Raw genomic sequence first — 461,373 nt, 5'->3', positions numbered from 1 at the left:
GCTCCGGTGGGGCGCGCCTTCTTCCTGGCACCGCCGACTTTCAGCCTGCCGGCAATCTTGGCCTCGCCGCCGTTGCGGCGCTTCGCCCGTGGTACGGCGACCAGTTCGCGCACCGCGTTGTTGGCGGCGGTGGTCAGTGCGGCGATGCGTCGATGGGCGGAGGGCGAGTAAGTGAGGCGGAGTTCCTCGGTCTGACCCCACTTGTTGTGCTCGGGCGGTTCGGAGGCGCGGAGGAACTCCTCGGCGGCCTCGGCGCCGGGGGCGTCCTGTCCTGCCGCGCGGCCGGTGAGGAGGATGGCCTGGAAGGGGTTGGTGCCGATCGGGACGTTCGTGACGGCGCTGTCCTTGACGGTCATGTGATTACCCCGCATGGAGACCAGTCGGTTGGGGCGACCGTCGGCGTCCTCGGCGTGGGTGACCAGGAGCACTGCCTCGTGCGGCACGCTGCCGCGCACCTGGCCGCCGTGCAGGGGCACGTTCAATCGCACAGTGGCGCGGGCGACCTGACCACGGGCGGTGAGACGGTCGACGGTGTCGCCCTCCAGGAAGGCACGCAGGGCACGCGTGCGGGAGGGCTGGGTGACAGCCGGATCCACACGCTCTTCGGCGATGAGGACCTCACCGTTGCGATAGGTGCGGACGGATGCCTCCAGATGCGGCTTGTGGTCGCCGCCGCCGGTCATCGCGGCCCAGAAGTTACGGCCGAGTGCTTCGACGAGCCGGGCGTGCATCCGGTGCACGGAGTCGTCGTCCTCTGCGCCTGCCTCCTCGTCGCCGGTTCCGGTGACGGGCGCCAGGCTGGCGACGTCGTGGGCGCCGACGATGAGGAAGGAGGTTCCCGGAGCCGCGCTCTCGCGCGTGAGACGGAGCTTCTCGACGGTCTCCTCGTCGGCCCACCAGGACCGGGCGACATCGGCGGACCTGGTGTCCGGGTCCGGGCGTCCGAACCAGGCAGGGCCCGCGAATTCCCGGCCGTCGACTTCACGCCAGGGAAGGTCCAGGCGGCCGATCAGACGGCGTTCTGTTCGGCCCTCGTGGGGTTCGGAGAGAGTGGAGTTGATCAGCACGAGGCCGAGTCGACTGGTGGCCCAGAGGGTGGCCTTGCCCAGGCCGTACGATCCGCCTGCTCCGGCGCTGCTCTTGTGGCTGTCGAGCTGTCGACGCACCACGGCGGCGAACCGTCCGTTGGCGTAGTCGTCGCCGGTGAGACCGGTGGCGTTGTAGTCGTCGACACGGAGCAGGACCAGTCGGTCGCGCTGGTACATGTCGCGCAGGCCGGCCGCGATGGTCCGGGAGACCTTGCCCTGCCTGCTGCCGTCGGCGGTGAGGGCCTCGTAGTGGGGGAGCAGGCGTTCCCAGTCGATCGCCTCCCGGAAACGGGCCAGTGCCTCGCCGGTGAGTTCGTGCAAGGTGTAGCGGACCCGGACGGGTTCGGTGGGGTCGAGGCGCTCGTCGAGGCTGTTCTGGGTGGCCTCGCGCGCGAGGACCGAGACGTCGGCCTCGAAGGCGAACGCGGCGGCGTTGCCGTACTCGCGGCCTCCGTCCACGTGGGCCGGGCGGTGGTACCACGTGACAGGCAGGCCGGCATGGGCGTCGGTGCTGCGGGTGTGGATGGTCTCCAGGTCGGTCTTGAGTACCTCGGCGATTCGCCGGATGGTCTCGTCCCTCGGGACGGACCGCCCGACGATCCAGGCCGAGACGGCGGCTCGGGTCATCCCCAGCTCCACCGCCAGATCGGTCTGACTCTTCTTGGCGTTCTTGAGCTGGCGTGCCAGCCAGGGGCCGAAGTCCTCAGCCGCCTCCACGTCCCACCCTCTTCCCCTCTGCACGTCTCGACTCGGCGGGAACTACCGTACCGCACCTCAGTTGACAGAGTGCGGCCTTGTCAAAAGGTCTTTGACCAGAGGATCCCTTGGTTCCGGGCTGTCGGGGTGAACCGAAAAGTGGAAGTCGAGAATCCGCCCTATTTGCTGGGGAAAAGGTCCCCGCGGGCGGTGGGTCGAGTGTCCGTTCGGGTGAGTAATGGTCCCTTGCGCATCCGGCGGTACCCATGGTCAACTACTGCCTCGGCAGCCCGGGGAGTCATCCGGGCAACCACTCTCTCGGGGGCAGTTCTGTGTCTTTTCCCGTTCGTCGCCTGTGATGCAGGGGAGGAAAGCGGGGAAAGGGCAGGCGGTTGCGCCCCGGGGGCGTGCGTGACGCACCGTCTTGCACGTCGGAGGGAGTCATTTCATCGCTCGTTCGCCGGGTTTCCGCCCAAGGACCTCACGATCCGATTTCCTCTTCCGCGCCACCTTGCACCACCACTCGTGATTGTCCCCACGAACGCGAAGGTCCCCGGTGTCCTCGAAGAAGTTCCCACGCGACCACGGGCGTGTTGCCGTCCGGCGGTACGACCGGCTCACGACCGGCCTGCAGGACAGCAGATCCATTCCCCGTGCCTGCGCCACGACATGGTCGCCGGGTCCTGGGACGCACTGCTCGACCCCCATGCCCTGAACCGGCCGGACCGTTCGGGTCGGCTCTGATCGGCTGCCGGCGCGAAGCCGCCGTCACCGTCGCGTGCACCGTGCGGCCCGCCCGCTGACGTGACCGACCCGACATCGTCTCCTCGCTCTGTCCTGAAGTGGAAGGCAACTGTGGCCGAATTGCAGCCCTCGGTGATACCCACCGTCGTCGAGCAGTCCATCCGGGTCCTGGAGACCTACCGTGTCGATCCAGGCCTGATCCCCGAGCACGCCAACGGCGAGCGCCGTATCACCCAGGGCGGGTACGGCGACCGTCAGCTCTTCGAGCTGGTCCAGAACGCCGCCGACGAGATCCGTGACGAGCCTGGCGGCCGGATTCACGTCGTTCTCACCGACACCCATCTCTACTGCGCCAACGAGGGCAATCCGGTGACCGCCCAGGGTGCGGAGACCATCCTGCGCATGAGCATGTCCAAGAAGCGCGGCGGTCAGATCGGCCGGTTCGGCGTGGGCGTGAAGTCGGTCCTGGTGGTGACCGACACCCCCGAGTTCTTCGGTCGCACCGGAAGCTTCGGCTTTGACCGTGCCTGGTCGTACCAGCTCATTCGTGACGTGCCCGGTGTGCGTGAGCGGCTCGGTGAGGAGTTCGAGGCGCCCGTGCTGCGCATGGCCCGTGAGCTGGACATGGCGGCCGAGCGGCTTCGGGATCGGGTGCTCGACGAGCTGCTGGAGTGGGCCACCACCGTCGTCCGTCTGCCGCTGCTGCCCGGTGCGGCCGACCGGCTGGGCAGGGACATGCACGGTCACCAGGGCACGGCCGGTCACGAGACGCGTGAGGAGTTCCCCTCCGGCTTCCACCTGTTCTCCCCGCACGTGGGCCAGGTGGTCCTGGAGGACCGCCGGCCCCGCCCGGTGGCGCGCCGGACACTCCGCGCGGAACAGAACGGCAACCTGCACGCGATCCACGAGGAGCGCGTCGGTGAGCCGTCGGCCACCTCGGAGTGGAGGGTCTTCACCTGCACCCACGAGCCGACCGAAACCGCCCGCCGCGATGCGGGCGAACTGCACGACCGCCTGACCATCGACCTCGCCTGGGCCGTCCCCCACTACAAGCGGGACGAGAACGGCCTGTTCACTCCCCGGGGCCAGCGTCGGCGTGGACAGTTCTGGGCATATTTTCCCAGCAAGTACGAGATGTCCCTCACCGGCATTCTCAACGGTGCCTGGAAGACCAACGAAGACCGGCAGAACCTCCTCGACGCCTCCCCCTTCAACGTGGAGATGATCCAGGTCGCGGCCCGTCTTGTGGTGGACTCCCTGTCCGAACTGGCGCCTGCGGAAGACCCGGCCGCCTACCTGCCGCTCCTGCCCGGCCGTTCCAGGGAGGCCATCAGCTGGGCGGACCGGTATCTGCTGGAGCAGATCTGGGAGACGGCGGCCCGGTGCCCGTCGTTGCCCGACCAGGACGGCATGCTGCGGCGCCCCGGCGAGTTGCGTATCCACCCGGTCCTGTCCAAGGACCTCACCGCGACCACCCGTTGGCTGCGGCTCTGGCACTCCTACCCCGCTCGGCCCAAGGCGTGGCTGCACCCCTCGGTGGAGGCCACGACGCTGCGTTCCGGCAAGGTCGGCCACATCCTGGAGCGAACCAAGCAGCCGCGGGCCGATGTCCGTGAGTGGCTGGAGGCGTTGGTCTCCGACGGGACGGCGAAGGCCTCGGAGACCGCGATCCGGATCGTCGCCGACATGGTCGAGTCGGGTGCCGACTGCGCTGCGGAGGCGCGCAGGGCCAATATCGTCCTCACGGAGGAACACGGTCTGGTCGCACCGGTGCCCGGCAAGGTGTTCCGGCGCACCGATGAGGGCGGCCTGCGGGAGTCCCTGGTCTACGTGGACCGCGCCCTGTCCGACGACCCGTCGCTCTTCTCGGCTCTGACCACCCTCGGTATCCGGGAGGCCGACGTCCGAGGCCGTTTCGTGAGCGTTCTCGACCAGGGGTTCGCCAAGTACGGTCCCCAGGAGTGGACTCGGTTCTGGGAACTGTTCCACCTGGCAGGCGCCGCCGCGGTGGGTCACGAAGTGACCAAGCGGGTGCCTACACCGATGGACACCCTCATGGTGCGGACGGCGGACGGCCGTTACCACAGCATGCGCGACTGCATGTTGCCCGGCGCCGTCGTCACTCCGGAGCGCGACCCCGACGTAGCGGTGGACATGCAATTCCACTCCGACGACGCGGGCTTCTTCCGCGAGCTGGGCCTTCGGGACCGCCCGACCTCCGGCCACAGGCCCGAAGGGGAGCCCTGGTTCGACGACTACCGGGAGGCCGCACACGCGGCCTACTGCCGCACACTCGACAACCGGGCGAGCCGCCCGACTCTTGCCAGGACGAGGATCGAGGGCGCCCCCGTCGGGGGACCCCTGCATCTGTTGCCCCGCCTCACGGAGGAGGCCCGCGCGGCCTTCCTCCAGACGCTGCCCGAGGACGCGCTGATCGAGAACTGGACGCTGCAGATCGGCTCCCAGGCGGGCACACGTCGGACGGCGCCGTCCCCCATTCGTTGGATGCTCTCCCGGCACGGTCGGGTCGCGACCTCGCAGGGGATCAAGCCCCTCAAGGAGGCCGTGGGGCCGCAGCTCGCCGCCTACGGCGACGTGCTGCCGGTGGCCTCGATCAGCCAGGAGAAGGCTCGCAAGCTGGGGCTCGCCGACAGTGTCGAGAAGGTCCGCCCCGAGCAGTGGGAGCAGCTCCTGGAGAAGCTCCAGGAGAGCGAGGACGACGCGTTCGTCGGCTCCACCTATGTCCTGATGACCCGCCTGGAGATCGACTTCCCCGAGAGTTCCCTGACGCGCTGCCGGATCGGCGATGCCTGGGACGCCAGGGAGGACGGTGAGATCGCCGTCGCCGCGAACGAGGAGGAATACCGCTCGCTGCGAGCCGAACGCGTCCCTGCCCTGCTGATGCCGGATCGGGCGTCCGCCGACCTGATGGTCGAGCAGTGGGGCATGCTGCGCCATGACGACGTCGTGAGCCGCGAGACCAGGCACGAGTCGAGCGTGGAGGCGGTGCCGCTGTCCGAGGAGTTCCCGACGCTGCGCCAGAAGATGGGAGCCTCGGTCGGCACGTACTCCCTGCTCCGATGTTCCACCTTGGAAGAGGTCGTTCGCACCCCGAACGGCGCGCGGGCGAAGTCCCTGGAGAGCGCCCGCCAAGGAAACGTGATCAAGGTCCTGGACTCGCTGGACCGGCTGGGTGCACTCCTGGCCGTCGACCGGGAGCTGGGGCTGCGTATGGGTGAGGCCGGTTGCCGAGCCGTCCTGGACGCACAAGTCCGCCAGGAACAGGACGCGAAGGTGCGGTCCGCGCTGAAGGCGGTGCGCGAGGCGGAGGACGTGACGGTCAAGCTGGAATTGCTGATCGGTGCGGAAGCCCTTCGTGACCGGCTGCCTGCCGGTCTGATGGAGGCCGAACGCCAGGAGCTGAACGGGCAGGAGCCCTCCGGGCGCCGGATCGCGCAGATGGCGTTCAACGCCCACGGTGACACCGTGCTCAAGACCCACGCCCGCGACATCCAGGAGCGCTTTCCGCATGCCCCGTCGTCCTACACCGGCGGCTCTGCTGCGGTCTCCTTCGTCGCCGATCTCGGCCTGCCCGCTCCCTTCGCCGGTTACCGGGCTCCCACCCTCGAACAGAGCCTGACGGTGGAAGGCCCTCGCGACTTCCCGCGCCTGCACGACTACCAGGAACGGCTCGCCCTCAACATCTTCGAGATGCTGGACCGGCTGGCGCCTCAACGTGCCATGCTGTCGCTGCCCACCGGCGCCGGCAAGACACGTGTCACCGCCGAGGCCGTCATCCGCTGGGTGAAGCAGGCCGGCGACCTCAAGGGCCCGATCCTGTGGATCGCCCAGACCGAGGAGCTGTGCGAACAGGCCGTACAGAGCTGGCAGTTCGTCTGGAGCAAGGCAGGGGCGCAGACCAGGCTGACGATCAACAGGCTGTGGACCTCGAACGAGGCGGCCCCGGTCGCCGACGGTCCGCAACTCGTCGTGGCCACCGACGCCAAACTCCAGGCGTGCCTGGACAGCGACCGGTACGCCTGGTTGCGGGATGCCGCGCTCGTCGTGGTGGACGAGGCCCACGTGGCGACCAGCCCGCGCTACACGGAGATCCTGGGCCTGCTCGGCCTCACCCAGCATCGGACGGAGCGGCACCTGCTCGGCCTCACGGCCACTCCGTTCCGCGGTCACAACGAGGAGGAGACCCGCCGTCTGGTCAATCGCTTCGGCGCACGGCGACTGGACGAGGGTGTCTTTCCCTCCGGCGATGCCTATGCACACCTTCAGGAACTGGGGGTATTGGCCCAGGTCGAGCACCGGGAACTCGCCGGCGGGACCATCGAGTTGTCCCGTCAGGAGCGGGAGAGCGCCGAGCAGTTCAGCCTGCTGTCCAAGGCCGCCGAGCAACGGCTGGCCGAGGACCACGACCGCAGTCGACGCATCGTCGCGGAGGTCGCAGGGATGCCGGAGGACTGGCCGGTGTTGGTCTTCGCCACCTCGGTGGAGCACGCCAAGTACCTGGCGGCCCGGCTGAAGGACCACGGGATCTCCGCCTCCTCCGTGGACTCGACCACCTCCGACAGCGACCGTCGTGCCCGTGTCCGGGATTTCCGCGACGGCAGGGTGCGGGTGCTCACGAACTACGGCGTCCTCACCCAGGGCTTCGACGCCCCCGCCACCCGCGCAGTCGTCGTCGCCCGCCCCGTCTACAGCCCGAACGTCTACCAGCAGATGATCGGACGCGGTCTGCGGGGCCCCCGCAACGGCGGCAAGGACACCTGTCTGATCCTCAACGTCCGGGACAACATCCGGAACTTCGCCACCGCCCTCGCGTTCACGAAGTTCGAGCACCTGTGGAGCAGGAAGTGACCTCCTCCCCTGAGGGCGGCCCCGCCCTCACCCCCGAGCAGCAGGCCGTCGTGGACCAGCCCTGGGACACCCGGCTGCTGGTCACCGCCGGGGCGGGTACGGGGAAGACCCACACCCTGGTACGCCGCATGGACGCCCTCGTCGGCCACATGGACCCCGCCGAGGCCCTGCAGGCGTCGGAGCTGCTGGTCCTCAGCTTCTCCCGGGCGGCAGTGCGAGAACTGCGGGACCGCATCGCCCGGCACGGCGAGCATGCCCGGCGGGTCCGGGTACAGACCTTCGACTCCTGGGCGTACTCCCTCCTTCTCCAGGCGTATCCGGACGGCGATTGGTCGGCCCTTGCCTTCGAGGAGCGGATCGACGAGGCCCGTGAGGCGATCGAGAAGGGCGCCCTGAGGTCGCTGGAGTCCGGGCCGCCCGCCCATGTGATCATCGACGAGGTGCAGGACCTGGTCGGCGTGCGACGGGAGATGGTGGAGTCCCTCCTCGACCAGCTCCACGACTCCTGCGGGTTCACCCTGGTAGGCGACTCCGCCCAGGCGATCTACGACTTCCAGATCGACCGGGACAAGAACCCCGAGGAGTACGCCGACCGCGCCGACCTCTTCCTCCGTTGGGTGCGCGCCTCCTACGGCGACGACCTGGTGGAACTGCGGCTGACGCGGAACTTCCGTGCCGTCACCCCCGAGGCGCGCACCGCGCTCCCCCTCGGCCCGGCCGTGCAGGGTATCGGCAGTGCTTCCGAGGGCGCCGATGCAGCGGCCGAACGACTCCACGGGGAGTTGCGCGAGCTGCTGCTCGACTTGCCCGACCTGGACTTGCTCACCGACTCCTTCACTTTGGACTCGTTGCGCTCCTTCCCAGGCAGCTGCGCGATCCTGACCCGTGACAACCGGCAGGCCCTGATGGTCTCGGAGCTGCTGCACACCCACGGCGTGCCACACGCTCTGCGCCGCTCGCTCAGGGAACGCCCGGTGCCGTACTGGGTGGCCGTTCTGCTGCACCGCACCGAGGCCGCCACCCTCACCGAGGAGCGCCTGCGCGAACTGCTCGGTGGGATACCGCTGCCGGAGGGCACCGACCAGGACCGCGTGTGGCGGTCCTTGCGCGGGGCGGCGCGCGGCGCCGGTCGGGGCACGCTCGACGTGACGCGACTGCGCAGGCTGGTGGCGGAGCGCCGTTTCCCGGACGAGCTGGCCGACCCCGAGCCGGCCCGACTGGTGGTGTCCACCGTGCACCGCTCCAAGGGCCTGGAGTTCGACCGGGTCGTGCTGCTCACCCCGCCGACCGTGGCCGAACTGCGCCGCCGCGGCACTACGGACCTGGACGTGCCTGCCGAGGCACGGGCCCTGTACGTGGCCATGACCCGAGCCCGCGAGGATCTGTACCGCGTTGCCGCCCCCGACACGCTGACGCTGCTCAAGCACAGGCCGACCGGCCGCTGGTACCGGGGGGTCCCGAACGCGCACAAGAGGTGGCGGCGCGACGGTGTCGAAGTGCGGGCCGGTGACGTCTGCGCCCTGGAACCGGCCGACGCCCTGGGCGACGCACTCGCCGCCCAGGTGTACCTGCTGGAGCGGGTACGACCGGGGGACGCGGTGACGTTCCGGCTGCGTGACTCCCTGCCCATGCGGGCCGACCAGAGTCCCCGTTACACGCTGCTGCACGAGGGACGGGAGATCGGCGAGGCATCGGAGACCTTCCGGCGAGAGCTGTACTCCGTGCTGAAGGTGAGTACGACCTGGGAGATCCGCTGGCCCGAGGAGATTGCCGGACTGAGGATCGACTGCCTGGAATCGGTCGCCGGCAGTACCGCCGCGGGGGCCAACGCGGGCCTGGGAGAGCACGGGGTGTGGATCACCCCCCGCATCAGCGGCATCGGACGATTCCGGCGGTCCGCCGACGTCGAGGAGGAACGGGAATGACCATCCACGCAGGGCGGCACGCCGCACACTACGAGGTCCGCGAGGACCTGGTGGCCCGGCTCCGCCGCGAGCTGTGGGGCCCCGACGCCGGGGCGCCCGCCGAGGACCGCGCCGAGGTGCTCGATCAGGACGCGCCGATCACCCGCTACCCCATGGGCGTGCTTTTCCCCCGACCGGCCGATTCCGAGGCCCGCCGTCGTCTCCAGGAGGACGGCGAGGAGCAGGCCGGCCTGGACGAGGAGTCTTCGACCGCAACGGAAAGCCCCGACGAGTCCGGTGCCACGGCCGAGCGCCCCAACGCCGGCGACCGGCGCCCGTCCGCAATGGGCCTGACTTTCGCGGTCGACCCCTCGGTGTGCCGGGAGATCGTGGTCTCGGCGCGGGCCGCCGTGTACGAGCCGGAGGACACCGAGGGCCGCAGGATCTCGGCACGCCGCAGTGAGGCCCGCACCACCTCCGACCAGCGGGAGCGCTGGCGCCGAGTCGAGCTGGAACTGCCGGACACCACGGTGGACGTGACATACCCCGGGCGTGGCGCATCGCGTGATCTGATCGACGGTACGGCTCGGTTGGAGGTACACGTACGTCGCTCCTCGCCGGAGACCGGCATGGTCACCGTCACGGTGACCCTGGTCAACGTCCAGAAGGTGGGCGAGCGCGAACTCCAGGACGCCTTCGCCCTCTTCCAGACGGGGCTGACGGTCCGTGCCGCCGACGGGTCGAGCGCCTTCGTGGAGCGCCCGACCCTGCTGTCCGCTGCGGATGCCGAGCTGGAGACCGGCAGACTGCTCCACCGGCATGTCCCGACCTTCGCCACCGGCCACGGCTGCGCGGCGGCGTGGGACTGGACCCCGCCCCCGATCGGGATCACCGACACGAAGCCCGCGGGTGTTCCGGAGGTACGGACGGAGTCCGTGCCCACCTACGAGGTGCTCCTCACCGACTCCAACCCGGAGATCGACGACCGGGCGCTCACCATGCTGGGCCTCGCCCACGCCCCCGACGGGGAGGTGATCGACGCCCTGGAAGGACTGGCCACAGGCTATGAGCAGTGGATGGAGCGCAAACGCGCCGAGGCCGCCGCGCTCGCCGGCACCGCGTACGGGGAGGCCGCCCGGACACAGGTCGATGCGTGCCAGGAGGCTCTGGACCGGATCCGAGCAGGCATCGCACTGCTGCGCGAGAAACCCGACCTCATGCGGGCGTTCCGCCTGACAAACGAGGCGATGGCGACCCAGCGCGCCCGCAGCGCCTGGGTCAAGGCCGGCCGGAGCGGCGCTCCCGACCTGGCCGCCGCCCGCTGGCGTCCGTTCCAGATCGCCTTCATGCTGCTGTGCCTGGCAGGGGTGGACGACCCGGAACACCCCGATCGAGGCGCATCGGACCTGCTCTGGTTCCCCACCGGCGGTGGCAAGACCGAGGCGTACCTGGGCCTGATCGCGCTGACCACCTTTCTGCGCCGAATGCGGCACGGCGCGGCGGGTGGTGGAGTCACCGTGCTCATGCGGTACACCCTCCGCCTGCTCACCCTCCAGCAGTTCGAACGGGCTGCAAGCCTGATCTGCGCCATGGAGCTGATGCGCCGGGAGAACCCGGCAGAGCTGGGACACGAGGAGATCTCCCTCGGCATGTGGGTCGGCCGCTCCGCCACCCCGAACACTTTGGAGAGCGCCACGCAGCAGCTCCGCGCGGCCCGCTCCGGCAAGGTGCTCCAGAAGGAGAACCCCGTCCAGCTTCATGCCTGCCCCTGGTGCGGCACCGCCATCGATGCCCACCATTACACCGTCGACCAGGAGGCCGTCCGCATGGATGTGCGCTGCCCCCGCACGGGTTGCGCGTTCTCCGGGGGACTGCCTGTGCACCTGGTCGACGAGACCGTGTACCGGGCACGGCCCACCCTGGTGATCGCCACCGTCGACAAGTTCGCCTCGATGCCGTGGCGGCCGCAGACCGCCGCGCTGTTCAACCGGGACCGGCAGGAATCCACTCCTCCACCGGAACTGATCGTGCAGGACGAGCTGCACCTGATCTCCGGACCGCTGGGCACTCTGACAGGCCTGTACGAAACGGCCGTCGACGTGCTCGCAGGCCGCCCGAAGGTGATCGCCTCCACCGCGACGATCCGCCGTGCCGCCGACCAGGGCAAAGCTCTGTTCTCCCGCCAGGTGCGCCAGTTCCCTCCCGCCGGTCTGGATTCCCGGGACTCCTGGTTCGCCGTGGAGACCCCTGCCCGGGACAAGGCCTCCCGACGGTACGTGGGCCTGTTCGCGCCCGGCACCAGCCAGTCGACGCTGCTGATTCGCACCTACGCCACCCTGCTTCACCAGGCGATGCGCGCAGAGACCACGCAGGAGGTGCGTGATGCGTATTGGACGCTGGTCGGCTACTTCAACAGTCTGCGCCTGCTGTCCGCAGCCGAGCTCCAGGTCCACGACGACGTGGTGGCCTACCTGGAACACCTGGCCGCCCGCGACGACTGCGAGCCCCGTGCTCTCGGCAATCACTCCGAACTGACCAGCCGAGTCGACGCCAGCGACATCCCGCTGCGCCTGAAACAGATCGAGCGGCGGCTGCCGGGCCGCGACGTGGTGGATGTGCTCCTGGCCACCAACATGATCGCCGTCGGAGTGGACGTGGACCGGCTCGGTCTGATGGCCGTCATGGGGCAGCCGCAGACCACGGCCGAATACATCCAGGCCACCAGCCGCGTGGGCCGCGCGCACCCCGGCCTGGTCGCGGTGATGCTCAACGCGGGCCGCTCCCGAGACCGTTCCCACTACGAGAACTTCCGGCATTTCCACTCCGCCCTCTACCGCGAGGTCGAGTCCACGTCGGTGACGCCGTTCTCGGCGCGCGCCCGCGACCGCGGCCTGCATGCGGTGATCGTCGCCCTTGCCCGGATCCTCATCCCGGCCGCTCGCGCCGACGAGGCTGCCGGGGACATCGACCTCTTCCTGGAAGAGCTGCGCGAGCAGATCCGCCCGAGAATCCTCGAACGGGTCGAGGCCATCGCCCCTGAGGAAGTCGCGCACGTGGCTGCCGACTTCGACGAATTCGTCGACTGGTGGTACGGACAGGCCCAGTCGTCGGGCGGCCTGCACTACGAGCCGAAGCGCGGACGCCGCGTCCCCTCACTGCTCAAGCCCTACAACGACGCCCTGGAAGACGTCGAGGCATGGGAGACCCTGTGGTCCCTCCGCGACGTCGACGCTGAGTCCGCCCTGTTCATGGAGGCATCCCGATGACCCCTCCCCGCCGCCGGCGCGGCGCAGACCGTACCGCCGCACCGGCCCGCACCCTGCCCCGCCGCGGCGCGGTCCGTCGCGCCCAGGTCATCACGACGTACGGCGTGGGTTCGCTGATCGCCGTCGACCAGGAGTCGTTCATCGTCTGCGGCATCGACAACGCCGAGGAGCAGTGGCCCAGGGACGAGGCACCGGTGATCCACGAACGGCGCCTGGCCCGGGTACTGGGCGTCGACCGGTTCCGCCTTCCGCCCGCCTCCGGCGACGCCAGTCGCGACGGTGTCCGGGTGCGCCGCTTCCCTCTGTGGCATCACTGCCCCGAATGCCAGGCACTCGACCACGTGCGGAACTTCAACTCTCCGCCGGGGCGCAACGAGTGCGGCGAATGCTCCGAACCCTTGGTGCCCTCTCGCTTCGTCGTCGCCTGCGAGGACGGGCACATCGCCGACTTCCCCTACTGGAAATGGCTGCACCGCGGCCGACGCGGTGACGGCGAGGCCGGTTTCTGCGGTGGCCGAATGAGCCTGAGGTCCTCGGGCCGGACCTCCTCGCTCCGGTCGGTGGTGCTCTCCTGCTCCTGCGGGGTGCCGGATGTGTCCATGGAAGGCTCCTTCCGGCGCGGGGCCCTCGCGGACCTGAAGATCCGCTGTGAGGGCAAGCGCCCCTGGCTGAAGGACGCACCCGACCTCTTCTGCACCCAGTCGCCCCGAACCCTCCAGCGTGGTTCGTCCTCGGTGTGGCAGCCGGTGCTCCGCTCGGCGCTGTCGATCCCGCCGTGGAGCGACACCCGGGTGCAGGCCTTGGACGGGCACTGGGACGCCCTGCGGTCGTACTCCACCACAGCCGAGATCGAGATCTATCTGAAGGGCGTCTTCAAGGGAGCCCCTTCCCCGATCGGCGCGGACAAGGTCATGGAGTTGCTGGCCGCCATGGAAGCCGAGGACCCCGCCGGCGAGAGCGGCCCTGCCGCCGACCAGGAGCAGCGCTACCGAGCCCTGCGCGACGTGGAGTACGAGCGGCTGTGCGCGGGCAACCCCGAAGACTCCGGCTCCCACAGTGAGCAGTTCGTGTGTGAGCCCCCGACCGGCGACGAAAGCTCGCTGGCCGGTCTCGGCCTGACCCCCCCGATGCTGGTGAAGAAGTTGCGCGAGGTCCGCGCCCTCAAGGCCTTCACCCGCGTCATCGACCCGGAGACCTCCTCCGAGGGCCACGAAGCGGCACTCTCCCTCACCCCCACCGACTGGCTTCCCGCCATGGAGGTCCATGGTGAGGGGGTCTTCCTCCGGTTGGACGAGGCGATGATCGACGCCTGGGCCGAGGCGCCGACTGTCGCCGAACGGGTGGAACGGATACGCCGGCGGCACCAGCAGGTCCTGGCCGAGCGCGCCTCCGACCCCGCTCGCGTCCCTGCATCGCCCGCCGTCCCACGCATGGTGCTGCTGCACACCCTCGCCCACGTGATGATCCACGAGTGGAGCCTGGACTCCGGCTACCCGGCCGCCTCGCTCCGCGAGCGGATCTACTCGGGTGACGGGATGGCCGGTGTGCTGATCCACACCGCCACCAGCGACTCGGCCGGCAGCCTCGGCGGTCTGGTCGCCCAGGGCGAGCCCGACCGCCTCGCGAAGGCTCTGCGTTCGGCCGTCCGCCGCGCGGAGTGGTGTTCCACCGACCCGCTCTGTCTCGAGACCGAGATCTCAGGTACAGGTGGCACCAACCTGGCTGCCTGCCACGCCTGCGTCATGCTCCCGGAAACCAGCTGCGAGCACAACAACGGTCTCCTTGACCGGGCACTGCTCGTGGGCACCCCGGAGGACCCGTCGCTGGGATTCTTCGCGCACTTGCTGACCCCGTGAGCGCCGGGCCGTGACACCGAGGCGGGGAGGGAGCCGGCTCACCTCCCCGCCTCGGCGGCCGGGCGTCCCGCTCGTCGAGTCGGTCAGAACCCGTCGTAGCCCAGGACGACCTTGCCATCGGCGCGCCGCGGCACATCGAGTGCTGCCGTGAGGATGTGGGCGGCAAGGAGCGGAGGGATGGCGTTGCCGATCTGCTGGGCGATGGCGTTCCCCTGCCAGGGGTACAAACGTGGGAACGTCTGGAGAAGCCCGGCCTCCTCGTTGCTGAAGCGGCCTTCGTGCACCACACCGTTCTTCACGGACACCACACGGTTGCGGGAGATTTTGCCCGTGACCGTGAACGCGGGTTCCTTGTCGGTGCGCCGGCCTCGTGCCTTGGGATCTCCACCAGTCCCGTAGTTGGAGATCACCGTGAAGTTCCCACGGTTGAGGGCCTGCCCCATGGAAACCCAGGGGGCGAGCGACGCCACCCCAGGAGCGACCCCCTTCCGGTAGCGCTGGTGCGTGGGTTCGGGCAATCGGGCCGAGACCGGGTTGTCCGGGCTCCGGTACCGGGCCACCAGGATCGCGCGTCGGCGTGTCTGCGGGACGCCGTACTCCTCGGTGTGGAGGACGCCGGGGTCGGCCACCGAATAACCGCGATCGCGCAGGACCTCGGCCATGCGCTTCCAGACGGGGAGCACCGCAGGCACTTGCTCGAGGACGATGGCCTCGTAGGGTCTTCCCCGGTCGAGCGCGGTGAGTGCCCAGCGCAGCGGCTCCAGGACGAGGCCGGTGCGTTCGTCGCCGTTGATCAGGGCCGCATCGGACCGGACGTCCTTGCCCATCGCCATGGCGTCGATCAGACCGAGAACCTCGTCGAGGGCCTGACGTCCGGCGCCGGTTCCCGCGACGGTGAACGACTGGCACGGCGGGCCACCCGTGAGGACATTGGCGTTCGGGAAGTCGTCCGGGTCGAAGTCGCGGACGTCGCCTTGTTCGGTTCGCATGTCGGGGCTGCCGGGCTTGAGGTCCTCCTCGAAGGCGCGACGCGTCGCGCATGCGTCGGCGTCCCACTCGATTCCGGTCACAGGGATGCCCAGACAGTGAGCCGCCACATCGAGCCCGCCGGGTCCGGCGAAGAGATCCACGATCTCGTAGCGGCTCACTGGCGCTCCTGTCGCTCACTTGCGGTATGCGGACCGAACCGGTGAACGGACAAGACGGAGCCCGCAAGACTCTGACCAGTATGTTTGTTCGCCGGCGGGCTCAAAGATTACCCGGTTGGTCAGCAGAGCGTGACCGGGTTCGGGGTGATCCCGTCGCGTGGACGAGGACGCCCGGTGCTCAGCGCGCCCCTGATGGACAATCCGAGGACGCGTCCCACGGGAGGCGGCGACGCATGACCTACCTGGCGGTAGCGGGCCGTCTTGCGGCCGGCGAAGGACCAGTCGTCAGGGAAACCCTGCAACCGCGCCGTCTGCTCGACGGTCAGCGGCACCATCCCCTTGATGCCGAGCGAGAGGTCCCACGGGAAATCGGGCCCCGGGACCCGGTCGGCGACGGTGCCGCCGTTCACGCGCATGCGCGCCCATGCACGTTTCGATCCGGTCGGCCCCAGATCGGCCCCGCCACGGTTCCAGGAACCTCCGACCAGGGTCGGGGCCACCCGGTCGGCCTGAGCAGCCCAGGCGGCGGCATGGGGCCACCCGCGCGTGGCCATGGAGGCACCCAGTGCCTCGCCCACGGTGAGCGGCGGCTCCGTGCCGGGCGTCGGTGTGACGAAGCCGTCGACGGCATCGTTCTTGAAGGCGACCAGGACACCCTGCTTCCGATCCTGGGGCACGCCGTGATCCATCGCGTTGAGGACGAACCACCGATGCCGGTACCCGAGGTGTTCGAGTTCGGTGGTGACGTACGTACGGATCGGTCCGTACGCGGGCTTGGAGACGAGATCGGGGACGTTCTCGATCAACAGGGCACGCGGCTGTACGCCGTGCATCAGCATGATGGTCGACTCGAGTATCCGGATCTCCTCGTCGCTGTCCTCACGGCCTGTAGCGGCGCTCGCCTTGACCCTGGGCAGACCGCCCGCCAGAAGATCCACGTCGTATGTCTCCTGGTGGTCCACAGGGTCGAAGTCCAGCAGGTCGGCCTCGACGACGTTCCACCCAGGGCGATTCAGGCGCAATGTCTCGCAGGCCACGGAACGGTTGTCCAGAAGCAGCACGGGGTCGAAACCGGCCTGCTCCAGGCCGAGCGCCAAGCCACCTGCGCCGGCGCAGACGACAAGGCAGCGGAGGCGTTCGAAGCCGGACTCTTCCATGATCACCTTCATGCTCGCTGGGAAACCGGGCCCAAGGGTGGGTTGGAGAGGCTACCCCGCCGGCACGCCGAGGATGATCCGAAGGGGGCGGAACGGACCACGGCCTTCTCGTGCACCCTGACGGAGTGCGCGAGTCGATCCGGGACACCTGCCGCATCATCTGCTCACGCGCGGCCGGCAGGGAGCGTTCCTGACGTGGGTGGGTGCCGGCAGGTCGGGACGAGCTCACGGAACAGGATGGGCCCTGCGGGGCCGCCGGGTTCTCCGGTGACCCGTCGACCGGTCCTTGCGGCAACTCCGTTGTCTTCAGCGCAGAGCGGGCCCACTGTGCCGGACGCGGCCCCCGCGCCACCGGTGTCTCACAAGGGGGGCCGCCACGCCTGCACCACCGTCCACCCCTCTCATCGCGCCACCCCCGACGACACCCTCCGGCAGCTCGGCGGCCACTGCGCGTCCGTCCCCCACCGACCGGGCCGCGAACGACTCTCGGCCCCGCACCACCCTGACCCTCCTTTCCGGCCCACGGCCGGCCGGTCATGTCGCTCTCGTTGCGGCATACGGCGCTGCCATCTTCAATCGGAATGCGGCAAGGGCGCCGGCTGACGGTGCGGAAACAGGACCCGGCAGCCTTCCCGCCGCGGACGACACGGCTGCCTGGTGGGACCAGGGGGCTCAAGGTGACGAGAAGCCGTGCCGGTGACCGGCTCAAGGACACGGTCGCGGCCCACATTCGGCCGACGAGCGCCGGGCAGCGGCGCCGTGCAGCGGCCCTCGCGGCCCGTATCCGCGCGGACCGGCCCACGGGCACGCCGCCGTGGTGGTCCCCGTGGAGGGAATCCTCTCCCGCACCCCGAGGGAGCTGCCCGCGCCCGAGGCCGCAGGCGCGGCCCGGCTGAGGGAGGTGGAGGCCCGCCTTGACACCCTCACCGCCGCCTTCCCGGCAGACGACATCGGGCGGGGCCGGCGCGCGTGTGGTCCAGGTCGTCTCCGGCGCGGTCGGCGCCGAGCTGTTCCACGTGCTGCACCGGCCGCCGACCCGGCAGGAGGACACCGCGCTGCCCTCCTACACGTGCGGGTGCGCGCACCCGCACTTCCTGGGGAACGCCCAGGGCCACGCGCCGGCCCGGGTCGGCGGCGACTGGCTCGGCGGCTGACCGCGCCAGGCCGTACGGCCCCGCCTACCGCCTCCGAAGGAACCGCGCCAGCCGCCCCCACAGCGAACGGCGCGGCACCGGGGCGGCCGGCACCGCGGCCGCGTGCACCGGCTGCTCCGGCGGCAGCGGTACGACGGTGCTCGGCGGGGGAGGGGCCGGCAGGGGGTCCATGTCCTCCTCCACGTACGGGGCCCGCGACGCGAACACCACGGGCAGCGCCGTCAGGTGCCGGGTCCACGTGGAGGAACGCCAGCCGAGCTGCTCCTCCGGGATGGACAGGTCGACATCGGGGAGCCGGGCCAGCAGCACGTCCACACCAGTGTGGGTGATGACGCGGGCGATGTCCTGACCGGGGCACTCGTGGGTCCCGGCGCTGAAGGACAGGTGCGCGCGGTTGTGGTGGACGCGCGCACCCGAGGCCGGGCGGATGGCCTGGTCGGCGTTGCCTGCGGCGAGGCCCAGCAGCAGCATGTCCCCCGCCTTGATGTCCTGACCGCCCAGGGACGTGTCCCCGGTCGCCCAGCGGCCGGGGCACACCATCAGCGGCGGCTCGTCCCAGAGCACCTGCTCCACCGCCTCCGGCAGGGTCATGTGGCCCCCTGCCAGAGTGCCGCGGAACCGCGGGTCGACGACGACCATGCGGAGCACGTTGGCCAGCAGGTTCGTGGTCGTCTCGTACCCGGCGAGCAGGATGAGGCGCAGGTGGTGCATCACCTCGTCGTCGGTGAGCCCGGCGGGGTGGGCCATCAGCACCGACGCGATGTCGTGGCCGGGCATGGCCCGTTTGGAGGTGACGAGCTGTTCGAGCGTCTTCAACAGGTTCGCGTTGTGCGTGAGGGCGTCCTCGGAGCCCTTGATCAGGTCCCGGCAGGCGTGCACGAGCTGCGGGCCGTACGCGTCCGGCATGCCGAGGAGCTGGGTCAGCACGAGCATCGGCAGGTGCTCGGCGAACTCGCTGACCAGCTCCGCGCTGCCCCGCTCGCAGAACCCGTCGACCAACTGGTGCGCGAAGCGCGCCGCGTGGCGGCGGATCCCGCGGTGGTCGAACTGGTCGAGGCTGGCCGTGACCGCGCGGCGCAGCCGCTGGTGCTCCTCCCCGTCGGCCGACACGCAGTCGGGGCGCCAGCCGATCAGCGGCACCAGCGGTGAGGTGGTCGGGTCGATCTCCCCGCTGTGCCACCCGTGCCAGTAGCGGGGGTCGCGGGAGAACTGGGTGGCGCGGGTGGCCACGTCCCGGTTCTCCAGGTACCCGAGGACGAGCCAGGCGCGCACGTCCCCGTCGAGCAGGACGGGCGCCACCGGGCCGTGGGCGGCCCGCAGGTTCTCGTACAGCCCCATCGGGTCGGACGCGGCGGTCGGTCCGTAGAGCCGTGTCACTCCGCCCGGACCGGTGTCGGAGTGGGCCGGGCAGCCCGGGGGCGGGGTGGCCCCCGGGGCGGCTGCGGCGGTGCGCTCGTGGGCGGGGACGGTCATGCGGACTCCTGGGCGGCGGCGAGGGTGCGCAGGTAGCCCATCAGCGAGAGCAGGGTGTCGCGGCTCGACGACCGGTCGCGTGCGTCACAGGAGACGATGGGCACCGAGTCGTTGAGGGCCAGGGCGGTGCGCAGGGCGGGGATCGGGTGCGCCGGGGCGTCGGGGAAGGCGTTGACGGCCACGACGAAGGGGACCCGGCGGTCCTCCAGCCGGGTGATGATGTCGAAGCAGACCTCGATCCGGCGGGTGTCGACGAGGACCACGGCACCGAGGGCCCCTTCGAAGATGCCGTTCCACAGGAACCAGAAGCGCTCCTGGCCCGGTGTGCCGAAGAGGTACAGGATCAGCTGCTCGTTGATGCTGATGCGGCCGAAGTCCATGGCCACGGTCGTGGTGTTCTTGGCCGTGACGCCGGGGTTGTGGTCGATCCCGACGCCGGCCTGCGTCATGGTCTCCTCGGTGGTCAGCGGCGGGATCTCGCTGACCGCGCCCACCATGGTCGTCTTGCCGACGCCGAAGCCGCCGACGACCACCACCTTGACCCCCTTGGCGCCGTAGGGCAGCAGCAGGTCGCCGCGCGGACCGGCGGCAGGGGCGTCAGAGCTTACGTAGTCCATGGATCACCGCCTCCAGAAGGCCGATTTCGGGAACCGCCGCGACAGGAACCGGAGCGGTGGCCTCGACGCGCTCGTCCTCGATGAGCTTGGCGACCAGCACCGTGACGACGCTGAAGGGCAGGCTGAGATGTGCGGACAACTCGGCCACCGACAGCGGGTAGTGGCACATGGTGAGGATCGCCGACTCCTCGGGCGGCATCCCCGACTGGGACGAGGACCGCGAGGTGATGAGGGTGACCAGGTCGAGGCTCCTGGCCGTGCTACCGCGAGCTCCGGAGATGAGGTAGAGCGGGACTGGAGCGGATTCATCCCAGGGACCCTGGTTCTCTAACGTCACATCGCCTGCCCGATGTCGTCCCGGGGCGGGCTGGTGATGTGCTGGCCGATGCGGTGCACGAGACGGCGCATGAACGTGCCCAGCAGGCCCACGTCCACCCGTTCGCCGGCCAGCACCGCGAGGTAGGCGCCGGGACCCGCCGCCATGAGGGCGAAGTACCCGCTGTCGACCTCGACGCCGACCAGGTGCACGGTGCCGTCGCCGTCGGGGAACTGCTGCGCGATGGCCTTGGACAGGCTCTGCATGCCCGAGCACGCGGCGGCGATGGCGTCGGCGGTGTCGGGGTCCGTGTTCGCTTGACCGATGCACAGGCCGTCCGCGGACAGTACGACCACGTGCCGCACGTACGGGACACTGGTCATGAGCTCTGTGAGCATCCAGTCGATGTTGGGCAGTGGCGGCACGGTTACTCACCCTTGTCTGATGGCTCGCTGATGTGGCTGTCGAGGTCTTCGTCGTACGAGGTCACGCCCTTGAACGCCTCCCACATCAGGCCCGGCGGCCGGCGCGGGCCGGACTTCTTCGACGGGGCGGGGGGAGTGGGGGAGGTGCAGACGATCGGTGTCTGGACGGGCGTGTGGCGCCGCCGCTGCGGCAGTCCGCTGGAGGTCTGCAGGCCCTCGGCGGAGTCCGGGACGCCGTCGGTGGCCGTCGCCGTCGCCGCCGCGGCGCCGGGCGGGAAGCGGTACTTCGCCATGCGCTCCCAGCGCCGGAAGTAGGCGGGGACCGTGGTGAGGATGTCCCGGGGCACGAGCACGACGGCCCGTACGCCTCCGTACGCCGACCTGCGCAGGTCGACGACGAGGTTGTTGTCCCGGGCCAGGCGGCTGATCACCGGCATGCCCAGCTGCGTCGTCTCGCCCAGCTTGGACAGGTCCAGCCGGCCGTCCAGCGCGTCCGCCATGATCCGCTCGATGCGCTCGCGGACCTCCTCGGTCAGCCCGACCCCGCGGTCCTCGATCTCGATCGCGACACCGGTGGGGACCTCGCTCGCGCTCACCAGCACGGGGGACGAGGGCGGCGAGAACGTGGTGGCGTTGTCGAGCAGTTCGGCGAGGAGGTGCATCAGCGGCTCCGCACCGCGGCCGAGCACGCCCACCTCGACGACCGACTGGAGCTGCACGCGGGGGAAGTCCACGATGCGGGACATGCCGCCGCGGATGACGTCGTAGAGCGCGATCGGCTTCTGCCACTGGCGCCCGGGCCGGGAGTCGCCCAGCACCGCGATGCTCGCGGCGAGGCGGCCGACCAGCGCGTTGCGGTGGTCCACGCTCTGCAGGCTCTCCGCGAGCACGACATCGGTGCCGTGCACCATCTGCATGTCGTGCAGGTCCTTGCCGAGCTGGTGCACGATCGCCTGCACCCGGCGGGCGATCGCCACCAGGGCCCGCTGCGAGGAGTCCCTGGTCAGCTCCTCCATCTCCGCGGCTTCCAGCAGCCTGCGCAGCGCGGTCCTGAGCGCCCCCGCGAACTGCGGGTCGAGGTGGTCGCCGAAGTCGGTGGCGAGCACGATCTCCGACGCGGGCGTGTTCTTCCGCAGCCGCTTGAGCGCCACGGGCAGCATGTCCTCGGCCAGCCACAGCACGGCGGCGTGCTGGTCCGCCAGCCGCTTGTGCAGTGCGGCCTCGCGCCGGGCGTGGTGCTGCTCCAGGGCCGCCTTGCCGCGGGTGTGGCGGGTCGCCTCCGCCGCGCGCTCCCTGCGCGTGGCCACCGCCGAGGCCGCGGCTGCCAGCGCGGTCGCGGCGAGGCCGCACCAGGCCACCGTCGGGCGTATCTCGGCGGGGACCAGGAACAGCGCTATGCCGCAGGCCACGGCCAGGACGCCAGGGGGGATGAGCCATGCCGGAGCCCCTGCGCGGGGCAGGGCTCCAGCAGGTGAATCTGCACCAACCATCGAGGGTCCCCAAACAGTCTGCGATCAAAGGGCTGAGTGCTGCGGTACGCCGACAGGGGCGGCCCGGGCCTCACCCGGCCGGGCACGCGTGTTCCGGTGGCAGCACCCGATGAGCCCGGGCCCCGCCCGGGCACCCCACAGCGGCTGGTTACTCGCTGTGAGAGCAGCGCAACGCACGACGGAGCATAGACAGTTCGCGTACGCCGCGTGACCGCCTCAGAACGAGATCCAGCCCTTGACCGAGCTGGACTCATTCGCGACCGATCGTGATCGGGTGTCGGGCTGCATATGCCAGCAGTTGACCGCTCGCTCGCGCACCCGAATACCAGTCCGCTCGGCCCCCGTCACAACGACACGCGGCACGCAGGCGAACAGCACGTCGGGGCGCGGGCGTGCGGGCGCACGGGGGCGGGCGCGACTCAGGCGGGGTACGCGGGCGTGCGCAGCAGCGGGCGGGACACCTGGCGCCGGGCAGGCACGCGGCGGCACGCGCGCGTGCAGGACGGCGTGTCCCGCACGGAGGCGGCGGCACCCGCCTGCACGACGGCCCGGTGACCGCACGGTCCTACGCGCGCGCCAGACGGGGACACGCTCACGACGGCGCGACGGCGCGGAGGTACCGGCCGCAGCGGTCCCTGTGCCCGCGGGCGGGGGCCGGCGGTACAGGGGGCTGCGCCCCGCCCGCGGGCAGAAGGGCGTATGACTCGAAGGACGACGCACCGGTAAGCCGTCAGACCGTCAGACCGTCAGTCAGCTCGGCGGATGCGGTCGGTCGGCGGAAGGGCCGGCCGACAGACGGTCTGACGGCAGCACGCCGACCCGGGGCCCCGTGGCAGCGACTGACGCCCGGATCGCGGACGGCGGCGGCGCGCTGCGGCGGCCCGCGCCCGGTGGCGGCCGGGTCGGCCGGGTCGGCCGGTCGATGCGACCGCGGTCGGCGGCCGCTGCACAGTCGCTCGTGGGCGGTGGCCGGTGGGTTCCCGTCGGCGGGGCCGGGACCCGGGTGGCCCCGAGCGCCCGGACGGGCCTGGGCCGTCTGCGACGGCCTGAGGCGGAGCCGCTGCGGCTCCCGGGAAGCCGGGGAGGCCCGAGCGGGGCTCCCCTGTGCCACCGGTGCGCACGTGCCGCTCTCGCGGCCCGCGACCGCCGGGGCCGTGGGTCAGCGGTCAGCGGTCAGCGGGTCAGCGCCCGGCCGACCGTACGATCGTGAAGACCGCGCCCTCCGGGTCCGCCACCGTCGCCCGCCGCCCCGCCGGGTCCGCGTGCGGCGGTTCCAGCACCCGGCCGCCCAGCGCCTCCACCGTCGCCGCCGAAGCGTCGGGGTCGGCGACCTCGAACCAGGTCATCCAGTGCGCGCCCCGGTCGCGGGGCAGGGCGGAGCCGAGCCCGTGGAGGGAGGCCACCGGCCGTCCGCCCGCCCGCAGCGTCACCAGGTCGCGCCCGCCGGGCTCGGCCCGTTCCAGGTCGTATCCGAAGACGGTCCCGTAGAACTTCGCGACCGACTCCGTCTCGTGGGTGAGCAGCTCGTTCCACACCGGCGTGCCGGGCGTGCCCGCGGGGGGCGCGTCCGGGCGCGCGGCGGCCTGCCATACCCCGAACACCCCGCCGGTCGGGTCGGAGCAGATCACGATGCGCCCCGCCTCGCCCGCGTCGAGCGGCCCCACGGCGACCGTGCCGCCGCTGCAGTGGATCGATTCGGCGGTCTCGTCGGCGTCGTCCGACGCCAGGTACGGGGTCCAGGCGATCGGCAGGTCGCGGTCGGCTGGGAGCTGACGGATGCCGGCCACCTCCCGGCCGTCGAGCAGACCGCGCACGTACGGGCCGAGCTGCTGCGGCCCGGGCGCGAAGTCCCAGCCGAACAGCTCCCCGTAGAACTCCTTCGTCGCGTCAAGGCCGTGCACCATCAAACTCACCCAGCAGGGGGTGCCCGGACTGCGCCGAGTCGCCTCGGTCATCGTCACACTCTCCTCGGACCATCGTCGTGGCCGTACGGGGGGACCGGGGGGAAACGCCGTGGTGGCGGCCGTTCCACGCCCCGTCAGATGCTCGCACCGCAGGTCGCACGGTGCGCCCCGGTCGCGCCGCGGATTGGCGCGATCCGGCAGGAGGATGCCCGAATTCTCGTGGACCATCCTTCCCGCGGGGTCCCGACGCGCCCGGACTCTGCGCGAGGATGGCGGCATGAACGCCAACGCGCACCCCACCGCAGGCCGCCCGCACCCCCTGGTGCCGCCGGAGGACCTGGCGGCCGAACTCGGCACGGCCGGGGCCAGGCCGCCCGTCCTTTTGGACGTCCGCTACGAGCTGGGCGGCCCGCCCGGACGCCCCGCGTACGAGGCGGGGCACCTTCCGGGTGCCGTGTACGTGGACCTCGACGAGGTCCTGGCCGGCCCGCCGGGAGCCGGCGGCCGCCATCCGCTGCCGGACCCGGAGGCCTTCGGTGCGGCGATGCGCGCGGCCGGGGTCTCGGCGGACTCGCCGGTGGTCGCGTACGACGGCGGGCAGGGCTGGGCCTCGGCGCGGGCCTGGTGGCTGCTGCGCTGGACCGGCCACCGGGACGTCCGCGTCCTGGACGGCGGCCTGGCGGCGTGGCGCGGCCCGCTGTCGACGGACGTCCCGCAGCCCGTGCCGGGCGACTTCCGGCCGGCTCCGGGAGCGCTGCCGCTGCTGGACGCGGTGGGTGCCGCCGAGGTGGCGAGGTCCGGACTGCTGCTGGACGCGCGGGCGGAGGAGCGGTACCGGGGCGAGGTCGAGCCCATCGACCCGGTGGCCGGGCACATCCCGGGGGCGGTGTCGGCCCCGACCACCCGGAACGTCGGCCCGGACGGGCGCTTCCTGGCACGGGAGGCGCTGGTGCGGCGCTTCAAGGAACTGGGCGCGCTGGACGCCCCGCGGGTCGGCGTCTACTGCGGGTCCGGGGTCTCGGGCGCCCACGAGGTGCTGGCCCTGGAGGTCGCGGGGATCACGGCGGCCCTCTACGCGGGCTCCTGGTCCGAGTGGTGCCAGGACCCCGCCCGCCCGGTGGCCACCGGGCCCGAGCCCGGCTGAGTCTGCCCCCCGATTCCGGCGTGCCGCGGACCGAGGGCGGCGCCCAGGGCAGGTGATCGCCCTGCCTCCGCCCCCCGCCTCCGCCCCCCGCCCCTGCTCCCGCTGCGCGCCCGCCGTCGTGCCGCGGCGGCAGCCCGGCACGGTACCGGGAGGCGGCGGTGCTGCTCCGCTTCCTCGACGGGCACGGCGCCCCGTAGGGCCGGGCAGGCCGCCTGGTCCCGAGTGGGCGGGACGGATCGGGCCGGGCCGCAGCCTAACTCCGGCTGACGGAGCGCCAGATGTGTTCCGGCAGGACGCGGGCGGCCTCCTCCAGGTCGATGTCGCCCAGGGTGAGCCAGCGGCGCACGGCGCCCACGACCGGGCCCATGACGAGGGACTCGATCATGGGGGCGGGCAGCTCGGCGAGTTCACCGGTTTCCTGGTGCGCGCGGATCCAGAGGGCGATGGGCGTCAGCCGGGCCTCCTGGGAGGCGCGGATCCGGTCCCCGTGCGTCATCCCCTCGCGGTCGGCGGCCACGGAGTGCATGAGGCGGGCCTCCTCCGGATGCCCTCGCACGAAGTCCAGATAGGCGGTGACCACGGCCTCGACGCCTGTGCGGGCGTCGGTCGCCTGCGTCACCGCGGCGGCGAGCTCGACCAGGAGGCGGTCCACCAGACGCAGCGCGAGGGCGCCGATCACACCGTCGAGACTGCCGAAGTGGTGGTAGATGCTCCCTGAGCTGACCCCGCTGGCCCTGGTGATGTTTGCGAGGGTCAGACCGTCTTCGCCGGCCGAGGTGTAGATGCGCATCGCCGCATCCAGCACCTGATCGATCGTGGCCGCGCCACGCTGCTGCTTGGGGCTCATCGCCAGAGGCTTCCTCGGTCCGGGCGTGTCGGGTCCCCCTGGACCTGACCGGGACCAGCCTAGATCATCTGTATGGAAATCTTTTCTAGAAAGTACTCCAATTCCTCGGCCGCGGCCCTCACACTGGACTCCGCGCCCGGCCCGAACCCGACTGCCCGCGAGCGCGACTGCCCGCGCGCGGTTGCTCGGCGCCGGGTCGACCAGCCGAGGGAGATGCCATGACCGAGCCGAGTCCCCGTCAGCAGCCGCCGCCAGGCGCGCCGATCGTTCCGCCTCCCCCCCGGCCACCCGCCGGCGCCCGCCCCCCGCCCGGAAGGGCGGCGGTTACGCCTGCCGAGCGGACGCCGGCGCGTAGTGGCGCTCAGTGCGATCACGGCCCTGGCCCTGGCGCTCGTGGCGGGACTGCTGGTCTGGGGCGGCCTCTCCACCGGGCCCGGCGCGCTGACGGCGCGGCGGGACCTGACGTACCTGAAGCCGTTCGAGGAGGCCGTCGCCGACCTGCGGGAGGCGCCCGGGTTGCGCTACCGGGACACGGCGACCGCCGGGATCACGGAGCGGGACATCACCGTCACGGCTTCCGGGAGCCAGTTCGGCCGGACGGGTTCCGGCGTCAGGCGCCACGACCAGGACGTCCTGCGCGTCGGGGGCAGGGAGTTCACGCGCTGGCGGGTGGACCCGGCTCCCGGCCGTCCCACCGAGGGCGGCAAGCCCGCCGCGGAGAAGCCCGGCGCCTGGACGGTGGGGAGTCACGGAGCCTCCGTCATCCTGGAGGAGGTCCTCGACAACCGGCCTCCGCCGGCGCGGCTCGCCGCCCTGCTGTCCCAGGCGCTGGCCGAGCAGGCCGACTCACGACGGGAGCCCGGTGAGGCGCGGCGCGGCCTCACCGTGAACGGGACGCCCGCACGCGCTCTCGACACCTCGGCAGGCCGCCTCCTCATCACCCAGCGCACCCCGCACCGGGTCCTGCGCCTGCAGCCGTACGACCTGTCCGAGAGGGCGGACGCCCTGCGGGACGGCGAGACGCCGACCGACATCCCCCAGGTGACCATCGGTCCTCTCGCGGGACACTCCTCCGAGGGCCTCGACCTGACCGTCATCGACAAAGATGCCGTCGACGCGATGTTCGACACCCTGCTGGAGTACACCAAACAGCTCAAGGACGCGACCGACCAGGGCATCAGCTTCCAGCTCGACGGCTCGGGCGACGTGAAGTGCGGCCCGGGGGGATGCACCGCGACCCAGAAGTTCCGGGGCAGGGTCACCACCCGGGCGAAGGCCCGCATCACCGGCGGCACGGTCACTGCTGTCATGGACGCGGCCTTCACCATCGGCGACCGGCCGGCGGGCCGGTGCACCAGTCGCCGCGGCACCTTCGCGCTCGCCGGCAGCACCGTCTCGGGCACGCTCACCTGCTCCGAACCGGCTGCGGGCCCCGTCTACACATCCGTCGCCGCGCAACGGAAGGCCGACGCGCTGGCCCGGTCCCGTGCCACCGGCCGGCCCGTCCGCTACAGCATCCCCTTCCGCGCCACCACGCTCGTCGACGCCCGCGCTCTCGCCGCGGTCGAGGTCAAACGGCTCGTCGAACGCGTGGAGCGGGAGCGCGCCGCGGTGGCGCGGGCGGCCTCGGGCCGGGGCGCGTCGGCGTCGTAGATCTCCGACTGCTGAAGGCGGTACGGCGGCGCCGGCGGATCCAGCCGGTGGACAGGCGGGTGTTTCCGCGGAGGGAGTGCCGGGTGGGGCGGCGGCAAGCCCCGGCCCGGCCGGGCGCGGCCTTCCCGCCGCCTACTCCTGCTTCTTCCTCCGGGTACCGACCGCCTACTCCTGCTTCTTCCTCCGGGTACCGAAGACGATCTCGTCCCAGCTCGGCACTGCCGCGCGCCGTCCCGGACGCACACCGTCCGCCTCCGCCTGACGGTCCGTCGTACCGACCAGCCGGTCCCGGTGCCCGCTCACCGTGCGGGGCATCAGCACGTCCGCGTAGGCCGCTCCCGCCCCGGCCGAGGCGGCCGACGCCGGACGCTCCTCGACGGCGTCCTCCGTGTCCTCCTCCGCGTCGGCCGACGCGTCCGCGGAGGGCCGCTCGGGCACGACGAGGTCGCCCCGGAAGCTCGGCACGGCCTCCAACAGGCTGGTGAGCGAGTCGCGTTCGGACTCGGCGTCCTCGTCGGCGCTGCCGGGCGCCGGCCGGTCTGCCGCCCGCTCCAGGGGCCGTTCCCGCGGCAGCCGCGCGATACGGGGGACGAACGGGCCGCTCGGCTCCTGGACGGACACCGTGTCGTCGGCCTCGCCGATCAGGGCGCGCGCCTCGGCGTCCACGGCCTGCACGAGGCGCCGCGGCGCGTCGTACGTCCAGCTCGCCGAATGCACCTCGCCGGCCACGCGGTAGACCAGCAGCACCTCCCAGGTGCCGTCGTCGCGGCGCCAGGAGTCCCAGGTGACGGTGTCCTTCTCGGCGCCGCGCAGCAGCAGCCGCTCCTGCACCGCCTCGCCGAGCTGGGGTCCGGTGTTCTCACCCGGCCTGCGCACGGGGGTCTTGCGGGCCCGCTCCGCCATGAAGGCGCGCTCCGCGAGCACGGGGCCCTCGAAGCGGCGCACCCGCTCGACGGGGATGCCCGCGAGCTGGGCGACCTCCTCGGCGGTCGCACCGGCACGTATCCGCGCCTGGATGTCCCGGGGGCGCAGGTGGCTCTCCACCTCGATCTCGATCTGCCCGAGGCGGGGACGGTCGTTACGGACGGCGGCGCGGAGCCGTTCATCAATCGGAAGCGTGTACTCCGTGTTGTCCGCACCCTTCAGCACCAGTCGTGTGCCGTCGTTGGAGACGGCCACGACACGCAGTTCGGGCATGGGGACCTCCCGGGTGGTGCCTGCCGACGTCACGTGCGTCGCTGCTTCCGCTAGTCGAGTGTGGCCTGCCCGGGTGCAGCCTGCCACAACCTTGCCGAGTTGCCCGGCGTGTCGGGCGTGGGCCCTGGTGCGCCGCGTGGCACGGTTGCCTGTTTCACCACAGAGCGTAACTGATCGATCACGCTACGTGGCAGGCCTCCGTGCGTTGCCGTGGCGCCGCCGGATCGAGTGCCATTTCCGGCCCCTCCCGTTGATCCCGGGCACCCGTAAGAGACCGATGCCCAGGGTTCGCCACAGTACTCCATTCGGGCCACCTCAGTGGACCGGCGCGCCGTCGGAGTCTCCGTCAGGCGGCGTGGCCACGTGGTTTCCGGTGGCGCCGCAGCGTGGCCTCGTTCACAGAACTGGCCGAAAGGGAACTATCCGGTTGGCGCACAAGTCCCTTCACAGAACAAGACGGGATGATCGTAAGTCAGAGCTGAGGAGGTATCAGAAGGTGGGCAAGCCGGAGTACGGCGCGGAAGGGGGCGAAGAGACGGAGAAGGAGGAAAAGCGGTTCGACCTGACTGGTTCCCAGGTCGCGGCCAGTGCCGTCGCGGCCGTGCTGGCCGCCACTCTCGCCTCCCGACTCGGCGTCTACGGCACTGTCGTGGGCGCGGGTGTGATCAGTGTCATCGCCACGTGCGGCGGCCCGCTCCTCCAGCACCTCTTCAGCCGCACCGGCGAGAAGGTCCGCGGCGCCACCACCCGCACAGCCCGTCCCGCCGGTGCGCCCCGGCCCGCCGCCGCACCCGCCGCCCGCCCGCCCGCCGGCGCGGGCTGCGGCGACCCCACCACGTACGCCACCACGTACGCGACCGGGGCACGCGGGCGGCGGCGGTCCGTCCTCGCCGCGGTCCTCGTCTTCGCCGTGGCCATGACCGGCATCACCGCGTACGAGCTGGTCTCCGGTCAGAACCTCAGCGGAGGGAAGGGGGCCACGACGTTCGGTGCGGTCGTCGGCGGGGGACGGCGGCGGACGGTTCGGGGGACGGCGGCGCGGGCACCGGCCGGGTCGCGGAGCCCGACCGCGCACCGGACGGCGCCTCCCAGGACGGGCGGCCCGGCAAGGGCGGCAGTGCCTCACCGCCCGGCACCCCGGACCCGTCGCCGGGGCCACCGACCGGCCGGGATCCCCGCCGGACGGCCTGCCTTCCTCCGCGCCGGGTCCGTCCGCCCCCGGACCGTCCACGCCGGAACCGTCCGCCCCCGGGCTGTCCACGCCGGAACCGTCCGCTCCCGGGCCGTCCCCGTCCGGGTCCGCGGCGGAACCGCCCGCCACGGGACCGGAGTCCGGCGGCACCGACCCGGCCGCACCCGGCGCCCCGGGAAGCGGCGGGGGCAGGAGTCCGGCCCCGCGGACTGACCGCCCCGCCCCGTCACCGACGAACCGCGCCGCCCCGCGGCACGGCGGCCCCGGGAGCCGCGCGGACCGCCCGCCGTCACTCACCCAGCACCCGCCGCAGGTAGTCGTTGCCGAACAGCCGGTCCGGGTCGAGCCGGTCGCGCAGCGACGTGAACTCCCGGAACCGCGGGTAGACGCCCTCCAGGTACGCGGCGTCCCGCGTGTGCAGCTTGCCCCAGTGCGGGCGGCCGCCGTGCCCCGTCAGGATCCGCTCGGCCGCCGTGAAGTACCCGCGGTACGGGGTCCCCCGGTACATGTGGACCGCTATGTACGCGCTGTCCCGGCCCGAAGCGGTGGACAGCGCGATGTCGTCCGCCGGAGCCGTCCGCACCTCCACCGGGAAGCTGATCCGCAGCGGCGAGCGCTCCACCATCGCCTTGAGCTCGCGCAGCGCCGCCACCGCCGCCTCACGCGGCACGGCGTACTCCATCTCCACGAACCGCACCCGCCGCGGGCTGGTGAAGACCTTGTACGGGATGTCGGTGTACGTACGGGCCGACAGCGCCCGGCTGGACACGCGGGCGATCGCCGGCACCGCCGCGGGCACGGCCCGGCCCACCGAGTTCGCCACCTGGAACACGCCGTTGGACAGGAACTCGTCCGCGAACCAGCCGCTCAGCCGGCCCGGCGGATCCACCGGCCCGTGGCTGCGGTTGTTCCGCTTGGTGCTGCAGTTCCCGGTGTGCGGGAACCAGTAGAACTCGAAGTGCTCGTTCTCCGCGTGCAGGGCGTCGAACTCCGCCGCCACCCGGTCGAAGCTCATCGGCTCCTCCCGCGCGGTCAGCAGGAACAGCGGCTCCACCGCGAACGTGATCGCCGAGACCACGCCCAGGGCGCCGAGCCCGATCCGGGCCGCCGCGAAGACCGCGCGCTCCTCCTCGGTGCCCCGCGGCGAGCAGGTCATCACCCGCCCGTCCGCCGTCACCAGCTCCAGCTCGCGGATCTGCGCCGCGATCGACGCGGAGTCGCGCCCTGTGCCGTGGGTGCCGGTGCTGACGGCCCCCGCGACCGTCTGCTCCATGATGTCGCCCATGTTCGTGAGCGACAGGCCCTCCCGGGCCAGCGCCGCGTTCAGCCGCTTCAGCGGCGTACCCGACTCGACGGTGACGGTCATGGCGGAACGGTCGATCCGCCGGATGCCGGTCAGCAGGTCGGGCCGGACCAGCAGCCCGTCCGTGGCCGCGATCGAGGTGAACGAGTGGCCCGTGCCGACCGTCTTGACGCGCAACCCGTCCGCGGCCGCGCCCCGCACCTCCGCCGCCAGCTCCTCCACGGACGCGGGCCGCGCCACGCGGGCGGGGCGCACCGACACGTTGCCCGCCCAGTTCCGCCACGTACCGGGAGGGGCATCAGGTCCTCCCGGGCGGTCAGCACCGCTCGGGCGCCCCGGTCGGCTCCGGCCGGTCGACCCCGTCAGCCCCGCCAGTCCCAGCGCCCCCGGCAACCCCGTCAGCCCCAGCCGGCTGCTCCACGCGCCCGATGCTCTCCCGCCGCTCCTGCTGCTCACGCTGCCCCTCCCGTATCGGCACCGGCCTGCGCAGCCGGCGGTACCCGAGGAACGCCACCGCCGCCGCCAGCACCCCGGCCAGGCCGGGCACCGCGTACGCCGCCGCCGCTCCGTGCGCGTCGACCGCCCAGCCGGCCACGGAGGAACCCGCCGACACACCGACCGCGAGCCCGGTGGTCGTCCAGGACATGCCCTCGGTGAGCTTGCCGCGCGGTACGTGCGCCTCGACGAGGGCCATGGTGGTCACCATCGTGGGCGCGATGGCAAGACCCGCAACGAAGAGCGCCACGGCCAGCAGCGGCAGGGAGCCGGCCAGTTGGAGGGGGATCATACTCACGGCCATCGCGCAGACACCCACCGCCCAGCGCCGCGCCGGATCGCCCTTCAGGTGCAGCACGCCGAACACCACGCCGGCCAGGCAGGAACCCAGCGCGTACACCGCCAGCACCAGACTGGACGCGGCCTTGCTGCCCTGCTCCTCGGCGAACGCCACCGTCACGACGTCGACCGCGCCGAAGACCGCCCCCGTGGCCACGAACGCGGCGACGAGCACCTGGAGGCCCGGCGAGCGCAGCGCACTGGACTGCCGGCGCTCGTCCTTCCCGACCGGGTGCGGCGCGGGCTCGGTGTCCCGCTGGGCCGTCAGCCACCACACGCCCACTAGCAGGAACACCCCGGCCAGCAGCGGCCCCGCCTCCGGGAACCACATCGTGGACAGGCCGATGGACACCGGCGGCCCCAGGATGAAGCAGACCTCGTCGATGACCGACTCCACCGAGTAGGCGGTGTGCAGCTGCTGCGGCCTGCCCCGGTAGATCTCCGCCCACCGGGCCCGGGTCATCGCGCCGACACTGGGCACGCACCCCGCCCCCGCGGCGCACAGGAACAGCGTCCAGTCCGGCAGCCCCTGCCGCGCCGCCAGCAGCAGGGCACCCACCGCCGCCACCGCCACCAGCGTGGCCGGCCGCATCACCCGCCGCTGCCCGTGCCGGTCGACCAGCCGCGAGATCTGCGGGCCCAGCACCGCAGCCGACAGCGCCACCGTCGCGGTCAGCGCCCCCGCCAGTCCGTAGCGGCCGGTCAGCTCGGAGACCATGGTCAGGATGCCGACACCGGTCATGGCCAGCGGCATGCGGCCGAGGAAGCCGGCGACCGAGAACCTCAGCGTGCCGGGCGCGGCGAAGACCGCGCGGTAGGGACTGGGCAAGGAGCACTCCGAACGGAGAACACGTGAGGCACGAACGGCGCACGTAAGGCGTATGGACAGCCTTGACAGATTACGGCCGAACGGCTGACGGCGCACGGTGGTTTCCCGGCCGCCGACGGCGGGTGGCAGGATCGTCCCCATGTCCGATCAGCGTGTGCCCGCCCAGTCAGACCGGTCCGACCCCGCTCCCTACGACGCCCTGCTCCTGCTCTCGTTCGGTGGCCCCGAGGGCCCCGACGACGTCGTGCCCTTCCTGGAGAACGTGACCCGCGGCCGGGGCATCCCGAAGGAGCGCCTGAAGGAAGTCGGGCAGCACTACTTCATGTTCGGCGGCGTCAGCCCCATCAACGACCAGTGCCGGGCCCTGCTCGCCGCCCTCCGCGAGGACTTCGCGGCAGCCGGCCTCGACCTGCCGCTCTACTGGGGCAACCGCAACTGGACGCCGTACCTGACGGACACGCTCCGCGAGATGGTGCGCGACGGGCGGCGCCGCATCGCTGTCCTCGCCACCAGCGCGTACGCCTCGTACTCGGGCTGCCGCCAGTACCGCGAGAACCTCGCGGACGCCCTGGCCGCCCTCGAAGCGGAGGGCCTCGCGCTGCCGCGGGTCGACAAGCTCCGGCACTACTTCAACCACCCCGGCTTCCTGGAGCCGGTGATCGACGGCGTCCTCGCCTCCCTCGCCGAACTGGACGACTCCGTCCGCGCCGGCGCCCACCTCGCCTTCACCACGCACTCCATCCCCGACGCCGCCGCCGACGCCTCCGGGCCCGTCGAGGACCACGGGGACGGCGGGGCGTACGTGAAGCAGCACCTGGACGCGGCCCGGATCGTCGCCGACGCCGTCCGCGAGCGCACCGGCACCGACCACCCCTGGCAGCTCGTCTACCAGTCCCGCAGCGGCGCCCCGCACATCCCCTGGCTGGAGCCGGACATCTGCGACCACCTGGAAGACCTCCGCAAGGCGGGGGCGCCGGCCGTCGTCATGGTCCCGATCGGCTTCGTCTCCGACCACATGGAGGTCCTGTACGACCTCGACACGGAGGCCGCCGCCAAGGCCGCCGAGCTGGGCCTGCCGGTCCGCAGGTCCGCCACCGTGGGCGCCGACCCGCGGTTCGCCGCCGCCGTGCGGGAACTGCTGCTGGAGCGGGCGGCGAGCGAGCGGGGCGCCGCCGTGGAGCGCTGCGCCCTGGGCGCGCTCGGCCCGTCCCACGACGTGTGCCCGGTCGGCTGCTGCCCGGCCCGCAGCGAGCGCCCCGCCGCCGCGGGCGCCGACAGCCCGTACGCCTGACGCGGACGGGCCGGGACCGGAACCGGCCCCGCCCCCCGCAGGCCCCGTACGCCCTCATGAGGAGAACCCGTGTCCGATCCGCAGTACGACGACCAGCTCCTGGACGACCTCCTCGGCGTCGCCCTGGAAGCCGCCCGCAGGGCCGGCGCGCTGCTGCGCGACGGCCGCCCCGCCGACCTGGGCGTCGCCGCGACCAAGTCGAGCCCCATCGACGTCGTCACCGAGATGGACATCGCCGCCGAGAAACTGATCAGCGGCTACCTCGCCGAGCACCGCCCCGACGACGGGATCCTCGGCGAGGAGGGCGGCGCCACCGAGGGCAGCAGCGGCATCCGGTGGGTCGTCGACCCGCTGGACGGCACGGTGAACTACCTGTATGGCCTGCCGACCTGGGCGGTGTCCATCGCCGCGGAACGGGACGGGGAGACCCTCGTCGGGGTCGTGGAGGCCCCGCTGCGGGGCGAGACCTTCCACGCCGTACGGGGCCGCGGGGCGTTCCTGGGGGAGCGGCGGCTGAGCTGCCGCCCCGCCGCGCCGCTCGACCAGGCCCTGGTGTCGACCGGCTTCAACTACGTCGCCGAGGTCCGCACCCACCAGGCCGAGATCGCCCACCGGCTGATCCCCCGGCTGCGGGACATCCGCCGCGGCGGCTCCGCCGCGATCGACCTCGCCGATGTCGCCGCCGGCCGCCTGGACGGCTACTACGAGCGGGGCCTCAGCCCCTGGGACCTCGCGGCCGGCGACCTGATCGCCCGCGAGGCGGGCGCCCTCACCGGCGGCCGTCCCGGCAGCAGGCCCTCCCGCGAGCTGACCGTCGCCGCCGGCCCCGGCGTCTTCGAACCGCTGCAGGCGCTGCTGGAGGAGTTCGGCGCCTGGCACGACTGACCGTCCCGCCGTCCCGCCGTCCCGCCCCCGCGGCAGCGGTCGGCGGCGCCGCGCACACGCGAGGGCCCCGGCGACGGGAAGCCGCCGGGGCCCTCGCACGCGGGCCGCGCCCGCCGCTGCTCAGGAGCCGACCGGGGTGACCTCGACCCCGTGCTCGGCCGCCAGCCGGCGCAGGTCGTCGAGCTCGGCCTGCTCCACGTCGACGAGGAACTCGTCTCCCGATTCGCGCGCGCGCGTCAGGTCACTCTCCGTGGCCCTTATGCGCTGCAGCAGTCCTGCGGTGAAAGCGTCCATGGTGCGCCCCCTCGTCATGGGTCAGTGGCACGGGGGTGTGCCGAGGGTGGTCCGATCACGCACAGCGCCTGACGGTCTCTGGGGGACAGAGCGGCCCGTGGCGTGCCACACACAGGGCGTGATCTCGGGTGTGCAGTCGTCCTCCCCCACGCGCCCCGCCGAGAAACCTCGGAAACCCGGGACTGTCGTGATTGCGGGGCTCCCGCACCGGCCCCGGCGGCCGCCGCAGGCCCCCTTACTGCCGGTTTACGCGCGTAAGGGGCAGGATGGGCTGCGCACGCCCGACCCCGGGCGTGCCGAAGTTGTCCGAAGAACTGCCCGCATCCGGGCCCGGAGGAAGGAACAGCGCCGTGCGCGTACTCGTCGTCGAGGACGAGCAACTGCTCGCCGATGCGGTGGCGACCGGACTGCGCCGGGAGGCCATGGCCGTCGACGTCGTGTACGACGGGGCCGCCGCCCTGGAGCGGATCGGCGTCAACGACTACGACGTCGTCGTCCTGGACCGCGACCTGCCGCTCGTCAACGGCGACGACGTCTGCCGCAGGATCGTCGAGCTCGGGATGGCCACCCGGGTCCTGATGCTCACCGCCTCCGGGGACGTCAGCGACCGCGTGGAGGGCCTGGAGCTGGGCGCCGACGACTACCTGCCCAAGCCGTTCGCGTTCAGCGAGCTGATCGCCCGCGTACGGGCCCTCGGCCGCCGCACCACCGCCGCTCTGCCCCCCGTCCTGGAGCGGGCCGGCATCCGGCTCGACCCCAACCGCCGCGAGGTCTTCCGCGACGGCCGCGAGGTGCAGCTGGCGCCCAAGGAGTTCGCCGTCCTCGAAGTGCTCATGCGCAGTGAGGGCGCCGTGGTCTCCGCCGAGCAGCTGCTGGAGAAGGCATGGGACGAGAACACCGACCCCTTCACGAACGTGGTGCGGGTCACGGTCATGACGCTGCGCCGCAAGCTCGGGGAGCCGCCGGTGATCGTCACCGTGCCCGGCTCCGGTTACCGGATCTGACGGCCGTGGCCGGCACGTCCCCACCGCGAGCGGTGCCCCCGAAACCCACCTGGGACCCGCGCGTCCAGGCCCGCCCGCTGCTGCGGCCCACGATCCGCATACGGCTCACCCTGCTGTACGGCGGCATGTTCCTGATCGCGGGCATCCTGCTGCTGTCGATCATCTACCTGCTCACCGCCCAGGCCCTCCAGATCAGCGTCGGCGACCTGCCGTTCAAGCTGGTGCAGGGCCATGTGCAGGCGACCACCGGCTGGTGCCGGCTGCCGCCCGCACCGACCAGCGACCAGTACAACGTGGCCATGGCCGAGTGCCTCCAGCAGCAGCGCGACCTGGCCCTGGACGACCTGCTGCGGCGCTCCCTTTTCGCGCTGCTGGGCCTCAGCATCATCGCGTTCGCCTTCGGCTACGCCATGGCGGGCCGGGTGCTGTCCCCGCTGGGCCGGATCACCCGCACCGCCCGCCAGGTGGCCGGCTCCGACCTGAGCCGCCGTATCGAGCTGGACGGCCCGGACGACGAGCTGAAGGAGCTCGCCGACACGTTCGACGAGATGCTGGAGCGGCTGGAGCGGGCCTTCACGGCCCAGCAGCGGTTCGTCGCCAACGCCTCGCACGAGCTGCGCACCCCGCTGGCGATCAACCGCACCCTGCTGGAGGTGCACCTGTCGGACCCGGGCGCGCCCGTGGAGCTGCGCGAGCTCGGCAAGACGCTGCTGGCCACCAACGAGCGCAGCGAGCAGCTGGTGGAGGGCCTGCTGCTGCTCGCCCGCAGCGACAACCAGATCGTCGAGCGCAAGCCCGTCGACCTGGCGGAGGTGGCGGCCCGTGCCATCGAGCAGGTGCGCGGGGAGGCCGACGACAAGGGCGTGGACCTGCGGGTGCGGACCGCCCCCGCCGTGGTGCAGGGCAACGGCGTGCTGCTGGAGCGGGTGGCCCTGAACCTGCTGCAGAACGCCGTGCGCTACAACGTGCCGGAGGACGGCCACGTGGAGGTCACCACGGCCGTGGAGCAGGGCCAGGCGGTGCTGACCGTGTCGAACACCGGCCCGGTCGTCCCGGCGTACGAGATCGACAACCTCTTCGAGCCGTTCCGCCGGCTGCGCCAGGAGCGCACCGGAAGTGACCGCGGGGTCGGCCTGGGGCTGTCCATCGTGCGCTCCGTCACCCGTGCCCACGGGGGGCGGATCACCGCCGAGCCGAGGCCCGGCGGCGGTCTTGTGATGCGGGTCACCCTGCCGCTCTGACACCGGCATGGAGGGCACGACTGTTCGCTGTACGCGGAATTTTTCCGCGGCCCCCCAGGTGCTTCCCTGTGTGATCGATCACAACACCGTACTGTCGGCTGATCACACGTGGTAATCGGTTTTCGCCCCGGAAAACCATGAAAAGTCCGAGTTTTTGGGGGTGAAGATTACGGGAAGTACACGGGGTGGTGCGTGTACAGCGCGCGATCCCGACCGTGTACGGTCCCGTTCGCCACCCAAACCGGATCACTCGCGAGAGGCCCGGTTGGGTGTCGATTGAGTAACAGACCTTGATGTGAGGCAAAATCTCCGCCTCAGGTCGGGCACAAGTCCGGCCTCTCACGCGTTACGTGCGCTGGAGACACCGCAAACACCCAGAGGGGGAGAGTGACATGGCTACGGACTACGACACCCCACGCAAGACCGATGACGACGTCGACCAGGACAGTCTCGAAGAGCTGAAGGCCCGGCGGAACGACAAGTCGACCTCCGCGGTCGACGTCGACGAGTTCGAGGCGGCCGAGGGCCTGGAGCTTCCGGGCGCCGACCTCTCCAACGAGGAGCTGGCCGTCCGGGTCCTGCCGAAGCAGGCCGACGAGTTCACCTGCATGAGCTGCTTCCTGGTGCACCACCGCAGCCAGCTCGCCCGGGAGAAGAACGGGCAGCCGATCTGCCGGGACTGCGACTGAGGTCGGTCGGCCCGTTGGCAGGCGACGTCCCGAACCGGAAACGGCGCTTCCGGCTCCCAGGGAAGCCTGGCAAGCCGGAGGCAGCCCACCAGGGCGGCACAGGCCCGCGGCAGGGCGCCCACGAGGCGCCCACCGAGCACCCCGCCCCCCTGCCCTCCCCCGACGCACGTGACCCCGAGCGAGGCCCGGCGGCCTCGCTCGAAGCAGGTACGGGTGCCGTGCCCCCGCGGGGCGGCGCACGCCGGTCGCGAGCCGACCGGCCCCCGCACGCGGAAGACCCGCGCCACCAGCACCACACCCCGAATCCGGACGCATCCCGGGAGGACCGATCCGTGCACGGCACCGACGCCCCCGAGCCCGCCGGGCAGCCGGGGCAGGCCGACCGACACACAGGCGGCCGGACCCGCCGCAGCGGACCCGCGGGGCGGTTCCTCGGCCGCCGACGCGCCCGCTCGACCCCTGACACCGGCGAAACCCCGGCGCCCACGCACAGCGGGGACCCCGCGGCCGCCGCCCCCGACGCGGCCCTCACGCCTGCCCCGGACGCCGCGGCCGCCCCCGGCGCGCCCGACCCGCAGGGCGCCGTCGCCGTACCCGGCGCAGTCGACACCGCCGACGGCCGGAACCGCACGGTCCGCGCCCGCGGCGCGGACGCCGTCAGGCGCGGCCTGCAGAGGAGCGCCCAGAGCGCACGCGCGGGTGTCGGCCACCTCGCCGACCGGATCATCGACATCGCCCCCCGCGTCCCCGTGCGGGACCTCGACACCCTCCGCAGGCAGTTCCCGGACCTCGGCCCCGAGGAGCTCGCCGACAAGCTGATCACAGGTGCGGCGGCCGCCACCGCGACCGTGGGCGCGGGCGTCGGAGCAGCCGCGATGCTGCCGGTGCCGCCCGCCATGCCCGCGGAGCTCGCCGCGGAGATCACCGGTGTCGCCGCCATCGAGCTCAAGCTCATCGCCGAACTGCACGAGGTGTACGGGCTGCGCCCGCCGGGCACCCTGCGGCAGCGGTCCGTGGCGTACCTGACGTCCTGGACGGAGGAACGCGGCATCGACATCACGAAGCCCACCTCCGTGAACGCCGCCCTCGGCGGCAGGCTGAAGCGCGAACTGCGCCAGCAGATCATGAAGCGCACCATCCGCAACCTGCCGAACCTGATGCCGTTCCTCATCGGCGCCGCCGTGGGGGCCGTCATGAACCGCCGCGACACCACGAAGCTCGCCGAGCGCGTCCGGAGCGACCTGCGGGCCCGGCGCGTGCCGTGGGAGGCGCTGCCGGCCCTGCCGCCCCTCGAACAGCCCGCGGACCCGATCGACCCCGCGGCGGAGACCCGCAGCCGACCCATCACCGCCACCGGCAAGCCCCCCGCCCTGGAGGCGCCCCGCCCGGGCAAGCCGACCCCGGAAGACACCTGAACGCCTGCCCCGGGTCCCGCACCGACGGTGGAGACACTGGCGCGGACCAGCGGGCAGCGGCTCGCCTCGGGGCGTACGGGGGTGGCGGCAGCTAGTCCGCGGAGCGGTCCGGTGCCGCCGTGAGCTGACGCAGGGCGGCCGCGAGCCGCTCCGGCGCGCGCGTGGACACGTACACGTAAGGAGTCGGGTCCTGCGGGTCCGTGACCGGGACCCGCACCGCCGTCGGGACGTAGCTGCGCAGCAGCATGAAGGCCCGCGGGTCCGCCCGGTGCGTGCGCCAGGCCCGTGCCTCCTCCGCGTCCAGCACCTCCGGCTCGCCCAGCGCCGCCGCCGGGATCCGCGCGCCCCCCGCCACCAGGGAACCCGCCACCACGCGGACCCGGGCAGAGCCATACGCGCTCACCGCGGCGGCGGCAAGCGCGCCCGCAGCGATCACCGCCGCCAGCGCCGGCACGGGCCGAGCGGCAGCACCACCAGCCCGCCCGAGAGCCCCAGCAGCGCGGCGATCAGCCACCACGCGCGCGGAGCGGTGAGGCGTTCGTCGTACGAGGCGGGACCCGGGGCGGCGGCCTGCGCGGCGTCCAGGTCCTGCGGAGCGGAGGGGCGGTCGGAAGGCTGCATGCACCCAAGCTTGGCACGGTGCGGACCCGGGGCCGCCGCGCGGGTAAGGTCTGGTGGCTGTGAGCACTGCACTGACGCCCCCCGCGGACGCCGTACCGCCGGTACGGCACCCCGACGCGCCCGCACCCGGTGAGCTCCTCGGGTCCCACTACGCCCACTGCTTCGGCTGCGGCGGCGAGCAGCCGCACGGCCTGCACCTGGAGGCGCGGGCAGGCGAGGGCGTCGCCGTCACCGCCGAGTTCACCGTCACCGCCGACCACCAGGGCGCTCCCGGCCTCGCGCACGGCGGTGTCCTCGCCACCGCCCTGGACGAGACCCTGGGCGCCCTCGGCTGGCTCCTGCGGGTCATCGCGGTGACCGGCCGGCTGGAGACCGACTTCGTGGCGCCCGTGCCCGTCGGGGCCGTGCTCCACCTGGAAGCCCGCGTCACTGCCGTCCACGGCCGCAAGATCTACTCCTCGGCCACCGGGCGGATCGGCGGGCCCGACGGCCCCGTCGCCGTCCGCGCCGACGCCCTCTTCATCGAGGTGAAGGTCGACCACTTCATCGACAACGGCCGGCCGGAGGAGATCCAGGCGGTCATGGCCGATCCCGACCAGGTCCGCCGCGCCCGCGCCTTCGAGGTGAACCCCTGATGCCCTCCTCTTCCCGCACCCCCGTCGACGTGCTCATCCGCCGCCTGGACCCGGACGTGCCGCTGCCAGGCTACGCGCACCCCGGCGACGCGGGCGTCGACCTCGTCACGACCGAGGCCGCCGACCTCGGACCGGGAGAACGCGCCATTCTGCCCACCGGGGTGTCCATCGCGCTCCCGGACGGGTACGCGGCCTTCGTACATCCGCGCTCCGGACTGGCCGCCCGCTGCGGGATCGCCCTGGTGAATGCCCCGGGGACGGTCGATGCCGGGTACCGTGGAGAGATCAAGGTGATCGTGGTGAACCTGGACCCGCGCGAGAGCGTACGGTTCGAGCGGTTCGACCGGATCGCCCAACTGGTCGTTCAGCAAGTCGAGAAGGTCCGCTTCCACGAGGTCGCGGAGCTTCCCGGCTCGGCACGGGCCGAGGGGGGCTTCGGGTCCACTGGCGGTCACGCCGCCGTGGAGGGCTGGACGGGTGGGAACCCATACGCTGCGGTCGTATCCGACCGGGAAGGACAGTGACGTGTTCGGACGTCGCAAGAAGGGCCGTGCCGCCGACACCGCGGCGAGCGAGGCCGAGCAGGTCGATGCTGCTGTCGACACGACTGACAGCGCCGAGGACGTGGACGAGGCCGAGGACGAGGCCGGCACGGGCCGGCGCCGGGTGAACCTGCCGCCCGCGCCCCGCCCCGACGGCCCCTGGGACGTCTCCGAGGTCGCCAAGCCCGGTGACGGCCGGGTCGACCTGGGCGGCGTCTTCGTGCCCGGGGTCGAGGGCATGGAACTGCGCGTGGAGGTCGCCGGGGACGCGATCGTCGCGGCGACCGTGGTCCTCAGCGACAGCGCGATCCAGCTCCAGGCCTTCGCCGCCCCCAAGAACGAGGGCATCTGGGGCGAGGTCCGCGACGAGATCGCCTCCGGCATCACCCAGCAGGGCGGTGTCATCGACGAGGTCGAGGGCCCCCTCGGCTGGGAGCTGCGCGCGCAGGTCCCGGTCCAGCTGCCCGACGGCACGGGCGGTGTCCAGCTGGTGCGCTTCGTGGGCGTGGACGGCCCGCGCTGGTTCCTGCGGGGCGTCATCTCCGGCCAGGGCGCGGTCCAGCCGCAGGCGGCGGGGCTGCTGGAGCAGATCTTCCGGGACACCGTGGTCGTCCGCGGCGAAGGCCCGATGGCTCCCCGGGACCCGATCGTCCTCAAGCTGCCCAACGACGCCCAGATGGTGCCGGAGGGCATCCAGGCGGACGCGCAGGGCTCCCGGTTCTCCGGCGGCATGGGGCAGCTGCAGCGCGGCCCCGAGATCACCGAGGTCCGCTGACCCGGCGACAGCGCGCCAGGCCCGCCGGACCGGGAACACCCGGGCCGGCGGGCCGACTGCGCTGCGGCACCCGCGGGGCACCCGGCCGGCCGCCCGGCGGCCCGCCCCCGCCGACCCGGAGGCCGCGGGGGTGACGGAGGCCCCAGGGCGCACGGACGTCCCCGGCGGCTCGGATGCTTCAGGACGGACGGCCACCCCTTGCCGACCGGGAGGCGCATCGGGGCGTACGGACGCCCCCGCCGGCCCGGAGGCTCCAGGACGGGACGGAGGCCGCAAGGGGACGGAGGGCCCAGGACGGGGCGCCCGGCCGTCAACCCAGAGGCTGCAGGACGTACCAAGGCTCCAGCACGGCCAGGGCAGGGGCGCTCGCAGCCGCGACGCCCCAGGTCGGGCAGGGCCCCTGCCTCGGCTGCCGCCCGGCGCCTCGGCCTCGGACCCCCGTGTCAGAATCCCGTCAATACCGTCGAGGAAACCGCACCTACGGCCGAATCGGTCAGGGTGGCGGCCGTAAGGTCGACGCTGCACCGCCGGCGGTGCAGCGCCTGCAGCACAATGAGGTCACGGGCTGCGGCGGGCGCCCCGGGACCGAGAGAAAGCAGGCCGCCTCATGACACGGGTGCTCGTGGTGGACGACGAGCCGCAGATCGTACGCGCCCTCGTGATCAACCTGAAGGCACGCAAGTACGAGGTCGACGCTGCGCCCGACGGGGCGACCGCCCTGAACCTCGCCGCCGGACGCCACCCCGACGTGGTCATCCTCGACCTGGGCCTGCCCGACATGGACGGCGTGGACGTCATCCGGGGCCTGCGCGGCTGGACGCGCGTCCCCATACTCGTGCTCTCGGCCCGCCACACCTCCGACGAGAAGGTCGAGGCCCTCGACGCCGGCGCCGACGACTACGTCACCAAGCCGTTCGGCATGGACGAGCTGTTGGCCCGGCTGCGCGCCGCCGTCCGCCGTGCCGAACCCGTCGGCGGCAACGGCGACGAGGGACTCGTGGTCGTCGAGACCGGTTCGTTCACCGTCGACCTCGCGGCGAAGAAGGTCCACCGCGACGGCAAGGACGTGCGGCTCACCCCCACGGAATGGCACCTGCTCGAAGTGCTGGTCCGCAACAGCGGCCGCCTCGTCAGCCAGAAGCAGCTGCTGCAGGAGGTGTGGGGCCCTTCGTACGGCACCGAGACCAACTACCTGCGGGTCTACATGGCCCAGCTGCGCCGCAAGCTGGAGAAGGACCCCTCGCACCCCCAGCACTTCGTCACGGAACCGGGCATGGGATACCGCTTCGAACGGTGAACCGCCCCGCCGTCCGCCCGCGGCAATCCCCCGGGCGGCGCCGCTGCCAGAGCCGAACGGGTGAAAGCGGCGGCCGGTAGGCTTTCGGTATGAGTGCTGCACCGCGTACAGGCAGGCCCGTGGAGCGGGGGCCCCTGCGCCGCCTGCTGGACCGGCTGTCCGGTCCGCAGGACCGACCGGACCCGGACGAGTCCGGCGACGACGCGGCGACGACGGGCTGCACCAGGATCTCGGACTGCGGCGACCGGCAGATCGTCAAGGTCACTGGTACCTTGCGGACGGTCACCCTGCGCCCGCGGGCCGGCGTGCCGGCGTTGGAGGCCGAGCTCTACGACGGCACGGCCCCCCTCGACGTGGTGTGGCTCGGTCGGCGCGCGATCGTCGGCATAGAGCCCGGCCGGAAGCTCGTCGCCTCGGGCCGGATCTGCATCAGCCAGGGCCGCAGGGTCCTCTTCAATCCGAAATACGAACTCCGACCGCTCGGACGGGAGTAGCCGGTGACGTCACTCGACAAGCCGACCACCGCACAGGACGGCACGCGCCCCGACCACGGGCAGGCCCCGCAAGGCGCCGCGCCCGGCGCCGGGGCCGCCGCCGGAGCAGACGGGACCGACGGCGGGGACAGCACCAAGGCGCTGACCGAAGCCGCCCTGTTCGACGCCTTCGGCGGCCTGCGGGGCATGGTGGAGACCGTCCTTCCCGGGCTCCTCTTCGTCACGATCTACACGATCAACAAGGACCTGCACGTCTCCGCGCTCGCGGCCCTCGGCGTGTCCCTGCTGCTCGTCGTCTTCCGGCTGATCCGCCGAGATACGGTCAAGCACGCGTTCAGCGGTGTGTTCGGCGTGGCCTTCGGTGTGGTCTTCGCGATGATGACCGGCAACGCGAAGGACTTCTACCTGCCCGGCATGCTCTACACGCTCGGCCTGGGCGTCGCGTACATCGCCACGACCCTCGCGGGCGTCCCGCTCATCGGGCTGATCCTCGGCCCGATCTTCAAGGAGAACCTCTCCTGGCGCACCCGCAACCCCGGTCGCAAGAAGGCGTATGCGAAGGCCAGCTATGCCTGGGGCCTGATCCTGCTCGGGAAGTGCGCGATCCTGTTCCCGCTCTACTGGTGGGCGGACACCACGCAGCTCGGCTGGGTGCTGGTCGCGCTCAAGATCCCGCCGTTCCTGCTGGCGGTCTACCTGACCTGGATCTTCCTCGCCAAGGCGCCGCCGCCGATCGACGTCTTCGCCGAGATGGAGGCGGAGGAGCAGGCCGAGCGGGAACGCGCCGCCGCCGCGGCGAATGGCACGCCCGCCGCCGCGCCCCGCGAACGCGAGGCGTGAGCGCACCCGTACCCGTCCGTACCCCGCACCGCTCTGGGGGCCCGTGATCCGCTCCCCGCGGGGGCGGGGTCTGGGGCGCCGCCCGGGGGAGCGGGCGCGTACGGGGCGGTGGGTGCGTGTGGGGGAGCGGGTGTGTGCGGGGGCGGTCGGTGCGTGTGGGGGAGCGGGTGTGTGCGGGGCGGCGCCGGTGGTCGTCGGGCCCCGCGCGGCTCGCCTTGGAGGCTCCTGCCGCTGCCTGAGCGGTCTCCCGCCGGTCGCGTCGTGCCGCTCGGCCCCGCCGTGCCGCGCCGGCCCCGTCGTGCCACGCCGATCCCGGCGGCCCCGCTGGCCCCGGAGGGCCTGCGCGGGATCCTCCCGGCGTCCGCGTCCGCCGCGTCTGCCGCGGCCGGCCTCGGTCGGCCTCGGTCGGTTTCCCGGGCGCGTCGCCCCGCCCGGTATGGGTTCCCGCCCGGTACGAGTTCTGGGCACGTCAAACCTGCCCGGCCCGGATTTCCGCCGTATCCGCCCCGCCGGGCCTTGCATTGCGGGGCGTCCGCCCCGCCCGGCCCCAGGGGCCCCTGGGCGGTGGATTCGTTCGCCCCGCTCGGTCTCGGCAGCCGGGCGCGTCCGCCTGTCCCGGCCGCGGGCCCTGGACGTGTCCGCCCCGCCCCGGCCTCGGGTCCGTCCCGAAGCCCACCCGGCGCCGGGCCGCACGGCCGCGGCGCCCGGGCTCACCGCCGTACGGCCGGCGGGGCCCTCCACCGTTCCGCGGGCGCGCCTAGCGCCGCACCGACAGCAGCTCCTCCAACTGCTCCTCCCGGGCCTGCGCCGCCACGAACAGCAGTTCGTCGCCGGGCTCCAGGGTCTCCTCCGGGGTCGGCGTCAGGACCCGCGAGCCGCGGATGATCGTCACCAGCGACGTGTCCTGCGGCCAGTCCACGTCCCCCACCTGCGTCCCGGCCAGGCCCGACTCCGGCGGCAGCGTCAGCTCCACCAGGTTCGCGTCGCCGTGGCTGAAGCGCAGCAGCCGCACCAGGTCGCCGACGCTCACCGCCTCCTCCACCAGGGCCGACATCAGGCGCGGTGTCGACACCGCCACGTCCACGCCCCACGCCTCGGTGAACAGCCACTCGTTCTTCGGGTTGTTGACCCGGGCGACCACGCGCGGCACCCCGTACTCTGTCTTGGCGAGCAGCGACACGACCAGGTTCACCTTGTCGTCGCCGGTCGCCGCGATGACGACGTTGCAGCGCTCCAGCGCCGCCTCGTCGAGCGACGTGATCTCGCACGCGTCGGCCAGCAGCCACTCCGCCAGCGGCACCCGCTCCACCGAGATGGCGGTCGGCGCCTTGTCGATGAGCAGCACCTCGTGCCCGTTCTCCAGGAGCTCTCCCGCGATGGACCGGCCCACCGCCCCCGCACCCGCGATCGCGACCCGCATCACTGACCACCCTCCTCGGGACCGCGGGCGAACGCCGCCTCGACCTTCTCGACCTCGTCCGTGCGCATCATCACGTGCACCAGGTCCCCGTCCTGCAGCACGGTCTGCGACGTCGGCAGCACCGCCTCGCCCAGCCGCGTCAGGAACGCGACCCGCACCCCCGTCTCCTCCTGGAGCCGGCTCACCTTGTGGCCGATCCAGGCGGGCGACGTGTGCACCTCCGCAAGCTGCACACCGCCGCTCGGATCCCGCCACAGCGCCTCCGACCCCGACGGCAGCAGCCGCCGCAGCATCTGGTCGGCCGTCCAGCGGACCGTGGCCACCGTGGGGATGCCCAGCCGCTGGTACACCTCGGCCCGCCGCGGGTCGTAGATGCGGGCCGCGACGTTCTCGATGCCGAACATCTCCCGCGCCACCCGCGCGGCGATGATGTTGGAGTTGTCGCCGCTGCTCACCGCGGCGAAGGCACCCGCCTCCTCGATGCCCGCCTCGCGCAGGGTGTCCTGGTCGAAACCCACCCCCGTCACCCGGCGCCCGCCGAAACCGGCACCCAGCCGCCGGAAGGCCCTCGGCTCCTGGTCGATGACGGCGATCGTGTGTCCCTGCCGCTCCAGGGTCTGAGCGAGCGCGGCACCGACGCGCCCGCACCCCATGATCACAATGTGCACGTTGGCCTGCCCCTGTTGACCTGCGGAAACACCCTGCTCACTCTTCTCTCTCGTCTGCGCGGCAGACACCGCCGACCGTGATCCGACTCGTGACGAGCTTATGCCCGGCAACCGGCCGGAGCCTGGCCCGAATCCACCGCTTAGGATTCCCCGAGTGTCCAAACTGACCGACGCGCCCAAACGGATCCTCATCGGCCGGGCCCTGCGGAGCGACCGACTGGCGGAGACGCTGCTGCCGAAGCGGATCGCCCTCCCGGTCTTCGCCTCCGACCCCCTGTCGTCGGTGGCCTACGCGCCGGGCGAGGTCCTCCTCGTCCTGTCCGTCGCCGGCGCGTCCGCGTACGTCCACAGCCCGTGGATCGCGGCAGCCGTCGTGGTGCTGATGTTCACGGTCGTCGCCTCCTACCGGCAGAACGTGCACGCCTACCCCAGTGGCGGCGGCGACTACGAGGTCGCGCAGACCAACCTCGGGCCCAAGGCCGGCCTCGGCGTGGCGAGCGCCCTCCTCGTCGACTACGTCCTGACCGTGGCCGTCTCCATCTCCGCAGGCGTGGAGAACCTCGGCTCCGCCGTCCCCTTCATCGTGGAGCACAAGACGGCGTCCGCCGTCGCCGTCATCGTGCTGCTGACCCTCATGAACCTCCGCGGCGTCAAGGAGTCGGGGCGCCTCTTCGCCATCCCCACCTACGTCTTCGTGGCGGGCGTCTTCGCCCTCATCGCCTGGGGCGCCTTCCGCGGGCTCGTCCTCGGCGACACCATGCGGGCGCCCACCGCCGACCTGGAGATCCGGCCAGAACACCAGGGCCTGGCCGGGCTCGCCCTGTGCTTCCTGCTGCTGCGGGCCTTCTCCTCCGGCTGCGCCGCGCTCACCGGCGTCGAGGCGATCAGCAACGGCGTCCCCGCCTTCCGCAAGCCGAAGAGCCGCAACGCCGCCACCACCCTCGCCCTCATGGGCGGCTTCGCCGCCACCATGTTCTGCGGCATCATCGCCTTGGCCCTCGCCACCGGCGTCAAGATGGCCGAGCACCCGGCGCAGGACCTGCTGCGCGACGGCGAACCCGTCGGACCCGGCTACATCCAGGACCCGGTGATCTCCCAGGTCGCCGCGGCCGTCTTCGGCGACCACAGCTTCCCGTTCCTGCTGCTGGCCGCCGCGACCGCGCTGGTGCTGTTCCTCGCCGCGAACACCGCGTACAACGGCTTCCCGCTCCTCGGCTCGATCCTCGCGCAGGACCGCTACCTGCCCCGCCAGCTCCACACCCGCGGCGACCGCCTCGCCTTCTCCAACGGCATCGTCCTGCTCGCGGGTGCCGCCGCCGCGCTCGTCTACGCGTACGAGGCGGACTCCACCCGCCTCATCCAGCTGTACATCGTCGGCGTCTTCGTCTCCTTCACCCTGAGCCAGACCGGAATGGTGCGGCACTGGAACCGCCTCCTGCGCACCGAGACCGACCGGGCGCGGCGCAGGCGCATGCAGCGCTCCCGGGCGATCAACGCCCTCGGGGCGGCGCTCACCGGGCTCGTCCTCGCCGTGGTGCTGATCACCAAGTTCGAGCACGGCGCCTGGGTGTCCCTCGTCGGCATGGCGGTCTTCTACGTGACGATGCACGCCATCCGGAAGCACTACGACCGCGTGGCGGAGGAGCTGGCCGCACCCGACGGCCCCAGCGAGGACAGCCTGCGCCCGGCCCGCGTCCACTCCCTCGTCCTCGTCTCCAAGATCCACCGCCCCGCGCTCCGCGCGCTCGCCTACGCCAAGCTGATGCGCTCCGACACCCTGGAGGCGCTCACCGTCAACGTCGACCCGGAGGAGACCCGGGCGCTGCGCGACGAGTGGGAGCGACGCGCCGTCAACGTGCCGCTGAAGGTCCTGGACTCCCCGTACCGCGAAGTCACCCGCCCGGTCGTCGACTACGTCAAGCGGCTGCGCCGCGAGAGCCCCCGCGATGTCGTCAGCGTGGTCATCCCCGAGTACGTTGTCGGCCACTGGTACGAGCAGCTGCTGCACAACCAGAGCGCCCTGCGCCTCAAGGGCAGACTCCTGTTCACCCCGGGCGTGATGGTCACGTCGGTGCCGTACCAGCTGCGCTCCTCCGAGCTCGCGAAGCAGCGCGCCCGCAGGAACCAGGACTGGAACGCACCCGGCTCGGTGCGCCGCGGACCCCTCGACGGCGCGGAGGACACCCCGGCTGGCACGGAGTGACCCGCGGCGCCCGTAGACTGGTGGGCTGCCGTCCCCTCACCCGGGGCCGTCGCCCCGTGACCCGCGGGCCGGCGCCCTTCCTCACCCCTTCTCTCCCTGGAGTCACCCCGCCATGCCGAACGCACCCGAGTCCTCGCTGGTCGGGGAGGAGTACGAGGTCGAGATCGGCCCCGTCGCGCATGGCGGCCACTGCATCGCCCGCACCGCGGAGGGCCGCGTCCTGTTCGTACGGCACACGCTGCCGGGCGAACGCGTGATCGCCCGGGTCACCGAGGGCGAAGCGGGCTCCCGCTTCCTGCGGGCCGACGCGGTCAGGATCCTCGACGCGTCCAAGGACCGCATCGAGGCACCGTGCCGCTTCGCCGGCCCCGGCCGCTGCGGCGGCTGCGACTGGCAGCACGCCAAGCCTGGCGCCCAGCGCCGCCTGAAGGCGGACGTCATCGCCGAACAACTGCACCGCCTGGCGGGCCTGACGCCCGAGGAGGCCGGCTGGGACGGCACGGTCGTGCCCGCCGAGGGCGACAAGCTGCCCGCCGGCGAGGTCCCGCAGTGGCGCACCCGCGTCCAGTACGCGATCGACCCGGGCGGCCGCGTGGGCCTGCGCCGCCACCGCTCCCACGAGGTGGAGCCGATCGACCACTGCATGATCGCCGCGCAGGGTGTGACGGAACTGGGCATCGAGAAGCGCCAGTGGCCCGGCATGGCGACGGTGGAGGCCATCGCCGCGACCGGCTCCCAGGACCGCCAGGTCATCCTCACCCCCCGCCCCGGGGCCCGTCTCCCCCTGGTGGAGCTGGACAGGCCCGTGTCCGTGCTCCGCGTCTCGGAGAAGGACGGCAGCGTCCACCGCGTCCACGGTCGCCCCTTCGTCCGCGAGCGCGCCGACGACCGCACCCACCGCGTGGGCAACGGCGGCTTCTGGCAGGTCCACCCGAAGGCCGCGGACACCCTCGTCCGCGCCGTCATGCAGGGCCTCCTCCCGCGCAAGGGCGACACGGCCCTGGACCTCTACTGCGGCGCCGGCCTCTTCACGGGCGCGCTCGCGGACCGCGTGGGCGAGAAGGGCGCGGTCCTCGGCATCGAGTCCGGCAAGCGCGCGGTCGAGGACGCCCGCCACAACCTCGCGGACTTCCCCCGCGTCCGCGTCGAACTGGGCAAGGTCGAGGCGGTCCTGCCGCGCACCGGCATCACCGACGTCGACCTCGTCGTCCTGGACCCCCCGCGCGCAGGCGCCGGCAAGCAGACCGTCCACCACCTGGCCGGCCTCGGCCCCCGCCGCATCGCCTACGTCGCCTGCGACCCGGCCGCCCTCGCCCGCGACCTCGCGTACTTCCGCGACGCCGGCTACCGGGTGCGTACGCTGCGGGCGTTCGACCTTTTTCCGATGACCCATCACGTGGAGTGTGTCGCCATCCTTGAACCGGCCGCGAAGGGCTCCTGACCTGCGGTTTTGTGCCTGCGCATTATGTGCGTTGTGGGCGTTAAGGGCGATATCTTGACGCTGAAATGACGCTCGTGACGCTCATTTGACGCTCGTTCTGATGGGGTGTCACCTAGCTGATCGTGCAGGTAATGCCGGGTGGAAGGCGTGCTCCCGAGGGCTGGCTTTGCGGGAACTTGAAGAAATCTCGGCCGGCTCCGGCGCCGCTGATTGCGGCGGCAGGCGCGCTGTCGCCGTACTTTGGTGGGCCGGACGTCTGACGCAGCAGGTGCTCAGTAGGTGGGGCCGTAGGGGCTCCAGTGCCCGAGGAATGGTCTGAGGTCGTCGGCTCGCGGTTCGGGGACGTCGGGCAACCGGGGTGGTGTGCTCAGCGGGTCGAGGCGCTCGATGGTGGCCGTTGCCCAGCTGATCCATGCTTCGGCGTCGGTTCTCGCCTGCCCCGGCGGCATGGCCTCGGCTCGCGTGCGTACGGCGCTCACGTACTCGGTCAGTCGGGTGGTGCGGCGCCATGCCGCTTCCTGCGCTTCCAAGTGTCTGACGCGGTACGACTCGGCGTACTGGATGCGGGCTTCTTCCATGGCGGCTTCCCAGCGGATGCGTTTCTGGCGTGCCGCTTCGATCTCGTCCTGGCGTCTGCGTTCAGTGGCCTCGCCGCGGAGCGTGACCTCTTGGGCGATCTCGGCGAGCTGCTCCTCGAGGGAGCGGCCGGGGGTGTCGGCCCACTCGCTCGCCCGGTGCGGCTGGCCGCCGTTGAGGACGAAGCGGAGGCGTTCGGACGGGGTGTAGTCGAAGCGGGGAATCCTGATCCAGGAGTTGTTCTTGGCCTCGGCGAGTTCCTTCTCAGTGGCGACGTGCTCGGTCCGGTCCTGTTCCTGGAGGACAAGGAACCCCACGGTCTGCCCCTGCGCGGTGATGGTGAAGTGGGGAGATGCCCTGCGGCGGCGATGAGACGGGGGAGCGAAGCCGGTCTGTCCCGCCGAACTGGAATGTCCTGCGGCCTCGGCAGCGATGATCAGCGCCTGGACGAGCCGGAGGGCACGTCCTTGGACGGGCTTCGTGAGGCCCAGCGGCTGGGTTTGGCTCTGCATGGCCCGGACCACGGTGTGCGGCCGCGTGAGCCGCGCTGGCACAGGGACGGGTTCGAGGACGGCGAGGCGCCAGGCGGGGGTGTCGACGAGCTTGATCTCGTACCCGCCATCGCACCAGCCCCCGTACAGCTCCTTTGTCTCCGGGGCCCTTCCGGACCTGCGTGCCGCGGCGACGCGGGACGGCCACTTCTCCAAGTCCGGACCGCTGCCGCTCTTGACGATCCTGCCGCCGGCCTCCGCGAGCTCTTGCAGCAGCTGCTCCGTGAACGTCACGCGAGGCTGTGAAGGAGGACTCGGCTTCCGCCCGGCGGCCGGAGCCTCCTGCGCTCGGGTGCGCGGCGGCTGCGGAGCGGCGGCCTGGGCCTTCCGCGGGCGTGACCCGCGGGGAGGGTAAGTACCGTGCGCTAGGTAGTGCTGGCCGGCGCTCGTCAGGGCGACGCTCCACCGCCCGCCCTTCCGGGAGACCGTGACCAGGCCCCGGTTCTGCAGTGCCTGACACGTGGTCTTGTAGGAGCTGGTCTCCCAGATGCCAGCAGGGCACCCGTCTCCCACCCACTGCAGCACTGCGAGCTGCCGCTCATTGACCTGCCGTTCCAATGGCCCGCCTTCGGCTGTAGGTTGAGGTACGACGGGCGGCATGCTGTCAGTTCCGTTTGTCAGCGACGGGCGGTTCGAAACAATTCGCTTGAACGAGCGAAGGCTGACGTGAACCGCGTCTATGCGGCGATGGCGCGTGCCGCCGGCGCCCGGTCGGGCCTTCAGCCACTGAGCTTCGCTCGCAAGCGTTCGTTCTCCTTCTCCAGCGTCTTTGTGTGCTGCCGCCGGCGAGCAACCGACGGTCCCAGTCAATCCGCCGCGAAGCGCAAACTCACCACCTCCGATCTACCCGACCGAAACAAGAGCAGGTGCCTTCCCGCCAGTTAGCCGGTTTTGATCAATCAGTGGCTCGGCACTGACGTTGTTGGGCAGTATGCCGTCCTGGGGCTTTGTCGGTTGAGGGAACCGGAGGGGGAACATGGCGATCAGAGTGCAGCCGGTGTCTGCGGAACAGTCGGAGCTGCTGGACGCGGTTATCGCTTTGGGCGACCGATACACGAAGTATCTGGGGCTGCTCACGCCGCCTGCCTACCGTAAGCACGCCGAGGACGGTGGCCTGCTGGTGGCCGTGGATGACGAGGAGGTCGTCGGCTACGCGCTCTTCGGGCTGCCCAAGCGGAGTCTGTATGTGCGTCTGGCTCATTTGTGCGTGGCTGAGGAGCACCGGGGCAAGAGTGTTGCTCGCGAGCTGATTGAGGCGATCGGCGCGCGGCATGCTCATCGGCTCGGTATTCGTGCGAAGTGCCGGCGCGACTACGGGCTCAGCGGTATGTGGACGGCGCTGGGTTTTGTTCCCAAGGGTGAGAGTCTGGGGAGGGGCAAGGACAAGGAGACGCTGGACACCTGGTGGCTCGATCTGGGGCATGAGGATCTGTTCACCGAGGCCCAAAGTGATGCGCTGCTGGTGGTGACCGTCGACCATGGCGTGTTCGCCGGGCTGCGCGGTGCGGGAGCGGAGCGCGCTGTTGCTGAGTCGCGTGCCCTCGAAGCGGGATGGCTCGCCGACCTGATCGAGCTCGCGTTCACTCCGCAGCTTCTGCACGATGTGCGTGATGTCGAGGAGCGTGAGGCGCGCAACCATCAGCGTGCGGGGCTCGCCGAGTTGCGGGCACTGTCTCCCGACAGCGCTGCCGTTGCCATCCGCTTGGAGGAGCTGGCCGCTGCAGCGAGGAAGGAGCTGCCTGATGTCCCCCTGAATGAGCGGCAGCGCGCTCGCTTGCGCTACGTGGCCGAGACGTCGTGTGCTGGTCTCCAGGTGCTGGTGACGCGTGATCCCGCACTGGCGGCTCTGGCGGACATCGCCTGGGACGTCGCGCGGGTCAAGGTCGTCTCCCCGGCGGTGGTCACGCTGCATGTGGACGAACTGCGCCAGGCGCAGGTGTACCGTCCTGCGGATCTCATGGGCACTGCCTTCTCCGCCGAGGAGATCGCGCCAGGCGGTGAAGGAGAGCTGGTCGCCTTCTTCGACCAGGCCGAGGGCGACCGTGGAACGGCCTTCGCGGAGCGGCTGAAAAGCCTCGCCAATGTCGGCGTGCTGTGGCGCAGGGAGCTGCTCCGGGACGGAGAGGGGCACCCGGTAGCCCTTTACGTCTGGGCAATGGACGGCCGCACGTTGAACGTCGCGTTCCTCCGCACGGCATCTCACCCGCTGGAAGAGACACTTGCACGGCAACTGCTGTTCATGCTCAAGCGGCTTGGCCGGGAGCGAGGGGCGCAGGCAGTCCATATCTCCGATCCGTTCCTGTCGCCGACGGCTATGGCGGCTGCCGGCGCTGACGGCTTCACCGAGGACGAGAGCGGCTTCACCGCACTTCTGGTCGACGTCTGCGGACCTGCTGAGGTGGTCTCGGAGCGGGCTGCGGAGATCGCGGGGCGGATGAGGAGGTCGACGCCACGGCTGGATGATCGTGTGTCGCCCGAGATCGCGAGCGTGGCCGAGCGGGTGTGGTGGCCGGCCAAACTGATCGACACGGCCCTGCCCTCCTTCATCGCGCCCATCAAGCCGCGCTGGTCCACGGAGCTCTTCGACGTTCCGGCCATGCTCGTTCCCCGTGACGACGTACTGGGCATCAGCCGCGAGCATGTCTACTACCGCTCGCCCGGACACCGAGGAGAAAGCGTTCCCGCCCGGATCCTGTGGTACGTCAGTGAGGGGACTTCTGGGCAGCAGGGCAAGATGGTCATCGGCTGCTCGCGGCTCGACGAGGTGGTCATCGACGACCCCGATACCCTCTTCTCGCGATTCGAACACCTGGGCGTATATGGTCATGCCGAAGTGCGTGCCGCAGCCGATGTGTCGGGCAAGGCCATGGCGTTGAGGTTTTCGGACACGGAGATCTTTCCCGTACAGGTGACGCATGCACGAGTGACCGTGTTGGCCAAGGGGCTGGGGCTACGGTGGGTACCGCCGATGCAGCTGTCGAAGATCAGCAACGCGCTGTTCCAGGCCATGTACGAAGAGGGGCACCGAAAGACGTGAGTGATCCGGAGCGCGCGATGCTGCTGTCTGTCCACCCTCGGTTCGCCACGGCGATCCTGGCTGGGACCAAGACTGTCGAGGTCCGCCGGCAGCGCGTCGCCGCCCCACCGGGAACTCCTGTGCTTCTGTACGCGACCGCGCCCACGATGGCCATCGTGGGCATGGCGCGGATCACTTCCGTGCAGGTGGCCTCGCCGCAGGAGGTCTGGTCGGCCAGCCGCACGAACGCTGGGATCAGTCGGCGTGAGTACGACGAGTACATGAATGGAGCGACCCAGGCCAGCGGTCTGTCACTCGAAGAACCGATCACCTTCGAGGCCCCGGTACCGCTGACCGCACTGCGAGCCTCCGGATCGTTCCATCCACCGCAGAGTTACCGGTACTTGACCGGTGAAGACCTCCGCAAGGTCGCTGAGGCGGCACCGGTGACCGGGGCGGCGCTTCTGGGCGCATTGAACGACCGGACAGCGGCCTATTGATCAGAAACGGTTTGGGTTCTGGGTCGTTGGGTGGGTGTGAGCGATCTGGTGGGGGACGCGCGGCATCTGTCGCCGTCGGCGCAGGAGGCCCTGCGGCTGCGGGCGGTGGCCGCTCTGATGGCGGGGCGGGACCGCGAGGACGTGGCGGCAGTGTTCGGGGTGTCGCTGAAGGCGGTCGACGGCTGGTGGGCGAAGTGGCAGGCCGGTGGTCGGGAGGCCCTGGTCATGCGTCCTCGGGGTAAGCCGGTCGGTGTGCACCAGGTGCTCGGGGAGGCCGAGCAGGCCGCGGTGCGGCAGGCGGTCCTGGACCACCGGCCGTGTGACGTGGGGCTTTCCGGTCAGCTGTGGACACGGCGGCTGGTGGGCGAGCTGATCGCGAAGCTGTACCGGGTGCGGCTGACCGAGGTGGGGGTGGGCAAGTATTTGAAGCGATGGGGGCTGTCCTTCCAGCGCCCGGACAAGCGGGCCGTCGAGCAGGACCCCGAGGCCGTCCGGCGCTGGCATGAAGAGACCTGGCCGAAGATCCGCGTGCAGGCGAAGAAAGACGGCGGCGAGATCCTCTTCGCCGACCAGGTCGGCATCCGATCCGACCAGGTCACCGGCCGCACCTGGGGTGAGAAGGGGAAGACGCCCGTCGTGCGGCGGAGCGGGAACCGGTTCTCCGTGAACGCGATGTCGGCGATCAGCACCAAGGGCCGGATGCACTTCATGGTCTTCACCGAGTCCTTCACCGCCGAAGTGATGTGCCGCTTCCTGGGCCGGCTCGCCGGCCACTTCGACCACAAGGTCCACCTCGTGGTCGACGGTCACTCCGCGCACCGCTCGAAGAAGGTCCGCGACTGGCTCGCCGCCCACCCCGATGATGTAGAGCTGCACTTCCTGCCCCCGTACTCGCCCGAGCTGAACCCCGACGAGCTGGTCAACGCCGACCTCAAGCACAGCCTGCCCAAGCAGCACCGGGCCCGCGACCAGGCCGAACTCGCTGCCGAAACCCGCCGCTTCTTCCGCAGGCGTCAGCGTCAGCCGCACATCGTCCGCGGCTACTTCGGTGGCCCACACGTCCGCTACGTCATGGACGAGAACCCCATGAGTTTCTGATCAATAGGCCGAATGCACCTCCTCAACGTACGGGCGAGATGCCGCTGACGTCAGGCCGGCTGGCGTGGGAGCCGCTCGGGGCTTGCGTTAAGCAGCTGGGCCAAGAGCGTTGCCCCCCCACACCGGAGCCGATGCGTCGCCGACCCAGATGTGTGCCGGGTACAGATCCTTGGATGCCCACAAGTCATGGTGATCTGCCTCATGGGCGACCAGGGCGGGCATATGATCCGTGGGTAATCCGCTTACGGGTGGGGCACTTGAGGCGGTTGTCTTCGCCTGCGCCTGCTCGGGCGCAGGCCCCTTTGACAGGGGGGCCATGTACCTAGCGCGACTGCGTGCCGAGAACTTCAGAATCTTTGGCGCTGCGGCACGGGAGGAAGACGGTTCGGGCGAGTCGCTGGACATGTCGTTCAGCCCAGGAACGAATGTCCTGGTGGGCGAGAACGACAGCGGGAAGACTGCGATCGTCGACGCGATTCGCCTGTGCTTGCAGACAGCGGCGGCGGACTTTTACCGGATATCGAGGGACGACTTCCACGTCGGTGACAGTGGCAGGGCGGACACCTTCTCGATCTCCTGTCGGTTCGAGGACCTTTCCATGGAGGAGCAGGCCACTTTCCTGGAGATGCTCACGAACGACGGTCGAGGCAACGCCGTCCTGGACATCACCTTTAAGGCGCAGCTCATGGACCCGCTCCGAAATCGTGTGTCCTGGAGCACGCGCACCGGCCCGGGCGGAAAAGGGGCTGCCCTCGACGGGGCTGCGCGCGAGTTCCTCAAAGCCACCTACCTCCGCCCCCTACGAGACGCCGAAGGTGAACTCCGCTCGGGGCGAGGGTCCCGGCTGTCGCAGATCCTTGCCAGCTATCCAGCGATGATGGACCAGGACAAGGATGACTTCGACGAAAAGGACGACTCGGCTTCCACACTCGTAGGCATCCTCAGCCGCGCCGAACACCACATCGGGCAGAACGCCGCCGTTACTGCGGCCCGAGACGACATCAACACGGCGTACCTGCAAAAGTTCGCGATCGGCGGGGATGTGCTCCGAGGGAAGATCGGGGTCGCGGGCGACGCGTCGCTGGCCCGAGCCCTGGAGAGGCTGGAGCTGACCCTGTTCTCGGCATCCGACGAATGGACCCGTCGAGGGCTGGGTTACAACAACGCGTTGTTCATGGCCGCAGAGCTCTTGCTGCTCGGGAAGGGTGACATCGCGCCGCTGCTGCTCATCGAGGAGCCGGAAGCGCACCTTCATCCACAGCTTCAGGCCCGGATCATGGACCTGCTGCGTGAACGGTCGGAAGAGGCTGCGGAAGCCGCAGCGGCCCCCGTCCAGGTCATCCTGACCACGCACAGCCCCAATTTGGCCTCGGCGATGCCGGTGGGGTCCCTCACGATGGTGGCCCGCGGTCGTACGTTCAGCCTGGCGCCTGAACACACCAAGCTGGATGACGGAGACTATGCATTTCTCTCCCGTTTTCTGGACGTGACCAAGGCGAACCTGTTCTTCGCCCGTGGTGTCGCGGTTGTGGAGGGCGATGCCGAGGCGATCTTCCTCCCCGCTCTCGCGAAGGCCATGGGCCGCTCCTTCAACGAACGCGGGATCAGCGTTGTGAACGTCGGGCACGTAGGGCTGTTCCGCTACAGCAGGATCTTCCAGCGCGATGGCGAGCAGGTTCCCATCCCCGTGGCCTGCATCCGCGACCGGGACCTCGTGCCGAAGGACACCCCGGCCGAGATGAGGGGAAAGCTGCGCTGTTCGGCGGACATGACGTCGGCTGAGATCGACGAGCACGTCGCTAGCCTCAAGATCGAGGACAACGGCCCGGTAAAGACCTTCGTCTCGAACTCCTGGACCCTCGAGTATGACCTCGCGGCGGCTTCCTGGCCCATGGCTTCACTGATGCATCAAGCGGTGCGTGCCGCACGTTCGTCCGAGAGTTCATGGCCCGGCGCGGAGAAGCTCAAGAAGCTGACTGACGCTGCGCGGCAAGAGGTGGAGACGTGGAAGGCGAACAGGGTCCCCCTGGAGACTGTCGCTCTCCGCATCTATGAGCCCTTGAAGTTGGGTAACGCCAGCAAGTCGATTGCGGCCCAGCACGCGGCTGACCTCCTAGCCTCGAACTTTCGTGATGGTCCGCCGACGGGGTCGGCGGACCATTTCGCTTCCTGTGGCTGAGGGCGGGCAGGGCGGCGGCCCGAGTGTCGCCTCGGGTGGGTGCCGGGTTCCACTGCTCCGGGTCAGGTGGTGCTGTCGTCGGGACGGGGAATCTGCTGGTCAGCCGGGGTTTGGGAGTTGGGCGAGCCGGTCGATGGCGGCAGTGATGTGGCTGGTCCAGGGCCAGTGCCGGGCGAGACGGAGGATCCGTCGGCGTCCGGTGGTGACGAACTGCCCGGCCGCGGTAAACAGGCAAAGCCGCAGGCGGCGGGGTTCCCAGAGCCTGGCCTTGCCGGTCAGCGCGAGCATCGGCATCCAGGACAGCAGGTCCAACGCGATCTGGACGATCTCGAGCCAGACCCAGTTCTGAGCAGTGTGATGCAGGGGCAGGTTCCGCAGCCCGGTGGCCCGGGCGGCCCGGATGCGGTCCTCGGCCCGGGCCCGCAGGCGGTGACGGAGTTCGAGGTCGGCGATCGGCCGGGCAATGGTGTTGGTGGCGAAGCAGGTCAGCCGCATGCCGTCCGCGTCGGTGAGCCTCAACTGGGCCCCCGGGTGAGGCCGTTCCTTGCGGACGATCAGCCGCATGCCCTTCGGCCAGCCGGTCAGTACGTCTCCGGTGAGTTCGGCGACCCAGGCGCCGTCCCGGATCTCGCCGTCCGGCTCGACGGCCGGTGTCCAGGCCGACGCCGGGACCTTCAGCACGCGGCTGTGGATCGCGTCAGTGATCACCATGCCGACGGAGTAGGACAGCCAGCGCCCGCGCTGGGCGAGCCAGGCGACCAACTCATGCGTCCCGCCGCCGGAGTCAGTGCGGATCAGGCTCTGCCGGCCACGCCGGTACTTCTTCGGCAGCTGAGCGAGGGCCAGGCGGGCTGCGGTGATGTGGTCAAAGGCGGTGTTCGACCCCGCGTTCCCCGGCCTGAGCAGGGCCGCGACGGGTTCCCCGGTGCCGCCCGGGCCGTGGTCGACGAACCCCATCAGCGGGTGGTGGCCGTAGGTCCGCTTCCAGGTCGGGGCGGCATCCTGTTTGTCGGAGTGCGCGATCACCAGCACTCCGTCCAGGTCGATGGTCACCGTCCCGTCCGCGTCCGGCGCCTTCCGGTCAGCCAGCCGCCAGACTCTGTCGCGGACTTCGGCCCGTGCAGTACGGATCGCCCGAAGGGCGGTGTCACCGGAGGCGGCGAGGGTGTCGATCAGGCGGGAGACCGTCGGGTCGGAGGCGACCGGCCCGAACACGGCCGGCTCGGCCCGCAGCATGCCGACGTCTGCCAGGCAGTCCCCGCCCATCGCGACCGCCAGAGCCAGGTCCAGGACAACCTTCCCCGGATCGTGGACGGCCCGGGGCCTCCGCCACGGCGCCAACGCCGCCGATATCGCCTGATCCAGACCGGTCTTGCGGACCGTCTCCACCAGCAGCACACCACCGGCCTGGGAGACCACCCCACGACCACCGCCTTCGGTACGGACACACGGGTAGGACCCGATACTCTTCTTCACCCCGAGAGTGCTTCTTTCCTGCGACGACCTGGACCCTAGACAAGTCCCATCGTTGCAGGTCAGGAGCACTCTTCGCGTTTCTGATCACCCACCGGACGCCCTACCGCGTGAAAGCGCGAGGCTAGAGGGCACGAGCCTTACGGAAGGCGACCTCCCTCCCTACCTGGTTGAAGCGTTCGACCACATCTGCGGCGAGGTGGAGCGGTGAAGCCTCCGTATCTGCCCGACGCCCTCGCGAAGGACAAGGTCGAGGACCTGGCCCAGACCCTTGGCCTCGCACTGCCACATGCCGAACAGTGGGACTTCGTTCAGAGCGAGCTCTCCCAAGACCTCCAAGCGGCACCTGGTTCCGGCAAGACGACACTGATTGGTCTCAAGCTGGCCCTGCTCGCCGGCGCGTGGACCTCGCGGACCCGGGGCATCTGCGTCCTCTCGCACACGAACACGGCGAAGGACGAGATCATCAACCGCCTCACAGCGGTTCCCGACGGAAGGCGGTTCCTCCAATACCCGCACTTTATCGGGACGATTCAGTCCTTCGCTAACACCTTCCTCGCCCTGCCGGCCATCCGTGCCCTGGGGTACGAAGTACAGGCCGTAGACGATCACGTCTACGAATCCGCAGCCCTGCGTCTGCTGGAACGTAGCGAGTTCATCACCCTTCGGAGCTTCCTGAGCCGTCGCCGCGACGGGCTCGACACTGTTGCCCAGGCCGTCTTTGTCTGCGAGGCCGGAAAGCTGAAGGTGACCGGCCCTCGCGGCAGCACGCCGGCCGATCCTGACACGACAGCCAGCGGTCGGCAGTACGACCGTCTGAAGAGGCAGCTGGCCAAGGAAGGAGTGTTCCGGTACGACGACATGTACGCGATTGCGGAGTGGTATCTGACTCGGAACCCTGCGATCGCGGAGGCGGTGTCGCAGCGCTTCCCGTTCGTGCTGCTTGACGAGATGCAGGACACCAGCGACGTGCAGCAGCACCTGCTGGACCTGGTCTTTTCCTCCGGTGCAGTCGTGCAGCGCGTGGGGGACGTGAACCAGGCGATCTACGCGGACAGGACGACGGCTTCGGCGAGGGCATCAGCGTTTCCAGCTCCGCTGGCTGCCGAGCTGCCTGTCAGCCAGAGATTCGGACCCAAGATCGCGGACATGGCTAGCGCTCTCACCAACCGTCGACGGCAACGGATCAGCGGCGTCGGCCCAGACACCCAGATCGGCCTCCTCCTTTTCGACGATCATTCCGTCCTTGAGGTCGTGCCGGCATACGAACGCCTGGCACACGCGCTCGTCCCACGTGAAGTGCTGGTCCGAAACCCGCCCCGAGTACTCGGAGCACGGCTGACCAAGGGAACATCACCCACGTATCCGCAGTCGCTTACCTGCTACCTCCCCGACCACGCTCCGGCAGGACGTGTCCCGGCACAGAGGGAGCTGATCAGTACCGTTCGCGCTGCCGGGGCACGATGGGCGGCCAGTGGCAGTGAGTACGAAGCCGTGGCCGAGCTCTGGGAAGGCATACGCACGACGATGAGGCCGGCCCTCCCCACAACCCTTCCACCTTTGAGTCGACTTGAACGCTCCATGACCACGGCGGCCGGACAGCTCCGGCTAATCCTGCGCGATCTGCTTATGGGCTCTAGCGACACCGATGAAGCGACCTGGAACAGTGCGACCGCACGCCTCCTCGAACTCGTTCCTGATCTCACACAAGTGCCGCTGCGAGACGCTGCCGCACTGGCAGAAAGTCTGAGGTTCGCTCCACGGCTGGACAGTGCGGCTGTCGACATTGCAGTTGATCACGAAAATCAAGACCTGCCGGTACAGGTGCGTTCCGTCGCCGGGTCCATCCAGAGCGCCAAGGGGGAGACCCACGCAGCAACGCTGATCCTCGAGTGCCTGGACAGGCGAGGCAACAAGCACGACATCCACGAGACGCTCAAGCTCCTGGCCGGAGGGGACATCCAGCGTGCCCAGGTGACCGTGCAGCGCGCCGCTCAGCTCATATTCGTCGGGGCCACACGCCCTACGCACCTGCTCGTGCTGGCCAGCCATCGGAAGCATGCTGCGCCCTACACGGAAGAGCTCGTCGGCCGAGGCTGGAGCATCCACGAAATCAGCGGGACGTCTGAACCGCACACAGTGGATCGAAGCCGTCATCGACACGCTCAAAGCTAGCTCAGCCTTGAACAGTACGGTGGCAGAACCCCGGGTCGGAGTCTTGCGAAAGACAAGGTCGATCAGTGGGCTCAGCGGTCCTTGGAGGTCTTCTGTGCGCTGGGGGAGGACCCGTCTACGGGCATCGGGCTCGCCAGCGGCATTGAGGCATCCCGCACGGCCGAGGCGCCACCAGACTGGGCCACGCCACTACCCAAGCTTCCGGCCGTGCGAGCCGTCCTAACTGCCGACAGGCTTCACCGCCGGGTACTGGTTCAGTGTGCCGGCGTCGATGGCGTAGGGGAGTGGGGCTCTTCTCGTATGCTCCGGCGCATGCGACGCACCCTCATACCGCTCGCCCTCGCCGCTCTCGCGCTGGCTGGCTGCACCGCCGAGGAGGACAAGGCCGCGAGGTACTGGGACGGCTATCGGTTCGGCGAGCAGACGGCATCGGACTACGCGAAGCGCGTCTTAGTAGCTGTTGTCGTACCGAACCTGAGGGCGGTGTTTTCGCTGGTCAGGCATAGGTTCGGTGCTCCCGTGGGAGGGGTGGCCTGTCGTGTCATCGTTCCTGGGGAGGCCGTGGATGCCGTCGGTCGTGGGGTTGCTCGAACAGCGTGAGCTGGGTGCTCGCCGTCGCGTGGACGAGTTGCGGGAGGAGGCCGACCGCGTCCAGGCCGAGCTGGTCGTGGCCGAGCGGGAATGGAAGGAGTGGGTCATCGCCCGCTCGCGGGTCGGCGAGGTGCTGGGTCCGGTGGACGAGACCGAGGACTACGCCCGGACCGAACGGGCAGTGCCGGCCCAGGGGCAGGCAGGGGAGGCATCATCGGTGTCGATGGCGGCGAAGCCGAAGTCGCAGGTGCCGGTGTGGCGTGAGGGGCTGGAGGTGTCCGTTCTGTCGATGGACTACCAGCGCATCCTGCAGGCCCTCGCGGACCGGCATCGCCTCCACCAAGGGCCTGTGACCTGCCAGGAGATGGCTGTCTTGTTCGGCCTGGACGCGGTGCCGGCCAAGGTGGAGGCGCTGCGGTCGAAGGCGAAGCGGCTGGTCGCGCGCGGCTGGCTGGCCGAGTCCGCGCCGGGCCGGTTCACCCTCGCACGGAGTGTGGCCGGGCCAGACGGCGGGTCATGATCATGGTCATCGACCAGTAGACCATCGCCTCGGCGCTGGTGGTGCGGCGTTCGAAGTCGCGCACCAGGCGGCGGCTTCGCATCAGGTGCGCGAAGAGCCGCTCGACGATCCACCGCTTGGGCAGCACCACGAACCCCTTGACGTCATCGCTGCGTCTGACGATCGCCAGAACCAGTGCGAACGCGGCCAGGCAGTGCCCGACGAGGCTGCCGGTGTAGCCGCCGTCGGCCCAGACGAGTTCCAGCCGGTGGCGGGCGTCGGCGACCTGGGCGAGCAGAACCTTCGCGGCGGCACGGTCTCCGATGTCCGCGCTTGTGACCATGACGCCCAGCAGTAGGCCGAGGGTGTCGACCACGACGTGCCGCTTGCGGCCGTTGACCAGTTTGCCGCCGTCGAAGCCACGGCTGTCGGCACCGACGACGGCGTCTGCCTTGACGGACTGCGAGTCGATCACACCGGCCGTCGGCTCCACATCCCGGCCCGCCTTCCGGCGGACCCGGTCGCGCAGCCGGTCGTGGAACTCCCTGACCAGTACGTGGTCGCGCCAGCGGCGGAAGAAGGCGTAGACCCGGTCCCACGGCGGGAAGTCGGCTGGCATAGCACGCCACTTGACGCCGTTGTCCACGAGATAGCGGATCGCGTCCAGTATCGCCCGGTGGCAGTACGCCTCCGGCTGCCCGCCCCGGCCCCGCAGCCAGCCCGGCACCGGCAGGAGTGGCCGGACCACGGCCCACTCCGCGTCCGTCATGTCCGAGGGATACCTCCGAACACGTTCCGGGTGATCGGCGGCATTCCCGAACCGGTGAGCGACGCAATCACACGACGGAGCAGCCGAGTTGAACTCCACCGGCGCGAGCACGTACAACTGCGGCAACAGGGTCTCCTGGATCTCGGTCGGCTTCGCAACCCCGAGCTACCAAGAGGCCCTGCCTTCATGCCCACGGCCGGCCGCGATCACCCGATCGAGACTCCCGTTCGACGCCCACCCTCAAGATCGGAACGACAACAGCTACTGAGATACAGCGGTGATCTGGATGGCAGTGGTCTGCGGATTGCTGAGTACGTAGCCCGCACGTACGGAGCCGAGTTGATCGCGATGGATGCATCGACGGTGCAGGAGGCGGGCCCTGAGCCGTCATCAGTCCCTTTGGCGCCAGCTCTTGGAGCGGGAGAGGCCACCGTGCGGGATGCCTTGAGGGCAGGCGGGCGGGTGGTCTTCCAGGAGCACGACGCTGTACTGCGCCAGGTGCTGGGAAAGGCTGAGTGCTGGCCGGAGGCAGGCCCGTGAGTATCATTCACGCCAAACGGCCACCAAGCCTGATGCCGTTCCAGGTGGAACCGGATGGCCGCAAGTAGGTCATCGACGGCACCCCGACGATCGGCCGCCCCGTGGCGGAAGACTTCGAGCCGGCGCGCGTGCTGACGGCACCTCAGCGAGGCGGAGTGCCCCCTCGGATGCTGTCCCGGCCGGAGCAGTGGGAGCCCGGTGCCTCGGCTCAGTTGAGAGGAAGCGGGCTCCCCCTCCCCGCATCTGTTGTGCCTTTCCGGCCGCCGGGAGGAGGAGGCAAAAACGGATCCGCCGAAAGTTTTTTGCTAAGTAGCTGTTGTCGTTCCGATCTTGAGGGGTGGGCGTCGAACGGGAGTCTCGATCGGGTGATCGCGGCCGGCCGTGGGCATGAAGGCAGGGCCTCTTGGTAGCTCGGGGTTGCGAAGCCGACCGAGATCCAGGAGACCCTGTTGCCGCAGTTGTACGTGCTCGCGCCGGTGGAGTTCAACTCGGCTGCTCCGTCGTGTGATTGCGTCGCTCACCGGTTCGGGAATGCCGCCGATCACCCGGAACGTGTTCGGAGGTATCCCTCGGACATGACGGACGCGGAGTGGGCCGTGGTCCGGCCACTCCTGCCGGTGCCGGGCTGGCTGCGGGGCCGGGGCGGGCAGCCGGAGGCGTACTGCCACCGGGCGATACTGGACGCGATCCGCTATCTCGTGGACAACGGCGTCAAGTGGCGTGCTATGCCAGCCGACTTCCCGCCGTGGGACCGGGTCTACGCCTTCTTCCGCCGCTGGCGCGACCACGTACTGGTCAGGGAGTTCCACGACCGGCTGCGCGACCGGGTCCGCCGGAAGGCGGGCCGGGATGTGGAGCCGACGGCCGGTGTGATCGACTCGCAGTCCGTCAAGGCAGACGCCGTCGTCGGTGCCGACAGCCGTGGCTTCGACGGCGGCAAACTGGTCAACGGCCGCAAGCGGCACGTCGTGGTCGACACCCTCGGCCTACTGCTGGGCGTCATGGTCACAAGCGCGGACATCGGAGACCGTGCCGCCGCGAAGGTTCTGCTCGCCCAGGTCGCCGACGCCCGCCACCGGCTGGAACTCGTCTGGGCCGACGGCGGCTACACCGGCAGCCTCGTCGGGCACTGCCTGGCCGCGTTCGCACTGGTTCTGGCGATCGTCAGACGCAGCGATGACGTCAAGGGGTTCGTGGTGCTGCCCAAGCGGTGGATCGTCGAGCGGCTCTTCGCGCACCTGATGCGAAGCCGCCGCCTGGTGCGCGACTTCGAACGCCGCACCACCAGCGCCGAGGCGATGGTCTACTGGTCGATGACCATGATCATGACCCGCCGTCTGGCCCGGCCACACTCCGTGCGAGGGTGAACCGGCCCGGCGCGGACTCGGCCAGCCAGCCGCGCGCGACCAGCCGCTTCGCCTTCGACCGCAGCGCCTCCACCTTGGCCGGCACCGCGTCCAGGCCGAACAAGACAGCCATCTCCTGGCAGGTCACAGGCCCTTGGTGGAGGCGATGCCGGTCCGCGAGGGCCTGCAGGATGCGCTGGTAGTCCATCGACAGAACGGACACCTCCAGCCCCTCACGCCACACCGGCACCTGCGACTTCGGCTTCGCCGCCATCGACACCGATGATGCCTCCCCTGCCTGCCCCTGGGCCGGCACTGCCCGTTCGGTCCGGGCGTAGTCCTCGGTCTCGTCCACCGGACCCAGCACCTCGCCGACCCGCGAGCGGGCGATGACCCACTCCTTCCATTCCCGCTCGGCCACGACCAGCTCGGCCTGGACGCGGTCGGCCTCCTCCCGCAACTCGTCCACGCGACGGCGAGCACCCAGCTCACGCTGTTCGAGCAACCCCACGACCGACGGCATCCACGGCCTCCCCAGGAACGATGACACGACAGGCCACCCCTCCCACGGGAGCACCGAACCTATGCCTGACCAGCGAAAACACCGCCCTCAGGTTCGGTACGACAACAGCTACTGAGTTGGCGGGGCTGAGCGCCTGACTTGGCGGGCAGGGCGGCAGTCGCGCCCGCCGCTCCCACTACCGGATTCATGTGAGGCCGCGCGCCGAGAGGAACCTGCTCCACTCCTTCACGGCGTCCTCCGCGATCTCCAGGACGTCGTACTCCTGGCCGCCGGATGCAACGTAGAAACGGTGGGCAGAGCTCCCCGTCCCGACGAAGACGGATACGTCGCTCCGCGCGATCGTCGTGGAGGCGTCACCGGTCCGGGTTCGGTCCGGCCGCAGCGTGAGGTGCTTCGAGCCGTTGGCGAGATCCGCACAGAGCTGGAGCTTGGGGCATCCATTGATCAGTGCGTCCCCGTCAGCCTTGGTCACGGTGGTCGCCGGATCGTTGCCGAGCCAGTCCTTGAGGTGGTGCACGGCCTCGAAGAACGACAGAACCCGGTCAACTGCAGCGTCGGTGCCGCCCTGGGTGCCTTGGTACACGGCCTGTACGTCCGCTAGGCGACGACCTACCCGGTCCCATTGCGATTCCCAGCCCTGCCCAAGCATGCATCGAGTATCGCCCCTACTTCAGTCCGGAGATCGAGACCGCCCTGGCGTGTTGTGCGTTTGAGTTGTCGGTCGCCGCCACCTCGAACGCTCAGTCACAACCGTAGCCGCTCCGTACGACCGGAGGCGTGACGTGGAGCGGAAGCCCCCCGTACGAGACCAAGGCGCTAACCGGCGTCGGTCCGCCTTCGGTGGCGGTGGGCCCGCCTTCGCGGCTGCGGCACAGGCAGTTCGCCGGGGGCAGACAGGAAAGAGCGCGGAAAGACTGGCCAACGCGTTCGAGGCCATGTCAACGTAGACGACCTTGCAAGAAACCCCAGGTCAAAGAGGTGATTGCCCGTGACCATGGCTCCCGTCGGCCCCGGATTCTCCACCACCATCGAGGCCCTCCGGCTGCGCGAGTGGCAGCTCGGGCCGGGCCAGCCCACGCTCGTGATGGATCAGTTCTCCGCCGACGACTTCAACCTGATCGTGGACGACCGTGCGGACGTGCACGTCAGCAGCAAGGACGGCCGCTTCTACCTCGGCTGGTTCCCGCTCGGTCGCCCCGGGACCGACGGCGAAGGATGGAAGATCGCCGTCACCGGCACAGCCACGGTGCCCGGCTACCACCTGTCCTTCGACACCGAGACGCCGGCCGACATCGTCGCCGCCGCAGTGGCACGCGTGCTGGAGACCTCCCGGCGGGTGTGACACCGCAGCGATCGGCCTCCTCACCGAGGGCGGTCGCCGACTCCCGGCGGCAGGCCCGTACTACCGCTCACCGTTTTCCTCACACAAGGAGGCTGTTCGTGACGCATCCGGAGATGACCGTCGACGAGCTCATCACCCTGCTGTCCGACTGCGACCGGAGCGCTCCGGTCCGCCAGGCCATGAACCCACTCTTCCCCATGGCACACCGCCTCGCGCAGGTCGTGCAGTCCGTGGACGAGACCGGCCGGACCGTCGTCTACCTCGCAGAGGGCCGGGATGAGGACACACAGCTCGGCCATCTGCCGCCCGAGGTGGCCGTCGCCCTTGCCTGGCAGGGCCCCGTCCAGGCACCACCGAGCCGCCCCCGCCGAACTGCCGGCGGCAAGTAGAACCGCACCAAGCCTTTGGAGGCGCCCCTGTACCCCGACTTCCCGCTCGACCCGTCCACCCCGCCCAGCGGTCAGCCCGCGCTCTGGGTCGGTCCCCGGCACCTGGCCGGTGACGACAAGCGCCTCTACGACACCGTCGCCGACACGCTCGCCGGCCTGGGCTGGACGAGCCTGACGATCGTCCGCGGTCGCCACGAGCCGGATGAAGCAGATGAGGACCGCCAGGTCCTGCGCAGCACCGTCCTGCACATCAGTCCCGATTCCCTCCGGTGGGCCCAGTGGAGCCTGGCGGATGAGCCGTTCCACCTGGGGGATTTGCCGATCGCCTGGCAGGTCTCCGCCCGCGCGGACACGAGCAGCCCGCTCGCCCAGTGGTCGGCGTACTTCACCCCCGACGTCCCCGGCGAGTCCGTGGCCGACTTCCTCGCCGCGCTCGATGCCCGAGACCAGCCCGCCGAGCCGATCGCTGGCCCTGAGCTGGTCCTCGACGCCGTCGCCGCACACGGCTGGCTCCGCGACATCGACCAGCCCCAGGCGGCGGCGACGGACCCGACGTTCACCTCGCACATCAGTCTCGGCGAGGTGCCGCCCCTCATCCAGGACGCCGACCCGCGCGCCCTGACCACTGAGGCCGACGAAGTGGGACCGGCTGGGTGGCAGGCGTGGGCCGAGCCCGCGCTCGGCGCACCGTGCCTGTGGGCGGTGTCCTTCGGCGCCAGCGTCCCGCACGATCTCGTCGCGGCCTTCGCCGCCTCCCTCAGCTCGACGGCACCGGTCCTGCGACGGGTGCTGCCCGAGGCCACCCAGGAGAGGCTCCTGCGCGCCCCGGCCATCTAGTGCCCTGCGCTCGCCCTCCTGACCGACGCATACAGCCCGGCCTCTCCCGAAGGGAGGGTCGGGCTTCTTGCTGCTCGAGCCCGGTCTGTCCGTGCAGACGATGCTGTCCCCGGCGGTCGGGGCCGGAAGCAGCAGTACGACGCGCTGCTCAGGGCGTGGGCTAACAGGCGGATGCCCCCGACCGTGAGGGTCGGGGGTATCCGTGTATCTGGTTCGGTCAGCTCGTGGCCGTGGCCTTGGCGAGGGCGTTGTCGAGGTGGCGGTCGACGAGGGCCGGCGAACCGGAGACGATCAGCAGCAGACTGTCGTCGCGGATCGCGACCTGCTTCACCACGGTGCTCCGTCCTCCGGCGGAGGAGGTCAGGAGCTGGCTCCACTGCTCGTCACCGCGGTCGTGGGGTGCGGTCAGCTTCTGCGAGGTGATGTCGATCGGGGTACCGCCCGCGACGACCTGATAGGTGGGGCAGCCGGTCATGGCGTCGAAGATCTGGCCGATGCCGTCGGACAGCTTGTCCACGCTGTCGCTGTACAGCTCCTCGGAGATTTCGGAGCTGCTGCCGGCGTAGGTGAAGGTGGCCTTCGCCTTGCGCGGGAAGGTGAGCGAACCGCCGGTGGCCGCGTCGCCGCCCAGTTCGCTCAGGGCCGGGCAGCCGATGACGGTGACGTCGTCGTGGCGGGCGGGGCGCTCCGGCTTGCGCAGGTAGCCGCTGCCGAGGTCGCTCTCGTCGAGCAGGCGTGACGCGAGCGCGGCCGACGAGAGCTTGACGGTCCGCTGGGCGGCATCGGCCGGCTTCTCCGTACGGGCTGAGGGGGTGGTGTCGGGCTTCGTGCCGGTGGAGCAGGCGGGGACGGCGAGGAGGGCGGCGGTGATGCCGAGGGCGGTGGTGGCGACGCGAACGCGCATACGGAACTGACCCCTTGGTGCTTGGCGACGGGTGGTCAGTGCGGGCCTCGGGCCCGTGGGATCGTAGGGGTGGGGGGTCAGTGGCCGAGGTGGCGCAGGCAGTCCTCGAACGTGGCGTGCGTCGCGTCCGCCGGCCCGGCGCTCCGGTTGTACCAGGCGGTGTCCAGACGCGTCTCCTGCTGCTGATGTCCGGCCCGGCAGCGCAGCCAGATCTCGCCGTGGGTGGAGAGGATGAGCCAGTCCCGGTACGCGCCGCACTCAGTGCAGGTGATCAACTCGCCGTCGAGGACGAGCGGCTGCGCCCACGGCATCATCCTGCCGTCGAGCTGGTCGTGGCTGGGCACGCGCAGCTCCGGCGGAAGGAAGTCGTCCACCGCACTAGCCGGCTCGCTGCGCTCCGGCCCGGCCGACGGCCCACCGACCCCTGGGGGGACCTGTTCCTGCAGCCGCGCCGACAGCTCGAAGAATCGGCGCTGCGCCTCGCTGGGCTCCGCCACCCGGCGGCGTATCCGGTGGAACACCCTGATCTCTCCCTCGCCTCGTCCTGCTTCCGTCATGATCGTCCCCTACGCCCCCAGGAGCTTCAATTCACAGAGTCAACAGTCGGCTTCCAGCGAGTCAGAGACTGGGGGTCACCGCGTCTTGCCCGCCACATCCTTCCCGCCGCGCCGTGAGCCAGGTGCAGACGGCCGGGATATTGCCCTGCGTGTCGTGGCCTGGCCACCCGTGGTGCCGTTCGCGGACAGTTCCGATGCGTCGGCGGGCAGGTCGGCCATCCGCCGCAGCCGCCACACCAGCACGTCGCTGACCGAGTCCGCGGTGTCGAGTTCCCGGCGCGCGACTGCGTCGGACAGGAGGGCGGCCGGGTCATGGCCGGCGGCTTCGGCGTCTGCGATGGTCGCGGCCAGCGCGTACCAGCCCGGCTCGGCGAGGATCCGTTCGGCCAGCCCGGGCAGCGCCTCGCGCAGCACCATCGTCTGCCGCTGGAGAATCGGCCGGTTCAGGCGGCGGCCTCGCTGGTAGAGCACACCGAGGGGTTGGGCGGCGGCGGCCTGGTAGGCGGCGCGAAGGTGCTCGGCTGCCTGGTGGGCGGCGGCGGCCTGCTGAGCGTGGCCCTTCTTCGCGTGCCAGTGCACGGCGGCGGTGATCAAGAAGAACAGCATGTCGATCGCCATCGCGGTGCTCGCGCCGTCCTCCCCGCGGCCGAGGGCCGGGCCGCCGTGGACGAGGTCGCGGGCGGCCTGCCGCAGGGCCCGGTCGCGCCCGCGTACGGCGCGGACGTGGGAGCGCGAAGCCCGTTCGAAGGCCGTTGCGGCGTCTCGTAGTTCGCGGCGGGTGTGGGCGGCGGATGTCTTCGCGAGGGCGTCCAGGACCTCGCCCGCTGCGGCGATATGGGCGGCGGCGACGGCGTCCTCGCCGTGCTCGACGATCAGCACGGCCTGCCACGCGGCCGACGCCGTCCTGCGGCGGGCCGCGCTCGGAGTACCCGGCCCCGTACGGACGGCATCCTCCTGCCGGGGAGCCGGACCATTCTTGGTATCGGCGGACCAGCGCTCGCGGATGCGGGGCAGTGAGAGGTCGGGGGCGAGGCGCGCGCCGGGGTAGAACACCGGCTCGCCGTCCTTGTTCCGATCGTCAGGAAGGGCGACCTTGTATCCGAGGAGGTCCCCGGAGGGAGCGACCCGCTTACGGATCAGGAGGCCGTCACGGGCGAGCCGGTCGAAGAACTCCTCGTCGCTGGTCGCGCCGGCCACCGCTCGCCGTACCGTCTCGCGCAGTTCTTCACGGGCGGTGCGCTCGCGGCCCTGGCGTTCGGCCTTGTGGCGTTCGGCGCTGGTGGGCCGCTGAGCGGCGGTGCCGTCGCCGGGTGCGACCTGGTGGAGGCCGAGTTCCTTCTCGATGAGCCGGGCCTCGGCCTGGGCGCGGGCGCCGGAGCGGTAGTCGTCGGGGCGGTGGCCGTCCTCGGTCACGAGGGTGGCGACGATGTGGATGTGGTCGTCCGCGTGCCGTACGGCGGCCCACCGGCAGCCGGGCTGTCCGTCGCCGGGGTCGATGCCGGTCGCGGCGACGATCCGGCGGGCGACCTCGGCCCACTCCTCGTCGGACAGGGTCCGGTCGCCGGGCGCGGTGCGGACGGAGGTGTGCCACACGTGCTTGGCGGGTCGGGCGTGCGTCGGCAGCGCCTGGACGGGTTGGTCCAGGAGCTGCTGGAGGGCCTTCAGTGTGGTGTTCGGGTCGCGGCCGGGGTCGGGGGCCATGCCGTCGAAGGAGGCCACGAGGTGGGGGTCGACGTGTTCCTCGTGTCGGCCGGGGCCGTAGAGGTAGGCGAGCAGGCCGATGGTCCGGTCGCCGGGCGCGTTGACGCTCGGGATCATGCTGCCTGCTGTTCGAGGACGGCGGTCGCGGCGGCATGCACTGCGTCGGCGGCCCGCCGCACGGCCGTGAGGCTTGCCTCTAGCTGAGGGGAGATATCGGCACCGGAGTTCAGGGCCTTCGTCACCTGGTTGAGATTGCTGCCGGCCCAGCCGAGCTTGCGCCGGCTGTCGAACAGGGCGGTCAGAACATCGCGTTCGGTGGCGATCTCGGCGTTCGTTCGGTCGAGATCTCGGGCCGCAGCGAGCGCGGCACGGGCGAGGAAGCCGCCGACGGTCAGGTTGCACTGGGCGGCGGCGGAGGCGATCAGGGCGAACTCGGCATCGTTGAAGCGGGTCGTACGCAGGTGGCGGCGCTTCTTCTCGGGCGGCTGACGTGGACGCTGACGGGCAGGTCGCTCACGAGGTCGACGATTCGGCTTGCGCTCCTCCTCCGGCTTCGATCCGCCCTCGGTCGAAGCCCCCAGGACCTGCACCCCCCGGTGCAGGTCCTCTTCCGCCCCCTCGGGGGTGGACTCGGCGGAAGTACTACTTCCGCCCCAACTTGCTTGCGGCGAGACCGTGTTGGAGTCGCTCGCAGGTGCCGGGGTGTTGCCGTTCTGGATCGGGTGCGTCATCGGGAGTCGGGCCTCGTGGAGCGGATGCGGTGCTGGATGGTTGCGGCCAGTTCGACGACGTCGGCCGGCCCGGTGAGGACGCGGACGGGTTCGTCGGGCTGGAACTGGACGAGCCATTGGCCGGTCGGGGCCAGGACTGCGGCGTACAGGAGGCGTCGGCGGACCAGGACGTCCGCCCAGGCGCCGGCCTCGGCGATCGTGGGTTCGGATGTGCGAACGGAGCGCGGTATCACGGTGTGTTTCCTGGAGCGGGGCGGTGGCCCGGCGGGGAGCCGGGCCACCTGTTTGCGAGTAGGGGCGTTGAGCTGGGGTTTTGCCGGTTCAGCCGCACTCGGGGCAGCGCGCGACGTGGCTGTTGAGCGCCCGGGCCATCCGCTGCTTCGTCGATGCAGCCTGCTTCGCGCTGGACTTGGCCGCCGGCCTGCCCTCGTGCCGCTTGGAGTGGGCGATCATGTAGCCGATCTCCCGCTGGTACTCCGCACGGACGGTGTTGAACTGGTGGCAGGTCTTCATCGGGCGGTGCTCCTTGTATTTATGGTGTCGTCGCTCCGCAGTTGCTGGAGGACGAGGCTCAGCCGGTCGTTCCGGCCGCCCTTGAGGCCCTCGCGTCGGAGGATCTCCCGTAGCTGGACCCGGGTGACGGCCCCGTTGCCATCCCGTGCGAGCAGTGCGGGGACGTGGGGGCGGACCTGCTGGACGAGCTGTTCCACGGACTGCTCCGGCTCACGTGGCGGACGCTGTGCTTGTGGGCTTCGGGACCGGCCACTTCGCTTTCCCTTGACCTTGACCTTGGCCTTGGCGGTCGGCTTCCGGCGGAGGGGGACCTTGTGTCCCCGGTCCCCGGTGGGGTCGGTCCCCGTGTCGGTGTCGGTCGGTCCCCGGTCCCCGGTGGGGTCGGTCCCCGTGTCGGTGTCGGTCGGTCCCCGGTCCCCGGTGGGGTCGGTCCCCGTGTCGGTGTCGGTCGGTCCCCGGTCCCCGGTCGGGTCGGTCCCCGACTCGGAGCCCTTCGGTCCCCGGTCGCAAACCTGGGCGTGACCAGGCACTTCGACCGGTGGGCAGCCGGTCCCCGCGTCACCGTCCTGTTCGGTGGGCTCCGTCTTGGCGGGTTCGGAGTCGGTGTCGGTGTCGGTCGGTTCCCGGTCCCCGGTCGGGTCGGTCCCCGCGTCGCCGCTCTCGGTCCCCGCGTCATGTTCCCTGGCTCCGGGGACCGGTCCCCCCTCCTCACGCGGTCCCCGGTCCCCGATCAGTTCGGCGTGACCGTAGGGACCGGCCGCGGGGACCGCCGTGCTCGGCATCCGCGGCGAGGGGACCGTCGCAGCCGTGGCACTGCCACGTGGCGCGGACCAGGGGGAGGGGAGCGGGACCGTGGCGAGCGCGAGGGCGTGCCGGCGGGCGGCGAGCTGGTCGAGCAGCTGCGCGCGTTGGAGGGGGTCGGTGCCGACCGATGCCCTGCCGAGGGCCTTTGACAGCCGCCGGGTGAGGCGTCGGCCGCGCCAGCTCCGCTGCTGCTCGGGCGTGCGCTCCGCGAGGAGGGCGGCGAGGGCGACCGCACGGGTGGTGGCCCGGTCACGGGTGATCTGCGCGGCGTCGCGGTCCCGGGCGGCGATGCCCAGGCGGGACAGCAGGCGTTCGCGTGCCTCCCGCCCCAGGGTGGCAATCAACCCGCGGGACGCGGCGCCCGGCGTGCGCAGGCGCAGTTCGATACCCATGGCGAGGTGCCACAGCATCGCCGCCATGATCGGGCCGACGAAGGCGCGGACGGTGCCGCCGACGGGGCCGCTCTCAGCGAAGGCGGGGATCACCTGCACTCCTGTGATAACCCAGACCAGCGTGCCGGGTAGGCCGGGCGCGCCCTGTGTGGCCAGGTTCTGCCGAGCCATCAGCGCGGTCGCGAAGAGAGCGAGCTCCGCTGCGGCGAACATCGCGGCGCGTTCGGCGGTGCCGGCCATGTTGAGGTAGTCGGCAGCGAAGCGCCAGCTCGTGTCCGCGCTGTAGGCGGTACAGCCGAGCGCGGCGAACGCGGCGACCTTGACCGCCGGACTGCCGAGACGCTTCTGCGGGCGCGTATCCCGCCGCCGCATCGCCCAAGCAGTCAGCATCAGGACAAGGGCGGCGGGCACGCCGATCGCGAGGAGGAGAGACGGGTCCGGAGCGGCACCGAGGGACAGGACGGGGTGGGTCATGCGGCCTTTCCGAGAGGGGCGTGCGCCGAGGCCGACGCCACCGGACGGGTCACCGGCTGCCGTGTGCCGGGCTGGGCGAGTGCGGGGCCACCGGTGGTCGGGGCGGTCTTCTTCCGCTTCTTCTTCGGCCGGGGCACGCCGTAGGTGCGGTCGCGGTCGAGGATCTTGTTGGCGGCCTGCCTCAGCAGGTCACGGGCGTGCTTGTGGCTGATCTGCAGCGCGGCGGCGAGCCGGTCGGGGCGCCAGCCCCGGACGTAGGCGTGGTCGATGACGACCTGGCGCTCGGCTTCGGTCAGGTGCACGTCGCGACCGTTGAAGAACGCGATCACGCGGCTGTAGTCGAGGCGCTGGGGCAGTCCGTCGTGCCAGGGGCGCCGCTCCGCCTCGGTGAGCCCGCCCCAGATGCCCTCCTTGAGGACGTTCTCCAGGGCGTAGTTGAGGCAGTCGCGGCGCACCGGGCACCAGCCGCACAGCTCCTTCGCCTCGGCGATGGCCTCGTGGTCCCGGGGGAGCGGGAAGAACACGGCGTCGGCGTCCTCGGGGTCCATGCCGTGGCACGCTCCTCGGTTCTGCCAGCTCGTGTCTCCGATGCCGCGCAGGCCGGTGGCCGGCGCGTGGTGGGTGGTGATGTGGCGCAAGGGTGTCTCCGATGTGCTGCCGTGTCGGCCGGTCGGGGCCGGCGCTGGGCGGACGCGGCGTCGGGTACCGGCTGCGGCGCAGGGACGTGCGCCGCAGCCGAGGCGGGACGATGGTGTTTCGGCGGTGCACCTGACGGGTGCACTGGCCTTGCGTGCCGGTCAGGCCATCGCGGGCTGCCGGACCTGCTCGGTCTGCTGGGCCTGCTGTGCGGCGGCGAGGTCGAGGCGGCCGGGGTGCGGGGTGGCGCGCGGGGCGGTCCCGCGTGCCCCGCCGTCGGGGCCGACCCTTCGGCGGCGGCACGGCTCACCGGGCTGGGCCAGGCACCACTCGCAGCGAACGCTCAGGGCGTCGGGCTGGCCCTGGGCGACGGCCGCCTCACGCGCGGCACGGGCGGGCCGGTAGGGCGCGAGGGCAGCTCGGGCGGCGGGCGGTATGCAGGAGCCGATCGCCCGCAGCCGGGCCTCCAGCTTCGGGTCGACCCCGTCGCGACCGCTGGTGATCGCCCGGGCCTGGGCGGGCTGTGCGAGGCCGGCGGCGACGGCGCGGCGAGCCCCGGCCAGTTCGGCCGTCCAGGCGGCCTGGTCGTCAGGGTCGACGGACGGCGTGGGGTCGGAGTGCCGGGCCAGGCGGTCGCGCCGGTAGCTCTCCCACGGACGAGCCACGTCCGCGGGCAGGATTTGGTACGGCGAGGTGCGGATGTGCTGCCGGGCGGCGACACGGGCATCCCAGCCGTGCGGCGTGGCCATCGGCACGTCGCCGAGCAGTTCGTGCCACTGGGCGAGCTGGTCGCGGGCCTCGCCCTGGTCGGTGCGGATGGTGCGGGGGTCGAGCCGACCGATGTAGGCCAGCAGGGCTGCGATTTCGCGGCGATCCATGGTCAGCCCTCCGTTCCGGTCGGCTCGTCGAGGGCGGCGAGAAGGGCGGCGGTGTGGGCCTCGGCCCGCGTCATGCCGCCCGGCGCACCGGAACCTCCGCCGGGCACGGCGTAGAGGTTCGGGCGGCTGGGGGCGTGCTCTCGGGCGATCCAGGAGCGCCAGTCGGCAGCCCAGACAGCGGCCGGTCGCGGCTTGAAGTCCGCCCGGTGCGCGCGCCACTTCGCATCTGCTGCCTGCAGGCCCTGTTCGCCGAGGCGGTCGAGGTGTCCCTGCTGGCGGGCCCAGGCGTGGGTGGTTGGGTCGACCTGCCACTCGGCAGCCGAGAAGACGGCGGCACCACTGCTGTACCTACGGTTCAGATCCGGTTCACTACGGTTCTGTGTGCCGGTTTCCGGTACATCGCTGTGCCGGTTTCCGGTATGCCGAGGTGCCGGTTTCCGTCGGGACCTGCTGGTTTCCGCTACTGCCGGTTTCCGGACCGTCTCGCGGGATTCCGGTACCTCACGCGGGCGGATTCCGTACCGCCGCAGGGCCGAGAGCCGAAGTGTCGGGCTCGCCTCCGGATCGTCCGCCGACGCCTGGTCGGCGTCCTCCTGTTCTCCCATGGCTTGTGCCAGGGCCTTCGCGGCGAGGGGCAGGCGGTAGACCGTGCTGCGCTGGGGGCCGGTGAGGTCGTCCAGCTGCTCCAGCTCGCCGCCGGCGACCAGTCGACCGAGGGCTTCGCGCACCGTGGAGACGGAGGCGCGGGTGCGCTTGGCCAGGCTGGACAGCGACGCCCAGGAGACGCACTGTTCGTCGGCCACCCGGTCGGCGATCGACAGCAGGACCAGGCGTGCAGTTCCCCGGCTGGAGCTGTGCTCCCACACCCACTCGCGGGCTTCGCTGCTCATCGGCCGCTCCCGCGCGCGAGGCGGGGCCGGTGGCTTACCGAAGCCGGGGCGGTGTGATGCGGCTCGGGGCAGGAAGGCGCCGGTCCGGAGGTGGCTGCCGCGCAGGCCAGGCGGAAGGGCCTTTTGCGCAGGGCAGGAGGCATGCAAGAATCCCCTTTGCAGTGTTGCCACGCTGACGCGCCCGGTGGAATGGGATCAGCGTGGTGATGGTGGGCAATCGCCGCCCTTGCCGGGGCGGTTATGCCGTCAGGCGTTCGGCGTCCGGGAGTTCGCTCTCGGACGCCGCCGCTGTTTACGGACCTATATGGCCGGTCCGTGTGCCGCTCGCTCCTCGCATTCGCCGCGCCGGGCAGGGCTGCCCGGGGGATGACGAACATACGCACGGGCCTGCGACAAGATCCAGAGTTGGTTCTTAATCTCTGTACTAGTCGCAGAGCGTGACGAGGCGAGACGCCAGGTTGTCGCTCGCACGTGTCGCCAAGGCTGCCGGAGAATCGTTGCCGCGATCCCTCGGAGCGCTCGACAGACGCCATGGATGGAGGCGGCGGGCGAGGCCGGGCAGCCGACTGCTCGCTCCGGGTCTCGGAGGTGAGCGTCACGGTGCCCCCACGTGTCTCTTGCACAACGCCTTGTTGAACCTGCTGGCCAGAGCGATTTAAGCCAAGCGTCATCAGGGCAGTCAACGGCGCTCTTTTGTCCGCTTTGGTCGCAAACGTCGTCGCGGTGGCTGATGCCTGGTCTCCGGCCTACGTGCCCGTAAGTCGCTTGCCGCATAAGGGGGGTCGCGTTTAGGGGTGGATCTGATAAGGCATTAGATAGCGTGGTCTAGACCGAACGCGAGGCGGTCCGACGAAAATCGGCAACCTTTTGCCGGTTTTCCTGGCGGCCCGTTTGTTGATCAAGAGCGACGTCCGATTCGGGTGCGAACGTACGCGATGTCGCCTCCATCTGGTTCGACGTTAAACCAGTGCAGGGGTGCCCCTTTGTGCCCCATGCCACATGCAATCAAGATCGCTTAAATGTTGCGTATGGTTCCTGTCGGGAGATGGTGGGGCGGGGGTTCGGTGCATGCACTGGACCCTTTTGCGCGCCCGGAAATGGGAGTCTCCGCAGAGGCGTAAAGGCAGGTTTTTCGTGGTCACAAATGAACAAGGCCCCGGCAGCGACGAGGCTGCGGACAAGGAGGTCCCGGGTCAGGTCGCCGGCTCGGGGGGCGAAGTGACCTCGGGGGACGATGTCGAGCAGCCAGTGGCCGGCCAGTTCATGGGGTTCGGCGCACTGCTGCGGAGATGGCGCAAGAACGCACGGGTCAACCAGACGCTGGCGGCCAAGGCCCTGGACATGGGCGAGCGGACGTACCGCAAGATCGAGCGTGGCGCGATCCCGCCCAGGCTGACCCGGGAGCAGGTTGAGTCCCTGGCGACGCTGCTCAACCTGGACCGTGACGAGCGTCATGCGCTGGTGCTCTACAACATCGGTTCCGCCCTGGTGCCGCCGAGCGGTTCCGGGCAGCCCGAGCTGCAGCAGGCGCTGCGCCTGCTCATCGACCGGCAGATGCCCAGCCCCGCGTACCTGTGTGACCAGCACTGGAACATCTTGGGTTTCAACACTGCGATGGCCGAGTGGTGGCCATGGGTGATGGAGCCGGGTGCGAACTTGATTCGCTGGGCCCTGACCGAACCGGAGGCCCGTGCCCAGTACCAGGACTGGGACAAGCACGCGTCAGCGTACGTAAAGATCTTGAAATTCGCCCAGGCCACCAGGCCGAATGATGCAGAGCTGCGCCGGCTGATCGACGACGTCAAAAGGGATGTCGACGTGCGGCAGGTGTGGGAGACCGAGCACGACATGGGCGAGACGCGCGATGGCCACGTCTTCCGGATGAACATACCGACGCTGGACTGGGAGACCGTCGAGGTCGTGAGCCATGTCCTCTACCCGGCGTCGATGCCCGACTGCCGCTTCGTCGTGATCACCTGGGTCGAGGGTGGAGGGGACGACGAACGGGACGCCTTGGGAGGCACCCGCGACGCCTGGGCCGCCACGACGGCGAACCGGGACGATGTGGCCATCGCGCGGCGACACGCGGAAAACCGCGCGGCCGAGGATGCCGCCACCCGCTGGCGCCGGGAAGCGGCGGCACTCGCCTCCCGGACAGTCGTCTCAACCGCCGAGGAGGCGGCGGCCCTTGCAGGGGCGGACGGCGTACCGCTGCCGGCTATCAGCCAGGTTCTGGGCAGGGATGTCCAGCTGACGCTCGCCCCCGACCAGCGCACCGTGGTGTGGGCTGTCGAGGAGGCGATCGGGATCTGGTCCGTCACTCACGTCTCGCCGGCCACGGTGGTCGCCCGCGTGCCCAGGGGCGTCCTGCAGGGGGCCCGCCTCGCCGAGATGCGTCAGCTGGTCCGCGCCGCACTGCCGGCCGACAGCGCGGCGGCAACCGCCCGCATCGGGGAGCTTCTCCACGAGCGTGACACCGAGCAGCGCGTGCTCCGCGACGTCCTGCAGTCGATCCAGGAGAGTGGCACCGGCGAGCTCGGCGCCCAGGGCGCTGGCCAAGAATCCTAGGCCACGAGGCCCGCCGTGTAACCGAATGGCGCGCAAGCGCCCAGCTGGTGCAGTCGCTGTCGCACCTAGCCCTTCGCACAGAAAGACCTCTTCGTGAACACCTACACCTATCCGCTGCCGCTGCGTTGGGCGGACGCGGACTCTTACGGGCACGTCAACAACTCGCTGTTCCTCACCTACCTGGAGGAGGCGCGTACGCGCATGTTCCAGGACATGCTGCCGGCGGACGAAGCCGGACGGCGCCAGCGAGCCTTCGTGGTCAGCCAGTCCGTCGTCGACTACCGCGCCCCGCTGACGTACCGCGAGGAGCCGGTCGACGTGCAGGTCTGGGTCATCAGCTGCCGTGGGGCTCGGCTCGAACTCGGATACGCCATCCGGGACGCCGAGCGCACGTACGCGGAAGCCGTGACGAAGATGGCCGCGTACGACCTGGACACCGGCCGACCGCGGCGCATCTCCGAAGCCGAGCTGGAGTTTCTCGCTCGTTACACGGAATCCTGACCCCAGGTCCTCTGGTCAGCGGGTCGCCGTCGGCCCGTACGCGCGGTGCCTCGCCCTGCACAGCGGGGCGCCGCTCCGCCGTCCCCGGGCCAGGTGCGGCTCGCTGATGACCGGCAGGAGCCACCGAGGGGTAGGTCCAACTTCGGGGCCGCAGCCGCATGTGCCCTCCGCATCCGCACCCGGTCGTCACGGTCGCTCGGCGGAACAAACACCGCCGTGCGCCCCGCGGCCTGGCTGCTCCTCGACCGTGTCGCGCCGCTCATGGCCGTACTCCCAGGAGTCGGGCGGCGCCGGCGTCCAGGAGCTGCTCTCCCGCCCGGCGTCCGACAGCGGTGGGGGCGGAGGCAGGGCCGCACGTGACGGTGCGAAGGGGCGCACCGCCGACTGGGTCGAGGACGACGGCGTGCACGGTGACGCACTCGGCTTCCTCGTCGAAGGTGGCGTGAACGGAGGCGGCGGTGAGGCAGCCGCCCCGCAGGGTGGCGAGGGTGGCACGTTCTGCGTCCACGAGGACGCGGGTGGGGCCGTGGTTGAGCGGGGCGAGGAGCTGGCTGGTGGTGTGATCGTCGGCGCGGTGCTCGATGACGACGATCCCGGCGCCGGCAGCGGGCAGCCATACCGTGGGGTCCAGGATCTGCGAGGCGCGGTCCGCGAGGCCGAGGCGCCGAAGCCCGGCAAGGGCGGCGATCATCGCATCCGCCCCCAAGGCCCCGGCGTCGAGCGCGTTTACCCGGGTGTCGGCGTTCCCGCGGATCGGTACGGGGACCAGATGCGGGTGGAGGGCCTTGAGGAGTGCGGCTCGGCGGGGTGCGCTCGTGCCCACGCGGGTACCGGGCGGCAGTGCGTCCAGGGTGGTGGGTGGCCGCCCGGCGGGCAGGACGAGAACGTCGCGGACGTCCTCGCGGGGCAGGACCGCTCCGATCGTGATCCCGGAGGGCCGGTCGTGGGGGCCAGGGATGTCCTTCGCGCAGGCGATGGTGGCTTCGACCCGGCCGTCGAGAAGATGCTCGTCGGCCCGGCGGGTGAATGCGCCCTTCCCGCCGATCTCGGCCAGCGGACCTCGGTGCTGGTCCCCTTGAGACGTGATTCTGAGGACCTCGAGGTCGATGTGCGGGTACAGGGTTCGGAAGGCCGTCTCGACCCGGCCGGTCTGCTCCATGGCCATGGGGCTGGGCCGAGTTCCCATCCGAAACCGGGTGGTGGTCGTGCTGGATGTCATTGCGGATCACTTTCAGACGGAAGGGCTGAGGGGAGCCAGCGTGGCTGCGCCGGGACGCGGTGGCGCGAGGTGACGCGCGGGCTCCCCGAGTCTGGCTGTTCCCGAGCTGGTCTAAGGCGAGGTCGGCGAACCGCATGGGGCGCGGCGGCTCCGGTCCCGTCTGCGGTAGCGGGGTGGTGTGCCAGCCCACACGGCTCGGCCTGATCAGGGCAGGTCGCGCGGTCCGTACAGGGCGACTGGTTGCTTCGTCATCAGCGCCCAGTACCGGTCGCCATGGCTCCAGTGCCACCACTCGGTCGCGTAATTCACGAGCCCGGCGGCGGAGAGCACGTTGACCAGCGCCATTCGGTTCGTACGGGCCTGGGGACTGATTGAGCTCGCGCCCGTGTAACAGGCACCGTTGCTTTCCTCAGGGCTCGCGTTCACGCGCGTGCCCATGTCCAGCTCGGTGCCGTTGGCGTCCACGAGGGTGAGGTCGACGGCGGCGCCGGCGCTGTGCGGCGCGATCTCCGGTGGAGACACGTACCGGCTTGCGGCCTCGTGCACTTGATCTTGCGACCAAGCAGGGTTGGCCGTACGCAGCTCGTCCGCGTACTCCTCGAAGTAGCGCCGTTGCAGGTCAGGCGGGCGGTAGCCCTCGACGTAGAGCAAGCGCAGGTCGGCGGGCAGGAGAGCCTGGGCGTACAGGAGCCGGTCGAGAACTCCCTGACGGAGTTGAGCGAAGGCACCTGCCGGGTCGGCCCTGCGGTCGTCGACTAACAGGTTCCTGCGGACGTCGACGAGCGGCTCGCCGCAGTCCGCGACGGGGACGGCGGCCACGCGCGGGTCGCTCATCAAGATGAGGGGACTGGCGGCATCCCGCGGGTTCGTGTTCACCAGGACTCCTTGATTCGTCGGCTGCGTACGGACCCGCGCGCCTCGCGGGGTGTTTCTCCTCGCCATGTGGGGCGGTGGTGTCGGCCGTTCGGGCCGGGACCGGTGCCCTGGTGGGGTCGTCTCTTCCTGAGCGGGCGCCGGTGCGCGGATGGCTGGTCGGCCGAGGCCGCGGCGTCGGGCATGGGGTTCCTCGATTCGGCTGTTTCGCTTCGGGCGGTGCTGAGCTACCAGGCGGTGGGGTCGGCGAGTTCGGTGACGGGCTGGTGGGCGGCCTTGGGGATGCCGAGAAGGGAGCGGGCGTGGTGGGCTGCCTGGAGTTGCTCGGCTGCGGATGGCCCCCAGTCGAAGAACTGCAGAGCCTGCTCCGGGGTGGCCAGGATCCGGGTGTAGGTGCGGCCGGTGGCCGGATCGACGGAGGCCGGTCCGAGGCTCGCGAGGGCGGCGGCGTAGCGGACGCGCGCGCAGGGCTCGCCGGGGTCGGACAGGTACCCGAGGTACCGGGTGCCGGCCAGCTCGGCGGCGGCCTCCTCGCGAGCTTCACGGAGCAACGTGTTCTCGGGGTCTGCGCGGTCCGCGGGTTCCGGAGTGCCGCCGGGCAGACAGGCGGCGCCAGTGTCCGGCTCCAGGAGCACCAGGACCCGCCCGTCTGGGGCGAAGGCCCAGACCCAGGACTGGCGGACTGTAAGGCCGTTGGGGACGGGGATGGGATGGAAGAGGAGATGGTGGTGGGCTCGGGCAGTGCGCAGGACTCCGACCCTGTCAAGGACGGTCGGGGCGATCGGGAGCCCGTCCTCCAGAAACACGGGACCGGCGCCGCTGATACGGGCGCGGAGCGCGGACCGGGCACGCCGGGCGTCGCCCGGAGACATCAGAGCGGGAAGCTCGGCGGGCTCGACGAACTCGATGCCGTCGATCTCGCCAGGTGCGGGCCGGATCGCTGCGATCTGGTCCTCGTCCCAGACGCCGCCGTCGAAGACGTGCAGGAGTTCGCCGGGGAACTTCATGGCGGCGGGCGTCCTGCGGCCGGCGGGGGAAACCCCGTCGACGGCCAGCCCGCGGGTGACGGGCGCCGTGATGCCGAGCTCCTCCTCCAGCTCGCGGGCGGCGCCCTGCGCGGGGGACTCGCCCTTGTCGACGGCGCCGCCGGGCAGCAGACGGGTGGAGCGGTAGGTCACGCGCTGGAGCAGGACCTGCCCGCGCTTGTCCGTGATCAGCACGGAGGTTCCGGCCCACAGGGCGGCCGAGGCGCGCAGCGCCCCGTACGCCTCCTCTTTCATCGCCACGCTGGGACGTTCGTCGGGTGCGGAAGTCGTGGTCATCTCTCTCCGATCGGTGGGTGCTCGCTCGTGGTGAAGGGCGCGCGGGCGGGCTGTCAGGTGGCCAGCTGGACCGGGTCGCCCTTCATCGGGCCGGGGATGAGCCGGGTGAAGTACTCGGTCTGGATGATCTGGATGCGGTCTCCCTCGGGGAGGCGGGCGAGGATGCCGGGCAGGGGCCGTTCGCGTGCGACCTCGCCGCGGTGCGCGAGGATTGCGCGCCACTTGATGTCGGCCCAGGGGGTGACGTCGACGCTGGTGGTCACGTACGTGTCCGGCACCGCGAGGACGGCCTTGCCCGCGCCTTCGAGCAGGGGGCGGAGCAGGCCGACGCCGGACTCGGGGTGCGTGGCGGCGTACAGCGCGGCCGGCTGCCAGGGCGGGCCCGCGTCGGGATGCATGTGGGCAAGGCCGGCGGCTTCGACGGCGAGCAGGGTGATCTGGTGGGCGCGTACGTGGTCGGGGTGGCCGGTGAGCTGGCCGAGGGCGTCGTGTCCGATGACGATGTCGGGCCGGAAATCCCGGATGTGGGCGACGAGGCGGCCGACTGCTTCGTCGAGGGGAGCGTCGACGAGGCGTGGCCGACCGGGGGCGGCCTCGGGGTCGCGGGCGTCGTTGTAGCCGAGCAGGCGGGGGGTGCCGGCGCCCAGAACGGCCAGGGCGTCGGCGAGTTCCGGAGCCCTGCGGCTGTCGGGGGCCCAGGTGGCGGTGACGACCGCCGTGCGGGCCCCGGCGGCGTGATGCTGGGCGAGGACGCCCCCGGCGAGGAGGGACTCGTCGTCTGGGTGGGCGAAGACGGCAAGCAGGCTGGGCAGCACGGGGATCTCCGGGGCGGTCACGGTACGGGGACGGGGGTGCCAGTGAGGCACTCGGCGTGGCGGACGAGGTGGGGAGCGAGGTCCGGGTGGCCGCCCCGACCGGCGACCTGGAGGAGCTGGGCGAGCGCGACAAGTTCCCCCGTCCGGCCGGCGGCCGTGTCCAGGACGTGGGCGAACTCGCGGCGGATCCTGGCGGCGGTGGCCGGCCGGGTGAGGCTGTAGGCGTGCAGGAGCCCGACGTCGAAACCGACGGGAACCCGGCCCCAACCTTCCCAGTCGAGCAGGACCAGCGGCGGGCCGGCGAGGTTCGCCCAGTGAAGATCGGCGTGTCCTGTAGTCCAGACGCTGACCTGGAACGCGGAGATGCCCAGGAACCGGGTGAGGTTCTTGTCGACCCACTGCTGCCGTACGGCCTGCCGGTCGGTCACGACGGTCGACGTCGCCTCCAGAGCCAGGCGGAGGTCGGCCCACCACGAGGACGGCAGATCGAGGTCCGCGGTGAGCACCGGGCCGCCGGTCTGGAGGGCGGGCAGCGGCACGTACTCGGACAGCTCCGCGCGGTAGGCGTAGCCGTGGGCGGCTCATTCGAGCACGTCATGGAGCCGCGGCCTTGGAACAGCCGTGGGCAGCGCCTGGTGGGCCGTGGCCGTTCCCTCCCATAGGCGGAGGTTTCGCTTGTCCTGCGGCGCGCACACCAGGCGAAGCCACCACCGGCTGGCCTTACGGCCCAGGGTGCGGCCCTGCCAGCCCCACACGTCCGGGCCGGTGGCCGTCACCTTGAGCGCGCGGGCCGCGGCCGCGTGGGCGCGACGCATCCGGACGTGATCACCGCGGTCGCGCGGCGGCACGAACACCGCCGTGGACGGAGAACCGGTCGAGTGGCTGGCCGCGGCCGTGTTCACGACCACGCTCCGCGCGCTCGGCGAGGACGGGGCGCGCAGGGGTGCCGGTCGCCCCCGACCCAGGCCGGGATGGCGTGGATGGTGAAGATCATGTTTCTGGTGTCTCCGCTGGTCGGGGCCGTGCGGGGGCCGTGAGGTGCAGCTGGGTCAAGGCCGCTTGAACGGTGCGCTCGGGTGTGAGAGCGCTGGTGTCGATGACGTGGCCGTCGGCGTGCAGCCAGTCGGTGGCGGCCTGCTGGTAGTGGGGGACGCGCCGACGGCGGTAGGCACGTACGGCTTCGCTGCGCGCGGCGTCACCGGGGAGCTCCCAGCCGGCCGTGATCCGCTCCTGGAGTGCCGCCGGGGCGGTGTGCACGACGAGGTGGTGGAAACCGCCGGCCTCTCGAAGCGGGGTGAAGAGCTCTCGGCGTATCCGGGGTTGAGGACCGTCATCGGCGCGATGACGGGGCCGCCCGTGTGCCGGACAAGGCCGGCGACGAAGGCGCCGGTCAGCTGCCGCCGCAGCGGAAGATCCTGGTAGTCCCGGGGGCGCAGGGCGTGGTCGGCGAGCGTGCTGCGCAGCAGGTCGCCGACGGCCTCCGGGCCAGCGACCACAGCGCCCGGCAGAGCGCGGCGCAGCCCGGCGGCGAGGGTGGTCTTCCCGCCGCCGAACGTACCGTTCAACCAGATGATCACGCCTGTCCCGTGGTCGCGGCGATCGCGTCGGTGGGCCGCGCGGGGGCCGGGAGGTGTCCGTTCCGGCCCGGCCACCGGAACACCAGCCGGGAGGACTCCTTGTCCAGGACGTCGCCGACGGGCAGCAGATGGTCGGGGGTCCCGGCGGGGTGGACGGTCAGGGCCGGGTCGGCGCCGTTGCCGTCCTCGGTGCGCACGTCACGGTCCCAGGCCCGCACCATGTCCGCGATCCGCTCGGCGAGTTGGGGGCCCTGCTCGCCGAAGGCGTGGACCACCCACTCCGATTCCCACTCGCTAGGGCTCTGGCCGTGCCGCGTCTTGACGTGGAGCAGGTAGGCGAGCGACGCGCCGCCCACGATCGCCGGGGCGTCGCTGCCCTTCGCGATCTGCGTGACTCCCGCCTCCGGTTCCTCGTGCGAGGCCAGGCGGCAGAACCCCTTGAGGGTGGTGGCCGCGTAGAGCTGGAGCGAGCCGAAGTAGAACCTGCCGCGCATGGTCACCCCCGTGGCGACCTCGTGCCGCGGCCCGCGCAGCGCCTCCTCCAGGCCCGCCGTCTCGGCGGCGGTGCCGTGCTCAAAGCGGAGTGTCAGGGAGCCGTCGAGAAGGGAGACGACCGGAACGGTGCGGGCCTGCTGTCCCTGGTCACGGACGAATCCGCAGTGCGTGAAGTGCCGGGCCTCCAGCACCTGCCCGCGCCGCTCGAAGGTGACCGCCCGCGTGTAGCCGCCGATCTCCAGCGGCAGCACGAGGCGTCCGCCCTGAGCCAACTGCTCCCGCCAGGCCGGGGCGATGTCCCAGCAGCTGTAGGTGATCACGCTGCCGTCGAAACCGCCGCGGGGCACGAGGTGGGCCGGTGCGCCGAGGGCGGCGTCGGCCTCGATCACGGTGACGCGTCCGCTGCCGGCCTCCGTGAGGAACCGGTGGGTGCGGCGCACGACCCACGGGTCGATGTCGACCGTGACCACACGACCGTCGGGTGCGGTGACGTGGGCGATCAGCTCGGCGTTGTAGCCGCCGGATCCCGCCTCGAACACGATCGCGCCCGGTTGAAGGTGCAGGCTTTCGATCATGTCGGTCTGGAGCCAGGCCGCGGACACTGAGCTGATCGCCGCTCCGGTCTCGTCGCGCCGGGTGATCACGGCCCGGTCGCCGCCGTCGTACGCGGTGGCGAGGTTCGCTTCCGGGGCGAAGCGGTGTCGGGGCACGGTCCGCAGCGCCTCTTGAACCTGTTCGGAGGGGGCCCAGCCGCCGGCGATGACCGTCTCGGCCATCTCTTGGCGCAGCCGGGCGGCTTCGGCCGGCTCGCCGGGCACGGGCGGCTGGTCGACGGCGAGAGGGTAGGCGTGGACGGGCGGCAGGTGGGGGATGACCCCGGGCCAGATGGCGTCCAGGGCCTGCGCGGCAGGGGTGAAGACATCGCCGACGCAAGACAGGGCGTGCAGGTCATGCCACTCCCACCGGTCGAACAACTTCGGCTCTTGGTTGTTGGGGGTTCCCGACCAGGCGGTGATACGGACAACGGCCGTGAGCCGGGGCACGCCGTGGCTGTCGTCGACGAGCATCGTGACCACATACGCGTCCGAGGCCAAAGCCGTCAGGCCGGTCTCCTCACCGAGTTCGCGGACCGCCGCCGCGGCGAAGTCCTCCGGTCCGCAGGTCTTGCCGCCGGGCAGCTCCCACATGCCCCGACGCGAGCGGCCGAGTAGGGCCCGCCCAGCCGCGTCGGTGACGATCGCGAGGGCTCCGGTCACGGCGTGACCAGTGGGTGGTTGCCGCCTCTCGACCGCAGCGGTGTCCCTGTGGCAGGAGCCGCGCAGAACAAGGACGGCGAGCTCGTCCGCTTCCAGCCGTACGACCTGCTTCCATCCGGCGGTGAGCAGGCCGATCTCGTCCTCGTCGAGGGCGATGTCACGCCGCTCCTCGGGAGTGTGCTCGGCCACCGGAGTGATGACCACGAGCGCGCCGCCGGGCCGCAGCCGCTCGCCGAGGGCGTGCAGGACGCGGCTGCGGTCGCGCAGGAAGGGATACATCAGGCGCAGGCTGATCAGGTCATATCCCTCCTGGTGCAGCTCTGCCGGGTCGTCGTTCTCGATGTCCAGCTGTAGCCAGCGCACTCCCTCCACTTCCGGGTGTTCCTCGCGGGCCCGGGCGATCGCGCTGCCGACGAAGTCGACGGCGTCCACCGCGTAGCCGAGAGACGCGAGGTAGGCGGCCAGTTCGCCGGTGCCGCATCCCACGTCGAGCGCCCGCCCGCCGCCTTCGGGAACGGGCGTGTGCTCGGCGAACACAGCCCGCTCGGCGTCACCGAGCTGCCGGAAGTTCTTCCCGTCGGCGTAGTGCTGCTGCCACTCCTCGCGAGCGGTGTACCCCACGGTGCTGCTCCTCAACTGGTCGGGTGCGGTGGATAAGTCGGTGTTCACGGGTGGCTTGTGGCGCGGAGGCGCGCCAGGGTGCGGTGGCCGCGTTCGACGAGCTCCGGATCGCCGTGGGCGGCGCCGTACTGGATGCCGGAGAGGGCGTCCAGGGCGTCCAGGACGGCCAGGTGTTCCCCCTCGGCCGGGGTGAACGGGCGGCCGTAGCCGTCCATCACGGCCTCGTAAAGGTCCGGCCGGCCCGCCCAGGCGTCGGACAGGCGCACGAAGTCCCGTACGGCCGGGCCGTCTTCGCTGCGCTCGAAGTCGATGACGTAAAGGCTTCCGCTGGCCTCGTCCCAGCGCAGATTGCGCAGTTGGAAGTCGCCATGCGTGGGCCCCGCCTCCAGGGGAGGCAGCCCCGCGGCTTTCACCACCATCGCCCGGATGAACTCCTCGTCTCCGGGAGCGAGGTGAGGGCGAGCGGCGTCGAGGTGACGCTCCCACTTCCCTAGGGGCAAGGTGTCGCCGGTTGCCGGCCGGGCAGGTGCGCTGTGGTGGATGGCTGCCGCGAGCCGGCCGATGCGGTGGAAGATCCGCCGCTGTTCTGCCGGTGGGTGGACGGCGCCGTGCAGGGAGCGGCCCGGTACCGCGGTGATGACGATGGCCCTCAGCGCCTCGTCGACGGCCACCAGGCGGGGCGCGGCCACGCCCAGGCCGGTAACCCAGGTGCGGTAGGCGGTCACCTCCCGCTGGTGGAAGCGATCGTTCTGGTGCACCTTGACGAACCACAGCCCGCCCTCGGCGCCGGCAGCGCGCCACACCTGGCTGCCCTGCCGCGCCCAGGACACGTCCGTCCAACCAGTGACGCGCCCGACAGCCCGCTCGGTGAACTCCCGCAGTCGCACCTCCGGCCCGCCCGTGCCGACCGCCGGGACGGGGCGGCGCCGGTCGGCAGTCGGGTCGTAGCAGATCGGGTCATCGGGCCGCTGGAAGTGCACGGCCATCGCCTGGCCCTCCCGGTAGGTGTCCAGCCCGGCACGGCAGTACGCGACCATCGGGTCCGGCAGCGCGTCGAGACGGAACCAGTTCATCGCGTCGCAGACGGCCGGCTCCCGGATGGCAGGGGCGCCCTGCCAGGTGCGGACCTCGAAGAACACTCCGGTCCGGGCCCCTCCCCCGGGGCTTCGGTGGTGCACGGTGACCGCGAACCGCACGTCCGCCGGGTCGATGACGACGCCGGTCTCCTCGTGCGCCTCGCGGATCAGCGCGTCGACGACGTCCTCGTGCGGGCCGTCCAGGTGCCCGGAGGGCAGGTGCCACAGGCCCGAGGCGTAGACCTGCCCGGCGCGGCGGGACAGCAGGATCTCGGGGCCGGCGGCGCCGTCGCGGCGCAGGATCAGGTGGACGTCGACCGGCTCCCGGTGCCGCTGCTCGCCGCTCATGACGCGGTCCCGGGTCGGCGGGCCAGCAGCACCGTGAACACTGCTTCCTCGCGCAGCGTCCCGCTGCGGGCGTGTGCGTCGAGAAGCCGGCGGGCCTCGGCCTCGAATGCCTGGTGTCGGTCGGCGAAGAGGGCGGGCCGGGCGAAGCTGGTGCTGCGGAGGTATCCGATGACTGATTCGGGGGTCCAGGCGCGGGTGAACGGAAAGCGGTGTTCGCTCACGTCGCTGAACGCCGAGGCGGCCAGGTCGTCCTCGTAGGAGCGGCCGGGCTCGGTATAGGTCCCGCGGGTGCCCGCGCGCCGTCCCTCGCCGAGGTAGTTCTGGATCAACGCGCGCAACGCGACGGTCCAGTCGGCGTCATGGGTCCACAGGCTCCCGTCACCCATGACGGCAACGGCGGCATGCGGGGCGGCCACCCGGTCCGCCATCTTCAGGACGGCCGGGCGGTCCATCCAGTGAAACGCCCGGCAGCAGGTGACCAGATCAGGGCGTTGGCTCAGAATTCGGGGGGCGAAGGTGTGGGCCTCGCCGGCGTACGCGGTGACCGTGCACGCTCCGAGGAGCGGTTCGAGTTCGGCCATCGCCTGCGCGAGCATCTGCTGATTGACGTCGACCAGGTTGACGTGCGCCATGCGCGGGACGACAGGTAGCAGCGCGCGGGGGACTTGGCCGGTGCCGGTCCCCAGGTCCAGCAGGACGGGCGCGGGCCCTCCGTGCAGGGTCGCGGCGAGGAGGCGTACGGCTGCGTCCGGCACGCCCGGCCGGTAGCGGGCGTACTCGCCCGCCGCCGTCCCGAACAGCGCCTCGCCGGAGGGCTCCGGGCCAGCGGGGGGTTCGTCGCGCCGGTCAGGCACTGGCAGCGGTTCGTTGTTCACGCCCACCCCATCTCGGAGTAGGAGCGGCCGGCGCGGATAGCGTCGATGGCCGCGCGGGTGTAGGGCACCATCGGCTTCGGCAGGCCGTCGAGCGGCCACCACTCCCAGCGGACGCACCGGTCCGGTTCGCGCACCTCCGGCTCTCCGCGCCACGCCGTCGCCCGGAAGAAGAGCCCGATGCGCGGCTCGGCGCCGGCGTGGTCGAGAAGGTGGACCGTGTGCACCAGGTCCAAGTCTTCGGGCCTGATGACGAGCCCAGCCTCCTCGGCCGCCTCCCGGACCAGGCACGACCGGACCGATTCCCGCTCGACGTGTCCGGCGAGCGCGTGCCAGTGCTCGGCGGCGTACGCGGCGTCGGGATGGCGCAGTCCCAGCAGGGTGCGTCCGTCGCGCTCCAGGTAGAGGTGGGCACCGATCACGTTCTTCACGGCACGCGCACCGCCCCGCGATGCCACGGGGCGCTGTGCGGGTACCGGCGCGAGCTCGCAGGAGGCGTTCCCAGCGCGGTGGGCGAGGATCGCCTCGTACGCCCAGGGGCACATGGAGAGGTGGGCCATGGTGTCGACGTCGAACCAGCGGAACATGATGCCTTCGGTGACCGGTAGCTGGTCGGCGTCGCCGTCCCACCGGCCCTCGTAGACCTGGATCCGACCCTCGGTGACGTGGGGCCCAGAGGCGCTCACCGTGGTGAAGAGTTTCAGGTCGGGGATGACGAGGCCAGCCTCCTCGCGCAGCTCGCGGACGATCGCTTCGTCCGGCGTCTCCTGGCCTTCGGGCCCTCCTCCGATCAGTGACCACGTGCCCGGATCGCAGATCGGCTTGTGCGCGTCCCGCAGGTGCAGCAGGTACTGCCCGTGGCTGTTGGTGAGGATGACGGCGGTGCTGGTAGCCGTTGCGGGATCAACGTGCATGGCTGTCGCCTTTCTCGGAGTGCGGGTCAGGCTCGCCTGCCGCCTCCGTATCGGTGTGCGAGGCGTTGGTGAGCGCCCAGGACAGGGCGCCGCAGCGGCTGGTCACCCGCTGGGCGCCGTCGGCGTCGATCTGAAGCCGGTAGGTGTGCGGTGAGCCGGCCGCGCGCCAGTGGTCAGCGACGTCGTGGATCTCCGCCCAGATGTCGCGTGGCCCGACGGCGGTGACCTCCCAGCGCCGGTGGCCGACGCGGCGTGCCCGCATCCAGGAACCGCACCGCGGCGCGCCGATCGTCAGGTCGTCCGCGCTGAAGTCGCGGACCAGCCCGGGGTGGAGGTGGTCCAGGGCCAGCCACATGCCTCGGTCGGTGTCCGCCGGGGGCTCCAACCGACTGCGCCGAGTCCGGCCGCCCTCGGAGAGGGCGATCTTTTTACGGAAGGCGGCGGACAGGAACAGCCGGTCGAAGCCGACGCCGCCGCGGTGTCCGAACTCCACCGCGACCAGCTCCGCCTCTACAACGCCGGTCGAGGTTCTGCTGATCACCGCCAGGCCCGGCCAGGACGGGGAGGAGGTGCCCAAGGTTATCAGCGCGCGCCCGCCTGGCTCGAGTTGGGCAACCAGAGCCGGCGGAACCCCGGGTACGGCGAAGGACACGAAGATCCGGTCGTACGGGCCCAGCTCGGGCCAGCCGGCCAGACCATCCCCGGTCACCACAGCAGGCCGGTACCCCAAGGCCATCAGACGCGCGCGGGCGGCTTCGCTCACGTGCCGGTCGATATCGAGGGTGACGACGCCATCGTGGCCGCTGACGAAGCAGGCCACGGCGGCGGTCACGCCGGCGCCGGTGCCGACGTCCAGCACCCGCTGCCCTCGGCGCAGGTCCAAGCGTTGCAGCAGGTCGGCGGTCATGCCCATCGTGCTCGACATCGCCGTCATGGCGCCCCCGGACCGGGCGCCGGCGGCCCGGCCGAGGATCGGCTCGCCATCGTGCTGGATGGACACGCTGTCCCCGCTGTGGAGAAAACCCAGCAACTCCTCCCGGTCGCCGGGCCGCGCCCAGTCCAGCAGCTCCCAGCACGGAGGCTCGTCGGGGACGCTGCGCCGTACGTACGCCTGCGGCATCAACGTCTCGCGCGGCAGGGCAAGGAGCGCATCGCGTACGGGTCCGGGGTAAAGGTCACCGGCCTCTTCCAGGCGGGCGACCATCTTTGCCCGTGCGGCCGCGACCCGCGGATCCGGCGCGGCGGGGGAAGGTGTTGCTGTACAGGGTTCGGGGAGCGCGGTGGCGGTCGGCCCCGCTTCCGTACCGCCGGTGATGGGCTGCGTCACGGCATACCTCCCTCCACCGAGCCCTCCGCGGCGAGGCCGGACCCCGGCGCGGGCACGGTCGGCCCGGCTGCGGCAGGCGGTTGACCCGTGGTGTGGCCCGTGCCCTCCGGTGGCGAAGGAGGGGCGGGCATCTGTCGCAGGGCGCGCAGCGGTGAACGGGCCAGGACCACAAGCGGGACGACCAGCAGGCAGGCACCGGTGACCAGCGCGGGGCGTACTCCGGTCCACGTGCCGAGCCCGCCGGCGAGCAGAGCGCCCAACGGCCGGGCGCCGGAGGTCAGCCAGGTGCTCACGGCCTGCATCCGGGCTTGCATGCTGTTCTCGGTGATGATCTGGCGGATCGACCGCTGGGTGGTGCCCGCCGCCCCCGCGCAGGCCAATTGGAGGAATAGCGCGGCGCCGATGACGATCTCCCAGCCGAGGCCCGGGGAGGCCAGCAGCAGCGAGACTTGGGTGAGCGGGGTGAGCGCGAGCGCGCCGAGCATCATCGGCCCGGGTCCGAACCGCCGCGCGACGGCGGGCGCGAACAGCGCCCCGGCGGCCGCGCCGAGGGCGCCGATCCCCAGGACCACGCCGAAGGCGGTCGCGCTCATCTCCAGGACCCGCAGCAGGTTTGTTTCCGCAGAGGCTGTGTCCCCCGCAGATCGTGTCGCTTTACAGGGGGAACGCAGACCTGGCCTGTTTCGCATGCGAACTGTTCACCGTGTCGCTATCTCCAACGGCTCTCGTGACGAACGCCACACTGTAGCGGGCGTCAAGGTCAGCGTGGGGTCGATCAGGTGGGCTGGCCGGAGTCGGGCGGACGCTGCGCGAGCGGGTGGAGCGGAAGAGCGCCACCGTCTCGTAAGAGGGCGGCCTGCCTCACTCCTTCCCGGTCGTCTCGGGCCGGCCGCCGGTCAGAGCGCGGCGGAGGTCTGCGACGGCCGGGGCGCCAGCGGTCGTGCCGTCGGCGTGCCGGTAGAGCCGGCAGGACAGGCTCGGCTCCACGCTGTCGTGGGCGAACGGATCGATGCCACCCAGAAGGACGGTGGGCGCACCCGTCATCCGTTGCCGGGTGGCGGCGTCCGCATCGGTCACCTTGATCCATTCCATCGGCACCGTTCGGCCTTCGAGGGCATCGGCAAGCCGCTCGCGGATGAGCGGGGCGTTCGGGCGGTCGGGCACGGTCACCACCTTGATCCGCGTCGCCGTCTCCGGCTGGTTCATGGCGGACGCCTTCCGCATCCCGTTCTTCGTCTGTCCCGGGACAGAACACCTAGCTGCTGCGCAGAGTGATGGCCGACACGGCTTCCGATGGGTGCAGATCTTGAGGTTGCGCGGTCGACCCAGGGCGCGGTGACCGGATCTGCCAGGGCAGCGGGTGACCGTCGAGCGTCGCACGACAGCGTTCCTGCGCCGGGCTGTCACCGAGCTGTCCATCGAGAACGAAGCCCTGCGCCATCCCGAGCATCGGCAGCAAAGGGTCACAGCGCTGGGCAAGCGGCGGCTCAGGAACGGCTTCACCTGCTCCTGACCGGCGGACGGCCAGCACCAGCCGCCGCCCTACAATCACCAGGGTGACGGCAAGCACCCATGACATCGAGAACGCGGCCGGCGTGCTGCACGCTGGCGGCCTGGTGGCCCTCCCGACCGAAACGGTCTACGGCCTGGGCGCCAACGCCGAGGACCCTGCCGCCATTGCGCGGATCTTCCAGGTCAAGGGGCGTCCGCCGTCTCACCCGCTGATCGTGCACATCGCCGGCGCGGAGCAGCTGGACGACTGGGTCGAGGAGGTGCCCCCGGCGGCGCGTCTGCTGGCCGAGCACTTCTGGCCGGGCCCTCTCACGCTGGTGCTGCGTCGCGGTTCCCGCGTGCCGCTGGAGGCGACCGGTGGGCTGGAGACGCTTGCCGTGCGTGTGCCTGACCACCCGGTCGCGCTCGCGCTGCTGAATGCGTTCGGTGGCGGTGTCACGGCGCCGTCCGCGAACCGCTTCGGCTCGGTCAGCCCCACCACGGCGGACCATGTCCGTGCCGAGCTCGGCGATGCAGTGGACTTCGTGCTGGACGGCGGTGCCTGCGAGGTCGGCGTCGAGTCCACCATCGTCGACGCCACCGGCGAGACCCCGGCCATTCTGCGTCCAGGCGGGGTGACGCGCGAGGACCTCGATGCGGTCCTGGGGCACCCGGTCGAGGTCCCCTCGACCAGCCATGTCCGGGTGCCGGGACAGCATCCGTCCCACTACGCGCCTCGGGCGCGCGTCGTCCTCGTCGAGCCCGAGAAGGTCGTCGCCGAAGCGGAACTCGCCCACGAACAGGGACACCATGTGGGGGTCTTCTTGCCCGCTCCTTTCGCCGACGTCCCGGTGAAGGCACACGCCGTGGTGGCGGTCCCCGCCTCGATGACCGCCTACGCGCGCGGGCTGTACGGGTTCCTGCGTGAACTCGACGAGCAGGGCTGCGACCTCATCGTCGCCTCCCTGCCGGAGGACGAGGGGCTGGGACTCGCGATCGCCAACCGGCTCCGCCGCGCCGCAGGGCCCCGGACCATCGTCTGACCCGCGGCCCCGCTGGTTCGCCACCGGGCTCGGCGGAGCACGCACGGGTCGGGCAGCCGGGGCCGCAGCTCGTGCCGCCCGCCGTCAATGACAACCGCCCATCCCCCAGCCCATCCCGCGGCTCGCGCTCCGCGCCGATATGGCGCGGGGCTGGGGGCGGGACCGGGCCGGTGGATGAGAATGGTCAGGATGCGGTGGGAACCGCCACGTCGAGGCCGCGCGCGGCGACAAGCTGGGCACTGCCGTCGGCCAGCCGGTACGACAGTCCCACCACGCCGAGGCGGCCCTCGGCCACCGCGTCGGCCAGGACGCGGGAGCGTTCCAGCAGCAGGTCCACCGTGTGCTCGATGTGCTCGGCCAGGATCTCCTCGGGCTTCTCGCGTCCGGCGGCGCGGGCGGCCAGCACACTCGGGGTCACCCGTTCGACGACGTCGCGGACGAAGCCGCCCGGCGTCTGCCCGTTCTCCAGGGCGGAGCAGGCCGCGGCCACGGCGCCGCACGAGTCGTGACCGAGGACGACGACCAGCGGCGCGTTGAGGACCGCGACGCCGAACTCGAGGCTTCCGAGTACTTCGGTGCCCGCGACGTGTCCGGCGGTGCGGACCACGAACAGGTCGCCCAGGCCGCGATCGAAGATGATCTCGGCGGCCAGCCGGGAGTCGGAGCACCCGAACATCACTGCGAAGGGCTTCTGGGACGGTGCGGTCTCGGTGCGGCGGGCGGCGTCCTGGTTCGGATGCTCGGAGGCGCCGGAGACGAAGCGCTCGTTACCGGCCATGAGCAGGTCGAAAGCGTCACGGGGCGTGGGCGTCAGGATCTTCTCGGTCATGGTGGCAGCCTACGAGGTGACACCAGCCCCTGCACCGGCCGGCCCTCGGTGTCCGCCGGTCTCACACGGGGCCTTGCAGGGCAGGCGCCCAGCGGCCGATCAGCACGCTCATTCTCACGTATGGAGTGGTGCGCGCGGCAAGCAATCCTCCTTCCCGATCGCACCGAATGGAGGGTGAAAGGGACGAATTGCGACATCCATCCGTCCATGACGGGCACCCTCACCGTCCGCTGACCCGCACAGGCCACGCGGCGTCTCACGCCGGAGCAACCCCATGCACCACGATCCGACTCGCCCGGACACTCCACACCGGAAACTGCGCAGCGTCGCCCGTCTCCTGGCCGCAGCCGGCCTTGCAGCCGACGCCTACTTCCACGCGCACCTCGCCGACCGCTACGACGCCGTCAGTGCGCCCCTCAGCCAGGGCACGCTCTTCAGAGTCGAAGCCGCCGTCGCCGCCCTGGCGGCGCTGCTGGTCCTTCTCTGGCGCCGCCCCCTGGCAGACGCCTTCGCCTGGACCGTCGCAGCCGGCGGACTGGCCGCGCTCCTGCTCTACCGCTACGTCCACGTCGGAGAGCTCGGCCCCCTGCCCAACATGTACGAACCGGCCTGGTTCACCGACAAGAACCTCGTCGTCATCGCCCAAATGCTGGCACTCGTCGCCGCCACACTCCTCCTCACCCGTCGGCGCCCTGCCTGACGTCCTGCATACCGGCGTGGCGGGCCCAGAGGATCAGCGGGACCTGGAGGGGAAGCCTCGCGCAGGCGACGGCTCTCGCCGTCTTCGAACGGTGACGCCAGTCATAGGCCATCTTGACGTTCGCCGGGAACACTCCGGCGAAGAACAAGGCGGTGGCCCGGGCGCTTGCCCTTCGGGTCGCCGGCAGCGCGAGACCGGCGGCCAGGGCCAGTTCGGCCACGCCGCTGGCCGTGGTCCAGGCCCGGGGGCTGCCCGGCAGGGAACGCGGCACGAGGGAGTCGAACTGCCTGGGTGCGACGAAGTGAGCGACACCTGCCGAGGCCATCAGGCCGGCGAGCAGAAGCGCGGAACGCGCAGGGGACATGGGGAGTCCTTCGGTCACGGGGGCGGGCGGGAGAGGACGCCTGAACGTACCGATCGGTTGAGGCGGCGCACAGACGGATCGCGTGAAGTTCACCGGCGGACGGGGATGAACAGGGCGGCGTCCAGCGGGTCGGCCCCCCACACCGTGTCCGGATCGGAGGCAAAGGCGCGGGGAGGGGATGCAAGGCCGAGGACTTCGGCTGTGCTGCGAGTGGCGAGGCTGTGCCAGAGGCGCGCCCGGCTGATCATGGTGTGGCGGCCGCCGGGCATGCGGATGCCCCGGACGCGGGTCCCGGCCGCCTCGGCGCGGTGGAGGTAGGTCCAGGTGTCGGTGGCGGACGTGACCGGGTCGGCCGGGTCGTGCAGGGCGATAACGGTGCGGTTACCCAGGTGGGTGACCGGCTCATCGGGTGGGCACCAGGGGGCGAGGGCGACGATGCCTCGGACGTGCGGATCGTCGGCGGCGCGCAGCGCGGCTCGGGCGCCCATGGAGTGCCCGAGCAGCACCACGGGGAGAGGACCGGCCATGTCCGCGAGTTCGGCCAGGGCGCGGCGTGTGTCGTGTACGGGGTCGGCGCGCTCTCCGTTCCAGCCGCGCATCCGGTAGCGGACGTACCCGATGAGGATGTCGGCATGGGCGGGGTCTTCGGCGAGCGTCCGGGCGAAAGCTCTCATCCTCAGGTCGGGGAGGTTGAGGGCGGGCGGGGGTGCGAGGGAGTCGGCGCGTCCGCCGTGCAGCAGCAGTACCGCGCCCGCCGCCCGCCGAAGCCGGGGCTCGGGCATGTGCAGAGCATGGAAGGTGCTGCTTCGGTCGGGTTCGCTCATTTCGTGCTCTCCGGCGTGCCACGAGGGGTCTTGCGGGGTGGCAGGGGAAGGAAGCCGCTGGTGCGCGCGGTGTAGGCGGCGTAGCCGGGGCGGTGGGCCATGTGCTTCTCCAGGAGGCGCTTGCCGCTGCCGACGGTGAGGAGCAGGGTCATGAGGACCGGGGAGACGAGGACGGCGAAGGTCGGCTGCCAGGCGGTGCAGGCGAGGAGGTACAGGCCCCACCAGACGAGGCTGTCCCCGAAGTAGTTGGGGTGGCGGGTCCAGGCCCACAGGCCCTTGTCCATGATCCGTCCCCGGTTGGCGGGATCCTTCTTGAAGCGGGCCAGCTGGTGGTCGCCGACGGCCTCGAAGGCGAGTCCGGCCGCCCACAGCGCGAGTCCTCCGTACGCCAGGGCGTCCAGGGGTGCGGAGCTGTAGGAGGCGGCCTGGACGGGCAGGGAGATCAGCCAGACGAGGGCCGCCTGCCCGAGGTACACGGTGCGCAGCGCGTAGAGGGTCCGGTTGCCGGGGGCCTTGTCGAGGAGGGCGGTGTAGCGCGGGTCCTCGCCTTGTCCACGGGAGCGCCGTGCGATGTGCACTGCGAGGCGCAGCCCCCACAGGACGGTCGCCGCGGCGACGAGCAGGCGGCGGCCGTCGTCGCCGTGCCCGGCCGACAGCAGCCAGGTCACGGTCGCGACGGCAGTGAAGGCGAGGCCCCAGGCGATGTCGACGATACGGTGCAGTCCGCGGCGCACAGCGACGGCGAACGTGGCCAGGAGTACCGCCCCAGACGTGGCCGCGGCGGCGGCGAGGTTGACGCCGAGGGTGCCCCAGTCGATGCTGTTCATGACGGGTCCGCCGGGTGGTACCAGGCGGCGGGAGTGGCCGGCATGCCGGACGCCCCTTCGCGGGTGGGCCGTACGGCGAGGATCTGGTCGACGCCCATGCGGCGTTCGGCGAAGGCGAGCGACGCGCCGGCCAGGTACAGGCGCCACACCCGGGCGGTGGTCTCCCCCACGAGGTCCTCGACGTCGCCCCAGCGGCGCTCGAGAGTGGAGCGCCAGGCGTCGATGGTCCTCGTGTAGTGCTCGCGCAGGGACTCGGTGGACCGGACCTCCAGGCCCGCGGCCTCCAGTACGTCGACGGTGCGGCCGACGGGGCGCATGTGCATGTCGGGGGCGATGTACGTTTCGATGAAGGCGCCTCCGCCGGGTGCGTGGGCGCCGCGGGACATCTGCTGGATCAGCAGTCGGCCCTCGGGACGCAGGGCGTCGTGCAGCTTGGCGGCGAAGGCGGGGTACTCGGCGTCGCCGACGTGTTCGCCCATCTCGACGGCGGCCGCGGCGTCGTAGCCGCCGCCGTCGATGTGCCGCCAGTGCCGCAGCTGCACATCGACGAGGTCGGCCACGCCCTCGCGTGCGGCGCGTTCGGTGACGTGGTCGTGCTGGGCGCGGGAGAGGGTGACGGCGGTGACGCGGGCTTTGTGTTCGCGCGCCGCGTGGACGGTGAGGGATCCCCAGCCGCAGCCGACGTCGAGCAGCCGGCCTCCCGGGCCCAGGTCCAGTTTGCGGCAGATCAGGTCGAGTTTGTCGCGCTGGGCGTCGGCCACGGTGTATGCGGGCTCGTCGGGTCGGGTCCAGTAGGCGCAGGAGTACGCCATGGTCTCGTCGAGGAGGAGGGCGTAGAAGTCGTTGGAGAGGTCGTAGTGGTGGCTGATCGCCGCCCGGTCCCGGGAGGCGGTGTGCAGGCTGCCGGTCAGGCAGGCCCGTCCGTCGGGGCGCTTCGGGGGCGGACCGACGGCACCCAGGCGTACCGCCAGGGCGGTGGCCGCGGCCATGTCCGTCGGTCCGGGACGTGTGGCCGGCCGGTCGCGGACGGTGCGGCCGGCGTGGGAGAGGGCGTCGGCCAGGTCGCCGTCGACGTCGAGGTCTCCGGTGACGTACGCCTCGGCGAGGCCGAGCTCGCCCGGCTGCCACAGCAGGCGGCGCAGGGCCGCGGGCGAGCGGAGGATCACGAGGGGTGCGTCCGCTGGGCCTGTCTGGCTGCCGTCCCAGGCGCGGATGCGCACGGGGAGGGGGCCGGGGAGGAAGTGGCCGAGGAGCTGGGCGAGTCGGTCGGCGGCGGGCCTCATCGGTGGGTCCTACCTTCGGTGAACAGGAGCTGGCGGACGTCGAGGTACCGGGAGCGGAATCCGGCTTCCGAGTAGGCGAGGTAGAACTCCCACATGCGCTGGAAGACCGGGTCGAAGCCGAGGCCGGCGACGACCGTGCGGTGGGCCGTGAAGCGTTCGCGCCACAGACGCAGCGTCTCGGCGTAGTGGTCGCCGAAGCCGTCGTCGGCGTCCGTGCGCAGACCGGCGGCGGCGGAGTGTTCGGCGATGGCCTCGCGGGAGGGGATCAGGCCGCCAGGGAAGACGTACTTGCTGATGAAGGTGTGGGTGGCGGCGGTGTTCAGCATCTCCCGGTGGCCCATCGTGATGGCCTGCAGGACGATCCTGCCGCCGGGGGCGAGCGAGCGACGCAGGGCCGTGAAGTAGGCGGGCCAGTAGTCGGCGCCGACCGCTTCGATCATCTCGACGCTGATCACGGCGTCGTACCGGCCTTCGATGTCGCGGTAGTCGCGCAGCTGGACATCCACCCGGTCCGTAAGTCCGACCGCGGCGATCCGCTGGCGGGCCAGGGCGGCCTGCTCCGTGGAGAGGGTCAGGGTGGTGACCCGGGCGCCGCGGGCGGCGGCCCGCAGGGCGAGTTCGCCCCAGCCGGTGCCGATCTCCAGCAGCCGGGTGCCCGCGCCCACGTCGGCGAGGTCCAGGAGCCGGTCGATCTTGCGGTGCTGTGCGGAGGGGAGGGATTCGAAGCGGGCGGGGAAGGCGGTGAAGACCGCGGAGGAGTAGGTGAGGGTGGGGTCGAGGAACGCGGAGAACAGGTCGTTGGACAGGTCGTAGTGACGCTGGATGTTGTCGCGTGCCCCGTCGCGGGTGTTCCGGTCGGCCGCGGGGCGGGCGGACACCCACAGACGGCGGAGCCGGCGCAGCGGAGCGGGCACCAGGTCGTCGGCGTAGGCGGCGAGGACGGTCAGGACGCCGGCCAGGTCGTCGCTGTCCCACTCGCCGGCCATATAGGACTCGCCGAAGCCGATCAGTCCGTGACGGCCGATGCGCCGGTGGAAGGCGTCCGGGTCGTGGAGCGTCAGCCGTGGCCCGGCGGCCGACGGGCGGGCACGGCCTGAGGGCCCGGTCAGGGCCAGCCGTTCCAGGGCGCGGCTCACCAGGTACCTGGCGACGGCGGTCCGGGCGCGTCCGGCCGAAGGGAGCCGGGCCACGTCCGGCCAACGGCCGGCGTCGACGTCCGCGCGGCGGACGGCGGGCGCGGCGGCCGCGGGGCCGGTGCCCGGCGTCTGCGGGGGGATCCCGACGGCTCGGCCGGCGAGCCGGGAACGGCCCTGGGAGGTGAGGGCGGGGCGGGTCACGACAGCATGCCTTTCTGCGGGGTGGAACGGACACGGGGGTGTACGGGCAGGCCGCGCAGCAGCAGATGGATGCCGTGGCGGCGGATGCCGGCCCAGACGGCGGCGGTGGAGAAGGGTCTGCGGGCGGCGGCGGACAGCAGGCCACGTACGGTGGCGGGCCGGCGGCGGCCGCGGACCACCGCGGTGAACGCCTGGCCGTCCGCGTTGTCGAGGTGAACGGTCAGCGTCAGCCGTTCGCCTGGCAGCGGAAGCCGCATCCGGTAGCGGCCCTCGACCGCGAAGAACGGCGAGACGTAGAACTCCTTGTCCACCGCCGCCTGTCCGGCCTCGTCGGTGTGCAGCAGGTAGCAGTGGCGCTGCCCGTAGGTGTTGTGGACCTCGGCGACGACGCACACCAGGGCGCCGGCGGCGTTGTGGCACCAGAACACGCTGAGCGGGTTGAAGACGAACCCGAAGACGCGGGCGTGCGCGAGCATCACCACCCGCCCGCCCTCCAGGTCGACGCCGTGCGTGGCGAGGAAGGCGTCGAGCCCGGCACGGACGGACCCGGCGGTGCCGGCGAAGTGGTCACGCGCGTCGAAGCGGGCCAGCGGACGCAACGGCCGGGGCAGCACCGGCAGCCAGTCGAGGTCCACGCACCACAGGTAGGTGCGGTGCCGCAGAGCGTGGCGCAGGGGCGTGCGGCGGACGTGCGTGATCACGCACTCGTACAGGGCCGGCGCCGTGACCGCCGTGAGCGCGGCGGTTGAGTCGGTCCCGGTCACCACTCCACCCCCAGGGAGCGGGCCGCCTCCACGCCGGAGCGGCAGCCGTCCTCGTGGAAGCCCCAGCCGTGCCAGGCCCCGGCGTAGGCGGTCACGCCCGTGTTGAGTCGGGGCAGCTCCCGCTGCGCGGCGACCGAGGTAGGGGTGTAGACCGGGTGCTCGTACATCATCCGCTCCACCACCTGGTCCGCGGCGATGCCGTCCTCGCCGCCGAGGGTGACGACGTAGCCGGCGCCGGCGGGCAGTTTCTGCAGGCGCTGCATGTCGTAGCTGACGCGCACGGGCTGGGCCGAGGGGTCGCAGCTGGTCATGCGGTAGTTCCAGCAGGCGCGGGCGCGCGGCGAGCGGGGCAGGACGGAGGCGTCGGTGTGCAGGACGGTGGGGTTGCGGGAGTAGGTGAAGGCACCCAGAAGCCGCTTCTCGTCCGTGGTGGGGTCGGCGAGGATGCGCAGTGCCTGGTCGGGATGGGTGGCGATCACGACGGCGTCGTGGGCGTCGGTGGTTCCGTCGCCGGTGGTGATCAGCACACCTCGGCTGGTGCGCCGGACCGTGTGGACGGGGCTGGAGACCCGGACGCGCTGGACGCGTTTGGCGGCGGCCTCGACGTAGGCGGCGGAGCCGCCGGTGACGGTCTTCCACTGAGGGGAGCCGGTGACGGAGAGCAGGCCGTGGTGGTCGAGGAAGGCGAAGAGGTAGGCGGCGGGGTAGGACAGGGCGGTGCGTGCCGGGCAGGACCAGACCGCGGCGACCAGCGGGAGGGCGAAGTGGCTGACGAAGTAGGCAGAAAATCCGCCCTCGCGCAGGAAGTCCCCGAACATGATGCCCGCATGCGGCCGTCGGGCCAGCAGGCGGCGGGCGCCGCGGTGGAAGACCGGAACCTCCGCCAGCAGGCGCAGGTAGCGGCCCCGCAGCGCGGGACGGGAGGCGAACAGAGCGGCCGGGCCGCGGGCGCCCGCGTACTCCAGGCCGCAGCCGTCGCAGCGGACCGACATGCTCATCTCGGCGTCCTGCGTGCCGATCCCCAGCTCCCGGAACAACCTGAGCAGGGTGGGGTAGGTACGTTCGTTGTGGACGATGAACCCGGAGTCCACGGCGACCGGCCGCCCGCCGGGGGCCGGCAGGTCGCGGGTGTGGGCGTGGCCGCCGAGCCGTCCGTCCGCCTCGTACAGGGTGACCTCGCACGAGGACGCCAGGACGTAGGCGGCGGTCAGTCCCGCCACCCCGGCGCCGACGACGGCCACTTTCCGGTCTTCCACCACAAGCGCTCCCGCCACTCGACACGCCGTTCGGCTGCTGCGTTTCACCCGTACTTCGCAGCAGCCGGGCCATCGGATTGGGCGTGATGTGTGGTGGCGGGGTGGAGGGTCCGGGCGTAGAGGCGTGCCGGTTCAGCCGGTGAGGCCGGCGAGCTGTGTGCTCAGCGTGACGGCGGGCGGGTAGGTGGCACCTACGGCGGTGACGTGCTTCCAGTGCAGGCGGCCGTGGCCGTTGATGATGAACACCGACCGTCGCAGGCCGATCAGGGGTGCGCTGATCCCGAAGGACTTCGCCACCGCACGTCCCCCGTCGGACAGCAGGGGCATGCGCAGCCTGCGGTTGCGGGCGAAGTTCTCATGGCTGTCGACCCCTTGGGGGCAGATGGCCCACACGGTGGCTCCGGCGGCCTGGAGTTGGCCCAGGCCGTCGGAGTAGGAGCACAGCTGCGCGGTGCACACGGGGGTGTCGTCGCCGGGGTAGAAGGCGAGAACGAGTGGCTTGCCGCGCTGCTCGCACAGGGTGTAGTCGCGGCGGTGGAAGGTTTCGCCGTCCAGGTGCCCGCCGGGCAGGCAGAAGTCGCCGACGATGTCCCCGATCTCCGGGGTGCTTGCCATGAGGTACCTCGATCGCTGCTCGATGCGGGGGCGGCTGGTCAGGCGGGAAGGGTCATCAGGAGCAGGGGGTCGGTGGTGGGCTGGGGGGAGCCTCCGGCGGGTTCGAGGGTGAGGCCGACGGCGCCCGCGTCGGCGGGGTCGCCGGCAAGGACGACGGTGCCGTCGCCGTGGATGAGTCCGGCCGGGCGCATGGTGCCGTCGTGGTCGAGCCACAGTTGGTAGGTCTTGCCTGCGGCGGGTGCGGGCAGGTTGGCGGCGGTGAAGACGGCCTTGTTCTGCCGCTCGGAGGCGACGACGGTGGTCAGGGCTCCGTTGGCGGCCCGTCCGTGGACGGTGCGGGCGTCCGGAGCTGCCAGCACGGCGCTGACCGCGTCGAGTTGCTGCTGGGCCTGGCGGGCCCGCTGTTCGAGGTCCTGTCCGTTCTGCGTCTGCCACACCGCGACGCCGCCCAGTGCGGCCGCGGCAACGCTGGCGGCCAGCGCCAGGGGCACGGCCCGGCGTCGCAGGATGCCGCCGAGGGCGGGCGCCGCGCTGGGGGCGGGGATGCGTGGGGGCAGCTGGCGCACCCCGTCGATGGCCGCCATGACCTGTGCCTTGGCTGCCGCAGGCGGTGGCTGGGCGACCGCTGCTGCCAGGCGCGCCGCGGTCGCCCGGAACTCTGCGGCTTCCTGCCGGCATGCCTCGCAGGCCCGCAGGTGGGCATCGAAGTCCTCGCGTTCGGAATCGTCGAGTGCGCCCAGCGCGTAGGCGGCAACCAGGGTGTGGGCGTCGGTGGCGTGGTGTTTCATGTGGTCACCCCCATGCAGTCGCGGAGCCGGATCAGCCCGTCGCGCATGCGTGTCTTGATCGTGGGAAGAGGCGTGCGCAGGGCTTCGGCGACTTCACGGTAGGTCAGCCCCCGGTAGTAGGCCAGGGTCACCGCCTGACGTTGCAGTTCGGTCAGGCCGCGCAGGCAGCGGCGGACCTGCTCGGACTCCAGACGGGTCTCCACCTGCTCGGTGACCTCGTCGAAGGCGGTGGTGTGCTCGCGGGCGGCCTGGGCCTGCTCGCGGTCGGCGGAAGCCTGGGCGGAACGGACCCGGTCCACGGCACGCCGGTGGGCGATCGTCGCCGCCCACGCCGTCACCGCGCCGGCCTCGGGCCGGTAGCGCGCCGCCTGCCGCCACAAGTCGATCATGACCTCCTGGGCGACCTCCTCGGACTGCGCCCGGTCGCGCACGACTTTGACCGCGATGCCGAACACCAGCGGTGCGAGGGCGTCGTAGAGGACGGAGAACGCCTGCTTGTCGCCGTGCGCCACCTTGCCCATGATCTCGGTGAGGTCGCCGGGGTCGGGGCGGCCGTTGTGGCCGGCGCCGAAGGGAAGCGGTTGGTTCACCTGTACCGCTCCGGTCGTGGTGAGAAGGCGAAGGGGCGGCCTGGGCAGGCCGTCGGGGGGCGGGGCGTCCATCGCATGCCGGTCCTTTGTCGTCGCTCGATCGGACCGGACCGCCCGGGGGCGGTCCGGTCGCCGAAACCTGTAGGTGCCTCGTCCGTTCTTCGTAGCGGATGGGCGCGGGGATGGGTGCGCTTCGTCACCCGCGCCAGCACCGAGTAACCCGTTCGAGGGAAGCCGGACGCAACGGCCAAGCCGCAGGGCGTACGGCGGCGAAGACGGTGCGTGAGGAGAGCGGAACGACGTTCTCCTGCTCCCCTCACCGGCCGTGCGGGTTGCTCGGCCGAGACACCCTCATGGGAGGTAGTTCACATGGTTCGTGTGCGACACGGTCTGGCGGTGGCCCTGGCAGCCGGCGCGGTGGTCGTCGGCGGCGCGTCGATGGCGTCGGCCGATGCCGGTGCGCAGGGAGTGGCCGCGTACTCGCCGGGAGTGGGCTCGGGCAACCTCATTCAGGTTCCCGTCCACATCCCGGTCAACGCCTGCGGCAACACCGTCAGCGTGATCGGGCTGCTGAACCCGTCCTTCGGCAACACCTGCGTCAACGCCTGATCGAGCACCGCGACAAGAGCCCCGGTCCGCCGCCGGCACGACGGGGTGGCGCGGACCGGTGATCCGCCCGGAAGGCACCGTGATCCGGGCGGGTCGGCCGCGGGCGGCTGTCGGCACAGCCGCCCGCGGCGCCGCATCCCGGTGCCTGGGCTACCAGGTGAGGACCGCGATGACCTGCTTGCCCCGGCCGCAGGGGCTGACGAAGAGGTCCGCCCCCAGCGCCCGGACGATCTTCAGTCCCCGGCCCCCCGGCTCCGTACGCTGCGCGTCGCGGTGACTTCCTGACAGGTCCGCCGTGCCGTCGCTGACGGCGACCCCCGCCCGTCCCCGCTCCAGGCTCAACGTGAGCGCGTAGGGTCCGTCGGCGTGCAGCACCGCATTGCCGACCAGCTCCGAGACGATCAGCGCGAGATCATCGGCAACCTCGCGCGGACAGGCATCCGCCTCCTGTGACAGGAGCCGTGCCGTGGCCTGACGGGCTTGGCGGGCCGCCTGTCCGCCCGAGAGGAGCGGGACGTGCAGGGTGGCCGGACATCCGCAGGGCGCGATGGCGGTGTCCATGATGACCTCGCATTGAGCGGTCCCCACAGAGTGAAGACCGAGTAGAAGGGGAACGCCGTGGGGTCCCGGTGATCCGTGAACTCGGCGGCGGCTTGCCGGTCGTCACCACGTGTCGTGGCGGTCCCGGTGGGCGCGAACCCAGTGGCTGACGCTGCGGCCGGTAATCCGGTGCTGCTTCCAGTGATGATTCGTGACGAAAATCCTGATGGATTGCCCTGAAGCTGCGGAGACTCTCGAGCGCCCGTCCGGGTGATCTCCCGCCTTACCTGCTATTCCGGCAGGACCGGCCCGGCAGCAGGACCGAGGTCTTGCGCTCCGTTGCCGTCACCGGTTGGCGTCCCGCTGCACCGCCCTGCCGGCCGGTACGTCCTCGGTTGCCGGACGCGAGGTAACGGCGCGCCACTTCCCGACCGGCACCGCCAGCCCCCGCCGCCCGGGGGCCCGCCTCGGGTGCCGGGGCCCCGGGGTCGCCCCACCGCCTGCGCGCTGTGAAGGGCAACTCGGGGAGGGAGTTCATTCTTTTGGGGGTGGGACCAATCCGCCGGGTGGGGGCTGCCGAATGCCGGGTGTGAGCAGCTTCCGCAGCAAACTTGTCCGCGCCGTGATGGGCGCGCTGGCCGGACTCCTGGCCGCGTTCACGGCCCTGGCCGTGGCCGAGCTGGCCGCCGGGCTGGTGCGGCCGGCGGCCGGGCCGGTGACGGTCGTCGGCGGCGCGGTGATCGACCGGACGCCGGCCGCGGTGAAGGACTTCGCCATCCGCACGTTCGGAGAGAACGACAAGACGGTCCTGCAGCTGGGAATCCTCGCGATCCTCGCCCTGATCGCCGTCGCCCTGGGCGTCCTCGCCCTGGCGCACCGGCGAATCGGGGCCGCGGGTGTGCTGTTGTTCGGGATCGTCGGGGCCGCGGCCGCTCTCAGCCGCCCCGACTCCACCGGCCTCGGCGACGCGCTGCCCTCGATCGGCGGGGCTGTTGCGGGAGCCGCCGTGCTGTACCTGTTGGCGTCCAAAGCCGCCCACGTCCCTGCCGTGGCCGGTGCGGACGGCCAGGACGGCCCCGGGGGATGGAGCAGGCGAGGGTTCCTCACCGCTGCCGGTGTGACCGCCGTCGCCGCGGCCTCGGCCGGAGCGCTGGGACGCTACTTCACCGGCCGGCAAGGCCAGGGCGCCATCGCCTCCCGGGAGAACCTGGTGCTTCCCAAGCCCGCCTCCCCGGCCCCCGCCGTCCCGGCCGGCGTCCAGCTGAAGGTGCCCGGTATCACGGCCTTCACCACCCCCAACTCCGACTTCTACCGCGTCGACACCGCCCTGACCGTTCCCAAGGTCGACGCCGGCACCTGGCGGCTGCGCATCCACGGCAAGGGCGTCACCCGGCCGCGCACCTACACCCTCGACGAGCTGCTGGCCCGTCCTCTCATCGAGCGCGACATCACCCTGACCTGTGTCTCCAACGAGGTCGGCGGCCCCTACATCGGCAACGCCCGCTGGCTCGGTATCCCCCTCGCCGACCTCCTGGAGGAAGCCGGCGTCAAGCCGCCGTCGAAGGGCGGACGGGCCGATCAGCTGGTGGCCCGCTCCGTGGACGGCATGACCCTCGGCTCCCCCGTCGAGGACGTGATGGACGGGCGCGACGCCATCCTGGCGGTCGGCATGAACGGCGAGCCACTGCCCTTCGACCACGGCTTCCCCGTCCGGATGCTCGTCCCCGGCCTGTACGGCTACGTGTCGGCCTGCAAGTGGATCGAGGACATCGAGCTCACCACCTTCGACGCCTACGACCCGTACTGGGTCAAGCGCAAGTGGGCCCGCAAGGCGCCGATCAAGACCCAGGCCCGCATCGACACCCCCAAGCCCTTCGCCCGACCCGCCGCGGGCGCCGTCACCGTCGCCGGCGTCGCCTGGGCCCAGCGTCGCGGCATCACCCGCGTCGAAGTCCGCGTCGACGACGGCCCGTGGCAGGACGCCGACCTCGCCGCCCAGGCGGGCGTCGACACCTGGCGCCAGTGGTCCTACCGCTGGAACGCCACCCCCGGCGGACACAACCTCACCGTCCGCGCCACCGACGGCACCGGCCAGGTCCAGACCGAGCAGCGCACCCGCACCATCCCCGACGGTGCGAGCGGCTGGCACAGCGTCTTCGTCACCGTCCCCTAGACCACCCGGCCCCGGCATGCCGGCCGGCCCGGGCAGCACAACCAACCACCTGAAGCATCCCCCCTTTGAGAAGCCCTTCAAGGAGCTACCGATCATGAACAGCATGAAGATCCGCCGTACCGCGATCGCCGTCGCCGCCGCAGCGATGCTGCCTCTGTCCCTGGCCGCGTGCTCCGACTCCGGCAGCGACACCAAGGCCGCCCCGAGCGCGACCGCCGAGGACGCCGCGAAGACCGGCGAGAGCACCCCGGCAGGCGACAGCATGACCGGCGACCAGCCGTTCGGCCCCGCCTGCGCGGGCGTCCCGAAGGAGGGCGCGGGCTCCTTCGACGGCATGGCCAAGGACCCCGTCGCCACCGCCGCGTCCAACAACCCGGCCCTGTCCACCCTGGTGACCGCGGTCAAGCAGGCCGGCCTGGTGGACACCCTGAACAACGCCAAGGACATCACGGTCTTCGCCCCGACGAACGACGCCTTCGCGAAGATCCCGAAGGCCGACCTCGACAAGGTCCTCGCCGACAAGGCGATGCTCACCAAGATCCTCACGTACCACGTCGTCGGCCAGAAGCTCACCCCGCAGCAGCTGGAGAACGGCAGCTTCGAGACCCTCCAGAAGGGCATGGTCACCACCACCGGATCCGGCGAGTCCTACAAGGTCAACGGCACCGCCAACGTGGTCTGCGGCAACGTCAAGACCGCCAACGCCAACGTCTACATCATCGACACCGTCCTCATGCCGAAGTAGATCCTTCGCACGAGGTCCGCAAGCCACGGTGGCCCTGTACCCGTCCTCCTCGGACGGGTACAGGGCCACCGGCCTGACCGCCGCACGCCAGCAGAACCCGCTCGGGCCTGGCGCAGCAGGGTGCTGCGCCTCGCCCGACCGGCGGCGGATTACTTCTGGTTGACGGGCAGGGCCAGGTCGGTGACCTGGTGCGTCTTCGGGAAGGCGCCCTTGCCGGTGGCCTTGCCGGTCAGCACGTCGACCGCGTAGAGGCGGTAAGCCCCGCCGGTGCCGATGGCCGCGAAACCGTGGTTCATACCGGTCCTGGGGTCGGAGTAGATGTCGAAGCCCGCGTCGAGAGCGGCGTCCACACCGAGGTTCCCGGTGGGAGCCAGGGTGCCGGCGTTGGCGGGAGACTGCAGCGAGATGCGGTCGGCCATCGTGTCGAGGTCGAACAGTGTCGTCGCGGTCGCGGCGTTCAGATCGTTGTTGGTGTACGCGGCGCCGGTCACCCCCATCGCGGTCGACGGCGGCATGGTCGGGTTGGTCAGGGTGCCGTCGACGATCGTGGCCAGCGGGGCGGCCGCGTCGTCGATGTTGTGACGCAGGTTCTGTCCGGTGTTGGAGATGACGCGAAGCCGGTTGGCGGCGGGGTTGAAGTCCACGCCGAACGTGCTGCCGGCCAGGGCCACCGTCAGCTGGGAGACCTTCATGGCCTTGGCGTTGGTGGTGTTCAGGGTGTAGATGCCGCCCTTGTCGCCGACGCCGTAGAGCTTCTCGTTCTGGACGCGGAAGTCGATCCCGACGAGCTTGGTGTCGCCGGACAGCCCCGACACCTTGCCCAGCGACCAGGTCTTGGAGGGCTTGTGGACGTCGAACTCGACGAGGCGCTGGTCGCCGGTCAGTCCGATGGCGTGCAGGGCCTTGTGGTCGTGGGCGGGCAGCGTCTTGGCGGCCGTGTCGGACGCCGCCAGCGCGGGCGCCGCGCACAGGGCGGCCAGGACTACCGCGGAAGCCGCGGTCACGGTCCGGTTGCGCATGTTCACTCCTTCATCGGGGCCCGGGCCAGGTTGGCCCAGGTCTCGTGATGGATTCGTCACCGTCGCCGCAGGGGACGGGTGCCCGGGGCGGATGCCACCCGCCTGGCCCAAGGGCGCCGGCCCGGGCTGCGCCATCCGGGTGGGACCGGCAGCGCGCCGGGCCACCGGCCGGTGGGTGTGGCGCTGCTGGTGGTGACGGTGTGGTCGTGGTTACGGACGAGAAATGGCAGTCCACGGACTGTGCGGGGCTTGAGATCTGCCGGGACGGCAGCGGGGTACGCGGGCTGCGGCTGCTGGGCTGGCAGGAGGTTCTGCCCCGCTCTCTTGCGGCAGTCCTGGACACCCAGCCCGCCCAGGCCGCGCGCCTGCCCGCGCGAGCGGACAGCCCAGCCTTGCCCGGTCCCGAATGCGACAGCACCCGCTTCACGGCACAACGCCGCCGCTGGCCGATGGCAGCGATCGGACGACCGCCTTCACCTCTGGGCCCTGTGGACGTCAGGGGCCATCGGAGTGGCCACGGCAAGTGACGGGCGCGTCCATCACAACTAATGCGCTGTTGCAATTAGGTTGCAGTAAAGGGTTGTTGGCTCATTCGGGCTAAGGCTGATGCTGTGTGTCGCCCGTGACTCGAAGCCGGAGCAGGCAATCCTCTGACCTGCGAGATCGCCCTTTCCGCGGTTCCGGACACGCCAGCCGCGGGTCGCGGGTGGGCGCGCGGCGTCGCCCGGGCGTGGTTTCCTTCGCCCTGCGCAGCCCTGCGCGATGGTGTGTCCGGACCTTGGTCAGTCCCCGTTGCCTTTCCTGACCCTGCCCGGGCAGTGCGAACCCCTCGTTCGCCGCGGTGCCGACCGCCACCCGCACAAGCCCGTAGCGGCACCGCCGCCCGCCTCATCAGGCCGGGCCCGGTGCGCACCCTGCTGGGAAGGAAGCACCTCTTCGTGAAGGCAACCTCCACGGCGTCCGGCCGGCGCCGGATGCTGGACCACTCCCTGCTCGTCCTCGGCTCCGGCGCGCTCGCGACCGCCATGGCCGTCCTCACCCTCGGCCCCGGCGTCAGCTCCGCCTCCAGCCACCGCGAGGCGCCGCTGATCGCCGGCGACCCGCGCGCCGACAACACCGACGTGTACGCGTTCACCAGCCCCGACAAGAGTGACACCGTCACCCTGCTGGCGAACTGGATCCCGTTCGAGGAGCCCAACGGCGGACCGAACTTCTACGCCTTCGGCGAGGACCTCCGCTACAACATCAAGATCGACAACACGGGTGACGGCAACGCCGACGTCACCTACACCTGGCGGTTCAAGAACCAGATCCGCGACGCCGCCAACCAGTTCCTCTACAACACCGGCCCCGTCACCACCCTCGACGACGCGGACCTGAACTTCCGGCAGGTCTACGACCTCACCGAAACCCGCCACGGCAAGAGCAGGGTCCTGCTGTCCAACGTGCCCGCCGCACCGTCGCGGGTGGGGCCGGCCTCGATGCCGAACTACGCCTCGCTGCGTGCCCAGGCCGTGCGTTCCCTGCCGGGCGGCGGGAAGGCGTTCGCCGGTCAGGCCGAGGACCCGTTCTTCGCCGACCTGAGGGTCTTCGACTTGCTGTACGGCGGGGACCTGTCCGAGCGCGGGCAGGACACCCTGGCCGGCTACAACGTCAACTCCGTCGCCCTGCAGATCCCCAAGAAGCACCTCGCGCTCAACTACAACCCGTCGCGGAACCCGGTGGTGGGTATCTGGTCGACGACCGACCGCAAGGGCGTCCAGGTATCCGACTCCCGCACCGGACACGGCGACCAGTGGAAGCAGGTCTCCCGCCTGGGCAACCCGCTGGTGAACGAGGTCGTCGTCCCGCTGAAGTTCAAGGACGCCTTCAACACCCTCAACCCCGACCAGGACCGCACCGTCCAGCCGGTCGTCGACAAGGTCCTCGACCCGATCCTGCCCAAGCTGATCCAGCAGGTCTACGGCGTCCCCGCCCCGCCCGCCCCGCGCAACGACCTGTTCGAGATCTACCTCACCGGGATCTGCAAGGCGTGCGGGTCGATCCAGGCCGACCTCAACGCCCACCGCCTCAACCGCGACGCAAATCTCCGCAAGATCGTCCCCGCGGAGGAACTGCGCCTGAACATGGCCGTACCCCCGGCCGCGAACCCGAACCGGTACGGCGTCCTCGCCGGCGACCTGGCCGGATTCCCCAACGGACGCCGCCTGACCGACGACGTCATCGACATCTCTCTCCAGGCCGTCGAAGGCGCCGCCCAGACCGGGCAGCTCGTCCCCGCACTCGCCGACGGCGACAAGGTCAACGCCAACGAGGTCCCCTTCGGCACCTCGTTCCCCTACCTGGCCCTGCCGCACACCAAGTCCGTCAACAGCGGACCGTCCGGCATGGCCATGGGCAAGGAGAAGTCGGCGGCCTCCCTCGGCGGCGTAGGGGCTGTCCTGCTCGCGGCGGCCGGATGGCGGATGCGCCGCCGCAACCGCGCCTGATGTGACGCCACCCTTCCCTTAGGGCTCCGGGGCCGGACCACTTCCCATCCGGCCCCGGAGCGCGTCACCTCACGCAGAACAGGCACCCCTCATCGATGCATCATGATCCGCACACGCCCCCGCACCGCCGTCGCAGACTGAAAGCCGTCGCTGTCACCCTTGCGCTGGGCACCGCGATGTTCGCCGCCGGCGCCGTCCTCATCGACCCCGGCAGTCCCAGCCCGCCCGCAGCCACCGTTCCAGCAACCGCCGGGGCCAGGCCCGCTGGCACGGTCCAGGCCCTGACCGCGCGCCTGGAGCGTCTGCCGGGCGACTGGAACGCCTGGTCGGCCCTCGGCATGGCCCACGTCGAGCAGGCACGCACCACGGCCGACCCCGCCCTCTACGCCACAGCCGAGAAGGCCCTGCGCCGCTCCCTCGCGCTCCAGGCCCGTGGCAACACCGGCGCCGAAACCGGCATGGCCGCGCTCGCCGCCGCCCGCCACGACTTCACCACTGCACACACCTGGGCCAACAAGGCCCTCACCAGCGACCCCTACAACCCGGCCGCGTACGGGGTCCTGGCCGACGCCCACACCCAGCTCGGCCAGTACCGCGAAGCGGAGCAGGCCGTGCAGAAGATGAACGACCTGCGGCCCGATGCCGCATCCCTGGCCCGCGCCTCCTACGTCTTCGAGCTGCGCGGCAGCACCAAGCGAGCTGCCGAACTGATGCGGCGCTCCCTGACCGCGGCCACCACCGACAGCGAACGTGCCTTCGCCCACGCCTGCCTGTCCGGCATCGCCCTCGAGGACGGCGACGCCCGCCTGGCGCTGAAGGAAGCCGACCAGGGGCTGCGCAAGGCACCGGCCGACCCCGCCCTTCTCGACGCCCGAGCCCGCGCCCACGCCGCTCTCGGCCAGCCAAATCAGGCACGCGCCGACTGGCAGCGCGCGACGGACATCGCACCCCTGCCGCACCTGCTGCTCGCCCTCGGCGAGACGCACCAGGCTCTGGGACACGAGGAACAGGCCGAAGCCCCGTTCACGCTGCTCCGGGCCCAGGACACCCTCCGCGTCTCCGCCGGCGGGCCGCCGGATACCGATGCCATCCTCTTCGAAGCCGACCACGGCAGCCCCCAACGTTCCGTAATCATGGCCGAACAAGCTCTGCGCGAGCGGCCGTTCGTCGCCGTCCACGACGCCTACGCCTGGGCCCTGCACCGCGCCGGCCGGCACCGCGAAGCCCTCGAACACGCCGACCAAGCCCTCGCGCTCGGCACCCGGCAGGCACTGTGGCGCTACCACCGAGCCGCCATCCACCACGCACTGGGCAACAAAACGGCCGCCGCAACCGACCTCAAGGCGGCACTCGGCCCGGCCCCCGCACTCAACCCGCTGCACGCCGCCCACGCGCGTGCCCTGGACAAGCGAATCGGCACGCACCCATGAACCCAGCCCACCGCGCCCTCACCGCCGCCGGCCTGCTCACCGCCCTCTGCAGCCTCACCACCCCGGCCGCGGCCGCCGCTCCGGCCCACCCGCTGGGCAACTTCACCGTCAACTACCACACCGGCCTGACCCTGCACCCGGACCGCATCGACGCCACCGTCATCGTCGACCGCGCCGAAATCGCCGCCCTCCAAGAGCGTCCCCTCATCGACACCGACCGCGACAACGCCCTCACCCGCGACGAAACCACGCGGTATGCCCGCACCACCTGTACAGCCCTGGCCGGGCAACTCCACCTGCACACACCTGCAGGCCCCGCACGCTGGATCCCCGGGGCCGCGCGACTCACCTGGGAACCCGGCGAAGCGGGACTGAAAACCAGCCGCCTCACCTGCACCTACACCGCTCCCGCCCCGCTCGGGCGCGGCGGCGGTATCAGGGTCGACACCCGCTACGACACCACCCGCATCGGATGGCGGGAGATCACAGCCAAAGGCATGGGCCTGCGCATCACCGGAACCCTGCTTCCCACCACCTCCCCCACACAGGAGCTCCGCCGCTACCCGCCGGACCCGCTCGCCACCCCGCTGGACCAGCGCACGGCCGAACTGCACACCACCCCCGCCGACGGCACCACCGACACCACCACGCCCGCCGCCGGCCCGGCAGGGACACCTGCCGACCGGATCACGAGCTGGTTCGACGCGCTCGTCTCCCGGCACGAGCTCACCCTTCCCGTCGGCCTCCTCGCCCTTCTTCTCGCCATCGTTCTGGGGGCCTCCCACGCTCTCCTGCCCGGCCACGGCAAGACGATCATGGCCGCGTACCTCGCCGGACGCCGCGGAACCCGCCGTGACGCCGTCACCGTCGGCGCGACGGTCACCCTCACCCACACCGCAGGCGTCCTGATTCTTGGCCTCGCTCTCCCCGCCGCCACCCACCTCGCCGGCGAATCCGTCCTGGCCTGGCTCGGCACGACCAGCGGGCTCATCGTCACCGGCATCGGCCTGTGGCTTCTGACCGGAGCCCTCCGCAACAAACCCGCCCACGGCCACCACCATCACCACGGCCACCATCATGGGCACGACCACCACGAGCACGACCACGACCACCATCACGGGCACGACCACCACGAGCACGGGCCACGTCACCACCCGGCTCCGCCGACGGCAGCCCCTACCGGTGTGGCGGCATCCGCTCCCGCCGCTACCCCCGTCCTCACCGCTCCGGCCCCGGTCCCCACCTCGCGCAGAGCGCACGAGCAGGCGCCCTCCGGGCACACCCACACCCACACCCACACCCACACCCTCCGCCCGGCCGGAAAGGCCGGCTTGATCGGCATGGGCATCGCCGGCGGACTCGTTCCCAGCCCCTCCGCCCTCGTCGTCCTCCTCGGCGCCGTCGCCCTCGGCCGCACTACCTTCGGTGTTCTCCTCGTCATCGCCTACGGCCTGGGCATGGCCGCCACCCTCACCCTCGCGGGACTGCTGCTCCTCCACGTCAAAGGCCGCATCAAGGCGGCCGGTGACCAGCCACGGCTGCGCCGGCTCGTCGGCACCGCCACACGCATCGGACCGGTGGCCACCTCCGCCCTGGTCGTCCTCGTAGGGCTCGGACTGACCGTACGCGCCCTGGCCCCCTGAGAGCTTCAGAGACCAGCCGACCGCCCCTGCATGCCGGCATCCCCTACCCGCCAAGGCCGACAGGATTCCTGCACAGCCGGGGCACCCACCGGTGGCCCTGAGGGCGTCGCTGTGCCTGACCGTTTCCGGTGCGCGCCTGCTGGGAGGGGCCTTCTGAGGCTGAGCAGCACGGAGCCTGTCAGGACGATGACGATGACCGCGAGGCTGATCGGTGAGGGGATCTCCGGGATGCTGGGGCTGATCAGCTTGTGGGATGCCTGGAGGATGAGTTTGATCCCGATGAAGGCGAGGATGATCGCCAGGCCCTTGTTGAGGTAGTGGAAGCGGTCCAGCAGGCCGGCGAGCATGAAGTACAGGGCACGCAGGCCCAGGATGGCGAACGTGTTGCTGGTGTAGACGATGAACGCGTCGTCGCTGACCGCGAGGACAGCCGGCACGCTATCGACGGCGAAGATCAGGTCGGCGGCCTCGATCGCGGCGACCACCGCCAGCAGCGGCGTCGCCACCCGCTTCCCGGCCTCCTTGACGAAGAACTTCGCCCCGGCGTACTCGTCCCGCACCGGGATGATCTTGCGGAGCATCCGTACGGCGAAGCTGTTGCCCGGGTCGAAGCTCTCCTCCTCGCCCTTGAGGAGCTTGTAGGTGCTGTAGAAGAGCACCGCGGCGAAGGCGAACAGCACGGCGGTGAAGCGGCTGACCACGGCCACGCCGAGGGAGAGGAAGATGCCGCGGAAGACGAGGGCACCGATGACGCCGAAGAACAGCACGCGGTGCTGATAGGCGCGGGGCACCCTGAAGTAGGCGAAGATCACGGCGAACACGAACAGGTTGTCCACCGACAGGCTCTTCTCCAGCAGCCAGGCCGTCGTGTACTCGGTGCCGGCGGTGGTGCCCAGGACGAGGAAGACGACCGCGCCGAAGATCAGGGCGAGGCTCACCCACAGGCCGCTCCAGGCGGCGGCCTCCTTGAAACGGATGACGTGCGCGGTGCGGTGGGACAGCAGGTCCACCGCCAGCGACACCACCACCGTAGCGGCGAACGCCCCCCACAACCAGAGCGGGACTTCCAGCACGCCGAACACCCTCACCTCGGCCCGCACGAAGTACGCGGGCCCTTATACAGGAGTGTCCGGCACGGCGCCCCTCGGGGCACGTCAGGCGAATCAGGTCGGCTCGGCCGAAGGCATGACGGGGGCGAACGACGGTTCAGTCGGCGTGCTGGCTGGACTGCCACCGGGTATGCCTGCCGCATCCCGTGCCAGCGGGCTCCACGCCCGTCGCATGGGAGGGAGCTGGCCGGATCAGGGGGCTGGCGGGCCGGAGCGCTCGGAGTGCGTGGATTAGGGTTCGGTGCTGACCGGATCATGGCATTTACGAGGGGCGGGGATCATGCGAGCGCGTACGGCGGTGGCCGGGGCACTGGTACTGACGGTGTTGACGGGCTGTTCGGGCTCTGCGTCGGATGCCGGTTCGTCCAAGCAGGGCGGTCCGGGCCCGCTGGATCGTTCCGAGCCGCTGGTCAAGTTGAGCGTGCCGTCGGCCTACGATGCGGCGAAGGGGTGGGACGAGAAGCTGGCGTGGGTGCCGGAGTCGGTGACGACGCTGCCGGTGACGGCCGTTCCGGGCACGCAGACGGTCGCGGTGATGCAGGTGGCCTCCAACGGCTACACGGTCACCGCGCGGTCGGGCAGCAGTGGCGAGGTCGCCTGGAGGTCAGCGCCGTGGAACCCGCCCACCCCCGTCGAGGGCGCAGAAGGCGAGGACACGACCGGCGAGGCCGCCGAGATCCCCGACGTGATGGGCTTCGAGCAGGACGGCCAGCGCTACGTGGTCGCGTACGCGCACGGCATGCGCGGCAAGGACGATCTCCACGAGGGCGTCGAGGTGGTACGCCTGGCCCTCTACCCGGCGGATGCTTCCGGGTCTGCGGTCAAGCCGGTGCGGGAGATCGACGTGCCCGTGTCCGCCGGCCCCGGGAAGATCCGCGTGCAGGCATCGGGCGGCAGGCTGGTGGTGGCCTGGGGCGAGGACGGCGCGTTCCCGCGCTCCTCGGCCGCGGTGGATGCCGCCACGGGCAAGACGACCGTGTACGAGGATGCCAACAAGCTGCTGCCGCAGTGCGAGAAGGCGGCCGCCTGCAACAGCAGCCGCGTCATGGCCGCCACCGGCGACGGGCCGCTGGTCGGCATGGGCGGCGGGGGCTTCGGCATCCCGGGGAAGTGGTTCAGCGACTCCATCCGGCCCAAGCAGGTGAACGCCACCACCGGCATCCTCGACTCCTGGAACGGCACCGTCTACGCCGCCGCACGGGGCCACGTGCTGGTCGGCTGGAACACCGGCGGCAGGTACGGCCGGGACGACAACGCCGTGTGGTCCGTGCACGATCTGCGTACCGGCACGCTCACCGCCCAGGTCGTCTGCGACTACGACATCCCCGACGAGACCAGCGCCAGCCGCGACTTCCCCGTCATCACCTCACCCGACGGACGCTACCTGGCCGCCGGCCCCCTCGCGTTCGACCTGCAGACCAAGCGGGGCATCTGCCTCCAGGGCGACGGCAACCGCAAGACCATCGTCCTGGCCTCCATACGCGACGACGGCACCGCGTACGGCGCTGTGCGCGACGACTCCATCGGCGGCGATACCGAACCCGTCCCCGCCCAGCTCAACCTCCGCACGGTCACCGGGGACCCGAAGGTTCTCAGCGTCGGCACCGAGGTCCCCTACCTGACCGCACCGGACGGTTCCGGCCTCTTCATCACCCGCAACACGGACAAGGACATCGTCGTCTCCGTGCGCGCCGACCGCTGATCGGCAGCCGGGCCGCGGCCAGGCCGCGACGGTGAAGACGCGGCACAGCCGCCGCTGAAGCGGCGGCTGTGCCCCGAGCACGAGCCGCACCGGCTGCGCATGTACCGGCGTTCCGGTGGCGACAACGGCCTGCACCACCGAGGCCGGCAGGACACTCCCGCGGCGTCCTGCCCGTCAGCCGCAAAACCGGCCCGTGTCGTCCGGCCGGTGTTCACTCCGGCAGTCTGCTGTCGAAGAGAGCGCGGACCGCGATCTGCTGGAGGGCCCCGCTCGGGACCCCTACAGCTGGGGTCCCCTCAGGAATGTTGCGATTCGGTGTCGGAGCGGTCCTTGCGGCTGGCTCGTCGGCGACGGACCACCAGTGCCGCCAGGAGCAGGAGCGCGAAGAGGGCGGCGATCACGGCGGGGCCGAGTCCGTCCAGGGCGTCGGCGATCGCGCGCTGGAGGGTGCCGGCTGCGTCGATGACGGGGTCGGTGGTGGCGGGGTCGCGCTGGACGCGGATCTCGTACCAGCCGTAGTAGGCGACGTAGGCGCCGACCAGGAGGAGCAGGGCGCCGCCGAGGCGGGGGGCGATCGCGCCGAGGCGGCGCAGGCGGGTGACGGCGGTGGTGCGAGTGAGGGCGACGGTCAGGGACGCGGCGCCGACGATCAGGCCCATGCCGGCCGCGTAGGCGGTGAACAGGGCGATGCCTTCGCCGGTGGAGCCGGTACGGAAGGCGGAGACGACGATGGCGAGGAAGGGGGCGATGGTGCAGCCCAGGGAGGCGGTGGCGTACGCCATGCCGAACAGTGCCATCGAGGGCAGGGAGCGGGTGACCTTGGGTGCCCGGCGGAGCTTGGGGGCCAGGGCGGGCAGCTGGCGGCCGGCGAGCAGCCATCCGCCCGCGGTGGCTATGAGCAGACCGAAGGCGATGGTGAACCAGGGCAGGTGCTGCTGGACCTGTCCGGCGACGGGTTGGATGGCGAGGCCGAAGACGCCGAACAGGGCGGCGAATCCGGCGGTGATCGCTGCGGTGGCGGCGAGTGCCCGGCCGACGGCGACGGTGCGGCTGGGGGTGTCGTCGCCGAGGACGAGCAGGGAGAGGTAGGCGGGCAGCAGGGCGAAGCCGCACGGGTTGACGGCGGCGAGCATCCCGGCGCCGAGCGCGAGGGCGACAGGCACATCAGACATGGGGGGATCAGCCGGTGAGTTCGGCGACCTTCTCGGCCAGGCCCTTACCGCCCGGTAGCACGCCTTCGTAGACGGTGGTGCCGTCCTTGTCGAGGATGACGTAGCGGCTCTGCTCGGTGACCTTGAACCGCTTCCACACCTCGCCCCTCTCGTCGGACAGGTGAGGGAAGGATCCGGTGCCGGTGTCGGCGACGAAGTCCTTCATGGCGGTGTTCTTGTCGAGGCCGGCGACACCGACGACGTTCACCTTGCCTGCGTTGTCGGCGGCGACCTTGGCGGTCTCGGCGGCCTGGGCCTTGCACTTGGGGCACCAGGGCGCCCAGAACCACAGCACCGTGGGCTTGCCCGCGAGCATCTTCGCGTCGAACGGCTGGCCGTCCACGGTGGTGGCCGCGAAGTTCAGGGCCGTGGGCACCTTGGCCCCGTCCGCTCCGGTGCCGCTCCCGTCTGAGCCGGCCGGCGGCTGGGCGGTCGCTGACGCCGCTGATGGGGAGAGGGCCCCCGCATCGCCTGCGGCATCGGCACTGCCGTTCGAGCCGCACCCGGTGAGGGCGAGCAGGGCGGCGGCGAGGGTGGCCGGAAGGACGGTGCGGGCGCGCATGGATGACTCCTGTGTGTCGGGGACCGGAGGCGAGACTAGATCGCGTCCTCGGGTCGCGGGTGTGGTGGTGGCCTTACGGTTCGGTGACGCTTGCAGGGGTCAGCCCGCCGCGTCCTGGAGCCGCTCGCGGTCGAGCACCGTGATGCGGCCGCGGGCGAGCCTGAGAAGCCCTCGGTCCTCCATCTCGCGCAGCACTTTGGTGCACGTTTCACGGGAGGTGCCGGCGAGGGCGGCGAGCTGTTCGTGGGTGAGGGCGATCTGGGGGTGGCGTCCGCCCGGCCGCAGTGGGCTGCCGGACGGCTGGGCGGCACTGCGGGTGACCAGGGTGGTGGCCACACGCTGGGCGACGGTCTTGAAGACGCTGTCGGACAGCCGCTGTTCGAGGTCGGACAGGCGGCGGCCGAGGATCGCGGTGATACGGGCGGCGATCCGGGCGTCCGAAAGCAGGAACTTGTGTACGTCCGCGCGGCTCATCACGCAGACGACGGTGTCGTCGAGGGCTTCGGCGTAGTTGTCGTACATGTGCTGTCCGAGCAGGACCATCTCGCCGAAGATGGTGCCCGGGGAGATGATCGCGGTCGTCAGCGCGCGGCCGTCGGCGGAGACCCGGAAGACGCGGACCCGGCCCTTCTTGAGGATGAAGAGCACCTCGGAGGGCTGGGTGGGCGAGTAGAGGATCTCGCCCGCGTGGTAGGTCTTCATCGGTGCCGCGGCGGCGATGGCTTCCATCTCCGCTTCGTTCAGGTCGCAGAAGATGTCGACCTCGGCCAGACACCAGGTCCGCTCGGCCTCGTCGTCCGATGTGGCGTGGTTCATGCGGTGCGTTTCCTCGCGTCGTCCCGGGGCCCATGGTGGGGGTGCGACGCCCCACGCCGGGCTGGCCAGCGCCTCTGCGCTGCTGGCCAGACAGTAGGGCACGCCTCCGCCGTCGATGGCTATGCGACGCGGTGCCGCGCCCCGTGGTGGGGTGATCGGGCCGGGTGGTGAGGTGGGAGCCTCGCGGTTCATCGGCGAGCCGGGCCGGTGCGCTTGCCCATCGCCTGGGCGATGCCGGCGAACGTGGCTCCGGCGAGCAGGCCGAAGACGAGATGGGCGCCGAGACTGGAGGCGGTGACGTCGTTCCACTCGAAGACGGGCATGCCCATGTTGGCGGGCATGATCCACAGGGCGCCGAGAGTCCACCACACCGCGCCGTAGGCCAGGCCGAGGACGATGGCGGGGGCGAGGCGCTGGGCGAACTGGCCCAGCACCACGCCGAAGGTGATGCCGGCGAAGGTGGCGATCCCGAGGTGGATCAGCCATCCGGCGAAGGCGTTGGTGGAGCCGAGGAGCCCTGCGACCATGGTGATCATGGCGGTGTCCATCACGGGGCGGGACACCGACATCCAGATGCCCATCCCGATGCCGCCGACGAGCCCGGCCGCGGCGCCCCACACGGCGTACATCGGGATCGCGGCTGTCTTCGGGGATGCCTGCACGGTGGTGGCCATGGTGATCGTCCTCTCTCTTGCGGTGACTTTGTCGTTCTCGTCGCTGACGCTAGGACGCAGGGCTCATGCAGGTATGTGAGGGCGCTTACGTACCCGGCGGTAGATCGCCGGGGCCGTCAGGGTGAGGCTTCACGGCGGTCAGCAGGGCGTAGCCGAGTACGCCGTCGGTGACGGCGGCGCGGGCCGCGTCCAGGACGGCCGGGGCCGCGGTCAGGTCGACGCCGGCGTCGGCGAGCCGGGCTGGGGCGGTGATGCGCAGCAGGTCCAGGCGGGCCTGGACCTGGTCGATCATGCGGATCATCGCCTCGTCGTGGCGTTCAGCGGTGAGGGTGCGCAGCCCGGCAGCGGCGAGGAGCTCGGCGTAGTCGTCGAGCGGGCGGGCGTCGGCGATGCAGGCGATGCGGGCGGTCAGCCCGCGCAGCTCGGGCGGGAGGCGGTCGGTGTCGGCGGTGACGTCGGTGATGCCGAGGCGTCCGCCGGGTTTCAGGACGCGGGCGACTTCGGCTGCGGCCCTGGGCTTGTCGGGGAAGGTGCACAGCGCGCACTCGGACACCACCGCGTCGAAGACCTCGTCGTCGTAGGGCAGGTGTTCGGCGTCGCCGGTGGTGAAGACGGCCCGCTCGGCCAGCCCTGCGGCTTCGGCGGCTCCTTGGGCGAGGGCGGTGTTGGCCGGCGCGTAGTCGATGCCGTCTGCTCGCACCCCGTAGACGTCGGCGAGCAGCAGCGCGGTGGTGCCGCGGCCCGAGGCGACGTCGAGGACCCGCCCGCCGGGAGTGAGCGCGAGCCGGTCGGCGAGGCGGCGGGTCAGGGCGGTGCCGCCGGGGTGGTAGGAGTCCCCGAGCAGCAGCGCGACGATGTCCTTGGAGTAGGCGTCCGCGCAGCAGGACTTGATCTCCTCGGGGTTCACGGCCAGCGCTCCTCGCTTCCGGTGCGGGTGGTCTTCGAGCCGTACGGGGTCGTCGTCAACCGGCCCGCGAGAGGCAGCGCGTTCGGTGCGACCGGGGCGACGGGGACGCCGGACATCTGCTCGCGGACCTGTTCGCGGTAGCCGACGGAGTTGTAGGCGCAGAAGGGGATGAGCCGTCCGTCGGGGGTGATCTCCTCGACGCAGCACTTCATCAGCTGCTTGACGTTGAGGGTGTAGGGGTCCTGGAAGTCCTGTACGACGATCATGAACGCCTTGTCGTTCAGCTGCTTGACGGTCTCGGGCAGGTCGATGCCGCAGGCGTCGGCGCAGTCCAGGGCCTCGGCGGTCGCGCGGAGCTTCTCCTCGGTCGTCTCGGTCCCCATGAAGGCGGAGGCCGACCACAGTTTCTCCAGGGCCTCGCGGATGCCGGCGTCGGGCATGACGCGGTTGGTGACGTAGTCGAGGTAGTCCTCCACGTTCAGCAGCCGCGGGATGGGCACGACGGTGCGGTTGCCCGGTTCTCCGTCGACCAGGAGGTAGGTGATGGAGCGGCAGGTGGGGAAGCAGCACGGTACGGGGAAAAAGTCGCCCTTCTGGAACCAGGCGGGGCGCTGGGCGTTGATGAGCCGGATGACGTCGGGGTTGGTGAGCCGCCGCAGCGGGTCGAAGGGCACGTGCCGGCCGGAGTGGGTGACCGGCTGGAACGCCACCGAGCGGACGGCGGGGTGGTCGATGCCGTACTCGATGATCGCCCCGAGTTCGTGCTCGTTCAGGCCGCGCTCGACGGCCGCGACGAGGGTGACGGTCAGCCCGGCTTCCGCGCAGTTGTCCAGCGCCCGCTGCTTGAACGTGCGCAGGTCCCGGCCGCGGATCTCCAGGTGGGTGCGCTCGTCGAAGCCGTCGAACTGGAGGTAGACGTTCACCGACCTGCCCGGGACCTGGTTGCGTTTGCCGAGTTCGGCGACGAAGTTCTTGTCGGTGGCCAGGCGGATGCCGTTGGTGTTCAGGTTGACGTTGCGGATCGGGCGGGCCTGGGCGAGGTCGATGAAGTCGAGGATGTGCTTGTGGATGGTGGGCTCGCCGCCGGAGAACATCACCACCTCCGCCTCGCCCTCGGAGGCGACGAAGGCGTCGAGCATGGTCGCGCACTGCTCGTGGGTGATGGAGTAGCCGTCGCTCTGGTGGCCGGAGTCGGCGAAGCAGATCGGGCAGTCCAGGTTGCAGCCGGTGTTGACCTCGATGATGCCCAGGCAGGCGTGCTGCTTGTGCTCCGGGCACAGCCCGCAGTCCGAGGGGCAGCCGTCCTTCACCTCCGTCTGGAACGTCAGGGGGATCGTGCCGGGCTTGTTGAACCGCGCCGAGGACAGATACTCGTCCGCGTCCCCGTACACCAGAGCCTCGAACTCGCCGTGCTCGCGGCAGCGTTTGCGCAGATACACCTTGTCCGCGCGGATGTTGACCTGCGCGTCGACGGGTGTCTTGCACAGGGGACAGATGGACTTGGTGAACTCCACGAACACCTCGTCCCGGTCCGCCTTGCGCCTCGGCGCTGGTGCCTGGGTCATCGCAGATCTCCTTCTTCCGCCGGGGCCTGGGTTTAGCGGACGTCGCCGCCCGGATCGACTTCTTCGTGTGGGTGGGGGCCGGCGGGGACGGTCGTGCAGCACTCGGCCAGCCCGGCGCCCCGGCGGCGACGCGCTCGGCAGCGCAGGGCATAGCCGGCGCCGGCGAGCAGCACGACCGCACCGACAGTGATCAGCCACCAGTTGGCCAGGGCACCTCCGACGGCGCCAAGTGCTCCACCGGCCACGAGCAGCGGACCCGCGCAGCACACCACCATCAGGAGCCCTGCACCCACGGCCGCCGCGATGCCGCCGAGACCGGACCGTTCACGGGATACGGACATCACCTCTCGCCTCCTCCCCTTCGTCGGAGGGCAGCGGGGCGGGCGGCCGGCGGGCGGAGCGGATCAGGATGCCCGCGTAGAGCAGGGTCAGGGCGTCCTGCAGCAGCACGAACCAGCTCAGCTTCTGCGTGAGGTAGAGGCCGAAGCAGCCGCAGTTGTCCACCGCCAGCCCCCGCGCGTACGCCTGCACGGCCAGCACCGTCCACACCACCGATACACCCGTGTACACCCACACCGGCGCCAGGGCCTTCGACCGCGGGCGGGCCAGGAACCAGACGCCCGCCACCAGCTCGCCCGCGATCAGTGCCACGGCCAGCGCGGTCGTCCCGGCGCCGTCCACCAGCCCGTACGCGGCCAGAATCCCGGGCATGTGCCCGAAGGAGGCGAGCTGGCCGATCGCCATCGCCGTGTACACCGTCCCGAGCACGATCCGCAGCACCATGATCCGACCGTAGGCCGCCAAGGAGGGCGAGAACTGTAAGCGCGCTCACCGAAGCGCTGCCCGACACAGGGCACGATCGGCAGTACGAATCCCATCGGGTTCGGGAGGTGCCAGGTGACCGGCCAGAACGATCGGAAACCCCCTCGCCCGTCGCGGCGACAGATACTCAAGGGCGGGGCCGTGGTCTGCGCCATCAGCCTCGTGCTCGCAGGCGGGGCGATCCTCGGCGGGAAACTGGCCTCAGACGGGCCCTCCGACCCCGTGACCGCCGTACAGCCGGGCCAGGACCCTTCGCTGGAGGCGCTCGCCGGCGCCGCCGTGTCCGGCGGGCCGGGCAAGGACGGCATCCCCTCCATCGACAAGCCCCGCTTCGTGACGGCGAGCAAGGCCGGCTTCCTCGACGACGACGATCCGGTCTTCGGCTTGGAGCACCGCGGCGAAGTGAGGGCCTACCCGCAGCTGGTGCTGGTGTGGCACGAGATCGTCAACGACACCGTCGGCGGCGAACCCCTCGCGGTCACCTACTGCCCGCTGACCGGCACAGTCATCGCCTTCTCCGCCCCGCCCGGCGTCCAGGACCTGACGTTCGGCACCACCGGCAAGCTCGTCAACTCCAACCTGCTGATGTACGACCGGCAGACCGGCTCCGAGTGGCCCCAGCTGATTGGCACCGCGATCAGCGGCCCGCTCAAGGGAACGAAGCTGGACACCGTCCCGCTGGTGTGGACGACGTGGAAGCAGTGGCGGACCGCGCACCCCGACACCGAGGTGCTGTCCACCGACACCGGGGCTCTGCGCAGTTACGGCAGCGACCCGTACGGCTCCTACGACTCCTACCCGGACCGGGGCGGCTACTACGCCAAGGGCCGGCCGATCTTCCCCGTGCTCGCCTCCAGCGACCGGCTCGCCGATAAGGACGTCGTCATCGGCGTCCGCGTCGGTAAGGAGCGCCTCGCCATCGACAAGGAACTCGTCCGCACGCACCGGACCGTACGCGCCGAGGTAGGCGGCACGCGGGTGGAGGCCCGCTGGGACGACCGGCTCGGCACCGCCCGCGTCGTCCAGCAGACATCGGAAGGGTGGGAGCCGGCAGACTTCCTCGACTCGATGTGGTTCGCCTGGTACGCGTTCTACCCGGGCGGCCAGGTGCGGACATGAGCAGGTTGCTCACCTTCCTCGCCAGGACAGGCGACGCCTGGGACGCCACCGTCGTCGCGATCGGGACCACGCCCGGTCGGGTGCGTGCCGCCCTCGCTGTGCGCCGCCACCGCAGGACCGGGCTGATCGCCGCGAGCCTCACCCTGCTGGTGTACCTGTTCTCCATCGGGGACCTCGCCGTTTCGGCCTCCGGCCGCTTCACCGGCGCACCCGTGTTCCAGACCGCCCCCGGACAGCTGCTTCAGGTCCGCGCGCCGTACCTGTTCGAGCCGGTCCTCGCCTGGCACCCCACCAGCCACCTCGCCATCCTCCTCAGCCCGGTCAACCTGTTGCTCGGCGCCGTCGTGGCGGCCCTCGTCGGCTGCAACATCGCCGTGGCCGCCCACGCCGCCCGGCAGGCCGCCTCCTGCCGACGCACCCGCTACGCCCGGCTGCTGGGCGCGCTCCCGACGTTCCTGCTCGGATTCGCCTGCTGCGTACCCACATTCCTGCTCGTCCTGGGCGCGAGCACCGCCGCCGCACTCCTGCCGGTCCTGATCCCACTGCGCCCGGTCTTCTACCCACTCACCCTGCTGATGCTCACCGGCACGCTGGTATGGGGCACCTCGCGCACGGGCCGCTCCCGGCGGCCTACCCCTCACGCGGGTGACAACGGCGACGCGGCGGCGCGGGCGCCCTCTGTCGTCCCGGATACGCCGGATACGCAATGACCAAGACCCTCGAACGCGGGTGATCAAGGAGGCCCTCGTGGCGCGGATTCAGGAAGTCGATGTGGTGGTGATCGGCATGGGCGTCGGGGTGAGCATGTCGCCCAGCGGCTGGCCGAGGAAGGGCTGGACGTGGTCGGGGCGGAGGCGGAACTGGTCGGTGGCGAGTGCCCGTACTGGGCGTGTATCCCGAGCAAGATGATGATCCGCGCCGGCAATCTCCTCGCCGAGTCGCGGCGGGTGCCCGGCATGGCCGGAGACTCCCAAGTGACCCCGGACTTCACGCCGGTCGCCGCCCGGATCCGGGACGAGGCCACCGACGACTGGAACGACCAGGTGGCCGTCGACCAGTTCACCCGCAAGGGCGGGCGCTTCGTCCGCGGCCGGGCCCGCCTGTGTTCGCGGTCCGGCGCGCGGTGGTACTGGCCACCGGCAGCCGCCCGCAGATCCCGCCCGTTCCCGGGCTGGAAGGCGTGCCGTACTGGACGAACCGGCAGGCGGTCTCGGTCAAGGAGCCGCCGGCCTCGCTGCTCGTGCTCGGCGGCGGCGCGATCGGCGTGGAGCTGGCACAGGCGTTCTCCCGCTTCGGCACCGCGGTGACCGTCGTGGAAGCGATGGAGCGGCTGCTGCCCGCGGAACGAGATTCCCGTCGAGCGGCTGCGCCACATGATGTTCGCCTACCCCACCTTCCACCGCGCCGTGGAAGACGCCCTGGCCGACCTCGGCCATGGCGACTGACCGCCCAGGGGGCACGGACGCACCACAGCGGGGCGGCCGACCCCGCGCCCGGCCGGTCAACGGTGAGGAGGAGGCAGCCAGCAGAACACCGCCCGCGTGAGCGCCCTGGTCAGCCAGTCGCCCACTCGATCACGCGCCCGCACCGGACCCCGGGCACCGCGGGAGGCGGCCAGCCCCTCAGGCGCTGGCGCGCCGCCCGGCGCCGGCCTCAACTCATGCTGCGTCCCGGCCCGCCGGGCCAGCCCGCTCGGCCGCGCCACCATGTCTCATCGCCGCCTTCCCTCTCGGTGCGAACAGATACGCCGCCCGCACTCCACCGCGTCCGTCGGCTCGCCGTGCGGTACCGGCGAGCCGCTCACCTCAGAGCCGAGCGCCGCTCTGCCTCTTGCCGGACCGCGCCCAGGGAGGCCGCGACGGTCGCTTCCCACCGGGGGGCGACCAGGCCGCCCCACCACTGTCCGGCCCGCCACAGGTCCGTGGCGAGCTCGCCCTCGTAGACCAGCCGCGTACCGGACTCGTGCTCGGTGAGGGCGAAGGATTCGGTGACCGCCGGGACGGGCCCGCGCACCAGGCGGAAGTCGACTCTTTCTGGGCGGGTGAACCGCACCGTCTCCATGGTCGTCGCCGTCAGCCGCCCGCCCGCGACCGGGGTGCGATGGGCGGCGAGCACCATGTCGCTGCCCTGTTCCAGCACGCTGACCTTCTCGCGCATTGCTCGGGTGGCCCTGCCCAGATACGGCTGGGCGATGACGTCGAACACCACCTCACGCGGCGCCGCGATGTCGACGGTCTGCGGCCCCAGCGGCCGTGCGCGCCGCCCGACTCCCACATCCAGCGGCATTGCCCCGGTCACCAGCCCCAGATACCCGGCCGCCGCGCCTACGCCCGCTACGGTCACCGCTCCCAGAGCACCGATCCACGCCATTGCCCGACCTCTCCACGCATCTGTCCCCGTCTCACCTACGACGCTAGGCCGGGCATGTACGCCGATCAGTGAGCGCGCTCACCGTTCTCCCGGCGCGTCGGCCCCTACCCTGATCGCCATAGCCGTCGTGGTGGAGGACCAAGGAACGTGGAGCCTGTTTCCGAGATGGCCGGCAGTCGTGCCGCGACGAACGCGCTGCTGGCCGGTCTGCGCGCAGACAACCTCTCTCCGGCCGCCGTCGTGAGCTTCCTCGGACAGGCCGCACACCGGTCGCTGCTCCAGGCCGCCCGCCGCCCCCGAGCGTTGGCCGAGCTCACCGCCCTGCACGGCGTCCTATACCGGCTGGCGCGTGGCAGGCGGCCAGGGCGGCGCTGGGTGGCCGCCAGCTGGGTCCTCGCCGCCTCGCACCTGGGGCTGCTGGAGCATCGCACCCGCCTGACCGCCGCAGACATCCTGACGCTGCTGCGCGCCAACCTCCCCGCCCTGCCCGGCGGAACCGGCCGCGCCTCCGGCGTCCTGGCGGTCGGCCTTGATCTCGCCGACGGGCGCCTCGCCCGCCATCAGGGCACGACCTCCCCCTTCGGCGACTACGCCGACACCTTCGCCGACGCCGTGTTCTGGACGTGGCTCACCCTGCGCCACGAACCCAACCCCGCCGTACGGGCGGCGGCCATCGCCGCCTGGGCGCTGCCCGTCGTCACCGTCACCTGCCTCGCCCTGCGCCGCGGCGCCATGCCCGCGCGGCCCCGGCCCGTCCTGCTGCGCCCGGCCGCCGCCCTTCAGGCCGTCGTCGCCCTCCGGCACCTGACCCGCCGCTGACCCGCCTCGGTCACTGCCCGCCGTCTGCCGACGCCTCCGGCGTGCCCTCGACCCGTACGCCCTGCCAGAACGCCACATGGTCCTTGATCTTCCGGGCCAGAGGGCTGGGCTTGGGGTAGTACCAGGCGGCATCCGGATTCGTCAGCCCGTCGACCTCGAGGCTGTAGTAGCGGGCTACTCCCTTCCAGAAGCAGATCGACCTGGTCCTGCTCGGCGTGAGGTACTGCCGGTGCAGCGACTCGGGCGGGAAGTAGTGGTTGCCCTCGACGATCACCGTGCGCGGAGCCTCCGCGATCACCGTTCCGTTCCACACCGCACGCAGCATGGCCTGCTCCTCTACCTGAACGGGACCGGTATGTCCCGGGGGCCCTCACGCTAGGCGGGCCCGGCCGGACAGTTCAGTGAGGACGCTCACCAACCGCGCTGCCCGCCCCGGTGAGGATGCGACACACCTCGACGTCGGTGCAGTCGGCCGGATCGGTCGCGGCGCCCCGCTCCGCAAGCCCCCGCAGCACCGCCCTGGTGGCGCGCAGCTCGGCCAGACGCCGGTCGATGTCCTGAAGATGCGCCTCGACGAGAGCCGTGACATGGGCGCAGGGAGAGGCCCCGGCATCACGCAGAGCGAGCACGGAGCGGATCTCGGCCAGGCTCAGCCCCGCACCCTGGGCGTCACGGATGAACGCCAGCCGCTGCACCGTCTGCTGCGGGTAGTCGCGATAGCCGCCCGCGGTGCGGGGCGGGGCGGGCAGCAGCCCGGCCTGCTCGTAGAACCGGAGCGTCTTCGCCGTCACCCCGCTGACGGCAGCAAGGTCACCGATGCGCATACCTCCAGGCTAGCCCTTGACCTTCCAGCGCACTGGAAGGTCTACCGTCCACACACCAGGAAGAACCACGTCAGGAAGGGGTCCGCCATGAACCACTCCAAGACTGAGACGGCGCGCCTTACGGTGCTGACCGTGCCCGACTGCCCGAACGCCCCGCTCATCCGCGAGCGCATCACCGAGGCTCTCCAAGGCTGGGTCGTATCGGTGGAATGGATCGAGGTCCATGACGCGGACGAGGCTGTCAGGCTGGGGATGTCGGGCTCGCCCACCCTCCTGCTGGACGGAGCCGACCCGTTCGCAGCGGAGGGACTCCAAGCGGGTCTGTCCTGCCGGCTCTACCGCCATGCCGACGGCGCGACCGAGGGTGCACCGGCCACTGCGGACCTGCACCGAGTCCTGACTGAGAGCGGTGTGCTGCCCTGACCGCAGCCCCGGCACACCGGGCATATGGCCCATCGCAATGACCGGGATCCGTGCATATGGCCCTGAGTTCAGCTACATGACCCGTAGGGGGCAGATCCTCTTTGAGCCCGGGGAAGTGCCCGGAGATTCGACGGTGCGGCCAGGGCCTCCCGAAGCCGTTGGATCTCCATCTGCTGCGCGGCGATTTGGGACAGCGCTCGCTGCTTGAACTCACCGAGTTCGGCGAGTTGCTCCTGCCGCTCGGCGAGCCGGTCCTTCAATCCGGCTACCTGACTCTTGAGGCGTTCGACCTGGGCGGCTCGTGGGTCGGTCATGGCGCCGGCCTCGCGCAGTGCGGCCAGGCGGCGCTCGAACTCCTCGGCCAGGTGCTGGTACGGGCCGGGCCGCGGTGAGCCGTCGCGGTTCTTCTTGGGATAGAAGCCGGTGCGGGCGACCCCGGCCTGGGTCGCGAGGGTCTTGATGTCGCACTTGCCGCCCGGGGGAACGTCACCGGCCAGGAGCTGTTCCATGACCTGCCGAATGGCCCTCTCGTTATTCCGCCGGGTCTCGTCGCTGATGCGGGCCATGTCAGGCCCCCGTTCCGCAGGGGGCGTCGATCTCGGCCAGCACCCGTTCATTTCGGGCGAGTTCCGCACTCAGGCGCGTCTTCTCCATCCGCTGTGCGCGTCCGATGGTGGCGATGAAGACCTTCTTGCTCTCGGCGCTGGCCGCCCATACCGGGCGGTGCCCGGCATGGTGGGTGGCCTGGGGGCACCGCGCGGAATCGCACATGCCGATCAAAGGCTCTGTCGCCCCGCGGGCGTGGGCCCCTGCGAGCTTGAGGCACAGCGCCTTGGACGGATCGAGGAACCAGCAGTAGTTCGCCGGCCCCAGATGCAGGGACTTGGCCCGCTTGGCGAGGAGATTCGTCACTTCCTGGTCGCTGCGCTTGACGTTCGGCGCCCCAGGGACATCCAGCTGTCCGTCGACGAACGCGAAGAAGTCCAGGAGATCGCCGGCACCAGGCCCCGAGGGCCGGATACCATTCTGGTAGTCGTGGAATGCGTCGAGGGCGACGCGCATCTTGTGCTCGCGCTCCTCTTGGCCGAACTCGGCCATCAGCACCGACTGGGCCCCACCGGGGCGGTCCGCGTAGCCCTCGGTCGTGACCACCGAGATGTGCTTGAGATGGATCTTGGCGGCCAGCAGACCACCGGGCCGGTGCGCCATCTCCACCGCGAGGGTTCTGCGAAGCATCCGCAGACTGACCGGCACCTCGGGGATCGGAGCCAGCCCAAGGCGACGGCCGTCTGGGCCATTGACCCAGGTCAGGAACCATTCGTACGGGGTGAAGAAGGAGAGCGACTTGAACAGGTGACCGTCGTTCTTCACCGGATCGGCGAGCGAGGCGGCTACGCCGGCGGTGTCGTACGCCTGCTTGATGGTCACCCACTGATCGTGTTCACCACCCAGCTTCCGGCCCTTGATGACCTTGCCCTTCAGGCGGTAGCGGACGCGGCCCTCGCCGAGCTGTTCGGGAGGCAGACGGCAGTCGTGGGTCAGCTCAGCCAGTTCGCTCTTGCGCATTCCGGTCAGTGCGGCGAGCGCGATGATGCAGGCTGTGCGGGCCCGGGAGAGCTGCAGTCGGGCCTCGGTGGTGTTCATCGGCAAAGTCCAGGGGACACTGCCCCGTCCGTCCGCGCGTTCGACCAGGGCGGCCGTCCGGCCCCAGCGTTTGGACAGGCCGACTTCCCTGACGGCCTTCTCCAGGTGGCCGCGCAGTGTGGGCAGCCACGTGTAGTGGAAGGCATGCCGTCCGGTCTCGTGGGCGAGGGAGATCAGGTTCACCCGCAGCAGCGGATCGTCCGGATCCCAGCCGTCCGCCAGCCGCTCGGCTACGACGTGATCGAGGGCGACATCGAACGGGTCGCCCTCCCGGATGTGGCGGTCGATGGCCCGGACGACCTCGACCTTCCAGCTCGGACGCCCACTGTTGCGGCCCGGCCGGTTCGGCGTCATCTCCCGCAGCTGTTGCTGGAGTTCCACGACGTGCGGCGCCAGCACCTCCACCACGTACAGAGCCGCCGCCACAAGCGGCTGGAACACGTCGTTGCTCAGCGGCGGCGTTGTGTTGCCCGTCCTGCGGACCATCCCGGCAACCGAGTACGCCGTGCGTCGCCCCCATGGACGGAAGCCCGGCGCGTAGCCGCCGGTGGAGAACAATTCGCTGTAGTAGCCCAATTCCTGGATGACCGCCACGACGTCCATGCGGTAGCCGGGACTGCTGTCGCGGATCACGACGCCGTGCTTGTCCCGTACCTTCTTGCGAAGTTCCAGGTAGGCGGCGCAGTGCTGCTGGGTTACCTCCCCGAGACGGTCGACGCCCTGTTCGGTGAGCCAGTTGAGCCAGCCGGTGAGCACGGTCAGCCGCCCGTGCACCGTGGCTATCTGCACGGGTGTGCGGTAGGCGTGGGCAAGTTCCCGCACAGCGCGGTGGTCCGGTGCGAGCCGGGCGAAGATGAACTCCTTTGCGAGTTCCCTCCACTGGGGATTGAGAATCTCGGTGAAGGACAAGATCCGTGCATACCGCGCAAGGTACCGCGGCAGCCCGATGACACCGGTAAAGTCCCAGACCGCGTCATCGAAGCAAGGCCGCGGACCCGCGCCGCAGACCGGCAGACCTGCCGCAGCGCACACGTCTTCACCCCGAAAGACAGAACGCGCAAAGGCAGCCGCGAGGCCCGTGGGCCGGGGCAGGGTGGTCATACGGTGTGCTCCTCAGGTCGCAGTGGAAGCTCCACATCGGAGCCGGTGACCTCGACAGCAGCTGCCCGCAGCGCGTGCTCGGAGAAGTACCGGCCGGGAGTCAGGATCTCGTCGAGACGGTGGGCGTACGGGCCGAAGACGGGAATGAACTCGGCGGTGGTCATCTGCTGCCACTGGCGGGAGAAGAACGCCCGTAGCCGCAGCAGGTTCGGCAGATGGCGGGGAGCGAACAAGGCCAGCGGGCACAGCAGGCACACCCACGGGCGTGCCGGACAGGGCTTGCCCTTCGGCCCGTGGAGTCCCGACAGCTGATCCCCACACGCCGCGGTGAACACGTCGCGTTCCCCGGACAGCAGCTGCGCCAAGGCGTTGTCGTCCAGGCCGAGCCGCTTCATGTGCTCGGGATAGTTCTCCACCAGGTCGGCCATATCGGCGGTGGCCAGCACCAAAGGCGGCAGCGCCCGGCGCACCAGGTCCTCCTGTGCCTGGGCGATGATGTCCTCCGCCGCCTCGCGCTGAGCCGGCGTCGTGTTCGTCAGGTAGTGGTCCCCCTCGATTCCGGGGGACCGATTCGGATCGAGCGTGGTGCGGCGGCTGCCGCGCCAGTGTGAGCGGTCTTTCAGCGCGTCGTGGGTCGTGCGGATGCGGTGCCGGTGAAGGGCCAGGGGGAGACCGTCGTCACCAGTCATCTGCGTGGGGTGCCCGTCCTCGTCGACGGCTTGGCGGCGCTCAACCCAGCGGACTACGGACAGGCGCGTGGCCGGCTTGGCCAGCCATCGCTCTCCCGCCCACGTGCCGCTCGGCGTGAAACGCACCCAGAGCTCGGGGCGCAACCCCTCGGGCGCGAATCGGCGGGCCACCGCGGAGTGATCGAGCCACTGTTCCAGCAGGCGGGTGGCCTGACGTGACAGAGCAAGGCTCTCCGCCGCCGTGCGGCCCTTGACGTAGCTGAGGAGGATCTTCTCGTCACCCGCCCACTCGATGTCGGTAAGTCCCAGGTCCGTGATCCCGTCCGGCACGATGCCGGTGTACGCGCCGAACAGCAGCTGATAGGCGATGATCACATCCAGGGTCGGGATCAGCGGATCCAGCACCGCGCGAAGTCCGGCGCCGTATCTCTGCCGGAAGGGGAACGAGCCGCTCTCTGCCATCTCCTTGACAAGCGCGTTGGGCCCGTTGTGAACCACCAGCCAGTGATGGGCAGTGCGCTCACGGAGCGAAGCCCCTGGCCCCTCAGCCGACGAAGCCTGCTCACGGGCCGCGCAGAACGCGCGATAGGCGCCATCGACCTCGGCCCGGCAGGTACGGATGAGCCGAGCCCATTCGGCTTCGCTGTACGGCTGGTGTGAGCCGTACCGCTCGCCCGTGTTGAACAGCCGGCCATCGACGAACGCGCGCACATCCGGCGCCAGAATCTGATCCTGGTCATCCGCGCAGCGCAACATCGCCCGTAGCGCGCTCTCCTGGGAGGACCGCACCCCCTGCCGCCAGTACCGGGCGAGGAGCGCGCGCGTCAGGTCAGAGGCCCCGCCGGAGAACCCGAACTCGACCAGCCAGTCGGTGAAGCCGCGGACGGCCGTGAGGTACAGGTCGAAGCCGCCCGCACTGTCGACCTGCCCGTGCGGATGTACAAGATCCGTAGCACCCTCCAGCAGGGTGCGCGCCAGCTCCGGGAGCTCCACTGGCCGCAGCACGCGCAGGCGACGGCGATACTCCGACCCGTCGCTGAAGATGCAGTGCACACCCAGCGGGTCCAGGGTGACGGTGGCCGGCATCAGAGCACCGCCGATTCGTCGTCGAACTCGGTCCCGAGCTCCAGCTCGACGTCCTCGTCCAGCAGCCCGTACTCCTTGCCGACCCGCCGGTACAGGGAAGTGAACAGGCGCAGTACGTCCAGGCGGTGCAGGTACGATTCCGTGGTCAGCGAGCTGGTATGTCCGAGCAGATCACGCAGAATCAGCAGCGGCTCCTGCGTCCGCAGGTAGTGCGCCAGGGCGGCATCGTCATCGGTGTCGCGGACCTGCCGAGCGGCCTGCTCGTACCAGCCGCGCATCAGGCGCGCCATGGTCGCCATGGCCATGGTGTGACGCAACCGGTGCGGGTTGACATGCGGGAAGCGCGGCTCGTATCGCTCGCGGATGCGGTCGGAGGTCCTGGCGAAGACCGTGGACCATCCGGTGAAGGGGCGCCCCTGACCCCAAACCGACAGCAGCATCGAGCCTCCCTCCGGGGCGACCAGACGCCGCCGCTCGTCAGGGCCGAGTGAGTTCCACCGCACACGGACCCCGTTCACGCGTCCGCCGCGCTCGTCGGCGTCCGTCACGAACAGCGGCTCTCCCCAGCGGGCCGGCGGACGCCACGACGATCCGAACGTCGCCGCTGCCCGGTCGAGGGCGATGTAGGAGCGCAGTTCAGCCAGCGAGTCGTAATCGATCCACGACTCGCGGTACTTGCTTCCCTTGGTGATACCGGACGGGACCGGGAACGACACAGGCACCGCAGTCCGTCGCGAGGGGAGCAGTGGCACTTCGCAGGCCAGCAGGTACGTGTACTCCTGGCTTCGCAGACCGCTGGAGACGATCAACCGGCCGACCGCTGAGTTCCGGGCCAGCTCCCGCCCCCGGTACCTCGGATCCCGCTCCCCGTCAGGATCCAACCCCGCCAACGCCTTGAGGAAGATGTCCGTGAAGTCGTCGTCGAGATACTTGATCGTCACATGAGGCTTCGCCTGGCGCCGCCGTGACTGGTTGACCCGCCCGCGACGGACTTGCCCCTTGAAAGCCCAGACCGCCTGCCGGTACGTGAACGGCTCCGAGTCCGTGTACTCCTCATCCTTCGCCCACTTGTAGAACCCGGCCAGAATCCCCATGCTCTGGTTCCACGTGGACGCTTCGAAGCGGTGCTTGATGGGGCCCCGGGCTCGATACACGGAGTACGCGCTCAACGCTGCCTTCAGGCGACGCCGCGTGTCGAAAAGGACGACCCCACGCCCGGATATGAACTCCAGCCACTCACGCACCGTACGCACGTAGTAGGGCCACGAGTTCGGCGATGGGCATCCATTCGCTGGCAGCTCGCAGGCCCAGCAGTTGATCACGGTGGTGGGGCGGACGCCGTTGCTGTCTTCGAAGAGGAGGTCGTCGTCGAACAGCAACGGCATCCCCTCCGGGATCGCCGGCCTGAACGAGAGCCCCCAGGACTCCCAGCCCGCTGATGAGTACGTCGATTGGTGCATGGCCGATGAGTATCAATGCAACCCGGCGGACTGCAACAGGCAAACAAGCAGGTCAGGTGGGGTGGCAGACAGTAAGCAACACAGTCGTTAAGCGGGAACAAGAAGGTACAGCGCCCACAGGGTGTTGAGCGCGGCCAGTCCCAGGGAGGTGGTGGCGTTGACCCAGGTGAGCACGCTCAGCCGGTGGTCGTCGCGCACGTACCGCAGGCCCTCGGCAATCTCCGTCCGCAGTCGGCGCCGCACGGTCCGCGTCGGGGTGGTCTCGCGGGCCTGGATGTGGGCGGTGCACCAGGCGCTGAGGAGGTAGGAGCCGACGTCTCCGAGCAGGGCGCGGGCCGGGCCGAGCAGCGCGGTCAGTGCGGCGCCGAGGTTGCTGCCGCCGGTCGCGGCGATCGCGAACAGGCTCCCGATGCGGCTGTTGCTCCGCTGGATCAGGGACCGGTCGACCAGGGTCGGCAGCAGGCTGATCGCCGCCGCGTCGTGGACCACGCCCGCGGCACCCTGAACCGCGGCGACGACCATGAGCTGCGTCAGGGTCAGTGCGTCCAGGGCCGCGGCCACCGGTACCGTCGCCAGCGCTGTAGCGCTCACCAGGTCACCGATGATCATCTGCCGTCGCTTGGAGTGCCGGTCGGCGAGCGCACCGGCGTGCAGAGCGAGCAGTGCGGGCGGCAGTTGCCCCCAGAACGCCAGCCAGGCCACCTGGCCGGGCGTCGCGTCGAGCTCGAGTACGGCGAGCACCGGGATCGCCATCGAGCTGATCGAGCTGCCGGCCACGCTGGCGGTCTGGCCGGTGAGGTACCGCCGGAAGTCGCGGTGCCGCCACAACGACGTGGACGAGGGGCCACCGGGCCCGGTGAGCGGGGAAGTGGTGGTGGAGGGGTTCACCGGCCCGCCTCCTCGGCCGTGGCGGCGCCGGCCTGGTAGCCGCTGGCCTGCAAGGTGAACATGGCGGCGTAGTCACCACCCCTGCGCATCAACTGGTCGTGGGACCCGGACTCGACGATGCGGCCGCTGTCGAAGACGAGGATGCGGTCGCAGTCGACGACGCTGGCGAGCCGGTGGGAGATCAGCACGGTGATCTGGTCGGTACGCAGCCGGCCGCGCAGCACGGCCTCGTACACGGCGTGTTCGGACGGCGGGTCCATGCTCGCCGTCGGCTCGTCCAGGAGCAGCAGCGGCGCCGCCTTGTACAGGCCCCGGGCGACGGCGATCTTCGCCCACTGTCCGCCCGAGAGTTGTTGCCCGCCCTTGAACCGTTTGGACAGCAGCGTCGTCCACTGGGCGGGGAGTGTGGCGATGACGCCGTCGGCTCCCGCGGCCCGCGCGGCTGCCAGGGCGCGCCCGGGCTCGGCCTCGGTGAGGGTGCCGGTTCCGGCGGTGATGTTCGACAGGGCGCTGAAGGGGAACCGCACCGGGTCCTGCAGGACACAGGCGACCTGCCGGTGCAGCGACTTGGAGTCCATCTGCCGTACGTCGACGCCGTCCCAGCTCACGCTGCCCTGCTGCGGCTCGTACAGACCGGCCAGCACCTTGGCGCAGGTCGACTTCCCCGATCCGTTGAGGCCGACGAACGCCACCGTCTCCCCGGCGCGGAGGGTGAAGGAGACGCCGTCGAGCGCCGGGGTGTCCTTGCCGGGGTAGGTGAAGTGGACGTCCTGGACGGTGATCTCGCGCACCTTCTCCGGCGCCCGTGCCCCGGCCGCCCGGGGAAGGAGGCGGCGGCTGCTCTCCTGGACGGCGAGGAGGTCGTCGACCCACAGGGCGTGCTCGTAGACGAGGTGGGCGATCTCGATGAGCTGGGTGAGGGAGGACCGTCCGGACTGGATGGCCAGGACCGCGCCAGCCCCTGCGGCGAGGGGGAGCCATCCGGCGATCAGCATGGCGGCCAGCGCGGCGTAGGTGATGCCGGTGCCGACTCCGCCCACCGCGCGGCCGGCGAGGTTGATCAGGGCCGCGTTCGCGCCCAGGCGGGTGTCCTCTTCGGCGATCTTGCTGGTCAGGCGGCGGTGCTCGTCCAGCAGGGCGTCCTGGGCGGTGTCGGAGCGCAGCTCCGCGGCCGCGTCCACGTCGAGCAGCAGCCAGGAGAAGACCCGGACGCGGCGTTGCAGCGCGTTCCAGCGCTTGAAGGAGTGGAAGCGGGCCCGCGCGCTGTGCACGGCGGCAGCCCCCACCGGCAGGACGGACAGCAACAGCAGCGGGAGCAGGGCCGGGTGGAGGATGCTCAGGACGCCGGCGGTGCCGATGAGGCCGAGGGCCGCGGAGGCCAGGGAGACGACCTGTCCGACGATCATCCGGGCGTAGAAGAGGCCCCGGTCGTTGGCGCGGTGCACCTCGTCGTGCCAGTCGGCGTCCTCGACGGCCTCGAGCCGTACGTGCGCGGTGAGGCTCAGGAACTCGCACTCCAGCGCGGTGCGGATCTTCGGGGTGACGCGTGCCTGGGCCAGCGAGACGGCGGCCTCCAGCAGAGCGCGGGCGGCGAGGAAGCCCGCGACGAGGAGGATCTGCGGGATGGCCGCGCGTACGCGATCGGGCGTGGGGCCCTGGGCGAACAGGTGCTGGAGGACTCCGACCGAGGCGATCAGCCCGAAGGCGGCCATCGCGGCCGAGGCCAGCTGGCAGACGACCGCCGTGACGGTGGAGGCGCGGTCCGCCTGCCAGGCGAGCCGCCCGATCAGGGCGGTGATCCTGGGCAGACGCACCAGGACCTGGCGCACCGTGGCGCTGGCGGCGGCGCCGTCGTGGACGGACCAGTACGCCTCTTCCATCGCGTCGGTCATGTCGCCGTCCTCCGGGCCGGCGGGCACAGCCGTCGGCGGCGGAGGCAGCGGGGCGGACCGCGGCCCGGGAACGCTGCTGGTTGCTGCATCGGCGGGCTCGCTCATGCCGCCCACCTCGTATCCGGGCTGTCGAAACGCCAGGACATCCCGATGATGCGGTGCGGCACCTTCGGCACCTGGGCGCAGCGCTTGCGGAGGGAGGCCGGAGCGAGGGAGTTAGCGGAGTACTGCCGCGTGCACTGGATCCTCGCTGGCAGCGGAGGAGAAGCTTTGCCGTCCTGGTTGAACTCGCGTGTGCCTGCTGTGCTCAACTGCGGTCCTCCATCCCTGGTCTGTTGGGCCCTGGTCTGTTGGGCCTTGTACGACGACATCGAGGTCAACGAGGTGGACCCCGATATCGAACACGCGTGTTTGAGCCGTTGCCTGAACCCCGAGATGGGGCGCTCGACGTCGCATGTAGGGCCCACGGATCCTTGTTCGGCCCGGAGGCCCACCGATCGACCGGTGGCCGACACGCCGATGTTGGGTACGCGTGTGACGCTTGGGTTTTCGGGGCCCCGCGCCCAGGGCTGCCGTGACGGACCGGCAACGTCTGCGGGCTCAAGGAGCGGCGACTGGCCAGTCATCGGACCGGCTGGGAGTGTAGGAGCGTGCTGGCCCTCGCGAGGTCCTCCGGTGTGTCGACCGCGAGACCGTCGTCTATGACGCGGAGCATCCGTACACCGTGGCCGTGTTCGACGAAGCGCAGCATCTCCACGCCTTCGGTGCGCTCCAGCGGCCCCTGCGGGAGGTGCCGGAACAGGCTGAGGGCCGTTCCGGTGAAGCCATAGAGTCCGAGCTGCCGCAGGTACTTCGGGCGGTCCCCGCGCGGGTAGGGGATAGGCTGCCGTGAGAACAACAGGGCATTACTCTCGGCGTCGACGACGACCTTGACGACGTTGTGGTCCAGGACGGCACCGACGTCGTCCAGCTCCGTATACGCGTTCACCGCGAGCGTTCCCGGCACCAGGTGTTCCAGGGCTTCTGAAACGGCATCGATCGCGACGGGCGAGATGAACGGCTCGTCGCCTTGGACGTTGATGTACGCACCGGCGGGCAGGCGCTCCGCGCACTCTGCGACGCGATCGGTGCCGGTGAGGTGTTCTCCGGTGCGCACGCACTCGATGCCCAGTTCCTGGCACGCCGCCTCGATGCGTTCGTCGTCGGTGGCGACTACCACGCCATCGAGGCGCTTCGCCTCCAGGCAGCGCTGGTGGACGTGCCACAGCAGCGGCTTGTCCCCGAGCTGTGCCAGGGGCTTCCCCGGAAAGCGGGAGGCTCCCCAGCGACAGGGGATGACGGCTATGTGGCGTCGGGGCGCGGTGCTCGGCGGTGCGGCGGTGGTGGCGGCCACGGCGTACTCCCATTGGTGGGTGTCAGGAACGGGTGGGGCGAGGGAGGAGGGCCAGCTTGGCGCGGACGGTCGGCGATGCGGCATCCTCGAAGGAGCGCCACTCGTAACCGCCGACCTCTTCGGCCTGGAGTGTCACGGTGTGTTGGGTCCGGAGGGCGAAGGCCCAGCGGAAGTCCATGTGCTGGTGGGCCGGCTCGCCCTTCGCGGCGTTCGCGGCGATGTCGTGCACGTCGATGTCCAGCGGCACGGTCTCGAAGCCCGGGAGGGGGACGACGGCGTCACGAGGGATACCGGTCTCCTCGAATAGTTCACGTAGAGCGGCACCGGGCAGGTCCTGGTCGCCCGGCTCGTTGTGGCCGCCGGGCGCGAGGGCCTTGCCCGTCACGTTGTGGTGGATGTGCAGCACCCGGTCGCCGGCGTCGATGACGATGGCGCTGCACGTGACGTGCGTGGGGAACGTCTTGCGGCTGGTCGGATCGTCCTCGCCGTCGAGAGCGGCCAAGAGCGCGGTCAGGACGTCTCGCTCGTCCGGGTAGCGGTCGAGGTACGCCTCTGCGGTGGCGCGGATGTGGTCGAGGGACGGGGGCATGGGATCACCTGTTGAAGGAGTCGAGCCAGGTCCTGGCGATGGCCTGGCGATCGGGTGCGGGCATGTCGTGCAGGCCGGGCTGGAAGCGGCCGTGGCTGAGGGCCGCGGTGGCGGCGAGTATCTCGGCTTGGACGAGATGGATGTAGGTGCCGACGGCGGCCCCATGCACGAAGTTGACGGCGCCGCCGTCGGCGAGGACGTAGAAGTAGTGGCCGGTGATCTCGTAGCGCGTCAGGTGTTCGCCGACCGAAGTGCGCTGGTAGAGCCCGTGGAGGCTGCCGAGTTCGAGTTCGTCCTCCGAGGACGTCACCGAGGCGAGGTAGGCCCCGTTGCGCAGGGCGGCGAAGTCGCCGTGGCGGAGTGCGAGGTTTCCGGTGGCGCACAGGACGAGTTCCGCGTCCTGGAGTGCTTCGGCCGTCGATGTGCTCGTACGGAAGCCCTGGGAGTGCGCCTGCACCCTCTTGACCGGATCGGTGTCGTGCACGGTGACACGCAGGTCCTGAGCTCGCAGGGTCTGAGCGATGGCCCGGCCGACTTTGCCGAACCCGATGACGCAGGCGTTTCTGCTGGTCAGGATGTCACCGCGGGCGCGTACGAGGGCGTCGGTCGAGAAGACGATGGACCGGCCCACGAGGTGGTCCTCGCAGTCCTTCAGCGGGGATCGGGCCACCGAGACGACGGGACAGGGCAGATGGTCGAGTGCCGCGTACCTCTTGTGTCCGTTCTCGGTGTCCTCGACGACGCCGAGGACGCGGCCGGAGAACTTCTCCACCAGGGTGCCGAGACAGGGCGCGAAGTAGCCACCGATATCCACCAGGACGACGTTCCGGCCGCCGACCGTGTCCTCCAGGTACTCCAAGGCCCTGGTCGAGTCGGCGAACAGCTCTCGGCTGAGGTCATGGACGGTGAAGGCACGTCGGACCTGCTCCAGCGTCGGCTCGTCGACGGACCTGGGCTTGGGCAGGACGGCGGCGACCGTGGACGTCGCGGCCATCGCGCGGAGGAACGCCGGCCGCTCGGGCAGCAGGTGCGTGATGACCAGTGTGGTGACGGAATCGCTGGCGGGGAACCGTGTCGTGATTTGCTGGAAGAAGGCGTCCAGCCGCGCCTTCTCAGGACTCTCCACTGCAACTCCTCGTCGTGCCACGTTGGTTATGCCGCGCGGCCGTACGCGGCGGGCTCGGTGGCCAGCGCCTGCATCTGGGCCCGCATGCCGTTGGGGAGGTCGACTTGGGGCTGCCAGCCCAGGACCTCGTGGGCGCGACCGGGGTTGGCGCGGGTCGTGAGGACGTCGCCGCTGCGCGGGTTCTCCTGGTGAACCTGGATCTCGCGCCCGGTGAGGCTGTTCGCTATGTTGATCACTTCGAGCAGGGAAGCGCTCGAACCGCCTCCCACGTTGATCACCCCGTTGGCCGTCGGGATGGTGGCTGCGGCGATGGTCGCGGCGACCGCGTCGTCGATGTACGTGAAGTCCCGGCGCTGGTGGCCGTCCCCGTAAAGGCGCAGCGGCTGACCGGTGAGGGCGGCCTTGAGGGCGCGGTGCGTGAACATGTCGGGGCGCTGCCGGGGGCCGTAGACCGTGAAGTACCGCAGGGCGACGACGCTGGTGGGGCAATGGGCCTGGGTCGCGTGCGCGAGGCAGAGCTGCTCCTCGGCGAGTTTCGTGACCGCGTACGGGGAGGCCGGCTGGGGCCGGTCGGTCTCGACGCTCGCACCGCCCTGGGTGGGGCCGTAGACGCTGGAGGACGATGCCACCACGAGGCGGGGAACGCCCATCCGGGTGGCGGCTTCCATGACGCGGTGGGTGGCGAGGACGTTGGAGGCGACGTACTCGCCGAACTTGGGTCCCCAGGAGGGGCGTACCCCGGGGATGCCCGCCAGGTGGAAGACGGCGTTCGCGTCGACGAGCATCGGCTCGATCGCGCAGCTGAGGAGGTCCCCAGTGACGTGCATGTAGCCCGGGAGCCCCTGCAGGACGGCGAGGTTAGCTGCGCCCGCGGGGTCTGTGGCCGGGTCGCGTCGGTCGACGCCGATGACGACGGTGCCGGCTTGGACGAGGGCGTGCGCCAAGTGGGAGCCGATGAAGCCGGCGGCGCCGGTCACCACCGCTCGACGGGGTACGGCGGAGGTCAGGTGGGACGAGAGCTGTGACACGGAGGTCTCCAGGAATCCGGGAAGGGGGTGGTTCAGGGGAGCCGGGCCAGAACGGTGCGGCCGTGGGTGCTGAGGGCGAGGTCGTCCTGCTCGTGTCCGCGGACGAGGGCGGTGACGGCCTCGATAGCGCCGAAGGACTCCAGCAGCCGCTGTTCGGTGTCGTTCGGTGGCCTTCCGTATCCGGCGAAGAAGGCCGTGCGGAGGTTGGGGGCGGCCTGCCACCGGCGGAACTCGAGCCGGGCGAAGTCCCGGATGCGGGCGTCGCGGCGCATGTGCTCGAAGTCGCACAGCCCGAAAACGTCGCCGAGGATCCAGTTCCGCGGCTGGTAGTCGAGGTGACACACAGCGCTGTCCATGAGCGTGTTCGCCAGGACGTCCGCGTGGTGGCTCAGACGGTCGCGTTCGACCGTGGAGATGAGGCCGGCCCGGTTTGCGCGGGCGGTCCAGTTACGCAGCCGCTGAGCGAGTTCCGTGCCTACAGCGCCGGTACGCGCTACCGAGGTGGCGTGGTGCAGCTTGCCCAGCACGCGCCCGGCCTCGTAGTGAGCCTGCTCCTCCTCGGGCGACCCTGGTGCGACCGAGTCCACCCGTACCCCGGGAACAGCGGTGAGCAGCAGGGTGCACGTCCTGTCCTGTCGGCCCACCACACGGGGGACGCGGCCGATCAGGTTGGCCCCCCAGGTGAGATAGGCGTGCAGCTCCCGGAGGTACCGGTCGCGTTCGCTGTGGTGTTTGGCGAAGAACTCGTTGCCCTCGGCATCGACCACGCGCAGGACGCGGGGCGGGAGCGTCGGATCGTGCACGATCCGCACCGATCCGAGCGCGCCTCGGGCCAGGTTCAGGCGCGGGTCGTCGGACAGCGTGATCACGAGGCGGCCTCCTGCGCTAAGGCGGCCAGGTGCTCGGTGTCGTTGTGCCGGTCGAGCATCCACCGTCTTTGGCCGAGGCGGTTGAGGTGGTGCTGCCAGCGGCTGATGGAGCCGTGGGAGATCGTGAATCCGGCCGAGGCACCGAGTGGGATGCCCAGGAGCATGGTGTGGGCGACGATCACGGTCTCACCGTGCGCGGCGAAGAGGACGCGTTCGCCTTCGTGTTGGTCGATGAGTTCCCGCAGGAGGCGACCGGCCCGCTCCAGGTAGCCGTTCCAGGTGTCGGATTCAGCAGCCCAGGGCCTGTCTGGGTGGGCGTGCGGTCCACCATCGGCGGCGGTCTTCACTTCGGTCCAGGGCTGGCCGTCGGCGGCGCCGTGGCTGGGACCGTCGAGGCGGTCGTCCACGGACAGGGGGATCCTGAGGGCCTGGCTGATGATCTCGCCGGTCTGGCGCAGGCGGATGCGCGGTCCGGCGTACAGCACGTCGAACGGCTCGTCGCGGTGCTCGGCGGCGAGTCGCAGTGCCACCTGCTCGACTTGCGCGTATCCGCGGTTGGTCAGCCCGGTGCAGGTGCGCGGGCCTCCGACCAAGCCGTCGACGTTGCACTGGGCCTCGCCGTGGCGGACGAAGACGAGTTCAGTGGTGATCATGCGCAACCTCCCGGGTAGGGGTGGGGTGCCCCGCTGTGGCGGTAGCCGTTGCGCCCGGCGTACGGGGCGGTCAGGACGGCATGCAGGGCGAGGAAGTCGTCGAGCCGCTCGCGATCCGTGGCGCCGAGCCGGGCGTCGTGGCGTCCGGCGGCCTCGTTGTACGCCTGCAGGCTCGCGTTGACGGACTCGGTCGGCAGAGGCCCGTACGTCAGGATCAACGTGGCGATCAGTTTCGCCAGGTCGTACGCCATCGGGGCGAGCGTGAGATCGTCGGTGTCGACGGTGTAGACGTCGCCGGCCTCGGTGATGATGAAGTTCCGGGGGTTGCTGTCCTTATAGAACGCGGTCTGCCCCTCGGCGGTCTTCTCCAGCAGCGCCAGCATCGCCTGGAGAGCGACCCAATCCGGCAGATAGCCCTGTTCCAGCCTTCTTCGCAGGGCGGTCTGCCGGGGACCGAGGTAGTCGCTGAACACGGTGCCGTCCTGGAAGCGGTGCGGCGTGTTCAGCGCGGCCGGCCGCAGATCGCTGGTCCAGGCGGCGCCGTGGGCGTCGCCCAGCAGCCCGGCCAGGGTGAGCAGGTCCTCGGGCCTGGCCGATCGGCCGTCGATCCACTCGTACGTCAGGCTCGTCGGCCCGACTACCGTCAGCACCGGCAGACGCAGCGGCCGTGCGTGCTCGGCGAGCCAGGCGTGGTGACGGGCGGCCGAGGCCACCTTGCCGGGGGTCTCGTAGCGCTTGGTGAACCGGCGGACGGTCACGGCCTGCCTCCCCGTGACCGGGCCACGACGAAGGTGACGAGGGACTGGGCGGTGAGTGGCCGGTCCGGCACGAACTCGTGCAGGGTCGCCGCGAGCGCGCCCGGATTACCGTACAGACCGGGCGCGAGGTCGTACTTGGGGTTGGTAGCCAGGTACTCGGCCACATGGTCGTGGCCGTCGAAGGTGAAGCTGTGCTCCTCGTCCTCCACGGCGAGTACATCGAGCGACACGGCGGCCAGCCCGGCGAGGTTCCCGCTGTGCGCCGAGACGTACAGGCTCTCGTGCTCCTCGGCCCGAGGATCGAGGCCGGCGGCAGCGACCAGCTGGTCCATCTCCCGGTAGCTGTCGAGCCCCTTCGTGACGAGCACGGCCAGCCCTCCGGGCGCGAGCGCCCGGTCGATCTCCGCGACCACGGTCTGCGGGCGCGGCGAGTGGTACAGGCAGAACGCGGCGACGACGACGTCGCACGAGCCGGCGGCCACTGGGAGATGGTGGAAGTCGCCTTGAAGGAAGCTCGCCGGGAGGCCGGGCATCCGCCGGGCCCTTTGGAGCGCATGCTCGATCAGGGCCGGCGCGGCGTCGAGGCCGACGACGAGCCGGGGCCGTAGCTCCTGGGCGAAGGTCAGGCTGCTCGTGCCGCGCCCGCAGCCAAGGTCCAGGACCAGGCCGAGACGGTCCGGCCGCTCGTGGTGGGCGCGCACCAGTCCGACGATCGTGTCCGGTACGGGGCGCCCGGTGGTCTTCGCCCGCATCAGGGCGTTGGACCGGCCAGCGAGCCGAGAGGCGTGCCCGTACAGCTCCTCCTGACGCGCGGGGTCCAGGAAGGGGTTGGCGCCGCTCATGCCGCGCCCTCCCCTCGTGGGCGCGGAGCGCTCAACTGTGCTCGGCGGCGACCTTCCGCAGCCAGCGGCGCGTCTGCCGCCGGTTGGACAGCAACACCACGTCGACACGGCCCGAGGCGAACTCCTCGATCTTGGCCATCACGCGCGGGCGCATCTTGCGGCGGTACGTCGCCACGTACTTGATCACGCCCCAGTGGATGCGGTTGTGCACCCCGTTGCCCTTGTGCCCGGCGCCGTGCCGGATCTGCCGGGAGAAGATCCCGTACAGCGCCGCCACGGTCGAGACGTCCATCAGGACCACCATGTCGCAGGCTTCGAGCCGGATCTGCAGCGTCGAGTTGTAGTTCCCGTCGATCACCCACGCCGGCCGCGCGACCAGCGCCCGCTGAAGCGCGGCGAACTTCTCCATGGGCAGCTCGTTCCACTCGTCGTCGTAGAACGCGGCGTCCAGGTGCGTCACCGAGGCGTCGAGAATCCTGCCCAGCTCGCGAGCCACGTACGATTTGCCGCTGCCTCCGCAGCCGACGATGGCGACCTTCTTCATGATGCTCCAGCGTAGAGGCGCTCGGCCGCCCAGTCAGACCGGCCGTTTGGACACGTTCGGATGATCCAGACACCATGGCCCGGGTGGTCATCTGCATCACGCCGCTCCCCGCTCTGCCGCGACGGGATTGACAGCCGTGTCCAGGGCGGCTTCCAGCGCCACGACCTGCCGGCTCAGGCGGAACAAGTCCAGCCGATCCAGGCAGGCTGCGATCAGGTCCGCGTGCTGCTGGGTGCCGGCGATCCGCTGGAGATACGAGAGCCGCTCGAAGACTTCCTGGCCTGAGCGCACGATCAGCTCTGCGGGCACGAACTGGTCGACGTGGCGGATGTCCGCCGGGGCGAGCGGGAGGCAGCCGGCGAGCACGGCCTCGAAGATCCGCTGCGTCATCTGCCCGACGGCGGCGTACCTCTCGGGGAGCATGAGGATGGTCGCCAGGGACCGGCCGTACACGGCGTGCACCGCCGGGAAGGGGAGCCTGCCGAGGAACCGCACGTGCGGCCAGCGGCTGGTCTTGGTCCACTTGCCCCCGACCAGGTGGTCGAAGCGGGCGGCGGCCGGCGCGAAGAAGCGGTCGAAGTGGTCGTCGCGGTCGTACTGGTTGCCGACGTAGCCGAGGGCGAGGTCTCGGGGCTTCTTGGCGAGCGCGAGCGGGTCCGCCTCGGCGAGTAGACGGTCATCGACGGGGAAGAGCAGCCGGTGGGCGCCGGGCGTCGGCTCGAGGGCGGCCTCGCAGACGGCGGTCCGGTGAGCACCCCGCCACATGCTGTCGGGGCGGAGCTGGCGGTCCTTGTCCCAGACCACGGTCGGCGTTTTCCGCCGCACGGTGTACCGGGTGACGAGTTCGGCTTGTCGGTGCAGGTCGCAGGTGTGCCCCTCGGTGCCGCACGGGGTGGTATTGCGCCCGTTGATCGCCCAGCGCCACTCCAGGAACAGCACGTCGATGTCCGGGGTGCCGCCGTGGAAGGTGTAGGCGTTGCCCAGGTCGTCGCCAGCCTCGATCAGGTCGCGGTTGGCCTGCAGGAAGATGACCTCGTGGCCGCCGCCGAGGAGGGCGTCGACCAGAGGGCGGCGGTGGCTGCGGCCCCCGTCGGGGGTGTCGGTGATCCCGTTGCCGAGGAATCCCCAGAAGCTGTATCCGATCCTCACTTGGTGATCCACCGACCTTCCAGCAGCAGGGCATCCAGTCCGGAGTTGACCAGGCAGTCCAGAGCCATCTCTGGTGTCCCGCAGATCGGCTTACCCTTGACGTTGAGCGAGGTGTTGATCAGGACCGGCACCCCGGTGCGGCGGCCGAAGGCGCTGAGCACGTCGTGCATGAACGGGTTCTGCGAGCGGGTGACGGTCTGAAGGCGCGAGGTGCCGTTGGCGTGCACGATGGCCGGCACCCGCTCGCGCGCCTTGTCGGTCACGCCGGATGCCATCGACATGTACGGCGCCTGCTGGCCGAGGGTGAAGAACTCCTCGGCGCGTTCGGCCAGGACCATGGGGGCGAAGGGGCGGAAGGGCTCCCGGAACTTCACGGTGGCGTTCAGCCGCTCGACGACGCCGGGCTCCAGTGGGGAAGCGAGGATCGAGCGGTTCCCCAGGGCGCGGGGGCCGGCCTCGACCCGGCCTTGGAAGAGGCCGACGATCATGCCGTGAGCGAGCTGGTCGGCGAGGAACTCGGCCGTCTCGACGCCCAGCGTCTTCAGCTGGAGGTTGGGCCACGGCGTGAGGTCGAGGGCCTGGTACTGGTACGAGGGGCCGAGGTAGCAGGCCCGCGCGACACCGGACAAGGGCCGCCGATTGCGGCTGGCGGTGTGCACGGCGATGGCGGCCCCGATCGCGGTGCCGGCGTCGCCGGGGGCGGGCGGGACGAAGACCTCGTCGAAGGTGCCGTCCTCGATGATCCGGCCGATGCTCACGCAGTTCGTGGCGACTCCGCCGCCGACGCACAGACGGCGCGATCCTGTGATCATCCGTGCCCGGCGGGCCAGTTGCAGCATCACCTGCTCGGTGCGCTCCTGGAGCGCGGCGGCCAGATCCCGGTGGACGTCTTGGAGCGGCTCGCTCGGATGGCGCTCGGGGCACGTCTCCGCGATGAAGCGGCGAGAGGTGCGCGGGTAGCCCGAGGTCAGCACGCGCGGCGGGAAGTAGGCGGGTTCGACCACGAAGCCTGTGGGCGTGGTGCGCACGGCCCGGGTGAAGAGGTCCCGGAACCGCTCCGGGTCGCCGAGGGCGGCGAGTGCCATCACGGTGCCTTCCTCGTCACCGCGTCGCCACCCGAGGTGCTCGGTGACCGCGCCGTACACGTAACCCAGGGAGGCGGGGTCGTTGATCGCCTCCAGGGTGCGGGTGGCGGGGTGGAGCGCGTCGTGTCCTCGGGCGATGGTCGTGGTCTGCCGCTCGCCGAGGCTGTCGACGACGAGAACGGCGGACTCGTTCCACCCGGAGGCGGCGAAGGCCGCCATTTGGTGGGCGCGGTGGTGCAGGACGGGCGAGACGCGGGCGGCGGGGAATAGCCGGCCGAGCGTGCGGGTGCGCAGATGGGTGCGCAGCGCCACCTTGGCGAAGCCCCGCGCCCGTGGAAGGGCCCGGTTGCGTGTCGTGGCCGACAGCGCCAGGCGCAGGGCGGCCGGGGACTCGGCCAGGTAGCGGGCCGACTGGAAGTTGTAGGCGACGGCGTCGACCGCGGCGACGGTGAGCCCGGCCTCTCCCAGGAGCCAGTCGATGGCGCGGTGGGGGTAGTCCTTGGTGTGCTTCTGCTGGGAGAGCCGCTCCTCCTCGACGAAGCCGATCAGCTCCCCGTCCACCAGTAAAGCGGCGGAGGAGTCGTGCGTGTACGAGCACAGGCCGAGGATCACCGAGGGCGCACGGTCCATGGCGGCCATCACCGGGTCTGCGCCGTCTCACGCGCGGTCGAGGTGGGAACACGGCGGTTCAGCTCGCCGTACCAGGAGGTCAGCGCCTGGCCCAGCGGCCCGTCGATCTTGTCGGCCGCCCGCCACGCCTGTTCACGCAGGCCGTCCTTCCACAGGCGGTAGCTCCGCAGCGTCTCGGCCATCGTGTCCCAGCCCGGGTGGCCGGTCACGTCACGCGCCTCGACCTGGTCCAGGAGGCCGTCGAAGCCCCGCCACGGTGTGGTGAGGTCCGGCATGACGGCGCTCGCGGTGACGCAGGTCAGCTCCTCGGCCTGATCGAGGTGGTTCTCGTAGATGTGCAGCGATCCCACGTGGTGGTGGAACTCGCCCAGCTCGACGCCGAGCCACCCGGCGACCAGCTCGTGCAGCACGGTGTAGAAGAACAGGTCGTACGGCATGCCGATCCACACGTCCTGACCGCGCATGGTGGTCGACATGTGCAGTCGGCCGGCGCGCAGGTAGAAGCGGAAGCCCAGCGTGCATGGCACGTCCTTGTGCCCGGCGGCGTCCTGGGCCGGGTCGTAGAGCTGGATCAGGGCCCGACGCGAGTCCGGGTCCTCCTTGAGGATCTCGACGACGCGGTGCAGCTGATCCACGTTGCCCGCCCACTTCCGCATTCGCGGCCCGTACGCACCACGCAGGACACCGTCGTCCGCGTACTGCCGGAGACGCGCGTTGTAATCGAAGATCCACGGGGCGTCCGAGCCGGATAGGTGCCAGACGGTCTCCGCCACCGCGAATGCCGGGTTGATGACACGCGCCGGCGGCGCGTACAGCAGACGGGCCCGCGGCTGGGTCAGCCGCATGTGGACGTCGAGGACCTCGCGGGTCGCCATGTCCCGCGGGCTGACCTTCTCGCCGCTCTTGGCCAGGGCGACCGCGCCGACGAAGAGCTCAGCGACGCTGTCGGCGGTCAGATGTGTCATCGGGCAGAAGCTCCTTCACCCTGCGGCCGTCCAGAGTCGGCGCCGCGGGCATCGTGATGGACATGTTGGGAGTGCAGGACATCGCCGTCGGCGCGCCGGGCGATTAGGCGTGCGACCTGGGCGGCGCTGTCGCCGCGCCACCGGCACACCGCGTCCGTCGCCGCCCGGTCGGCGGGCGGGCTCGGATCGCGCAGTGCGACGACGGCGTCGGCCACCTCGTCGGCGGTACTGCACCGCCGTGCGAGGCCGTGGTCGGAGAGGCCGAGCGTGCGCTCGTCGGGCGAGCCGAGTTCGAGCACCGGGACCCCGAGCAGCGCGGCTTCGATGCCGCACGTCGAATAGGCGCTTGCCAGGGCGTCGGCGCCGGCGAGGCAGCCGCGAGCGCCGACCCGGGGATCGGCCACAGCCACGAGCGGCCGGCCGTCCCGTTGGAGCACGGGGGCGAAGACGTCGACGCTCTGTGCCGGGTGCGGCGCGATGACGAGTCCCCAGTCGCCGGCCTTCCACAGACCGTCCAGGAGGAGGTCGGCATGGGCCTTGAGCCGGTCGGGTCCGAAGGGCTGGCAGGCCCACACCGCGATTCGGGCAGGGCCTCGCCGTGGGCTGGGTGACAGCAGATCCTCCAGGTAGCGCCGCTGGGCTTCGCGGCTGAGGCCGGCGAGCGCGTCGAAGCGGGGCTGGCCCAGGACGTGGATCTCAGCGCCAGGGTGGCGCACCCACGCCTTCGCGAGAGGGAGATCCCGTTCACCCATGACGACGATGTCGCGGCTGTGTAGCGCAGGCCATGCGACCGACTCCGCCGTCCAGGCTCCGTGCTGGACATGCACCGCATTCGCGCCATGGCGCTCTGCCACGTGTACAGCCAGTGCACCCAGCGGGCTGGTGTCGTTGCTGACCAGAACGGTGTGCGGCCGGGCTGCGGTGAGGACGCCGTCCAGCCACGTCTCCGCCCGGGCCACCGATCGCCACGAGGGCTGCGTGCATCCGCCGCTCGTCTCCAGTACTACGGACACGAGACGGACCAGCCGGTCCAGTCGAACCTCGTGCTCATCGACCCGAACGACGCGGCCGTCGTCCCGCCGCCTCAGACCGTCCACGGCGCCGGAGAGGTCGAAGAGACCGGTCGGCGGCGAGCACAGGTTCACCCCCGCGACTTCTGAAGCCGGGCACCGCTCCGCTGGGTCGGTCGCCAAATCCACTACGAGGCTCGGGCGTCCGTTCCTGGCCAGCTCCTCCAGCACCGGCAGCAGAGTGGCCGCGTGACGGGAGGACCACGACAGCGCCACCACTTCACTCAGCGGCAGCTCCGAGGGAGCCGGACCCGGCACCGCTGCGGCCGCCAGGAGAGGAGGGAGGTTGCGTAACTGAGCGGAGCGGAGGGGATTGTGAGGGCCCGCGGCACCGAGCAGATAGGCGATGCCCGACCAGGTGACGGTGTAGGCCCGGTACTCCCGCGAGCTGCTCGACCGCAGCCCGACGAGTCCTTCGTACGGCGCGAGCCTCAGCGGACCTGGAGCCTTGGCGAACGGCCCCCAGGTGCTGAGCGCCGCCAGCTTGCGTACGACCTGCGCCACCAGGCGCCGCGCCGGCACGTGCTGGACGTACAACCACCCCGCGCCACCCGGCGTCCTCGCGAGGTCAGCGCCGTACGCTTCGAGGGCCTCCATCACCTGGTCAACACGTGCTTCCGCTCCCGCCGGGTCGAACGGAAGGGCCTCCAATTCGGACGTGGCTATCCGGTCGGATTTCATGGTCGCGAGCGCGCCCTCGCCGACCAGCGCCCAGAGGGGCTTGCCATCGGCCTCGACCCGGGCGATGCCGAGGGCGCTGCGCCTGGGCGGCGTCATACCAGGCTCCCTTCGAGGAACGGGCCGGTGTCCACGAGCCGCAGCAGGTCCTTCGGCGATTCGGCGACGAAGGGGGCCGGGGAGCTCGGGGTGCCGTAGCCCCAGCCCGCGTGCACGTACGAGATGCCGGCGCGGCGGGCCGCCTCCTGGTCGACCGCCATGTCCCCGACGTACAGTGCGTCGGCCGGGTCGGCGCCGAGGTCGATCAGGGCGAGCATGATCGGGTCCGGTGCGGGTTTGCCCCGCCCCACCCCGTTGGGAGTGCGCACCGTGGCGAACGGGACGCCGAGCTGGGCCAGCAGAGGAGTGGCTCGCTTCAACGGCTTGGACGTGACGATCCCCATCCGCCAATCGGCAGCGGCGAACGCGTGCAGGACCTCCGCGACGCCGTCGAACTGTCGGGCGAGGTGAGAAGCGTCCGTCGATGCCTTCGAGTAGGTCTGGTGGATCGGCTCGGCGTCAGCGAGCCCGAGCTGCTCCATGATGTCGGCGAAGGGCCGACCCAGGTGGCGCTCGTACTCCTCGAACGGCACGTCCAGGCAGTGGTCTTCACGGACCTGGCGCCACGCGCTTTCCATGACTGGGCGGGTGTCGACGAGCACGCCATCCAGGTCGAGCAGCAGCACACGTACGGCTTCGGTGCCGAAGCCCAGCCTCGTTCCGCCGGAGGGCGGCATGGGTGGGGGCGTAAACCGGGATGGCATCACGGGTCTCCAAGGGGAGTTGGTCAGGAGGTGATGGGCGACTCGGGGCGCCTCACGAGGGCGATCACCCTCTTGCCGCGTCCGTCTTCCGTGGGGCAGGCAGTCCAGGCGTCAGCCGTCGCCGACACGAGGTGCAGGCCCCGCCCGCTTGTGGCGTAGAGCGAGGCAATCTGAGGCACCGGGGGCTCCGGGGAGTTGTCTTCGACCTCGATCCCCACAACGCCGGCCTGGAGGGCGAGCGTCAGCGTGATCTCATCGACGGGTTCGCCGTCCGTTCTGGGGAGAAGGACTCGGTCGGCGTCGGGAGTTCGGCCATGACGCTCGGCGTTGGTGGTGAGCTCGCTGACGATCAGCTCGGCCTGGTCCAGAACGTCTTCCACCCCCCACGCCGTCAGCGCCTGGCGGGTGAAGGACCGTGCCCTGCCCGGAGCCCTGTCATCTGCGGCGAGCGTCAGGCTCTTCTGGTGTTCAGGGGCGCTGATTACGCTGCCCAGGCTTTCGATTCGGTCCATGTTCGCCTTCTCACAACGGTGCTTGAGCCCGTGGAGGACTCGATCGGCGGATCTGTCGGAGCGGTCGAAGCGGCGGAGGTTGTGCACGAGCTCGGCCATCGGCGGGGGTTGGTCGAAGTGCCGAACTCCGGACGTCGAGGCGGGTGCTCGCCCGTCGCCCGAAGAGGTCCGGGCATCGGCTCCAGTCGTGTGGCTGGTCTTCACCGGTTTCCTCCCGGACAGGAGCAGTTGGTGGTTTCGTTGACCACGAGCGAACCGCGGATCACATCGCGGCGGTATCTCCGGGCGGCTGCCGGGGCCGTCAAACCCGTCAAAGATCGTTTTGGTGAACCGAGGTAGACGATGGCGCGCGAGCGGAATGTGAAGCTGGCCGACGCAATCGCGGAAACAGGCTGGTCGCAGCCAAAGGTGGCGGCTGCCTTCGTGAGGGTCGCGGCCGAGGTAGGAGCGCAAGAACTGCTGGGCACCAGCCGGTCGCACATCGCCATGTGGGTGGGGGGAACACAGCCCTCGGGCAGAGCGCCCCTTATCTTGTGCGAGACGTTGACCCGGCGGCTCCAACGCCCCATCACTCCGGCTGAAATCGGGCTCTCCGTGCCAGACACGGGTGCAGTCACGGCATCGGAGTGGAACGTCGATACGCTGACTGCGCTGGTAGACCTTGGGAGAAGCGACGTGGACCTCGAACGCCGCCGACTGCTGGCCGGCGCCGCCTACTCGGTGGGCGGCTTGGCCCTGCCCGGACAGCAGTGGTGGGACGAGGCACCCCAGCGGGCGAAGTCCCGCCCCCCGGCGACGAGCCGGAGAATCGGGGTCGCAGAAGTCAGTGCCGTCCGTGAGATGACGGAGTTCTTCTCTCGGAGAGACCAGCGCCACGGCGGCATGGATGGCCGTACGGCGCTCTACCAGTACCTCGTCGACGACGTCGCCAGGTATATCGGCGGGGTGTTCGCCAGCGACGACACTCGTCGTGCCCTTCTTGCCGCTGCGGCCGAGGCGGTGTACGTCGCCGGTTGGATGAGCTTCGACGCCTCACACCACGAGTCCGCGCGGCGCTACTTCACGTTGGCCCTGAAGCTCGCGGCGGAAGCGGACGACGCTCCGTTGGCCGGCCATATCCTGCGGGCGATGGCCCATCAGGCAACGGACCTCGGCCACCCACGGTTTGCCGTCGATCTCGCCACGGCCTCCGTGGCGCGCAAGCGGTACACCCTGGCGACCCCCCGCGAGAGGGCGCTGCTCGGAGTGGTCCAGGCACGCAGCCTGGCCGCCGACGGGCAAAAGCGCGCCGCGATCGCAGCGCTTCTCCGGGCCGAGGACGACCTCACTGCGGCGGACGTCGGCGACGAGGATCCGAGTCGGGTGTGGTTCTTCCAGCGGGCTTCCCTTGCCCACGAGACCGCCCGCACCCTGTGGACGCTCGGCGATCTCGACGGAGCGCTTAGAGAGTTCAACAACAGCGTGCTGACGAGGAAGGCCGACACCTTCAGCCGGACCCACGCGGTGACGTTGGGCTACATGGGCACTGTGCAGGCACGTCAGGGGAACGTGGAGGCCGCGTGCCACACGTGGGCACAGGCCCTGGACGCGATGGAAGGCGTGCAGTCGGGCAGAGCACGCGAGGCAGCCGTGAACATGCGCCGAGTGCTGTCCCCCTTCCGCAATCGGGGAATCAGCGTGGCGGCGGAGATCGACGAGCGCGCCAAGGCCGTACTCGAACGAGTAGCCTGACGGCGCCATGGTGGTGAAGGCGGGCATGCTGTGGTTGACCGCCTTGCCGTGCCGCGAGCGGAGAAGGGGGAACCCGTGTCCACAAAGTCCATCGAGGTGCCGGTGATCGCCGAGGTGGTCGGAGGCCACAAGGGGCGGCTCGACGACTTCAAGGGCGGTGTGGAGTCGATCATTCGGCTGCGCCCGGAGTACCCGGAGGAGACGCTGCAGGGGATCGAGGAGTTCTCCCATCTCCAGGTCACCTGGTTCTTCAACTTCGGTTCCCCCGAGGACGTCGCTCTCCACGCGCGCAGCCCGCGGGACAACCCGGAGTGGCCGGCCACGGGAACCTTCGTGCACCACAACCACCGACGTCCGGCCCGGCTCGCGACCTCGTTCCCCAGACTGCTCCGCGTCGACGGACGGGACCTGCACGTCACCGACCTCGATGCCGACGATGGCACCCTGGTGGTGGACCTTGTGGCGGTCTTCGAAGAGTTTCTGCCGCGTGGCACGGTCACCCAGCCCTCGTGGCCCAGCGAGATGCTGAAGGACTACTGGAGGGACGCCGCCGAACGCTGACTCGAGGCATCCTCCGGAACCGCAGCCGGCGGCCCGACGGAACTTGGCCGCCTGAGCTGGTGCCAAGGGCTGCTGTCGCGCAGGGTCGTAGCGGATCAGCAATAGATGGGCGCCGGCTTCGGTCAGCTGACTGCCCCGTTCAGCCGCTATGGCCTTCGGGCCTAGGGCGACGGGGTGGGAAGTACCACCCATGGGACTGAGTGGCCGTGAGGGCATCGAGCATGCCCACGAACGCGGACGGAGTGTAGGAGCCAGGCTCCATGTAGACACCGGCCAGCGTCAGCTCGTGACGACGGCAGTGTTCGGTGATCGCTCCCGTCAGGGCCAGCTGACGAGCGCGCGACACACGCACCAGGTGCAGGAAGCCAAACACCAGCGGAACCGGGGACGGGTCGCTGTTCCGTGAGGGGTTCCGTGATCACGACCGTCCATCGGGCCGTCGTCGGAGGGGCACTGCGAGCCTGATGCCGGCCCACTCGGAGCCGTCACAGCGACTTGCCGACCTCACGGCGGTCACTGGGGCGCGGGGCTACCTCTGCGGCACCAGCGGCACGCGCTGCCTTCAGGTAGCCCCGTTCGCGGTCCGAGGAATATCCGTGATTTCCTTTCCGTACGTCGACGCTCGGTATATGGGATGGCGGGCGTGAGGTAAGCGCCGTGCACGCTCTCATGAACTACGGAATCCGGTCCGTAGGCGAAGAACTTCGTGCCATTCGCCGATTGGCTTGCCGGCCCGTTGGATGAGGTCTGCGGTCGGCCGTGGTCCGCCAATGTGACGACGCCCTACTCCAAGGTCGTGTCGAACTCACGGGTGTCGACTCCCTCCGCCGGTCGCTGCGGACCCTGCCTTGCCATGGACGGAATGTTGCAGGGGGCGTCCGAATCCGAGCCAGCAGCACGTAATGGCCTTCGTCCGCTATTGGCCCGTCGGGTGACTGTTTCTCTCTGATCCGGCAGGGTGTCGACTGCGCTATGCACGTTGCGCGGGAGGGGCAACCATGGCGTGAGTGATCAGCGGAGGTTCCGACACTTCCGTCTTGCTGAGCGTCTCCGGGCTATGGCGAGACAGCGGCATCCGGAATTCGCCCACGGCAGACGAGAGAAAGCCTCGAAGGACTGGATCCCTCCCCGAAGCTATGTCAACGTACAACACCCCGGAATCACGTGGCTGGCGAGTGGCCCACCGGTTGAAATGATCGGGAGTCTATACCCGTTGACATGCTCACTCAAGTTTGTGCGGCTGACCACCCCGGCGCTCTTCTCCTTATGGGCGTTTATCGCCTTGATTTTCTGATTCTCGCCTATGCCGGTAAGCATCCGGGATCGGCAAGCCGAGTCATCGCAGCTCGGGACGGCAGCGTGGATCGTGAGGTAGCGGCGAACACCAGCGCCTCTCCCACGCGCAGCACGAGAACTCCGAGACCACGGGCCACCTGAGGGCGTACCGGTTGGCGTCGTGAGGGGCAGGCACCGGTCAGGTCCTTGGCTACTGCGAGCGCAACATAGACCACGATCGCCGGTTAGCCAAACCGGTGATCCTGGCGACTATTGAGGGTGTTCGCATCCGGCTGTGCTTGGCGGTGGAGCCGTCGCGAACACAAGACCGCGCCGCGATTCTGAGAGGAGACCAGAAGCGGCACTCGTCTGCGGCCTTGTGCAATGAACAGCGCTACTCCGTCGCGAGGCGGCAATTCTTTGCCCGCCCGACAGGTCGACTGAACCGTCGCTGGTTGCCCTTCCCGTCTCGTTCTCAAGGAACACCCATGCCTGCCCGTTTGCTGTCCGTACCCGCTGTCGCCGCCGCATTGGACGTCGACCGGCGCACCGTCTACCGCTTCATCGCCGCAGGCGAACTGCCGATCGTCGACCTACGCACCGGAACGGGCCGCTCTCGCGTTCGTATCCCCGCTGACGGGCTGGAGGAGTTCATTACGAGCAGGTCGGTCGCTTCCCCACGTACCCGCCGCTGACCTCTCACTGGCAGCCCGGCCCCTCACTGTCACCGATAAAGGAGTAGTACCGCGTACCTGCGCAAGCTGAAGTCTGGTAAGTGGCAAGCCACCGTACGCAACCGGGCAGGAGACCGGTTCAGCGAGTCATTCCCCCTCAAGGCCCAGGCGCGGGCCTGGGCCGTCGAGCTGGAGACCCAGTTCGCCCGCGGAAGCATGCGCGACCCGCGGGCCGGCGAAATAGAATTCCGCGATTGGCACGACCGATGGTGGAACGCCCGTGTGGTTGAGCCCCACACCTTGCGGGGCGACGCATCCAGTATCAACAACCACGTCATGCCCTACTGGGCGGATTGGGAAATGCGGGCCATCACCCGCATGGACGTCCAGAGCTGGATCCGCGCCCTGATCGAGAAGGGCGCCGGCGCCTCAGCGATCAAGCGGGCCTACAACCTGACGTCCTCCATCATGCGTGCGGCCGTCGACGACGACGTGATCGCGGTGACCCCGTGCCGCAGCATCGACTTGCCTCAGGTCGCGGTAAAGCCGCCGCAGTGGTTCACGCTCGATCAGGCGCAGAGCATCCTGGACGAACTGCCCACCGCGTGGCGGACGATGTGCCTGCTCGGCTTCTACACCGGATTGCGCTGGGGCGAGCTGTCCGGCCTTCACCGGCATCGGATCGACCAGCGTCGCTCGCGACTGTTCGTGGTGGAGGTCAACACCAAGAGCGGTATCAAGGAGTACCCGAAGAGCTCCAAGAGCCGCCGGGAGGTTCCGCTGCCACCTCACGTCCTGGAGGCGCTTGAACGCCACATCCATGGGCTCGACCGCGACGCCGTGGTGTTCACCACCATCACCAAGGGTCGGGCTGGACGGCTCCTCGACGACGGTAATTGGCGTCGGCAAATCTGGTGGCCGGCTGTCGAAGGTGCCTACTACTTCGACGGCGACGGGGAGCAGCAGCTCGTCCCGCACTATCCGCCGCACTCCATGCGTCACACCTGTGCCTCGTGGCTGGTCCAGAAGGGCGTCTCGCTCTACGAGGTCCAGCACCTGCTCGGCCACGAAAGCTTCCAGACCACCCAGCGCTACGCCCACCTGCAACCGGACGCACACAAGGCCGTCCTCGGAGCTTGGGAGCGTTTGGACACTCCGTTGACCGTCGCCGCATAAACGTTCCTTCGCCCTGTCCGTCACGGACAGGGCGAAGTTGTTTTGTGTCGCGGGCTCCCGGTCGGTTCGGCTCGTCCACTGCAAGACGGCCTGCGCCTCCATCAATGCGTACTTCACGGCTCCCGTCCCACTGGACGGGGCGCGTGGAGGGCAGTCAAAATATGGCGGGCCTAGTTCCCTCGCCCAGCGCTTATCCCACGTTTGGAGCCGCAGGCTGGCCTTGGGCCCGGCCGGGCGCAGCATCTGGTGCACTGCATCCGAGCAGCCCGCCGTGCGGCCTCACCGCTCAGCGGCTGTGACGCTCATTTGACGCTCCGGGCCCCCGACAGGCCGCTGGCGAAGCCTGAAAACCCGCCCTGACCTGCACGTTCTCCCGCGTCGGCACAGCGTGACATGTTTCCGATGACGCATCATGTGGAGTGTGTGGCGATTCTGGAGCCTGCCGATAAGGGTCGCTGACCTGCTGCTTTGCCGGGTGCGCATTATGGGTGTTACGTACTTCACGGGCGGTCTCCTGACGCATATCTGACGCACGTTTTGCGCGGGGACGGCAGGCTCCTGATGGGGCATCATGCGTAATTGGCGACCGCCGGTGGAGTCGTCAGCTGTGTGGCCGGAGGCGTCCTGAAGTGGCTGGAGCACTGGCTGCCGAGCTGTCGGCGCCTTAGTAGCTGTTGTCGTTCCGATCTTGAGGGGTGGGCGTCGAACGGGAGTCTCGATCGGGTGATCGCGGCCGGCCGTGGGCATGAAGGCAGGGCCTCTTGGTAGCTCGGGGTTGCGAAGCCGACCGAGATCCAGGAGACCCTGTTGCCGCAGTTGTACGTGCTCGCGCCGGTGGAGTTCAACTCGGCTGCTCCGTCGTGTGATTGCGTCGCTCACCGGTTCGGGAATGCCGCCGATCACCCGGAACGTGTTCGGAGGTATCCCTCGGACATGACGGACGCGGAGTGGGCCGTGGTCCGGCCACTCCTGCCGGTGCCGGGCTGGCTGCGGGGCCGGGGCGGGCAGCCGGAGGCGTACTGCCACCGGGCGATACTGGACGCGATCCGCTATCTCGTGGACAACGGCGTCAAGTGGCGTGCTATGCCAGCCGACTTCCCGCCGTGGGACCGGGTCTACGCCTTCTTCCGCCGCTGGCGCGACCACGTACTGGTCAGGGAGTTCCACGACCGGCTGCGCGACCGGGTCCGCCGGAAGGCGGGCCGGGATGTGGAGCCGACGGCCGGTGTGATCGACTCGCAGTCCGTCAAGGCAGACGCCGTCGTCGGTGCCGACAGCCGTGGCTTCGACGGCGGCAAACTGGTCAACGGCCGCAAGCGGCACGTCGTGGTCGACACCCTCGGCCTACTGCTGGGCGTCATGGTCACAAGCGCGGACATCGGAGACCGTGCCGCCGCGAAGGTTCTGCTCGCCCAGGTCGCCGACGCCCGCCACCGGCTGGAACTCGTCTGGGCCGACGGCGGCTACACCGGCAGCCTCGTCGGGCACTGCCTGGCCGCGTTCGCACTGGTTCTGGCGATCGTCAGACGCAGCGATGACGTCAAGGGGTTCGTGGTGCTGCCCAAGCGGTGGATCGTCGAGCGGCTCTTCGCGCACCTGATGCGAAGCCGCCGCCTGGTGCGCGACTTCGAACGCCGCACCACCAGCGCCGAGGCGATGGTCTACTGGTCGATGACCATGATCATGACCCGCCGTCTGGCCCGGCCACACTCCGTGCGAGGGTGAACCGGCCCGGCGCGGACTCGGCCAGCCAGCCGCGCGCGACCAGCCGCTTCGCCTTCGACCGCAGCGCCTCCACCTTGGCCGGCACCGCGTCCAGGCCGAACAAGACAGCCATCTCCTGGCAGGTCACAGGCCCTTGGTGGAGGCGATGCCGGTCCGCGAGGGCCTGCAGGATGCGCTGGTAGTCCATCGACAGAACGGACACCTCCAGCCCCTCACGCCACACCGGCACCTGCGACTTCGGCTTCGCCGCCATCGACACCGATGATGCCTCCCCTGCCTGCCCCTGGGCCGGCACTGCCCGTTCGGTCCGGGCGTAGTCCTCGGTCTCGTCCACCGGACCCAGCACCTCGCCGACCCGCGAGCGGGCGATGACCCACTCCTTCCATTCCCGCTCGGCCACGACCAGCTCGGCCTGGACGCGGTCGGCCTCCTCCCGCAACTCGTCCACGCGACGGCGAGCACCCAGCTCACGCTGTTCGAGCAACCCCACGACCGACGGCATCCACGGCCTCCCCAGGAACGATGACACGACAGGCCACCCCTCCCACGGGAGCACCGAACCTATGCCTGACCAGCGAAAACACCGCCCTCAGGTTCGGTACGACAACAGCTACTTACCCCATCCGTTTCCCGGCAGCGACGTTCTGTGACGCTCGGTCGGGCGTCCGGTGCCTGTGGTGTCAGGGGCCATATTGATCAGAAACGGTTTGGGTTCTGGGTCGTTGGGTGGGTGTGAGCGATCTGGTGGGGGACGCGCGGCATCTGTCGCCGTCGGCGCAGGAGGCCCTGCGGCTGCGGGCGGTGGCCGCTCTGATGGCGGGGCGGGACCGCGAGGACGTGGCGGCAGTGTTCGGGGTGTCGCTGAAGGCGGTCGACGGCTGGTGGGCGAAGTGGCAGGCCGGTGGTCGGGAGGCCCTGGTCATGCGTCCTCGGGGTAAGCCGGTCGGTGTGCACCAGGTGCTCGGGGAGGCCGAGCAGGCCGCGGTGCGGCAGGCGGTCCTGGACCACCGGCCGTGTGACGTGGGGCTTTCCGGTCAGCTGTGGACACGGCGGCTGGTGGGCGAGCTGATCGCGAAGCTGTACCGGGTGCGGCTGACCGAGGTGGGGGTGGGCAAGTATTTGAAGCGATGGGGGCTGTCCTTCCAGCGCCCGGACAAGCGGGCCGTCGAGCAGGACCCCGAGGCCGTCCGGCGCTGGCATGAAGAGACCTGGCCGAAGATCCGCGTGCAGGCGAAGAAAGACGGCGGCGAGATCCTCTTCGCCGACCAGGTCGGCATCCGATCCGACCAGGTCACCGGCCGCACCTGGGGTGAGAAGGGGAAGACGCCCGTCGTGCGGCGGAGCGGGAACCGGTTCTCCGTGAACGCGATGTCGGCGATCAGCACCAAGGGCCGGATGCACTTCATGGTCTTCACCGAGTCCTTCACCGCCGAAGTGATGTGCCGCTTCCTGGGCCGGCTCGCCGGCCACTTCGACCACAAGGTCCACCTCGTGGTCGACGGTCACTCCGCGCACCGCTCGAAGAAGGTCCGCGACTGGCTCGCCGCCCACCCCGATGATGTAGAGCTGCACTTCCTGCCCCCGTACTCGCCCGAGCTGAACCCCGACGAGCTGGTCAACGCCGACCTCAAGCACAGCCTGCCCAAGCAGCACCGGGCCCGCGACCAGGCCGAACTCGCTGCCGAAACCCGCCGCTTCTTCCGCAGGCGTCAGCGTCAGCCGCACATCGTCCGCGGCTACTTCGGTGGCCCACACGTCCGCTACGTCATGGACGAGAACCCCATGAGTTTCTGATCAATAGCATTCGCGGGCGCGTTACCGACATATCCTGTGGTTCGACCAGCTGGCGGCAGTAGCCTCTGACGCCGTACATGCCGCGGACGGGCGTCGAAGGCGGGTCCCGGCTTCCTTGCGCGGTGCGCGTTTCAGTGCGGCGTGCATCGACTCGTCTTCCTTGATGCCGCCTCAAGAAGCCACCGTAGACCCGCTCACCCGCAAGCGTGTGCCAGCAGACCGATACGTGGTCCTCCTCGCTCAAGGGCGATCGTTTGCCGAGTGACGTGATCCGCGTAGGGGTACGTCTGAGCTCCTCTTGCTGTCCGCTCGGGCGGGTACGGGGTGCGGCTCATGGGCAGCGGGCAGCGGGCAGCGGGCGACCGCTGTGATGGAGGGCCTTGCCCGTGGGGTCGAGCGCGGGTCGGTGGCCTGGCGGAGGAAGCGCCCGCTACGCATTCCACGCGGCGAGTCGATGGTGGCGGGGGTGTCGAGGAGCTCCTGTGGTCGGTGAGGAAGGGGTGGGGCAGCGGGATCGGCGTCGTCCGGTCGGCGCGACTGCCGGCAGTGTTGAAGATGACAACCGTTGCAGGCAGCAGGTGCAAAGGCTTGACGGTGCCGCGCTGGGCGTACTACTTATTGCGAAGGGGTGGCAATAAGCCTCCGTCCGGGGCCGATCGTGCCGCGGTGCCAGCCCAGCCGGGCGGAGAGGATCCTTCGTGAGATCGGCGGTTGCCCTTTTCCTGTCCTTCTCGAAGCGCGCCCGGATCGAGGTCGCCGGGCTGGTCGTCCTGCACCTGCTCGTCACCGGCACCTACATCGGGCAGGGGCTGCTGATCGCGAGGCTGCTGGCGAACGTGCTGGGCGGCGCCGCGGTGGGCGGGTTGGCGGGTCCGGTGGTCGGGATCGCGGCGCTGCAGCTCGCCCGGATCGCCGTGATCGTCCTCCGCGACGGCTGGGCGCCCCGCGTTTCCGGCCGGGTGAAGGAGGCGGTGCGGCAGCGGCTCACGGCGAAGCTGATCGAGATCGGGCCGGGTCAGGCCCAGCAACTGCGGACCGGGGACCTGCAGTCCACCGTCGTCGACTCGGTGGAGCTGCTCGATCCCCTGATCGGCCGTTTCGTGCCGTCGGTGTACGCGTCCATGCTCGGAGCCGCCGCGGCATCGGCGTGCATCATGGTGATCGATCCGCCGGTCGGCGCCATCGTGCTGGTGTGCGCCCTGCTGGCGCCGCTGTCCGAGCTGGTCGGCGCACGGTGGGTCAAGGATCGCGGTGATCGCTGGATGCGGTCCTACCGCGGCCTGTACGCCGAGAACCTGGACGCCGTGCAGGGCATGGCGACACTCAAGGCGTTCAACGCCAGTGGGCGCCGCGGACGGGAGCTGGCCGGCCGGGCCGAGGCCTTCTGCGCGGACTCGATCCGGCTGATGTGGTCCTGGGCCGTCTCCTCCAGCGTCGCGCAGCTGCTGGTGCCGATCGGTACCACCGCGGCGGTCGCGCTCGGCTCCTGGCACGCGGCCCGGGGGTCGATCAGCGTTGCCGGGCTCTTCGTCATCCTCATGCTCACCCGGGAGACGTTCCGGCCGATGCACGACCTGGAGGCCGCCTACCACGCCGCGTACTCCGCGATCCCGGCGAGCGTCGGCGTCGCCGAACTGCTGCGGCTCCAGCCGGACGTGGCCGACCCGGCCGCGGATGCTCCCGCGCTCACCGAGGACCCGCCGGGCCTGACCTTCTCGGACGTCTCCTTCACCTACCCGACGCGAAGCGCCCCGGCCCTGCGGAACTTCAGCCTCACGGTGGCACCGGGTGAGCGACTGGCGGTCGTCGGCCGTTCCGGTGCAGGCAAGAGCACGCTGATCTCGCTGCTGATGCGCTACTTCGATCCCGACGACGGCTCGATCCGGCTCGGCGGGCGGGACATCCGGGAACTGCCGCTGGCACAGCTGCGTGCGCTCGTCGGCGTCGTGTCCCAGGACACGTACCTCTTCCACGGCACCGTCCGGGACAACCTGCTGCTGGCCAAGCCGGACGCGCGGACGGAGGAGCTGGACCGGGTGGCGGCGGCGGCCCGTGCGGACAGCTTCATCCGCGCGTTGCCGCAGGGCTACGACACCGTGGTCGGTGAACGCGGGCTGAAGCTGTCCGGCGGTGAACGGCAGCGGTTGGCGATCGCGCGTGCGTTGCTCAAGGACGCGCCGGTCCTGGTTCTCGACGAGCCGACGTCCAGCGTGGACGCCGCGAACGAGGCCGAGATCACCCAGGCACTGACCGAGCTGATGCGTGGCCGGACGAGCGTCGTCATCGCGCACCGGCTGTCCACCGTCCGCGACGCCGACCGGATCGTGGTGATGGACGGTGGCCGCGTGGTCGAGGCGGGCAGCCATGCCGAGCTGCTGTGCTCAGCCGGTGCGTACGCCGAGCTGGTCGCCACTCAGACAGGAGCGACGCGATGACCGCCGCCACCCACGACCACCGGCACGGTACCGGCGGTGAGGATCGCGCGAGGGCGCGGTCGTTGAGCTCCCGGCTGCGGGTCCTCATGCCGCTGCTCGGTGAGCATCGCAGGCTGATCGCCGTCGCCTATCTCGCCGGCGCGGTGCACCAGGTGCTCGCGCTCGGTTCGGCCGGGGTCGGCGCCTACGTGGTCGCGCTCGCTGCGACCGGTACCCCGGCCGGTGAGCTCACCGGGTGGATCGCGCTGCTGGCGGCGCTCATCGTGCCGCTCGCCTTCTTCAGCGTGGCCGACAGCGTGTTCGCCCACGTCGCTGCCTTCCGCGCCCTGGCCGACACACGCGGCAAGGTGTACGCGGCTTTCGAGCGGCTTTCCCCCGGTTACATGCTCGAACGCCGGTCAGGCGACCTGGGATCGGCGGCGATCGCCGACGTGGAGCAGATCGAGCTCTTCTTCGCGCACACGCTGAGCCCGCTCGCGGTGGCCACCACGGTCCCGGTGGCGACCACGGTGGCGCTGGGCAGCTTCCACTGGTCGCTGGCGGCGGCCTTGGTACCGGTGCTGCTGGTGCTCGCCTCGGTGCCGGCCTGGCTGCGCCGCCGGGCCGAGGCGCAGGGAAGCGAACTGCGCGAGTCACTCGGCCGGATCGGCGCCGACAGCGCCGACACCTTCCAGGGCCTGCGCGAGCTGGTGAACTTCGGTGGCCGGGAGCAGCGGCTGGAGCTGCTGCGCCGGGAGGGCTCGCGGCTCGTAGCGGCGAAGGCGCGGCACGGCCGGCGGTCCGGCACCGAGTACGCGGCGACGGACTCCCTCGCCCTGGTCGGCATCCTCGTGGTGCTGGTGCTCGGCGCCCGCCTGGTGGCCCAGGGCGAACTGGACGCCACCGCCTTCCCTGTCGCCGTCGTGCTGGCCGCGATGTCGATGATGCCCGTACTCAAAGTGACCGAGGTCGCCCGGGAGCTGTCCGTGGTGGCCGCCGCCGCGGAGCGCATCGTCACGTTGATCGCGCAGCCTCCCCCGGTGACCGATCGGGTCGACGCCGCGCCCGCCGGTCCGATCACGCCGGTGGTGCGCTTCGACGGGGTCACCTTCGCCTACCGCGATGACCTGCGGCCCGCCGTCGAGGACGTCTCCTTCGAGATCCGCCCCGGGGAGACCGTGGCGCTGGTCGGGCACTCCGGGGCCGGCAAGTCCACCTGCGCCAACCTGCTGCTGCGGTTCTGGGACGTGTCCGCCGGCTCGATCACGATCGGCGGGCACGATGTGCGCGACTTCCCGGCCGAGGAACTGCGTCGGCTGATGACGCTGGTGCCGCAGGACACGTTCCTGTTCCACACGTCCCTGCGCGAGAACATCCGGCTCGGCCGCGCGGACGCCACCGACGCGGAGGTCGAGGCGGCCGCCCGGGCCGCGCAGGCGCACCGGTTCATCGCCGAGCTGCCCCACGGCTACGACACGGTGGCCGGGGAGCTCGGCGCCAGGATGTCCGGCGGGCAGCGGCAGCGCATCGCGATCGCCCGGGCGCTGCTCAAGGACGCGCCGATCCTCGTCATGGACGAGGCGGTGTCCAACCTCGACGCCGCCAGCGAGCAGGCCGTCACCGCGGCGATGAACAGCGCCAGGCAGGGGCGTACCACGCTGGTCATCGCGCATCGGCTGTCCACCATCCGCACCGCTGACCGGATCGTCGTCCTGGACCGGGGCCGGGTCGCCGAGACCGGCACCCACGCCGAACTGGTCGCCGCCGGCGGCCGCTACGTCAACCTGCTCGCCGCTCAGCTCGACCAGGAGGCAGTGTGAGGGCCGTCACCGGCCCTCACGCGCGAACTCCGCCGTACGGGACGTCGTCGGCGCACCGGCCCGTCGCGCGGCGGACCCTCCCGCCGGACGTCGTCCACATCAAGCACGGGCTGCCGGCCGTCGGTGGCCCGGAGGAGCTCGCCGAGGAACTGGAGCAGCCGCAATGACCGACTCCGACGTGCAGGAGAGAATCACGTCGTACTGGAGCGACCACGGTCCTGACTACGACGCGCACCCGACGAGCCGGCTGCACATGGGTGAGGCCGCACAGCGCTGGCAGCAGGTCTGGGCCTCGGCGCTGCCCCAGGCCCCGGCCGACGTGCTCGACGTCGGCACCGGCACCGGCCAGGTCGCGGTCCACCTGTGGCAGCTGGGGCACCGCGTCACCGGGGTCGATCTCGCCGAGGGGATGCTGGACCTCGCCCGGGCCAAGGCCGCGGAGTTGGACGACCCGCCGGTCTTCCGGGTCGGGGACGCCGTGCGCCCGCCGCTGCCCGCCGCATCGTTCGACGCCGTCACCGCGCGGTATCTGCTGTGGACGCTGCGCGAACCGGTGCGGGCGCTGCGGAACTGGCGCGAGCTGTTGCGGCCCGGCGGGCGTCTTGCCGTCGTCGACGGGCTGTGGTTCGCCAACGGGATCGACACGTCCCGGGACACTCCGGACGAGGCCGTGTTCCGCTCCGCCTACCAGCCCCATGTGGTGCGGGCGCTGACGCTCGCTGAGTCCGCGCATCGGCAGGACTTCGCCGAAGCGGTCCGCGACGCGGGCTTCGTCGACGTGCGGATCCGTGACCTGCCGGAGATCCAGGCCGCGGAGCTGGAGCTTTCCCGCGATCCCGTGGTGGGCCACCGGGTGGACACCAGGATGCAGTTCCTCATCACCGCACGGCGGGCGTCGTCATGAGCCAGGCGCGACACCTCGCCCAGACGTACGCCCGCCGACGCCCGCACGATGGGATGATCCACGTGAACCCTTCCCGCCGCCGCCCCCGGGCCGGCCGGTTCCGGTCCTTGGCGGCCGGTCTCGCAGCGCTCACCTTCACCCTCACCGCCTGCCAGTCCGGCGAGCCGCAGGCGGGCACGCCGAAGGCGGGAGGGACCCTGCGCATCGGCCTGGCCTCCGAGTCCGGGGCACTGGACCCGCACACGTTCAGCGCCAACTTCCTGGTCCTGGACGGCATATTCGACGCTCTCGTCGGTTACGGACCCGACGGGAAGCTGCAACCCGAGCTGGCCGAGTCCTGGACCGTGGCCCAGGACGGCAAGTCCGTGGAGTTCGACCTGCGCGACGGCGTGACCTTCCACGACGGGACCCCGTTCGACGCCGAGGCGGTCAAGTGGAACTTCGACCGCTGGATCGGCAAGAAGGACTTCTCCTTCTTCCGCGCCTCCAAGGTGATCACCGGCGTCGAGGCGATCGACCCGGACACCGTCAAGCTGAACCTCTCCGAGCCGTACGACCCCCTGCTGCAGGAGCTGTCGATCTCCCGGCCGGTGCGCTTTCTCAGCCCTGCCTCGGCCGGCGCTGACGGGAAGTTCTCCGCGCCGGTGGGCACCGGGCCGTGGAAGTTCGTGTCCAACACCGCGACCGGTGCGGTCCTGCAGCGAAACGACGCGTACTGGGGTGAGAAACCGCTGCTGGACCGCCTGGAGTTCAAGGTCATCCCGGACTCCCAGTCGCGCCTGGCCGCGCTGCGCAACGGCGAGCTGGATGTCATCGGCGGCTCCTACCTGGCCCCGATCACCCCGGTCGAGGCCACGTCGTTGAGCAAGGGCGGTGCCGGAACACGGCTGCTCACCGGCGAGCCCGACGTCACGGTCATGCTCGGCTTCAACCCGAAGGGCCCGGCCGGGGACAAGGCTGTCCGTGAGGCGGTGGCCAAGGCGCTCGACCGCAAGGCCCTCATCGAGGCGCTCTACCTCGGCTACGGCGAGCCGGCGTCGCGCTTCTTCCCGCCCACCGTCCCCGACTCCGGCGCCGACCAGACCTTCACCTTCGACAAGGCCGCCGCCGAGGCGGCGCTCGACGCCGCCGGATACACCCGATCCGGCGACACCCGCAGCAAGGACGGCAAGCCGCTGCGTCTGCGGTTCCTGGTGTCCGCCAACGCCAACGGCATGCAGGACGCCCGCGGCAGCGCCGAAGCGGTGGCCGGGGCACTGGAGGACGTCGGGATCGGCACCGACATCGTCTTCGTCGACGACACCGCCTACTACGACGACAAGGCGGCCGGCAAGTGGGACATCGCGTTCTTCGAGACCTACGGTGCCCCGTACGACCCGTCGAGCACGGCGGTCGCCTTCCTCGCCGAGGGCGCCGAGTCACCGGTGTTCGCGACCGGCGCCTACGACCGGTTGGTCGACGCCGCGCTGTTCGCCCGCGAGCCCGAGGACCGCAAGGCCAAGTACCAGGCCCTCTACGACGCCCTGTACGCCGACGCCGGTTACGTGCCGATCGCCTACCGCACGCGCCTGTGGGCCGTACGGGACACCGTGACCGGGTTCGCGATCCCGACCACCGAGTACGACCTCGAACTCAACGGCGTCGGCCTGAGGTGAGCGTGTCCGCATCGGCCGCTCCGGGGCGTGCGGTACGCGCGCCCCGGACCGGCGCCACGGTGGCCGGGTTCCTGCTGCGCCGCGCGGCGGGTCTCGTCATGGTCCTGCTCGCCCTGTCAGTGGTGACGTTCGCTCTGGCCCGGCTCGCCCCCGGCGATCCGGCCCGGGCCCTGGCCGTGGACCGGATCGGGGCTGCCGCCACGGCCGCGGACATCGAGGCGGTACGCGCCGAGCTCGGCCTGGACGGCCCGGTGGCCGAGCAGTACCTGCGGTTCCTCGGCAACGCGCTCACCGGCGATCTCGGCGAGTCGTACCGGACCGGGCAGCCGGTGACCGCCGAGCTGGCCGGCCGAGTGCCGGTCACCCTCGGGCTGGCCTCGCTCGGCGGTGGCCTCGGCGTGGCCCTCGGTGTGGCCCTCGGCCTCGCGTCGGTACGCGCCCGCGGACGGTTCACACGGGGGGCGCTGCGCACGGTCGGTCTCACCGCCTCCGCGGTGCCGCCCTTCTGGCTCGGCTACCTGCTGGTGCTGTACCTCGCGCTGACGCTCGGGCTCGTACCCACCGGCGGCATGGCCGGACCGGACACCTGGCTCCTGCCCATGGTCGTCCTCGCTCTTCCGCTGGCGGGGGTGCTCAGCCGGGTCGTCGCGGTCACCGTGGCCGACGCGCTGTCCGCCCCCCACATCCAGGCCGCCGTGGCGCGGGGTGCCTCGCCGCGCCGGATCCTGCTGCGGGAAGCGCTCCCGAACGCGGCCGGGCCGGTACTGGCCGTGGCCGGGTTCGCCGTCGCCGGGCTGCTCGTCGGCACCGTCATCGTCGAGCAGATCTTCGGCTGGCCCGGCGTCGGAAACTACTTCGCGCAGGCCGTCGCCGCGCGTGACCTGCCCGCCCTGCAAGGTGGCGTCGCCTACTTCGGGTGCGCCATCGTGGCCGCCAACGCCGCCGCCGACGCGTTGCACGGCCTTGTCGACCCGCGAGTCCGGAGCATTCGGTGATCAGACGTCAGCGCGGGGCCGGCACGGCCCTGTCCGGTCGCCGTCGGCGCACGGTGGCCGCGGCCATCCCACTGGTCGGATTCGTCCTGCTCGGCCTGAGTGCGCCCTGGCTGACGCCGTACGACCCCACCGCCAACGACCTGGCCGCCACGCTGCAGGCCCCCGGAGGGGAACACCTGCTCGGCACCGACCAGCTCGGTCGCGACCAGCTCTCACGGCTCCTCCAGGCGGCCCGGATCTCCCTGACGGTCACGGCTGCCGCACTGCTGCTCTCGATCGCCCTCGGTGTGCTCCTCGGTGTCACCGCCGGCTACGTGGGCCGCGCCCTCGACCGGATGCTGGTCGGCCTGGTCGACGTGACGATGGCCGTCCCCGGCCTGCTGGTCGCGTTGGCCGTCATCGGGGTCCGCGGGCCGGGCACGGAGAACATCGTGCTGGCCCTCGCCCTCACCGGGTGGGCCCCCTACGCGCGGATCGCTCGCGCCCAGGTCCGCAGCGCCCGCAGCGGGGTGCACCTGGACGCGCTGCGTGTGCTCGGTGCGCCCCGCCGCCGGATCGTCGGGCGGCACCTGCTCCCGCCCACCATCGCCCCCTGCCTCGTCTACGCCAGCACCGACCTCGGGGCCATCGTGCTGGCTGTGGCCTCGTTGAGCTTCCTCGGCCTCGGCGTCCCGCCACCCGACGCGGAATGGGGCGCGATGCTCGTCGAGGCACGGCCGTTCCTGGACTCCGCGTGGTGGCTGGCCTATCCGCCCGGGGTCGCCATCACCGCGGTCGTGCTGGCGGCGAACCTGCTGGGTGAGAGCCTCACGACCGGCGACCGGGCAAGGCCGTCGGCGTTCTTCGTCGGCCGGCGGGCTCCCCGACGCCGCCCGAAGTCGACCGGCCCGTCCGCGAACGCCCCCGCCCTGGTCGGGCCCCACGTCCCGGCCTCGGTCGGGCCTGCCGCGGACCGCGCGGAGTCCGCAGGTGACAGCGCGGTCTTCGAGGTCCGGGCACTGGATGTCTCCTATGGCGACCGGCGGGTCGTGGCCGACGTGAGCCTTCGCCTGGCGCCCGGGGAGATCCTGGCGCTGGTGGGGGAGAGCGGGAGCGGCAAGTCGAGCTCGGCGCTGGGGCCGCTGGGCCTCCTCGGCCCGTCGGCGCGGGTGAGCGGCTCGGCGCTGCTGCGGACCCCAGCCGGCACCCTCGACCTGATCGGGGCGCCGGAGACGGCCCTGCGGCACGTCTACGGGCGGGAGATCGGCGTCGTCTTCCAGGACAGCCTCGCCGCCCTGAACCCGCTGCGTACCGTCGGTGCAGCGCTGGATCAGGCCATCCGGCTGTCCGGCTTCGCGACGGATCGGGCGGCGGTCCGGCTCCGGCGCGCCTCTCTGCTGCACGCCGTCGGGCTGCCCGACGCCGCGCCGAGCTATCCGCACCAACTCTCCGGAGGCATGCGCCAGCGGGTCCAACTGGCCATCGCGGTGGCCGGCGGACCGCGCCTGCTCATCGCCGACGAACCCACCTCCGCCCTGGACGTCACCGTGCAGGCGGACGTCCTCGGCCTGCTGCGGCGCTACCGCGACCAGACCGGAGCCGCCATCCTGCTGGTGACCCACGACCTCGGGGTCGTCGCCGAGATCGCCGACACCGTCGCCGTCGCCTACGCCGGTCGGATCATCGAGCACGGGCCGGCCCACCGGGTGCTCACCCGGCCGGACCACCCCTACACCCGGGGCCTGCTCGCCGCCGTGCCCGACCTCGCCGTCGCGCCCGGAACCCCGTTCGTGACCTTGCCCGGCGCGCCCGGCGCCGGACCGGACGACGTCGCGGGGTGCTCCTTCGGGCCGCGCTGCCACCTCGCCCAACCCCGCTGCGCCGCCGCGGTGCCCGAACTGGACCCGGTGGCTGACAGCCATGGGTCCCGCTGCGTGCGCCACCCCTCGGCGCAGGCGGCCGCCCGACTCCGGCCCCGTGGAGGCGCCCGTGCTTGAGATCGACGCACTGACGGTCGGCTACCCCGGCCGGGGCGGGCCGGGCGGACCGGTGCTGAGCGACGTGTCGCTGCGGGTCGAACGGGGCGAGATCCTCGCCCTGGTGGGGGAGTCCGGCTGCGGCAAGTCGACGCTGGCCCGGACCGCGGTCGGCCTGCTCCGACCGGATCGCGGTGTCGTACGGGTCGGCGGGGCGGACGTGCACAGGGCGCGGGGGCGGGCGGCGCGCGACGTGCGGCGCCGGTGCCAGATGGTCTTCCAGGACGCCGGGCTCTCGCTGAGCCCGCGTCTGAGCGTCCACGAGGCGATCCGCGAACCTCTGCGGATCCACAAGGCCGGCAGCCGTGCCGAGCAGCAGGCCCGTGTCGAGTACCTCCTGCACACCGTCGGACTGGGGCCGGAGCTCGCCGACCGACGCCCAGGGCAACTGTCCGGCGGACAACGCCAGCGCGTCGCCATCGCGCGCGCCCTCGCTCTGGAACCGGACGTCCTGATCTGCGACGAGCCGGTCACGGCGCTCGACGTCTCCATCCAGGCCGGGGTGCTCAACCTGCTGTCCGAACTGCGCGACCGGCTCGGGCTGGCGTGCCTGTTCATCGCGCACGACCTGGCCGTCGTTCAGCGGCTGGCCGACCGCATCGCGGTCATGCACGGCGGCCGGATCGTGGAGCAGGCCGCCGGCGCCGCCTTCGCCGTGACGCCGCTGCACCCGTACACCAGAACCCTGCTCGCCGCGGCACCGGCGCTGAACTCCCCGCACCGCCGACGACCGGTCGAGGAGCCGGCGATCCGGCCGCTGGCCTCGCCGGCCGCAGGCGACGGGTGCAGCTTCCGCGCCCGCTGCCCGGACCGCGTCGCGGCCTGCGAGACAAAACCGCCCCTGATCCCGCTGGCAGTCCCGCAACCCCGCCCGGCCGCCCGTACCGGCCACCACGTGGCCTGCCACCTGCCCGGCTCAGGCCGCCCGTCGACCGATCACCACGGCAACCCGGAGAAATCCATGACCGACACCACCGAGCACTCCGACATCTGGACCGACCTGCTCACCCGCTGGGACCGGCAGCAGGACCTCTACATCGAACAGCGCGAACGCCGCTTCGACGTTGTGTTCGACTTCCTCGGCGAGCTCGCCCCAGGGCCCGCGCCCACCGTGCTTGACCTCGCCTGTGGCCCCGGCGCGATCAGCGACCGGCTGCTGCGCCGGTATCCCGAGGGCCGCGCCGTCGCCGTCGACGTCGACCCGGTGCTGCTGACGATCGGTCAGGGAGCGTGCGGGGACCACGGTGGGCGGTTGCGCTGGGTCCGGACCGACCTGCGGACCCCCGACTGGGTCACCGCCCTCGGCGAGGACGGCAAGCCGGGCACCTTCGACGCGGTTCTGTCGAGCACCGCGCTGCACTGGCTGGGCCCGCCGGAGTTGGTCGCGGTGTACCGTGCTGCCGCGACGCTGCTCAAGCCCGGTGGTGTGCTGATCAACGCCGACTACCTCCCCGCCGGCCCGCGGAACAAGCGGATCAGGGCGGCCTCTGCCGCCGTCAACGCCCGCCGCCAGTCCGCCGCGCTGGCCCGCGGCGCCGAGGACTGGGAGACCTGGTGGAAGAGGGCGGAGTCCGTGCCGGCCTTGAGCGAGGCCGTCGACACCCGACGCCGGATCTGGCCGGAGGGCGCGAAGGACGAGTGGGCCTCCCCAGGTGTCGACTATCACGAGGTCGCGCTCTGCGAGGCGGGCTTCGCCGAGGTCGACGTCGTGTGGCAGGACCTCGACGAACGGGTGCTGATCGCGCTGATGCCGTGACGTCCGGGCCGCTCACCCCCGCACTGATCAGGGTGGCGTGGTCCGCGACGGCGGCGACGACGCCGAGGTCATGGGTGAGGGACAGCCGGCTGGGGTGCAGTGCGCGTCGCAGGCCGGTGAGCACGGTCAGGATGGTGGCCTGGACCGACACGTCCCACGCGTACGTGCGTTCACCAGGCCCCCTTTCCCGCAGCGGAGACCTTGTTGCAAGGGTGCGCAACAAGGTCTCCGAGGTGACGCAGGGAGGACGTCAGGAGCCGGACAGCTCACCACGGACGGCGTGCGCGGCCGTGACCAGGCTCTCCAGTGACGCACGCGTCTCCGGCCAGCCGCGCGTCTTCAGACCGCAGTCCGGATTGACCCAGAGACGCTCGGCGGGAATGGCTTCAAGAGCGGTCCGGAGCAGGGCCGCTGCCTCCTCGGCGGAGGGGACGCGCGGCGAGTGGATGTCCCAGACACCGGGGCCGGCCTCGCGGGGGTAGCCGTGCGAGGCGAGCTCGTGGGCGACCTGCATGCGGGAGCGGGCGGCCTCCAGACTGATGACGTCGGCGTCGAGGTCGTCGATGGCCTGGACGATGTCGCCGAACTCCGCGTAGCACATGTGGGTGTGGATCTGGGTGTCGGGGCGGACTCCGCAGGTGGTGAGGCGGAACGCCGCTGTGGCCCAGGCGAGGTAGGCCGCGTGGTCCGCGGCGCGGAGGGGCAGCGTTTCCCGCAGGGCGGGCTCGTCGACCTGGATGACGGCCGTGCCCGCCGCCTCCAGGTCGGCCACCTCGTCGCGCAGGGCGAGGGCGACCTGGCGGGCAGTCTCGCCGAGCGGCTGGTCGTCGCGGACGAAGGACCAGGCGAGCATGGTGACGGGCCCGGTGAGCATGCCCTTGACGGGCTTGGACGTGAGGGACTGCGCGTACGTCGTCCAGCGCACCGTCATCGCCTCGGGTCGGGAGATGTCGCCGGCGAGAATCGGCGGCCGCACGTAGCGGGTGCCGTACGACTGGACCCAGCCGTGCCGGGTGGCGAGGTAACCGGTGAGCTGCTCGGCGAAGTACTGGACCATGTCGTTGCGTTCGGCCTCGCCGTGGACGAGGACGTCGAGGCCCGCCTTCTCCTGGTACGAGATGACCTCCCGGATCTCAGCCTTGATCCGATCCTCGTAGCCGGCCGCGTCGATCACCCTGGTACGCAGATCGGCGCGGGCGGTGCGCAGCTCGCTCGTCTGCGGGAAGGAGCCGATGGTGGTGGTGGGCAGGAGCGGCAGATCGAGGCGGGTCCGCTGGGCGGCGACCCGTTCGGTGTACGGCTGGGACCGGCGGACGTCGGCGTCGGACACGGCTGCGGCCCGGGAGCGGACGGCGGGATCGCGGGTGATGGGGGAGGTGGCACGGGATGCGAGGGCGGCACGGTTGGCGGCGAGTTGGCCGTTGACGGCGTCGGTGCCCTTGGACAGGCCCGTGGCAAGGGTGGCGATCTCCGCGGTCTTCTGCCGGGCGAAGGCGAGCCAGCGCAGGATATGCGGGTCGATGTCCTTCTCGGCAGCCGCGTCGAGCGGCACGTGGAGGAGGGAGCAGGAGGCCGAGACGTCGACGCGGTCGGCGAGCCCGAGCAGGGTGCCGAGCGTGGCCAGGGACTTCTCCAAGTCGTTGACCCAGATGTTGCGCCCGTCGACCACGCCGGCGACGAGCCGCTTGCCGGGCAGGCCGCCGACGGCGGCCAGCGCCTCCAGGTTGGCGGCGGCGGGGCCGGTGAAGTCGAGCGCCAGCCCTTCGACGGGCGCCTTGGCGAGGATGGGCAGTGCCTCGCCGAGGCGGTCGAAGTAGGTGGCGGCGAGCAGCTGCGGCCGGTCGGCGAGGCCGCCGAGGTCGCGGTAGGCGCGGGTGGCCGCGTTCAGTTCGGCGGGGGTACGGTCCTGGACCAGGGCGGGCTCGTCGAGCTGCACCCACTCCGCACCGGCGGCCCGCAGGTCGGCCGGCACCTCGGCGTACACCGGCAGCAGCCGGTCCAGCAGGGTGAGCGGGACGAAGTCCGCGGCCACGCCCGGGGCGGGTTTGGCGAGCAGCAGGTACGTGACGGGACCGACGAGCACGGGCCGGGGGGTGAGCCCGAGCGCGAGGGCTTCCTTCAGTTCGGCGACGGGCTTGCGCGCGTCAGCCGTGAAGACGGTGTCGGGGCCGAGCTCCGGTACCAGGTAGTGGTAGTTGGTGTCGAACCACTTGGTCATCTCCAGCGGTGCCACGTCCTGGGTGCCGCGCGCCATCGCGAAGTACCCGTCGAGGGCGTCCGCCTCGACGGCAGCGCGGTGGCGTTCAGGGACGGCGCCGACCATGACGGTGGTGTCGAGGACGTGGTCGTAGAACGAGAAGTCGCCGGTCGGGACCTCGTGGAGACCGGCTCCGGAGAGGTGCTGCCAGTTGGTGCGGCGCAGTTCGGCGGCGGTGGCCAGGAGGGCGTCGGCGGTGACGCGGCCCTTCCAGTACCCCTCGATCGCCTTCTTGAGCTGCCGGTCCTGTCCCTGGCGGGGGTAGCCGTACACGGTGGCCCGTGCTGCCGCGGCTGCGGACTTGCTGGTCACGGAGATCTCCTTCGCGAGATGAATCCCTGAGATCCCGGGAGGGGACGAGAGCGCGAAGGGGTGACGAACCGGACGGCACGCACCCGTGCCCGGCAAGGCGCGGTCGTCCGCCTGGTATGTACGCCGACCCGCCCTCGAGGTCACCGGGATGTCCGCGCGCGGAACGGTCCGCGGGCGGGCAGCGGGCAGGTCTTCGGACTCGCGGGCACGTCCTCCTCATGGAGGGCTTCTACTGGCCGTCGCTTCCCAGGCCCTGTGCCGGGCCCAGTGCTGTGTGACGGCGGTCGTTCCCGCTCACCGCTGCGGGGCAGTCCCGGATTCCCACCGGGTTCCCTCTTGCGACGCCTCCCGCCTGGCGGACGGGGCGAACCAGCTGCACCGGCCACCTTACGGGGGCGTCCACGTCGTGGCAGCCGTTGTCCACGATCCGGATCGTGAGGTGAGCCACCTCGGTGACACGTTATGAGCACGGCCAAGACGAAGGGCGGGAGGCGCCACCTCGCCTCCCGCCCTCTCGCGCGGAGCCCGGACCCTCACCCGGCGCGCCGCGTTGCCGCCCAGGGCCGTCGGCCTGGGCTACCGGGTCTCTCCTCCCCGGTCGTACACATGGAATCCGCGGCCGGTCTTGCGGCCGAGCAGCCCCGCCTCGGCCATCCGCTGCAACAGCGGGGGAGGGGCGTAGAGCGGCTCCTTGAACTCCTCGTACAACGACTCGGCGATCGAGGCGACCGTGTCGAGACCGATCAGGTCGGCGAGCCGCAGCGGCCCCATCGGGTGGGCGCAGCCCAGCTCCATGCCGCGGTCGATGTCCGCCACGGAAGCGAAGCCGGACTCGGCCATGCGGATCGCGGAGAGCAGGTACGGGATCAGCAGGGCGTTCACCACGAAGCCGGCGCGGTCGGTGGACCGGATGACGGTCTTGCCGAGGGTACGGGTGGCGAAGTCGTGGACGGTGGTCGCGGTCTCCGCCGAGGTGTGCAGGGTCGTGACCACCTCGGCCAGGGGCAGCACGGGGACGGGGTTGAAGAAGTGGAGTCCGATGACCCGGTCCGCCCGGCCGGTCGCCATGCCCAGGCGCATGACGGGGAGGGAGGAGGTGTTGGTGGCGAGGATCGCCTGGGCGTCGGCGACGACTTTGTCGAGGGCCGCGAACAGCTCGGCCTTGGTCCCGGCGTTCTCGGTGACGGCCTCCACGACGAGCTGCCGGTCGGCGAGATCGGCGAGTTCCGCCGTGACCGTGACCTGTTCGAGGGCCGTTCGGGCGGAGATCCGGTCGAGCCTGCCGCGCTGGACGGCCCGCTCCAGCGAGACGGCGATCCGCTCGCGGGCCGCCTCGGCCGCCGGCCGGGTGGCCTCGCAGACGATCGTGTCGAGTCCGGCCCGGGCACAGACCTCGGCGATGCCGGCCCCCATCTGTCCGCCGCCGACGACGCCCACGCGCCGGATGTCCCCGCTCATGCCCGGGACTCCGCAGTCCGGACGAGGTGGCGCTCGTAGGCGGCTGGAGTGAAGAAGGTCGGCAGTTCCGTGGCGAGGGCGGTTTCCTCGAAGAGCCTGCGCACGTCGTCCAGGCGTGCCCGAGGGGCTTCGGCGCCCAAGGCGTCGAGTTCCTGGTCGAGCAGGGTCAGGACGGTCGCGCGGTCGGTGACCCGGTGGCGGAGCCACTGCCAGATCTGGACGCGCGCGATCTCTGCGGTGGCGGCGTCCTCCATGAGCCCGTGCAGTGCCACGGCCCCCTGGCCGCGCAGCCAGGCGTCGAAGTACCGCAGGGCGACCGCGATGCTGGTGCGGACGCCCTCCTCGGTGGGCGGGCCACCGAGCCGTCGTACGGAGAGCAGGTCGCTCGCCGTGGTCTCCACGTCCTCGCGGGTCCGGTGGATCTGGTCCGGCCGGTCGCCGAGGACGGCGTCGAAGACCTCGCGGCAGGTCGGGACGAGGCCGGGGTGGGCGACCCAGGAGCCGTCGAAGCCGTCCTCCGCCTCCCGTTCCTTGTCGAGCCGCACCTTGGCCAGGGCGGCGGCGTTCGCCTCGGGGTCCTTGCTCGGGACCTGGGCGGTCATGCCCCCGATGGCATGGGCGCCGCGCTTGTGGCAGGTGCGGACGAGGAGTTCGGTGTACGCCCGCATGAAGGGGGCGGTCATGGTGACCTTCGCCCGGTCGGGGAGGAGGAAGTCGGGGCGGTGGCCGAAGGTCTTGACCAGACTGAACAGGTAGTCCCAGCGGCCTGCGTTGAGCCCGGAGCTGTGCTCGCGGAGCTCGTAGAGGATTTCCTCCATCTCGAACGCGGCGGTGATCGTCTCGATGAGGACCGTGGCGCGGACCGTGCCGCGCGGGATGCCGAGAAGCTCCTGGGCAAGGAGGAACACGTCGTTCCACAGGCGTGCCTCGTAGGCGTTCTCCAGCTTCGGCAGGTAGAAGTACGGGCCGCGGCCGGCGTCGATCTGCCGTTGGGCGCAGTGGAAGAAGTACAGGCCGAAGTCGACGAGGGACGCCGGCACGGGTCGGCCGTCGAACTCCAGGTGGTGCTCCTCCAGGTGCCACCCGCGGGGCCGGACCACGATCGTCGCCGGGTCAGGACCGAGGCGGTACTCCTTGCCCTCGGGGCTGGTGAAGTCGATACGCCGCTCGACCGCGTCGAGCAGCACGAGCTGCCCGCCGACCACGTTCCCCCAGGTGGGTGAGGTCGCGTCCTCGAAGTCGGCCATCCAGACGCGGGCACCCGAGTTGAGCGCGTTGACGGCCATACCCCGGTCGGCGGGCGGTCCGGTGATCTCGACCCGGCGGTCGGCCAGGCCGGGTGCGGGCGGCGCGGCCCGCCAGGAGGGGTCGCGCCGTACGGCCGAGGTGGTCAGGGGGAAGTCGAGGGGCGTGCCGGTGGCGAGCCGGATCGCCCGCCGGCGTCGCTCCTTCAGGATCCAGTCCCTGCGCTCGGTGAAGGCGTCGGCGAGCCGGGCGACGAAGTCCAGCGCGGCGGGGGTCAGGATCTCGTCGTGCCGCTCGCCCGGTGCGGCAAGGACACGGACGGGGCGGGGCGGGGCGCTGAGAGGCATCGGGTTCTCCGGGTACTCCTGGACGGGACAGGGCGGCGATGGCGACGGCGGAGGGGTACGGGGCGGGCGGGACGTGGAACCGCCCGCCCCGTACGGCATGGGGCGCGGGCCCTAGTGGAACTGCTCCTCCTCGGTGGAGCCGGCGAGCGCGGTCGTCGAGGAAGCGGGGTTGACGGCGGTGGAGACCAGGTCGAAGTAGCCGGTGCCGACCTCGCGCTGGTGCTTGACGGCAGTGAAGCCGTGGGCCTGCGCAGCGAACTCGCGTTCCTGGAGATCCACGTACGCGGTCATGCCGTGCTCGGCGTAGCCGCGGGCGAGGTCGAACATGCCGTGGTTGAGGGAGTGGAAGCCGGCCAGGGTGATGAACTGGAACTTGTAGCCCATCGCGCCGAGTTCGCGCTGGAACTTGGCGATCTGGTCGTCGTCCAGGGCCGCCTTCCAGTTGAAGGACGGCGAGCAGTTGTAGGCCAGCATCCGGTCCGGGTACCGGGCGTGGATCGCCTCGGCGAACTCGCGGGCCTGCGCCAGGTCCGGGGTGCCGGTCTCGACCCAGATGAGGTCGGCGTACGGGGCGTAGGCGAGGCCGCGGGCGATGACCGGCGCCATGCCGTTCCGCACCCGGTAGAAGCCCTCCGCCGTGCGCTCACCGGTGACGAACTCGGCGTCGCGCTCGTCGACGTCGCTGGTCAGCAGGTTCGCGGCCAGGGCGTCCGTGCGGGCGATGATCAGCGTCGGGGTGTCGGCGATGTCGGCGGCGAGCCGGGCCGCGTTGAGGGTGCGGATGTGCTGGGAGGTGGGGACGAGGACCTTGCCGCCGAGGTGGCCGCACTTCTTCTCGGAGGCCAGCTGGTCCTCGTAGTGGATGCCTGCCGCGCCGGCCGCGATCATCGCCTTGGTCAGTTCGAAGGCGTTGAGCGGCCCGCCGAAGCCGGCCTCGGCGTCGGCGACGATCGGGGCCAGCCAGTCGGTGGTGTCCGTGCCGCCCTCCGCGGTGGCGATCTGGTCGGCGCGCAGCAGCGCGTTGTTGATGCGGCGGACCACCTGGGGAACGGAGTTGACCGGGTAGAGGCTCTGGTCGGGGTAGGTGTGCCCGGCCTGGTTGGCGTCGGCGGCGACCTGCCAGCCCGACAGGTAGATCGCCTGGAGTCCGGCCCTCACCTGCTGCACCGCCTGCCCGCCGGTCAGCGCGCCCAGCGCGTGGACGTAGTCCAGCTCGTGCAGCTGCCGCCACAGCCGCTCCGCACCGCGCCGGGCGAGGGTGTGCTCCTCGCGGACGCTGCCGGAGAGCCGGACCACGTCCTCGGCGGAGTACGTGCGCTCGATCCCCTTCCACCGCGGGTCCGTCGCCCAGCGCCGGGCCAGTTCCTCGGCCGCCCGTGTCGTCTCCGCTGCCTGCGCCATGATGAACTCTCCTGACATGTGTCGAACCTTGCGAAGGTTCGGGAAAGGTGATGGGAGGCCCGTCGGTCGCAGTGCGCGGAGGCGTCCGGGACCGACGGCGTCAGGGCATGAACCGCGCCCGGGTCCCGCCTGTCAGCACTGCTTTCGGCGTGCCGTGCCATGACTTTCGCAGTGGCACTCCGTGCCATCAAGTAGGGTCGTCTGCCAACTTCTGCGAATCTTCGCCAGCGATTCTGCGAAGTCTGCGAAGTTCTCGGCTGAGCTAAGGTGCCGATGACGGTCAGTCGAGACTTCAGGGGATCGCCGTGAGCAAGATCTACGCGGGCACGAGACTGCGCAGACTCCGGGAGGAGCGCGGCCTGAACCAGGCCGACCTCGCCAGAATCCTCAAGATCTCGCCCAGCTACCTCAACCAGATGGAGCACGACACCCGGCCCCTCACCGTGCCGGTGCTGCTCCGGCTCACCGAGTCGTTCGGCCTCGACCCGGAGTTCTTCTCCGAACGGGACGCGAGCCGGCTGCTCGCCGACCTGCGGGAGACCCTGGCCGACGAACTCGACCGGGCGCTGCTCTCCCCGGCCGACCTCAAGGACCTGGCGGGCCGGCTGCCCCACGTGGCGGCCCTCCTGCTCGACCTCGGCCGCAGGAACCGCACCCTGACCGAGCGCCTGGCCGAATCCACCGGTTTGCGCGGCGGGACGGCCGCCCCCGACACGGCGCGTACCCCGCACGAGGAGATCCGCGAGTTCTTCTACCGGCGCCGCAACTACCTCCACGACGCCGACCGCGCCGCCGAGGAGCTCGCGTACGAGATCGGCATCCGCCCCGGCGAGGTGCGGCGCGCCCTTGCCGCCCGCCTCGACGAGCACCATGGCGTACGCATCGCGACCGACGCCGACGACCGGCTCCACCGCTACGACCCCCGCGCCCGGATCCTCCACCTCTCACCCCGACTGCGCCCGGGCCAGCAGGCGTTCCGTATGGCCACCCAGATCGCCCTGCTCGAACACGACGACCTGCTCCGCGCATACGCCTCTGAGGACTACGAGGAGGGCACGACGACCTGGTCACTGGCCCGCATCGGCGTCGCCCACCACTTCGCGGCCGCCCTGATACTCCCGTACCGCGTCTTCCACGCGGCGGCCGAGGAGAGCCGCTACGACATCGAGCGCCTCGCCGACCGCTTCGGCCTCGGCTACGAGACGATCTGCCACCGCCTCAGCACCCTCCAGCGCCCCCGCCTGCGCGGAGTGCCGTTCTCCTTCGTCCGGGTCGACCGGGCGGGCAACATGTCCAAGCGCCAGTCCGCCACGGGCTTCCCCTTCTCCCGGGCGGGCGGCACCTGTCCGCTGTGGAACGTGTACGAGGCGTTCGCCGCGCCCGGCCGCATCCACGTCCAGGTCGCCGCCATGCCCGACGGGCAGCGCTACCTCTGGACCGCCCGGACCGTCACTCGCCACGGTGGCGGCTGGGGCGCACCCGGCAAGACCTTCGCCATCGGCCTCGGCTGCGAGATCCGGCACGCCTCGCGCCTCGTCTACTCCGACGGACTCGACCTGGACAACAGGGCCGCCGCCACCCCGATCGGCATGGGCTGCCGCGCCTGCGAACGCCTCGACTGCACCCAGCGCGCGATGCCGCCCGTGGGGCGCACACTCGCCGTGGACGAGAACACGGGCAGCTTCGTGCCGTACGCGGTGCAGGAGGACCGAACGGGGTGACGGGCCCCGTTCCTCAGGACGGGCCGGGACGCGACACGTCGAGCGCGGGCACGGGGCGCGGGCTGCCGTCGGCGTCGATGGCGACGAACGTGAGGAAGGCGGTGGCGACCTCGGTGGCGGGACCGGAGCTGTTCCAGCGTTCGGAAGTGACGCGGACGCCGACGGTCATGGAGGTGCGCCCGGCGCGTTCGAGTCCGGCCTCGACGCTCAGCAGGTCTCCGGCCCGTACGGGGGCGAGGAAGGTCATCCGGTCGACCGAGACGGTGACGGCGGGACCGTCGGCGTGCCGTCCGGCGGCGGCCGCTGCGGCGTCGTCGATGAGCTTCATCATCACGCCGCCGTGGATGGTGCCGTAGAGGTTCGTGTCGTGCTCGCTCATGATGTGGGCGAGGACGACCCGGGAGTCGTCCGGCGTCTTGAGCGGGCGGGCAGGGCTGGTGACGGTGGGATCGGCCACGTCAACTCTCCTTCGCGAGTCGCGGCAGGGCTGTTCCGCGCGCCAGGGGTGCCGGCGGGCGGGCAGCGGGCAGGTCTTCGGACTCGCGGGCACGTCCTCCTCCTGGAGGGCTTCTACTGGCCGTCGCTTCCCAGGCCCTGTGCCGGGCCCAGTGCTGTGTGACGGCGGTCGTTCCCGCTCACCGCTGCGGGGCAGTCCCGGATTCCCACCGGGTTCCCTCTTACGACGCCTCCCGCCTGGCGGACGGGGCGAACCAGCTGCCCCGCCAGCCTACGGCAGCGCGGCCACGTCCTGCAGTCGAGGAAGCCGGCGACCAGGGCCGTCCGCCATCCGGCCGGGGAGACACCGGCCACCGCGCCGCCGACGAGTGGCGCGGCCGGCCGGGGACTCGTGCCGTCTGACGGGGAGAGGCGGCGGGACAGGGCGGTGGCGGCGGGACCGATGAGCGGGATGACGAGGGCGGCGAGCAGCTTCACCTGGGTGAGTTCGCGATGACGTGAGACCGGGCTTCGCCGTCGTCTCGACAGCGACGCACCCATGGGCCCCGTAAGTGGGCGATCCGCTGGGCCTGATGACCAGCGCGAACGTCTGGCCGTACGTCCGAGGCTACGCACACCCGGCACGTTTCGGTGTCGCCCCATGACAGGGATCCACTGCGGCGTGCCGCGCCCCCGCCGTTCGGCAGCCGGCGCAGATTCCGGTGAGCTCCAGGGTGTGCTCGACGTCCGCGAAGCCCGACGACCGTACGACGGCCGCGACCCATTCCTCGACGGCGTCTGTGTCGAGCGGCTCGTGGCGGCGGCAGCGGCGGCACAGGAGGTAGTGGCAGTGGCCGGCCTCGGGGCGGCGGTACCGGTAGAGCCGCTCGCCGACCTCGTCGCGGACGACGTCGGCGGCACCGGACTGCTCCAGGGCCTGGAGGGCGCGGTACACGGTGGTGAGACCGACGCGGACGCCCGACTCGCTCATCGTCCCGTGGAGCTCCTGCGCCGAGACGAACTCTGCGTGATCGGCCAGCGCCTTCTCCACGGCGGCGCGCTGGCGGGACGTGCGCCGGTTCGTCTCCGGTGGTGTGAGGGTCACGGCCGACCTCCTGCTGCAGGCATTTCCGGTTCGGTGCAGCCCACCGCGTGCCCGGCCCTCGGCTCGCGGTGGGCGTCCGATCAGTCCCCGGCGGGTGCCGGGGAGCGGGCCGCGAGGCGGGCGAGGACGAGGGCCACGAGGGTCAGTCCGCCGAGGGCCGCCGCCGTGCCGGGGAAGCCGCCGAGGGCCAGGCCCACGCCGCCCAGTCCGGCGCCGAGGAAGACGCCGAAGCTCATCCCGGCGGCGTTGACGCTCAACGCCGTGCCCCGGAGGGAGCCGCAGCGCCGTACCAGCAGGGTGGTGACGCAGGCCGCGACCGTCGCGTGTCCGGCGCCGACCAGAGCGGTGAGCGGCAGGGCGAACCACAGGGTGTGGGCGAAGAAGACGCCGACGAGTGCGGCCAGTGCCACGATCAGCCCGCACGCCATCAGGCGTTCCGCTGGGATCGCAGCCCTCTCGGAGCTGAGCAGCCGTCCGGCGAGCAGGTTGCCGAGGAAGAAGGCGGTGCCGCTGAGCGTCCACACGATCGCGAACGGCTCGGGGGCGAGTCCGAACCGCTCGTCGTAGAAGGCGGCGAGGTAGGCGAGGTAGCCCATGAACGCGGCCGTCCGCAGCATGGCGACGAGGATGAGCGGCACCACGCCCGGCAGGGCACCGAGAAGCCGGAAGGACTCCAGGTAGCCGGGCCGCTCCGTCGTCGCGGCGGCCTCCGTCCCGGCTTTTCGGCGGCCGCGCAGGAGGAAGTACAGGGCGAGGGCTGCGCAGATCGCGGCGATGGCCCACAGGTCGCCCTGCCAGCCCCACACCAGGGCGGGCAGCGCCACGAGCGGCGCGGCGAGCAGCGCGGTCAGCGATTGCGTGGCGGTGATGAGGGTCGCGGCGCGGCCCGCCGCGGCTTCGTTGCCGAACCGGTCGGCCGCGGCGGCGGTCAGAGCGGGGTTGAGCACGGCCGTGCCGGCGCCGACCAGCAGGCAGAACGCGGCGAGCAGCAGGAACTCGCCGCTCGCGCCGAGCGCCGCCGAGACCGCGAGCACCGCGAGACCGCCCGCGGCGGCCCACTCCCGGCGTACGCGGTCGATCAGCGGCGCGAGCGCGGTCCCCACCGCGAGGGCGGCCAGGCCGCCGAGCCCGCGCATCTGACCCAGTGCGGCGACGCCGCCGCCGGAGACTTCGGCCATGGGGACGAGGAAGGTGCTGTAGATGGTGAAGGGCACCAGGCCGACGGCGGAGGCCAGCATGAAGGGCCACAGGACGCGGGTCATCGCCAGGTCACCGGGTACGGACGCGGTGTCCGTGTCCGTACCGCTCGCGCTGTCCGGCCGGGTCCCGCCGGTTGGCGCCGCCGCCTCCGGGGGTTTGGTCTCGCTGCTCATGCCTGCTCCGCCCGGTACCGGTACAGCGTGGTGGCGTCGGCGCTGAACTGGGAGAAGGGGAACGGTTCCGCGGACAGCGCGGTCACGCCGGCGCCCAGGAAGGCACGCGCGACGGCGCTGCCGGTCTGGGCGTACACCACCAGCGGGAGGCTCTGCTTGCGGCAGTGCTCGATGATCCGGTCGAAGCTGCCGTTGACGAGGGTCATGCCGGTGGCGACGACCGCGTCGGCCTCGGCCAGCACCTGGTCCATGTCATCGGTGACGGGGTCGCCCCAGTTGGTCGTGCGCAGGTTGAAGTCGCAGGGCAGCGGTACGCCGCCCTGCTCGCGTATCGCCGCGACCAGCGGGTTGACGACGCCGATCAGCGCGACCTTCGCCCCCGGCGCGATGTCGAGGAGCCCGGCGACGGCCGCGTCCCTCGCCTCGGCCCGTACCTCCGGTGTACCGGTCGGCAGCGTGACGGCCTCGGCGTCCTCCCCGTCGCGGTGCGGGCGCACGCGTCCGAGGTAGGCGTCGAGGGCGGCGATGCGGACCGGCGCGGACTCGTGGCGGATCAGGCTGTCCAGGGTGTGTCCGGAGGCGTCTGAGCAGAAGTCCGGGGCGATGTCGCCGGCCTCGAAGGAGCAGGCGCCGAAGGAGTCCCCGGAGCGCAGCAGCACGTACTGGTTGCGGTAGGTGACCTGGCTGCCGGCCAGGCGGGTCGTGTGGTGCACCCAGAAGGCGCTGGTGACGGTCAGCTCGCTCGGGAGCGGCCCGAAGGCCCCCTCCAGGACGGCCTGCTGGAGGTCCGGGACGGACTGCGGCGGTGCGGGGGACATGGCTGTTTCCTTCTCAGGTGTGTATACGGCAGGGAGGGGGCGGCACGTGATGCGCCGCCCGGGGGAGGGCGACGACGGTTGAGGGAAGGTCGGACAGGCGCTCGGCGCGGTAGGGCAGGTCGGCTGGGTGCGGGGCGCCCGGCCGGCCGGAAGGGGAGTCGAGGGACACGGAACCAGCCACCTGCCGGCCGTGCGCGCGTGGTCAGGATGAGGCGAGGGCTGCAGCCTCCCCTCTCGCTACGGGACGCTAGGCCGGTTCGGCCATGAGGGCGGGTGCGTCGTGTAGGAGTCCGTTGTCGGGTGGGGGCCAGTTCATGGCGGACCAGGGGTGCTTGAGTTCGTTTTGTGTGGTGACTTCGTGGGGGCGCATGGTGCCGAGGCCTGGTGCTGCGGTGTGGTGGGCGTAGGCGGTGTCGACGTAGCGGTGGCCGGTGTCGGCGGCGAGGAAGACGTACGTCCGATCGGCGTCCTGTTCCCGTTCCCGTTCCTGTTCCCAGAGGGTGGCGAGGTAGGCGGCGCCTGCGGAGAGGCCGGCGAAGATGCCGCTGGCGCGCAGGAGTTCGATGGCGCCGGACATGGCGTAGTCGAAGTTGATCCAGTGGATGCGGTCGTAGAGGTGGTGGCGGACGTTGTGGAAGGGGATGGAGCTGCCGATCCCGGCGATGATCATGTCGGGGTCGGAGACGTGTTCGGCGCCGAAGGTGACGCTGCCGAAGGGTTGGACGCCGATGAGGGTGACGTCGCGGCCGGCTTCGCGTAGGTAGGTGGCGATGGCGCCGGTGGATGCGCCGGTGCCGACGCCTCCGACGAGGGAGAGGGGGCCGTGGGGGACTTCTTTGCGGATGAGGTCGGCGATGTCGCGGTAGCCGAGGTAGTGGATGGCGTCGTGGTATTGGCGCATCCAGTGGTAGTGCGGGTTTTGCTGGAGTAGTTCGCCGATGCGCTGGACGCGGAGGTTCTGGTCGAGGCGGAGGTTTTGGGAGGGGCGGACTTGTTCGAGGGTGGCGCCGAGGATTTCGAGTTGGACGCGCAGGGTGCGGTCGATGGTGGTGGAGCCGACGATGTGGCAGTTGAGGCCGTGGCGGTGGCAGGCGAGGGCGAGGGCGTGGGCGTAGATGCCGCTGGAGCTGTCGATGAGGGTGTCGCCGGGTTTGACCTGTCCGGTGTCCAGCAGGTGGCGTACTGCGCCGAGTGCCGAGTAGAGCTTCATGGTTTCGAAGCGCAGGCAGATCGCGCCGGGGGGGACGGTGACGACGTCGGGTTCCTTGACGGCCTCGGCTATGTGCTCGTGCATGTCGTCGTGCTCCCGGGTCAGGCGGCGTTGTGGCGGGTGAGTTTGAACAGGTATGCCTGGCAGTTGTCGCCGTCCCAGGTCTGGCGGTGCTGGATGGCGGGGTGGAATCCTGCGTCGATGCCGTGGCGGATGATGCGTGTGAGTTCGGCGGTGTTGGAGACGGTGAGGTGGATTTCGCCGTGCGGGGCGAGCAGGTTGCGGGTGGCGAGTTGGTCGAAGAAGCGCAGGACGATGTCGGTGCCGACGCAGACGTTGCGGACCACGGTGGGGTCGTCGCTGGTGCGGGTGCTGACGGCGGGCGGGTTGAAGGTGATGACGTCGAGTCGGGCGGAGTCGGGGAACTGTTCGAAGAGGTTGGATACCAGGGGTCGGAAGAGGGTGTCGGGGCGGTGGCCGACGATGCGCTGGTAGTGGGCGGTGGCGGTGGCGACGCTGTCGGGGTGGATGTCGGCGGCGTAGACCTCGCGGGCTGCGAGGGTGCCGGCGATGACGGCTTCGACGCCGAGGCCGACGCCGATCGCTGCGTAGGTGCGGCCCTTGAGGGGGATGGTGCCGTCCAGGAGGCGGTCGTGGATGATGCGGCTGGTGTCGCCCGGCTTGAAGACTCCGGGGGGCAGGGTGAAGGTCCAGCCGTTGTACTGGTAGGTCCGCTCGGTGTGGATGTCGGACTTCGAGCCGCTGTTGATGGCCAGGATCTCGTCGCGGGGCAGGGTCTCGGGCAGCGAGTCCAGCAGCGCGCGCACGTCGTCCTGGGACGCGGCGGTGCCGCCGGCGGTCCGGTCGGTCATCGATCCTCCGTGGGTCGGATGGGCAAAGAAGTCGAGGGCTGAGGAACGGGGTGTGGTCGGAGCGGCCAGGTCGGTCACCGCCGACGGCGTACCGCTCCTTCGCTCGTCTGAGGCGCCGTTGAGGCGCCGTCCTGGAGCGCCCGGTACGTCAGTGGCGTCCGGGGCGGACGAAGCGGCCGTCGCTCTTGAACGACGCCGTGGTGCGCGACACCAGCGAAGAGAAACCTTTCGCCGTGCCTGAACCGACCGAGGAGGGCGCTGCTTCGGACCAGGCTGGCGGCCCGGCATCAGAGAGAGGGCCAATGGTGGACGGCTCGCCGCCGTCGGACGGCAGTGCCGGATGCTGATTGCGTCGGGCTGCCCCCGGGCCGCCCCTGCCCGAGCCTCTGCTGCCCGGGTCGCCTCTGCCCGGGCCTCCGATGCCGGAGTCAGCGCTACAGGCGGGCAGCGGCAGAGCGACGACCGCCCCGGTGCGGGCGAGTGACGCTCGGCGGCTGCGAAGGACGGACATGCTGCTCCCCGGGAGATCACATGAGGTGGCCCCCGCACCACACCGCTGGACGGAGCGGGGGTGCGGGACCCGAGCAGCATGAAGCAGTATGAAAATGATTGTCAACATCACTTGATGCCCCATCATGGGGCAAGCGCTCCTGTGTCGGCTCGCATCCACCGTCCGGCGCTGCTCGATCCGATGTGCTCGCGGCCGCCGCACCCGGGTCATGGGTGGTCGATGAGGTCGCTTCTCGGGGCGTGTCGGACGCCGCGGTCCCGCAGGGCGGGCGGGGTCGACGTGCGAAGTCGAGGAGCCGCAGGCTCTGGCCGTCGCGTGCCATGGCTCCTTTGGTGCGGGCGCAGGCTAGTAATGATTATCATTGTCATATACGCTCCCGCTGTCATTCCGCTGTCACCCCCGGACGGGAGTCGTATGGAACCGCACGACGAGGCCGCCAGACCGGCAGGAGACGAGGAGAATCCCGACCGACTGTTCAGCGCCTTGTGGTCGCCGATCGGCATGGCTGCCGTCAGTGCCGCGCGACTGCGCCCCGGTGCGCGTGTCCTCAACGCGTGGTGCGGGACGGGCGCGTTCGCGATCCCCGCCGCGGAGCAGGTCGGCCCGCTCGGCGTCATCGACGCGGTGGACATGGCGGAGCCCTTGCTTGAGCGGGGCCGGGCGAAGGCCGCCCTCCTGGGACTCGCCAACGTGCGCTTCCTGCGCGGTGACGTTCTCGACTGGCCGGCGCCTCGGGGTGGCTACGACACCGTCGTGTGCGCGCTCGACGGTCCCTTGGTCTCCGACGCAGCGGCCGCAACGGAGCGACTGCTGAGGCTGATACGGCCCGGCGGGCGGATGACCGTGACCGCCTGGGCCCGGGACGCGTTCGTTCCGCTGACCGAGGTGGCGCAAGCCGCCCTCGCGCCGGAACGGCCGGGTGCCGTCGACGCTCCACCGCCGGGCGATCCGCTCCGCCCCCTCGGTACTCCGCAAGCGCTGCGGCACTGGCTCGCCGCTCGCTCGCTGTCATTCATCGATGTGCAGTACGTCCCGCTCGTCGTGCCCTGTGACCCCGAGCTCTTGCGGCCCCTCGCGGACGTCGTGTTCGGGGGTCTGCTCGACGGCCTGCCCACCGCCGCGGCGACGCGCGTCCGTCGACGGTTCTCGGACCGTCTGCTCGCCGAGGGCCGCGACGTGATCGATGCTTCCGTGCTCGTGGGCACGGGGACCGTCCCTCGTGTCACCCTGCCGCGCCGGCCCCGAGGCGCCCGCCCCTTGACGACCGCCGGCCGGCCCGCGGGGCCGGTACCGCAGTTCGGTTGACCTACAGGAGATCCATGTCCCGTCGTCTGTTCACCTCGGAGTCCGTGACCGAAGGTCACCCCGACAAGATCGCTGACCAGATCAGCGACACGATCCTCGACGCGCTGCTCCGGGAGGACCCGACCTCCCGTGTCGCCGTGGAGACGCTGATCACCACCGGCCTGGTGCATGTGGCCGGCGAGGTCACCACCAAGGCGTGGGCCGACATCCCCACGCTGGTGCGCGAGAAGATCCTGGAGATCGGTTACGACTCCTCGAAGAAGGGCTTCGACGGCGCGTCCTGCGGTGTGTCCGTCTCGATCGGCTCGCAGTCCCCGGACATCGCGCAGGGCGTGGACACCGCGTACGAGAACCGGGTCGAGGGCGACGAGGACGAGCTGGACCGGCAGGGCGCGGGCGACCAGGGCCTGATGTTCGGCTACGCGTCGGACGAGACGCCGGAGCTGATGCCGCTGCCGATCCACGTCGCGCACCGCCTGTCGAAGCGGCTGACCGAGGTCCGCAAGAACGGCACGATCCCCTACCTGCGCCCGGACGGCAAGACGCAGGTCACCATCGAGTACGACGGCGACAAGGCGGTGCGCCTCGACACGGTCGTGGTGTCCTCGCAGCACGCCTCGGACATCGACCTCGACTCGCTGCTCGCGCCCGACATCCGCGAGTTCGTCGTCGAGCACGTCCTCAAGCAGCTCCTGGACGACGGCATCAAGCTCGACACCGAGGGCTACCGCCTGCTGGTCAACCCGACCGGGCGCTTCGAGATCGGCGGTCCGATGGGCGACGCCGGCCTCACCGGCCGCAAGATCATCATCGACACGTACGGCGGCATGTCCCGCCACGGCGGCGGCGCCTTCTCCGGCAAGGACCCGTCCAAGGTCGACCGCTCCGCCGCCTACGCCATGCGCTGGGTCGCCAAGAACGTCGTCGCCGCCGGCCTCGCCTCCCGCTGCGAGGTCCAGGTCGCCTACGCCATCGGCAAGGCCGAGCCCGTCGGCCTCTTCGTCGAGACCTTCGGCACGGCCAAGATCGAGGCCGAGAAGATCGAGCAGGCCATCTCCCAGGTCTTCGACCTGCGCCCGGCCGCGATCATCCGCGACCTCGACCTGCTGCGCCCTATCTACGCCCAGACCGCGGCCTACGGCCACTTCGGCCGCGAGCTGCCCGACTTCACCTGGGAGCGCACCGACCGCGTCGACGCCCTGCGGGCGGTGGCAGGCATATGAGGAGGAACAGCGAGACGGCGACATCCCCACGACCGGGTCTGTCGCTCGTCTGGGACGAGGGACGCATCCTCGCGGTGGATCAGCGGGCACTGCCCCATGAGCACCGCGTCCTGCGCATCGAGACGGTGGACCAACTGGTCGACGCCATCACGTCCCTGGCCGTCCGCGGAGCGCCTGCCATCGGTCTGGCCGGCGCCCTGGGCGTGGCGCTCTCCGCCCATCGGCACACGGCGGACGGCAGGACCGATGAGGCGTCCGTGAAGGCCGATGCCGCGCGGCTGTCCGCAGCCCGGCCCACGGCCGTCAACCTGGCCTGGGCCGTCCGCCGGGCCGTGGGGCGGCTCGCCGACGGACCCCAGGCCGTTCTCGCCGAGGCCCTGACCATGGTGGAGGAGGACGCCGCAACCAACCGGACCGCCGTCGTACGGGCTGCCGACCTGGTGCAGTCGTTGGTCGCGGACCGGCCGGTCCGCATTCTCACCCACTGCAACACCGGCCGCTTGGCAACCGCAGCCGTCGGCACCGCACTCGGAGCGGTCATCGAGCTGCACGAGCGCGGCCGGGTGGCCGAGGTGCTCGTGGACGAGACGCGGCCGCTGCTCCAGGGGGCTCGGCTCACCGCGTGGGAGCTGGGTGAGGCGGGGGTGCCGTACCGGCTGTGCGTGGATTCCGCCGCCGCCGCTGCCATGGCCCGGGGGATGGTGGACTGCGTGCTGGTGGGGGCCGACCGCATTGCCGAGAACGGGGACGTGGCGAACAAGATCGGTACGTATGGTCTCGCGGTCGCCGCCGCGCGGCACGGCATCCCCTTCGTGGTCGTCGCTCCGGAGTCCTCCTGGGACCGTGAACTGGCCGACGGCTCGGGGATCGTGGTGGAGGAGCGCGACCCGGGTGAAGTGACGGGATTTGCTGGAGTCGAGGCCGCGCCGGCTGGTGCCGCCGTGTTCAACCCCGCCTTCGATGTCACCCCGGCCGACCTGGTCACCGCGATCGTCTCCGAGGCCCGGGTGTTCCGGCCCCAGGGTTCCCCCGGCACGAGTGACCGGCGCGAGGTGCCGGCATGACGCCTACGGCCGTCGACGGCGTCGCACGGGAACGCGCCGGAAGTGAGATCGCGGCGTTCTCCCGAGCCCTGTACGAGCGCGGCTGGATGCCGGGCACCGCGGGCAACGTCTCGGTCCGCCTGCCGGGCGGGGCGGCCCTGATCACCGCCGGCGGCCGGGACAAGGGAGGCATGACCGCACAGGACATGGTCGTCGTGCGGGCGGACACGGGAGAGGAGGCGGCCCCGGGGCCGCTGCGGGCGTCGGCCGAGACGACGATCCACTCCGCGATCTACCGGACCACGGACGCGGATGCGGTCATCCACGTCCACTCCCCTTACGCCACGGCCGTCGCGTGCCGCGCCGGCCACCGGACGCACCTGACCTCCCTGCGCATCGAACGGTTCGAGCTGCTCAAGGGCCTGGGGCTGGCCGACCCGACACGGACCGACGTGCCCGTCTTCCCCAACTGGCCCGACGTCCCGCGGATAGCGGCGGACGTGGCCGGCCATCTGGCCGCCACACCGCAGGCGCCTCCCGCCCTTCTGATCACCGACCACGGCATCACCACGTGGGGACGTGACCTTGCCCAGGCCCGTAACCGGCTGGAGTGCCTGGAATCGATCTGCCGGCTGCTGCTCATGGCCGGACCCGCGCTGCCCGCAGAGAACGAAAGGCTGAACTCATGACCCTGCTTCAGGTCATGGCGGAGGACGACCCCGGGAGAGTGCTGCTGCGCACCCGGGACCACGACCGTATCGCAGAGGCCCTTCGGGCCTGCTCGGTGGCGTTCGGCCGCTGGCCGCTGCGCGGCACCATCACCCCGGACACCACAACGGAGGACGTGCTGTCCCTCTACCGCGCCGAGATCGACGACCTGTGCGCGCGGCAAGGGCTGCACCTGGTGGACGTCGCCCGGCTTCACCCGCAGGCGAGCCCGGAATGGGAGGAAGGAGCGGCCAAGGCGCGCTCCACCTTCCTGGAAGAGCACCGGCACGCCGAGGACGAGGTGCGCTTCTTCGCCCACGGCACGGGTTGCTTCTCCCTCCACCTCGACGGCCGGGTCCACGCGGTGGTGTGCGAGGCGGGCGACCTGCTCTCCGTGCCGGCGGGCACCCGCCACTGGTTCGACATGGGCCCGCGTCCGGAGTTCGTCGCCATCCGCTTCTTCGAGAAGGAGGACGGCTGGGTGGGCGACTTCACCGGCGACCCCATCGCCCGGCGATTCCCCCGCCTCGACGCTCTCCTGGCGCCGGAGGGGGCGACGTGATCCTGTCGTCGGTAAGGGCGGTGGTCCTCGACATCGAGGGCACCACGGGCTCCGCCTCCCACGTGCGCGACGTGCTCTTCCCGTATGCCCGGGAGCGCTTCACCGACTGGCTCGCGGCCCACCGGGGCGAGGCTCCGTGGACGGAGCTGATGGAGGAGATACGGACCTGCGCCGGTGATCCCCGCCTCGACGAGGAGGGCGCCGTCGCGGCGCTGACCGCCTGGTCCGACCAGGACGTCAAGGTGCCGCCGCTGAAGCGGATCCAGGGGCTCGTGTGGGCCGAGGGCTACGCCGGCTCCACGCTGACCGGCCACGTCTACGACGACGTGCCCGGGGCCCTGGCCCGGTGGCGGCAGGCGGGGATCGAGCGGTACGTCTACTCCTCCGGGTCGGTGACGGCTCAGCGCGACTGGTTCGCGCACAGCGGCCACGGCGACCTCAGCGGGCTCCTGGACGGCTACTTCGACCTGGCCGGCGCGGGCGGCAAAAGGGAGCCGGAGTCCTACCGGGCCATCACACGTGCCCTCGGCGTTCCCGCGCACGAGACGGTCTTCTTCAGCGACGTGGGAGAGGAGCTGGACGCGGCCACCGCCGCGGGGTGGAGGGCCGTGGCCGTACGGCGCCCCGGGGACCCGCGCGGTCGGGAGGTGCCCGGACACCCGACCGTCCCGGCGCTGGACGACATACAGCTGCACCGACGCACCAGACGGGAAGAGGAAACGCGGACATGACCGTCAGCGGCAACACACCCCGGCGGCCGGCATCGGCGTGATCGGAGGCAGCGGCTTCTACGGGCTGCTGGACGACGCGGAAGAGGTCCGGATCGAGACGCCTTACGGTCGGCCTTCCGACGCCCTGATGCTGGGAACGGTCGGGGGTCGGCGAGTGGCGTTCCTGCCCCGGCACGGCCGAGTCCTGTGTCACCGCCGGCGATCACCGCGCCATCGGTGAGCGGCGCCGCCGATACGCCGGCCGGCGGGGCGCCCCCCGAATCCGCGAGGGGGGTGAGGGGCCGGCTCACCTCCCGCAAGGGTCTGGCTGACCGAGTCGCAGTGCGCCGGGCAGGGTCCGATGCACGCGTGCCCCGGCGCTCCGAGCGGTGAGCGCCGCAGTCCCCGGCCCCGGAAGCCGACGACCCTCCACCGCACCGGATGCGGGCTCTCCTGACGCATGAGCGTGCTGCTGCTGTGGGTGGTACGCAGACGTGCCCCCCGATCGCTCGGGGGGCACGTGCTGGGATGTCCGCTTGTCAGAAGAGCGAGTACAGGAGCTTGTTCGGGGAGCCGCTGCCGGCGCTGTTCACGACTCCGCTGGTGGCGTGGGTGGTGAGGGCGCTGCTGACCTGGGCCGGGGTGGCCGAGGGGTTGGCGGCGAGGTAGAGCGCGGCGGCGCCGGCGACGTGCGGGGTGGCCATGGAGGTGCCGCTGATGGTGTTGGTGTCGGTGTCGCCGGTGCTCCAGGCGGCGGTGATGCCGACGCCCGGGGCGAACAGGTCCAGGCACGTGCCGTAGTTGGACCAGGAGGACTTGGTGTCGGTCTTGTCGGTGGCGCCGATGGTGAGGGCCTCAGGGACGCGGGCGGGGGAGTACTTGCAGGCGTCCTGGGCCTTGCCGCCCCGGTTGCCGTTGCCGGCGGCGACGGCGTAGGTGACGCCTGAGGCGATGGAGTTCTTGACGGCGGCGTCGAGGGAGTCGCTGGCGCCGCCGCCGAGGCTCATGTTCGCGACGGCCGGCTTGACGGCGTTGGCGGTGACCCAGTCGACGCCGGCGATGACGCCGGACCAGGTGCCGGAGCCGCTGCAGTCGAGGACGCGGACGCCGACGACGGATGCGGCCTTGGCGACACCGTAGGTGGCTCCGGCGGTGGTTCCGGCGACGTGGGTGCCGTGGCCGTTGCAGTCGTTGCCGTTCTGGCCGTCGCCGACGGTGTCGGTGCCGATGCTGGCGCGGCCGCCGAACTCCGCGTGGCTGACGCGTACGCCGGTGTCGATGACGTAGACGCGGACGCCGGAGGCGGTGGTGTTGTACGTGTAGGAGCCGTCCAGCGGGAGCTGGCGCTGGTCGATGCGGTCGAGGCCCCAGGTGGCGTCCGACTGGGTGGCGTTGATGCGGACCCGGGCGTCCTGCTCGACGTAGGCGACACGGGGGTCGGCGGCGAGGCGGTGCGCCTGGGAGGCGGTCATCTTCGCCGCGAAGCCGCGGACCGAGGAGCGGTACACGTGGGTGAGGCCTGCGCCGTGCGCGGCGGCGAGGTCGCGTGCGGCGCTTTCCACGGACGCCGTGTCCTTGAGGACCACGATCCAGCCGTCGGACACCGCGGTGGCCGCCGGGGCGAGGCGGACGTCGGGGGCGGGCGCCGCGGTCGCGGGGGTGGCCGCGAGGAGTCCTGCGGCGAGAGCGGCGGCGGGAATGAGCGCGCGGAGTCGTCGCGCGGGGGAACTCATCTGAATAACCAGACCTTTCGTTGTCCGGGTTACGGGCAATCGCGGGTCTTGCAGGTGCCTCCCGGGGTCGCCGGGTGGCTCCGGGCAACGGTTGGTCAGGCCGTCACCGGAAGGACGCGTCATCACGCCCCCCGTGCTGTCGGGTGGCGAGGCGACGCGGCGCAACTTTGGCATGGGCATATCAGGAAGGGCAAGGGTGCGCGCAGACGTGCCCGCACGGAAATGTCGACGCCGTGGCCGGGGAGGCCGCCGCCTGCACCGAGGCGTCCGGTCCCTGCGCGATCGACCGGGGCGGCGCAGTCTCTCCGGTCGGCCGCGGACCGCTCTGACTCGCCATGGCCGGGGCCAGGCGGATGGGGAGCCGGCCCCTCGCGGCCGGGGTGGCTTCTACGGAAGCCGGAACAGGTTGAGCCGGTACTCCTCCACCTGGGCCAGGCGCTGCTCGGCGAGGCCGGTGAGCATCTGCCGGTAGGCGGCGGGAAGGGACTCGTACACGCGCGGGGGCAGAGCGGACAGCGTGTGGGAGGCGATCAGCTCGGCCCCCGGGCACCACCGTGTGACGGTATCCGGGCCGGTGCAGGACCATCGCATGCGGGCGGCCACCTTGCTGAGCGCGTCATGCCGGTCCTGGCCGTCGATGATGGCAGGGCCCGCGGTGTCCAGGGCCAGCCGTGATCCGGGGAAGCGCTCGGCCAGCACGCCGACGACGGTGCGGACATCGGCCTCGTCCAGGAAGGGCAGTACGGCCTCGGCGCTGAAGAAGTACGGGCCGTCGGAGTCGGCAGCCACCCTCTCCGTCCACGCGCTGTCGGACACGGACGCGGCGATCACCGTCCGGCGCGGGGTGTCGGTGAAGAACGAACGCCGCACCTCGATCACATCGGGAAGATCGAGCTCGAACCAGCGCGCATGGCCGTTGTCGACGCGCTCGTAGCGCGTGTTGAGACCGGTGCCGATCTCGACGACCGTGCCGGACGGGTGGGTCGTGAGGAAGTCCCTGACCCAGCTGTCGAACAGGACAGTCCGCAGGACCGTGCCCATGAGGCTCGGCAGGCCGTCGAAGCGGCCGAAGTCGTACGGCAGCGCCGCCACGATCTCCTCGGCACGCGCGTCGCGCAGCGCGGCGTCCTCCTTGCGGTGCTCCACCGCCCGCCCGTAGAGCGGAATGAGCAGCGTCTCCTGGACCGCGCCCAGGAAAGGACCGTGCGTCGTCACTCTCGCCTCCGTCCCGGCCCATACGGAAGAGGTCAGGGGGCGCCCAGCCTCCTCCGAGGGCCTGCCGAAAAAAGAAGCCGGGCCGGACGGTGCCGTGGCTGCGACCACCGTTCGGCCCGGAGTGTGCGGGGCCGGGTCTCAGGCCGCCTGCTCGTGCTCGCAGGCGTCCTCGATCCCGTACGTCTCCCAGGCCGGGAAGTCGTCGTCGACGGGGACGGGCTCGCCCGGCGCGAGCAGGCAGGCGTCGAGGGCCGCGCGCAGGGCGTCGGCACGCAGACCGGTGCCGATGAAGACCAGCTCCTGGCCCTGCGTGGTGCCCCCGTCGCGGGCGCCGGACGGTTCGAAGCGCGCGATGCCACCGGCCTGTGACCAAAGGCCGGTCACCCGGGGCCGGCTGGCGAGCCAGAAGAACCCCTTCGACCGCAGAACGCGCCCGAACGTACCGCTGTCGAGACCCTCGGTGACGAAGGCCCACAGCCGTCCGGGATGGAAGGGCAGGTCGGAGCGGAACACGATCGAGGAGATGCCGTACTCCTCGGTCTCCGGCACGTGGTCGCCGTTGAGCTCCTTGACCCAGCCGGGCGCCCGCTGCGCCTTCTCCACGTCGAACAGGCCGGTGCCCAGGATGTGTTCGAGGGGGACCTGGCCGCGTACGGCGGGGATGATCCGCGCCTCCGGGTTGAGCCGGGAGAGCGCGGCGCGGAGCCGGCGTGCTTCCTCCGGGTCGACCAGGTCGAGCTTGTTGAGGACGATGACGTCCGCGAACTCGACCTGGTCCATGAGGAGGTCGCTCACGGTTCGCTCGTCGTCCTCGTACTGGTCCAGGCCCCGCGCGACGAGTTCGTCGCCGCCGTCGAGCTCGGCCAGGAAGTTCGCGGCGTCCACCACGGTCACCATCGTGTCCAGACGGGCGAGGTCGCCGAGGGTGGCGCCGTCGTCGCGGGGGAAGGAGAAGGTGGCGGCGACGGGCATGGGCTCGGAGATGCCGCTGGACTCGATGAGCAGGTAGTCGAACCGGCCTTCGCGGGCGAGCCGGTCGACCTCTTCGAGCAGGTCGTCGCGCAGGGTGCAGCAGATGCACCCGTTGGTCATCTCGACCAGGCGCTCCTCGGTGCGGGACAGGGCCGCCTCGCCGCCGCTGACCAGCGCGGCGTCGATGTTGACCTCGCTCATGTCGTTGACGATGACCGCGACCCGCAGCCCTTCGCGGTTGCCGAGCACATGGTTGAGCAGCGTGGTCTTCCCGGCCCCCAGGAATCCCGAGAGCACGGTCACGGGCAGCCGGTCGGCGAGCGTCATGGGTGCTCAGCCCTCCGGCTGGAGGAGACCGCGCTCGTACGCCTTCACCAAGCGCTGCGGGACCTGGTACACGACCCCGTCGACGGTGACCGGCACCAGCTGGGGCGTGGTCGCCTTCCACTGGGCGCGGCGGTGGCGGGTGTTGCTGCGGGACATCTTCCGCTTGGGGACGGCCATCGTGAGACTCCTCGGTCCGGATCTGACACGAAGAGGCTATATGAAAATGGATGCCATTCTCAATTTTGCTCCGCGGCGCCGAAGGGAGGGCCGGGCCGACCGCTCCGGACCGCCGGCCCCAGCGACAGCTCGACATCCGTGATCAGCGCCCCGTCCAGCGCGCCCATGAAGGGTTCGACACCGGGGCCGCGTCCGGTGATCCGACCCCGCAGCGCCGCTCGCCGTAGTAGTCGTCCCCGAGCCGGGAGGCGAGCGTGCGGCGCTGCGCGGAGGCGGCTTCCCGGGCGTGGGTGTCGGACCTCTCAAGCGCCCGCCGCCCCCGAGGGGAGCCGCGCCGCCTCGCCGCGGAGGGGGATCCGGCGGCCGTCGGACGCTGGACCGCCGGGTACGGGCCGGTCGTGCCGGTCTGGAGGGATACGGAGAGGGTGACCGCCTCCGGATGCCGACGGGACACTCGTCCGGCCCGTCGGGAACGCCCTGGGGACGGCCCTGCTGCCGTACGCCGGACGCTGACCGGCCCACGGGAAGCCCAGTGGTGGGACCGCTCGCCCCGGTGGACAATCGATGTGATTGCCATTTCACTTCCCTTCCCCAGGGAGGGCGTATGCATGGCGCACCGATGCGTGTACGCGGAGTACTTCTGCTCGCGGCCCCCCTGACGCTGATGTGCACGGGTGTCGGGCCCGCGGGCGCGGCCCCCGCCCCGGTCCCCGTGGTCGCCTCCACGAACGTGTACGGAGACGTCGTCGAGCAGATCGGCGGCGAGCGGGTGAGCGTGGTGTCGGTCATCAGCGACCCGGCCCAGGACCCGCACTCCTACGAAGCGAGCACCCGCACCCAGCTGGAGCTCTCCCGGGCGGCGGTCGTCGTCGAGAACGGCGGCGGCTACGACGACTTCGTCGGCAGGATGCTGCGGAGTGCCGACAACTCCTCGGCCCAGGTGATCTCCGCCGTCCAGGTCTCCGGCAAGGAACCCGACGAAGACGGGGAGCTCAACGAACACGTCTGGTACGACCTGCCGACGATGAGCCGTCTCGCCGACCGGATCGCCCAAGCCCTCGGCAAGGCATCGCCCGCCGACGCCGACGCCTTCACGAAGAACGCCGAGGACTTCAAGGAAGGACTGGCCGACCTCGAAGCGCGGACGAACCGCATCGACGAACGGCAGGCAGGCACCCCGGTGGCGGTCACCGAACCCGTACCGCTCTACCTGACCGAGGCATGCGGCCTGGTCGACAAGACGCCTGCCGCCTTCAGCGAGGCCGTCGAGGAGGGCGACGCGGTCCCGCCCAGGGCGCTCCAGGAGACGCTCGCACTGTTCACCGACCGAAGCGTGCGGGTCCTGGTGCACAACGAGCAGACCAGCGGGGCCCAGGCGGAGAAGGTCAAGGACGCCGCCGAGGACAACGGGGTTCCCGTGGTGCCGGTGACGGAGACGCTTCCGCAGGGCGAGGACTACCTGGGCTGGATGGCGGACAACATCACGGCCCTCGAGCGCGCCCTGGATCGCTGATGCAGCGCGCCGACCGCCTCGCACCCCAGCCGCTTCCGCTGCGAACGGACGTGGCGGAGCGGGAAGGCAGCGGCCCTCCGGCGGTGAGCCTGCGCGGGGCAGCGCTCGCCTACGGCGACCGCGTGCTGTGGCGGGGCCTCGATCTCGACGTGCGGCCGGGCGAGTTCCTCGCCGTGCTCGGCCCGAACGGGTCGGGCAAGACGAGCCTCCTGCGCGTCCTCCTCGGCCGGCTGCCCCTCACCGCCGGATCGGTCGCCGTCCTCGGCCGTCCGCCACACCGGGCCGGCGGCCTGATCGGCTACATCCCGCAGCAGAAGGCGCTCCCCGCGCACACACTGCTTCGGGCACGGGATCTCGTACGACTCGGCCTGGAGGGGCACCGCTGGGGGTTTCCGCTCGCCGGAAAGGCAGCCCGCCGCAGGGTGAACGAACTGCTGGACTCCGTCGGAGCGCTGCCGTACGCCGACGTCCCCGTCGCCCGGTTGTCGGGTGGCGAGCAGCAGCGGGTGCGGATCGCGCAGGCACTGGCCACGGACCCGGAGATCCTGCTGTGCGACGAACCGCTGCTGTCCCTGGACCTCCAGCACCAGCGCACGGTCACCGGGCTCGTGGACGGGCGGCGCCGGGACTCCGGCACCGCCGTGGTGTTCGTGACCCACGAGATCAACCCGGTCCTCGGGCCTGCCGACCGGGTGCTCTACCTCGCCGGGGGAGGCTTCCGGATCGGCCCGCCGGAGGAGGTGATGACCTCGGCCGTCCTGTCGCGGCTGTACGGCACCCAGGTGGACGTCATGCAGGTGCGAGGCCGCATCGTGGTCGTCGGGGCGCCCGACGCGGCCCCCGCCCACCACCAGGCCGCCCGATCCGACGGGACCGGACCGTCATGAGCGCGCCGACCGTCCTCGGCGCCGAGGACCTGGGCACCTGGCAGCGGATCTTCAACTTCGCTGACTACGGCGAGCTGCTGGCACTCGTCCCCCACACGCTGCTGGCCGGGGCCCTGCTCGGCATCGTCGGAGGCTTCGTGGGGGTCTTCGTGATCATGCGGGACCTGCCGTTCGCGGTGCACGGCATCAGCGAGCTGTCCTTCGCGGGTGCGGCGGGCGCCCTCCTGGCCGGGTTCAACGTCGTCGCCGGGTCGATCGTCGGCTCGCTGATGGCGGCCGCCGCGATCGGACTGCTCGGGGTCCGCGCCCGCGACCGCAACTCGGTGATCGGAATCATCATGCCGTTCGGGTTGGGGCTCGGCGTGCTGTTCCTCGCGCTCTACCAAGGCCGGGCCGCCAACAAGTTCGGCCTTCTCACCGGGCAGATCATCGCCGTCGACACCCCGCAGACAGCCTGGCTGGTGGGCACGTCCGCCGTCGTCCTCGCCGCCCTCGCCGTGCTGTGGCGACCCCTGACCTTCGCCAGCGCCGATCCTGACGTGGCCGAAGCCCGGGGCATCCCCGTCCGGGCCCTGTCCCTGGGATTCATGCTGACCCTCGGTCTCGCAGTCGCCCTGTGCGTCCAGATCGTCGGAGCGCTGCTGGTGCTGGCCCTGCTCGTCACCCCGGCGGCCGCCGCGGCCCGGGTCACCTCCTCTCCGGTGCTGCTGCCCTTCTTGAGCGCCGCTTTCGCGCTCGCCGCCATGCAGGGCGGCATCCTGCTCGCCCTGGGCAGCAGCATCCCCATCAGCCCGTACGTGACCACCCTTTCGTTCCTCATCTACCTCGGCTGCCGACTGCTCGGCTCCCGGCGCACCGCACACGCCCGGACCGTGCCTCCCGTGGAACATCCGTCCGCAACCCGCGTGTGAAGGCCGGCTCGACCGCGCGCGCCCCGGGGGCCACACTGGAAGAGAGGCCCGTCGCACCCAGGTGGTGCGCACGGAAGGAGGCGTCCATGCATCCCCTCGCCGTCGCCGGTGCCACCGCCGGCAAGCTGGCCCACTACGCCGTCTCCGGCGTCGTGGGCGCACTGATCGTGCAGAAACTGCCTGCTGCGAAGCCGGCCGCGCGCAAGGCGCTGGTGGGCGGGCTGGCAGGAGGCATCGTGGCGGGCCGGTGGCTGTCGGAGGCCACCGAGGAAGCGCGGCTGAAGGCCGGGGACATGCTCGCGGAGGCCCGTACCTCGCTCGGCGAGGAGGCCCCGCCGCCCTCGGCCGTCAAGGTCGACCACGACGACCACGGCCACCAGCACTGATCATGTCCGCGGTACTCGTCCGCTCGGTCGCGACGGGGCGAGTCCGGCTGACCGTGTCGTGGCTGCGCGACCGTCCCGGCTGCGCCGGCCTCGTCGACGAACGGCTCACCGGCCTCTCCGGCTTCCGCGCCCTGCGCGTCTTCCCCCGTACCGGCAGCGTCGTCATCTGGATGGCGCCCACCGACCTCGACGTCGATGCCCTGGTCAGCGCCCTTGAGGAAGCCCCGGCGCCCTCGGCGCCCGCGAAGCCCACCCGGTCCGCACCGGACTCCTCCACCGGAGAAGTCGCCCGGCTCGTGGTCGGCGGGGCCGTCCTCGCCGTCGTGGCGCTGCGCCGGCTGCTCGCCCGGCCCCGGCTCGGCGTCGGCCGCTCCGGCTTCCTCGGCGCGATCACCGTCTTCACCGGTCTGCCGTTCTTCCGGGGTGCCCTGCGCACCCTGCGTGGCCGGAGCAGTCCCGGGACGGACACCCTGGTCACCGCCGCGACGGTCATCTCCCTGGTCCTGCGGGAGAACGTCGTCGCTCTCACCGTCCTGTGGCTGCTCAACATCGGCGAGTTCCTCCAGAGCCTCACCCTGCGCCGCACCCGCCGCGCCATCGAGGACCTGCTCACCATCGGCGAGGAGCGGGTCTGGCTGGTCCGGGAGGAAGGCGTCGAGGTCGAGGTGCCCCTCGAACAGCTGGAGCCCGGTGACACCGTCGCCGTGTACGAGCACCACCGCATTCCCGTCGACGGCCATGTGACAGGCGGCGAGGCCCTGGTCGACCAGGCCGCCGTCACCGGCGAGGCGCTGCCCGTGTACGCCCGCGAGGGCGCCCACGTCTACGCCGGCACCATCGTCACCTCCGGCTCCCTGACCGTCCGTGCCGACTCCGTCGGACGCGACACGACGGTCGGCCGGATCATCACCCGGGTTGAGGAGGCCCAGACCGACCGGGCCCCCATCCAGACCGTCGCCACCCGCTTCACCCAGCGCTTCGTCCCCGTCTCCTTCGCCTTGGCCGCCCTCACGTACGCGGTCACCCGCGACGCGCGCCGGGCGATGACCATGCTGCTCGTCGCCTGCCCCTGCGCCGCCGGCCTGGCCACTCCGACCGCCATCAGCGCCGCCATCGGCAACGGCGCCCGCCGCGGCACCCTCATCAAGGGCGGCACCCACCTCGAAGGCGTCGGCCGGGTCACCGCCGTGGTCTTCGACAAGACCGGCACCCTCACCTTCGGCAAGCCCCTGGTCACCAGCGTGGTCACCCTCAGCGAACGCTTCGGTGCCGACGAAGTGCTGAGCCTGGCCGCGTCCGGCGAGCTCCACGCGCGCCACCCCCTGGCCCAGGCCATCGTCGCCCACACCGAGGAACAGCGCCTGCACGTCCCCCTCCACCAGGCGTGCGAGGTCGTCCTCGGCATGGGCATGCGCGCCGAACTCGACGGCACCCGACTCCTGGTGGGCAGCCCCGCCCTGCTGCGCCGGCACGGCATCGAGCTCACCGATGCCGCACAGGACTGGACCGACCGCCTCCGCCGGGGCGGCGAGACCGTCATCTGCCTGGCCCACGACGCCGACCTCATCGGACTGCTCGGCGTCTCCGACGCCGTACGCGCGGGCGCCGACACCGTCATACGGCAGCTCCGCGACCTCGGCGTCCAGCGACTCGTCCTGCTCACCGGCGACGCCCCCGAGACCGCCCAGGTGGTGGCCGACGCACTGGGCATCACCGAGGTCCACGCCCACGCCCTGCCGGAGGTCAAGCTCCAGCTGATCCGCGACCTCCAGACCGAAGGCCACATCGTCGCCATGGTCGGCGACGGCACCAACGACGCCCCGGCGCTTGCCCTGGCCGACGTCGGGATCACGATGGGCGAACACTCCTCGCACGTGGCCCTGGAGACCGCCGACATCGCCCTCGCCGGCAACGACCTCCGCCAGGTCCCCGCGGTCGTCGAACTCAGCCGCCACACCCTTCGCGTCGTTCGCCAGAACTACGGCCTCGCCATCGGCGTCAACCTGCTCGGCCTCCTCGCGGGGGCCGGCGGCTCCATGAACCCGGTCCTCGCCGCCCTGCTCCACAACACGAGCAGCATCGCAGTGGTCGGCAACTCCGCCCGCCTGGTCAACCACACCCCGCACCTGCCGCACGTCGGCGACGAGATCGTCCACGCGGCGCCCCTCGAAGAGCGCCGTGTGCGCTGAAGCGTGCCTCTGCGAGGGGTTCCCCACCACCGGCCACCGCCACCGGCCACCGGTTACGGGCCGCCGGGTGGAGGGTCCCGGATCGGTGCGGAGCCTGGACGGAACTCCGCGGTGCGTCAGAGATCGCGCGTGACGCCCATCGCGCACGCACACACCTCGACCTTGCGTCCGTCTTGCCTCCTCGGACATCGCTGACCTGCGGCTTTGCCCAGCGTGCCGGATGTGCCACGGGTGGTACCGTGACGCTGTCCTCACGCATGTGACGCGCGCTCGACGCGTGGCCTGACGTGCTATCAGCAGTGTGCGGCCGCCCTTCCTGACCGGTACGGCATCCCGGCCGGAGGGCGGCTTCGTGCTGGAGGCGCGCCCAGGGACTTGGGCCGTGTGCCTTCGCCGACGCTAAGGTATGCCGCCGTACTCGGCGGATCGCTCCCCTGAAGGGGTGGGAAGGGGGCTCATGGACGCGGACCACGTGAAGCTGGTCGGCGCGGCGCAGGCCGGTGACGACCGGGCGCGCGAGAAGCTGATCGCCGCGTACCTGCCGCTGCTCTACAACATCGTCGGACGAGCGCTCAGCGGACATGCCGACGTGGACGACGTCGTCCAGGAGGTCCTGCTGCGCGCGGTGCGCGACCTGCCCGCCCTGCGTGCCCCGGAGAGCTTCCGCTCCTGGCTGGTGTCCATCACGCTCCGCCAGATCAACACCCACTGGCACCGGCAGCGCACCCTCGCCGACCGGACGACGGTCATCGACGAGGCCCTCCGGGTGCCGAACGCCGGCGCCGCGCTGGAGGACGTGACCATCCTGCGCCTGCACATGTCGGACGAACGCCGTCAGGTGGTCGAAGCCGGCCGGTGGCTCGACCCGGACCACCGGATGCTGCTGTCGCTGTGGTGGCAGGAGTGCGCCGGCCTGCTGAGCCGTCAGGACATCGCGGACGCGATGGGGCTCAGCGTCGCCCATGCCGGAGTGCGGGTGCAGCGCATGCGTGAGCAGCTGGACCTGAGCCGCACGGTCGTCGCCGCGCTGGATGCGGACCCGCGCTGCCCGCGGCTGGACGAGGCCCTCGCCGGTTGGGACGGTTCGCGTACGTCAGTGTGGCGCAAGCGCATCGCGCGGCACACCCGCGACTGCCCGGCCTGCACGGCGACGAGGGCGCAGCGGGTTCCGGCCGAACTCCTGCTCCTCGGCGTCGCGCCGCTGGCCGTCCCCGCCGCGCTCGTCGCCGCACTGACCGCCAAGGGCCTGCTGTCGGGTGCGTCCGCGAGCGCTGCCGGGCTGGCCGCGGCGCCCGTCGCCGCCGGCGCGTCGGCGGGGAGGCGGTCTGCACGGCTCACTGCTCGGCAAGCTCCAGGCGGTGACCGCCCATCCCGTGGCGGGCCTCGCCGCCGGCGCGGTGCTCATCGCCGGGGCGGCCACGTACGCGACCTGGCCCGAGCCGGCGCCAAGGCAGCCCGGCGTCACCGCCGCTCCCACGGGCCCTGCCCCCTCGGGCGGTACGCCCCCGGTCGGCACTCCCACGCCGGTCCCGTCGCCCACGACCCCGCCCACCGCACCCCCGGCCGCACCGTCCCCGGCGGGCCCGTCCGCCGCCACTGGCACTGTCCCGCTGGGCGCGCGGTCCCTGGAATCCGCGGACCGGCCCGGCCTGTTCGTCACGTATGACGGCGACTTCGCGGCGCTCGGCCCCCTCTCCTCGTCCAGCGGCGAGCCGGCGCGGCGACGGGTCACCTTCACGGTCGTCAGCGGGCTGGCCGACACCCGGTGCGTCACCTTCCGCGCCGCGGACGGCCGTTACCTTCGCCACCACTACCTGCGGCTGCGGCTGAGCACCGACGACGGCAGCGAACTGTTCCGGGAGGACGCCACGTTCTGCCCGCGCCCCGGGGCGGCTGCCGGGTCCGTGACCCTGCACGCGCACAACTACCCCGGCTCGGTCATCCGCCACCGCGACGGTGGCATCTGGCTCGACGGCTTCGACGGTACGCGGGCCATGGCCGGCCAGGCTTCGTTCCTCATCCGCGGGCCCCGGGCCTGAGAGCCGCTCCTCGTCCAGTGCGGGCCGCGGACCGGGCCGCACGGCGAGAGAGGTGCCGCCGCGGTACGCGGCGGTCCCGCGCCGCGCTTCCCTCCACCCGGCGGTGAGCCGGGTGGAGGTTCCGGACCCGGCTCCTGCCCGCATGCCGTCGAACGCTGCCTCGCGCTGAGCACGTGTCCGCCACCGACTGCGGTGCGGTGCGCCCTCCAGGAGGGGCGACCAGATCGCGGGGCCGGGCATAACGCTTTCCGCCTGCGAGATGCATCACCGAAGCAATCGCCCGGGCGGCGCCACTTTTCCGTTACGGGACCGCGGGTCGCCAAGCCTCCACTTCTGGGCTGCCTTTCCCGCCGCTGACCATGACGCATCGATGCGGCGGGCCACCCGGCACCCCCACGACCCGTCCCCTGGAGAAAGCCCCTCCCATGACCCGACACACCGCCGGTCCCACGGCGACCGGTGCGCGGGAACGGATACGCGTCCCGCACGCGACCTGCCTCGCTGACCGGGCCGCCCTGGCCGACGCGCGCACGATCACGGCACCCGGAACCACCCGCGGCCTCCGAGGAGAATCATGAAGGGCCTGCACCGCCTGCCCCGGCGTCGCTGGGCACTGACGACAGGGCTGTCCGCCACGGCGCTGGTGGCCGGTGTCCTGACGTTCCTGCCGAGCTCCGCCGGAGCCGCGGGCCTGGGTACCCAGGCGGCCCCCTCGGGCAGGTACTTCGGTACCGCTGTGGCCGCGGGCCGGCTCGGCGACCCGGCGTACACCGCGCTCGCGGACCGGGAATTCACCATGGTCACCCCGGAGAACGAGATGAAGTGGGACGCCGTAGAGCCGTCCCGCGGCACCTTCCGGTTCGGCCCCGCGGACCGGATCGTCAACCGAGCCCTGGAACGAGGCCAACGCCTGCGCGGCCACACCGCGGTCTGGCACGCGCAGCTCCCCGCCTGGGTTGACGCCATCCGCGACGCAGGCACGCTGCGCAGCGTGATGAACCACCACATCACCACACTGATGTCCCACTACAAGGGCAAGGTCTACGCCTGGGACGTGGTCAACGAGGCGTTCGCCGACGGCGGCAGCGGCGGGCTCCGCGACTCGGTCTTCCGGAAGGTCCTCGGCGAGGCTTCGTCGAGGAGGCGTTCCGCACCGCCCGCGCCGCCGACCCCTCGGCCAAGCTCTGCTACAACGACTACAACATCGAGAACTGGTCGGACGCCAAGACGCAGGGCGTCTACCGCATGGTCAAGGACTTCACGTCCCGCGGCGTGCCCATCGACTGCGTCGGCCTGCAGAGCCACTTCGGCGCCGGCGGCCCGCCGGCGAGCTTCAGAACCACCCTCGCCAACTTCGCCGCTCTCGGCGTCGACGTCCAGATCACCGAGCTGGACATCGCCCAGGCATCACCCACCCACTACGCGAACGCGGTCAACGCCTGCCTGTCGGTGGCCCGGTGCACCGGCATCACCGTGTGGGGGGTCCGCGACAGCGACTCCTGGCGCAGCGACGAGAAACCCCTGCTGTTCGACGGCAGCGGCAGGCCCAAGCCCGCGTACACCGCCGTCGTGAACGCCCTCGACTCCGGCCGGGGCACCACCCCGACCCGACCGGCCGACGGTGCCGGGGAGATCAGGGGCGCGGCCTCCGGCCGCTGCCTCGACACACCCGGCTCCGCCGCGGCCAACGGCGCCCGGGCGCAGCTGTGGGACTGCAGCGGACAGGCCGACCAGCGCTGGACCCGCACCGCCGCCAAGGAGCTGCGGATCCACGGGAACAAGTGCCTGGACGCCAAGAGCAAGGGCACGACCAACGGCACCCCGGTGGTCGTCTGGGACTGCAACGGCGGCGCCAACCAGAAGTGGGACGTCCACGCGGACGGCACGGTCACCGGCGTCCAGTCCGGCCTGTGCCTCGACGCGGTCGGCGCGGCCACCGCGAACGGCACCACGATCCAGCTGTACACCTGCGCGTCCGTCGGCAACCAGAAGTGGACGGTCCCGTCCGGCTCGGGCGGCGGCACCGCGTGTGCCCTTCCCTCGACGTACAAGTGGACGTCGACGGGTCCGCTCGCGCAGCCGTCGAACGGGTGGGCCGCGCTGAAGGACTTCACCCACGTGACGGTGGGCGGCAAGCACCTGGTCTACGGGTCCACCGCGTCCGGGACCTCCTACGGCTCGATGGCGTTCACCCCCTTCACCGACTGGCCGGACATGGCGTCGGCCCGACAGACCCGGATGAAGCAGAACGCGGTGGCCCCCACGCTGTTCTACTTCGCGCCCAAGAAGATCTGGGTGCTGGCGTACCAGTGGGGAGCTTCGCCCTTCAGCTACCGCACGTCGAGCGACCCCACCGACCCCGACGGCTGGTCCGCGCCGCGGCCGCTGTTCACCGGCACCCTCCCCGACTCCCGCACCGGCCCGATCGACCAGACCCTGATCGGCGACGAGAAGAACATGTACCTGTTCTTCGCCGGGGACAACGGCAAGATCTACCGGGCGACCATGCCGATCGGGAACTTCCCGGGCAACTTCGGCTCGTCGTACACGACGGTCATGAGCGACACGGTCAAGAACCTGTTCGAGGCGCCGCAGGTCTACAAGGTCCAGGGCCGGAACCAGTACCTCATGATCGTCGAGGCCCGCGGCGCGCACGAGCAGCGCTACTTCCGGTCCTTCACGGCCACGAGCCTGAGCGGTGCGTGGACCCCGCAGGCCGCCACCGAGGGCAACCCCTTCGCGGGCAAGGCCAACAGCGGCGCCACCTGGACCGACGACATCAGCCACGGTGATCTGATCCGCACCGGTCCCGATCAGACGATGACCATCGACCCGTGCAACCTGCAGTTCCTCTACCAGGGCAAGTCCCCGCAGGCAGGCGGACCCTACGACCGGCTGCCGTACCGGCCGGGAGTCCTCACCCTGCGGCGCTGAGCCGCCCGGTCCACGGTCCCACCCAACCGTGCGGCGCGCTGAGCGCCGATCCACGGTGACACGCAAGGAGCACACCCCATGAACAACCCCACCCGCGGCCGGCGCCGCGGACGGCACCGCCGCCGCTGGAGCGCCACCGCCCTGCTGCTCGCGGTGCCCGGCGCCGCCGTGCCGTACCTCCTGTTCACCCAGGACGACTCGCAGGCCGCGACAGTCGACGGCAACGCCTACTACCGGCTGGTCTCGGTGCGCAGCGGCAAGGTGATGGACGTCAAGAGCTTCTCCACCGCCGACGGCACCCGTATCCAGCAGTACACCGACCAGAACACGGCCAACCAGCAGTGGCGGCTCAAGGACGCCGGGGACGGCTACTACGAGCTGGTGAACCGCAACAGCGGCAAAGTACTGGGCATAGCGGGCGACTCGACCGCCCGGTCGGCTGCAGCCGAGCAGCAGACCGACAGCTCCTCCGCTTCCCAGGAGTGGCGGATCGACGAGGTGGGCGGCTCCGGCGCCGTCACCTTCACCTCCCGCAGGAGCGGCCTGGTCCTGGACGTCTCCGGAAACACCACGGCCCAGGGCGCGGGGGTCATCCAGTATCCGGGCCACGGCGGCACCAACCAGCAGTGGAGGCTGGTGAAGGTGGCCGAGGCGCAGACGGCCGCGGCCGGACCGTATACGTGGAAGAACGCCGAGGTGGTGGGCGGCGGTTACGTCACCGGACTGGTGTTCAATCCGCGCGAGAAGGGCCTGCTGTATGCGCGGACCGACATGGGTGGCGCGTACCGCTGGGACACCGGGGCCGAGCAGTGGCTACCGCTGACCGACTGGATCGGCGAGAAGGACTGGAACCTGCTGGGCATCGACTCGCTGGCCACCGACCCTGTCGACCCCAAGCGGCTCTACCTCGCAGCGGGCACTTACACCAACAACTGGGCGGGCAACGGCGCGATCCTGCGCTCCACCGACCGGGGCCGCACCTTCGAGCGCACTGATCTGCCCTTCAAGCTGGGCGCCAACGAGGACGGCCGCGGGGCGGGGGAGCGGCTCGTGATCGACCCCTCCGACCACCGCACCCTGCTGCTGGGCACCCGCAAGAACGGCCTGTGGCGCAGCACCGACTACAGCGTGACCTGGCGGCAGGTCTCCTCCTTCCCCGTCAAGGGCGGGGCGAGCAGCGGTGCGGGCATCTCCTTCGTGACGTACGGCCCGGCCGGCAGCAAGACGGTCTACGTCGGCGTCGCCGACAAGTCCACCTCCCTGTACCGCTCCACCGACGGCGGCAGCACCTGGCACGCCGTCCCCGGGCAGCCCACCGGCCAACTGCCGCAGCACGGGGTGGTCTCCGCGGACGGTTCGCTGTACCTGTCGTACACCGACAACCTGGGACCCAACGGCGTGACGGCCGGCTCGGTGTGGAAGTACCGCCCGGCCGGCGGGGCGTGGAAGGAGATCTCCCCGTCCCGGGGCGCCTACGGCTTCTCCGGCCTGGCCGTCGATCCGCGCAAGCCGTCCGCGGTGATGGTCACCACCCTCGGCCGCTGGTGGCCGGAGGACGAGGTCTACCGCAGCACCGACGGCGGCACGACCTGGAAGGCGCTGGCCGGGAAGTCGGTGCGCGACGCCTCCGCCGCTCCGTACATCGGCACCCACACCGGGCACTGGATGACCGCCCTCGCCATCGACCCCTTCGACTCCGGGCATGTGCTGTACGGCACCGGCAACGGCATCTGGCGCAGCGAGGACGCCGACGCCACCGACAGCGGCGGCACCAGCCACTGGACCGTCGGCGCCCGCGGCCTGGAGGAGACCGCGCTGATGGACGCGATCGCCCCGCCCGGCGGTGCCGCCGTGATCACCGCGATGGGCGACCAGGGGGGCTTCCGCCACGAGGACCTGACCAAGGTGCCCGCCGGGCGGTTGGGCAACCCGATGATGACCAACAGCACCGACATCGACTTCGCCCAGTCCGACCCCTCGGTCATGGTCCGGGTCGGCCGCGGCGGCGCGCAGGACGGCGCCTACTCCACCGACGGCGGCCGCAGCTGGCGCGGCTTCACGGCGGAGCCGGTGGCCCGCGCCCAGGACGGCCGTGTCGCGCTCGCCGCGGACGGCTCCGCCATCGTCTGGACCCAGGCCGGCCAGGCCCCGTACCGCTCGACCGACAAGGGGGCGAGCTGGTCGAAGGTCAGCGGCCTGAGCACCGACGCCGCCGTCGTCGCCGACCGCTCCTCGGCCAGGACGTTCTACTCCCTGTCCGGAGGCACGCTCCACGCCAGCACCGACGGTGGCGCCACCTTCACCCCCCGTGCCAGGAACCTGCCCGCCGGCCGCCTCGTGGCCGTCCCCGGCGTCGCCGGGGACCTGTGGATCGCCGGCGGCGCCAAGGGGCTCCTGCACTCCACCGACGGCGGCCGCACCTTCACCACGCTCAGCACGGTGCAGTCCGCCTCCGCCGTCGGCTTCGGCAAGGCCGCACCCGGTGCCTCCTACCAGGCCCTCTATCTGATCGGCACCGTCAACGGCGTCACCGGCGTCTTCCGCTCCACCGACCAGGGCGCCACCTGGCTCCGCGTCAACGACGACACCCACCAGTGGGGAGCGATCGGCGGCGTCGGCGTCATCACCGGCGACCCCGACACCTACGGCCGTGTCTACGTCGGCACCAACGGACGCGGCCTCCAGTACGGCGACCCGGCCTGACCCGACCGCCGGGGCGGACGTGCATCCGAGGTCCGGGCCGATGCGCTGTCCGCAAGGGAACGCCGCCCTCCTGACCGTTGCGACACCTGGTCGGAGGGCGGCTTCCACCGCAGCGGACAGCACCCGTCTGCGGTGTTCCGGGCGGGTCGCCACCTTCGGGGCCCCCGCGGACGTGACGCTCTGGCGGCCTCGTGGAGGCCGCTGGGCCCCCGGGCGGGAGGCTCCCCCCGGGCCGGGTGCGGCGGTCAGCCCGGGGGCGCCAGGAGGCGGGCCGGGGTGACGTGGTGCAGGTGGATCAGGAGGTCGTGGGAGGCCACGGGGGCGATGTCGTGGAGGCGCTCCGGGTAGGAGGTGCCGATGCTGCGGGTGGGGCGGGGGGTGTGCAGCCAGGTGCGGGCCGCGGGTGGGGACGTGCGCAGGTCCAGGAGGTAGTCGCCGGGGCGTACCCGGTCGAGGAAGCGTTCGGTGCTGTGCCGCGGCGGGGCTCCCACGGTGTGGACCCGGGCCGTGCCGTCGGGGCCGGTCGCGTTGAAGGAGCCGGCGCCGAACGTCACGGCGGCGCTCACGTAGTCCTCGCCCAGCCGCTCCCGCAGGAACGCGCCCTGCATGCGCGGGTAGCGCGGGTCGGAGGTGCGGTAGGAGACATGGCTGTTGTGCGCCGACAGCAGGACCTTGTGGCCCGTACGCGCCTGCCACCAGGCGATGTTGTCCGCCATCAGCCGGTCGCGGTAGCCCATGGACGCCCTGAGCTGGTCCGGGTCGTCGAAGTCGAACGCATACCCGCGGGCGGTCTGCGCGAGGGCACGCGCGTGCTGCACCATCCAGGCGTGGGCGTCCTTCGTCGTGCCCGCGGGGACCGGCTGCCGGGCGAGCAGGGACAGCGCCGCCTCCGCGCGGACGGCCATCGCGCGGCGCTCGGCCAGGGGCCGGGCCAGGTACGCCTTCATGTACGTGCCCGCCGGAGCGGCGGGCCGCAGCCCCCGGTACAGCGCGGTCAGCCGCGGGTGCAGGTCGGGCAGGTGCCGGGCGGCGTACCGGAGCACCGCGTCGTACAGCTCCGGCCCCGCGTACGCGAAGTCGTCGCCCATGAACCGCACCGGGTCGTCCGGGTGCCGGACGTTGTACGCGCGCATCCACTCGACGAGGGCGAGGTACTCCCGCGTGTTCCACCACGCGTACGTGTCCTGGAACTCCTCCCGCATGATGCGCCGCGGGTCGCCGCGGCCGGTCCGCACGTACGCGTCCAGCCGCAGGCCGCTGCTCCAGCCCGCCTCCAGCGCGAAGGTGCGGAAGCCTTCCTGCTCCACCAGGTAGCGCAGGACGCGGTGCTTCAGGGTGAAGAACTCGTGCGAGCTGTGCGTCGCCTCGCCCAGCCCCAGCACCTTCGCGTCGCCCACCATGCGTCCGAGGGGCCGCAGGTCGTCCAGGCCGCCGTCCGGGTCGGTGGTGCGCAGCGGGTGGGCGTCGCGCTCCGCGGCCCGCAGGGCGCGCTCCCCGGGGGGCGGGAGCGTGCCGGCGCTCAGGGAGCCCGCGCAGAGCAGCAGCAGGAACAGGATCACTGCGGTCCGGTTTCGCGTCATACGACAAGGTTCCGGTTCCGTGCGTCTCAGGACATCACAGGCAACCACCGACTTTCTCGGCGGGCTGTCCCGACCGCGGGCATGCCGCTAAACCGGAAGGGGCGGCGCCGTTTCCATGGCGGCCCGGGCCACGCGCTCGGCCGCCGGCACCAGGTAGAAGTGGTCGCCCTCCAGCACGGTCAGACGGAACGAGCCCGAGGTCACGGCGCTCCAGCCCGCCGCCTCCTCGGGGGTGACCTGCGGGTCGCGGTCGCCCGTCAGGGCGTGGACGTCGGCGAGCAGCAGGGGAGCGTCCGCCGGGCGGCGGTAGCCGTCGATCAGGCGGTAGTCGTTGCGGATGACGGGCAGGAGCAGCTCGCGCATGTCCGGGTCGTCCCACACCGCCGCGTGGGTGCCGCCCAGGGCCCTGACCGCCTCGACGACCTCGTCGTCCGTCCGCACGGCCGGCCCGGCGGCGCCGTCGGGGGACCGGCCGGAGACACACAGGCGGGTGACATGGGTGGTGCCCGCCCCTTCGAGCCGCAGGAGCGTCTCGTACGCGACAGCCGCGCCCATGCTGTGGCCGAAGAACACCGTGGGCAGCGGCGGCAGGGACAGCAGCTCGCCGGCGACGGCCGACGCCAGCGGGTCCATCGTCGGGACCAGCGGCTCCCGGAACCGGTTCTCGCGGCCCGGGTACTGCACGGCCAGCAGCTCCGTCCCGGGGTCCGCGTACCGGGCCCAGGGGCGGTAGAAGCTCGCCGCGCCGCCCGCGTGGGGGAAGCAGACCAGGCGGCGAGCGGGGCGGTCGGGCCGGGTGTGGCGGGTCAGGCAGGAGGAGGGGGAGGAAGCAGGCATGCAGAAGTCCGATCTTCAGCCGAGGATGGCCTCGCCCAGCGGGGTGAGGCTGTGCACCGCCAGGTTCTGCTGGCGTTCCGTGGTCACGAATCCGGCGCGGCGCAGGACCGTGAGGTGTTTGCTGGCGGAGGGGCTCGAAATCCGCAGGCGGTCGGCCACCTGACCGGTCGAGCCGGTCTCCCGCAGCGCCGCCAGGACGTTGGCCCGGGTCCGGCCCAGCAGGGCGTGCAGGGCAGGTTCCCCCTCGCCGCCCTGCCACAGCGAGGCGGCCGTGTCCGGGTCCGGCGTGACGCCGTACACCAGGATGGGCAGGCCGTGCCAACCCGCGCGGGCGTCGATCAGGAGGGGGTGCGGGGCGAACAGCGACGGGGCGAGCGTCATGCCGCGTCCGCCCAGGGCGGCACGCCGGGACGGCTGCGCGTTCTCGACGCGCAGCACCGGGGCCTCCCACCGGATCGCTGCGTGCCGGCTGTTGAGGACCTGCTCCATCCCGCCGGTGAGCATCGCCCGCCCGGCGGCGTCGCGCTCCGCCATCAGTAATCGCTGGATGCGGTCCCAGAACGGCTCCACGGCCACCGCGGGGAACGGGTCCGTGTCGCGCGGCACCGGCGACGTCAGGCTCTCCAGCAGGGACGTGGAGGGCTCCGCCACCGGCTGCGCCGCGGAGACCCGGCGCAGCCGGTGGCGGGCCGCCCGGCGCCATTCGGTCAGCGCGTCGCGGCGCTGCTCCCCCAGCCGCGCCCAGGCCATGTGCGCCTCGAACGCCATGCCCAGGGTGCCGATGACGCGTACACGAGCCAGGTCCTCAACGCTGAGGCGCAGTTCCAGCACGACGAGGGCTCCCCCCAGTGGTCGATCAAGATCATAGGAAGGCGTGACGGATCAGCGCCAGTCCAGGGAGACCTTGAGGCTGCTGTAGCCCTGCACCAGGTTGGAGCGCATCCAGCGCACTTCCCCGGCCAGTTCCACCCCTCGTGCCTCGGCCGCCAACTCCTGTAGCAGCGCCCGGAGTTCGAGACGGGCCAGAGCGGCGCCGAGACAGTGGTGCGGGCCGGTGCCGAACCCGAGGTGGCGGTTGGGGGAGCGGCCCGGGACGAAGCGGTGCGGGTCGGGGAAGAGCCGCTCGTCGCGGTTGGCGGCGGACAGCCACGCCACGACCGGCTGCCCCTTGAGGACTTCCTGGCCGCCGATCTCGCAGTCCTCCGTGGCGACCCGCAGAACGTGCGCCGCCGGGGACGTCCAGCGGACCACCTCCTCCACGGCCGGCCCGGCGAGGTCCGGGTCGGCGTGCAGCGCGTCCAGGGTGCCGGGGAACGCCTGGAAGGCGTGGAAGACGCCGGTGATCGAGTGCCGGGTGGTCTCGTTGCCGCCGATGAGCACGTTGTCGCAGTTGATCAGCACGTCCTCCGTGCTGAGCCGGCCGTCTTCGAGCAGGGCGCTGACCAGGTCGGAGCCGGGCTGCCGGCGGCGCCGCTCGATCAACTCGTGGAAGTAGAAGAGGATCTCCGTGTGCGCCTCGGCCGGTGTCATCCGGTCGAAGCTGCTCTCTTCACCGCCGAAGGCGTGGTTGGTCAGCTCGATCAGGTGCTCCCGCTCGCTGAGCGGCACGCCGATGACCTCGCAGACGATCGCCGCGGGGAGCCGCGGGCCGATGCCCAGCGCGATGTCGGGGGCATCCTCCGACCGCAGCCGGTCGACGATGTCCCGGACCTCCCGGTGCAGCACCGACTGCAGTTCGGGGGCGCGCAGCCGGGAGAGGAACGGGCCGATGAGCCGCTTGAGCAGGGTGTGCCAGCCGCCCTCGCTCACCACCAGCATCCGGCCCCCGGAGTTGTCGGGGTGCTCGGCGTCGAAGCCGATCATCATGCCGTGCTCGGAGGTGAAGGGCGCCTTCGGGGAGAGGACGGCGGACACGTCGCGGTGGGAGAACACCGACCAGAAACCGGACGGGGAGAGGCCCGGATCGCTCCAGACCTTCGCGTCCGCCCGGACGTAGTCCTGCCACATGCCGAAGCGGGCGTCGGTGGTGTAGAGGTCGGGGTTGGCCAGATCGAGGGTCATGGTGGCTGTCTCTGCCTGTCTGTCAGCGTACGGGGGGTGCCTCTATGTCTTTCGTCAAGGCACCTCTGTCGGGTTTCGGGTGGTTCGGGCTTGCTGAAGCTATGCGGCGAGTTCGACGTCCGTCGGTGTCCGGGGTTCGTAGAAGGTGCCGTCGCGGAGCATGGCGAACAGGACGCTGATGCGTTGGCGGGCGAGGCGGAGGAGTGCCTGGGTGTGGGTTTTGCCGCGGGCTCGTTGCTTGTCGTAGTAGGTGCGGGAGGCCGGGTCGGCGTTCATGCAGGCGAAGGCCGAGAGGAACATCGCCCGTTTGAGCTGCCGGTTTCCGCCTCGGGGTGCGTGTTCGCCGTGGATCGAGGTCCCGGACTGCTTCGTGGTGGGTGCGAGGCCGGCGTAGGAGGCGAGGTGGGCGGCGGTGGGGAAGCTGGTGCCGTCGCCGACGGTAACCAGCAGGACGGCGGCGGTCCTGACGCCGACGCCGGGCATCGACGTCAGGACCGGGGAAAGAGGGTGAGCCTCCAGCAGAGCGTTGATCTGGGCTTCCATCGCCCGGCGCTGGGTGTGAACAGCGGTGAGCGAGGCGGCCAGGGAGGGGATCACGATGTCGAGGGTGCCGGTGCCCGGGACCACGACGGTCTGTTCGTCGAGCGCGTCGAAGACGTCGTCGATCAGCCGGGTGGCCATGCGCGGGGCCTTCGGGCGGATCAGCTCCACGAGTCTGCGGCGGCCTGCCTTGCGCAGGGCGGCCGGGGATCCGTAGCGCTCCAGCAACCAGGTCACGGCCTGGTGGTCCAGGCGCGGGCCCAGGACGCGCTCCAGCGAGGGGTGGAACTGGGTGAGCAGACCGCGTATCCGGTTGGAGGTGCGGGTGGCCTCGGCGGCGAGGTCCTGGTCGAAGCCGACGAGCACGGTGAGCTCGGCAGTGATCTCGTCGGTCAGTTCCAGCGAGCGCAGGGTGTGCGGCATAGTCCGTGCGGCGTCCGCGATGACGGCGGCGTCTTTGGCGTCGGTCTTGGCCTCGCCCGGGTAGAGGTCGGCGATCCGGCGCATCGCGAGTCCGGGCAGGTAGGCGACCTGGCAGCCGGCGTCGCGGGCGACGGTCAGCGGCAGGGCGCCGATGGAGGCGGGCTGGTCCACGATCACCAGGACGGTGCCGAACTTGTCGCGCAGCTTGTCGAAGACGGCCCGCAGCCTGGGCTCGCTGTTGGGCAGCGGTTTGTCGAAGACCTTCTTCCCGCCCGGGGTGAGCCCATGACCGTGGTGGGCACTCTTGCCGACGTCCAGGCCCAGGAACACGCCCACGTCTTCGATCTCGAACATCGTGCCCCTTCCCAGGGGGTGTTGGCGGTGCCGGCCTCGGCTCGGGTGTCGTGCTCGCGCATCCACGTTATGCAGACCTGCCGCCCGCGAACTGTCCGGCATTGCGCCGGACCGGACGGTGGCCGGACCTCTGATCAGCGTCTCCGACGAACACCCCCGGACCCGGTGACACCACCCCCCAGGTCATGCCTTCGACAGGGGGCAACAGTCATGCCGGGCCCGGAGGCCAGCGGCCCCGTTGCGGAGCCGCAGAAAACATAACGGGGGCGCCGCGGCCGTTTGCGCCCGGTCGGCCGGTTCCGCGGCCGGTCGTGTCCGCTCGGCGGGGCCGGGGCCGGGCCCCGGGCCGGGGTCGGGGCCGGGGTCGGAGTCGGGCGCCGGGCCGGGCGGAGTGGCGGCGGCGGTGTCGGGGCCGGGCGGAGTGGCGTCGATGGGGCCCGTGCCGGGACCGGGCGGGGTGGCGTCGGAGGTGTCCGTGCCGGGGGAGCGGCGCCGGCCGTGCCGGGCTCCGGTACGTCGCGCAGGGCCGGGCTCAGGGACGTCAGCAGGGCGATGACCGCCATCACGGCCGTGCAGCCGAGCAGCCCCGCGGACCGGCCCGCCAGGTCGAGGACGATGCCGCCCGCCAGCGGGGCGACCGCGCCGCCGCCGCCGCTCGCGACGGCGGCGACGCTCACCACCCGCCCCCGGTGGCTGTCCGGAGTGAGCATCAGCTGGTGCGTGGTGAAGTACGCGTTCGCCGTCGGCGCCGCGAAGGCGATCGCACCCAGCAGCACCCCCGGCGTCCAGCCGCCGGGCAGCACCGCGATCCCCGCCGTGAGCACGACGAACACCCACAGCACGACGTAGATGGGGCGGGCACCGGTCAGGACGCGCTGGAGCGGGGGCGCGGCCAGGGCGCCCAGCAGGCCGCCGACGCCGAGCAGCGCCGCCATCACTCCGATGAGCCCGGTGGCCATGCCGCTGGTCTGCGCGGACGCGATGACGATGAAGTAGATGACGCCGAAGAAGAAGTTCGTCGCCGTCGCGCAGACCAGCCCGACCCGCAGGAACGGTTGGGACATGATCCAGCGGACGCCCTCCATCAGCCCCCGCCCGCTCACCGGCGCCCGGTCGCCAGGGGCGCCGGCGGCAGGCGGCTGCCGCTTGAGGAACAGCAGCAGCACCAGGCCCGCCAGGTGCGCCAGGCAGCCGACGACGAACGGGAACGAGTGCTTCACCGCCAGCAGGAACCCGCCCGCCGAGGTGCCGGCGAGCTGGCCCGCGTACGTGCGCGCCGCGTTCATCGCCACCGCGTCGGACAGCCGTTCCTCCGCCACCAGACTGGGGATCATCGCCTCCCCGGCCGCCATCACCAGGGCGGTCGCCGCCCCGTTGACCAGGGCGAGCACCACCAGCGCGGGCAGCGACACGGTGCCCGTCCACAGCAGCGCGGCCAGCGCGCCGAACACGGCGACCAGCGCCGCCTGGCAGCACAGCATCACCGTCCTGCGGTCGTACCGGTCCGCGACGGCACCGGCGGGCAGCCCCGCCAGGAGCATCGCCGCCGCGTCGACGAAGCCGATGATCCCCGCCTGCGAGGGCGAACCGGTCAGCGCCAGCACGATCAGCGGCAGCACGATCAGCGACGTGCTGTACGCGAACTCGCCGAACGCCGAACTCACCCACAGCAGCGTGAAGCCGCCGCCCCGCCGCGTCTTCCCCGGCGGCATCAGCCGAGGAGCCGCGAACGGGACTTCGTCCGCACGTAGGTGCGCCGCAGATCGCGGACCAGACTCGTCCGCTTGAGCCAGCGGTCCGTCCCGTCGTATCGGGGGGTGAAGGTGTCACGGCCGTGGACGGCCCGGTGGTTGTCGATGAACACCGCGTCCCCGGGGCTGAGGACGACCCGCTCCGCGGCGCCGGCCAGCAGCCCGGCCGCCGCCTCCAAGGCGGCCTCCGCCCGGGTGTCGCCGGGCACCGCCTCGGTGAAGTCCGCGTCGATCCGCAGGTACGGCGCCTCCTCCGGGCCGAACAGCACCGACGCCACCTCGTACGGCCGGTCCCCCAGCGCCGAGGGGCTCTCCGCGCTGTGCTGCGGCACCACGTGGTGGGAGTCGTCCGGGAAGAACCGGAAGCGGTCCTGGTGCAGCACCCGCCGCACCGGCTCCGGGAACTCCACCGACTCCACCAGCGCCACCGTCGTCCCCACCGCGTCGGGGTTGCGCAGGCACATCAGCGCCACGTAGTCACCGCGGCAGGAGTGGAACACGTCCTCCGTGTGCAGGGTGAGCTGCTGCCGGCTGCTCGCACTGGTCAGGGAGTCCTCCTGCCCCTTGGAGGGGCAGACGTCGTGCACGAGCCGGCCGTTCTGCTGGTTGGTCCAGCCGAACGGCTCACCGAGCACGGACCCCACGAGCAGCAGCACCAGCTCCTCGCGGATCGCGGCTGCCTCCTTCTCCGCGACCTGCCAGCTCGGCGGCGTCGGGACGAGGGCCTCGTCCACGGGCAGGTTCCCCAGCACGATGACGGCGTCCTCGGCGGCGCGGGAGGACACCAGGAACCGGCGCACCCCCACAGGGAGCCGCTCCGCCTCGGCGCGGATGCCGTCCGCGTACTCCAGCGGCGCCCAGACGGGACGGGCAGCGAGGAACTCCTCCGCGACAGCGGCAAGTTCGGACTTCTCGACATCACTCAGCACGTAGCGAGCCACAGCACAACCTTCCGACGAGGGGTCAGTTACCGGCCGCGGCGGCGATCTGCCGCAGGGCGGTGGCGAAGTCGTCCGCGAGCCCGCGGACGGTGGTGGGGGTGTGGACGGACGGCGCGTACAGCCAGTCGACGCGCAGTTCCCCGCCGCTGACGGCGGCGACGACGTCGATCAGGTGCGGGCGGGCCTGGTCGGGCGCCTGGTCGGCGCCGAGGCCGTCCAGCCGGTCCCGGACCAGCCCGTCATCCGCGGCCGTGCCGTCCCACTGCCCCAGGTAGTTGAAGCTGATCCGCGGATGCGGCGCGCCGGCGAGGGCCGTGTGCGCGGCGCTTCCCGGCTCGGACAGGTAGCGCAGCGCCCCGTAGCCGAGCCCGCGGCCGGGCAGCTTCCGCAGGATCTTCCTGACGGCCTTCAGCGCCGTCTCCCAGGGGCCCTCCGGAACGTCGAGGGCGACGGGGTGGATGGTGGTGAACCAGCCGACCGTACGGGACAGGTCCACGTCGTCGAACAGCTCCTCGCGGCCGTGGCCTTCGAGGGCGATCGTCACCGGCCCGCCCGCCCAGTCCCGCAGGACCCGGCCCAGCGCGGCCAGCAGCACGTCGTTGACGCGGGTGCGGAACACGCCGGGCGCCCGCTGCAGCAGCGCCTCCGTCACGGACCGCTCCAGCACCGACGACTCGACGGCGACCTCGCCGTACGTGCTCTGCGCCGGGCCGTCGCACGGGATGTCCGCGCCACCTGACACGGCCTTGCGCCAGTACGCCGTCTCGTGGTCGAGGCCGCCGGAGCGGACCAGCTCGGTCAGCCGCCGCGCCCACCGCTGGTAGCTGGTGGACTTCGCGCCCAGGTCCGCCGGGCGGCCCGCGGCGAGCTGCCGGTACGCGGTGGCGAGGTCCTCCAGGACGATGCGCCACGACACGCCGTCCATCACCAGGTGGTGCACGGCCAGGAACAGGCGCGGCGGCGCCGCGTCCGGCATGCGGAAGAAGACTCCCCGCACCAGGGTGCCCCCGCGCAGGTCCAGCGCGGCCTGCGCTTCCCGCGCGGATCCGTGCAGCGCCCGCTCGGTGTCGGGTACGGCCGTCAGGTCCCGGACGGTGAGCAGCCCGTCGGGGCGCGCGCCGTACTCCTGGGCCCAGCCGCCCGAGCCGTCGGCCGTGTAGCGCATGCGCAGGGCGTCATGGTGGTCGACCACCGCCTCCAGGGCCCGCTCCAGCACCGCAGGGTCCGTGTCCGGGGCCAGGGCCACGTGGACGGACATCGCGTACCGGTCGGGGTGCGTCGGGTGCTCGGCGAAGAACCACCGCTGGACGGGCGTCAGTTCGACCCGGCCGGACACTTCCGCCGCCTCGTCCCCGGTGGGCCCCTCCTCCGTGTGCTGGACGACGGCCGCCAGTCCGGCGATGGTCTGGTGGACGAACATCAGCTTGGAGGTGACGCGCAGCCCGGCCTGGCGTGCCCGGGTGATGACCTGGATGGAGAGGATGGAGTCGCCGCCGAGTTCGAAGAAGTCGTCGTGGACGCCGACCTTCTCCACGCCGAGGACATCGGCCCAGATCGTGGCGAGTGCCTGCTCGGTGTCGTCGCGGGGCGCCTCGTAGGAGGTGGCGAGCTGTTCGGTGTGTGTGTGGGGTTCGGGGAGGGAGCGGCGGTCGATTTTGCCGCTGGGGGTGAGGGGGAGGTGGTCGAGGGGGATGTAGAGGGCGGGGATCATGTGGTCGGGGAGGGTGTGGGTGAGGTGGGTGCGGAGTTCGGTGGGGGTGAGGGGGGTGTTGGTGACGGTGTAGGCGATGAGTCGGCGGTGGCCGTCGGTGCTTTGGTGGGCGGTGACGACGCATTCGTTGAGGTGGGGGTGGGTGAGGAGGGCGGTTTCGATTTCGGCGAGTTCGATGCGGTGGCCGCGGATTTTGACTTGGTCGTCGGTGCGGCCGAGGTGTTCGAGGGTGCCGTTGGGGAGCCAGCGGGCGATGTCGCCGGAGCGGTAGAGGCGGTGGCCGGGGTGGGTGTGGGGGTTGGTGGTGAAGCGTTGGGTGGTGAGGGTGGGGCGGTGGAGGTAGCCGCGGGCGAGTCCGCCGCCGGCGACGTGGATCTCGCCGGGGACGCCGGTGGGTACGGGGTTTCCGTGGGGGTCGAGGAGGTAGACGTGGTAGCCGGGGAGGGGGCGTCCTGCGGGGAGGCGGTTTGTGGTGGTGAGGTGGTGGGGGGTGATGTCCTGGTAGGTGACGTGGACGGTGGTTTCGGTGATGCCGTACATGTTGACGAGGCGGGTGTGGGGGGTGTGGTAGCGGTCGAACCAGGTCGTCACGTGCTTGCGTTCCAGTCCCTCCCCTCCGAACACCACCCAGCGCAGGTCCGGCAGGGCGGGTGAGGCGGACTGCGCGGCCTGCTCGACGAGCTCGCGGAACATGGACGGCGTCTGGTTGAGGACGGTGACGCGCTCGCCGCGCAGCAGGTCCCACATGGCGTCGGGGTTGCGTGTGGTGTCGTGGGGGACGACGACGGCGCGGCCGCCGGTCATGAGGGCGCCCCACAGTTCCCAGACGGAGAAGTCGAAGGCGTAGGAGTGGAACACCGTCCACACGTCGTCCGCCTTGAACTCGAAGAGGGGCTGGGTGTTCGCCATGAGGTGCATGACCGTGTGGTGTTCGATGGCGACGCCCTTGGGGCGGCCGGTCGAGCCGGAGGTGTAGATGACGTAGGCCAGGTCCGAAGCCGACACCCCGGTCTCCGGAGGTGTCACCGGCAGCCCGGCCAGGGCGTCCCCTTCGGCGTCCAGATCCACCACCCGCACGCCCGTCACCGGCAGGCCCGAGCTCAGGCCCCGGTGCGAGACCAGCAGCTCCGCACCCGAGTCCTGGAGCATGTAGGTGAGGCGGTCGGCGGGGTAGGCGGGGTCGAGGGGGACGTAGGCGGCGCCGGACTTGAGGATGCCGAGCAGGCCGATGGCCATCTGGGTGCCGCGTTCGACGGACAGGGCGACGAGGCGTCCCGGTCCGGCGCCCAGTGCCACCAGGTGGTGGGCGAGCCGGTTGGCGGCCTCGTCGAGTTCGCGGTAGGTCAGTGATCCGTCCGCGCAGGTGACGGCGGTCGCGTCGGGTGCGGCCGCGGCGCGGGCGGCGACCCGGTCGTGGATCGTGCCCTCCCACGGGGCGAGGCCCGGCGTCACCGCCCACTCCCGCATCACCCGCTCCCACTCGCCCTCGGCGAACATGGGCAGAGCCGACACCGGCCGCGCCGGGTCGTCGGCCATACCGGTGAGCAGGGCGCCCAGGTGCCCGGCCAGCCGCTCCACCGTGGCCGCGTCGAACAGCTCGGGGTCGTAGGCGAGGGCGTACGCCAGCTCCTCACCCGCGTAGGCGACCAGGTTCAAGGGGAAGTTGGTGACGTCGGCGCCCTCAAGACCGTGCAGCCTGACCCCGCCGTCGGAGTGGCCGCTGTCGCCGTCCACGGGGAAGTTCTCGAACGCGACCAGGCTGTCGAAGAGGTTCGCGCCGCGCTCGACGCTGCTCCAGCCCTGGATGCGCGGCAGCGGCACGTACTCGTACTGGCGCGCCTCCACCTGGGCCTCCTGGAGGCGGGCCAGCCACTGCGCGATCGGCGCGTCACCGTCGACGGCCACCCGCACCGGCAGCGTGTTGATGAGCAGGCCCACCATGGAATCGGCGCCCGGCAGCTCGGCCGGCCGCCCCGAGACGGTGGCTCCGAACACGACGTCGTGCTCCCCGGCGTACCGGGACAGCAGCAGCGCCCAGGCTCCCTGCACCACCGCGTTGACGGTCAGGCGATGGGTCCGGGCGAACGCGTACAGGCGGCGCGAGGCGTCGGCGGACAGCCGCGTCACCAGGCGCTCCGTGGACTGCGCGCGGCGGCCGGCGGCGGGACGGCGGTCGTACGGCAGCGCCGTCGGCTCGCCGAACCCGTCCAGCAGGGCCCGCCAGTACGCCTCCGCCTCCGCCAGGTCCTGCCGCTCCAGCCACTCCACGTACGCGCTGAACGGGCGCCGGGCGGGCAGCGCCGGCGCCTCGCCGGCCGCCAGCGCCCGGTACGCCGCGGTCAGTTCGTCGAGCATCCGGAAGGTGCTCCAGCCGTCCAGCAGCACGTGGTGCGAGGTGCGCACGACCCGTACGGACGTGTCGGACGTGCGGGCGACGGCGATCCGGGCCATCGGGGCGGCCGACAGGTCGATGCCGCGCTCCCGGTCCTCCGCCAGGTGGCGCTTCAGCGCGCGGACCTGCTCGCCCGCGGTGAGACCGCGCCAGTCGAGGTGGGTGACGGGTGTCCGGACGTTCCGGCGGACCACCAGCAGCGGCCGGTCCACCCCCTCCCACACGACGGCGGCGCGCAGCACCTCCAGGTGGTCGGTGACGTGCTGCCAGGCACGCTCCAGCAGCGCGGGGTCGGTGACACCGTCGAGGACGAAGCTCATCTGCTCGAAGTAGGCGCCGGACCCCGGCTCGGCGAGCGTGTGGAAGAGCATGCCGCTCTGCATGGGCGTGAGGGGGTAGACGTCCTCCACGTCCCGGCCGTCGCCGGCGATCCGGTCCACGGCCGCCTGGTCGAGCCCGGCGAGCGGGAAGTCGGACGGGGTCGCGCCGCCGCTCGCCGGGTCCTGGCAGTGCTCCACCAGGGCGCGCAGCGCCGCCACATGCCCGCGCGCCACGCGCTCGACCGTCGACCGGTCGAAGACCTCCCCGGAGAAGATCCACGTGAAGCCGAGGCTGCCGTCCTCGACCATGCCGACGACGTCGAGGAGGTACGGGCGGGGCTCGTCCGGGGCGTGGTCCTGGCCGAGGCCGGGCAGTCGGCCGCGGACCAGTCCGTCCCGTGCGGTCGTGCCGTCCCACTGGCCGAGGTAGTTGAAGCTGACCGGCGGCAGCCGGTCCGCGCGCAAGGCGTGGCCGGGCGCGCCCGGCTCGGACAGGAAACGCAGCGCGTCGTAGCCGAGGCCGCGGCCCGGCACCGCCCGCAGCTGCTCCTTGACGGACTTGACCGCCTCGCCCCAGCCGCCGCCGGCGGGCAGCGTCAGCGCGACCGGGAAGTGGGTGGTGTACCAGCCCACGGTGCGCGACAGGTCCAGGTCGTCGAACAGCTCCTCCCGGCCGTGCCCCTCCAGGCCCAGCACCAGCCGGCCGGCGCCCGTCCACTCCGACAGGGTGCGGCCGAGGGCCGTGACCAGCACGTCGTTGATCCGGGTCCGGTACACCGGCGGGACGCGGTGCAGCAGCGCCTCGGTCTCCTCGCGGCCGAGGCGCACCTCGACGGTCTGCTCGGCGGCGGTGACGTTGCGGCCTCCCGGGTGGTCGACGGGCAGCGCGGGCGCCTACTCCGGGTCGACCGAGCGCCAGTGGTCGATCTCGTGGTCGAGGGCGCCGGAGCGTACGTGCGCGGTGAGGCGTTCGGCCCACTGCTGGTAGCTGCTGGTCTTCGCGCCGAGGTCGGCGTCCCGGCCCTCGGCGAGCTGCGCGTAGGCGGTGGCCAGGTCGTCCAGGACGATCCGCCACGACACCCCGTCCATCACGATGTGGTGGACGGCGAGGAAGAGGCGGGGCGCGGCGCCGTCACCGAAGCGGAACAGGACGCCCTTGACGAGCGTCCCACCCGACAGGCTCAGGGCGCGCTGCGCCTCCAGGGCAGCGGCGTGCACGACCGCTTCGGTGTCCTCGCCGCGGAACAGGTCGCGGACGGTGAGGAGCCCGGAGGGCCGGTCGCCGTACTCCTGGGTCCAGGTCGCGCCGTCGCGGGTGTAGCGCATGCGCAGTGCGTCGTGGTGGGCGACGACCGCGTCGAGGGCCCGTTCCAGCAGGACGGCGTCCGTGCCGGGGGCGAGCTCCAGGTGGGCCGACATCGCGTAGTGGTCGGGGTCGACGGTGTGCGCGTCGAGGAACCAGCGCTGGATGGGGGTGAGGGGGACGGGTCCTGAGACCTGTGCGGGTCCGCTGCCGGAGGGCTGTTCGGTGGTGGTGGTGACGGTGGCGAGGGCGGCGATGGTCTGGTGGAGGAAGAGGAGGCGGGAGGTGAGGTGGAGTCCGGCCTGGCGGGCGCGGGAGACGACCTGGATGGAGAGGATGGAGTCGCCGCCGAGGTCGAAGAAGTTGTCGTGGACGCCGACGCGTTCGACGCCGAGGACGTCGGCCCAGACGGCGGCGAGGGTCTCCTCGACGGGGGTGCGGGGGGCGGTGCGGTCGGTGGCGGTGAGTGCCGCGGTCAGGTCCGGGGCGGGCAGGGCGCGGCGGTCGACCTTGCCGCTCGGCGACAGCGGCAGGCGGTCGAGGCCGACGAACACGGCGGGCACCATGTAGTCCGGCAGCAGCCCCGACAGGTGGGCGCGCAGCTCGGAGGTCCGCGCCCCGGCGTCGGCGCCCTCGGTCACGGCGTACGCCACGAGACGCCGCCTGCCGGTGTCGTCCTGGCGGGCGACGACCACCGCGTCGCGCACGTCCGGGTGGGTCAGCAGGGCGCTCTCGACCTCGCCGAGCTCGATGCGGAAGCCCCGGATCTTGACCTGGTCGTCGGCGCGGCCCAGGAACTCCAGGTCCCCGGAAGGCAGCCAGCGCGCCCGGTCACCGGTGCGGTACAGCCGGTCGCCCGGCACGTAGGGGCTGTCGGCGAACCGCTCGGCGGTCAGCTCCGGCCGCCCGTGGTAGCCGCGCGCCACACCGTCGCCGCCGATCCAGATCTCGCCCGGCACACCGGGCGGGACCAGGTTGCCGTGCGCGTCGCGCACATAGACGCGGGTGCGGGGCAGGGGACGGCCGATCGGCACGTACACGCGGCCGCGCAGGCTCTCCTCCGTCGGGGCGAAGACCGTCGAGTCGACGGTCGCCTCGGTGCCGCCGTACGCGTTGACCACGACGCAGTCGTGCCGGATGCGGCGCAGCAGGGCACGGCAGTCCTCGACGCGCCAGCCCTCGGAGCCGACGGAGATCAGCCGCAGCGGCGGGAACGCCTCACCGCGCCGCTCGACCTCCTCCAGGACGGCGTTGAGCAGCGAGGGCACGATCTCCAGGCCCGTCGCGCCGGTCTCGTCGATCAGGTCGAGGAGCGCCGACGGCTCGGTGGTGACGTCCTTCGACGCGATGACCAGCGCCCCGCCGAAGGGCAGGGAGCGGATGAGGTCGGCGAAGAACAGGTCCACGGAGAGGCTGGACACCGACAGGAAGCGCGGCTTCAGCTCGCCAAGCCCGTACCGCTCGTCCCAGGCAGTCAGGATGTGCCGTACGTTCCGGTGCTCCACGGCGACGCCCTTGGGCTCACCGGTCGACCCCGAGGTGTAGATCACGTACGCCAGGTCCCCGGCGGTCACGGCGGTCCGCGGCGGGGTGGCGGGCCGCCGCCCGATCGCGTCCCGCTCCGCGTCCACGTCCACGATCCGCAGGCCGTCGACGGCGGGCAGCCGGTCGCGCGCCGCGGACTGGGTGACGACGATCCGGGCGCCCGAGTCCGCCACCATGTACGCGAGGCGGTCGGCGGGGAAGCCCGGGTCGAGCGGCACGTACCCGGCGCCCGCCCGGAGGATGCCGAGAAGCCCGACCGCCATGGCGGAGCCGCGCTCCACGCTGAGACCCACCAGGGAGCCGGGGCCGGCGCCGAGCGCGGCCAGGTGGTGGGCGAGCCGGTTGGCCCGCTCGTCCAGCTCCCGGTGGGTGAGCGTGGCGTCCTGCGCGATCACGGCGACCGCGTCGGGGTGCGCGCGGCCTGCGCCGCCAGCCGCTCGTGGACCAGCGCGCCGTCGCCCGCCGGGAGCTCCGTGGCGTTCCACTCGGTGGCGACCTGCCGGTGCTCGTCGGCCGTGAGCAGGGGCAGCGCCGCCACGGGCCGGTCCGGGTCGGCCACCGCGCCGGCCAGGAGCACGCCCAGATGGCCGGTCAGCCGGGCGACCGTACGCTCGTCGAAGAGCTCGGTGCTGTACTCGACCAGGCCGCGCAGGCGCCCGTCGACCTCCTCGAACTCGAAGGTCAGGTCGAACAGCGAGGCGTTGCGCTCCAGCGGGTACGGCGAGACCGCCGCGCCCGGCAGGACCAGCGTGCCGGCCGGGGCGTTCTGCAGCACGACCATGGCCTGCACCAGCGCCGTGCGGCTCGGGTCGCGCTCCGGCTGCACCGCCTCGACCAGCTTGTCGAAGGGGACGTCCTCGTGGGCGAACGCGTCGAGGACGGTGCCCTTCACCCGGCCCAGCAGCTGGGCGAACGTCAGTTCAGGGTCGACCTGCGTGCGCAGGACGACGGTGTTCACGAGGAAGCCGACCAGCTGCTCCAGCTCCCGGTGGCCGCGCGCTGCGGACGACGTGCCGACGGCGATGTCCTCCTGCCCGGACCAGCGGGCCAGGACCGCCTTCACCGCGGCCGTCAGTGCCATGAACACCGTCGCGCTCCGCTCGCGGGCCAGCTCCTTCAGCCCCGCGACCGTGTCGGCGGGCAGCTCGAAGCCGTACACCGCACCGGCCGACGAGCGCACGGCGGGCCGCGGCCGGTCGGTGGGCAGCTCCAGCGGGGCGATGCCCTTCAGCTGCTCCCGCCACCAGTCGAGCTGCTCTTCCAGCAGGCCGCCGTCCTCCAGCCGGGCGCGCTGCCAGGCGGCGAAGTCCGGGTACTGGACGGCGACCTCCGGCAGGTCGGGCTCGCGGCCCTCGGTGCGGGCCGCGTACAGCTCGCCCAGCTCGCGGGCGACGACGCCCATCGACCAGCCGTCGGTGACGATGTGGTGCATCCCCAGGACGCAGATGTGCTCGTCGTCGGCGAGGCGCACCAGCAGCACGCGCACCAGCGGCCCGGCCGCCAGGTCGTAGGGGCGCGCCATCTCCGCCCGCACCGCGTCCCGCGCGGCCTCTTCACCGTCGGCGTCGGCGGTCACCCAGTCCGGGTCGAGCCGGTCGTGGACGCGTTGCACGCCCCGGCCGTCGCGCGCGGCGAAGGTCGTCCGCAGCGCCTCGTGACGGGCCACCAGGTCGCGGACGGCGGCGCGCAGCGCGTCCGCGTCGAGGGGCCCGCTGATCCGTACGGGCAGCGCCGAGTGGTAGTCGGCGCCGCCGGGCGCGAAGTCGTCCAGGAACCACAGGCGCTGCTGGCCGTAGGACAGCCGCAGGTCGCCGCCGCGCGCCACCGCCGGGACCAGCGGCACGGCGGTGGCCGCGGCGGGCGCGCCCCGGCCCGCCAGGCGCTGGGCGAGCGCCTCGCGGAGTCGTTCGGGAAGAGCGGCGACGCGGTCCGCGCGGGATGCTGGCGTGTTCATTGGCGGGATCCCCCAGAAGAGTGCTGGTCAGCAGGTGGAGAAGGCGGGCCCGTCCGGTCCCCCGCCGAGGGTGGCGGCGGGGGACCGGGCGGCGGTGGCCGGGTCAGGCGGTGGCGGTGCGCAGGCTGCGCGGACGCATGTCGGTCCAGTGCGCCTCGACGTAGGCGAGGCACTCCTCGCGCGGCCGGTCGGCGAGGACGGCCTCCCAGCCGGCCGGGACGGCTGTGCCGGCGGGCCACAGCGAGTGCTGCCCCTCGTCGTTGACGAGGACGTCGTACGAACGGTCGGACTTCTCGAAGGGGTTGGACACGGTGGGCCTTTCACGTGAGGGATGACGGGGGACGGGGGTGGCTCAGGACGTCCCGGCGGCGCTTTCCAGCTCGGCCAGGACCAGTTCCTCGACGCTTGCGGCGGTCTCGGCGACGGTGGGCCCGTCGAAGAGCGCACGCGGTGCCATCGCGGTGCCGAACAGGGCGTTGATCCGCGACACCGTGCGCAGGGCGAGCAGCGAGTCGCCGCCCAGCTCGAAGAAGTCGTCGCGGACCCCCACCCGCTCGGCGCCCAGCAGCTCCTGCCACACCTGCGCGATCAGCTCCTCGGTGGGCGTCGCCGGAGCCTCGTAGTCCGTGCCGGTGGCGAGGCGCTGCCGCGGGGCGGGAAGAGCCTGGCGGTCGACCTTGCCGTTGGCGGTCAGCGGCAGCGCCTCCAGCGTCGAGAACACGGCGGGAAGCATGTGCTCGGGCAGCGACACCGCCAGGTGGGCGCGCAGTTCGGCCGCGCCGGGCACCGGCGCCCCGCCGGCCGGGACGACGTGGCCGACCAGGACCGTGCGGCCGGACGCCGGGTCGGTGTGCGGGACGACGGCCGCGTCACCGACCGCCGGGTGGGTCACGAGCGCGGCCTCGACCTCCCCGGTCTCGACCCGGAAGCCGCGGACCTTCACCTGTCCGTCGGTGCGGCCGAGGAACTCCAGGGTGCCGTCCGCCCGCCACGCCACCAGGTCCCCCGACCGGTACATGCGGGCGCCGGGGGCGCCGAACGGGTCGGCGACGAACCGCTCCGCGGTCAGCCCCGCCCGCCCCAGGTAGCCGTGGGCCAGGCCACCTCCCGCGATGTACAGCTCGCCCGGCACGCCGACCGGCGCGGGGGCGAGCCCTCGGTCAGCACGTACACGCGGGTGTCGGGCAGCGGGGAGCCCAGCGGCACGGAGCCGCCGCCCAGGGAGCCCCGCACGTCGTGGGTGGTGGTGAACGTGGTGGCCTCGGTGGGGCCGTACCCGTTGGTGAGCCGCAGCGAGGGGTGGGCGTCCAGGACGCGGGCGCAGTGCTCGGGGGAGAGCCGGTCACCGCCCGCGACGAGCTGCCGCAGGCCCGAGAACACGCCGACGGCGTCGTCGGCGACCTGGTGGAACAGCCCCGCCGTGAGCCACAGGTGGGTGACGCCGTGCTCCTTCAGGAACCGGCCCAGCTCCGCCGGGGCGGGGAGCCCCCGCGGGTGCACGGCCAGCCGCGCGCCGCGCAGCAGGGCCGCCCACACCTCGAACGTCGACGCGTCGAAGGACAGCGAGGCGAACTGCGCGACCGTGTCGCCCGGGCCCACATCCGTGTACGCCGCCTCGTGCACCAGCCGTACGACGGCCCGGTGCGGGGTGAGCACGCCCTTCGGGGTGCCGGTCGAACCGGAGGTGTACATCACGTACGCGACGTCGTCCGGGGCCGGGTGGGAGGCGGGCGCCGCCGCCGGCCGCGCGGCGACCGCCGCCGCGTCCCGGTCCAGGTCGACGCTCCGGACGGGGCAGGACGGCAGCCGGTCGCGTGTCCCCTCCTCGGTGACCAGCAGCCCCACCCCGGCGTCGCCGATCATGTACGCGAGCCGGTCGGCCGGGTAGCCGGGGTCCAGCGGCACGTACGCGGCGCCGGCCTTCAGGACGGCGAGCAGCGCGGTGACCGCGTGCGCGCCGCGCTCCAGGCACAGGCCGACGAACGTGCCGGGCCCGGCGCCCAGGTCCGCGAGGTGGCGGGCGAGCCGGTCGGCCCGCTCGTCCAGCTCCCGGTACGTCAGGTCCTCGCCCCCGTACGTCAGCGCGACGGCGTCGGGGTGCGCGGCGGCGCGGGCGGCGAACAGCTCGGGAAGGGACGCCTCGGGCAGGTCGGCGGCGGTGTCGTTCCACACCCGCAGGGTCAGTTCCGCCTCCGCGGCCGTGAGCATCGGCACCTCGGCCGCCGGCACGGCCCCCTCGGCGGCGGGGAACGCGGCCAGCAGGGCCTCCAGGCGGCCGCACAGCCGGGCCGCGGTGTCCTCGTCGTACAGCTCCGCGTCGTACGCGAGCGTGTAAGCCAGTCCGTCGCCGCCGTAGGCGATGAGGTTCAGCGGGTAGTTCGTCGCCTCGGTGCCGGTCAGGCCGCGGACGCGCAGCCCGTGCGCGGCGGCGGCCTCGTCGTCCATCGGGTAGTTCTCGAAGACGACCAGGGTGCGGAACAGCTCCTCGCCGCGTTCCACGTCACCGCACGCCTGCACGTGCGGCAGCGGCACGTACTCGTACTGGCGCGCCTCCACCTGCGCCCGCTGCAGCTCCGCCAGCCAGTCCGCGACCGGCGCGGCCCCGTCGACGCGGACCCGCACCGGCAGCGTGTTGATCAGCATGCCGATCATCGCGTCCGCGCCCGGCAGGTCGGCCGGGCGGCCCGACACGGTGGCGCCGAACACGACGTCGTCCGTCCCGGCGTGCCGGGCGAGCAGCAGCGCCCAGGCGCCCTGGAGCACGGTGTTGAGGGTCAGCCGGTGCCGGCGGGCGAAGGCGGACAGCTCCCGGAAGGCGTCCGGCGCCAGGCGGCGCGTGATCCGGGCACTGGACGCCGTGCGGTGGCCGGATGCGGCGTGCCGGGCGGCCGGCAGCGGGGTCGGCGCCCGGAACCCGGCGAGCGTGCGCCGCCAGTACCCCTCGGCCGCGTCCAGGTCCTGCCGCTCCAGCCACTCCACGTACGCGCCGAAGGGCCGGCGGGCGGGCAGGGCCGGCTGCCGGCCGGCCGCCAGGTCCGCGTACGCCCGGTGGGTCTGCGCGAGGACGTCGAAGGTGGACCAGCCGTCCAGCAGGACGTGGTGGAACGCGCACACCAGCCGCACCGACGTGTCCGTCAGCCGGACCACGGTGAGCCGCATCAGCGGAGCGGTGGCCAGCCCGACCGGCCGGGCGCGGTCCTCGGCGAGGAGCCGGCGCACCGCCTCCTCCCGCTCGGCGGCGGGCATGGCACGCCAGTCGAGGTGGGTGACGGGCAGGCCGGCCCGGCGGTGCACCACCATCAGCGGGCGCTCCACGTCCCGCCATTCCAGCGAGGCGCGCAGCACACCGGCGTGGTCGGCGACCTCCTGCCAGGCGCGGGCGAGCAGGGCGGGGTCGGTGACGCCGTCGAGCTCGAAGGACATCTGCTCCGTGTAGGCGCCCGGGTCGGAGAGGGTGTGGAAGAGCATGCCGCTCTGCAGGGGCGTGAGCGGGTGGATGTCCTCGACGTCCCGGCCGTCGCCGGCGATCCGGTCCACGGCCGCCTGGTCGAGGCGGGCGAGCGGGAAGTCGGACGGGGTCGCGCCGCCGCTGCCCGGCCGCAGGCAGTGCTCCACCACCCCGCGCAGCGCGGTGAGGAACGCGTCCGCGAGCCGCCGTATCGTGCTCGTGCGGTGCACGGCGGGGGCGTGGATCCAGTCGACGCGCAGTTCCCCGTCGCCGACGGCGGCCACGATGTCGACGAGGTGCGGGCGCGGCTGCTCGGGCGCCTGGTCGGCACCGAGCGGGGCCAGCCGGGCGCGCACCAGGCCGCCGTCCGCGGCGCCGTCCCATTGGCCGAGGTAGTTGAAGCTGATCTCGGGGTGCGGGGCGGTCGACAGGGCGGTGTGCGCCGGGCTGCCCGGCTCGGACAGGTGCCGCAGCGCCCCGTACCCGATGCCGCGGCCCGGCACCGCCCGCAGCCGCTCCTTCACCGCCTTGAGGGCCTGCCCCCAGTCGCCGTCGGGGACGTCCAGCGTGACGGGGTGGATGGTGGTGAACCAGCCGACCGTGCGGGACAGGTCGACGTCGTCGAACAGCTCCTCCCGGCCGTGGCCTTCGAGGGCGACCGTCACCGGGTCGCCCGTCCAGTCGCGCAGGACGCGGCCGAGCGCGGTGAGCAGCACGTCGTTGATCTGCGTGCGGTACGCGGCGGGCACCCGCTGCAGCAGTGCCTCCGTCTCGGCGCGGCCGAGCCGCACGGAGGTGACGGCCGCCGCGCCGAAGGTGGCGGCCTCCCCGTCGCCGTGTCCGTCGCGCGGCAGCGGGCGGACGGCGGCGGCCGCCTCCTCCCAGTGGCCGGTCTCGTGGTCGAGGGCGCCGGAGCGTACGTGCGCGGTGAGGCGCTCGGCCCACTGCTGGTAGCTGCTGGTCTTCGCGCCGAGGTCGGCGTCCCGGCCTTCGGCGAGCTGCGCGTAGGCGGTGGCCAGGTCGTCCAGGACGATCCGCCACGACACCCCGTCCATCACCAGGTGGTGCACCGCCAGGAACAGCCGGGGCAGCCGCGACGGGCCCAGGCGGAAGAACACGCCCTTGACCAGGGTGCCGCTCTCCAGGTCCAGGGAGCGCTGCGCGGCGAGGGCGGCCTCGTGGAGTGCGGCGTCCCGCTCGTCGTCGGCCGGCGCCGACAGGTCGCGGACGGTGAGGAGCCCGGAGGGCCGGTCGCCGTACTCCTGGGTCCAGGCGGCGCCGTCGCGGGTGTAGCGCATGCGCAGTGCGTCGTGGTGGGCGACGACCGCGGCGAGCGCCCGGTCCAGCAGCGCCGTGTCGGTGTCCGGGGCCAGCTCCACCTGCGCGGACATGCCGTAGTGGTCGGGGTCGACGGTGTGCTCGGTGAAGAACCAGTGCTGGATGGGGGTGAGGGGGACGGGTCCGGAGACCTGTGCGGGTCCGCTGCCGGAGGGCTGTTCGGTGGTGGTGGTGAAGGTGGCGAGGGCGGCGATGGTCTGGTGGAGGAAGAGGAGGCGGGAGGTGAGGTGGAGTCCGGCTTGGCGGGCGCGGGAGACGACCTGGATGGAGAGGATGGAGTCGCCGCCGAGGTCGAAGAAGTTGTCGTGGACGCCGACGCGTTCGACGCCGAGGACGTCGGCCCAGACGGCGGCGAGGGTCTCCTCGACCGGGGTGCGCGGGGCGGTGCGGTCGGTGGCGGCGTGTACCGCGGTCAGGTCCGGGGCGGGCAGGGCGCGGCGGTCGACCTTGCCGCTCGGCGTCAGCGGCAGCCGCTCCACCGGCACGTACAGCGCGGGCACCATGTAGTCCGGCAGCGAACCGGCCAGGTGCGAGCGCAGTTCACCGCCGGCCACCTCGCGGTCGGCCACCAGGTAGGCGACCAGGCGCCCCCGGCCGGTCTCGTCGCGGTGCACGGCGGCCACCGCGTCCCGCACGTCCGGGTGGCGGCCCAGGGCCGTCTCGATCTCGCCGAGCTCGATGCGGAAGCCGCGCAGCTTGACCTGGTCGTCGGCGCGGCCCAGGTACTCCAGGCTGCCGTCCGCCCGCCACCGGGCCACGTCGCCCGAGCGGTACATCCGGTCGCCCGGCTCCCCGTACGGGTCGGCCGTGAACCGCTCCGCGGTCAGACCCGGCCGCCCGTGGTAGCCGCGCGCCAGGTGCGGGCCGGCGATGTACAGCTCGCCGGGCACCCCGACGGGCACCGGCTGGAGCGCGGCGTCGAGCAGGCGGACGCGGGTGTTGGGCAGCGGCGTGCCGATCGGCGGCACGGTCCCCCCGGTGAGCGGCGCGCTCATGGTCGCCACGACGGTCGACTCGGTCGGCCCGTACGCGTTGACCATCCGCCGGCCGGCCGACCAGCGGGCCACCAGGTCGCCGGTGCTGGCCTCGCCGCCGACGACGAGGGTGCGCAGGCCGTCGAGCCCCTCCGGCACCAGGGTGGCCACGGCGGAGGGCGCCAGCAGGGCGTGGGTGATGCGGCGCTCCCGCAGGAACGCCTGCAGCGCCTCCCCGACGAGCGGGCCGTGCGGCGGCAGGACGAGCGTGGCGCCCGCGGGGAGGGCCATCAGGACCTCCATGACGGCGCCGTCGAAGGACGAGGAGGCGAACTGCAGGACCCGGCTGTCCTCGTCGACGTCCAGACGCTCGGCCTCGGCGGCGGCGAGGTTGCCGATGCCGCGGTGCGGGACGAGGACGCCCTTCGGCGTGCCGGTGGAGCCGGAGGTGTAGATGACGTAGGCGAGGTCGTCGGGGCGCGGGCCCGGCTCGGGCGCGGTGGCGGGCAGCGCGGCGAGTACGTCGCCGTCGCGCGCGAGGTCCACGACCAGCGCGCCGGTGTCCGGCAGGCGCCCCGCGAGTTCGGTCCGGGTGACGACGAGGCGGGCACCGGAGTCCCGGAGCATGAACGCGAGCCGGTCGGCCGGGTAGCCGGGGTCCAGCGGCAGGTATGCGGCGCCGGCCTTCATGATGCCGAGGAGGCCGACGACCGTCTCCACGCCCGCTCCACGCACAGGCCGACGAACGTGCCGGGACCGGCGCCGAGGGACACGAGGCGGTGGGCGAGCCGGTTCGCCCGCTCGTCCAGCTCGCGGTAGGTGAGGACGGTGTGCGCGTCCTCCACGGCGGCCGCGTCCGGGCGGCGCCGCGCGGACGCGGCGACCAGCTCGGGGAACGTGCCGCCGGGTACGGGGCGCACGGGGCCGTTCCAGCCGGTGACGACCTGCTCGTACTCGTCGTCCGTCAGCATCGGCAGGGTGGCGAGGGGCCGGTCGGGCTCGGCCGCGGCGGCGCGGAGCACGGTCGTCAGGTGGCCGGCGAAGCGGGCGATGGTCGCCTCGTCGAACAGGGCCGTGCTGTAGCCCACCCGGGCCGTCAGGCCGCCGTCCGCCTCGAAGAACTCGACGGTCAGGTCGAAGGGCGCGGCCTCCCGGGGCACCGGGTGCTCCTCGGTGCGCACGCCGGGCAACCGGACGGGTTCGCCCGGCGCGTTCTGCAGGACGACCATGGCCTGCACCAGCGGCGTGCGGCTCGTGTCCCGTGCGGTGCCGACGGCCTCCACCAGGCGCTCGAAGGGCACGTCCTGGTGGGCGAACGCCTCCAGCACGGTCTCCTTCAGCCGCGCCAGCAGCTCGGCGTACGACATGCCGGGGTCGACGTGGGAGCGCAGCACCACCGTGTTGACCAGGAAGCCGACGAGGTTCTCCAGGTCGCGGTGGTCGCGACCGGAGGAGGCGGTGCCGACAGCGATGTCCTCCTGGCCCGACCAGCGGGCGAAGACGGTCTTCACCGCGGCGGTCAGCGCCATGAAGAGGGTGGCGCCGTGCCGCTGCGCCAGGTCCCTGAGAGCGGTGGTGGTGCCGGCGGGGACGGGGAAGGTGTACGCGGCGCCGGCCGAGGAGCGCAGCGACGGCCGGGGCCGGTCGGTGGGCAGCTCCAGCGGGGCGACGCCCTCCAGGCGCTCGCGCCACCAGCCGAGCTGCCGGTCGAGCAGCCCGCCGTCCTCCAGGCGGCCGCGCTGCCAGGCGGCGAAGTCCGGGTACTGGACGGCGACCTCCGGCAGGCGGGGCGCGCGGCCCTCGGTGCGGGCCGCGTACAGCTCGCCCAGCTCCCGGGTGACGACGCCCATGGACCAGCCGTCGGTGACGATGTGGTGCATGCCGAGGACGCACACGTGCTCGTCGTCGGCGAGGCGCACCAGCAGCACGCGCACCAGCGGCCCGGCCGCCAAGTTGTACGGGCGGTTCGTCTCGGCGCGCACCAGTTCCCGCAGCCGGTCCTCGCGCGGCCCCTCGGCCAGACCGGTCAGGTCCTCGGTGCGCCACTCCGGTGCGAGCCGCGGGTGGACCACCTGGACGCCGCGTCCGCCGACCACTCCGAACGTGGTGCGCAGCGACTCGTGGCGGTCCGCCAGGTCCTCGGCGGCGGCGCGGAGCGCGCCGGCGTCGAGGGAGCCGGTGAGGCGCAGCCCGGTCGCGGTGTGGTACTCGGCGCTGCCGGGGTCGAAGTCCTCCAGGAACCACAGCCGCTGCTGCCCGTACGACATGGGCAGGGCGCCGTCCCGGGGGACGACGGGGACGGCCGGGTCCTCGGCGGCCTCGTCGGGGGCGAGGGAGGCGGCGAGTGAGGCGATCGTCGGGGTGTCGAAGAGGATGCGCGGCGGCAGTGTCATGCCGAGCGCCGTGCGCATCCGGGAGACGGCGCGCACGGAGAGGATGGAGTTGCCGCCGAGGGCGAAGAAGTCGTCGTGGACGCCGATGTCCTCGATGCCGAGGACCTCGGACCAGACCCCGGCGAGGGTCTCCTCGACGGCGTTGCGCGGCGCGGCCCGGTCGGCGCCGGTGCTCTCCTGCACGGTGGCCGGGTCGGGCAGGGACCTGCGGTCGACCTTGCCGTTCGGGGTGAGCGGCAGGGTGTCGAGGACCACGACCGCCGACGGCACCATGTGCTCGGGCAGCCCCTCGGCGAGGTGGGCGCGCAGTTCCTCGGGGGAGGGGCGGCGCGTGCCGGACGGCGACACGTAGGCCAGCAGGTTGGTGTTGCGGGTGACGACCGCGGCCTGGGCGACGTCGGGGTGCAGCGCGAGGGCGCTCTCGATCTCGCCGAGCTCGATGCGGAAGCCGCGCACCTTGACCTGGTCGTCGGCGCGGCCCAGGTATTCCAGGGTGCCGTCGGTGTTCCAGCGCGCCACGTCGCCTGAGCGGTACATGCGCTCGCCGGGCTCGCCGTACGGGTTCGCGACGAAGCGCTCCGCGGTGAGTCCGGGCCGCCCGTGGTAGCCGCGGGCGAGGCCGACACCGGCGATGTACAGCTCGCCGCGCACGCCGGCGGGGACCGGGCGCAGGGCGTCGTCGAGGACGTACACGCGGAAGTTCGCGATGGGCGTGCCGATCGGGGGGACCGTCGCGCCGCTGAGCGGAGCGCTCATGGTGGCGCAGACGGTGGTCTCGGTGGGGCCGTAGGCGTTGACCATGCGCCGGCCGCGGGACCAGCGGGCGACCAGGTCCGCGGTGCTGGCCTCGCCGGCGACGACGAGGGTGGCGCCGGCGGGCAGGCCGCGGCCCTCGGGGAGGACGGCGACCGTGGCCGGGGTCAGGGTGGCGTGGGTGACGCCGTGCTCGGCGGCGTACGCGGCGAGCGGCTCGCCGGGGGCGAGGGTCTCCTTGCTGCCCATGACCAGGGTGGCGCCGGTCAGCAGGCCCATGCAGACCTCCCAGAACGCCGCGTCGAAGCTGGCGGAGGCGAACTGCAGGACGCGGCTGCCGGGGGTCACGCCGAACGCCTCGGCCTGCACGGCGGCCAGGTTGCCGATGCCGCGGTGGGGGACGAGGACGCCCTTGGGGCGGCCGGTGGAGCCGGAGGTGTAGATGGCGTACGCCAGGTCGTCGGGCGCGAGCGCCACGTCGGGGGCGGTGACGGGGTGGGCGTCGAGGGCGGCCCGGTCGGCGGTGAGGTCGACGAGGGCGGCGCCCGTGTCCGGCAGCCGGTCGCGCAGCTCGCGCTGGGTGACGACGAGGCGGGCGCCGGAGTCCCGGAGCATGTAGGCGAGCCGGTCGGCGGGATAGGACGGGTCGAGCGGCAGGTAGGCCGCGCCGGCCTTCATGATGCCGAGCAGGCCGGCGGCCATGGCGGCGCTCCGCTCGACGCACAGGCCGACCGGCTGGTCGCGCCCGGCGCCGCGCTCGACGAGGTGGTGGGCGATCCGGTTGGCCCGCTCGTCCAGTTCCCGGTAGGTGACGGGGCCCTGCTCGTCGATGACGGCGACGGCGTCGGGCCGGGCGGCGGCCTGGGCTGCGTACAGCTCGGGGAAGGTGCCGGCGGGCACTTCGCGCGCGGTGTCGTTCCAGGTGTGGACGACCTGCTCGAACTCGCCGTCGGTGAGCAGGGGCAGGGAGGTGAGGGGCAGGCCGGGGCCCTCCGCGGCGCCGGCCAGCAGGACCGCCAGACGGCCCGCGAGGCCGGCGGCCGTGGACTCGTCGAACAGGGCGGTGCTGTAGCGGACGCGGAGGCACCGCCCGCCGTCCGACACCTCGAAGGACAGGTCCAGCGGGTCGAACCCGCGCTGCTCCAAGGGTAGTTCGTCGAGGTCGGCGACCACGGCCTGCACGTACGGGGTGATGCTGGTGTCCCGTGCGGGGGCGAGTGCCTCGACGAGGGCGGCGAAGGGCACGCCGTCGTGTGCGAGGGCGTCCTCCAGGGCGCGGGCCGTGTCGCGCAGCAGGACCGCGAAGGGTGCCGACGCGTCGGCCCGGGTGCGCAGGACGAGCATGTGCCCGGTGCGCGGGGAGACCGCGCCGAGGGCGATGTCCTCCTGCCCCGAGTAGCGGGTGAGCAGGGCGGTGACGGCGGCCGCGAGGACGGCCGTACGACCGGTGGCGTGGCGCTCTGCCAGGTCCGTGAGCGCCCGGGCGGCGGGGGCGGGCAGCTCGCGGGTGTGGAGGGCGGTGGCGGTCGACCGGATGACCGGGCGCGGCCGGTCGGCCGGCAGCTCCAGGGGCGGGACGCCGTCCAGTCGGGCCCGCCAGAACTCGGTCTGGTCGGGGACTGCCCGGTTCACCGGCACGTCGGCGCGAGCCACGTTTGTACCTCCAGGGAAGTGCGGCTTCCGGGCGCGGGGGTGCCAGGGGCGGGGCGCGGAAGCCGGGGAAGTCGGAAAAGGCGGTGCGGGGGAGAGGGCGGCCGGCGCGGGAGCCGGCCCGTGCGCGGGCCCGGTGACCGGTGCGCTGCGGCCGGGGGCGGCGGACGGGGCCGCGTCCGGGTGGAGTTCAGGCGGCCGTCGTCCGGCGGGCGGAGCGGCCGCCGAGCTGCATGAGGGTGACCTCGCCCGTGGCGGGATCGGTGAGGAACCGGCCGGTGTGGGGGCGGTGCCGGTGTCGGTGCGCCGGGCGGTGAACCCGAGGTCGGCGCGGAGTGCCAGGTCGGCGGTGTACCCGGTCGTGTCCGTCAGGCGCAGGGCGGTGCCGTCGCGGTGGGCGCGGACGGCGAAGCGCGTGTCGCCGTTGCGGTAGTCGCCGGTGAAGCGGTCGAGGCCGGTCGTCACCGGGGGCGCGGTGGGCGGTGCGGGGCGGTGGTCGCCGACGGGCACGCCGTGCTCCCTCAGCGCGTCCACGAGGTCCGCCCACAGCAGGGTGCCGGTGGTGGCGTTGGTGGTCAGGGCCACCGCGGTGCCGGTGCCCGGGTGGAACCGCAGGTGGGCGGTGCCGCCGTCGGCGGTGCCGTCGTGGCCGAGCCAGGTGCCGTCGGGCGAGGCGTGGCGGGCCAGGCCCAGGCCCCATCCGTCGGCCATGCCGGAGGCGTCGGCGGCGGGCACCTCGGCGGCCATCTCGGCCCGCTCCGCGGCGGGCAGCAGCGTGTCGGCTCCGGGGCGGGTCCCCAGGTGGAGGGCGGCGAGCGCCACCAGGTCGTCGGCGCTGCCGGCCAGTCCGCCCGCCGGCGCCCAGCCGTACGGCGGCAGGTACGGGCCGACGGGGTGGGCCGTGCGCCGCGGGCCCGGCCGCACGGCGTGGCCGTCCGCGACGGCACGGGGGCCCGCCGCGGAGCCGCCGCCCAGGAACACCGGGGCGATGCCGAGCGGCCGCAGCAGGGAATGCTCCATGACCGCCTGCCACTTCATGTCACCGACCACCTCGATCACGCGGCCGAGAATGCTGTAGCCGGTATTCGCGTACGAGAAGCAGTGCCCCGGATCGTGCAGGGTGCGGGTGGCCGCGGCACTCGCCGTGTAACGCGCCAGGGACGGTTCCCCGGTTCCGTCGGGCTCGTGGTCGGCGACCAGCCCGGCGGTATGGCTGAGCAGGTGCCGCAGGGTGATGGCGGCCATCTTGCCGTCCACCGCCCCGTCGAACTCCGCCAGGTATTCGGCGACCGGGTCGTCCCATTCGAGGTCGCCCTCGGAAACGAAGCGGGCGATCACGGTGGCCGTGAACGCCTTGGTCACCGAACCCAGGGCGAAGGCGGTGTCCGCGGTCACCGGCACGGCGGTGCCGGCCCGGGTCACCCCGGTGGTCAGGGACAGGGTCTCCCCCGCCCGGTGGATGGTCAGCTGCGCGCCGGGAACCGAGTGGTCGTGCGCGAGCCCGCGCAGTCGGTCCGCCGTAAAATGCGCTTCCACGTCTCCCCCTTGTCACGCTGCACTGGTACGGCTACCCGCACCTCGGGGGTGCGGGTAGCCGTACCCTCACATCCTCGATCACGCGTTCAAAAAAGGGCAAGAGCTTTCGATATGAGGAAAAGATGCAGGTCAGAGCGGGTGTGCTGACCAGGGGAGGGTGGCCGTCACCGTCGTCGGTCCACCGGGCGGACTCCTCACGTCCAACCGCCCGTTGAGCGCGGCGGCCCGGTCCTCCAGCCCGCGCAGCCCCGTCCCGCCGGTCGGCGAGGCACCGCCCGTGCCGTTGTCCGTCACCGAGATGACGAGCTGGTTGTCGTGCTCCTCAAGGCGGACGTGGATACGCGTGGCGGACGCGTGCTTGACCGTGTTCGCCAGGCATTCCGCGACGATGTAGTAAGCCGTCGACTCCACGCCCACGTCCGGGCGCCGCTCAAGACCGCTGGAAACGACCACGGGCACGTGGAAACGCTCCGTCAACGCCGATACGGCCGCGTCGAGACCGCGATCGCTCAGAATGGGCGGCTGAATTCCGCGTACCAGGTCCCGGATCTCGTCGAGCGCCTTTCCGATCTCCTGGTGCGTTTCGTCGAGAAGCCCGCGCAGGTATTCCGCGTCGTCACTCCTGCGGTGCTTCCCGTGGGAAAGGCGCATCAGCAGCACCGCCAGGCGCGCCTGCGCCCCGTCGTGGAGATCTCTTTCCAGTCGGCGGTAGTCGGCGTCGTTCACCCGCAGCGCCGCGATGCGCTGGCGCTCGGCCGCCTCCTCCCGGCGCTGCGCCTCGGCCTCGTCGATCCGGCTGAGGATGCGGCGCACCAGCCGGGCCCGCAGTCTGCCCATCCAGAACAGCAGCCCCAGCAGTGCCGAGAAGGCCGCCACGGACCCGGCGGCGACCGTCAGGCGCGTGACCGCCCCCGTCACCGGCAGGGTCACACCGGGCCCGAACGCGAGTTGCTCCGGCGGCCCGACGGGCAGCGCCACCGCGAACGCGACCACCGGCACCGCCAGCGCCGCCAGCGGCAGCAGCCAGACCGTGCCGAGCAGCAGCAGCCCGAGGTAGCCGATGTCGTCCCAGCCCGCCTCGGCGGACCGGTGCTCCCGAGCCCCCTCCCGGTCCGCCTCGGCGGACCGGTGCGACGGGTCGCCCGGGGCGCCGACGACCGAGTGGGCGAGCAGGCGCTCCAGGTCGGCGACAGCCCGCAGCAGCGGCAGGCTGAACGACATGCCGTCACGCAGGGCCGCCAGCCGGGCCGGCACCTGCCGCAGCACGTCACCCAGCGCGCCGGCCTGCCGGGGCGCCCGCCGCCGCGCTGCCGGGACCGCCCACCGCACCGCCGCCGCCGCACCCCGTACGACGGCGACGACCGCCGACGGCAGACCGGCGAGCAGGAGCCACGACACGGCGCGCAGAGCCAGCGAGGCCACCACGAGCGGGGCCAGCAGCAGACCGACCAGACTGCCCACGGAGAGGTAGATCAGGCCGGCGGCCACACGATAAGGAGTCGAGAACGTCACAGGACTACGGACCACCGCGCGTCAGTCGGCCCTGTCCTGAAGCTTTTCCATGCCCCGCAGGTAATCCAGCACCGCCAGCACCCGGCGGTGGTTCTCACCCGTGTTCGGAATCCTCAACTTCCCGAGGATCGACGTGACGTGCTTCTCCACCGCGCGCTCGGAAATGGCGAGCCGGTTCACGATGCCGCTGTTCGTCAGCCCCGTCGCCATGAGTTCGAGCACCTGGCGTTCACGCGGCGTCAGCAGCTCCGTGGCGCGCTTCTCCCGCGGACTGCCGACGAACTGCTTGAAGATGTCGGAATCCAGGACGGTTTCCCCGTTCCGGACGCGGTGCAGAGCCGAAAGGAATTCCTCGAAGTCCCCGACGCGCTGCTTCAGCAGGTACCCCGCCCCGGCCGGCGCGTCCCTGACCAGCTCCTCGGCGTAGGTGGGCTCCACGTACTGGGACAGGAGCAGCACCGCGGTGCCCGCGCCGAGCTTCTGTATCTCCAGGGCGGCGCGTATGCCCTCGTCCGTGAACGTCGGCGGCATACGGACATCCATAATCACCACGTGCGGCCGCGCGGTCCGGACGGCTTCCAGCATCCCCGTCGCATCGCTCAGCGAAGCGACGACCTCGATTCCCTCGTCCGCCAGCAGCCTCGCCATTCCGGCTCGCAAGAGCGCGGAATCCTCGGCGATCGCGACGCGCATGGAGACTCCTGCTCGTTAGGATCGTGCCAACCAACCGGCGAGCATGCGCCGCCCAAGTGTGAAGTGCAAGTGAAGCTGTGTGGGGGGCCACAGCATAGGCGCGGCACGCTGGGTAACGCTACGCCGACCGATGTCCGACCCCGAGTGAGACGCCCTACTCGCGGGAAGCGACCCCGGCGACGCCCGCGTGCCGCAGCAGACGGCCGACCGCCGCACGGCTCACCACCACACCGACCAGGACACAGGCCCCGGTGAGCGCCCCGAGCACGCCCCACTCCACGCGCAGCGGCGGCTCCCCGCCGAAGACCGCCAGCGCCCCGCGGTACGCCCGCGCCCCCACGGCCACCACCCCGGCCGCGATCACCACGCCCAGCAGCGACGTGGACAGGGTCTCCCACAGCGCCATGCGGCGCACCTGCCCCGCGCTGACACCGATCAGTCGCATGCCCGCCACCTCCCGCCCGCGTCGGCTGTACGCCATCACCAGCACGCCCGCCACGGCGATGAGCGCGTACAGCGACGCCGGTACCGCAAGCACCCCCAGCACCAGCCGGTTGAGCCGGTCACGGTCGCCCGCCGCCCGGCTGAACCACTCCTCGGACGGCACCACCCGCACCCGGTCGGCACCGAACCGCGCGGTCAGCTCCGCGGCCGCCGCCCGCGGCGAGCCCGCGGCCTCTGCACCGAGCAGCACGGCGGCACGCGGCGCGGCCGCGCCGCCTCCCGAGCCGGGCGGCAGCAGCAGCGAGGGCACCGCCGACCCGCCGTCCAGCACCGCCACGACACGGCCCGTGACCGGCCGGCCGCCGAACAGCCCGTACGTCACCGTGGAGCCCGCCCGGTGCCCGTACCAGTCGGCGAACTCCCGCGACACCGCGAGCGTGCCCGGCTCCAGCGGGCCGAGGGACCCGTCCACCACCGTGATCCGGTGGGTGCGGGCCAGCGCGGCCGGATCCCCGACCGCCGCCTGCTCCCGCCACACCGAGTGCGGGCCGGCCACCGCCACCTCCAGCGCGGCGGGTGCCGACACCGCCGCCACCCCGGGTGGGCGCGCAGGGCCGACACGACGTCCTCGCCCAGCACGCCGCCCCGCGCCGGCTCCACCACCAGTTGCGCGACGGTACGCGCCCGGTCGTCCGCCTCCGCCGCCGCGCCCGTGGTGGACAGCACGGTGGTGAACACGCCGACGGTCGCCAGGATCGCCACCACCGGCCCGACCAGGGCCGCCGTACGCCGCCGCGACGTGCGCACCGACTCCGCGGCCAGGCGGCCCGCCACCGGGTCGGCCCAGCGCAGCGGCAGCGCCGTCAGCCGCAGCAGCGCCGGCAGGTACAGGGGCCCCAGGAGCGTGGCGGCGACAGCGAGCGCCATCGTGCCGGACAGCGCCAGCGGCGTGGCCGCCTCCGCGCCCGCGCCGGGCGTCAGCGCCACCAGCACCCCGCCGGTCACCAGCGTCAGCACACCCAGCGCCCCGCGCCCCGCCGTCATCGCCCGGGCGTCCGGCTCCGCCTCGCGCAGCGCCTCCGCCGGGCGCACCCGCGCGGCCCGCCGCGACGCGGCCAGCGCACCCAGCACGGCCATCAGCAGCCCGCTGCCCGCGGCGAACAGCAGCGGCCCGGACAACGGTCCCGGTCGCAAACCGACCGGTGACAGCCCCGTGCCGTCGAGCGCCTCCACGGCGAACGGCGCGGCCGCGGCGGCGACCGCGCACCCCGCCAGTGCGGCAGGCACCGCCACCGCCAGCGACTCGCCCAGCACCATCCGGCGCACCTGCGGACCGCCCGCGCCCACCAGGCGCAGCAACCCCATGTCGCGGCGGCGCAGGGCGATGCCGAACGCACACGTGCCCGCGACGACGAACACCGTCACGAACGCCGACACGACGCCCGCCATCGCCAGCACGCTCTGCACCCCGCCCATGTCCGGGTCGCCGGCGGACAGGGTGCGCGCCGTACCGGTGCCGTCCGTGAGCGTCACCGACCCGGCGCCGGAGCCGGGCGCCGCCGGCACCGCCCAGGTCGCGGCCAGCGCCGACGCGCACACCCCGACCAGCGCCACGCCGAGCGCGAGCGCCACGAACGTACCGGCGAAGAGCGCCCGGTAGTGCCGCACCGACCGCAGGGAGATCCGCCACATCACCGCTCCCACAGGCTCAGCTCGTGGGCGACCGCGGCGGCCGTGGGGTGGTCGAGCCGCCCGACGACCCTGCCGTCCGACAGGAACACCACCCGGTCCGCGCACGCCGCGGCCGCTGGGTCGTGGGTCACCACGGCGACCGTGCCGCCTGCCCGGTCGACCACGGCCCGCAGCAGCTCCATGACCTGCCGGCCGCTGCGCCGGTCCAGGGAACCGGTCGGCTCGTCCGCGAAGACGATCTCCGGCTCGGCCACCAGCGTCCGCGCGATCGCGACCCGCTGCTGCTGCCCGCCGGACAACTGCGCGGGCCGCCGGTCCGCCTTCTCCTCCAGACCCACCCCGCGCAGCGCCCCCATGACCCGGTCCCGCCGCACGCGCCCGCCCCGCAGCCGCAGCGGCAGGGCCACGTTCTCGTACGCGGTCAGCATCGGCAGGAGGTTGAACTGCTGGAAGACGAAGCCCATCCGGCTCCGGCGCACCTCCGTCAACTCCTTCTCACCGCAGGCGGCGAGGTCCGTGTCACCCAGGAGCACCTGGCCGCTGTCCGGCTTGTCCAGACCCGCCGCGCAGTTCAGCAGCGTCGTCTTGCCGGAGCCGGACGGGCCCATCACGGCGGTCATCGCCCGCTGCGGAAAGCCCAGACTCACCTCGCGCAGCACGGGGACGCGCCCCCCGGCGCCCGGGTGGCTCTTGGAGACGGCGGCCAACTGGACGGCGAGGAGCTGAGTGTCGGTGAGCAGTGCCATGCCCCCAGTCCAGCAGAGCGGGACGCCCAGGTCAGTGGGCCTGCCAGGAGTCCCGAAAGGAGGGTTTTCCCTACCGTCCGCCCCGCGCCGGGCGGTTAGAGTACGGGTGCACCAGCACGCGCCACGGCCCCGGAGGGACACGCACCATGACCGTCGCCGTCTGGGAGGCCATGCGGCGGCGCCCCCTGCAGTTCGCGCTCTCCACCTGGCCGCCGCGGTGCTGGGCGTTCCTGCTGAGCGGCACCGTCGTGGGCTTCGTCGCGCTGCTCCTCTTCGCCGGCCTCCTCTTCGTCGGCATCGGCCTGTCCGTGGTCGGCGTCGGCCTGCTCGTCCTCATGGCGGCCGCCGTCTTCGGAGTCCCCGTCGCCGCCCTGGAACGGCGCCGGCTCCGGCTCGTCGAACCGGAGCCCCTCCTCGACCCGCACGGCTCACTGCCCGGCACGGGCGCCTGGCCGTGGCTGCGCACCCGCCTGCGCGAGCGCGCCACCTGGCGGGAACTCGGGTACACCCTCGCCCTGGGCGTCGTCTTCACCGCCACGGGCATCGGCTTCACCGCCCTGCTCGGCCTGTCGGCGATCCTGACGGCGACCCCCGTCATCGTGTGGGCGATCGCGCCCGACACGGTGATGCTGGTGCCCGGCAGGCCCATCTCCGATCCCGTCGCGGCCCTGCCGGGCAGTGCCGCGGGCCTCTTCGGACTGCTCGTCTCGGCGTACGCGGGCGGCCTGCTCGCGGGCGCGCAGGTGTGGGTCGCCCAGGCCCTGCTGTCGGCCCGCGACGAGGACCTGAGCAGCAGGGTCATCGAACTGACCCGCTCCCGCGCCCGGCTGGTCGACGCGTTCGAGGCCGAACGGCGCCGCATCGAGCGGGACCTGCACGACGGCGCCCAGCAGCAGCTCGTGGCGCTCAGCATGACCCTGGGACTGGCCGAACTGGAACTGCGCGGCCAGGACTCGCCGGCCGCCCCGCTGATCGCCCGCGCCCGCGGCGAGGCCCGCCAGGCCCTGGACCAGCTGCGCTCCCTGGTGCGCGGCATCCACCCCCAGGTCCTCACCGACCACGGGCTGCCGGCCGCCGTCGCCGAACTCGCCCTGCGCAACCCCGTCCCGGTCACCGTCGACATCGACCTCCCGCACCGGCTGCCGTCGGCGGTCGAGACCACGGCGTACTTCACCGTCACCGAGGCGCTGACGAACGCCTCCAAGCACAGCGGCGCCGACGAGGTCGCCGTCGTCGGCCGGCTCCGCGACGGCAAACTGGTCCTGCTCATCACCGACAACGGGCACGGCGGCGCCGATCCGGCCGCCGGGGCCGGTCTGCAAGGATTGGCGGACCGGGTGGCCATCCTGAAGGGGAGACTCATCGTGACCAGTCCCGCCGGCGGACCCACGCAACTGCGGGTGGAGGTGCCGTGCTCCGCGTAGTGCTCGCCGAGGACGCCGTCCTGCTGCGCGCCGGCCTGGTGGAGCTGCTGTCCCGCGTCGGACACGAGGTGACCGCCGCCGTCGGGGACGCCGCGGAACTGGCGCGCGCCGTGGACGCCGACCGGCCGGACGTGGTCATCACCGACGTCCGGATGCCGCCGGGCTTCCGCGACGAGGGCCTGAAGGCGGCGCTGGAACTGCGCGGCCGGCACCCGGGCCTGCCGGTGCTGGTGCTGTCGCAGTACGTCGCCACCGCCTACGCCGCCCAGCTGTTCAGCGGCGGCACGTCGGCCGGGGGAGGACTGGGGTACCTGCTGAAGGACCGGGTCGGGGAGGTCACCGACTTCCTCGACGCGCTGGACCGGGTCGCCGGCGGGCAGACGGTCATCGACCCCGAGGTGGTCCGGGTGCTGCTCCGGCAGCGGACCGCCGACGAGCCGCTGCAGCGCCTGACACCCCGCGAGCGGGAGGTGCTGGCCCTCATGGCGGAGGGGCTGAACAACCAGGCCATCGCGCAGCGGCTCACCATCACCGAGGCCTCGGTCGTCAAGCACTCCAGCAACATCTTCATGAAGCTGGAGCTCGACCCGGCCGAGGGTAACCGCCGGGTCCTGGCGGTCCTCGCCCACCTCCGCCGTGAGGCCCCACCGGTCTGACCCGCCGCGTCAGCGCCACTCCAGAAGGAGCCGACGGCTCGCCGGCCCCCGGGTCCGCCGCGGTGACCCGCCGTCCGGCAGGCCGGCGCCGACCCGACCGGGCGGTGTCAGCGTCCCGTGGGGAGGAGAACCGACGGGTCGTCGGCACCGCGCCTGCGGCGCCCGCCGGCCTCAGGCGCGTCGGCGCCGGTCCGACCGTGCCGTGCGTCCGCCCGGGGTAAGTCGACGGATCGTCAGCCCGCCGCGACGCGACGCCGAATCGCCCTCCGGCAGGTCGGCGCCCGGGTCTACTCGCCCGCGTCGGCGCCCCCGTGAGGCAACCGACGGCCTGTCAGCTCGCTGTCCTCGCGCGGTCGATACGTCCTCCGGCAGGTCGGCGCCCGGGTCTACTCGCCCGCGTCGGCGCCTCCGTGAGGCAGCCGATGGACCGTCAGCCCGCCGTCCCCGGCGCGGCCGACACGTCGTCCGGCAGGTCGGCACCCGGGGTGAGCAACCGCGTCAGCCGCTCCGCCGACGAGTCCCAGGACCATTGCGCGGCCACCCACGCCCGGCCGGCCCCGCCCATCGCCGCGGCCCTCTCCGGGTCGCCCAGCAGCCCCGACACGGCACCGGCCACGGCCCGTACGTCAGTACCGTCCACGACCGTGCCCGTCACCCCGTCGACGACGGCGTCCGGCGCGCCGCCCGAATCGCCGGCGACCACGGGCAGTCCGCTCGCGGCAGCCTCCAGGAACACGATGCCCAGCCCTTCCGCCTCCAGCCCGGCCTTCCTGGTCCGGCACGGCATCGCGAAAACGTCGGCCGCCGCGTAGTACGGCGCCGTCGACGCGTGGTCCAGACCCCCGGCGAACACCACATGCCCCTCGGCGTGCCGGCGCGCGAGCCTCCGCAGCCGCTCCTCGTCCGGGCCGTGCCCCACGATCACCAGCACCGCGTCCGGCACGGCCCGCAGGATGCCCGGCAGCGCCCGGACCAGCGTGTCCTGGCCCTTGCGCGCGACCAGCCGCGAGACGCACAGGACGACCCTGCGGTCCTCGAGGCCGTGCCGCTCCCGGACCTCCCGCGCCTGCCCGGGCACCGGGCGGAACGCCGCCGCGTCCACCCCGGGCACCAGCCGCACGAGGGCGGCCCGCGGCCCCAGCGCCGGCGCGACACGGCGCCGGGTGTACTCGCCGAGGTACGTGACGGCGTCCACGTGGTCGCCGATGCGCCGCAGCAGCCGCCGGGCGCCCGGTGTGCGGGCCCACCAGATCTCGTGGCCGTGCGTGGTGGCGACCAGCCGCCGGATCCTGCCGCGCCGCAGCGCCGGCGCCATCGCCGCGAGCGGCGCGGCGGCCCCGAACCACGCCCGGTCGCAGCCGTGGCGCCGGGCGGTCTCCAGGATGCGGCGGGTCACGCGGGGCGTGGGCAGCAGCATTCGGGCGGGGTCCCTGACCACCGGGAATGGCAGGGTGGCGTCGTACGCGGCGGCACCCGGCTCGCCGGACGTGTAGACGACCACGTCGTCGCCCGGGACGCGCGTCGCCATGGCGTGGACGAACGTCTCGATGCCCCCCTGGCGGGGCGGGAAGTCGTTGGTGACGATCAGAGTGGTGCCCATGGCGGGTTGCTGCCTTCGACAGGAGGGGACGTTCAGGCGGGGAGGAGGCGGCCGCGGCGGCCGCCGGCGGCGCGGGCGGCGGCGATCCCGCGGCCGCGGCCCCGGCGGTACGCGGGGCAGCCGACGCCCCGAAGCACCCGCGGGACGCCGCCCGGATCCCCGCCGCACCCCGCCGGGTGCGGCGGCTCAGGCGGCGCGAACTCCCGAAGGAGCGCCGCCCCGTCCGCTGCCGAGGAGCACCGGTGAGCGCCCCACCGCGGGGCGGCTGCCACCGCCGCGGTACGGCGGGCGCTCACCGGGCACACCGCACGACCGGAACCGGCACCGGCCGCGCGGGACTCGAGGACCGTACGACGCGGCCGCCCGCGGCCTCCGCCCCACGGGCACCACCCACCAGCCGCGCCAGCACCACCAGCGCGACCGGCAGGGCCAGGTACCCGAACCGCCCGGCCGGCGCCAGGAGGAACGCCACGCACAGGCCGACGGCGAGCCGGTCGGCGGCGGACACGAGGCCGTACGGCGGCCGCACGACGAGGACACGGCGACGGCCAGCCCGCCGGCCAGCAGCAGAGCGACCGCCGCGTACCAGCCGGCCGGCCCGAGGTCGGCGAGCAGCCGGCCCGGCAGCGGACTGGCCGCCGGCGTCTCCCACGGCCCGCGCCCCGTCGGGAAGGCGAACACCTGCTGCACGAGAGGCCCGGGCGACAGCAGCGCGCTCGGCAGGACGAGCAGGACGGTGCCCGCCACCGCGACGGCCGCGCCCTGCACGGCCGCCCGCGCCCCGCCCCGCTGGGCGAGCAGCGCCACGGCGACCGCGACGGCGGGCCACGCCGTCCACTTCAGCGAACAGGCGGCGGCCAGCGCCAGCCCGGCAGCCACGGGCCGCCGCCGGGCCGCGTACGCCAGCGCCAGGAACAGCAGTCCGATCAGCGGCAGGTCCACACCGCTGACGCACAGCGGCAGCGCCACGACCGGTGAGGCCACGAACGCGACCACGGCGTCCCGGCCCGCCGCGCCACCCGTGCCCGCCCGGCCGACCGCACGCCCGGTCGCGCGCCGCGCCGCCCACAGGCAGCCCAGGAACGCCGCCGCGCACCAGAGCCGGGCGTCGCCCAGCAGCCCGGGCAGCGGGCCGCCGTCGCCCAGCACCGCGCGCGGCAGCCCGAACACCGCCATGCCGGGCAGATACGGGGTGACCTCGACCACCGTGCGGGGTTCGGCCAGATACGGGGTGGCCTGACTCAGCATCAGGGCGCCGGACCGCTCGATGACGCCGACCTCGCTCTGCGCCCATCCGCCGGCCAGCAGCACGAGCAGCGGCACGGCCACCGCCCCGGCGAAGGCCGCCCCGACGGACAGGCGCCGCCCCCGCGGCCACAGTGCGGCGCCCGCCGCACAGAGGTAGCCCACGGACGCGCACGCCCCCCAGACCCGGTGCGGTCCCGGTGCCTCGATGAGGGGGAACACCCCGGCCCACACGAACGCCACGAACCAGCCACCGGCCCACACCAGCCGGTGCTTCCACGGTATTTGCGTCGGGAGAGTAAGCACCCGTCCATCAGACCCGGCCCTTACCGGCGCCGTCATGACAGCCAGGTCGAGACCCGGAGGTCGGGTTTACCCCACCACACCGCCACACCGATGGACCGCGCCGGCCGCTGACGCACCACTGACGCACCGCGCTTGCCGCCCCTGGGGCGTGTGTCGGAAGTGCTTTAGGTTGGCTGACGTGAGTGTGCGGGCGCGGAGTTACCGATATGTCGGACCGGTTGAGCTGAAGGCTGCGGTCCGGCCTGGCGGTGGCGGGTGCCCAATCGGCTCGGCGGCTGATTTCGACGGCTGGATCGCTGAGCGATCGGCAGCAGAACTGACGGAACCGTTCACCTTCGTGGTCGGCACGGATGGTGTGCTTCGGCTGGCGCCGCGGCGAAGTGAGCACGTGGCCTGCGCTGGCGGGGACATGGTTCTGAGTGCCGGCGAGATCAGCTTCGTGCGTGAGGCAGACCGGTGGACCGTGGGCGAGGTCAGCAACCAGTCCACCGGATACTGTCCGGACGTCACCTCCTGGTCGGCAGTCGCTCATGCTCTGGACGACGTAGAGCTTGGGCGGCCCTCCGGCTTCACCCATGAGGTGGAGTTCCGGCGGTGCCCCGACTGCCAGGAGCACAACATCGTGCGCGAGGACGACTTTGTCTGCGTCTTCTGTGGCAGTGATCTGCCGGAGGCGTGGAACGTGGATCCCGCCCTGTGACGGCCGCGGGTCACAGCCACTCGTTGATGGCAGCGACGAGGACAGTCGCTTCGTAGCGGACCGCGAGCTTGTCGTATCGCGTGGCGACGGCGCGGTGTGGCTTGAGACGGTCGGGTGGTGGTCGGTCCCGTCCGGGTGGTTCGCGGCCCTCTGTGGGCGGTTCTCCGCCCCGCCCACAGGACCGTCCCTGTCGTCCGAGCGCCGGCGGACCCGTCCACCCGGCCGGCGCTGCCTTCCGGGCGGGGCAGCAGGGGCACGGCCGGCGCGGTGAGCGCCGCGAGGACGAGCCAGGGGACGGCCGCGGGCAGGTCCCGGTCCGGCAGGGAGGCGGTGGCCGCACTGCCCACGAGGGCGATGGCGCCGGTCACCGAGGACAGGGCGCCCGTACAGAGGCCGAGGCGGCCCTCGTCGGCGCGGCCCGCCACCCAGGCGCGGGCGGCCGGGACGATCAGCATCCGGCCCAGCGTGAGCAGCAGCACGAAGCCGGTGCCGCGCCGGGCGAGGCGCTGGCGTGCCGGGCCTGCCGGTGCTGCGCGGGGTGAGGTGCCGGCGCGGCGGGCCTGCCGGTGCCGCGCGGGGTGAGGCGCTGGCGTGCCGGGCCCGCCGGTGACGCGCCGGAGCGACACGCCTTCCCGCGCCGGGCCCGGTGGTGCTGCGCCGAGCGGGACGCTCCCGCGCCGGGCCCGGCGGCGCGGCGAGCACAGCCGACACCCGGCGCACGCCGAACACCTCGGGTCCCGCCCCTTTCCGCCCTGCCCCGGGGTACGGGTTTGCCCGCCACACCCCTCACCGCCCGGGCGCCGAGGCGGCTCAGCGCGACGCTCCGGCGGGACGCGGCTGCGCCCGTATCTGTCTCGGCGAAGTGAGGGTTGACGAGGTGGCGCCGTGCGTTTTACTGCCGCGCACAAATAGCGGAGGCATTCGACCGGCGCCGGCCCCCGCGCCGTGCTAGCCTCGCATTAGTTGCAGTTGTGGTTCCCGAAACTTCAAGCGCTCTCCGACGGCTTCGCGCCTGTGGGGTGTGCTTTTCATTACCGGTATTTCCGGCGGGGCAATCATTGCGGCGACATGGCATGCGCACCGTGTGTATGCCGATGTGCCTCAAAGGAGATACAGCATGAGCACTGGCACCGTGAAGTGGTTCAACGCGGAAAAGGGTTTCGGCTTCATCGAGCAGGACGGCGGCGGCCCTGACGTCTTCGCCCACTACTCGAACATCGCCGCCCAGGGCTTCCGCGAGCTGCAGGAGGGTCAGAAGGTGAACTTCGACATCGCCCAGGGCCAGAAGGGCCCGACGGCCGAGAACATCGTGCCTGCCTGACGCTGACGCGTATGACGTAGCCGGGGCCCGCATCCTTCGGGGTGCGGGCCCCGGCTCACGCTTTTTCGCGCGCCGACCCCGCCAGGGCGAGACGCGTCCCACCCACCTCCGCCGCAGGGCGGTTGCGCGAAAACCGTCACCCGTAATTCCCGTCCCGTCGCCCAGCGAAACCCGAATCCCTTGCCGGGCGCCCACCGAGGGCGCCGCGGGGGTTTGCCCGGGAAGTCGGCACCGGAAACCCGGTTCCGCGTGTGATCAGGTCACCTCCATGGAATTCTTCGCGGAATTCCGCGCCGCAGGGATCCCCTGACACGTTCCGCATCGAGGAAGGCTCCGTATGGGCGTAGGGAAGGAACGCGCCGGGTCGGCTCTCTCGCCCAGAAGCGAGCCGGTCTGCCCTCCTGGAGCCTTCGGGTGCAGCACCCGCACCGTCGTCTGCACATCCGGACGGGGGGCGTACCCCGCCCTTCGCGGGACCCGGCGAGGTGCCGCACCGGCGCCGGGCGGCAACTCTGGCACAGGGCCGGAGCGGAATGCGGGGGAGCGGCCGGAGCGACCCCGGCGGGGCCCCTCCGGTCCGGCGGCGGGCACCGCCGCCCCCGCCTCGTGTCGGACCGCCGCCCCCGCGGGGTGGTGGCGCCTCCCGGGCCAGGACACGACCGGCACGGCGCTCGCCGACGCACCCGCGGTCGGCAGGAGGCCCCGCAGGCCCCGCCGACGCACCCGCGGTCGGCAGGAGCCCGCAGGCCCCGCCGACGCACCCGCGGTCGGCAGGAGCCCGCAGGCCCCGCCGGCCGTACGGCCAAGCCACCGGCTCCCACACGAAAGGCACTCGTGACCGTCATTCAGGCCCCGCACCGCCCCGCAGCCCAGGCCCTGCTACGCCCGGCCCTTCAGGCCCCGCACCGCCCCGCGTGCACCGCGTCCACGCCGGCCCAGGTGCACGGGGAAGACGCCGTCGACGAGACCGGACCGCAGGTCTGGGAGGACATGACCGTGGAAGTGGCCCTGTCGGTCATGTCGGGCGCACGCGCCGCGCACCTGACCGTCCGCGACGACGACGGCAGCCGTACGGGCCTCGTCTCCCGGGCCCAGCTCACCGCCTTCCGCGCCACGCCCGCGTACACCGACCGGGTGCGACTGCGGGACCTGCCGTCCCGTGCGGACGGCCCCCACCACCCCTGAGCAGGCGGCTGGACCGGGCGCGGGTGCGGCGACCCGAGCCGCAGAAGCCGCCACCGGCCGACACCACCAGCACCCGGTGTCCCGAGCCGCACCGCCGCACCGCACCACCGTCGTCCGTGCCGTCAACACTCTCCCCACTGTGAGGTCCCATGCGCTGCGTAATCGCCCGCTTCCCGTTCGAGCTGACGAAGAACGGTGTGATGGAGGCAATGGAGGGCGTCGCCCCCGAACCGATCACCGGCGAGTCCGTGACCATCGGACGCCGCCAGTATCCCGTCAAGCAGGTGGGCGCGGTCATCACACGCCAGGACCGCCGTGACTTCAGCGCCGGCGAAGTCGTCCGGGCGATGGTCAAGCTCGGTTTCACCTGCCACGCCGTGCCCCAGGCCCCCGGGGCCGCCGCGGCCGGCCCGGTCCAGCGGGCGTCCGCTCTGCTCGGCCCGTCCGCGGCGGCCTGACCGGCGGGCCGCGGCCCGCACGCCACGCCCGAAGACGGACCAGAGGGCCCGACCGGAACACCGGTCGGGCCCTCTTCCATGTCCGGGGCTCAGTGGTCGGAGTAGCTGAAGTCCCCCACCGTCCAGGCGCTGACGTCGTCGATCGACACGCGGTACATCCCGCCCGTCTCCGGGATCCCCACCGGGCCCTGGATGATCCGTGCGACATGGAAGTGGAGGTGTGTGGGGCGGCCGCCCGCCCCCGCCGCCTCGCCGAACGTGTCGGCGAACTCGCCCAGGCGGGGGGAGTCCGTCAGGACCTCCCTCACCCGCTGCCTCCACACGGCTTCCGGGGCCAGGCGCCCGGTGATGACGGCCCCACCGGTGATCACGGTCAGGGACATCTGATTGCTCTGCCCGGACTCGACCGTGGCGGCGATGTCAACGAGCAACTCGTCAGGCTTCGACATGAACGCCGATGCTAGCCACCGGGGCCGCCGGCCGTCACGGGCGAGGCGTCAACCAGCGGAGACGCGGCACGATCCGCCGCCGCGGGAGGACGGCCGCCGACCGGACGGGACGGCGGGCCGCAGCGGACGGAAGGGCCCCCGGCTCCTGCGGGCCGCCCGCACCGCCGAGGCCCCGAGCATCCGGAGGCCTCCCCCGAGGACACCGTGACACGCTCGGCGGCAGCAGCCGGGCGGTACCCCGGCGGGCAAGGTATCCGCGCTCACAGGGGAGCAAAAATCTATCTTGGCGAGAGTAGACATCGCGCCGCGACGTGGCTACAGTTTCTCTCGTAGCCGAGATCGGAAGGCCCGGCAGGGGACGAACTGCCGGGCAGCAGGACCCGCAGGACGATGCGGTGGCGGAGTCCCGGAGCCACGGTGAAGACAGAGGGCGACGGGGCTGGCGACCGCGACGGGCGGGGAGAACGGTGGCGCTTTTCGCAGGCCACCGGCAGTATGCGGCACCGAACAGTGCCGCAGTTCCCGAGTAAGTTGTTCCCATGCAGGAAACGGAGGAGTGAAGCGCCATCAGGATCGCCCGGGAAGGAACGTGAGCCCGGGTACCGCAGGACATCGTTAGGCAGGTGGTCTCCGGTCACACATCCGCGATCCCCGCATCCTCGCCCCTTGCACGGGTGACGAGGCGGACACAGTAAGCCGGTGCAGAACGCAGGCCGGCAGATGGTGCAGTTCCTTCGGGGCCCTGGTGCCGTTACGGCACCAGGGCCCCTCGACGCGTTCCCAAGAGAGGTGCGAATGACAGCAGACGATCCGATCGGCCGTCTCGACGACGACGACTACCCCGCCTACACGATGGGCCGGGCAGCCGAGATGCTCGGTACGACCCCCGGGTTCCTCCGCGCCCTCGGCAAGGCCCGGCTGATCACGCCGCTCCGCTCCGAAGGCGGTCACCGGCGCTACTCCCGCTACCAGCTGCGCCTCGCAGCCCGTGCCCGGGAACTCGTCGACCAGGGAACGCCCATCGAGGCCGCCTGCCGCATCATCATCCTTGAGGACCAGTTGGAGGAGGCCCAGCGCCTCAACGCCGAGTACCGCCGCGCGGCGGCCGAACGCCGACCACCGACCACCGACTGATCCCCCCTGGCCGCACCCGCCCCCCACACCCAGCTACAGGTTCATGCCCGGCCCGCCGGCCGGATCGCGCCCCCGCCGACGCTCCTCCACCCGCCCCAGGTCACCGACCTGGGGTTCACTGCCGTCCGGCCCCACCGCCCCGGCCCACCCGGCCGATACCGGCCGATCCCGAAGCAGGGCCGTGGCGGCGCCGGCGGGCCGGGGGAGCGGGGCCGCTCACCTGGTCCGTTGGATGTTGCCGCCCCAGGTCAAGCAGCCGAGAAGGCGAGCGTGCCAGGCGCCGAGGAACGTTCATGCAGGGCACCGGCCACCCCCGGGTGCCGCCCGGGCGGCTGACCGGCCCACCGGGTAATCTCGGGCACATCGTCATTGCGGCCCGACGGGCTTCCGCTCCACTCCGGTGGAGTCTCGAAGGACACGCCCCCACCCGCACGAGTCACTTCGTGCTGCCCGGGGGAAGCCCTTGCTGTTTCGCGCGTCCGCGAAAACGGTCGCCGCCATGGCGCTCGACCGCTCGCTGTTCCTGCACCTCACCGACCGGTTCACCCACCTCCACGGCTACCGGCCCGGTGCCTCCGAGGCCCGCTCCTGGGAGTGCAGCGTCCCCGTGCTGGCCGCGGCCCTCAACGACGCGGGGCTGGGGGACGTGGAAGTCATGCTCGAGTACGCGCTCCCGCTGAACAGCAAACGCGCCGATGCCGTCCTGGCCGGGGTGCACCCCGCCACCGGAGAGCCGTCCTACGTCGTGGTCGAGTTGAAGCAGTGGAGCCGGGCACTGCCCCACGAGGACGATCCCGCCCTGTGCCACGTCGACCCCTACCCGCACCCCGTCCTCAACCCGATCGAGCAGGTGCGCCGCTACTGCGACTACCTGGTGCACTTCAACGGGGCGGTGGCCGGACACGGGCACCGGGTCCAGGGGCTCGTATACCTGCACAACGCCGCAGAGCACGAGGTGTCCTTCCTGCGGGAGCTCGAGCGGGACGGCCGTGGACTGCTGTTCACGGAGGACAGCCGGGGCGCCCTCCTGGCACACCTCCGTACGAGGCTGAGCGACCGGCACTCCGGGGCCGGGCCCGCGGACGAACTGCTCGCGGGTGCCACGGTCCCGTCGAAGCAGCTGATGGCCGTGGCTTCCCAGGAGGTCCGGGAACGCGAGCAGTTCGTGCTCCTCGACGAGCAGCAGGTCGCGTACCGCCTGGTGCTCAACGCGGTGGACAGGGCCATGCGCGCCGACCGCAAGGAAGTCGTCATCGTCACCGGAGGGCCGGGCACGGGAAAGAGCGTCATCGCACTGCAACTGCTCGGCGAGCTCTACCGGCGCGGGATCCCTGCACTGCACGCGACCGGTTCCCAGTCCTTCACGAGGACGATGAGGAAGATCGCGGGCGCCCGCAAACGGGAGGTCCAGGACCTGTTCAAGTACTTCAACAGCTTCATGACGACGGAGAAGAACAGCCTGCGGGCGCTGATCTGCGACGAGGCCCACCGCATCCGCGAGACCTCCGCCAACCGCTACACCCGTGCCGAGCACCGCACGGGCCGGGCCCAGATCGACGAGCTCATCGACGCCGCCCACGTCCCCGTCTTCCTCCTCGACGAGCACCAGGTCGTACGGCCGGGGGAAATGGGCACCGAGGCCGAGATCAGGGCGGCAGCGGCGAGACGGGACATCCCCTGCCACGTCGTGCCACTGGACAGCCAGTTCCGCTGCGGCGGCAGCGACGCCTACCTGCGCTGGGTGGTCCGGCTCCTCGGCCTGGAGCCGGGCGGCCCGGTCGTGTGGGAACCGGACGACCGCATGCAGCTGCTGGTCGCGGACAGTCCGCAGGAGATGGAAGCCTTCCTCGCGGAGCGCCGGGCGCAGGGCTACGGCGCCAGGATGTCCGCGGGCTACTGCTGGCGCTGGTCTCCGGAACCCAAGCCCGGTGCCCCGCTGCCGCTCGATGTCGTCATCGGAGACTGGGCCCGCCCCTGGAACCTGCGCGGCGAGCGATCCGTGTCCGGCGCGCCCCCGGCCGCCCTGTGGGCCACCGACCCCGCCGGCTTCGGCCAGGTCGGCTGCGTCTACACCGCCCAGGGCTTCGAGTACGACTGGTCCGGCGTCATCATCGGGCCCGACCTCGTCTGGCGCGGCGACCACTGGGTCACGGACCCGGCGGAGTCCAAGGACCCGGTCTTCAGGAAGTCCACTCCGCACACCGACGTGAGTCGCCTGATCCGCAACACCTATAAGGTCCTGCTGACCCGCGGCATGGTCGGCACGGTCGTGTACTCCACGGACGCCGAGACACGCGAGAAGCTGCGGAGGCTGGTCAGCGGCGATCTGCAGCGTGAGACTGCCCGGATCTGACCGGCGGAGGCGCACGCGGAGCACCCATCGGGCCCGGAGGCGGGACCGTCCGCAGACCCGCGCTTTCGGCGGCCTTCGGCAGGCGACGCGTGCGCGCCGGGACGTGCCGAAGGCCGGGTCGACTCGGGACTCCGGGCCCTGGCGCCGCCCACGGAGGCATCGGCACCGCCGCCTTGCCGTGCGCCGCCGTCCCGCCACGCGGCGCCTCCCCGGCGGCGGACACACGCGGTAGGCCGGGGAGCTCCGGTGTGCGCCGCGGTCATTCCACGTGCCGGGACGAAGGAGCCCCCGTCCGTGCGGCCGGGACGTTGGAGCCCCCGTCCGTGCGGACCGAGCGATCCGGCCACGAAGCCCACCGATCGGGCCGACGCACGACCTGCGGTTTCTCCCCGAGCCGCCGCCTCCTTAAGATCACCGATACCGGTTGCGGCCCGACGGGCTTCCCCAGGGACATGCCCCCACCCGCACGAGTCACTCGTGCCCTGGGGGAACCACCTCGTGTCCATGCTCCTGCTGAAGCTGGCGGCCCATGATCTGCTCACCCTGAACGCCAGGCGCCGCATGGTGCCGCATCTCGCGGCCAGGTGGCGGCACTTCCGCGGTGCGGACGCCTCGCTGTCGGAACGCTCTGCCTGGGCCGAGAGCCTGGTGAGCCTCGCCGAGGACCTCGTCGCCGCCGGCCGCGGGAACGTCGAGATGGTCGTCGAGTGCGCCGCCACGCTCGACGAGGCCGAGCGTCCGGGGGACCCGCGACTCATCGACGTCGTCCTCGTGGGCCGTCACCCGAAGGAGAGCCGGCTGTCGGTCCAGTTGGTCGAGCTGAAACGCTGGTCGACGGTGACCAGGGTGGAGCGGGCCACAGCCGACCTGGTGCATGTGCCAGGGATGGGGAGCAAGAAGCATCCGGCACTGCAACTGAGGGACAACTACCATGCGTTCACGAGTGCTCGGGGGCCGCTGCACGGGCTGGAGTACGAGTGCGGGGGGTTCGCCTACCTGCACAACGCCACGGAGGCGACCGCGCAGCCCCTGATCGGGCCCGACGCACCGACCGGAGCCTACGCCCGCGTCTACACCGGCGACCGGCGCGAACGGCTGCTGGCCGACCTCCGGGCGACCTTCACCGAGGAGGGCGGCGCCTCCGAGGCCGAGATCCTCCTGAGGAGCATGGGCCTGCGCAACACGCCTCTCCTCGACGCCATGATCCGCTCGCGCGGAGAGGACACGGTGTTCACGCTCCGCGGTCGACAGAAGAAGGTCGCCGACGAGATCCTCGACGCCGCGGCCAAGGTGCTCCCCGATCCGAAGGCGCCTCCCCTCGTGCCGGACGACCGGCGCCTGGTCTTCCTGGTCACCGGCGGCGCGGGCACCGGAAAGAGCGCCATCGGCCTGCAGCTCAAGGCAGAACTGGAGGCGTCCGGACACACCGTCAAGTACGCGAGCGGCAGCCGGGCCTTCAACGGTGCCCTGCAGGAACATGTCGGCTACGGGGACCGGGAGTTCAAGGAGACGTTCACCTACTTCAGCAACTTCGTGACCCCGCCGGACCCGCCCCTGGACGTCCTGATCTGCGACGAGGCGCACCGCCTCCGGGAGCGGTCGACCAACCGGTTCTGGAAGCCCGAGCAGCAGGGGACCAAACCGCAGGTCGACGAACTCCTCGACGCGTCCCGGCTGACCGTCTTCTTCCTCGACGAAGGCCAGAGTGTACGCCCCCAGGAGGTCGGCACCGCCGACCTGATCGCGGACGCCGCCCGGCGGTACGGCGCTGGCCTCCTCCGGTACGGGCTGCAGGAGCAGTTCCGCTGCGGAGGAAGCGACGCGTACATCCGCTGGGTGCGTGCCGTCCTCGGAGTGGAGGACGGGCAGCCGGAGCCGTGGACACCGGACGGCCTGATGCACGTCGAGGTGGCCGACAGCCCTGAGGAACTGGAGCGGATCATCCGCGCCGAAGCGCGCGCCGGGGCTTCGGCCCGGATGGTCGCGGGGTACTGCTGGCCCTGGACGAAGCCGATCGGCAAGGAGAGGCGCCTGGAGAACGACGTGCGGATCGGCGCGTGGCACAGACCGTGGAACGCGGACAGTGACGCCTTCTGCGCGGACGGAGCACCGCCGTGCACGATCTGGTCCGTACACGAGAAGGGGCTCGACCAGATCGGCTGCGTGTACACCGCGCAGGGCCTCGAGTGGGACTGGTGCGGGGTGATCATGGGAGAGGACATGGTGCGCCGGGACGGGCGGTGGGTGTTCCACCAGGGCAAGGCGCGCAAGGACCCGGAGACCGGGGTCAAGCGCGTCGGGGTCCCCGGTTCGTTCGACCCGAAGGTGCGGGCCGGCAGCGTCGACGACGAGGAGTTCGCTCGGCTGGTCCGGCACGCCTACCACGTCCTGATGACCCGGGCGTCCCGCGCCACGGTGCTCTACTCCACGGACGAGGAGACCCGGGCGTACCTGAAGGAACTGGTCGGCGAGGTCCACGTGCACGGGCTGCGGCCCACGTGGGAGAACCTTCCGGAGGAGGCACGTGTCACGCACCTGCCCCGGCCGCGCCGGGGGCGCGGCTCCCGCAGGAAGCGGAGGAACACGGGACCGCAGGTGCCGGATCTGCGCCTGTTCTGAGGCCGGTGGCAAGGAAAGGTGGCGGGCTCTCCGGGCCCGCCACCCGCCTGTGTCAGAAGACCAGGCGCGCTGCCGCCGCCAGGGCCGCCACCACGAGCTGGGTGACCGCACCCGCGGCGACGTCGACCAGGATCTCGCGAAGCCGGTGACGACGTGCAGAGATGTACTCAACGGGATTCACAGGTGTCCACTCCTCGGCGTGAGCTGTGGAATGGCGGGACCGCCCTTCCGGGCATCCGCAGTCACGCCGCGTGTGACACGCAGTGGAGACCATTCGTCAGTCACAGCCGGGGACCGGCGCCTGAACACCGCCGACGTACCCTCCGGGAAGGTGCGCAGCGCACGTCACTCTAGTGCACCCCCGAATCGGCGGTCACGGTTTTCGGCCACCTCGGCGGTGGTGGAAGGCCGCGCCGCGTCACGACGGCTCGGCTGGACCATCCTGGAGGTCGAGGTCAGAAGCGCTCGATCTCCTGGTCGGCCGGGATCTGATAGCAGCCCGAGATGAGCATCAGACTCAGTTTCGGACGGTCGTTCTTCGCGTCCTGAGTGATCTTGACACTCGACTTCCGCTCGTCGTTGTCGGCCGTGAGAGTAAGGTTCTTGTTCCGACTGCGGTCAGGGCCGTACTGGACAATCTTCCAGCCATGCTTCGGCAAATCCTGCTTGAGTTGCTCCATCGCCTGGTCGAGCTGATCCGCTGAGGAAGGATAGAAGCTCCACGGGTGGAAGACACGGAAGTACTTCTCCCGATCCTTGCCCGCGCAGTCCATGACTCCTGCACGACTGTCCGACGTCTCCCCCTTGACGGTGATCAGGTCGTAGATTTCACTGGACGCCTTCTCCAGCTGATCTGAGGCGGCGCTGGACGTACTGGTGCCGGCAAAGGGGACGTTGTTCGGTTCTTCGTTCATGCTGCACCCTGTGAGAGTGATCAATAGGATGGAGATGGGGAGCGCCCATGCGCCCAGTCTGGTATTCACGCTGAGGAGCCTCGCTTGGTCGGCCAGTGCACGGCACGGTTGCTTCAGTGGCTGTGAGACCGAGGGATCACCGGCTAATCCAATTGCACCTTGTCGTACCGTCCGGCCACCACCAGGGCTTGATTCATCAGGCTCTCGGAACCTTCGTCCCAGTACCCGCTGTGACCTTCGGAGTCCGTGGTCATCTGATGGGCGCCGAACGATTCGTCGCTGGGAATCACCGCGTAGTGTCTCCACCTGTTTCCGCCGTGTCCCCAACGGCCGATATCCGGGACGGCGTCACCGTCTGCCTCCTGGTTCCAGACATGTCCCCGAGGCACGTCCAGCTCCTCGGCCGTGGCGACGGTGACCCCGGGGCTTCCTGCAGTGATCACGTCATCTGCGTTCAGCGTGCCGTGGTCCGCTGCGGAGCCGACGAGAGTCGTGCCGTATGAGTGGCCGATCACTGTGCGGTGTGTCCCCGAGCCGCCGGCATGTGACGCCTCCAGGCCATCGAGAAACCGGTTGAAGGCCGGGGCACCGTCATCTGCGTAGTGACGGAAGGGAGAGTCTGTGACGATATTCTGGGGCGCATCGTATCCGAGCCAGGTGATCGTGGACACGGCTCTGCCGTCAGCTTCATCATCGGCCAAACGCCATACGCGGACCATCCGGTCGATATCGCCACCGATGCTCTCCAACCTCGCTGTCGTCCCCGGTACGTAGACGGCCTGATGGTCGGCTGTGTCGGGATTCCCGTTGGCTATGATCGCCCGGCCGTTTCCTTCGGGGCTGAATCCCAGGAGGTAAGCCTCAGGGAGATCCCTTTTCCCGGTCTGGTCGAAGCGCTGCTGGATCCTGTCCATGCCGGCTATGGCCGCCTTCAGCTGGGAGTATCGTTCTCCGTGCTGACGGTGCCACTCCATCCATTCGTCCGTGTGCACCTTAGACGGGTAACCGCCTGCGTTGATCCAGGTCCACTCGTGGGCAGGTGGCTTAGGGATGGAGTTCAGCTCCAACCGGTACTCGGCCTGTGTTTGGACGAAGACGCTGCGGTTGGCCTCGTCGCGGACAGGGGAGGGCAGGCCGTCGAGCTTCCCCACAGTGGCAGGCTCCAACGAGAGCCACGCCGCCTGCTCCTCCGGGCTCAATCCCTTCCACCACGCCGCGTTGTCCTTTGGACTGCCGTCCTTCGGGGGTTCGGGGAGGGAGTCGACGTAGTTCTTGCCTGCATCGCGGACGCCACCTGTGTTCGAATCGACATCAGCCCAGTCCCGGTCGGAGACGGTCAGGTCGTCGTCGGCCTTCAAAGCGCGCAGCTTCGGGGCCCACTTGGCATCCGCGTCCGTGGCCTCTTTCAGCGCGTCGGCGATCCGGTTGGCGAACTCCAGCGCCTTGCCGTAGTGCGGGTTCGGGTGTGCGTTAGCCGCCTGGCGGTAGATCGCGTCCGCCACGGAAGAGGTCGGGCCGCCGGTGCCCGTGACCGTGCCGCCCTCCGGGACCTTGCCGTCGATCTCCTCGCCGCCTGCCGGGAAGCTGACCGAACCGTCCTGGTTCACCCTGCAGCCGGCGGCCTGCGCATCCGCCATGGCCGCGTCCAGCTTCCGCTTGGCTGCGGCCATGTCGTACGCGAAGCCGCCCAGTGCGGTGCTCACCAGGCCGCACTCGGTCTGCACGTAGTGGAAGTTCTTCGAGAGTTCCTTGAGTTCGTTCAGGGCCGCGGTCGCTGCCTGGCCTTCGAGCTGTGCGTGGATGCCGGAAGTGATCCGGATGTCGATCGCGTCCTTGGCCTTGGCGGCCATGTCGCCCGTGGCGCGGTAGCCGTCGGCTGCGTCCTCATAAGCGGTCGGCTTGAACTTCCTGAGCGTCGCCAGATCCATGGCCCTCGATCACCGGCCCTTCGTCTGACCACCGACGGCCTCGGTGTCCCGGTACTTCGCCTTGATGTTCTGGAACTCTTCCTCGATCGCCTTGTCGGTCAGCGCCAGATCGCGCCCTGCCCGCTCGAGCAGTCCGCCCAGCGTGCCGCAGCGGTCGCTCACCTTGCCGACGTAGGCCTTCCAGGAGGTGTACAGCTCCTTCTGCGCTGCCGCCGACTGGCACCCGGACGCGTCCTGCACACCCGACTGCCCGTCCTCCAGCTTCTTCAGGCCCTGGCTGATGTCGGACTTCAGACCGTTGACGCCCTCACCCGCCTGGGCCCAGGCCTTCTTCTGTGTCTTCAGCTCTCCGGAGGAGCTTCCGTCCCGGCCCCCGGAGCCGCCGAATGCCGGAAGCTGGTTGAGCTGCATCCGAGTTGCTCGGTGTTCAGCGGCTTCGCTCTTGAGCTGTTCCCACTCGTCCCACGACATCGGCGCCCCTCCACAGTGGGTCTGTCCTACGGCCCAACCGGGCCCTGACCGTCACCCTAACGAGATCCGGCTGAAGATCATCCGGATCACCTCGATCTGCGGGCCGGAATGCCCCTGCTCGCCCTGAGCGGCGAAATCCGCAGGTGGAGCCTCGCTTTGCGGCTCCGGTTGTTGTTCTCCGCCGCCGCCCATCTCGTCACCACCATCCGCCGCCGGCAGGGCGCGCAGCGGCTCGCCCCACTGAGGTTTTCTCAGCGAAATAATCTTCGCGAAGCCGGGTGAACTGCTCGGCTCGGTATGGATCGGGCAACCGGGGCCCGGACGCGAACAGGCGTGAAGCCCCTGGTAGGACAGGTCTCTCTCACAAGATCGTCCGCTGAACCAGAGGCTTCACGTTGGTTACCTATGTTGCCACGCTCGACGTCCCGCGCCACGTCGTGGAGTACCTGTCCCGCCTGCTGGTCGCGCACCGACGACGCATCGGCACGCCGAAAGGCTCGCGGGCGCTGGGCCCGTTCCGGCAGGCGGTGCTGATTCTGCGCTGGTTCCGCGAACGCGGCTGCGTGCATTGCCTCGCCCGAGACGCCGGCGTCTCCCAGGCCACCGGCTACCGCTACCTGCACGAAGGCATCGACGTCCTTTCCGACCAGGCCCCCGACCTGCACGAAGTCCTGAACCGCTGCCGCCGCGAGGGCATGACGCACGTGATCCTCGACGGCACGCTGATCGAGTCCGACCGCCTCGCCGGCGTTCGAGAGAACGGCAACGACCTGTGGTTCAGCCAGAAACACAAGGCGTTCGGCGGGAACATCCAGTTCCTGTCCGCTCCGGACGGCACCCCTCTGTGGGTCTCCGACGTCGAGCCCGGTTCCACCCCCGACATCACCGTAGCCCGCATCCACGTCCTGCCCGCCCTCTACCAGGCAGCCGCCGACGGGCTGCCGACCCTGGCAGACAAGGGCTACATCGGCGCGGGCATCGGCGTCCTCATCCCCGTCCGCCGCCCAAAGGGCAAGCCCGAACAGGCACTGCACGTCGACACCCGCGTGTTCAACACCCTGGTGCGGCACGTGCGAGCCCTCGGTGAGCGCACCGCCGCCGAGCTCAAGCAGCGCTGGCGCACCCTGCAGCACGTCACGCTCAGCCCAAGCCGGATCGGCGACATCGCCCGCGCCGCCCTCGTCCTCAACGAAATCTGGAAGTGATCACCACTGAGAAAACCTCACTCGCTCAGTGCCTTGCCGCTCACCACGGACCCGCGCTTCGCCAACCCGCCGCGCCGTGGGGAACCGGCTGCCCGGGTCCCACCGCGAAGCCTGGTAGGGCCCGGCGTCACCGCGACCGGCACGCCGAGGCCACCAGGTCGCCCCGGCGCGTACGAACACCGTCGGCGACATCCATATCGCGGACCTCGCGTGCGGCGTCGGCGGGGCGCTCGGCTGCAACGTCGCGGTGGCGCCCGGCCGTTCCCGAAGAAGCTCGTCGGCGACGTACGCGACCGGGTGAACCGGTTCGACGGCCTTGACCCCCGGTCCCACCGGCGGGACGGTCATGAGCAGCGACTGCGCCGCCGTGGATGACGGCGCGGCCGGGCCGCTGGGGCGCGGGCAGGGCTTGTGGGAGCGGCGCGCCGGTCTGCGTCACGGGGTGGCGCAGGCTGTCCCGTTCAGGGTGAAGTCGGTCGGTTTCGTGAAGGTGCCGCCGTACGTTCCCTGGAAGCCGAAGGTCTGGCTGGTGTCGGGGGCGAGGTGCGTGTTGTGCGCCAGGGCGCTCGCCGTCACGGTTCCGGACGCGGGGGTGAGGGTGGCGTTCCAGGCGTGGGTGATCTGCTGGCCGGACGGCAGCGTGAAGGCGAGCTGCCAGCCGTCCACGGGGGCCGAGCCGGTGTTGGTGACGGTGACGCTCGACGTGAAGCCGCCCTGCCAGACGGAGGCGGCGTACGACACCCGGCAGGTCGGCGCCGGGTCGCCGGGGTCGCTCGGGTCGCCGGGGCCGCCGGGGTCGCTCCCGGTGTTTACGGTCGACGAGAAGGAGTGCACCGCCAGCCCGGCGCCGTTCTCCCACGGCTCGAAGCCCGCCTGGATGCTCGTCAGGTACCAGTCGTCCTGGGCCAGTCCGCGGGCGACGGCCTGCCGGACGAAGTCCATCACGTCGAAGCTCCAGCTGTCGATCGCCGAAGGGGCGACGAAGGACAGGACGTCGTTGGAGCCGTTGCTGCCGGTCCACACCTCCCAGGAACGACCGCCGACCGACGCCGTGCCGACCGGGGAGCCGATCGGCTGGACGGGGCCCACCCGGTTGAACCAGATCATGATCTCGGTCCGGTTCACGCCGTCGGTGCGCGGGGTCGGGTCCAGCCAGATGTCGTACGAGGCGTTGTACACGGCGTTCGGGACGTAGCCGTACGTGATGCTGCTGGGCGTGCTGGAGATGCTGCTGAGCCGGGCCGGGAGCCGGGTGCCGGGGGAGCAGTTGGTGTAGTGGCAGCCGTCGAAGACCGACGGGTACGACTTCGGGGCTCCGTTGGTGGGGACGGCTCCGTCGGCCCGGGTGAGCCGGAAGCCCGTGTCGGTGGCGGTGACGCACTGGGTGGCACTGGTGCCCCAGCGGTTGTTCTGGACGACGTAGCGGCCCTGGATGACGGTCGAGCCGTACTGCTCGCAGATCGTGGTGTCGGCCTGCGCCTGCGGCGCGGCGACCAGCAGTGCCGCGACCGCGGCGAGGGGAGCGAGCAGCGCGCCGAACACGGCGCGTGCGGTGCGTGAGCGGTGCGGTGACAGGCGCATGCGGGTGCCTCTCTCGGAGGGGGAGCCGGCTGTCGGCGGTAGCGGGAGCGCTCCTGTGCGCAGGGTGGGAGCGCTCCCAGTGAGGGTCGGACCCGGACTGTAGGAGTCCGTCCCCTGTCTGGCAACCCCGTGCGCGCCATCCGCGGCGGATTTCGCGTGGCGGGGCAGGAACCGGGGGCGCCGCGCCGCCGGTGCTGTCGGGTGGGTCAGCGTCAGCCGCCGGGTGCGGTGGTCGTACGGCGCGGTGCCCATCCGGCGCCGACCGTGGCCGCCGTGCGCCCGTCGGTCCCGGGGTGGCGGCCGGTGCGCGCCGCCGCCGGGACCGGGGTGGCCGTCAGGCCGGGCAGCCCGGCTCCGCCACGACGTAGTACCCCGGTGCGGTCTGCCGGAGCGTGCGGGTGGTGAAGGTGTTCCAGAGGCCCATGGGGTCGCCGGAGCCATTGGCGTAGGTGCGGCCGCCGCTCTGGTGGGCGCGGCCGGCGAGTGTGTGGTCGTAGGTGCTCGCCGTGTGGCACGTGGGCGTGAACCCGGTGGTGGTCGCGGTGGCGGTCGCCGACAGGGCCCCGACCGCGCCCGACGGGTCGACGGCGGCCACGGTGTAGGCGTACGTGGTCCCGGTGGCCAGTCCGGTGTCGGTGTGGCCGGTGGCGGCGGTGGCGGCCACCTTCGTGCCGCCGCGGTAGACGTGGTACGAGGCCGCGCCGGGCACCGCCTGCCAGGCGAGGGTGGTGGTCGTGTCGGTGGTGCCGGTCACCGTCAGCCCCGTGGGCGCGGGCAGCGCCCCGGGGTCCTGGCCGCCGCCGTCGAGCCCCCAGAAGCGGACGGTGTGGTGGCTGGAGCACAGGGAGTCGAGGTAGTACGTGCCGGTGCTGCCGCACTGCTCGGGGCCGCTGCCCGGATCGACGGCGAGGCCGTGCCCCATGCCGGAGACGGTGTACACCTCCACGGCGGGCCGGCCGGCACCGTCGTCGTACACGTCGAGCGTGGCGCCCCCGGCGAGGGTGCGTGTGCGGGACGGCGTCTGGCCGATGCCCCACACGTCGGTCCACTGGTCGCGCAGTTCGGCGGCGTTGGCGGGGCGGACGGTGGTGTCGGCGGTGCCCTGCCAGATCGCCACGCGCGGCCAGGACGCCGTGCCGGCCGGGGCCGCGGAGCGCACGAGGCCGCCCCATTGCGCGGGTGTCCTGTCCGGGGGGCTGTACATGCAGGTGTACGCGGTGGTCAGGTTGTCCGCGCAGCGGGCGGGCAGGCCGGAGTGGATGGCGCCGCCCGCGAACACGTCGGGGTACGCGGCGAGCATGTTCGCCGTCATGCCGCCGCCCGCCGACAGGCCGGTGATGTGGACGCGCCCCGGGTCGCCGCCGAAGCGGCCGAGCGCGTCGTCCACCATCTGCCGGATCGACAGGGCCTCGCCCTGGCCGCGTGCGCTGTCGCCCGGCTCGAACCAGTTGAAGCACGCGTTGGCGCTGTTCGCGGTGCCGGTCTGGGGGAGCACCAGCGCGAAGCCGTACCGGTCGGCGAGCTCCGGCCAGCCGGAGTGCGTGAAGTAGTCGGCCGCGCTCTGCGTGCAGCCGTGCAGGGCGACGATCAGCGGGGCGCCGGCGGGCAGGTCGGCGGGTGCGTAGGCGTACATGGACAGGTTGCCCGGGTTCGTACCGAAGCCGGTGATCCGGGTGAGGCTCGCGGCGGACGCCTGCGGGCCCGCGGCCACCAGACCCGCGGCGGACGCCTGCGGGCCCGCCGCCACCAGGCCCGCCGCGAGGGCCAGGGCCCCCGCGGCGGCGGTGAGCCGGCGGCGCAGGCGCCCGGCGGGGCCGCGGCGCTGCGTGCTGCGGGGGCGCTTCGCGGGGCCGGGACGCTTCGCGGGGCCGGGATGCTTCGCGGCGCGGATCGGGGTGTGCGGCTGTGCCATGGCGGCTGCCTCCAGACGCGGTCGACGGCATGCGGACCGACGCCGGGCCGGTGGCCGGGCCGTCGGTGTGACGCACATCATGGGAGCCCTGTGGCCGGATCGGCATGGCCCGGACATCCAGGACGGAGACCGCTCGTGTGTGCCGGCCCTCCATGGCCGGGGCCGCGCACGCTTCTGCAGGGAGCGGCCCTGGCCGGACCTGCTCCTGGACGCCAGCGGTGGTGCGGCCCCTCGCCGGTGGGTCCCGACGAAGCGTCAACCGGACCCGTTAGACGGTGCGGTGGCGGCGCGGGGCCGTCCGGTGGCGGTCTGGTGGCGGCGCGGGGGCGGGTGGGGCCGGTGGTCGCCGTGATGGTCGCCGTCGATGGCCGCCGTAGTGCTCCGTCGCGGTCGCGATGGTGCCCGGACCCATCACCGGGCGTCGGAGGGTGGGGCGCGGACCCATGGGTCCCGGCGGACCGGGCGGCATAGCCTCCGCGGGTTCCCCGTTCGCGCCCACCGGAGGCACACCCATGCGTCTCTCCTCCCACCGCCCGCCACGGCCCCGCAGACGGGGCGTCGCGGCGGCCCTCGCCCTCACCGCGCTCGTCCTCGTACCCTCCGCGGCCGCGACGGCCGCGACGGCCGCGACGGCCGCGACGGCCACGGCGACCGCGACCGCGACCGCGACCACGGCCACGACGGCGACCGCGACCACGGCCGCGACGGTGACCCCGACGGCGACCACGGCCACGGCCGCGACCGCGGCCGCGCCGCCCGGTCCTGTCGGCCGCTGCGCCCGCATGGCCCGGCTGCACGTCCCGGGTGCCGAGTACCAGCAGGCCTCCTGCCTCGCCGAGTTGACGACGGCGGGCACGGTCGCGTCGGGGCACACCGACCCCGCGGACTGGGCCGGCCTGACCCCCGAGGGCCTGGCCGTGCCCAGCGGAGTGCCCGGTGTCCAACTCGACGGCTACTTCCCGGACACCTCCACCACCAACACCCGCCACGGCTGGCACCACGACGCCCAGTTCGTGATCCGCCTGCCGGACCGGTGGAACGGCGGCCTGGTGGTGGCCGGCACCCCCGGCAACCGCGCGCAGTACGCCAACGACCGCGCCATCGCCGACTGGGTCCTCGCCCGCGGCTACGCCTACGCCGCCACCGACAAGGGCAACACCGGCCTGGCCTTCCACCGGGACGGCGAGGAACCGGGCGATGCCATCGCCGAGTGGAACCACCGCCTCACCCAACTGACCCGCGCCGCCCGCGCCACCGTCGCCCAGCGCTACCACCGCCCCCCGGCCCGCACCCTGGTGACGGGCATCTCCAACGGCGGCTACCTGGTGCGCTGGCAGTTGGAGAACCACCCCGAGCTGTACGACGGCGGCGTCGACTGGGAGGGCACGCTGTGGCGGGCGGACGGGCCCACCCTGCTGGACTTCCTGCCGACGGCCCTGCGCGAGTACCCCGTGTACGCCGCCGGCGGCGACGGCGCGGACCGCGCCCGGCAGGCCCTGCACGCCGCCGGGTACCCGGCCGGGTCGGAGTTCCTGTGGCCGTACCACCACCGGGTCTACTGGGACCTGACCCAGCGCGTCTACCGCGAGGAGCTCGACCCCGGCTTCGACGGCGCCACCGAGGCCGGCGCCCCCTACTGCGCGCCGGGGGCACCCGCCTGCGACGCCGACTACGACTACGCGGCGCGACCCGGCGAGGTCCGGCGGGCGGTGCAGAAGATCGCGCTCACCGGGCGGATCGGCAGGCCGCTGCTGACCGTGCACGGCACGCTCGACGTGCTGCTCCCCATCAGCCGCGGCTCCGACGTGTACGCCCGCATGGTGCGCGAGGCCGGCCGCGGGCACCTGCACCGCTATTACCGGATCGAGGGCGGCACCCACGCCGACGCCCTCGTCGACGTGTTCCCCGACCGGTTGCGTCCGCTCACGCCCTGCCACCGCGCGGCCTTCACCGCGCTGGAGGGCTGGCTTTGGGGCGGTCCCCGGCCTCCCGCCTCCGGAACCGTCGCCCTGCCCGGTCGCGTACCGCCCGGCACCCTCGTGCACACCTGCTCCCTGGCCGCGAGGCCGGCGCCGCGCCGCTGACCGCGGGGCGGCTGCGGGGCGGCTGCGGGGCGGCGCTGTCGCCCGCCCCGGGGCGGCGGTCATGGTGGCCGCCACCACCCTGGGGCGGCGGTTTGTGGGTGCCGTCTCCATGGGACCGGGCCCGGGCGCTCCCTAGGGTCTCCGACCATGACGAACACATCTCCCCGCCCGGCCGCGCTGCCGCCCGCCGCCCCGGTCGACCTGAGCGGGCGTACGGCTCTGGTGACCGGCGGCGGCAGCGGCATCGGCCGGGCCTGCGTGCTGGCCCTGGCGCAGGCGGGGGCCGCCGTGCACGTGGTGGACCGGGACGCCCCGGCGGCCGAGGCGGTCGCGGCGCTCGCCGGCGCGGAGGCCCGCGTCGCCGACCTCGCGGAGGCGGGGGCGATCGACCTGCTCCCGGCCGAGGTGGACATCCTGGTCAACAACGCGGGGCTGCAGCACGTGGCACCGCTGACCGAGTTCCCGCCGGAGTGCTTCGACCTGATCCAGAAGGTGATGGTCACGGCACCGTTCCTGCTGATGCGCCGGACCCTGCCGCACATGTACGCCCGCGGCTGGGGGCGGATCGTCAACGTCTCCAGCGTCCACGGACTGCGGGCCAGCGCCTACAAGTCCGCCTACGTCGCCGCGAAGCACGCCCTTGAGGGGCTGAGCAAGGTCGCCGCGATCGAAGGCGCCCCGCACGGCGTCACCAGCAACTGCGTCAATCCGGGATACGTCCGCACCCCCCTCGTGGAGGGCCAGGTCCGGGACCAGGCCGCCGCCCACGGCATCGGCGAGGGGGACGTGCTGGCGGGCGTCATGCTGGCCCGGTCGCCCGTCAAGCGCCTCCTGGAGCCGGAGGAAGTGGCCGCCGCGGTCCTGTGGCTGTGCGGCCCCCACACCGGCGGCGTCACCGGTGTCTCGGTGCCGCTCGACGGCGGCTGGACCGCGAACTGACCTGCGGGTACGGGATCGGTGCCGGTCGGCGGCCGGGCGCGTGCCGCCGCCCGGCCGGCCGCGCCGCCGGCCGCACACTCGTCGCAGGCGGCCATGTCCGGAGCCGTACAGGCGGCGCAGCGGCCTGCCGTGCCGGAACCCGGTGAGGGCGCCGACGCCTGCCCCGGACCGGGCACATGCCCGCCGGCTCCCATGGCCGCGGCCTCCCTCAGTGGTCGTCGTCCCGGCGTCGTCGCGCCTCGCGGATGGTGGTGGCGCCGCCGTCATGGTGGCTGCGCGCACTCCCGCGCCGAGAACTATGGTGTCCCGCCACATACGCCACTGACCTGCGCGTTTCTACGGTGTGGCGACACGCGAACGTCCCCGTCCCACGTCAGGAAGTGGTGCCGATGTCCTCCCCCGCCGCCGCCCCGCCCGCACCGAACAGCATCCGGCGCATCGTCGCCGCGAGTCTCATCGGCACCACCATCGAGTGGTACGACTTCTTCCTGTACGGCTCGGCGGCCGCCCTCGTGTTCAACACGCTGTTCTTCCCCACCGCCGACCCGCTCGTGGGCACCCTGATCGCCTTCGTCACCTACGCCATCGGCTTCGCCGCCCGGCCGCTGGGCGGCATCGTCTTCGGGCACTTCGGGGACAAGGTGGGGCGCAAGAAGCTGCTGGTGGCGAGCCTGCTGATGATGGGCGGGGCGACCTTCGCCATGGGCCTGCTGCCCACGTACGACACCATCGGTGTCGGCGCTCCCATCCTGCTGACGATCCTGCGCCTGATCCAGGGCTTCGCGCTGGGCGGCGAGTGGGGCGGGGCCGTGCTCATCGTCTCCGAGCACGGCGGCGACAAGCACCGGGGCTTCTGGGCGTCCTGGCCGCAGGCGGGCGCGCCCGGCGGCAATCTGCTCGCCACGGGCGTGCTGGCGCTGCTGGCCGCGTTCCAGTCGGAGGCCGCCTTCCAGTCCTGGGGCTGGCGCGTCCCCTTCCTGCTGTCCGGCGTCCTCGTGGTGATCGGCCTGTGGATCCGCGTCTCGGTGTCCGAGTCCCCGGTGTTCCTCGCCGCTCAGGCCGAGGCCGAGGCCGAGGCGGCCCGGGGAGTGAAGGAGAAGGCCCCGGTCGTCGAGGTGTTCCGGCGCAGCTGGCGCGAGGTCCTGGCCGCCATCGGGACCCGCTTCGGCGAGAACATCTCGTACTACATCCTCACCTCCTTCCTGCTGGTGTACGTCACCGTCCACCTGGAGCTGGCGAAGAGCACCGCGCTGAACGCCGTGCTGATCGGTTCCGCCGTCCACTTCGTCACCATCCCCCTGTGGGGCGCGCTGTCCGACCGCATCGGCCGCCGCCCGGTCACGCTGATCGGCTCCGTGGGCATGGCCGTCTGGGCGTTCCTCTTCTTCGGCCTTGTCGACTCGGCGTCGTTTGCGGTGATCACCCTGGCGGTGACCGTCGGTCTGCTCCTGCACGGCGCGATGTACGGGCCGCAGGCCGCCTTCATCTCCGAGATGTTCGACACCAAGGTCCGCTACTCCGGGGCCTCCATGGGCTCGCAGCTCGCGTCCATCGTTGCCGGCGCCCTCGCACCGATCATCGCCGTGGAGCTCCTCAAGGACTTCGGCTCGTCCACGCCCGTCAGCGTCTACCTCTGTGCGGCCGCCGTGGTCACCACGATCACCGTGGCGGTCACCCGGGAGACCCGCGGGCGTGACCTCGCCCGGTCACGGGACGAGGAGCCGGCCGCGCCTCCTGCGGTCACCGTGTGACACCGCCGCACCCGTGACCCACCCGGTCCGCCGCGCCGACAGCCCGGTGCGCGGCGGGCCGGGCCTGCCCGTGCCTGCCCGGAGACGGGGTGACTGTGTACGGCCTGGCCGGCCTGAAAGGGGGCGGCTGTACGGGCCGGCTGCTCCGGGCTCCGGGCTCCGGGGGCCGGGCGCGGCGCGGCGCTGCCGCTGCGGGTGCCGGCAGGGGGGCCGGTCAGGCGAGGGACAGGAACAGCTTCTCCAGTCGGGCGCGCATCTCCTCGCTGCCCTCGCCGTTCTTGCGGCCGGACCCGATGTCGGCCACGCACTGCTCCAGGCCGGTGGCGATGATCGCGAACCCGGCCCGGTCGAGGGCCCGCGACGCGGCGGCGAGCTGCGTCACGACGTCCTCGCAGTCGCGCCCCTCCTCGATCATCCGGATCACCCCGGCGATCTGGCCCTGTGCGCGGCGCAGCCGGTTCAGCACGGCCTTCAGGTCCGCTCCTGTGAGCTCGACTTCCACGATCCACTCCTCGGTATACCCCTGGGGGTACTGTACGTCCCTTTTGGGAGGGTGTCGACGGGCGTCTCGGTGCGGCGCCGCCCACCGGGGCCGGTCAGTTCCCGGCCGCCCCGGCCGCCTCGCGGCGCACCGCGTCCATGTCGACGGCCCGCACCTTGCCGATGAGCTCCTCCAGGGCCTGCGGCGGCAGGGCGCCCGGCTGGGCGTACAGGACGGTCCGGTCGCGCACGGCCATCAGGGTGGGGATGGACGAGATCCCGAAGGCGGCGGCCAGCTCCGGCTGCGCCTCGGTGTCGACCTTGCCGAAGGCGATGTCCGGGTGGCGCTCGGCGGCCTTCTCGAAGACGGGGCCGAAGACCCGGCAGGGCCCGCACCAGGCGGCCCAGAAGTCGATCAGCACGATCTCCGAGCCGGTGACGACGTCGTCGAAGGTCTCCTTGGTCAGGTCGGTGGTCGGCATGGTTCACTCTCCTTTCCCATACCCGGAGGGGTATATAGGGTCCAACCGGCCCCCAGCAGGATCTGTTCCCGCCGGGGGCCGGTGCTCAGGGGTGGGTGCGCGGGGTGGGGGGAGGCCGGTGGGGGTCCTTCGGAGGCGGGGCGCCTGCGGCGGCCCCGTACCGTCCCCGCGACCACGGCTGCCGTCGCCGCGAGGCCGACGCCGGTCCAGGTCAGCGGGTCGGCCCAGACGGCGGGACCGAGCTGCCCGCTGAGGACGAAGACGCCCATGACGACGACGAACCAGCCGAACGCCTTGCGCAGCGCGTCCTGGGGGATGCGACCGGCGAGCCTGCTGCCGACCAGGCTGCCGACGACGGCCGCGCCGGTGACGGCCAGCGCCAGACCCCAGTCGATCTGGACCCCGGAGAGGTGGCCGGCCAGACCGGAGAACGACTTCATCGCGATGACCAGCAGCGAGGTGCCGACGGCGACCCCCATCGGCAGGCCGCCGAGCAGGGCGAGCGCGGGGACGACCAGGAAGCCGCCTCCGGCCCCGACCAGTCCCGTGACCGCGCCGACGGCGACCCCTTCGACCACGATGAGCCTCATCGGGAGGTCGTGTCCGGCGGACGCGTGCGCGGTGGGCCTGCGCGGCCCGCGCAGCATCGCGGCGGCGGTGGCCAGCATCATCAGCGCGAACGCGACCAGCAGGACCGTGCCGGGGATGTACTCGGCGAGGCGCCCGCCGCCGTAGGCGCCGACCATGCTCACCGCGCCGAAGACGAGCCCGGTGCGCCAGCGGACCCGGCCCGCACGCGCGTGCTGCACGAGCCCGACGAGGCTGGTGACGCCGACGACGAACAGGGACGTGGCGATGGCTTCCTTGCTGCCCTGCCCCGCGAGGTAGACCAGGATCGGGACGGTGAGGATCGAGCCGCCGCCGCCGAGGACGCCGAGGCTCACCCCTATGACGACGGAGGCGGCCAGGACGAGGCTGATCACGGCCGGTCCCGCAGGGAGGCGACGACGGTGCGGATGTCGACCCGCGGACCCCGGTTGTAGGGCAGCTTGGCCAGCAGCATGCCCAGGGCGCAGGTGTTGCTGAGCGCGGCGAAGGTCAGCCCGGCCCCGATGGCGGTGCCGATCAGGTGCGCTCCCGGCACGAACACGCCGGCGATGCCGGTGAGGAGGACGACGGATCCGGCGATGAGGCGGACCTGCCGTTCCATGTCCCAGCGGGCCGGGCCCCGGTTCACCGGCGCGCCGGCGGCCTCCCAGGCCGTCATGCCGCCGTCGAGGACCCGGAGGTTCGGCAGACCGGCCTCGGCGAGCGCCTGCTCCGCCTGGGCCGCGCGGGCGCCGGAGCGGCAGATCAGCACGACGTCCTCGTCGAGGTGGGCGCGCAGTTCGGCCCGGTGCTCCCGCAGGGTGTCCAGGGGCACGTTGTAGGCGCCGGGGATGTGGCCGGTCCGGAACTCGCCGGAGGTGCGGACGTCCAGCAGGCGGGGGCCGCGTCCGTCCTCGATCAGCTTCCGGAGGGCGCCGGGGGTGAGCCCGGCCGTGCGGGCGGCGTCGGTCGTCATGAGGACTCCTTGAAGGTGGGGGTGGTGGGGGAGAGGGAAGTGGTACGGGGCCGGGCGGCGCCCGCCGGGGTGGCCGGTGCGGCTCGGTGGGGCAGGGCGGCGCTCGCCGGGAGGCCCGGTGGTGCGCCTCCGCGCGGCCGGTGGTGCTTGCCCGGCGCGGCGGCGGCCGCGTGCCGCCGTGCCGGGACGGTGGGACCGCGCGGGGGCGTTCTGCCGCGCCGGGCTGGCGGGAGCCCGCGGGGGCGTTCTGCGGTGCCCGGACGGTGGGACCGCGCCGGGGCGTGCCGCCGCGCCGGATGGTGGGGCCGCGCCGGGGCGTGCCGCCGCGCCGGACGGTCAGGCCCCGGCAGGGGCGTCAGCGGCGCGGAACGGTCAGACCGCGGCAGGCGTGTTCAGCAGTGCCCAGGCGGCGTAGCCGCCCAGCACGTCGGAGACGTCCCTGAAGCCGCGGTGGCGCAGCAGGCTGGCGGCGATGGAGGAGCGGTGGCCGCCGGCGCAGTGGACGACGACCGGCCGGTCGGCGGGGATCTCGTCCAGGCGGCGCGGCAGTTCGCCCAGCGGGATGTGCAGGGCGCCCTCGATGCAGCCGTGCTCGCCGCGCTCTCCGCAGGAGCGGACGTCGACCACGACCGGCGGCTCCTCGCGCTGCAGAGCGGCGCGCACCTGCGCGGCGGTCAGGCGGCTCGCCGGGGCGACCTCCTCGGCCATGGCGGCCGGCGCGTCGTCGGGGGAGCGCAGATAGCCGGCGACCCGGTCGAAGCCGATCCTGGCCAGGCGGGTGACGATCTCCTCCTCGCGGTTCTGCGGCGCGACCACCAGCAGCTCCGCTTCCGGGCCGAGGACGGTGTCGGCCTGTTCGGCGAAGCGGCCGTCCGCCGGCACGTTGACCGAGCCGCGCAGGTGCCCTGCGGCGAACTCCTGCGGGTCGCGGGCGTCGACGACGACGGCCCCGGAGGACCGGCGCGCGCCGAACTCCTCGGCGTCGAGCGGACGCGGCGCGGCGGCCGGGTCGAACAGCTCCCGCTCACGCCGGTTGAGGTCGGCGTCGTAGGAGAAGTACCCGGGCGCCGCCGACTGCCCGGCCGTGACCAGGGCGACGAAGTCGTCCCGGCTCATCGGGGCGCACGCGTAGTTGGTGGCGCGCTGCTCGCCGATGGTGGACTGCTTCTCGGTGGACAGGTTCTTGCCGCACGCGGACCCCGCACCGTGCGCGGGGAAGACCCGCACCTCGTCGGGCAGGCCCATGAGCCTGTTCTGCACGCTGTCGTGGAGCATCGCGCCGAGCTCCTCGGCGGTCACACCGGCGGAGGCCGGCAGGTCGGGGCGGCCGACGTCCCCGATGAACAGGGCGTCACCGGTCAGCACCCCGTAGGGCACCGCGTCGTCGCCGTGCTCGTACACCACCACGCTGATCGACTCGGGCGTGTGCCCGGGCGTCTCCATGATCTCCAGGGTGACGTCACCGAGGCGGAGGGTCTCGCCGTCCGCGAGCTTGCGGATGGGGTACTCGGTCTCCGCGCGGCGGCCGTACCCGATCCAGGCGCCGGTGCGGGCCGCCATCTCCAGGTGCCCGGCGACGAAGTCGGCGTGGAAGTGGGTGTTGATGACGCCGACCACCGTGAAGCCGTGCGCCTCGGCGTCGGCCAGGTATTCGGTGACGTCGCGTCGGGGGGCGACGACCACGGCCCTTCCCGTGGTCTCGTCGGCGATCATGTACGACGCCTGGGAGAGGCAGTCGAGGTAGTACTGGGCGAAGAACACGGGAAGACCTCCGTGACGGATCGGCGTCCTGTACCCGGGGGGTATAAGGCGGGGCTGGTGCCGCCCGGGTCCGGTGACGGTCGGGCGGTGGCGGCGTCAGGCCGCCGGGCGCGGGCGGTCGCGGTCGTGCGGTCCGTGCGGGTCCGGCCGCGGGTGCCGGTCGGCGGCGGTGGGGGCGCCTGGCGCCGCGGCGGTCCCGGACGGAGTCCGCGGGTCGCGGTACCCGTCGGGTGGGGCCGAGCGCGTGGGTGCTCCGGTGGCTCGGCGGCATCCCGCGCCGCCTGGTGCGGGCCCCGCGGCGAACCGCGGGCGACCCGCCTGTCGCGGCGGCTGCGCCACCTGGGCCTGCGTCCGGGGCGGCCGGGCGGTGTCGGCCCATGTCGTCGCGAAACACTGTGCGGCTGTTCTTCGTGCGTCATGGGGCCGTCCTCCCGGATACCCCTCTGGGTATGTTTCTTCGACGGTAGGGGTCGGCGGCTCTCGTGTCCAATACCCCCGGGGGTACCTGCTGGGAGTGGGGCGAGAAGGGGCCCGGGGCAGGGCGGAGACCGGTGGAGCGTCGGCAGCGCGGTGACACCGGGGAGGAGGTGTGGTGCCCGGGAGGGAGTGGCCCGTGGGGCGGGGACGGCCCGGTGTGTTGTGCCGGCCGCGGGGGCGGTGCAGCGCTTGAGGTCTGCGCCGACCGCCGCCGCGTCGCCACCCGCCCGCAGGGGCCGAGGGTGTCGCCGTGCCGCGGCGGCGGGCGATCGTGGCCCCGGGCGGCCGGAGCGCCGTGCAGGCGGACTGCCGTGCAGCCGGACTGCCGTGCAGGCGGAGTGCCGGGCAGTCCGGCTGTCGGCGGGCCGTAGCGGTCGGCGGGCAGGGGACGCGGTGGCGCGTGTTCTCTGGACCCAGGCGGGCGGGGGCGCGGTGGCGCGTGTTCCCGGGCCCCAGGCTGCCCGGGGCGCGGTGGTGCCTGCTCTGGGGCCGCAGTCGGGCGGGAGCGCAGTGGTGCCGGCTCTGGGGCTGCGGGCGGGCGGGGACGCGGTGGTGCCTGCTCTCGGGCCGCAGGCGGCTGGGACGGTGCGGGCGGCGGGTGGTCGGGCCGGCGGCCTACGCGGGCGCGCTGGAAACCCGGGCCGTCACCCGGGCTTCCCTTGGTGCCGTACGGGCTTGGTGCCGTACGGGCCGGTCCTGCGGTCGGGGGCGGGTGCGCACCCCGTGTCGGTGGGCCGACAGTCCGGTCTCACGGTGTGGCGCCCGCAGGCCTCGGCCGGTGCGGGCGCCTCTCCGGTCGGAGCCTTCGGATCGGCTCAGGCGGGCTCGAAGGTGAGGCAGTCCACCTCGTTCTGCACGTAGCCCACCGTGATACCGGGGGCGTGGCACTCGTACTGGGCGTTGTGGCGGCAGTTCGCCACCTTGCAGGCACCGACCCGGCCGGTCGTGTCCGGGTCCCCGCCCTTGCTCGCGGAGGTGAAGAACGTGTCGCAGTGCGCCTTCCGGGTGTCTCCCACGGTGATGGCCAAGGCGTGGCAGGCGTGCTCGCGGTTGTAGGCGCAGTCGTCGACCGAGCACTCGCTGATCACGGGCATGTCCATGGGTCCTCCTCGGGCGGGATGGCCGTTGCGGCGTCGGGGTGCGGCCGCAAAGCCCGAGCATGGGCCCCGCGGGCCGCGCGTCGGCAGCGACGGGCCGACCGCGTACGGGCATCCGCCGAAACGGAGCACGCCGCAAGGGCGGTCGCCCCCGGCCCCCGCCCGCCGATCCTGCCGCCCCGGCGGCTCGTGAGGTGAAGCCGGCGGTGCCGGCTCGTGAGGTGACGCCAGCTGCCGGCGCGTGAGGTGGCGTCCGGTGTCGGTGCGACGCCGTGGCGGCCGGCCGCTGTCCGCTACTGCGCCTGCCGTCCGGCCGCGAGCGCGGCCCGCACGCGGCGGAGGAACCCCGCTGCCAGGGCACTTCGACGGCGCGCCGGTGGTAGTGCCCTCTGACCCATGCGACGGCTTCCTCGGGGTCCAGCCCCTCCAGGACGCACAGCGCGGCCAGCGCCGTGCCCGTACGCCCCACGCCCCCGCCGCAGGCCACCTCGGCCCGCTCGCGGTGGGCGCGCCGGTGGAGCAGCCGCAGGGTGCGCAGGGCACCGTCCGGGTCGGCGGGGACCCAGAAGTCCCGCCACCGCACCCAGTGGCCCTCCCACGGCTGGTCGGGGATCTGCGTGCCCGTGAGGTAGACGCCCAGCGTCGGGGCCAGGCCCTCCGGCGGACCGTACCTCAGGCCTCGGCCGCGGACGAGCAGTCCCGAGGGGAGCCGTAGCACGCCCGGCCCGTCGGCCTCCCAGGATTCCACCGCCATGTGCCCCGCCTTCCCGTGTCGTCGGCCGCCTCCCGCCAGGGCCATCTCAGCACGCGCGACGGGCCCGGCGCCACGGGAAGGCGGAGCTCCGGCGGAGAACCGCCCCGCAGGCTCCGGGGGTTGCCGCGCAGGTTCGGGGAAGCCGCCTGCCGGGTCCTGGGGTTGCGGCGCGATGCGGGAAGCCGCCTGCGGACTGCGGGGATCGCCGCGCGATGCGGGAAGCGGCCCCGCGGCCGCGGCTGCCGCCCCGCGCCTCAGGGCGTCGCCTCGCGGTCGCGTACCGGGCGCGGTACGCGCGATGCCCCGGCCGCAGGGCGCGGCCGGGGCATCGTTCGGGCAGTACGGGTCAGAAGTCGTGGCGGTTGGCCGTGACGACCTTGCACTCCACCTTCTTGGCGGTGTCGAGCTTCTCGGGGCTCACGAGGATGCCCGCCTCCTTGTCGGTGAAGGTCTGCTTCGGGGCCAGGTTCTCCGCCGTGGACATGAAGTCGCTGATCTTCTTGCCGTCGGCGAGGACCTCGCCCTGCAGCAGGTAGGAGTAGCGGCGGTCGCCGTTGTTGGTGTAGTCGACGTGCAGGGCCAGTTCCTTGCCCAGGTCGCCTGTGACGACCTCGCACTGGGAGATGCGGAAGTCCTTCAGGACCGGGTCGTCCTTCGCGCCGTCACCGACGTTCGCGGAGTCGTACGACTTGTCGAGCTCCTTCTGCGTCTCCTTGACGACCTCGTCGACGGCCTTGAAGAACACGGCGTTCATGACGAAGAACAGCACGATCGAGAGGATCGAGGTCACCAGGGCGGTGATCGACGCGCCCTTGCCCTTGCCGGCCTTCTTCGACTTGGCGAGACCCACGCCGCCGAAGATCAGCCCCAGGATCGCCAGTGGCCACACGATCACGTTGACGATGGGGATGAAGCTGACGATGAGCGCCAGGATGCCGAGCACCAGGCCGGCGATGGCCAGTCCGTTTCCCTGGGGCGGCTGCGGGGCCGCGTAGTCGGGATGAACGGGCTGGGTGGGAACGTGCGACAAGGAAGAGCCCCCCTGGGCATGAGTGTGACGTGATCACCGCTTGTGGATGCCGGGGCAACCTAGAACATGTGTCCAATGGGGGGCAAGTCGATTACGGTCGGCGACCACCCGCCCCGGTGGCGGCCGCGCGCCCCGGCGGCCCGCAGACGTGCGCACGCCCCGGCCGCGCCGACCGCGCCCCGCCGAGTGCCAGGTCGGCGGAGGGGCCGCACCGCTTCGCCGCTGCGAACGAGCGGTCCGGCCCGCCGCCCGCCGCAGCAGCCTCCCGTGACGGAGGCCGCCGCCCGGCCGCCCGGGTGCCGCACCGCTGTTCCGGAAACGGCAACAAAAATTGCCCGGCCCCCGGGGCCGCCCCACGCTGGCGGCGGAGGTGATCGCCGTGAGCGACACGCACAACGACACACACGACGGCACGGGGGGCGGCATGGGTACCGGTACGGACAGCGGCACGCGCGGGGGAACGTCGTACGACGTCGTCGTGATAGGCGGCGGGGCGGGCGGGCTCAACGCCGCGCTCGTCCTGGCGCGGGCCCGGCGCCGCGTCGCCGTGGTCGACGCGGGGCAGCCGAGGAACGCCCCCTCGCCGCACATGCACAGCTTCCTCTCCCGGGACGGGGCGTCCCCGCTCGCCGTGTTGGAGATCGGGCGGGCCGAGGTCGAGCGGTACGGAGCCGTCCTCCTCGACGGCAGGGTGGAGCAGGTCGAGGCCGCCGCCGCGGGCGGCTACCACGTGCGGCTGGACGGCGGGGCGGTGCTGGACGCACGCCACGTCGTCCTCGCCACCGGGCTGCGCGACCACCTGCCCGACATTCCCGGACTGCGCGCGCTGTGGGGCGGCGACGTGCTCTTCTGCCCGTACTGCCACGGCTACGAGGTGCGGGACAGGCCGCTCGTGGTGCTCGGGGTGCACCCGTTCTCCGTCGGGCAGGCACTGCTGATCCGCCAGTGGTCGCCGGACGTCACGTACGTGGACCACGGTCAGGGGCTCGCGGAGGAGGAGCGGGAGCGGCTGGCCGCGCGGGGCGTCCGCGTGGTGGAGGGCCCCGTCGCGGGCCTGTCGGCGCGGGACGGCGCCCTGCGCGCGGTCGAGCTGGCCGACGGGCGGGAGGTGCCGTGCGCCGCGGTGTTCCTGTTCCCGGTGATGACGCCCAACGACGCCGCCTTCGACGGGCTCGGCTGCGAGAAGGACGAGCGGGGCTGGCTCGTCACCGACCGGGCCGGGCGGACCAGCCGGCCGGGGCTGTGGGCGGTCGGCAACGCCGTGGACTCGCGGGCCCAGGCCGTCACCGCGGCGGCATGGGCGCGGCCGCCGCCTTCGCGCTCAACCACGACCTCGTCGACGAGGAGAGCGAGCGGGACCTCGCCCGGTACCGCGCCGGCGGCGTCGAGCCGGCCCTCGCGCCCGCCCCGTAGCGGCGGGCGGGCCGGCCACCGGGGCGGCGGCGCGCGCACGGACCCCGGCGGCGGGCCTGTCCGCGCCCGCCGCCGGTTCAGCCGCCGGAGGCGGGCACGGTCCGCCCCGGGCGGGCGCGTACATGCATCCGCTCGCCCTGGCGGCCGAACAGGCTGAGGATCTCCACGGGGCCCTCCCCGGTGGAGCCGAACCAGTGCGGCAGCCGCGTGTCGAACTCGGCGACCTCGCCGGGCCCCAGCACCAGGTCGTGCTCGGCGAGGATCACCCGCAGCCGCCCGGACAGCACGTACATCCACTCGTAGCCCTCGTGGGTGCACAGGTCCGGGTTCTTCCGGTGGGTGGGCAGGATCATCTTGTACGTCTGCAGCGGTCCGGGCTGACGGGTCAGCGGCAGCACCGTGCCGCCGTTGACCCGGTGCGGCCTCAGCCGGACGCGCGGATCGCCCACCTCGGGGGCGCCGACCAGTTCGTCGAGCGGCACCTGGTGGGCCTGCGCGATGGGCAGCAGCAGTTCGAGGCTGGGGCGGCGCTGCCCCGCCTCCAGGCGGGACAGCGTGCTCTTGGAGATGCCGGTGGCCTCCGACAGCGCCGCCAGCGTGACACCGCGCGCGGTGCGCAGCCGCTTGAGCCGGGGGCCCACCTCGGTCAGTACCTGGGCGATGGCCGGGGAGTGCTCCATGCCGCCATTAGAGCCCGCACACCCCCAACTGGCAACAAACCGTGCCGTTTTGGCGAAAACCGTGGTGCCGCAGGCTGAGGGATCACCGGCCGGGGTGTCGCAGGCCGAGGCATCACAGGTCGGGGTGCCGCAGGGCGACGGGTCACGGGTCGGGGTGTCGCAGGGCGAAGGGGCACAGGCCCAGGTGTCGCAGGGCGACGGGTCACAGGCCGAGGGAGCGGCCGATGAGTTCCTTCATCACCTCCGTCGTCCCGCCGTAGATCGTCTGCACACGGCTGTTCGCCCACTCGCGCGAGATCGGGCTCTCCTTCAGATAGCCGTACCCGCCGTGGAGTTGGAGGCAGCGGTGGGCGATGTCCACCTGGAGCTCCGTCGTCCACCACTTCACCTTCGCGGCGTCCGCCACCGACAGCCGGCCGGCGTTGAACCGCCCGATGCAGTGGTCCAGGAAGACCTGCGCGATGGTGAGTTCGGTGTCCATCGTCGCGAGCTGGAACCGGTTGTGCTGGAAGCTGCCGATGGTCCGGCCGAACGCCTCTCGGGTACGGGCGTACTCCAGGGTGTCCGCGAGCATCCGCTCGGCCGCCGCCACCGCCACCGCGGCGATGCTCAGCCGCTCCCGCGGCAGCCCGGCCATCATGTACGCGAGCCCGGCGTCCTCCTTGCCCAGCAGATTGCCGGCCGGGATCCGGCAGTCGTCGAAGAACAGCTCGCAGGTGTCGCTGGCGTGCCAGCCCAGCTTCTCCATCCGCCGGCCCCGGGTGAACCCCGGAGCCCCGCGCTCCACCACCAGCAGGCTGATGCCCCGGCCGCCGCGCTCGCCCGACGTCCTGGCCGCGACGACGACCACGTCGGCGTTCTCGCCGTTGGTGACGAACGTCTTCTGCCCGTTCAGGACGTACCCGTCCCCGTCGCGCACCGCGGTGGTGCGGATCTCGGAGACGTCGGACCCCGCGTCGGGCTCGCTCATCGCGATCGCGGCCACGAGCTCGCCCGCGCACAGCCCCGGCAGCCAGCGCTTGCGCTGCTCCTCGGTGGTGCGGGTCGCCAGGTACGTGGCGAGGACGTCGTTGTGCGCCACGAACCCGGGCGCCGTGGCCCGCGCCCACATCACCTCCTGCGCGAACACCGCCGGGTAGCGGAAGTCGGGCTCACCGCCCCCGCCGTACGCGGGATCCACCCCGATGCCGAGCAGCCCGGCCGCCCCCGCCCTGCGCCACACCTCCCGGCTGACGATGCCCTCCCGCTCCCACCGGGCGTGGTGGGGGACGACCTCCCGCGCCAGGAACTGCCGGCACACCTCGCGGAACTGCTCGTGCTCCGGCCCGTACCGTCCGCGTGCCACGTCCTCACCCCTCCCCGGTGACGGAGGCGGCCAGGACGTCGTCGGCGACCGCTGCCAGGGTGTCCCCCGGCCGCCGCACCGCCGCGAAGTGGCCGCCCCCGATCTCCACCCGGCGACTGGGGGCGCTGCTGTGCGCCGACCACGCCCAGACCTTCTCGGGCGGCGCGTGCACGTCCTGCCGCGCGGCGATCAGGGTGAGCGGGAAGTCCACCCGCAGCCCCGCCGCCTCCTCGGCGAACTCGCCCCGCACCGCGTCGTCCTCGCGCAGCATCCGCAGCAGGATGCGGCTCATCGTCGGATCGGCCAGCACCGCGGGAGGCGTCCCCCCGTCGGCTGCGGCCCGGGCCAGCACCTCGTCGTCGGGCAGCGACGCGAGGCCGCCCGCCCGCTGGAACCGCGGCGGCACCGCCCCGGACAGCACCGCACGCACCGGCGCCCCGACCCGCTCGGCGACCGCCGCGGCCACCGCCAGGCCCGTCGTCGCCCCGAAGCTGTGCCCGAACACCGCCCAGCCCGCCCCGGGGACGCGCTCCCGGCAGGCCAGCAGGTCGGCCGCCACCTGCGCGGCCATCGACCGCACCAGCGCGTGGTAGCCGGGCGCCCTCGGCTCCCGGCGGCGGGTCCCCCGGCCGGGCGCGTCCACACCGCGGACCAGCAGGTGCGGCTCGCCCAGCGGCTGCCAGGACCGGTAGACCAGCGAGGTCGCCCCCGCGTGCGGGAAGCAGTACAGCAGCACGGGCGCACCGGCTGCGGGTCGCACGGTCACGGACCTCACTCCTTCGTGCCTCGGGCCAGTTTCTCGGCCAGCATCAGCGTGGTCAGGTTGGTGGGGGCGCTCGGGATGGACGGGAACAGCGACGCGTCGGCGATCCGCAGGTTCTCCGTGCCGTACACCCGGCCGTCCTGGCCGGCGACCGCCCACGGGTCGCCGGGCGGGCCCATGCGGGCCGAACCCGCCGCGTGCCAGCCCGGGTTCATGATGTTCCGCACGCCGCTGCGGACCACTCCGTCGTGGGCGACCATCCGGTCGCTCCAGAACTGGGTCCGCGTCAGCCGGCCCGCCAGGCCGGGGGACCGCAGGAACCCCCAGGCGCGGCGCACCCCGTGGCAGAGCCGCTCCACGTCCTCGCCGTCCGTGCCGAGGCCCAGCTCGATCACGGGCGCGGCGGACGGGTCGGCCCGGTCCAGGAACACCCGGCCGCGGGAGCGCGGCCGCAGCAGCATCACCGAGATCCCCACGACCAGCGGCCAGCCGAGGCGGTCCGCGAACCCGGGCACGGTGCGGCTCTCCACGTTGTTGAGCAGCCCCACCTGCACGTCGACGTCGCCGTCGTAGCCGCTGCTCATCCTCGCCGCGACCTGCCGCCACGGCAGCCCCGGCGTGCACACGCCGTCGGCCGGCCGCGACCAGATGACGACCGAGGGGTGGTCCACCAGGCCCCGCCCCACACCGGGCAGGTGCACCACGGGCGCGACACCGAGACGGCGCAGCAGCGCCGCGTCGCCGACACCCGAGCGCTGGAGCACGGCGGGCGTGCCGACGGCCCCGGCGGCGAGCACCACGTGCCGCGCCCGCACCTCGGCGAGCCGGCCGCCGGCCTCCACCTCCACTCCGACGGCCCGGTTCCGTTCGAACAGCACCCGCGTGACCCGGGCGCAGGTGCGCAGGCGCAGATGCGGCAGGTCGAGGGCGCCGCTGAGGAACGCGGTCGCGGCGTCCACGCGCTCACCGTCCACCGCGTTGCCGGGGATCGGGCCGACGCCCGCCTCCCCGCCCGCGTTGAGGTCCGCGACGTCGGGGACGCCCTGCCGCACGCACTCCTCCCAGAAGGCCGCGTCCAGCGGGTGCACCCGCTCCCGCGGGGTGCGGCGGATCGGCAGCGGGCCGCTGTCGCCGTGCAGGCGGCCCGGGAAGTCCGCGTCGTTCTCGACGTCCTTGTAGAACGGCAGCACCCGCTCCCACGACCAGTCCGGGTTGCCGCACGCCTCCCAGGCGGCGAAGTCGCGGGGCAGCCCCCGCAGCGCGATGGCCCCGTTGACGGCGGAGCCGCCGCCGACGACCTTCCCCAGCTGGTACGGGAACCTCTCCCACAGGGCCCGCTCGGCCCCCGCCCGGGCACCGGACGGCGCCCCGGGCGCCGGACCGCGCGGCCCCCGGACCCGGCCCGCCAGCAGGTCCTCCCACCGGCTGCTGGTCCGCAGGTTCGCCCGGTAGTCCCAGTTGTAGCCCTCCAGCACGAGCCGCCCCGCGTCCGCGAGCGGGTGCGCCCGGTCCCGTGGGCGCGGCTGGTCCGCGCCGGCCTCCAGCAGCAGGACGCTCCCGGAGTCGCGGGCGGCGAGCCGCGCTGCGGTCACCGCTCCCGCCGAACCCGCCCCGACGACCACGTACTCCCACGGGCCGCGGTCCCCGCCGGTCATGCCGCGGCCCCCTCGACGGACGCCACGAGCCCGGCGAACGAGGCGATCGACGCGTTCATGAACAGCGCCTCCACCATCTCCTGCTCCGCGTCGGCGCCGATGCCGAACTCCGCCCGCAGCAGGGCGAGCAGCCCGACGGCGTGCAGCGAGTCGCCGCCGATGTCGAAGAAGCCCTCCTCCACGCCGAAGTCGGCGTGCCCGAGCTGCCGCGACCACAGCGCGAAGAGCCGCTCCTCCAGGCCGCTGCGCGGCGCCACCCGGGCGTCGCCGCCCTCCGCCTCGTCGTTCCACGGCGCGGGCAGCGCCCGGTGGTCGACCTTCCCGTTCACCGTGAGGGGCAGCGCCTCCAGCGCCAGGAAGCGGCTGGGCACCATGTAGCCGGGCAGCAGCGACGCCAGCGCCTCCCGCAGCGCCGCCGGATCCGGGTCCGCGCCGGGCTCGGGCACCACGTACGCCGCGATCTGCCGCTGCCCGGTGCGGGCGTGGGCGGGCGCCGTGACGAGCGCCGTGCGCACCCCCGGCTGCCGCAGCAGGGCGGCCTCGATCTCCCCGAGCTCCACCCGGTAGCCGTTGATCTTCACCTGGAAGTCCTCGCGGCCCAGGATCTCGATGTCGCCACCGGGCAGGTAGCGGCCCAGATCGCCGGTCCGGTAGACGCGCTCACCGGTGACCGGGTGCACGGGGAACCGCTCGGCGGTCCGCTCCGGGTCTCCCAGGTACCCCTGCGCCACACCGGTGCCCCCGATGTGGATCTCCCCGGTCACCCCGACCGGCGACGGCTCGAACCAGTCGTTGAACACGTGCATCGTCTGGTTGGCCAGCGGCTTCCCGTACGGGATGCTCGACCACTCCGGCCGCACGGCCTCCACCGGGTGGTGGATCGACCAGATCGAGCCCTCCGTGGCACCGCCCAGGCTGACCACCCGCAGCGCGGGCAGCTTCTCCCGGAGCCGGTCCGGCAGGTCCACCGGGATCCAGTCGCCGCTCAGCAGCGCCAGCCGCAGCCGGCACCCGCGCGGCGGCCCGCCGTCGCCGAGCGACTCCACCCACACCCGCATCGGCGCGGGCACGCTGTTCCACACCGTCACCCCGTACCGGCCGACGAGCTGCGACCAGTGCGCCGGGTCGCCGGCGCGGTCCGGGGCCGGCACCACCACGGCCCCGCCGGCGCCCAGGACGCCGAACACGTCGTACACCGACAGGTCGAAACCGGCCGGGGCCAGCGCCAGCACCCGGTCGTCCGCCCCGACGGCGAACCGCCGGTTGACGTCCTGCACGGTGTTGGCCGCACTCCGATGCGTGATCATCACCCCCTTCGGCTCACCCGTGGACCCCGAAGTGAAGATCACGTACGCGAGGTCGTCGACGCCCTGCCGCCGCTCCGGCGCCTCGTCCGGGCACTCCCGCACCGCCGCGTCCCGCGGGGTCACCACCTCCACACCCGCCGGCCAGGCCGGCGCGTCGCGCAGCTCCGGCTCCGTCACCACGGCCCGCGCGGAGCAGCGGTCCAGCAGCCGCAGCCGCCGCTCCTCCGGCAGCTCCGGGTCGACCGCCACGTACGCGGCGCCGGTGTGCAGCACGCCGAGCAGCGCGGCGATCTGCCCCGCGCCCGGACGCATCGACACCGCGACGATCCCGCCCGGCCCCACCCCGGGACGCGCAGCAGCCGGTGCGCGATCCGGTGCGCGGTCCCGGTCAGCTCCCGGTACGTGGTCTCCGCGCCCGGCGTCACCACCGCCACCGCGTCGGGGCGCCGCCGGGCCGCCTCGGCGACCAGCTCGTGCAGCAGGGCCGGCGGGATGTCCTCGGCCGTGGCGTTGGCCCGGTCCCGCTCCTCGGCCTGCGCCGCCGGCAGCGGCACGACACCGCGCACCGCCCCCCACACCGACGCGTCGTCCACCAGCCGGTCCAGCAGCGCCCCGTACGCGTCGAGCATGTCCTCGACCATCCCGTCGGGGAACAGGCCCCGCACCGCGTTCCAGTGCACGGCGAGCCGACCGCCCAGCTCCAGCACCTGGTTCTCCAGCCACACCTGCGGGGTGCGGCTGTGCACGTGCACCAGCTCCCCGAACGACTCCAGCGCCTCCGCCCCCGGCCCGCCCTCCCCGGCGCCGAGCGTGCTGGAGAAGACCACCGGCATCGACGCCCGGCCGTCGTCCCTGCGGCGGGCCAGGTCCCGCAGCACCCGGATCCCGCTGTGCGCGCCGTGCGCCAGGTCCTCCAGGAGCCGCTGCTGGAGGTCCCGGGCCCGCTGCGCGAACGTCTCCTCGGGCCGGCCGCCGACCGCCAGCAGCCCCGGCGCCAGGAAGTCGCCCAGGATCTCCCCGACCTGCGGATGCAGCCCCAGCCGGTGGAACCGGGTGACCGTCAGCGTGAACTCCTGCCGCCGCGACCACGTCCGCACCACCTCCGCGTACGCCGCGAGCAGCACCCCCGACGGGGTGAGCCCGTGCCGCGCGGCCACCGCCCGCAGAGCGGCCCAGCGCTCCGGGGCCAGCTCCCTGCGGTGCCGCACGAACCGCGGCGTGCCGAGCTGCTCCGGCGCCACCGCCGGCGGCAGCTCCGGCGCGGGCGGCAGCGTGTCGAGGCGCTCCGCCCAGTACGCCGCGGCCTCCCGGCCGAGGCCGTCGCCCCGCAGCTCCTCCTCCGCCAGCACGTAGTCGCGGAACGACACGTCGAGCGGCTCCGGCCGCCACGCCGGGTCGTCGTGGAACCGGCGCCACTCCGCCAGCAGCCGGAACAGGCTCGGCAGGTCGACGAAGAGCAGGTCCACGGCCAGGTGGAGCCGCATCCGGCCGCCGTCGAGCAGGGAGGCGCGGACGTCCAGCATCGGCGCCCGGTCCACCGGCAGGACCTGCTCCGTCAGTTCGGTGCGGACCCGCTCCAGCGCGGCCGACTGCTGCTCGCCGGACAGGCCCCGCAGATCCGCGGTGCGGACGCGGCACGGCCCGACCTCCTCCGCGCCGAGGATCCGCTGCGTGTGGTCGGCCCCTGCCACCGTGCGCAGCGCCTCGTGCCGGGCGACCACCTTCCCCAGGGCCCCGGCCAGCCGGTCCGCGTCGAGAGCCGGGCAGTCCCACTCCAGGTAGTACTGGCTGGAGACGCCGCCCAGCTCCAGCCCCCTGTGCCGGCCGATCAGGTACGCCTGCTGGATGTCGGTCAGCGGGAACGGCTCCCGGCGCCGCTCCGGCTGCGGCTTGAGGTCCGGCAGCCTGCCGCCGTCCGGCCGGGGGCCGCCGTTCCGGCGGCGCAGCTCGGCGAAAAGGTCTTCCATCGACGTCCGCCCCTTTTTCTGTCGGGATACCTGACGGGTCTTCTCATCGACTTGCGGGAATCGCCTCCCGGGGAAATCCCCTCAGGAGAGACCGCCTTACGGAAAGGGGACGCTAGGCCGCCGCGGCACCGGGTCTCAATACGGTCCCACCGAAGGGCCGACCGAAGAACTACGGCCGCACCCACCCTCCGGGGGGCCGCCGCACTCGACTTCCGCTGGACTGGCGAAGGACTGGCGCCGGTACCGTCCCCGACGCCCTTGACCTGCGGCGGCACTGCGGCGACATCATCGGGGCCATGGGTGTTCACAACTCCCCGGAGACCGCCGGGAAACGCATACTCATCGGCGCCACCGGCTCCATCGCGGTGACCCGACTCCCGTCGTACATCGAGGCGATGCGCCGGCATATCCCGGGCAGCGCGTACACCGTCCTGATGACGCACACCGCGATGTCGTTCCTGCCCCCGGAAAGCGTCGCCCTGTTCGCCGAACGCGTGGTGAGCGGGGAGTCCCCGGCGGACTGGCCGACCGACAAGCCGTCCCGGCTCGCCGCCGCCCACGACCTCCTCGCCGTGCTGCCCGCCACCGCCCACACCCTTGCCTCGGCCGCGGCCGGGGCCGCCCCCAACCGCCTGATGACGGTGGCGCTGTCGGTGGACTGCCCCGTCGTGTACTTCCCGGTGATGGGGGCCCGGATGTGGCAGAAGCCGGCCGTGCAGCGCAACATCGCGCGGATCCGCGAGGACGGGCAGCTCGTGAACGAGCCGGAGTGGCACGACGGCTTCGACCCGGCCACCGGCACCTCCGTCCGCCACCCGTCCCTGCCCGCACCGGACGCGGTGGCCAAGCTGGTCGGCGACCTGCTCGCGGAGCGGCCGCCACCGCGGTAGGCCCCGTGACGCGGCGGCTCCCGGCCGGTGGATCCGGCCGGGAGCCGCTTCCGTGCGTCCGCTGCCGGGGCGCACGGGACGGACGCGGCACCCCGGGGTCCGGGTTGCCGCGTCCGCTGGTCCTGCGCCTGGCGGTGTGCGGCGTGCGCGGTCCTGAACCCGACGGTCTGCCGCGTCTGCTGGTCCTGCGCCCGACGGTGTGCCGCGTGCGCGGTCCGCCGGGGGCGGCGTGCGCCCGGCGGATCGCCGTCAGGCGACGATGGCCGTGGCCTCGATCTCGATGAGGAAGTCCGGTTCCGCCAGGGTGGCGACCCCGATGAGCGTGGTCGGCCGGACCACGTCCGCGCCGAGCCGGGCGGCCGCCCGCTGGGCGCCCGCGGTGACCTCCGCCCACTTGGGCAGGGACCAGTCGACGACGTACATCGTCAGCCGCAGCACGTCGTCGAAGGTGGCGCCGGCCGCGGCCAGGCCGGTGGCGATGTTCAGGTACGCCTGCTCGGTCTGCGCCGCCAGGTCCCCGGTCCCCACCGGTTCACCGGCGGCGGTACGTGCGACCTGGCCGCTCAGGAACACCACGCGGCTTCCGGTGCCGACGGCGAGCTGCCGCCAGCCGTCGGGTTTGGGCAGTCCGGCCGGGTCGATCGTCTCCACAGCCAAGGGTCCGTCCTCTCTCGGTCGGTGGTGCGATGTCGTGTCGGGTGGTGCGGGTGGCGCCGGTCCTGCCGGCGGGTGCCCCTGCCGGGTACGTCCGGCGCGGTGCTTACGGAGGCCCGCCGGGCCCCGCCGGGCGGGCCTGCCGCGGTCAGGGGTGCTCACGGCAGGTGGCGTAGTACTTCCGCAGGAGGCTGACGAGTTCCGGGTCGAAGCGGGACGCGAACAGCAGCTCGGGCGGGGGCGTGAACTCCGGGTCGAGCTGCTCGGCCCAGGCGAGGGTGGCCGGGCGCAGGTCCGTCTCGATCCAGCCGTGCCACTCGACGGGGATCGTCCAGTCCTGCTCGTAGCCGATGCCCATCTGGTGGTCGACCAGGACGTCCACGGTCTGCTCGCGGCTCCACGCCTGGATCGGCCGCCGCACGGGCGTGAAGCGCTCCAGATCCGTGCGGGGCCCCTCGCCCAGGATCCGCGCCGCGAACTCCTCCGCGAGCAGCGGCGACAGGTGCAGGCCGTCCCGGTACGTGCCGGTCATGATCCACAGCCCTTCCATGCCGCCCCCGCCGAGCAGCGGGAAGGCGTCCACGGAGACGGGGCGGTTGCCCACCTGGACCTTGGTGACGTCGCTGTTCCACAGGGTGCGGCGGACCTGGCGGTGGGCGCACTGCAGCAGGAAGACGAGGTCCCGCATCTCGGCGGTGTCGCGGGGCTCCGCGGAGATGACGTTGGTGGCGCCGAGGTAGACGTGCCCGTCGCCCCGCGGCACCACGTGCAGTCCGCAGGCGAAGGAGCGGTTCGGCGTCCTGACGACGCTGCCCGGGGTCGTGCCGTCGACGGTCCTGACGAGGGACGAGACGCCGTAGCCGCTGACGAGGCGCGGGATGCGCGGACCCACGGGCAGGGTGTCCAGGAGGTCCTGGGTGCGGACCCCGGCGGCCAGCACCACGTGGTCGGCGCCGAGTTCCCTCCCGGTGGCGAGGACCACCCCGGTGGCCCGGCCGGCGCGGTGCACCACCCGGGTCGCCTCCTCGGCGACGAGGGTGCCGCCCGCCCGGACGACCGCCGCCTCCAGTCGCTCCAGCAGGGCGGCGGCGCTCACCGCGTGCTCGCCCGGTATGTGGAACGCCTTCAGCGGGCGGGAGATCGGTTCGGCGTCGACCCAGTCGAGGTCGGACGGCTCGACGTCCTCGAACGGCTCGTCGTGGCGGGTGAGTTCGGCCCGGATGGCCTGGTAGTTGGCGTCGTCGATCTCCGCCGTGCCGATGGCGTTGAGGATGACGGTGGTGCCCTCGGCGGTCCTCACGGCGGCGCCCTCGGTGCGGTCCTCCAGCTCCTCCAGCCACCGCGGCCACCGCCGGGTCGCCTCGATCCCCAACTCCAGCTTGGCCCTCCCGTGCTCACTGGCCAGCAGGGAGGTGGTGACCTCGCCGAAGCAGCCCAGCATGGCGCCGGCGGCGGCCGAACCGGCCCAGGGGCGGTGCGGCCGGCCCAGCACCGCGACCCGCTGCCCTCGCCGTGCCAGCACCCAGGCGAGCGAGAGCCCCACGGCTCCGTTGCCGACGACGACCGCATCGAATCCGGTGCGGTCCGCGTTCCCGTTGGCGTTCATCGCGTTCCCCTCTTCCGGCGCACGGGTGCGGCCGGCAGCAGAAGTGACATCGGTCAGGGGCGGCGTGCTCAGCGGCGCCGGAACTCGTACAGGGTGTAGTCCATGCCGACCGTGCCGCGGTCGTCGGCATGGGCCCGCACCACCGGGGAGTCGCCGAGGTCCGCCGCCGCGAGGGCCACGGACTGCGTGCGGTACCTGCGGCCCGTGAAGCCCGCGTCCGCGGCGGCCCGGAGCGTCTTGCGCGGGTTGCCCATCGCGTCGCTGGTACCGAGGTAGACGCGCCCGCCGTCCGCGAGGCGGGGCGCCGCCTCGCGGAAGAACCTGCGCTGCAGCCCGTACCCGGGGTCGAAGACGGCCCGCTCGATGTCCCCGCCGTAGGGCCGGGCCTCGGGCGCCTCGATGAACGGGGCGTTCCAGAACACCACGTCGAAGACCTCGCCGGAGTCCAGCGGGTCGAACAGGTCGCCGGCTGCCGCCGTCACCCGGTCGGCCACCCCGTGCCGTGCGGCGTTGCGCCGCGCGTTCTCCACCGCCGCCGGGTTGACGTCCAGCGCCACCACGCGCCCGCAGCCGCGCAGGGCGGCGACCACGGCGGCGACGCCCGCGCCGCAGCCCATCTCCAGGAACCGGCAGCCCTCCTCGTACGGCACCCAGGAGGCGAACAGCCCGGGGCCCGGGTCCGTGTACGGGGGGAACACGTCGGGGAGCAGCTCCCACTCCCGCCCCAGCAGGGAGAACACCGTCTGCGGCGGACGGTCGGGGTCCCGGATCTGCGCCAGGGTCCAGGTGCCCAGTGCGTAGCCGAGCTCGTTGTCCATGTGGTCCTCCCTGCGGGGTCGGGGGCGGGGCGGCGCCGGTGCGGGTCAGCTCCCGGCGGGTCGGGGGTCCTGCGCCCGGCTGCGGGCCATCCTCCGGTCGAGGAGCACCACCGGGACGGTGAGGGCGGCCAGGCCCGCGCCGAGCCAGGCGACGGACGTCAGGCCGGCGCCGGCGCCGAGGGCGATGCCCGCGAGCACCGGCACGATGCTGATGCCGAGCTGGAACATGGAGACGGCGGTGGCCCCGGCCAGGGTGGGCGCCTGCGCGGCGACGGTGAACACCCGCCCGTAGACGGCCGGGTTCAGTACGAAGCCGGCCACGCCGAGCAGCAGCACGAGGGGGATGACGGCCACGGGATGCCCGGCGAGCACCGCGAGCAGCACCGACGTGACGAGGATGCCGGCCGCCCCGATCAGCAGGGCGTGGTGCGGGCGCCCGTCCGCGATCCGGCCGCCGATGGAGAGGCCGACGAAGGCGCCGACACCGAACAGCACGAGGATGCCGGGCACCCACACGGCGGGCACCCCGGTGACGTCGGTGAGGAAGGCGGCCAGGTAGTTGTACGAGATCATGTACGCGGCGGTGCTGAGCAGGGTGGCGGCGTAGACGACCCACAGCTGCGGCTGCCGCATGGTGCGCAGTTCCCGCCGTACGCTCGGCTCCTCGGCCGCCCGGGTCGCGGGCACGGCGACGAGGGTGAGCACCGCGCCCACCGCGGTGAGGGCGACCACCGCCCAGAACCCGCCGCGCCAGCCGGTGAAGTGGCTGATCAGCGCGCCGGCCGGGCCGCCGCCCACCATGGCGATGCTCAGGCCGCTGACCACCACGCCGGAGGCGCGGGCGGTGCGGTCGGGGGTGACGAGGCTGATGGCGGTGACCGCGGCCACCGCCCAGTACCCGGCGTAGGCGAGACCGCACAGGAAGCGGGTCGCGAGCAGCACGGCGTAGCTGTCGGTCACCAGGCCGACCGCCACGGCGGCGGCGAACAGGGCCTGCGAGACCACCAGGGTGGTCCGCCGCGGCCAGCGCAGGGTCAGCACGGCCAGCGGCGGGCCGCCGATGACGACACCGACGGCGAACGCCGAGATCAGCGCGCCGGCGGAGGACAGCGTGATGTGCAGGTCGTCCGCGATGGCCGGCAGGACGCCGGCGAGCAGGAACTCCGCGCTGCCCATGGCGAACAGGCTGAACGCGAGCAGGTACACCGCGAGCGGCAGTGTCCTGCGGGTGCCGCCGGACGCCGGGGCCTTCGGTTCGGTCTCGACGCTCATCGGACGCGGCCCCCCTTTTGCACGGAGCCGGCCGGCTGCACGGGAGGGGCCTGCACCGGACGGACGTGAGCGGGGTGGACGTGAGTGGGGCGGACGTGCGTGTGGTGGGGCTGTGCGGTGCGGGTGTGCGTGGGGCGGTGCTGCGCGGTGCGGGTGTGCGCGGTGTGGGTGTGCGCGGTGCAGGGTTGCGCGGTGCGGGTCTGTGCGTGGCGGGGCTGCACGGGGCGGGGCCGCGCGGGCCGGGGCGGCGCGGGGCGGGTCCGCAGGGTGCGGGGCCGCTGGGCGACGCCACTCGCCGGCCCTGAGGCAGGTAGACGCATGGGGAACTCCTCGTTCGGGTCGCTCGGGTCGCTCGGGTGAGCGGGATCAGGGCGGCTGCCGCGGCGGCCGACCGCTGGTCGGGACGCGGTCCGGGTGCGGTCGGGGCGCGGTCGGTCGGCCGGGCGCGGGGCGGGCACCGGGGACCGTCCGGGGGCGGTCCGGGAGCGCCGCGCGCACCCCGGTCGGCCGTCCTCCGGCGGACCGGCCCGGGTCTGAGGCCCCCGGGACCGTGGTGGCCGCCGCCGGCCCCATGCTGGGACCCGCCGGGGCGGTCGCACCACCTTTGTTGCCGATACCGGGAAGCCGGCCGGTTCAGTCGTCGCCCGGCAGCGCCTCGCCCCAGCCCCACTTCTTGATGGTGGTACGGGACGACGGCGCCACGCCCGGCTGGGAGTTGGCCATCGCCCGGCGCGAACCGAACTCGATGTACCCCACGAACGCGGAGCGGAACTCCGCGTCGTCGGGCAGTCCCGCCACGTCCATGGCCTCCAGCATCAACTCCACCCAGCGGGCCCGCTGCTCCGGCCTGATGGCCCGGCCGCGGTGCCGGGACAGCATGTGCGGGTAGCCGCCGTGCTGCTCGGTGTAGCGCTCCGGACCGCCGAGCACCTCGCCGAGGAACACGGCGACGTGCTGCGGGTGGTCCTCCGCCATGTGGGCGAACAGCGGCGCGAGCAAGGGGTCCTTGCGCACGCGGGAGTAGAACTCCTCGGTGAGCCGCCCCAGCGCCTCGGCGCCTCCGGCCCACTCGTACATCGTCGGGATCCGGTCCGTCACTGTGTCACGTCACCTTTCGGTCGGTGTCGGCCCCGGCCGGACTGCCGCGGCCTCCCGCGGTTCCGGGCCGCAGCCCGGGGCGGAGCCCGGCCCCACGGGGCGGCCGCTTTGGGCCGGTCAGGCCGCGTACAGGTCGAAGGTCGGGGTCGGCCGGCCGCCCTGCGCGGCGACGTCGAGCCGCGGATCGACGGAGAGCACGGCCTGGTGCAGCCGCTGGAGCTGCGGCGACGGCTCGATGCCCAGCTCGTCGACCAGACCGCGGCGCAGCCTGCGGTACAGCTCCAGGGCCGCCGCCTGCCGGCCGGAGCGGTAGAACGCCACCATCGCCTGCGCGTGCAGCCGCTCGTCGCGGGGGTGGCGCTCCGTCAGCTCGCGCAGCTCGGCGAGGAGCCCGCCGTGCAGGCCGAGTCTGAGTTCCGCGTCGATGCGCCGCTCGACGGCCAGCAGCCGGCTCTCCTCCAGCCGGACCAGCTGGATCCGCAGCGCGCTCCCGGTCCGTACGTCGACCAGCGCGGGCCCTCGCCACAGCGCCAGCGCCTCGCGCAGCAGGCGCGCCGCGCGCTCGCTGTCGCCGTCCTCGAAGGCCTCGTGCCCGGCCCGCGCCGCGCGCTGGAACGCGAAGGCGTCGACGTCGGCCGGGTCGGCCCGCAGCAGGTAGCCGCCGTGGCCGGTCGCGAGCAACTGCCGTGCCCGCACCGCGCCGTCCTGGCCGAGGGCGGCGGCCAGGCAGCGGCGCAGGCGGAGGATGTACGTCTGCAGGGTCGTCTGCGCGCTGCGGGGCGGCCGGGGCCCCCAGATCTCGTCCCGCAGCGCGGCCACCGGGACGACCTGCCCCGGGTGGAGCGCGAGGAGAGCGAGGATCTGCCGGGCCTTGCCCGCGGTGGGGACGGCCGGGAGTCCGCCCGCCTCGGCGTGGAGCGGGCCCAGAACCTGAATCTTCACACGCTTCCTCCGTGACTCACACGGGCCGGTGCGGTTCTCCCGGCGCCTTCCGGCTTCCCGGGAAGGGAACCTAGGAGTGCGGGGGCGGCGGCCTCAATACGGTGGCACCGTAGGGCTGACCGAAGAATCGGGGGCAGCGGGGAGGAAGAAGCCCGGGAAGGCGGAATCCCGGACCTCGGAGACCGACGGGTCGGGACGTGAAAAAAAGAGACCCGTCGCTCTTTATGGAAGGCGCGCCGGTGAAAGGCGCTGCCGACCGGAATTCCTCCTCCTGCAACGGCGCGGGGCGACGGTACGGGACCGGAGGCGGCGGACTGCGGGCCGGCCCGCGGGGCCGGTCGGCGGATGCGGATGGCCGGACGGGTCCGGCCGGGCACCCTGGCGGCGCCCGGCAGGAACGGCACGGCTGACGGCAGGGACGCGGAGACGGTCGACCGGGGGCGGCCCGCGCGGGCGGTCTGCCACGGTCGCCCGCGCCGGCACGGAAGCGGCGCCACCGGGCCGGCCGCGCGCGCGGGCCGGCCCGCGCCGGGCAAGGACGGGCGGCGTCGGGCAGGGCCGGGCGGCGCGCCGCACGAAGGCGGGGAGCCGCCCCCGAGCCCCCGATCCGCCCCCGCCGCGCCGCCCGAGCGAGCCGCCCGTGTCGCCCGACCTCCCCGCGCTGCCCGAGCCCCCGACCTGCCCCCGTCGCGCCGCCCGAGCGCGCCGCCGACCTCCCCGAGCCCCCGATCTGCCCCCGCCGCGCCGCCCGGTCGCCCGTGCCGCGCTGCCCGAGCGCGCCGCCCGTTCGCCCGTCGCCGCTGCGCGGTGCACGCGGTGCGTGCGGTGGTCAGGTGCGGGCGCAGAGCCGGGCGGTGTGCACGGTCACCGCCGCGAGGTAGAAGGCGTCGGGCCGCCACAGGATGCTCGTGCAGGCGTCCCCGTCGACGAGCTGCTCCACCGTCAGCCGGTCCGCGAGGTCCAGCCGGTCGCCGAGGACGCCGAGGAGCCGGGTGAGCCGGGTGTGCAGGTGCCGGCGCGCGGGCAGGCCCAGCGGGGCCGGCAGATCGATCAGGAACGTGCGGGTGCCGGTGGGCACCAGCCCCGCGCAGGCCAGCAGCGCCGGCCAGTCCTCGACCACGGAGGTCGCGCCGGGGAGGCGGGCGCGCAGCGCGGCGGCGTGGTCCTCCGACGCGGCGTCGAGGCGTGCCTGGAGGCCGGGGCGCCCGAGGCCGATGTCCCGGGGCAGGAAGCGCGGCGGCAGCACGGGCTCGGCCACGGCGAGGAGACCGCCCGGCCGCAGCTCGGCGGCCAGCGCCTTGAGGGCCGCCTGCTGGTCGCCGAGCCGGGGCACGGCGCCGCCCGTCCAGATCACGTCGGCCGGGCCCAGCCGGTCGTAGCCGGTGGGCAGTTCCGCCCGGTGCGTGGTGACCCGCGCCCCCACGCCGTGCTCGCCGGCGCGATGGAGGGTGCGCGCGAGCAGTCCGGGTGACTCGTCGACGGCGACGACCTCCGCCCGGGGAAGACGCGGGCGAGCGCGCAGGCGGCCGCGCCCGGTCCGCAGCCGGCGTCCAGCACGCGGCGTACCGCCGCGGCCCCCGCTCGTCCGGGCCGAGCAGCTCCGCCAGCCAGCGGGCCGCCTCTCCCATGAAGCCGGCGTGCAGCTCGGCCTCCTGCTCCAGTTCGGCGCCGAAGGCGTCCCGACCCGGGTCCTCTGTGCGATGTGCGGTCATACGCTCACCTCCGGCCGCCAGGATGGGGAGCGCCCGCGGGCCGGGCAATTCTTGTTGCCGTTCCCGGGACCCGCCCCGCCCGGCGGCCCCGCAGGGGCCTCCCACCGGGCGCGCGGGGTTTCCGGCCTGCCCGCCGCGGGCGGCGCCGACCCCGGCGGGGGCCGCACCCCGCACCGTCACCGACGCGTGGTCGCGGCGCGACCGGCGGCCGGGTGCAGGAGGTCGCGGCTGAAGACGGCCAGCACCTCACGGGCCGCGGTGCGCGGGAAGTCGTGCCCGCCGGGGAACACGTCGACGCGCAGGGACCGGCGGGTGCAGCCCCGCCAGGCGGCGACGCGCGCGGCGGTGACGGAGCGGTCGTCCCGGCCGGCCATCGCCGTGACCGGGCAGTGCACCACGTGCCGGGGGTCGCGCTCGTACGACTCCGCGACGGCCAGGTCCGCCCGTAGCGCCGGAGGCAGCCCGGCCCCCGACTCCCGCGGGAGGCGCCGTCGGGCGGTCGGCCCCGCTGGGCGGGCCGGCGCGGCAGCCCGGCGTCGGGCGGCCCGCCCGGCCGCTCCGCGCCGCCGCGCGGCCGGGGGCGCCGCACCCCGACACGTACAGCCGCTCGGCGGCCGCGTCGTGCCGCCACTCCAGCCGCGCCGCGACCTCGTACGCGAGGAGGGCGCCGAAGCCGTGGCCGTACAGCGCGAACGGCCGGTCGCACATGCGGGCGACGTACGGCAGGACCTCCTCCAGCAGTGCTCCCATGCGGTGGCACGGGCGGGCGCGGGAACGGCGGCCGCGGCCGGGCAGTTCGACGGGTGTGACCACCACGGCCGGGCCGAGCACGTCCGCCCACGGCAGGTACACGCCCGCCGACGCTCCTGCGTACGGGAAGCAGAACAGGCGCACGGACGGGGCGGCCCTCACCGGCTGCCCCGCAGCAGGCGGCGGTACGCGCCGGCGGCGTCCGCCGGCAGGCGGGGCCCTGCGCGCCGGTCCCTCCGCGGGCGGGCGTACCGCCACGCGAAGGTCCATGTGCGGCCGTCGCGCCGGATGAGCGCGGCCGGCCTCAGCGGCGCCCGGTCGAGCGGCAGCCCCGGGGCGCCGTCCCGGGCCGGCCGCCTGCGCAGCGCGGTGCGGCGCAGCGCGGTCGGTGCCAGGACCGCCTGCCCCGTCTGCGCGTACCCGTACGGCAGGACGCCGGTGAGCCGCGGGACGGGCGGCTCGGGGCGGCCGCCGCCCGGCGGTGCCTCCCCGTCCGGGCCCGGCCGGGCGGGGCGGGGCGGACGCAGCTCCTCACTGGTCGCGGACACGCCGGACACCGCTCCTTCCATCGGATTTCCGCCAACAGGTCGGCCGTGCACGGACGGTGCACCCGGCGGCGGATTCCTCTTGGTCATCCGGTCGCCGCCGGAAAACCGAGTCGAAGGTACCTGTGGGGTACTCACCTACTTCAATACGGGAGCACCGAAGCACTGGCCGAAGAAACACGTCCGGCAACGGATCAAAGGGCGGCGGCGTACAAATACGGCGGCCTGTCGTGTAGCGTCGGCTCGCGTCACCGGTGTACGGCGTCCACAGGTGGCCCGGGGGGTCGGAGAGGGGGGATCGCCGACATGCCTTCCGGCCTTTCCGGAGAATTCCCTTCCGCCGTGGTGGCGATATCCCCGCCGTGATCGCGACACGGTACCGGCGGCGCCGGACCGCCGTGCCCGGGCACGGGTGCCCCCGCCACTGAGTCGACGCCGTGCCCTTTCCTCGTCAGCCAGGTCGTTCCGCTGTTCAGCCAGGAGGTGTGGGGCCGGTGCCCCGGGAACTGTACGGCAGAAGCGAAGAATCGCAGATCATCACCGAGATGCTCGACTCCGCGAGAGGGGGCGCCGGCGCCGTCGGGCTGGTGGAGGGGATCATCGGGACCGGGAAGACGTCACTCCTCCGCTGGGCCGAGGAGACCGCCAGGGAGCGGGGCATGCTCGCGCTCGCCGCCACCGCCACCGCCACCGAGCAGCGGTTCCCCCTGGGGGTCGTGCACCAGCTGCTGAGCCGGCTGCCCGAGGCGGCCGACGACGCGGACGCGTGGATGCGGGCCCTGCTCCCCGCCGACCCCGACTACCCGCTGCTCGCGGGCCTCTGCGCGTGTGTCGGCAGGGCGGCGCGGCGGACGCCCCTGCTGCTGACGGTCGACGGCATCCACCACGCCGACCCGCAGTCCCTGCTGTGGCTGGGCTTCCTGGGCCGCCGCCTGGAGAGCCTCCCGCTGGTGCTGCTGGCCAGCAAGCGCTGCGGTGAACCGGCCAGCGACCGGCACCTCCTCGTCGAGTTCATGGAGGGGGTCCGCCCCGACCGCCACATCCACCTGCACGACCTGAGCCCGAGCGCCGCGCTGGACCTCGCCGCCGCACTCGGCAGCCGCGGCCCCGGGTCCGTGGACGCCCTGATCGCCGAGAGCGGCGGCAACCCGTACCTCCTGACCGAGCAGATCCGCACGGGACCCGGCCCGGGCGACCCCCGCCCGGGGCCCGCAGGGGACGAGGCAGCCACGGGACTCACGGGACGTGCAGGACTCACGGGACGCGTGGGACGCAGGGAACGCGCGGAATTCACGGGAGTCACCACAAGCCCCGGAGCCACCGGAGGCCCCGGGCCTGCGGGAACCCCCAGGCATGCGGGAAGCCCCGGGAGTGCGGGAACCCCCGGGAGTGCGGGAAGCGCCGCGCCGCCCGGTACCGCCGCGGGGCCCGGAACGGCACCGGGAAGCGCCGCGCCGCCCGGTGCCGCCGCGGGGCCCGGAACGGCTGGTCACCCCGCAGGCGCCTCCTCCCCGTACGCGTGGGGGCCGACGGACGCGCCCCCGGCCCGTACGCGGACCGCCTCGACGAGCGGCTGCGCCTGCAGGCGGTCAAGGAGCGCATCCTGTGCATGCTCAAGCGCCTCGACCCGTACGGGCTCCGCGCGCCCGTGCCGTCAGCATCCTCGGCGCGCCCGTCGACGCCGCCCTCCTCGCTGACCTGTGCGGACTGCCCGCCGAGGACGTCTGCCGCTGCCTGACCCGGCTCACCGAGTCGGGGCTGCTGCGCTCCGCCGACCTGACGTTCCGCCACCCCGTCCTCGCCGGACTCCTCTACCAGGACGTCCCCTGCGCGGAGCGCGCCGAACTGCACCGCCTCGCCGCCCGCTGCCTGCGGCACCGCGGCGGCCCGCCCGAGGACACCGCGCGCCACCTGCTGCGCGCGCACCGCCTGGACGAACCGTGGATGGTCCGGCTGCTGCTGGACGCGGCCCGCCGCACCCTCCCGCGCGACCCGGCCGCGGCCCGGCGCCTCGTCGAGAAGGCCGTCCTCCACGGCATACCGCCGGAACTCGCCGCGCACGCCGAGGACCTGCGCAACCAGGCCCTCACGGGCCTCGACCTGCCGGCGGCGGCCCACGCCCTCACGACGCGCGCCGCGCTCGCCGCGGGCCCCGAGGAGCGCGCCCGCCAGGCCCTGCGGCTGGCCGACGTCCTGCTCCGGCTCGACCAGCCGCCCGGGCCCGGCAGACCCTGGAACAGGCCCACCGCGAGACCGGGCCGCAACCCGCCGACTCCGCCACCGCGGCGCACCTGCGGCACGCCCTCACCCACGTGCGGCTCCACGAGGGCACCTACCGCCCCGCACCCGGGGAAGAAGACCGCCTGGACACGGTGCTGCTGCTGCGGACGGGCACCGGTGACTGCGCGGCGGCGGTCCGGAGGATCGCCCGGCGCGTCCTGGCCGCGCCCCGCGTCCCCTACGGCTCCCCGTGCTGGTACCACGCGCTGCTCGGGCTGCTGTGGGCGGGCGACGCCGACGGGGCCCGGCGCCACCTGGACACCGAAGTGGGGCTGGCCCACGCCGAGGGCGCCGTGCCCAGGACCGCCGAGGCACTCGCCGTCCGCGGCCTGGTCCACCTGCACCAGGGCCACCCGGCGGCGGCCGAGGAGGACGCCGCCACGCGTCGGACCTGCTCGCCCGGATCGGCGCCGACCACTGCCACGCCGGGGCGCTCGCCCGCAGCGTGCTCATCGACGCGGCGCTGGAGCGGGACGACGTGGCGGGGGCCTGCGCCCTCCTCGACACCGCCCCGCCGCTGCCCGGGGACCAGCCCCTCACCTGGTGGCGGCTCCACCTGCTGCTCAGCGCCGGGCGCGCCCTCGGCCGGCTCGGGCAGGCGCAGCGCGGCCTCGCCGTGATCGCCCGCTGCGAGCAGGAACTCGCCCGCCGGGGCGTCACCAACCCGGCCGTCCTGCCGTGGCGGTCCACCCGGGCGGCACTGCACCTGGCCCTCGGCGACCCCGCCACCGCCCGCCGGCTCGCCCGGCGCGAGGTCGAACTGGCCCGCCGCTGGGCCGCGCCCCACGCCCTCGGGCGCGCCCTGGTGGCGCTGGCGGCCGCCGGGTCCGGGCGCGAGGCGCTCCAGGCCGCGGACCGGGCGGTGGAACTCCTGGAGGACGGCCCCGCGCCGCTGCTGTTCGCCCACGCCCTGTGCGCGGCGGGGCGCGCCCACCGGCGGACCGGCAACGCGGGCCGCGCACGCGAACTGCTGCGCCGTGCCAACGAAGTCGGTGTCTCCCTGGGCGCCGACGGGCTGGTGGAGGCGGTGCAGCGGGAGCTCAGGGACGCCGGCGGCCGCCCCGACCCCCGCAAGGCGTCCACGGAGTCCCTGCTCACCCCCACCGAACGGCAGGTGTCCGAACTCGCCTCCCGCGGGATGAGCAACCGCAGCATCGCCGTGCTGCTGAAGGTGAGCCTGCGGAACGTCGAGTCCCATCTCACCCACTCCTACCGCAAACTGCGGATCAGCGGGCGCCACGAGCTCGCCAGGTTCTTCCCGCCCGAGGAGGACTACGCCGCGGACCCGCCGCACCTGCGCCCGCGTCCGGTGGCCCCGCTGCCCCGCCTGCGGACCGGCTGACGCCCGTGCCGCCGCGCCCCAGGCCGGTACGGAGGCACTGCCCAGGCCCGTACGGACGCACCGCCCGGGCCGTACGGAAGTACCCACCGCGGGCCGTACGGGATGCCGCTCCGGGCGCGTACGGGATGGCCGCGCCCGGGCCGTGGCGCGTCCGGCCGGGGCCCTGCCGTGCCCGCGCGCCGCTCTCGGCGCGGGGGCACGGGACGGGGGCACGGGGCGGGGTCAGCCCTTCAGTGCGGCCATCCAGTTCTCCACCTCGTCCGCCCGCCGGGGCAGCGCGGCGGACAGGTTCTCGTTGCCGTCCTCGGTGACGAGGATGTCGTCCTCGATCCGGACGCCGATGCCGCGGTACTCCTCCGGCACCGTCAGGTCGTCCACCTGGAAGTACAGGCCCGGCTCCACCGTGAGGACCATGCCGGGTTCCAGCACGCCGTCGGCGTACGCCTCCGTGCGCGCGGCCGCGCAGTCGTGGACGTCCAGCCCGAGCATGTGGCCCGTGCCGTGCATCGTCCAGCGGCGCTGGAGGCCCAGTTCGAGGACCTTGTCCACCGGCATGTCCCCGAACAGGCCCCAGGACACCAGGTGCTCGGCCAGCACCTGCTGGGCCGCCAGGTGGAAGTCGCGGTAGCGGGCACCCGGCCTGACCGCGGCGATCCCCGCCGACTGGGCCTCGTACACCGCGTCGTACACCGTGCGCTGCAGCGGGGTGAAGCGGCCGCTGACGGGCAGCGTGCGGGTGATGTCGGCGGTGTACAGGCGGCGGGTCTCCACACCGGCGTCGATCAGCAGCAGGTCCCCGGAGCGTACGGGGCCGTCGTTGCGCACCCAGTGGATGGTGGTGGCGTGCGGGCCGGCCGCGCAGATCGACGCGTAGCCGACGTTGTTGCCCTCCACGCGGGCCCGCAGGAAGAACGTCCCCTCGACGTACCGCTCGGACGTCGCCTCCGCCTTGTCCAGGACCCGCACCACGTCCTCGAAGCCGCGCGCGGTCGCCTCGCAGGCGAAGCGCAGGTCGGCGATCTCGAAGTCGTCCTTGATCCGGCGCATCTCCGACAGGAAGACCCGGAACTCCTCGTCCCGCTCGGCGGTCGCCTTGTCGCGCAGGGCCTCCTCCACCGCGGAGTCGTGGCCGCGCAGCAACCGGACCGGACCCGCGGCCTCCCGCAGCGCGCCGGCCAGGGTGCGGACGTCCGCGCAGCGCAGGCCGAGCACCTGCTCGTTCTCGGCGAGGCTGTTGCGCCGGCCGTCCCACAGCTCGCCCCGGGCCGACAGCCAGAACTCGCCGCTGCCGCGGTCCGAGCGGGGCAGCAGGTAGGCGGTGGCCTCGTGACCTCCGCCCTCGGCGGGCTCCAGGACCAGCACGGCCTCCTCGGTCTGGTCGCCGGTCAGGTAGACGTAGTCGGAGGACGGCCGGAACGGGTAGAACGTGTCGTTGGCGCGGACCTTCAGCCGGCCGGCGGGGACCACCAGACGCTCGCCGGGGAAGCAGGCGGACAACTCGGCGCGGCGTCGCGCGGTGTGCTCCGCCTGCGGGAGGGGAGCCAGGTCGCGGCGCTCGGTGTCCGCCCAGCCCTGCGTCATGTTCTCGGCGAGCGCGTCGCTCACGCCCCGCCTCGGGCCTCCCTCGGGCGGTTTCGCGGCCCCGGTGTCCTCGCCGCCCGCGGCCTCCTGGTCGGCCGGCTCCCGGGCGGAGCGCCCCTGCTCGGGCTGCCGGCTCTCGGACGTCCGCTCGGTCACGTCTGCCTCCTGGGTCGAATCGGTCACGGCTGGCTGCAGCCGGCAGTCATCGTAGGGGTGCTCGACGCGCCCGCGGACCCACCGGCGCGGGCGGCCCCGGTCGACGCGGAAGGTCCGGGCCCGACCGGGGCACCAGGCACGCGCCCGGGGCGAAACCGTCGGCTCCTGAGGCCGGTTGCCCTGCGCCGACTGCGGAGCCGACCTGCCGTCGACGCCTTCCGCGTGCCTCGCCGCGCTCCTTCGTACGTGCCTCGCCGCGTTCCTCGGCGCGGGGCACCTCGATGGCGGGCGGCCGGGCCCTTGAGGGTGGGGTTCCGGCGGTCCGTCCTTGCTGCACGGCCGCGCCCCGGCATAGGTTGACCGTATGTCTGTTCGGCTTGCAGGGGAGGGGATCGGCGTGCTCGACGGGGTGGTGGCACCCCCCGTGTCCCTCGCCGAGTCCTTCGAGGACCCGCCCGGGCTGACGCTGCTCGGTTCCGAGCCGCAGGAGGTGAGCCGCGCCGTGCCGCAGCGGCGACGGGAGTTCACCACCACCCGCTGGTGCGCCCGCCGGGCCCTGTCCGGGCTCGGGTTCGGGCCGGTGCCCATACCGCGGGGGGAGCGCGGGGCGCCGTGCTGGCCCGACGGTGTCGTCGGAAGCCTGACCCACTGCGAGGGCTACCGCGCCGCCGCCGTGGCCCGGGCCGGCGAGGTGCTGTCCCTGGGCATCGACGCCGAACCGCACGCGCCGCTGCCCGGCGACGTCCTGGGGGCCGTCTCCCTGCCCGCGGAGCGCCGGCGCCTCGCCGAACTCGCCGCCGACCGCCCGGCGGTGCACTGGGACCGGCTGCTGTTCAGCATGAAGGAGTCGGTGTACAAGACGTGGTTCCCGCTGGCCGGCCGCTGGCTGGACTTCGACGAGGCCGACATCACGATCGGCGCGGACGGCACGTTCCACGCCGAACTGCTGGCGGCGCACCCGCGGGTGCCGGCCGACGGCTTCACCGGGAGGTGGCACGTGGACCGCGGGCTCCTCGTCACCGCCGTCGTCCTGGCGCGCTGACGCCCGGCCGGCGGCGGCCGCCGGGCCCGGGCCCGTGGGCGGCCGCCGTGGGACGGTGCCGAAGGGCCGCCACGCGCGGCCTGACCGGGCGACTGCCCGCGGCGGCAGCCCCGTGCCTGCCCGTTGCCGGGGCGGCGACCACGGCGCCGGAGGCCCCGGCGGGCGTGCTGCCTGGGCGGGGTGCGGCCTGGGCGTCGGGAAACGCGCGCCCCATCAGTAACGTGCGTGACTCACGCCACAGCAACGGAATGTGTCCGTCCGTGCACCGGTGAGCAGGAACGTCGAGATTGGCGCAGGAAGTACCTGGTTGGCGCCTTGTCCTGACGGAAACCGGCCCCACGGAAGGTGGACGAACGCGTATGAACGTGCTTTCCTCACGCACCATCGGCAGCAGGAAGGTCAGGAACCCCCTGGTCCTCGCCGGCGCCCTGCTCATGGCCGTCGGCGGCGTCGCCGCGCTGCCCGGCAGCGCGGCGGCGGACGCCCAGGCCGCGAACACCGCGCAGACCGACCATGTCCTGTACTGGAACAAGGTTCTGGTGGACAGCTTCCAGGGCCTCAAGGGCGCCGAGGCCACCCCCGGCAGCCTGGCCCGGGCGGGCGCGATGATGAACGTCGCCGTGTACGACGCCGTCAACGCGATCACGCCGATAGGCAAGCCGTACCTGATCAGACCGACGTCCGGCGCGGGCGGGTCGGTGGACGCCGCGATCGACCACGCCGCGTACGGCGTGCTGAGCAAGACCCTCCCCGCCCTCGATTTCACCGACGAGTTCAACACGGCGCGGGCCCTGGACACCGGCTCCTCGGCCGACGCCGTCGCGATAGGCAAGGACATCGGGGAGAAGACCTCCCGGGCGATCACGTTCCTGCGGGCGCGCGACGCCTCGTCCATCGACGTGCCGTACACCATCGGGGACCAGCCGGGCGACTGGCGGCCCACCAGTCCGGGCGTGCCTCCGCTGACGCCCAACTGGGGCCGGGTGCAGCCGTTCGGCATCGAGTACGGCTCCCAGTTCCGCCCGCCGCTGCCCCCCACCCTCACCAGCGCCCAGTACGCGGCCGAGCTGAACGAGGTCAAGGAGTACGGGGGCGCCGACCTCGCCACCACCAAGCGGACGGCGGAGCAGACGGAGATCGCCCACTTCTGGGCCAACGACCTGGACGGCACGTACAAGGCCCCGGGCCACCTCTACGCCCTCACCAACGACATCGTCGAGAACTGGTGGCCGGACAGCCGCCCGACGCAGACAGCCCGCTTGTACGCGCTGATGTCCATCGCGCTGGCGGACGCGGGCGTCGCCGCGTGGGACGCCAAGTACCTCACGGACGTGGACCTGTGGCGGCCGGAGACGGCCATCCGCCTGGCCGGCACCGACGGGAACGCCGCCACCACCGAGGACCCCTCCTGGCAGCCGCTCTCAAAGGACCTGGACGGCAACCACTTCTCGCCGCCCTTCCCCGCGTACATCTCCGGGCACGCCACCTACGCGGCGGCCTGGGCGGGCATCATGAAGCGCTACACCGGCAGCGACACCTTCGAGTACACGCTGGAGGCGCGGACGGTGGACCCGTTCGCGAAGGACGTCGTGCGGTCCTTCAACTCCTTCAGCGAGATCGCGCGGGAGAACGCGCTGAGCCGCATCTACCTCGGCGTCCACTTCCGCTCGGACGCCGAGCAGGGACTCGTGGTGGGCGACCGGGTGGCCGACTACGTGTACGACAACGCCCTGCGCTGACGGGCGTCGCCGCGCACGCGAGGGACCGCCGCCCCGAGGCGGCGGTCCCTCGCGCGGCGGTCCCGCTGCGGCGCTACTTCTGGTAGCCGATGCGCAGCACGCGCCAGGTGTTCGGCCCGACGATGCCGTCGACGGCGAGGCCCACGTCCTTCTGGAACGCCTTGACCGCCGCCTCGGTGGTGGGTCCGAAGATGCCGTCCTCTGCGCCCGCGTCATAGCCCCAGAGGTTGTTCACCAGGCACTGGATCTCCTTGACGCGGTCGTGGTACTGGGAGTTGTTGTAGTTGATCCCCACCTCGACGTTCCAGGCCCACGAGTACCCGGCGGTGTAGCCGTTGTAGTTCTCGGTGTCCCGGAGGTAAGGCGACTCGCAGTCGAACCCGGCGGCGGTGCCCGCCGCGGTGGCCGCGGTGCGCGCCTCCACGGCGGTCGCCGCGGCCGAGGCCGTACCCGTCAGCGACGTACCGACGAGCACTGCGGAGGAGACGATCAGGGTGGCTTTTCTGCGGAGGGTCATGCGCTCTCTCCCTGTGGCTGACTCATGGCTCTGAGCAACGGTCGAATCCACCCTGTCCGCCGGTGTACAGGAACAATCCCTTCCGCCACTGTGGTCCACGCCACCCCACCCGTCGCACCCGTCACCGCGCAGGGACGGTAGTCTCCGCGCCTTCCCCCGGCTTCCCTGCCCCTTGGACCGCATGGAGCCGACGCATGCCCAGTCGCCCGTCCGGTCGCGGCGCGGAGGACCTACGGCGCAGTCGAGACACGGACGTGCCCGCGCCGGCACCGCGCGGCGCGGGCCGGTACGGGGTTCAGCGGTGGCGGACCGGCCGCAGGCGTTCGGGGACCGACAGCTCGCGCAGCAGCGCGAGCACCTCCTCGTCCGTCGTCTGCGGGAAGTCCTCGAACCACAGGCCCACCGCCCGGAAATCGTCCGGCTGCGACAGGCACACCAGCTCGTCGACCTCGGGGCGCAGCTCCGCGGCGGCCCTGCGGTCGCCCACCGGGACGGCGAGCACCAGGACGGCGGGCCCCTCGCCCCGTACCAGCCGGATCGCGGCGCGAGCCGTGACGCCCGTCGCGAGTCCGTCGTCGACGAGGATCACCGTGCGGTCGCGCAGGTCGGGCCGCGGGGCGTGCCCCCGGTAGAGGTCCTCGCGCCGGTGCAGCTCCGTCCGCTCCCGGGCCACCGACGCGCCCAGCTCGTCGGGGGTGATGCCGAGCATGGCCAGCGCCCGCTCGTCGTAGACCGGCGGCGCCTCGCCCGCGATCGCCCCGATCCCCACCTCCGGCCGGCCCGGCAGCCCGATCTTGCGGGCCACCAGCACGTCGAGCGGGGCGTGCAGGGCGCGCGCCACCTCCGCCGCCACCGGGACCCCGCCGCGGGGCAGGGCCAGGACGACCGGGTCGAACCACTCGCGCTCCGCCGCCGTCTCCCGCAGGCGCGCGGCGAGCCGCAGCCCCGCGTCGCGGCGGTCCTCGAACCGTATGTCCACCATCACCACCAGCCTCCTCTCACCGGACGGCTCACAGGCCGGACGGCCAGGTCTCCTCCTCGCCGGTGTCGCCCGGCCCGGCCTCGGCGAGCGGCACCAGCGCCGTCGTGCGGTCCAGGTGCACGAAGGCGTCGTACCGCTCCGCCGGCACCGTCGGCACGTAGTTCCCGCGGGCCTCGTGCTCCGGGCGGTAGACGACGCCGATCGCCCGGTGGCCGTACTCCCGCCGCCCCGGCCAGCGGTCCGGGTCGCCGGGGTCGAAGAGGAAGAGCCCGGCACCGCCCGGCAGCGCCGCGCCGTGCAGCAGCTCCTCCAGGCTGCCCGCCCGGGCGGCGGCACCCGCGTCACCCGTGCCCGCCCGCCCCACCGGTCGGCGGCGATCACCGTGCCGTCGTACGAACCGAAGCCCACCAGCACCACGCCCTCCTCCGCGTGGCGCTCCCGCACCAGCCGGCCGACGTTGACCAGGCCCGCGCGGGGCATGTCGGTCGCCCGGGCGTCACCGATGTGCGAGTTGTGCGCCCACACCACGGCCCGCGCCCGCGGCCCGTGGCGCGCGGCCAGCCGGTCGAGGGTGTCCGCCATGTGCACGTCGCGGATGTTCCACGCGGCGGGGCCGCCCCGCACCATCGCCCGGTAGTACTGCTCCGCCCCGGCGAGCACCTCCGCGTTCTGGCGCGCGGCGAACTCCTCCTCGCCCTCGTCCCGAGGGTCCCGCGCACCCGCCCGCCTGCGCAGCCGCACGAGCAGGGCCGGCACCTCCCGCTCGCAGCCCTCCGGCACCAGCCGGGAGGCCCGCGCGTACTCCTGCGGGTCCCAGGCGTAGGGCTCGAAGCACTCCACCGCCTCCCGGGCGTGCGCCACCTGCTCGGGCGCGTGGACGGACAGGTACTCCAGCACCGCGTGCAGGGACTCCCGCAGCGAGTACACGTCCAGGCCGTGGAACCCCACCCGCCGCTCGCGCGGCAGACCGCTGTTGTACCGCCGCAGCCATCGCGCGAAGTGCAGCACCTCGGTGTTGGCCCACATCCACGTCGGCCAGCGGCGGAAGCCGTCCAGCGCGTCCCGCGGGTCGTCCGGTGCGCCCGGCGCCCCGGTCACCGCCCGGTGCACCGAGCGGCAGTCCGGCCAGTCACCCTCCACCGCGACGAAGGAGAAGCCCTCCTCCGCGATGAGCCGCAGCGTCAGCAGCGCCCGCCAGCGGTAGTACTCGGCCGTACCGTGCGACGCCTCCCCGAGCAGCACGAACCGGGCGTCGCCGATGCGCTCCAGCAGCGGGTCGAGCGACCGCGCGGAGCGGACGGGATCGCCCTCCTCCAGCGGTACGAGGGGCAGCGCGGCGTCCCGCACCGCGGCGGCCCCGGCGGCGCCGCCCACCGCGGTACGGCTCATCGTTCCGCGCCCCCGGCCGTGAAGGCGTCGTCGCCTGGCCGCAGGAACCAGTCCCGTGCCGCGCGCGCCACATGCTCCAGCGCACCCGGCTCTTCGAACAGGTGTCCGGCGCCCGGTACGACCTCCAGGTGGCAGGGCACCTTCAACCGGTCGGCCGCCTCCCGGTTGAGCCGCAGCACCTCCGGGTCCTCCCCGCCGACGACGAGCAGCACCGGTGCCGCCACCCGTGCCAGCGCCTCGCCCGCCAGGTCGGGCCGCCCCCGCGCGACACCACCGACTGCACCCGCACGGGGCGGTCGGCGGCGGCGCGGAGCGCTGCCGCGGCGCCCGTGCTCGCGCCGAAGAGGCCGACGGGGCGCGGCGTGCCGCCGGTTCGGCGGCGAGCCAGTCCACCGCGGCGATCACCCGCTCGCTCAGCAGGTCGATGTCGAAACGGTGCTCCGCCGTGAGCAGGTCGCGGCGCTCCTCCCGCTCCGTGAGCAGGTCCAGCAGCAGGGTGCCCAGGCCCGCTTCCTGAAGGGCTGCGGCCACCGCCCGATTGCGCGGGCTGCGCCGCGAGCTGCCGCTGCCGTGGGCGAAGACCACGATGGCGCGGCCCTCCGCGGGCAGTGCGAGGTCCGCGTGCAGGGGGGAACCGTCCCTGGCGGGAAGGACCACCTCTTCGAGGATCACAGCGCGCCTCCCTCCTTCACCCGCCCCTTCTCCGCGAGCGGCCCGCCCGTCGGCCCCGCCCCGCCGCCTCGGGTCACGGGTGCCCGCGTGCGGCGGTCCAAACGCGGGGGCGGCACCTGCGCCGGGCGGGCCGCCGTGGGTGCCGGGGCTGCGCAGGGCGTGCCGCTGCCGAGGCCGAGGCCGGGGCGGGGGCCGGGGCCGTACGCGGAGACGGTGGCCGCATGTGCGGGAAGTGCCGCGGGAGGTCCGCGCCGCCGCGGGGCCGGGGGCATCGCGGGGGCGGGTGGCGGCGGGCAGGGAGCGGGAGTGGCGCGGGCGGGCTGCTTCCTCTGCTTCCCTCACGCAAAGCCACCAGCCCTGTGCGAACGGTTCGCCGCAGGCTGTCCCGCGAGGGGGGCGCGCGACCGAAGGGGCGGCGCACGGGGCGTAGTCGCCGCCCCTCAACGGAGTAAGACATTCCGCTGACACCTCGTCAACTCTGCTTTGCGCGCATCTCGATTCGGTCACGAGATCCTTAAACAGGACTGGACCACTCGCCGTCGACGCGCGTAACTCCCTTGTGGATAAGCCGTTTTGACGGATCATCAATTATGCACGCCCGGTAACGGAAAGGACTCGTTCGACCGGTCACCGTTTGTCGGAATTCTCCGCACGTGTGTTCTGGCAGGCTTCCGCGCACCGTCCTCTGACCAAGGAGAGGTGCACCACACATGTCCGGACGCCGAAGACTGCGCAAGGCGCAGCGACGCAAACCCCGTCGTCTGATACTCGCGACGCTCGCCGTTGCGATGGCGACGATCACCGGGGGACTCACCTACCAGGCCCTGTCGGGTACCGACCCGGCGGCGGGTGCGGACAGCGCGCCCCCGGCCCTCGCCCAGGCCGCCGCGGCCCCGCCCACCGAGGAGCCGGAGCCCGCGGCCGAGCCCGCCCGGGACGAGAAGCCCGAGCCCCTCACCGAGAAGCCCAAGGAAGAGCCCCGCAAGGGGCTCGTCTACCGCGACCTCAAGCCGGCGCCCGCCGACGACAAGTGCGCCGGCTTGTACCGCACCGAGAGCGGCCACTGCACGCACGGGCCCGACGAGCCCCCGCCGGGTGTCGACATCAAGAAGGACACCCCGCCCGCGATCAAGGCCGAGGCACCCGCCGGGGAGCCCGGCACCGCCCCGGACGCCGAGCCGTCGTCACCGGCCGGTTCCGGCACCTCCGGCGACGGAACCGGGGGCGGCGGCTCCGCCGTCGCCGCCGCCCCCGCGCTCGACGCCGCCGCGGCCACCGACCCGTCCGCCGCGCCGAGCCCGGAGCCGCCCGCCGCGGCCGCCTCACCCGGCGCCCGGACCGCCCGGACCGGTTCCGCCGGCGCCGGCTCCCGCACCGCGGCCGCCGGACCCGCCGGGCAGACCGTCCAGTGCGAGGGCGACGGCTCCACCGGCAACCGCGTCCAGGTCGTGTACGTCCACGCCCCCGGCCGGGACCGCTACGCCCAGTACCTGCCGTCCTTCCGCAAGTGGGCCGCCGACGCCGATGTCATCTTCTCCGAGAGCGCCAAGGTGACCGGAGGCGTCCGGCACATCCGCTACGTCACGGCCGCCGACTGCACCCCCACCGTGCTGAACATCGAGGTCCCCGCCTCCGCGCTCGCCGAGTTCAGCGCCACCAACCGGGCCCTCGCCGCGCAGGGCCTCAACCGCCGCGACCGCAAGTACATGATCTTCGCGGACGCCCAGGTGTACTGCGGCATCGGCACCTTCGCCGGGGACGAGCGCCCCGGCCAGGACAACCTGAGCAACTTCGGCCCCTCCTACGGCCGTACCGACACCGGCTGCTGGGGCGGACACACCGCCGCCCACGAACTCGGCCACAACCTCGGCGCCGTCAACAACAGCGCCCCCAACACCAGCCGGGGCGCGCACTGCACCGACGAGTACGACGTCATGTGCTACTCGGACAGCCCCTACTACCCCAAGATGCGCCAGGTCTGCGGGGACCGCTCCTACGAGAACCTGCTCGACTGCCGCAACGACGACTACTTCCACACCAACCCGCGCCAGGGCAGCTACCTCGCCACCCACTGGAACATCGCGAACAACCGGTTCCTGATGCGGCAGCGCGGCGACGGGGGCACCACCCCCGACCCCGGCCCGAAGCCCACCCCGACGCCCACGCCCACCCCCACCGGCGGCACCGGCAGCCACGGGCCCGACGTCACCGTCGGCCAGATCGGCCAGGACTCCGCCGTCGTCAGCTGGCGCGCCGTCCCCGGCGCCGCCTGGTACCGGCTCCACCTCGACGGCCGGCACATCGGCTGGGTGCAGGGCACCAGCGCCCGCATCTACAACCTCGCCGCCGGCACGCAGTACCAGGTCGCCGTGGCGGTCCGGTACGGCAACGGCAGCGACAGCCGCGTCGGCCGCGCCGCCTCCTTCCGCACGACCGGAGGCAGCGGCGGCGCCACCACCCCGGCGCCCGGCGCCCGCTACCTCCTGGTGAACGGGGCCACCGGCAACGCCGCCGAACTGTGGGGCGCCCGCCGGGGCGACGGCACCGTCCTGGTCGGCTCCCAGCGCAACGGCTACGCCCACCAGCAGTGGTACTTCGACGACGCGGGCAGCGGCACCGTGCGGATCCGCTCCGGCCTGTCCGGCAAGTGCCTCCAACTGGGCGGACGCGCCTCCGCGGGCATGTACGTCGCGCAGCAGCCCTGCTCCTCCGGCACCGCGCAGCAGTGGCGGATCAGCGCCTCGGGCAGCGGCGTCCGGATCGCCCCGGCGAGCGGCGACCGCTACGCCCTGGCCGTCAGCAACCGCACGTACTATGGGTCATGGCTGATCGAGGTGCAGCACGCGTCGAACAACCCGGCCCAGGTGTGGACGGTCCAGAAGCCGTGACACGCCGAGCCTTTCCGGTGGCCGCCGCCCTGGTGGGCCTGGTCGCGTGGCTGCTCGCAGCAGCACCGGCCGCGCTCGCCCACGGCGGCGGCCTCCGGGTCGACATCACCGGACACGCTTTCGGGCGTGTCGAAGCCGTCGTGACCTGGGCGGACGACGGCGACCCCGTCGACGACGCGGTCGCCGCGACCGTCAACGCCGTGGGCCAGGACGGGACGACGGCCCTCGGCCCGTGGAAACTCGTCCGCGACCCGGCCGACCCGAAGCGGTACACGACGGCTGAGGCCCTGCCGCCCGGCACCTGGCGGGTGACGATCGAGATCGGGTACCCGGCCCTGGGCAAGGGGGAACGGCGGCTGACCGTCTCCCCGGGGACACCGGCGTCCCCCAGCCCCGGCACGGCGGACCCGGGCGCCGCCCGGCCCCCGGGCAGCCCCTCCGCAGGCCCCGCAGCAGGGGACGGCGGCGCAGGCCCAGCGGCAGGAGACGCGCCCGGGGACAGGGGCACGGCAGCCGCCGCCTCAGGCCCCCCGGGGCCCCGGGCAGGCGGAGCCCGGAAACCAGGGCCTCCCGGCGGGCGTCGCGGTCGGCGCGGGGCTCGCCGCCGCGGCCGCCGCCGCAGCCGTGGTCGTCGGGGTGCGCCGCCGCCGCTCCTGACGCGGACGACCGGGCCGCCTGCGCGGGATCACCAGGGGGCCGGTGGCGGGCGCGCGCCCGCCACCGGCCCCCTCCGCCCCCTCCGCCCCCTCCGCCCCCTCCGCCCCCTCCGCCCCCTCCGCCCCCTCCGCCCCCTCCGCCCCCTCCGCCTCCTCCGCCCGCCCCGCACCGGCCCCTTCGCGCACCCGGTCACGGACCTCCCCCCACCCGGCCCCGCACCTCGTGCCGGCCCCCTCCGTCACTCCTCCGCCGCCGCGCCGGGCGCTCACACGAAGTTGAGGTCGGCCCGGGCCACCAGCGGGTCGTCCGGCATCGTCCACAGCGGCACCGCGTAGTTCCCGAAGCCGTACCGGCCGCCGAAGTGCAGGCCCAGCACGCGGTGGTCCACCAGGTCGAACACGGGGGAGCCGCTGTTGCCGCCCAGCGTGGAGCAGTCGTGCGTCATCACGTTCCCGCCGCGCCCGTCCCGCCCGGGGCGGTCGCCCGGCGGCAGCAACCGGTTCGCCGTGCCCGGCTGCAGCCGCTTCACGTTGTAGACGTCCATGAAGATCCGGCGCATCGACTCCGGTTCGTTGCGCCGCCCGTCCCACGCCGGGTGCCCGACCACGTACACCGGACGGCCCGGCAGGTCGGCGGGCGCGTCCGCCGCCACCGCCAGCGGCGCAGGCAGCGGTCTGCCGCCCGGGGCCGGCGCCACCCGCAGCAGTGCCATGTCCACCTCGTCGTGCACCCCGACGACCTCCGTCACCGCGTAGGTGAGCCCGCCCGAGCCGGGCAGCTGCCCGAACTCGCGCGCCAGGTCCAGCGCCGCGCTCAGCCCCGGCTGGAACGTCCACCCCTCCCCGGCGCCGCGGGCGAACTCCACCGCCACATGCCGGTTCGTCATGATGACGTCCGCGCCGGCGAGGAAGCCCGTGCCCACCCAGTCCAGGCTGAGGTGCCCGGAGACGTCGACCCGGCCCACCCGGGCGAGCGACTCGCGGATCGCGGCCCGGTGCCCGTCGAGCACCGCCCACTCGCCCTCCTGCGGCGCGAAGTCACCCGCCTGCACCAGGATGGCGGGGCGCCCCGTCAGCAGGACGATCGCTTCCAAGCCGAACGACTCGTCGTCGCCGATCTCGTCGTCGCGGCCCTCCGCCAGCTTCTCCAGGCCCCGCGCCCCCGCGGCCAGCACCCGCGCCCGCTCCTCCTCCGCGTGACGGGCGATGTGGGCGGCGGGCGCCTCCTCGGGGGGCGGCTCGACGTCCGACTCCGGTATCTCCCGGGCCAGTCGCTCCCGGATCCGGTCGGCCTCGGCCCGCAGGTCGGTGAAGATCTCCGCGGGCCCGGCCGCGACCGGTGACCTGCTCCGGCTGCCCATGGCGTGCTCCTCTCGGCTCGGCGGTTCAGCCCGTACGGCCCCGCTGGGCGGCGTCGATCTCGGCGTGCACCTGCGGGCTGTGCTCCGCGAGGTGCCGCATGACGGCCGCCATCTGCGTGCCGACGTTCACGAAGGCGGTGCTCTTCCCCTGGAACGACACGTCCTCCACGCGGCGCGTGCCGCGGTGCAGCGCCACCACCCGCCAGTCGTCCGTCAGCACCGGCGACCCGGACGAGCCGCTGCGGGTGTCGGTGAAGTACCGCACGTCCCGCTCGTCCGCCTCGAAGACGAGGTTGTTGCGGAGCGCCACCCGCTTCGGGGCGCCGCCCGGATGCTGGATGATGTTGACGGCCACGACATCCCCCGCCGCCACCCGCAGCTCCCGCCCCGCCAGCGCAAGCGCGGGCCGTGCGGCCGCCGGGACCGCCGCCGTGAGCCGCAGCACCGCGTAGTCCAGGTCGGGGTCGCAGGCCGCGAGGTCCGCCACCCCGGCCTCGTCCTCGGTGCCGGTGGCGTCGCTCTCGTAGTCGAAGCGCAGCCGCGTCGCCCGCGCCTGGAGGCGCAGGTCGTCCGGCGCGGCCGAGGGAAGCGAACCTCCCTGCGCCTCGCGGGCGTTGACGACGTGGTGGTTCGTCATCAGGAGGGACGGCGTGACCAGCCAGCCGGTGCCCGCGTGCGGCGGCCCGCCGCCCGCCCGCAGCGGCTCCCCGTGCTCGTACGGCGGCACGGTGAGTCGCGCCACGGCCAGGCCCGCGCGGGCGCCACCGCGCAGGAACCCGAACGGGACGGTGTCGTCCCGGTGGACGATCCTCTCCTTCAGCTCCCCGACCGGGCGCCCGGCGAGCGGGTCCGGCTCGCCGCCGGCGTCCCGCGCCACGTCGTCCAGCGCCTGCTGGAACACCGCCAGGGGCGCGGGCTGCACGGTCTGCGCGACCGCGTTGCGCAGCCAGATCTCCAGCGGCACCGATCCGTCGACCAGGCGCGACACCTGGTTCAGCCGCACCAGGTCCGACTGCACCTGCACCGCCGGAGCGGCGTGCAGGGGGAGGGTCGCCGCGAACCGGGGCAGGATCCCGTCCAGCAGCAGGGGCCGCACCGACGGATCGACGAGGCCGCTGTCCAGCGCCGCGTCCTTCACGGCGAGGATCGCCTCGGACGACAGATACCGCGTCATGGCGCGCCGCCTCCCGCGCCCGGTCCGGCCGCTGGTGGGGCGGGCGTCTGCGCTCCTGGTCCGGCCGCTGGTGGGGCGGGCGTCTGCGCTCCTGGTCCGGTCTCCCGCGGGCCGGACGCGTCCGTCGGCGGTCGGGCCCCGGCCGGTGCGGGTGGCCCCGCCGGGCCCGTGCCCGTGCGGAGCGCCGACGCCACGCCCGCGGCGATCTCGCCGCCCTCGTCGCGCAGCACCAGCAGCCGCCGCGCCAGCTCCTCGAGGGTGCCGCGGTCGCGGGCCAGCCGCAGGATGTCCGCCACCCCCGACGCCGGCGCCACGCCCGAAGCGGACGCGGCGCCCGCCGCCGCCTCCTGCCGCCCGCCCTCCTCCTGCCGGGGCCGCCGCGCCTGCCGCGTCTGCTGCGCCTGCTGCTGCGTCCGGCGCCGCAGCCCGTGCCCGGCGCCCTCCTCCGGCCGCTCCCGCGGCGGCGGGCCGGCGGCCGGACCCGCCGCCTGATGCAGCAGGGCCATCAACGGCGGCAGCAGCCGCCCGTCCCGCCGCACCGCACGCTGCAGCGCCCCGCCCAGCACCTCCAGCGCCTCGTCGTCCTCCGGCAGCCCCACCAGGGCCAGCGCGTGGTCCAGCGCCCGCGCGTCCAGCGTGTACACCTGCGCGGCCACCTCCCGCACCAGCGCCGGCTGCTCCGCCAGCACCGCGTCCGGCACGCCCCGCAGCCGCCGCGCCAACTCCGCCTCCGCGTCCGCGTCCGCGTCCCGCGCCCCGTCCGCGCCGCGCTCCCGAGGACCGCCCGCCAGCCGGGAGCGGGCCAGCAGCGTGCCCATCGCCTCCAGGTGCTGCCCCAGACCGATCGCCACGTCCTCCGCCAGCCGCAGCTCGCTGTCCGCGCCCTCCGTGTCACCGTCCTCCTGCGCGAGCCGCGCCGACAGCAGCAGCAGTTCCAGCCGGCGCTCCCCGCAACCCGCGTCCCGCGTCCCCTCGACCGCCTCGGACACCACCCGCCGCGCCTCCGCCCGCCGCCCCGCCCGGCTCAGTGCCTCCGCCAGCAGCACGTGCAGCGGCCCGCACGGCGTCCACGGCCGGCGCTCCTCCAACCGGGTCAGCGCCTGACCGGTGAACCCCTGCGCCAGCAGGTCCTCCACCTCGTGGGCGGCGATCCGCTCCCAGTCCTCCTGCTCGGCCTCCGCCATGACGAGCACCGACGCCCGCTGCCGCCGGCTGTGCGCGGTGAGCAGCGCCGCGGAACGCGGCCCCATCTCGTCCTGCGCCCCCGCCAGGAGCCGCTCCACACCCGGCAGCCACCGCTCCTCCACGGTGCGGGGATGCTCGCCCAGCCGGAGCCGGTGGTAGATCTCCTCCGCCCGGGCCGCCAGCCCGTCCCGCGCCGCGTAGTACGCCACCGCCCGCCGCTCCACCTCCGGCGCCACCGACCCCGGGTCGCTCTGCGCGAGCCGCAGCATGATGGCCCGCACGTCCGGCCGCACCCGCACCGCCTGCGGCCCCGCGGACTCCACCAGGTCCAGCCGGGACAGCGCACCGAACAGCCGCCGCGCCTCACCGGGCCCGGACACAGCCACCCCGCACGGCCCGGCCAGCACCTCCCGGACGACGTCCGGGGTGATCTGCCGCAGGACCAGCCCCCCGTGCGCGAGCCGCCGCACGTCCTCGTCGGGGATGTGCCCGAGGATCCGCTCGTACAGCAGGCCCTGCACCAGCAGCTGGTCGACCTGCCGGAAGAAGCCCCGCCGCCGCTCCGGCAGGCTCTCGACCAGCTCCCGCAGCCCCGCACCGCCGCCCCCGGCCAGGGCCGCGGCCCTGGCCGCGAGACGCAGGCTCAGCGGATGCCCGCCGACCCGCTCCGCCAGGAGCCGGGCCAGCTCCTCGTCCGCCACCCCGCACGCGCGCAGCACCGCCACCGACGCGTCCGCGTCCAGGTCCCGCAGCTCCACCTCCAGCGGCGCCATGCCCGCCGCGGGGTGGCCGACCGGGGCGCGGCCCGACACCACGACCCGCACCGCCGGGTAGGCGTCGTGGAACGCGAAGTACAGCGCCCACATGCGGCCCACCTCCGGGGACCAGCGGTACTGCGCCTCCTCGAAGGAGTCGATCACCAGGACGAACGGCGGGTGCCGCGGGGCCACGGCCCGCCGCAGCACCCGCGCGACCCGCCGGAACAGCTCGCAGTCCTGCTCGCCGGCCTCCGCCAGGAACTCCCGTGACGACTGCCGCCCGGGCCCCCGCGTGGCGGCGAGCCGGCTGAGCTCGGCCACCCGCTCCTCTCGCGCCCGGTGGCTGTGCAGCAGTCGCAGGCCCTCCTCGGCGAGGGACTCCAGCTCGTCCTGGAAAGCCGGGAACTGCACGGCCAGCTGCCGGGCGGTCTCGGTGACCAGGGTGACCGGTTCGTGCACCGACAGGGAGGGCCGTTCGAAGTCGACGTACGCGAAGGGGAGGGGAGAGGCGCGCGCCCCGGAGCGGAGGGCGCCCGGCCCCCACCTGTCCGGTGCCGGACACCCCACCCTCCGGGCCCCCGGTGCCGCCCGGCTCCGCCTCGGGACCCCCGGAGCCGTGCGGCGCCGCCTCGGGCCCTCCGGACCCGTGCGGTCCCACCGTCGGCTCTCCGGTGGCGTGTGGTCCCACCGTCGGCTCCGCGGTGCCGTGCGGCCACCGCCCCGGCCCTTCGGCGCCCTGCCACCCGGACTTCCGCCACCCGGCCCCCTGCCGCTCGGACCCCTGCCACCCGGGCCCCTGCCACCCGGACCGCTGCCACCCGGACTCCTGCCCTCCGGGCCCCGGTCGTCCGGCCGCCTGCGACCCGGCTCCGGCGCCCCCGCGTTCGCCGTCCCCCGCCGCGCCCCGGCGGGGGCCAGGGCGTCCAGGACGAAGTGCGCCAGCAGAGTGCTCTTCCCCATGCCGCCCGCCCCGTGGACCAGCAGGGGCGGGGCGGGGCCGCCGCCGGGCGCCGTGTCCGGCGGGGCCGTCGCATGGCGCCGCAGCTCCGCCAGCTCCCGCGCCCGTCCCACGAACGGCACCCGCACCAGCCGTTCCAGCGGCTCCAGCAGCCGGGCCAGCTCCAGCTCCCGCCGGACGGCCGCGGGATCCGGGAGACCGGCCACCCCGGGCACGAGTGACAGCCACAGCACCGCCTGGAGGAGATCGGCGCCCGCGTCCGCGCCGCCCCCGCGCCCGCACCCGCCGTCGCCTGGCGCCCCGCTCCCGCCGGGGCCGCCGCGTCCCGCCGCAGCAGGGCCAGGCAGGCCGACTCCGGTCCGGGGCCGCCCCGCACCGCGGCCGCGTTGGCCTCCAGCAGCGCGAGGGCCTCCGACGGCCCCGCCAGGGACCGCAGCGCCTCCTCCCGTACCTCCGGCACCAGCGACCACTCCGCGTCGGCGTCCCCGCGCCGACCGCCGTGCAGTCCGCCGCGAGCTCCACGGCTGCCCGGCCGGTCGGCGCGGCCTCGCCCGGCAGCCGCAGCCGCGCCGGGTCGAACGACGCCAGCAGGCACGCCGCCTGCCGGTAGCGGCGCCGCACGTCCGGCACCGGCGCCGGCAGGCCCAGCGCGCCGCGCAGCTCCTCGCGCAGCCGGGCGCGGAACTCCTCCCGCACCGCCGCCCGCGCGGTCTCCCGTACGGCTCCCGGGTCAGAGGGCGCGGTAGACACGGACCGCTCCCTCCGCGGCGGTGCACAGCCGCCGCATGTAGCTCTCGCCGCCCGCGGGGGCCGCGGCGGGGTGCGGGTCCCCGACCGCCGCGAGGACCTCCTCCACGGCCACGTCCACCAGCTCGGCCAGTGCGGGCTCCCGCTCCCCGTCCGCCAGGCCGGCGAGCCGGGCGGGCGGCTCCTCGCGGAAGTACCGCTCGAAGAACGCCCGCAGGTCGGCGGGGCGCGCCGGGTGCGACCGGTCCCGCACCACGCTGCCCCGCAGCTCGTACGGCAGCGGGCGCGCGGTCTCGCTGTAGCCCAGCAGCACGAGGCGCGGCGCCTGCGCGCGGTGGGTCCCCTCGAACGCGTAGACCGCGCGGGCCAGTTGGCCGATCAGCTCCCACACGTCCGAGGCGGGGTCCAGGCGGTCGCAGTCGTCCAGCACGAACCAGAACACGTCCTCGGAGCCGGTCGCCTGCCGCACCACCTCGTGGGCGGTGTCGTCGAGCGACGGCAGCGGGTCGTTCAGCCCGGTCCCGCCGGGGGCGGGCGCGGGCGCCAGGAGGGTGCCCGCCCGCGGGTCGGTGACGAACGCGGCCAGCCGCCTCACCACCCGGCCGGCCGTGGAGGTCTGGTCGAGGACGACCCGGGCCGGACGGAACCCGTGGTGCTGCGCGAGGTGCCGGATGAAGGTGTACGTGTACGACCTGCCGCTGTCCGGCTCGCCGTCCACGACGAGGACGGCGGTGTGCGCGTCCCCGATGAAGCTCCGCAGGCTCTCCCGCAGCCCTTCCCGGTCCAGGAACACCTCGGTGCCGTTCCTCAGCACCGTCGTGCGGAACACGTCCCGCGACCGGTGCAGCCGCTCGTCCTCCCGCAGCCGCGCCAGGTACTCCGCCGCCCTGTGGGACTCCTCCAGGTCGCGCAGCCCGCTGCGCAGCAGCGCCTCCAGCAGGGCGACCTGAGCGGTGATGGTCCTGCGGGAGGCGTGCACGAGCGCGGTCGCGTTCCGGTCGGGCCGGGCCGTGAGGGGCAGGGCGGCGACAAAGTCGCGCGGGAACCCGGCGAGGTCAAGGGCGCTGTGCGGATCCGGCGTCTGCAGCAGGAAGTCCCGCGCCCACGTGGTGACGGTCGCCCATTCCGTGGTCTGCAGCGGCATCACTCACCTGCCCGGTGGTGGGTCCTCCGCCGGCCCGGCCGCGCACTGCGGCAGGGCCCCTCTCGGGTCCTCCCCGCGTCCGAGCCCGGTCCGCCTCGCGTCCCCTCCCGCCATGGTCACACCGGGCACGGGCGGCTGCAATCCGGTCAGCCGGCGCCCTGTGCGGGCCGGGTCCACGCCCGCCGTACCGGGTCGCGCACCAGCGGGTCCGCCAGGTACTCCAGCACGCCGTGGTGGTTCTCGCTGCCGTTGGACACCAGCAGGTCCGTGATCCGGCCCGGCGGCGCGTACTCCGGCCGCAGGGTGTGGTCGAGCGCCACCACGTCCCGGCCGTCGGAGGCGTTCAGCCACCGCGCCGTGCGGGACGGCACCGCGGGCGGCGCCGCCAGGCAGTCCTGCACCTCCGTCACCGCCAGCGGCGAGCCCAGCGTCACGAACAGGTCCACCCGCGGGTTCCGCGCGGCCAGCACCTCGTACGCGGCCACGCTGCCGAGGCTGTGGCCGACCACCACGAGCGGCCCGCCGCCGTCCGCGTCCGCTCCCGCCGCGTCCAGGGCCTCCACCACGGCCTGCCGGACCGCCCGCCCCGCCCCGCCGAAGAAGTACGCGTGGGCGTCCTCGAAGGTGTGCCGCACCAGCAGCCGGAACAGTGCCGTCCGTGCGGGCCTGGGCAGCGGCAGCGCCTCCGGGAGCGGCTCCTCCCCGGGACCGGGCCGCGGCTCCTCCGCCAGTGCCAGCGCCTCCGCCAGGTACGTCATGTCCCGCAGCCAGCCGCCCAGCGCCCCGCCGCCCGCGGCGCGCGCCACCCCGCCGGCCGAGTCGCCCGCCCGGGCCTCGGTGGCCGTGCGGGCCATGAACTGGGCCGGGTCCTCCAGCACCGGCGGCCGCGGCCTGCCCTCCTCCCCGCCCGCTTCGGCCTCCGCCTCCGCCTCCGCGGCTCCGTCCGGCGTGCCCTCCAGTGGGTCCGGCACGGGATCGGGCAGCGGCTCGCCGTGCAGGACGGGCGCCCAGTACGCCAGGTGCGACTCCTCACCGAGGTCCCGGCCGAACAGGGCCCGGTCCCACTGGGCCTTGAGCAGCTCGGGGCGCGGCTTGGGGCCGCTGCCGTGGACGTACACGATCCGGGGTCGCACGGTGCCTCCCGTGTGCGGCGGCGTCGGTGCCATCACAGGTCCATGAGGGTGTCGGCGGGGGACTCCAGCCGCCGCCACCGCTCCTCGGGGGAGCGCGTCGGCGGCATCAGGTCGGCCTCGGGGAGGGATCCCAGGTCGAGGCCGGTCAGCTCCGCGATGTCGGCCACCGGCACCTGGTACGTGCGGAACGCGCCGAGCGGCGGCGGTGCGCCCGGCACCGCGCCGACGAGCGCGCGGTCCGCGTCCCGGCTCAGGTCGGGGCTCTGGTCCAGCACGTACGCCGTCGCGCCGAGCGCCCCGGCGTGGAGGAAGGCGACCACCTTCCAGAACCGCAGCGGCACCTGGATGCCCCGGTACGGCGGGTCCGCGTCGTGGAGGACGGGACCCGTCAGCACGGCCAGTTTCCGGTCGTGGCGCGCGGCGTGGTCCAGCAGGTGGTTCTCCAGGCCCTGCCACACCTGCTTGCCCTGGTTGAACACGTCCGCCTGCGGCGCCGCGTTCGTGTAGTGGAAGGTGTCGCGGTCCGCGCGGGCGGCCACCGCGGCCGCTCCCCATACCGGGTCGAGGCGCCGCACGAGGTGGCCCCTGTCGAGCGAGTTGTTCCGGTACACCTCGGGGCCCGCCTGCCAGTCCTCCGGCACCCGCGGGTCGTGGCGCCAGGCGTCGTCGCGCGGCACGTCCTCCACCAGCCGCCCGCCGTCGACGGCGACCGCCGTGGCCGCCGCCAGCCTCCTGTCGGGCCGCAGCACCACGCTGAAGTGGGTGTACGGCAGGACGACCGTCTCCACACCGGGCACGCTGAGCCTCGGCAGGGGCACCGCGGGCCCCAGGAAGCCCTCGTCGAAGCCCGCGCGGCCGGACAGGTCGTCCGGGCGGCCCTCGGACGGATCCGAAGAGATCATGATGTGACCGGTACCGTGCGGAGGCCCGGCAGCAACGGAGCGGCGCCGCACGCCACCCCATCAGCGCACGGGACGGGCGCGGAGGGTTCGGGGCGGGCGGCCGCGCGGCATACATGGCCCCGTCGCCGCCCCGGCCGACGGCCTCCAAGCCCCCCGGGGCGACGGCGCCGCGGCGGCTGCCCATTGGCGGACCGCCACGGCGGCCCGAGGGATCCGCGGCCGACTGCCCGCCGACGCCGCCCGTTGACCGCCGCCCGTTGACCGCCGCCCGTTGACCGCCGACCGCCGACGCCGCCTGCCGCCTGCCGCCTGCCGCCTGCCGTCCACCGCCCACCGACCAAGCGTGCGGCGACCGCACCCTGCGACCGACCGCACACGATCGACCGCACACGACCGACCGGACCTGCCGCCGACCGGACGACCCGGCAGCCCCCTCGCCGCACAAGGAGACCCCCATGGCACCTGCCGGCCTCTCCCTGCACATCGGACTCGACACCGTCGACCCCGCCCGCTACGACGGCTGGGACGGACGGCTCCTCGCCTGCGAGAGCGACGCCCGCGACATGGCCGCGCTGGCCCGCGCCGCGGGCTACTCCGACACCGTCCTCCTCACCGCCGACGGCACGGCCGAGCACGTCACCGCCGCCCTCCGCGACGCGGCGGGGCGGCTCCGCGACGGCGACGCCTTCCTCCTCACGTACTCCGGTCACGGCGGGCAGGTCCCCGACGAGACCGGTGGCGACGAGGAGACCGACGCCCTCGACGAGACGCTCGTCCTCTACGACCGCGAGTACCTCGACGACGAACTGCAGCGTGAGCTCGCCCGCTTCCCCGAAGGAGCGCGGCTCTTCGTCCTCCTGGACTGCTGCCACAGCGGCACCGCCATCGAAGTGCCGGACGTGCTCACCCCCGAGGCGCTGCGGGACCAGTTCGGCACCGCCGACCGGGCCGAGGCCGCAGCCGCGTCCCGGCTGATGCCGCCCGCGCTCCAGGGCGCGCTGTACCGGCGCGACCGCGCCTTCTACCAGGGGCTGCAGCGCGAGCTGGACGCGGAGGCCGCCGCCGGAGGGCGGCCGGGAGGGCGCGACGGCCGGTTGGAGGCCGACGCGGTCCTGCTCTCCGCGTGCCAGGACAACCAGCTCGCGGCCGACGGCCGGCGCAACGGCCTGTTCACCGGGACCCTGCTGAAGGTCTGGGACGGCGGCGCCTTCCGCGGCGGGCACCGCGCCTTCCACCGCGCGATCCTCGGGCACATGCCGCCGAACCAGAGCCCGAACCTGTACGTGTCGGGACGGCCCTCGGCGGCCTTCCTCGCCCAGCGCCCGTTCACCGTCTGACCGGGCGGGCGCCCGCGCGGCGTACGGTGCCCGCGGCGCCTCGGGACCCGGCCGCGTACCGCGTACCGGCCGGTCAGCCGAACAGCGCGGGCACACGGATGGTGTGCACCGGCCGCCCCTTCGGCGGCGGGCCCCACGCGGCGCGCCCGGTGGAGCGGCGCGACCGCGAACCGGTCGCGCCGTGAGCCGGCAGCCGCCCGCCGGGGGCGCCGCCCCGCCCGGGGACGCCTCCCGCCCGCGGTCCTTCGGGGCCGTACCGCCTGCGCACATGGTCGTCCTCGCTTCGCTCTCGGTCACGCCGTCCACCGACCCCTCTCCCTACGGAACGGGCGAGACCCGCTCCACGTCGCGGCGCGGCGGCAGGCCCGGCATCACCGGGTACGGGCACGGCACCGCCGCCCCGCCGCGGCAGGCCGGCCGCCAGCGCGGACACGACGTCCGCCGCGCCCAGCAGCCCGACGAGCCGCCCCGCGTCCGCGACGACCGGCAGCACCTCGCAGCCGTTGGCGTCCATCACGTCCACCGCCCTGCCCACCGGATCGTCCTGGTGGACGACCGCGCAGCGGCGGCTGCGCAGCAGGTCGCCCGCGTACCGGCGGCTCAGCGCCACGGCCGGGGCCGCGCAGGCGACGGCGACCTCGGCACGGTCCAGCACCCCCGCGCAGCGGCCGTCCGACCGCACCACGGGCAGGTGGCGGGCGCGGGTGCGCTCCAGCAGCTCCCACGCCACCAGCACGGTCTCACCGGCGGCCACGGTGACCACCGACGTGCGCATCACGGCTCCGACGGGCCGGTCCAGCACGGCCGCCCTGCCACCGCTCCCCGTGTTGCCGCTGTCCGCGCTGTCCCGGCTGTGCCCACTGCTTCGGGGACTTCGGGGGCTTTGGGGACTTCGGGGGTTGCCCTCGTCGTCCCGGTGCCCGGTGGCGCGGCTGCCCTCGCCGTGCCGGGTGCCTTCCACGGCGGCGGCCTTCCCGCCGTACCCGAGGTCCTCGGCGATGCCGACGGCCTCTGCACGCGGGGCCTCCTCGGGCCGGAGGACGTCGCCGTACGAGGGGCCGCCGGAGACCTGTCCCTCCGACGTGTCCTTGAGCGCCTGCTGCCTCGTGACGGTCTCCATGAGGGGCCTCCCATGGCCTCGGGCACGGAACCTCTCCTTCCACTGTGCGGCCTGAGCGGCCGTGTGCAAGAGGGCTCAACGTCCCTGATGCGGCGGCATCCGGCCGCAGCCGGTCCGGGCACGCCCACCGGCCCCGGACCGTCCGCCGCGTCACCCGCCGCGCTCGCCGCCTTCGGGCCCCGCGGCTCCGTCGGGGCGGTCGCGGGTGTGCCGGGCCAGCAGCGCGGCGACCTCCTCGTCGCTCGTCTGCGAGAAGTCGTCGTACCACTGCCCGACCGCGGTGAACCACTCCGGTGACGACAGGCACACCACCTCGTCCGCCTCCTCCCGCAGCAGCCCGAGCGCTTCCGGGGCGCCACCGGCACGGCCACGACCACCCCCGCCGCGCCCCGCGCCCGCGCCACCCGGCAGGCCGCCGACGCGGTCGAACCCGTCGCGATGCCGTCGTCCACGAGCACCGCGGCGCGCCCGCCCAGCGGCACGGCGGCCCGCTGCCCCCGGTACCGGCGCAACCGCGCTTCGAGCACCGCCCGCTCGGCCTCCTCCACCCGCAGGACATCCGACTCCCGGACCCGCGCCGCCCGGACGACCGACTCGTTCAGCACCCGCACGCCGCCCTCGCCGATCGCGCCGAACCCCAGCTCGGGCCGCGACGGCACCCCGAGCTTCCGTACGACGAGCACGTCGAGGGGCGCGCCGAGGACCCGCGCCACCTCATGCGCCACGGGCACCCCGCCGCGGGGCAGCCCGAGCACCACGGGCGCGCGCAGAAGCAGACGCGCCACCGCGTCCGCGAGCTGCCGCCCTGCGGACGCGCGGTCGGTGAACCGCATGTCGTCCTCCTCCCTGAGGGGTGCCCCGCGCCGACGGGCCGGGCACCATGGAAAGGGAGGGGGAGAGGAAGGTGAGGGCCGTGCGGGCGACTTTCACGATCGGACGCATCGCCCAGGTCCGCGTCGGGGTCCACTGGAGCGTCCTGTTCATCTTCGCTCTCATCGTATGGGGCCTGGCACAGGGCCGCTTCCCGGAGGCGTACCCGGACCGGTCCGGGCTCGCGTACTGGGCCGCGGGACTGGTCACCGCGGTCGTCTTCTTCCTGTCGCTGCTCGCCCACGAACTGGCCCACGCGATCGTCGCCCGGCGCAACGGCGTGGACGTGGACGAGATCGTGCTGTGGCTGCTGGGCGGCGCGGCCCGGCTGCGGTCGGAGGCGCCGGGCCCGGCCGCCGAGCTGCGCATCGCCGGAGTCGGCCCCCTGGTCAGCCTGGTGCTCGGCGGCGCCTTCGGGGCGGCCGCGTGGCTGGTGAGCCTTGCGGCGGCCCCTGGGCTGCTGGTCGAGGCGGTGGTGTGGCTGGCCGCGATCAACGTCCTGCTGGCCGTGTTCAACGCCATTCCGGCGGCCCCGCTCGACGGCGGGCGGCTGCTGCGGGCGGTGATCTGGTGGCGTACCGGGGACCGGCTGCGCGCCACCGCGGGCGCCACGGCCGCCGGGCGGGCCTTCGGGTGGCTGCTGGTGGTCGTCGGCCTGCTGCTGTTCCTCCGCACGGCGGCCCTCGGCGGTCTGTGGCTCGCGCTGATCGGCTGGCTCCTGGTGGCCGCGGCCACCGCGGAGGGGCGGCAGGCGCAGCTGCGCGGCGTGCTCGCGGGGGTGCCCGTGCGGCAGGCCATGACGCCGGGCCCCGTGGCCGTACCGGCGGCGCTGTCCGTGGCGGCGTTCCTCGCCGACCCGCGCTACCGCTACCGGCACGCGGCGTTCCCCGCGGTGGCGGACGACGGTGAGCGGCCGGTCGGCCTGATGACGCTGGAGCGCGCCCGCGCCGTACCGGAGGAGCAGCGCGGGACCGTCACGGTCGCCGACACCATGGTGCCGTTGGACGACGTCACCGTCGTCGCCCCCGACGACCCGCTGGCGGACCTGCTGCCGCGCATGGAGGCCGGCCCGGACCACCGGGTGCTGGTCGTCGAGGCCGGGCGGCTGGTCGGGGTGGTGTCGTCGACGGACGTCAACCGCGCGGTGACGTGGCTGATGTCGGCCGCCCCGCGGCGCGGCGACCGCGGCCGCAACCCGCCCCGCTGGTGAGCCGCGCGGGCCGCCGCCCCGGTGGGGCCAGGCCCCAGGGGCGTGGCGGCGCCGGTGCGGCCGCGGCGGGTCGCGGTGGCCGAGGCGGAGCCTGGCGGCGCTGCCCGGCAGCGGGACCGGTGCCCCGGTGGCGCTGCCCGGTGGGGTGGTCACTGCCCCCGGGGGCGCTGCCCGGTGGGGAAGCCGGTGCCCCGGTGGGGTGGCCTCCTGCCATACCGGCGGAAGGACGGGAGAGCTCGCCGCTACCCGCCCGCGTAGAGCCGGTCGGGGCCCACCAGGACGACGTCGCCCTGCGCCTCCGCCGTGCGGAGCGCGGGCCCGAAACCGGCGCTGCTGTACAGGGCCGGGACGACCCGGGCCACGTCCTCGCCCCGCTCGTCCAGCAGCCCCACCAGGCGGTGCAGCCGCTCCAGATGGTGCACGTCCACGAGCTCGCCCCAGCGCGCGAGCCCCACGGACAGCAGCGGCCCCGGCCGCCCGCCCGCGCCCTCGCCCCGTACGACGACCTCGGCGCCCGGCTCGCCGGGCCCCGCGAGCGACCCGTGGCCCACCCGCCCCGCAGGTCCACCGAACGTGCCGGGCGCGGCGTGGTCCCGTACCCACGTGCGGCACACCTCCGCGAACTGCGCGGGCGCGACGGTCGACTCGAAGACCGGCCGGGCCGACACCCATACCTCCTCCGCCCGCCCCGGCGTCCCCTCCAGCAGGGTCCGGTGGGGGCGTACGACAGCGTGCTCGAAGGCAAGCAGCGGCTCCGCGACCCGCAGCCGGGTCAGCTGCGGGCGCAGCACGTCCGGCTCGCCGTGCAGCAGCGCGCAGTCCCGGAGCAGCGCCAGCGCGTGCGACACGTCCCCCAGCGAAGTACCCACCCGGTCCGCGACCTCGCCCGGCGTGCCGGCGCCCAGGGCGACGGCGGCGAGCACGGAGTGGCACAGCCCGCGGTCCCGGCTGTCAGCCGCCTCGTGCACCAGCCGGGGCGCCTCGTGGAAGAGCGGAGTGCGGGGGTCCAGCACGGTGGCGCACACCCAGGCGTCGAAGTCGTCGGGCCCGGCCGGAGCGCGGTCGGCGACGAGGGCGTGCCGGTACGCGGGCGTCCCGCCGACCACGGCGTGCACCCGCAGGGCGAGCCGCACGTCGTCCAGGCCCCAGAACCGGGCCGCCTCCCGGTACCCGAACGGCCCCACCTCCACTTCGGTGGTGACGAGTTCGCGCAGCGCGGACGGCCCGCAGAACAGCCTGCGCATCACCGGTCGGGCACTGCCGCTGAGCAGCAGCCGGGCCCGGCCGGAAGAGGCTCCGCCGTGCGGCCCGTCCGCGTGCCGCCGGAACGCCGCGTGGAGGACGGCGGGCAGCGACGGGCTCTGCCGTACGAGGCCTGGGAACTCGTCGAGGACGACGGGCAGGGGCTCCCGCCCGGCCAGGGCGAGCAGCGCGTCCACGGCCTCGGTCCAGTCGCGCGGCCGCCCGGCTTCCGCGTTCCCGGTGCGGCGGGCCAGCAGGTCCCCGAGGCGCCTCAGCGACTCCGCCTCCACCGCGTCGTCGGCGCAGAAGAGGAAGCCGCCGGTCGACTCGGTGAGCACCCGCAGCAGATGGGTCTTGCCCTGGCGCAGCCGCCCGGAGACGACGCCGAGCCGGGGCCCGGGCCCGGGATCCGTCGCGAAGCCGACGAGAGCGTCCCATTCCGCGTCGCGGTCGAAGACGGCACCCGGTTTGGCGAACGGGCCGCCGCCCGCCGCTACCTCCACCGCGGATTCTCCACCCACTCCGGCCGTTCCCGTATCGGCTGCTTCGGCTGCTTCGGCTGCTTCGGCCGGTCCGGTCGCTTCGGCCGGTGCGGTCGCTTTGGCCGGTGCGCGCGGTTCGCGAGGCGCGGCCGCGGACCGGTCCCCGTCCGAGGCGGCTGCGTGCGGTGGGGTTCCGGCTGCCCCGCCTCCGGGTGCTCCGCCGGGCGTCCTCATCATGTCCCTGGCCTCCTGACACCCCCGCTTTCAGCGTGGCAGAACCCGCCCCACCGGTCACTCCGGAGACAGCGGCGGGCGGAGCAGGGGCGGCCGGGCGGATCGGCCGGATCGGGCAGACCAAGTGGACGGGCCGGATCGGCTGGATCGGACGGACCGGGCGGATCGGACGGACTGAGCGGATCGGACGGACTGAGCGGATCAGGCGGACCGGGCGGATCGGGCAGTCGGGCGGGCTGGGTGGACAGGCCGGGCCCGGCGGCAGTCGGGCGGGCGGGCAGTCGGCGGCCGGGCGGGTGGTCGGACGGGTGGTCGGACGGACAGGAGCGGCGCGTCACCGGATCCGCTGGGCCGCGGGCCGGCGAGCGGTGTCACCGGGGCCTCGGCCTCCCGGCGGCGCCGACCGGCTCGGCGCCGACGCCGTACGGGTGAAACGGATCTCCCGTACACGCGCCGGAAGCGAGATGGACCCGCCGCCTTGGCGGCGCGGGTGGTAGCCGCCTTCCGGTACCTCCGGGCGCCCTGCCGTACGGGGGCGACGACGTGGGCTGCGGCCGCCCCTCCCTGCCGCCCCGTGCCGTCCGGGAGGCCGGCCGCTCCACCCGTGTCCGGAACCACCGGTCGCCGCAGGCGGTACGGGGGCCGTGTCGGAGTTGGGCCGATCGGGTGAGGGGCGCCAGGATGGGCGTATGAGTAGGTACGAGAGGTACGACGTCACCGACGAGCAGTGGGAGGGCCTCGCACAAGTCGTCCCGCTGCGGGGGCGCGACGAGTGGCCGTCCATGGTGGACCACCGCACGATCCAGCGGGAGAAGGAGGAGGCCGCGGCGCAGCGGCGCATGGTGGTGCTGCGCGTCCAGGTCTTCGCGGACGCCCGGGAGGTCGCCGAGTACCTGGTCGCGCAGGTTCCGGTGCTGCTGGATCTGACCGGTGCCGACTCCGAGGTCGCCAAGCGCATCCTGGACTTCAGCAGCGGGGTGGTCTTCGGCCTCGGCAGCGCCATGCACCGGGTCGACCGGAACGTCTTCCTCCTCGCGCCGGCCGGCACGGAGGTGGAGGGCACGGCCGCTGCGGCCGTGCCGCACGCGTAGCCCGACAGACGGTGCCCCTTCCGGGCGGAACGGTTCGGCGCGGCCGCGGCCTCGTCCCGGCGGGGGCGCGCGGCCCTGCCGTCCTGGTGCTCCCCGTTCCGCTGGGGTGCGGCTCGTGCGGGGAGGGGCCGCGGAGCGTGCGGACTTCAGCGGCGGCAGGTGCAGGCGGGGCGCGCGCGACCGGCAAGGGTGCAGGCGGGGTGCGCGCGACCGGCAGGGTGCGGGCAGGCAGACGCGCGGTCCGCAGGACCGTGTGCCTTCGAAGGCACTCCTGGATCTCCCGCTCGACGGGGCGGCGGGACCTGGTACACCTGAGGGCGTGACAGATCTTGACGTAGCGGGACTGCAGCGCAGATTGGCCGAGTTCGCGGCGTCGCGCGAGTGGCAGCCGTACCACACCCCGAAGAACCTGGCGGCGGCACTGAGCGTGGAGGCCGCCGAACTGCTGGAGATCTTCCAGTGGTTGACGCCGGACGAGGCCGCGCGGGTCATGGAAGACCCGGACACGGCTCACCGGGTGGCCGACGAGGTCGCGGACGTGCTGGCCTACCTGCTGCAGTTCTGCGGGACGCTGGGTGTGGATCCGCTGGCCGCGCTGTCCGCCAAGATCGACCGCAACGAGCTCCGTTTCCCGGTGGGGCGCCCACCGGGCCGGGGTGCCCGGACGGATCGTCACTCTTCGGAGTGAGTGACTTTTACATACTGAGCTTCCTGTCCACAGATTTCCGAATTCCCCTGGCCTTTGTGCTCGGACGGGTTCACTCTGGGTAGTGAGTCAGTGAGCGGAAAGTCGTACGAACGGGGGCGGCGTCCATGGAGGCGGAACGACTCATCGCGATCAGTCGGCGGGACCTGGCGTCGAGTGCGGACGAACGGGACATCATGGCGGCGGTCTGGCGGGCGCAGCGCCTCGCCCAGGCCGTCGGTGGCCTCGTGGCCCTCAGCGGGCCGCGCGAGCTGAGAGGCGAAGCGCGTGCGCTCGCCGAGACGGGGGGCCGGGGCGGCGGCCCCGCCGCCCCCGCCGAGCGCCTCACCGAAGTGGCCGATCTGGCCGCCGCTTTGGCGGCGCTCGGGGCCCTGCTCGGGGATGTGGGCATGGCCCTGGTGGGGGTGGCCTGCGCCACGGACGACGAGGGCTTGTACTGGCAGACCATCGAAGCCATCGACGCCGCTGACGAGGCGACCGAGCGGGTCGCCGCCATGCTGCGCCGCCTCACCGTCCGCGACCGGGCGAGAGCTCCCGGACCGACGGAGGGGGACCAGCGCGGCATACGACCCACGGACAACCATCAGGACCAGGGGCGCCACCCGGTGCGCGAACGGGTGCAGCCCCAGGTGCCGGCTCAGACCCACGGGGGTGTTCAGGGTCAGGCGCCCGCTCGGCCCCGCGGAGGTGTTCAGGGTGAAGCACCCGCTCAGGACCGCGGAGGTGTGCAGGGGCAGGCGCCCGCTGAGGACCACGGAGGCGTTCAGGGTGAGGCGTCCGCTCAGGACCACGGACGGGCCCGGGAGCCCGGCACCGAGGTGGTCGACGACGATCCGCGACCTGCCCACCACCCCGAGGCGCGGGGCGCTGCGAGCGGCAGGCTCTCCGAGGTCTCACCGGTGACAGCGGCGCCGGTACCGCCGGCCGATCCCCGCGGGGAGCCGGTCGCGTCTGCCGGGAAGCCTGTGGTGGGAGACGAGCCGCGCGCCGACCGGGTGAACGTCGGTCGGCCGGACGCCGACCGGCCCCGAGCCGACCGGGTCGAGGCCGGCGGGCTCCGCGTCGACCATCCCCGGGTCGACCGGGTGGAGGCCGACGAGCCGCGTGCTGAGCGGCCCGGCGCCGAGCGGCCCCGCGCCGAGCGGCTTCGTGAGCGGGGACGCGCGGTGCCGGACCGCCCCATACCGGCCGGGGCAGACGGCGGGGCGCCGGGGCCCGGAGAATCCTGCGAAGGTGCCGACGCGGCAGATGCCGCGGCGCACTGACGCGGTGTCGGCGCGGCGGGGTGGGCGGGGGAGGGGTGCAGGCGGCGTCAGGAGAAGCGGCGGCGAAGGAACGCGCCCTGCGGGCGCCCGTCCGGCTCCTCGTCCCCATACAGCGCGGACACCGCAGTCGGCGGGGTGATCACCGCCCCCGCGGCGGCGCCGGCACCGGGGGTGGGGCCGAGGTCGGTGCCAGTGCCAGAGTCGCTCCCGGCCCCAGCGGCAGGTTCCGTGCCGCTGCCGCTGCCGCTGCCGCTGCCGCTGCCGGTGGCGTCACCGTCGCCCGCCGATCGCTGGGCCGAGGACTGTAGGTCGGCGTCCAGTTGCGACAGGTCCGCGGTGAGCGCCGCCATGAGCTCCTCCATCTGCTGCAGCAGGCCCTTCGGGGCGCCGGCGCCCTGCTGCTCGGGCATGTCCTGAGCGGACACGGCCTGTTCGGGCACGGCTTCCTGGGACATCAAGGCCTCCTCGGCGCAGGCCCACCCGGGACGGGAGGGCGACGGGAGAGCGACGCGCCGGCGGTCGCGGCCGACACGTGGGCCGGGCGGTCCGGCACCGCCGACCCAACGATCACCCCGCGACGCCGGTCACGGTCCGTCACGGCTGCGTTGACGGTGTTCGAACGGGTGGTCCTTCGGGGGCGCCAGGTCCTCCGCCCGGGCGCGTGGGCGCCGCGCGGCGCCGGCAGCCCGCCGGTCCGCGCGCCTCTCGAATGCTGTCGGATCCGGGTGAACCGGTCAGCTGCCGGGCCGGACCGCCCCACTGGACTGACGTGCTAGGCGTCAACCGCGGTGGCGCCGGGGGCGGAAGGGAATTGCACATCCGGCCCGCTCGGTCCACGGTGCACCACACCCGGACCCGTACCCGAAGAAGGAGCCCGACCGTGACCCTGTACGCGACCCGAATCCACGCGGACACCGCCACCGTGACCGTGGTCAGCCATGACAAGGGGGTGGCTTCCTGGGCCGCCCGGTACTTCGGCCCGTGGTGGTACGCGTCCGGCGTCGAGGCGCTCGGCCCCGACGACTCCGCGGAGGGTGACGCCGTGGTGTTCGCCGACGTCAACCCGAGGCTGGCGGGAAGCATCGCCGAACTCGTCGCGGAGGACGCGCACGACGAGACCGACTACGCCGGGGCCCGCACCCTCGTCGCCCGCCGCGGCAGCATCACCTACGCCGTGCAACCCGACGAGGAACTGGCCTACCAGGTCGACAGCCGCCGCCTGGTCGTCGCGGGACACCAGGCGGAGGCGGTGGCCGTCGCCGCCGCCCGGCTGGTCCGCGAATCCGTGCGGGGTCGGCTCGCCCAGGCCGGTTGGACGGTCCTGCACGCCTCCGCCGCCACCCGGGACGGGCAGGCCGTCATCGCCCTGGGCGGCAGGGGGACGGGAAAGACCACGACCGCCGTGCTGCTGGCGCGGTCCGGGTGGGGGCTGCTGGCCAACGACCGGGTGTTCGCCCGCGTCGAGCACGACGGCAGGGTCGCCATCCTGCCGTGGCCGTCGGCCGCCGCCGTCGGACTCGGCCTCCTGGACGCCCTCGGCCGGTACGACTCGGTGCGGGCCAGGCTGGCCGAGGGGGAGCGGCTCCACCCGACCCAGCACCCCGCCGTCACCCGCGCCCTGGTCGACGGCCGCCGGGAGCCCCTGCTGCGGGAGGGCGGGCGGGAGCTGAAGGCGCAGTTCTTCCCGGACCAGCTCGCCGACTGGCTCGGTCTGGGCCTGTCCGCCGAAGGCCGGGTGGCGGGCCTGCTGTTCCCGAAGATCAGCCCGGAGGCGACGGCCGCCCTCGCCGAGAAGGATCACGTGCCGAGCGAGGCCGACGTCTTCCCCGCGGGAAGGGAGGACCGGTACCCCGACGTCTTCGGCCTCCTCCCCGCCACCGGCGCCCCCGGCGCCGCTGCCCTCGCCGAGCGGCTGACCGGGCTGCCGAGAGTGTCCGTGGTGCTCGGCCACGATGCCGAGGCGAGCGGTGCGCTGCTCGCCAAGGTCGCGGACGAACTCACGGCCGCGGGGTGACCTTCGCCCGTCCCCAGCATCCTTGGCTTGGCCGGGGGTTGGCCATCGTGCGTCGGCAGGGTTCGTGGTGTGGCCGGGGGTTGGCGGTCGTGCGTCGGCAGGGTTCGTGGTGTGGCCGGGGGTTGGCGGTCGTGCGTCGGCAGGGTTCGTGGCGCGCCAGGAGGTTGGCCGTCGTCCGTCCCCAGCATTCGTGGCGTGGACGGAGGTTGGCCGTCGTCCGTCCGCAGCGTCCTCGGCGTCGGGCGGTGTCGGCCGGGCGCCGGACCGGCCCGTGGGACGGTGGCCAGGCCCCCGGCCCCGCTCCGTGGCACGGCGCCCGGCTCGCCGCCGTGGTCCAGCGGCCGGCCACCGCCCCGGCCCCGGGCCCGGCGCCGGCCGGGCACGGACTGGTTCTGCGGCCGGCCCCCGCGGTCCTGCGGGCGCAGGGGCCGTTCCGGGCCGCGGTCAGAGCCGGGGGTCCACCGGCTCCGACTCCAGGGCCAGCACCGCGAACACGGCTTCGTGGACCCGCCACAGCGGTTCGCCGGCGGCCAGGCGCTCCAGGGACTCCAGCCCGAGGGCGTACTCGCGCAGCGCCAGGGAGCGCTTGTGGCCCAGCGAGCGGGAACGCAGGCGCCGGAGGTTGTCGGGGCGGGTGTACTCGGGGCCGTAGATGATGCGCAGGTACTCGCGGCCGCGGCATTTGACGCCCGGCTGGACCAGGCGGCCCCGCCCGTCCCGGGCGACCGCCGCGAGCGGCTTGACCACCATGCCCTCGCCGCCCCGGGCGGTCAGCTCCAGCCACCAGTCGACGCCCTCCCGTACCGACGCCTCGTCTGTCGTGGTGACGACGAGCCGGCGGGTGGCCTGCAGCAGACCCGTCCCGTCCCCCTCCACCAGCCGGTCCAGCAGGGTGAGCTGCTCGTCGTGGGGCAGCTCCGCCAGGCTGCGGCCCTGCACGGCCGGCAGTTGGAACGGGGCGAAGCGGACGCCGTCCAGGCCGTCCGTCGTCCAGCAGTAGCGGCGGTAGGCGTCCGTGAACGCCGACGCGTCGGCGGCCCGCTCCTGCTGCCGCGGCAGCAGCCCGCCCACGTCGACGCCCCGGCCGACCGCCGCCTCCAGCGCGCCGACGGCCTCGGGGAACACCGCGGCCGCGGCCGCCCCCACCGCCGCGTACTGGCCGCGCAGCAGCCCGCCCGCCTTCAGCGACCACGGCATCAGCTCGCCGTCGAGCAGCAGCCAGTCCGTGTCCAGCTCGTCCCACAGGCCCGACGCCGACACCGCCGCCCGGATCCGGGACAGCACCTGCTCCGTCGTGCCCTCGTCGGGGAAGAACGGGCGGCCCGTGCGGGTGTAGAGGGAGCCGGTGGGGCCCCGGACACCGAAGTGCCGCTCCGCTGCCTCCGCGTCCCGGCAGACCAGCGCCACCGCCCGCGACCCCATGTGCTTCTCCTCGCACACCACGCGCGCGACACCGTCGGCCGCGTACTGGGCGAACGCCTCCGCCGGGTGCTCCAGGTACCCGTCGAGGCCGGAGGCCGCCGTGGGCGCCATGGTGGGCGGCAGGTACGGGATCAGCCGGGGGTCCACCGCGAAGCGGCTCATGACCTCCAGGGCCGCGGCGGCGTTCTCCTCGCGGACCGCGACCTTGCCCGCGTGGCGGGTCTCCACGACCCGGCGGCCGTGCACGTCCGCCAGGTCCAGCGGCCGGCCCTGGTGGCCGCCGGGCGCGTCCTGCGCGAGCGGCCGCACCGGCTCGTACCACACCTTCTCCGCCGGCACGTCGACCAGTTCGCGCTCCGGCCAGCGCAGCGCCGTCAGCCGGCCGCCGAACACGGCGCCCGTGTCCAGGCAGATCGTGTTGTTGACCCACGACGTGCCGGGCACCGGGGTGTGGCCGTAGACGACCGTCGCCCGGCCGCGGTACTCCTCCGCCCACGGGTAGCGCACGGGCAGCCCGAACTCGTCGGTCTCGCCGGTCGTGTCGCCGTACAGGGCGTGCGAGCGCACCCGGCCCGACGTGCGGCCGTGGTACTTCTCGGGCAGGCCGGCGTGGCACACCACCAGGTCGCCGCCGTCGAGGACGTAGTGGCTGACGAGCCCGTCGATGAACCGCCGCACCCGCTCCCGGAACGCGTCGTCCTCCCGCTCCAGCTGCTCCACGGTCTGCGCGAGGCCGTGGGTGAGCTGCACCTTGCGGCCGTTCAGCCAGCGGCCCAGCTTGTTCTCGTGGTTGCCGGGCACGCACAGCGCGTCGCCCGACGCGACCATGTCCATGACGCGGCGCAGCACCCCCGGGCTGTCCGGGCCGCGGTCCACGAGGTCGCCGACGAACACGGCGGTGCGTCCCTCCGGGTGGCGGCCGTCCTCGTAGCCGAGCTTCGCGAGGAGCGCCTCCAGCTCGGACGAGCACCCGTGGATGTCGCCGATCACGTCGAACGGGCCGGTCAGGTGCCGCAGGTCGTTGAAGCGGCGCTCCAGCACCACCTCGGCCGCGTCGATCTCCTCCACGCCGCGCAGCACGTGCACCTTGCGGAACCCCTCGCGTTCCAGGCCGCGCAGGGACCGGTGGAGTTCGCGGCGGTGGCGGCGTATCACGTGCCGCGGCATTCCGGCCCGGTCCGGGCGCGCCGCGTTGCGGGCGGCGCACACCTCCTCGGGGACGTCCAGCACGATCGCGATGGGCAGCACGTCGTGCGCGCGGGCGAGCTGCACCAGCTGCCGGCGGGACTCCTGCTGCACGCTCGTCGCGTCGACGACGGTCAGCCGCCCCGCGGCCAGCCGCTTGCCGGCGATGTGGTGCAGCACGTCGAAGGCGTCGCGGGACGCGCTCTGGTCGTTCTCGTCGTCCGCGACGAGGCCCCGGCAGAAGTCCGACGAGAGGACCTCGGTGGGCTTGAAGTGCTTCGCGGCGAACGTGGACTTGCCGGAACCTGTGGCGCCGACCAGAACCACGAGGGACAGGTCGGTGACGGGCAGCCGGCGCGGCGTCCGCGCGGCGGCGGTCTCCGGGGCGGGGGTGGTGGTCATGCGGCCTTTTCCTCCTTCGTGGCCGGCGCGGTCGCGGCGGTGCTGGTCTCCTGGTCGGTGCCGACGGTGAACACCGCCATCTGCGTGGGCGGGCCCACCTCGGGGTCATCGGGTCCGACGGGCTCGTACGCGACCGTGTAGCCGTACTGCCGCGCCACCTGCTCGGCCCAGGAGCGGAACTCGGCGCGCGTCCACTCGAAACGGTGGTCGCCGTGCCGGACACGGCCGGCGGGCAGGGACTCCCAGCGGACGTTGTACTCGACGTTTGGCGTGGTCACGAGCACGGTGGCGGGGCGGGCCGCGCCGAACACCGCGTACTCCAGCGCCGGCAGCCGCGGCGGGTCGACATGCTCGACGACCTCGCTCAGCACCGCCGCGTCATAGCCCTTGAGCCGCTTGTCGGTGTACGCCAGGGATCCCTGGAACAGGGCCGCACGCGCCGCCTGGCGCTCGCCCATGCGCTCCAGCCCGATGCGCCGTGCCGCGAGCGTCAGCGCCCGCACGGACACGTCGACGCCGACGACCTCCGTGAACCGGGGGTCCTTCAGCAGCTCCCTTACCAGCTGGCCCTGCCCGCAGCCCAGGTCCAGCACCCGCTGGGCGCCCGCCGTGCGCAGCGCCGCGAGGATCGCCTCCCGGCGCTGCACCGCCAGCGGCACCGGCCGCTCCTCGGTGTCCGCGGACTCGTCGACGGCATTGTCCAGCTCCTCCACGTCGGTGTCGTCGGACGCCGCCAGCCGGGCGAGCTCCAGCCGCTCCATGGCCTGCCGGGTCAGCGACCAGCGCCGCGCCAGGTAGCGGCTGGTGATCAGCTTCTGCTCCGGGTGCCCGGCCAGCCAGCCCTCGCCGGCCCGCAGCAGCTTGTCCACCTCGTCCGCCGACACCCAGTAGTGCTTGGCGTCGTCGAGCACCGGCAGCAGCACATACAGGTGGCGCAGCGCGTCCGACAGCCGCTGGTCGCCCTCCAGCACGAGCCGTACGTACCGCGAGTCGCCCCACTCCGGGAACCGCTCGTCGAGCGGCACCGGTGCGGCGTCCACGCGCCACCCCAGCGGCTCGAAGAGCGCACGCACCAGGTCTGCCCCGCCGCGGGCGGGCAGCGCGGGAACGACCACGCGCAGCGGCAGCGGCCGCGTGACGAGCTCCGGCCGGGCGGCGCACTGCCCCTTGAGGGCGCTGGAGAACACCCCGCCGAGCGCGACCGCGAGCAGCGACGACGCCGCGTACGGCCGGTCGTTGACGTACTGCGCGAGGGCCGTGCCCTGGCCGCCGCCCTTGCCCTTGGTGCGCCGCACCAGCGCGACCGGGTCCACCTCCAGCAGCAGGGCCGCCGTGCAGCGCTCGGCCGTCGCCTCGGGATAGAAGACGTGCGCCGTACCGTGGGACGTGGAGAACGCCTGTGCCCGGTCGGGATGCTTGTGCAGCAGGAAGCCGAGGTCGGAGGCGGGTCGCTCAGGGGTGCCGGTCGTACTGATCGTCAGGAACACGTGTCCGAGTATCCCGGTCCCCGTACCGCCGCGGCCAGCGCTTTTACCGGCAGACGACGGCCGGGGGCGAGGTCGCCGCGGCCGGTCTCCCCGGTCCGGCGGGCGGCGGCGCGCACCGGTGGCGGTGCCGGCCCAGGGCGCACTGGGGGCGCACTGGGTGTTCGCCTGGGGCATGGTGCAGCACAGGGGGAGCAGCCTTCGATTCGTGTGCGCCTGGTGTGATTCGCCGCGTGTTGACGGGCCTATAAGCAGCCCATAGCGTTCGTCACCCCGAAGGAGTGACGCGATATCAACCCCGTTGGCGGCGACGAGCGGCGCTTCGTCGTCGTGGACGACGCCGACCGGCTCGTCGCGCACCAGTTCCTGTACGAGCAGCTCTACTCCTACGGCCCCGCCCGCATCGTCTGCCTGGCCGTCGGCAGCCCCGAGGACCGCGTCCTGCGCCGCCCCCTCACCCTGCGGCCGCCCGCCGCCGGGGTGCTGTGGCTCCTCGACCCGCTCACCGCGGGCGACCCCGACGGCCTGCGCCCCCTCGTCGAACTCCTCGCCCAGCCCGAGGTGTTCGACGCCGCGCTGCGGGCGCTCGGCGACATCGTGCACGGAGTCGCCGTCCCGTCCGTACGGGTCGTGGAGCACGACCTGACCGACGAGGCCCGCACCCGCGCGTGGAAGCAGGCCCTCGACGCCCTGGCCGGCCAGGAGGCCCCCGGCGCCGGCCCCGGCGACGCCGTGCCGTCCGAACTGGCCGTGCTGCTCGACGACTCGCTGCCCGACGCCGTGCACGGCCACACCTGGCTGGACCCCGCACGCCCGGCCGCCGCCCGGCGCCGCGCCTGCGACGAGGCGCTGGAGGACGCCCGCGCCGCCACCGCCGGGTGCGCGGCCCGGCCGGGCTGCTGGCCGGCGCGACCCGCACGGCCGACCTGCCGGGCCGCCTCGACGACCTGGGCCGCGCCCTGGAGCGCTACCGGGACACCGTCGCCGGGGCGTTCACCGACGCCGACGGCGTACGCCTCACCCCCGAGCAGCGCGCCCGGCTCCTCGAACGCGGCATCGTCCTGCCCGACCTGCCCGCCGCGTCCCGCGCCCGGGTGGTGCCCGCGCTGCGGGACCTCACCGAGCGGCTCCTCGACCAGCGCCTCCCGCTGCGGTCGGCGGCCGCCCGGCTCGCCTCCCTGTCCGACCGCACCGCCCCGGCGGGCAGCGCGGCCCGCCTCGCCCGGCTGGACGAGGTCTGCGACCCGGCGTACCTGCGCCACCTGGCGCGGCCGCCCCGCTTCCACGCCGGCGGCGGCCGCGCGGCCGCCGCCCTCACCGCGGGAGGCCCGGCATTCGCGGCCGGGCTGTGGCCCGGCCCCGGCTGGTACCTCGGCCCCGCCGTCGGGCTCGCCGCCGGGGCCCTCGGCGCCCTGATGCGGTGGCGCCGCCCCAACCGGTCGCCCGACGGCGGCCGCGACGGCGGCGCCACCACCCGGGTGGCCGCCCGGCTGGCCGGCGGCCTCGCGGGAGGCGCGGCCGGGGCCGCGGCGGGAGCCCTGCTCGGCCCGCCCGCGTGGGCCGGGGCACCGCTGGTGCTCCTCGCACTGGTCGCCGCCGTCGTCCTCGCCGTACGGGACTGGATGCGGTCGGTGGACGCGTGGTGGCGCCGCACGGACGCCGAGTACGCCTCACGCGTCGCCGCCGGGGTCGACCGGCTGCTGGCCGAGACCGCCGTGCATGACTGGATGTTCGCCGACGTCAGACACCACTGCTCGGACGGCGCACGCGCCGCGGCACTGCTGCTGCGCGGCCTCGCCGCGGCGGCCGACCGGCACGGCGAGCCGACCGGGCCCGGGGACCCCTCCCCGTACGGCGGCGGCCCGCACGCCGGCGCCGCCCACGCCCAGGCGCCCGGAGCGCCGGACGGCGGCGACCCCTGGGACTGGGACCGGTGGGGCGACAGCTCCGCCGGGGACGGCTGGTACGCCGCCGAGCCTGCCGCCCCCGGCGCCCGCCCGCCGGGGCCGCCCGCCGGCACCGGGTCCGTCCCGCAGGACCCGCTCGCCTGGCCCGCGGACGGCGGGCAGCCCGGCGCGCCCGGCCACCCGCCGGAGCACGGCGTCTACGGCGCGCCCCGCGGCAGCGGCTCGCCGTACGGGCCGGACGCCGGGCACGGCGGCCCGCCCCCGGACGCCGCGCCGCACCGGACCGGCGACGGGGAGCACGCACCCGACGGGTACGCGCCGCCCGGCACGCGGGGCCGGCACGCGGTGCACGGCGCCGGAGCGCGGGACGGCGGCAGCGGCGGCGGCGACCACCCATGGCCCCCGCCCGGCGCCGCCGCCGAACCGCCGTGGCTGGAGCGCGAGCGCGGCGACGGCGGCCCCGACCTCGTCGACACCCTCGTCGCCGACCTCGCCGCCGGGGCGCGCGACGTCCTCACCACCTGCTGGGCGCGCATCGAACGGGACCCGGCGCAGGCCGGCCGCACCCCCCTCGACGCGCCCGTGCGGGAACTGCTGGACGAGGTGTACGGCCGGCTCCTGCGGACGCCGCGACGTCCCCGCCGCCGTACGACCGCCACCCGGAGCGCCGCCCCGACGCGGCCCGGCTGACCGGCGTCGCCCCCGACCGGGTCGCCGGGCTGCTCGCCGCGGGCGGCGCCGCAGAACCGACCGTGCCGCTGTGCGGGCCGCAGCACCGGCGGCTGCTGTCCGCCGACCCGCAGGCGGTGCGCCGGGTCCGGTTCGCACCCGAGGCGTTCCGGCGCGGCGCCGCCGACCGCGACGACCACCCGGCGGCCGCGCACCGCGACCGGCTCGCCGCCCACCCCGACCCGTACCCGTCCGCCGACCGCGCCGAGGACGTCGTGTGGACCCCGCCGGGCGCCACGCCGGGGTCCTCGGACTCGTACCGCTCCGCCACGACGCCGTCAGGACCGTGCGGGAGGCGTCCGGGGAAGGGCAGGAGGGCCGGCCGTCATGACGCGCCCCGCACCGCCCCACCCGCCCGCCGCGGGCGAACTGTCGTTCCGCACCCACGACGGCACCGCCATGCGGTTCCCCGCCCGCTTCGGCCGCGATCGCGAGCTGCCCGGGCCGCCCGGCCGGCTCGCCCGCGCCGTCACCCTGGGCGTCGACTGGACCGTCCTCCAGTACCGCATCCCCGCGCCCTGCGACCCGCGCGCCATGAACGCCCTCGAACGGGAGGCCGCCGCCGCGGTGGCACTCGAACGGCGCTACGGGGATGCGCCGTTCGTCGAGGTCTTCACCCGCGTGGTGGGCTACGACCTCGACGCGCCGGAGCCGTTCGTCCTCTACCGGATCGCCGACGCCGAACCCCTCGCCACCCTCGGCGGCGCCCTCGGCGTCGCCGAGCAGCAGCGGATCCTCGCCCAACTCGTCCTCGCCGTCCGCCTGCTGGACGCCGCGGGCTTCGTGCACCGCGCCATCGGACCCGAGACGGTCCGCTGGGACGGCCGGCACGTGCGACTCTGCGAACCGCACGCGGCGCTGCGCACCGGCGAGCCCAGGGAAGCCGCGGGCGCGGCCCCGTGGGCGTCCCCCGAACAGCGGCAGGGCACCGGGGCGGCCGACCCCCGCGACGACCTGTGGTCGGTGGCCCAGCTGATGTACTTCCTCCTCGCCGGGCGCCCCGACCGGGGCGCGGGCCCCCGGCCGACCTGGCCGACTTCCGGGGCCTCACCGCCCTCGCCCACGGCGGCGCCTTCCACGCCGCCGCCGCCGGGCGGCCCGCCCCCGCCGAGCTGATGCGCCTCCTCAACGCGCCCGACCCGCTGGCCGCGTCCGCGGGCGGCTCCGACGCGCTGGCCCGCGGCCGCGCCGAACACGACGCCCAACTGGCCCGCAAACGCGACGCGCTCGGCATCGGCCGGGTCCCCGACCCCGCACCCGCAGCGGGGCCGCCGACCCGCCGCGGCACCCTCCTGCAGCACCTCTTCGGCCGCACCGGCACCCCGCCGCCCGCCGCCCCGCCGCCCGCTCCCCGCCTGGGCCCGGACCCGGCCGCACCGGAGCGCCTCTGCCCGCACTGCCTGCTGCCCGTCGCCTACGACGAGACCCGCCTCGTGACGATCGACGCCCGCGGCGCGCGCATCCCCCTCGACCTGAGCGGGGAACACCGGCGCGCCCACGTCGAGGACGCCCTGCGCAAGGCGTACCAGCCGTGCCCGCACGCCGACGAGGACCAGCTGCACGAACTGCCCGTGCCGTACCTCAGGCACGGCCGGCCCGTGTCCATCGCCCTCGTCGGCAGCTCCGGCGTCGGCAAGACCCACCTGCTCGCGGCGATGCTGGGCGAGGTCGAGCAGGGCGGCCTCGAACCGTACGGACTCAAGTGCCTGCCCCTGAACCCGGACACCCACCGCACGTTCCTGCGGGAGCGGGTGCAGAGCCTCCAGCAGGGCCGGGAGCTGGGCAGGACCGGCCAGCAGACCTTCGCGCGGTTCGCCGACGGACTCCTGGTCAGCGGGCGGGGACCCACCAGGCCGGTGGTCTTCTTCGACCTGGCGGGCGAGGACCTCGCCCAGGACGGCGAGGTGACGCGGTTCCTGAGGGGCGTCGACGCGTTCCTCTTCGTCCTGGACCCGCTGCGCGCCCTGCGGCTCGCGTCCCTCGACCCGCTGCGGGCCCTGCACGGACTGCGCCAGCGCGACCTCGGCGACGAGGCGTTCACGACCGTCCTCAACCGCATCCCGCGCACCGCGGGCCCCTATGTCGCCGCGCCCGCCGCCATCGCCGTCAACAAGAGCGACCTCATACGGGTCGAACCGGCCGTCGACCGGTGGCTGGGCCGCTCCCAGCCGCCGGTGTTCCGGCCGGACGAGGTCCGCGAGGAGAGCAGGGACGCCTACGCGTTCGTGGGGCGGTACGCCACGGCGGCATGGCTCAGGCCGTTCGACGACTGCGCGCGCTGCACGCTGCACTTCGTCGCGGCGACCGGAGGGGAGGCGCGGCACGACCACTTCCCGCACGGCGTGCGGCCCCGGCGGGTGCTGGCGCCCCTGCTGTCGCTGTTCGCGATGTGCGGGCTGCTGCCGGGAGTGGACGAGGAAGAGGTGGGCATCTGATGGCCGCACTGCACGACCCGCGGGGCCGGGCCGACGCCTGGGGCCACGACCGGTCGGTGGACCAGGTCGTCTTCCGCTGGGACACCGAGAACCTGTCGGGCACCACCGGCTTCGGGCCCGTGGCCTGCTCCTGCCCGCCCGAGCGGGCCGACGACCTGTTCCGCAGGACGGGGGCGCTGCTGCGCGGCACCGGCGAGGTCACCGCACCGGCACTGCTGCGGCTGGAGCGCGCGGACGAGGTGCTGCTGGTGCGGCGGGCCCCCTGGCGGGACGCGGGCGGCCGCGCCGGCACCCTGTGCCACGCCCTGCTCGGGCCGGCCGCGGTGCTCGACCCGGCGACGTGCCTGGGCCTGCACGGCTGGTCCTGGCAGGGCGCGGACCTGCCGCTCGCCGAGGTGCGGGGGCGGCTGCCGCGGGTGGCGGAGGCGCCGCTGGTGGCCGCCGCCGACGAGGGGCTGCGGGCGCTGACCGCGGCGCTGCCCCGGGTGCGGTACGAACTGACCGGCGCGGTGGCCGAGTTCCTGCGCCACCCGACGGCGTCCTTCACCCTGCTCGACCCGGCCGGCACCGCCGCCTGCCCGGTGCTGTGGGGCCTGCACGGCGTCTTCGGCGGCCAGGCGGTACGGGGCTGGACCTTCGCCACGCACGACACCGACGAGACCGACCAGCTGAGGTTCGTGTTCGTCAGCCGCTGGAGCGGCGCCGCCGCCGCGGCCGGGAACCGCAGGCGCGTCGACCCCGCCGAGCGGTGCGGCGACCGCGCGGAGGCCGTCGCGGAGGCCCTCGTCCGCCACCAGCTGCGCGAGGAGTACGCGGTGGGGAGGCCCTGCGGCGCGTCGCCTCCCGCAACCGCGGGCTGCCGCTGCTGGCGCTGGCAGAGGCGGCGCTGCCGCTGCTGCGGCCCGCCCCGCAGGCCCCGCCCCCGGAGCCGCAGCCGGTCGGCACCGTGCCCCCGGAGTGGCCCGCCCCCGCCGGGGACCGGTCGCCGGTGGGGCGCCTGCTGGGCGCCGCCCAGGGCGGCGGGTCGCGCCGCGGACCCGAGCGGGGCGACGTGCGGGCCGCGCTCGACGACCCCTTCGCACCGCACGCCGCCGAGACGGTGTCCCGGGCGTCCGACGACGAGCTGCTGCGGGCCCTGCGCCTGGGAGCCCGCTACGAGGGCCTGACGCTGCTCATGAAGGAGGCGGCCGGGCGGTGGCCGGGCTGGGGCCGCGAGCAGCGCACCGCCCTGTGCGCGGTGCTGCTGCGCATGGAGCTGTTCGTCACCGAGCGGGCAGGGCCCGGCCCCCACCCCGGCGACGCGGTGCGGGCCGCGAACGCGGCGGCGCTCTACGGGTGGGCGGTGCGCCCCCTGCTGGGGGACCCGGAGCTGGCCGCCGAGGTGACGCGGCTGCTGCCCCGCCTGTTCACGAGCCCGCACGCCGCGGCGCGGGCCGCCGTCCGCCGGATCACCGACGCCCCGTCGCCCGGCCTGCCGGAGACCACGTGGCAGGCCCTCCTGAAGGCAGCCAGGACCCGCCGCCCCGCTCCGCCCGCCCGGTCGGCGGGCCCGGCAGAGCCCGCCGACCGGACGGGACCCCACGGCGCCTCCGCTGCGGCGGCCTGTGACGCGCGCGGCGCCGGGTGGCGGACCGCGCAGGACGGCACGCCCCGCCCCCGGGCGGGCAGCTCGGGCCCGGCGCCGGGGGCGGCCCTGAGCAGGGGCCGGGTACGCGGGGCGGACGCCCCCGGACGCCTCCGCCAGAGGCCCGGCGGCCGCGGCGGACCCATCGCCGGGGAGGGTTCGCCTGGCACAGGCGCGTTCCCGGTGGACCCGCCGCCGCGCACCGGACCCGCCGCCCCACTGGACTCCGTACCGGCGGGCCCGGCGGCCGATGCCCTCCGCGCAGGGAAGGGCCGCCAGGCTCCTGACGCTGACCCGGCGGGGGCGGGCTGGGGTCGACACGGCGATGCGACGGAGCCCGGTCCGGTCGCGGCCGGTCCGGCTGCCGATGCCGTCCGTCCGTGGGCGGGGCGCTTCCGGCGCCGGCGCGGCGGGGGCGGGTCCGGCGTGGCGGGGCGACTCGCCGGAGCCCGGTGCCGCACCGGCAGGTCCCGCTTCGGGTGCCGTGCCCGCAGGGGCGGGCCGGGCGGCCGAGGTCGGCGCGGTGGGGGTAGGCCCGGCGTGGCGGGATGACCGGCCGGAGCCCGGTCCGGTCGCGGCCGGTCCGGCTGCCGATGCCGTCCGTCCGTGGGTGGGGCGCGCTTCCGGCGCCGGCGCTGCGGGGACGGGTCCGGCGTGGCGGGGCGACTCGCCGGAGCCCGGCCCCGCACCGGCAGGTCCCCGCTTGACGGCGTCCGTACCGGCGCAGGCCCCGCTCCCGTCACCGGACCGGTGGGGCCGGGCCCGGCGCCCCTCGGCGACCCGCCCCCGCCCGGCACGTACCCGCCGCCTGCGGACGCCCCGAACTCCGAGCGGCAGCGCAGTGGTTCGGGCGACATCCGGTGGGCGCCCGCCGAACCGGCCGCCGCGCACCCGGCTCACGGCCGCGGCGACGCCCCCGACCGCCCGTGGGCGCCGACGGCCGGGCAGCCGGACGAGCACCCCACGTGGGGCGTCCGGCGCCCGGACCCGCCACGCCGAGGGCGGGACTCCGCGCCGCCGCACCGGCCGGCGGGGATGGCCCCGGGCCGGCTCCGCCCGACGGGCCCCCGCGGGGCGGGGGCCACGACGCCAGGCCGTACGTCGTCGTCGGCGCCGGTGTGGGCGTGCTGATGGCCCTGATCGTCACCGCGGTGGTGCTGATGCTGCGTACGTGACCGAGACCGTGACGGTGCGTCGGACGCCTCCCTCGGCCAGGATGGGGGGATGGGATTCCACGTCGACTCCGAGACCGGGCGGCTGCGCCGCGTCATCCTGCACCGCCCCGACCTGGAGCTGAAACGGCTCACGCCGACCAACAAGGACGCCCTGCTGTTCGACGACGTCCTGTGGGTGCGGCGGGCCCGCCAGGAGCACGACGGGTTCGCCGACGTCCTCGCCGATCGGGGCGTCACCGTCCACCTGTTCGGGGACCTGCTGCGGGAGGCCCTGGAACTGCCCGCAGCCCGCAAGCTCGTCCTCGACCGGGTCTTCGACGAGAAGGAGTACGGCCCGCTCGCCACGGACCACCTGCGTGCGGCGTTCGACGCCATGGACACCCCCCGCCTGGTGGAGGCGCTGGTCGGCGGGATGACGAAGCGGGAGTTCCTCTCCGGTCACGACGAGCCCGCGTCCGTCCGCTTCCACGTCATGGATCCGGACGACTTCCTCCTGCCGCCCCTCCCCAACCACCTGTTCACCCGGGACACCTCCACGTGGATCTACGACGGCGTGTCCATCAACCCGATGCGGTGGCCCGCCCGGCAGCGGGAGACCGTCCACTTCGAGGCGATCTACAAGCACCATCCGCTGTTCACGGGCCCCGAGGCCGGGGCCTTCCACCACTGGTCGGAGGGGCAGGACGACTACCCGTCGACGATCGAGGGCGGGGACGTCCTGGTCCTCGGCAACGGCGCCGTGCTCATCGGCATGAGCGAGCGCACCACCCCGCAGGCCGTGGAGATGCTGGCGCGCGGCCTGTTCGCGGCGGGGTCCGCCCACACCATCGTCGCCCTGGACATGCCGAAGCGGCGGGCGTTCATGCACCTCGACACCGTGATGACCATGGTCACGCCCGACACCTTCACCCAGTACGCCGGCCTCGGCATGCTCCGCTCGTACACGATCGAGCCGGGCGAGGGGGCGCGGCCCCTCAGGGTCACCGACCACCCCGCCGAGCACATGCACCAGGCCATAGCGGCCGCCCTGGGGCTGCCGTCCATCCGGGTGCTCACCCCCAGCCAGGACGTGCGGTCCGCGGAGCGCGAGCAGTGGGACGACGGCTGCAACGTCCTCGCCGTGGAGCCCGGCGTCGTCGTGGCGTACGAACGCAACGTCACCACCAACACGTACCTGCGGCGCGAGGGCATCGAGGTGATCGAGATCCCGGGCAGTGAGCTGGGCCGCGGCCGGGGCGGGCCGCGCTGCATGAGCTGCCCCGTGGAGCGGGACGCCGCATAGGCCGCAGCGCCCGTGCGGCCTGCCGCGCCCCGGCGCTGCCGCACCCGGCCGGGCGCCGCGGGGCCCCGCCGTCCCGCGCGAGCCCCGCGGCCCCGGGCCCCCGCCTCGCAGCGCCTTCACCGCTGCGGAGCGGGGGCCCGCGCACGTAGGGCCGGGCCGCCCCGGGAAGCGGACGCATCACGTCCGCCGTCACGGGGCGGCAGAGGGCGCCATACCCCCGCGCCCCTCACGGGCAGGCGGAGCCGCGCCCCTCACCCCCGCACGCCGCCGCACCCCTGCGCACCCCTCAGGGCCGAGGGCCCACGGTGCGGGGGCCTTCCCGTACGGCGATGGCCAGCGCCGGGCAGGAGTCGGCCGCGTCGAGGGCGCGCTCGTCAGCCGCGATGTCCCGTCGCACCGGCTCGGCGCGTTCGGCGTCGTCCAGCCGGAACAGCTCCGGCGCCAGCGCCGCGCACATCCCCGACCCCATGCACCGGTCCTTCGCCACCTCCAGGCTCCACGCCACGCGGCTCACCACCCCACCGGCATCTCGCGCGGCCCGCGCACCAGCATCTCCTTCTTCCAGACCACGTCCCCTGCCGGCCGCAGCGCCGGGAACCGGGTGATCAGCGCCAGCAGCGCCTCCTGGAGCTCCAGGCGGGCCAGCGGCGCGCCCAGGCAGTGGTGGACGCCGTGGCCGAAGGCCAGGTGCTGCACCCCTGTGCGGGTCACGTCCAGCTTCCCCGGCCCGTCGAACCTGAGCGCGTCGCGGTTGGCGGCGCCGACCGCCACCAGCACCGGTTCACCGGCCCGTACGAGCGTGCCGCCCACCTCGACGTCCTCCGTGGCGTACCGCGGGAACGCGGCGCCGCTGCCCAGCGGGACGAACCGCAGCAGCTCCTCCACCGCGCCCGCGATCAGCTCGGGCCGCTCGCGCAGCAGGGCGAGCTGGTCCGGATGGTCCAGCAGGGCGTAGAGGAAGTTCGGGATCTGGCTGGCGGTGGTCTCGTGCCCGGCGACGAGGATGCCGCGGCACAGGTCGATCAGCTCCAGCTCGCTCAGCCGGTCCCCGGTGTCCCGCGCGTCGATGAGCGCGGTCATCAGGTCGGGGCGCGGGTCCGCGCGGTGGTCCGCGATCAACCCGGCCATGTAGGCGCGCAGGTCCTCCTGGTGGCGGAAGAACTCCTCCGCCGTGAGCGAGCTGGTGGAGAGCATCGCGTCGCTCCACACCCGGAAGCGCGGCCGGTCCTCCTCGGGGACGCCGAGCATCCGGCAGATCACGGCGACGGGGATCGGCAGGGCGTAGTGCTCGACGAGGTCGACGGGCGGGCCCATGGCCTCCATCCCGTCGAGGAGGCCGTGCGCGAGCTCCCGCACCTGCGGCCGGAGCTTCTCCACGCGGTGCACGGTGAAGGCCTTCGCCACGAGGGTCCGCAGCCGGGTGTGCTCCGGCGGGTCCATCCCGAGGATGCCGCTGTCCTGGCGGGCCTCGGACTGCCGGGGCTCGTCGTGGTGGCGCCCCTCCGCCCGGCTGAAGCGCCGGTCGCCGAGGACGAGCCGCGCGTCGGCGTACCGGGTGGCCAGCCAGGCGGGCTCGCCGTAGGCCATCCGCACGCGTAACAGGCCGGGGCGCTCCAGCACGCGTCCGTAGTCCTCGGCCAGCTCCAGGCCGTCCGGTTCGTTGAAGGGGTACGGGACCGGGGCGGGGGAAGGGGTCCGCCCGTGGTCGCTGACGGTCGTCATCTCGGTGGTCTCCTGTCGTCGAGGCGAGCGCTGACGAACGTAGGAGCGGCGCGAGGGCGGGTCAACGGTGCGTATGGCGCAACCCGGCGGGCGGGGGCAGGGGAGCCGCCGCAGGCTGGTAGGGGCGGGGGGAGCGGCCGCAGGCTGGCAGGGCCGGGGGAGCGGTCGCGGGTCGGCAGCTCACAGGGGGGTGCGTATATACATACCGACCTTCGTATACACTTCCACCGTCTCGATCCGCCCCGCACCACCCAGGAGTCCCCATGGCTACCGCCCTCACCGGCCGCCACTTCCTCAAGGAGCTGGACTTCACCGCCGACGAGTTCCGCAGCCTGGTCCGCCTCGCCGCGGAGCTCAAGGCGGCCAAGAAGGCGGGCACCGAGGTGCAGCGGCTGCGCGGCAGGCACATCGCCCTGCTCTTCCAGAAGACGTCCACCCGTACGCGCTGCGCCTTCGAGGTGGCCGCGGCCGACCAGGGCGCCTCCACGACGTACCTCGACCCGTCCGGTTCCCAGCTCGGCCACAAGGAGTCCGTGCGGGACACCGCCCGCGTCCTCGGCAGCATGTTCGACGCGATCCAGTACCGCGGCGACAGCCAGGACGACGTGGAGCAGCTCGCCGCGTACGCCGGGGTCCCGGTCTACAACGGGCTCACCGACGACTGGCACCCCACCCAGATGCTCGCCGACGTGCTGACGGTCACCGAGCACACCGACAAGCCCCTCGACCGGGTCGCCTTCACCTACCTCGGGGACGCCCGCTACAACATGGGCAACTCGTACCTGGTCACCGGCGCCCTCCTCGGCATGGACATCCGCATCGCCGCCCCCGCGGCCTACTGGCCCGCCGAGGACGTCCTCGCGCAGGCCCGGAAGGCGGCCGAGGAGAGCGGGGCCCGCATCACCCTCACCGAGGACGTCGAGGAGGGCGTGCGGGGCGCCGACTTCGTCGCCACCGACGTGTGGGTCTCCATGGGCGAGCCCAAGGAGGTGTGGGACGAGCGCATCGCCGCCCTCGCCCCCTACGCCGTCACCATGGACGTGCTGCGCGCCACCGGGAACCCGGACGTCAGGTTCCTGCACTGCCTCCCGGCCTTCCACGACCTCGGGACCGCGGTGGCCCGCGAGATCCACGAGCGGCACGGCATCACCGAGCTGGAGGTCTCCGACGAGGTCTTCGAGTCCGAGCACTCCGTCGTCTTCGACGAGGCCGAGAACCGCCTCCACACCATCAAGGCACTGCTCGTCGCCACCCTCGCGGGATAGCCCCCGAGGCCTGCCCCCGGCACGGCCCGGGCGGGCGCCTCCGGCGGCCGTACCGAACGCCGCGGCCCCCGGCCCGCGCGGGCGCCGGACCGCCGGGCACCGCGGCCCCCGAGCCCGCGCGATCACCGCGGCCCCCGAACCCTTACGGGTGCAGCGGCCCCCGGTACGGCGGCCGTGCGGCGCGGGTCGCAGGCGAAGGCCGCAGGTGTGCCGGACCGCCGGGCCCCGCAGGGCGAAGGCCCCACGCGTGCCGGACCGCCGGGCCCCCGCGGGGCCGTGCGCGGCGGCCGCGCCCCGGGAGGGACCGGCATGCGCCGTCGTCGTATCGCGTCATCATGACGGAAGTCACAGAACGGTGATAGCTTCGGAGGACGGAGAAGACAGGGAAGGCACCGGCGCCGCCGACGACGCGACGCCGTAGGGAGGCCGCACCGCATGAGCCCGTTCACCGGTTCCGCGCCCCGCACCGAGGCCGCTTCCTGGCGGCACCTGAGACTGGCCGTGGACGACGGCGTCGCCACCGTCACCCTCGCCCGCCCGGCCAAGCTGAACGCCCTCACCTTCGGCGCCTACGCCGACCTGCGCGACCTGCTCGCCCAGCTGTCCCGGGAACGCGCCGTCCGCGCCCTCGTCCTCGCCGGGGAGGGCCGCGGCTTCTGCTCGGGCGGGGACGTGGACGACATCATCGGCGCGACCCTCGCCATGGACACCGCCCAGCTCCTCGACTTCAACCGGATGACCGGCCAGGTCGTCCGCGCCCTGCGCGAGGCCCCGTTCCCCGTCGTCGCCGCCCTGCACGGCGTGGCGGCCGGGGCCGGGGCCGTTCTCGCGCTCGCCGCCGACTTCCGGATCGCCGACCCCTCCGCCCGGTTCGCGTTCCTGTTCACCAAGGTCGGACTGTCCGGCGGCGACATGGGGGCCGCGTACCTGCTGCCGCGCGTCGTCGGCCTCGGCCACGCCACCCGCCTGCTCATGCTCGGCGAGCCCGTGCACGCCGCCGAGGCCGAGCGCATCGGCCTGGTCAGCGAACTCACCGGCGAGGGCGGAGCCGACGCCCGCGCCGCCGCGCTCGCCCGCCACCTCGCCGACGGGCCCGCCCTCGCCTACGCGCAGACGAAGGCGCTGCTCACCGCCGAGCTGGACATGCCGCTCGCCGCGGCCGTGGAACTCGACGCCGCCACCCAGGCCCTCCTCATGAACGGCCGGGACTACGCCGAGTTCCACGCCGCCTTCACCGCGAAGCGGCCCCCCGAGTGGCAGGGGCGGTGACCATGCGCGCCGCCGTCATCGGGGGCGGCCCCGGCGGGCTCTACGCCGCGGCCCTCCTCAAGCGCCTCGACCCGGCCCGCGAGGTCACCGTCTGGGAGCGCAACGCCCCCGACGACACCTTCGGCTTCGGCGTCGTCCTGTCCGACGAGACCCTCGGCGGCATCGAGCACGCCGACCCGGACGTGTACCGCGCGCTGCGGCGGGAGTTCGTCCGCTGGGACGACATCGACATCGCCCACCGCGGCCGCCTCCTCACCTCCGGCGGGCACGGGTTCGCAGCCCTCGGCCGCCGTACCCTCCTGAAGGTCCTCCACGACCGCTGCTCCGGCCTCGGCGTGCGGCTCCGCTTCCGCACGGAGGCCCCGCCCGCCGCCGAGCTGGCACGGACCCACGACCTCGTCATCGCGGCCGACGGGGTGCACAGCCGCACCCGCGCGGCCCACGCCGACGTCTTCGGCCCGCACCTCACCCCGCACCGGTGCCGCTACATCTGGCTCGCCGCCGACTTCGCGTTCGACGCGTTCCGCTTCGAGATCGCCGAGACGGAGCACGGCGTCATGCAGCTCCACGGCTACCCCTACGCGCCGGACGCCTCCACCGTCATCATCGAGATGCACGAGGACGTCTGGCGCGCCGCCGGACTCGACGAACTCCCCACCGGGGAGTCCGTCGCACGCTGCGCCAAGATCTTCTCCGAGGCGCTGCGCGGCCGGCCCCTGCGGTCCGGCACCTCCTCCTGGACGGTGTTCCGCACCGTCGTCAACCGGCGCTGGTCGCACGACGGCCGGATCGTGCTCCTCGGCGACGCCGCGCACACCGCGCACTTCTCCATCGGCTCCGGCACCAAGCTCGCCGTCGAGGACGCCCTCGCGCTCGCCGCGTGCGTCGAGGAGCAGCCGGACCTGCCGGCCGCGCTGACCGCGTACGAGGCCGAGCGCCGCCCCGTCGTCGAGTCCGTGCAGCGGGCCGCGGCCGCCAGCCTCCGCTGGTTCGAGGACACCGCGCGGTACGTCGACCAGCCGCCCCGCCAGTTCGCGTTCAACCTGCTCACCCGCAGCCGCCGCGTCACCCACGGCAATCTGCGGCTGCGCGACCGGGCCTTCACCGACGCCGTCGAGCGGGACTTCGGCTGCCCCCCGGACACCCCGCCCATGTTCACCCCGTTCCGGCTGCGCGGCCTGACGCTCCGCAACCGCGTCGTCGTGTCCCCGATGGACATGTACGTGGCGCAGGACGGCGTCCCCGGCGACTTCCACCTGGTCCACCTCGGCGCCCGCGCCCTCGGCGGCGCCGGGCTCGTCATGACGGAGATGGTGTGCGTGAGCCCGGAGGGCCGCATCACCCCCGGCTGCACCGGCCTCTACACCGACGGGCAGGCGGCGGCGTGGCGCCGGATCGCGGAGTTCGTGCACACCCGCGCCCCCGGCACGGCCCTCGGCGTCCAGCTCGGCCACTCCGGCCGCAAGGGGTCCACGAAACTCATGTGGGAGGGCATCGACCAGCCCCTCGACGCCGGCAACTGGCCCCTGGTCGCCGCCTCCCCCCTCCCGTACCGGTCCGGCGTCAACCAGGTCCCGCACGCGCTGGACCGCGCGGGCATGACCGCGGTGCGCGAGCAGTTCGCCGCGGCGGCCCGCCGCGCCGCCGAGGCGGACTTCGACCTCCTCGAACTGCACTGCGCCCACGGCTACCTGCTGTCCGGCTTCCTCTCCCCGCTCACCAACCACCGCACCGACGCCTACGGCGGCGACCTGGCCGGGCGGCTCCGCTACCCCCTGGAGGTCTTCGACGCCGTCCGCGAGGCGTGGCCCGACGACCGCCCCATGACGGTCCGCATCTCGGCGACCGACTGGGCGGCGGGCGGCACCACCGCGGACGACGCCGTGGAGATCGCCCGCGCCTTCGCCGCCCGCGGAGCCGACGCCCTCGACGTCTCCACCGGCCAGGTCGTCCCCGACGAGCGCCCCGAGTACGGCCGCTCCTACCAGGCTCCGTACGCGGACCGCATCCGCAACGCCCTGGGCGTGCCCGTCATCGCCGTGGGCGCCATCTCCTCCTGGGACGACGTCAACTCCCTGATCCTGGCGGGCCGCGCCGACCTGTGCGCCCTGGCCCGCCCCCACCTGTACGACCCGCACTGGACCCTGCACGCCGCCGCCGACCAGGACTACACCGGCCCCGCCGCCCCCTGGCCCGCCCCGTACCGCGCGGGCAGCCGCACACCCCCCACGGGCCGCACCGACGCCCCCAAACCCCGCCTGACCCTCACCCGCCGCTGACGTCCACCTGCCCTGGCGGTCCCGTCCCCTGACCCGGACCGGCCGCCCCGGCACGGAAGCGCTCCCCGGTGCTCGGCGGGTCACGCCTCGCCGGGGTGGTCCGCCGTGCCGAAGGGCCGCACGAACTGCGCCCCGAGGTCCCGCAGCCGGGCGTGGAGCTCCGCGAAGACCTCCGCGGCGGGGCCGCCGGGCCAGCCCGCGGGGAGCAGCTCCTGCGGCAGGCCGGGGTCGGCGTAGGGGAGGCGGCGCCACGAGTCCAACGCGAGCAGGTAGTCCCGGTACGCCTCCTCCGCGGGCCCGTCCGGCGCCTTCCGCCAGCGACGCAGCACCGGCCCGTGCCGGTCGAGGAACTCCTCGTGCTGCTTGGCGATGGCCGCCAGGTCCCACCAGCGGCCCACCGCCTCCGCCGTGGCGGTGAACCCGAGGTGCCGGCCGCGGAAGAGGTCCACGTACGGGTCGAGGTGCAGCCGCTCCAGGGTGTGCCGGGTCTCCTCGTACAGGGCGGCGGGCGCGATCCACACGCCGGGTGCCGCCGAGCCGAAGCCCAGCCGCGCCAGCCGCGAGCGCAGCAGGTGCCGCTTGTGGCGCTCGGTCTCCGGGACGGAGAACACCGCCAGGACCCAGCCGTCCGACAGCCGCGGCTCGGCGCGCGTGTAGATCCGGCGGTCGCCGTCGTCCAGCAGCTGCCGGGCGTCCCCGACAGGGCGTAACCCGCCGCGCCGGCCGCTGTCCGGCCGGGCACCAGCAGCCCGCGCCGCTTCAGCCGCGACACGGACGAGCGCACCGACGGGGCGTCGACGCCGAGCGCGCCCAGCAGCCGGATCAGCTCGGCCACCGGCGCGGGCGCGTCGTCGGGCGTCCGCCCGTACGCGCCGTAGAGGGAGACGATCAGGGAACGCGGGGTGTGCTGCTCGGCCACGCGCCCACTGTAAGTCGTGTCCTCGCCTTCCCGTCCGCCCGCCGACGCCGGGCGGGCGCCCGCCCGCCGGGCCGCCGCCCGCCCGCCGGTGCTCCGCGGCGGCTCCCTCCGCCGCGGCGGACGCCGGCCGCCCCTCCCCGCGCCCGGACGGCGCTACAGCGCGGGCACGTCCCCGGCGCGCAGCCTGAACCGCTGCAGCTTGCCCGTGGCCGTGCGCGGCAGGGCGTCGAGGAACACGATGTCGCGCGGGCACTTGTACGGCACGAGCCGCGACCGCACGAAGGCGCGCAGCGCGTCCGCGGCCGCCCCGTCCCGCGGCAGCCCGTCCCGCAGCACCGCGTACGCCACCACGACCTGCCCCCGCAGTTCGTCGGGGCGGCCCACTACCGCGGCCTCCACCACGTCGGGGTGGGCCAGCAGCGCCTCCTCGACCTGCGGGCCGGGGACGTTGTACCCCGCCGTGATGATCATGTCGTCGGCGCGGGCGACGTACCGCAGGTAGCCGTCGGGTTCCCGGACGTACGTGTCGCCGGTGAGGTTCCAGCCGCCCCGCACGTACCGGTCCTGCCGGTCCCCGCCGAGGTAGCGGCAGCCGACCGGGCCGCGCACCGCGAGCAGGCCCTCCTGCCCGTCGGGGACGGGTTCCCCCGACGCGTCCACCACCCGCGCCTCCCAGCCGGGCACCGGCAGTCCGGTCGTGCCGGGCCGGATCGCGTCCCCGGCCGCCGACACGAAGATGTGCAGCAGCTCCGTCGCGCCGATGCCGTTGACGAGCTTCAGCCCGGTGCGCTCCCGCCACGCGTGCCAGGTGGCCTCCGGCAGGTTCTCGCCCGCCGACACGCACACCCGCAGCGACGACGTGTCGTACGGGTACGCGGCCAGCTCGTCCAGCATCACCCGGTAGGCGGTCGGCGCGGTGAACAGCACCGACACCCCGTGCTCCGCCACGGCGGGCAGCAGCTGCCGCGGGCCCGCCTGCTCCAGCAGCAGCGCGCACGCGCCCGCCCGCAGCGGGAAGACGACGAGCCCACCCAGGCCGAAGGTGAAGCCCAGCGGCGGCGACCCGGCGAACAGGTCGTCCGGCACCGGTTTCAGCACGTGCGCGGAGAAGGTGTCGGCGACGGCCAGCACATCGCGGTGGAAGTGCATGCAGCCCTTGGGGCGGCCGGTGGTCCCGGAGGTGAAGGCGATCAGGGCGACGTCGTCGGCGGCCGTCGCCACGGCCTCGTACGGCTCCGCGGGCCGGGCCCCGGCCAGCCGCAGCAGGTCGCCGGGCGCGTCCCCGCCGAACGCCGTGACCCGCAGCCCCGGGACCTCAGCCCTGACGAGGTCGTCCACCGCGCGCACGTCGCACAGCGCGTGGCTGACGGCCGCCAGCTCGCACATCACGGCCAGCTCCTGCGGCCGCTGCTGCGCCAGCACCGTCACGGCGACGCCGCCCGCCTTCATGACAGCGAGCCAGCAGGCTGCCAGCCACGGCGTGGTCGGACCCCGCAGCAGCACCCGGTTCCCGGGCACCACGCCGAGGTCCTCCGTCAGGACGCGGGCGACCCGGTCGACGCGCTCGCGCAGCCCGCCGTAGGTCCACACCCGCCCCGCGCCGTCGCGGAACGCGGGCCGTCCGGCACCGAACCGCTCGATCGAACGGTCCAGCAGTTCCGCGCCGCAGTTGAGCCGTTCGGGGTACCGCAGCCCGGGGAGGCCGAAGAGGAGGTCCGGCCACTGCGCGCGCGGCGGCAGGCGGTCGCGGGCGAACGTGTCGAGATGGGCCGAAGGCGACAGATCCATGGTGCGCCCCCTTGTCAGTGGTGGGCTCGCTCCACGAGCGTATCGTGAAGGTGACGACAGTCAACGGTCCGCGATAGATGGGGGCCTGATGCCCGTATTCTCGCTCGAACCCTCACAAACCGCATGGTGCGCGGAGCTGCGCGCCCTGGCGGCGCAACGCCTGCGCCCCCTGGCCGAGAAGGCGGAACCGGGCCGCGTGAACCGCCCCCTGGTGGCCGCCCTCGGCGAACTCGGCCTGCTGAAACGCCTGTTCACCTCGGGCGCCCTGGACTTGTGCCTGATGCGGGAGTCCCTCGCGTACGGCTGCACGGAGGCGGAGACGGCGCTCGCCCTCCAGGGGCTCGGCGCCCACCCGGTCGCCGCGTTCGGTACGTCCGCCCAGCGGGACCGGGTGCTGCCGGGGGTGGCGGCGGGCCGGGAGGTCGCGGCGTTCGCGCTCAGCGAGCCCGACGCGGGCTCCGACGCGGCGGCCCTGGCCCTGCGGGCGGAACCGGACGGTCCGGGCCGCTGGCGCCTCACCGGGGAGAAGCGCTGGATCTCCAACGCCCCGGAGGCCGACCACTACACCGTCTTCGCCCGCACCGCGCCGGACGCGGGCGCCCGCGGCATCACCGCCTTCACCCTGCCCGCCGACCGTCCGGGACTGACGGGCGAACCGCTCGCCATGCTGTCCGAGCACCCCATCGGCGCCCTCGCCTTCGACGCGGTTCCGGTCACGGCCGGCGACGTCCTCGGCGAACCGGGCGCCGGCTTCGCGGTCGCCATGCGCACCCTGACCCTCTTCCGCCCCAGCGTCGGCGCGTTCGCCGTCGGCATGGCCCAGGCCGCCCTGGACGCCGCGCTCGCGCACACCGCCCGGCGTGCGGCCTTCGGCGGCGTCCTCAAGGACCTCCAGTCGGTGGCCCACCAGGTCGCGGAGATGGCCACCCGCACGGAGGCGGCCCGCCTCCTCGTGTACGCCGCCGCCGAGGCCCAGGACACGGGCGCCCCGGACGTCCGCGCCCGCGCGGCCATGGCCAAGCTGATGGCCACGGAGACCGCCCAGTACGTCGTCGACGCCGCCGTCCAGCTGCACGGCGCCCGCGCCCTCCAGCGCGGCCACCTGCTGGAGCACCTCTACCGGGAGGTCCGGGCACCGCGCATCTACGAGGGAGCGACGGAGGTCCAGCGCACGATCATCGCCAAGGACCTGTACGCGAAGGACCTCGCGGAGGGGCCGCCCGCGACGGCCCCGGGTGGCAGCGGCCCCCGGGCGCAGCGGCCGCCCGCGGGGGAGACGGACGTGAAGGAGCCGCCCGCATGAGCCTGCACCGCCACAACCCCGCCGGGCTCTCCCCGCCCACCGGCTTCTCCCACGCGGTCACCGCCACGGGCTCCCGCCTGGTGTTCCTGGCCGGGCAGACGGCCCTGGACGCGGACGGCAAGGTGGTCGGGGCCACCCTCCCCGAGCAGTTCGCGCAGGCCCTGGCGAACCTCCTGGCCGCCCTGCGCGCCGCCGGCGGCACCCCGGCCGACCTCGCCCGCGTCACCGTCTACACCACGGACGTCGCCGCCTACCGCGCCCACGCCCCCGAACTGGGCCGCGTCTGGCGCGGTCTCGCGGGCCGCGACTACCCGGCGATGGCCCTGATCGGCGTGGTCCGCCTGTGGGACGAGGAGGCCCTGGTCGAACTCGACGGCTTCGCGGTGCTGCCGTAGCCCGACTGCCGCCCCCGAGGACGGCGGCCAGAAGCTGCGGGCCCCTCCGTTCCGCCGTACGCCCGCCCCGGAGCAGACGGCGACCGGCCCCGCCGCGCACGCCCCCGCGGGGGCCGGCCGCCGTCGTTCCTGGTCACTGGCGGGCGAGCGTTCGATAGTGCATTCGGCGATACCGGGGCTCCCTTGCGGCGGCACGACGAACCGGGCGGAGGCTGCTCCTGCCCTCCATGGTCACGGGGCATGATCCGTCGCGGGGCCGGCCTCCTCCTTTTCCGTGTCGGAGAAGAGGAGGGTGGGTTCGGCGAGGATGTCGCGGCCGGCCTCGCTCTTGTAGATCTCGTCGACGCTGCCGAACCTGGCCTCGGTGTAGTCGAGGTCGAGCAGGGCGGCGGCCGTGCGGACCGACGCCTCGTCGGGGCCTTCGATCTCGACGAACGTGGGCAGGTCGGGCCAGGTGTCGAAGTCGAACGCCACCTCGCCGAGGCGCCACTCTTCGCGGTAGTTCTCCTGGTACCGCACCTCGCGCAGGCCGATGTGCCGGAGGATGTCCGCCATGGCGTGCAGGTCGGTGACCTCGGTCTCGATCTCGGTGGTGCCGTCGATCGTGGTCGAGTCGGTGACCTGCTTGAGGGTGAGCGTGGAGCGGGTGCCCTCGTCGCGGAGGCGGATCCACTGGCCGTTGCCGAGGGCGTCGTTCTCGAAGATCTTGCGCGTGAGCAGGGTGCGGGGGAAGGTCTGGGTGGCTCCCAGTGCGGTGAGCCTGGCCTGGAGCGCGGCAACATCCACGGACAGGAACGTCGCCTCGTATTCGTGCTTCATGATCCTCTTCCTTGAGGTGGCGGTTACGTGCCGGTGCGGGCCGCGAGCAGCAGGCCCATGCGGTGCGTGTGGTCGTGGGGCCGGCCGATGTGGGGGCGTTCGGTGAACTGGTTGGTTCGCAGCGTGAGCAGGACGTTCCAGTCGGCGGTGAAGTGGAGGCCGAGTTTCTCGGGGGACGTGTAGTGCTCGATCAGGTGGTGGCGCCGTTCGACGGGCATCATGAACTCCGCGCCGAACAGGCCGCCGACACGTACGAGGGCTTGCATGCGGGTGACGAAGTCCGCGAGCGGGGTGTGGTGATTGGCACTGTAGTGCCAGGAACAGCTCGTCCAGACGGCGTCGCAGCGTGCCTCGGGAAGGTCGGCCTGAAGGAAGTCCTGCTCGATGACCTGTACCTGATCGTCGAGGCTTTCGCGCTTGAGGCGATCAGTCAGGCCGAGGGCGTGGGCCGTGGTGTCATCCGGAAGGCTGACCTCGCCGCCGTGGAGGGCGAACGGGTCCTTCTCGACGGCGATGACGTGATGGCCGGCGGCGGCGAGTGGCAGGACGAACTTGCCGTCGCTCGCGCCGATGACGGCGACCGTCGCCCTACCGGAGGCGTGCCCTTTCAGGGCGGCGAGGAACTGGGGGAAGAACGTGAGGGTGTGCTCCCACAGGCTCTGCGTCTGCACGGTGGTGTCCTTCCTTGTCGATGGCGAGGACGGCGTCGAGGGCGCGGTCCGGTGTGAGGCCCGTGGTGTCCACCTGGTGCATGGGGAACTCGCTGTACGCCTCGGTGATCCGGTCCGCCGCTTCCTCGCTGAGGGCGTCCCACCGGCCGGCGGGCTTGGTCCGCTCGGTGAGCCGCCGCTGCCGTTCGTCTTCCGCGCACAGCAGGTGGTACGTGGTGGGTTGCGGTAGGTCGGCCGGGAGCGTGATACCGAGCCGGGCGCCGAAGGCCCGGTGGTTGGCGATGCACCTGGGGAAGTAGCTCTCCACGACGACGGGGATGCCGGCGGTGAGGTAGTGCCGGATCTCCTCGGTGGCGGTGAACAGGGCCGAGAGGTAGAAGCACATGCGAGCCTCCACGTTCTGCCGCGCGTCCACCTGTCGTCTCAGGGCCTGGTAGAAGAGGGGCACGGTGGGGACGAGCACGGCTCCCCGCGCTGCGGCGAGCATCGGCGCGATGGTCGACTTGCCGGTCCCGCGGAGTCCTTCGAGGCTCTCGAACAGGGGGCGGTCAGGCACGGGCGTACACCACGTCCGGCACGGCGAGGGTGAGCTCGTCGGTGGCGGAGGGCTGGTGGACGATGCGGTTCGCGGTCTTCTCGTACCAGAAGGCGTGCGAGTCCTGGCCCACGGCCTTGCAGGACATGGTCAGGGCTCCTCGGGGGTCGGCCTCGATGCGGTCGATCTCGCGGGGGCCCTCGGCCGGGGCGCAGACTTCCGGGGCGCCGTTCTCGGACAGGTCCTCGTCGACGATCACCTCGATGGAGAGCCCGGCCTGCTGGAGGTCCTCGCGGAGGCGCGTGTAGGCGGTCGGCTCGGTGACCAGCAGCTCGGGGTGTTCGGCGGCGTTGCCGACCGGGCGGAGGCAGTGGAGCTTGAGCTGGCGAACGCCGAACCGCTGCATGGTGCGGGCCAGAGGCAGGACCTCGTCGATGTTCCGGGAGGTCACGGTCATCGTCGCGCCGGTCGTGACGCCGAGGTCGCGAGCGAGGTTCAGGGTGCTGAGGGCGGCGAGGTAGCTACCGGACCTGCGGATGGCGTCGTTGGTCTCCCCGAGCCCCTCCAACGAGACGCGCAGCAGGTCGAGGTAGGGGGCGACCTCGGTGAGGCGGCTCTCGATGCGGTAGCCGTTGGTACAGATCTCGACCGGCATGCCCAGTTCCTGCCTGGCATACCGGACGATCTGCGGCAGGTCCCTGTGGAGGAAGGGCTCGCCACCGAGCAGGGTCACCGCCTCCGTGCCGTACTGGTCGTGCATGAGCCGGATGAGGTTGACCGCCTCGTCGGCGCTGAACGTGTCGCCCTGCTTCAGGCGCTTGCCGTGGAAGCAGTGCAGGCAGGTGAAGTTGCAGCGGTACAGGAGCTGCAGGTACAGCATCCGAATCCTGTGGATGCCGGTGACGTCGCGGATCATGTGGGCCTCCTGAGCCAGTTGGCTGGTGGGGAGAACCCGATGGTGACGGGGTGGGGGCGGACGGCATCACCGCGTCATCGGACGGGCCGAGGACGTCCTGGGACGTTTTCAGCCCGCGGCTGCCTCCTCTAGGTGGAACAGGAGTTTCGCCGTGTCCGACAGGTCCGGCAGCACGACCGACGCACCGGCGGCAGACAGCTCGTCTCTGCTGTGGATCCCCGAGGCGACCGCGAGGACCTGGCAACCCGTCGCCAGCGCCGCTTCGACGTCTCGTGGCGTGTCGCCCACCAGGACGACGGGCACGTCCTGCCCTGCCCCGTACCTGTGGCGAATCCGCTCGCGCGATACGTCTACGAGGTCGGGGCGCTGGAGGGCATCGGCCCCATAGGCGCCTACGGTGAGATCCACCAGGGAGTCGAGGTCGAACGCGCTCAGCTTGACGTGGGCGTTCGGCGCGATGTTGCCCGTCAGGACCGAGGACACCCACGTGTCCTGTCCGGCTGCGCTCTTGAGCGCGTCCCGCGCACCGGGGAGGGCCATGCCTCGCTTCTGAAGTTCGCCGAACCGCTCCTGCCCGGCCTGGGCGAGGGCCGCCTCGATCCCCGTCCAGCCCGGCTCGGAAACGCCGTTCCGGAGGAACATGTCCCTCATGATCAAGCGATCGGTGCGCCCCTCGGTCCGCGCCGCCTGGGCAGGCGGGAAGCCGGCGAGTGCCGTGAACGCGGCAGCATAGATCTCCTTGCTCACCCCCGCGTTGTCAATCAGCGTGTGGTCGATGTCCCACAGGACGATGAGGCGCATACCGCCAGCGTAAGCACCACCACCCAGCCATCCGACGGCCGTAAACGTCCCAGAACGTCCTTGCCCGTCATCACCCAACTGAGCTTGTATGACCTCCGTGAACGAGCGACTTCACTCCGTACTCGCCCAGCGCGGCGTGACTCCCGAATCGCTCGCCGAAGCCTGTGAGGTGGACCCGAAGACCGTCAGCCGCTGGCTCGGCGGACGCGTACCCCATCCGCGGCACCGCTTCCGTGCCGCTCAGCACCTACGCGTCGAGGAGACCTTCCTCTGGCCGACACCGCCCTCCCGGGGCGGAAGGCCCAATGCCGGGTTAGGCAGCGAGATCGTCGGGTCTTACCAGAACCGAGCAAGCGTCCCCCGCGAGACATGGCTCTCCCTGCTCCAAGGAGCCCAGCGGCAGATCGACGTCCTGGTCCTGTCCGGCACGTTCTTCGCGCAGACCAACCCGCACGTCGCCAAGATGCTCGCCGAACGCGCGGCCGACGGCGTCCAGGTCCGCCTCTGCTTCGGCGATCCGACCGGCCAGGCCGCCACCCTCCGAGGCCGCGAGGAAGGCATCGGCGACACACTCGCCGCCAAGATCCGCGCCTCCCTCACGTACTACCGCCCGCTGCTGTCCGAGTCCGGATGCGAGGTGAGGCTCCACGACAGCACCCTCTACAACTCCCTCTTCCGCTACGACGACAACCTGCTGGTCAACCCACATGTGTGGGGCCAACCAGCCAGCGCCAACCCGCTGTTGCACCTCCGGCGGGTGGATGCCACCGGCTGGTTCGACACCTACGCTCAAAGCTTCGACGCAGTCTGGGCCGGCGCGCGGCCCTGGACACCCGACCAGGAGGGGACTGCCAGGCATGGGCAGGACTGAGTACTACAACGACCCCGACGCCCCCAAGGCGAACACCCTCATCCCGGCCAGCAACCTGCTCGTCGTCGACGACGGCGGCGCCATCCTCCTCCAGCGCCGCCGCGACACCGGCCAGTGGGCTCTCCCCGGCGGCGCCCAGGACATCGGCGAGACCGCCGCTGAGTGCGCGGTACGCGAATGCCTGGAGGAGACCGGCATCATCGCCGAGATCACCGGCTTCCTAGGCGTCTACACCAACCCCCACCACATCGTCGCCTACACCGACGGCGAGATCCGCCAGCAGTACGAGAACACCTACATCGGCCGCCCGACCGGTGGTCAACCCACCATCAACGACGAGGCCGACGGCGTCCGCTTCGTCCAGCCCGACGACCTCGACCAGTACGACATCCACCCCAGCATGCGCCAGCAGATCGGCGACTACCTCGCCGGCACCTACCCTTACCTCGGTTGACCCGCCAGCGCCGCCTCCACCCGCTCCACCGCAGCGAAGATCTCCGGCGACGCCCGGCGGATGAACCGCCCCACCACGCTGTCGGCCCCGTAGCGTCCCAGAATCTCCGCGACCCGGTCCTGTGCGGTCGTACGCGCGCCGTCGGGCTTCGTCGTCATGTCGCAGTACACGAGCGCGTCCACCAGCAGCGGCTCCTCCAGCAACGGGAACTCCGCCTCCAGCACCTCCCGAAGTCCGCGCTCCTCGGCCTCCAGCAACGCGAAGGAGTGGTTCGCCACAAGCCGTACCAGCCGCTCATCGGCCCGGTGCTCATCTCGAAGGAACCGCGCCCCGTCGAGCGGATGGAACCCTGTGGCGGCCAGGCGAGGCGCGTACCCCACATCGTGCAGCGTGGCGGCGGCTTCCAGCAGCTCGGCGTTCTCGCCGAGGAGATGTCCCAGCACGGCGGCGCGAGCCGCCACCCCCAGTGAATGAGCCCACCGGCGTGGAAGCTCCCGAGCCAGTTCCGCTTCTCCGACACGCAGGGCCCACACAGCCGTCGATACCTCCATGACGTCGTCTCTTCCCACGGAAGTCAGCCCTTAGCCAGGCATCACCCGGGTCCGGCGCGCCGCCGTACGCCGGTGGGCGGCCCGGCACTCGGCAGGGCACTGGACCGGCTCGGGCACATCGCCCGCCAGTCGGAGCGAGACAGCGTGGCGGACCTGCTGCCGCTCCCGCGGGGACCGGTGTCGTGAAGCCGGGCCCCGCGCCGCGGCCCCACGTCGCAGCCCGCCCCCGAGCACGGCGGCCAGAAGCTGCGGGCCCCTCCGTTCCGCCGTACGCCCGCCCCCGGGCAGGCCGCGGCCCGACCCCGCCGCGCCACACGCCCGGTCATCGGGGACCCGCCCGCGCGGGGCGGCGGGGCGGGCCGCGGTGGGGGCTATGCGGCTCCGGCGTCCATCAGGGCGCCCATCCACTCCTCCACCGCATCGGGTGTGCGGGGCAGCGCCGAGGACATCAGGTGGGCGCCTTCGGACGTGACGACGAGGTCGTCCTCGATGCGGATGCCGATGCCGCGCAGTTCCGGCGGCAGGGTGAGGTCGTCGGGCTGGAGGTACAGGCCCGGTTCGACGGTGAGGACCTGGCCGGCCTCCAGGACGCCGTCGAGGTAGGCGTCGGCCCTGGCCTGGGCGCAGTCGTGGACGTCCAGGCCCAGCATGTGGCCGCTGGAGCAGAGGGTGTAGCGGCGGTGCAGGTCGCCCTCGGCGTCCTTCAGTACGCCCCACTCGGCGAGGCCCTCCGCGATGACTCGCATGGCGGCCTCGTGGAAGTCGCGGAACCGGGCGCCCGGCCGCAGCGCCGCGATCCCCGCCTCCTGCGCGGCGAGCACCAGCTCGTACACCTGGCGCTGGACGGGGGAGAAGCGGCCCGACAGGGGCAGCGTGCGCGTGATGTCGGCGGTGTAGAGGGTGTCGGTCTCGACGCCCGCGTCCAGCAGGAGCAGCGCGGAGGGGTCGAGCGGGCCGTCGTTGCGGGTCCAGTGCAGGACGCAGGCGTGGGCGCCGGACGCGGCGATGGTCTCGTAGCCGAGGCCGTTGCCCTCCGCGCGGGCCCGCAGGCCGAAGACGCCTTCGACCCAGCGTTCGCCGCGGGGGTGGGCGAGCGCGCGGGGCAGGGACCGTACGACGTCCTCGAAGCCGGCCGCGGTGTGGTCGACGGCCAGTTGGAGCTGCTCCACCTCCCACGCGTCCTTGACCAGGCGCAGTTCGGACAGGGCCGCCGCGAGTTCCGGGTCGGCGGACGGCTCCCGCCCGGGTGGCAGGGAGCCGCCCAGCTCGTCGAGGTCGGCGCAGCGTATGCCGGTCATGCGCTCGGCCTCGGCGAGGTCCGGCCGCCGCCCGACCCAGAGTTCGCCGTAGCGGCGGTCGCGGAAGAACGCGGTGTCGAACCCGCCGTCCGCCCTGGCGGTCCGGGGTGAGCGGGGGCGCAGGTACAGCACCGCCTCGTGGGCGTGCGGGCCCGACGGTTCCAGCACCAGGACGTGGCCGGCCTGGTCCTCGCCGGTCAGGCCGGTCAGCCAGGCGTACGCGCTGTGCGGGCGGAAGCGGTGGTCGACGTCGTGGGAGCGGACCTTCAACTCGCCCGCCGGGACGACGAGCCGCTCCCCGGGGAAGCGCGCCGACAGCCGGGCGCGGCGGGCCGGGGTGAGGTCGCGGGCCGCTACGCGGGCGTCCGGCGGCAGGGGGGTGGGTGCCCACCGCTCGGTCATGAAGCGGGCCAAGTCGGTGGACACGGACCGGTCGTGGCTGCCGGTGCGGGGCCGGTCCGAGGAGGTGATGTCGCTCATCGCGGGCTCCAGAACGCGTTGAGGGGTTGTCAGTGCAATTTCACATTACTATGTTACAGCTCACATTGCAGTGGCATGGACGCTTCAACTCGGGCGTCAACTGCGCGCTGCAATGCGGACGTTCGCGCCCGGACACCGGTCGCGAGCGCATCCCCCACCCACCTCCCACACACCCAGAGGAGCCGCAAGGTGTCCCACAGACCCCCCAACCGCCGCATATCCCGGCCCCGGTCGCTGCGCGCGGCGCTGCTCGCCACCGCCGTGGCCACGGCGCTGCTCGGCACGGCCGGAGGCACCGTGCTGGCCGACCGGGCCGCCGCCGCCGAGGCCGCCCCGCCGGTGAGCCGCACCGCCCCCGCCGCGGGCCCGGCCGCCGCGGACCCGCACCCCCATGACGAGGTCCTCCGCCTGGGCAGGGCCCCCGAGCCCGCCCCGCCCACCGCGAAGGCCCCCGGCGAGCGCGAGCCCGGCGGCAGCACCCCCGGCCGGCACACCCCGGACGGCGCCGGCACTCCGGACGGCGCCGCGCCCGCACGCGCGGCGGCCGCCGCGCAGCGCACCGCCGCGGGCGCCCCCTGCACGCTCGACGGGATCACCGGGCTCGCGCCCGAAGCCTTCGCGGACTTCCTCGGCGACGGCGCGGTCACCGCCGACGGCTGCCTGCGCGACGTGATCTGGACCTGGGACGCCCGTCTCGCGCCCGTCATGTCCGACGCCCACGTCCAGGCCGTGTCGCAGCGCGCCACCGCGCTCGCCGGGCAGCACGACGGCTCCAACTCCAGCAACCTGCTGGAGATGTTCACCTACCTCCACGCCGTCGTGTACCACGACTTCTCGCGCGAGGAGATCGACGTCACCGACGAGCCCACCGCCGGCGCCATGCGGCGCGCCATCGCCGCCTTCGGCACCGCGCCCCGCACCTTCGACGAGACCGCGACCAACGCCCAGACCCTCCGCGAGGCGCTCTACGCCGGCAGCGCCAAGGGCCTGCGCCACTCGCAGCTCGGCCTCATCCGCAAGGTGCTGGCCACCATGGACGTGTACTACCCCGGCACCTACGGCGACCCGCACTGGGGCGGCGCCGCCCTGGCCGCGCTGTCCGTCAACTACCTGGGGATCTACCCCGGCAACGACGACCGCGCCTTCCGCGACGCCGTCGCCGCCGACCCGCGCTACCGCGACGCGTTCAAGCGGTTCGCGTACCGCACCCACCTCAAGGGCACGCCCAACGAGTGGGTCGTGCGCGACGCGCTGTCCGAGTACGGCCGGTTCGGTCAGATCGACTCCCTGCGCGACGGGATCGTCTCCGACCTGGGCTCCCTGCTGAAGACGGTGACCACCCGCTTCGGCCGCGGCAGCGAGCCGTGGGCCAAGATCGCCTCCTGGCTCGACCACTACGACGCGTGCGAGCCGTACGGCGTCTGCAAGGACGACATCGAGCGGATGCTGTTCCCCCACACGTACGCCTACGACAACGGCGCCCTCAAGGTGCGCACCGGCCTCGACCGCGCCACCGTAGACCAGCTGTACTACGCCACCAAGCAGGTCAAGGCGCAGTTCCACCGCGTCCTCGGCACCGACACGCCGCTCGCCGGCGACACCAACGCCGCCCTCAACGTCGTGCTGTACGCCTCCCGGGCCGACTACGAGACCTACCACCCGCTGCTCACCGGGATGGGTACGGACAACGGCGGCATCTACATCGAGCGCGGCGCCACCTTCTACACCTACCAGCGGCGCGTCCCGCAGGACTCGCGCCTCACGCTGGAGGAGCTGTTCCGCCACGAGTACGTGCACTACCTCAACGGCCGCTGGGCGGTGCCCGGCTACTTCGGCGAGGGCCCCTGGTACCAGGGCGACCGCACCACCGCCATGGACGAGGGCACGGCCGAGTTCTTCGACGGGGCCACGCGCGACGACGGCGTCGCCGTGCGCAAGTCCCTTGTGGAGAGCGTCGTCAGGGACACCGCCGGCGGCGGGCCCCGTATGACCGTCGACCAGATCCTGCACGCCACGTACGGCGGCGACGGCTTCCGCTTCTACGCGTACGCCGGCACGTTCTTCGAGTACCTGTGGACGGAGCGGCCCTCCCTTCTCCGGGAGATGTACGGCCACCTGCGCGCCGACGACCCGGCCGCCTTCGACGCCTGGCGCGGCCGGCTGAGCCGGGACGCGGGTGTCCAGCGCGGCTACGACGCCTTCCTCGACGCGCAGATCGAGCGGCTGCCCGACCTGTTCGTCCCCGACACCGCCTACACCCCGAACGACGGCCTGCGGGAGACCACGGCCGACGCCGTCCGCGACGCGTTCGCCGGCGCGACCTCCAACACCCCGGAGTGCACCGGCAACGGCGACACCGGCATGCCGCGCTTCACGTGCAGCGGCCGGATCACCTCCTGGCTCGCCGACGCCGGCAGCGCCGACCAGGTGTTCAAGGACATGTCCGAGACGGTCGACTACTTCCTGCTCGACCGCGCGGCGGCCGCCTCACCCAACCTGGCGGACATGAACTGCTCCTTCGGCCCGGTGGACGTCTGGGACGACCGGACCGCGGGAACCTCCTCGTACACCTGCGAGGGCCCGCTGAAGAGGTGACCGGCGCGGCGTTCCCGCGCGGACGGGTCTTGTGGGCACACAGTGCCATGTGAAATATTACTGCTGTGCCCACGAGACACCTCCCCACCTTCGACGCCGTGATCGTCGGCGCCGGAGTCGTCGGGGCGGCCTGCGCCTACTACGCGGCCCGCTCCGGCCTCTCCGTCGCCGTCGTCGACCGCGGCCCCGTCGCCGGCGGCACCACCGGGGCCGGCGAAGGCAACCTCCTCGTCTCCGACAAGACCGGACCCGAGCTCGACCTCGCGCTCCTGTCCACCCGGCTCTGGCGCGAACTCGCCGCGTCCCTCCCCCCGGAGGCCGGCATCGAGTACGAGCCCAAGGGCGGCCTCGTCATCGCGTCGGACGAGACCGCTCTCGCCGCGCTCCGCACCTTCGCGGACGGCCAGCGGAAAGCCGGCGTCGCGGCGCACGACGTGCCCGCGGCCGGACTCCGCGACCGCGAACCGCACCTGGCGCCCGGCCTCGCAGGCGGCGTCCACTACCCGCAGGACGCCCAGGTCCAGCCCGCCCGCGCGGCGGCGGCCCTGCTGCGCGCCGCCCGCCGCGCCGGAGCGGCGGTACGGCTCGGCGAGGAGGTCACCGCCGTCCTCACCGGCCCGCGCGGCGCGGTCCGCGGCGTCCGCACCCCGCGCGGCGACCTGCACGCCCCGGCCGTCGTCAACGCCGCCGGCCCCTGGGGCGGCGACCTCGCCGCACTCGCCGGCACCCACCTGCCCGTGCTGCCCCGGCGCGGCTTCGTCCTCGTCACCGAACCCCTCCCGCCCCGGCTGATCCGCCACAAGGTCTACGCCGCCGACTACGTCGCGGACGTCGCCAGCGGCTCGGCCGGCCTTCAGTCCTCCGCGGTGGTCGAGGGCACCCCCGCCGGGCCCGTCCTCATCGGCGCCACCCGCGAACGCGTCGGCTACGACCGCACCCTCTCGACGGAGGCCCTGCGCCGCCTCGCACGGCAGGCCGCCGCCCTCTTCCCCGTCCTCGCCGACGCCCGCGCCCTGCGCGCCTACTGCGGCTTCCGGCCCTACCTGCCCGACCACCTCCCCGCCATCGGCCCCGACCCGCGCGTCCCCGGCCTGCACCACGCCTGCGGCCACGAAGGCGCCGGCATCGGCCTCGCCCCCGCCACCGGCCTCCTCGTCACCGCCGCCCTGCGCGGCGGGGAACCGCCCCTGGACCCCGCGCCGTTCCGCCCCGACCGCTTCCTCGGAGCCGCCCGATGAGCCGCCCCCCGCGCACCGGCCCCCTCCGCCTCGTACGGGCCGAACCCGCCGAGCCGTACCCCTTCACCTTCGACGGGCGCACCCTCACCGCGCTCCCCGGGCAGACCCTCGCCGCCGCCCTGTGGGCCGCCGGGATCCTCTCCTGGCGGACCACCCGCGGCGGCGGGGCGCCGCGCGGCGCGTTCTGCGGCATCGGCAGCTGCTACGACTGCCTCGCCACCGTCAACGGCCGCCCCAACCAGCGCGCCTGCCTGATCCCCGTCCGCCCCGGCGACACCGTCACCACCCAGGAGGGCACCGGCCATGACAGCCCCGCTGACCTCGCCGTCGTCGGCGCCGGCCCCGCCGGCCTCGCCGCCGCCGTCACCGCCGCCGACCTCGGGCTCTCCGTCACCCTCCTCGACGCCGGCGAACGGCCCGGCGGCCAGTTCTACCGGCACCCCGCCCCCGCACTGCGCGCCCGGCGGCCCGAGGCCCTGCACCACGGGTGGCGGCACTTCACCACCCGGGCCCGCCGCCTCGACGCCCACCGCGCCGCCGGCCGCGTCACCCACCTGCCCTTCCACCACGTCTGGACCGTCGTCCGCGACGGCACCGGCCACGGCCACTGGACGCTGCACGCCGTCGCGGGACCCGACGAGACGCCCGCCACCGTACGGGCCCGGGCCGTGCTCCTCGCCACCGGCGCCTACGAACGCCACCTGCCCTTCCCCGGCTGGACCCTGCCCGGCGTCGTCGCCGCGGGCGGCGCCCAGGCCATGCTGAAGTCCGGGCTCGCCCTGCCCGGCCTCGGAACGTCCCCGGCGCAGCCGCGGGCCCGGGGAGGATCGTCGTCGCCGGCAGCGGACCGCTCCTCCTCGCCACGGCCGGCTCCCTCGCCGCCGCGGGCGCCCGGGTGCCCGCCGTCGTCGAAGCCGCCGACTACACCGCGTACGCACGCCGGCTGCCCGCCCTCGCACGCAACCCCGGCAAGCTCGCCGAGGGCGCCCTCCACGGCGGCGCGCTGCTCCGGCACGGCACCCGCCTGCTCACCCGGCACGCCGTCACCGCGGCCCACGGCACGACCCGCGTCGAAGCCGTCACCGTCACCCGCCTCGACCCCGACTGGCGGCCCGTACCCGGCACCGCCCGGCGCATCCCCTGCGACGCCCTCGCCGTCGGCCACGGCCTCGTCCCGCAGCTCGAACTCGCCACCGGCCTCGGCTGCGCCACCCGCCGCACCCCCGACGGCACCCCCGCCCTCGCACTCGACACCGACCAGGCCACCTCCGTGCCGGGCGTCTGGGCCGCGGGCGAGACCGGCGGCGTCGGCGGCGCCGAACTGGCCCTCACCGAAGGCGAGATCGCCGCGGCAGCCGTCGCCCGCGCCCTGCGGGGCACCCCCGCGACCCGCGCCGCACCGCCGCCCTCACCCGGCGCCGCGACCGCCTGCGGGCCTTCGCCGACGCGATGGCCGCCGCCCACCGGCCCGGCGCCGGATGGGCCGACTGGCTCCGCGACGACACCGAGGTGTGCCGCTGCGAGGAGGTCACCGCCGACCGGATCCGCGAGGCCGTCACCGACCTCGGCGCCCACGACGCCCGCACCGTCAAACTGCTCACCCGCGCCGGCATGGGCTGGTGCCAGGGCCGCGTGTGCGGCCAGGCCGTCGCCCGCCTCGCCGGAGCGGAGCCCGCGCCCGACCGGCGCCCGCTGTCCTGCCCCGTCCCCCTGAGCCACCTGGCCCGGCTGCCCGAACCGCCGGACACCCACGAAGGAGCCCCCGCATGAGCACCACCCGGCCCACCGGCGCCCCCGCCGACACCCGCACGCGCCCCTGGCACGGCATCATGGTCGCCACCGCGCTGCCCCTGCGCGACGACCTGTCCGTCGACTACGACGCGTACGCCGAGCACGTCGCCCGGCTGATCGCCGACGGCTGCGACGGCGTCGTCCCCAACGGCTCCCTCGGCGAGTACCAGACCCTCACCGACGACGAGCGGGCCCGCGTCGTGCGCACCGCCGTCGACGCGGCCGGCGACGGCGCCCGTGTCATGCCCGGCGTGGCCGCCTACGGCAGCGCCGAGTCCCGCCGCTGGGCCGAGCAGGCCGCCGAACTCGGCTGCGGCTCCGTCCTCCTCCTGCCGCCCAACGCCTACCGCGCCGACGACGCGGCCGTCCGCGCCCACTACAGCGAGGTCGCCAAGGCCGGCGTCCCGGTCGTCGCCTACAACAACCCGTACGACACCAAGGTCGACCTCACGCCCGAACTGCTCGCCCGGATCCACGCCGACGGCTCGATCGTCGCGGTGAAGGAGTTCAGCGGAGACGTCCGCCGCGCCTACGAGCTCGCCGAACTCGCCCCCGAACTGGACCTGCTGGTCGGCGCCGACGACGTGCTGCTGGAGCTCGCCCTCGCCGGCGCGGCCGGCTGGATCGCGGGCTACCCCAACGCGCTGCCCGGCGCCTGCGCCGCGCTGTACCGTGCGGCCGTCGCCCAGGACCTGGACCTCGCCCTGCCGCTGTACCGGGCCCTGCACCCGCTGCTGCGCTGGGACTCGAAGACCGAGTTCGTGCAGGCCATCAAACTGTCCATGGACATCGCCGGACGCCCCGGCGGCCCCACCCGCCCGCCGCGCGCGCCACTGACGGAGGAGCAGGCCGCCCTCGTCCGCGCCGCCACCGAGAAGGCCCTCGCCGAGGGCATGGACCGCATCGCGGACTGACCCCGCGCGGCGGCCCCCGGCGGGCGGCCGTCCTGGCGGCGCGTCGTCCCCGGCGTACGACCGGCGGGCGGTCGGGAACACGACCCGCGAAGGCCGAGGTTGCGCCCCATGGAGGCCGGGGCGACGCCTCTGACGGGGGAGAGACCCCGGCGGGGACGCGCCTGCCGGGGATGCGCCTGGCGGGGATGCGCCTGCCGGGGACGCGCCTGCTGGGGGAGGCCCTGCCAGGGATGCGTCTGCCGGGGATGTGCCTGCCAGGGGATGCGCCTGCCAGGGATGCGCCTGCCGGGGATGTGCCTGCCGGGGGAGGCCCTGCCAGGGACGTGCCTGCTGGGGGAGGCTCTGCCAGGGACGTGCCTGCCGGGGGAGGCCCTGCCAGAGATGCGCCTGCCGGGAGGCCCTGCCAGGGACGCGCCTGGCAGGGGAGGGCGCCTGCCGGTGACGCGTCTGGCGGGGTGAGGCCCGGCGGCGGCACGATGGCGGGGCGCCTCCCGGCGGCGGCCCCTGCCGGGGGAGGCTCTACCTGGCGGGGGCTCCCTGACGCCGGCCCCCTTCCCGGCCGCCGGGCAGCCGCCCGCCCCGACCACCGGGCGACGCGCCCGACCACCGGCGGGCGCACCCCGCCCCACCCCTCGCCCACCCACCACCTCACGGACCCCGAACAGGAGACCCGATGCGCACCCGCCACGTCTTCCACGCGGTCGACTCGCACACCGAGGGCATGCCCACCCGCGTCATCACCGGCGGCGTCGGGGTCCTGCCCGGCGCCACCATGGCCGAGCGGCGCCGCCACCTCGTCGACCGGCTCGACCACCTGCGCACCCTCCTGATGTACGAGCCGCGCGGCCACTCCGCGATGAGCGGGGCCATCCTCCAGCCGCCCACCCGGCCGGACGCGGACTACGGCGTGCTCTACATCGAGGTGTCCGGAGCCCTCCCCATGTGCGGCCACGGCACCATCGGCGTCGCGACCGTCCTCGTCGAGACCGGCATGGTGCCGGTGGCCGAACCCGTCACGACCGTCCGCCTCGACACCCCGGCCGGCCTGGTCGCGGTGGACGTGCACGTCGAGGACGGCGCCGCGAAGGCCGTCACCCTCACCAACGTCCCCGCCTTCAGCGTCGCCCTGGACCGCAAGGTCGACGTGCCGGGCTACGGCACCGTCACCTACGACCTGGCCTACGGCGGCAACTTCTACGCCTTCGTCCCCCTCGACGCGCTGGGGCTGCCGTTCGACCGGGCCCGCAAGGACGACCTGCTGTCGGCCGGCCTCGCCGTCATGGACGCCGTCAACGCCGCGGACCGGCCGGTCCACCCGGAGAACCCGGAGATCGGCGGCCTCAAGCACGTCTACCTGGCGGCGCCCGGCTCGGACGCCGCCCACTCCCGGCACGCCATGGCCATCCACCCCGGCTGGTTCGACCGCTCGCCCTGCGGCACCGGCACCTCGGCGCGCATGGCGCAGCTGCACGCCCGCGACGAGCTGCCCCTCGGCCGGGACTTCGTCAACGAGTCGTTCATCGGCACCCGCTTCACCGGGCGGCTCGTCGCCGAGACGTCGGTCGGCGGGCTGCCCGCGGTCGTGCCCACCGTCACCGGACGGGCCTGGATCACCGGCACGGCCCAGTACTTCCTGGACCCGGACGACCCCTTCCCCGCGGGTTTCCTACTCTGAAGGGCCCGCGAAAAGCACCGACGCAGTACCGCAGCCCCGGAGGTAGGCCCATGGGTGGCCATCTGAAGCAGTCGAACCTCATCACCGCGCAGGAGCGCCTGCGCGACCAGGTCGCCCATGCCCTGCGCGCCGCCCTCATCTCCGGGGAGCTCCAGCCCGGCCTGGTCTACTCCGCCCCCGCCCTGGCCGCCGACTTCGGGATCTCCGCCACACCGGTGCGGGAGGCCATGCTGGACCTCGCCCGGGAGGGCCTCGTCGAGCCGGTGCGCAACAAGGGCTTCCGGGTCACCGAGGTCAGCGGCCGCGACCTCGACCAGTACACGGAACTGCGGGCCCTGATCGAGGTCCCCACCGTCGGCGCCGTCACCCGCACCGCGGCCCGGGAGCAGCTGGAGGCGCTGCGCCCGGTCGCCGAGGAGATCGTCGCGTCCGCCCGCGACCACGACCTCATCGGCTACCTGGACGCCGACCGCCGCTTCCACCTGTCGCTGCTGGGGCTGCACGGAAACGAGCGGCTCGTGGAGACCGTCGGCGACCTCCGCAAGCGGTCCCGGCTGTACGGCCTGACGGCGCTCGACGAGCGCGGCAAGCTCGTCGCCTCCGCCGAGGAGCACCTGGAGCTGCTGGACCTGATGCTGGCCGGGGACGCGGCCGGGGCCGAGGCGTGCATGGCCCGCCACCTCGGCCACGTACGCTCGCTGTGGGCGGCCGACGAGCACTGACGGGCTCCCCGGCGGTGGTCGACGACCGCCGGGCTCCTCCGCGGTGGACGACCACCGGCGGGGCCCTCGGCGGTGGACGACGCGCAACGGGCTTTGCGGCAGGAGACGGGGACTGGCGGACTGCGCGGCGGCCGGGGAGGGCCGACCGGCGCCGCGGCGGCCGCGGAGCACGCAAGGGCGCCGCGGCAACCGACCAGGCCCCGGCCCGTTCGCGGCCGGCCAGGACGCAGACCGGCACCCGCGGGGGCCCGGGTCAGTCCCGGCCCGCCCGGGGCCGGGCAGGCGCAGCGCCTCCACCGCCTCCCGGCTGCCGCCCGCCACGTCCGCGTACGTCCTCGGGTCGGCCGCGGCGAGCCGGTCCAGCGCGGCGGCCGCCCGCTCCTCGGGCGTCCGCCCGTCCTCCGGAAGCCGCCACGCGAACACCACCTCCCCGCCGCGCCGCGCCTCCCGCCCCGCGCCGAGCCCCGGCCAGGAGGTGAAGCGCAGCTCCGTCGTGTCCGGTTCGCCGTGCCGCGTGCCGCCCAGGAGAGCCGGCAGTCCCACCGGGCGGCGAGTTCCGGCCGGTCCCGCAGCGCGGCGGCGATGAGGCGCGCGGTGCGCCGGGCGGGCCCCGCCCACGCGTGGTCGCTCTCCGCACGGGCGATCTCCGCGTCGTACGCGGCGGCCTCGAACCGCAGCGGACCCACCGGGTCCCGCCGGTCAGGCCGCGCCCACCCGTCCCAGACGACCTCGCCGCCCTCCCGGCGGATGGTCACGTCGAGGGCGCCGCAGCAGCCCACGCTGCAGTACGCCTCCGCGAGCCGTACCCGGCGCGGCCGCTCCCCGGCCCGCAGCAGCCCCGTGTCGAGGAGCTGTTCGGGCTGGAGGCCCGGGCCCTGGCCGAACACCTCCGGCAGCAGGGGCCGCCCGCCGACGAGGATCCGCGTCTCGACGGGGCCGCCCTCCGCCGGGTCGGGCACGACGGCCTCCACACGCAGCGGCGGCGGCACCGCCGCCGGTCGAACGGCTGCCGCCGGGCCCGCCGGATCCAGTCCAGCCGCCGCCCGGCGGCGACGGCCGCCCCGTCCTCGGCGACGGCCGCCCAGGCCGCGCCGCCGAGCACCGCCTCCAGGGTGCCGAGCAGCGCCTCACGCTGCCCGCGCCGCCAGTCGAGCAGGACACTCGGCCCGCTGGACAGGTCGAGGGCCAGCGACAGCAGCAGCGCGTACGTGCCGACCGACGGCGGCAGCCGGGACGCGCGCGCCGCGAAAGCGCCGTACGCGCGCACGGCGCCCTGCCCGTACGCGAGGATCTCGGCGCGGTGGTCGCGCTGGTCCGTCGCCCGGACGAGCAGCCGCCCGCCCGCTCCAGCAGGTCCGGATCGACGGGACCGGCCCGCAGCAGCTCGTCAAGCCGCAGCGCCTCGGCGAGCCGGCGGGCGCAGCTCGCGTCCACCGCCCTGCGGGTCAGCGGCGCGGCCCGCAGCGCGTGAAGGGCGGCCGCCCGGTCCCCTGCGGTGAGCGCGCCCACCAGGGGGCGCAGCTCGGCGTCGGGGGCGTAGCGGCGCAGCCACAGGAGGGCGGCGGACGGGCGGTCCAGGGCGTCGAGGGCGGCAACGGCCGGGATGTCGAGCCCGTCGAGCAGCCCCAGGGCGGCCAGGTACGGCACGTCCGGAGGCCCACCGAGCCGCCCCAGCAGGGCGATGCCCGCGGCCACGGCGGCCCTGTCGGTGCCGTCGCGTACGAGGCGGCGGGCCAGCGCCCGTGCCGAGGCCTCCGCCCCCGCGGGCACGGGCAGCGCGGTGGCGAACCGGTGCACGAGGTGCGGCCGCACGGGAAGTGCACCGAGCAGGCGGTGGGCGGACCGCGCGGCCCGGGCCGTGTCCGGGTCGGTCAGCAGGGGAGCGAGGGCACCGGCGACCGCCGCGCGCGCCTCCTTCGCGGGGAGCCGGCGGCGCCGCGCCCCGCCGGCCGGGCGGTAGCGGGGGTGCGGGGCGGCGGCAGGCCGCCGGCGGGCACCGGCCCGCCACGGGGCCCGCGGCGCGCAGGAGCGCCCGCACGTGGGCGTACAGGGAAGGGCCGGGCGCAGGGGCGGCGCCGGAGGGGCCGGGGATGAGCGCGGCGCGCTCGTCGGCCGCGCTCACCGGGCGGCGCGGTACTCGATTCCGTGGGTCACGGAGCGGATCCTGCCACCCGGCCCCCCGCCCGCACCACCGGCTTTCCGGCCCCAAGCCCCGAACAGGGCCCCGAGCCACTGGTGTTCTGGCCCCGGGCCGCGGGCAGGGCCGGTTCCGCAGTGGCAGGACCACAGGACGGGATGGCAGGATCCTCACCGTCCGTAGGTGTGCGCATACCGCAGCACACCATGGTGGAGATGAGGGGGAACCATGCTCTCAGGCATACGTCGGCGCTTCACCACCGCCGGTGTCGCCCTGCTGATGGCTGCCGGCGTCCTGGGACCGGCGGGGGGCGGGCAGACCGCCGCCGCCGCGCAGACCACCGGGACGGCCGTGGCCGCGGGAGCGGCCGAGGCGGCCGCACCGCCCATGGGGACGCTGTTCAACAACCCCACGTCGAGCGACCCCGCCCAGCAGAACGCCATCAGGAACCAGGTGCGTGCGCTCATCGCCGCAGCCGACACCGGCTCCACCATCCGGATGGCGCTGTACCACTTCTGGGACAACACCATCGCCCAGGACCTGGCCTCGGCGCACACCGCCCGGGGCGTCAACGTCCGCGTGGTGCTGGACAGCACGACGCTCGACCACCCCAGCGCCTACAACACCCTGAAGTCGGCCCTGGGCACGGACACCCGCCTCGGCTCGTACGTGATGCTGTGCCGTACGGGCACGTCATGCCTCGGCTCCACCGGGAAGGGCATCAACCACAACAAGTTCCTCCTCTTCAGCAGCCTCGGCGGCGGCGCGGCCCGGCAGGTGGTGTTCCAGACCACCTCCAACCTCACCCCGTCGAACTACTCCCGCTTCTGGAACAGCGCGGTGAGCGTCGCCGGCAACACCGAGCTGTACACGGCGTACACCTCCTACTTCGGCGAGCTGGCCCAGCAGGACCGGGCGAACTGGAAGTACACCTACGCCAACGCGGGCGCGTACAAGGTGTACTTCTTCCCCCGCGCGGGCAGCACCACCGGCACCGACACCGTCGTCAACGCGCTCGACAACGTCAGGTGCACCTGGAGCGACGCCAACGGCACCCACCGCACCGCCATCCGGGTCGCGATGCTGAAGATCACCCGCCAAGCGGTCGCGGACAAGCTGCGCTCCCTCGCGGCGGCGGGCTGCACCGTCGACATCGTCTACAGCGAGACCGACACCGGCACCTGGAACGCCCTGCACGGCCAGCCCCGGCTCACCACCCGCTGCTACCAGCACGACGACGACGCGAACCCGGCCACCCCGAACCGGATCGTGCACTCCAAGAACATGATGATCGACGGGATGTACGCGGGCGCCCGCCACAAGCTGGTCTTCACCGGCAGCCACAACTGGAGCGGCCCCGCACTGCGCGACAACGACGAGGCGATGCTCCGCATCACCACGCCGTCCGTGTACGACGCCTTCACCGCCAACTTCACCCGGGTGCGGGCGGCCGCCCTCCCCGGCGTGTCGGACAACGTCGCCGCCTGCCGCTGACGCCGTGTGAGCCGGCCCGCTCCGCCCCCGGGGAGTCTCCCGCGGCGAAGGCGGCGGGCCGGCGTCACCGGCTGCCACGGTGGCGCCTGCTCCTGAAGGGCGCCACCGGCAACGGGTGGGGGCCGCGGACGCCGACGTCTGCGTACGGGCCGTAAGCGATGGTGGTGGGGGAGGAGCACGTGTTCCAGTTGCTGTTGCAGGTGGTGGTCGGAGGCGTCCTCATCTGGGGCTCCGCCGGCGAGTTGCTCGGGTACCTGCGGACGCGCTCGCGCCTGGTGCGGACGACGGGCGTGGTGGTGGCCCTGGAGGAGGGAGGCGCGCCGCCCGGCGTGCGGAGCCGGTCGGCCGTCTTCCGTTTCACCACCCAGGACGGGCGGTCGTTCCAGGTCACCAGCTCCGCCCATACCTGGCCCGGCCCCAAGGTCGGTACGTCGCTCCCGGTGGTGTACGACCCGGAGCGCCCCTGGCGGGCCGAACGGGCGGGCGTGCTGCTCTTCAAGCTGTGGCTCGCCCCACTCACACTCGCCTTCGGGGTGTTCCTCCTCTACCTGGCTGTACGGGAGTGGTGACAGAACCACCACCACGCGTCCGCCGCGCCCTCCCTGACCCGCTCACCGGTGCTCGTTCTCGGGCTCTGGCTCAGGTTTTGTGGTGTGTGCACGCTGAGTGATGACTGAGGTCGTCTGGCCGGTTCCGGAAGTTGTCCGGAAACGAGCAGCGTCTGGTGCGGTGTGGCTGACAGGTCGGGGCCGTGGAAGACGACGCGGTGCGTCCGCATGCGTGGTCATGACGTATCGGTTCCTTCGTGAATGGGGCGTGCAACGGCCGCTGCCCGTATCGGGCGCCGCTACCTGCACGCGCAGTCCGGTGTTCTCCAACAAGGCGGCGCCATAACGGCATGGGAACGCCGCCCGTTGCCGCTTCAGCCATGTGAGACGACGGGCCGCTTGCTGACCGCACGAAGGTGGGGGGTCTCCAAAACCGGTCCGTGGCCGAGCCCGGCGCCGGTAACGTCGCGCCATGTCTTCCAGCGAGCCCAGCGCGGCCGATCAGCAACTCCTCGACCACGCCCAGCGGCACGGCTACACGGTCACCGCCAAGCAGCTGGCGACATGGCGCAGCCACGGGCTGCTCCCGGGCAACATCCACGGCGGGGGCCTCGGCCGTGGCAAGGGCAGCACATCCCGGCCGGCACCCGAGAGTCACGACCTGGTACGGGGCCTTGCCTGTCATGCCGGACCAGGCAAGCGCCCGACGAAGGCGGAACCGGCGACGGGATGAGCTTCCGGGCCGGGACTGACGGACACGGCTCGGAGCGTCGGGGGCGAAGGCTTGGAGCGGCCGGGCCCCTGAAGGCACAGAAGCGGGACATGGACGCTGCGCCTCCCCGTCGTCGCCCTCTGCGCGCTGATCCTGAACGAGGCCCTGACCTGGACGATCGCACTCGGCGGGGTCTGCCTGATCGTCTCGACCGAGCGACGGATGTGATCGCGGACGATCGTAGATCCCCCTACCCTGTGAGTCATTCGAATAGTTGACCAGGGGTGGGGATCCGTTTGGCAACGCGAACGAACGCTGCCGGCGACGACGGTAGGGCTCAGCTGACCGGCTGGCGGAGGGTGCTCGGCTGCCTGACTCTCGTCGTCGTCGGGCTCGGTGTGGTCGGCGGTGCCGCTCTCATCTTCCTGGCCAACACGGGCTATGTGCCCTTCCTTTCCATGACGACCGCCTGGGAGGCCCCGTACGACCGCAACGCCTCCGACCAGGGCAACGGCGCCTGGCTCGCGGGCGACACCGTCGTCCGCAGCCGCTACGACGCGGTAACCGGCTTCGACGTCACGACGGGCGAGAAGCGCTGGGAGTACGTGCCCGGCCGGGCGGACATCTGCTCCGTCAGTTCGACCGCCGACGACTCGGCAGCCCTGCTCGTCCACGGCGAGCCGGGCAAGGACTGCAGCACCGTCGCCGCGCTCGACCTCACCAACGGCCGGGAACTGTGGCACACCTCCCGCGCACCAGCCGTCGGCGACACCACCGCCGACCGCGTCGCCACCGGCGCCGGGCTCGGCGTGTTCCTCGACGGCGACACCCCGGTAGTGCGGGCGGTCGACCTGCGGTCCGGCACGCCGCGCTGGACAGCCGCCGTGCCGAGGGACTGTGTCCCAGGTTCGGTCGCCGCCGCGGACAAGCAGGTCCTGGCTGTCGTCGCCTGCGGGGACGAACTGAAGCTTGCCGCGTTCGATCCGGCCGACGGCGGGGAGCTGTGGACCGCGCCCCTGGACGCCCGGCGGGGCGTTCCCACGAGCAGGGGCGCGACCTTTCTGTCTGCCGACCCGGCGGTGGTGCGCGTCGGGGAGCCGGAGGGGGACGGATCGTACTCCTACCTCACCTTCGGGCCGGACGGCCGCCCCCAGGGACGGATCGACGAGGTCGGCGGCCATGGCGACATCAAGCAGGCGACCGTCGCCGGCGGTCGGCTGCTGGCGATCGCCACGTACGTCGGCAACCAGAGCGCCGAGTGGGAGCGGCTCGTCGCCTTCGATCTCACGAGCGGGAACGAGGTGTGGCGGGAGCACGTCGCCCCCGGCGGGACGGACGTCGCCGGGCTGTACGCGGCGGGCGACCGGGTGACGGTCATGACCAGTTCCCCCAAGTACGGGGACACGCTGTACGTCTACGACGCCGCCACGGGCGACGAAGAGGACGACCGCGCCTTCCGCGACGACCCGGCCCCGGGCTACAGCACCCTCGATGGACTTTTCACGTACGAGGACCTCGTCATCGCCTTCCGCCACGGCCAGGGCGTGCGGCCCTTCTCCGTGTACGAGCGGTGGTGACGGAGGGCAGGAGAACGTCTCCCGCACCCCCTTCCCTCTCCGCGCTTCCCTGCTGCGGCTGTCACTGCCCCCGAACCCACTCCAGCCCACGGCTCGTTTCGGGCGACTTCGCACACGGCCCAGAGAGACTCACCTGTCACTCATCGTCGCCGCGTCACAGAAGGTGAGCCAGAACCCGTTCTCGTGAGCAAAGCCAGCAGGCCCCGGGTCGGAACCTTCGGTCCCGGGGTCTGCTGACGCGTCCCGCTTCCTCTCCACAGGCGTACGGGCTCACCAGCACCAGGAGCCGGAAACACGTACTCAGCCCGTGGCGCGCAAGGTGCGGCGGGCAGCGGTACGAAGGTGATCGAGGACCTCGGGCCGCGTCGAGGGTGTAGTCGGCGGGCAGGCCGGCCAGGGTCCGGGCGATGCGGGTGAGGGAGTCGTCGGAGGCGTCGACGAGGCAGCTGGCCGCGTCGACGGGCCGGATCCGGGTGCCCAGGTGCCGGGTGCGGGCGCGGACCTCGTCGGCGGGGGCCTGGACGGTGGCGAGGGCGCGGTGGCGGGTGGGGGCGGCGGAGAGGCGGGCGGCGACGAAGGCCGCGGGGTCATCGCCGGGCAGCTGGCGGGCCGGGGCGCGGCGGCCGGTGAGGGTGAGGTCGGTGATGCGGTCGAGGCGGAAGACGCGCCAGTCGTCCTTGTCCGTGTCGTGGGCGAGGAGGTACCACAGCGGGCCGGAGGCGACCAGGTGCTGCGGTTCCACGCGGCGCGGGGCGGCGGCGCCGCCGCGGGCGGTGTAGCAGAAGGCCAGGATCTCGTGGTCGCGGCAGGCGACGGCCAGGGCCCCGAGCAGGGCCGGATCCGCCCGCGGCCCCCGGTCCTCCCAGGCGATGCCCGCGACGGACGACTGGAGTGCGGTGACCTGGCCGCGCAGGCGGCGGGGGAGGACCTGTTCGAGCTTGGCCAGGGCGCGCAGGGCCGTCTCCTCGATCCCGGTAAGACCGCCGGCCGCGGTGCGCAGGGCGACGGCGATCGCGACGGCCTCCTCGTCGTCGAGCAGCAGCGGGGGCAGGTCGGTGCCGGCGGCGAGCCGGTAGCCGCCGGCATGGCCGCGGGCGCTGTCGACGGGGTAGCCCAGTTCGCGCAGCCGGTCGACGTCGCGGCGCACCGTGCGCACGGTCACCTGAAGCCGGTCGGCCAGATCGGCCCCGGACCACTCCCGGCGGGTCTGCAGCAGGGACAGCAGCCGCAGCACCCGGGCCGTCATGTCACTCGTCATGCATCCACTCTCACCGACTTCAGAGGACAGACCCTGACCTGAAGCCCGTCTACGGTGGATTTGTCCGGCTCTCGGGTCCCAGAACCACCATCGGAAGGCCCCCCATGAAGATCGCAGTTCTCGGCACCGGCGGCGGCGCCCGCGCTCACGCGGCCAGGCTCCTCGACCTGGGCCACGAGGTGTACGTCGGCACCCGCGACCCCGAGGCCACCCTCGCCCGCACCGAGCCCGACATGATGGGCAACGCCCCGTACGGGCAGTGGCTCGCCGAGCACCCCGGCATCACCCTCAGGTCCTTCGGTGATGCCGCCGCCGCTGCCGACCGGCTGGTCATCAACGGCATCGACGGGCACAACGCCGTCGCCGCGCTGACCGCCATCGCGGACCGGCTCGCCGGCCAGACCCTGATCGACTACGCCGTCCCCTACGTCTACCAGCACGAGACCGAGCACCCCTGGCCCACCCCGTGGGGCGTCATGCCGAAGCTGGAGCCGTGCGACACCGACAGCCTCGGCGAGCAGATCCAGCGCGCCCTGCCCGCCACCAAGGTCGTCAAGAGCTTCGTCACCCAGGAGCAGTCCACCGCCGTCGACCCGAAGGCCATCGGCGGCGGCGACCACACGATGTTCCTCGCCGGCGACGACGCGGAAGCCAAGCAGCAGGCCGCCGACCTGCTCAAGGCGTACGGCTGGACCGACATCCTCGACCTCGGCCCGCTGGTGTGCGCCCGCGGCATGGAGATGTACGCCCACATGCACTCCGCCATCGGCTTCGGCCTCGGGCGCCAGTTCGGCGGCCACTTCGGCATCAAGGTCGTGCGCTGACCCGGAACACCTGCACACGGACGGCGCGCCCACCTCTGCCCGAGAAGGCACCGGCTACCTCCTGCCCCCCACCACCTTCCGCCCGCCCCGCCCTGCGAACCGGGCGCGGCAGTGCTGCCCGGCCTCGACCCCACCGCCATGGGGTGGCGCCACCGCACCCGGTACACCGATGCCGCCCACACCGCCGCACTGTTCGACCGCAACGGCAGCATCGGCCCCACCCTCTGGTGGGACCGTCGAGGCCATACGCCTGTGGCTCCGTGCATGACCCGTCAGACGGAACCCAGCCGGCCCGGGTCTGCCTCCCCGGGTGCCCGGGGAGGCAGACCCGCCGCCTACCCGTCGATGATGACCTCGAACGCCTCGCCCTGCATGATGCGGTCGGACATCACCGCCCTCCCGAACTCGCTCCCCGCAGCGGAGTTGTCCTTTGCGTCGACATGGGCCCGGATACAGGGCGCGTTGCGCGGGCCGGCCCTGTCGACGGTCACGTTCGCCACGTCCCACACCCCGCCGACCTCGCGCGGGGTGATGTCGATACACCGTTCACCCTCGTTGCCGCCCTGCATCGACTTGGCGAACGGGTACTCGTCACACGAGTCGTTGGGGATGCCCGTGGCGCCCCGGGGGAACGGGTACTTCCCGCGGTCACAGGTCAGGGCCCGCCTGTTCTCGGCCTCCGGGTCAAACGGGTCAACATACCACCGGTTCAGCAGGTTCCCGGGGGTGCCGAACTTGCCCGTGAGGTTCTTCTGCGCCCACTCGTAGGCGACGGCCGCCCCCTTGTAGAGCGACCGGTGGAGTGTCACGTTGGCCGTGTGCCCGTCGACAATGCATCCGGGCGGCGATCCGGCCTTCGGTGAGACCTTGTCGTCACAGCGCACCTTGGGGCCGGGCCAGTCCAGGAACCTGTTCACCGGCCTCCCGCCGCCCTTGACGGTGATGATGGTCCCGTTCACGTGGTAGGAGGGCTGGACGATCGTGTCGAAGCCCTTGCCGACCGACGAGCTGTAGGAGAGGGTTCCGTCCTCCCTGCCCTGGCCGTTCTTCAGGAGCACGGGCGCCCCGCCCCAGGCCGGTGCCCCCGCCGTGCACTGGCCGCTGCACGTGGCGCTCAGAGCCATCGTCACAGCGGCGATATTGGGCGTCATGTCGGTGACGTAGATTCTTATTTCCTCCTTCCACTGTGCATTGGGCAGGGAGTTCATGGCCGCTGCGGCGAAGACCAGGACATGGGCCTTGCCGTTCACCTTGTTGTCCTCGCCAAGGGTCACGTACTCGGCCAGGTACCGCATGCAGTACGCCTTGCGGTTCGAGGGGATGGGCTCGATGGGCTTATTCGGGTCGGGGTCTTTTTTGAGGCAGAGGTCCGCCCCCGGGTTGGCACGGGCGACCCGGGGGGCTGCGGCGGGCACGGCGGCGAGGGCGGAGGCGGTGGCCGGTCCCGTCTTGATGCAGGTCCAGGCCATGCCCTCGCGCCGCAGGTCGGGCCCGGTTTCCGTACAGTCGCCGTGGCCCTGGGGGACTGTACGGCTCGTGAGGGGTTGGGCGGCGGCCGGTTGTGCGCCCATGGTGCACAGGGCTGCGGTGAGGGCGAGCGAGGCTATCGCTGCCAGGCCGCGTCTGACGTGTTCCAAAAGGTGGTCCCTTCCTCCGGTGGCCCCGTTGCGGGCACACCGAAGGCATGGAACCTGTCAACTCCCGTTCATACCAGCCGATAAACGCGACAGTCTGTGATCGCATTTGGCTAGTTGTGGTACAGACCTGCCGCCCCCGGCGGCACTAGTTTCGCTCACACTCACCTCACAGATCACACACAGGGGAAAGCAATGCGCCGCACAAAAACCCGTCTGGGCAGAGGGCTCGGAGTGCTCACAGCCACCGCGGCGGCCGCCGTGGGCCTGGCCGCCCCGGCCGCCGCCGCAGCCCCCGCCGCCGCCCCGGCCGCCGCCGGGCAGGCGGTCCAGCCCGGCCAGACCTGTACCGCAGCCGATCTCGGCACACGCCACCCGGTCATCAAGACGACCGAAGTCACCCCGACGATCACCCACTTCAAGGGTTGGTACGTCACCCAGGGCTCCACCGGCAGCCATACCGTCACCACCAGCACCCAGACCACCATCGCGGTGTCTGTCGGCCTCAACGGCACCGTTCAGGGAAGCTTCGCCGTCGAGGCCCTCGGCAGCGTCGGCGCGAGCCTGGGCCTGAACGTGCAGGTCAACTACTCCTCCACCAGCAGTGAGTCGAACTCCATCTCCTGGAACTTCTTCGAGCCCGGCTACTACGGCCTCTACAAGGGCACCAAGAAGGTCACCGGCGCCTACGGCAGCCTCAACTGCAACCGCATCCAACAGGACGACGGCAGCTGGGCACTGAAGTGGACCGAGGGCCCCGACAGCGGCAGCTACACCACTTACACCGCCCTCGAAGAAGGCGCGGTGCGCTGCGAGGACAAGGTCCCCGCCGACAGCATCATGGCCAAGGCTCAGCGCCTGTTGGACTGCGGCTCCCCTGCCGCCACCGCGAAGCACCCGGCAGGTCCCGTCCCCTCGGCCAAGGCCGACCAGGCCAAGCACGACGCCGACAACGCCGCCCAGGCCGCCCAGGACACGAAGGCCCCCCAGGCCGCCCAACCCGCCACGCGGGCCGCTCTGAACTGCCAATCCGCCGCCTACAAGATCGACGTCCCCGGCAAGCCCCTGAACTGGAGTGCACCGCTCCTGGCCAACGATGGCATCCGTCTGCGCGAATCCACGTTCTTCAGCGCCCACCTGGACAACTGGCGCCTGTGCAATGTCACGGAGAACAACGGAGTCCTTGAGGCGACCCTGTGGAACTGGGGCAACGGCGGATGCGCGACCGTCCCGGCGGACATCGCCAACAAGGAGCAGGCACACCTGACGACGGCCACCTGCGGGGAGGACGACCTCCAGCGGTTCTACATCTACCGCGACGTACCCGGCAGCACGAAGATCGGTCTGCAGAACAAGTACACCGGCTCCATGATGGGCCACGACCGCTACGCGAACGGCGAGTTGATCCGCCAGTACTCCAGCGGCAGGCAGGACGGTACGGGTACGTACACCCTGACCAGAGTCTGACAGCCCCCACCCCGTGAGCATTGCCCCGCACGTGAAACACCCGGCCTCCCGGTTCCGTGCGGGGCCTTCCGCGTCTCCACGGCGCAGGAAGCGGGGCGGGAAGGCCGCGCCGTCGCAGTCGGCTCAGGCCTGTCGGAGGGTGAAGCTGTAGCCGAAGAGGAAGGAGAAGAGCAGGTAGAACTCGGCCTCGAAGAGGCCTTCGGTGAGGAACCGGACGTCGGTGTCCAGGGCGGAGCCGCAGCCGGGTTCGTCGACACCGGTGCCCCGGTACGCCGAGGCCATGAAGGTGATGTTGACCAGGAGGGTGCCCGGGAGCGCGAAGCCGCGCAGGGCGTCGACGTGGTGTAAGCGGGGCGCGGTGGTCGGCCCGGTGGCCCGCCGGGCCGCGGGTTCCGCGCCTGCCCCGGTTCCTGGCGTGGGGTCTGCGGTGGGACGGAGGGTTATCGCCTTGCTCCTTCAGTGTCGAGAGAGGACAGGAAGTGCCGCTGGTCGGCCAGGAAGCCCTCAGCGAAGAGGGCCCGCGGCGCGAACAGCGCGGTCAGTGTCAGACGCAGGGACGATGTCTCCACGTCGTACGTGACCAGGCCATGGGCGGCGTCGGGGTAGTGGGCGACGCGCAGTGGCGGTGAGGGGAGCAGCCTGCGGTAGGCGGCCTCGGTGTCGGCGGTGTCCACGTTCACGTCGTGCCCGGCGAGCACCAGCAGGACGGGAATCCCGCGCAGGGCCGGCAGGTCGGCGCCGGCGTCGGCGGAGTGGTTCTTGGAGACGAACCGCCATCGGGCGGCCGTCATACCCTGCGGGTCCCCGACGGCCTGGACGTACTCCTCGTACGTGGCGCCTCGCGCGAGCAGTTCGAGCCCGGTCTCGCGGCGGCGCAGGGCGGCGGCGATCTCGGCATCCGAGGCGCCGTCGCGGCGCAGTTCGGCCAGGAGGTTGTAGCGGCCCTGCCGGTGCCAGTTGACGGCGGGTGAGACGGCGATGGCGAACCGGATCCGCCCGTCCTTGGCGGCGATCTTGGGCAGCACCCAGCCGGCCTGACTGGCACCCCACAGGCCGACCCGGCTGCCGTCGACGTCCGGCCGCTGCCGCGCCCAGGCGATCGCGTCGGCGGCCTCCTGCGCGCGGTCGTCCATGGTCTGGTCGAGCCAGTCGCCCGGCGCGCCGTCCACGCCCGGCTTGTTCCAGGACAGCGAGGCGTACCCGGCACGGGCGAAGGCCTCCCACATCGGCCGGTAGAAGGTGTCGTGCGTGGCGTCCACCGGGCCGTCTCCGTGGACGATGACCACCAGGGGGAAGGGTCCCTTCCCCTGTTCGGGCAGCGCCAGTACGCCGTGCAGGGTCCGCCCCCCGTGCCGCACGGTGACGGCCTCTTCCCGCAGGTCGTACGTGTTCTGCCAGACCACCAGCCCGCCCAGGCCGGCCGCCACGACCACCAGCGCCGTCAAGGTCGCGAGCGCGGCCCGCGCCGCCCGGCGCCGGCGCGTCGAGATCTCGTGTCGCGGTCTCGCCAACATCCATCCCCCTCAGAAACTATCGAATCAGAAACTATCGTTTTTCTTTCGACCGTACTATGTTCATACGCACAACGCGAGGAGGAAGTCATGGACGCAGCAGTGACCATCAGGCGCGGCGTACCCTCGGGCGCCGAGGAACGGGTGGCCGCGCTCTACTGGGAGGCATTCGGCCGCAAGCTCGGAGCCGCTCTGGGCCCGGCCGAGCGTGGTCGCGCCTTCATCGCCCGCCACCTCCACCACGACCGCGCCGCCGTCGCGCTCTCACCCGCCGGCCACGTCGTGGGCGTGGCCGGCTACCAGCTGGGCGGGCGCGGCCTGACCGGCGGCGGGGCGCGCGACGTGTTCTCCACCTTCGGGCTGTTCCGCGGCCTGCCCCGGCTCGCCGTGCTGGCGCTACTCGAACGCACCCCCGCCCCCAGGGAACTCGTCATGGACGGCATCGCCGTCGACCCCGCCCACCGCGGTACGGGCATCGGAAGCCTGCTGCTGACGGAGATCGCGGCCGTCGCCGCCGAGCACGACTGCTCCCGGGTCCGCCTGGACGTCATCGACGTCAACCCGCGCGCCCGCGCCCTGTACGAGCGGCACCGCTTCACCGCCGTACACACCGAACAGACTCCGTACCTCAGGAAACTGATGGGATTCGGTGCGGTGACTACGATGCATCGCGCCGTGCCGGCCCACCCGGGCAGCGGCGCGCCCGGCGACACCTTGGAGCAGCAGCGATGACCAGCAGACCCGCGGTGGGCCGTGCGACAAAGCCCGCCACACCCGGGATCGGCACCCGCACGCTGGTGTTCGCCCTCGTCCGCGAGGACGGCACCGTCGACGCCGGCGAGCTGTACGCCATCGCCGAAGCACTCGGCATGACCGACCAACAGGTCCGGCTCTGCCTCAAACGGCTCGTCGCCGAGGGCCGGTTCACCCAGGAGGGGCGCGGCCGCAAGGCCGTACTGCGCGCCACCGCCGACGCCACCGGCGCCATCGCACCGGACGTGCAGTACGTCCGCCACGCCTACCGGCAGGACCAGGGGCTCGCCCCCTGGGACGAGGTCTGGCACCTGTTCGCCTTCGCCATCCCCGAGACCGCCCGGCAGGCCCGCGACACCCTGCGCGACACCCTTCTCCACCTCGGCGCGGCCCCCGTCCAGGGCGGGCTCTACGTCAGCGCCAACGCCATCGGCGACATCGTCGAAGCCCACGCCCGCCAACTGGACGTCCTGCCTTCCCTCACCCGTCTCACCAGTCGCGACCTGCGGGTCGGGGACGAGACCGACCCCGTCCGCCTCGCCGCCCTGCTCTGGCCGCTCCAGAAGATCGCCGACCGCCACGAGGCGCTCGCCGCCCTCGCCACTTCCCGTCTGGCCCGGCTGTCCGGCGCGGACCAGCCCACGAGCACCGAGCGCCTGACATACGCCATCGAGCTGGCGGCAGCCTTCACCACCGCCATGGACCCTGACCCCCTGCTGCCCCCTGAACTGCTCCCCCAGCCCTGGCCCGGCACCCGAGCCCGCGCCGTGGCCGCACAGTGCTGGGAAGCCCTGGCCGCCGAGTCCGGCCAGGACCACGGCCGGCCACACCTGTTCCGCCTCTACGACGGCGCCATCCGCACCCCGGCGTCTCCGTCCACCCCGCTGCCCTCACGCCCTTGACGGCTGCGGGCGGCCTGGGACGCGCTCCCCGTCGTCCACCGCACGCGGGCGCGCAGCGGGCCAGGCCCGAGTCGGCCGCATCAGCCGGTAGGCGCGCTCGGCCGGCGTCGTCGTGCCGACGCTGTACAGCCGGTGGCCCTCGTGCAGGGTCACCATCCCTTCGGCGGCGAGCTGCTCCAGCGCCGAGCGAACCACAGCCGTCGACAGCCGGAGGTCCCCCGCGATCTCGGCGAGCGCCGGCAGATGGGTGCCCGGTTCGGTACACGAGAGCCGCACCCACCGGCGCACCCCCTGGACGTCGTCGTCGCCCGCCACCACGTTGCCCACCGTCGTCATGTCCGCGCCCCTGTCCTCCGGTGATCCCGGTCCGGGGACCAGCCTGGTGGGCCGCGCGGCGCGAGCGCCAGGAACGTGCCAGGGCTTGCCGGAACCGGGCCTGGGCGGTGGATTCGGGCGGATACGCGTATCGGCCGGGGGGCTACCGGTAGCTACGGCGGTGTTGCCTGGCGGGCGGGCTCCGTGCTGGTTCCGTGTGGCACTCCGAGCCGGGGTTCACGCTGAGGAATCCCGGCGCCGGGATGGTCGCGCAGCCAGGCTGTGAGCGTGCCCGCGGTGCGGTCGGGCAGCACACCTCGAAGCGGCTTCCGGGGATGCCGGCTTCCGGAGATGCCGGCTTCCGGAGTGCCGGTTTCCGGAGATGCCGGCTCCGGGACGACGCCAGACGAGCCAGAGGTGTACCTGGACGTGTGGAGCCCGAGGTATGGCTGCCAGGTGGGCGTCGGTCCGGTACGGCTGGGGGATGCACCGTACCGGACCGCCGGCGGTCACGCCTCGCGGGAACCCTCGTACATGGCCTCGATGGCCTCGGCGTACTCGCGCTCCACGACAGGCCGCTTGACCTTGAGGCTGGGGGTGAGCTCACCGTGCTCCACATCGAGATCACGCGGCAACACAGAGAACTTCTTGATGGTCTGCCACCGCTGCAGTTCGCCGTTGACACGCTGGACGAAGCCGTCGATCAAGTCGTGGACCTGCGGTGACGAGACGACCTCCGCGTAGCTGCGGCCTTCGAGGCCGTGGGATGCCGCCCACGGCATGATGACGGTCTCGTCCAGGGCGATCAGGGCGGTGCAGTAGTTGCGGCCGTTGCCGATGACCAGCACATTGCTCACGAACGGGCAGACGGCCTTGAACCGCCCCTCGATCTCCGTCGGAGCCACGTACTTGCCGCCCGAGGTCTTGAACAGGTCCTTCTTGCGGTCGGTGATCCGGACGAAGCCGTCGCCGTCGACCTCGCCGATGTCGCCGGTGTGGAACCAGCCGTCGCTCTCCAGCACCTCGTCGGTCTTCTCCGGGAGGTTGTGGTAGCCGCGCATGATCCCGGGGCCCCGGAGAAGGACCTCGCCGTCGGCGGCGATGCGGACCTCCGTCCCGGGCAGCGGTTTGCCGACGGTGCCGACGCGAAGGTCGTCGGCGGGGTTGACGGTACAGGCGGCGCTGGTCTCGGTGAGACCGTAGCCTTCGAGCACGGGCACGCCGGCGCCGGCGAAGAAATAGCCGATGTCGGGCGCGAGCGCGGCACTGCCTGAGACGCTGCCGCGCAGATTGCCTCCGAAGGCGGCGCGGATCTTGCGGTACACCAGCCGGTCGGCCAGGGCGTGCTGCACGGAGAGCCGCAAGGGGACCCTGCGCCTCGCTGTCGCCACCACGGTGTTCTGCCGCGCCCTGGCGTAGTCGCGGGCGACCTGCGCCGCCCACAGGAAGATCTTGTGCTTGGCGCCGCCCTCGGCCCTCGCCTTGCTCGCGATGCCGTTGTAGACCTTCTCGAAGATCCGCGGTGCGGACGCCATCACGGTGGGCCGGACGGCAGGCAGGTTGGTGATGATGCGGTCGACACGCCCGTCCACGGCCATCACATGTCCGGTCCTGATCTGGCCGGATATCAGGGCCTTGCCGAAGACGTGGGACAGCGGCAACCAGAGGAACTGCACGTCGTCGGGGCGCAGCAGCCCGCTGACCTCCTGCGCGACACCCTGGTAGGACCAGCAGTCGTGGACGAGGCGAACGCCCTTCGGGCGGCCGGTCGTGCCGGAGGTGTAGATGAGGGTCGCGAGTTGTTCCCGCTCGATGGCACCGACGGCTGCCTCGATCGCGTCAGGGTGCTCTTCCAGGTGCGCGGCGCCGAGCTTCTCGAGCTCGGCGAGGGACAGCACTTCCAGGCCGTCCACGGGTGGGGCGTCGGCCTGCGGGTCGAAGAGGATCGCGTGGCCGAGACCGGGCAGGCGGTCGGCATGGGCGACCACCTTGGCCAGCTGAGCGGCGTTCTCGACGAAGATCGCCCGGCTGCCGGAGTCGGCGAGGATGTACGCCGTCTCATCGGCGTTGGTGCTGGGGTAGACGGCGGTGGCGGCAGCGCCCGCGCACATGACACCCATGTCGGCCAGGATCCATTCCACGCGGGTGGAGGAGGAGATCGCCACACGCTCTTCGGGCTGCACCCCGAGTGCAAGAAGGCCGGCCGCGATCACCTTGACCCGCTCGCCGGTCTGCGCCCAGGTCAGTGACTGCCACTGCTCGGTGCCGGAAGAAGCGCCGTCACCGGCCGCCACGGGGTAGCGGTAGGCCTCCAGGTCGGGCGTGGCCCGGACTCTTGAGAGGAAGAGATGCGCCACGGAAACGGGGCGGCTTTCGAGAAGGGACTGCGCGGAACTCACATCGGCCTCCGGGCCCGGACGCGCCCATCCAAAGGCGAGTTAACTGATGGGTAGCTCGTAAGCAGAGCTGAGACTAAAGGCAAATCCTCCGGAACGTAAGGGAGGAGAGTCTGGGGTGCACGTTCTCGAAGCGGCGCCGGACCCGCACCGAGCCGAGCAGCGCGTGGGGCGCGTCGCCATCCATGAGGACGATCGGGGTGGGTGGTGCCGGGCCGCCCCTACCTCGGGGGGTACCCCCAGCGACGTAGAACAGGTTCCGCCCGGGACCCGCGTCACACCACTTCGCCGAGCATCAGCTGTGGACGTCGGTACGGCCTGTGCCGGCGGGCGCAGTCAAGCGGGCAGTCGGCCGGCCTGGAGAACTGGGCGGCAGCGGGTGTACTGAGGGGCCGTGGGGCGGACGTCGGACGCTGGGCACCAGGGGCCGGCCGGGCTGCGATCGGTATGCCGATGGTGAGGAAGATCCGCTGCCCGAAGACGTTCACGGCGGCCTCGTCGATGCTGTCAGGAGGCAGACGTGCTTCGGTCATGACTGATCCTGAGAGGCCACCGGCCACCGGCCACGGGCCACCGGCCACGGGCCACCGGGCACAGGGCCACCGGCCACGGGCCACCGGCCACGGGCCACCGGGCACAGGGGCCACCGGCCGCCAGCCACGGGCCACCAGCCACCGGCCGCCAGCCACGGGCCACCAGCCACCGGCCACTGGCCACGGACCACGGGCCACCGGCCACCGGCCACCGGGCACACGGGCCACCGGGCACACGGGCCACCGGGCACACGGGCCACGGGCCACCGGGCACACGGGCCACGGGCCACCGGGCACACGGGCCACGGGCCACCGGGCGCAGGGGCGGCAGTTCCGTACCGGATGGGGTACTTCCACGGATGCCCTCGGTGGGTGGCCTGTGCCAGGCTCCGCACGACCCACCCCAAGAGGAGCGATCATGCCCAGCCACGACCAGATCAGCCGGTTCTACGGGCTGCCGATCACCCCACGGATGATCGACGCGTCCGAGGAGCGGCTGACCGGGCCGTACGACGGTGATCTGGTGCACGCCCATCTGTCGGCCAACTACTCCTACTTCGGGGCGATCGACAAGACCCTCGCCGGTTTCTTCGTCCTCGACGACGAGGGCGACAACTACACGCTGCTGGACGTGCGCGGGGACGGGCGGGTGTGGTGGCAGGACCACGAGACCCGTGAGCTGTACGACCGGTTCGACTCGCTGGAGGACTGGGTCTCCTTCAAGAAGGAGCTGGACGACGGCGCCGACGAGGACGAGCTCCGCGACGCCTACCGCACCGGCCGGCCCGCCGTGCGGCAGGAGTCACCCGGCGTCCCCACCACGGAGACGCTCGCCGGGCGCTACCAGTGGCTCGTGTGGCTGCTGGCCCAGCCGCTGCTGGACGGTGCGGGTGACGCGATCCAGAGCGACGAGCACCTCGCGGGCAACGCCGCCGGACATCTGCGCGCCGTCTGGCCGACGGACGAGGCCGCCGGGACGGCGCTGCTGGCCGAGCTGCCGTACCTCGCCGCCGATCCTCACCTGGCGGTCTACTGGCTGCTGCACACCTCGCTGCTGGCGATGGACGAGCAGCGGGCGCGCGTGCTGGCGGCGATCGGTCCGGAGGGCGGGCGCCCGCCGCTGGTCGAGGCGTTCGCGGCGGTGTTCGGCACGCTGCCGCTCGACGGGGACGTCCCGGTCGTCCCCGGATTCCGGGCCCGGCGGTCACTGGCTCTGCTGAACTCGGCCACCGAGCGGGAGCAGTGGGCGCGTGTCGCGCTGCTCTCCCTCAGGATCGCCCCCGATGTACGGCCGCTGACCACGTTCCGCCTCGTCCACGACGGTCTGCGGGACGGCACCCTCACCGACGCGGAGGTCGGCGATGCCGCCCGGGACATGGAGGCCGCGTCGGGCACCTTCGCCCTGCGTGCCCTGCTTGACCAGCGCGCGGGCAGGCCGGGCAGCGCCCACGCGGACGAGTTCGCCCGCGCGGTGGTCGGCACCGGCGAGAGCTGGCCGGCGGTGCTGGACGCGGTGTGGGTCGTCCACCCCCTGATACGGGACGCCGACGCGCTGGCCTCCGTCGCCCGCTTCCTGCTGGAGAAGGAGCCGCACCACCGCTGGGTGCTCGCCCTGGCGGCGCAGGCCCAGGAACTGGCCGGGCGCGAGCTGTTCCTGCCCGCCGAACAGCTACCGCGGGCCCTGGCCCTGGCCGAGGCGTCCGCACCGGTCGTGGCGGAGCTGAGGTCGGCATCGGAGGGCTGCGCCGAGATCGTCGCGCGGATCTCCGACCCGGAGTTGACCCGAGTGGTCGCCCGCCGTGTCCTGTACCGCTCCGGGGTGGACGAGTACGCGGCCGAGGTGAGCGCCTGGGCGATCCGCACGGTCCTTCAGAGCGCCGACGCGGATGCGACCGAGCTGGCCGCGAAGGGCTTCGAGGCGCTGGAGAACTCGGTGCAGGCGGAGGTGCTGGGGAAGGTGGCGGATGCGATCACCTCCGCCGACCACCCCTTCACAGCCGTACTGCTGAGGATCCTGGAGCACACGCCCGACCCCGACGGCGCCGACGTCCTGGCGGCCATGGCGGTCGAGGACATGAAGGAGGAGATCCTCAAAGCCATCGCGCCGATCGCCCACCAGCCCCAGGTATTCGACCGGCTCATGCGCCTCGCCGAAGCGGATCCGCCCGCCCCCGCCACCACCCTCGACCCGCTGTGGAACGAACTGTTCAGTTCCTGGCACGAGGACACGTCCATCCTGCCCCGGCTCACCGACGCCCAGGCCGAACGGGCCGCCCGCGCGATGGTCGCCACCAGGCTCACCCACCCGAGCATCCACGCCCGCAACGCGGCCGGGCACCAGCTCTACAGCTTCGACCACGTGGGCGCCCAGGACTACCTGATCGAGGCGCTGGACGAGTACGGCCGCCGCTACGCCGCCTCCACCGAGAAGAGCGGAAAGGTCTTCGACCACGGCGAGACGGAGGACGACCTGCTGCAGGACACGGTCGCCAACCTGTACTCGGCGGTCCGCAAGATGGGCACGCCCCGCTCCCGGACCACGCTGATCGGGCGGCTGTTCACCGAGCGGCGCGAGTTCTGGCGGATGGGCGACGCGATCGGCGGGATCTTCACCGAGGAGGTCCACCGCGAGACGATGTCCGCGCTGCGAGCCCGGCCCGACGGCCGCGCCGCCGGCTGCTACGCCTACGCCCTCACCGACTTCGTCCGGCAGGGCCCGCCGAAGGTGGAGCTGCTGCGGGAGCTGGCGCACCGGCCGGTGCCGCAGGAGGAGACCGAGCGGCGCTTCTTCGCGTACGCGCTCGTCATCGGCATCGACGCCGCGCTCGCCGCGCACGAGTACGAGCTGGTGCGCACCGCTCACACGCTCCTGGCCGCCATCGCCGAACCGCCGCTGGCCCCCGACGAGCACGCCGGGGGCCGGGCGTGGACCAACCCGCTGGCACGCAAGGGGCGGGCCGCGCAACTGGAAGCAGTGCTCTCCGGCCGGGCCGACGCCGAACGGCGGCGCCTGCTGGACAAGGGCACCACCGCCCGCGCCGCCGGGAAACCGCGCCGCAAGATCTCCGACAAGAACCTCGGCATCCTGGCCCAGGTGACCGTGCGACGCAGGATTCTGCACGACCGGGCGAGCGGCGAGGTCTGGTTCCTCGACACCGACGGCGCGGTCCACGTCTTCGACGGCTACGAGATCACCGAGCCGCCCTTCCGGGTCCGCCCCGCCGGACACGGGCGGATGCGGGAGTTCCTCGCCGGCGTCACCGAACTGTCCGAGCGGGCGCTGTTCTGGGACCGCCGGGCCGCCCACTACACCGAGACCGTCCGCTACGGCGACCGGCTCACCGTGCGCTGGGGCGGCCACAACACCGGCTCGGTCAACTGCCTCGGCCTGCACTTCCCCGACGCCGCCACCGCCGCCGAGGCGTTCACACGGCTCGGACGCAGCATCGAGGCGAGCGGGATGAGCGCGTCGAGCCCCTGGTACCTCCCGGGCAAGGGCGCTGTCGTGCGCACCTATCACACCCCCTCCGGGGGCGACGGTGAGACCGACCACCTCAGCGTCTTCGAGGACCGGGCCGACCGGAGCGGCCCCCAGTACGCCACCGGCGCCGAGGCGATCGCCGCGCACCAGCGGTGGGAGCTGGAGGCGCAGCGGGACCGCAACGCCTTCCTCGGCTGCCTGGAGTGGGACGGGGGCTGCCTGCGGCGCGAGGACATGACGGTACGGCAGTGGATCCGGGGCCGGATCCGCGACGACTCCCGCGACACCGCATGGCACGTCAGCGCGCTCACCGAGATCACCGAGTACCTCACCACCCACGGTTACGGCGACCTGATCGCCGGGGCCGGCATCGAGGTGGAGGTCGGGTCCGGCGTGAGCGAGGAGGAGATCGCCGCTTTCGCAGCGGAATGCCGGCATCCGGTGCCCGAAGTGCTGCGCTCCTTCTGGCGGGAGGTCGGGCACGCGCGCTGGTCCGTGGCGGGCGAGGCGGGCAGGACCGGGATGCGGGTGCTCTCCCCGGCGCAGGTGAAGGCCCGCCGTCCCATGGCACGGGAGCTGGGCCGGACATACCTGCGGGCGCTGTACCCCGCTCGCGCGGAGGCGGTCCGGCCGGTCATGGAGTCGCTCGACGTACTGGTGGAGAGGTTCGGTGGCGGTGATCCGGTGGCCGTCACGCTGCTCGCCGACCAGGAGCGTGAGGACGAGCGGGTCTTCACCGCAGCCTGCGAGGACCCGGACGACTTCTGGTGGGAGAGTTCGCTGCCGTGGACGCTCGCCACCGGATTCCTCCGCGAGTTCGCCGACGCGGTCGAGTCGGCCGCCCCCGTGGTGGCCGAGGTCCACCACGGCCAGCGGTTCAACCCCGACGCCGAGCGCCGCCGCTTCGAACTCCGGCGCGAGGGCAAGCCGCCCCGCTTCTGGGAGCTCTTCCACGACCCGGCCCACGCCGTCGTCTCGACCCGCGAGGGCAAGCTCGGCGCGGTGGGCGCCGTGAAGGCCCGCTGCTACGACGACCCGGCACGGGCGGCCAGGAAGGCGGCGAAGCTGGTCGCGGCGAGGACGAAGGCGGGCTACTGCGAGATCACGACGGACGTCGACCGGCCTGGCTCCCCGTGACCGCGACCGATGCCCGCCCCACCGCTTCAGGAGTTCCGCCCATGCCACCCATCGAGTTCATCGACGGCGACGCCACCACCCCGCAGGCCGACGGCAACCGGATCATCGCGCATGTCTGCAACGACATCGGCGCCTGGGGCGCGGGGTTCGTACGGGCGCTGTCCCACCGCTGGCCCGAGCCCGAGAAGGAGTTCCGGCGCTGGTACCGCGACCGCGCCTCCTCGGGATTCCGCCTCGGCGCCGTGCAACTGGTCCAGGTCGATCCGCACGTGTGGGTCGCGAACATGGTGGGCCAGCACGGCATCAGGACCCGCGCGGGCACACGGACCGACTCCGGCACCGAACCCGCCGACAGCGGCCCGCCCATCCGCTACGAGGCGGTGGGCGGGGCCCTGCACACGCTGGCGGAGCACGCTCTGCGGCTGCACGCCTCGGTGCACATGCCCCGCATCGGCTGCGGCCTGGCGGGCGGCACCTGGGACCGCGTGGAACCGCTGGTCGTCGAGGCGCTGGGAGCGCGGGGGATCCGTACCGTCGTCTACGACCCTGCGTGACCGCCGACGGTCAGCGGTCGCCGTCGCGGCACACCCGTCGCCCCGCCGACAGCCGGTCGCATCGCGACAGCCGGTCGAAGAGTTCGTACCGGCCCAGGAGCGGAGTGCCGTCCCCGACGCCGTCGGTGAAGACCTCGTCCACGAGCAGGGACCGCAAACGGTCCCGCGCTTCCTCCTGGTCGTCCGGCCGTCCCAAGCGGTAGCTTCCGTGGTCCAGGTGGCCGTCCGCCTGCACCGCGGCGCCCGAGGGGAACCTTCTCCATGGCCGGCCGCGCCCGGATGGCACCCGAAGCGGTCGTACGGGGATCGAGGCTGATGCAGGAGACGACGCCCGCACGGATATCCCCCGGACCCGCAGATCCCCGGCGCTGAACACCGCGTGCGCCGTCAGGTCCCCGCGGACGACGATCCGCCTGTCGTAGCCGTGGTCGTACCGGCAGCACCGGACGGTGAGCGAGCCGGTGACCACGCGTGGCGCCGCCGCGCCCGGACGCCCGGTGACGAGCAGGCCACCGTGACGGTGCAGCGACTCGGACAGTTCCGGGTGCTCCCTCCCACAGCCCTCCGTCAACCGCCCCACCGGGCACCGTAGACACACCTGAATCGGAGATGCGACATGACAGACATCGTCTCCCGCTGGCGGCAGTTCGAGCAGATGCTCCAGGCCAAGGGCCTCGGCTGGGCGCTGGACTACGCGCCCGCCGACCTGCGCCGCTCACGCATGGCGACCCATCCGCACGGAGCCCGGCTGGACCACCTGCTGCCCGCCGACTACCGGACCTTCGTCAAGGAGGTCGGCTACCCGGTGCTCGGCTTCTCGTACTACGACCGTCGGGGGACGACGTTCCTGCCGCCCGAAGCGATGGCCGTGCTGTCGGTCGAGATCCACGATGAGGAACACGGCTTCCCGAAGGCGGTCGAAGGCGAACCCACCCCGTGCAGGCACGCCTTCTTCGCCGGCTACGACCTGTCCCACATCAGTGGCTTCGCCCTGGCGGAGGACGGGGTGTGGGTGGTCGAGGACTCGGCCGCGATCGAGTACGTGGGCAGTTTCACGGAGTGGCTGGAGGGTGAGCTGATCGACGTCGAGCACCGCATCGCCGAGCCCGGCTTCGGAGAGGACGCCGACCCCGACGAGGCGGCCGACCCCCACCGGCTGCTCGGCTACTCGCTCGAAGTCGACCTGTCCCGCCCACCGCACAGCGCGGCGGACCTTGAGCTGAACTGGGTCGAGGACCAGTCCGACAGTCCCTTCTCCTACGGCCTGATCGACGCGGAGGGACGCTGGCGCATCCCGATGGGCAGGCGGTACGTCGAGGTCCGGCCGTTCCGCGACGGAGTCGCCGAGGTGCGGCTGCCCGCCGAGGACGGTTCCTACGGCGGGCCGTGGACGCGGATCGACACCGAGGGCCGACCCGTCGACCAGCCGGCGTAGCAGCCGGTCAGCCTTCGCAGAAGCTGATCACTCGCAGAAGACGGTCAGCCCCTCGCCGGCCGCCGCCGCGTCGCCGAGGACGCCGACCACTACGTAAGCAGGAGTTCCAGGAAGGCGCCCCGGGAGGGCCAGGCGTATGGGAGCCGTCCCGGCAGCACGGCTTCCCCGCCCTGCACCACTTCTACGCCTCCGAGGAACTGGAGGCTGGGGAACCGGTCGTCTCCCTGGCGCGCTGGCTGGGGCACTCCGATCCGGGGTTCACGCTGCGGAAGTCCTGCCCACTTCCTGCCTCGCGCGGGCGCACGGGGCAGCGCCGCCCTCGACGCGACTTCTGCGCAACCTCGGGCGTGAGGGCGCCGGGCCGGAACAGCGGCCCGTAGGAGCCCGTCACAGGCCCAACGTCCCAGGGAAGTCCCACGGATGCCGCCGCACCCTTCCCTGACCCGCTTCACCGCAGGTCAGGTCAGAAGGGGTGCGGCGGCATCCTCGTATCAAATGTCGCGGAAGATCTCGATCTGGGCGCCGACCGAGTTCAGCCGCTCCGCGAGGTCCTCGTAGCCGCGGTTGATGACGTACACGTTGCGCAGGACCGACGTGCCCTCCGCGGCCATCATGGCGAGCAGGACGACCACGGCCGGGCGGAGGGCCGGCGGGCACATCATCTCGGCGGCGCGCCAGCGGGTCGGGCCCTCGACGAGGACGCGGTGCGGGTCGAGGAGCTGGAGGCGGCCGCCGAGGCGGTTGAGGTCCGTCAGGTAGATCGCGCGGTTGTCGTAGACCCAGTCGTGGATGAGGGTCTTGCCCTGCGCGGCCGCGGCGATGGCCGCGAAGAAGGGGACGTTGTCGATGTTCAGGCCCGGGAACGGCATCGGGTGGATCTTGTCGATCGGCGCTTCCAGTTTGGAGGGGCGGACCGTCAGGTCGACCAGGCGGGTGCGGCCGTTGTCCGCGCCGTACTCGGCGGAGCGGTCGTGGTCCAGGCCCATCTCCTCCAGGACCGCGAGCTCGATCTCCAGGAACTCGATGGGCACCCGGCGGATCGTCAGCTCCGACTCGGTGACGACGGCCGCGGCGAGCAGGCTCATCGCCTCGACCGGGTCCTCGGAGGGCGAGTAGTCGACGTCCACGTCGATGTGCGGCACGCCGTGGACGGTGAGGGTGGTCGTGCCGATGCCCTCGACCCGTACGCCCAGCGCCTCCAGGAAGAAGCAGAGGTCCTGGACCATGTAGTTGGAGGAGGCGTTGCGGATGACGGTGGCGCCGTCGTGGCGGGCGGCGGCCAGCAGCGCGTTCTCGGTCACGGTGTCGCCGCGCTCGGTCAGCACGATGGGGCGGTCCGGCGTGACGCCCGGGTCGACCTCCGCGTGGTAGAGGCCCTCGGTGGCGGTGATGTCCAGGCCGAACCGGCGCAGGGCGATCATGTGCGGCTCGACCGTCCGCGTGCCCAGGTCGCAGCCGCCGGCGTACGGCAGCTTGAACGACCGCATCCGGTGCAGGAGCGGCCCGAGGAACATGATGATCGAGCGGGTGCGGCGGGCCGCGTCCGCGTCGATGGCCTCCATGGTGAGCTCGGCGGGCGGGACGATCTCCAGGTCCGTACCGTCGTTGATCCAGCGGGTGCGGACCCCGATGGAGTTCAGCACCTCCAGCAGCCGGTAGACCTCCTCGATGCGCGCGACCCGGCGCAGCACCGTCCGGCCCTTGTTCAGCAGGGAGGCGCAGAGCAGGGCGACACATGCGTTCTTGCTGGTCTTGACGTCGATGGCGCCGGAGAGGCGGCGGCCGCCGACGACCCTCAGGTGCATGGGCCCGGAGTAACCGAGCGACACGATCTCGCTGTCCAGCGCCTCACCGATGCGGGCGATCATCTCAAGACTGATGTTCTGGTTTCCGCGCTCGATACGGTTGACGGCGCTTTGGCTGGTGGCCAGCGCCTCGGCGAGCTGCGTCTGTGTCCAGCCGCGATGCTGGCGGGCGTCACGGATGAGCCTGCCGATGCGTACGAGGTAGTCGTCTGCCATAGCGGCAGGCTATCTCACATATGAGATGAGATTGGGATCCGGGTGAGCCGTTCGGGTGAACCCTCGTCGACCATACGCCAGTTCTTCCCTCGCACATCCGACAAAGGGTCATGTTCCCTCAGGGGGCCTCGGGATACACCACATCCGGCAGATTTCTTGCGAAAAGCTCAATGTAGGTCAAACCGGATACTGGGGAGGTCTCCCGCCTCGGGTCGGCGGGTGGGGGGTGGCCCCGCACGCCGCCGGTGTCAGTGCCGCCGCCTTCCGCTGGCTCGCCGGTGCCCCCGCGCCGCGCCGCGCGCCTCGCGGTCACCCGCTCCGGCCGTGGCGCCGCTGGGCCGGGCGGCCTGCCGCAAGGGTCCGGGCACACTGACCGGCAGCGGGGAATGGCTTTGACGGGCAGCCCTGAGGGGGAGGGGGCGTGGCGGATAGCGTGCGGGGTGGAGGGGACGAAGGGGGATGGAGATGGCGGGGAAGCGACGGGTCCTGTACCGGCAGGGCTCCGGGTTCTGGCGGATGACGGCGAAGTGGGCCGCGGTCTTCGGGCTCCTCTACCTGGCGGACGGCGGGCTGCTCCGCTCGTGGGGCGACGCCCTGGTCTGGCCGCTGATCGGGGTGGTGCTCTGGGTGCCGTTCGGGATCGGTGCCGCCTGGTACCCGAAGAAGGACCAGCGGATCACGCTGACGACATGTGAACTGCTCATCCGGCGCAGGCGGCTGCCGATGGACGAGGTGAACCTGCTGCACGTGGCGCGGCTGTGGCTGGAGGGGCGGTCGACCGCGGACGAGCAGCCGGTCCGGCAGTGGCCGCGCGCCGTCCGGGTGGTCTGGGTCCCGCTGCGGGACGGCCGGGCGTACGGCGTGGAGTTCCGCGACCCCGCCGCGTTCGCCGAGGTCCTCGGCGCCTTCGCGGTCGCGGCGTGCGGCGGTCCGGACGCCGTCCGCGCGAGGGCGGCGGCGACGACGTACCCGGACCCGCGCCCCATGCGGGCCCGCTCCGCCGACACCGCCGCCTCCGGGTCGGACGTCCTGGACCTCTTCGGCTGAGAGCCGGTGATGGCCGGGCGGGCGAGGCGCGGGAACGCGCACCCGCCGACGACCGCACGGAGCGCCACCTCCGCACGGCGGTCCGGCCCGCTCCCCTGGAGGTACCGCCCGCGGCCACGCCCTCGTGCAGCTCGGCCGCCGTACGTGCTCGTACGGCCGGGTGGGCGGCCTCGGTCCGGGCTCCCGCGGAATACCGCCCGCGGCGCTCACAGTCGCCTGCCATACGTGCTCGTACGACCGGGCCACCGCCCATGCCCGCGGCCACGCCCTCGTACAGCTCGGCCGCCGCGTGCGACCGGCCACGCCCCCGTACAGTCGCCCGCGCCCCGCGCCCCGCGCCCGCGCCCCGGTCCGTGCCCTGTCCCGTGCGGGAGGCGGTTCGAGTCCGGGTCGAGGCGCTGCGGGCACGCTGCGGCCCGCACGCCCGTCCGTCCCAGGGGCGCCGTGGCGGCGCGGCGGCGCGGTGGCCTGCGGTGCGGTGCGCTCCGGGTTCCGTGCGCTCCGGGTTCCGTGCGACGTCCCTGTGACGTAGCTGCGACGTCCCTGCGGCGTCCTGGGCGACAGGCTGTCCGACCGCGCTCGAGCCTCCCGGGCATGACCTTGCCGCGGTGATGTACTAGTGTTATCTCGACATCGAGATATCTGCTGACGACGCACCGCGGCCGCCCGCTCGGGTAAGGGTCACCTAACTAAGCCTTACCTTAGCGGATCGGTGACAAGCCTGTGGCGGCAGGATGCGGTTGAACGCGCACATTGATGAAGGAGACTGTCGTGTCGGCGAACAGCTTCGACGCCCGCAGCACGCTGCGCGTGGGCGACGAGTCGTACGAGATCTTCCGGCTGGACAAGGTTGAGGGCTCGGCTCGCCTGCCCTACAGCCTCAAGGTCCTGCTGGAGAACCTGCTCCGCACCGAGGACGGCGCGAACATCACCGCCGACCACATCCGCGCGCTCGGCAACTGGGACTCGCAGGCCCAGCCGAGCCAGGAGATCCAGTTCACGCCGGCCCGCGTGATCATGCAGGACTTCACCGGTGTCCCGTGCGTCGTGGACCTCGCCACCATGCGCGAGGCCGTCAAGGAGCTCGGCGGCGACCCGTCGAAGATCAACCCGCTGGCGCCGGCCGAGCTGGTCATCGACCACTCCGTCATCGCCGACAAGTTCGGCACCGCGGACGCCTTCGGCCAGAACGTCGAGCTGGAGTACGGCCGCAACAAGGAGCGCTACCAGTTCCTGCGCTGGGGCCAGACCGCGTTCGACGAGTTCAAGGTCGTCCCGCCGGGCACCGGCATCGTCCACCAGGTGAACATCGAGCACCTGGCCCGCACCGTCATGGTCCGGGGCGGCCAGGCGTACCCCGACACCCTCGTCGGCACCGACTCGCACACCACCATGGTCAACGGCCTCGGTGTGCTCGGCTGGGGCGTCGGCGGCATCGAGGCCGAGGCCGCCATGCTCGGCCAGCCGGTCTCCATGCTGATCCCGCGCGTCGTCGGCTTCAAGCTGACCGGCGAGCTGCCCACCGGCACCACCGCCACCGACCTGGTGCTGACCATCACCGAGATGCTCCGCAAGCACGGTGTCGTCGGCAAGTTCGTCGAGTTCTACGGTGAGGGCGTCGCCGCCACCTCCCTGGCCAACCGCGCCACCATCGGCAACATGTCGCCGGAGTTCGGCTCCACCGCCGCGATCTTCCCGATCGACGGCGAGACCCTGAACTACCTGCGCCTCACCGGCCGCTCCGAGCAGCAGGTCGCCCTCGTCGAGGCGTACGCCAAGGAGCAGGGCCTCTGGCTGGACCCGACCGCCGAGCCGGACTTCTCCGAGAAGCTGGAGCTGGACCTGTCGACGGTCGTCCCGTCGATCGCCGGCCCGAAGCGCCCGCAGGACCGCATCATCCTGGCGAACGCCGCCGAGCAGTTCGCGCAGGACGTCCGCAACTACGTCGACGACGTGGACGAGGCGGGCAAGGAGTCCTTCCCGGCGTCCGACGCCCCGGCCAACACGCCGAACGGCGCCCCGTCGAAGCCGGTCCCGGTCACCGCGCCCGACGGGTCGACGTACGAGATCGACCACGGTGCCGTGACGGTCGCCGCCATCACCTCCTGCACCAACACCTCGAACCCGTACGTCATGGTCGCCGCGGCGCTCGTGGCGAAGAAGGCGGTCGAGAAGGGCCTGACCCGCAAGCCGTGGGTCAAGACCACCCTCGCCCCGGGCTCGAAGGTCGTCACCGACTACTTCGACAAGGCGGGCCTCACCCCCTACCTCGACAAGGTCGGCTTCAACCTCGTCGGCTACGGCTGCACCACCTGCATCGGCAACTCCGGCCCGCTGCCGGAGGAGGTCTCCAAGGCCGTCAACGACCACGACCTCGCCGTCACCTCGGTCCTCTCCGGCAACCGCAACTTCGAGGGCCGCATCAACCCCGACGTCAAGATGAACTACCTGGCGTCCCCGCCGCTGGTGGTCGCCTACGCCCTCGCCGGCTCCATGAAGGTGGACATCACCAAGGACGCCCTGGGCACCGACCAGGACGGAAACCCGGTCTACCTGAAGGACATCTGGCCGACGGAGGCCGAGGTCAACGACGTCGTCGCCAACGCCATCGGCGAGGACATGTTCTCGAAGTCCTACGCGGACGTGTTCGCCGGCGACGCCCAGTGGCAGGCGCTGCCGATCCCGACCGGCAACACCTTCGAGTGGGACCCGCAGTCCACCTACGTCCGCAAGCCCCCGTACTTCGAGGGCATGACGATGGACCCGGCCCCGGTCGAGGACATCTCCGGCGCCCGGGTCCTGGCGAAGCTGGGCGACTCGGTCACCACCGACCACATCTCCCCGGCCGGCGCCATCAAGGCCGACACCCCGGCCGGCAAGTACCTCACCGAGCACGGTGTGGAGCGCCGCGACTTCAACAGCTACGGCTCGCGCCGCGGCAACCACGAGGTCATGATCCGCGGTACGTTCGCCAACATCCGCCTGCGCAACCAGATCGCGCCGGGCACCGAGGGCGGCTACACCCGCGACTTCACGCAGGACGGCGCGCCGGTCTCCTTCATCTACGACGCCTCCCAGAACTACCAGGCCGCCGGCATCCCGCTGGTCGTCCTGGCGGGCAAGGAGTACGGCTCCGGCTCGTCCCGCGACTGGGCGGCCAAGGGCACGGCGCTCCTCGGTGTCAAGGCCGTCATCGCCGAGTCGTACGAGCGCATCCACCGCTCGAACCTCATCGGCATGGGCGTGCTCCCGCTCCAGTTCCCGGAGGGCGCCTCGGCCGAGTCCCTCGGCCTGACCGGCGAGGAGACCTTCTCCATCGCGGGCGTCACCGAGCTGAACGAGGGCCGCACCCCGCGCACGGTGAAGGTCACCACCGACACCGGCGTCGAGTTCGACGCGGTCGTCCGCATCGACACCCCCGGTGAGGCCGACTACTACCGCAACGGCGGCATCATGCAGTACGTGCTGCGCAACCTGATCCGCGGCTGAGTCCCGGCAGGCCCCCGCGGCTGAGGGCCGCACCCCGTTCCGTACGGGGTGCGGCCCTTCCGCTTTCCCGGCTTCGCACGAGGGGCTGACGGCTGTCATGTCCGGACTTCTCGTCCAACGCCTGGGCGGCGCACCCCGGCTGGTTCCGCGTCTACCTCACCGAGGACGGCTACGACCCGACCCGCGCCCTCACCTGGGACGGCATGGAGGACGAGCCGTTCCTGACGGTGGACCACGCGGGCCTCCACGGCAGCCCGGCACCGTGGAGGACCACCACTCCCGGACCGGCGACCTCCCCGCCGCGCTCCGGCAGACTCCCCGGCGGACCGGACGCCTCAGCCGCAAGGGCGTGCGTACGGGGGTGCCTCGCGCACCAGGGCGTGCGGTCCGGGGGCGGTTGCGGGGAGGGGCCGCGTGCAGGGGCCGCGTGCAGGGCGTGCTCACGGGGGCGTACGCCAGGGCCCGTCCCGCGGCACGCTGCACGGAACCGACCACGCCGCCACCCGGGAGATCCGGCGGAATGAACCGGTGCGGCGACGGTGGGACCGGGGAGTGTTGCCGCGCACCAGGGCGCCGCGCGTCCCCGACACTGGGCCGCATGAAAACGATCAGTCGTCGGCTCGCCGGTCTGCGAGCCCGAGCCAGGTCGGCCGGCGTCATCTGCGCGATCGCCGCGGCCACCGTCCCCGCCGTGCTCCTCGGCCCCGCCGCCCAGGAGGCAGCCGCGGCCCCCCTCCCCGGCGGCCTCGGCCCCTGCGCGGGGGACAACTGCCCGGACCGCCACCCGGGCATCAACAACGGCCCCATCACCCACCGGGACGACGGCGTCAACATCTTCGTCGGAGCGGACTTCCTCGTCCGCGGACGAGCCGCCGAGGCGGAGGGCCGGATCGTGGTCCTCGACGACTTCGACCTGGCCAAGGACACCGGCGCGAGCGCCGCGTACAACGTCGGCGTGGTGGGCGTCGGCTCCCGGGTCCCGCCGCCCGCCGGCTCCGACTTCCTCGTCACCGGCGGCGACGTCACCGTGGCCGCCGACCAGCGGCTCATCGCCGAAGGCGGCGTCGTCCGGCACGCCGGCACCGCTACGGGCACGATCCTGGGCACCACCGTCCAGGACCCCCGGGCGACCGCCCGCTACCAGGCGCTGCGCGACCGGCTGACCGACGCGAGCCAGTGCTACGCGCGCGTGGACGGCAGCCCCAGGACCGCCACCGGCACGGCCGTCAACCAGGGCGGGCAGACCCTCTTCACCGGTGACGGCACCTCGCCGCTCCAGGTCTTCAACGTCGACTTCGACCTCACCACGGCCACCGGCGGCCAGCAGGGGCTGGTCTTCAGGAACATCCCCGCGGGCGCCACCATCCTGGTCAACGTCTTCGGCACGAACCGCGTGCTGAGCACCTACAGCGGCGGCATTGACGACGCGACCGACCCGCTGAACGGGTACCGGGAGCGGCTCCTGTGGAACTTCCCCGACAGCACCGCGCTCTCCCTGGCAGGCACGGGCCAGTTCCAGGGCAGCGTGCTGGTCGGCGCCCAGGACTCCCGCACCACGGTGACCCTCCCCGGCGTCAACGGCCGGTTCTTCACCACCGGTTCCCTCGTCCACACCAGCTCCGCCACGGGCGGCGGCGGCCAGGAGTTCCACGCCTACCCCTTCGACGGCGACCTGCCGGACTGCGGCTCCACCCCCCAGCCGGTGCGGGGTGAGGTGCGGGTGGTGAAGCGGGACGCGGACAGCGGTGCGGTGCTGCCGGGTGCGCGGTTCGAGTTGTGGGAGGAGACGAACGGGGTCGCGGGCCTGCAGGTGTCGGGGGCGGGTGCGGACACGCGGGTGGGCGTGTGTACGACGGACGCGCGGGGTGTGTGCGCGCGGACGGTGGGGGAGGGTGCGTACTACTGGCGTGAGGTGGGGGCGCCTGAGGGGTACGAGCTGCCGGATCCGGCGGTGTTCGGTCCGCTGGAGCTGGACGCGTCGAACGCGGAGCGGGGCGTGCAGGTGACCGCCCTCAACACCCGTACCCCGCAGCCCGCCCGCGGCAGCCTCTGGATCCACAAGACCGACGCCAAGAACGGTGAGCCGCTCCCCGGCGCCGTGTTCGAGCTGTGGCGGGAGACCAACGGCGTCGCCGGCCTCCAGACCGGCGGCGCCCGGCCCGACACCCGGCAGGGCGCCGGCTGCTCCACCGACGAGATCGGCGTCTGCTCCTTCACCGGACTCCCCGCGGGCACCTACTACCTCCGGGAGACCGCCGTGCCCGAGGGCTACGTGCTGCCGGAGGACCCCGTGACCGGCCCGTACGTCCTCACGGAGGAGAACATCGGCGACGAGGTCGTCGTGGAGGTCGCCAACGAGCGCGGCGAGCCGGGCAAGGGCGGCAAGGGCAGGGACCGCGCCCTGTGACCGGCGTCCGGTTCCGGCACACCCGGGGCCCCACGGGGCAGGCAGGGCCCCGCTGACCCGGCGGGCCCGCCGTCACCGGTCCGGCCGCTCATCCCTGGGCGGCCGGACCGGCCTGCTGGTAGCTGTGGAATCGGACGCGGCGACCGCGGCGCACGAGCAGCGAGAGGCGGGCAGGCATGACCAGGACGGTTCCCCTCGGCGCACTGGCCCTCGTCCTGGCCCTCGGGCCCGCGGGAAGCGGCGCCGCCGTCGCGGCGGAAGCGGACTGCACCGCCCCCACCGGCCCGTACCAGCGGCTGATGGAGGAGGCCCTGGGCAGGCCCGTCGACGGCGTCCAGTCCCCGGAGGACTGCGCGGCCGTCCGGCGGTTCCAGCAGGACAACGGCGTCGAACCGGCCGACGGCTACGCCGGCCTCGCCACGTACCGCCACCTCGTGGCCGTGCGGGCGCGCACCGACCCGAACGCCGAAGGCCGGTGCCCGGAACGCGACCGGCGGGTCGCATGCGTCGACCTCGACCGCCAGATCCTGTGGGTCCAGGAGTCCGGCACGGTCGTCTTCGCACCCGTACCCGTCCGCAGCGGCCGCGACAGCGAGGAGACGCGGCCCGGCCTGCACTCCGTCTACTGGCGCAGCAAGGACCACGTGTCGACCCTGTACGGCACGCCCATGCCGTACGCCCAGTTCTTCGACGGCGGCCAGGCGCTCCACGGGCGCCCGGAGGGGCTCTTCGACGGCGGCGGCTCCGCGGGCTGCGTCAACCTGGCGATGGACGACGCCGCCGCCCTGTGGGACCTGCTGTCGCTGGAGGACCTGGTGTACGTGTGGGGCACCAAGCCCGGCACCGCCGACTGACGCCCGGCCGGCTCACCTTCCGCCCGGCGCCAGCCGGTCCAGCAGCCCGCCGTCCGCCGGATAGGGCTCCTCCGCCGGGAGGAGCCGCCGTGCGGCGGCCAGGTCGCCGCCCCGCACCAGCGCGTGCACCTCGCGGGCGAGCGGGGTGACGTCCCGGATGGACACCGTCCACTCGTCGGCGTACCGCCGCGCCGCCTCGCCCGCGAGCCCCAGCTGCAGGGAGCGGTACGGCAGCGGCTGCAACCGCAGGTCCCGCTCCGGGTCCCACTGCACCCGTGCGGGGGCGCGCCGCAACTCCCGCCGCCAGGACGCCCGGTCGGGGTGCAGACCGCGCACGTAGTGGGACAGGCAGGCGTGCCGCAGCGCCCAGTCGAAGCCCTCGCGGCTGATCTCCACCGCCAGGACCGTCTGCTGGCCCTCCTTCTGCCCCCAGCCGCAGCGGTACATCATCCACAGGAACGACGGCTTGATCCAGGTCATTCGGTCGCGCTTCCAGGCCGGCGGGAACCGGCCGTCGCGGGCGGCGGGCAGCCCGAGGGCGGGGGAGTACGCCTGGTAGACGGTGATCGTGGTGGCGGTGTGGACCGCCCGGATCCGGCGGTACGGCTCGTTCATGCCCCTCAGGGTGGATCGGGACCCGGGCTCCCTGCCAGCGGATTTCCGGCGGGGGCGGCCGGGCCCGCGCGCGGAGGGCCCGTGCCCGGAGGGCCCGCGCTTCGAGCCGCCCTGCGTGGGGCACTCCGGTGGGTCCGGCCCCGCGAGTCTGTGGCCCTCGGGCGCGGCGTGCGGCCGGGTCGCCCCGCCGGGGCAGGAGGCGCCAGGGGGCGCGTCCGCAGGCGGTGCGGCGGCCGGTCCGGGAAAAGACTCGCGCCGAAAACTGTTGTCGATCTTGCCCCGCCGACGTCAAGTGGACTATACCTGTCGGCACCTGTCGGCGTCCGCGCGGACGCGGCTCCGGTACGACGGCGCACCACCCTGCACAGACCTGCACGACTCGGCACGACCCAGTTGCAACAGACCGCGGTGGCGCGGCCCTTCGCCCATGCAGGCCGTATCGGGCGACCGGCGCACCGCCTCAGTCCTGGAGAAGGCGAGGACTTGAGCATGGGATCCCCCTCCGACCACCGTGACGCACCCGACCGGCGCGACCTGATCAAGAGGGCCGCCGCGCTCGGTCTGGTCTCCGTCCCCGCCATGGGCTTCCTGTCCGCCTGCGCCACCGGCGGGGGCGGTGGAGGCGGCCAGGGCCAGGCGCCCGTCGGGGAGAAGACCGGCAAGAACCCGCTGGGCGTCAAGGAGGGCGTGCCCCTGGAGGCGTTTATCTTCAAGGGCGGCCTCGGGGACGAGTACGCCAAGGACGCCGAAGCCGACTTCAAGGCCGTCTACAAGGCCGAGGTCAAGCACACCGGCACCCAGCAGATCGGGCCCAAGCTCACCCCGCGCTTCGCCGGCGGCAACCCGCCGGACATCATCGACAACTCCGGCGCCGACCACCTCGACATGAACAAGCTGTCCACCCAGGGCCAGCTCCAGGACCTCACCGCCCTCCTCGACGCGCCGTCCATCGACGACCCGGCGAAGAAGGTCCGCGACACCATCCACCCCAGCACCGTCGAGAAGGGCCGGCACGGCGACGCGTTCGACGTGCTCTACTACGCCTTCACCGTCTACGGGACGTGGTACTCCAAGAAGCTCATGGACGACCGCGGCTGGGCGTACCCGAAGACCTTCGACGAGATGGTCGCGCTCTGCGGCGAGATCAAGAAGGCGGGTATCGCGCCCTGGACGTACGCCGGGAAGTACCCCTACTACGTCCACTTCAACCTCTTCGCCCAGATCGCCAAGATCGGCGGCATGGAGAAGTGGATCGCCATCGACAACCTGGAGCCGAACGCCTGGACGTCGAACGACGCAGTCCGGCAGACCGTCGAGCACTACGAGGAGCTCGCCGCGAAGGGCTGCTTCCTGGAGGGCAGCAAAGGGCTGACGCACATCCAGTCGCAGACCGCCTGGAACAAGGGGAAGGCCGTCTTCCTCCCCAACGGCTCGTGGGTCGAGAACGAGGCGGCGCCCACCACCCCGGCGGACTTCGGCATGTCCGTGGGCGCCCTCTTCGACGGCGGCGCCGGCGACGCGATGCCGCACGGCACCCTGCGGGCCGAGCCGAGCGAGCCGTACATCGTCGCCGCCAAGGGGAAGAACCCCGTCGGCGGCATGGAGATGCTGCGCATCATGCTCTCCCGCAAGCACGCCCAGAACTTCGCCACCAAGGTGAAGTCCCTGACGTGCGTCCTCGGCGCGACCGAGGGCATGACCCTCTCTCCGGGCCTGTCGTCGGCGAGCCAGGCCTTCGAGGCGGCCGGCGACAACATCGTCAGCCTCCAGCTCCAGGAGTGGTATCCGGCGCTCACCGACGACAAGATCGGCGGCCTCACCGGGCAGCTCCTCGCCGGGGAACTGAAGGCCGCCGACTGGATCAAGCGGGCGCAGGCGGAAGCCGACAAGGTGGCCAAGGACAGCTCCGTCACCAAGTTCACGCGCACCGCCTGAGGCCGCCGCCCAGCCGCGCCGGCTGCCGCGGTCCGGCGCCGCCTGCCCGTAGCGCAGCAGCCGCTGCGTCGCGGAGGGGCCGAGCTGCCGGCCGGCCGACGGCCCAGGCCGCGGGGCCGCCGCCGCGCAGCCGCCCGGCGCCGCCCCCGCCGCCCGTACGGCCGGACGGGCCGGGCCGTACGGCGGCAGCGCCTGCCGGTACGGCAGCACCGTGCCGCTGGTACCGACCGGCGGCGCCGCCGCGCCGTATGACCGCGCCGTATGACCGCACTGCATGACCGCGCCGTATGACCGCACTGCATGACCGCCCACGGCGGCACCGCCGTAAGACCGGGTCTGAAGAGGAGGGCCGGGGAGCCCCATGCAACACGGCAAGTACCGGATCATCGTGGGCTTCCTGGCCCTGCCACTGCTCGTCTACGGCGTCTTCGTCGTCTCGCCCTTCGTCCAGGCGTTCCAGATCTCGATGACCGACTGGTCCGGACTGGTCGGCAGCGCGCGCTTCGTGGGCCTCGACAACTTCGTACGCCTCTGGGACAGCGACGACTTCTGGAACGCGCTGCGCCACAACGTCTCCATGCTGGCCCTCGTGCCCGTCGTCACGCTGGGGCTCGGCCTGTTCTTCGCCTTCATGCTGAACGTGGGCGGGCGGCGCCGCCGCGGGGACCTCGTCACCGGGGTGGCGGGCTCCCGGTTCTACAAGTTCGTCTTCTTCTTCCCGCAGGTCATCTCCATCACCATCATCGCCGTCATCTGGTTCAACATCTACAACCCCGACCCCGACGACGGCATGCTGAACGCCCTGCTCGGCGCCGTCGGCCTGGACGGGCTCCAGAACGCCTGGCTGGGGGAGAAGAGCATCGCCCTGTGGTGCATCAGCGCCGTCATGGTCTGGGGGCACGTCGGCTTCTACGTCGTGCTGTTCTCCGCCGCCATGGCCTCCATCCCGCGCGACATCTACGAGGCGGCACTGCTGGACGGCGCGGGCCGCTTCCCCACCTTCTTCCGCATCACCCTGCCGCTGCTCTGGGACACCGTGCAGACCGGCTGGGTCTACATGGGCATCATCGCCCTGGACGCCTTCGCCCTCGTCCAGATCATGTCGGTGAACATGGGCGGGCCGGACGGCGCCACCGACGTCATGCCGCTGCGGCTCTACCAGACGGCGTTCCGCGACAGCCAGTACGGCTACGCCGCCGCCATGGGCGTCGCCATGCTGGTGGTGACCATGACGTTCGCCGTCCTCGCGCTGCGCCTCGGGCGCCGCGAGCGGATCGAGTACTGAGGGGACGACGACGCCGATGGCGACAGAAGAGATCCAGAAGACCGACGGCGTCCGCGGGACCGCGGCCCGGCCCCGCGGGACCGCGGGCGTGACCGGGGCGCTCGGGCCCGCCCCCGGGCGGCCCGCCGAGGGCCGGGCGCTGAACGTCTTCTCCCACGGCATCCTCGTGCTGTGGGCCCTGATGGTGGGCGTGCCGCTGCTGTGGGTGCTGTGGAGCTCCTTCAAGGACAGCAACGGCATCCTCAGCGACCCCTGGGGGCTGCCCACGGTGCTCCACTGGGAGAACTGGGCCAACGCCTGGAACCAGGCGCACATGGGCCGCTACTTCCTCAACACGGCGGTCGTGGTGGGCGGTTCCGTGGTCGGCACGATGGTGCTGGGCTCCATGGCCGCGTACGTGCTGGCCCGGTTCGCCTTCCCCGGCAACCGGTTCGTCTACTACCTGTTCGTCGCCGGCATGTCCTTCCCGGTCTTCATGCTGGTGATCCCGCTCTTCTTCGTGCTGCGGGACTTCCCCGGCGGCTCCCTGCTGGCGACGCACCACGGGCTGATCCTGGTGTACATCGCGTACTCGCTGCCGTTCACGGTCTTCTTCATGACCGCGTTCTTCCGGACGCTGCCGACCTCGGTGGCGGAGGCGGCGCTGATCGACGGCGCCTCCCACACCCGTACGTTCTTCCAGGTCATGCTGCCGATGGCGAAGCCGGGCCTGATCAGCATCGGCATCTTCAACTTCCTGGGCCAGTGGAACCAGTACCTGCTGCCGATGGTGCTGAACCAGGAGGAGGACACCTACGTCCTGACGCAGGGCCTCGCCATGATCGCCCTGCAGAACGGCTACGAGAACGACTGGGGCGCGCTGATGGCCGGCATGATGATCGCCATGCTGCCGGTGCTCGTCGTCTACGCGGCCTTCCAGCGGCAGGTCCAGGCCGGCCTGACCGCAGGCGCCCTGAAGTAACCGGACGGCACCCCGCGGCAACCGCGGCGCCCGCGCCCGCGCGCACCGGCCGCGGCGAAGCCCGCGCACCCCTGGCCGCCCATCGGAGCTGCCCGGGGCCCGCGGCCCGCGCCTGCCCGCGGCCCGCACCGTCCGCAGCCCGAATTCGGAGGCCGCCCGCCCCTGGCCGCCGCCACCCGCACCGTCCGCAGCCCGAATTCGGAGGCCGCCCGCCCCTGGCCGCCGCCACCCGCACCTTCCGCAGCCCGTAGCAAAGGCCCGCCCGCGGTCCGCAGCGGAGGCCGCCCGCCGCCCCGCACCGCGCGCAGCGCAGGCCGCCTGTCCTTCGCTGTCCGTCGGCGCCGCCCGGGGCCCGCCGCCCGTGCCCACCCGGGGCACCCCCGCCGCCTGGCATCCGCGCCGCCCGCCGCGGCGACCGTACGAACCGTGAACCGCCGGCCCGTGGTCTCGGCCACCGGGTTGGCGGTTTCCGCATGGGTGGTTCCCGACATTTCGGGTTTCTCGTGACATTACCCGCTCATCGGAGCTTCGTGATGCTCAAGGCCTTGACGGGGGGCAACCGCAAACGCTCAGCTTAGAGTTCACATGTTGGAGAAAACGGCAGGAGTGAGTGGGTCGATGGAGACTCCCGGGTCGCAGACGTCACTGCATCGGGCCAACCTTGAGCGGGTCGTACGGGCCGTGCGGATGGCCGGTTCCCTCACCCAGGCGGAGATCGCCCGGGCCACCGGGCTGTCCGCCGCGACGGTCTCCAACATCGTGCGGGAGCTGAAGGAGACCGGCACGGTCGAGGTCACGCCCACGTCGGCAGGCGGCCGCCGGGCCCGGAGCGTCTCGCTCAGCGGCGACGCCGGCATCGTGATCGGCGTCGACTTCGGCCACACCCACCTGCGGGTCGCCGTGGGCAACCTCGCCCACCAGGTCCTCGCCGAAGAGGCCGAGCCGCTCGACGTGGACGCCTCGGCCGCGGACGGTTTCGACCGGGCGGAGCAGCTGGTCAAGCGGCTGATCGCGACCACCGGAATCGGCCAGGACAAGGTCGTCGGCGTCGGCCTCGGCGTCCCCGGGCCCATCGACGTCTCGTCCGGCACCCTCGGCTCCACCTCCATCCTCCCGGGCTGGAGCGGCATCAACCCCGGCCAGGAGCTCTCCGCCCGCCTCGGGGTGCCCGTGTACGTGGACAACGACGCCAACCTCGGCGCGCTCGGCGAGCTGGTGTGGGGCGGCGGCCGGGGCGTGCGCGACCTCGCGTACATCAAGGTCGCCAGCGGCGTGGGCGCCGGCCTCGTCATCGACGGGCAGATCTACCGCGGCCCCGGCGGCACGGCGGGGGAGATCGGCCACATCACGCTCGACGAGTCCGGGCCGGTCTGCCGCTGCGGCAACCGCGGCTGCCTGGAGACCTTCGCCGCCGCGCGGTACGTCCTGCCGCTGCTCCAGCCGAGCCACGGCCCCGACCTCACCATGGAGCGGGTCGTCCAGCTGGCCCGGGAGGGCGACCCCGGCTGCCGCCGGGTGATCGCCGACGTCGGGCGGCACGTCGGCAGCGGCGTCGCCAACCTCTGCAACCTGCTCAACCCCAGCCGGGTGGTCCTCGGCGGTGACCTCGCGGAGGCCGGCGAGCTGGTGCTCGCGCCCATCCGCGAGTCCGTGTCGCGCTACGCGATCCCCAGTGCCGCCCGGCAGCTCTCCGTGGCCCCCGGCGCCCTCGGGGGCCGCGCGGAGGTGCTGGGCGCCCTCGCCCTCGTGCTGAGCGAGATGGGCGACTCGACGCTGCTGGACACCTCCGCCTCCGCCGCCCGCAGGTCCGGGCCGCGCACCACCGCTCGGGCCGCCGCCGAGGCGACTACGGGTGCGTTCATTTAGATAACGCATGGCACCGTTGTCATCTCGTTAAACATTTACTCCTTGACGGTAGGGGGAGCGGCCGAGTTGACTCACAGCCACCTCGGCCGCAGTGACGCGGCCTCGTCAGGGAGGTAACCCACATGAACGCAATGACGCGTCGCGTCGTCATAGGTACGGCCGCGGTCTCCATGGCCCTGTCCCTCGCCGCCTGCGGCCAGGCGGGCGGCGGCGACACCGCCGGCGACCAGGGCGACGGCAAGACCATCGGCCTGCTGCTCCCCGAGAACAAGACCACGCGCTATGAGACCTTCGACCGCCCGATCATCGAGGCGAAGATCAAGGAACTCTGCGACGACTGCGAGGTCAAGTACAACAACGCCGCGCAGGACACCGAGACCCAGAAGAAGCAGTTCGACGCGCTCGTCACGCAGGGCGTGAAGGTGATCATCCTCGACGCGGTCGACTACAAGGCCACCAAGTCCTGGGTCGAGCAGGCAGAGAAGAAGGGCGTGAAGGTCGTCGCGTACGACCGCCTCGCCGAGGGCCCGATCGCCGCCTACGTCTCGTACGACAACGAGAAGATCGGCCGGCTCCAGGGCCAGGGCCTCGTGAAGGCGCTGGGCGACAAGGCCAAGGAGGCCGAGGTCGTCATGATCAACGGGTCCCCGACCGACCCGAACGCCCCCCTGTTCAAGAAGGGCGCCCACAGCGTCCTGGACAAGGAGGTCGCGAAGATCGTCTACGAGCAGGACATCCCCGACTGGTCCCCGGACGAGGCCAGCAAGAAGATGGGCGCCGCCATCGACTCGCTCGGCAAGGACGGCTTCGACGGCGTCTACTCCGCCAACGACGGCATGGCCGGCGGCATCATCACCGCCCTCAGCAAGCAGGGCATCAAGGTCCCGGTCGGCGGCCAGGACGCCGAGCTCGCCGGTCTCCAGCGGATCCTGAAGGGCGACCAGTCCTTCACGATCTACAAGCAGATCCGCCCCGAGGCCGAGACGACCGCCGAGATCGCCGTCGCCCTGCTCAAGGGCGAGAAGTGGGAGCACCTCACCCCGACCAAGGTGACCAGCCTGACGGGCGAGTTCAAGGACATCCCGGCGAAGCTGTTCGACGCGCAGATCGTCACCAAGGACAACATCGCCGACACGATCGTCCTCGACAAGGTCTACACGGCCGCCGACATCTGCACGGCCGAGTACAAGGCCGCCTGCGACGCCGCCGGCATCAAGTAGCCGAAGGACCCGCCGGGCGGCGGCCCGCACCGCGAGTGCCGCGCCGCGCCCGTCCGGCGGCCAGGCCCGGCGGCGGCCGGCCGTCGTCCGGAAGGCCCGCCCGCAGGCGGCGCCCGCCGGGCCGGCGCCCCGCCGCCCCGCGTACGGGCCCGCCCCCACGGGCCCCGCAGGGAGGGCCGTACCTCCTCCGGCTCTCCCCCCAGCCGGTCCGGCGCCCGCCCGCCCCACCCTGTCCGCGCACCAGCCCCGCAGCGGGCGGGCCGGGAAGGGCGGGCACCGGACGCCCCTCGCACACCCCTTGTGGTCGATAAGCACCACCATCCCCCCGCCGACAGGGGCGGGGTGAAGGAGATGATGTACGTGTCCGCTACGCCCGTGCTGGCGTTGCGCGGAGTCTCCAAGCGGTTCGGCGCCGTCCAGGCGCTGACCGACGTAGACCTGGAGATCCACGCCGGTGAGGTCGTCGCCCTGCTGGGCGACAACGGGGCCGGCAAGTCCACCCTCGTCAAGACCATCTCGGGAGTCCACCCGATCGACGAGGGCACCATCGAGTGGGAGGGCCGGCCCGTCCGGGTCGCCCGCCCCCACGACGCCCAGGACCTCGGGATCGCCACCGTCTACCAGGACCTGGCGCTCTGCGACAACCTCGACGTCGTCGCCAACCTGTTCCTCGGCAGCGAGATCCGCCGCGTCGGCGTCATCGACGAGATCGCGATGGAGAAGCGCGCCAAGGAACTCCTGGACACGCTCTCCATCCGCATCCCGAGCGTCCGCATCCCGGTCGCCTCCCTCTCCGGAGGCCAGCGCCAGGTCGTCGCCATCGCCCGCGCCCTGATCGGCAACCCGAAGGTCGTCATCCTGGACGAGCCGACCGCCGCACTCGGCGTCGAGCAGACCGCCCAGGTCCTCGACCTCGTCGAGCGGCTCCGCGAGAACGGCCACGGCGTCATCCTCATCACGCACAACATGGCCGATGTCCGCGCCGTCGCGGACCGCGCGGCCATCCTGCGCCTCGGGCGCAACAACGGTGTCTTCGACGTCAAGGGCACCTCCCACGAAGAGATCGTCGCCGCCATCACCGGCGCCACGGACAACGCCGTCACGCGCCGCCAGGCCCGTACGGCCGCGAAGGGGGACGCGCAGTGAGCGACCTCACCAGGACCCCGAAGCACCAGGGCGGCGCCCGCGCCACCGATGGCGGAAACGGTTCGGCCGCCCCCGTCCCGGCCGTGGACCCGCGCCTCCTCGTCCGCGAGGAGGGACTCAGGGGCTACTGGACCGAGTTCACCCGCAAGGTGCGCGGCGGCGAGCTGGGCTCCCTGCCGGTCCTCATCGGACTGATCGTCATCGCGGTCGTCTTCCAGTCCCAGAACGCGAACTTCCTCTCGGCGAGCTCCCTCGCGAACATCGCCGTCTACAGCGCGGGCCTCGGCATCATGGCCGTCGGCATCGTCTTCGTCCTGATCCTGGGCGAGATCGACCTGTCCGTCAGCTCCGTCGCGGGCGTCGGCGCCGCGGTCTGGGCCGTGCTGACCGTGAACAGCGGGCTGAACGACTGGCTCTCCATCGTCGCGGCCCTGCTGTCGGGCCTCGCCATCGGTCTGCTGAATGGTTTCTTCTTCGCCAAGGTCGGCGTGCCGGCCTTCGTCGTCACCCTCGCCGGCTTCCTCGCCTGGAGCGGCTTCCAGATCTGGCTGCTGGGCTCCGAGGGCACCATCAACGTCCCCTCCGGCAGCGTCGTCGAGGACCTGACCGGCTACTTCTTCGCCGACAAGGCCGCCGCCTACGGCCTCGCCGCCGTGGCCGTCCTCGCCTACGCCGGCTCGCTGCTGCGGGACGGCAAGCGCCGCCGCGCCGCCGGCCTGGCGGCCCGCCCGGTCAGCGAGGTCGCCCTGCGCACGGGCGCCGTGGCCGTGCTGTGCTTCGCCGTCGCGTACGTGCTCAACGAGCCGGCCGGCGCCCGCGGCCTGCCGCTGGCCCTGGTGATCTTCCTGGCCGTGCTGCTCGTCGCGGACTTCGTCGCCCGCCGCACCACCTTCGGCCGCCAGGTCTTCGCGGTCGGCGGCAGCGCGGAGGCCGCCCGCCGCGCCGGTATCAACGTCGACCGCGTCCGCATCCTGGTGTTCGGCATCTCCGGCATGCTCGGCGCCTTCGGCGGCCTGTTCATCGCCAGCCTCCAGAGCGGCGCCAGCAAGAGCCTCGGCGGCGGAAACACCCTGATGCTCGTCATCGCGGCGGCCGTCATCGGCGGCACCAGCCTCTTCGGCGGCCGCGGCAAGGTCTGGTCCGCGCTGCTCGGCATGATCGTCATCCAGTCGATCCAGCAGGGCCTGAACATGCTCGGCATGGCCAGCGAGATCCAGTACATGATCACCGGCGCGGTGCTGCTCGCCGCCGTCGTCATCGACTCGGTCTCCCGCAGGACCCAGAAGGACGCGGGCCGCGCCTGAGCGGCGCAGATCACGTCCGAGTGCCCGGCGCCGGGGAACCGGCGCCGGGCACTCGTTCGTCCTCCTACAGCGGTGGACCTCGGTACATCGGCGTACCCGCGTGTCGGCCGATGGTGTGATCATCAGGGGGACCTCCGGGGCACGGCCGGATGTCCGCACTCCGGGACGGAACATTAGACTCGGCGGATCGGCACGCTCGATCCTGATCGATCCCGACCGGCTCGATACGCACGCTCGACACACGCTCGCACACACAAGGAGGCACGGGTGGCTTTGCTGACCCGTATCAGGGGACCGCGCGATCTCGACCGGCTCTCCCCGGAGCAGCTGGAGCAGCTGGCCTCGGAGATCCGCGCGTTCCTCGTGGACGCCGTCTCCAAGACCGGAGGCCACCTCGGCCCCAACCTCGGTGTGGTGGAGCTGACCATCGCGCTGCACCGCGTCTTCGACTCCCCGAAGGACCGGATCCTCTGGGACACGGGCCACCAGTCGTACGTGCACAAGCTCCTCACCGGGCGTCAGGACTTCTCCAAGCTGAAGATGAAGGGCGGCCTGTCCGGCTACCCCGCCCGCGCCGAGTCCGCGCACGACCTCATCGAGAACTCGCACGCCTCCACCGTGCTGGGCTGGGCGGACGGCCTGGCCAAGGCCAACGAGGTCCTCGGCAGGGACGACCACGTCGTCGCCGTCATCGGCGACGGCGCGCTCACCGGCGGCATGGCCTGGGAGGCGCTCAACAACATCGCGGACGCCAAGGACCGGCCCCTCGTCATCGTCGTCAACGACAACGAGCGGTCGTACGCCCCCACCATCGGCGGCCTCGCCAACCACCTGGCCACCCTGCGCACCACCGACGGCTACGAGCGCTTCCTCGCCCGCACCAAGGACATCCTGGACCGCACGCCGGTCGTCGGGAAGCCGCTGTACGAGACGCTGCACGGCGCGAAGAAGGGCCTGAAGGACTTCATCGCCCCGCAGGGCCTCTTCGAGGACCTCGGCCTGAAGTACGTCGGCCCCATCGACGGCCACGACCTGGCCGCCGTCGAGTCGGCGCTCCAGCGGGCCAAGCGGTTCAACGGCCCGGTCATCGTGCACTGCCTCACCGAGAAGGGCCGCGGTTACCAGCCCGCGCTCCAGGACGAGGCGGACCGCTTCCACGCCGTCGGCAAGATCCACCCCGACACCGGCCTCCCCATCGCCTCCTCCGGCGCCGACTGGACCTCCGTCTTCGCGGACGAGATGGTCGAGCTCGGCAAGGAGCGCGAGGACGTCGTCGCCATCACCGCGGCCATGCTCCAGCCCGTCGGCCTGGACAAGTTCGCCAAGGCCTTCCCCGACCGCGTGTACGACGTCGGCATCGCCGAGCAGCACGCCGCGGTCTCCGCGGCCGGCCTGGCCGCCGGCGGCCTCCACCCGGTCGTCGCCGTCTACGCCACCTTCCTCAACCGCGCCTTCGACCAGGTCCTCATGGACGTCGCCCTGCACAACTGCGGAGTGACGTTCGTGCTGGACCGGGCCGGGGTCACCGGCACCGACGGCGCCTCCCACAACGGCATGTGGGACCTGTCGATCCTCCAGGTCGTGCCCGGCCTGCGGATCGCCGCCCCGCGCGACGCCGACCAGGTGCGCGCCCAGCTCCGGGAGGCCGTGGCGGTCGGGGACGCCCCGACCGTCGTGCGCTACTCCAAGGGCGCGGTCGGCCCGGCCGTGGAGGCCGTGGGCCGGGTCGGCGGCATGGACGTGCTGCGCGAGGCGGGCACGGACACCCCGGACGTGCTGCTGGTGTCCGTCGGCGCGCTCGCCCCGATGTGCCTGGAGGTCGCGGACCTGCTGGACAAGCAGGGCATCTCCACGACGGTCGTCGACCCGCGCTGGGTCAAGCCGGTCGACGAGGCGATGGCCCCGCTGGCGGAGCGCCACCGGGTCGTCGTGACGGTCGAGGACAACGGCCGCGTCGGCGGCGTCGGCAGCGCCGTCGCCCAGGCGCTGCGCGATGCCGGTGTGGACGTGCCGCTGCGCGACTTCGGCATCCCGCAGCGGTTCCTGGACCACGCCTCGCGCGCGGAGGTCCTCGCGGAGATCGGCCTGACGGCCCCCGACATCGCCCGCCAGGTCACCGGCCTCGTGTCGAAGATCGACGGACGGTACGAGGACGAGGACGAGGCGGCGGTCGAGCCCGTCCGCGACTGACGGCCGCCGCGGCCCGCAGGATGCGGTGCAGGGCCGGTGGGATACCCCGCACGGGGGTCCCGCCGGCCCTGCACCGTGTCAGCGGACGGCCGGGGTCAGGGCTCCAGCTTGACGGAGTTGTACGGCGTGTAGTCGTAGTCCGCGTACGTGCCGGCGCGCTGGGCGCCCTGGCAGCGGGTGCCGTTGGTGCCGAGGCAGTTGCGGGCGACCGCTCCGCCGGTCTGGTTGTTGAAGAACCGCTTCATCCCGTACTGGTTGTAGATGTTGTACGACCCGTACCGGTACCACTTGTGGCTCGGGACGCCGCCGTTCCAGCTGGCGTTCGGGTAGAGGCAGACGTACCCGGACGGGCAGCCCATGTACGAGGCGCGCTGCTCGGCCGCCTGGGCGCTGCCGCTGAGCGCGAGGACGCCGCCCGCGGCGAAGGCCAGGCCGACGGCGGCGCTCTTCCTGAAGGTGTGCCGGATGACGTTCATGGAGTGTTCCCCCTGGGGTGCGACCCCTGGTCGTGGGACGCGGCCCGGCTGGTCGGTCCGGGCCGTACCGTGCAGGCACATCTTCCCGGGCCCGCAGGGGGACGGCACCAGCCGATATCCGGACAACCGCCACTCTTCAGGAGCGAACGGCGCGCGGCCCGGCGCACTCCGCCCCGTGGTGTACCACCCTTTCGCGCAGTGCGCGGTCGGCGGTGACCACGAGGCAGCGGCGGCCCTCCGCTTCCCTGGCGAGCTCCACGATCGTGTCGTCCCCGCTGCCGGGCGCCGCCACCACCCGCACCCCGGGCACCGGCTCCACGCCCCTGGCCCGGCCCTCCACGACCATCACGATCTCCACGGGCCCCGGCAGCAGCCCGGGCAGCCCCTCCTGTGCGAGGCCTGCCAGCGAGTCGCGGAGCCGCTCGGCCGCGCCGCGGCGGTCGCGCCACCAGCCGTCGGGGACGGAGCCGACCACGTTCGCGGCGTCGACGACCAGCAGGGGCGCGGGGGCTGAGGGATCCGGCATGGAACCACGTTATCCACAGGCAGCGGCCGGATTTCTCCCGGTGTCGTACGCCGCTCGTACTATTGCCGAATGACTTCCCCGCGCGCATCCGTCAGCGACCCGGCCCTGGACGTCCTCGGCCGGGTCTTCGGCTACGACTCCTTCCGGGGTGAGCAGCGGGAGATCATCGAGCACGTCATAGGCGGCGGTGACGCACTCGTCCTCATGCCGACCGGTGGCGGGAAGTCGCTGTGCTACCAGATCCCCGCCCTGGTGCGGCCCGGTGTCGGCGTCGTCGTCTCGCCGCTCATCGCGCTCATGCAGGACCAGGTCGACGCCCTGCGGGCGCTCGGCGTGCGCGCCGGTTTCCTCAACTCCACGCAGGACCCGGACGAGCGGCGGCTCGTCGAGGCGGAGTTCGCGGCCGGCGAGCTGGACCTGCTGTACCTGGCGCCGGAGCGGCTGCGGGTCGAGTCGACGCTGCGGCTGCTGGAGCGCGGCACCATCGCGCTCTTCGCCATCGACGAGGCGCACTGCGTCGCCCAGTGGGGCCACGACTTCCGGCCCGACTACCTCCAGCTCTCCCGGCTCCACGAGCGCTGGCCCGACGTGCCGAGGATCGCCCTCACCGCGACCGCGACACGGGCCACGCACGCGGAGATCGCCGCCCGGCTGAACCTGGAGGGCGCCCGCCACTTCGTCGCCAGCTTCGACCGGCCGAACATCCAGTACCGCATCGTGCCCAAGAACGAGCCGAAGAAGCAGCTGCTGTCGCTGGTGAAGGGCGAGCACGAGGGCGACGCGGGCATCGTGTACTGCCTGTCCCGGGCGTCCGTCGAGAAGACGGCCGCGTTCCTGGTGGAGAACGGGGTCGCCGCGGTGCCGTACCACGCGGGCCTCGACGCCCGTACGCGCGCGGAGAACCAGGCCAGGTTCCTCCGGGAGGACGGCCTGGTCGTCGTGGCGACCATCGCCTTCGGCATGGGCATCGACAAGCCCGACGTCCGGTTCGTCGCCCACCTGGACCTGCCCAAGTCGGTCGAGGGCTACTACCAGGAGACCGGCCGCGCGGGGCGCGACGGGCAGCCCTCCACCGCCTGGCTGGCGTACGGGCTGAACGACGTCGTGCAGCAGCGCAGGATGATCGACACCTCCGAAGGCGACGCGGAGCACCGCCGCAGGCTCGCCGCGCACCTGGACGCCATGCTCGCCCTGTGCGAGACCGCCGAGTGCCGGCGCGTGCAGCTCCTGGCGTACTTCGGCCAGGAAGGCGCCTCGGCCTGCGGGAACTGCGACACGTGCCTCACCCCGCCGAAGACCTGGGACGGGACGATCGCCGCGCAGAAGGTGCTGTCCACGGTCGTGCGCCTCAAGCGGGAGCGGAACCAGTCCTTCGGCGTCGGGCAGATCGTCGACATCCTGCTCGGCCGCAGGACCGCGAAGGTCATCCGCTTCGACCACGACGCGCTCAGCGTCTTCGGTATCGGCGCCGACCTGACCGAGGCGCAGTGGCGGGGCGTGGTCCGCCAGCTGCTGGCGCAGCGGCTGCTGGCCGTGCAGGGCGAGTACAACACCCTGTTCCTGACGGACGAGTCCGCGGAGGTCCTGGGCGGGCGCAGGCAGGTCCTGCTGCGCAGTGAGCCGGAGAAGCCGGTGCGGGCGGCCAAGGGCGTGGGGGCGAAGAAGCCGGCGCCCGCGGACCTGCCCGAGGACGCCCTGCCCGTCTTCGAGCGCCTGCGGGCCTGGCGGGCGGCGACGGCGAAGGAGCTGGGCGTTCCCGCCTACGTGGTCTTCCACGACGCGACGCTGCGGGAGATCGCGACGGCCCGGCCGACGGCCCTCGCGGAGCTGGGGGCCGTGAGCGGGGTCGGCGAGAACAAGCTGGCCAAGTTCGGCGAGCAGCTCCTGGAAGTGCTGGCGGCGGAGGAGGGCTGAGACCTCCGCAGGATCTGCCCCCCGCCCGCCCCGCATCGGGTGCCGCCTGCGCCCGACCCGCTCCTCGCACACGGGCGGGCAGCTGCCCCGTCCGGCGGGCCAGGACGAGCGCCACGGAGACGCGAACGGATCCCTGGGCGGAGCCCCCGGCCACGGGACCAGGGGGAGTGGCGCCCCGGTGGTGTGGGGCGCCGGCACGGGAGACGGGGCATAGGCCCCCGCCGGTGGAGCGGGGCCCACACCCCCAGGACGCGGACGCGGGCCCGGCCAAGAGTCAGGGTGCGGCCGGTCGCGGAGGGGGCGCCGGGCCAGGGCGGGGCCCGGGAGCCGCAAGGACGCGGTGTGCGGGAAGACAGCGACGGGCGGTACGGGACCCGGGTCCCGTACCGCCCGTCACGGCTTCGGCGGCAGCCGCTGCTCCGCTACGCCGGGACGCTCGCGACGCCCTGCGGCAGGAACCGCTTGCCGTTCACCCGCTCAGAGACGCCCTCGCGGTCCAGGTACGGCGTGATGCCGCCCAGGTGGAAGGGCCAGCCGGCACCGGTGATCAGGCACAGGTCGATGTCCTGCGCCTCGGCGACGACGCCCTCCTCCAGCATCAGGCCGATCTCCTGCGCCACGGCGTCCAGGACGCGGGCACGGACCTGCTCCTCGGTGAGGACGGTGTCGCCCTGCTTCAGCAGCGCCGCGACCTCGGGGTCCAGCTCCGGCTTGCCGCTGTCGTAGACGTAGAAGCCGCGCTTGCCCGCCTCCACGACCGCCTTCAGGTTCGGGGACACCGTGAAGCGGTCCGGGAAGGAGCGGTTCAGGGTCTCCGACACGTGCAGACCGATCGCGGGGCCGACCAGCTCCAGCAGCACCAGCGGCGACATCGGCAGACCGAGCGGCTCGACGGCCTTCTCGGCCGTCTCGACCGGGGTGCCCTCGTCGATGACGTTCTGGATCTCGCCCATGAAGCGGGTCAGGATGCGGTTGACGACGAACGCCGGGGCGTCCTTCACCAGCACCGCGGTCTTCTTCAGCTTCTTGGCGACGGCGAACGCCGTGGCCAGGGAGGCGTCGTCGGTCTGCTCGCCGCGGACGATCTCCAGCAGCGGCAGGATCGCGACCGGGTTGAAGAAGTGGAAGCCGACGACCCGCTCGGGGTGCGCCAGCTTCGACGCCATCTCCGACACGGACAGCGACGAGGTGTTGGTCGCGAGGATCGCGTGCGCCGGGGCGACCGCCTCGACCTCCGCGAACACCTTCTGCTTGACCGACATCTCCTCGAACACGGCCTCGATGATGAAGTCCGCGTCCGCGAAGCCCTCGGCCTTGTCCAGGACACCGGTGACCAGCGCCTTCAGGCGGTTGGCCTTGTCCTGGTGGATGCGGCCCTTGCCGAGCAGCTTGTCGATCTCGGCGTGGACGTAGCCCACGCCCTTGTCGACGCGCTCCTGGTCGATGTCCGTGAGGACGACCGGGACCTCCAGGCGGCGCAGGAACAGCAGGGCCAGCTGCGAGGCCATCAGACCGGCGCCGACGACGCCGACCTTGGTGACCGGGCGGGCCAGGCTCTTGTCCGGGGCGCCGGCCGGGCGCTTGGCGCGCTTCTGCACCAGGTTGAAGGCGTAGATGCCGGAGCGCAGCTCGCCGCCCATGATCAGGTCCGCGAGGGCCTGGTCCTCGGCGTCGAAGCCCTTCTGCAGGTCGCCGTCCTTGGCGGCCTCGATGATGTCGAGGGCGCGGTACGCGGCCGGGGCCGCGCCGTGGACCTTGCCGTCGGCGATGAACCGGCCGCGTGCCATGGCGGCGTCCCAGGCCTCACCGCGGTCGACCTCCGGGCGCTCCACGGAGATGTCGCCCTTGAGGACCTTCGCGGTCCACACCAGCGACTGCTCCAGGAAGTCCGCGCCCTCGAAGAGGGCGTCGGCGATGCCCAGCTCGAAGACCTGCCGGCCCTTGAGCTGCTTGTTCTGGTTCAGCGAGTTCTCGATGATCACCGAGACCGCGCGGTCCGCGCCGATCAGGTTCGGCAGGATGGTGCAGCCGCCCCAGCCCGGGACCAGGCCCAGGAACACCTCGGGCAGCGAGAACGCGGGCAGCGCCTTCGACACCGTGCGGTAGGTGCAGTGCAGACCGGCCTCGACACCGCCGCCCATCGCCGCGCCGTTGTAGTACGCGAAGGTGGGGACGGCGAGGGAGGAGAGGCGCTTGAAGACGTCGTGGCCGCCCTTGCCGATGGCCAGGGCGTCCTCGTGCCGCTTCAGCAGCTCGACGCCCTTGAGGTCGGCGCCGACCGCGAAGATGAACGGCTTGCCGGTCAGGCCGGCACCGACGATCGCGCCCTCGGCGGCCTCCTTCTCGACCTGGTCGATCGCCGTGTTGAGGTTGGCGAGCGACTGCGGCCCGAAGGTGGTCGGCTTGGTGTGGTCGAAGCCGTTGTCCAGGGTGATCAGTGCGAACCGGCCGGCACCGAACGGCAGGTCGAAGTGGCGTACGTGCGCCTGCGTGACGACCTCGTCGGGGAACAGCTCGGCCGCACCCTTCAAAAGCTCAGCGGTCGTGCTCACTTGCTGCCTCCGGCGTCCTTGTGGTGCGGGTTCTCCCAGATGACCGTGGCGCCCATGCCGAAGCCGACGCACATGGTGGTGAGGCCGTAGCGGACCTCGGGCTGCTCCTCGAACTGGCGGGCCAGCTGGGTCATCAGGCGGACACCGGAGGAGGCCAGCGGGTGGCCGAACGCGATGGCGCCGCCGTACTGGTTGACGCGCGCGTCGTCGTCGGCGATGCCGTAGTGGTCCAGGAAGGCGAGGACCTGGACGGCGAACGCCTCGTTGATCTCGAACAGGCCGATGTCGCCGATGCCCAGGCCGGCCTTGGCGAGGGCCTTCTCGGTGGCCGGGATCGGGCCGTAGCCCATGACCTCCGGCTCGACGCCCGCGAAGGCGTACGAGACGAGGCGCATCTTGACCGGCAGGCCGTTCTCGCGGGCGAAGTCCTCGGCGGCGATGATCGACGCGGTGGCACCGTCGTTGAGGCCGGCCGCGTTGCCGGCGGTGACGCGGCCGTGGACGCGGAACGGCGTCTTCAGGCCGGCCAGGTTCTCCAGCGTGGTGCCCGGGCGCATCGGCTCGTCGGCGGTGACCAGGCCCCAGCCGGTCTCGCCGGTCTCCGGGGTGGTGCGGCGCACCGAGATCGGCACCAGGTCCTGCTGGATCTTGCCGTTGGCGTACGCCTTGGCGGCCTTCTCCTGCGAGCGCACGGCGTACTCGTCGGCGCGCTGCTTGGTGATGTGCGGGTAGCGGTCGTGCAGGTTCTCCGCCGTCATGCCCATGAAGAGGGCCGACTCGTCGACCAGCTTCTCCGACACGAACCGCGGGTTCGGGTCGGCGCCCTCACCCATCGGGTGGCGGCCCATGTGCTCGACGCCGCCGGCGATGACGGCGTCGTACGCGCCGAAGGCGATCGAGCCGGCCGTCGTGGTGACGGCGGTGAGCGCGCCGGCGCACATGCGGTCGATGGAGTAGCCGGGCACGGACAGCGGCAGACCCGAGAGCAGGCCCGCCATGCGGCCGAGGGTCAGGCCCTGGTCGCCGAGCTGCGTGGTCGCGGCGATGGCGACCTCGTCGATCTTGGCCGGTTCGAGGGCCGGGTTGCGGCGCAGCAGCTCCCGGATGGCCTTCACGACGAGATCGTCGGCGCGGGTCTCGTGGTAGATGCCCTTCGGGCCCGCCTTGCCGAACGGGGTGCGGACGCCGTCGACGAAGACGACGTCCCTGACGGTACGAGGCACGATGGCTCTCCTCCAGGGTGCGGGATGGCACTGCTGCGGCGTCACGCTGAGCGCGCGCTCAGGCCCATGCTACTTGTGGGTAACGTAACTGCCCAGTCCCCGTGCCGGGAGCGGCGAAGGTCACACACGCACGATCGGGCGGCGACCCCTGCGCCCATGGTGCACGCTGCCCCCGCGGGACGCCGCGGCGGAGGACCGGACGGCCGGAAATGCACGTTGTCCCGCGGGAGCCCCGGGTACCCGCTCCGCCGCGGCCGGACCGCCGAGCGGAGCTGAGGGCTCCGGGTGCTGTCCGTCGATGGGCGGACACCTGCCGCCCCGTCGTTACGGCGGCTCCCGCGGCGGTCATGGCTCAGGAGACCCCTGCCCCCGCACCTGGAGCACCGATGACCGACCACCCCCCGATCCCCGGATCGCCCGCCTCCGAGCCTCCGCCGCTCGAGGAGCCCACCGAGGCGCGCGAGCCGCTGCCGCCCAAGGCCGACCAGACGGGCCCCGAGACCGTGAGCCCCACCGGGCAGCCCACCGGCGCCGATCCGGCCAGGGCGGCCCAGTCCGGCCCGTACCTGACCAACGCGCAGGGCACCCGGCTGTACGACACCGACCACTCGCTCAAGGCGGGCCCCCGCGGCCCTGTCCTCCTCCAGGACCACCATCTGCGCGAGAAGGTCATGCACTTCGACCACGAGCGCATCCCGGAGCGCGTGGTCCACGCCCGCGGCGCCGGGGCGCACGGCTTCTTCCAGGGGTACGGGACGGCGTCCACCGTCTGCCGGGCCGCCTTCCTGGAGAAGGACGTCACGACACCGGTCTTCGTGCGCTTCTCCACCGTCCTCGGCTCCCGCGGCTCGGCCGACACCGTGCGCGACACCCGCGGCTTCGCCACGAAGTTCTACACCAGCGAAGGCGTCTTCGACCTCGTCGGCAACAACATCCCCGTCTTCTTCATCCAGGACGGCATCAAGTTCCCCGACGTCATCCACGCGGGCAAGCCGCACCCCGACCGGGAGATCCCCCAGGCGCAGAGCGCCCACGACACCTTCTGGGACTTCGTCACCCTGCACACCGAGGCCACCCACCACACCCTGTGGAACATGTCGGACCGCGGCATCCCCCGCTCCTTCCGCATGATGGAGGGCTTCGGCGTCCACACCTTCCGCCTCGTCGCCGCCGACGGCGGCACCACGCTCGCCAAGTTCCACTGGAAGCCGAAGCTGGGCGTGCACTCCCTGGTGTGGGAGGAGGCCCAGGTGATCGGCGGCGTCGACCCGGACTTCCACCGGCGGGACCTCGCCGACGCGATCGAGGCGGGCGCCCACCCCCAGTGGGAGCTCGGCATCCAGACGTTCCCCGACACGCCGGAGCAGACCTTCGAGGGCATCGACCTGCTGGACCCGACCAACCTCGTCCCGGAGGAGCTCGCCCCGGTGCAGCCCGTCGGCCTGCTCACCCTCAACGCGAACCCGTCGAACTTCTTCGCCGAGACCGAGCAGGTCGCCTTCCATCCCGGCCATCTCGTCCCGGGCATCGACATCACCGACGACCCGCTGCTCGCCGGCCGGCTCTTCTCCTACCTCGACACGCAGATCACCCGCCTCGGCGGGCCGAACTTCCCGCAGATCCCGATCAACCGCCCGCACGCCCCCGTCAACGACATGCTCCGCGACGGGCTGCACCAGACCGCCGTGCACCGGGGGGTGGCCCCCTACCGGCCCAACTCGCTCGACGGCGGCTGCCCCTTCCAGGCGGGCGCCGACACCGGCGCGTTCGTCGAGTCGCCCGTGACGGTGCCCGAGGCGCAGAAGGTCCGCGAGGCCCCCGCGTCCTTCGCCGACCACTTCAGCCAGCCGCGTCGGTTCTGGCTCAGCATGAGCCCCGTCGAGCAGGAGCACATCGCCCTCGCGTACACCTTCGAGCTGGGCAAGTGCTACGAGAAGGCCGTCAAGGAGCGCGCGCTGCGGGTCCTCGCCCGGATCGACCCTGAGCTCTGCCGCAAGGTGGCGACCGGCCTCGGCCTGCCCGCCCCGGAGGTGTCCGAGCCGCTCGCCGACGTCGAGCCCAGCCCCGCACTCTCCCAGGTCGGGCGGACCTGGCCGGTGCAGGGCAGGACCGTCGGCATCGTCGTCGGCGCCGACGGCGACACCGCGGCGGTACGCGCGGTACGGGACGCCGCACGGGAAGCCGGGATGGTCCCGCTGGTCGTGGCCCCCGCGGGCGGGGAGCTCGGCGGGGAAGGGGAGCCCGTCACGGTGCAGCGCACGTTCGCGACGGCCCGCTCCGTCGAGTTCGACGCCCTGCTGCTGGCCGGCGCCCCCGGGTACGGCGCGGACGTGAACGGCGCCCAGGCCGGTGCCGACACCGGCGCGGCGGCCTCGGCGACCGATCCGCGGGTGCTGCTGATGGTGGCGGAGGCGTACCGTCACGCCAAGCCCCTCGCCTGCTGGTCGGGCGCCGACGCCGTCCTGGAGGCGGCCGGTGTCCCGTCCGGAGCGCCCGGGGTCGTGTCCGCGGACTCGGGGACGGGGCCTTCGGCGAGGTCCTGACCCTGCTGGCCCGCCACCGGGTCTGGGAGCGGTTCCCGGCGGGCGACTGACCCGGCTGCCGCGTGCACGGGCGGGCTCGCGGCAGGGGCCACCGTGGGCCCGCAGACCGGGCGCCGGCCCCCTCGTGTGCCGCGGCGGGCCCGGCGGCGTACCGGCCGGACCGGTGCCGGCCGGTACGCCGCCTCAGCGGAGGCTCGGCCCGGGCGCTGCCGCGAGGGCCGCTGCCGGCCAGACGGTGCGGCGGCTCCGCACCTCACCGGGCCCCGGCCCGCCTGCCCGGCCCGCACGTGTCGGCCGCCCGGCGGCCGGGCCGTGCACGTCGGCTGCTGCCGGCCGCGTCGGCGATCGGCGGGCTCCGCCGCGTACGCGCCGACTGCGCCGCCGTCCCGGGCGGGTCCGCCGGCCGGGGCGGACGGGTGCAGCCGTACGGCAAGCGGCCGGGGCGCCGGAGGAGCGGCCGGAAGGCAGGCAGCGGGGGCGGAGCCGGGCGGGTCGTGCGGGCGGGCCTGGCGGTGCGCAGGGCCGGGGCTCGGCCGCGGACCCGCGGGGCGGTGCCGCCCGGCGGTCAGACCTCCGCGACCCGCAGCGCCTTCACCAGTTCCGGGGTCACCTGCTCGATCTGCCACGGTCGCGCCCCGTACCCGGCGAGGGCCGAGGCGACGGACTCCGGTGTGGGGTCCTGCGGGGGTTCCCAGCAGATCCTGCGCACCGTGTCGGGCGTGACGAGGTTCTCCTGCGGCAGGTTCAGCGCCTCGGCCAGCGCGGACACGGCGGTACGGGCCGCCGACAACCGGGCCGCCGCCACCGGGTCCTTGTCCGCCCAGGCGCGCGGCGGGGGCGGACCGGCGACCGGCTGGCCGGGCTGCGGCAGCTTGCTCTCCGGCAGTGCCCTGGCCCGGTCGACGGCCGCCTGCCACTGTTCGAGCTGGCGGCGGCCCATGCGGGCGCCGAAGCCGGGCAGCGCCGTGAGCGCCTGAACGTCCTGCGGCAGGGCGAGCGCCGCCTCGACGATCGCGGCGTCGCTGAGCACCTTGCCGGGGGAGACGTCCCGGCGCTGCGCGATCCGGTCCCGGGCGGTCCACAGCTCCCGCACCACGGCCATCTGGCGACGCCTGCGCACCTTGTGCATGCCGGACGTGCGGCGCCAGGGGTCCTTACGCGGAGGCGGCGGCGGGGCGGCGGCGATCGCGGCGAACTCCTGGCGGGCCCACTCCAGCTTGCCCTGCCGGTCGAGCTCCTTCTCCAGTGCGTCCCGCAGGTCGACGAGGAGCTCGACGTCCAGCGCGGCGTACCGGAGCCAGGGCTCGGGCAGCGGCCGGGTGGACCAGTCGACGGCGGAGTGGCCCTTCTCCAGGACGTAGCCGAGAACGGACTCGACCATGGCGCCGAGCCCGACCCGCGGGAAGCCGGCGAGCCGGCCCGCCAGCTCCGTGTCGAACAGCTCACCGGGGACCATGCCTATCTCCCGCAGGCACGGCAGGTCCTGCGTCGCGGCGTGCAGGATCCACTCGGTGCCGTCGAGCGCCGCCCCGAGCGACGACAGGTCGGGGCAGCCCACCGGGTCGACGAGCGCGGTGCCCGCGCCTTCACGCCGGAGCTGCACCAGGTAGGCCCGCTGCCCGTAGCGGTAGCCGGACGCCCGCTCGGCGTCGACGGCCACGGGGCCGGTGCCGGCGGCGAACGCCTCGATGACGGCGGCCAGGCCCGCCTCGTCCGCCACCACCGGCGGGATGCCCTCGCGGGGCTCCAGCAGCGGGATCGGCTCGGCGGCCTCGTCCACACGGGAGGCGTCCCCGTCGCCCTCCCGTACCGCGGGGGCGGCGGCGGGGGCAGCGGGGAAGGAACGACGGCCCGCCGCGGAACGGGCGGCCCCGTCCGGAGGGCCGCCCCCGGCGGTTCGCAGTGGTGTCTTAGCTGCGGTGTCTCGGGCGTCGGTCACCTGTCAAGGGTATCTGTGAACGGAAGCCGCCCGTCGACGGAACGTTCCGTCGACGGGCGGACCAACGGGAGGGGACGGTCAGTGGATGATGCCGGTACGGAGCGCCACCGCCACCATGCCGGCGCGGTCGCCGGTGCCCAGCTTGCGGGCGATCCTGGCGAGGTGGCTCTTCACGGTGAGTGCGGACAGGCCCATCGAGACGCCGATGGCCTTGTTCGACTGGCCCTCCGCCACCAGCCGGAGGACCTCGACCTCGCGTCCGGACAGCTCGCGGTAGCCCCCGGGGTGGCCGGGGGCGCCCGGCGGGCGGCGGTGCATCCGGGCGGCGGCGGCCCCGATGGGCGCCGCGCCCGGGCGGGTCGGGTGCCCGATGTTGGTGCGGGTGCCGGTGACGACGTAGCCCTTGACGCCTCCGGCGAGGGCGTTGCGCACCGCGCCGATGTCGTCGGCGGCGGACAGGGCGAGGCCGTTGGGCCAGCCGGCGGCGCGGGTCTCGGACAGCAGGGTGAGACCGGAGCCGTCGGGGAGGTGGACGTCGGCGACGCAGATGTCGCGCGGGTTGCCGATACGGGGGCGGGCCTCCGCGATGGACGACGCCTCGATGACGTCGCGCACCCCGAGCGCCCACAGATGACGGGTCACGGTGGAGCGGACGCGCGGGTCGGCCACGACGACCATGGCCGTCGGCTTGTTCGGGCGGTAGGCGACCAGGCTTGCGGGCTGCTCAAGGAGAACGGACACCAGGCCTCCTGGGAAGGTGCGGGACACTGGCCGGCTCGGGGAAGTGGCCGGGGCGAACCGTGCAGATAGGGTCACAGACCTCTTCGGCAGCATCACCTCGCGCCTTTAGGGGAAGATCACGATTTGGTGAGTAACAATTGGGGCAATTCGGACGCGTGATCGATCATCCTACGAGCGAACCGCTTCCCGTACTCCGTTCGTGTGAGTCCGGCCCCCTACAGGCGCCGCCCGCGCGTCCGCCGGCCATGCCCCGGCCGTCTGCCGTCTGCCGTCTGCCGTCTGCCGTCTGCCGTCTGCCGCCGGCCCCGGCGACCGGCCCCTGCCCGCCTTCCGGTGGCGCCCACTGCTCCGGCCCCCGGCTGCCGCGGCCCGGCGGTGGGCGCGGCGTCACGGGTACGGCTCGGCCGCCGCCGCCGCGGGGCGACCACGGGCCGTCGCGGCACCTGTGCCGGTTCCTGCGGAGGAGACGCGCGGCGGCCGCGGGCCCCGCACCCGTGACGGTTCCGGCCGAGAGGGCACGTGGAAGGGTGCGGCGGGTCGGCGGCTCCGGGCCTCCTGCGCCCCGCGCTGCCCGGTGACGGACGCGGCGCCGGTACGGCCGCTGCCCCGCGGCGGGGCGAGGGCCCCGGCCCGCCCGGACGCGGGCGCGTGCCTGTGGGCGCGCACCCGACGTACGTACGGGGATGGCGCCGGCCCCGTGGCGTGAGCGCGCCTGCGGCGGAGGGACATGTCCCGGTGTCCTGTGGCCGCGTGGACGGCTCCGCCGCGTGACCGGGTGCGCGGAGGGGCGCGGAAGCGGGGTGCGCCCGGCACCCGTGGCTTCGGGCGGTCTCGGTGCTCCCGTGGCCGCCGCGGTGACGGGCGCCTCCGGCCCCCGGCGCGCCGGGGGCCGAGCAGGGCGGTGCTGCTCCGGTGCTGGGCGGCGCCGACCCGGACCGCCCCGGCGGCCGCGGCCCGGCGGTGGGCGCGGCGTCGCGGTTCCGGCTCGGCCGCCGCGGCCGCGCGGCGACCACGGGCCGTCCCGCGCCTGTGCGGTGCGTGCGAAGGGGGCTACGGGTGGTGCGGGCCCCGGCGCTGGGGGAGGAGACGATGCCCGGGCCGCCGTCGGCGCCGCCCGGGCCCGCCGGCGGCAGGCCGGCCACCTGGCACAGCAGGTCGCCCCACGCCGCCAGGTGCGCCGCCGCGTCGGGCACGCCGCCCCGGCCCTCCCTCGGCGTCCACGACGCCCGGATCTCGATCTGCGTGGCCGGCCGGCGCTCCGCCAGCCCCCCGAAGTAGGAGGACCCCGCGCGGGTGACGGTGCCGCCCTCCGCCCCGTAGGCCAGACCGCGCGCCTCCAGCGCCCCCGTCAGCCAGGACCAGCACACCTCGGGGAACAGCGGGTCCGCCGCCATCTCCGGCTCCAGCTCCGCCCGCACCAGCGTCACCAGCCGGAACGTGCCCTGCCACGCCTCGTGCCCCGCCGGGTCGTGCAGCAGCACCAGCCGGCCGTCCGCCAGGTCCTCGCCGTCCTCGACGGCCGCCGCCTCCACCGCGTACGCGTACGGGGCGAGCCGCCGGGGCGGACTGGCCGGGTCCAGTTCGATCTCCGGGCGCGGGCGCGCCGCCCGCAGCGCGTCCACCGCCAGCCGGAAGGCGTACGGCACCGGACCGCCCTCACCCCCGCCCGCACCCTCGATACCGCCGGTAGTGTCGGAGAACCGTTCCTGAGCCGCAGCCATGCGGGGAAGAGTAGGCGCAACGCGGCCCCGGCGCAGGGAGGGACACCAGCGGGGCGCGTGCCCCGCCACCCGCACATGCGAAGATGCACGGCGTGAGTGCCAACAGCCGCCCCTCGGGCCCCCAGCCGCAGTCCCCGACGTACGACTCCGCCTTCCTCAGGGCGTGCCGACGCGAACCGGTGCCCCACACGCCGGTCTGGTTCATGCGCCAGGCGGGGCGCTCACTGCCCGAGTACCTGAAGGTCCGCGAGGGCGTGCCCATGCTGGAGTCCTGCATGCGGCCCGAGCTGGTCACCGAGATCACCCTGCAGCCGGTGCGCCGCCACAAGGTGGACGCCGCGATCTACTTCAGCGACATCGTCGTCCCGCTCAAGGCCATCGGCGTCGACCTGGACATCAAGCCCGGCGTCGGCCCCGTCGTCGCCGAGCCGATCCGGCGCCGCGAGGACCTGGAGCGGCTGCGGGACCTGACCCCCGACGACGTCGCGTACGTCACCGAGGCCATCGGCATGCTCACCGGCGAGCTCGGCGCCACCCCGCTGATCGGCTTCGCCGGCGCCCCCTTCACCCTCGCGAGCTACCTCGTGGAGGGCGGGCCCTCCCGGAACCACGAGCACACCAAGGCCCTGATGTACGGCGACCCCGAGCTGTGGGCCGACCTGCTGGACCGGCTCGCCGACATCACCGCCGCGTTCCTGAAGGTGCAGATCGAGGCCGGGGCGTCCGCGGTCCAGCTGTTCGACTCGTGGGTGGGCGCCCTGGCACCCGCCGACTACCGCAGCTCCGTCATGCCCGCGTCCGCGAAGGTGTTCGACGCGGTCGCCCCGTACGGCGTGCCCCGCATCCACTTCGGCGTCGGCACGGGCGAGCTGCTCGGGCTCATGGGCGAGGCGGGCGCGGACGTGGTCGGCGTCGACTGGCGCGTCCCGCTCGACGAGGCCGCCCGCCGGGTCGGCCCCGGCAAGGCGCTCCAGGGCAACCTGGACCCCGCGGTCCTCTTCGCGCCGCGTGAGGCCGTCGAGGCCCAGACCGACGCGGTGCTGCGCGCCGCGTCCGGCCTGGAGGGCCATGTGTTCAACCTGGGCCACGGGGTGCTGCCCACCACGGACCCGGACAGCCTCACCCGCCTCGTCGCCCACGTGCACGAGTGCACCGCCCGCTGAGCGGGCGCCCGCGCAGCGGGACGGGTGCCGGGCCTACGACCGGCCCGGCACCCCGATGTCCACCGACGCGATGCGGCCCGCCGCGTCGAACGACACGGCCGCCGACGAGCCGTCCGGCAGCTCGGCCGCCACACCCTGGTCGGTGGACCGCCAGGGGAGGCCGTGCCGGGTGAAGTAGCCCGTCACCACCGCGCGGGGCGCCGCCTCCGGGACCAGCTGCACCGCGCCGAGCAGAACCCGCGGCAGCGTCACCGGCTGCGGGGCGGAGCGGGGCACCTGCGGGTCGTCCGCGAGCAGGTACGCGCGCGTGCCGGGACCCGCCTCCACGCCCATGTAGCCGGACGCGCCCAGTACGCCCATGGCACCGAACGCCAGCCGCTCCACCGCCGTCGCGGGGTCGGGGAACCCGGACAGGTCCACGAGGTCCCGGGTGAACTCCGCCACCCCGTGCTCGGTGCCGAACCGGCGCAGCCCCTCCGCCAGGGCCGTCACCGGAGCCCCCGCGAAGCCGGGATTCGCCCAGCCCCACATCCACGTGCCGGCCGACTCGTCGAACGTCCCGAGCAGCCCCACCGTCAGCTCCAGGCCGCCCTGCCGGTACACGCGCCGGGACAGGTCGGCCGTCCACGGGCCCGGCGGCACGAAGGCGTTGAACGCCTCCAGCTGCTCCAGACCCCAGGCCGCGTGCGGCTCCGTCGCCCGTGCGAACGCCTCGCCGAACGCCCCGCCCGTCCCGTCTGACCTGCCGAAAGAATCGATCATGAGCCAAGCCTATGCGAGGGCCGCGACCGCCTTGCGGGCGGCCACCTGCACCGGATCCCACACGGGGGAGAAGGGCGGCGCGTACCCCAGGTCCAGGGACACGACCTGCTCCACCGTCAGGCCCGCCGTCAGGGCCACCGCGGCGATGTCCACCCGCTTCCCCGCGCCCTCCCGGCCCACGATCTGCACGCCGAGCAGCCGCCCGGTGCGCAGCTCGGCCAGCATCTTCACGGTCATGGGCGCCGCGCCCGGGTAGTAGCCGGCGCGGCTGGTCGCCTCGACCGTCACCGCCGCGAACCGCAGCCCGACCTCCCTGGCGTCCCGCTCCCGCAGTCCCGTGCGGGCGATCTCCAGCGAGCACACCTTGCTCACCGCCGTTCCGACCACGCCCGGGAACGTGCCGTAGCCGCCGCCCACGTTCGCCCCGATGACCTGGCCCTGCTTGTTGGCGTGCGTGCCCAGCGCGATGTGCCGCTCCCGTCCGGACACCAGGTCCAGCACCTCCACGCAGTCACCGCCCGCCCACACGTCATCCCGGCCCCGCACCCGCATCGACAGGTCGGTGAGCAGCCCGCCGTACGCGCCGAGCGGCAGCCCGGCGGCCCGTGCCAGGGTCGTCTCCGGCGCCACGCCGATGCCGAGGACCACCACGTCCGCCGGGTACTCGGCCCCCTCCGCGGCCACCCCCCGCGCCCTTCCGCCAGGGCCGGTGAGGACCTCGGTGACCCGGGCGCCGCCGACCACGGTGATGCCCATGTCCTCCATGGCGCCGCGCACGAGCCGCCCCATGTCCGGGTCGAGGGTCGACATCGGCTCCTCGGCCCTGTCCACCACGGTGACTTCGTAGCCCCGGTTCAGCAGGGCCTCCGCCATCTCCACCCCGATGTAGCCGGCGCCTACGACGACCGCGCGCCGCCCCTGCGCCGCGTTCAGGGTGTCGAGCAGCGCCCGGCCGTCGTCCAGCGTCTGCACGCCGTGCACGCCCGGTGCGTCGATGCCGGGCAGCGGCGGCCGCACCGGGCGGGCACCGGTCGCCAGGACCAGGTGGTCGTAGCCGGTCCACGCCTCCTGCCCCGACTCGAGGTCCCTGCTCCGCACCCGCTGCCGGTCCAGGTCCAGTTCGGTGACCTCGGTGCGGAGCCGTACGTCGATCCCGCGCGCCCGGTGCTCCTCGGGCGTGCGGGCGATCAGCCGGTCCGGTCCCGCCACCTCGCCGCCGACCCAGTAGGGGATCCCGCACGCCGAGTACGAGGTGAAGTGGCCGCGCTCGAACGCGACGATCTCCAGGGCGTCCGGCCCCTTCAGCCGCCGGGCCTGCGACGCGGCCGACATGCCCGCCGCGTCGCCCCCCACGACCACCATCCGCTGCCGGCCCGGACGTCCTCCTGCTGCTGCTCCATGACCCATGCGGGAACCCTACGGCGGGGCGGCCGGCGCCGGTATGCCCCTTCGCCGCGCGGGGTGTCCCTCCGGCAGGGCCCCCGTGCCGACCGCCGGGCGCCGTGCGACGGCTCAGCTGCGGGCGTCGCCGTCGGCTGCGGGCTCCCCGGGGCGGCGGCGGTGTCGCCGGCTGCACGCGGCTTCGCGGCTTCGGGGGCTTCTGCGGTGCTTGCGGCCTCTGGGGCCCCTGCGACCTCTCCTACCTCTGCGGCCTCTGCGGCCCCTGGGGCGTCCGAGGCGTCGGGGGCCGGGGTCGGCTGCGGGACCTGCGGGGTCTCAGCGGCCTGCGGGGCCGTCCGGGCAGGGTGAGCGGCGTGGGGCGTCAGCGGGGCCTCGCCGGGCTGAGGGGCGTGGGGCACCTGCGGTGCGTGCAGCGTCTGCTGGGGCTGGGGCTGGGGCTGGGGCTGGGGCTGGGGCTGGGGCTGGGGGCCTGGGGAGCCCGCGGGGCGCGCCGGGGCCACGGAGCCCGTGCGGGCCGCGGCGCTGCCGCCGGATCGGCCGGCGCCGGGTGGACGGGCAGACCGGACGCCCCGGAGCGCGCCGCGCCCCGCGCGTCCGCCCCGCGGCGCTGGGCGCGCCACGGGCGGAGCAGCAGGCGCCACAGCGCGTACGCCACCGCCAGGACCGCCAGCCACGGGGCCAGCGCCGCCAGCACGATCAGCACCCAGGCGGCCGACCCGACCAGCGCGTCCCAGCCGCTGCGCAGCGCCTCCAGCACCCCCGGCTTGCCGTCCTCGTCGGCATGGCGCGGCGCGCCCTTCTCGCTCAGCTCCAGCGTGATCGTCGCGAGGGACGTGCTGTCCTTCAGCGCCGCCTGCCGGGCGAGCAGCGACTCCAGCTCCGCCTGACGGCGGCTCAGCTCCCCCTCCAGCGTGACCACGTCGCTCAGCTGCCGCGCCTCCTCCATCAGCTTGCGGACCCGCTCCACACTGGCCCGCTGTGTGGCGATCCGGCTCTCCACGTCCACCACCTGATCGGTGACGTCCTCGGCGTCGGCCTTCCGCGACAGCAGCTTCCCCGCGCCGGAGAGGTCCTTCAGCACCGCGTCGTACGCGTGCTGCGGCACCCGCAGCACGGCCCGCGAGCTGATCCCGCCCCGCCCGTCCCCGCGCCGGTACCGCTGGGTGGACTCCTCGGCCACGTGCCCGCCGGCGTCCGCCGCGACGGCACGGGCCCGCGCCAGGGCCTTCTCGGCGTCCTCCACCTCGATGTGCAGCTCGGCGGTGCGGATGACGTGCTGGGGACCCGCAGGGGCGCGCCTGTCCGGCTGCGCCGCGCCCTCCCCGGCCGCCCGACCGGGCGCCCGGTCGCCGGGGAGGCCGCGGAGCCGCCGTAGCCGGGCGCGTCCGCGGCGCTCCCCTCGGCCCGAGGCGCGGCGGCACCGCGGTCCGCGGTCGACTGCGCGCCGTCCGCCCCGCTGCCGCATCCGGCGAGGGCGAGGGAGGCGCCCAGCAGGACGGCCGCGAGGACGTGTCGGGATCGGGTCGGCATGGTCTCTGTCCCCCCAGAGGAACGCCGCGAGGCGTCCCCGTGCATGAGTGCGTACGCGCGGGTGCGTCCGGCCGTGTGGCCGGTGCCGGTTCGACGCGCGGGGCGGGCAGGCCGGTTTCGCGCCTCCGGTACCGAAAGGGTCACGGTCGGGACCCGGCAGGGTGTTTGAGACAGTGGACCCATGAACGTGGACAACGTGGACGCGCCCGCCGGCCGGGTCGTCGTCGTCGGCGGCGGCATCGCCGGACTCGCGGCGGCGCACCGCGTGCTCCGCGCCGGCCGGAGCGTGACCGTCCTGGAGGCCGCCGACCGGCTCGGCGGGAAGCTCCACGCCGGCGAGATCGCCGGTGCGCGCGTCGACCTCGGCGCCGAGTCGATGCTGGCCCGCCGCCCCGAGGCCCTCGACCTGGCCTCCGCGGTCGGGCTCGGCGGGCACCTCCAGCCGCCCGCCACGGCCGCCGCGGCCGTGTGGACGCGCGGCGCCCTGCGCCCGCTGCCCAAGGGCCACTTCATGGGCGTCCCGGGCGATGCCGGCGGCCTCGGCGGCCTGCTGTCCGACGAGGGCCTGCGCGCCGTGCGCCGGGACCGCGAACTGCCGCCCGACGCGCCCGGCGAGGACGTCGCCATCGGCGCGTACGTGGCGCGGCGGATGGGCCGCGAGATCGTCGACCGGCTCGTCGAACCCCTGCTCGGCGGGGTGTACGCGGGCGACGCCTACCGCATCTCGATGAAGGCCGCCGCGCCGAAGCTGCTCGACGCCGTCCGCGCCCACGGCACCCTCACCGACGCCGTCCGCTCCCTCCTGCCCGCGCCGGCCGGGGCCCCGGCACCGCCCCGCCCCCGGCCTTCGCCGGTCTGCGCGGCGGCGTCGGCCGACTGCCGCTCGCCGTCGCCGACGCCGTGCGGGACCGCGGCGGCGAGATCCGCACCGGGACCCCCGTGCGGAGGCTGACTCGGCGCGCCGACGGCTGGGAGGTCACCACCGGCACCGGCGTCCTGCACGCCGACGCGGTGATCCTCGCGACGCCCGCCTGGTCGGCGTCGGCCCTGCTCGCCGCCGAGTCCCCGACCGCCTCCGCCGAGCTCGCCGCGATCGAGTACGCCTCGATGTCCCTGGTGACGCTGGCCTTCCGGCGCTCCGACGTGGCCGGGGCGGTCCCCGCGGGCTCCGGGTTCCTGGTGCCGCCCGTCGAGGGCCGCACCATCAAGGCGTCCACGTTCGCCAGCCACAAGTGGCAGTGGATCGCCGACGGCGCGCCCGACCTGTTCGTCCTGCGCACCTCCCTCGGCCGGTACGGCGACGAGGAGCACCTCGACCGGGAGGACGCGGAACTGGTGGCGGCGTCCCTCAAGGACCTGGGCGAGGCGGTCGGGCTGTCGGCCCGGCCCGTCGCCACGACGGTGACCCGCTGGATCGACGGTCTGCCGCAGTACCCCGTCGGCCACCACGCCCGGGTCGCCCGGATCCGCGACGCCGTCGCGAAGCTGCCCGGCCTGCGGGTGTGCGGCGCCGCGTACGGCGGTGTGGGCATCCCGGCGGTCGTGGCCGACGCGTGGCGGGCGGCCGACGAGGTGGCCGCGGTGCTCCCCGCGTCCCCGCAGGACGACCCTGGCGCAGAGCACTGACAGTGACGAGTGAGAATAGCCCTATGAGTGCGCCCGAAAAGATCCCGAACGCCGGTAAGAAGGCGAAGGACCTCAACGAGGTCATTCGCTACACCCTCTGGTCCGTGTTCAAGCTGCGCGACGTCCTCCCCGAGGACCGCGGCGGCTACGCGGAGGAGGTCCAGGAGCTGTTCGACCAGCTCGCCGCGAAGGACGTCACCGTGCGCGGCACGTACGACCTGTCGGGGCTGCGGGCCGACGCGGACGTCATGATCTGGTGGCACGCCGAGACCGCGGACCAGCTCCAGGAGGCGTACAGCCTGTTCCGCCGCACGCGGCTGGGCCGGGCGCTGGAGCCGGTGTGGTCGAACATGGCGCTGCACCGCCCCGCCGAGTTCAACAAGTCCCACATCCCGGCGTTCCTCGCCGACGAGGAGCCGCGCGACTACGTGAGCGTGTACCCGTTCGTGCGCTCGTACGACTGGTACCTGCTGCCGGACGAGGACCGCCGCCGCATGCTCGCCGACCACGGCAAGATGGCCCGCGGCTACCCCGACGTCCGCGCCAACACGGTCGCCTCGTTCTCCCTCGGCGACTACGAGTGGATCCTCGCCTTCGAGGCGAACGACCTGTACCGGATCGTCGACCTCATGCGCCACCTGCGCGGCAGCGAGGCCCGGATGCACGTCCGCGAGGAGGTCCCGTTCTACACGGGCCGCCGCAAGACCGTCGCCGACCTGGTGGCGGGCCTGGCGTAGGCCGCGGCTGTCGGTCGCAGGCCGCGCGTGCCGGGGACGGAACCGTACCCGGCACGCGCGGAAGAGGCCGCCGCGGCACGGCCGCGGAGCACCGGCGGGCTCGGACCGCCGGTGCCCGCGTTCGTGCGGCGGGCCCCGGCCCCACCTCGCGACCCGGTGGCGGGCGGCACGACCGGCCCGCCACCTCGTGACCCGGAAGATCAGACGGCGGGTGCGCACCACCCGTCGCTCCAGCGACACCGGGTCCCCGGCTCCGGGTGCGGCGCGCGGTTCGCCCGCGCGCCGCACCCGCGCCGTCCCTCTACGCGCGTCACCCGACCGGGGCTGCGCGCACCACCCCGCCGGCACCGCGGTGCCGCGCACCCGGCGGTACCACCCCGCCAGGTCGCACGTCCCTCGCCGACTGCGGGGCCACCCGGCCGGGGCCGTGCGATGCGGGTCGCGGACCGTCCTGCCAGGGCTGCGTGTGCCGCATGCGCCGCCTGCTCACCCCGCCGGGTCGCATGTGCCGCGTCGACTGCCGGGTCACCCGGCCAGGGCCGCGCGGGCCGCGTGGACCAGTCGGGTCACCCTGCCCGGCGGGCGGGGACCCGCCCGCTCAGCCCACCACAGCCGCAGCCGCCGCCGCGCCTTCGGGTCCTCCGGCAGGCCCGCGTCGAGCAGCCGCCGGACGAAGTCCAGCGCGTCCTGCCGGTAGCCGCCCGGCATCGGCCGCCGCCCGCGTACGCCACGAACGCCTCCCGGTACGCCTGCTCACCCAGGATCCGCGGCAGCTCCGGCGCCACCTTCGCCACGATCCTGGCCCGCTTGCGCGCGAGCGCCAGGCCCTGCACCCGCAGCCGCGCCCGGTCGAACCCCTCGGGCGCGGGCGTCCCCGCCACCAGCGCCGACAGCAGGGCCGCCTGGGCGATGCCCACGCGCTCCCGCACCGCCTCCGCGACGGGCTCCTCCGCCGACCCGGGCGGTCCTGCGGGGGCGGGCACCGCCGTGCCGCCCGCGGCGGGCAGCGTACGGGCCGCCGCCACCGTCCGGTCGACCGCCGCAAGGGCGCCGGACGGCTCCTCCGCCGTGGCGGCACCGGCTCCCCGACCGGCCGCACGGCGTGCGGTCGGGAGCGCGCCGGCCGTCTCCGTCGTCGGGAGCGCGCCGGCCGTCTCCGTCGTCGTACGGATCGCCGCCAGTTCCGCGGCCAGTTCCTCCGCAGGCGGGAAGTCGTCGTCCCGCTCCAGCAGCACACCCGGCGGCTCCCGGAGCGAAGCCAGCTCGGCCAGCAGGTCCAGCACGGGCCGGGGCACCGGGTGGGCGTGCGTGTCGTGCCAGACGCCGTCCCGCTCCACACCGCCCGCCACATGGACGTACGCCACGGCCTCCAGCGGCAGCTCCGCAAGCGCCTTGGAGGGGTCGTCGCCGCGGTTCACCCGGTTGGTGTGCAGGTTCGCGACGTCGATGAGGAGCCGCACCCCGGTGCGCTCCACCAACTCCCGCAGGAAGCGGCCCTCCGACATCTCGTCGTCCGGCCACGAGAACAGCGCCGCGATGTTCTCCAGCGCCAGCGGCACGGGCAGGGACTCCTGCGCGATCCGCACGTTCTCGCACAGCACGTCCAGCGCCTCCCGCGTCCGCGGCGGCGGCAGCAGGTGGCCGGCCTCCAATGCCGGGGACGCGGTGCGCGCGCCCCCGGCCCGTACGAACGCGATGTGCTCGGTCACCAGCGGCGCACCCAGCGCCGTGGCCGCCGCGGCCAGCCGGGCCAGCCGTGCCTCGTCGGGCCGGTCGGCACCGCCGAGGCCCAGCGAGACGCCGTGCGGTACGACGGTGACACCACGCTCCCGGAGCCGCAGCAGCGGGTCGGGCACATGGTCCGGGCAGACGTTCTCGGCGACGACCTCCACCCAGTCCACGCCCGGCAGCCGGTCCACCGCGTCCGCGATCTCCGGCCGCCACCCGATACCGACTCCCAGCCGCCGCGCCCCACGCCCGCCCGGTCCGTCACGCCTGTCCATGGTCCCCCTCCTCGGTCCCCCTCCGCCGTGCTGAAGGGGTCATGACCAAGCCGGGGCCGCGTGAACCGCCGGCGGGCGGGTTCAGAGCTTCATTTGAGGTTTCGGGCGCCTCCGCGCCCGCCCCGGCCGCGGCTCACGGCCGGTTGGTGTTGACCGCGGTCGGCGGTCCCGGCTGCGTCGACGGGAGCGACGTGGCCTCCTCGGCGATACCGCTCGGCACCGCGGGCGTCGGCGCGGGCGGCAGGTTCCCGTTCGGCGGGGGCGGACCGACGGGGCTGGCCGTGGCGCGGCCCGCCGCCTCGTTCGCGATCGCGTCGTAGTCCACCATCCCGGTGCCCTCCAGCATGGTGATGTGGTCGAGCACCGTCTGGTTGGCGTCGCTGGCGAGCTGCCGGATCAGGGTGTTGCGCGTCGTGTGCCGCACCTCGGCGATCAGGCCGAACACCTTCCCGTGCGCGTTGCGCAGGATGTTCGCGAACTTCCGCTCGTACTCCTCGCCCTGCGCCGCCGACAGCTCCCGCAGCCAGCCCTGCTGCTGTTCCGTCGGCTGGTTCGGGAGCTGCACGCCCAGCTTCGCCGCCACGTCCCTGGCCCGCTGGTCCAGGTCCGCGTGGCCCACCACCAGGTGGTCTCCCGCGTCCTTGATCGCCTGTGTCGGGGCCCGCTCCATCGCCTGCTGCCCGGCGGGCAGCTCCCACAGCCCGGCCAGCCGCACCTTCACCAGGAAGTCCCGGTCGGTCGCGGACAGCGGTCCCCACTGGGTGGGCACCGTCGACGCCGCCAGATTCGCTTCGCCGGTGCCCGACCGGTCGGCGTACGACCAGACCGGAAAGGCCAGTGCCCCGACGGTGGCCACCAGGGCCGCGATGATGAGTGCCGTCCCGTTGATGCGCCGTAGCTGCAAGATGCCTCCCGAACCGAACCCGTCTTCCGCGCATGGCGGTACCGGGGAGTACGTACGCCGCCGCGGAAGCGTTCACCCAGTGGGGGAGGGGCCGGTCGGCGCGAGAGCATACGGCTGGTGCGGACGCGTTCGGTGGGAGCGGCAGCCTTCAGCCGCCGCGGACGCGTTCGGACGACGCGGCGCGTTCAGCCGGAGAGTGAGCCTTCAGCCGATGCGGACGCGTTCGGCCGGCGCGCGGGAGTGTCCGGTCGGTGCGGCAGCGTTCAGCCGGCGCGCGGGAGTGTCCGGTCGGTGCGGCAGCGTTCAGCCGGTGGGCACGGGGAAGTCCGCGACGACCGTGCAGCTCCCCGGGGCGACCTCCGTGAAGCCCGCGTCGCGCACCACCGGCCGGCCGCTCGCCACCAGCGCCGGCCAGTCGGCCGGCGGCGCGGTCCGCACCGCCAGCGGGAAGCCCGCCTCCTGCCAGGACGTGCGCACGAGCTCGTCCATGGCCGACCACAGGAGCTGCGCCCCGTGCCCGACCTGGGCCATCTCCTTGCCCGTCGACATCTCCAGCCCCGGGTTGAGCCACAGCACAGCCCGCCCGGGGACGGGCTCCGGCGCCCCGCCGGGCGGCCCTGCCGGGTCCTCCAGTTCCGTGCCGGACACCTGCAACTTCGCCAGCTCCTTCGGCCAGCCGTCCAGCGGGACCGGCGGGAAGACCCGTACCTCCGCGGTCCCCCCGGTCACCGTGATGCCCGGCAGCCGCTCGGCCCGCCGCCACTCCGCTCCGCGGGCGCGCCGGACGACCTTGCGGATCCGGGCGTCCTGCCAGTCGCGTACCGCCCGCGCCCATGCGCCGTCGCCGACGGACCGCTCGTCGGTGAGCAGCACGAGCACGGCACGGGCCGCCGTCTCCAGTGCGTCGGTGCGGTGCGGCGGATCGGTCTTCTCGACCCGCGCCACGAGGGGCAGGACGAACTGCGGCGCGGCGTCGCGCGCGCCGGGGGGGCGGAGGTCGGTGGCGTCGCTGGTCACCCGGCCAGTCTGCCAAACGGCCTCCTTGGCATATCGGGCGGTTCGGGGCACCATGCCCTGCATGAAGAGCGATCTTTTCGCGTCGGAGCACCTGGCGCAGCAGGCGACCGCCCCGGGGATGGCCCTCCAGAACTCCAAGTGCGTGAAGTACGCGGTGAACGGCGAGATGCACGCGCGCCAGGGTTCGATGATCGCCTTCCGCGGCAACCTCCAGTTCGAACGCAAGGGCCAGGGCATAGGAGGGGTGCTGAAGCGGGCGGTCACCGGTGAGGGGCTGCCGCTGATGGCGGTGCGGGGGCAGGGCGAGGCGTGGTTCGCGCACGAGGCGCAGAACTGCTTCATCGTCGAGCTGGAGGCGGGCGACGCGCTCACTGTCAACGGCCGCAACGTCCTGTGCTTCGACCCGTCCCTCTCCTACGAGATCAGGACCGTCAAGGGCGCCGGCATGGTGGGCGGCGGCCTCTTCAACAGCGTGTTCACCGGCACCGGCAAACTCGCCCTGGTCTGCGACGGCTCACCGATCGTCATCCCCGTCGGCCGGCACCAGCCGGTCTACGTGGACACGGACGCGGTGGTCGGCTGGAGCGCCCACCTGTCCACGTCGCTGCACCGCTCGCAGTCCTTCGGCTCGATGATCCGCGGCGGCTCCGGCGAGGCGGTCCAGCTGATGCTGGAGGGAGAGGGGTTCGTCGTCGTGCGCCCGAGCGAGCACACGCCGCAGCCCGGGCAGGGCTGACGTCAGCCGCCGTCCTCCGCCGCCTCCGCGGACGGCACCGTCTCGGCGGTGACGGCCCGCCGGACGTCCGCGGAGCCCGATGGGTGTGCCACTTCGGTGGAGCCGGGCTCGGATGCCTCGCCGGCGGAGCACCGGCGCCGGTACGCCTCGGCGGCGGAGCCCGGAGCCCGGAGCACGGGGAGTGGAGTACGGAGCCCGGGGGCACGGAGCCCGAAGCCCGGGGAGCGGAGTACGGAGTCCGGGGCACGGAGTCCGGGGCACGGAGTCCGGGGCACGGAGCACCGAGCCCGGAGTACGGGGCCCGGGGCACCGAGCCGGAGCCTGGAGCCCAGGGGCCGGTACGGCCCGCGGCGGAGCCAGGCCGGTTCGGCTCCCACCGGGTTGCCGGGGTGGCAGGCCCAGCGTCCGCCGATGCGGATGCGGACGGGCTCGTCATGAGCGGCGCTCATGGGCGACGAGGGCGGTGCCCCCGCCCCGCGCCGCCCCCGGCGGTCCCGGGTCCGCCCCCGGGTGACCCGCCCCGCAGGTCTTCCGTGGCGGCCGAGCGACGGCTGCGTGGCGGCTCACTGGGCGGTTCACGTGTCGGTCACCTGGCGGCCAGCAGCGCCTCCAGGGCCGTGGCCGTCTCCGGGTGGCGGCCGAGGAACTCCGCACCGGGCGGCACCGGATCCGTCGTGCTCCACGTGCCGTCGCAGCCCAGCAGGTCCGCTACCGCGTCGCACGCCGCGGGATGCGCCGCCAGCAGCGCGGCCCGGCGGCCGCGGTCCGTGCGCGCAGGCCCCGCGGCCCCCGCTCGGGCTCGTCCTCCTGCCACGGCGGCACCCAGGCATCCAGCGCCGCAAGCCGGCCGGGGAAGATCCGCCCCGCCTCCCGCACCACCAGCAGCCGCGCCGACTCGGCGCCGTCCGCACGCAGCGCGGTGATCAGTGTCGGCAGCCACGGCAGCAGCACCGGGTCCGGCAGCCGGGCGAACGCGTTCGACACCGCCTCCACCACGAAGTCGGCCAGCCCCGGCACCGGCTCCAGCGCCTGCACGAACCCGCTCAGGTAGCGCGGATAGACGGGCAGCAGCAGGGGGTTGCCCAGCAGTTCGTCGCACCGCGACCGCAGCTCCGCGCGTGACAGCCGGCCGAGGTGCACCTGCGCCGCCCACAGCAGCGCCCGCTTCGCCGGCTCCTGCGGACGGGACTGGGCGACCGCCAGCTCCAGCTGCGTCCGGTCGCAGCCCAGCGACAGCGCGAGCCCCTCCATGCCGAAGAGGAAGCCGAGGGTCGCCGCGACCTGGCCTTCCGTCGCCTGCTCGTCGGCGAACGCCGTCGGCAGGAGCGTGCAGTAGTGCGCGTAACCCGTCTTGGCGAACGCCTCGATCCACTGCGGCAGCACCGGCTCACTGGTCCGGTAGTACGCCAGCAGCCGCCGCACCCGGCGCAGCACCTCCGGTGCGCCGTCCACGCTCCGCTCCGTCGCCAGCACCTCCAGCGCCCGGCCGCCCAGCTCGTCGGCGAGCCGCCGACTGCGCAGGTACAGCGTGGCGTCCTCCACCGCCTGGAGGACCCGGGCCGTGGTCGCCTGCGGGTCGTACGCCGCACGGCGCAGCCGTTGCTCCAGGACCTGTTCGATGCTGACGCCCTCGTAGCCGAGCTCGATCAGGGCCCGCTGGTGGGTGCCGAGCGCCAGGTCCCACGACTCCTGGATGGGCCGCTCGCCCAGGGTCCGCTCACCCATGATCGGCCGGGCCGCCCCGTGCGGCAGCAGATGGCGCAGTATCCACAGCACGTCGGAGCACTGCTCCAGCTCCGGCCTGCCGGCGATGTCCAGCAGGGCCCGCTGCACCCCGCGCTGCCGGAGTCTCAAGTTCAGCGGGGCCAGCCGGTCGTGCACGTCCCGGGCCAGGGGCGGCAGCGCGGCGTAGCTGACCTGGCCGACCCGGTCCCCGCCCATCATGATCTCGACCAGCCGGCGCACGTCGCGCCGGCCCGGCACGCTGTCCTTCTCGATGCAGGTGACCGCCGCGTCCTGGAAGTCGTACGGCGTGGGCCTGGCCCGGTCCCGCATCCCGGCCAGCAGGATCGACGTCTCGAACACCGCGATGGCGTCCGCGGTCGACGCCAGGTAGCCGTTGCGTCGGGCCGCCCGCACGATGTCCACCGACCAGCCGAGCAGCTCCGCCTCGTCCAGGTGGTCCAGGACGGGCGGCCGCCGCAGGAAGCCGGACAGGCGGTCGGGGTGCGGAGACCGCGCGGAAACCGCGCCGGCGCGCCCCGGGTGCGGGGCCGGCGTCTTCTGCGGCTTCGCCTTCCCCGCGCCTGCCTGCCCCTTCAGCCGGAACGGTCGAACGCCCGTGCGTTTGAGGTTCTTCGTCCACTCCGTCGCCGCGATCGACACGGACCCGGGTGCGAGGCCGAACTGCGCCTCGATCGCCGCGTGGCTGGACGGGATGAGGCCGTGCTGCCACACGGTGGCCGTGCGGGGGCTGATCCGGAACCCGCCGGAGCCGTGCACGCCGAACTCCTCCACGCGGCTCGCCGCGTGGAACGCCCCGCACACGTACAGGCCGTCCGAGGGGTCGGTGCCGGTGGCGGCGAGGTGCTCGCGGATCCTGGTCCACATGTGGCGTTCGCGGTCCTCGTCGACCCGCAGCCGGTGCGGGTCCCCGGGCGCGAGGCGCCGGAACAGGCTGCCGATCAGCAGCATGACCTGGCGGTACGTGTCGTGGTCGCTGTCGCCCAGCGGCAGTTCCACGTACTGGTGCCACCACTCCGACCAGTGGCGCACCCGCCCGTGGCGCAGCAGGTGCTCCTCCAGCTCCGCGAAGCGGGGCCTCAGGTCGCCGATCTCGACGCCGACCGCGTCGCCGTGCAGCGCGGCCTCCTCCACGGCGGGGGGCACGTCCGGATCGGCCGCCCCGGCGGGCCGCGGCCGGCGGGCGTCCCACTGGAACACGTGGTCCGAGGACCGGTCCACCAGGACCAGTTCGACGCCCGGCGTGTCCAGGGCATAGGCGATGGCCTGGTACTCGGCCGACGCCTCGGTGATCGGTGCGACCACCGAAAGCGGCGCCCACGCGGGCGGGAAGCCGTCGATGTCGCCGGCGAACGCCTGCACGGCCACCGGCAGTCGGCAGCTGCGCAGTTCGGTCAGCAGCGGCGCCATGTCCTCGCACAGCTCCAGGTAGACCACCTTGGGCTGCTTCTCCCGCAGCCGCCGCGCCATCGCGACGGCCGAGGCGGGCGAGTGGTGGCAGACCGGGAAGACCTCCAGGGGCTCCCGCACCGCGCGGTCCACGTCGTCGACGATGCCGAGGAGGATGCCCTGCAACGCGTCGGGCCCGTCGGCGAAGGCCGCCGCCGCCTCCTGCAACTGGGAGCGCAGCGCCTCGAAGGACCCTTCGTGGGTGCCGCTCATGACAGGGTGGCGATCGCGTCGCGGCCGCCCTCCAGGAACTCCGGCCAGGAGCCGCCCTCCTCCTTGCTGCGCGGTTCGACGACGCCGTGCAGGTACTTGTTGAGGATGGCGAGGTCCTCCGGTTCGCGGCGGGTCAGCGAGCCGACCAGGGAGGAGGCGAGGGTGCGGGCCGTCAGTGCGTGCTCGCCGAAGAAGTTGCTGTGCAGGATCGCGTCCTCCAGCACGCCGATCTGCTCGGCCGTGGACAGGGCGGACTCCAGCTTCTCGTTGTCGCTGCCTGCCGTGGCGGCCGAGGCCCGCAGGTCGGCGAAGCTCTGCAGCAGCACGTCGAGCAGGGTCGGCGGCACGTCGAGCTCGATGTGGTGGCGGCGCAGCGGCTTCCTCCGTGCGGAAGCGGACGATCTCCGCCTCGCTCTTCCTGTTCGTCACCACCGGGATGCGGACGAAGTTGAAGCGGCGCTTGAGGGCCGACGACAGGTCGTTGACGCCGCGGTCGCGGCTGTTGGCCGTGGCGATGACGGAGAAGCCCGGCTTGGCGAAGACGATGTTGTCGCTGCCGTCGCTGTCCAGTTCGGGCACGGAGATGTACTTCTCCGACAGGATCGAGATCAGCGCGTCCTGCACGTCGCTGGTGGAGCGGGTGAGCTCCTCGAAGCGGCCGATCGCGCCGCTCTCCATCGCCGTCATGATCGGTGACGGGATCATCGACTCGCGGGACTGGCCCTTGGCGATCACCATCGACACGTTCCACGAGTACTTGATGTGGTCCTCCGTGGTGCCGGCCGTGCCCTGCACCACCAGGGTGGAGTTCCGGCAGATCGCCGCGGAGAGCAGCTCGGCCAGCCAGCTCTTGCCGGTGCCCGGGTCCCCGATCAGCAGCAGACCGCGGTCGGAGGCCAGGGTCACGATGGACCGCTCGACGAAGCTGCGGTCACCGAACCACTTCTGCGGGACCTCCCGCTCCAGGCCGTCGGAGCGCTCGGAACCCAGGATGAACAGCCGGACCATCTTCGGGGACAGCCGCCACGAGAACGGCTTGGGGCTGTCGTCGATGGACTCCAGCCAGTCCAGCTCCTCGGCGTACTTGATCTCGGCGGGGGCGCGCAGCAGGTCGGACATGACAGCCTTTCAGTAGCGCCGTCGATGACGGCGAGTCGTCGACGGAGGTCGGTGGGTGGTGCGGTGAGGACGGCGAGGGGTGCGGTGAGACGGGGAGGCGGGGAGGCGGACAGGGACGCTGCAGAGGGCGGATCCGATGAGCAGTGGCGAGGAGGGCGTCAGGTGAGGAACGTCTTGAGCTCGTGCACGAGCTTGCGGATGTGCCCCGAGAGCACCGGCGCGCCCAGGTCCTTCAAGCGGTCCCGGAACCACGGGTTCACGCTGCCGCGGCCGGAGCTCGTGACCGAGCCGACCGGGATGAACCTGACCCCGGAGCGGTGCAGGCCGGCCATGCTCTTGAAGAGCTCCACGCAGCGCCACTCGTAGAAGTCGGAGATCCACACGACGACGGTGTTGCGGGGTTCCGCGATCTTCGGCTCGGCCAGTGCCATGGCGGCCGTGCCGTCCGTACCGCCGCCGAGGTTGGTGCGCAGCAGCGTCTCGAAGGGGTCGTGCACCCACGGGGTCAGGTCCACCGCCCGTGTGTCGTAGGCGATGAGGTGTACGTCGACCTTGGGCAGCCCCGCGAAGACGGACGCGAGGATGGTGCAGTTCACCATGGAGTCGACCATCGAACCCGACTGGTCCACGACCACGATCAGCCGCTGCGGCGTCGTCTTGCGGACGGTGTGCCGGTAGTGGAGGCGGTCGACGTACAGCCGCTCCTCCTCCGGGCTCCAGTTCGTCAGGTTCTTCCAGATCGTGCGGTTCAGGTCCAGGTTGCGGAAGACCCGCTTGGGCGGCACCGAGCGGTCCAGCTCGCCCACCGTGGCCTTCTCCACCTGGGTGCGCAGCACCTCGGCGACCTCGTCCACGAACCGGCGGATCAGCGCCTTGGCGTTGGCCAGGGCGACCCCGGACAGGTTGTCCTTGTCGCGCAGCAGCGCTCGATCAGCGACATGCTCGGGTGAGCCGGGCGGCCAGCCCAGGTCGGCCAGCACCTCGCGCAGGTGCATCCGCTTGACCAGGTCGGCCTCGATGGCGCCGATCTGCGGTACGAGGCGGCTCAGGTCCGGTGCCGCGCCGCGGCCGCCGGTGCCGTACGGTGCCACGCCCGCACCCGCGCCGCCGACCGGACCACCGGGGCGCCCGCCGCGCAGCTCCCCGGGGCGGCAGCCGAGCCCGCGCTCCAGCCATCCGGCGTCGGACTGCCAGCGCGCCAGCTGCCCGGCGGTGACGGTGCCCGGCGCGGAAGCGAACACGTTGAGCAGCAGCTTGGACGCCAGAGCCGCGCGCCTCACCTCCGCCGCCCGGTCGCGCACGCCGTCGGGGCCCGGCTCGGCACCATCAGGCCGTCGAACTCGGCGGCCAGCTCCGGTGGCGCTGCACGATCGAGTCGACGGAGGCCTGCGGGTCCAGCAGCGCCGGCGGCAGGCCGAGGTCCTCGACGACGGCGAGGCTCGCGGACTCCAGCGCGGCCTGCTCCTCGGGGTCGAAAAGCCGGGCGAGCAGCCGCCAGTAGAGTGCCTGGCGCCGGTTCTCCTCCGGACCGCCCGCGCGCTCGTCGCCGCCCCCCGCACCCTCTCCGGCGCCTCCGGCGGCGTCGGCCCCTGCGGCCCCTGCGGCCCCTGCGGCGTCTGCGGCGTCTGTGGCGTCTGCGGTGTCTGCGGTGTCCGTGACCTCCGCGGTGGTTCCGGTCTCCGCGGTCGATGCGGCCTCGGTGGCTGCGGTCCCTGCGGCGCCTGCGGCCTCCGCGGTGGTTGCGGTCCCTGCGGTTGCTCCGGCTTCGGCGGGGGTTGCGGTCCCTGCGGCCTCGGGGGTGGCTGCGGTCCCTGTGGTGGTTCCGGTCCCTGTGGTGTGCGCGGCCTCGGCAGTCGGCGTGGTCCCTGCGGTCGCTCCGGCGTCCAGGGTGGTTCCGGCTTCTGCGGTGGCTGCGATGCCTGTGCTGTCCGTGGTCTGTCCGGTCATTTCCGCAGCAGCCTTCCGGCTCGCTCGCGCAGCACCGCCAGCGCGTCCGTGGCGGCCTTCTCGGCCTTGGCACCGGCCTTGTCGGCGGTGCCTCCGGCCCACGCGCCGGCATGGATCGCGACGGTCTTCTTCCGCACGGTCGCCTCGACGGCGAGCGGTTGCAGACGGAACGCCCCCGCGTCCCAGCGGAGCAGACCGATGCACGCCTGGGACCGTGCGACCGCGTCGGCGGTGAGCGGTCCGGCGGCCGGCACCCGGTCGGTGTCCACAGCGAGGCGCTGCCCGGCCAGGACGAAGGCGGGCGCGCCGCCGTCGGGGGCGTCCTCGTCGCCCGCCGCGGTCTCGTAGGCGTAGCCCTCCAGGAACACCGGTACGGCGAGGTGCGCCGGGTGCCGGTCCAAGGGGCCGCTGCGGTGGCGGCCGCCCCGGACAGCGCCACGCGGGCCGTGGCGAAGGGGTCGGCGGCTCGCCCGGGCGGGCGTGCTCGTCGGACCAGAGCAGGTCGCCCTCGGCGGTGACCGGCATGTCGGCGAGGTCCATCGAGCGGCCCTCGCTGACGGCCGCCAGCAGCGACATGTGCGGGCGCAGCAGCTGCCACAGCCCGGCACTGACGACCGTGTCCGGCTTCGGCACGGACACCCCGGCCCGGACCAGGCGGGACGCGCCGCCGTCCGCCGGCTCGAACACGGCGTGCACCTGGGCCTGCACGGCCGTCGCGTGCTCCTGCACGTCGACGC

General features: G+C 72.8%; 355 protein-coding genes, 25 pseudogenes and 2 riboswitches (1 of these 382 only partly in view). Of the genes and pseudogenes, 164 read left to right on the top strand and 216 right to left on the bottom strand.

Features of this window, described 5'->3' with window-relative positions; genetic code table 11:
- A protein-coding gene (locus L6E17_RS21985; protein WP_236242457.1) for a helix-turn-helix transcriptional regulator crosses the window boundary here: on the bottom strand, positions 1-1,805 show its 5' portion. 340 nt of this gene lie to the left of the window's left edge; only the first 1,805 of its 2,145 coding nucleotides appear in the window; the start codon lies at positions 1,803-1,805; its stop codon lies beyond the left edge, outside the window.
- 834 nt (positions 1,806-2,639) lie between these two features.
- On the opposite strand from L6E17_RS21985, the gene L6E17_RS21980 reads away from it, so the two are divergent.
- The 4 genes from L6E17_RS21980 to drmB are packed head-to-tail and all read left to right on the top strand — an operon-like array spanning position 2,640 to position 14,423.
- Positions 2,640-7,397 carry a DEAD/DEAH box helicase gene (locus L6E17_RS21980; RefSeq protein ID WP_236242456.1) on the top strand — a complete coding sequence of 1,586 codons (4,758 nt, stop codon included), beginning with the start codon at positions 2,640-2,642 and terminating at the stop codon, positions 7,395-7,397.
- Positions 7,394-9,322, top strand: a complete 1,929-nt coding sequence (locus L6E17_RS21975; RefSeq protein ID WP_236242455.1) for a UvrD-helicase domain-containing protein — start codon at positions 7,394-7,396, stop codon at positions 9,320-9,322. Before L6E17_RS21980 ends, L6E17_RS21975 begins: the two co-directional genes overlap by 4 nt.
- On the top strand, positions 9,319-12,567 hold the full coding sequence (locus L6E17_RS21970) for a helicase-related protein (protein WP_236242454.1): 3,249 nt from the start codon (positions 9,319-9,321) through the stop codon (positions 12,565-12,567). Before L6E17_RS21975 ends, L6E17_RS21970 begins: the two co-directional genes overlap by 4 nt.
- Positions 12,564-14,423: a DUF1998 domain-containing protein gene (gene drmB / locus L6E17_RS21965; protein WP_236242453.1), complete on the top strand. Its 1,860-nt coding sequence runs from the start codon at positions 12,564-12,566 to the stop codon at positions 14,421-14,423. Before L6E17_RS21970 ends, drmB begins: the two co-directional genes overlap by 4 nt.
- Before the next feature lie 83 nt (positions 14,424-14,506).
- Here the strand turns inward: drmB and L6E17_RS31135 are convergent, their stop codons facing one another.
- Both L6E17_RS31135 and L6E17_RS21955 read right to left on the bottom strand, forming a co-directional pair.
- Complete coding sequence (locus L6E17_RS31135) at positions 14,507-15,571, bottom strand: DNA cytosine methyltransferase (protein ID WP_236242452.1); 1,065 nt, start codon at positions 15,569-15,571, stop codon at positions 14,507-14,509.
- Positions 15,572-15,690: 119 nt separating this feature from the next.
- The gene (locus tag L6E17_RS21955; RefSeq protein ID WP_236242451.1) at positions 15,691-16,740 is read right to left on the bottom strand and encodes a DNA cytosine methyltransferase; all 1,050 of its coding nucleotides are present in this window, start codon (positions 16,738-16,740) and stop codon (positions 15,691-15,693) included.
- 959 nt (positions 16,741-17,699) lie between these two features.
- Between L6E17_RS21955 and L6E17_RS21950 the strand changes: the two genes are divergently transcribed.
- Positions 17,700-17,882, top strand: a complete 183-nt coding sequence (locus L6E17_RS21950) for a hypothetical protein (protein ID WP_236242450.1) — start codon at positions 17,700-17,702, stop codon at positions 17,880-17,882.
- Between the two features lie 24 nt (positions 17,883-17,906).
- Here the strand turns inward: L6E17_RS21950 and L6E17_RS21945 are convergent, their stop codons facing one another.
- The 6 genes from L6E17_RS21945 to L6E17_RS21920 all read right to left on the bottom strand — a co-directional run bounded on the left by L6E17_RS21945 (position 17,907) and on the right by L6E17_RS21920 (position 24,158).
- Positions 17,907-19,355, bottom strand: a complete 1,449-nt coding sequence (locus L6E17_RS21945; RefSeq protein ID WP_236242449.1) for a cytochrome P450 — start codon at positions 19,353-19,355, stop codon at positions 17,907-17,909.
- Positions 19,352-19,972, bottom strand: coding sequence for an ATP/GTP-binding protein (locus tag L6E17_RS21940; protein WP_236242448.1), 621 nt, complete (start codon positions 19,970-19,972; stop codon positions 19,352-19,354). The genes L6E17_RS21945 and L6E17_RS21940 overlap by 4 nt, the downstream gene beginning before the upstream one ends.
- Positions 19,953-20,309, bottom strand: a complete 357-nt coding sequence (locus L6E17_RS21935) for a DUF742 domain-containing protein (protein WP_236242447.1) — start codon at positions 20,307-20,309, stop codon at positions 19,953-19,955. Before L6E17_RS21935 ends, L6E17_RS21940 begins: the two co-directional genes overlap by 20 nt.
- Complete coding sequence (locus tag L6E17_RS21930; RefSeq protein ID WP_371258630.1) at positions 20,306-20,713, bottom strand: roadblock/LC7 domain-containing protein; 408 nt, start codon at positions 20,711-20,713, stop codon at positions 20,306-20,308. Before L6E17_RS21930 ends, L6E17_RS21935 begins: the two co-directional genes overlap by 4 nt.
- 2 nt (positions 20,714-20,715) lie before the next feature.
- Positions 20,716-22,122: an ATP-binding protein gene (locus L6E17_RS31130; protein ID WP_236242446.1), complete on the bottom strand. Its 1,407-nt coding sequence runs from the start codon at positions 22,120-22,122 to the stop codon at positions 20,716-20,718.
- A 1,262-nt stretch (positions 22,123-23,384) separates the two neighbouring features.
- Positions 23,385-24,158, bottom strand: a complete 774-nt coding sequence (locus tag L6E17_RS21920) for a VOC family protein (protein WP_236242445.1) — start codon at positions 24,156-24,158, stop codon at positions 23,385-23,387.
- 226 nt (positions 24,159-24,384) lie between these two features.
- Between L6E17_RS21920 and L6E17_RS21915 the strand changes: the two genes are divergently transcribed.
- Entirely contained in the window at positions 24,385-25,251 is an 867-nt protein-coding gene (locus L6E17_RS21915; RefSeq protein WP_236242444.1) for a sulfurtransferase, read from the top strand.
- A gap of 253 nt (positions 25,252-25,504) precedes the next feature.
- On the opposite strand, the gene L6E17_RS21910 is transcribed toward L6E17_RS21915, so the two are convergent.
- The gene (locus tag L6E17_RS21910) at positions 25,505-26,098 is read right to left on the bottom strand and encodes a TetR/AcrR family transcriptional regulator (protein ID WP_236242443.1); all 594 of its coding nucleotides are present in this window, start codon (positions 26,096-26,098) and stop codon (positions 25,505-25,507) included.
- Positions 26,099-26,452: 354 nt separating this feature from the next.
- Here L6E17_RS21910 and L6E17_RS21905 point away from each other — a divergent pair, with 354 nt between their 5' ends.
- Complete coding sequence (locus L6E17_RS21905; protein WP_236242442.1) at positions 26,453-27,751, top strand: hypothetical protein; 1,299 nt, start codon at positions 26,453-26,455, stop codon at positions 27,749-27,751.
- A 165-nt stretch (positions 27,752-27,916) separates the two neighbouring features.
- Here L6E17_RS21905 and sepH read toward each other — a convergent pair whose 3' ends face one another.
- The gene (sepH, locus tag L6E17_RS21900) at positions 27,917-28,981 is read right to left on the bottom strand and encodes a septation protein SepH (protein ID WP_236242441.1); all 1,065 of its coding nucleotides are present in this window, start codon (positions 28,979-28,981) and stop codon (positions 27,917-27,919) included.
- Between the two features lie 463 nt (positions 28,982-29,444).
- On the opposite strand from sepH, the gene L6E17_RS21895 reads away from it, so the two are divergent.
- Positions 29,445-30,353 (top strand): hypothetical protein, encoded by a 909-nt coding sequence (locus L6E17_RS21895; protein WP_236242491.1) that lies wholly within the window; start codon positions 29,445-29,447, stop codon positions 30,351-30,353.
- A gap of 76 nt (positions 30,354-30,429) precedes the next feature.
- On the opposite strand, the gene L6E17_RS21890 is transcribed toward L6E17_RS21895, so the two are convergent.
- Together L6E17_RS21890 and L6E17_RS21885 are read right to left on the bottom strand one after the other, a co-directional pair.
- Positions 30,430-31,818, bottom strand: a complete 1,389-nt coding sequence (locus L6E17_RS21890; RefSeq protein WP_374109115.1) for a D-arabinono-1,4-lactone oxidase — start codon at positions 31,816-31,818, stop codon at positions 30,430-30,432.
- Complete coding sequence (locus tag L6E17_RS21885) at positions 31,760-33,106, bottom strand: MFS transporter (RefSeq protein ID WP_236242439.1); 1,347 nt, start codon at positions 33,104-33,106, stop codon at positions 31,760-31,762. Before L6E17_RS21885 ends, L6E17_RS21890 begins: the two co-directional genes overlap by 59 nt.
- 139 nt (positions 33,107-33,245) lie before the next feature.
- Here L6E17_RS21885 and L6E17_RS21880 point away from each other — a divergent pair, with 139 nt between their 5' ends.
- Positions 33,246-34,397: a ferrochelatase gene (locus L6E17_RS21880; RefSeq protein ID WP_236242438.1), complete on the top strand. Its 1,152-nt coding sequence runs from the start codon at positions 33,246-33,248 to the stop codon at positions 34,395-34,397.
- 69 nt (positions 34,398-34,466) lie between these two features.
- On the top strand, positions 34,467-35,282 hold the full coding sequence (locus L6E17_RS21875) for an inositol monophosphatase family protein (protein ID WP_236242437.1): 816 nt from the start codon (positions 34,467-34,469) through the stop codon (positions 35,280-35,282).
- 120 nt (positions 35,283-35,402) lie between these two features.
- Here L6E17_RS21875 and L6E17_RS21870 read toward each other — a convergent pair whose 3' ends face one another.
- Positions 35,403-35,576, bottom strand: a complete 174-nt coding sequence (locus tag L6E17_RS21870; protein ID WP_236242436.1) for a hypothetical protein — start codon at positions 35,574-35,576, stop codon at positions 35,403-35,405.
- Between the two features lie 350 nt (positions 35,577-35,926).
- On the opposite strand from L6E17_RS21870, the gene L6E17_RS21865 reads away from it, so the two are divergent.
- From L6E17_RS21865 to L6E17_RS21850, 4 genes are all read left to right on the top strand, one after another.
- Positions 35,927-36,580, top strand: a complete 654-nt coding sequence (locus tag L6E17_RS21865; RefSeq protein WP_236242435.1) for a response regulator transcription factor — start codon at positions 35,927-35,929, stop codon at positions 36,578-36,580.
- A gap of 5 nt (positions 36,581-36,585) precedes the next feature.
- Complete coding sequence (locus L6E17_RS21860; RefSeq protein WP_236242434.1) at positions 36,586-37,821, top strand: cell wall metabolism sensor histidine kinase WalK; 1,236 nt, start codon at positions 36,586-36,588, stop codon at positions 37,819-37,821.
- Between the two features lie 392 nt (positions 37,822-38,213).
- Entirely contained in the window at positions 38,214-38,510 is a 297-nt protein-coding gene (locus tag L6E17_RS21855) for a DUF4193 domain-containing protein (protein ID WP_010471668.1), read from the top strand.
- A gap of 332 nt (positions 38,511-38,842) precedes the next feature.
- Positions 38,843-39,925: a hypothetical protein gene (locus tag L6E17_RS21850; protein ID WP_236242433.1), complete on the top strand. Its 1,083-nt coding sequence runs from the start codon at positions 38,843-38,845 to the stop codon at positions 39,923-39,925.
- A gap of 91 nt (positions 39,926-40,016) precedes the next feature.
- Here L6E17_RS21850 and L6E17_RS21845 read toward each other — a convergent pair.
- Positions 40,017-40,546: pseudogene (locus L6E17_RS21845) on the bottom strand (DUF3093 domain-containing protein).
- Positions 40,547-40,596: 50 nt separating this feature from the next.
- On the opposite strand from L6E17_RS21845, the gene L6E17_RS21840 reads away from it, so the two are divergent.
- The 6 genes from L6E17_RS21840 to L6E17_RS21815 all read left to right on the top strand — a co-directional run bounded on the left by L6E17_RS21840 (position 40,597) and on the right by L6E17_RS21815 (position 45,129).
- Positions 40,597-41,181, top strand: a complete 585-nt coding sequence (locus L6E17_RS21840) for a PaaI family thioesterase (protein ID WP_236242489.1) — start codon at positions 40,597-40,599, stop codon at positions 41,179-41,181.
- Positions 41,181-41,705, top strand: a complete 525-nt coding sequence (gene dut / locus L6E17_RS21835) for a dUTP diphosphatase (RefSeq protein ID WP_236242432.1) — start codon at positions 41,181-41,183, stop codon at positions 41,703-41,705. Before L6E17_RS21840 ends, dut begins: the two co-directional genes overlap by 1 nt.
- Position 41,706: 1 nt before the next feature.
- A complete protein-coding gene (locus L6E17_RS21830; RefSeq protein WP_236242431.1) occupies positions 41,707-42,498 on the top strand; it encodes a DUF3710 domain-containing protein in 792 nt (263 codons plus the stop codon).
- Positions 42,499-43,105: 607 nt separating this feature from the next.
- Positions 43,106-43,795 (top strand): response regulator, encoded by a 690-nt coding sequence (locus L6E17_RS21825; RefSeq protein ID WP_236242430.1) that lies wholly within the window; start codon positions 43,106-43,108, stop codon positions 43,793-43,795.
- Positions 43,796-43,884: 89 nt separating this feature from the next.
- Positions 43,885-44,289 carry an OB-fold nucleic acid binding domain-containing protein gene (locus L6E17_RS21820; RefSeq protein ID WP_236242429.1) on the top strand — a complete coding sequence of 135 codons (405 nt, stop codon included), beginning with the start codon at positions 43,885-43,887 and terminating at the stop codon, positions 44,287-44,289.
- Between the two features lie 3 nt (positions 44,290-44,292).
- Positions 44,293-45,129, top strand: coding sequence for a DUF3159 domain-containing protein (locus L6E17_RS21815; protein ID WP_236242428.1), 837 nt, complete (start codon positions 44,293-44,295; stop codon positions 45,127-45,129).
- A gap of 757 nt (positions 45,130-45,886) precedes the next feature.
- On the opposite strand, the gene L6E17_RS21810 is transcribed toward L6E17_RS21815, so the two are convergent.
- Positions 45,887-46,549 (bottom strand): TrkA family potassium uptake protein, encoded by a 663-nt coding sequence (locus L6E17_RS21810; protein ID WP_236242427.1) that lies wholly within the window; start codon positions 46,547-46,549, stop codon positions 45,887-45,889.
- Entirely contained in the window at positions 46,549-47,217 is a 669-nt protein-coding gene (locus L6E17_RS21805; RefSeq protein WP_236242426.1) for a TrkA family potassium uptake protein, read from the bottom strand. Before L6E17_RS21805 ends, L6E17_RS21810 begins: the two co-directional genes overlap by 1 nt.
- A gap of 154 nt (positions 47,218-47,371) precedes the next feature.
- On the opposite strand from L6E17_RS21805, the gene L6E17_RS21800 reads away from it, so the two are divergent.
- Together L6E17_RS21800 and L6E17_RS21795 are read left to right on the top strand one after the other, a co-directional pair.
- On the top strand, positions 47,372-49,420 hold the full coding sequence (locus tag L6E17_RS21800; protein ID WP_236242425.1) for an APC family permease: 2,049 nt from the start codon (positions 47,372-47,374) through the stop codon (positions 49,418-49,420).
- A gap of 112 nt (positions 49,421-49,532) precedes the next feature.
- The gene (locus L6E17_RS21795; RefSeq protein ID WP_236242424.1) at positions 49,533-50,861 is read left to right on the top strand and encodes a class I SAM-dependent RNA methyltransferase; all 1,329 of its coding nucleotides are present in this window, start codon (positions 49,533-49,535) and stop codon (positions 50,859-50,861) included.
- A 272-nt stretch (positions 50,862-51,133) separates the two neighbouring features.
- Here the strand turns inward: L6E17_RS21795 and L6E17_RS21790 are convergent, their stop codons facing one another.
- Complete coding sequence (locus L6E17_RS21790) at positions 51,134-52,222, bottom strand: hypothetical protein (protein WP_236242423.1); 1,089 nt, start codon at positions 52,220-52,222, stop codon at positions 51,134-51,136.
- Positions 52,223-52,964: 742 nt separating this feature from the next.
- Here L6E17_RS21790 and L6E17_RS21785 point away from each other — a divergent pair.
- From L6E17_RS21785 to L6E17_RS21770, 4 genes are all read left to right on the top strand, one after another.
- Positions 52,965-55,025, top strand: coding sequence for a GNAT family N-acetyltransferase (locus L6E17_RS21785; protein WP_236242422.1), 2,061 nt, complete (start codon positions 52,965-52,967; stop codon positions 55,023-55,025).
- Positions 55,022-55,504 (top strand): ASCH domain-containing protein, encoded by a 483-nt coding sequence (locus L6E17_RS21780; RefSeq protein WP_236242421.1) that lies wholly within the window; start codon positions 55,022-55,024, stop codon positions 55,502-55,504. Before L6E17_RS21785 ends, L6E17_RS21780 begins: the two co-directional genes overlap by 4 nt.
- 96 nt (positions 55,505-55,600) lie before the next feature.
- Complete coding sequence (locus tag L6E17_RS21775) at positions 55,601-56,602, top strand: IS630 family transposase (RefSeq protein WP_236240391.1); 1,002 nt, start codon at positions 55,601-55,603, stop codon at positions 56,600-56,602.
- A 316-nt stretch (positions 56,603-56,918) separates the two neighbouring features.
- Positions 56,919-58,781, top strand: a complete 1,863-nt coding sequence (locus L6E17_RS21770; protein WP_236242420.1) for an ATP-dependent endonuclease — start codon at positions 56,919-56,921, stop codon at positions 58,779-58,781.
- A 99-nt stretch (positions 58,782-58,880) separates the two neighbouring features.
- Here the strand turns inward: L6E17_RS21770 and L6E17_RS21765 are convergent, their stop codons facing one another.
- The gene (locus tag L6E17_RS21765; protein ID WP_236242419.1) at positions 58,881-60,257 is read right to left on the bottom strand and encodes an IS1380 family transposase; all 1,377 of its coding nucleotides are present in this window, start codon (positions 60,255-60,257) and stop codon (positions 58,881-58,883) included.
- Positions 60,258-60,461: 204 nt separating this feature from the next.
- Between L6E17_RS21765 and L6E17_RS21760 the strand changes: the two genes are divergently transcribed.
- From L6E17_RS21760 to L6E17_RS21745, 4 genes and pseudogenes are all read left to right on the top strand, one after another.
- Positions 60,462-62,429, top strand: coding sequence for a UvrD-helicase domain-containing protein (locus tag L6E17_RS21760; protein WP_236242418.1), 1,968 nt, complete (start codon positions 60,462-60,464; stop codon positions 62,427-62,429).
- A 48-nt stretch (positions 62,430-62,477) separates the two neighbouring features.
- Positions 62,478-62,649 (top strand): annotated as a pseudogene (locus L6E17_RS21755) (FAD-binding oxidoreductase); the annotation flags it as partial.
- Between the two features lie 92 nt (positions 62,650-62,741).
- Positions 62,742-63,029 carry a hypothetical protein gene (locus L6E17_RS21750; protein ID WP_236242417.1) on the top strand — a complete coding sequence of 96 codons (288 nt, stop codon included), beginning with the start codon at positions 62,742-62,744 and terminating at the stop codon, positions 63,027-63,029.
- Positions 62,995-63,540, top strand: coding sequence for a hypothetical protein (locus L6E17_RS21745; protein ID WP_236241953.1), 546 nt, complete (start codon positions 62,995-62,997; stop codon positions 63,538-63,540). The genes L6E17_RS21750 and L6E17_RS21745 overlap by 35 nt, the downstream gene beginning before the upstream one ends.
- Here L6E17_RS21745 and L6E17_RS21740 read toward each other — a convergent pair.
- Positions 63,497-64,288: an IS5 family transposase gene (locus L6E17_RS21740; RefSeq protein WP_236241954.1), complete on the bottom strand. Its 792-nt coding sequence runs from the start codon at positions 64,286-64,288 to the stop codon at positions 63,497-63,499. The two genes, L6E17_RS21745 and L6E17_RS21740, sit on opposite strands and share 44 nt — an antisense overlap.
- 186 nt (positions 64,289-64,474) lie before the next feature.
- On the opposite strand from L6E17_RS21740, the gene L6E17_RS31575 reads away from it, so the two are divergent.
- Positions 64,475-64,828: a DUF2399 domain-containing protein gene (locus L6E17_RS31575; protein WP_374109114.1), complete on the top strand. Its 354-nt coding sequence runs from the start codon at positions 64,475-64,477 to the stop codon at positions 64,826-64,828.
- Between the two features lie 575 nt (positions 64,829-65,403).
- Positions 65,404-66,195: an IS5 family transposase gene (locus L6E17_RS21735; protein ID WP_236241954.1), complete on the top strand. Its 792-nt coding sequence runs from the start codon at positions 65,404-65,406 to the stop codon at positions 66,193-66,195.
- Here the strand turns inward: L6E17_RS21735 and L6E17_RS21730 are convergent.
- Together L6E17_RS21730 and L6E17_RS21725 are read right to left on the bottom strand one after the other, a co-directional pair.
- Positions 66,152-66,697 (bottom strand): hypothetical protein, encoded by a 546-nt coding sequence (locus tag L6E17_RS21730; RefSeq protein ID WP_236241953.1) that lies wholly within the window; start codon positions 66,695-66,697, stop codon positions 66,152-66,154. The two genes, L6E17_RS21735 and L6E17_RS21730, sit on opposite strands and share 44 nt — an antisense overlap.
- Before the next feature lie 184 nt (positions 66,698-66,881).
- Complete coding sequence (locus L6E17_RS21725) at positions 66,882-67,280, bottom strand: hypothetical protein (RefSeq protein WP_236242416.1); 399 nt, start codon at positions 67,278-67,280, stop codon at positions 66,882-66,884.
- Between the two features lie 405 nt (positions 67,281-67,685).
- On the opposite strand from L6E17_RS21725, the gene L6E17_RS21720 reads away from it, so the two are divergent.
- From L6E17_RS21720 to L6E17_RS21710, 3 genes are all read left to right on the top strand, one after another.
- Complete coding sequence (locus tag L6E17_RS21720) at positions 67,686-68,039, top strand: DUF317 domain-containing protein (protein ID WP_236242415.1); 354 nt, start codon at positions 67,686-67,688, stop codon at positions 68,037-68,039.
- Between the two features lie 98 nt (positions 68,040-68,137).
- Complete coding sequence (locus L6E17_RS21715; protein WP_236242414.1) at positions 68,138-68,428, top strand: hypothetical protein; 291 nt, start codon at positions 68,138-68,140, stop codon at positions 68,426-68,428.
- A 15-nt stretch (positions 68,429-68,443) separates the two neighbouring features.
- Positions 68,444-69,265: a DUF317 domain-containing protein gene (locus L6E17_RS21710; RefSeq protein ID WP_236242413.1), complete on the top strand. Its 822-nt coding sequence runs from the start codon at positions 68,444-68,446 to the stop codon at positions 69,263-69,265.
- Between the two features lie 217 nt (positions 69,266-69,482).
- Here L6E17_RS21710 and L6E17_RS21705 read toward each other — a convergent pair whose 3' ends face one another.
- The 10 genes from L6E17_RS21705 to L6E17_RS21660 all read right to left on the bottom strand — a co-directional run bounded on the left by L6E17_RS21705 (position 69,483) and on the right by L6E17_RS21660 (position 77,745).
- Positions 69,483-70,169, bottom strand: coding sequence for a hypothetical protein (locus L6E17_RS21705; protein WP_236242412.1), 687 nt, complete (start codon positions 70,167-70,169; stop codon positions 69,483-69,485).
- Between the two features lie 77 nt (positions 70,170-70,246).
- Positions 70,247-70,726, bottom strand: a complete 480-nt coding sequence (locus L6E17_RS21700) for a hypothetical protein (RefSeq protein WP_236242411.1) — start codon at positions 70,724-70,726, stop codon at positions 70,247-70,249.
- A gap of 75 nt (positions 70,727-70,801) precedes the next feature.
- Complete coding sequence (locus L6E17_RS21695) at positions 70,802-72,544, bottom strand: relaxase/mobilization nuclease domain-containing protein (RefSeq protein ID WP_236242410.1); 1,743 nt, start codon at positions 72,542-72,544, stop codon at positions 70,802-70,804.
- Positions 72,541-73,158: a hypothetical protein gene (locus tag L6E17_RS21690; RefSeq protein WP_236242409.1), complete on the bottom strand. Its 618-nt coding sequence runs from the start codon at positions 73,156-73,158 to the stop codon at positions 72,541-72,543. The genes L6E17_RS21695 and L6E17_RS21690 overlap by 4 nt, the downstream gene beginning before the upstream one ends.
- On the bottom strand, positions 73,155-73,391 hold the full coding sequence (locus L6E17_RS21685) for a hypothetical protein (RefSeq protein ID WP_236242408.1): 237 nt from the start codon (positions 73,389-73,391) through the stop codon (positions 73,155-73,157). Before L6E17_RS21685 ends, L6E17_RS21690 begins: the two co-directional genes overlap by 4 nt.
- 88 nt (positions 73,392-73,479) lie before the next feature.
- On the bottom strand, positions 73,480-73,671 hold the full coding sequence (locus L6E17_RS21680; RefSeq protein ID WP_149182676.1) for a hypothetical protein: 192 nt from the start codon (positions 73,669-73,671) through the stop codon (positions 73,480-73,482).
- Positions 73,668-75,341: a hypothetical protein gene (locus tag L6E17_RS21675; RefSeq protein WP_236242407.1), complete on the bottom strand. Its 1,674-nt coding sequence runs from the start codon at positions 75,339-75,341 to the stop codon at positions 73,668-73,670. Before L6E17_RS21675 ends, L6E17_RS21680 begins: the two co-directional genes overlap by 4 nt.
- Positions 75,338-75,979, bottom strand: coding sequence for a WhiB family transcriptional regulator (locus tag L6E17_RS21670; RefSeq protein WP_236242406.1), 642 nt, complete (start codon positions 75,977-75,979; stop codon positions 75,338-75,340). The genes L6E17_RS21675 and L6E17_RS21670 overlap by 4 nt, the downstream gene beginning before the upstream one ends.
- A gap of 159 nt (positions 75,980-76,138) precedes the next feature.
- The gene (locus L6E17_RS21665) at positions 76,139-76,855 is read right to left on the bottom strand and encodes a hypothetical protein (RefSeq protein WP_236242405.1); all 717 of its coding nucleotides are present in this window, start codon (positions 76,853-76,855) and stop codon (positions 76,139-76,141) included.
- A 2-nt stretch (positions 76,856-76,857) separates the two neighbouring features.
- On the bottom strand, positions 76,858-77,745 hold the full coding sequence (locus L6E17_RS21660) for a helix-turn-helix domain-containing protein (RefSeq protein ID WP_236242404.1): 888 nt from the start codon (positions 77,743-77,745) through the stop codon (positions 76,858-76,860).
- A gap of 1,134 nt (positions 77,746-78,879) precedes the next feature.
- On the opposite strand from L6E17_RS21660, the gene L6E17_RS21655 reads away from it, so the two are divergent.
- Positions 78,880-80,313: a helix-turn-helix transcriptional regulator gene (locus tag L6E17_RS21655; protein ID WP_236242403.1), complete on the top strand. Its 1,434-nt coding sequence runs from the start codon at positions 78,880-78,882 to the stop codon at positions 80,311-80,313.
- A gap of 93 nt (positions 80,314-80,406) precedes the next feature.
- Positions 80,407-80,814: a thioesterase family protein gene (locus tag L6E17_RS21650; protein ID WP_106517271.1), complete on the top strand. Its 408-nt coding sequence runs from the start codon at positions 80,407-80,409 to the stop codon at positions 80,812-80,814.
- 259 nt (positions 80,815-81,073) lie between these two features.
- Here the strand turns inward: L6E17_RS21650 and hemC are convergent, their stop codons facing one another.
- The 14 genes from hemC to L6E17_RS21580 form a co-directional block, all read right to left on the bottom strand.
- Entirely contained in the window at positions 81,074-82,033 is a 960-nt protein-coding gene (gene hemC / locus L6E17_RS21645; protein WP_236242402.1) for a hydroxymethylbilane synthase, read from the bottom strand.
- Between the two features lie 204 nt (positions 82,034-82,237).
- Positions 82,238-82,867 (bottom strand): M15 family metallopeptidase, encoded by a 630-nt coding sequence (locus L6E17_RS21640; RefSeq protein WP_236242488.1) that lies wholly within the window; start codon positions 82,865-82,867, stop codon positions 82,238-82,240.
- Between the two features lie 266 nt (positions 82,868-83,133).
- Positions 83,134-84,228 (bottom strand): NUDIX domain-containing protein, encoded by a 1,095-nt coding sequence (locus tag L6E17_RS21635; protein ID WP_236242401.1) that lies wholly within the window; start codon positions 84,226-84,228, stop codon positions 83,134-83,136.
- A 53-nt stretch (positions 84,229-84,281) separates the two neighbouring features.
- Positions 84,282-85,064 (bottom strand): PIG-L deacetylase family protein, encoded by a 783-nt coding sequence (locus L6E17_RS21630; RefSeq protein ID WP_236242400.1) that lies wholly within the window; start codon positions 85,062-85,064, stop codon positions 84,282-84,284.
- Positions 85,061-85,582, bottom strand: a complete 522-nt coding sequence (locus L6E17_RS21625; protein ID WP_236242399.1) for a hypothetical protein — start codon at positions 85,580-85,582, stop codon at positions 85,061-85,063. Before L6E17_RS21625 ends, L6E17_RS21630 begins: the two co-directional genes overlap by 4 nt.
- 42 nt (positions 85,583-85,624) lie before the next feature.
- Positions 85,625-85,945: a hypothetical protein gene (locus tag L6E17_RS21620; protein WP_236242398.1), complete on the bottom strand. Its 321-nt coding sequence runs from the start codon at positions 85,943-85,945 to the stop codon at positions 85,625-85,627.
- Positions 85,946-86,033: 88 nt separating this feature from the next.
- On the bottom strand, positions 86,034-86,300 hold the full coding sequence (locus L6E17_RS21615; protein ID WP_236242397.1) for a hypothetical protein: 267 nt from the start codon (positions 86,298-86,300) through the stop codon (positions 86,034-86,036).
- A 316-nt stretch (positions 86,301-86,616) separates the two neighbouring features.
- The gene (gene fxlM, locus L6E17_RS21610; RefSeq protein WP_236242487.1) at positions 86,617-88,992 is read right to left on the bottom strand and encodes a methyltransferase, FxLD system; all 2,376 of its coding nucleotides are present in this window, start codon (positions 88,990-88,992) and stop codon (positions 86,617-86,619) included.
- Positions 88,993-89,036: 44 nt separating this feature from the next.
- A complete protein-coding gene (locus L6E17_RS21605; protein ID WP_236242396.1) occupies positions 89,037-90,416 on the bottom strand; it encodes a phosphotransferase in 1,380 nt (459 codons plus the stop codon).
- On the bottom strand, positions 90,413-91,291 hold the full coding sequence (locus L6E17_RS21600; RefSeq protein ID WP_308315917.1) for a class I SAM-dependent methyltransferase: 879 nt from the start codon (positions 91,289-91,291) through the stop codon (positions 90,413-90,415). The genes L6E17_RS21605 and L6E17_RS21600 overlap by 4 nt, the downstream gene beginning before the upstream one ends.
- Positions 91,288-92,202, bottom strand: coding sequence for an NUDIX hydrolase (locus L6E17_RS21595; protein ID WP_236242395.1), 915 nt, complete (start codon positions 92,200-92,202; stop codon positions 91,288-91,290). Before L6E17_RS21595 ends, L6E17_RS21600 begins: the two co-directional genes overlap by 4 nt.
- On the bottom strand, positions 92,192-93,529 hold the full coding sequence (locus tag L6E17_RS21590; protein ID WP_236242394.1) for a methyltransferase: 1,338 nt from the start codon (positions 93,527-93,529) through the stop codon (positions 92,192-92,194). Before L6E17_RS21590 ends, L6E17_RS21595 begins: the two co-directional genes overlap by 11 nt.
- A complete protein-coding gene (locus L6E17_RS21585; RefSeq protein WP_236242393.1) occupies positions 93,526-94,122 on the bottom strand; it encodes an MFS transporter in 597 nt (198 codons plus the stop codon). The genes L6E17_RS21590 and L6E17_RS21585 overlap by 4 nt, the downstream gene beginning before the upstream one ends.
- A gap of 268 nt (positions 94,123-94,390) precedes the next feature.
- Positions 94,391-94,735 (bottom strand): hypothetical protein, encoded by a 345-nt coding sequence (locus L6E17_RS21580; protein ID WP_236242392.1) that lies wholly within the window; start codon positions 94,733-94,735, stop codon positions 94,391-94,393.
- 154 nt (positions 94,736-94,889) lie between these two features.
- On the opposite strand from L6E17_RS21580, the gene L6E17_RS21575 reads away from it, so the two are divergent.
- Both L6E17_RS21575 and L6E17_RS21570 read left to right on the top strand, forming a co-directional pair.
- Positions 94,890-95,042 (top strand): hypothetical protein, encoded by a 153-nt coding sequence (locus L6E17_RS21575; RefSeq protein WP_236242391.1) that lies wholly within the window; start codon positions 94,890-94,892, stop codon positions 95,040-95,042.
- 43 nt (positions 95,043-95,085) lie between these two features.
- Complete coding sequence (locus L6E17_RS21570; protein ID WP_236242390.1) at positions 95,086-96,063, top strand: L-threonylcarbamoyladenylate synthase; 978 nt, start codon at positions 95,086-95,088, stop codon at positions 96,061-96,063.
- A 184-nt stretch (positions 96,064-96,247) separates the two neighbouring features.
- Here L6E17_RS21570 and L6E17_RS21565 read toward each other — a convergent pair whose 3' ends face one another.
- Positions 96,248-96,892 (bottom strand): carbonic anhydrase, encoded by a 645-nt coding sequence (locus tag L6E17_RS21565; RefSeq protein ID WP_236242389.1) that lies wholly within the window; start codon positions 96,890-96,892, stop codon positions 96,248-96,250.
- 274 nt (positions 96,893-97,166) lie between these two features.
- Here L6E17_RS21565 and L6E17_RS21560 point away from each other — a divergent pair, with 274 nt between their 5' ends.
- A complete protein-coding gene (locus tag L6E17_RS21560) occupies positions 97,167-97,592 on the top strand; it encodes a hypothetical protein (protein WP_236242388.1) in 426 nt (141 codons plus the stop codon).
- On the opposite strand, the gene L6E17_RS21555 is transcribed toward L6E17_RS21560, so the two are convergent.
- From L6E17_RS21555 to sigK, 10 genes are all read right to left on the bottom strand, one after another.
- Positions 97,570-97,956, bottom strand: coding sequence for a DoxX family protein (locus tag L6E17_RS21555; protein ID WP_236242387.1), 387 nt, complete (start codon positions 97,954-97,956; stop codon positions 97,570-97,572). The two genes, L6E17_RS21560 and L6E17_RS21555, sit on opposite strands and share 23 nt — an antisense overlap.
- An 89-nt stretch (positions 97,957-98,045) precedes the next feature.
- Positions 98,046-98,780: an alpha/beta fold hydrolase gene (locus L6E17_RS21550; RefSeq protein WP_236242386.1), complete on the bottom strand. Its 735-nt coding sequence runs from the start codon at positions 98,778-98,780 to the stop codon at positions 98,046-98,048.
- A complete protein-coding gene (locus L6E17_RS21545) occupies positions 98,777-99,607 on the bottom strand; it encodes a DUF1295 domain-containing protein (RefSeq protein WP_236242385.1) in 831 nt (276 codons plus the stop codon). The genes L6E17_RS21550 and L6E17_RS21545 overlap by 4 nt, the downstream gene beginning before the upstream one ends.
- Positions 99,604-100,890, bottom strand: coding sequence for a cyclopropane-fatty-acyl-phospholipid synthase family protein (locus tag L6E17_RS21540; RefSeq protein WP_236242384.1), 1,287 nt, complete (start codon positions 100,888-100,890; stop codon positions 99,604-99,606). Before L6E17_RS21540 ends, L6E17_RS21545 begins: the two co-directional genes overlap by 4 nt.
- The gene (locus tag L6E17_RS21535; RefSeq protein ID WP_374109110.1) at positions 100,887-102,227 is read right to left on the bottom strand and encodes a class I SAM-dependent methyltransferase; all 1,341 of its coding nucleotides are present in this window, start codon (positions 102,225-102,227) and stop codon (positions 100,887-100,889) included. Before L6E17_RS21535 ends, L6E17_RS21540 begins: the two co-directional genes overlap by 4 nt.
- Entirely contained in the window at positions 102,224-102,991 is a 768-nt protein-coding gene (locus tag L6E17_RS21530; RefSeq protein ID WP_236242383.1) for a DUF1365 domain-containing protein, read from the bottom strand. Before L6E17_RS21530 ends, L6E17_RS21535 begins: the two co-directional genes overlap by 4 nt.
- Entirely contained in the window at positions 102,988-104,247 is a 1,260-nt protein-coding gene (locus L6E17_RS21525) for an NAD(P)/FAD-dependent oxidoreductase (RefSeq protein WP_236242382.1), read from the bottom strand. The genes L6E17_RS21530 and L6E17_RS21525 overlap by 4 nt, the downstream gene beginning before the upstream one ends.
- A 132-nt stretch (positions 104,248-104,379) precedes the next feature.
- Complete coding sequence (locus tag L6E17_RS21520; RefSeq protein WP_236242381.1) at positions 104,380-104,862, bottom strand: peroxiredoxin; 483 nt, start codon at positions 104,860-104,862, stop codon at positions 104,380-104,382.
- A gap of 38 nt (positions 104,863-104,900) precedes the next feature.
- Positions 104,901-105,650, bottom strand: coding sequence for an anti-sigma factor domain-containing protein (locus tag L6E17_RS21515; RefSeq protein ID WP_236242380.1), 750 nt, complete (start codon positions 105,648-105,650; stop codon positions 104,901-104,903).
- Complete coding sequence (sigK, locus tag L6E17_RS21510; protein ID WP_374109109.1) at positions 105,647-106,240, bottom strand: ECF RNA polymerase sigma factor SigK; 594 nt, start codon at positions 106,238-106,240, stop codon at positions 105,647-105,649. Before sigK ends, L6E17_RS21515 begins: the two co-directional genes overlap by 4 nt.
- Before the next feature lie 369 nt (positions 106,241-106,609).
- Here sigK and L6E17_RS21505 point away from each other — a divergent pair, with 369 nt between their 5' ends.
- The gene (locus tag L6E17_RS21505) at positions 106,610-106,849 is read left to right on the top strand and encodes a chaplin (RefSeq protein ID WP_236242379.1); all 240 of its coding nucleotides are present in this window, start codon (positions 106,610-106,612) and stop codon (positions 106,847-106,849) included.
- A 150-nt stretch (positions 106,850-106,999) separates the two neighbouring features.
- On the opposite strand, the gene L6E17_RS21500 is transcribed toward L6E17_RS21505, so the two are convergent.
- Positions 107,000-107,410, bottom strand: coding sequence for an ATP-binding protein (locus tag L6E17_RS21500; RefSeq protein ID WP_236242378.1), 411 nt, complete (start codon positions 107,408-107,410; stop codon positions 107,000-107,002).
- 559 nt (positions 107,411-107,969) lie between these two features.
- Between L6E17_RS21500 and L6E17_RS21495 the strand changes: the two genes are divergently transcribed.
- Together L6E17_RS21495 and L6E17_RS21490 are read left to right on the top strand one after the other, a co-directional pair.
- On the top strand, positions 107,970-109,562 hold the full coding sequence (locus tag L6E17_RS21495) for a molybdopterin-dependent oxidoreductase (protein ID WP_236242377.1): 1,593 nt from the start codon (positions 107,970-107,972) through the stop codon (positions 109,560-109,562).
- Positions 109,563-109,656: 94 nt separating this feature from the next.
- Positions 109,657-110,307 carry a fasciclin domain-containing protein gene (locus tag L6E17_RS21490; protein WP_236242376.1) on the top strand — a complete coding sequence of 217 codons (651 nt, stop codon included), beginning with the start codon at positions 109,657-109,659 and terminating at the stop codon, positions 110,305-110,307.
- A 149-nt stretch (positions 110,308-110,456) separates the two neighbouring features.
- Here the strand turns inward: L6E17_RS21490 and L6E17_RS21485 are convergent, their stop codons facing one another.
- Positions 110,457-111,326 carry a DUF4394 domain-containing protein gene (locus tag L6E17_RS21485; protein WP_236242375.1) on the bottom strand — a complete coding sequence of 290 codons (870 nt, stop codon included), beginning with the start codon at positions 111,324-111,326 and terminating at the stop codon, positions 110,457-110,459.
- Between the two features lie 974 nt (positions 111,327-112,300).
- Between L6E17_RS21485 and L6E17_RS21480 the strand changes: the two genes are divergently transcribed.
- The 3 genes from L6E17_RS21480 (at position 112,301) to L6E17_RS21470 (ending at position 116,888) form a co-directional block, all read left to right on the top strand.
- Positions 112,301-113,815: a DUF4331 domain-containing protein gene (locus L6E17_RS21480; protein WP_236242483.1), complete on the top strand. Its 1,515-nt coding sequence runs from the start codon at positions 112,301-112,303 to the stop codon at positions 113,813-113,815.
- A gap of 95 nt (positions 113,816-113,910) precedes the next feature.
- Positions 113,911-115,245 carry a tetratricopeptide repeat protein gene (locus L6E17_RS21475; protein ID WP_236242374.1) on the top strand — a complete coding sequence of 445 codons (1,335 nt, stop codon included), beginning with the start codon at positions 113,911-113,913 and terminating at the stop codon, positions 115,243-115,245.
- Positions 115,242-116,888 (top strand): nickel transporter, encoded by a 1,647-nt coding sequence (locus L6E17_RS21470; RefSeq protein WP_236242373.1) that lies wholly within the window; start codon positions 115,242-115,244, stop codon positions 116,886-116,888. The genes L6E17_RS21475 and L6E17_RS21470 overlap by 4 nt, the downstream gene beginning before the upstream one ends.
- Positions 116,889-116,893: 5 nt before the next feature.
- Here the strand turns inward: L6E17_RS21470 and L6E17_RS21465 are convergent, their stop codons facing one another.
- Positions 116,894-117,961 carry a TerC family protein gene (locus tag L6E17_RS21465; protein ID WP_236242372.1) on the bottom strand — a complete coding sequence of 356 codons (1,068 nt, stop codon included), beginning with the start codon at positions 117,959-117,961 and terminating at the stop codon, positions 116,894-116,896.
- Between the two features lie 457 nt (positions 117,962-118,418).
- Here L6E17_RS21465 and L6E17_RS21460 point away from each other — a divergent pair, with 457 nt between their 5' ends.
- Entirely contained in the window at positions 118,419-119,699 is a 1,281-nt protein-coding gene (locus L6E17_RS21460) for a hypothetical protein (RefSeq protein WP_236242371.1), read from the top strand.
- Between the two features lie 296 nt (positions 119,700-119,995).
- On the opposite strand, the gene L6E17_RS21455 is transcribed toward L6E17_RS21460, so the two are convergent.
- The 8 genes from L6E17_RS21455 to L6E17_RS21420 all read right to left on the bottom strand — a co-directional run bounded on the left by L6E17_RS21455 (position 119,996) and on the right by L6E17_RS21420 (position 126,217).
- Positions 119,996-120,871, bottom strand: coding sequence for a cytochrome c biogenesis CcdA family protein (locus tag L6E17_RS21455; RefSeq protein ID WP_236242370.1), 876 nt, complete (start codon positions 120,869-120,871; stop codon positions 119,996-119,998).
- A gap of 7 nt (positions 120,872-120,878) precedes the next feature.
- Positions 120,879-121,472, bottom strand: a complete 594-nt coding sequence (locus L6E17_RS21450) for a redoxin family protein (RefSeq protein WP_236242369.1) — start codon at positions 121,470-121,472, stop codon at positions 120,879-120,881.
- Positions 121,473-121,571: 99 nt separating this feature from the next.
- Positions 121,572-122,288 carry a Crp/Fnr family transcriptional regulator gene (locus L6E17_RS21445; protein WP_236242368.1) on the bottom strand — a complete coding sequence of 239 codons (717 nt, stop codon included), beginning with the start codon at positions 122,286-122,288 and terminating at the stop codon, positions 121,572-121,574.
- 188 nt (positions 122,289-122,476) lie between these two features.
- Positions 122,477-122,962, bottom strand: coding sequence for a hypothetical protein (locus L6E17_RS21440; protein WP_236242367.1), 486 nt, complete (start codon positions 122,960-122,962; stop codon positions 122,477-122,479).
- A gap of 85 nt (positions 122,963-123,047) precedes the next feature.
- The gene (locus tag L6E17_RS21435; RefSeq protein ID WP_236242366.1) at positions 123,048-123,869 is read right to left on the bottom strand and encodes a class I SAM-dependent methyltransferase; all 822 of its coding nucleotides are present in this window, start codon (positions 123,867-123,869) and stop codon (positions 123,048-123,050) included.
- A complete protein-coding gene (locus L6E17_RS21430) occupies positions 123,866-125,434 on the bottom strand; it encodes a radical SAM protein (protein WP_236242365.1) in 1,569 nt (522 codons plus the stop codon). Before L6E17_RS21430 ends, L6E17_RS21435 begins: the two co-directional genes overlap by 4 nt.
- Positions 125,435-125,466: 32 nt before the next feature.
- The gene (locus L6E17_RS21425) at positions 125,467-125,775 is read right to left on the bottom strand and encodes a mercury transporter (RefSeq protein ID WP_236242364.1); all 309 of its coding nucleotides are present in this window, start codon (positions 125,773-125,775) and stop codon (positions 125,467-125,469) included.
- Entirely contained in the window at positions 125,759-126,217 is a 459-nt protein-coding gene (locus tag L6E17_RS21420; RefSeq protein ID WP_236242363.1) for a MauE/DoxX family redox-associated membrane protein, read from the bottom strand. Before L6E17_RS21420 ends, L6E17_RS21425 begins: the two co-directional genes overlap by 17 nt.
- A gap of 180 nt (positions 126,218-126,397) precedes the next feature.
- On the opposite strand from L6E17_RS21420, the gene L6E17_RS21415 reads away from it, so the two are divergent.
- The 3 genes and pseudogenes from L6E17_RS21415 to L6E17_RS31125 form a co-directional block, all read left to right on the top strand.
- The gene (locus tag L6E17_RS21415; protein WP_236242362.1) at positions 126,398-127,375 is read left to right on the top strand and encodes a DUF3179 domain-containing protein; all 978 of its coding nucleotides are present in this window, start codon (positions 126,398-126,400) and stop codon (positions 127,373-127,375) included.
- Positions 127,372-128,085, top strand: coding sequence for a hypothetical protein (locus L6E17_RS21410; RefSeq protein ID WP_236242361.1), 714 nt, complete (start codon positions 127,372-127,374; stop codon positions 128,083-128,085). Before L6E17_RS21415 ends, L6E17_RS21410 begins: the two co-directional genes overlap by 4 nt.
- Positions 128,086-128,249: 164 nt before the next feature.
- Positions 128,250-128,666: pseudogene (locus L6E17_RS31125) on the top strand (FAD-dependent oxidoreductase); the annotation flags it as partial.
- Between the two features lie 509 nt (positions 128,667-129,175).
- On the opposite strand, the gene L6E17_RS21400 reads toward L6E17_RS31125, so the two are convergent.
- Positions 129,176-129,661, bottom strand: coding sequence for an SRPBCC family protein (locus L6E17_RS21400; protein WP_236242360.1), 486 nt, complete (start codon positions 129,659-129,661; stop codon positions 129,176-129,178).
- Between the two features lie 231 nt (positions 129,662-129,892).
- Between L6E17_RS21400 and L6E17_RS21395 the strand changes: the two genes are divergently transcribed.
- Positions 129,893-130,564: a CDP-alcohol phosphatidyltransferase family protein gene (locus L6E17_RS21395; RefSeq protein ID WP_236242359.1), complete on the top strand. Its 672-nt coding sequence runs from the start codon at positions 129,893-129,895 to the stop codon at positions 130,562-130,564.
- Positions 130,565-130,574: 10 nt separating this feature from the next.
- Here the strand turns inward: L6E17_RS21395 and L6E17_RS21390 are convergent, their stop codons facing one another.
- Positions 130,575-130,889 carry a DUF427 domain-containing protein gene (locus tag L6E17_RS21390; RefSeq protein WP_236242358.1) on the bottom strand — a complete coding sequence of 105 codons (315 nt, stop codon included), beginning with the start codon at positions 130,887-130,889 and terminating at the stop codon, positions 130,575-130,577.
- A gap of 73 nt (positions 130,890-130,962) precedes the next feature.
- Positions 130,963-131,388, bottom strand: a complete 426-nt coding sequence (locus tag L6E17_RS21385) for a heavy metal-responsive transcriptional regulator (protein ID WP_236242357.1) — start codon at positions 131,386-131,388, stop codon at positions 130,963-130,965.
- Between the two features lie 87 nt (positions 131,389-131,475).
- Here L6E17_RS21385 and L6E17_RS21380 point away from each other — a divergent pair, with 87 nt between their 5' ends.
- Positions 131,476-131,811, top strand: a complete 336-nt coding sequence (locus L6E17_RS21380; RefSeq protein WP_236242356.1) for a thioredoxin family protein — start codon at positions 131,476-131,478, stop codon at positions 131,809-131,811.
- Between the two features lie 68 nt (positions 131,812-131,879).
- Here L6E17_RS21380 and L6E17_RS21375 read toward each other — a convergent pair whose 3' ends face one another.
- The 21 genes from L6E17_RS21375 to L6E17_RS21275 all read right to left on the bottom strand — a co-directional run bounded on the left by L6E17_RS21375 (position 131,880) and on the right by L6E17_RS21275 (position 155,364).
- On the bottom strand, positions 131,880-132,377 hold the full coding sequence (locus L6E17_RS21375; protein WP_236242355.1) for a hypothetical protein: 498 nt from the start codon (positions 132,375-132,377) through the stop codon (positions 131,880-131,882).
- 1 nt (position 132,378) lies between these two features.
- Positions 132,379-134,556, bottom strand: a complete 2,178-nt coding sequence (locus L6E17_RS21370) for a site-specific integrase (protein WP_236242354.1) — start codon at positions 134,554-134,556, stop codon at positions 132,379-132,381.
- Complete coding sequence (locus L6E17_RS21365; RefSeq protein ID WP_236242353.1) at positions 134,553-136,331, bottom strand: hypothetical protein; 1,779 nt, start codon at positions 136,329-136,331, stop codon at positions 134,553-134,555. The genes L6E17_RS21370 and L6E17_RS21365 overlap by 4 nt, the downstream gene beginning before the upstream one ends.
- Positions 136,331-137,716: a site-specific integrase gene (locus L6E17_RS21360; protein WP_236242352.1), complete on the bottom strand. Its 1,386-nt coding sequence runs from the start codon at positions 137,714-137,716 to the stop codon at positions 136,331-136,333. The genes L6E17_RS21365 and L6E17_RS21360 overlap by 1 nt, the downstream gene beginning before the upstream one ends.
- A 162-nt stretch (positions 137,717-137,878) precedes the next feature.
- Positions 137,879-138,679, bottom strand: a complete 801-nt coding sequence (locus L6E17_RS21355; protein ID WP_236242351.1) for an MFS transporter — start codon at positions 138,677-138,679, stop codon at positions 137,879-137,881.
- Positions 138,676-140,571, bottom strand: coding sequence for an ABC transporter ATP-binding protein (locus L6E17_RS21350; RefSeq protein WP_236242350.1), 1,896 nt, complete (start codon positions 140,569-140,571; stop codon positions 138,676-138,678). The genes L6E17_RS21355 and L6E17_RS21350 overlap by 4 nt, the downstream gene beginning before the upstream one ends.
- 622 nt (positions 140,572-141,193) lie before the next feature.
- Positions 141,194-141,964, bottom strand: a complete 771-nt coding sequence (locus L6E17_RS21345; RefSeq protein ID WP_236242349.1) for a 3-deoxy-manno-octulosonate cytidylyltransferase — start codon at positions 141,962-141,964, stop codon at positions 141,194-141,196.
- 22 nt (positions 141,965-141,986) lie between these two features.
- Positions 141,987-142,553: an NUDIX hydrolase gene (locus L6E17_RS21340; RefSeq protein ID WP_236242348.1), complete on the bottom strand. Its 567-nt coding sequence runs from the start codon at positions 142,551-142,553 to the stop codon at positions 141,987-141,989.
- A gap of 4 nt (positions 142,554-142,557) precedes the next feature.
- Positions 142,558-143,679 (bottom strand): adenosylhomocysteinase, encoded by a 1,122-nt coding sequence (locus L6E17_RS21335; RefSeq protein ID WP_236242347.1) that lies wholly within the window; start codon positions 143,677-143,679, stop codon positions 142,558-142,560.
- A 26-nt stretch (positions 143,680-143,705) separates the two neighbouring features.
- Positions 143,706-144,707 carry an NAD-dependent epimerase/dehydratase family protein gene (locus L6E17_RS21330; RefSeq protein ID WP_236242346.1) on the bottom strand — a complete coding sequence of 334 codons (1,002 nt, stop codon included), beginning with the start codon at positions 144,705-144,707 and terminating at the stop codon, positions 143,706-143,708.
- Positions 144,708-144,739: 32 nt separating this feature from the next.
- Positions 144,740-145,576: an aminoglycoside phosphotransferase family protein gene (locus tag L6E17_RS21325; RefSeq protein WP_236242345.1), complete on the bottom strand. Its 837-nt coding sequence runs from the start codon at positions 145,574-145,576 to the stop codon at positions 144,740-144,742.
- Positions 145,573-146,229 carry a histidine phosphatase family protein gene (locus L6E17_RS21320; RefSeq protein ID WP_236242344.1) on the bottom strand — a complete coding sequence of 219 codons (657 nt, stop codon included), beginning with the start codon at positions 146,227-146,229 and terminating at the stop codon, positions 145,573-145,575. Before L6E17_RS21320 ends, L6E17_RS21325 begins: the two co-directional genes overlap by 4 nt.
- Positions 146,226-146,987, bottom strand: coding sequence for a phosphotransferase (locus L6E17_RS21315; RefSeq protein ID WP_236242343.1), 762 nt, complete (start codon positions 146,985-146,987; stop codon positions 146,226-146,228). Before L6E17_RS21315 ends, L6E17_RS21320 begins: the two co-directional genes overlap by 4 nt.
- Positions 146,984-147,829 carry a class I SAM-dependent methyltransferase gene (locus L6E17_RS21310; protein ID WP_236242342.1) on the bottom strand — a complete coding sequence of 282 codons (846 nt, stop codon included), beginning with the start codon at positions 147,827-147,829 and terminating at the stop codon, positions 146,984-146,986. The genes L6E17_RS21315 and L6E17_RS21310 overlap by 4 nt, the downstream gene beginning before the upstream one ends.
- Before the next feature lie 31 nt (positions 147,830-147,860).
- A complete protein-coding gene (locus tag L6E17_RS21305; RefSeq protein WP_236242341.1) occupies positions 147,861-148,373 on the bottom strand; it encodes a topology modulation protein in 513 nt (170 codons plus the stop codon).
- 96 nt (positions 148,374-148,469) lie between these two features.
- On the bottom strand, positions 148,470-149,522 hold the full coding sequence (locus L6E17_RS21300; RefSeq protein ID WP_236242340.1) for a hypothetical protein: 1,053 nt from the start codon (positions 149,520-149,522) through the stop codon (positions 148,470-148,472).
- Positions 149,519-151,237: a carbamoyltransferase C-terminal domain-containing protein gene (locus L6E17_RS21295; protein WP_236242339.1), complete on the bottom strand. Its 1,719-nt coding sequence runs from the start codon at positions 151,235-151,237 to the stop codon at positions 149,519-149,521. Before L6E17_RS21295 ends, L6E17_RS21300 begins: the two co-directional genes overlap by 4 nt.
- An 8-nt stretch (positions 151,238-151,245) precedes the next feature.
- Positions 151,246-152,202 carry a thymidylate synthase gene (locus L6E17_RS21290; RefSeq protein WP_236242338.1) on the bottom strand — a complete coding sequence of 319 codons (957 nt, stop codon included), beginning with the start codon at positions 152,200-152,202 and terminating at the stop codon, positions 151,246-151,248.
- Positions 152,199-154,049: a hypothetical protein gene (locus tag L6E17_RS21285; RefSeq protein WP_236242337.1), complete on the bottom strand. Its 1,851-nt coding sequence runs from the start codon at positions 154,047-154,049 to the stop codon at positions 152,199-152,201. The genes L6E17_RS21290 and L6E17_RS21285 overlap by 4 nt, the downstream gene beginning before the upstream one ends.
- Positions 154,046-154,726, bottom strand: coding sequence for an HAD family hydrolase (locus tag L6E17_RS21280; RefSeq protein WP_236242336.1), 681 nt, complete (start codon positions 154,724-154,726; stop codon positions 154,046-154,048). Before L6E17_RS21280 ends, L6E17_RS21285 begins: the two co-directional genes overlap by 4 nt.
- A 50-nt stretch (positions 154,727-154,776) precedes the next feature.
- Entirely contained in the window at positions 154,777-155,364 is a 588-nt protein-coding gene (locus L6E17_RS21275) for an ATP-binding protein (RefSeq protein WP_236242335.1), read from the bottom strand.
- Positions 155,365-155,607: 243 nt separating this feature from the next.
- Between L6E17_RS21275 and L6E17_RS21270 the strand changes: the two genes are divergently transcribed.
- From L6E17_RS21270 to L6E17_RS21250, 5 genes are all read left to right on the top strand, one after another.
- Positions 155,608-156,996 carry a Tat pathway signal protein gene (locus L6E17_RS21270; protein WP_236242334.1) on the top strand — a complete coding sequence of 463 codons (1,389 nt, stop codon included), beginning with the start codon at positions 155,608-155,610 and terminating at the stop codon, positions 156,994-156,996.
- 75 nt (positions 156,997-157,071) lie between these two features.
- Complete coding sequence (locus L6E17_RS21265) at positions 157,072-157,557, top strand: TrmO family methyltransferase (RefSeq protein WP_064068865.1); 486 nt, start codon at positions 157,072-157,074, stop codon at positions 157,555-157,557.
- A gap of 1,763 nt (positions 157,558-159,320) precedes the next feature.
- The gene (locus L6E17_RS21260; RefSeq protein ID WP_236242333.1) at positions 159,321-159,527 is read left to right on the top strand and encodes a helix-turn-helix domain-containing protein; all 207 of its coding nucleotides are present in this window, start codon (positions 159,321-159,323) and stop codon (positions 159,525-159,527) included.
- Positions 159,528-159,722: 195 nt separating this feature from the next.
- Entirely contained in the window at positions 159,723-160,682 is a 960-nt protein-coding gene (locus L6E17_RS21255) for a site-specific integrase (protein WP_268985453.1), read from the top strand.
- 933 nt (positions 160,683-161,615) lie between these two features.
- Positions 161,616-162,407, top strand: coding sequence for an IS5 family transposase (locus L6E17_RS21250; RefSeq protein WP_236241954.1), 792 nt, complete (start codon positions 161,616-161,618; stop codon positions 162,405-162,407).
- Here the strand turns inward: L6E17_RS21250 and L6E17_RS21245 are convergent.
- The gene (locus L6E17_RS21245) at positions 162,364-162,909 is read right to left on the bottom strand and encodes a hypothetical protein (protein ID WP_236241953.1); all 546 of its coding nucleotides are present in this window, start codon (positions 162,907-162,909) and stop codon (positions 162,364-162,366) included. The two genes, L6E17_RS21250 and L6E17_RS21245, sit on opposite strands and share 44 nt — an antisense overlap.
- A 290-nt stretch (positions 162,910-163,199) precedes the next feature.
- Here L6E17_RS21245 and L6E17_RS21240 point away from each other — a divergent pair, with 290 nt between their 5' ends.
- The 9 genes from L6E17_RS21240 (at position 163,200) to L6E17_RS21200 (ending at position 175,760) form a co-directional block, all read left to right on the top strand.
- Complete coding sequence (locus L6E17_RS21240) at positions 163,200-164,201, top strand: IS630 family transposase (protein WP_236240391.1); 1,002 nt, start codon at positions 163,200-163,202, stop codon at positions 164,199-164,201.
- 698 nt (positions 164,202-164,899) lie between these two features.
- The gene (locus tag L6E17_RS21235) at positions 164,900-166,636 is read left to right on the top strand and encodes an ABC transporter ATP-binding protein (protein ID WP_236242331.1); all 1,737 of its coding nucleotides are present in this window, start codon (positions 164,900-164,902) and stop codon (positions 166,634-166,636) included.
- Positions 166,633-168,435: an ABC transporter ATP-binding protein gene (locus L6E17_RS21230; protein WP_236242330.1), complete on the top strand. Its 1,803-nt coding sequence runs from the start codon at positions 166,633-166,635 to the stop codon at positions 168,433-168,435. The genes L6E17_RS21235 and L6E17_RS21230 overlap by 4 nt, the downstream gene beginning before the upstream one ends.
- A complete protein-coding gene (locus tag L6E17_RS21225; protein WP_236242329.1) occupies positions 168,432-168,602 on the top strand; it encodes a hypothetical protein in 171 nt (56 codons plus the stop codon). Before L6E17_RS21230 ends, L6E17_RS21225 begins: the two co-directional genes overlap by 4 nt.
- On the top strand, positions 168,599-169,339 hold the full coding sequence (locus L6E17_RS21220) for a class I SAM-dependent methyltransferase (RefSeq protein ID WP_236242328.1): 741 nt from the start codon (positions 168,599-168,601) through the stop codon (positions 169,337-169,339). The genes L6E17_RS21225 and L6E17_RS21220 overlap by 4 nt, the downstream gene beginning before the upstream one ends.
- Positions 169,336-170,994, top strand: coding sequence for an ABC transporter substrate-binding protein (locus L6E17_RS21215; protein ID WP_236242327.1), 1,659 nt, complete (start codon positions 169,336-169,338; stop codon positions 170,992-170,994). Before L6E17_RS21220 ends, L6E17_RS21215 begins: the two co-directional genes overlap by 4 nt.
- 59 nt (positions 170,995-171,053) lie before the next feature.
- Positions 171,054-171,989 (top strand): ABC transporter permease, encoded by a 936-nt coding sequence (locus L6E17_RS21210; RefSeq protein ID WP_236242326.1) that lies wholly within the window; start codon positions 171,054-171,056, stop codon positions 171,987-171,989.
- A complete protein-coding gene (locus tag L6E17_RS21205; RefSeq protein ID WP_236242325.1) occupies positions 171,986-173,965 on the top strand; it encodes a dipeptide/oligopeptide/nickel ABC transporter permease/ATP-binding protein in 1,980 nt (659 codons plus the stop codon). The genes L6E17_RS21210 and L6E17_RS21205 overlap by 4 nt, the downstream gene beginning before the upstream one ends.
- A complete protein-coding gene (locus tag L6E17_RS21200; RefSeq protein WP_236242324.1) occupies positions 173,958-175,760 on the top strand; it encodes an oligopeptide/dipeptide ABC transporter ATP-binding protein in 1,803 nt (600 codons plus the stop codon). Before L6E17_RS21205 ends, L6E17_RS21200 begins: the two co-directional genes overlap by 8 nt.
- A 250-nt stretch (positions 175,761-176,010) precedes the next feature.
- Here L6E17_RS21200 and metE read toward each other — a convergent pair whose 3' ends face one another.
- From metE to aceA, 4 genes are all read right to left on the bottom strand, one after another.
- Positions 176,011-178,329, bottom strand: coding sequence for a 5-methyltetrahydropteroyltriglutamate--homocysteine S-methyltransferase (gene metE, locus L6E17_RS21195; protein WP_236242323.1), 2,319 nt, complete (start codon positions 178,327-178,329; stop codon positions 176,011-176,013).
- Positions 178,330-178,516: 187 nt separating this feature from the next.
- Positions 178,517-178,667: riboswitch (cobalamin riboswitch) on the bottom strand.
- Positions 178,668-178,905: 238 nt separating this feature from the next.
- Positions 178,906-179,787 carry a 3-hydroxybutyryl-CoA dehydrogenase gene (locus L6E17_RS21190; protein WP_236242322.1) on the bottom strand — a complete coding sequence of 294 codons (882 nt, stop codon included), beginning with the start codon at positions 179,785-179,787 and terminating at the stop codon, positions 178,906-178,908.
- Positions 179,784-181,379, bottom strand: coding sequence for a malate synthase A (aceB, locus tag L6E17_RS21185; RefSeq protein WP_236242321.1), 1,596 nt, complete (start codon positions 181,377-181,379; stop codon positions 179,784-179,786). The genes L6E17_RS21190 and aceB overlap by 4 nt, the downstream gene beginning before the upstream one ends.
- A gap of 111 nt (positions 181,380-181,490) precedes the next feature.
- Positions 181,491-182,798: an isocitrate lyase gene (gene aceA / locus L6E17_RS21180; RefSeq protein WP_374109108.1), complete on the bottom strand. Its 1,308-nt coding sequence runs from the start codon at positions 182,796-182,798 to the stop codon at positions 181,491-181,493.
- Between the two features lie 287 nt (positions 182,799-183,085).
- On the opposite strand from aceA, the gene L6E17_RS21175 reads away from it, so the two are divergent.
- The gene (locus L6E17_RS21175) at positions 183,086-184,501 is read left to right on the top strand and encodes a short-chain fatty acyl-CoA regulator family protein (protein WP_236242320.1); all 1,416 of its coding nucleotides are present in this window, start codon (positions 183,086-183,088) and stop codon (positions 184,499-184,501) included.
- Positions 184,502-184,547: 46 nt separating this feature from the next.
- Here the strand turns inward: L6E17_RS21175 and L6E17_RS21170 are convergent.
- From L6E17_RS21170 to L6E17_RS21145, 6 genes and pseudogenes are all read right to left on the bottom strand, one after another.
- Positions 184,548-184,880, bottom strand: a pseudogene (locus L6E17_RS21170) (acyl-CoA thioesterase); the annotation flags it as partial.
- Positions 184,881-185,029: 149 nt separating this feature from the next.
- Positions 185,030-185,181, bottom strand: a riboswitch (cobalamin riboswitch).
- 383 nt (positions 185,182-185,564) lie between these two features.
- Positions 185,565-186,041 carry a Fur family transcriptional regulator gene (locus tag L6E17_RS21165; RefSeq protein ID WP_236242319.1) on the bottom strand — a complete coding sequence of 159 codons (477 nt, stop codon included), beginning with the start codon at positions 186,039-186,041 and terminating at the stop codon, positions 185,565-185,567.
- Positions 186,042-186,121: 80 nt separating this feature from the next.
- On the bottom strand, positions 186,122-187,414 hold the full coding sequence (locus tag L6E17_RS21160; protein ID WP_236242318.1) for an MFS transporter: 1,293 nt from the start codon (positions 187,412-187,414) through the stop codon (positions 186,122-186,124).
- Positions 187,411-188,232: a Rossmann-like domain-containing protein gene (locus L6E17_RS21155; protein ID WP_236242317.1), complete on the bottom strand. Its 822-nt coding sequence runs from the start codon at positions 188,230-188,232 to the stop codon at positions 187,411-187,413. The genes L6E17_RS21160 and L6E17_RS21155 overlap by 4 nt, the downstream gene beginning before the upstream one ends.
- Before the next feature lie 247 nt (positions 188,233-188,479).
- On the bottom strand, positions 188,480-189,526 hold the full coding sequence (locus L6E17_RS21150) for a pyridoxal-phosphate dependent enzyme (RefSeq protein WP_236242316.1): 1,047 nt from the start codon (positions 189,524-189,526) through the stop codon (positions 188,480-188,482).
- Between the two features lie 17 nt (positions 189,527-189,543).
- Entirely contained in the window at positions 189,544-190,314 is a 771-nt protein-coding gene (locus L6E17_RS21145; RefSeq protein WP_236241241.1) for a methyltransferase, read from the bottom strand.
- A 1,012-nt stretch (positions 190,315-191,326) separates the two neighbouring features.
- Between L6E17_RS21145 and L6E17_RS21140 the strand changes: the two genes are divergently transcribed.
- The 7 genes and pseudogenes from L6E17_RS21140 to L6E17_RS21110 form a co-directional block, all read left to right on the top strand.
- Positions 191,327-192,130, top strand: coding sequence for a class I SAM-dependent methyltransferase (locus tag L6E17_RS21140; protein WP_236242315.1), 804 nt, complete (start codon positions 191,327-191,329; stop codon positions 192,128-192,130).
- Positions 192,131-192,144: 14 nt separating this feature from the next.
- The gene (metK, locus tag L6E17_RS21135; protein ID WP_236242314.1) at positions 192,145-193,353 is read left to right on the top strand and encodes a methionine adenosyltransferase; all 1,209 of its coding nucleotides are present in this window, start codon (positions 192,145-192,147) and stop codon (positions 193,351-193,353) included.
- On the top strand, positions 193,350-194,417 hold the full coding sequence (gene mtnA / locus L6E17_RS21130) for an S-methyl-5-thioribose-1-phosphate isomerase (RefSeq protein WP_236242313.1): 1,068 nt from the start codon (positions 193,350-193,352) through the stop codon (positions 194,415-194,417). The genes metK and mtnA overlap by 4 nt, the downstream gene beginning before the upstream one ends.
- Positions 194,414-195,085 carry a methylthioribulose 1-phosphate dehydratase gene (mtnB, locus tag L6E17_RS21125; RefSeq protein ID WP_236242312.1) on the top strand — a complete coding sequence of 224 codons (672 nt, stop codon included), beginning with the start codon at positions 194,414-194,416 and terminating at the stop codon, positions 195,083-195,085. Before mtnA ends, mtnB begins: the two co-directional genes overlap by 4 nt.
- Positions 195,082-195,666 carry an acireductone dioxygenase gene (locus L6E17_RS21120; RefSeq protein WP_236242311.1) on the top strand — a complete coding sequence of 195 codons (585 nt, stop codon included), beginning with the start codon at positions 195,082-195,084 and terminating at the stop codon, positions 195,664-195,666. The genes mtnB and L6E17_RS21120 overlap by 4 nt, the downstream gene beginning before the upstream one ends.
- A complete protein-coding gene (gene mtnC / locus L6E17_RS21115; protein WP_236242310.1) occupies positions 195,663-196,397 on the top strand; it encodes an acireductone synthase in 735 nt (244 codons plus the stop codon). Before L6E17_RS21120 ends, mtnC begins: the two co-directional genes overlap by 4 nt.
- A 31-nt stretch (positions 196,398-196,428) precedes the next feature.
- Positions 196,429-196,578: pseudogene (locus L6E17_RS21110) on the top strand (5'-methylthioadenosine phosphorylase); the annotation flags it as partial.
- A gap of 337 nt (positions 196,579-196,915) precedes the next feature.
- Here L6E17_RS21110 and L6E17_RS21105 read toward each other — a convergent pair.
- From L6E17_RS21105 to L6E17_RS21085, 5 genes are all read right to left on the bottom strand, one after another.
- Entirely contained in the window at positions 196,916-198,109 is a 1,194-nt protein-coding gene (locus L6E17_RS21105; RefSeq protein ID WP_236242309.1) for a S8 family peptidase, read from the bottom strand.
- Between the two features lie 387 nt (positions 198,110-198,496).
- On the bottom strand, positions 198,497-199,324 hold the full coding sequence (locus L6E17_RS21100) for a class I SAM-dependent methyltransferase (RefSeq protein WP_236242308.1): 828 nt from the start codon (positions 199,322-199,324) through the stop codon (positions 198,497-198,499).
- A gap of 138 nt (positions 199,325-199,462) precedes the next feature.
- Positions 199,463-200,623: a GTP-binding protein gene (locus tag L6E17_RS21095; RefSeq protein ID WP_236242307.1), complete on the bottom strand. Its 1,161-nt coding sequence runs from the start codon at positions 200,621-200,623 to the stop codon at positions 199,463-199,465.
- Positions 200,624-200,629: 6 nt separating this feature from the next.
- Positions 200,630-200,800, bottom strand: coding sequence for a 50S ribosomal protein L32 (gene rpmF, locus L6E17_RS21090; RefSeq protein ID WP_236242306.1), 171 nt, complete (start codon positions 200,798-200,800; stop codon positions 200,630-200,632).
- A 142-nt stretch (positions 200,801-200,942) separates the two neighbouring features.
- Complete coding sequence (locus L6E17_RS21085; RefSeq protein WP_236242305.1) at positions 200,943-201,254, bottom strand: hypothetical protein; 312 nt, start codon at positions 201,252-201,254, stop codon at positions 200,943-200,945.
- Positions 201,255-201,419: 165 nt separating this feature from the next.
- On the opposite strand from L6E17_RS21085, the gene L6E17_RS21080 reads away from it, so the two are divergent.
- The 9 genes and pseudogenes from L6E17_RS21080 to L6E17_RS21040 all read left to right on the top strand — a co-directional run bounded on the left by L6E17_RS21080 (position 201,420) and on the right by L6E17_RS21040 (position 214,362).
- Entirely contained in the window at positions 201,420-202,313 is an 894-nt protein-coding gene (locus L6E17_RS21080) for a metal ABC transporter solute-binding protein, Zn/Mn family (RefSeq protein WP_374109107.1), read from the top strand.
- On the top strand, positions 202,313-203,200 hold the full coding sequence (locus L6E17_RS21075) for a metal ABC transporter ATP-binding protein (protein ID WP_236242304.1): 888 nt from the start codon (positions 202,313-202,315) through the stop codon (positions 203,198-203,200). Before L6E17_RS21080 ends, L6E17_RS21075 begins: the two co-directional genes overlap by 1 nt.
- The gene (locus L6E17_RS21070; RefSeq protein WP_236242303.1) at positions 203,197-204,111 is read left to right on the top strand and encodes a metal ABC transporter permease; all 915 of its coding nucleotides are present in this window, start codon (positions 203,197-203,199) and stop codon (positions 204,109-204,111) included. Before L6E17_RS21075 ends, L6E17_RS21070 begins: the two co-directional genes overlap by 4 nt.
- Positions 204,112-204,197: 86 nt before the next feature.
- Entirely contained in the window at positions 204,198-204,497 is a 300-nt protein-coding gene (locus tag L6E17_RS21065; protein WP_236242302.1) for a DUF1490 family protein, read from the top strand.
- Between the two features lie 2 nt (positions 204,498-204,499).
- Positions 204,500-206,686, top strand: a complete 2,187-nt coding sequence (locus L6E17_RS21060) for a cation-translocating P-type ATPase (RefSeq protein WP_236242301.1) — start codon at positions 204,500-204,502, stop codon at positions 206,684-206,686.
- Positions 206,687-207,143: 457 nt separating this feature from the next.
- Complete coding sequence (locus L6E17_RS21055; RefSeq protein WP_236242300.1) at positions 207,144-208,352, top strand: RNA polymerase sigma factor; 1,209 nt, start codon at positions 207,144-207,146, stop codon at positions 208,350-208,352.
- Positions 208,297-208,725 carry an AbfB domain-containing protein gene (locus L6E17_RS21050; RefSeq protein WP_236242479.1) on the top strand — a complete coding sequence of 143 codons (429 nt, stop codon included), beginning with the start codon at positions 208,297-208,299 and terminating at the stop codon, positions 208,723-208,725. The genes L6E17_RS21055 and L6E17_RS21050 overlap by 56 nt, the downstream gene beginning before the upstream one ends.
- Positions 208,726-209,299: 574 nt before the next feature.
- Positions 209,300-211,659 (top strand): annotated as a pseudogene (locus L6E17_RS21045) (non-reducing end alpha-L-arabinofuranosidase family hydrolase).
- A 78-nt stretch (positions 211,660-211,737) separates the two neighbouring features.
- Entirely contained in the window at positions 211,738-214,362 is a 2,625-nt protein-coding gene (locus tag L6E17_RS21040) for an RICIN domain-containing protein (RefSeq protein WP_236242299.1), read from the top strand.
- A gap of 245 nt (positions 214,363-214,607) precedes the next feature.
- Here the strand turns inward: L6E17_RS21040 and L6E17_RS21035 are convergent, their stop codons facing one another.
- The 18 genes and pseudogenes from L6E17_RS21035 to L6E17_RS20940 all read right to left on the bottom strand — a co-directional run bounded on the left by L6E17_RS21035 (position 214,608) and on the right by L6E17_RS20940 (position 249,253).
- Positions 214,608-215,942 (bottom strand): erythromycin esterase family protein, encoded by a 1,335-nt coding sequence (locus L6E17_RS21035; RefSeq protein ID WP_236242298.1) that lies wholly within the window; start codon positions 215,940-215,942, stop codon positions 214,608-214,610.
- 87 nt (positions 215,943-216,029) lie between these two features.
- Positions 216,030-216,779 (bottom strand): thioesterase II family protein, encoded by a 750-nt coding sequence (locus tag L6E17_RS21030; protein ID WP_236242297.1) that lies wholly within the window; start codon positions 216,777-216,779, stop codon positions 216,030-216,032.
- A gap of 15 nt (positions 216,780-216,794) precedes the next feature.
- Positions 216,795-217,610 (bottom strand): winged helix-turn-helix domain-containing protein, encoded by an 816-nt coding sequence (locus L6E17_RS21025; RefSeq protein ID WP_236242296.1) that lies wholly within the window; start codon positions 217,608-217,610, stop codon positions 216,795-216,797.
- Between the two features lie 51 nt (positions 217,611-217,661).
- Positions 217,662-218,840, bottom strand: coding sequence for a cytochrome P450 (locus tag L6E17_RS21020; protein ID WP_236242295.1), 1,179 nt, complete (start codon positions 218,838-218,840; stop codon positions 217,662-217,664).
- A 99-nt stretch (positions 218,841-218,939) separates the two neighbouring features.
- Positions 218,940-220,157 (bottom strand): IS110 family transposase, encoded by a 1,218-nt coding sequence (locus L6E17_RS21015; protein ID WP_236238829.1) that lies wholly within the window; start codon positions 220,155-220,157, stop codon positions 218,940-218,942.
- Positions 220,158-220,291: 134 nt separating this feature from the next.
- Entirely contained in the window at positions 220,292-221,869 is a 1,578-nt protein-coding gene (locus tag L6E17_RS21010; protein WP_236242294.1) for an MFS transporter, read from the bottom strand.
- A complete protein-coding gene (locus tag L6E17_RS21005; RefSeq protein WP_236242293.1) occupies positions 221,869-222,849 on the bottom strand; it encodes a TauD/TfdA family dioxygenase in 981 nt (326 codons plus the stop codon). Before L6E17_RS21005 ends, L6E17_RS21010 begins: the two co-directional genes overlap by 1 nt.
- Positions 222,850-222,871: 22 nt before the next feature.
- Positions 222,872-230,515: pseudogene (locus L6E17_RS20995) on the bottom strand (amino acid adenylation domain-containing protein).
- Positions 230,512-232,074 carry a condensation domain-containing protein gene (locus L6E17_RS20990; protein WP_236242292.1) on the bottom strand — a complete coding sequence of 521 codons (1,563 nt, stop codon included), beginning with the start codon at positions 232,072-232,074 and terminating at the stop codon, positions 230,512-230,514. Before L6E17_RS20990 ends, L6E17_RS20995 begins: the two are co-directional and overlap by 4 nt.
- Positions 232,075-232,177: 103 nt before the next feature.
- The gene (locus L6E17_RS20985; RefSeq protein WP_236242291.1) at positions 232,178-232,384 is read right to left on the bottom strand and encodes an MbtH family protein; all 207 of its coding nucleotides are present in this window, start codon (positions 232,382-232,384) and stop codon (positions 232,178-232,180) included.
- A gap of 42 nt (positions 232,385-232,426) precedes the next feature.
- Entirely contained in the window at positions 232,427-233,206 is a 780-nt protein-coding gene (locus L6E17_RS31570) for a phosphopantetheine-binding protein (protein WP_374109106.1), read from the bottom strand.
- Positions 233,140-240,342 (bottom strand): amino acid adenylation domain-containing protein, encoded by a 7,203-nt coding sequence (locus tag L6E17_RS20970; RefSeq protein ID WP_374109113.1) that lies wholly within the window; start codon positions 240,340-240,342, stop codon positions 233,140-233,142. Before L6E17_RS20970 ends, L6E17_RS31570 begins: the two co-directional genes overlap by 67 nt.
- Before the next feature lie 161 nt (positions 240,343-240,503).
- Positions 240,504-244,166 (bottom strand): annotated as a pseudogene (locus L6E17_RS20965) (amino acid adenylation domain-containing protein); the annotation flags it as partial.
- Between the two features lie 129 nt (positions 244,167-244,295).
- On the bottom strand, positions 244,296-245,654 hold the full coding sequence (locus tag L6E17_RS20960) for a sensor histidine kinase (RefSeq protein WP_236242290.1): 1,359 nt from the start codon (positions 245,652-245,654) through the stop codon (positions 244,296-244,298).
- 45 nt (positions 245,655-245,699) lie between these two features.
- The gene (locus L6E17_RS20955; RefSeq protein ID WP_236242289.1) at positions 245,700-246,371 is read right to left on the bottom strand and encodes a response regulator transcription factor; all 672 of its coding nucleotides are present in this window, start codon (positions 246,369-246,371) and stop codon (positions 245,700-245,702) included.
- A 154-nt stretch (positions 246,372-246,525) separates the two neighbouring features.
- Complete coding sequence (locus tag L6E17_RS31120; RefSeq protein ID WP_236242288.1) at positions 246,526-247,245, bottom strand: FtsX-like permease family protein; 720 nt, start codon at positions 247,243-247,245, stop codon at positions 246,526-246,528.
- Positions 247,194-248,507, bottom strand: coding sequence for an FtsX-like permease family protein (locus L6E17_RS20945; RefSeq protein WP_236242287.1), 1,314 nt, complete (start codon positions 248,505-248,507; stop codon positions 247,194-247,196). Before L6E17_RS20945 ends, L6E17_RS31120 begins: the two co-directional genes overlap by 52 nt.
- On the bottom strand, positions 248,507-249,253 hold the full coding sequence (locus tag L6E17_RS20940; RefSeq protein ID WP_236242286.1) for an ABC transporter ATP-binding protein: 747 nt from the start codon (positions 249,251-249,253) through the stop codon (positions 248,507-248,509). Before L6E17_RS20940 ends, L6E17_RS20945 begins: the two co-directional genes overlap by 1 nt.
- Positions 249,254-249,399: 146 nt before the next feature.
- Here L6E17_RS20940 and L6E17_RS20935 point away from each other — a divergent pair, with 146 nt between their 5' ends.
- Positions 249,400-250,677 (top strand): sensor histidine kinase, encoded by a 1,278-nt coding sequence (locus L6E17_RS20935; RefSeq protein WP_236242285.1) that lies wholly within the window; start codon positions 249,400-249,402, stop codon positions 250,675-250,677.
- Positions 250,665-251,333, top strand: coding sequence for a response regulator transcription factor (locus L6E17_RS20930; protein WP_236242284.1), 669 nt, complete (start codon positions 250,665-250,667; stop codon positions 251,331-251,333). Before L6E17_RS20935 ends, L6E17_RS20930 begins: the two co-directional genes overlap by 13 nt.
- A 430-nt stretch (positions 251,334-251,763) precedes the next feature.
- Here L6E17_RS20930 and L6E17_RS20925 read toward each other — a convergent pair whose 3' ends face one another.
- Both L6E17_RS20925 and L6E17_RS20920 read right to left on the bottom strand, forming a co-directional pair.
- Positions 251,764-252,933, bottom strand: a complete 1,170-nt coding sequence (locus L6E17_RS20925; RefSeq protein WP_236242283.1) for a glycosyltransferase family 4 protein — start codon at positions 252,931-252,933, stop codon at positions 251,764-251,766.
- Between the two features lie 186 nt (positions 252,934-253,119).
- Entirely contained in the window at positions 253,120-254,484 is a 1,365-nt protein-coding gene (locus L6E17_RS20920) for a glycosyltransferase 87 family protein (protein ID WP_236242282.1), read from the bottom strand.
- Positions 254,485-254,662: 178 nt separating this feature from the next.
- Here L6E17_RS20920 and L6E17_RS20915 point away from each other — a divergent pair, with 178 nt between their 5' ends.
- The 4 genes from L6E17_RS20915 to L6E17_RS20890 all read left to right on the top strand — a co-directional run bounded on the left by L6E17_RS20915 (position 254,663) and on the right by L6E17_RS20890 (position 258,148).
- Positions 254,663-255,184 carry a hypothetical protein gene (locus tag L6E17_RS20915; RefSeq protein WP_236242281.1) on the top strand — a complete coding sequence of 174 codons (522 nt, stop codon included), beginning with the start codon at positions 254,663-254,665 and terminating at the stop codon, positions 255,182-255,184.
- Positions 255,185-256,301: 1,117 nt separating this feature from the next.
- Positions 256,302-256,505: a cold-shock protein gene (locus tag L6E17_RS20900; protein WP_236242280.1), complete on the top strand. Its 204-nt coding sequence runs from the start codon at positions 256,302-256,304 to the stop codon at positions 256,503-256,505.
- Between the two features lie 834 nt (positions 256,506-257,339).
- Positions 257,340-257,690 (top strand): CBS domain-containing protein, encoded by a 351-nt coding sequence (locus tag L6E17_RS20895; RefSeq protein ID WP_374109105.1) that lies wholly within the window; start codon positions 257,340-257,342, stop codon positions 257,688-257,690.
- Positions 257,691-257,839: 149 nt separating this feature from the next.
- Positions 257,840-258,148, top strand: coding sequence for an SCO5918 family protein (locus L6E17_RS20890; protein ID WP_236242279.1), 309 nt, complete (start codon positions 257,840-257,842; stop codon positions 258,146-258,148).
- An 89-nt stretch (positions 258,149-258,237) separates the two neighbouring features.
- Here the strand turns inward: L6E17_RS20890 and L6E17_RS20885 are convergent, their stop codons facing one another.
- Positions 258,238-258,597 carry a hypothetical protein gene (locus L6E17_RS20885; RefSeq protein ID WP_236242278.1) on the bottom strand — a complete coding sequence of 120 codons (360 nt, stop codon included), beginning with the start codon at positions 258,595-258,597 and terminating at the stop codon, positions 258,238-258,240.
- A 795-nt stretch (positions 258,598-259,392) separates the two neighbouring features.
- On the opposite strand from L6E17_RS20885, the gene L6E17_RS20880 reads away from it, so the two are divergent.
- The 3 genes from L6E17_RS20880 to L6E17_RS20870 all read left to right on the top strand — a co-directional run bounded on the left by L6E17_RS20880 (position 259,393) and on the right by L6E17_RS20870 (position 264,703).
- Positions 259,393-259,731, top strand: a complete 339-nt coding sequence (locus L6E17_RS20880) for a MerR family transcriptional regulator (RefSeq protein ID WP_236242277.1) — start codon at positions 259,393-259,395, stop codon at positions 259,729-259,731.
- A gap of 463 nt (positions 259,732-260,194) precedes the next feature.
- The gene (locus L6E17_RS20875) at positions 260,195-262,084 is read left to right on the top strand and encodes a DUF2075 domain-containing protein (protein ID WP_236242276.1); all 1,890 of its coding nucleotides are present in this window, start codon (positions 260,195-260,197) and stop codon (positions 262,082-262,084) included.
- Positions 262,085-262,588: 504 nt separating this feature from the next.
- A complete protein-coding gene (locus L6E17_RS20870) occupies positions 262,589-264,703 on the top strand; it encodes a DUF2075 domain-containing protein (protein WP_236242475.1) in 2,115 nt (704 codons plus the stop codon).
- A gap of 52 nt (positions 264,704-264,755) precedes the next feature.
- Here L6E17_RS20870 and L6E17_RS31115 read toward each other — a convergent pair whose 3' ends face one another.
- From L6E17_RS31115 to L6E17_RS20850, 4 genes are all read right to left on the bottom strand, one after another.
- Positions 264,756-264,884, bottom strand: coding sequence for a DUF6408 family protein (locus L6E17_RS31115; protein ID WP_236242275.1), 129 nt, complete (start codon positions 264,882-264,884; stop codon positions 264,756-264,758).
- A gap of 274 nt (positions 264,885-265,158) precedes the next feature.
- Positions 265,159-265,617 carry a hypothetical protein gene (locus L6E17_RS20860; RefSeq protein ID WP_236242274.1) on the bottom strand — a complete coding sequence of 153 codons (459 nt, stop codon included), beginning with the start codon at positions 265,615-265,617 and terminating at the stop codon, positions 265,159-265,161.
- A 143-nt stretch (positions 265,618-265,760) separates the two neighbouring features.
- Positions 265,761-267,545, bottom strand: a complete 1,785-nt coding sequence (locus L6E17_RS20855; protein WP_236242273.1) for an alpha/beta hydrolase — start codon at positions 267,543-267,545, stop codon at positions 265,761-265,763.
- Positions 267,546-267,554: 9 nt separating this feature from the next.
- Positions 267,555-268,016, bottom strand: coding sequence for a hypothetical protein (locus tag L6E17_RS20850; protein WP_236242272.1), 462 nt, complete (start codon positions 268,014-268,016; stop codon positions 267,555-267,557).
- 395 nt (positions 268,017-268,411) lie between these two features.
- Between L6E17_RS20850 and L6E17_RS20845 the strand changes: the two genes are divergently transcribed.
- Positions 268,412-269,221, top strand: coding sequence for a transposase family protein (locus tag L6E17_RS20845; RefSeq protein WP_236242271.1), 810 nt, complete (start codon positions 268,412-268,414; stop codon positions 269,219-269,221).
- Positions 269,222-269,656: 435 nt separating this feature from the next.
- Here the strand turns inward: L6E17_RS20845 and L6E17_RS20840 are convergent, their stop codons facing one another.
- Together L6E17_RS20840 and L6E17_RS20835 are read right to left on the bottom strand one after the other, a co-directional pair.
- A complete protein-coding gene (locus tag L6E17_RS20840; RefSeq protein WP_236242270.1) occupies positions 269,657-270,802 on the bottom strand; it encodes a cellulose binding domain-containing protein in 1,146 nt (381 codons plus the stop codon).
- A gap of 334 nt (positions 270,803-271,136) precedes the next feature.
- Positions 271,137-272,714, bottom strand: coding sequence for a PHB depolymerase family esterase (locus L6E17_RS20835; protein WP_236242269.1), 1,578 nt, complete (start codon positions 272,712-272,714; stop codon positions 271,137-271,139).
- 512 nt (positions 272,715-273,226) lie between these two features.
- Here L6E17_RS20835 and L6E17_RS20830 point away from each other — a divergent pair.
- The 3 genes from L6E17_RS20830 (at position 273,227) to L6E17_RS20820 (ending at position 277,488) form a co-directional block, all read left to right on the top strand.
- Positions 273,227-274,798 (top strand): tannase/feruloyl esterase family alpha/beta hydrolase, encoded by a 1,572-nt coding sequence (locus L6E17_RS20830; RefSeq protein WP_236242268.1) that lies wholly within the window; start codon positions 273,227-273,229, stop codon positions 274,796-274,798.
- Between the two features lie 147 nt (positions 274,799-274,945).
- Positions 274,946-275,737 (top strand): 3-hydroxybutyrate dehydrogenase, encoded by a 792-nt coding sequence (locus L6E17_RS20825; RefSeq protein WP_236242267.1) that lies wholly within the window; start codon positions 274,946-274,948, stop codon positions 275,735-275,737.
- A 389-nt stretch (positions 275,738-276,126) separates the two neighbouring features.
- Positions 276,127-277,488 (top strand): MFS transporter, encoded by a 1,362-nt coding sequence (locus L6E17_RS20820; RefSeq protein WP_236242266.1) that lies wholly within the window; start codon positions 276,127-276,129, stop codon positions 277,486-277,488.
- A 214-nt stretch (positions 277,489-277,702) separates the two neighbouring features.
- Here L6E17_RS20820 and L6E17_RS20815 read toward each other — a convergent pair whose 3' ends face one another.
- The 8 genes and pseudogenes from L6E17_RS20815 to L6E17_RS20780 form a co-directional block, all read right to left on the bottom strand.
- Positions 277,703-277,990: a metal-sensitive transcriptional regulator gene (locus L6E17_RS20815; RefSeq protein ID WP_236242265.1), complete on the bottom strand. Its 288-nt coding sequence runs from the start codon at positions 277,988-277,990 to the stop codon at positions 277,703-277,705.
- Between the two features lie 94 nt (positions 277,991-278,084).
- Complete coding sequence (trxA, locus tag L6E17_RS20810; protein ID WP_236242264.1) at positions 278,085-278,450, bottom strand: thioredoxin; 366 nt, start codon at positions 278,448-278,450, stop codon at positions 278,085-278,087.
- Complete coding sequence (locus L6E17_RS20805) at positions 278,432-279,433, bottom strand: sulfite exporter TauE/SafE family protein (protein ID WP_236242263.1); 1,002 nt, start codon at positions 279,431-279,433, stop codon at positions 278,432-278,434. Before L6E17_RS20805 ends, trxA begins: the two co-directional genes overlap by 19 nt.
- A complete protein-coding gene (locus L6E17_RS20800; RefSeq protein ID WP_268985450.1) occupies positions 279,430-280,014 on the bottom strand; it encodes a rhodanese-like domain-containing protein in 585 nt (194 codons plus the stop codon). The genes L6E17_RS20805 and L6E17_RS20800 overlap by 4 nt, the downstream gene beginning before the upstream one ends.
- Before the next feature lie 372 nt (positions 280,015-280,386).
- Complete coding sequence (locus L6E17_RS20795; RefSeq protein ID WP_236242262.1) at positions 280,387-281,775, bottom strand: rhodanese-like domain-containing protein; 1,389 nt, start codon at positions 281,773-281,775, stop codon at positions 280,387-280,389.
- 1,292 nt (positions 281,776-283,067) lie between these two features.
- Positions 283,068-283,352 (bottom strand): DUF1540 domain-containing protein, encoded by a 285-nt coding sequence (locus L6E17_RS20790; RefSeq protein WP_236242261.1) that lies wholly within the window; start codon positions 283,350-283,352, stop codon positions 283,068-283,070.
- Positions 283,353-283,809: 457 nt separating this feature from the next.
- A pseudogene (locus L6E17_RS20785) lies at positions 283,810-284,103 on the bottom strand (protein phosphatase); the annotation flags it as partial.
- 346 nt (positions 284,104-284,449) lie between these two features.
- Entirely contained in the window at positions 284,450-285,133 is a 684-nt protein-coding gene (locus L6E17_RS20780; RefSeq protein ID WP_236242260.1) for a DUF4190 domain-containing protein, read from the bottom strand.
- Positions 285,134-285,512: 379 nt separating this feature from the next.
- Between L6E17_RS20780 and L6E17_RS20775 the strand changes: the two genes are divergently transcribed.
- A complete protein-coding gene (locus tag L6E17_RS20775) occupies positions 285,513-286,703 on the top strand; it encodes an FAD-dependent oxidoreductase (protein ID WP_308315916.1) in 1,191 nt (396 codons plus the stop codon).
- Here L6E17_RS20775 and L6E17_RS20770 read toward each other — a convergent pair.
- The 6 genes from L6E17_RS20770 to L6E17_RS31105 form a co-directional block, all read right to left on the bottom strand.
- Entirely contained in the window at positions 286,624-287,226 is a 603-nt protein-coding gene (locus L6E17_RS20770) for a helix-turn-helix domain-containing protein (RefSeq protein WP_236242259.1), read from the bottom strand. The genes L6E17_RS20775 and L6E17_RS20770 overlap by 80 nt on opposite strands.
- Before the next feature lie 202 nt (positions 287,227-287,428).
- Complete coding sequence (locus tag L6E17_RS20765) at positions 287,429-288,571, bottom strand: acyl-CoA dehydrogenase family protein (RefSeq protein ID WP_236242258.1); 1,143 nt, start codon at positions 288,569-288,571, stop codon at positions 287,429-287,431.
- Positions 288,572-288,575: 4 nt separating this feature from the next.
- A complete protein-coding gene (locus L6E17_RS20760) occupies positions 288,576-289,337 on the bottom strand; it encodes a thioesterase domain-containing protein (protein WP_236242257.1) in 762 nt (253 codons plus the stop codon).
- A gap of 5 nt (positions 289,338-289,342) precedes the next feature.
- Complete coding sequence (locus L6E17_RS20755) at positions 289,343-290,989, bottom strand: GMC family oxidoreductase (protein WP_236242256.1); 1,647 nt, start codon at positions 290,987-290,989, stop codon at positions 289,343-289,345.
- The gene (locus L6E17_RS31110; protein WP_308315919.1) at positions 290,986-292,587 is read right to left on the bottom strand and encodes a non-ribosomal peptide synthetase; all 1,602 of its coding nucleotides are present in this window, start codon (positions 292,585-292,587) and stop codon (positions 290,986-290,988) included. The genes L6E17_RS20755 and L6E17_RS31110 overlap by 4 nt, the downstream gene beginning before the upstream one ends.
- Positions 292,470-294,263: a condensation domain-containing protein gene (locus tag L6E17_RS31105; RefSeq protein WP_308315915.1), complete on the bottom strand. Its 1,794-nt coding sequence runs from the start codon at positions 294,261-294,263 to the stop codon at positions 292,470-292,472. The genes L6E17_RS31110 and L6E17_RS31105 overlap by 118 nt, the downstream gene beginning before the upstream one ends.
- Before the next feature lie 296 nt (positions 294,264-294,559).
- Between L6E17_RS31105 and L6E17_RS20745 the strand changes: the two genes are divergently transcribed.
- A complete protein-coding gene (locus L6E17_RS20745) occupies positions 294,560-295,153 on the top strand; it encodes a flavoprotein (RefSeq protein WP_236242255.1) in 594 nt (197 codons plus the stop codon).
- A gap of 249 nt (positions 295,154-295,402) precedes the next feature.
- On the opposite strand, the gene L6E17_RS20740 is transcribed toward L6E17_RS20745, so the two are convergent.
- From L6E17_RS20740 to L6E17_RS20700, 10 genes and pseudogenes are all read right to left on the bottom strand, one after another.
- Entirely contained in the window at positions 295,403-295,810 is a 408-nt protein-coding gene (locus L6E17_RS20740) for a RidA family protein (RefSeq protein ID WP_236242254.1), read from the bottom strand.
- Between the two features lie 145 nt (positions 295,811-295,955).
- Positions 295,956-297,413 (bottom strand): FAD-binding oxidoreductase, encoded by a 1,458-nt coding sequence (locus L6E17_RS20735; RefSeq protein WP_236242253.1) that lies wholly within the window; start codon positions 297,411-297,413, stop codon positions 295,956-295,958.
- 68 nt (positions 297,414-297,481) lie between these two features.
- Entirely contained in the window at positions 297,482-298,231 is a 750-nt protein-coding gene (locus L6E17_RS20730) for a methyltransferase domain-containing protein (protein WP_236242252.1), read from the bottom strand.
- Between the two features lie 45 nt (positions 298,232-298,276).
- Positions 298,277-299,503 carry a Cmx/CmrA family chloramphenicol efflux MFS transporter gene (locus L6E17_RS20725; RefSeq protein ID WP_236242251.1) on the bottom strand — a complete coding sequence of 409 codons (1,227 nt, stop codon included), beginning with the start codon at positions 299,501-299,503 and terminating at the stop codon, positions 298,277-298,279.
- Between the two features lie 633 nt (positions 299,504-300,136).
- Positions 300,137-300,601 carry a group II truncated hemoglobin gene (locus tag L6E17_RS20720; RefSeq protein ID WP_236242250.1) on the bottom strand — a complete coding sequence of 155 codons (465 nt, stop codon included), beginning with the start codon at positions 300,599-300,601 and terminating at the stop codon, positions 300,137-300,139.
- A gap of 117 nt (positions 300,602-300,718) precedes the next feature.
- Positions 300,719-301,543 carry an AfsR/SARP family transcriptional regulator gene (locus L6E17_RS20715; RefSeq protein WP_236242249.1) on the bottom strand — a complete coding sequence of 275 codons (825 nt, stop codon included), beginning with the start codon at positions 301,541-301,543 and terminating at the stop codon, positions 300,719-300,721.
- 829 nt (positions 301,544-302,372) lie between these two features.
- Complete coding sequence (locus L6E17_RS20710) at positions 302,373-302,966, bottom strand: hypothetical protein (protein WP_236242248.1); 594 nt, start codon at positions 302,964-302,966, stop codon at positions 302,373-302,375.
- Between the two features lie 465 nt (positions 302,967-303,431).
- Entirely contained in the window at positions 303,432-303,653 is a 222-nt protein-coding gene (locus L6E17_RS20705; protein ID WP_236242247.1) for a hypothetical protein, read from the bottom strand.
- A gap of 160 nt (positions 303,654-303,813) precedes the next feature.
- Positions 303,814-304,275, bottom strand: a pseudogene (locus L6E17_RS31565) (thioesterase II family protein); the annotation flags it as partial.
- Positions 304,164-304,553 (bottom strand): hypothetical protein, encoded by a 390-nt coding sequence (locus L6E17_RS20700; RefSeq protein ID WP_236242246.1) that lies wholly within the window; start codon positions 304,551-304,553, stop codon positions 304,164-304,166. The pseudogene L6E17_RS31565 and the gene L6E17_RS20700, both read right to left, overlap by 112 nt.
- Before the next feature lie 491 nt (positions 304,554-305,044).
- On the opposite strand from L6E17_RS20700, the gene L6E17_RS20695 reads away from it, so the two are divergent.
- From L6E17_RS20695 to L6E17_RS31100, 3 genes are all read left to right on the top strand, one after another.
- Positions 305,045-306,247 (top strand): BREX system ATP-binding domain-containing protein, encoded by a 1,203-nt coding sequence (locus tag L6E17_RS20695; RefSeq protein WP_236242245.1) that lies wholly within the window; start codon positions 305,045-305,047, stop codon positions 306,245-306,247.
- A gap of 615 nt (positions 306,248-306,862) precedes the next feature.
- Positions 306,863-307,450, top strand: coding sequence for a hypothetical protein (locus tag L6E17_RS20690; protein ID WP_236242244.1), 588 nt, complete (start codon positions 306,863-306,865; stop codon positions 307,448-307,450).
- Positions 307,447-308,172: a LuxR C-terminal-related transcriptional regulator gene (locus L6E17_RS31100; protein ID WP_308315918.1), complete on the top strand. Its 726-nt coding sequence runs from the start codon at positions 307,447-307,449 to the stop codon at positions 308,170-308,172. Before L6E17_RS20690 ends, L6E17_RS31100 begins: the two co-directional genes overlap by 4 nt.
- A 222-nt stretch (positions 308,173-308,394) precedes the next feature.
- On the opposite strand, the gene L6E17_RS20680 is transcribed toward L6E17_RS31100, so the two are convergent.
- Complete coding sequence (locus L6E17_RS20680; protein ID WP_236242243.1) at positions 308,395-309,909, bottom strand: aminopeptidase P family protein; 1,515 nt, start codon at positions 309,907-309,909, stop codon at positions 308,395-308,397.
- Positions 309,910-310,306: 397 nt separating this feature from the next.
- On the opposite strand from L6E17_RS20680, the gene L6E17_RS20675 reads away from it, so the two are divergent.
- Entirely contained in the window at positions 310,307-310,951 is a 645-nt protein-coding gene (locus L6E17_RS20675) for a 4'-phosphopantetheinyl transferase (RefSeq protein ID WP_374109112.1), read from the top strand.
- Positions 310,952-311,310: 359 nt separating this feature from the next.
- Positions 311,311-312,690, top strand: coding sequence for a vanadium-dependent haloperoxidase (locus L6E17_RS20670; RefSeq protein WP_236242241.1), 1,380 nt, complete (start codon positions 311,311-311,313; stop codon positions 312,688-312,690).
- A gap of 73 nt (positions 312,691-312,763) precedes the next feature.
- On the opposite strand, the gene L6E17_RS20665 is transcribed toward L6E17_RS20670, so the two are convergent.
- The 4 genes and pseudogenes from L6E17_RS20665 to L6E17_RS31560 form a co-directional block, all read right to left on the bottom strand.
- The gene (locus L6E17_RS20665) at positions 312,764-313,207 is read right to left on the bottom strand and encodes a peptidoglycan-binding protein (protein WP_236242240.1); all 444 of its coding nucleotides are present in this window, start codon (positions 313,205-313,207) and stop codon (positions 312,764-312,766) included.
- A 295-nt stretch (positions 313,208-313,502) separates the two neighbouring features.
- Positions 313,503-314,180 carry a phosphoribosyltransferase gene (locus tag L6E17_RS20660; RefSeq protein WP_236242472.1) on the bottom strand — a complete coding sequence of 226 codons (678 nt, stop codon included), beginning with the start codon at positions 314,178-314,180 and terminating at the stop codon, positions 313,503-313,505.
- A 37-nt stretch (positions 314,181-314,217) separates the two neighbouring features.
- A pseudogene (locus L6E17_RS20655) lies at positions 314,218-315,578 on the bottom strand (erythromycin esterase family protein).
- Positions 315,575-315,802 (bottom strand): hypothetical protein, encoded by a 228-nt coding sequence (locus L6E17_RS31560; protein ID WP_374109104.1) that lies wholly within the window; start codon positions 315,800-315,802, stop codon positions 315,575-315,577. The pseudogene L6E17_RS20655 and the gene L6E17_RS31560 overlap by 4 nt, the downstream one beginning before the upstream one ends.
- 1,158 nt (positions 315,803-316,960) lie before the next feature.
- On the opposite strand from L6E17_RS31560, the gene L6E17_RS20645 reads away from it, so the two are divergent.
- The gene (locus L6E17_RS20645; RefSeq protein WP_236242239.1) at positions 316,961-319,138 is read left to right on the top strand and encodes an RICIN domain-containing protein; all 2,178 of its coding nucleotides are present in this window, start codon (positions 316,961-316,963) and stop codon (positions 319,136-319,138) included.
- A 922-nt stretch (positions 319,139-320,060) separates the two neighbouring features.
- On the opposite strand, the gene L6E17_RS20640 is transcribed toward L6E17_RS20645, so the two are convergent.
- Genes L6E17_RS20640 through L6E17_RS20630 form a run of 3 tightly spaced genes read right to left on the bottom strand, consistent with a single transcriptional unit; the run spans position 320,061 to position 324,731 of the window.
- Positions 320,061-321,155 (bottom strand): serine protease, encoded by a 1,095-nt coding sequence (locus tag L6E17_RS20640; RefSeq protein ID WP_236242238.1) that lies wholly within the window; start codon positions 321,153-321,155, stop codon positions 320,061-320,063.
- 25 nt (positions 321,156-321,180) lie between these two features.
- Positions 321,181-322,329 carry a trypsin-like peptidase domain-containing protein gene (locus tag L6E17_RS20635; protein ID WP_236242237.1) on the bottom strand — a complete coding sequence of 383 codons (1,149 nt, stop codon included), beginning with the start codon at positions 322,327-322,329 and terminating at the stop codon, positions 321,181-321,183.
- A complete protein-coding gene (locus L6E17_RS20630) occupies positions 322,326-324,731 on the bottom strand; it encodes a hypothetical protein (protein WP_236242236.1) in 2,406 nt (801 codons plus the stop codon). Before L6E17_RS20630 ends, L6E17_RS20635 begins: the two co-directional genes overlap by 4 nt.
- A gap of 573 nt (positions 324,732-325,304) precedes the next feature.
- On the opposite strand from L6E17_RS20630, the gene L6E17_RS20625 reads away from it, so the two are divergent.
- Positions 325,305-325,451, top strand: a complete 147-nt coding sequence (locus tag L6E17_RS20625; RefSeq protein WP_236242235.1) for a hypothetical protein — start codon at positions 325,305-325,307, stop codon at positions 325,449-325,451.
- Between the two features lie 509 nt (positions 325,452-325,960).
- Here L6E17_RS20625 and L6E17_RS20620 read toward each other — a convergent pair.
- The 3 genes from L6E17_RS20620 to L6E17_RS20610 form a co-directional block, all read right to left on the bottom strand.
- On the bottom strand, positions 325,961-327,121 hold the full coding sequence (locus tag L6E17_RS20620; RefSeq protein WP_236242234.1) for a hypothetical protein: 1,161 nt from the start codon (positions 327,119-327,121) through the stop codon (positions 325,961-325,963).
- Positions 327,122-327,267: 146 nt separating this feature from the next.
- On the bottom strand, positions 327,268-328,254 hold the full coding sequence (locus tag L6E17_RS20615) for a hypothetical protein (RefSeq protein ID WP_236242233.1): 987 nt from the start codon (positions 328,252-328,254) through the stop codon (positions 327,268-327,270).
- A gap of 32 nt (positions 328,255-328,286) precedes the next feature.
- Entirely contained in the window at positions 328,287-329,156 is an 870-nt protein-coding gene (locus tag L6E17_RS20610) for a DNA/RNA non-specific endonuclease (RefSeq protein ID WP_236242232.1), read from the bottom strand.
- Positions 329,157-329,611: 455 nt separating this feature from the next.
- Between L6E17_RS20610 and L6E17_RS20605 the strand changes: the two genes are divergently transcribed.
- Positions 329,612-330,493: a caspase family protein gene (locus tag L6E17_RS20605; protein ID WP_236242231.1), complete on the top strand. Its 882-nt coding sequence runs from the start codon at positions 329,612-329,614 to the stop codon at positions 330,491-330,493.
- Positions 330,494-330,566: 73 nt separating this feature from the next.
- On the opposite strand, the gene L6E17_RS20600 is transcribed toward L6E17_RS20605, so the two are convergent.
- Together L6E17_RS20600 and L6E17_RS20595 are read right to left on the bottom strand one after the other, a co-directional pair.
- Positions 330,567-331,613 carry an HPP family protein gene (locus L6E17_RS20600; RefSeq protein WP_236242230.1) on the bottom strand — a complete coding sequence of 349 codons (1,047 nt, stop codon included), beginning with the start codon at positions 331,611-331,613 and terminating at the stop codon, positions 330,567-330,569.
- Positions 331,614-331,802: 189 nt separating this feature from the next.
- Positions 331,803-332,446, bottom strand: a pseudogene (locus tag L6E17_RS20595) (phosphoribosyltransferase); the annotation flags it as partial.
- An 80-nt stretch (positions 332,447-332,526) separates the two neighbouring features.
- Here L6E17_RS20595 and L6E17_RS20590 point away from each other — a divergent pair.
- Positions 332,527-333,693: a site-2 protease family protein gene (locus tag L6E17_RS20590; protein ID WP_236242229.1), complete on the top strand. Its 1,167-nt coding sequence runs from the start codon at positions 332,527-332,529 to the stop codon at positions 333,691-333,693.
- A gap of 242 nt (positions 333,694-333,935) precedes the next feature.
- On the opposite strand, the gene L6E17_RS20585 is transcribed toward L6E17_RS20590, so the two are convergent.
- Entirely contained in the window at positions 333,936-335,438 is a 1,503-nt protein-coding gene (locus L6E17_RS20585) for an ATP-binding protein (RefSeq protein WP_236242228.1), read from the bottom strand.
- A 902-nt stretch (positions 335,439-336,340) separates the two neighbouring features.
- Here L6E17_RS20585 and L6E17_RS20580 point away from each other — a divergent pair.
- The 3 genes from L6E17_RS20580 to L6E17_RS31555 all read left to right on the top strand — a co-directional run bounded on the left by L6E17_RS20580 (position 336,341) and on the right by L6E17_RS31555 (position 338,713).
- A complete protein-coding gene (locus L6E17_RS20580; protein ID WP_236242227.1) occupies positions 336,341-336,742 on the top strand; it encodes a cell division protein SepF in 402 nt (133 codons plus the stop codon).
- Positions 336,743-337,061: 319 nt separating this feature from the next.
- Positions 337,062-337,430, top strand: a complete 369-nt coding sequence (locus tag L6E17_RS20575) for a nucleotide pyrophosphohydrolase (RefSeq protein WP_236242226.1) — start codon at positions 337,062-337,064, stop codon at positions 337,428-337,430.
- Between the two features lie 125 nt (positions 337,431-337,555).
- A complete protein-coding gene (locus L6E17_RS31555; protein ID WP_374109103.1) occupies positions 337,556-338,713 on the top strand; it encodes a DUF6099 family protein in 1,158 nt (385 codons plus the stop codon).
- Between the two features lie 47 nt (positions 338,714-338,760).
- On the opposite strand, the gene L6E17_RS20565 is transcribed toward L6E17_RS31555, so the two are convergent.
- Entirely contained in the window at positions 338,761-339,168 is a 408-nt protein-coding gene (locus tag L6E17_RS20565) for a hypothetical protein (protein WP_236242490.1), read from the bottom strand.
- 425 nt (positions 339,169-339,593) lie between these two features.
- Between L6E17_RS20565 and L6E17_RS20560 the strand changes: the two genes are divergently transcribed.
- Complete coding sequence (locus L6E17_RS20560) at positions 339,594-340,727, top strand: hypothetical protein (protein WP_236242225.1); 1,134 nt, start codon at positions 339,594-339,596, stop codon at positions 340,725-340,727.
- Positions 340,728-341,171: 444 nt separating this feature from the next.
- On the opposite strand, the gene L6E17_RS20555 is transcribed toward L6E17_RS20560, so the two are convergent.
- The gene (locus L6E17_RS20555; RefSeq protein ID WP_236242224.1) at positions 341,172-343,736 is read right to left on the bottom strand and encodes a polynucleotide kinase-phosphatase; all 2,565 of its coding nucleotides are present in this window, start codon (positions 343,734-343,736) and stop codon (positions 341,172-341,174) included.
- Positions 343,733-345,223: a 3' terminal RNA ribose 2'-O-methyltransferase Hen1 gene (locus tag L6E17_RS20550; RefSeq protein ID WP_236242471.1), complete on the bottom strand. Its 1,491-nt coding sequence runs from the start codon at positions 345,221-345,223 to the stop codon at positions 343,733-343,735. The genes L6E17_RS20555 and L6E17_RS20550 overlap by 4 nt, the downstream gene beginning before the upstream one ends.
- An 875-nt stretch (positions 345,224-346,098) precedes the next feature.
- On the opposite strand from L6E17_RS20550, the gene L6E17_RS20545 reads away from it, so the two are divergent.
- The 7 genes from L6E17_RS20545 (at position 346,099) to L6E17_RS20515 (ending at position 354,372) form a co-directional block, all read left to right on the top strand.
- Positions 346,099-347,817 carry a hypothetical protein gene (locus L6E17_RS20545; protein ID WP_236242223.1) on the top strand — a complete coding sequence of 573 codons (1,719 nt, stop codon included), beginning with the start codon at positions 346,099-346,101 and terminating at the stop codon, positions 347,815-347,817.
- 366 nt (positions 347,818-348,183) lie between these two features.
- Positions 348,184-348,972 (top strand): hypothetical protein, encoded by a 789-nt coding sequence (locus L6E17_RS20540; RefSeq protein WP_236242222.1) that lies wholly within the window; start codon positions 348,184-348,186, stop codon positions 348,970-348,972.
- Positions 348,972-350,291 (top strand): ATP-binding protein, encoded by a 1,320-nt coding sequence (locus L6E17_RS20535; RefSeq protein ID WP_236242221.1) that lies wholly within the window; start codon positions 348,972-348,974, stop codon positions 350,289-350,291. The genes L6E17_RS20540 and L6E17_RS20535 overlap by 1 nt, the downstream gene beginning before the upstream one ends.
- Positions 350,291-351,457, top strand: coding sequence for a hypothetical protein (locus L6E17_RS20530; RefSeq protein ID WP_236242220.1), 1,167 nt, complete (start codon positions 350,291-350,293; stop codon positions 351,455-351,457). Before L6E17_RS20535 ends, L6E17_RS20530 begins: the two co-directional genes overlap by 1 nt.
- The gene (locus L6E17_RS20525; RefSeq protein ID WP_236242219.1) at positions 351,391-352,467 is read left to right on the top strand and encodes a hypothetical protein; all 1,077 of its coding nucleotides are present in this window, start codon (positions 351,391-351,393) and stop codon (positions 352,465-352,467) included. The genes L6E17_RS20530 and L6E17_RS20525 overlap by 67 nt, the downstream gene beginning before the upstream one ends.
- 413 nt (positions 352,468-352,880) lie before the next feature.
- Positions 352,881-353,090, top strand: a complete 210-nt coding sequence (locus L6E17_RS20520; RefSeq protein ID WP_236242218.1) for a hypothetical protein — start codon at positions 352,881-352,883, stop codon at positions 353,088-353,090.
- A gap of 49 nt (positions 353,091-353,139) precedes the next feature.
- On the top strand, positions 353,140-354,372 hold the full coding sequence (locus L6E17_RS20515; RefSeq protein ID WP_236242217.1) for an arginine deiminase: 1,233 nt from the start codon (positions 353,140-353,142) through the stop codon (positions 354,370-354,372).
- 286 nt (positions 354,373-354,658) lie between these two features.
- Here the strand turns inward: L6E17_RS20515 and L6E17_RS20510 are convergent, their stop codons facing one another.
- On the bottom strand, positions 354,659-354,886 hold the full coding sequence (locus L6E17_RS20510; protein ID WP_236242216.1) for a ferredoxin: 228 nt from the start codon (positions 354,884-354,886) through the stop codon (positions 354,659-354,661).
- On the bottom strand, positions 354,883-356,094 hold the full coding sequence (locus L6E17_RS20505; RefSeq protein WP_236242215.1) for a cytochrome P450: 1,212 nt from the start codon (positions 356,092-356,094) through the stop codon (positions 354,883-354,885). The genes L6E17_RS20510 and L6E17_RS20505 overlap by 4 nt, the downstream gene beginning before the upstream one ends.
- Positions 356,095-356,357: 263 nt before the next feature.
- Between L6E17_RS20505 and argF the strand changes: the two genes are divergently transcribed.
- From argF to L6E17_RS20490, 3 genes are all read left to right on the top strand, one after another.
- Positions 356,358-357,359 (top strand): ornithine carbamoyltransferase, encoded by a 1,002-nt coding sequence (gene argF, locus L6E17_RS20500; RefSeq protein ID WP_236242214.1) that lies wholly within the window; start codon positions 356,358-356,360, stop codon positions 357,357-357,359.
- Positions 357,360-357,794: 435 nt separating this feature from the next.
- Positions 357,795-358,628, top strand: a complete 834-nt coding sequence (locus tag L6E17_RS20495) for an enoyl-CoA hydratase family protein (RefSeq protein ID WP_236242213.1) — start codon at positions 357,795-357,797, stop codon at positions 358,626-358,628.
- A gap of 2 nt (positions 358,629-358,630) precedes the next feature.
- Positions 358,631-360,907, top strand: coding sequence for a bifunctional salicylyl-CoA 5-hydroxylase/oxidoreductase (locus tag L6E17_RS20490; protein ID WP_236242470.1), 2,277 nt, complete (start codon positions 358,631-358,633; stop codon positions 360,905-360,907).
- Positions 360,908-360,987: 80 nt separating this feature from the next.
- On the opposite strand, the pseudogene L6E17_RS20485 reads toward L6E17_RS20490, so the two are convergent.
- Positions 360,988-361,826, bottom strand: a pseudogene (locus L6E17_RS20485) (PaaX family transcriptional regulator C-terminal domain-containing protein).
- 153 nt (positions 361,827-361,979) lie between these two features.
- Complete coding sequence (locus tag L6E17_RS20480) at positions 361,980-363,614, bottom strand: AMP-binding protein (protein WP_308315914.1); 1,635 nt, start codon at positions 363,612-363,614, stop codon at positions 361,980-361,982.
- Between the two features lie 88 nt (positions 363,615-363,702).
- Between L6E17_RS20480 and L6E17_RS20475 the strand changes: the two genes are divergently transcribed.
- Positions 363,703-364,917: an acyl-CoA dehydrogenase family protein gene (locus tag L6E17_RS20475; protein ID WP_236242212.1), complete on the top strand. Its 1,215-nt coding sequence runs from the start codon at positions 363,703-363,705 to the stop codon at positions 364,915-364,917.
- Positions 364,914-365,312 carry a RidA family protein gene (locus L6E17_RS20470; protein ID WP_236242211.1) on the top strand — a complete coding sequence of 133 codons (399 nt, stop codon included), beginning with the start codon at positions 364,914-364,916 and terminating at the stop codon, positions 365,310-365,312. Before L6E17_RS20475 ends, L6E17_RS20470 begins: the two co-directional genes overlap by 4 nt.
- A gap of 231 nt (positions 365,313-365,543) precedes the next feature.
- Here L6E17_RS20470 and L6E17_RS20465 read toward each other — a convergent pair whose 3' ends face one another.
- The 5 genes from L6E17_RS20465 to L6E17_RS20445 form a co-directional block, all read right to left on the bottom strand.
- Positions 365,544-366,131, bottom strand: a complete 588-nt coding sequence (locus tag L6E17_RS20465) for a class IV adenylate cyclase (RefSeq protein WP_236242210.1) — start codon at positions 366,129-366,131, stop codon at positions 365,544-365,546.
- Between the two features lie 23 nt (positions 366,132-366,154).
- Entirely contained in the window at positions 366,155-366,802 is a 648-nt protein-coding gene (locus L6E17_RS20460; RefSeq protein WP_236242209.1) for a bifunctional 2-polyprenyl-6-hydroxyphenol methylase/3-demethylubiquinol 3-O-methyltransferase UbiG, read from the bottom strand.
- Positions 366,720-367,358: a hypothetical protein gene (locus tag L6E17_RS20455; RefSeq protein WP_236242208.1), complete on the bottom strand. Its 639-nt coding sequence runs from the start codon at positions 367,356-367,358 to the stop codon at positions 366,720-366,722. Before L6E17_RS20455 ends, L6E17_RS20460 begins: the two co-directional genes overlap by 83 nt.
- Positions 367,351-368,253 carry a radical SAM protein gene (locus tag L6E17_RS20450; protein ID WP_236242207.1) on the bottom strand — a complete coding sequence of 301 codons (903 nt, stop codon included), beginning with the start codon at positions 368,251-368,253 and terminating at the stop codon, positions 367,351-367,353. The genes L6E17_RS20455 and L6E17_RS20450 overlap by 8 nt, the downstream gene beginning before the upstream one ends.
- A 108-nt stretch (positions 368,254-368,361) precedes the next feature.
- Positions 368,362-369,054, bottom strand: coding sequence for an HAD family hydrolase (locus L6E17_RS20445; RefSeq protein ID WP_236242206.1), 693 nt, complete (start codon positions 369,052-369,054; stop codon positions 368,362-368,364).
- Positions 369,055-369,151: 97 nt separating this feature from the next.
- Here L6E17_RS20445 and L6E17_RS20440 point away from each other — a divergent pair, with 97 nt between their 5' ends.
- Together L6E17_RS20440 and L6E17_RS20435 are read left to right on the top strand one after the other, a co-directional pair.
- Positions 369,152-369,925 (top strand): helix-turn-helix domain-containing protein, encoded by a 774-nt coding sequence (locus L6E17_RS20440; protein ID WP_236242205.1) that lies wholly within the window; start codon positions 369,152-369,154, stop codon positions 369,923-369,925.
- Positions 369,912-370,379, top strand: coding sequence for an NUDIX hydrolase (locus L6E17_RS20435; protein WP_236242204.1), 468 nt, complete (start codon positions 369,912-369,914; stop codon positions 370,377-370,379). The genes L6E17_RS20440 and L6E17_RS20435 overlap by 14 nt, the downstream gene beginning before the upstream one ends.
- Here the strand turns inward: L6E17_RS20435 and L6E17_RS20430 are convergent.
- Both L6E17_RS20430 and L6E17_RS20425 read right to left on the bottom strand, forming a co-directional pair.
- On the bottom strand, positions 370,367-370,930 hold the full coding sequence (locus L6E17_RS20430) for an HD domain-containing protein (protein WP_236242203.1): 564 nt from the start codon (positions 370,928-370,930) through the stop codon (positions 370,367-370,369). The two genes, L6E17_RS20435 and L6E17_RS20430, sit on opposite strands and share 13 nt — an antisense overlap.
- 371 nt (positions 370,931-371,301) lie before the next feature.
- Positions 371,302-372,708 (bottom strand): aminopeptidase P family protein, encoded by a 1,407-nt coding sequence (locus tag L6E17_RS20425; protein ID WP_236242202.1) that lies wholly within the window; start codon positions 372,706-372,708, stop codon positions 371,302-371,304.
- 216 nt (positions 372,709-372,924) lie between these two features.
- Between L6E17_RS20425 and L6E17_RS20420 the strand changes: the two genes are divergently transcribed.
- The 7 genes and pseudogenes from L6E17_RS20420 to L6E17_RS20395 all read left to right on the top strand — a co-directional run bounded on the left by L6E17_RS20420 (position 372,925) and on the right by L6E17_RS20395 (position 381,643).
- Positions 372,925-375,303, top strand: coding sequence for a collagenase (locus L6E17_RS20420; protein WP_374109111.1), 2,379 nt, complete (start codon positions 372,925-372,927; stop codon positions 375,301-375,303).
- Positions 375,304-375,368: 65 nt separating this feature from the next.
- Positions 375,369-376,541, top strand: coding sequence for an FAD-binding oxidoreductase (locus L6E17_RS20415; protein ID WP_236242200.1), 1,173 nt, complete (start codon positions 375,369-375,371; stop codon positions 376,539-376,541).
- Positions 376,538-376,774 (top strand): annotated as a pseudogene (locus L6E17_RS31550) ((2Fe-2S)-binding protein); the annotation flags it as partial. The gene L6E17_RS20415 and the pseudogene L6E17_RS31550, both read left to right, overlap by 4 nt.
- 21 nt (positions 376,775-376,795) lie before the next feature.
- Positions 376,796-378,311, top strand: a pseudogene (locus tag L6E17_RS31095) (NAD(P)/FAD-dependent oxidoreductase).
- Complete coding sequence (locus L6E17_RS20405) at positions 378,308-379,246, top strand: dihydrodipicolinate synthase family protein (protein ID WP_236242199.1); 939 nt, start codon at positions 378,308-378,310, stop codon at positions 379,244-379,246. Before L6E17_RS31095 ends, L6E17_RS20405 begins: the two are co-directional and overlap by 4 nt.
- A gap of 673 nt (positions 379,247-379,919) precedes the next feature.
- Positions 379,920-380,921, top strand: a complete 1,002-nt coding sequence (locus tag L6E17_RS20400) for a proline racemase family protein (RefSeq protein WP_236242198.1) — start codon at positions 379,920-379,922, stop codon at positions 380,919-380,921.
- Between the two features lie 50 nt (positions 380,922-380,971).
- Positions 380,972-381,643: a GntR family transcriptional regulator gene (locus tag L6E17_RS20395; RefSeq protein ID WP_236242197.1), complete on the top strand. Its 672-nt coding sequence runs from the start codon at positions 380,972-380,974 to the stop codon at positions 381,641-381,643.
- A gap of 751 nt (positions 381,644-382,394) precedes the next feature.
- Here L6E17_RS20395 and L6E17_RS20390 read toward each other — a convergent pair.
- Complete coding sequence (locus L6E17_RS20390; protein WP_236242196.1) at positions 382,395-382,910, bottom strand: hypothetical protein; 516 nt, start codon at positions 382,908-382,910, stop codon at positions 382,395-382,397.
- 33 nt (positions 382,911-382,943) lie between these two features.
- On the opposite strand from L6E17_RS20390, the gene L6E17_RS20385 reads away from it, so the two are divergent.
- The 5 genes from L6E17_RS20385 to L6E17_RS20365 all read left to right on the top strand — a co-directional run bounded on the left by L6E17_RS20385 (position 382,944) and on the right by L6E17_RS20365 (position 388,111).
- Positions 382,944-383,114 carry a hypothetical protein gene (locus tag L6E17_RS20385; RefSeq protein WP_236242195.1) on the top strand — a complete coding sequence of 57 codons (171 nt, stop codon included), beginning with the start codon at positions 382,944-382,946 and terminating at the stop codon, positions 383,112-383,114.
- An 894-nt stretch (positions 383,115-384,008) separates the two neighbouring features.
- Positions 384,009-385,274 (top strand): phospholipase D-like domain-containing protein, encoded by a 1,266-nt coding sequence (locus tag L6E17_RS20380; RefSeq protein WP_236242194.1) that lies wholly within the window; start codon positions 384,009-384,011, stop codon positions 385,272-385,274.
- Between the two features lie 179 nt (positions 385,275-385,453).
- A complete protein-coding gene (locus L6E17_RS20375; RefSeq protein ID WP_236242193.1) occupies positions 385,454-385,843 on the top strand; it encodes a DUF3592 domain-containing protein in 390 nt (129 codons plus the stop codon).
- Between the two features lie 451 nt (positions 385,844-386,294).
- Entirely contained in the window at positions 386,295-386,555 is a 261-nt protein-coding gene (locus L6E17_RS20370) for a hypothetical protein (RefSeq protein WP_236242192.1), read from the top strand.
- Between the two features lie 275 nt (positions 386,556-386,830).
- On the top strand, positions 386,831-388,111 hold the full coding sequence (locus L6E17_RS20365) for a PQQ-binding-like beta-propeller repeat protein (protein ID WP_236242191.1): 1,281 nt from the start codon (positions 386,831-386,833) through the stop codon (positions 388,109-388,111).
- Between the two features lie 300 nt (positions 388,112-388,411).
- Here L6E17_RS20365 and L6E17_RS20360 read toward each other — a convergent pair.
- Positions 388,412-389,369, bottom strand: a pseudogene (locus L6E17_RS20360) (helix-turn-helix transcriptional regulator).
- Positions 389,370-389,473: 104 nt separating this feature from the next.
- On the opposite strand from L6E17_RS20360, the gene L6E17_RS20355 reads away from it, so the two are divergent.
- Both L6E17_RS20355 and L6E17_RS31090 read left to right on the top strand, forming a co-directional pair.
- Positions 389,474-390,193 (top strand): NADPH-dependent F420 reductase, encoded by a 720-nt coding sequence (locus L6E17_RS20355; protein ID WP_236242190.1) that lies wholly within the window; start codon positions 389,474-389,476, stop codon positions 390,191-390,193.
- A gap of 111 nt (positions 390,194-390,304) precedes the next feature.
- Positions 390,305-390,367 (top strand): annotated as a pseudogene (locus L6E17_RS31090) (hypothetical protein); the annotation flags it as partial.
- A gap of 161 nt (positions 390,368-390,528) precedes the next feature.
- Here the strand turns inward: L6E17_RS31090 and L6E17_RS20345 are convergent.
- A complete protein-coding gene (locus L6E17_RS20345; protein ID WP_236242189.1) occupies positions 390,529-391,830 on the bottom strand; it encodes a hypothetical protein in 1,302 nt (433 codons plus the stop codon).
- Positions 391,831-392,022: 192 nt separating this feature from the next.
- Here L6E17_RS20345 and L6E17_RS20340 point away from each other — a divergent pair, with 192 nt between their 5' ends.
- A complete protein-coding gene (locus tag L6E17_RS20340) occupies positions 392,023-393,294 on the top strand; it encodes a hypothetical protein (RefSeq protein WP_236242188.1) in 1,272 nt (423 codons plus the stop codon).
- A gap of 123 nt (positions 393,295-393,417) precedes the next feature.
- On the opposite strand, the gene L6E17_RS20335 is transcribed toward L6E17_RS20340, so the two are convergent.
- Positions 393,418-393,576: a hypothetical protein gene (locus L6E17_RS20335; protein ID WP_236242187.1), complete on the bottom strand. Its 159-nt coding sequence runs from the start codon at positions 393,574-393,576 to the stop codon at positions 393,418-393,420.
- Between the two features lie 158 nt (positions 393,577-393,734).
- Positions 393,735-394,808, bottom strand: coding sequence for a S9 family peptidase (locus L6E17_RS20330; RefSeq protein ID WP_236242186.1), 1,074 nt, complete (start codon positions 394,806-394,808; stop codon positions 393,735-393,737).
- Between the two features lie 87 nt (positions 394,809-394,895).
- Here L6E17_RS20330 and L6E17_RS20325 point away from each other — a divergent pair, with 87 nt between their 5' ends.
- Together L6E17_RS20325 and L6E17_RS20320 are read left to right on the top strand one after the other, a co-directional pair.
- A complete protein-coding gene (locus tag L6E17_RS20325; RefSeq protein WP_236242185.1) occupies positions 394,896-395,537 on the top strand; it encodes a GNAT family N-acetyltransferase in 642 nt (213 codons plus the stop codon).
- Positions 395,534-396,460 (top strand): PaaX family transcriptional regulator C-terminal domain-containing protein, encoded by a 927-nt coding sequence (locus L6E17_RS20320; protein ID WP_236242184.1) that lies wholly within the window; start codon positions 395,534-395,536, stop codon positions 396,458-396,460. Before L6E17_RS20325 ends, L6E17_RS20320 begins: the two co-directional genes overlap by 4 nt.
- Here L6E17_RS20320 and L6E17_RS20315 read toward each other — a convergent pair.
- The 3 genes from L6E17_RS20315 to L6E17_RS20305 form a co-directional block, all read right to left on the bottom strand.
- Positions 396,449-396,796 carry a GntR family transcriptional regulator gene (locus L6E17_RS20315; RefSeq protein WP_236242183.1) on the bottom strand — a complete coding sequence of 116 codons (348 nt, stop codon included), beginning with the start codon at positions 396,794-396,796 and terminating at the stop codon, positions 396,449-396,451. The genes L6E17_RS20320 and L6E17_RS20315 overlap by 12 nt on opposite strands.
- A gap of 488 nt (positions 396,797-397,284) precedes the next feature.
- A complete protein-coding gene (locus tag L6E17_RS20310) occupies positions 397,285-399,174 on the bottom strand; it encodes a long-chain fatty acid--CoA ligase (protein WP_236242182.1) in 1,890 nt (629 codons plus the stop codon).
- A gap of 272 nt (positions 399,175-399,446) precedes the next feature.
- The gene (locus L6E17_RS20305) at positions 399,447-399,704 is read right to left on the bottom strand and encodes a hypothetical protein (RefSeq protein WP_236242181.1); all 258 of its coding nucleotides are present in this window, start codon (positions 399,702-399,704) and stop codon (positions 399,447-399,449) included.
- Positions 399,705-400,122: 418 nt separating this feature from the next.
- On the opposite strand from L6E17_RS20305, the gene L6E17_RS20300 reads away from it, so the two are divergent.
- A complete protein-coding gene (locus tag L6E17_RS20300) occupies positions 400,123-404,322 on the top strand; it encodes an SMI1/KNR4 family protein (protein ID WP_236242180.1) in 4,200 nt (1,399 codons plus the stop codon).
- A gap of 41 nt (positions 404,323-404,363) precedes the next feature.
- On the top strand, positions 404,364-404,876 hold the full coding sequence (locus tag L6E17_RS20295; protein ID WP_236242179.1) for a macro domain-containing protein: 513 nt from the start codon (positions 404,364-404,366) through the stop codon (positions 404,874-404,876).
- Between the two features lie 10 nt (positions 404,877-404,886).
- Here the strand turns inward: L6E17_RS20295 and L6E17_RS20290 are convergent, their stop codons facing one another.
- The gene (locus L6E17_RS20290) at positions 404,887-405,072 is read right to left on the bottom strand and encodes a hypothetical protein (protein ID WP_236242178.1); all 186 of its coding nucleotides are present in this window, start codon (positions 405,070-405,072) and stop codon (positions 404,887-404,889) included.
- Between the two features lie 420 nt (positions 405,073-405,492).
- Between L6E17_RS20290 and L6E17_RS20285 the strand changes: the two genes are divergently transcribed.
- On the top strand, positions 405,493-406,311 hold the full coding sequence (locus L6E17_RS20285) for a WG repeat-containing protein (RefSeq protein WP_236242177.1): 819 nt from the start codon (positions 405,493-405,495) through the stop codon (positions 406,309-406,311).
- Positions 406,312-406,802: 491 nt separating this feature from the next.
- On the opposite strand, the gene L6E17_RS20280 is transcribed toward L6E17_RS20285, so the two are convergent.
- Entirely contained in the window at positions 406,803-408,332 is a 1,530-nt protein-coding gene (locus L6E17_RS20280) for a UDP-N-acetylglucosamine 1-carboxyvinyltransferase (RefSeq protein WP_236242176.1), read from the bottom strand.
- A gap of 465 nt (positions 408,333-408,797) precedes the next feature.
- Here L6E17_RS20280 and L6E17_RS20275 point away from each other — a divergent pair, with 465 nt between their 5' ends.
- From L6E17_RS20275 to L6E17_RS20255, 5 genes and pseudogenes are all read left to right on the top strand, one after another.
- Complete coding sequence (locus L6E17_RS20275) at positions 408,798-409,379, top strand: hypothetical protein (RefSeq protein WP_236242175.1); 582 nt, start codon at positions 408,798-408,800, stop codon at positions 409,377-409,379.
- Positions 409,380-410,150: 771 nt separating this feature from the next.
- Positions 410,151-412,868, top strand: a complete 2,718-nt coding sequence (gene acnA / locus L6E17_RS20270) for an aconitate hydratase AcnA (RefSeq protein WP_308315913.1) — start codon at positions 410,151-410,153, stop codon at positions 412,866-412,868.
- 104 nt (positions 412,869-412,972) lie between these two features.
- Positions 412,973-413,169: pseudogene (locus L6E17_RS20265) on the top strand (lytic polysaccharide monooxygenase); the annotation flags it as partial.
- A gap of 297 nt (positions 413,170-413,466) precedes the next feature.
- A complete protein-coding gene (locus tag L6E17_RS20260) occupies positions 413,467-415,275 on the top strand; it encodes a choice-of-anchor A family protein (protein WP_236242173.1) in 1,809 nt (602 codons plus the stop codon).
- A 176-nt stretch (positions 415,276-415,451) separates the two neighbouring features.
- Complete coding sequence (locus L6E17_RS20255; protein WP_236242172.1) at positions 415,452-416,129, top strand: L,D-transpeptidase; 678 nt, start codon at positions 415,452-415,454, stop codon at positions 416,127-416,129.
- 12 nt (positions 416,130-416,141) lie between these two features.
- On the opposite strand, the gene L6E17_RS20250 is transcribed toward L6E17_RS20255, so the two are convergent.
- Positions 416,142-416,744 carry a DUF4291 domain-containing protein gene (locus L6E17_RS20250; protein ID WP_236242171.1) on the bottom strand — a complete coding sequence of 201 codons (603 nt, stop codon included), beginning with the start codon at positions 416,742-416,744 and terminating at the stop codon, positions 416,142-416,144.
- A 489-nt stretch (positions 416,745-417,233) separates the two neighbouring features.
- Here L6E17_RS20250 and ngcE point away from each other — a divergent pair, with 489 nt between their 5' ends.
- The 8 genes from ngcE (at position 417,234) to dxs (ending at position 428,651) form a co-directional block, all read left to right on the top strand.
- Positions 417,234-418,679 carry an N-acetylglucosamine/diacetylchitobiose ABC transporter substrate-binding protein gene (gene ngcE, locus L6E17_RS20245; protein ID WP_236242170.1) on the top strand — a complete coding sequence of 482 codons (1,446 nt, stop codon included), beginning with the start codon at positions 417,234-417,236 and terminating at the stop codon, positions 418,677-418,679.
- 361 nt (positions 418,680-419,040) lie between these two features.
- Complete coding sequence (locus L6E17_RS20240) at positions 419,041-419,964, top strand: carbohydrate ABC transporter permease (RefSeq protein ID WP_236242169.1); 924 nt, start codon at positions 419,041-419,043, stop codon at positions 419,962-419,964.
- Between the two features lie 16 nt (positions 419,965-419,980).
- Positions 419,981-420,925 carry a carbohydrate ABC transporter permease gene (locus L6E17_RS20235; RefSeq protein WP_236242168.1) on the top strand — a complete coding sequence of 315 codons (945 nt, stop codon included), beginning with the start codon at positions 419,981-419,983 and terminating at the stop codon, positions 420,923-420,925.
- 618 nt (positions 420,926-421,543) lie between these two features.
- Positions 421,544-422,791, top strand: coding sequence for an ROK family transcriptional regulator (locus tag L6E17_RS20230; protein ID WP_236242167.1), 1,248 nt, complete (start codon positions 421,544-421,546; stop codon positions 422,789-422,791).
- 122 nt (positions 422,792-422,913) lie between these two features.
- Positions 422,914-424,011 carry a sugar ABC transporter substrate-binding protein gene (locus L6E17_RS20225; RefSeq protein WP_374109102.1) on the top strand — a complete coding sequence of 366 codons (1,098 nt, stop codon included), beginning with the start codon at positions 422,914-422,916 and terminating at the stop codon, positions 424,009-424,011.
- A 351-nt stretch (positions 424,012-424,362) separates the two neighbouring features.
- Positions 424,363-425,157, top strand: a complete 795-nt coding sequence (locus tag L6E17_RS20220; RefSeq protein WP_236242467.1) for an ATP-binding cassette domain-containing protein — start codon at positions 424,363-424,365, stop codon at positions 425,155-425,157.
- The gene (locus L6E17_RS20215; RefSeq protein WP_374109101.1) at positions 425,154-426,461 is read left to right on the top strand and encodes a sugar ABC transporter permease; all 1,308 of its coding nucleotides are present in this window, start codon (positions 425,154-425,156) and stop codon (positions 426,459-426,461) included. Before L6E17_RS20220 ends, L6E17_RS20215 begins: the two co-directional genes overlap by 4 nt.
- 267 nt (positions 426,462-426,728) lie before the next feature.
- The gene (dxs, locus tag L6E17_RS20210; protein WP_236242166.1) at positions 426,729-428,651 is read left to right on the top strand and encodes a 1-deoxy-D-xylulose-5-phosphate synthase; all 1,923 of its coding nucleotides are present in this window, start codon (positions 426,729-426,731) and stop codon (positions 428,649-428,651) included.
- A 95-nt stretch (positions 428,652-428,746) separates the two neighbouring features.
- Here dxs and L6E17_RS20205 read toward each other — a convergent pair whose 3' ends face one another.
- Positions 428,747-429,127, bottom strand: a complete 381-nt coding sequence (locus L6E17_RS20205) for a hypothetical protein (protein WP_236242165.1) — start codon at positions 429,125-429,127, stop codon at positions 428,747-428,749.
- Between the two features lie 136 nt (positions 429,128-429,263).
- Entirely contained in the window at positions 429,264-429,653 is a 390-nt protein-coding gene (locus L6E17_RS20200; RefSeq protein WP_236242164.1) for an NTP pyrophosphohydrolase, read from the bottom strand.
- Between the two features lie 69 nt (positions 429,654-429,722).
- On the opposite strand from L6E17_RS20200, the gene recQ reads away from it, so the two are divergent.
- On the top strand, positions 429,723-431,567 hold the full coding sequence (gene recQ, locus L6E17_RS20195; protein WP_236242163.1) for a DNA helicase RecQ: 1,845 nt from the start codon (positions 429,723-429,725) through the stop codon (positions 431,565-431,567).
- A 422-nt stretch (positions 431,568-431,989) separates the two neighbouring features.
- On the opposite strand, the gene L6E17_RS20190 is transcribed toward recQ, so the two are convergent.
- Together L6E17_RS20190 and L6E17_RS20185 are read right to left on the bottom strand one after the other, a co-directional pair.
- Positions 431,990-434,119, bottom strand: a complete 2,130-nt coding sequence (locus L6E17_RS20190; protein ID WP_236242162.1) for a 3-hydroxyacyl-CoA dehydrogenase NAD-binding domain-containing protein — start codon at positions 434,117-434,119, stop codon at positions 431,990-431,992.
- Entirely contained in the window at positions 434,116-435,342 is a 1,227-nt protein-coding gene (locus L6E17_RS20185; RefSeq protein ID WP_236242161.1) for an acetyl-CoA C-acyltransferase, read from the bottom strand. The genes L6E17_RS20190 and L6E17_RS20185 overlap by 4 nt, the downstream gene beginning before the upstream one ends.
- A 386-nt stretch (positions 435,343-435,728) precedes the next feature.
- Between L6E17_RS20185 and L6E17_RS20180 the strand changes: the two are divergent.
- Positions 435,729-437,935: pseudogene (locus L6E17_RS20180) on the top strand (catalase).
- A gap of 515 nt (positions 437,936-438,450) precedes the next feature.
- Here L6E17_RS20180 and L6E17_RS20175 read toward each other — a convergent pair.
- From L6E17_RS20175 to L6E17_RS20165, 3 genes and pseudogenes are all read right to left on the bottom strand, one after another.
- Positions 438,451-439,824 (bottom strand): ribonuclease D, encoded by a 1,374-nt coding sequence (locus tag L6E17_RS20175; RefSeq protein ID WP_236242160.1) that lies wholly within the window; start codon positions 439,822-439,824, stop codon positions 438,451-438,453.
- Positions 439,825-439,902: 78 nt separating this feature from the next.
- Positions 439,903-440,565: a response regulator transcription factor gene (locus tag L6E17_RS20170; RefSeq protein ID WP_071266771.1), complete on the bottom strand. Its 663-nt coding sequence runs from the start codon at positions 440,563-440,565 to the stop codon at positions 439,903-439,905.
- 1,050 nt (positions 440,566-441,615) lie between these two features.
- Positions 441,616-442,286, bottom strand: a pseudogene (locus L6E17_RS20165) (DUF3000 domain-containing protein).
- Between the two features lie 92 nt (positions 442,287-442,378).
- Here L6E17_RS20165 and hemE point away from each other — a divergent pair.
- The gene (gene hemE, locus L6E17_RS20160; protein WP_236242159.1) at positions 442,379-443,449 is read left to right on the top strand and encodes a uroporphyrinogen decarboxylase; all 1,071 of its coding nucleotides are present in this window, start codon (positions 442,379-442,381) and stop codon (positions 443,447-443,449) included.
- 33 nt (positions 443,450-443,482) lie between these two features.
- On the opposite strand, the gene L6E17_RS20155 is transcribed toward hemE, so the two are convergent.
- The 3 genes from L6E17_RS20155 to L6E17_RS20145 all read right to left on the bottom strand — a co-directional run bounded on the left by L6E17_RS20155 (position 443,483) and on the right by L6E17_RS20145 (position 446,855).
- Positions 443,483-444,211, bottom strand: coding sequence for a DUF6882 domain-containing protein (locus tag L6E17_RS20155; RefSeq protein ID WP_236242158.1), 729 nt, complete (start codon positions 444,209-444,211; stop codon positions 443,483-443,485).
- 9 nt (positions 444,212-444,220) lie between these two features.
- Positions 444,221-445,618, bottom strand: coding sequence for an FAD-dependent oxidoreductase (locus L6E17_RS20150; protein WP_236242157.1), 1,398 nt, complete (start codon positions 445,616-445,618; stop codon positions 444,221-444,223).
- Positions 445,619-445,973: 355 nt separating this feature from the next.
- Positions 445,974-446,855, bottom strand: a complete 882-nt coding sequence (locus tag L6E17_RS20145; protein ID WP_236242156.1) for a DUF4349 domain-containing protein — start codon at positions 446,853-446,855, stop codon at positions 445,974-445,976.
- 468 nt (positions 446,856-447,323) lie between these two features.
- Here L6E17_RS20145 and hemG point away from each other — a divergent pair.
- Both hemG and hemQ read left to right on the top strand, forming a co-directional pair.
- A pseudogene (gene hemG / locus L6E17_RS20140) lies at positions 447,324-448,768 on the top strand (protoporphyrinogen oxidase).
- Positions 448,769-448,791: 23 nt separating this feature from the next.
- Entirely contained in the window at positions 448,792-449,505 is a 714-nt protein-coding gene (gene hemQ, locus L6E17_RS20135; protein ID WP_236242155.1) for a hydrogen peroxide-dependent heme synthase, read from the top strand.
- A 566-nt stretch (positions 449,506-450,071) separates the two neighbouring features.
- Here hemQ and L6E17_RS20130 read toward each other — a convergent pair.
- From L6E17_RS20130 to L6E17_RS20120, 3 genes are all read right to left on the bottom strand, one after another.
- Positions 450,072-451,508, bottom strand: a complete 1,437-nt coding sequence (locus L6E17_RS20130; protein ID WP_236242154.1) for a DUF692 domain-containing protein — start codon at positions 451,506-451,508, stop codon at positions 450,072-450,074.
- Positions 451,509-451,641: 133 nt separating this feature from the next.
- Positions 451,642-452,412: a DUF4142 domain-containing protein gene (locus tag L6E17_RS20125; RefSeq protein WP_236242153.1), complete on the bottom strand. Its 771-nt coding sequence runs from the start codon at positions 452,410-452,412 to the stop codon at positions 451,642-451,644.
- A gap of 303 nt (positions 452,413-452,715) precedes the next feature.
- Positions 452,716-453,429: a peptidyl-tRNA hydrolase gene (locus L6E17_RS20120; protein WP_236242152.1), complete on the bottom strand. Its 714-nt coding sequence runs from the start codon at positions 453,427-453,429 to the stop codon at positions 452,716-452,718.
- A 61-nt stretch (positions 453,430-453,490) separates the two neighbouring features.
- Here L6E17_RS20120 and L6E17_RS20115 point away from each other — a divergent pair, with 61 nt between their 5' ends.
- The gene (locus L6E17_RS20115; protein ID WP_236242151.1) at positions 453,491-454,165 is read left to right on the top strand and encodes an AIM24 family protein; all 675 of its coding nucleotides are present in this window, start codon (positions 453,491-453,493) and stop codon (positions 454,163-454,165) included.
- Positions 454,166-454,167: 2 nt separating this feature from the next.
- Here L6E17_RS20115 and L6E17_RS20110 read toward each other — a convergent pair whose 3' ends face one another.
- The 5 genes and pseudogenes from L6E17_RS20110 to L6E17_RS20090 all read right to left on the bottom strand — a co-directional run.
- Positions 454,168-454,341, bottom strand: coding sequence for a hypothetical protein (locus tag L6E17_RS20110; RefSeq protein WP_236242150.1), 174 nt, complete (start codon positions 454,339-454,341; stop codon positions 454,168-454,170).
- Between the two features lie 410 nt (positions 454,342-454,751).
- Positions 454,752-457,570 (bottom strand): annotated as a pseudogene (locus L6E17_RS20105) (hypothetical protein).
- Positions 457,567-458,689: pseudogene (locus L6E17_RS20100) on the bottom strand (AAA family ATPase). The pseudogenes L6E17_RS20105 and L6E17_RS20100 overlap by 4 nt, the downstream one beginning before the upstream one ends.
- Positions 458,690-458,847: 158 nt before the next feature.
- Positions 458,848-460,180: pseudogene (locus L6E17_RS20095) on the bottom strand (VWA domain-containing protein).
- A 452-nt stretch (positions 460,181-460,632) separates the two neighbouring features.
- Positions 460,633-461,373: pseudogene (locus L6E17_RS20090) on the bottom strand (hypothetical protein); the annotation flags it as partial.

It is taken from the genome of Streptomyces sp. CC228A (genome assembly GCF_021390935.1).
Classification (GTDB): domain Bacteria; phylum Actinomycetota; class Actinomycetes; order Streptomycetales; family Streptomycetaceae; genus Streptomyces.
The sequence above is the reverse complement of the archived record's forward strand: the minus strand, read 5'-3'. Positions and strand labels throughout refer to the sequence as shown.

Excerpts from the sequence above, each read along its gene's own strand:
- L6E17_RS21770 (WP_236242420.1), top strand. The coding sequence starts at position 56,919 with ATGTACCTAGCGCGACTGCGTGCCGAGAACTTCAGAATCTTTGGCGCT.
- L6E17_RS20605 (WP_236242231.1), top strand. The coding sequence starts at position 329,612 with ATGGCACCTGCCGGCCTCTCCCTGCACATCGGACTCGACACCGTCGAC.
- metK (WP_236242314.1), top strand. The coding sequence starts at position 192,145 with ATGTCCCGTCGTCTGTTCACCTCGGAGTCCGTGACCGAAGGTCACCCC.
- L6E17_RS21910 (WP_236242443.1), bottom strand. The coding sequence starts at position 26,098 with ATGAGCCCCAAGCAGCAGCGTGGCGCGGCCACGATCGATCAGGTGCTG.
- L6E17_RS21735 (WP_236241954.1), top strand. The coding sequence starts at position 65,404 with ATGACGGACGCGGAGTGGGCCGTGGTCCGGCCACTCCTGCCGGTGCCG.
- L6E17_RS21420 (WP_236242363.1), bottom strand. The coding sequence starts at position 126,217 with ATGGTGCTGCGGATCGTGCTCGGGACGGTGTACACGGCGATGGCGATC.
- L6E17_RS20610 (WP_236242232.1), bottom strand. The coding sequence starts at position 329,156 with ATGATCTCTTCGGATCCGTCCGAGGGCCGCCCGGACGACCTGTCCGGC.
- L6E17_RS21825 (WP_236242430.1), top strand. The coding sequence starts at position 43,106 with ATGACACGGGTGCTCGTGGTGGACGACGAGCCGCAGATCGTACGCGCC.
- L6E17_RS21660 (WP_236242404.1), bottom strand. The coding sequence starts at position 77,745 with ATGAGCAGCGAAGCCCGCGAGTGGGTGTGGGAGCACAGCTCCAGCCGG.
- L6E17_RS20405 (WP_236242199.1), top strand. The coding sequence starts at position 378,308 with ATGAGCACCACCCGGCCCACCGGCGCCCCCGCCGACACCCGCACGCGC.
- L6E17_RS20820 (WP_236242266.1), top strand. The coding sequence starts at position 276,127 with ATGTCCTCCCCCGCCGCCGCCCCGCCCGCACCGAACAGCATCCGGCGC.
- L6E17_RS21035 (WP_236242298.1), bottom strand. The coding sequence starts at position 215,942 with ATGACGCGAAACCGGACCGCAGTGATCCTGTTCCTGCTGCTGCTCTGC.
- mtnA (WP_236242313.1), top strand. The coding sequence starts at position 193,350 with ATGAGGAGGAACAGCGAGACGGCGACATCCCCACGACCGGGTCTGTCG.
- L6E17_RS21425 (WP_236242364.1), bottom strand. The coding sequence starts at position 125,775 with ATGTCCGTATCCCGTGAACGGTCCGGTCTCGGCGGCATCGCGGCGGCC.
- L6E17_RS20890 (WP_236242279.1), top strand. The coding sequence starts at position 257,840 with ATGCGCTGCGTAATCGCCCGCTTCCCGTTCGAGCTGACGAAGAACGGT.
- L6E17_RS20370 (WP_236242192.1), top strand. The coding sequence starts at position 386,295 with ATGTCTTCCAGCGAGCCCAGCGCGGCCGATCAGCAACTCCTCGACCAC.
- L6E17_RS21015 (WP_236238829.1), bottom strand. The coding sequence starts at position 220,157 with ATGTTCGAGATCGAAGACGTGGGCGTGTTCCTGGGCCTGGACGTCGGC.
- L6E17_RS21915 (WP_236242444.1), top strand. The coding sequence starts at position 24,385 with ATGAACGCCAACGCGCACCCCACCGCAGGCCGCCCGCACCCCCTGGTG.
- L6E17_RS20445 (WP_236242206.1), bottom strand. The coding sequence starts at position 369,054 with ATGCGCCTCATCGTCCTGTGGGACATCGACCACACGCTGATTGACAAC.
- L6E17_RS20530 (WP_236242220.1), top strand. The coding sequence starts at position 350,291 with ATGGCCGCACTGCACGACCCGCGGGGCCGGGCCGACGCCTGGGGCCAC.
- L6E17_RS20670 (WP_236242241.1), top strand. The coding sequence starts at position 311,311 with ATGAACGTGCTTTCCTCACGCACCATCGGCAGCAGGAAGGTCAGGAAC.
- aceA (WP_374109108.1), bottom strand. The coding sequence starts at position 182,798 with ATGTCAGGAGAGTTCATCATGGCGCAGGCAGCGGAGACGACACGGGCG.
- hemC (WP_236242402.1), bottom strand. The coding sequence starts at position 82,033 with ATGACATCCAGCACGACCACCACCCGGTTTCGGATGGGAACTCGGCCC.
- L6E17_RS20790 (WP_236242261.1), bottom strand. The coding sequence starts at position 283,352 with ATGGACATGCCCGTGATCAGCGAGTGCTCGGTCGACGACTGCGCCTAC.
- L6E17_RS20515 (WP_236242217.1), top strand. The coding sequence starts at position 353,140 with ATGGGATTCCACGTCGACTCCGAGACCGGGCGGCTGCGCCGCGTCATC.
- L6E17_RS21970 (WP_236242454.1), top strand. The coding sequence starts at position 9,319 with ATGACCATCCACGCAGGGCGGCACGCCGCACACTACGAGGTCCGCGAG.
- L6E17_RS21245 (WP_236241953.1), bottom strand. The coding sequence starts at position 162,909 with ATGCCGTCGGTCGTGGGGTTGCTCGAACAGCGTGAGCTGGGTGCTCGC.
- L6E17_RS21105 (WP_236242309.1), bottom strand. The coding sequence starts at position 198,109 with ATGAGTTCCCCCGCGCGACGACTCCGCGCGCTCATTCCCGCCGCCGCT.
- L6E17_RS20235 (WP_236242168.1), top strand. The coding sequence starts at position 419,981 with ATGGCGACAGAAGAGATCCAGAAGACCGACGGCGTCCGCGGGACCGCG.
- L6E17_RS21305 (WP_236242341.1), bottom strand. The coding sequence starts at position 148,373 with ATGAAGAAGGTCGCCATCGTCGGCTGCGGAGGCAGCGGCAAATCGTAC.
- L6E17_RS20380 (WP_236242194.1), top strand. The coding sequence starts at position 384,009 with ATGCTCTCAGGCATACGTCGGCGCTTCACCACCGCCGGTGTCGCCCTG.
- L6E17_RS20535 (WP_236242221.1), top strand. The coding sequence starts at position 348,972 with ATGCGCCTCCTCAACGCGCCCGACCCGCTGGCCGCGTCCGCGGGCGGC.
- L6E17_RS21705 (WP_236242412.1), bottom strand. The coding sequence starts at position 70,169 with ATGCGCGTTCGCGTCGCCACCACCGCCCTCGGCATCACCGCCGCCCTC.
- L6E17_RS21505 (WP_236242379.1), top strand. The coding sequence starts at position 106,610 with ATGGTTCGTGTGCGACACGGTCTGGCGGTGGCCCTGGCAGCCGGCGCG.
- L6E17_RS21385 (WP_236242357.1), bottom strand. The coding sequence starts at position 131,388 with ATGCGCATCGGTGACCTTGCTGCCGTCAGCGGGGTGACGGCGAAGACG.
- L6E17_RS20395 (WP_236242197.1), top strand. The coding sequence starts at position 380,972 with ATGGGTGGCCATCTGAAGCAGTCGAACCTCATCACCGCGCAGGAGCGC.
- L6E17_RS20200 (WP_236242164.1), bottom strand. The coding sequence starts at position 429,653 with ATGCCGGATCCCTCAGCCCCCGCGCCCCTGCTGGTCGTCGACGCCGCG.
- L6E17_RS21480 (WP_236242483.1), top strand. The coding sequence starts at position 112,301 with ATGCTGGACCACTCCCTGCTCGTCCTCGGCTCCGGCGCGCTCGCGACC.
- L6E17_RS21350 (WP_236242350.1), bottom strand. The coding sequence starts at position 140,571 with ATGACCGACGCGATGGAAGAGGCGTACTGGTCCGTCCACGACGGCGCC.
- L6E17_RS21075 (WP_236242304.1), top strand. The coding sequence starts at position 202,313 with ATGCAGCGCGCCGACCGCCTCGCACCCCAGCCGCTTCCGCTGCGAACG.
- L6E17_RS20840 (WP_236242270.1), bottom strand. The coding sequence starts at position 270,802 with ATGCGCCTGTCACCGCACCGCTCACGCACCGCACGCGCCGTGTTCGGC.
- L6E17_RS21585 (WP_236242393.1), bottom strand. The coding sequence starts at position 94,122 with ATGAGCGCGACCGCCTTCGGCGTGGTCCTGGGGATCGGCGCCCTCGGC.
- L6E17_RS20880 (WP_236242277.1), top strand. The coding sequence starts at position 259,393 with ATGACAGCAGACGATCCGATCGGCCGTCTCGACGACGACGACTACCCC.
- L6E17_RS21430 (WP_236242365.1), bottom strand. The coding sequence starts at position 125,434 with ATGACCCAGGCACCAGCGCCGAGGCGCAAGGCGGACCGGGACGAGGTG.
- L6E17_RS21635 (WP_236242401.1), bottom strand. The coding sequence starts at position 84,228 with ATGACCACGACTTCCGCACCCGACGAACGTCCCAGCGTGGCGATGAAA.
- L6E17_RS20600 (WP_236242230.1), bottom strand. The coding sequence starts at position 331,613 with ATGGAGACCGTCACGAGGCAGCAGGCGCTCAAGGACACGTCGGAGGGA.
- L6E17_RS21545 (WP_236242385.1), bottom strand. The coding sequence starts at position 99,607 with ATGAACAGCATCGACTGGGGCACCCTCGGCGTCAACCTCGCCGCCGCC.
- L6E17_RS20490 (WP_236242470.1), top strand. The coding sequence starts at position 358,631 with ATGCGCGCCGCCGTCATCGGGGGCGGCCCCGGCGGGCTCTACGCCGCG.
- L6E17_RS20540 (WP_236242222.1), top strand. The coding sequence starts at position 348,184 with ATGACGCGCCCCGCACCGCCCCACCCGCCCGCCGCGGGCGAACTGTCG.
- L6E17_RS20885 (WP_236242278.1), bottom strand. The coding sequence starts at position 258,597 with ATGTCGAAGCCTGACGAGTTGCTCGTTGACATCGCCGCCACGGTCGAG.
- L6E17_RS21190 (WP_236242322.1), bottom strand. The coding sequence starts at position 179,787 with ATGAGCGGGGACATCCGGCGCGTGGGCGTCGTCGGCGGCGGACAGATG.
- L6E17_RS21700 (WP_236242411.1), bottom strand. The coding sequence starts at position 70,726 with ATGACGGAAGCAGGACGAGGCGAGGGAGAGATCAGGGTGTTCCACCGG.
- L6E17_RS21440 (WP_236242367.1), bottom strand. The coding sequence starts at position 122,962 with ATGGCCACCACCGTGCAGGCATCCCCGAAGACAGCCGCGATCCCGATG.
- L6E17_RS21280 (WP_236242336.1), bottom strand. The coding sequence starts at position 154,726 with ATGCCGCCCTCCGGCGGAACGAGGCTGGGCTTCGGCACCGAAGCCGTA.
- L6E17_RS20330 (WP_236242186.1), bottom strand. The coding sequence starts at position 394,808 with ATGTTGGCGAGACCGCGACACGAGATCTCGACGCGCCGGCGCCGGGCG.
- L6E17_RS21855 (WP_010471668.1), top strand. The coding sequence starts at position 38,214 with ATGGCTACGGACTACGACACCCCACGCAAGACCGATGACGACGTCGAC.
- L6E17_RS21880 (WP_236242438.1), top strand. The coding sequence starts at position 33,246 with ATGTCCGATCAGCGTGTGCCCGCCCAGTCAGACCGGTCCGACCCCGCT.
- L6E17_RS20735 (WP_236242253.1), bottom strand. The coding sequence starts at position 297,413 with ATGAACGCCAACGGGAACGCGGACCGCACCGGATTCGATGCGGTCGTC.
- L6E17_RS21390 (WP_236242358.1), bottom strand. The coding sequence starts at position 130,889 with ATGCTGCGTGCGGTGTGGAACGGAACGGTGATCGCGGAGGCTCCGCGC.
- L6E17_RS20225 (WP_374109102.1), top strand. The coding sequence starts at position 422,914 with ATGAACGCAATGACGCGTCGCGTCGTCATAGGTACGGCCGCGGTCTCC.
- L6E17_RS21255 (WP_268985453.1), top strand. The coding sequence starts at position 159,723 with ATGCGCGACCCGCGGGCCGGCGAAATAGAATTCCGCGATTGGCACGAC.
- L6E17_RS20730 (WP_236242252.1), bottom strand. The coding sequence starts at position 298,231 with ATGGACAACGAGCTCGGCTACGCACTGGGCACCTGGACCCTGGCGCAG.
- aceB (WP_236242321.1), bottom strand. The coding sequence starts at position 181,379 with ATGCCTCTCAGCGCCCCGCCCCGCCCCGTCCGTGTCCTTGCCGCACCG.
- L6E17_RS21230 (WP_236242330.1), top strand. The coding sequence starts at position 166,633 with ATGACCGCCGCCACCCACGACCACCGGCACGGTACCGGCGGTGAGGAT.
- L6E17_RS21490 (WP_236242376.1), top strand. The coding sequence starts at position 109,657 with ATGAACAGCATGAAGATCCGCCGTACCGCGATCGCCGTCGCCGCCGCA.
- L6E17_RS20935 (WP_236242285.1), top strand. The coding sequence starts at position 249,400 with ATGACCGTCGCCGTCTGGGAGGCCATGCGGCGGCGCCCCCTGCAGTTC.
- L6E17_RS21485 (WP_236242375.1), bottom strand. The coding sequence starts at position 111,326 with ATGCGCAACCGGACCGTGACCGCGGCTTCCGCGGTAGTCCTGGCCGCC.
- L6E17_RS21080 (WP_374109107.1), top strand. The coding sequence starts at position 201,420 with ATGCGTGTACGCGGAGTACTTCTGCTCGCGGCCCCCCTGACGCTGATG.
- L6E17_RS20465 (WP_236242210.1), bottom strand. The coding sequence starts at position 366,131 with ATGAAGCACGAATACGAGGCGACGTTCCTGTCCGTGGATGTTGCCGCG.
- L6E17_RS20580 (WP_236242227.1), top strand. The coding sequence starts at position 336,341 with ATGAGTAGGTACGAGAGGTACGACGTCACCGACGAGCAGTGGGAGGGC.
- L6E17_RS21940 (WP_236242448.1), bottom strand. The coding sequence starts at position 19,972 with ATGGACTACGTAAGCTCTGACGCCCCTGCCGCCGGTCCGCGCGGCGAC.
- L6E17_RS21750 (WP_236242417.1), top strand. The coding sequence starts at position 62,742 with ATGCGACGCACCCTCATACCGCTCGCCCTCGCCGCTCTCGCGCTGGCT.
- L6E17_RS20155 (WP_236242158.1), bottom strand. The coding sequence starts at position 444,211 with ATGATCGATTCTTTCGGCAGGTCAGACGGGACGGGCGGGGCGTTCGGC.
- L6E17_RS21810 (WP_236242427.1), bottom strand. The coding sequence starts at position 46,549 with ATGCGGGTCGCGATCGCGGGTGCGGGGGCGGTGGGCCGGTCCATCGCG.
- L6E17_RS20300 (WP_236242180.1), top strand. The coding sequence starts at position 400,123 with ATGCCCAGCCACGACCAGATCAGCCGGTTCTACGGGCTGCCGATCACC.
- L6E17_RS21060 (WP_236242301.1), top strand. The coding sequence starts at position 204,500 with ATGTCCGCGGTACTCGTCCGCTCGGTCGCGACGGGGCGAGTCCGGCTG.
- L6E17_RS31555 (WP_374109103.1), top strand. The coding sequence starts at position 337,556 with ATGGAGGCGGAACGACTCATCGCGATCAGTCGGCGGGACCTGGCGTCG.
- L6E17_RS20340 (WP_236242188.1), top strand. The coding sequence starts at position 392,023 with ATGCGCCGCACAAAAACCCGTCTGGGCAGAGGGCTCGGAGTGCTCACA.
- L6E17_RS21360 (WP_236242352.1), bottom strand. The coding sequence starts at position 137,716 with ATGCCGTTGCTGTTCGACGACGACCTCCTCTTCGAAGACAGCAACGGC.
- L6E17_RS20955 (WP_236242289.1), bottom strand. The coding sequence starts at position 246,371 with ATGCGCGTCGCGATCGCCGAGGATTCCGCGCTCTTGCGAGCCGGAATG.
- hemQ (WP_236242155.1), top strand. The coding sequence starts at position 448,792 with ATGAGTGCGCCCGAAAAGATCCCGAACGCCGGTAAGAAGGCGAAGGAC.
- L6E17_RS20870 (WP_236242475.1), top strand. The coding sequence starts at position 262,589 with ATGCTCCTGCTGAAGCTGGCGGCCCATGATCTGCTCACCCTGAACGCC.
- L6E17_RS20260 (WP_236242173.1), top strand. The coding sequence starts at position 413,467 with ATGAAAACGATCAGTCGTCGGCTCGCCGGTCTGCGAGCCCGAGCCAGG.
- L6E17_RS20400 (WP_236242198.1), top strand. The coding sequence starts at position 379,920 with ATGCGCACCCGCCACGTCTTCCACGCGGTCGACTCGCACACCGAGGGC.
- rpmF (WP_236242306.1), bottom strand. The coding sequence starts at position 200,800 with ATGGCCGTCCCCAAGCGGAAGATGTCCCGCAGCAACACCCGCCACCGC.
- L6E17_RS21020 (WP_236242295.1), bottom strand. The coding sequence starts at position 218,840 with ATGACCCTCGATCTGGCCAACCCCGACCTCTACACCACCGACGCCCGC.
- L6E17_RS21870 (WP_236242436.1), bottom strand. The coding sequence starts at position 35,576 with ATGGACGCTTTCACCGCAGGACTGCTGCAGCGCATAAGGGCCACGGAG.
- L6E17_RS21285 (WP_236242337.1), bottom strand. The coding sequence starts at position 154,049 with ATGACGCCGCCCAGGCGCAGCGCCCTCGGCATCGCCCGGGTCGAGGCC.
- L6E17_RS20555 (WP_236242224.1), bottom strand. The coding sequence starts at position 343,736 with ATGACCACCACCCCCGCCCCGGAGACCGCCGCCGCGCGGACGCCGCGC.
- L6E17_RS21730 (WP_236241953.1), bottom strand. The coding sequence starts at position 66,697 with ATGCCGTCGGTCGTGGGGTTGCTCGAACAGCGTGAGCTGGGTGCTCGC.
- L6E17_RS20115 (WP_236242151.1), top strand. The coding sequence starts at position 453,491 with ATGAAGAGCGATCTTTTCGCGTCGGAGCACCTGGCGCAGCAGGCGACC.
- L6E17_RS21550 (WP_236242386.1), bottom strand. The coding sequence starts at position 98,780 with ATGAGCGAACCCGACCGAAGCAGCACCTTCCATGCTCTGCACATGCCC.
- L6E17_RS21220 (WP_236242328.1), top strand. The coding sequence starts at position 168,599 with ATGACCGACTCCGACGTGCAGGAGAGAATCACGTCGTACTGGAGCGAC.
- L6E17_RS21595 (WP_236242395.1), bottom strand. The coding sequence starts at position 92,202 with ATGCACGTTGATCCCGCAACGGCTACCAGCACCGCCGTCATCCTCACC.
- L6E17_RS20205 (WP_236242165.1), bottom strand. The coding sequence starts at position 429,127 with ATGAACGTCATCCGGCACACCTTCAGGAAGAGCGCCGCCGTCGGCCTG.
- L6E17_RS20945 (WP_236242287.1), bottom strand. The coding sequence starts at position 248,507 with ATGTGGCGGATCTCCCTGCGGTCGGTGCGGCACTACCGGGCGCTCTTC.
- L6E17_RS21555 (WP_236242387.1), bottom strand. The coding sequence starts at position 97,956 with ATGTCCCCTGCGCGTTCCGCGCTTCTGCTCGCCGGCCTGATGGCCTCG.
- L6E17_RS21740 (WP_236241954.1), bottom strand. The coding sequence starts at position 64,288 with ATGACGGACGCGGAGTGGGCCGTGGTCCGGCCACTCCTGCCGGTGCCG.
- L6E17_RS21145 (WP_236241241.1), bottom strand. The coding sequence starts at position 190,314 with ATGACCGACCGGACCGCCGGCGGCACCGCCGCGTCCCAGGACGACGTG.
- L6E17_RS21095 (WP_236242307.1), bottom strand. The coding sequence starts at position 200,623 with ATGACGCTCGCCGACCGGCTGCCCGTGACCGTGCTCTCGGGATTCCTG.
- L6E17_RS21920 (WP_236242445.1), bottom strand. The coding sequence starts at position 24,158 with ATGACCGAGGCGACTCGGCGCAGTCCGGGCACCCCCTGCTGGGTGAGT.
- L6E17_RS20755 (WP_236242256.1), bottom strand. The coding sequence starts at position 290,989 with ATGACCGGCGGGGACCGCGGCCCGTGGGAGTACGTGGTCGTCGGGGCG.
- L6E17_RS21010 (WP_236242294.1), bottom strand. The coding sequence starts at position 221,869 with ATGCCGCCGGGGAAGACGCGGCGGGGCGGCGGCTTCACGCTGCTGTGG.
- L6E17_RS20565 (WP_236242490.1), bottom strand. The coding sequence starts at position 339,168 with ATGTCCCAGGAAGCCGTGCCCGAACAGGCCGTGTCCGCTCAGGACATG.
- L6E17_RS21785 (WP_236242422.1), top strand. The coding sequence starts at position 52,965 with ATGGCGATCAGAGTGCAGCCGGTGTCTGCGGAACAGTCGGAGCTGCTG.
- L6E17_RS20635 (WP_236242237.1), bottom strand. The coding sequence starts at position 322,329 with ATGACGCGGTATCTGTCGTCCGAGGCGATCCTCGCCGTGAAGGACGCG.
- L6E17_RS20480 (WP_308315914.1), bottom strand. The coding sequence starts at position 363,614 with ATGGATCTGTCGCCTTCGGCCCATCTCGACACGTTCGCCCGCGACCGC.
- L6E17_RS20295 (WP_236242179.1), top strand. The coding sequence starts at position 404,364 with ATGCCACCCATCGAGTTCATCGACGGCGACGCCACCACCCCGCAGGCC.
- L6E17_RS20240 (WP_236242169.1), top strand. The coding sequence starts at position 419,041 with ATGCAACACGGCAAGTACCGGATCATCGTGGGCTTCCTGGCCCTGCCA.
- L6E17_RS20450 (WP_236242207.1), bottom strand. The coding sequence starts at position 368,253 with ATGATCCGCGACGTCACCGGCATCCACAGGATTCGGATGCTGTACCTG.
- dut (WP_236242432.1), top strand. The coding sequence starts at position 41,181 with ATGCCCTCCTCTTCCCGCACCCCCGTCGACGTGCTCATCCGCCGCCTG.
- recQ (WP_236242163.1), top strand. The coding sequence starts at position 429,723 with ATGACTTCCCCGCGCGCATCCGTCAGCGACCCGGCCCTGGACGTCCTC.
- L6E17_RS21070 (WP_236242303.1), top strand. The coding sequence starts at position 203,197 with ATGAGCGCGCCGACCGTCCTCGGCGCCGAGGACCTGGGCACCTGGCAG.
- L6E17_RS21690 (WP_236242409.1), bottom strand. The coding sequence starts at position 73,158 with ATGACGCACCCGATCCAGAACGGCAACACCCCGGCACCTGCGAGCGAC.
- L6E17_RS20475 (WP_236242212.1), top strand. The coding sequence starts at position 363,703 with ATGCCCGTATTCTCGCTCGAACCCTCACAAACCGCATGGTGCGCGGAG.
- L6E17_RS21215 (WP_236242327.1), top strand. The coding sequence starts at position 169,336 with ATGAGCCAGGCGCGACACCTCGCCCAGACGTACGCCCGCCGACGCCCG.
- L6E17_RS20725 (WP_236242251.1), bottom strand. The coding sequence starts at position 299,503 with ATGAGCGTCGAGACCGAACCGAAGGCCCCGGCGTCCGGCGGCACCCGC.
- trxA (WP_236242264.1), bottom strand. The coding sequence starts at position 278,450 with ATGCCGACCACCGACCTGACCAAGGAGACCTTCGACGACGTCGTCACC.
- L6E17_RS21140 (WP_236242315.1), top strand. The coding sequence starts at position 191,327 with ATGGCTGCCGTCAGTGCCGCGCGACTGCGCCCCGGTGCGCGTGTCCTC.
- L6E17_RS21450 (WP_236242369.1), bottom strand. The coding sequence starts at position 121,472 with ATGCGCGCCCGCACCGTCCTTCCGGCCACCCTCGCCGCCGCCCTGCTC.
- L6E17_RS20150 (WP_236242157.1), bottom strand. The coding sequence starts at position 445,618 with ATGGGTCATGGAGCAGCAGCAGGAGGACGTCCGGGCCGGCAGCGGATG.
- L6E17_RS20925 (WP_236242283.1), bottom strand. The coding sequence starts at position 252,933 with ATGGGCACCACTCTGATCGTCACCAACGACTTCCCGCCCCGCCAGGGG.
- L6E17_RS20435 (WP_236242204.1), top strand. The coding sequence starts at position 369,912 with ATGGGCAGGACTGAGTACTACAACGACCCCGACGCCCCCAAGGCGAAC.
- L6E17_RS20835 (WP_236242269.1), bottom strand. The coding sequence starts at position 272,714 with ATGGCACAGCCGCACACCCCGATCCGCGCCGCGAAGCATCCCGGCCCC.
- L6E17_RS20800 (WP_268985450.1), bottom strand. The coding sequence starts at position 280,014 with ATGACGACCGACGCCGCCCGCACGGCCGGGCTCACCCCCGGCGCCCTC.
- L6E17_RS21155 (WP_236242317.1), bottom strand. The coding sequence starts at position 188,232 with ATGTCCCCCGCACCGCCGCAGTCCGTCCCGGACCTCCAGCAGGCCGTC.
- L6E17_RS20625 (WP_236242235.1), top strand. The coding sequence starts at position 325,305 with ATGGCGCCGCAGCTCCGCCAGCTCCCGCGCCCGTCCCACGAACGGCAC.
- L6E17_RS20940 (WP_236242286.1), bottom strand. The coding sequence starts at position 249,253 with ATGGCACTGCTCACCGACACTCAGCTCCTCGCCGTCCAGTTGGCCGCC.
- L6E17_RS21250 (WP_236241954.1), top strand. The coding sequence starts at position 161,616 with ATGACGGACGCGGAGTGGGCCGTGGTCCGGCCACTCCTGCCGGTGCCG.
- L6E17_RS21680 (WP_149182676.1), bottom strand. The coding sequence starts at position 73,671 with ATGAAGACCTGCCACCAGTTCAACACCGTCCGTGCGGAGTACCAGCGG.
- L6E17_RS21310 (WP_236242342.1), bottom strand. The coding sequence starts at position 147,829 with ATGAGCGGCGCCAACCCCTTCCTGGACCCCGCGCGTCAGGAGGAGCTG.
- L6E17_RS20850 (WP_236242272.1), bottom strand. The coding sequence starts at position 268,016 with ATGTCGTGGGACGAGTGGGAACAGCTCAAGAGCGAAGCCGCTGAACAC.
- L6E17_RS20250 (WP_236242171.1), bottom strand. The coding sequence starts at position 416,744 with ATGAACGAGCCGTACCGCCGGATCCGGGCGGTCCACACCGCCACCACG.
- L6E17_RS21745 (WP_236241953.1), top strand. The coding sequence starts at position 62,995 with ATGCCGTCGGTCGTGGGGTTGCTCGAACAGCGTGAGCTGGGTGCTCGC.
- L6E17_RS21455 (WP_236242370.1), bottom strand. The coding sequence starts at position 120,871 with ATGTCTGATGTGCCTGTCGCCCTCGCGCTCGGCGCCGGGATGCTCGCC.
- L6E17_RS21400 (WP_236242360.1), bottom strand. The coding sequence starts at position 129,661 with ATGCCGCTGGATGTGGGAGTCGGGCGGCGCGCACGGCCGCTGGGGCCG.
- L6E17_RS20255 (WP_236242172.1), top strand. The coding sequence starts at position 415,452 with ATGACCAGGACGGTTCCCCTCGGCGCACTGGCCCTCGTCCTGGCCCTC.
- L6E17_RS21120 (WP_236242311.1), top strand. The coding sequence starts at position 195,082 with ATGACCCTGCTTCAGGTCATGGCGGAGGACGACCCCGGGAGAGTGCTG.
- L6E17_RS21375 (WP_236242355.1), bottom strand. The coding sequence starts at position 132,377 with ATGGCCCGCATCAGCGACGAGACCCGGCGGAATAACGAGAGGGCCATT.
- L6E17_RS20770 (WP_236242259.1), bottom strand. The coding sequence starts at position 287,226 with ATGGAGCACTCCCCGGCCATCGCCCAGGTACTGACCGAGGTGGGCCCC.
- L6E17_RS21515 (WP_236242380.1), bottom strand. The coding sequence starts at position 105,650 with ATGAAACACCACGCCACCGACGCCCACACCCTGGTTGCCGCCTACGCG.
- L6E17_RS21520 (WP_236242381.1), bottom strand. The coding sequence starts at position 104,862 with ATGGCAAGCACCCCGGAGATCGGGGACATCGTCGGCGACTTCTGCCTG.
- L6E17_RS21695 (WP_236242410.1), bottom strand. The coding sequence starts at position 72,544 with ATGATCCCGAGCGTCAACGCGCCCGGCGACCGGACCATCGGCCTGCTC.
- L6E17_RS21380 (WP_236242356.1), top strand. The coding sequence starts at position 131,476 with ATGAACCACTCCAAGACTGAGACGGCGCGCCTTACGGTGCTGACCGTG.
- L6E17_RS20220 (WP_236242467.1), top strand. The coding sequence starts at position 424,363 with ATGATGTACGTGTCCGCTACGCCCGTGCTGGCGTTGCGCGGAGTCTCC.
- L6E17_RS31575 (WP_374109114.1), top strand. The coding sequence starts at position 64,475 with ATGCCCACGGCCGGCCGCGATCACCCGATCGAGACTCCCGTTCGACGC.
- L6E17_RS20745 (WP_236242255.1), top strand. The coding sequence starts at position 294,560 with ATGGGTGTTCACAACTCCCCGGAGACCGCCGGGAAACGCATACTCATC.
- argF (WP_236242214.1), top strand. The coding sequence starts at position 356,358 with ATGGCTACCGCCCTCACCGGCCGCCACTTCCTCAAGGAGCTGGACTTC.
- L6E17_RS21955 (WP_236242451.1), bottom strand. The coding sequence starts at position 16,740 with ATGAAGGTGATCATGGAAGAGTCCGGCTTCGAACGCCTCCGCTGCCTT.
- L6E17_RS21275 (WP_236242335.1), bottom strand. The coding sequence starts at position 155,364 with ATGGCCGAGCTCGTGCACAACCTCCGCCGCTTCGACCGCTCCGACAGA.
- L6E17_RS21160 (WP_236242318.1), bottom strand. The coding sequence starts at position 187,414 with ATGAGCAGCGAGACCAAACCCCCGGAGGCGGCGGCGCCAACCGGCGGG.
- L6E17_RS20315 (WP_236242183.1), bottom strand. The coding sequence starts at position 396,796 with ATGACGACGGTGGGCAACGTGGTGGCGGGCGACGACGACGTCCAGGGG.
- L6E17_RS21340 (WP_236242348.1), bottom strand. The coding sequence starts at position 142,553 with ATGCCCCCGTCCCTCGACCACATCCGCGCCACCGCAGAGGCGTACCTC.
- L6E17_RS20325 (WP_236242185.1), top strand. The coding sequence starts at position 394,896 with ATGGACGCAGCAGTGACCATCAGGCGCGGCGTACCCTCGGGCGCCGAG.
- L6E17_RS20855 (WP_236242273.1), bottom strand. The coding sequence starts at position 267,545 with ATGGATCTGGCGACGCTCAGGAAGTTCAAGCCGACCGCTTATGAGGAC.
- L6E17_RS21065 (WP_236242302.1), top strand. The coding sequence starts at position 204,198 with ATGCATCCCCTCGCCGTCGCCGGTGCCACCGCCGGCAAGCTGGCCCAC.
- L6E17_RS20495 (WP_236242213.1), top strand. The coding sequence starts at position 357,795 with ATGAGCCCGTTCACCGGTTCCGCGCCCCGCACCGAGGCCGCTTCCTGG.
- L6E17_RS21370 (WP_236242354.1), bottom strand. The coding sequence starts at position 134,556 with ATGACCACCCTGCCCCGGCCCACGGGCCTCGCGGCTGCCTTTGCGCGT.
- L6E17_RS20645 (WP_236242239.1), top strand. The coding sequence starts at position 316,961 with ATGTCCGGACGCCGAAGACTGCGCAAGGCGCAGCGACGCAAACCCCGT.
- L6E17_RS20355 (WP_236242190.1), top strand. The coding sequence starts at position 389,474 with ATGAAGATCGCAGTTCTCGGCACCGGCGGCGGCGCCCGCGCTCACGCG.
- L6E17_RS20280 (WP_236242176.1), bottom strand. The coding sequence starts at position 408,332 with ATGGCAGACGACTACCTCGTACGCATCGGCAGGCTCATCCGTGACGCC.
- L6E17_RS21795 (WP_236242424.1), top strand. The coding sequence starts at position 49,533 with ATGCCGAACGCACCCGAGTCCTCGCTGGTCGGGGAGGAGTACGAGGTC.
- L6E17_RS21030 (WP_236242297.1), bottom strand. The coding sequence starts at position 216,779 with ATGCCTGCTTCCTCCCCCTCCTCCTGCCTGACCCGCCACACCCGGCCC.
- L6E17_RS20275 (WP_236242175.1), top strand. The coding sequence starts at position 408,798 with ATGGCGGGGAAGCGACGGGTCCTGTACCGGCAGGGCTCCGGGTTCTGG.
- L6E17_RS21820 (WP_236242429.1), top strand. The coding sequence starts at position 43,885 with ATGAGTGCTGCACCGCGTACAGGCAGGCCCGTGGAGCGGGGGCCCCTG.
- ngcE (WP_236242170.1), top strand. The coding sequence starts at position 417,234 with ATGGGATCCCCCTCCGACCACCGTGACGCACCCGACCGGCGCGACCTG.
- L6E17_RS21540 (WP_236242384.1), bottom strand. The coding sequence starts at position 100,890 with ATGAGGCCCGCCGCCGACCGACTCGCCCAGCTCCTCGGCCACTTCCTC.
- L6E17_RS21560 (WP_236242388.1), top strand. The coding sequence starts at position 97,167 with ATGCACCACGATCCGACTCGCCCGGACACTCCACACCGGAAACTGCGC.
- L6E17_RS21445 (WP_236242368.1), bottom strand. The coding sequence starts at position 122,288 with ATGAACCACGCCACATCGGACGACGAGGCCGAGCGGACCTGGTGTCTG.
- L6E17_RS21320 (WP_236242344.1), bottom strand. The coding sequence starts at position 146,229 with ATGATCACCACTGAACTCGTCTTCGTCCGCCACGGCGAGGCCCAGTGC.
- L6E17_RS20285 (WP_236242177.1), top strand. The coding sequence starts at position 405,493 with ATGACAGACATCGTCTCCCGCTGGCGGCAGTTCGAGCAGATGCTCCAG.
- L6E17_RS21475 (WP_236242374.1), top strand. The coding sequence starts at position 113,911 with ATGCATCATGATCCGCACACGCCCCCGCACCGCCGTCGCAGACTGAAA.
- L6E17_RS21640 (WP_236242488.1), bottom strand. The coding sequence starts at position 82,867 with ATGAGCGACCCGCGCGTGGCCGCCGTCCCCGTCGCGGACTGCGGCGAG.
- L6E17_RS20620 (WP_236242234.1), bottom strand. The coding sequence starts at position 327,121 with ATGCCGCTGCAGACCACGGAATGGGCGACCGTCACCACGTGGGCGCGG.
- L6E17_RS21295 (WP_236242339.1), bottom strand. The coding sequence starts at position 151,237 with ATGGACCGTGCGCCCTCGGTGATCCTCGGCCTGTGCTCGTACACGCAC.
- L6E17_RS20990 (WP_236242292.1), bottom strand. The coding sequence starts at position 232,074 with ATGAACACGCCAGCATCCCGCGCGGACCGCGTCGCCGCTCTTCCCGAA.
- L6E17_RS21260 (WP_236242333.1), top strand. The coding sequence starts at position 159,321 with ATGCCTGCCCGTTTGCTGTCCGTACCCGCTGTCGCCGCCGCATTGGAC.
- L6E17_RS21055 (WP_236242300.1), top strand. The coding sequence starts at position 207,144 with ATGGACGCGGACCACGTGAAGCTGGTCGGCGCGGCGCAGGCCGGTGAC.
- L6E17_RS20305 (WP_236242181.1), bottom strand. The coding sequence starts at position 399,704 with ATGACCGAAGCACGTCTGCCTCCTGACAGCATCGACGAGGCCGCCGTG.
- L6E17_RS21580 (WP_236242392.1), bottom strand. The coding sequence starts at position 94,735 with ATGAACCAGCCGGAGACGGCGACGCGGATCAAGGTGGTGACCGTGCCC.
- L6E17_RS20425 (WP_236242202.1), bottom strand. The coding sequence starts at position 372,708 with ATGAGCGACATCACCTCCTCGGACCGGCCCCGCACCGGCAGCCACGAC.
- L6E17_RS20900 (WP_236242280.1), top strand. The coding sequence starts at position 256,302 with ATGAGCACTGGCACCGTGAAGTGGTTCAACGCGGAAAAGGGTTTCGGC.
- L6E17_RS20335 (WP_236242187.1), bottom strand. The coding sequence starts at position 393,576 with ATGGCCTCGGCGTACCGGGGCACCGGTGTCGACGAACCCGGCTGCGGC.
- L6E17_RS21945 (WP_236242449.1), bottom strand. The coding sequence starts at position 19,355 with ATGACCGTCCCCGCCCACGAGCGCACCGCCGCAGCCGCCCCGGGGGCC.
- L6E17_RS20230 (WP_236242167.1), top strand. The coding sequence starts at position 421,544 with ATGGAGACTCCCGGGTCGCAGACGTCACTGCATCGGGCCAACCTTGAG.
- L6E17_RS20830 (WP_236242268.1), top strand. The coding sequence starts at position 273,227 with ATGCGTCTCTCCTCCCACCGCCCGCCACGGCCCCGCAGACGGGGCGTC.
- L6E17_RS20130 (WP_236242154.1), bottom strand. The coding sequence starts at position 451,508 with ATGGACAGGCGTGACGGACCGGGCGGGCGTGGGGCGCGGCGGCTGGGA.
- L6E17_RS20665 (WP_236242240.1), bottom strand. The coding sequence starts at position 313,207 with ATGACCCTCCGCAGAAAAGCCACCCTGATCGTCTCCTCCGCAGTGCTC.
- L6E17_RS21290 (WP_236242338.1), bottom strand. The coding sequence starts at position 152,202 with ATGACACATCTGACCGCCGACAGCGTCGCTGAGCTCTTCGTCGGCGCG.
- L6E17_RS21675 (WP_236242407.1), bottom strand. The coding sequence starts at position 75,341 with ATGACCCACCCCGTCCTGTCCCTCGGTGCCGCTCCGGACCCGTCTCTC.
- drmB (WP_236242453.1), top strand. The coding sequence starts at position 12,564 with ATGACCCCTCCCCGCCGCCGGCGCGGCGCAGACCGTACCGCCGCACCG.
- L6E17_RS21040 (WP_236242299.1), top strand. The coding sequence starts at position 211,738 with ATGAACAACCCCACCCGCGGCCGGCGCCGCGGACGGCACCGCCGCCGC.
- L6E17_RS21665 (WP_236242405.1), bottom strand. The coding sequence starts at position 76,855 with ATGGATCGCCGCGAAATCGCAGCCCTGCTGGCCTACATCGGTCGGCTC.
- mtnB (WP_236242312.1), top strand. The coding sequence starts at position 194,414 with ATGACGCCTACGGCCGTCGACGGCGTCGCACGGGAACGCGCCGGAAGT.
- L6E17_RS21270 (WP_236242334.1), top strand. The coding sequence starts at position 155,608 with ATGGCGCGCGAGCGGAATGTGAAGCTGGCCGACGCAATCGCGGAAACA.
- L6E17_RS20825 (WP_236242267.1), top strand. The coding sequence starts at position 274,946 with ATGACGAACACATCTCCCCGCCCGGCCGCGCTGCCGCCCGCCGCCCCG.
- L6E17_RS20860 (WP_236242274.1), bottom strand. The coding sequence starts at position 265,617 with ATGAACGAAGAACCGAACAACGTCCCCTTTGCCGGCACCAGTACGTCC.
- L6E17_RS20320 (WP_236242184.1), top strand. The coding sequence starts at position 395,534 with ATGACCAGCAGACCCGCGGTGGGCCGTGCGACAAAGCCCGCCACACCC.
- L6E17_RS20430 (WP_236242203.1), bottom strand. The coding sequence starts at position 370,930 with ATGGAGGTATCGACGGCTGTGTGGGCCCTGCGTGTCGGAGAAGCGGAA.
- L6E17_RS21605 (WP_236242396.1), bottom strand. The coding sequence starts at position 90,416 with ATGAGCGGCGAGCAGCGGCACCGGGAGCCGGTCGACGTCCACCTGATC.
- L6E17_RS20470 (WP_236242211.1), top strand. The coding sequence starts at position 364,914 with ATGAGCCTGCACCGCCACAACCCCGCCGGGCTCTCCCCGCCCACCGGC.
- L6E17_RS31105 (WP_308315915.1), bottom strand. The coding sequence starts at position 294,263 with ATGGAAGACCTTTTCGCCGAGCTGCGCCGCCGGAACGGCGGCCCCCGG.
- L6E17_RS21365 (WP_236242353.1), bottom strand. The coding sequence starts at position 136,331 with ATGCCGGCCACCGTCACCCTGGACCCGCTGGGTGTGCACTGCATCTTC.
- L6E17_RS21565 (WP_236242389.1), bottom strand. The coding sequence starts at position 96,892 with ATGACCGAGAAGATCCTGACGCCCACGCCCCGTGACGCTTTCGACCTG.
- L6E17_RS21410 (WP_236242361.1), top strand. The coding sequence starts at position 127,372 with ATGAGCAGGTTGCTCACCTTCCTCGCCAGGACAGGCGACGCCTGGGAC.
- L6E17_RS21470 (WP_236242373.1), top strand. The coding sequence starts at position 115,242 with ATGAACCCAGCCCACCGCGCCCTCACCGCCGCCGGCCTGCTCACCGCC.
- L6E17_RS20640 (WP_236242238.1), bottom strand. The coding sequence starts at position 321,155 with ATGGGCAGCCGGAGCAGGTCACCGGTCGCGGCCGGGCCCGCGGAGATC.
- L6E17_RS21500 (WP_236242378.1), bottom strand. The coding sequence starts at position 107,410 with ATGGACACCGCCATCGCGCCCTGCGGATGTCCGGCCACCCTGCACGTC.
- L6E17_RS21150 (WP_236242316.1), bottom strand. The coding sequence starts at position 189,526 with ATGCACGAGCACATAGCCGAGGCCGTCAAGGAACCCGACGTCGTCACC.
- L6E17_RS21495 (WP_236242377.1), top strand. The coding sequence starts at position 107,970 with ATGCCGGGTGTGAGCAGCTTCCGCAGCAAACTTGTCCGCGCCGTGATG.
- L6E17_RS20505 (WP_236242215.1), bottom strand. The coding sequence starts at position 356,094 with ATGACGACCGTCAGCGACCACGGGCGGACCCCTTCCCCCGCCCCGGTC.